Source organism: Bacillus sp. 204(2023) (assembly GCF_037027505.1).
Lineage (GTDB): Bacteria > Bacillota > Bacilli > Bacillales > Bacillaceae > Bacillus > Bacillus subtilis.
On record NZ_JAXCHE010000002.1, the window covers coordinates 1 to 461,373 of the forward strand.

Genomic DNA, 461,373 nt, shown 5'->3' on the forward strand with positions numbered 1-461,373 from the left:
AACAAGTTCTCCTCACAGCCGCATGCCAAAACATGAAGAAGATTGCCACATACCTAGCCAAGCAAGGCTAGGCATGTGGGAGTGCTTTTTCTGCACCTGAAATCAGATGAATATGTAAAGAAACAGCACAAAACAAAAAAGCTTGTAGAAAAAAACACCGTTTTCTCTACAAGCTGAAGACCCTTAGGGGTCTTTTTTATTTCTTCAGCTTCCATTCTTTTATCGTCAGCTCAGAAGATCCACTTGCCACCAGCGGATCCGCATGGCCGATTTCCGCTGCCTCTTCCAGTGAATCTGCTTCGATGACATACGCTCCGCCTGTGGCGTCGCTGAATGGCCCAAACATTTTTAAACGTTTTTCTGCCTGTAAACGATCCAGAAATTCATAGTGCCCAGCCACATGCTCCTGATTTAATTTCTCCGTTCTCATTGTCAGCATTAAATATGTATACATATTCAGACCCTCCGTGAACTTCAGTTTAACACATTTATCCATATTACAGTGATAGATGATATGAGCTTTTCGTCCTACGAATGCCACCTATTTATGAAAAAAGAAAAGGAGAGATGATAGGTGAGCATTCCAGTAAAGAAAAATTTGGTTTCTGAGGCGAAATACGCGTTGAAGTGTCCTAATGCAATGTCCGCTGAATACATTACCATTCACAACACGGCAAACGATGCGTCAGCGGCCAATGAAATCAGCTATATGATCGGGAACACAAGCTCGACAAGCTTTCATTTTGCAGTCGATGATCAAGAGGTGATTCAAGGTCTGCCGCTTAACCGAAACGCCTGGCACACAGGTGACGGCACAAACGGTCCGGGAAACCGCAAATCAATCGGCGTTGAGATTTGCTACAGCAAATCGGGAGGCCCGAAGTTTGAGGCAGCTGAAGCCTTGGCGATTTCATTTGTTGCACAGCTGTTGAAGGAGCGCGGCTGGGGCATCGATCGGGTGAGAAAGCATCAGGACTGGAGCGGAAAGTATTGCCCGCACCGCATTTTATCAGAGGGGCGCTGGGATCAAGTGAAGGCGGCGATTGAAAAAGAATTAAACGGGGGCGTATCAGCGAAAAAAGCTGCAGTCTCTTCTTCGTCGTCTGTATATCATGTGAAAAAAGGCGACACATTGTCAGGGATTGCCGCATCACACGGAGTCAGTGTGAAAACGCTGCAAAGCATCAATCATATTACTGACCCGAATTACATTAAAGTCGGACAAGTGATCAAACTGCCTCAGACGGCATCTGCTTCTAAAAGCCATGCCGCATCCTCATATCCGCTCCCATCCGGCGTGATCAAAGTGACAAGCCCGCTGACGAAAGGAACAAATGTAAAGCAGGTGCAGACCGCTTTAGCCGCTCTTTATTTTTATCCTGATAAAGGAGCGAAAAATCACGGCGTTGACGGCGTTTATGGCTCGAAAACAGCAAATGCAGTGAAACGTTTTCAGTCTGTCAGCGGTTTAACGGCTGATGGGATTTACGGTCCGAAAACGAAAGCGAAGCTGGAGGAAAAGCTGTAAATGAAAAGACGGAAGCTGTGAAGCTTCCGTCTTTTCACCTTACATACAAACTGCGGCAAGCACCTTTTGAATATCATAAATGCTCTCATCTTTTTTAAACTGCTTTGAGACGGCAGGAAGTTCTGCGCCGGAAATCCAAATTTTCAGCTCTGAATCGAGGTCAAAGCGGCCGGCCGTTTCCACGCTGAATCTGGAAATGCTTTTGTACGGAATCGATTGAAACTCCGTTTTCTTGCCTGTGATTCCCTGCTTGTCCACAAGAATAAGCCGCTTGTCAGTGAAGACAATCAAATCGCGAACCAGCTTAAACGCGGCTTCAACCTTCTCACCCTCAAGTAAAATATGAGCAAGCTCTTCTTTTACAGCAGCCGTTGAAAGTGTTGACGCATTGCCGAGTAATCCATCAATAAACCCCATCATATACCTCCTCTGCGTATTCTATCAAATCATACTATAAAAAAGGTTTTCATTCATAGATGAGTAGAGTAAACTGGTGCTGACTGGTAAAGGGGGCGTTCAAAATGGAAGATATGTATGACAACTTTGCGGCCCTTTCTGCTTCTGAGTCGGAGTACCGGATTATTTATGAGGAGAAAAACGGAAGTGAGCTTATCGTCCTCGGTCCTCACGGCGGCAGAATTGAGCCTGGCGTCAGTGAACTGGTGCGGGCATTTTCTGATCGATGTTCCATCTATTTATTTGAGGGTCTAAAGCCGCGAAACAACCGTTCCTTGCATCTCACTAGCATTCGTTTTGATGAGCCGCTGGCTTTAGAAAAAGTGAATGACCACCATTACGCATTAGCGTTTCACGGGTATTATGATCCGAAAATCCCGCATACATTGGTCGGCGGGGCGGATCGTAAAAAAGCCAAGCTCATTTGTGAGCGTCTGAATGAAGCGGGTTTTAGCGCCGAGCTCACTAATGAGAAAGACCGCCTGGCAGGTGTACACCCAAACAATATTGTCAATCGGACGAAAAGAGAAATGGGACTGCAATTGGAGGTAAGCACGGCACAGCGAAACGCGCTATTCCGCAATTTTGGGTGCCGTGATAAAAGCTACATACAAAACGATTTGTTTGATCGATATGTGGAAGCTGTCAAGCTTGGCTTTTATACATAAAACGAAACGGGACCTGCACGGTCAGCCTATTCCTTCATACGCTGGGGTTGTGCGAAAGTGTGGGGAGGAATGATTCATGTTTTATCATATAAAAGAGCTTCAATATCAAGCAAAGCCAGCTCATCCCGATCCGGTTTATGCGAAAAAACTTCAAGAGGTGCTCGGCGGCCAATTCGGTGAAATTAGCGTCATGATGCAGTATTTGTTTCAAGGGTTTAACTGCAGGGCGGATGCTAAGTATAAAGATTTGTTATATGATGTGGGGACCGAAGAGATTGGACACGTAGAAATGCTGGCAACGATGATTTCCAGACTTCTGGACAATGCACCCGCGGATGTACAGGAGGATGCTTATAAAAGCAATCCCGCTATTGCAGCAGTCATGTCAGGGATGAATCCTCAGCACGCGATTGTGTCCGGATTGGGGGCGATGGCATCAGATAGTGAGGGCTATCCGTGGAATGCAAAATACATTATCTCAAGCGGAAACCTGCTGGCCGATTTTCGCGCTAACTTAAATGCGGAGGCCCAAGGACGCCTTCAGGTGACACGGCTTTATGCCATGACCGATGATCCAGGGGTAAGAGATATGCTGTCATTTTTGATTGCAAGAGATACCTATCATCAAAATATGTGGTACGCGGCCATTAAAGAGCTGGAGGAAAGAGAACGGGATATTGTCGTCCCGACGACGTTTCCGCGTGAGCTCGAAAAGCAGGAAGTCTCCTATGACCTGTTTAACTTTTCCAGGGGGGATGAAAGCTCACAAGGAAGATGGGCACATGGGGAAGCCTTTGACGGCCGGGGTGAATTCAGGTATATCCCGGCTCCGATTGCGTTCGCATCTGCGCCTCATCTTAAACCGGCGCCCATGTGGCTGCATAATACAGTTCCCCCAATGTCGAAATGTTAGGTTCTCTTCTGGGCTGAGGAATATATCCTTAGCCCGTATTTGATCAGATGTTTTTGCCAATATGATATAACGCTTTTTCCTCAGCGACCTGCAAGTGCTGCTGATCGCCTTCCTCGTACGCATTTGGCCGCTTGTGAGATAATAAATAAGCAAGCCGCTTCTGAAATTGAATACCTGCTTTACGCCGTTCAAACATGTCAAGCCTTTTATCAGCAAATTCCTTTGTTACCCGGAATACCGCCGCAATTGTGGCGAGTGCCTGGCTTCTCCATTGCGGCAGTTCCATCTGCAACAGCATAAAGGTTGGCACACAGAAGTGGTACATAAATTGATTTGCCTGGAATTCTTGAAGCTCTCTGAAGAGCTTGTTCATCTGAAAATGATTGCCTGCATGCTTTAACACGTGGCACAGTTCATGGCCAAAATCCTCCCATTGCTCTTCCCGTGACTTTTTTTGGTTCAATACGATACTGTACATGCCGTCGTATTTCACCATCATGCTCCCCATATCCTCAAAATGCACCCAAATATCCAGATCCTTTGCGATTTTCAGCATGTCAATGTGATGAGGGGATGTGATGCCCAGCCGGCCGTATAAATTTTTAACGTATTCCTCCAGATGTGATAAGTAATCGCCCAATTGAATACTCCCTTTCGAACATTTGTTCTATTTTTAGCGAGAAAGAAAAGCCCGTATAGGACTGGAAAGTAGTGTAGAAATCTTTCCCTTTTCTTTAAAAAATAAACACTTTTTTCTTTATATCGGTCTACTTTTTATATGTTTTAGAGAACAGAGAACGATTTATTTATTTTTCGGTTTGCGGTTTTTCTCTTTTTCTTTTAAATAGTTGATAAATTCGATGGCCTGCTGTTTGCTTTCTGGGGAAAAATCCTGCATATCGCGGTATGCAAGCTGCAGGTCCGGATCTGAGAACATATCGTCATCGGATTTTTTGTCTTTTCCCGTTAATAAGTAATCAGTCGTTACTTGAAAGTAATCAGCCAGCTTTTGGAGTGTGTCGTAATCAGGTTCGCTTCGCCCGTTTTCATAGTGGGAATATCGTGCCCGTGACACACCGATGTGTGATGCGATTTCTTCCTGTGTCCTTTTCCCTCTGAGACTCTTCAATCTGCCGCCTATCATACTATGACCTCTCTTTTTTAAACTCCCTATGTTACTTATGATTATAGATACAATATGTATCAAAATAAAGTTATGATAAAAAAAGTATCAAAAATAACTTGATGATACAGTTCGTATCGTTTATACTTGGTAACAGTTGATACGAAATGTATCGAAAACAAATCAGGAGAGTGATCACATGTATCCAATCCAAATTGTTTTTAGTGAAAATCCCATAGATCAGCGCCATCTCGGACAATCCGGCGGCACCATTTCGTTTACGGCATGCGGCCTTCCGGTGTTCCACTTTGAAACGCAAGAGCAGTTTCAAGCATACATGATGTTAAAAGGAGAAGCGGCGTACAATGAAAAACGATAAAAGCTATCCTTTTCCGACGTATTCAGGGTTATTGAATTCAGAACATTATGACAAAATCGGCCCGGCGCTATGGCTGTTTCTCTGGTTTATCAGCTCAACAACAAAAGAAATCGAAAAAGACGGCGTAAGCTGGGGCAACGTACTCGGCCATAAGCCGTTAAAAGCGAGAGAAATGGCGGCAGTCTTCGGCGTAAGTGAAAAAACCGTCAGAAGATGGCTGGAGCTTCTCGAAAACCATGATTACATAAAGGCCGTCCGTGCGCCATACGGACTGATGATTTCGGTCAAGCATTCCAAAAAATTCAGCTTCAGATCGGACAATACTGTACACGGGAGTCTAAAAGAACGGCCATTTTCGCCGCAGACACCGGACACAAACGACCGTACAGATATAGATAAAACAAACAAATATACTGCTGATGATGATGCAGTGGATCACATTGCGAAGCGGTTTACACAATTACGGTCGGCTCAAGAAGGACGCACCGTGTATCCTTCCTCAAGAGATTATCAAGCCATCGCCCGCATTGTTGCTATCGGCGTTCCTGTCACGCAAACAATCAAATGGCTTGAAGAATGCTTTCAGGCTTTTGAAAACCGGCGGACCGCCGCTTCTGAAACAATCAAGGCTTTTCGCTACTGCTCGAAATTCATTGAAGATCGATTTTTCGCGCAGCAAGCCAAAAAGAATGCCGCAATTCAGCATGAGAGGATGAAAAAACATGACAAAACGAACAATCGAACAGATTTTGGACGAGCTGAGAAGAGGGAGACGTCCATTACTGGCGGACAAACCGGCCGAATCAGACGTAAGCAGGTATGATTGCCTACGCTGCAAGGATCAGGGAGGTTATCTCGTCAGGCAGAATGGCCTGGAAGTTTGGACGATGTGCAGCTGCATGGCAGAACGGAAAGTGAAGCGGCTGCTGGGTGCAAGTGAGATTACCCACGCTTTCAGACAGCTCGGCTTCAAGGAATTCCGCACGGAGGGAAAGCCGCAGGCCATAAAAGACGCATTTGAGTGCACAAAAGAGTATGTTGCCGATTATGAACAAATCAAGGATTGCCGAAAAAACAGCATTGCCCTTTTAGGACAGCCCGGATCAGGGAAAACACACCTTTTGACTGCCGCTGCCAACGAATTAATGAGAACATGCTATGTGCCTGTCATTTATTTTCCGTTCGTGGAAGGCTTTACTGATCTGAAAAATGATTTTGCCCTATTAGAAGCGAAGCTGAACCGGATGAAGCAGGCGGATGTGCTGTTCATAGATGACCTGTTTAAACCGGTTAACGGCAAACCCCGCGCTACAGATTGGCAATTAGAGCAAATGTATTCGGTACTCAATTATCGCTACTTAAATCATAAACCGATTTTGCTTTCGAGCGAGCTGACAATTGAAGCACTTGTACGGGTCGATGAAGCGCTCGGCACGAGAATCTATGAGATGTGCAGTGACTATTTAGTGATTATCAAAGGAGCAGCCTACGAGCTTAACCATAGATTGGAGGGCGTCAGATAATGTGTAAGCTTTGTCAAACAAAGAAAGTCATTGTGGAACATACCGGTATTGGAGTCGTTTTTCATCCATGTCCGAACTGCCGGTCCGGCACTGACTTAACGCCTGTCATTCAAAAGCTGGAGCAAATGCTGACAGCGGGAAAAGCGAGGCTGAATATCTATGATTAAACAGCTGACTGCACTAATCGCTTTGCTGTTTCGGGCAAAGCGAACAGAAAAAAACATTGAACAATGGTATAAGGACGACGGGAAGTGAAAGTGTTGGCAAAGACAAAACAGGCAGAGAAAAGCCCTGCGCCGTGGCGTGCTGTCCCGTGCGGGGATACGAAACCGATCTATATTTATTCAGCTTACAGTGAAGAAGAAAAAGAAAGATTCCCATATTCAAACGGACGGCTGATTGCCGCTGTATTTGACCTCAGCTCTTATTCGCAAAAAAGCAATGCCGCTTTGATGGCCGCTGCGCCTGAATTGCTGGAAGCGTCTAAAGCAGCACTTGATTTTCTGAAGGGAAATTCTGTTCATTCAAAGGAGCGCATCATTCAGCTATTAGAAAAAGCCGAAGCAAGCGCTGCACCGAAAAAGGGAGGAAATAAAACATGATTCATCCTAAAAAACTGCTGCATATCGATTCCATCACGCTTAAGAGCCAGCTGGAGGAAGGGAAAATCCGTGTCATTATTGTGGATGGCATCAAGCAAGAAGCATGGATCACAGAAGCGCCCGAGCATGGAAAAACGCTCGTCGAAACAAGAAAGGGCGATCTTGCCCGTGTGGAATTTGAAATCGGCTACAAATTAAATTAAAGCGAAAACAGAATACGTCCAAGACGGAAAGCCTGCGGACACTGATCAACTGCACAGCATTTGTGCGTTGATTGGTGTCCGTTTTTTATTTGCCAAAAATGAGGAGGATCATAGAATGCAAGACTTACTATTTGAATATAAACGCACGCTCAAACAAACAAGAATACAATATAAACCGCTCGCTGAGGCAGATGAATCCGTGCTCTCAGCTGAAGAGCTGAAGGATAAAAAAATCATCAGAAATATGATTACTGATCTTGAATATGTAACAGAATGGCTTGAAAAAGGAAGGCAGCCCGGCATCAGACGGGCGATTGACCGGCGTGATGCCTACCAGCGGCTGATGATCAAAGACCCGAGAATCATCGAATCATTTTCCAGCGCTATGATGTTTGAGCCGGACGGACAGGTATCAGAAGAAGACAGAGAGAAAATTCGAGAAGCATTAGCCCTGTTAACGGACAGAGAAAAGGAAATGTTTTTGCTGCATAAGGTAGAATGTTTTTCTTATGAACGGATCGCCGATCTTCTCGGCGTGAAAAAATCGACAGTGCAAACGACGATTAAACGGGCGAGTTTAAAGATGCAAAGACAGCAGGAAGACATGAATCGATCACTTGCCTGAAAGCTTGTCATACGTTTGCCACCTATAAGTGAATAGAGCATGACACATAAGCGGCTGGCATGATCAGCCGCTTTTATGAATAAACAACCATGCTGGAGGTGGCGGTGATGCCGTAGCATGAAAACACAACTTCGCGAACAAGCATTAGCAATCTATCAACAACATCAAGGAAAGATCACAAATCGGGCGATTGCGGACACAATCGGTGTTTCCGCGAAAACAATCGGCATCTGGAAAAAACAAGACAAATGGAAAGAGGCCCTGTTTTCTGAGTCCAAAAACGAACAAAAACAGCGCCCTATAGACAACGATGAATTAAATGAACGCCAGCGGCTGTTTTGCCTGTATTACGTCAAAAGCTTCAATGCCACACAGTCAGCAATCAAAGCGGGCTATTCTCCGGACAGCGCTCATGTGACGGGCAGCCGGCTCTTAAAAAACGAAAAGGTCGCTGCTGAAATCAGACGCATAAAAAAAGAAATGGTCAATGAGATGTTTATTGAAGCGATGGATGTGCTGCAGGTTTATATCAAGATCGCGTTTGCGGATATTACGGACTATGTGACCTTTGGAAAAAAAGAGGTCCAGGCTGTCGGGAAATCGGGTCCGCTGTTTGATGAAGATGATAACCCGATTATGAAGGAAATCAGCTTTGTCGATGTCAAAGACTCGGGGCTCGTTGACGGCACCATTGTAACGGAAGCAAAGCTTGGCAAAGAAGGCATTGCCATCAAGCTTGCAGATAAAATGAAGGCGCTTGAGAAGCTGTCCTTATATTTTGATTTGTTTCCAGATCAATTTAAACAAAAAATTGAAAATGAGAAATTGAAGCTTGCCAAACAAAAAGCGGAGAAAACAGATGACAGCCAGGAGCCGATTGAAATTATGATCAAACGAAAAGAGGGCAAGTCATGATTGTAAAAGAAATCAATCCTCATTTCGAAGATTACGTGTTCAATTGGGAGCAGACGTACCAATTTCTCGTCGGCGGCTACGGCTCCTCCAAAAGCTATCATACCGCATTGAAAATCGTGCTAAAGCTGCTGAAGGAAAAACGGACGGCCCTTGTGATCCGGGAGGTGTTCGATACCCATCGGGATTCGACTTTCGCCTTGTTTCAAGAGGTGATCGAAGAGCTCGGTCTCACAAAGGCTGTGGCATCTCTTTCTTCCCCGCTGCAGCTGCGATTTCACAATGGCAGCCGGATCATGTTCAAAGGAATGGACAATCCGGCAAAATTAAAATCGGTTCATAACATTTCATTAATATGGATTGAAGAGTGCTCAGAGGTGAAGTATGAGGGGTTCAAGGAGTTAATCGGACGTCTTCGCCATCCTGAGCTAAAGCTTCATATGATCTGTACCACCAATCCCGTCGGCACCTCCAATTGGACGTATAGGCACTTTTTTCGGGATGAACGCAAGAAACGGTTTGTGCTGGATGACAGCGAACTTTACGAAAAGCGGACCATTGTGAAGGCAGATACGTATTACCATCATTCCACCGCTAACGACAATCTTTTTCTCCCGGAAAGCTATGTGAAACAGCTTGACGGACTCAAAGAGTATGATCCCGACCTGTACCGGATTGCCCGCAAAGGACGATTCGGCGTCAACGGGATCAGGGTGCTGCCGCAGTTCGAGGTACTCCCGCATAATCAAGTGAAAAAATGTATCGCAGCCATCAGCAAGCCAATCTTTCGTACAGGCATGGATTTTGGATTTGAGGAATCCTACAATGCCGTCGTCCGGCTTGCTGTAGATCCTGAAAAAAAATACCTCTACATTTATTGGGAGTATTATCAAAACAAAATGACAGATGACAGGACGGTTGAGGAGCTGCGTGAGTTTATTGAGACACAGGAATTGATCAAAGCCGACTCGGCTGAGCCGAAAAGCATTCAATATTTCCGCCAGCAGGGCTTTCGGATGGTTGGAGCCAGAAAGTTTCCTGGCTCCAGGCTTCAATATACCAAAAAGGTAAAACGGTTCAAAAAAATCTTCTGTTCGGATCGCTGTGAAAATGTCATCTATGAGCTCAAAACGCTGACGTATGCCAAAGATAAAAACGGAGCTCTGATTGAGGATGAATTCACGATTGACCCGCATACGCTTTCTGCCATTTGGTATGCGCTTGATGATTATGAGGTTGCTGATATGAAAGAGACAGCACACAAACGAATCCGGCCGAACCGAGAAAGGAGGAGGTCATAAATCATGCACAATCAAACAGTCAGAGCAACTGTATTTAAAGCCAATGCCGCGGCTCCTCAGACAAAGCAAATCTATGAAGATGACTTTTCTGAGCTGTACGGAGAGGACATTATCGCTCCGCCCTACAATATCATCGAGCTCAAAACCATTGCCGAATACTCGACTATTCTTCAGCAATGCATTGATGCGTACAGAGTGAATATTACAGGCTTTGGATTCGATGTTGAGTACACATTTGATGTCAACGCAAGTGATGTCGATCAGGCAAAAAAGAAAAGAGCGGAAAAAGACTGGGCCAGACTCGAAGCCTTTTATAAATGTCTTCACTTTGATGAATCAGCTGAAATGATTTTAGGCTATGCCATCGAAGACAGAGAAAAAACAGGCAACGGATTTATGGAAGTGCTTCGCGACGGGGCAGGAAAACCTGCCGGCATCGAATATTTAGATGTGAAATATATGCGTGTATGCGGAGCAGGCGAGCCTGTAGAGGTCTCATTTGTATATGAAGAAAACGGGAAAATGAAAAGGATCAAAAGGCAAAAACGCTTCCGAAAATATGTGCAGATGATCAATGGAAAGAAAGTATTTTTTAAAGAATACGGCGATCCGCGAAAAATGGATATGCGTACAGGTGAATATGTAAACACATTGGCAGAGAAGTATCAAGCAAATGAAGCCATTCACCTCAAAATCGGAAGCGGCGTATACGGTGTACCCCGCTGGATCGGCAATATTGTCAATTTATACGGAGCCCGAAAAGCAGAAGAGCTCAATTTTATGTATTTTAAGCAGGGGCGTCACGTCCCCGCTGCGATTACAGTGGAAAACGGGATGCTGTCTGAAGCTTCTTACCGGGAGTTGCAGGAATACATGAATGATCTTGAAGGTGTTGAAAACGCCCATAAATTCCTCCTGATCGAAGCGGAAGGAATCGCAAAAGAAAAGGATCTCCATGGAGGCGAGGATATTACGCCGGTTTCCGTTGAAATCAAATCTTTGGCTGAAATTCTCCAAAACGACGCCTTGTTTCTTGAATACGATGAAAAAAGCAGAAATAAGCTGCGTTCAGCGTTCCGCCTCCCGCCGCTGTATACAGGCGAGGCCCAGGAATACAACCGGGCGACAGCTGATACGGCTAGAAAAATTACGGAAGAGCAGGTTTTTCAGCCGGAGCGAAAAACGCTCGTGAATAAACTGAATACGCTGCTTTTGCCGGAGCTGAATATCCATGACGTCAGGCTGACATTAAAAGGACCAGACTTTCGTGATCCGCTTGAGATTGCGAAGGTGCTCGGTCCTTTTATTACAGCAGGAGCGGTCTCGCCGAATGATTTACGCGACCTTGCCGGACGGGTGCTTGGCAAAACACTGGAGGAGTGGCCGGAGGACATTTATAAACGGCCTGCAGGACAGGATGCGGAAAAGACAAACCTGACTGCGCTCATGCAGGAGTTGAAAGAAAGCATCGAAGATATCAAAACGTCCTGAAGGGAGGTGAATCAAGCAGGTGGCGCGAGAATTAAGAAATGCCAAAATCAGCTTTGTCAGTTATGTGGACAAGGCGGCTAACCAGACAGAATTTTTCTTTACGAAGTCAGCCGAACCTCCGTCATTTGAAAAAAAGGTTCGGCTGTTTACAAAAAGTGAGCAGGATGAACAAAAGCTCGTGTACGGAATCGTGTATGAGCCTGATGTTCCTGATGCCCACGGCGATTTTATGACCGCCGAGGAAATTGAAAAAGCGGCGCACGGTTTTCTCGCGGAGGCACGGGAGATTGATATCAATCACAGCTTTGAGGGCGGAACCGGCGTCGTGGTCGAGTCCTATGTGGCGCCCGATGATTTTATGATCGGATCAAAGCGGATTACAAAGGGCTCATGGGTACTCGTGACAAGAGCGTCTGACGAGGTGTGGGAACAGATTAAGGCTGGAATTATCACCGGCTACAGCATGGCTGGCACTGCAGATGTGTATGAAGAAGAACCGGTCGAAAAAGCAGGGTTCTTCAGTGTATTCAAGCAAATGCTTGCTGACAAAACAGGGAAGGAGACTGAAGAAATGAGAAAAGAAGACATGAAAGAATCATTCGAGCATGCGCTTTACCCTCTGCTCAAACGGCTTGAGCGGATTGAAAAAAACACAGACACGGAGGAAAAGCCGGAGCAGACGGGTGATGACGAGCGTCTGAAAAAGCTCGTTGAAGACATGCTTGCCCCGCTGATCGAACGCATCGAGGCTTTGGAAAAAGCGCGAGGCGCGTCTAAGCAGACAGCGGACGATACGGGCGGCAATACAGAGCAAGTCAAAAAATCAATCTGGAGCGGACTGCTGTAAAACCAGTCAAGGAGGAGGAAATCAATTGAGAAATCAAGAGATCATTCGGAAAGCGGAAATGTCGCTTTCTGCTTTAAAAAGTGGCGGGCTTATGAACCCTGCGCAAGCATCGGCTTTTATCCGCATGGTGCAAAACACGCCGACCATTTTCAGTGAATCCCGCGTGATTCAAATGGAAAATGACTCGCAAAAATTTGAGAAAATCGGCTTCGGCCAGCGTATTCTGCGGGCTGCGCAAGAAGGAAAAGCACTGTCAAACGACGAGCTGACAGTTCCAACGACAAGCACTGTCCAGCTGAACACGAAGGAAGTCATTGCGGAAATTAACATTACGTATGACACACTTGAAAACAATATTGAAAAAGGCGGCCTGCAGCAGACAATCATGCAAATTTTAGCAGAGCGCGCAGCAGTTGATATTGAAGAGCTGATCGTTAACGGTGATACAGCATCAGCTGATCCGTATCTGGCACAGCTGGACGGCATCCGTAAACAGGCGGTTTCCCATATCGTTGACATGAACGGTGAAGAATTGTCCAGAGCGACATTCAAGAAAGGCTTAAAGGCAGTTCCGCCAAAATATTTGCGCATCCCTCAGGAATTCAGATTCTATACGTCTCACGGCTTAGAAGTTGAATGGAAGGACCGCGTGGCAGACCGCCAGACAAACCTTGGGGACCAGGCTGTTCAGGGCGGCTTGTCAACAGCATTCGGCGTACCGGTCAAAGGGGTATCCAATATTCAGCCGTACACAGTCGGTGAGGGAGACGCGCAATATGACGCTTCTGATATCATTCTCACACATCCGAAAAATATCATTCTCGGCTTCTCCCGCAATATCCGAATTGAAGTCGACAAAGACATCCGCTCCCGTAAATTCATTATTGTCTTAACGGCCAAGCTGGACAGCAAGTTCGAGGAAGAGGATGCCTGCGCGAAATTAATTAACGTAAAAGAATAATAGAAACGAGGTGGTCAGCTCATGCTCATTGAACCGACTGACGTAGCCTCCTATTCGGTCTATGATCGGGTGAAAAACAGGCCGGAAGAGCTGCTGGCGCAGGATATCATCGAGGCGGAAGCAGAAGCGGCTCTCATCACGGGTCACCGCTTTGAAGACAGCTTGTATGATCCGCTGCCCGGCAAGGTGAAGTTGGCTTTAGTAAAGCTTGCCCAGTATTTTGCGCTTGTCAACAGCGATGAATCTGCCTCATCAAGCTATCAGTCTGAGAAAATGGGGGATTATTCCTACACGGTTTCCGGAGAAGGCGGGATTCAGCGGCCTGGGGTGTATCATTTGCTCGAAGAGTTTATCAAGCCGGGCTACGTCCCTGAATCCTCCAGGCTGAAGGTGAGATCTTTATGAGCTACAAGCAGATGCTCATTCACCGTTGCGAGATTTATCATGAAGCAGCGCAAGCACCGTCTGCAGGCCGATTTGGGATTCCGGCAGACAGGCTGCAGCCGGTGATTTCATATCCGGATACACCCGATGAACAAGATGTCCCTTGTTATTTTACCGAAAAAACGCAGCAGCTGATTCAGGAGAAGCCGGATCAAACTGTATATCATAGCTTTCTCGTCCATTTTCCGTTGTCAGCCGACATCCGCGTGAACGATAAAATCATTTGGGAGAATCATAAATATATACTAAAGCTGCCGAAAAGAATCAGACATCATCATTGGGAGGTCGTCGCAGTCAGGGATGAAAGCCTATGAAAATAGCGGGATTGAAACAGCTGAACACGGCATTAAAAGAAGCGGCTTCAGGCGGTTTTTCCAGACAGGCGTCCCGGTGGCTTGAGGAGTGCGGGCAAGATTTTCTGGAGATCGTCCAATCTGAACTCATCAGCACACAAACGATTGATACAGAAAAACTGCTCAGTTCCTTTGAGAAAGGCGCAGAGGACAATCTCTGGATTGTGCAAAGCGGCGGGCTTTCGCTTGAGGTGGGAACACAGCTTGATTACGCCTCATTTCTTAATGACGGCCATTGGACGTCAAAACAAGATGTGAGATGGGTGCCGGGGCGTTTTCAAGGCTCACGGTTTATTTATGATCCAGCGGCTTCAACGGGAATGGCGCTCAAGAGAAAATGGATACCGGGCACGGGCTACTGGGATCATGCACTGCTTTTATATGAACAGCTGTTTGGAAAATCGCTGGAAAGCAAACTGCGCCAGTGGCTGAAGAAGCTGTAAAGGAGGAGCAGGATGAACAGTGAAACAGGATCGATCATGGCGTTTTTGTACAGCCGGTGGTCTGTTCCCATTTATGAACGCGAGCTTCCTGATCACTTTCAGGTGCCGTCGTTATACGTCCCGCTACCATCTGTTTTCGAGGAAACAGATACGGTCTCCACATTTAAAAAAACCTACAGTCTCAATGTAAAACTGTTTCATCTGGACTCCGTTCAGGCGCTGGGTGAAGCGGACAGGCTCGCGGATGCCATCAGAGAAGCGAGAAATATGATTCCGCTGCTGAGTGAATCCGGTGAGAAGACGGGGGATATGGTTCGCATCTCCCAAATCGAGACAAGGGTAGGAGACAGGGGCGAGGCGGCCATGGTGATCAGGTGGAGCAGCCGATATTATTATCACAAAACAGAACAGCCTGTCTTACAGGATATCGACATGAACAGCGGGGTGAAATAAACGGTGTCAAAGGACAAACAACAGAAGAAGGCTGTACATACAAAGAGCCGGGAAGCTCTATTTGATACAGCGGATTTGATTAAGCACGCGAAGGAACTGTTCGGCGTTAAGCCGGATATTCTTCAGGGGGCTTTATTTGGCGTGGATCAACCACGTATGACGAAATCAGAAGCCAACCAATTGATTCAAACATTTCTAACCAAGGAGGTCATGTCATCATGAATGGCGGAACATTTACAACAGGCAAAGAAAAAGAACGTGCAGGCATTTATTTTAACTTTAAAACGACGGCACAGGAGCGGGTATCACTCAGTGAACGGGGAACAGTCGCACTTCCGGTCGCATCAAGCTGGGGTGAAGCGAAAACGTTCGTCTCCATTTCCAGTGTTGAAGACCTAAACAAAAAAGTGGGCCTCAGCATCGATGACCCGTCTTTATTGCTGCTGCGTGAAGCGAAGAAAAATGCGAAAACGGTATTGATGTACCGTCTAACCGAAGGTGTCCGAGCGTCTGCTGATATTGCTGAAGGCGTCAAAGCAACTGCAGTATATGGCGGAACAAAAGGAAATGACATTATCATCCGCATCAATCATAATGTGCTGGATGCTAATTCTTTCGATGTGACAACATATATGGACGAATCAGAGGTTGATAAACAGACTGTCAAAAAGGCTGAAGAATTAACAGCTAACGGCTATGTCACTTTTACCGGAACAGGCGATCTTTCTTCAACGATTCCTCTCACTGGATCAGAAGGAGACACTGCAGCTGAGACGCTGAATGCATCCGCGGGAATCCGTTTATCCGGCGGTACGGATAAAGCCCCTGTCAACTCCGACTATACAGATTTCTTAGCAGCGGCTGAAACGGAGAGCTTTGATGTGATTGCGCTGCCTGTTGCAGAAGGTGACCAGTTGAAGGCGACGTTTGCTGCTTTCATTAAACGCCTGCGCGACGGCCAAGGACAAAAAGTGCAAGGCGTCACAGCCAATTATGCCGGTGATTATGAAGGCATCATCAACGTAACCGAGGGTGTGCTGCTTGAAGATGGTACGGAAGTTACACCGGACAAAGCAACAGCTTGGGTAGCTGGAGCGAGTGCAGGAGCAACCTTTAACCAATCACTTACATTTGTAGAGTACGAAGGCGCAGTTGATGTGTTACACCGCCTTGACCACGATACGATTGTTGAACGTCTGGGCAAGGGTGAATTTTTATTCACATTCGACGCCCGTGATAAATCCGTCAGCGTAGAAAAGGACATTAACTCACTCGTGACGTTCACAGCTGAGAAAAACAAGAAATTTGCAAAGAACAAAATCGTTCGTGTCCTGGATGCTGTGAATAATGATTTAACACGCGAGCTGAAAGCCTTAATTAAATCAAGAAAAGGCAGCGGAAGCGATATCCCGGCATCTGAAGACGGACTGCAGTATGTAAAAACGATGATCACGCAATATATGACAACACTTCAGGATGCAGGCGGCATCACTGGCTTTGATTCCGATGAAGATATCACAATTTCAATGAATGAAGATCGTGACGGCTTCTTGATTGACCTGGCTGTACAGCCTGTCGACGCAGCAGAAAAATTCTACTTTAATGTGGAGGTAAACTAATATGGCATTAAAAGCACAAAACACAATTTCAGGAAAAGAAGGCCGTTTATTCCTCGATGGCGAGGAAATGGCGCACATCAAAACATTTGAAGCAAACGTTGAGAAAAACAAATCTGAAGTCAACATTATGGGCCGCCGCATGACAGGCCATAAAACAACAGGGGCAAATGGAACAGGGACCGCGACGTTCTACAAAGTCACATCAAAATTCGTGCTATTGATGATGGACTATGTCAAAAAAGGCAGCGACCCTTATTTCACGCTCCAAGCCGTGCTGGATGATCAATCCTCCGGCCGGGGCACAGAGCGAGTCACGCTGTACGACGTCAACTTTGACTCTGCCAAAATCGCAAGCCTTGATGTCGATTCAGAAGCGTTAGAGGAAGAAGTTCCATTTACATTCGAAGACTTCGACGTCCCTGAAAAGCTATCTGACACGTTTTAATCAAAGCTGAATCAAGCCCATACGCAGACCTTTCTCAGAAAGGTCTGTTTTTTAAAGATGAAACCAAACAATAGACAAGGGAGTTTTTTACATGAGCGAGAAGAACGAAAACGTATATGATCTTTCCTTTTTTATGCCGGGAAAAACAATTGAAGCTGAGGAAATCAAAGTGCCGATCTCAAAGCGTTTTGTTGATAAAAAAGGGAACATCGTGCCATTTATTTTTAAAGCGATCACGACGGAGCGCATTGATGAATTGGAGAAAGAAACAACAACGTATAAAAATGTCAAAGGCAGAGGCCGTGTAAAAGATTTAGACAGCCAACGCTTTTATGCCCGAATCGCAGTTGAATCAACCGTTTATCCGGACTTCCGTTCAAAAGAGCTTCGAGAAGCTTACAAAACGGCTGACCCGGTAGAAGTTGCGAAACGCGTGCTCTCAGTTGGAGGCGAGTATGCGAACTGGTTAAACAAAGCGATTGAGATTAATGGATTTGAAGATGAATTAGAGGATCTGGAAGACGAAGCAAAAAACTAATCAAGGATGGGCATAAAGAAGCCGTGTATCTCTACTATGCGATGCACGAGCTTCATTATTCTCCATCAGATTTATTAGAACTGTATGAAGCGCCTCGAAACTTCAAGGCGCTGTTGTATGGACTGATCGGATATAAGCTCGATCTCCTTGAAAAACAAGCAAAGAAAGGAGGAGCATCGTAATTGGCAAAGCTGACAGCAAGATTTGACTTGGAAGACCGGGTAAGCAAAAAGCTAAGAAAGATACAAAATGGATTTAGAGCGCTTGAAAAGTATAGAAAAATGACGCAGCGAAATAGAGCTATCGATATACGAAAAGAAAGCAAAACTGTGTTAAGGACAATTGACCGCATACAAAAATCATTAAAGAAAAAGCTTGGCGCCCAAATGATTTCCATTTCAGCTGAGGATAACGCCAGCACTGTCATTCAGAAGGTTCAAACTCAATTGCAGGGATTGCCGGCATCGGTATCTATTAAAATTGGCGCCAGTGACCAAGCAACAGAAAAATTTGAACGACTAAGAGAGCTCGTTGCGGGATTTAAAGGATTTACGATAATGCTGAGTGCAGAAGACCAAATTTCGCCGGCTGTTCAAAAAATACAGCGTTATATGGAAAATGCACTTCAAAATGGCTACTCTGTTACAATACGCGTGATTGATCACGTCATGAAAACAGTCGGTCGCATTTCAGCCGGTATTGATGCCTTAACAGGAAAAGACAACAAATTGGAGCTGGCTATTAATGACAAGGTGTCAGATAAGCTGGATTCCTTGCAGAAAAGAATTGATAGCATGGGAAGCTCAGGTTCACCGGATAAAGCAGCTTCTTCAGCCGGAGGAAATGCCGGTGATATTGCAAGCATGTTTGATCCGGAAACGATTTTGACAGCACTGGACAAATTTGCTGCATCATTCATGGAAAAAGTGGATGAAATCGCCACAAAATTCAGCCCGGAAACAATCCTAACAGAGCTGGATAAATTTACAACATCGTTCATGAATAAGGTGGATGAAATCGCCACAAAATTCAGCCCGGAAACAATTCTAACAAAGCTGGATAAGTTCACAACATCATTTATGAGTAAAGTGGATGCGATTGCGACAAAATTCAGTCCAGAGACGATTCTGACACAGCTTGACAAGTTCACAACATCATTTATGAGCAAGGTGGATGCAATTGCGACAAAGTTTAGTCCAGAAACAATTCTGGCACAGTTGGACAAGTTCACAACATCGTTCATGAGCAAGGTGGATGCAATTGCGACAAAGTTCAGTCCAGAAACGATTCTGGCTCAGCTGGATAAGTTCACCACATCATTTATGAGCAAAGTGGATGCAATCGCAACGAAGTTCAGCCCGGAGACAATTCTGGCACAGCTTGACAAGTTCACAACATCGTTCATGAGCAAGGTGGATGCAATTGCGACAAAGTTTAGTCCAGAAACAATTCTGGCACAGCTTGACAAGTTCACAACATCGTTCATGAGTAAGGTGGATGCAATCGCAACGAAGTTCAGTCCGGAGACAATTCTGTCCCAGCTGGATAAGTTCACCACATCATTTATGGGCAAAGTGGATGCGATTGCGACAAAGTTCAGCCCGGAAACGATTCTAAAACAGCTGGATAAGTTTACAGGCTCATTTATGAAGAAAGTAGATGAAATCGCAAGTGAATTCAGTCCTGAAGCCATTTTTAAACAATTGGATAAGTTTACAGGCTCATTTATGAAAAAAGTAGACGAAGTCGCAAGTAAATTCAGCCCAGAAGCTATTTTTAAGCAGCTGGACAAATTTACAGATTCCTTCATGAAAAAAGTGGATGATATCGTAAGTAAATTCAGCCCGGAAACAATCTTTAACGAGCTTGACAAGTTTACAGATTCCTTCATGAAAAAAGTGGACGATGTCGTAAGTAAATTCAGCCCGGAAACCATTTTTAACGAGCTTGACAAGTTTACAGATTCCTTTATGAAAAAAGTAGATGATGTCGCCAGCAAATTCAGTCCAGACGCCATTATTACTAAAGCGGAAGACTTTGTAACAAATATTGTTGACAAAATTTCAGAGAAATTTAATTTCCTGAACCCGGATAAAATCGCTAATAAAGCAGAAAAGTTTGTTGATAACATTGTTTCAAAAATCGCCAAGAAATTCGAGAAATTCAGCCCTGATAAAATTATTGAAAAAGTGGGAGAGTTTTTTGAAAAAATTATAAAAGGCATTGCTGAGAAGCTGGGGAATCTGGATATTGGCGGGTTGCTTGGCGGCAAATCCAGCGGAAGCAAAGGCAAACAAAAAGCTTCAAAAGCCAATACAAAGAACTCAACTTCTAACAATTCAAACCGCACTAAAAAACCTTCTATGAACCAAAAATCTTCAGGTTCAAAATCGAAAAAGTCAGGCGGCAAATGGGGCGGGGCTTGTGGTTGCTGCTGTGCCGGAATCAGTACAGGCAAAAGCAAAAAAGTCAAAAATAGAAACGGTTCATCAACAAAAGGGAATAAAACAAATCCTGTGAATACACCTAAATCTGCTAAAGGAGCATCAGGCAAAGGTTTTTCAGGCCTTCTGAAAACATTGGGTGAATCAAAAGGCTTAAAAGGCGGACTGAAGGGCTTAAAAGGAGCGGCAAAAGGAATACCGGGATTAGGCGAAATACTGTCCCTTACTGACTTAGCCGGTATCAATAAGGATAATGCTGGTGAAAAAGTAGGTTCAGCCGGCGGAGGTTTAGCAGGAGCCGCTGCAGGAGCGGCTATTGGAAGCGTTGTGCCGGGAGTCGGGACCGCTATTGGCGGTGTTGTAGGAGGAATTGCCGGTACTTTCGGCGGTGAAAGTTTAGGCAAGGCAATTGATGCCGGCGCTCTAGAAGATACATGGAACAGCATTACAGAGGGTGCGCAAAATGCCTGGTCAGCCATTCAGGATACTTGGGGAACTGTATCAACATGGTTTATGGACAATGTCTGGACGCCAGTATCAACTGCAGTTGTGGGTGTAGCAACAAGCATATGGTCCAACATCGTAAATGCATGGACAACGATTCAAACGATATTCAGCACGGTGGCAACATGGTTTATGGACAATGTCTGGACGCCGGTTTCATCAGCAGTTGTGGGTGTAGCAACAGCAATATGGTCTAAAATCGTAAATGCATGGACGACGATTAAAAATGTGTTCAGTACAGTTGCTTCATGGTTTATGAGTAATGTGTGGGGGCCAGTCAAATCTGCTGTAATAGGAGCGGCAACTACAATCTGGGATAAAATGACCGGTGCTTGGAATAAGATTAAGAGTGTTTTCAGTACGGTATCGGGATGGTTCATGGATACAGTTTGGAACCCGGTCAAAAATACAGTCTCAGATGTAGGTAAGGGAATCTCAGATGCTTTCAAAAAAGCGATAGACACCGTTAAGAACATTTGGAAAGGCCTGAGCGGCTGGTTTAAAAAGAATATTCAAGAACCTCTTACAAAGGTGGGAGAAGCGATTTCAGATGCTTTTTCTAAAGCGTTCGGCTGGGTGAAGCAAATCTGGGATAAAGCTGGCGGCGTAGCTAGTAAAGTAATTAATTTTGTAACCGGCGGCGGTGATCCGAATAAAGGTAAGGATCCGGATAAAAATGCCACAGGCGGCTACATCACCAAACCAACCATCTCGTGGATCGGTGAAGCCGGCAAGGAATTCGTTATCCCGGTTGATAACAACCGAGGCCGGGGGAAGATGCTTCTTTCACAAGCGGCGTCTAAGCTGGGTATGCAAGTTGTAGACGACATGGGCGCAGCTTCGTCTTCTGGCGGAGGTCCAGGATCTGTTTCAAGAGGAGCAGCTGTCAGTCCTCTATCAGGCTCAGCCTCCCCCGTAATGAACACTGCAAATCTTACAGGCCAAGCGTCCACACTCGGACAGCAATTTTCAGAAGGCTTTGGTAAAGGCATCAGCGATCAGCCGGTCAAAATGGAAGACTGGAAAAAGAAAAACATCAATACGCCATTTACACAAATGATTTCTGCTTCACCAAATTACGGTAAACAAATGGTAAGCGGGTATGCCAAGGGCCAAAACGGTACAGCAACCGGAACGGACGGCTTTTTGCAATCAAAAGTTAAAACGCCGTATCAAGCCACTGTGAACAAATCGTCTTCATGGGGCACAGGAACGGTCAAAGGCTTTGCGCAAGGACAAAACTCAACCCAAACAGGGACTGCACAGTATGTAAGTACACATGTTGACAAACCGTTCCTGCGTTCAAAAGACACATCGAACAGCTGGGGCTCCGGTTTGATCGGAAACTTTGTGACAGGCATGAATTCTAAATCCAGTGAAGTAAAACAAGCAGCAAAGGATATGGCCAAGAGAGTGGAGCAGGCTTTCCGTGAGGAGCTAGATATTCATTCACCTTCCCGTGTCATGATGAGCTTGGGGCGTTTTGCTTCAATTGGTGTTGTCAAAGGCCTTGGCTCAGTAGATGTAAAGAAATATGCTGAAAAACAAGCCGGATCACTGGCGGCTGCCTATTCCGGAATGGGAGCCATGGGCGGGAACGTAAAACAATGGATTATGGCTGCTCTCATGGCCACCAAGACACCGATGAGCTGGCTACCGGGACTCATGACGATTGCGCAGTATGAATCCGGAGGCAATCCGAATGCAATTAACTTGTGGGACAGCAACGCAAAAGCGGGGCATCCGTCACAAGGACTGATGCAGACGATCCCAAGCACCTTTAATGACCATAAAGCACCGGGTATGGGTAACATTAAAAACCCGATTCACAACGCAGCTGCTGCGATCGGCTATATTAAAAGCAGATATGGATCAATCAACAATGTGCCGGGTATTAAAAGCCTGAATCATGGCGGACCGTATGTCGGTTACGCAAACGGCGGGCTGATTACAAAAGAACAAATTGCCCGTGTCGGAGAAGGAAACAAGCGGGAATGGATCATTCCGGAGGAGCGAGGCATCCGCGGCCGCTACCTCCTTCAGAGAGCTGCGCAAGCTCTTGGTATGGAAGTGACAGATTCGTCTCAATCCCAGCAGTCTGAGCTTTCTTCAGGACAAGTTTCAGCAGTTACATCCGGTACACGGCAAACGATACAAACAGCCGGAACGAAAGAAATAAAGATTGAGTTTAACGGCGATCAGCATTTCCATAATGGACAGGATGCTGATGGCCTGGTTGCGAAAATCAAGCAGGCATTACTTGATGAATTACAAAATGACATTAACACCGGAACAAAGGGGGTCGTGGCTTTTGACTAAGTCTATCTATGAATTTTGGATATCACAGGGGAAAGAAAAGCTGCGATTCCCTGTTCTTCCTGAAGCGATTGATATAGCGAATAGTGTACAAAATGACTCAGTAAAGATAACGGGATTGGGTGAACTAACGTTTATTGAAGAACCCGGAGCAAAAGAAATTTCATTTTCTTCTTTTTTTCCAAAAAAGTATACGCCGATAGCTGAATATCAAAATCTCCCGTCTCCGGAAAATGCCATTGCGAAAATTGAAAAATGGATGAAGGCAAAAAAGCCTGTTCAATTTTTAATTACGGGAACAAAAATCAATATGACATGCAGTATTGAAAGCCTTAAATATAGTGAGGGAGACAATGAAATAGGAGATCGGGATTTTGATATTGTATTAAAAGAATACAAAACCGCTTTCCCTCGGAAAATCAAGCAGAAGAAAAAAACAAAGGCAAAACGTCCGTCGAAGGCTGCGCCGAAGACGTACACAGTGAAAAAGGGAGACACACTCTGGGACATTGCCGGCAGATTTTACGGGAACAGCACTCAATGGCGCAAAATTTGGAACGCCAATAAAACAGCAATGATCAAACGAAGCAAACGGAACATCAGGCAGCCGGGCCACTGGATTTTTCCCGGCCAAAAATTAAAGATACCGCAATGAAACAGGTGATGTATGATGATAGAACTGTTCGTCATTAAAGACACAGAGTGGTTTGAGCTGGTTGCAGAAAGCGTATCGCTTGAAGGCCATCGTTATCAGGCGCCGCGCTCCATTGAAGCGACCATCGTCACCAAACAGGGCGACCAGACGTATTACAGTGTCTCAGAAGGAGATACGGTCTTGTTTAAATGGAAGGGAAAAGAGCTGTTTCGGGGCATTGTTTTTGCAAGAACCCCGGACGAGCATACGCTTGCCTTCAGCGCTTATGACATGCTGCAGTACCTGGTCAAAAACCAGGATATGTACGTGTTTTCCAATCAGCGGGCTGACCAGATCATCAGAAGGATTGCTAGTGACTTCCAGATACCGACAACCTCGATCGCAAACACAGGCCATACGATCAAAAGTCTTGTCATTAAAAATGATACGACATTGTATGACATCATATTAAAAGCGCTGAAACAGACGAAAAGCCAGACAGGACGACATTACCAGCTGTATTCGGAAAAAGGAAAGCTCGGTCTGCGCGCTTGGCCAGATCCGTCAGAGGTATGGGTGCTTGAAACGGGCGTCAATATCACGGGCTACCAATACAGCACTTCTATAAACGACACTGCTACTCGGGTGGTGCTTCGCCGGCAGAAGGACAATAAGACATATAAAGCCTCTGCCAAGGACAGTTCAGGCTTAAATAAATACGGTGTGCTTCAATATACAGAAACGGTCACAGATGACATCAACCAGGCACAGCTTCAGCAGCGGGCTGATGTACGCCTTGCTGAAAAAAAGGGCGTGAAAAAAGAACTGAAAAATATTCAGGCAGTGGGCATCCCGGAAGTGCAGAGCGGCTTGCCTGTCTATATTTCGATTCCGGAGGCCGGCATCAAGAAAACCTATTGGGTAGATACGGACCGGCACGAATTTAAAGGAACGAAACATACGATGACTATTGATGTTGTCGAAAAGAATACGATGCCGGAAGGAGTTTCCTAATGAGATTAAGTGAGGCTATCAAACATTTGGCAGTCGGCGCAGTTGACGCTGAGTCTCCGGTAGAACTGCTCCCGGCTGAAGTCGTTTCGGTTTCTCCTGTGGAAATCAAATTAAAAGAAAACAGCAAACTGATCATACCGGCAGACGCCATCATTATCCCAAAACGGATGCAGTCCGGAGGAGACGATGCACTCGAGCCGGGGGATCGCGTCATGACCGCGGCTCTGACTGGCGGGCAATCGTTTTTTATTTTAGATAAGGTATAGACAAACCGCTTCAGTACGAAGGGGTTTTTATTTAGCATGTAAAAGGAGTGGGCATCATGGCCCTGACACCAGAAGTGGAGTTTGAAGATATTGAAGATGAGAGCGAAATCATTGAAACCTCGCAAACGTACAAAATAGATTTTGAAAACGGAAGAATTACGAATGAGCTGATTACCGGGCTTGAAGCGATCAGGCAATTCGTCTATATCGCCTTACAGACAGAACGCTATGCGTATTCCATATACAGCCATAATGTCGGAAATGAGCTTCAGGACGTGCTGACAGATCATGAGACGACTGATGCCTATAAAAAGATGGAGATTCCGAGGCTGATAGAAGAGGCGCTGGTTTATGATGAGCGGATATCGGCTGTAACAGATTTTGAGATTGAAAAACAAGGCGACGCGTTTCATGTGTCCTTTGTGGTGGAGACGGATGAAGGGACGCTTGAGTTTGAGGAGGTGCTTGGCGGACATGTTTGAAGATCAGACCTTTGAAAATATTATGGAGCGTATGCTGAACAGCATTTCCGCAGATATTGACACAAGAGAAGGCAGCGTCATTTATAATGCGTTAGCCCCAGCGGCAGCCGAGCTTGCGAAGTCTTATATATGGCTGGATACTGTGCTTGAGCTAGTCTTTTCTGATACCGCACAAGGCGAATTTTTAGACAGGCGTGCAGCGGAAGCGGGAATTGAACGGACAGCCGCGACAAAGGCGGTCAGAGCGGGAGAGTTTACATCTGGAGTTACTATTCCTGTCGGCTCCCGCTTTTACGTGGATAATCTTTATTTTCAATATACGGCAGACGGGACGCTCATCTGTGAAACACCTGGTGAAGCGGGAAACGCCAATCTGACCGGACGCAATTTACTGTCATTGGATACCATTCCCGGTTTAGAAACGGCCACTGTCAAAGAAATCCTGATTCCGGGGCGCGAGGAAGAGGGAGATGACAGCTTGCGGGAACGGTATTTTACAAGGGTTCGGCGTGAGGCCGTCAGTGCCAATAAAATGCATTATAAAGAGTGGGCTGAGGAAGTGGACGGTGTGGGAAAGGCAAAGATCTTCCCGCTTTGGAACGGTGAAGGCACGGTCAAAATTGTCGTCACCAATGCGAATCTTGAGCCCGCTTCTCATATTTTAATTCAAAAAGTGAAAGATTATATCGACCCTGAACCAGGACAGGGAGAGGGACAGGCGCCAATCGGAGCCGTTGTCACAGTGGAAAGCGCGGTCTGGAAAGAAGTTGAGATTTCTGCCGAAGTGCTGCCTGAGATCAATCACTCAATTGATGAAGTGAAGTCAGAAATTGAGGAAGGCGTTTTAAATCTCTTTAAGAAAATGGCGTTTGAAGATAACGTCATCCGCCTTTCTCAAATTAACAATATCGTCTATAATTCACCATCAGTCAGTGACTACTCCAATATTCAAATCAACGACACGTCTGAAAATCTGGTGCTGAGCGACGTGGAAATTCCTAAGCTTGGGCAGGTGAAGATCATTGAGCAAACAAGATGACATGACAGCGTATCTGCCGCCGTTTCTCACCAGCCTTAAAGAAATGGCTGAGCTGCTGAAAGCGGAAGCGCCTGAGTTTGATAAACAAAATGACAGCATATTTGATCTGACGGATCAGTTATTCGTACCGACGGCGACATGGGGGCTCAGCCGCTGGGAAAAGATTTTAAACGTACCGCGGGAATCAGGCGACACAGATGAGATCAGACGATTGCGGCTCATTTCCAAAATGTCGAACATCCCGCCCATCACATACAGGGCCATTGAGCAGGCGGTAAACCGTTTCTTGAAAAACCCGTCTGCACAGGTCCGCCTGCTTCCCGGCGAATACCGATTTAACGTCGATATCAATGTTGATGACCTCCAGCACATGAATGAGCTGATCGAAGCGATAGAAAACATGAAACCCGCTCATTTGGCGTATACGCTCAGAGGCGGATTGAACGAGACACTGCAAATCAAAGACACAGTCATCCTGAATCACCGCAGATACCGAACAGCCAGTGAGCTCAAGGTCGGTTATTCTGTCACTCTTAACAACAATGAGGTGGTTTTAACTTGATTTCAACCATATACAGAGAACGTACAGCGGCAGATCTGAAAAGCAGAATTGATCACGTGCTGCTCAACGGCCAAAAAACAGAAATAGTAGAACTCACCATTGTCGGAGCAACAGTCACCGTCCTGACAAAACGTGAGGAAGACATCAAGCATATCGAAACGGTCCAAATTTTTGACGAGCAGGGCAATGTGATCACTGAAAGAAAGACTGACCTGGACGTCAGCGAAAACAGAACACTCGATTTCAGATTTACTTTTGAGGTGGTGTAAACATGGCATACGAAGAAAAAACAGACTGGCTTCCGGACGACCCCATCAACGAAGATGACGTCAACCGTTGGGAAAAAGGCATAAAAGACGCCCACACCGACCTGGCCGCCCACAAAAACGACATGAACAACCCCCACAACACAACAAAGGCGCAAATCGGGCTGGGGAATGTGGATAATGTGCAGCAGGCTTCAAAGAAGGAATTTAATGAACATAATCATGATTCAACCCGGCATATTACATCAGTAGAACGTGATGAATGGAATGCGAAGGAAACACCTGCCGGAGCCCAGTATAAGGCAGATCAAGCTGAAGCAAACGCCAAAGCATATACAGACAATTTTGCTGCACGAAGAGATAATCCTAACCAAGTAACAAAAGCACAGGTTGGACTTGGGAATGTCGAAAATGTGAAACAAGCCTCACAAGCAGATTTTGATGCTCATTTAAGCAATTCTAAAGTTCATGTATCTGAAGAGGAAAGAAACAAATGGAATGCTGCCCAACTAATTAAACTTACTGGAGACGACGGTAAAAGAATACAACTCCAAGACGGTACAGATATTCTTACATTATCTTCTGGATTTTATTGTGCAGTTGGTCAGTCAGTTGTAAACAACCCGGTGGAAGGCGATGCAGCTTGGTATAACTACGATATTGTAGAAGGCGGTTCAGGAAGGAAAACAATAGTAGCTTACCAAAGTTGGGGAAGTATGATGTGGATTGGAATGGTTCACACTGATGGAGAATTTAGAGGATGGAAACAAATTGCAACAACAGATTTTATAGATAGAGTTCAAACAGAATTAGATCTTCATGAAAATGATAAAACTAATCCTCATTCAGTTACTAAACAACAAGTGGGTCTCGGAAATGTTGAGAATGTTAAGCAGGAGACACCTGATGGTGCGCAAAAAAAAGCTGATACTGCTTTAAACCAATCAAAAGATTATACTAACAGCACGGCCTTTATTACTAGACCATTAAATTCAATAACCGATGCAAATGATTTAAATCTTCCGCCTGGCACTTATCGTTTAGACACTAATTACATGAATGCAAATCCAGTTTTGCAAAATCAATTTCCATTAAATGACAACAGAACAGGTTTATTAATTATCTACCCCTCTGCAAATAAATGGGCTACACGTCAAGATTGGTTTAGCATCTCTACGAAAACACTTTATACAAGGGTAGCAGTTAATGGTACTGATTATTCAGGGTGGTATATATTAGAGAATTCGGAAGGTTCACAAAATAAAGCGGATAAAGCTTTAGCTGATGCTAAAAACTATGTTGAAACAAATTATACAAATCAAAAGTTAACTGTTCTAACAGGATCAAATGCAATCCAAGATGCGAGAATAAGCGGAAATGATTACAAATACGGAATCACTTTTATGGACATAGGGGCCAATAACACTACAGGATACCCGCTCACTTATGGATTTGTAAAAAATGAAAAGCATAGTAATTATCGCTTTACTCAGTATTTCTATGGAAATGCAGACACAACTAGTGGAAGTTATGATCATGTAGGGACTTGGATCCGCCATTGGTGGGCAGATTCAGGCTGGACTGCGTGGCAAAAGATATCAGGGTTTGCTCACGCTAATATTGGGACTACTGGGCGTCAAGCCCTTATTAAAGGAGAAAATAACAAAATTAAATATAACCGTATTATAAAAGATAGCCATAAATTGTTTGATACAAAAAACAATAGGTTTGTAGCCAGTCATGCAGGAATGCATTTAGTCAGTGCTAGTTTATATATAGAAAATACTGAGCGATACTCCAATTTTGAATTATATGTTTATGTAAACGGCACAAAGTATAAATTAATGAATCAATTTAGAATGCCTACCCCTTCCAATAACAGTGATAATGAGTTTAATGCAACTGTTACTGGATCTGTTACAGTTCCGCTTGATGCAGGAGATTATGTTGAAATTTATGTTTATGTTGGTTATTCCGGAGATGTAACACGATATGTTACAGATTCGAATGGAGCTCTCAATTATTTTGATGTTCTGGAGCTTGGCGGAAGAAATTACCCGAGAGTTTAGGAGGTACCTTTATGATCTTATATGATGCCATTATGTACAAGTATCCAAACGCAGTATCGAGAAAGGATTTTGAATTGCGTAATGACGGGAACGGTTCATACATTGAGCAATGGAATCTCCGGGCCCCGTTACCGACTCAGGCAGAACTCGAATCCTGGTGGGAGGAATCACAAAAAAATCCGCCGTACGAGCCGCCTGATCAGGTGGAGCTTCTCGCTCAAGAATTGTCACAAGAAAAGCTGGCACGCAAGCAGCTTGAAGAACTGAACAAAACATTAGGGAACGAGTTGTCAGATATAAAGCTATCATTACTTTCCTTGAAAGGAGATCTTGCCGAATGAATTATTGGGTGCTAGCCCTTTATTATGAGTGGGCGACAGCAGATATGGTAAAACAAGCATTAGCATATAAAGACTGTTCAATTGAGGATCTGGCAGAGGGTGTGAACAAAAAGCTGATCACAGCTGACCAGTATAAAGAAATTACTGGTAAAGCCTTGTAAGGCTTTTTTATTTTGCCTGTTTTTAGATCAAAGGAGGATGAAGATGGTGAAGTATCAATATGAATTTCCTCTCGATAAGGCTGGAAAAGCCGGCGCTGTAAAGCCCTATCGAGGAGGAAAAAATGATTTTGTGACACCTGTTTCGAATTTGTCAGGCGTAGCGGAGATTTTAACAAATGCTGCTTTAAAGGCGACTGAGGCATACAGTCAGCTCGGGCAGGACAGGCTTGGCGCAGTTCTGATTTCGAAAGTGAAGGGCTGGGCGTATGCAGATCGTGAAGGTACGCTCTTTATAGAAGAAAGCGACAACAACAATGTTTGGACAACGACAGCAGCAGTTAATGTCGCAGCAGGCGTCCTGACAGCGACGGACTGGGTATATCTTTCTAAACGCTATTACCGTTTCCGCTATGTGAACGGGAATCTTCAGCAATCTGAGTTTGTATTATACCAATCAGTCGGTGCGGGTGAGATGGATGTGCGTGTCAATGAAAAAACGCCTTTACAGATTGACTTTGCGGAGAATCAAACACACGATGGACGGCTGAAAGTCGAGGCTCGCAAAACATTTGACTTTGTCTTTCATGAAAATGCAGAGTCCGCCGGCGAGGGGGCTGCTTTACCTGTTGACGGTGCCACGCATTTACTCGTTGAAGTCTACGGCACAGCAGAAATGAGCGAAGTCAAATTTTGGGGCAAATCGGTGTCAGGACAGAAACTGCCGATCAGAGGCGTGAAAACTGATGATGCTACCACTGCCTCCAGTACATTAGGAAAAGCTGAGGCATGGGCCTTTGATATTAAAGGGTTTAAGGAGATCATCATGGAGATTATCAGTATCACCGGCGGTACTCTTTCGGTAAAAGGGACCGCGGTTTCATAATAGTCTCGGCCCTCGGAAGGGAGGTGATCTGCATGTGAAGGAGGAGTGAGAGATGCAGCAAGAGGCAGACGTGAATGTGTTTCAGCAGGATTTAGCAGACATGAAAGGCGAGCACAAAGCACTTGAGCAGAGGGTTTCCGCATTAGAACGCGTGTCTGACCGGCAAGACCAGCAAATCATGACGCTGAACGAAAAATTAAACAAAATTGAAGAAAACACCACGTGGATTAAACGCACCATCACAGGTGCCATCATTACAGCAGTGTCTACAGGCATCATTGGCGGAGCCATCGCCATTATGTACAGCCTGCTGCAGCATTAAAGGGGGATTTTTATGAACACGTTTGACAAGGGCACGGTCATCAGGACGGTGCTTCTTTTAATTGCTTTAATCAACCAGACCATGCTGATGCTCGGCAAATCACCATTGGACATTCAGGAGGAGCAGGTCAATCAGCTCGCTGACGCTCTTTATTCAGCCGGTTCCATCGCATTTACAATTGGAACGACACTTGCCGCTTGGTTTAAAAACAACTATGTAACAGAAAAAGGGAAAAAACAGCGCGACTTGTTAAGGGACAATAATCTGACGAAATAAGGAGAGATGAAAATGGTTAACATTATTCAAGACTTTATTCCGGTTGGCGCAAATAACCGTCCAGGCTACGCAATGACGCCGCTTTACATTACGGTGCACAACACAGCGAATACCGCAGTAGGAGCAGATGCTGCGGCCCATGCCCGCTATTTGAAAAATCCTGATACGACGACAAGCTGGCATTTTACAGTTGATGATACAGAAATTTATCAGCATCTGCCTTTAAATGAAAACGGCTGGCATGTGGGAGACGGAAATGGCAGCGGCAACCGGGCTTCTATTGGAATTGAAATTTGCGAAAATGCCGATGGCGATTTTGCAAAAGCAACAGCAAATGCCCAGTGGCTCATCAAAACATTAATGGCTGAACATAATATCAGTCTCGCCAATGTCGTCCCTCATAAGTATTGGTCAGGGAAGGAATGTCCGCGAAAATTGTTAGATACGTGGGATTCGTTCAAAGCAGGAATTGGGGGAGGCGGCAGCCAAACTTACGTCGTGAAACAGGGCGACACACTTACATCCATAGCGAGAGCATTTGGTGTTACGGTTGCTCAGCTGCAAGAGTGGAACAATATCGAAGACCCGAATCTTATTCGCGTTGGTCAAGTATTAATTGTAAGTGCTCCATCGTCCGCTGAAGAACCCGAGCTCTATCCGCTCCCTGATGGTATCATTCAATTGACAACACCTTATACCTCAGGAGAACACGTCTTTCAGGTGCAACGAGCACTTGCGGCTCTGTATTTTTACCCTGATAAAGACGCTGTTAACAACGGAATTGACGGCGTTTACGGACCGAAAACAGCTGACGCAGTTGCCCGTTTTCAGTCTGTTAACGGTCTAACTGCTGACGGTATCTACGGGCCTGCGACGAAAGAGAAGATCGCAGCGCAATTAAGCTGATCAAAGACCATAAAAATCCCGGAGCCGCTCCGGGATTTATTTTTTCTTCTTCAACTTTTTTATAATTCCAGCACTGCGCTCCCTCACCCGAAGCGAGTACCCGGAAAGCCCAAACCTTCCGTAATCAACAAACTTCACACGCCTCACCAATTTTTTCACTGTATCACCTGACATTATCCTCTGTTTGTATTTATTATATGTCACCCTTTAAGAAAAGGAATAAGGACAAGAGCTGTTTTCCCTTGTCCTTTTAGTGTGATCATGCTTTTTTTCGTTTATACTCGTCAATCAGCCGTTCGTTTTCTTTGAAGATTCTTGCTGTATGCGGACTGACTTGATAGCTTGCGACACTGGTGGTTGAACGTTTTTTCAGGATTTTAAACGGCTTCGCCGCTCTGGGCTCGCATCTGTTTTGAAACGCACGTTCCATTATCCTTCACCTTCCTCCTCAATTGGCAGCACCAAATCATATATGCTCGTTAATGACGTAAATAGCAAATAATCAAATTCCGTGACAATGCTGTCAGACGTCAGCTTGATGACATAGTTCTGTGTCTCGATGGTAAAAGGGATGAGAACCACTTTTCCGTATTGGTCGTAATAAACATCCTTTCGATCGAGCCGTGTTTGTACATCTGCCGGATCATCCATATGCTCGGTTAACCGGTCTTTATCAGCCTGTGTCGAATAGTGGCAAAGAGAGGCCGTTAAGTTCATTTTATCAGCATAGGTTTTCAGCAGCTTATCAATACCTTCAGCATAAGCATCTATACTTCCATAATAAACATGGATCGGTTCGTTTTTCAATAGGTATTGGTATGTTTTCAGCCGATTGAGATACATGTGGAGCATTTCGTTGTTTTCTTCAAGAATTTCTCTTGTGTCTGTTTCGAGCTCGCTGCCGGCCAGTTTTTTGACGTATGCACTTAAGAAGATAAAAGCATCAATCAAAGCAAAACTGACTGCGACAATGAGATACCGTTCCCAGTGGGTAAATAGGGAAGTGGGCTCATATGTCCAGTATACCATAGCGCCCAGAACAAACAGCAAATACCATGTTTTCCGGATGGCGGACATTTTTTCTTTGACCTTCGCTTCGAAACGCCACGTGGCATACACGTATAGCCCCAGTCCGGCCACGATGCACCAGACCATGATCTGAAAGAATAAAACCATATTCGAATCCCTCACATCTGAAATAGGTTCTGCTTATTGTATTCGAGAGATCCGGATGGTTTTCCTGTTCCATCAAAAAAACCGCTCCTTTGACAGAAGCGGTGTGACATTAAAATATCATATTTAAAATAAAGTAGGCGATGGCACCAAGTGTCGCTGAAATCGGAAGCGTGATGACCCATGTAATGAGCATTCGCTTGGCCGTACCCCAGTTTACGCCTTTTACCCTGTGTGACGCACCGACGCCAAGAATTGATGAAGAAATGACGTGGGTTGTACTGACCGGCAAATGAATAAACGTGGCGCCGAAAATAATGGCTGCTCCGGTTAAGTCAGCGGAAACACCGTTTACCGGGCGGATTTTCATGATCTTTCCGCCAACGGTTTTGATGATTTTCCAGCCGCCGATTGATGTTCCGAGACCCATGGCTGTTGCGCAGGCGAATTGCACCCAGGTTGGGATATCATTAGCAGAAGTATGTAAATTTGCTGTGATGAGAGCCATTGTGATAATACCCATTGCTTTTTGCGCATCATTTGTGCCGTGTGTATACGATTGCAGGGCAGCTGTTACAATCTGCACTCTGCGGAATTGCTTGTTCGTTTTCGCCAAATTGCTGTCTTTGAATATCAGCTTGACGATGGTGTATAAAATATACCCAACGACAAAAGCAAGAATCGGTGAAAGGATCAGTGCTTCAATGATTTTAATGAAACCTTTATAATTTAATGAAGCAAATCCGGCTGCCGCTACTGCCGCACCGGCAATTGCCCCGATGATGGCATGGGATGAGCTGCTTGGAATACCGTAGTACCATGTGATCAGGTTCCAGGCAATCGCAGCGATTAACGCAGCCAAAATCACGACAGAGCCATTTTCCAGCGTATAAGGATCCACAATGTCTTTTGTAATGGTTTTGGCAACACCTGTGAATGTCATTGCTCCGATAAAGTTCATCACAGCCGCCATTATTATGGCATGGCGCGGTTTCAGCGCTTTTGTCGATACAGAAGTCGCAATTGCGTTCGCCGTATCATGAAACCCGTTGATGAAATCAAACGCCAGAGCACAAATGACTATTAGTATCGTTAATATTAATAGAATATCCATTTTTACCCCTCGTTACGCGTTTTTCATAATGATGGTTTCAAGATTATTGGCAACACTTTGACAAGAGTCGGCGATTTCTTCAAGCGTTTCGTATATTTCACGATATTGAATGACTTTGATTGGATCTGTTTCATTTCCGAAAAGATTCTTTAATGATTTTCTGTGCAAGTTGTCACAGCTGTGCTCATACTCTTTAATTTTGATTGCGTGAGGCTGAATATCCTTTAAGCGATTTTCTGCCAGAAGCTCGATCGTAATCAAAATCTCTTTCGCACATTCTCTGATGTATCCGCTGAATTTATCGATATGCTCGTCTGATGAAGTAATTGAGAAAATCTCCATCATGGCAGAGAAATGTTCGATTCCGTCAAGCACATCATCCAAGCTGTTTGTCAGCTGAAGGATATCTTCGCGCTCAATAGGAGTGATGAACGCTTTGTTAAGCTCTTTAATCATGACATGAACATGATTGTCACCTTTTGTTTCATATTCCTTTAACGTATCTGCAAATTCTTTAAGAGTCGTTTGATTAGTGACCTTAAAATTCACAAAATATTCTGCAGTTTCGTCTATGTTCTTTGCAATTTCTGTTAAAAGGAGTGAGAACTTATCTTTTTTTCTTCTTATCATTAAAAACCCTCCATAGTTTGAATGAACAATGCACACATCAAATTATTATATAGCCTTTTGTCGAAAAAAAACAGGTAAAGTCGAAAAAAACGCATCTTGACTTTTTCGATAAATCGTGTCTCCTTATTTTGACCTACTTCGCTTTTAAAAAACGACCCAAGTTTGCAAAAACTTTCTGCTTAACGTAAAAAGTATATCAAAAGTTGTGTTTTTCATGTCAACTTTTATCTTCTGTTTCACCAAAAAACGGTTCCCTAAACAAGGGAACCGTTTTATCAGCTTGCTTTTCGTTTTTTCATCCCGTAATAAACAGGCAGTCCGGCAAGGCCGATGAGGATGGATAATCCGCAGCTCATTGTATCTGTAATGAGTGTGCTGCCTAACACAAAGAAGGAGCCCGCGATTGCCAGAATTGGCATAAATGGATAAAGCGGAACACTGTAGGCGCGCTTTTCTCCCCTTGCTCGCTTGCGGAGAATAAACACTGCAAAAAAGGCCATCACATAAAAAATGTAGATCATGAAAATGGAGATTTCTGAGAGCTTATCAGGGTTGCTGATCAGCATCATAATCAAAGCCAAAGCAATTTGAAAAGAAATCGCAATCCATGGTGTGCGGAACGACGGGTGTACATGTGACAGTTTTTCAGCAAATGGAAGCTGTTTGCGTTCCGCCATTGCAAATGAAACACGCGGGAAAGAAAGCACTTTTCCATTTAAGCACCCAAAGATGCTGACGATAATCCCGACACTGATCAGCTTTCCGCCAATTGAACCGAACAGCATGGTTGCAGCAGTGCTTGTCGCATTTTCACCAAGCGTGACAATTTCGTTCGCTGACAGGATGTGAAGCAATGCAAAATTAATGAAAATATAGATGGCCGTTACAATTAATAATCCGCCCGTCATAGCACGTGGCAGCAGCTTTTCGGGATTTTTCATTTCTCCGCCGAGAGCGGCAAGGAGAATCCATCCGTCATAAGCAAACAACGTAGCTAAAATAGCCGCCCCGAAGTTCATATCAGAAATGCTTTCGTTTACTGCTGTGAAGATGTGCTGATCGCCTTTCCAAAGGCCAAAGATGATGATGCAGGCAATCGGAATCAGTTTTCCAATCGTTGTCAGCGTTTGGACAAAACCGCCGTATTTTGTACCGATAATATTAATGACGCATAAAAAGAGAACTGCTATAATTCCAATTACTTTTGATAGTCCAGATCCCCAGCCGAAAAGATTGGCCATTAAAGATCCAAAATATAAACCCAGCGCGCCAATAATCGCCGGGCCGTAAATGATAATCTGCACCCAGCCGCACAAAAATCCCCAAAACTCGCCGTACACTTCTTCAAGGTACGTATAAAGACCGCCGGTTTTTGGAATCTGCGTTCCGATTTCCGCGATTGTCAAACCGCCCGCCAGAGTTAAAATACCGCCTAACAGCCAGGCGAAAAGCGCCGTTTTTGAATCACCTGAATAAGCAAGCACAGCGCCGGGCTTCATAAAAACACCAGAACCGATAATGGTTCCGATGACAAGAGTAAGGGCAAACAAGAGGCCTATCTCTTTTTTCAAACCGTTGTCTTCAGTATGCATGTCCTTAACCTCCTATGATGTTGAAGCTTCATGTTGAAGAATCTATTTTTTCATATTGTAAACCCTATTTTAGAAAAGTGAAATAAAATAAATTTTCTGATTTTCGAAATTTGCTTTGAGTAATGCAGATAAAACTGTGAAAACGCCTGTTTTAACAATCTATAAACGAATAAAATTTGTTATTTTTATTTGTAAAGTTCGTGTTTTCTGCGTTGGGATTTTAGCCGGTACGGAGGGGAGGTGAGAATTCAGAGAATGAACGAACCTTCGGTGAAGCTGATATGTTGACTTTCTCATGCGAATAAAATACTTTGTTATTAGAACAATAAATATACAACTATGATATAATATCTCGAAATCGAGATAAAATAACCTGGAGGGACAGCATATGAAAGTTAACGGCATTCACCACGTATCGGCATTAACGGCCGATGCACAAAAAAACTTGGATTTCTATAAGAAAGTATTAGGATTAAAGCTCGTCAAAAAATCCGTCAATCAGGATGAACCGACAATGTACCATCTATTCTACGGAGATGAAGTGGCGAACCCGGGAACTGAGCTGACGTTTTTCGAGATTCCCCGCATTGCACCGTTTCATGCGGGAACAAACAGTATTTCTTCTATTGGATTGCGCGTTCCAAGCACAGAAGCACTGCATTACTGGAAAGAACGTTTTGAAGAGCAGCAAGTAACGCACAGCGGCATCTCCAAAAGAGCCGGACGTGACATATTGGCATTTCAAGATCATGAAGGGCAGCGACTTGTGCTGACTGCTGATGAAGAAGGAAAAGGATATGGCCTGCCTGTTAAACAGAGCGGCATTCCGGAAGAATTTTCGTTTCGCGGGTTAGGACCGGTTGAACTGACTGTGCCATATGCTGAACCAACCTTACACGTATTGACGAATATTCTTGGATTTACAGAAATCAGCCGTGAACCAGTCGAAGGGCAAGGAACTGCCGTTATTCTGGAATCAGGAGAAGGCGGTGCTGCAACGGAAATCCATTTAATAGAAAGAAACGATCTTCCGCGCGAGCGTCAAGGCAAAGGAAGTGTTCACCACGTCGCATTTCGGGTAAGAGATGAAGAAGAACTTGCCGGGTGGCACCGGATCATCAGCCGCGAAGGCTTTAGCAATTCAGGCATTGTGGAGCGCTACTATTTCAAGGCGTTGTATTTCAGAGAACCGAACGGCATTTTGTTCGAGTTATCAACGGACGGACCGGGCTTTATGGTAGATGAAAATCTTGATGAGCTTGGCCAAACGATCGCTCTTCCGCCGTATCTTGAGCATCGAAGAGCTGAAATTGAAGAAAAATTGAAACCGATCCAATAAAATTGTAATTCGTTTGCCTTCCGGTATGCCGGAAGGCTTTTTTATTTTGCTGAAGCAGCATCGCTCAGTGGGAAGGAAGTATCGGATTCCGGTTAAGGGAAATGGATGATTGGCATGAAATGACCTCGGCAAAAATATTGTCTTTGTTTATTAATAGTTTATTCATATTTGCTTGTTACACTATTCCCAAGTTAGACAAAAAGGAGTGAAAAACACGTGGAAAAGAAAAAACGCGAGCTCGATATTTTCCTCATCCTCATTTTGCTCGCATCTGCATTCTTAAATATCTATAACATCTGGAATGATGATACGGTGAATCCTTATTACACCGCTGCAGTCACAAGTATGATGCAAAGCTTTCATAATTTTTTCTATGCCTCATTCGACGCGGCGGGGTTTATAACGGTTGATAAACCGCCTATTACGTTCCAGATACAAACCATCAGCGCACTGATATTCGGTATGCACGGCTGGAGCGTCATCCTGCCTCAGGCACTTGCTGGTGTAGGTTCTGTCCTTTTAATGTATCTGTTAATAAAACCGACATTCGGTAAGACAGCAGCAAGAATTGCCTCTTTCATCATGGCATGTACACCGATTGCTGTAGCTGTAGCACGTACAAACAATGTTGATGCATTACTGGTATTTTTCTTATTGCTTGCTACATGGCTTCTCTTTAAAGCGATCAGAAAAGGAAAGCTGATCTGGCTGTTAGCAGCATTTTTTGTTGTTGGAGTAGGTTTCAATACAAAAATGCTGCAGGCTTACATGATTTTACCGGCTTTCTTATTGTTCTATTTGATTGCGGCAAATGCCGCGGTGAAGAAAAAAATCATTTCGCTGGTAAGTGCGTTAGCCGTATTAGCAGCTGTTTCGTTATCGTGGCCGCTCATTGTCGACAATATCACTGCAAGCAAGCGGCCTTATATCGGAAGCAGCCAAACCAACTCTGTTTTGGAATTGGCTTTTGGCTATAACGGAATCCAACGGCTGACAGGCCAAAATTCAGGCGGCGGCCAGGGTGCGCCCAACAAAGACGCTTCAAAAGAAATGTCTTCTTCTGATAACACTCAAGCACCGCCTAATCAGTCATCAAGCAGCAGCTCATCAAATGATGACAAATCCTCAAATGGCAATATGACGGCACCTCCATCCAATGGCCAAATGCCAAGCGGCGGTCAAGGAGGCCCTCCAAGCGGCGGAGATGGCGGCCAAGGCGGACCCGGCGGAGACGGAGGGAAAGGCGGTACAGGAACCGGTTCGAAAATGCAATCAGGTTCAGGGATGTTTGGAACGGGAACACCTGGTCCACTGCGGCTTTTCCAACAAGAGTTATCTGATCAAATCAGCTGGCTTCTGCCATTTGCGATATTTGGAATTGCAGGCTTACTGATCGCAGGCGCGAGAGAAAGAAGAAGATTATCTATAGAGCAGAAGGAAACGGTGTTCTGGGTTGCGTGGCTTGTACCGATTGCCGGATTCTTCAGTGTCGCAGAATTTTTCCATCATTATTATCTCATCATGCTGGCACCGCCGATTGCGGCTATTGTCGGTGCGGGGTGGGTTGCTCTTGTTCATCTGTACCGCAATCAGACGGGCTGGAAATCATGGCTTCTGCCGGGAGCAATTATTGCGACAACTGGATTTGAATTGTTTATTCTCAGAAACTACAACGATCAAATCGGTGTTGGATGGAGTATCGGCGTAGGGGTTATCGGCGTGTTGTCAGCGATTGCTTTGCTGCTGTTCAAACAGCGCCAAAAACCGATCAGTTATTATACTTCGCTTGCAGCTCTTCTCGCATTGCTGGTGATGCCGATTTATTGGGCAAGTACACCGCTTCTGTACGGAGGCAACAGCTCACTGCCTGAAACAGGCCCTCAGCTCGCATCAATGAGCGGAAAAGGCATGGGAATGTCTGATGCGACTGTAAATGAAAAACTGATCAAATATCTAGAGGAGAATAACTCCGGAGCTGAATACCTATTCGCCACAACCGATTCGAACACAGCGGCACCATATATCATTAAAACGAAAAAAGCTGTCATGGCTATTGGCGGATACAGCGGTTCTGACCCGGCGATCACACTGACTCAATTCAAAAAACTTGTAAAAGAAGGAAAAGTGAAATACTTCTTGGCTTCTGGAATGGGAAGAGGCGGAAATAATGACATTGTTGAATGGGTTGAGAAAAATGGAAAAGAAGTAGCATCAGAAAAATGGCAATCAAGTTCTAATCAAAAAACAGAAAATACTGATTCAGCTGATACATCAAGCAGCAAGGCTTCAGGTAAAAACGGAAAAATGGGCGGACCTGGCGGAATGAATCAGTCAGCAACATTATACGAACTACATGCTGATGAATAGGAGGCAAAAACATGAGCAGACATATTCAATATTCAATTGTTGTACCTGTGTATAATGAAGAGCTTGTCATTCATGAAACCTATCAGCGCTTAAAAGAGGTCATGGATCAAACGAAGGAAAACTACGAGCTGCTTTTTGTCAACGATGGCAGCAAAGACCGCAGTATTGAGATTTTAAGAGAGCACAGCCTGATCGATCCGAGAGTGAAAATTATTGATTTTTCAAGGAATTTTGGACACCAGATCGCCATTACAGCGGGTATGGATTATGCACAGGGGAATGCAATCGTCGTCATTGACGCCGATTTGCAGGACCCTCCTGAACTGATTTTAGATATGATTGAAAAGTGGAAGGAAGGCTATGAGGTCGTGTACGCCGTGCGGACTAAACGAAAAGGGGAAACCTTTTTCAAAAAACAAACCGCGGCTATGTTTTACCGGCTTCTCAGCGGTATGACAGATATTGATATCCCGATTGATACGGGGGATTTTCGCCTCATGGACAGAAAAGTCTGTGATGAAATGAAGAGATTAAAAGAAAAAAATCCATTTGTCAGAGGGCTAGTCAGCTGGGTGGGCTTTAAACAGACAGCGGTCGAGTATGTACGTGATGAAAGGCTTGCCGGAGAAACAAAGTACCCGCTCAAGAAAATGCTGAAGCTGTCAATGGACGGCATCACGACATTTTCACATAAACCGCTGAAGCTGGCAAGCTATGCGGGGATGTTAATGTCAGGTGCTGGATTTCTGTATATGTTTATCGTGCTGTATCTGAAGCTATTCACAGACAGCACGATTACCGGCTGGTCATCACTTATTGTGATCCAGCTCCTGTTCAGCGGCATTGTCCTTCTGATTTTGGGCGTGATCGGCGAATATATCGGCAGAATCTACGATGAAGCCAAAGACAGGCCGCTTTACATCGTCCAAAAATCGTATGGAATTGAAAATAAAAGACTCTATAGAGACCAGCATATGTCATAACCTTAAAACCTCTGTCTTAACGGGCAGAGGTTTTTTATGTTCTGCCGATCAAAGTGAAAAATACGAATAGATATATTGAATAAGGGAAGGCGGAAGAGATTGCGGGCTTGTACTTCGGTTCACTCACGCTGAAAGAAAAACGGCAAAGCCTAATCGTTTTCGTCTTAGGCTTTGCCGCATGTCAACTATTATATTGGGGGGCTTTTAAGAAACGCATGATCACTGCTGTACCAGTGACGTTTAATAGAATACTGGCACCCAGTACAACTCCCCATGCCAACGTCGATTCAGAGAGAAGAAAGCTCAGTAAAAGAAAAGCTAATCCTGCGCAGATCATACTCAGTCCCACAGTTTTCATGTTCATGCCTCCTAGCAAACGATGTTTCTAGCATCTTGATGCGAATGATGTCAGTCTGTATGATATACGGATATCTCGCCAGAAAGTTTCATAGAGCAGTTAGGTCTTTGTCTATTAAAAAAGCCTCAGGCTGAATTTTGCGGCCCGAGGCTTTATCTCTTACGAAGTTTTCTCTTCTTTTTGATCGAGTTTAATTTTTTTCGTCATTTCTTTGCCGTTTCTGAGAATTTTCACTTCAACGGTATCACCGATCTTTGCGTCTTTATATAAGATATTGCGCAATTCACTGCCTGTATCAATTTCTTTACCTTTTAGGCCGATGATAATATCCTCTGCTTTTAATCCGGCCTTTTCAGCAGGAGAGCCTGAAGCGACCTCACGGATGTAAACACCTTTATTCAGCTGGCTGCCGAACAGGCCGAGTGTGCCTTCTTGGTAGTTTTGCGGCACTTGTTCTAGATCAAGCATGCTGACACCGATATATGGACGTTCAATTTGCCCTTTCGACAGCAATTCTTCAGCAATCGGTTTTACGTCATTGCTTGGAATGGCAAATCCGATACCCTCAACATCATCCTCACTGATTTTCATACTGTTAATGCCGACAATTTTGCCGTCTGTATTTAACAAAGGACCGCCGCTGTTACCTGGATTAATTGCTGCGTCTGTCTGAATGACGTTAATGCTCGTTTCGCCGGCTGATGTAGACATTGAAACTGTTCTGTCCACGCCGCTTACAATTCCTTGTGTTACTGTGCGGGACAGGTCTTTTCCAAGCGGATCCCCAATCGCAATAACGGTCTCGCCTGTTCTGAGATCAGATGAATCACCGAAGTTTGCCACTTTTGTGACGTGGTCATCACTGATTTGGAGGACGGCTAAATCAGTTAACGAGTCACTGCCTACCAGCTTTGCAGTAACCTCAGTGCCGTCATATAAAGAGACCTTTAGTGAAGATGCCCCTTCTACGACGTGGTTATTTGTAATGATATAAGCCTTGCCATTCTCTTTTTTGAAAATGACACCTGACCCTGAACCGCTTTCTGTATCTTCGCTGGAATCAGAAGAACTAGAGCCGAACAAAGAGCTGCTTGATTGTGCCTGAAGATTTGTAATACCGACAATCGCTGGTGAAAGGTCTTCTACCATATCTGAGATTTTAGAAGAGTCCTCGCTCTTGAATGCAGATGAGCTGCTTGAGCTTGATGAGCTTTTTTTAGATTCAGAGGAGGTGCTTGTTGCTGTAACAGATTGCGTTTGCTGCTGGCTGGATGATTGTTTTGCAGTGTCCTGAGAATCATGGTCGCCAAGCGGTGTAAACGTGTAAATGCCAAGGGCAAGACTGCCGCCGATCACTCCGCCAAGCAACGGTCTGAACCATCCGAATCCTCGTTTTTTCTTCTCCTGATCATGAATGACATTGCGGGCCGAGTAGGAGGTGCTCTGATCGTTCTCTTTCGTTAAAAAGACCTCATTCTCATTACCTTTCGTTCTGTTTTCATCACGATAGTTATCCATCATGTTCACTCCGTTTCTCTATTTTCACATGTCTATTTATATTGATAGGTTTATGACTTGAGTTTATCATAAACAAAAACTGTGGGATAAAAATGAAAAGATTATGGGAAATTGTGAAAAAGTGCGGAAAACGGTACACTTCATATTGTATATGAAAGGACTGAGTCGATGGAACAGATTGGATTGATTGGATATGGCAGCATGGCGGATATGATCGCCAGACAGCTGTTGAAACATGAACAAATAAAAGAGAATGAGCTATTTATTGAGACGAGAACGAAGGGGGAGCGGCTGCGGGCACTCCTGTCAGATTATCCAAACGTATCGGCTGATCCGTTGGAGAATTGGGCAAATACGTGCCAATTGATTTTGATATGCGTCCCGCCGCTCCATGTCATCGAAACAATGCGCCGTCTGCACCCGTATGTGAACAGAAATACTCACATCGTATCCATAGCTGCCGGTGTGCCGCTGCGTCTTTTGGAGGCAGAAACAGAAGCGGGTATCTCACGTGTTATTCCTGCCATTACGTCCGAAGCGGAAGCCGGCATCTCACTTGTCGTTCACAGTGAAGCACTGGCTGCAGAAAAAAAAGAACGTCTGAATGAATTGTTATCGGTTTTCAGCCGTGTACGAGAAATCAAAGAATCGAATTTAGATGCGGCCAGCAATTTAACGAGCTCGGCACCGGGATTCATAGCGGCAATCTTCGAAGAGCTGGCACTGTCTGCTGTCAGAAACAGCAGCCTGTCCAAAGAAGAAGCCTTTGATTTTCTGATTCATTCGCTATACGGAACTGGCAAGCTGCTGATCGAAAAAAATATGTCTTTCGAGGAGACGCTGGAACGTGTTGCAACCAAAGGCGGAATAACGGGAGAGGGAGCTGAGGTGATACGTGCCTCTGTGCCGGACGTTTTTGATGAGGTGTTTGAAAGAACCCTGAAAAAATATGAACTGCTTACAGAACTGGTTGGTAAACAGACATGAATCCTTGAAAAAGGATTCTTTTTTTATCACTGAGTGGTTGAGATTTTCCCCAGTTATATTGCATTTTTCCTCTTTTTTTAATATAATCTGTTAGAATATTCATAATTTAGTAAAAAAGGAGGAGCGTTATGAAATTGTACATGTCAGTAGATATGGAAGGTATTTCGGGTCTTCCGGACGATACCTTTGTGGATTCCGGCAAGCGGAATTATGAACGCGGACGGCTTATCATGACTGAAGAAGCAAACTACTGTATTGCTGAAGCATTTAACAGCGGGTGTACCGAGGTGCTGGTCAATGACAGTCATTCGAAGATGAATAATCTGATGGTTGAAAAGCTTCACCCTGAAGCAGACTTGATTTCTGGTGACGTCAAACCATTTTCAATGGTGGAGGGACTGGATGATACGTTTACAGGCGCTTTGTTTCTCGGTTATCATGCGAGAGCCTCGACTCCCGGTGTCATGTCACACAGCATGATTTTCGGCGTCCGTCATTTTTACATAAACGATCGGCCTGTCGGTGAGCTTGGATTAAATGCATACGTTGCCGGTTATTATGATGTCCCGGTATTAATGGTAGCCGGGGATGACCGGGCGGCGAAGGAAGCGGAAGAGCTTATCCCGAACGTGACGACAGCCGCAGTCAAACAAACCATTTCAAGATCCGCAGTGAAGTGCTTGTCCCCTGCGAAAGCCGGACGGCTGTTGACAGAAAAAACCGCGTTTGCCCTGCAAAACAAGGACAAAGTCAAGCCGCTCACACCGCCTGACAGGCCGGTTCTGAGCATTGAATTCGCCAATTATGGCCAAGCAGAATGGGCGAATCTGATGCCGGGAACGGAAATCAAGACGGGAACTACAACCGTTCAATTTCAGGCGAAGGACATGCTTGAAGCCTATCAGGCGATGCTTGTCATGACTGAGCTTGCGATGCGGACATCATTCTGCTAAAGGGGTGTTTTAGGCTTTGGCGCGATACATGATAAAGCGTTTTTGGGCAATGGCAGCTACGATTTTGGTGATTACCACCCTGACTTTTGTTCTCATGAAGGTCATTCCCGGATCTCCTTTTAACGAGGAGAGAGGCACAAATGAAGCCGTTCAAAAAAATCTCGAAGCCTACTATCACTTAGACGATCCTCTCATTTTCCAATACATTTTCTACTTAAAATCCATCATTACATTCGATTTCGGACCTTCAATAAAAAAACCGTCGGACAGCGTAAATGATATGCTGGAACGCGGATTTCCCGTTTCCTTTGAGCTTGGGATGACAGCGATTGTCATTGCTGTGATTTCTGGGCTGGTGCTGGGCGTAATCGCTGCACTCCGCCGCAATGGCTTTTTGGACTACGCCGCGATGAGTCTTGCAGTACTCGGCATCTCCATCCCGAATTTTATTCTGGCAACATTGCTCATTCAGCAATTTGCTGTCAATCTCAAACTATTTCCCGCTGCGACATGGACGAGCCCGATTCATATGGTGCTTCCGACCGCAGCGCTTGCTGTAGGGCCAATGGCGATCATTGCCAGGCTGACACGGTCGAGCATGGTTGAAGTTCTGACACAGGATTATATCCGCACAGCAAAAGCAAAAGGACTTTCTCCGTTCAAAATTATCGTAAAACACGCACTCAGAAATGCACTCATGCCCGTCATTACCGTCCTGGGCACACTCGTCGCCAGCATCTTAACAGGAAGCTTTGTCATTGAAAAAATCTTTGCCATTCCGGGAATGGGAAAATATTTTGTTGAAAGCATTAATCAGCGGGACTATCCCGTGATTATGGGAACGACCGTTTTTTACAGCGTCATTCTGATTATCATGCTGTTTTTGGTCGATTTGGCCTACGGTCTCTTAGACCCGCGCATTAAACTGCATAAGAAAGGGTGAAGCGTGTGAATCTCCCTGTACAAACGGATGAACGCCAGCCAGAACAGCACAATCAGGTGCCTGATGAGTGGTTTGTCTCGAATCAGGAAAAAAATCGGGAAGCCGATTCGGTCAAGCGGCCGAGTTTGTCATACACGCAGGATGCCTGGAGGAGGCTGAAAAAAAATAAATTAGCGATGGCCGGACTCTTTATTCTTTTATTTCTTTTTGTCATGGCAGTTATCGGGCCCTTTTTATCGCCCCATAGTGTCGTACGCCAATCGCTGACAGAACAAAATCTTCCGCCCTCAGCCAATCATTGGTTCGGCACCGATGAACTCGGCCGGGATGTGTTTACCCGAACATGGTATGGCGCGAGAATCTCGTTGTTTGTCGGCGTGATGGCAGCACTGATTGATTTTTTGATCGGAGTCATTTACGGAGGCGTTGCCGGCTATAAAGGCGGCAGGATTGACAGCATTATGATGCGGATTATCGAAGTGCTGTACGGACTGCCGTACCTGCTTGTTGTCATTTTGCTGATGGTGCTCATGGGACCGGGACTGGGCACTATTATTGTGGCGCTGACTGTGACCGGGTGGGTCGGCATGGCGAGAATTGTAAGAGGCCAGGTACTTCAGATTAAAAATTATGAGTATGTACTCGCCTCGAAAACCTTTGGCGCGAAAACCTTTCGCATCATCCGGAAGAATTTGCTGCCGAATACTATGGGAGCAATCATCGTACAAATGACATTAACCGTACCTGCCGCCATATTCGCAGAATCATTTTTAAGCTTTCTCGGCCTCGGCATACAGGCTCCGTTTGCAAGTTGGGGCGTGATGGCGAATGACGGCCTGCCTACGATTTTATCTGGGCATTGGTGGCGCCTGTTTTTTCCGGCCTTTTTCATATCTCTGACGATGTACGCGTTTAATGTGCTGGGGGACGGATTGCAGGATGCGCTTGACCCTAAGCTGAGGAGGTAGCTGTATGGAAAAAGTTCTGTCAGTCAAAAATCTGCACGTGTCTTTTACGACTTACGGCGGGACGGTTCAGGCGGTCAGAGGGGTGAGCTTTGATTTGTATCAAGGAGAAACCTTTGCGATCGTCGGCGAATCCGGCTGCGGCAAAAGCGTTACCTCCCAAAGCATCATGGGCCTGCTTCCGCCTTATTCGGCGAAGGTGACAGAAGGAAGCATTCTATTTAAAAACAAAGACCTTTGCCGTCTCTCTGACAAAGAAATGAGAAGTATAAGGGGAGCCGACATTTCTATGATTTTTCAAGACCCGATGACGGCGTTAAACCCTACGCTGACTGTCGGCGACCAGCTGGGGGAAGCGTTATTGCGCCACAAAAAAATGAGCAAAAAAGCGGCACGGAAAGAGGTGCTTTCCATGCTGTCATTGGTTGGTATTCCAGATCCCGAAGAGCGCCTAAAGCAATATCCCCACCAATTCAGCGGCGGCATGAGACAGCGGATTGTCATTGCGATGGCGCTGATTTGCGAGCCTGACATCTTAATTGCGGATGAACCGACCACCGCCCTGGATGTAACCATTCAGGCCCAGATTTTAGAGCTGTTTAAAGAGATTCAGAGAAAAACGAATGTGTCTGTCATTCTGATTACACATGATTTAGGGGTCGTTGCCCAGGTAGCTGACAGAGTCGCAGTCATGTATGCCGGGAAAATGGCGGAAATCGGCACGAGAAAAGATATTTTTTATCAGCCGCAGCACCCTTATACAAAAGGACTGCTGGGTTCTGTCCCGCGGCTGGATTTAGATGGCGCGGAGCTGATCCCGATCGATGGAACGCCGCCGGATTTATTTTCGCCTCCGCCGGGCTGCCCGTTTGTCGCCCGCTGTCCGAACAGGATGGTTGTGTGTGACAGGGTGTACCCGGGCCAGACGATCAGATCTGACTCGCACAGCGTCAACTGCTGGCTGCAGGATCAACGAGCAGAGCATGCGGTGCTGTCAGGAGATGCGAAGGATTGAACAAAAAGGGGGAAGAGGATGAAACGAGTGAAAAAGCTATGGGGCATGAGTCTTGCATTAGGACTTTCATTTGCGCTGATGGGATGCACAGCAAATGAACAGGCCGGAAAAGAAGGCAGTCATGATAAGGCAAAAACCAGCGGAGAAAAGGTGCTGTATGTAAATAATGAAAATGAACCGACTTCATTCGATCCGCCGATCGGCTTTAATAATGTGTCATGGCAGCCGTTAAATAACATCATGGAGGGGCTGACGCGTCTTGGCAAAGATCATGAGCCCGAGCCGGCAATGGCGGAGAAATGGTCTGTTTCGAAAGATAATAAAACCTACACATTTACGATTCGGGAAAATGCGAAATGGACAAACGGAGATCCTGTAACAGCCGGAGACTTCGAATACGCGTGGAAGCGGATGCTTGATCCGAAAAAAGGCGCTTCATCGGCATTCCTAGGTTATTTTATTGAAGGCGGCGAAGCATATAACAGCGGGAAAGGGAAAAAAGACGATGTGAAGGTGACGGCAAAGGATGATCGAACCCTTGAAGTTACACTGGAAGCACCGCAAAAATATTTTCTGAGCGTAGTGTCCAATCCTGCGTATTTTCCGGTAAATGAAAAGGTCGATAAAGACAATCCGAAGTGGTTTGCTGAGGCGGATACATTTGTCGGAAACGGCCCGTTTAAGCTGACGGAATGGAAGCATGATGACAGCATCACAATGGAGAAAAGCGACACGTATTGGGATAAAGATACAGTGAAGCTTGATAAGGTGAAATGGGCGATGGTCAGTGACAGAAATACAGATTACCAGATGTTTCAATCAGGGGAACTTGATACCGCTTATGTCCCTGCTGAGCTGAGTGATCAGCTGCTTGATCAGGATAACGTCAATATTGTTGACCAGGCGGGTCTCTATTTCTATCGATTTAATGTTAACATGGAGCCGTTTCAAAATGAAAACATCAGAAAAGCCTTTGCGATGGCTGTGGATCAAGAGGAAATTGTAAAGTACGTCACGAAAAATAATGAAAAACCGGCGCGCGCCTTTGTATCGCCTGGGTTTACGCAGCCTGACGGCAAAGATTTCCGTGAAGCAGGCGGAGACTTGATCAAGCCTAACGAAAGCAAAGCGAAGCAGCTGCTCGAAAAGGGCATGAAGGAAGAAAACTATAATAAGCTTCCTGCGATCACGCTTACTTACAGCACAAAGCCGGAGCATAAAAAGATTGCCGAAGCTATTCAGCAAAAATTGAAAAATAGCCTTGGAGTCGATGTAAAGCTGGCCAATATGGAATGGAACGTATTTTTAGAGGATCAAAAAGCGCTGAAATTCCAATTCTCTCAAAGCTCATTTTTGCCTGATTACGCGGACCCTATCAGTTTTCTGGAAGCCTTTCAAACGGGAAATTCGATGAACCGCACAGGCTGGGCCAATAAAGAATACGATCAGCTGATCAAACAGGCGAAAAATGAAGCCGATGAAAAAACACGGTTCTCTCTTATGCATCAAGCTGAAGAGCTGCTCATCAATGAAGCGCCGATCATTCCGGTTTATTTTTATAATCAGGTTCACCTGCAAAATGAACAAGTAAAAGGAATTGTCCGTCACCCTGTCGGCTATATCGATTTAAAATGGGCAGATAAAAATTGATGGCGGTGATTGAGGAAATACTGCTTCTTTATGCGAAGGAGCGGTATTTTTTCTCTTTCTTGCACGTATACGTAGGGTGCAGAGCAAATGAAAGGAGTGTTTTCGTTGAATTACAAGCCGAAAGCGCTGAAAAAGGGTGATACAGTCGGAGTGATCGCGCCCGCAAGTCCGCCGGATCCAAAAAAGCTTGACACCGCGCTTTTATTTTTAGAAGAGCTCGGTCTTCAGGTGAAGTTGGGCAAGGCACTGAAGAACCAGCACGGCTATTTAGCGGGACAGGATGATGAGCGGCTGGCGGATCTCCATGAGATGTTCAGAGACGAGGAGGTAAAAGCAGTGCTGTGCGCATGCGGTGGTTTTGGGACAGGACGTATCGCCGCGGGCATTGATTTCAGCTTGATCCGCAAACACCCTAAAATCTTTTGGGGGTACAGCGATATTACGTTTTTACATACTGCCATTCATCAAAACACAGGTCTTGTCACCTTCCATGGCCCAATGCTCAGCTCGGATATTGGCCTTGACGACGTTCACCCGCTGACAAAAGCGTCATATAAGCAGCTCTTCCAGGAGACGGAATTCACCTATACAGAAGAGCTTTCTTCGCTGACCGCGCTTGTTTCTGGAAAAGCGGAAGGCGAGCTTGTCGGGGGTAATCTGTCTTTGCTGACGTCTACACTGGGCACGCCATTTGAAATTGATACGAGAGGAAAGCTTCTGTTTATTGAAGATATTGACGAGGAGCCTTATCAAATCGACCGGATGCTGAATCAGCTGAAAATGGCGGGGAAGCTGACGGACGCAGCGGGAATTCTAGTTTGTGATTTTCACAATTGTGTCCCGGTGAAGAGAGAGAAGTCTCTCTCGCTTGAGCAGGTGCTGGAAGACTATATTATATCTGCGGGCAGGCCTGCTCTGAGAGGATTTAAAATCGGCCACTGCTCGCCGAGTATCGCCGTTCCGATCGGTGCGAAAGCTGCTATGAATACAGCAGAAAAAACAGTCGTAATAGAGGCAGGCGTTTCAGAAGGGGCGCTGAAGACATGAAAATCATTCGAATCGAAACAAGCCGAATCGCTGTCCCGCTGACAAAGCCGTTTAAAACTGCGCTTCGCACTGTGTATACGGCTGAATCAGTCATAGTAAGGATTACTTATGACAGCGGTGCAGTCGGATGGGGAGAAGCACCCCCGACGTTAGTGATTACAGGAGACAGCATGGATAGCATTGAAAGTGCCATTCACAATGTTTTAAAACCGGCATTGCTTGGAAAAAGCCTGTCCGGCTGTGAGGCCATACTGCACGACATCCAGCATCTTCTTACAGGAAATATGAGCGCGAAGGCTGCTGTAGAAATGGCGCTATACGACGGCTGGGCGCAGATGTGCGGGCTGCCGCTTTATCAAATGCTTGGCGGATATCGAGATACGCTGGAAACAGATTATACCGTCAGTGTCAACTCACCTGAAGAGATGGCAGCTGATGCCGAGAATTATCTCAAACAAGGCTTTCAAACGCTGAAAATAAAGGTCGGAAAAGATGATATTGCAACAGATATCGCCCGTATCCAGGAAATCAGAAAACGTGTCGGATCAGCTGTGAAACTGCGTTTAGACGCTAATCAGGGGTGGACGCCGAAGGAAGCGGTAACTGCCATTCGGAAAATGGAGGATGCGGGTCTAGGCATTGAGCTTGTCGAGCAGCCTGTCCATAAAGATGATCTCGCTGGGCTTAAAAAGGTGACAGATGCAACAGATACGCCGATTATGGCTGATGAAAGTGTTTTTACACCGCGCCAGGCGTTCGAAGTTCTGCAAACCCGGAGCGCAGACTTGATCAATATTAAATTGATGAAAGCAGGCGGCATCAGCGGAGCAGAGAAAATTAATGCCATGGCGGAGGCCTGCGGGGTGGAGTGTATGGTCGGCAGCATGATCGAAACGAAGCTGGGCATTACGGCCGCGGCGCATTTTGCGGCAAGCAAGAGAAACATCACACGCTTTGATTTTGACGCGCCGCTGATGCTGAAAACAGATGTATTCAAAGGCGGCATAACATATAGCGGCAGCACGATTTCGATGCCTAGCAAACCGGGCCTCGGAATCACCGGGACTGCGCTTTTGAAAGGGGGAAAAAAGCAATGATGCACACTGTCATATCAGCAGTGGCCAACATCTGGACAGCGCCTGATTCACCACGCCCGTCTGATCAATTCATGCTTCAACGGACTGTAATGATCAGAGACTGGCTGGAGCGCATGACGTATGATGAACGGCTTGGATTATGTACAGACAATGTAATCCAAACTCAGGTTCTCTTTGGCGAAAAGGTACTTGTGACAGCGGAACAGGAGGAATGGGTTTCTGTGATCGTGCCTAGCCAGCCATCCCGAAAGGATCCGCGCGGATACCCAGGCTGGATGAAAAAGAACCAGCTGGAAAAAACAAAGCCCATCCATACACAACACGGTGTGATGATCAGCAAACCTGCTGCCTTTTTGTACAGAAGCAATGGGGAAAAGGAGATCGAATTAAGCTTTTTGACGGTTCTCCCCTTCATTGCAAAAGAAAACGGATATTTTAAGGTTTCGACTATTTTGGGAGAAAGGTTTGTGAAGCAAAGTGATGCAGTGCCTGTCAGCCAACAGAAAGGGACTGCTGAAGACATCATTCAAACGGGTGCGTTTTTCCTTGGCCTTCCCTACCTGTGGGGAGGGATCAGCGGGTTTGGGTTTGATTGCTCCGGATTTATGTACAGTATATTTAAGGCGAATGGATATAGCATCCCCCGTGATGCGGGAGATCAGGCTAAGGCGGGAAAGGGTGTCCCGCTTGATGATATGAAAGCCGGTGACCTGCTGTTTTTTGCTTATGAGGAAGGAAAAGGAGCGATTCATCACGTCGGTCTGTATGTAGGCGGCGGGAAAATGCTGCATTCTCCAAAGACAGGGAAGTCAATCGAAATCCTCACATTAAAAGAGACAATCTATGAAAAAGAATTATGTGCGGTGCGCCGCTGTTTTTCAGAATAAGGAGGGAGACAAATGATGCGACTGCCTTTGTTAGAGGTCAGCCAGCTGAAAATGCATTTTGACGCAGGGAAAAAGCGGACAGTCAAAGCCGTCGACGGGGTCACCTTTCAGATTCATGAAGGAGAAACGTTCGGGCTAGTCGGGGAATCAGGGTGCGGGAAATCAACCTTGGGGAGAGTGCTGATGCGCCTTTATCAGCCGACAGAAGGAAGCGTGACATACCGTGGCACAAATCTTCATGCACTGAGTGAAAAAGAGCAGTTTGCCTTCAACCGCAAACTGCAGATGATTTTTCAGGACCCTTATGCTTCACTTAACCCGCGCATGACCGTTCGAGAAATTATTTTGGAGCCGATGGAGATTCATAACCTCTACAATACCCATAAAGCACGGCTTCTCGTCGTGGACGAGCTGCTTGAGGCAGTAGGGCTTCATCCAGATTTTAGCAGCCGTTATCCCCATGAATTCAGCGGTGGACAAAGGCAGAGAATCGGGATTGCCAGAGCACTGTCACTGAATCCTGAATTTATCGTGGCAGACGAACCGATTTCTGCACTTGATGTCTCTGTTCAAGCGCAGGTGGTCAACCTGCTGAAGCGGCTTCAAAAAGAGAAAGGGCTAACGTTTTTATTCATTGCCCATGATCTTTCGATGGTGAAGCATATCAGTGACAGGATCGGTGTTATGTACTTAGGACACATGATGGAAATTACAGAGAGCGGCACCTTGTATCGTGAACCGCTTCATCCCTATACAAAGGCGCTTTTGTCCTCGATTCCGATTCCAGATCCTGAATTGGAGGACAAGCGTGAGCGTATTCTCTTAAAAGGAGAGCTGCCGAGCCCGGTCAATCCGCCGAGCGGATGCGTGTTTCGTACCCGCTGTCCGGAGGCGATGCCTGAATGTGGTGAATCTCGTCCCCAGCTTCAAGAAATCGAACCGGGCCGTTTTGTCGCTTGCCATTTGTATCGAAATGCTGAAACGAAGGAAAAAGTGAGATAAATAAAAAGAGTGGCTCCTTTTTACTAGAGCCACTCCATTTGTTTATACTTGATGTAAAAACTTTACACAAACCGGGTAAGGGACAGAAACCGTTGATGGGAGGAGTGTCAATCGGCCGGTTTCTTTGTCTCTTTCAAACAAGACAAGGTTGCCTGTTTCTTCATTCGAAGCAACGAGGAACCCTTCCGTTGGGTCAAATACAAAGTCACGAGGCCAGTTTCCTTCTGTCGACACTCTTTCTACGAAAGCCAGCTCTCCTGAATATTGATTCACTTCAAATACGGCGATACTGTCATGGCCGCGGTTTGCGACATAAACAAAACGTCCGTCCTGCGTGACATGAATTGCGCTTCCCTGGCTGTTATCTGTAAAATCATCAGGGATGGCAGAAACGACTTGGATTTCTCTAAATTCACCGGCTGTCGGGTTGTATTCAAGCGCAATCACTTCATTGCTTAATTCTGTCATGACATAAGCGTATTTTTCTTTCGGATGAAAAGCGATATGGCGAGGTCCTGCACCGGGAGCGAAGGAATGGTTTCCGGATTCAGTCAATACGCCGTCTTTCAGCTTATAGGTGTACAGCTTATCTATACCTAAATCAACCGCTACCACATAATTGTGTTCAGGTGTGAACCCCGCGTAGTGTGTATGCGGTTTTTCTTGTCTTTCGTGCGGCCCTCTTCCTGTGTGAGCGGCCTCTGAAACAGGTGATTGCAAGCTGCCGTCTTCCTGAACCGGAAAAACGTGTACCTTCCCGCTGTGATAATTGGCAGTCAGTACGAATTGATTTTGATCATCAACGCTTACGTGGCATGGTGAAGGGCCGTCAATTAACTGATGATTCAGAAATGTCAACTCGCCGCTGTTTTTATCGATTTGATAGGCAGCAACTCCGCCTTGGCCGTCTGCTTTTTCGATGGAATAAAGGATGGTGTTGTTTTTATTCGGCGCCACATATGTCGGGTTGCCCAGCTTTGCGGCAAGTTTTGGCTCGCTGAGTGCTTTTTTCTCAGTATCAAGCTCAAATGAATAAATTCCTTCGCTTCCGCCTTTTGTATATGTTCCGACATATCCTATGTATTTTGTCATGCGATTTCCCCCTTAAAAATGATGTCACCTCTATATTAACGTATATTGCTAAAATAAGCTGTTCAAAACATGAAAAAGGGGAAGATTCTTCATTCGCCTCGAATCAGCGGCATTGTGCAGCACCTGAAGGAGCCGCCTGATTTAATAATTTCTGACAGGTCAATTTCGATAATGTGATAGCCTCTTTTCGATAGCTGTTGATTGACATGGCGGTTGCCAGGGAGACTGATGATCGTTTTTTTTCCGATTGAAAGGACGTTGGTGCCAAGCGTAAATTGTTCGTCCTCGGGCACCTCAATAAGATCATAACGTTTTGCCAGCATATCGGCTGCATCTGGCTCAATGGCCTGTGGATAAATTAACGCTTCGCTTTCAGATACAATGTTAAATACGCAGTCCAAATGCAAAAATTTTTCATGAAGCTTCACTGGAACGATCGTATATTCAGGAAGTGCCTCTTCCAGCTGGCCGATAGCTGAAATGTCGGTGCGCTGGCTGATTCCGACATAGACAATGTCATCATCGATAATGACGTCTCCGCCTTCAATACTCGTATCAAGCATACGGGTGTAAGAGATACCTTGGCTGTGAAAAAAATCTTTTATAACGGCTTCTTCTCCTTGGCGAATCGGTTCAGTCATGCTCGACAGGAAGGCTTTTTCTCCGATGACAAATCCTATGTCCCTAGTAAAAACCTGTTCCGGGAGTCCGTCGCGAACGGGCAAAAGGACGACCTCAACGTTATGTGACCTAAGTGCCTCCACTAAGCGGCTGTGCTGGTCGTTGGCGGTTTTTACATGAATATTGTCATCTTCAAAATGTTTTTGTGTTTCGTTTATAACATCTTTTATGGTCATGTGCTCAGGTTTGCATAAGATCACTTTCTGAAGTGTGCCGTATTCCGTTCGGCATACTGTTTTGTGCTGAGATTTCGGGATGGATACGTCCATTTGTTTTTCCTCCTAAAGTGTGAAGAATACATTTATTATTCCCTCATCATGAAAATCATTAAACCATTTTAAATTTTAGACAAATGGAAGAGAATATTGTTTAATAGGAGAATATAAGTGCATTTAGCTAAAAGATCAGACATCAAAGGGGAGAAAGGTATGGAAACACCGGAAAGAAGATTTTGTAAAGAGTCAAAGGTTGTAAAAACCAGCAGGGTGTTCCCGCTTGACACGAACAACCATAATACGCTGTTTGGCGGAAAATTAATGAGCTACATAGACGACATTGCCTCTATTTCCGCGGCGCGCCATTGCAGACGTGAAACGGTAACAGCTTCAATGGATTCTGTAGATTTTTTAAAGCCGATCGGGCAAAAGGATTCTGTCTGCCTAGAGTCATATGTGACATGGGTCGGCACATCTTCCATGGAAGTATTTGTGAAAGTTATTAAGGAGCATTTGATGACTGGCGAACGGGAACTCGCTGCCACATCCTTTTTGACATTTGTCGCATTAGATTCAAATGGCAAGCCGGTGCCTGTACCGAGAGTTGTACCGGAAACAGAAGAAGAAATCATGCTTCATAATACAGCAGTACAGCGCGCTAATGAACGAAAGAACCGCAAGAAACACAGCCAAGCGCTTGCAAATGCGCTCGGAACTGATAAACCTTGGTGAACGTTAAACCCAAAACATAAGTTGTTTTGGGTTTTTTGTGCTTTTCAATGGTGATTATTACAATGGTTAGTCCGTTTTTGCTAGGGAATTCTATAAAAAAGCAACAAATGTCACGTTAAATTGATAATTTTGTGACAACTTTATAAAAGATTCATTTTAGATATATCTTTTAATCGTGAGATCATGTATTTTAAAGATATATTCTAAATACATCTTTTTGAAAGGATTGTTTATACAATGTTAGATAACAAAACAATCGAAATTATTAAAAGCACTGTACCCGTATTGCAACAGCATGGTGAAACAATCACTGGCCGTTTTTACGATCGAATGTTTCAAGACCATCCAGAGCTTTTGAACATTTTTAACCAAACAAACCAAAAGAAAAAAACACAGCGAACTGCACTGGCAAATGCCGTTATTGCAGCTGCGGCAAACATTGACCAATTAGGAAACATCATTCCGGTTGTCAAACAAATCGGCCACAAGCACCGCAGTATTGGAATTAAGCCTGAACACTATCCGATCGTCGGTAAATATTTGCTGATTGCCATTAAAGATGTATTGGGAGATGCTGCAACTCCTGACATTATGCAGGCATGGGAAAAAGCGTACGGAGTCATTGCTGACGCGTTCATCGGAATTGAAAAAGACATGTATGAACAGGCTGAAGAGCAAGCCGGCGGCTGGAAGGAGTATAAGCCATTCGTTATCGCAAAAAAAGAGCGGGAAAGCAAAGAAATTACATCCTTCTATTTGAAACCGGAAGACGGCAAGCCGTTACCTGAATTCGAAGCGGGGCAGTACATCAGCTTAAAAGTTCGGATTCCTGATTCTGAATATACGCATATCCGCCAGTACAGCCTGTCTGATATGCCGGGAAAAGATTATTATCGAATTTCAGTAAAAAAAGATGGTGTCGTGTCTTCCTACTTACACGATGGGCTGCAGGAGGGAGATTCAATAGAGATCAGCGCACCGGCAGGGGACTTTGTTTTGGATCATGCATCACAAAAAGATCTCGTTTTGATCAGTGCCGGAGTTGGCATTACACCAATGATCAGCATGCTGAAAACATCTGTTTCCAAACAGCCTGAACGGCAAGTTCTGTTCATTCATGCGGCGAAAAACAGTGAGTATCATGCATTGCGCCATGAAGTAGAAGAAGCAGCAAAACATTCTGCTGTTAAAACAGCATTTGTGTATCGCGAGCCGACAGAGGAAGACCGTGCAGGTGATCTGCATTTTCATGAAGGACAGATTGATCAGCAATTCCTCAAAGAACTGATTGCCAACACAGATGCGGATTACTATATTTGCGGTTCACCGTCGTTTATTACGGCAATGCATAAGCTTGTATCAGAGCTCGGATCAGCGCCGGAATCTATCCATTACGAGCTATTCGGCCCGCAATTAAGTTTGGCGCAGTCCGTTTGAACACATACATGAAACTCTTCTCCTTTCAGAGAAGAGTTTTTTATTGAGATATAAGAAGGTAGACAAGCGCCGGTTTCTACATCCGGACAATCACAGACCCGCCGCCATTTGTGCATACACGGTTTTGCTGTTCTTGCATTGTTCTCAGTAATTCATTGTTTACCTCAATCGCTCTAATTAGTTGCTCCATCCTTAGCTCCAAACCGGCCAGCCTGTCGATTGTTTGCTGCTGGTAGCCCGCGGGTTGGGGAGCCAATGGCAGATCAAAGGGCCAAAGGGTATTCGACTTCTGATTTTTCATATTGCGTATTGCACCTCCAATCGGTGTCACTTTCTATTATGTTATGTTCAGGCGATGTGCACGTTCGCCTATTTAGACACTGATGCATAGCGGGCCTGCCACGGGGCACAATAGGCTCAATATGACCAGCGGATGGAGGTAAAGATCGGTGTTATGGATGGTATGGGTATTTTTACTGAAGCCAGTTATCGTATTTTCGATTGCATATATTTTGTTTCGGCTTGCCGGTAAAAAAGCTGTGTCACAAATGAACAATTTTGATCTGCTTTTGACCTTCGCAATCGGAACCATTATCAGTGAGCCGATCCTTACATCCAAGCTGCCGATGTCAATTTATTATGCGGGTGCTTTTTTGGTGCTTTATCTTATCATGAGCAAGCTCTCTTTATCTAATAAATGGCGTTGGCTCCTAGTCGTGAGCCCGACTGTCCTAATCCGAAACGGGGATATTGATGAACGCGGCCTTCGTAAAGAAAGGCTGACTGTTAATGAGCTGCTTGGAAAGCTGAGGGAAAAGGGCTATGCCGACCCGGCTGACATTGATCTTGCTATCATTGAAGAAACGGGAGAAGTAAGCGTCATCCCGAAAGAGGAAGCGAGAGCGGTGCAGGTGCGGGATTTGAATATGGAAGCTGAACGGAATTTTATCCCGATTCCGCTCATACTGGATGGCGAAATCCTTGATCATAATTTGAAATATCTCCAAAAAAACCGATCTTGGCTGTTTGAGAAGCTTGTGGAAAAAGGGTACAGCCCCAAACTGCTGTCTTCGATTACCCTTGGCACGATGAATGCACGCGGTGATATATCCCTTGATTTAAATACCGCTAATGAACCGCAGCATGATCCTTACTTATATAAACCGGGAAATAACAATTAAGATGGCTCTCTCTTGTAATGAGGGCTTTTTTCTTTTTTAAAGGGGATTTTTGTTTGGTGTCAAATGTACCTAGTTAGGAGGGGAACTGAACATGAAGGACTTATCCATAAGAAACGACATGGCGCCAACGGTCAGTTTGCTGTATTCCGCAGTGGAAGAAAACAGTCTCCGTCTGGCTTCCATCGTAAGCCATATGACACACAGTGAACTTTACTATAAGGGGCGCTGCCAAACAAAAAACAGCACGGCTCAGCTTTTGCACCATATCACAAATGTTGATATCAGATGGGTCTGGCGTATCAAGGAAAATCGGATACCGAACCATATTGAACAGGCATACGGCCCGATGACAGATGAAAGCGGACGGCTGTCTGAACCGGTGAATCAGCCAGACTTAGATGAACTCCTGAAAAGACATCAGCATGTAGTAGAGGAGTTGAAATCGGTATGCTTCACTTTAACTGAAAATGCTTTGAACCAGCCGCTTTCCTTCGAAGGTGACACCGCGACGATACGATGGGGAATTTGGCATATGGCAGATCATAACCGCTATCATCAGGCACATATTGAAGCTCTCAAAAAAGAATGGAAGCAGGATGTGGCGAAGTATGAACGCTAAAACGAAGCTTGTGACTGATCGAATTCGTTTGCGCTGTATGGAAGATCGGGATCAAGCCACTTTGTTTGGGCTGCTTTTTAATGATCCTGACGTCATGAAATATTATTCCGGTTTAAAAGATAAGAGGCAAACCCGCGAGTGGGTCAATTGGAACCAACGAAATGAAAAAGGATACGGCGTTAGTCTGTGGATCGCCGAAGATAAGCGGACAGGGGAGTTTTTGGGGCAATGCGGCATCGTTCCCCAGCAGATTGAAAATCAAACTGTAATGGAAATTGGCTATATGTTTGCCCGCCGCCACTGGGGGAACGGCTATGCGCAAGAAGCGGCTCGGGCCTGTCTGGACTATGGCTTTAACGAGCGGCAGTTCGGCAAAATGGCGGCTTTGATTGATCCGGGTAACAAAGCGTCCATACGGGTAGCGGAGAAAATCGGCATGCATTACAGCAAAACGATCAGAAAATGGAATAAACCGATCGCGGTATATGAAAGAAAATCTTACAATTGAAAGATAGAGCTGAGTTTAGTATCATGATATCATGTAAAGTTTTCTAGGGTTCCGCATGTCAATTGACATGGACTGGTCCGAGAGAAAACACATACGCGTAAATAGAAGCGCGTATGCACACGGAGGGAAAAAAGCCCGGGAGAGTCAATCTCATGTGAGACGACTGTCCGGGGTTTTTTTGTTTTCGGAGAATCCTAATAGATAGAAAGGAATGACTCAAAATGAAATGGGGATTGGTCGTGCTTGCCGCTGTTTTCGAGGTTGTTTGGGTGATAGGCTTAAAGCACGCTGACTCAGCCTTAACATGGAGCGGCACTGCCATCGGCATCATATTCAGCTTTTACCTTCTAATGAAGGCGACTCACAGTCTGCCTGTTGGTACCGTGTATGCCGTCTTTACCGGGCTCGGCACAGCGGGAACAGTACTTAGTGAAATCGTTCTCTTTCATGAACCGGTTGGATGGCCGAAGCTACTGTTAATTGGTGTGCTCTTAATCGGTGTAATCGGGTTGAAGCTTGTGACACAGGATGAGACAGAGGAAAAAGGAGGCGAGGCATAATGCTGCACTGGATCAGTTTACTGTGCGCGGGCTGTTTAGAAATGGCCGGCGTGGCCCTTATGAATCAATATGCGAAAGAAAAAAGCGTGAAATGGGTGCTGTTGATCATTGTTGGTTTTGCCGCTTCATTTTCCTTGCTGTCGTACGCAATGGAAACCATTCCGATGGGAACGGCTTACGCGGTCTGGACAGGAATTGGCACCGCCGGCGGGGCGCTTATCGGCATCCTCTTTTACAAGGAGCAGAAAGACGCCAAACGGATCTTCTTTATCGCGTTGATTTTATGCTCAGCAGTTGGTTTAAAAATTCTGTCATAAATTGATTTTTATCAAATCTTCAGTATAATGGATAAATAGTTTAGACTTACAAAGATAAGAGGGATTATTCATGAAATCATATATGACTCAGCGGTTGGACGAATACCGTGACGGAAATGAGGATAAAGGGCGGCTCTTGGTCAGCTGCCCCGATCAGCCGGGTATCGTCTCTGCCGTTTCCGCGTTTTTATTTGAACACGGTGCCAATATTATAGAATCAAATCAATATACGACAGACCCTGAAGGCGGCCGGTTCTTCCTGAGAATCGAATTCGACTGCGCGGGCATTCGTGAGAAAAAAGCATCTCTTCAGGCGGCGTTTGCCTCTGTTGCGGAAAAATTCGACATGACATGGAGCTTAACTTTGGCAAGCGAACTGAAGCGTGTCGCTATTTTCGTTTCAAAGGAGCTCCACTGCCTGCATGAGCTGATTTGGGAATGGCAAACCGGCAACCTGATGGCGGAGATCGCTGTTGTCATCAGTAACCATGAGGAAGCGAGAGAGCTGGTTGAGCGCCTGAACATTCCATTCCACTATATGAAAGCGAACAAAGACATCAGAGCGGAAGTCGAAAAGAAGCAGCTTGAACTGCTGGAGCAGTACGATGTTGATGTCATCGTGCTCGCACGCTATATGCAGATTCTAACTCCTGATTTTGTTTCGGCTCATCCGAATCGCATCATCAATATCCACCATTCATTCCTGCCAGCTTTTATCGGTGCGAATCCGTACAAACGGGCCTACGAGCGCGGTGTGAAACTGATCGGTGCGACATCTCATTATGTGACAAACGATCTTGATGAAGGGCCGATCATTGAACAGGATATTGAGCGTGTGGACCACCGCGATAATGCGGAAGCGCTGAAAAACATCGGAAGAACAATTGAGCGCAGCGTGCTTGCCCGTGCTGTGAAATGGCATTTGGAAGACCGTGTCATCGTTCATGAAAATAAAACAATCGTCTTTAACTAGACTGCAAGAGGCCCGCGCAATGCGGGCTATTTTTGATAACAAAAAACCTTGACAAGTGTCTTTTTTCTTTGCATAATATAAAAAAATCATTGAGCGTTGAAGAGGATTAGTAAGCAGACCTTTCTGTGACAGAGAGCAAAATGAATCGCTGAAACATTTTGCCGCATGAAACCTGCCGAACCTGCCTTGGAGTCCTAGGGGGAAAACCTAGGCGCATAACCTGGCGTTACAGGAGAGCGGAGCGTGCACAAGCGCGTTCAATCAAGGTGGTACCACGGAAACCCATTTCGTCCTTATGAATCAGGATGAAATGGGTTTTTTTATTGTAGAAGAGCCGCGGAGGAGAATAAATGAAAAAACAAAGAATAGTAGTGAAAATAGGAAGCAGTTCGCTCACGAATAGCAAAGGAAGCATTGATGAGGCAAAAATCAGAGAGCATGTTCAGGCGATTTCCGTGTTAAAAAAAGCGGGGCATGAAATGATTCTGATTACCTCGGGTGCCGTAGCGGCGGGGTTTTCCAGCCTCGGTTATCCGTCCCGCCCCGTTACCATAAAAGGAAAACAGGCGGCGGCCGCGGTCGGACAAACACTGTTAATGCAGCAATATATGAATCAATTTAAACAATACTCGCTGACTCCGGGACAAATCCTTTTAACGAGAAATGATTTTTCGAAAAGAGAACGGTACCGAAACGCGTATGCTACGATAATGGAATTATTGGAACGCGGCGTCATTCCGATTATCAACGAGAACGATTCTACATCTGTTGAAGAATTGACATTCGGAGATAATGATATGCTTTCTGCGTTAGTCAGCGGATTGATTCACGCGGACCAGCTCATGATTCTCACCGACATTAACGGACTGTATGATGCCAATCCAAATGAAAATCCTGAGGCGAAACGATTTGATTATTTGCCAGAGATCACGCCTGAATTGCTTGGATATGCAGGTTCAGCTGGATCAAAGGTCGGCACCGGCGGAATGAAATCAAAGCTGTTAGCCGCACAAGCCGCGCTGTCTCTGGGAGTGAAAGTATTCATTGGAACTGGCAGCGGAGAGCAAAAACTTGCGGACATTTTGGACGGCAGGGGAGACGGCACTTATATCGGAGACAAAGAACTATCTTCGGTTAACAACACAAGGCAGTGGATTCAGTTCCACTCGCCGATATCGGGAGAAATTATCATTGATGCGGGTGCTGAGGAGGCGATGATCCATAATGGAAGCAGCCTTTTGCCCGCTGGCGTTGTGGGTGTGAACGGAAGCTTTCCGAAAGGGGCGGTTGTGGAAGTCAGGGGACCGGGCGGCGTGATCGGCAAAGGCCAAACCCATTACTCCTCTGAGGAGATTATGAGGGCCAAAGGCAAACGCAGTGACGAACTTGATTTTGAGAAAACGTTTGAGGTTATTCATAGGAATGACTGGGTCAATGTAAACGACTAGGAGGCGGAAAAATGAGTGAAGTTTCTGTAAAAGCGAAGCTGGCGAAAGAAGCAGCAGCCGAAATGATCATGAAAACAACAGCCGAGAAGGATGAGGCGCTCAGCCTCATTGCAAACGGACTCCGCAAAGAACTTGATTTTCTCTTGGCGGAGAATGCAAAAGACGTTGAAAAAGGAAAAGAGAATGGTTTAACACCGGACATCATTGACCGTCTCACATTGGATGAGAAACGGATACGCGATATCGCGGACGCGGTGGAGCTCTTAATCGACTTAGCGGACCCAATCGGCGACTCTCTTGAAACGATTGAAAAAGAAAACGGCCTGTTTATTGAAAAAATCCGTGTGCCGCTCGGTGTCGTAGGAATGATTTATGAGGCGAGGCCAAACGTCACAGTTGATGCGGCTACCCTTTGCCTGAAGACAGGGAACGCGGTTGTGCTGCGGGGAAGCTCCTCAGCCATCCATAGCAACAAAGCGCTCGTCAGTGTCATTCACAGAGCACTTGAGCAATCAGCGCTTCCGATTCACGCTGTGCAGCTGATTGAGGATACGACCAGAGAGACAGCAAAAGAGCTCTTTACGTTAAATGATGGCTTAGACGTATTGATTCCGCGCGGAGGCAAGAAACTGATTGATCTCGTTGTGAGAGAATCAACAGTTCCTGTATTAGAAACGGGAGCAGGAAACTGCCACATATTCATTGACGAAACAGCCAAACCGCAAATGGCAGAAAAGGTTGTCGTAAATGCCAAAACGCAACGCCCTTCCGTATGCAACGCGATTGAATCATTGCTGATTCACAAGGCTTGGGCAAGACAGCACGGGAAAGAATTGCTGGGCCAGCTGGAAAACGCGGGAGTTGAAATTCGGGGTGATGAATTGGTGTGTGAACTTCATCCTTCAAGCAAACAAGCATCAAAAGAAGATTGGGAAACCGAATTTTTAGCGCCTGTCCTCAGTGTAAAGACGGTTGAAAACGTCCAAGAAGCTGTGAAGCATATCCAACAATACGGCACCAATCATTCAGAAGCAATTTTAACTGAAAATGACAAAAACGCGGCATATTTTCAAACGGCTGTCGATGCTGCCGCGGTCTATCATAACGCGTCAACCCGCTTTACCGACGGCTTTGAATTCGGCTACGGAGCCGAAATCGGCATCAGCACGCAAAAGCTTCATGCAAGAGGACCGATGGGGCTTCCTGCACTGACTTCTACAAAATACATCATTAAAGGAACTGGGCAAATCCGTGAATAGCGGGGCAATGTTCAATGAAAAAGCTTATCTCATTAAGAGATAAGCTTTTTTATACGCGGAAAATTGACATTTTAAATTTAATTGTGTACAATTTAATTGTATAAAATATATTGGGGGAATGAAAAATGAGTCAGCCATTATTTACAGCAACTGTTTCAGCGGTAGGAGGAAGAGAAGGAAAGGTCATTTCATCAGACCGCGTTCTTGAGCTTGATGTCGCAATGCCGGGGACACCGAGAGCCAAGAAATTAGAAAAAGCGACAAATCCAGAGCAGCTGTTTGCAGCAGGTTATGCAGCTTGCTTTGACAGCGCCCTGCAGCTTGTCGCAAGAACAGAACGGGTAAAAGTAGAGACAGAGGTTACAGCGAATGTTAGCCTGTTAAAGGATGAAGCGGACCAGGGCTATAAGCTGGGTGTGACGCTGCAAGTAAAAGGAGAAGGAGTCAGTGCATCAGAATTGGAGGCGCTTGTGAAAAAAGCGCACGGCGTCTGCCCGTACTCAAAAGCAACCTCCGGAAATATTGATGTGACACTTGAAGTTGCTGAATAAATAAAAAGAGGATGCCTGTACAAGGCATCCTCAATTTTTTTGATGAAGTGTTTCCAGCAATGTATATAGAGCGGATTTTAACTGTTTGAGATCCTCCCCAGACTGCTTTGAGAGCCCCAGAATTGTCTCTGGAATGTCAACCGCTTTTTCTTTTAATAACGCTCCGTCCTCTGTCAGGCTGATCAACACGGACCGCTCATCCTCTTCAGATCTTTTTCTCGTAATCAAACCCTGTTGTTCCATTCGTTTAAGCATCGGAGTGAGCGTTCCTGAATCTAAATACAGCTGTTCGCCCATTTTTTTGACAGTAAGCGTTTCATGTTCCCATAACAAAAGCAAAGCCAAATATTGAGGGTATGTTATATTCAGCTTATCAAGCAGCGGCTTGTATTGCTTTGTCATTTCCCGCGAACTTGCATATAGCAAAAAACATAGCTGATTCTCCAATTTCATATGATCAAATTTATTTTCCATTTTGTTCACCAACTCTTTTTTGTCATTCAATTCTATTGTATCTGAAAAACCTCACTTTTCCTATTCTCGGCAAACATAGCATGTTTAAAAAGATCAGAAAGGGAAATATAACAACTAGATACAAATAAGGAGGTTGGGAAATATGGCACTATTTACAGCAAAAGTAACCGCGCGAGGCGGACGGGCAGGACATATTACATCAGATGACGGTGTTCTTGATTTTGATATTGTCATGCCAAATGCCAAAAAAGAAGGACAAACCGGCACAAATCCGGAACAGCTCTTTGCGGCAGGGTATGCTGCATGCTTCGGCGGCGCGCTCGAACACGTAGCCAAAGAGCAGAATATCGAAATTGATTCGGAGATTGAAGGGCAGGTCAGCCTCATGAAGGATGAGAGCGACGGCGGGTTTAAAATCGGTGTCACACTTGTTGTGAACACGAAAGATTTAGATCGGGAAAAGGCACAAGAGCTTGTCAACGCCGCTCATGAATTCTGTCCTTATTCTAAGGCAACCAGAGGAAATGTTGATGTAAAACTAGAATTAAAATAATGACCGGCATCCTGAGTGTTCTCAGGATGTTTTTTGGTGTCGGAGCGGGTGTGATCTTTTCGAAGTCTGAGACATGTCTTATAAATGGATTCAGACTTATATCCATTATGAATTGACGCGGAACGGGGTGGGCACAGAAATTGATAAAACGTCAGAGAAGCGATCACAGCGTTTAAAGCCTGCAAAAGTTACAGATGAAGGGGGCGGCTGGCTCGGTGTCTGCCAAGCTGAATTCCGGCGCGCAGGATTGCTGTTTTGTATTTGCACAGGGCATAGCGGCTACTTGGAGAAATAACAAGGATCAGGCCGCACATGCCTGATCCTTTTAATATTCTTTCTTGTTGGCAAAATCCCGCCATGCCTGAAACGGGGATAAATGCTCCATAAGAGTCACTTGATAAAAGGGGATCGTTCTTTCTTCAGCAGGTTTATCAATTTCTTTATAAATGAATGAATCATCAAACCCGGCTTTGGCAGCGTCTGTGTGCTCAGCTGCATAGAAAACGGCTTTAGGCCGGGCCCAGTAGATGGCGCCCAAGCACATTGGACATGGTTCACAGCTCGTATACAAAATGCAGTCATCAAGCTGGTATGCTCCTAGCACCTTACAGGCTTTTCGAATAGCTGTGACTTCCGCGTGGGCAGTCGGATCATTGCTTGTTGTGACGTTGTTCTGTCCCTCTGCAATAATGGCTCCGTCTTTTACGATAACGGCTCCAAAAGGCCCGCCGATTCCTGCATTCACTCCTTCACATGCGAGAGTGACAGCCCGTTTTAAGAACGTTTCATGATTCATCCCAATCCCTCCTGTCAATAGAGTGTTATTAGTATAGCCGAAAAGAATGCAAAGAACATTCTTAAAAAAGTGCAAAATAAACAAAGTAATTGGGGGATTTGCTAAGATAAGAGGAGAAAAGAGGAGGGGTAATGATGCTGCATTTATATATTGCCAGGCACGGACAGACCCAATGGAACGTGGAAAAACGGATGCAGGGCTGGCTGGATTCTGATTTAACAGAACTTGGACTGTATAACGCCCGCGCTCTTGGGGAGCGTCTGAAGGATATTGAATTGAATCAGGTATACATCAGCCCGAGCAAGCGGACAGAAGAGACAGCAAAAACCGTACTGGGATCGCGGAGGCTCCCGCTGGTTAAAGATCATATGTTCAGAGAAATGTCACTGGGCTCATGGGAAGGGAAAAAACAAGAAGATATTGAAAGGGACGAACCAGATCTTTTTCATGCTTATTTTCATTATCCCGAAGCTTATCGCCAGCAGGGATGTGAAACGTTTTTTGACTTTGAAAACCGGGTAAGGCTGGCTCTCCAAACGATTTTAGACAGCCATTCTTCCGGTAATGTTCTCTTGGTTACCCATTCTGTCTTTATATTAATGCTGTTAAATATCATAAAGGGAAGACGCGTTCATGACATATGGAATTCTGCTTACATACATGATACATCATTGAGCCTTGTGGAATTTGATGAAAATGGAACAGCCAAAATATTAATAGAAGGGGACGGGAAGCATCGGAAACCGATTTCCGCTTTCTAATAGAAAAACCATCTGCCAAAGACAGATGGTTTCTATTTTATACAAGCTGTGTCTGCTGTGCTCTTGCCTGTTTTGCAGCTTCAACCATGTTTTTCAATGCTGCAACCGTTTCTTCCTGCTGTCTTGTTTTCAATCCGCAGTCTGGATTTACCCAGAAGCGGTCAGTCGGACAGACGGCAAGCGCATCAACGATAATATTGTACATTTCTTCAGTTGACGGCACACGAGGGCTGTGAATGTCATATACACCAAGGCCAAGCCCTTTCAAATACGGGTGATCTTTTAAGTAATCTAAAAATCCTCCGTGGCTTCTGCTATGTTCGATTGTAATCACATCGGCATCAAGATCATTGATCGTATCAACGATATCTTCGAAGTTGCTGTAGCACATATGTGTATGAATTTGTGTTTCGTTTTTCACGGAAGAAGTGGTTAATCTGAATGCTTCTGCCGCCCAAGTCAAATACTCATCCCAATCGCGGGTTTTCAATGGAAGGCCTTCACGCAGTGCTGGTTCATCGACTTGAATGATTTGAATGCCTGCGTCTTCAAGCGCTTTAACTTCTTTGCGAAGGGCAAGCCCGATTTGGAAGGCGATTTCTTTCCTCGAGATGTCGTTTCGAGGGAAAGACCAGTTTAAGATTGTAACCGGGCCCGTCAACATTCCTTTCACATGCTTGGAAGTCAATGACTGTGCATAGACTGTGTCTTTCACTGTCATCGGTTCAATAAATTCAACATCTCCGTAAATGACTGGCGGGCGGACACAGCGTGAGCCGTATGATTGAACCCAGGCATATTTAGTAAAGGCGAAACCGGCCAGCTTTTCACCGAAGTATTCGACCATGTCTGTCCGTTCAAATTCGCCGTGAACAAGGACATCAAGCTCCAATTCTTCTTGAATATCAATCCATCTTTTTGTTTCCGCATTGATAAAGTTTTGATATTGTTCATCGGACCACTCAGCTTTCCGCCATTTTTGGCGCGCGCTCCGCACTTCAGCAGACTGCGGGAAGCTTCCGATCGTTGTCGTCGGCAAAAGCGGAAGGCCGAGAGATTCATTTTGCAGGGCTAAACGTTCTTCAAACGGAATCGGGCGCTTGAAGTCTTTATCAGTTAATTGCTCAAGCTCTTTCTTTTGTTCAGAATTGGCGCCTGTTGCAAACTGTTTAAGCGCCTGGATATCAGCCTTAGCCTGCTGAATCTCTTCGCTGATCGCCGCTTTTCCTGATACTAAGCCTTCTTTCAAAGCTGTCAGCTCGGCCAGCTTTTCTTTTGCGTAGGATAATCCGTTCAATAGGTCTTTTTCCAAATGCTCATCAGGGTGTTTCGCTACTGGAACATGCAGCAGGCTGCTGGAAGGCTGAATCCACAGTTCATCAACTTTTGCAATGCTGAGAATATCAAGAACGGCATCGAGACGCTCTTCAAGGTCCGCTTTCCAAATGTTGCGTCCGTCGATAATGCCGGCTGCCAGCACTTTGTCTGTCGGAAAGCCATGTGTTTTAAGCTGTTCCAGGTTTCTGCCTTTGTCGTGAACGAAATCAAGGCCAATCCCCTGAACCGGGTAAGAGATCAGCTCTTCATAAGCATCAACAGAATCAAAATACGTCTGCAAAAGCACATTCAAGGATGAAAGCTCACTTGTAATGCTTTCAAATAATTCTTTTGCACCGCGGACATCTTCACTAGAGGCGGTAACGAGCGCCGGCTCATCGATTTGAACCCATTTTACGCCTTCTTCTTCAAGCTCTTTCAAAAGCTGTACATATAATGGCACAAGGCGTTTTTGGATCGCTTTTGCTTCAGACGGTTCATAGCCTTTAGCAAGCGTAACGAACGTATAAGGGCCGACAATCACAGGCTTTGTTTCCACACCGTATTCCTGTTTGATCCGGCGATAATCTTCGAGTTGTTTGTTTCTTGTCAGACGGAACTCAATGCTCTCGTCATATTCCGGAACGATGTAATGGTAATTTGTATTAAACCATTTTGTCATTTCACTAGATACGGCGTCTTTGATTCCGCGGGCGATAGCGAAGTATGTATCGGTAGCGTCAGTCAAATGTCTGAACCGTTTCGGGATCCAGTTGAAGCTGACTGCTGTGTCGAGTACATGGTCATACTGTGTGAAATCAGAAACAGGCACAACATCAATCTGCTGGTCAATTTGCGTTTTTACTGCGGATAAAAATAGTTCGTCGATTTGCTTCAAAAACGTATCTTTATCAGTACTGCCTTTCCAATACGTTTCAAGTGCTTTTTTCCATTCCCGGTTCAGTCCGATTCTTGGAAATCCTAAATTCGATGTTTTGATGGTTGTCATTGTTTCTCCTCCTTTATATGTAAAACACTCTCTTTAACCCGCGGATACAGGCTGCTAAGAGGTTTTCTCACAACAAAAAGCCTCTTTCCCATGAGAGAAAGAGGCTTTTCTACGTAAAACACTGCCTCTCTCATCTCTCAGACACAATCTGATGGAATTAGCACCGTGCCTTATGAGACATCAGTCTCGGCGCGAAAAGCAGTGCGCCCCATTTCACAATGGTATTACGGTCGGTTGCTGTTGGGGTCAAAAGGCCAATCCCTCGCCCAACTCTCGATAAGAGAAAATGTTATTAATTTTTTGAAAAGTTGAATCATTTGTTGGTAATCTTAACAGTAATTCAAATTCATTGTCAACATAGAATTTGAAATTTTTATTTACATGATGTGGTGTATATTATATAAGAAAAATAATCTTATAGGGTCAACAAATGTGATTGCTCTGCTTTTTCTGCGAGCTCATCAGGAGCTGTTAAATACAGGAATCCATTGCCTGCCAGCGTTTTTGCAATATCAAGAGGAAGTGTCCTGCGGATTAGCTGTGCGAAAACCTCAGATTCAGAAAGCTTTCTTTGAAATGATTCTTCTTCATAGCTTTTGATTAAAGCAAGCGCACCGCTGACATGAGGGGCAGCCATTGAAGTGCCGGTCAGCTTACCGTACTTCTTGTTGGGAAGGGTGGATAAGATGTTTTCTCCTGGTGCCACAAGGTCAATCTCTTTATTTGCGTTAGAAAATTCTGATAATTCTCGCGCTACAGAAACAGATCCAACTGCAATCACTTCATTATAAGCTGCGGGGTAGGAAAGCTCTTCTGTGCGTTCGTCGCCGTCACCTTCATTTCCCGCTGCACAAACGACAAGCACTCCGTTTTTCACTGCGTTTTTCACTGCTTCTTCCAGCTCTGGCACATCGCTTGGCCCGCCAAGGGACATTGAGATGATGTCGACTTTCTGTTCCACCGCGTAGTTGATGCCGTTGATTATCCATTCGTATTGTCCGCTGCCATTCTCGCCGCCAAGAACCTTCACAATCAATAGGTTTGCCTCAGGCGCGACTCCGGCAATGCCTCCGTTTGAATCATTAGCTGCAATTGTTCCGGCGACGTGTGTGCCGTGTCCGTTGTAGTCGGAAATCGCATCTTCCTTGCCGCCGTCGTCATCCGTGAAGTTCTTTCCGCCGATGATTTGATTTTTTAAATCAGGGTGGCTTGTGTCGCAGCCCGTGTCTAATACAGCAACTTTAATATTTTTGCCTTTTACCCCTTTTGCCCACATTTCTGGCGCCTTAATCACTTTAATGCCCTCAGGAAGCTCGTTTACATCCATGATCTGCTCATTCGTCACATACGGGATCAAGCGGATTTCACCATTCATAAAAAAGCCCTCCTTTTTTATGCTTGCAAGTGGATTCAAGGGTGTTGCCTCATATTATATGAAAAAAGCAAGCGCTCGGACAGAGCCATTTGAAGCATTTTGAAAAAATAGGATACACACCAAAGAATTAGTAATCTTCAAAATATTGGATGGCTTCAACATGTATGACTGGGATTCAACTGTAAGTCAAGTTATAATAGTGTTGGGGAAAGGAGCAGTGTCATGAAACTGAATGAAAAATTATATGCATTTTTTTCAGAGCATGTGGAACAAATGGCCGAGGAATGGATTGAAACGATGGAGGAAAGTGATCCGAATTCGCTTTACGCCCTACATAATGCAACAGTAACGGAAGAATTGAAAGAGCAGGACAGAGAGTTTTACCGGCATCTGAATTACATGTATGTTTTACCGGAAAAACAATTTCTCGAAGAGTTTCAAGAGTGGGTCATTGAGCTGACCAACGATCAAAAACATCTCGACACACCGGTTCAGTATGTCATTCGGGAGTTTATGAGAAACAGGAGATTATATACGAAGTATTTTGAGAAGTTCGCAGAAGAAAATGAATCAGCGTTTGAACCGGGAGAGAAGCAAAAATGGGCAGATTTGATTGTAAAAGTATTTGATTTCACCATTTATACATTCGTTGATCACGCTGAAATGAATGCCAAGCAGCAATTAAACGCCCAAAGAGAAATGATATTGGAATTAAGCTCACCTGTCATTACCCTGAGCAAATCAACAGCTCTGCTGCCGCTTGTCGGTGACATTGATACCGAACGGGCGAAGTTTATTCTGGAAAACACGCTTCAAGCTTGTGCGAAAAGACGTGTGGAGCATCTGTTAATCGATCTGTCAGGTGTTGTTGTGGTGGATACGATGGTGGCGCACCAGATCTTTAAATTGATTGAGGCGCTTAATCTGATCGGTGTCCGGTCAACCCTGTCAGGAATCAGGCCTGAAATTGCGCAAACTGCTGTACAGCTGGGGATTGACTTTTCGAATATTACCATTAAAACCAACCTTGCACAAGCATTAAACTATCATCAATAAAAAAATCCGCTATCTTGATAGCGGATTTTTTATGATGCAAAACATAAAGATACGAGAAAGGATCCCGCGAATAATATGAGGACGAGGCAAAAGAACACCCAGTCGCGCCGGTTCACGCTCAATGTCCTGTAATATGTCCGGTTTCTGCTTCCTGTAAAACCTTTCGATTCCATCGCAAGCGCTGTCCGTTCCGCTTTTCTGATGGCGCTTGCCAATAGCGGTATGGTATATCGTTTTAACGCACTGATTTTATTAATGATGCCGCTCTCCGCCGCTCCTCCTCTGATTTTATGAGCCTGCTGAATCAGCTGGACCTCATCCTTTAACAGCGGAAGAAAGCGAAAGCCTGCAATGACACCGTACGCGAGCTTTGGTGAGAGCCTGCACTGCTGGACAAGGCTCAGCATAAATAAAATCGGATCGGTCGTAAAAACGAACATCATCGATAAGGCAGAAAAGCATAAAATACGAAACCCGAGAGAGATGCCGACAGACACATTATCGCTGTTAATGGAGATAGGGCCTGCTTGAAACAAAAAATTATCCGGTGTTGTCGGCACCTTTCCAAAAACTGCGGCTGTCCACACGCATCCGAATGCTAAAACCAAAAACGGAATCGTAAACAACAACCATTTTTTCAATGGGATTCCGGCCGCCAGTAGAACGCCCGCAACGATGATGATATAAAAACATGCCGGAGTGTAAGGGTTGTAAATAAACGACAGCATGACGACACAACAAAAAACCGCCGCCGCTTTCACAGTCGGATTAATGAGATGTAACGGCTGCTTCATCACGCACCTCCTCTTGATATGCCATCCATTCATATAGAAGGGGAAGTGTGAGCTTTGCTTTTTGGACAAGCCCTGTTTCTTGAGAAAACAACTGCGCTGGAGATCCGTCAAAGGCCAGGCCCGTATCGTGAAGCACAAGCACGCTGTCAGCATACGAAGAGACTAGCTCCATATCGTGTGTAATCATAAGGACAGCGGTTCCCTCTGCCTTGATACGCTGAATCATTTCCATGCATTCAGCCGCTGTGCGGGCGTCCTGGCCAAAGGTGGGTTCGTCTAATAATAAAACCTTTACGTCATGCATGAGCATAGTAGCAACGCTCAGTCGCCGTTTTTGCCCTTGGCTGATCGCAAACGGATGATGATCAGCCAAATGCGCAAGACCAAAACGCTGCAGCAGGTGTTGCGCTTTTTTCTCAGTTTCAACATTTGCTTTCTGGCCGAACAGAAGCTCGTCATACACCGTATCGGTGACGAATTGATGCTCAGGGTTTTGAAAAACAAATCCCATCCGTTTACGCAATTCTTTTTCTTTATATTTCTGCAGCGGCTGATCATAGAGAAGGATTTTGCCGCTTTGCGGTTTCATGAGACGGGCCAGAACTGATAGGAGCGTCGATTTTCCAGTTCCGTTCGGACCGACAAGCGCCGTTAAAGAGCCTTCGCGCAACGAAAAGCTGATGTCTTTGAAAATCGCCTGCTGTCCTCTCGCGAACGAAAGGCTGCTGACTTCAAGCACACTCTCCCCAGGAGGGGCTTTCTTCTTTTTGACATGCCCGGCAGGAACAGGCTCTTTGAACAGCATCTCTTTTGATAAAGTAAACGGCATACTCAGCTTTTCCTGCAGATGACAGACCTTTGGAATGGCGATGCCCAATTTCTTTAGTGTCTCCGCTTCATGCTGAAATAGATTTTTCGTCAGGCCATCCAGCGCCTTTTTGCCTGATTTGTCGAGCACGATCGTTCTCTCAATCCAAGGCGCCCATTCATCAAGCTGGTGCTCAATGACGAGGAGGCTGAAACCTTTTTCCCGCTGAAGATCTTTCATCAGATGAACGAACTCCCGCGCTGAGAAAGGGTCTAAAAGAGAGGTCGGCTCATCTAAAATAATAAGCTCAGGCTCCATCGCCAAAATACAGGCGAGAGCCACTTTCTGCTTTTGTCCTCCTGAAAGGGTTGAGATCATTTTTTCTTTTAAATGGGTAATGCGTAATTTTTCTAATACGGCGTTGATTTTCTCTGTCATTGCTTCTTTTGGAACTTGCAGATTTTCCAGCCCGAACGCTATTTCGTCCTCCACCGTCAGCATGCAGAACTGCTGATCAGGATCCTGAAAAACGACCCCGGCATGCTGAGCAATCGTTTTGGAGGTTTCAGCATCTGTGACCGGCTTTTGAAATAGAAAGACATGTCCGGACTGAATGCCGTCGCAAGCCTCCGGATATAGACCGTTTAAACAAAGGGCGAGCGAGCTTTTACCGCATCCGCTCGGTCCTAATAATAAAACACATTCTCCTTTTTGAAGCTCAAACGAAATGTCTTGAAAAACCGGTTTCTCGTCTTCTTCATAAGAGAAGCTGAGCTGCTCAACCGTCAGAAGCTCATCAAAGGCTTGCATGTTCTGACGCCCGCTTCCGTTTCTTTTTCAGTTCCTTTCCGAGTGCCATTCCGTTTAACACACCTGTATAAGCGAGAGAGTCGCTGACAGCTTTTCCGAGAAGCCCCGCCAAAAGCGCGCCGGAAATGAGGCGGATCACAAGCATAATGAGCAGATAACCTGGTGAATAGGCTGCATAGCCAGAAACAAAGAGATCATAGATAAAGCTGGCTACTGAAGACCCCATACCGGCCAGCATAAGGACAGGGAGAGAGTATGCTTTCCAGCGTGTTGCAAGAAATACAGCCTCAGCCCCGAGCCCTTGAACAATGCCAATGACGATGACCATCGGGCCAGACGGATTTCCCAGCAGGCACTCAACGAGAGCGGCAATGATTTCAGAAACAAGCGCCGCACCCGGTTTTCGAATCATGTACGCGGCGATCACAGAAACGATAAACCAAATGCCGTAAATCGGTTCATAGGCGATTGGCCCAAACATACCTGCAAGCACGTTTCCGAAATGTGTAAATAATAAATAAACAACGGCAAATACGATACTGATAACGGACATGATGACAATTTCTTTTACTTTCCAGCTTTTCATTTTATCCCTGCTTTCTGTTTTTTCTTGATGGACTGTTAGCCGAAAGATTCACAGTCATGGTGATGTGGTTTGTTTGCTGCTCAGCCATGCGGAAAACGGCTTCCAATGTGCTGAATACGTCATGCGCATCCCCGTCAAGCTCGCTCGCGTAATGGACACCCTGTACGAAAGTGCCTTGGGCTTTTGCAATGTCGACAGCCTTCATAATCAATCCCATATAATCCGGCTCGTTCATTGGATAAAGGGCAAATTGGCACGGCGCTTCCGCCTTCAAGCCTCGGACAGCATCTTCATTGACACGCTTATCACCTTTGGAAAGATATGTATCCCCCTGTGTGTCACCCGGGCATCCAATGGAAAACGTGCCGTTCATGACGATGTGTTGTTCGCTGTTTGCTGCATGAAGGTAAATGGCTTTTGCAGCATCGAATACATGATCAATCGATCCGCGTAACACCGTGCTGATATGGTCGGTTTTCGTCCAAACCTTGGATGTATCTGTTTTTTTCAGCGCAGACTTGATCACACTGATAAAATCATCCGTCATCGGATATAAAGAGAAGCGAAAACCGGCGATTCTGCTTGTACCGCAAATATGCTCCATTTCTCCGACCTCCTGTTTTTTTGGTAAAATAAAAAACTGCATATCCTAAGGGAATATGCAGTCATAGATCGATTAAGCGCACAAAAAAATACACCATTCGGTCAACCTGCACTTCCCCACGCTGGTATTATCCAGATCGGGTCATAAGGGATCAAAGCGCGTTTCTTTCGCGCTTTATCTCAGCCAAAACAGCACCCCTAGTGCTTTCCGTATACAATTTTTTATTTTGACATCATAATAGATGATAAGAATCATTTTGTAAACAACGAAATCATTTTTTTCATATAGGGACGGGAGAGGATGATCAAATTTGGAAAAAGGACACATATTAATTGTGGAAGATGAAGAAAAAATCGCCAGGGTTCTTCAGCTTGAATTGGAATATGAAGGATACAGCGTCACGATCAAACACAATGGCACAGAAGGTCTGGATGCGGCAGCGGAAGGCGGGTATTCCTTGGTGCTTCTTGATGTCATGCTTCCGGGGCTTAGCGGACTGGAAGTGCTGCGCCGCTTGAGAAAAACGGATTCGCAGACACCGGTCATATTATTAACGGCGCGAGACAGTATTCCTGATAAGGTAACAGGTCTGGACATCGGTGCAAATGACTATGTCACCAAGCCGTTTGAAATCGAGGAATTGCTTGCGAGAATCAGGGCGGCGCTGCGACAAAATGGAACAAAAACTGAAGATATCGGCACCTTTCTTACATATGACGATTTGCGGGTGAACGAAAAAACCCGTGAAGTGAGACGCGGAGACAAAGAGGTGGAATTAACGCCGCGGGAATTTGATCTGCTCGTCTATATGCTAAAGCATCCGCAGCAAGTGCTGACACGGGAGCAAATTCTAAGCTCGGTATGGGGATTTGATTATATCGGTGATACCAATGTCGTGGACGTCTACATAAGATACATCAGAAAAAAACTGGACTATCCTTACGAAAAACAGCTGATCCATACGATTCGCGGGGTCGGCTACGCCATTAAGGGGTAAACGATGAAGCTGAAGACCAAGATTCATCTATACACATCAATATCACTGTTGATTTTATTAATTTTGGTTCATACCGCAGTATATCTCATTTTTTCGTCAGCGCTGACATCAAAGGATGCATCCCGGCTTGCTGATGAGACGGATAACATTGCCGAAGCGCTGCGTGCCGCTGAAACAGAAGGAGTGGCTTTGCAGGATATGCTGCAGGCCTATCTTCCGGCAAATGGCATGGTGCGTGTAGTGAATGGTGACCAAAAAGCCGTTATGACGATCACAAAAGAAAAAGCCTATAAAGATTTCCCTCTCTCTTTTCACAGCGGAGAAACGGCAGATGTGAGGAAACATGACGGCAAGCTGTTTGCCGAAGCTGCTGTTCCGGTGATTTGGACCGATGGACAAGTGGTGTCTCTTCAGCTGGTTGAAAGACTGAAGAATACAGAAGAGAGTCTGTTTCTGTTGAAAATCATCTTAATCGCTGCAAGTGCTGCTGTCTGCATTGCTTCTTTTTTTGCAGGCAGCTTGCTCGCCCGCCGTATCATCAATCCGATCAGACGATTAATGATCACAATGAAAGACATACAGCGAGACAAAGAATTCAAAACGATTTCTTTAGAAGGACAGTCCCACGATGAATTGTATCAAATGGGACTGACATTTAATGAGATGGCAATGATGCTGAAGGAGCACTATGATAAACAGCAGCAATTCGTTCAAGATGCCTCACACGAATTGAAAACTCCGCTCACCATTATAGAAAGCTACAGCAGCCTGATGAAGCGGTGGGGGGCAAAAAAGCCGGAGGTGCTTGAGGAGTCGATAGAGGCCATTCACTCAGAAGCGGTGCATATGAAAAAGCTGACCAATCAGCTTTTGGCGCTGGCCAAAAGTCATCAAGAGCTTGAGCTCGACCTGAAAACAATCGATCTGATTGAAGTATCGCGCGCGGTCATGCAAACGCTCCAGCCCGTTTATCAGCGTGACATATTGCTTGAAACAGATAAAGAGAGCCTGCTTGTAAAGGCTGATGAAGAACGCATCAAGCAGCTGTTGACCATTTTGCTTGATAATGCAATAAAGTATAGTGAAAAGCCTATTGAGATGTCAGCCGGAACGAGGAATGGAAGGCCATTTCTATCAGTGAGGGATGAAGGCATCGGAATACCTGAGGAGCATATCCCGCATTTGTTCGAACGGTTCTACCGGGCAGATGAGGCACGAAACAGAAAAACAGGCGGAACGGGTTTAGGCCTTTCCATTGCCAAGCAAATCGCTGATGAGCATGGCATTGAGCTGTCTGTCAAAAGCAAGCCGGGACAAGGAACAGCTGTCACCATGCAATTCAGCGAACAGAATGGGGGAGGCCGATGACTAAAACAATAAAAACAGTATCTTTTGCTGCAGCAGCCATTTTAGTTGTCATCATCTGTACGTTTCTCATCATTCGGCAAACCCATGAGAACGTATTGTCAAAGGAGACTGTCGTAAAAAAAGTCGAAGCCTCTTATGAAGGCAAGGTCACGAAAGCAACACAATCAAAGGATAAAAAAACATTTGATATAACCCTTGAAAATCCAAAGGGAACTTACTTTGTAAAAGCAGATGCAATATCGGCTGACATTCTTTCAATGAATAGAGTAAAAGCAGTGAATCCATCTGCCATGACAGAAAAAGAAGCCGAGCATCTCGCGCTTGAGCGGGTGCCGGGAACGGTCAAAAAACAAACACGGCAAAGTCGAGTTGCCACTTATACCATACAAAAAGAAGATGGAAAAACATACGAAGTGAAGGTAGACATGCAGGCAAAAACAGTCTTGTCTGCCGATCACATCAGCAGCAAAGATCAACAAAAAACGCCGATTACGAAAAAAGAAGCCAAAACAATTGCAGAGCGAAAAACGGGCGGAACAGCGGATGACGCAGATCTCGAAGAAAGTGAGGGCACTCTTATCTTTGAAGTGGACGTTGATCTTCCTGATAATAAGGAAGCGACAGTGAAAATCAATGCCTACACAGGAAAGGTAGCTAACATTGTGTATGAAGACTGACGGTTTCTCATCAAATTCTCATCTTGCTCTCGTTTTCCTTTCATGTTGAGTGTGTAAACTGTACTCATACAAAACAAAGGAGGACTCACAAATGCTCAAGAAAAAATGGATGGTCGGTCTTTTAGCAGGATGCCTAGCGGCCGGAGGATTCAGCTACAACGCGTTTGCCAAAGAAAACAATGAAAACAGACAGGCTTCTTCTAAGACGGATGTACTCACTGAACAAGAAGCAGAAGCAATTGCTAAAACAGTTGTTGACGGCACAGTAGAAGACATTGACAGAGACCTTTACAACGGCAAAGAAGTCTATGAAGTGGAGATTGAAAAAGAAGGTGAAGACTACGACGTTTATGTAGATATTCATACAAAACAAGCGCTTAATGACCCGCTAAAGGAGAAAGCAGAACAAGTCGCCATAACCAAAGAAGAAGCTGAAGAAATTGCTTTAAAGCAAACAGGCGGAACCGTAACAGAAAGTAAGCTTGACGAAGATGACGGTGCTTACATCTATGAAATGGAAATCCAAACGAAACAAGGAACTGAGACAGAATTTGAAATTTCCGCAAAAGATGGACGCATTATCAAACAGGAGATAGATGACTAATCAAAACCCCCGCTGCAGCGGGGGTTTTTCATGATAAGAAACCTTCTTTTGGACAATCTAAGTAGAAAAGGAGGCGAAACGCATGGAAAAGAAAGAGGAGCAATACATCAATCAGGCTGAATATGTCCCTCATCCGACGAAGGAAGGAGAGTATGCCTTATTTCTTCATGAAACGTATCATTTGCTTTCTGAAGATGACGAGACACAAACAACAGAATAAGGGCTTAGGCCCTTGTTTTGTTCCGTAATTGTGATGTAAGCGTATTTATTACTATTTTGAGTTGACACAGCTTGTTTTTTTCTGTAATCTCAGTGTGTCAATTCAATTAGGAACTTCGTTAGGTGAGGCTCCTGTATGGAGATACGCTGCTGCCCAAAAATGTCCAAAGACGCCAATGGGTCAACAGAAATCATCGACATAAGGTGATTTTTAATGCAGCTGGATGCTTGTCCTATGCCATACAGTGCTAAAGCTCTACGATTGAAGGCGCCCGCACGCTTTTTTTGCCGTGCTTCTTTCACCTTCAATCCCGAAGGCTTTTTTTATGCCTTTAAAACGAAACCAATCAAAGGAGGTGCGGAGTATGGATTCTCCCCATTCGAGTCAATCTGAAGAAGTACCCATATACTATGACAGCAAGACAATTGATTACACGATGAGGAGACGAACTGCCGCACCTTCTGGCGAGGCCGGCACGTCTCCGTAGAGGAGGTACGAGTCCCGATGGTTCAAAACATGACCTATGACGAACTCATTTTACGCATCATTATTTTACTGCGAGACGGGAAAATCAGGGATTTCAGAAGTGTTATTGATGAGCTTCAGCCCTATGACATGGCATTTATTTTTAAAGAAATGCCGGAAAAACACCGTGCCCGCTATTTATCTTATTTAACTGTAGACGATATCACTGATATGATCGGGGAGCTGGAACGCGAATTTCAGCTTGTCGTCTTAAATAAAGTCGGAAAAACAAAAGCAACACTGGCGATGAACAAAATGGACAACGATGACCTCGCTCAATTGCTTGAAGAAATGGACGAAGAACTGAAGGAACAGCTTTTGTCCAGCATGGAAGCGTCAGAGTCAAAAGCTGTACAGCTCTTGATGAATTACCCGGCTGATTCAGCGGGACGCATGATGACAAACCGGTATGTGTGGATCCCTCAGCATTACACGGTAAAAGACGCGGTCGTCAAACTGAAAAGCTTCGCTGAAATAGCTGAATCGATCAACTACTTATATGTTATTAATGAAAGCAAACAGCTGGTTGGGGTTCTTTCCTACCGCGATTTGATTCTGGGTGAACCTGAAGAAAAGGTGCAGGATTTAATGTTTACCCGCGTCATATCAGCAGATGCTCTTCAGGACCAGGAAGAAGTTGCCCGCCTGATTGAACGTTACGATTTTTTGGCAATACCGGTTGTAGAAGAAAACAACGTGCTTGTCGGCATTGTGACGGTCGATGATATTATCGACGTCGTTATTCGGGAAGCTGATGAGGATTACGAAAAATTTGCCGCTTCCGGTAAAGACATCACCTTTGACACAAAAGCTTACGTGGCGGCATACCGGCGCCTGCCATGGCTGATTTTACTCTTGTTTATCGGACTGATTTCAGGAAGCATTATCAGCTATTTTGAAGACGCGCTGAAGCAGGTTGTCGCGCTTGCGTTTTTCATGCCGATGGTGTCAGGGATGACAGGAAATACGGGAACACAATCTCTCGCGGTTGTCATCAGAGGCTTGTCTAAAGAAGAAATGAACAAAAAAACGATTGTGCGCCTGATCTTCCGGGAGTTCAGAACAAGCATTTTTATCGGAGCGGTTTGTTCTGTGCTGATTGCGATTGTCTCCATCATATGGCAGGGGAATGCGCTTTTGGGATTTGTTGTCGCCTCTTCACTGTTCTTAACCTTAATCATCGGCACGATGTCAGGAACGATTATCCCTATTATTTTGCACAAACTGAAAGTAGACCCGGCGATTGCTTCTGGACCGCTGATTACAACGTTAAACGATATTTTATCTTTATTAATCTACTTTGGCATTGCCACTGCATTCATTCACTCATTATAAACGTAAAAAGTCCGTCTCAACTGCGAGCCGGACTTTTATTATTTAACGATTTTTGTACCGAAAGTGAGCATTAAGCTGCCCCTCCAGCATTTTTTTCCGCACTTGCGGATCGTTTTTTAACATCTGTTCTTTTTTGCGCATATCCTTTAAAATCTCTGCCGTCTGTACGCCGTCTTCACGCTTATTGGCGATATCCATTAGCCGCTCCACATCGGCAAAGGAGTATTTTCTTGTCCCCCTTGAAGAACGCTGCGGGTAAATGAGCTTTCGTTCCTCATAATACCTGATCTGTCTTACGGACAATCCTGTCAATTCACTCACAATTCCGATTGAAATCACTTTTTTGTCTTTATAAGAATGATCTTCTGTGGTCATTTTTCCACCCCTGGATGTCTTTTGATAATAGTATATAAAAAACAAAGAGAAAAAACCTGACGCTTGTCATATTTTCTAACATCAAATAGAAGATTTTTGAAAAAATACGGAAGAAAAATTAACAAGAATAATGCGTAACACCCAAGCGCGTTTTATCCTTTATGTAACGAATCAAACGAGGAGGAAGGATAATTATGGAGGAAGAAAAAGCGGTCTCACTGGCAAAAGAAATTATAGAGTTAGATATCAAGCGTGATGAAATGCTGGAGACGTTTATGCAGCTTGCCGGAGAACAGGCTTTTCAATTATTAAGATCGGTTCAAAACGGACAATACCGAAAATCTTCGTAAACATAAATTCTTTACATTAGATTCATACCACGTTCATTTAAAAAGAGTATCTTTTGTATAGGATACCTCAAAATGAAGGAGGACGCTATGAGTAATTTATTGAAATCCGCTTTAGAAAAAGAACGACGCCATTATTCTGAAAAACTCTATCAGATTGGGGTTTATAATAAAGAGGTCATGAACAAAATGACGATTTCTGAGCTTCGGAAAGAATACGCTTATTTCTTTCGAAGCATTACAAATCATAAAAATTATCCTTATACAAGATAATGTATAAGGATTTTTTTGCTTTTAGAAGGAATTTCTCGAATTATAGCGAATACGTATAGTAAGGGACTGAACTCTTATTATATGTAAGGGTTTTCATTATTTTTTTATAAAAATCCTATATACGAGGTAGATATGATGAGATTATCGTTTAACGAAGAAGAAGTTGAGCGTGCGATGAATTTGTACAGAGTTTTTGCGAGGGCTTTCAAAAGTGTGTCCGAACATAGTATCCGTGATAGCAAAGAGCACGGTTTTAATCCCACTGAATTTGCTGTACTGGAGCTCCTGTACACAAGAGGCCCGCAAAAATTACAGCAAATTGGGTCGAGACTTCTGCTTGTAAGCGGAAACGTCACATATGTTATTGACAAACTAGAAAGAAACGGGTTTTTAGTAAGGGAGCAGGACCCGAAAGATAAACGCTCTGTTTACGCACATTTAACTGACAAGGGAAATGAGTATTTGGATAAAATTTATCCGATTCATGCACTGCGTATTGCGAGAGCGTTTTCAGGCCTTTCGTCTGATGAACAGGACCAGCTGATCGTCCTGCTCAAGAAAGCAGGCATACACAGCCAGCATTTGCTGTTTCGTTAACTATTCTACACTCTCTATTTCAGGAGAGTGTTTTTTTGTTTCCATATGATTCTTTTTAAAACATCTTCAATCTTCCTATCAGACATTTCGCCAAGGTATCCATTGACGTGTTTTTTATACTCCTTCATCTGTTCGTTCGATTGAAAAAATGCCGCGATATACTCTTCTGCTTTCTGCATGTCCCAGTTTCTCATATCTGTGACGAGTTTCCTTTCATGTAGAAGGTTTAAATTCATTTCCTCCTGTCCCGGCAGTGCATGATAAATAAATACCGGAAGCCGTTTCTGTAAGCATTCACTGATGGTCACGCCTCCGGGTTTAGTCATGATGCCTGTCGACTGTTCGTACAAACGGTTCATCTCTGCTTTGCTGTGAAGGTAAGGAATCGCCTCAATCAAGGGGTGGTGTAAATTTTTGACATAGGAGTAGAGCTTTTCGTTTCTGCCGCATAATATTTTGTATAAGATCTTTCCGCCTGGCGACAGTTCCTGCACCCATTTTAAAACTCCACCGACCCCCATACTGCCCCCAGTGATGATGATGGTATATGGCGGATGGTGCTGCAAGGTATCTGCTGATTCCATTTCAAAATTTCGGTGAACTGGAATGCCGGTCAAGTATATGTTGTTCTGATCGATCCCCTCTGATATTAGCTGCTTCTTTACTTCCGTGCTCGGAACAAAATGGTAATCAATGTTCTTCCGTCCCCATAATTGATTCACGAAAAAATCAGTGTATACATTCACAACCGTCAGATTCGGATATTCAGGCTTTAGTCGGTTCAGCAGATAAGAAGGCAGCGCATGTGTGCAGAAGGCGATATCAGGCTGTTTTTCTTGGAGAATGTGCCTCATTTGCTGTGTGAACAGCCATTCGTACATGAAATAGCGTTTATCATGCTGAAATTCTCCGCAGGCGAGGAGCCTGTAAATGCCGCTGTACGTTTTCGGGAAATATTGAATCCATTTTAAATAAGCCACGGAGGACAATTTTTCTAACCGCCTATACGAATGTGAAAAGATATCAATCTTTTCAGCTGCCAGCCCTTGAGACTCTAATTCAGCCTGCAATGCATCAGCCACATGATGATGGCCGGTGGAAATGCTTAAAAAAGGAAAAATGAGAATGTTTTTCATGACGGTCCTCCTAAAAAATATGGCAACTATATTTTGAGGAGAACGTTCACAAAATATAAGGGTGTTTTTGATCATGAGGAAGGTGAAAAGATGAAAACCTGTTTCCTTTCCATTTGGAGAATGGTTGATCCGATTTATTTCTTTTTTTCAAGGCTAAGCTTGATTGACAACGATCAAAAAAGCGTTTTTCGAGTCAGGCTGACGAAGTACAAAGGACATCATGTCGTGCTTAGCGATGGAACGCATATAAGAAAAAATGATGTGCTCGTTAAAATCCACCTGCATAACATAAAGCTGATCAGGGAGCTGCAAAGCATTGAGAGCGCAGTCAGAAAAGGAATCATTATTTATCAGAAAGTATATCAATCGATGCCGCTTCTTCTTGACTATATCAACAATCATAAAAAAAGCGAGAAAATCAAAGGAATCATTGGGATTACGATGCTTGACAAAGGTGTGGAAAGGCTCGGCTTTGATGTGATCACCCCGGTGAACCCTTTTTACAGATGCTTTAAAAAAGTGTCCCATGTGCCGATTTTATATTTGACTTCAAAGCCTGTGAGCTTGCGGCATTTACCGAATTCATCCTATTTGTTTATCTCAAAAGAAAAGCTGCAGAAAACCTATCAAAAAAAAGACTGATGCCTCGGTCAGCACAGTCTTCTTTGATTAAATCTGATGAAATGTTACTTCAGGGCGGCTTCCGACACGGATATTTACGCCGGTTTGTCCCAAGCCCTCGCTGATATAAAATGGTTTATCGTGATGATAATGAAGGCCTTTAATCATGTTCATTCGCACGAGCTTTCCCATTTTCACCAAATGATACGGTTTTGGCCAGTGGATTTGCCCGCCGTGAAAATGCCCTGACAGCAGGTAATCATAGTGAACATCTTTCATATCCAGAATAATATTTGGGTCATGTGTTAAGACAAGATGATAGCCATTTTCCAGACTTTGATAAGAGCCGGTGATATTACTTCGATTCGTACTGTAATCATCAATGCCGATAATATTGACTGGCCCTGCAGCCGTCTCGATTCGAACATGTTCATTTTGCAGCGTGATACAGCCGTTTTCCTCTAAAACTCGCTTCAATCTCCGAAAGTCCTCTTCTTTCAATACATAATCGTGGTTACCGAACACCGCGTACATTCCATATGCAGGCTTTAGCTTTTGCAAGGCGTTCAAGTAACCTGCCAGCTTCGGAATATTACGTTTCCGATCAAGAAAATCCCCGGTAAGAGCAATGATGTCCACAGGCTGATCTTTTGTTAAATGATACAGCTCCTCAGGTGAGACTGAAATGTTTTCCAAGTGAAGATCTGATAAATGAAGGATATTTAATTTTTTTCTGGCTGGAAGGCCGTCTTTTTGGTCGATTGAAATGGTGTTGACTTTCACATCTTTTGTATTGCGGTTCGCTTTATATAGAAATGGCACACATACGAGTATGGCCAATGAAAGTAAGATTGTAAACAAAATATATCCCCTCCCTCCTATCAGTATAGTAAGTGATCAAGCCCTATGGATAGCGGGAATTAATGGGTAGAGACAGGTTGAAAAACGGATTGTCATATGATGAATGATTTGGAAGGGAAAAGGGATAATAAATTTTGACACATGAGGCAGAACATGCCGACGGAGTCAGAATAACAAATGGATGTGTAAGCAATGTTACGGTTGATGAGACAACAAAAGAAAGAAACATATTATCTCTGGATCGCATTATTTCTTCTTTTATTGTATGTATCCCCGCTTTTTATTTTAAAGGAAGATGCCCATATCCGGGTCCACGATAATTTAGATTCCAACATCGCTTGGTACAAGGTTCTGGCCGATAGCGGAGAAATCGTCGGCAAGGTTGACGCTGCCATTCCGCAAATCATTAACGGGCTGCCCCGGGATGCCTTTGGCACCGAGTGGAGCGGAATTGTTTGGCTCCATGCTTTCTTTTCTTCCATGACCGCCTATGCAATAAGCCAGACGGTTACAAGAGTTGTCGCTTTTTTTGGAATGTATGTGCTGCTGAAGAAACATATAATCCCGGAACCAAAAGCGGCTTTCATCCGAATTGGCGTATCGCTTGCATTTGCCTTAACACCTTTCTGGCCTTCGGGAATGCTGAGTACGCTTGGGTATCCTTTGGCACTGTGGGCTTTTTTAAATATCCGAAAAGGGGATATTTCATGGAGAGAGTGGCTGACGCTGGGCTTGCTCCCTCTATACTCAAGCTTTGTTCTAGGCTTCTTCTTTTTCCTGGCAGGAATGGCGTGTTTTTGGCTGTATGATGCCATTACAAAAAGAAGATGGAATTTGATGTTCTTAGGCAGTATTGCATTTATGACGAGTATCTATCTTTTCGTTGAATATCGGCTTGTCTATTCGATGCTGTTTGAGCACGCACCGATGCATCGTATCGAATTTATCTCATCCAGGCATGATGTTTGGCATTCTCTTCGGCTATCCGTAAAAAACTTTGTCTATGGCCATAATCATGTGATGACCGTTCATACCGTTGTCATCCTTCCGATCCTGCTGGTCGTATTTGCTGCTCTGCTGTTCAAACGAAATCGGACAAAGCCAGAAAATGTTTATCTGTTTTTATGTGTGCTTAATTACGGGTTGTCATTATGGTATGCGTTTTGGTTCAACAAAATTTGGGCTGTTCCAAAGCAGAAATTTGCCTTTTTAGCAGAATTTAATTTTGCCCGTTTTCATTTTCTTCGGCCGCTTGTTATATACGTGAGCTTTGCGCTTGCTTTATATCTCATTTGGCGGATGGGGAAAGGATGGAAATGGCTTGTGTACGCCGCAGTTGCTGCACAGCTGATGGTGTTGGCGCCTTTTAATGAAGAATATACGTATGGCGTTCATTACAACGCGCCGACATTCAAGGAGTTTTATGCATCGGAGCAATTCGAAGAGATTAAGGAATATATCGGACGTCCGCAAGATTCATACAGGGTGGCGAGCATCGGACTGCATCCGTCTATCGCCCAATATAACGGGTTTTATACGTTAGATACGTATAACAATCTGTATCCGCTCTCATATAAATACGAATTTAGGAAAATTATCGAAAAAGAGCTGGAAAAAAATTCTCGGCTGAAACAATATTTTGATGAATGGGGCAGCCGCTGCTACCTTTTTGTCGATGAACTCGGTAAACGATATGATTTCAAAAAGAACTCGAAGAAAACAATCAACAACCTTCAATTAAATACAGATGTATTTAAAAAAATGGGCGGCCGGTACATTTTTTCTTCAGTTCCGATCATGAATGCTGAACAAAACCATCTCGCGCTCGTAAAGACGTTTGACCATAAAGATTCCGCCTGGCGCATTTATTTATATGAAACAAGATAAGGAGGATATCGATTGAAACAGTCACAGCCAGTATTAACCATCGTCGTCCCGTGTTTCAATGAAGAGGAAGTGTTTCAAGAAACAAGCCGTCAGCTGACAGAGGTTGTAGATGATTTAATTGAAGAAAAATTAATTGCTAAAGACAGTAAAATTCTGTTTGTCGATGATGGCAGCAAAGACCGCACTTGGGCTTTAATTGCTATGGAGAGCATAAGAAACAAGAAGGTTACCGGCTTAAAATTAGCCTGCAATGTCGGCCACCAAAAAGCGCTTTTAGCCGGACTGCATAAAGCGAAGAATAGGTCAGACTGCGTCATTTCGATCGATGCTGATCTTCAGGACGACATCTCTGTGATCCGGGATTTTATGCTGAAATATCATGAGGGCTGCGAGATCGTTTACGGTGTACGCCGGAGCAGAAAAACCGATACCTTTTTCAAGCGCACGACCGCGTTAGGGTTTTATCGTCTCATGAATAAGCTTGGGATTAAATTAATTTATAATCATGCTGATTTTCGTTTAATGAATAAAAGGTCCCTCGAAGAGCTTGAGCGTTATCCGGAAGCGAATCTTTTTTTAAGAGGTATTGTCCCTATGATCGGCTTTAAATCGGCCGAAGTTTTGTATGATCGCAAGGAACGCTTTGCCGGCAAAACGAAATATCCGCTGAAAAAGATGCTATCCTTCGCTTTTAACGGGATTACTTCATTCAGTGTCGCACCAATTCGATTCTTTACGCTTTTAGGATTTGTTTTGTTTTTCCTCAGCGCTGTGGCAGGGATTGGCGCGTTTATTCAAAAGCTGCTCGGCCATACGAATGCAGGCTGGGCGTCTCTTATCATATCCATTTGGTTTTTGGGCGGGCTGCAATTGATGGGAATTGGCATCATCGGAGAGTATATTGGAACGATTTTTTCTGAAGTGAAAAGACGGCCGAAATACGCGATCGATATTGATTTGTATAATGAGCAGCTGAGCCCGCTTCAGCGCCAGGAAAAAGAGCGGTTAGAAAAAAAGTACAGTTAAACACGGAAAGAGCTGACTTCATTAGTCAGCTCTTTTTCTTCAACTGATGCAATATGGCGCTAAGCGGTTCGTCTTGCGGGTTGCGGTAAAAATCAAAAAATGGGCAGCCCTGCTTCTTAATTCGATCGATGACTGTATCAATTGTAAACAGAGCGGGTGTTAAAGATGATTGCACCTCATGCCAGTAGAGCGGGGCTGCGACAGTCCCAAGCTCATTTCCTCTCGTCGAATAGGGACAGATAATCGTTTTTCCTTCTGCATGCTGCAAATAATCAAGATACAATTTGCCGTGTCTGTTTTTAATCAAGCGTTCAGTGGTAAATAGCTCGGGAAATGCATTGGTGCAGTACTCTGCGATCAGCTGCGTAAATTGGCGTGTTTCTTCATACGTAAATGCCTCGGGAGACAAGGAAATATAAAGCTGGATGCCTTTGTTGCCGGACAGCTTCGGGTACGATGTGATGCCAAAGGAATCCAACAGCCGCTTCAGTTCATTTGCGGCCTGCACGGCCATAAGAAAGTCATCTCGCGAAGGCGGGTCTAAATCAATGACAATCTCAGCCGGACGTCTGCTTTTAATGGTTTGAAAAGGAACGTGAAACTCCAAAGCAAGCTGGTTGCAAAGCCATAGCAATGTAGACATATCCTCACAGACAATATGTTCATGGCTTCCATCATAGAAAGATTGAACAAAATCCGGCGCATAGTCCGGCTTGTTTTTTTGGAAAAATGATTCGCTCCTAGATCCATGCGGATAGCGGATGACGGTGACAGCCCGGTTTTTCAGAAATGGGAGCAGATAGTCACTGACTTCAATCATATACTGAATAAAATCTTCTTTTGTTTTTTTATTCTTTTCAAATATGATTTTATCCAGGCTTGTGAACTGGAGCTTTGGGTGAACCGGTTTGGAGTGTCGTATGACTTGCGCATATGTGCATTCGGTCCAGTCCATTTGGAATTCGAAACCGATAAACGATACCTCTCTTAATGTGCCTTGGAGAATTGTTAAGTATTGAACAGCTGCACAAATCGAAGGTTCAAGCGTAAATTCGCCTGAGGGTGTTTGATGTCCGTGCTGTTCCATAATCTCGCGTATAGCGCTTTTTTCCTCATCGCGCATTCCGTGCGAGACAGAGGCAATCGGTGTCATTATTCCGTTTTTTAACACAGATACCGTCAGAAACCCGTTGTTAGGGTTGAACCCGGTTATGCAAACATAAGCTTGTTTAAAGTTTTTATATTTGAGCCAATCGGACGACCGCTTCTTTTCAAGCCATTTGCTGTTTGTTTTCTTCGCTACAATTCCTTCTCCGTCATATTTTATTACCATCTCCCAGAGCTGATCAAAATGATCATAACAGGGAATGGATTGAATGGTTTCTTTTGCGTAAGGATCTGGAGATGCAGGAAGCTTTGCTGCGGATATGAGATCACGCAGCGATTTTTTGCGGTCCAAATACGAAAGAAGCGTTACATCTTCTCCGCTTCGCTCTAACAAATCAAAGGCGAGAAAGCAGCACGGCCGCGCGTTTGCCGATTCCTGAATCTTGTCTGGCCTTTTCAAACGCCCCCGCACTTGAAGGTGTTCAAAATCTGCACGACAAGGATTCACCAAACATACGATTTCACCATCAAGTGTCAGCGGAAGCTCTTTTTCCATGTGCTGAAAGGCAGTTTTGGCGAATTGTGTGATTTCAGGGAAGGTGCTGCTGAGCTCCACACCATTTCTGCTGGTTAAGGTCACACCTGAAGAATGGATGCGGAGAATACAGCGGTACCCATCATATTTTACTTCGTAACGCCATTCTGCTCCGATTGGCGTTGACGAAGTTAAGACCGGCTGCATGGTAAACGCCATGGGCTATGACGTGCCGGAGGCTTTTTTTCTAGTTGTTTTTTGTTTTTTATCTCCGGCTCCTTTCGGTTCAGCGGCTTGTGCAGGTGCGGCAGCCGGTGTCTCCCTGTTCGGCCTTCTGGTTCTGTCAATGCTGGCTTGCAGAGCGCTTACCAGGTCAATGACATCTTCACGAGGTGGCGCTTTATCAGGAGTGACGGCCGTTTCTTTATTTTCTAGCTTGTCGTTGACTCTTTGCAGCAGCGCCTGTCGGTACGTGTCTTCATATTTCTCAGGTTCAAACTCAGCAGTCAGTTCATCTATTAATGTGATAGCAGTTTGCAGTTCCTTATCGTTTACATTCGATTGATCAGGTACACCTGGGACATGAGCGGCGCTTCTGACCTCATCGGGATAATGGATAGACTCCATGACGATACAATTTTCATAAACGCGGAGAATCGCCAGCTGCTGCTTTGACCTGATTGTCATATTGGCGATACCGATCTTTCCGGTTGAGCGCAGCGCCTCACGCAGCAGGGTATAGGCCTTTGTCCCATTATCCCCGGGGCCGACAAAGTAGGAGCGGTTAAAATAAATCGGATCAATTTCCTGAAGCTGAACAAAGTCAACAATCTCAACCGCTTTCTCCTCATGCTCCTGTTTTAAGCTTTTTAAATCTTCGTCTGTCAGTACTACATATTTCCCTTTTACATATTCATATCCCTTCACAATTTCATCAGGACTAAGAGTTTTTTCGCAATTTGTGCAAACTTTTTCGTATTTGATTGGTGCGTGATCCTCTTTATGGAGGCTGCGCAGTTTAATATCTTTATCTTCTGTGGCCGCATATAGCTTGATGGGGATGTTTACTAATCCGAAGCTGATCGATCCCTTCCACATTGTATGCATATCGATAAACCCCTTTTTTTCTTTAGTGTGAAGAGAAGGAGTACGATTCATGTGTAGTAACTTATGGGTGAAAAAAAGCCGGCGCTGTTATTGCGACGGCTGTTCAATAATGAATTGTTCGAATTGTTCCGGAGGTATTGGCCTGCTGAAAAAGAAGCCCTGCAAATGGTCGCAGCCTTTTTCATATAGAAGCTGCTTTTGAGCTGCATTTTCCACACCTTCGGCAATCACCTGCAAAGACAGCTGATGCCCCATGGCAATAATAGCTCCGGTAATTTGCTCTGATTTAGGATGGGTCTGAATATCGTCAATAAATGATTTGTCAATCTTCAGCCTGTGAATCGGGAAGTCCTTCAAATAGCTAAGGGAGCTGTGACCAGTACCGAAATCGTCAATACTGATTCTGATTCCTAATTCTGTTAGGGATGACAAGACCTTTTTGGAGTGATCGAGATTGTCCATTGTCATGCTTTCCGTCACCTCCACTTCAAGAAGCTGCGGAGGAAGCTGGTATTTATTAAGCGTATCCTTGATGAGGGGAATCAGATCTTCGGATTGGAACTGTCTGGCGGAAATATTAATGGCGACAGAAAGATCATAGCCTTTGTCGTGCCAAATCCTTGCCTGCTTGCATGCTTCATCTATAATCCACTTTCCGATATCAATAATAAGTCCCGTTTCTTCTGCGACACCGATGAATTCTCCGGGCGGACGCAGTTGCCCGTCTGGTGTCACAAGGCGTATCAGTGCTTCTGCTCCTGTCATTTTTTGTTTTTTTACACTGAATTGCGGCTGATAATGCAAGACAAATCTATCGTTTTCGATTGCTTCTCTGAGTACCATCTCTTGGTTAAGCTTGACGGTTTCTTTGTTGCCGATTGAAAAAGAATAGTATCTATATTTGCTTTTGTTTCGTTCTTTAGCCGCATACATCGCCATATCAGCCTTTTTCATCAATTCAAGGCCATCAGTCCCGTCTTTTGGAGATATCGCAATCCCGATACTGACAGATGTGACAAGAGTGTGATCTTGAATCTTGAAAGGTTTTTTGAATTTTTGGATAATTTTTCTTGCTAAAACATCTGCTTCGCCTGTTCCTGTATTGGCGTCTGTTAATATAATAATAAATTCATCACCGCCAAGACGGGCGATAAATCCGTTATCAGGGACTACAGATGACAAACGTTTAGCCGCAAACTGAAGCAGTTGATCCCCGACATTATGCCCTAATGCATCGTTAATCACTTTAAACCGGTTTAAGTCGAGAAAGAAAACAACGGTGTTATAATGCAAGGTATGCTCGCGATTCAGTACCTTTGTTAGATGAGAGATGGCATGCCTTCTGTTAGGTAAGTCTGTAAGCGAATCATAATGAGCCATTCTATGGATTTCTTTTTCTGCTTTGTACTGCTTCGTCATGTCTTTGCAAATGACATAAATGCTGTCTAATTCCTGATTGACCTCAACAGGTATAAGCGTAATATTTAAGTGAAACTGGCCTTTTTCAGTGATAAGTTCGCTATCGCTGTTCATCGCTTGTTTATCTTTTTTAACTTGCTCAAAAAGGCGCTTAATCTTCTGTGATGTGTAATTCCTCCAGTCATGCATGCTGAAGCCAAATTTGCTGATCATTTCCTCACCAGCGTGATTGGAAGATATTATGTCTCCTTCTAATGATAAAATAAAGATTGCATCAATATTGTGGACGATTAAAGACTGAAATCGCTGTTCGTTATCCTTTATGCGTTCGCTCTGTTTCATAAACTTTCGGTCTGCATGAGAACTGAATAATAATAACGTTTGGATACAAAAAATAATTAAAGTAACAAAAATTGACCAATGAAACGTATGTACTTCCATATGGCTTCTGGGCGGAGCCATGTCCTTATGGAAAGTTGCCGCAAGCATCCCTGTGTAGTGCATGCCCGAAATCCCAATACCCATTACAATTGAACTGACGACTTTATAGAATATAAGATGCTCAGAATGTTTTTTTACGGCCAAGTCAAAGAATATTTTTAACGAGACGAAAGAGGCTGCAATCGCAATGATAATTGAAACTGTAAATAAAATCGGTTCGTAAATAATCATTACCCGGGAAATGGCAGACATTCCGATATAGTGCATAGAAGCAATAGATGCGCCAAGCACAACTGATCCGGTAAGCAGTCTGTAATATGTAAGAATGTGCCGGCTGACAAAATATAATGACACAAATGATCCCGAAACAGATGCGCCAATGGCTGCCATTAAAGGCATGAATTCATATTCCATCGGCATTTCCATATGGACGGCCATCATCCCTACAAAATGCATTGACCAAATACCGAATCCCATAATAAGTGAGCCGCCGATCAGCCAAATTTTACTTTTTAAGCCTGTATTGATGGTGACTTTCCTTGATAGTTCAAGGGAAATATACGAGGCGGTACAGGCAATTAGAATAGATAAACATATGAGCGTCGTATTATATGTAACGTGTATTTCCAAATGGAGATTCCCCCCGTATCGTGTGTTCCAGTCTTGTTGACTCTCTTTATTATCGGCTGCTTAACCGCAGAGTTTCAGCCTTCAAAACGATAGAAATACGAGGGAGATCTATTTTTAGTTCAACTGACCGTGAAAAATGTGTTAAAATCATCTTGACGTTTTCCGAAAAAACAAAAATGTATGATACATAAACATGAAATAAGGGAGTTGATGGCTATCGAAGAGCTGGTTATGTCATGGATAGAAGCATTTAAAAGCTTATCTTATTTTGGAATATTTCTAGCGCTCAGTATTGAGTTTATCCCGGCCGAAGTCGTCTTGCCGCTTGCGGGCTATTGGGTATCTAAAGGCGATATGACACTTGCCGGCGTTGTTTTGGCAGGATCGCTTGGGGGAGTGGCCGGTCCGCTTACGCTGTATTGGATAGGCCGGTACGGGGGAAGGCCGTTTCTTGAACGTTTTGGGAAGTATCTCTTTATTAAACCTGAAGCGCTTGATAAGTCAGATGAATTTTTCAAAAAACATGGAGGCTTTGTCGCCTTCAGCGGCCGTTTCTTGCCTGGCATCAGGACATTGATTTCCATACCGTGCGGAATTGCAAAAATGAAAGTTTGGGTGTTTTCGCTTTATACATTCATTGCTATGCTTCCGATTACATTTGTATATGTTTATCTCGGTGTGAAGCTCGGTGAAAATTGGAAGGAAGTCGGCTCTATTCTTGATCAATATATGCTTCCGATCGGGATAGCGATTTTGGCGCTGTTCCTGCTCTACTTACTGATGAAAAAGAGGAAGAAACGCACGCACTCCGAACAGTTATCTGTATTTTTAAAAAATAAACGTTGACAAATCATTGCGCTGCGCATATCATTGACGTATAAAATCATATTTCTTGAATCCCAAAGGGGAGTAGCGTCCGGAACATATTCCGGAAACAAAGTCGTCATTTCATGGATTGTATCCATCGGCTTTGTTGGCATGCCTGAATTCATGTCTAGCAAGACCTTTGCCTTATGTCGGCAAAGGTCTTTTTTGCATGGTCCGGCCGGCATAAGATCGGATGAAGAGAAAGAAAACAACTTTTTTGGGAGGGTATCATTTATGGATGCAGCATTACTATTAGAGTATGGTTGGGTTCTTCTCGTCTTGATCGGGCTGGAAGGGATTTTAGCCGCCGATAACGCGTTGGTTATGGCGGTAATGGTAAAACATTTGCCGGAGGAAAAAAGAAAAAAAGCGTTATTTTATGGATTGGCAGGGGCTTTTGTTCTGCGATTTGGCTCTTTATTTGCCATTTCATTTTTGGTCAACGTATGGCAGGTTCAAGCGATTGGCGCGATCTATTTGCTGTATATCTCAGCAAGCCACTTATTGAAAAGATATGTATTTAAGAAAGAAGACACACATAAAGAGACGAAGCAAAGCGGTTTTTGGCCGACTGTTTTAAAAGTTGAGCTGGCAGATATCGCGTTTGCTGTTGATTCCATCTTAGCAGCAGTAGCATTGGCGGTTACGCTCCCTGCAACATCATTCCCGAAGATCGGCGGACTTGACGGAGGGCAATTTCTCGTCATTTTGGCCGGCGGTATCATCGGATTGGTGATCATGCGGTTTGCGGCTTCCATGTTTGTGAAGTTATTAAAGGAACGTCCAAGCCTAGAAACAGCAGCCTTTGTGATTGTCGGCTGGGTCGGAGTGAAGCTTGCTTTATATACGCTTGCCCATCGCGACATAGCGGTTGTTTCTGAGCACTTTATCCATTCTGGAACATGGAAGCTGATATTCTGGGGTGTCTTAGCGGCAATCGCGGTTTGCGGCTGGTTTATGTCAGGTGGGAAAAGACAGCCGGAGAGCGCACAAAACGAACAAAAAAACAGCACCCGTGAACGGGCGTAATCTGAAAGACTCTGCTTAAAAGCAGAGTCTTTTTGTGTTTGAAGCGTTTTCATAAGCGAAATAAAATAACATTTTCATAACATCTTTGTTACAAAAAACACGCATAAAACCCCCTTAATTCTTTAGAAAGGCACGAAATCATGTATAGGACGTCAGAATGGTTTGTCATAATTGAGACATTGGAAATCAATATTTCTTTTTCTCCTTTGCGAATCCCTATCAAATTAGCTATCATTAATGAGTAGTTATAGGGAGGAACTGAGGTGAAACCAGTGCTTAGCCTTTTGTTTAAATTGGGAAAAAAGAAGCAAACACTTGAAAAAGCTGTTGAGAGTATACAAAAAGGCAATAAAGATCTGCAAAATGAATTAATACAGCAATATAAGCCATTTATCGCAAAGACGGTTTCATCCGTTTGTAAACGATATATAGATGAAAAAGACGATGAGTTCAGTATTGGACTGATCGCGTTTAATGAAGCTATAGAAAAATATTCACCTGAAAAAGGAAATTCTCTGCTCGCATTTGCTGAGCTTATTATAAAAAGAAAAGTCATTGATTACATTAGAAAAGAAGCCAGAAGCGCACAAAATATAAATATCGATTTACAGGAAGGAGACGATCAGGAGTCATCACAAAGCCTGATTGAAGCCGAGCTTTCCATTGATGAATACCGCCGTCAGATTGAACAGGAGCAGAGGCGGGAGGAAATCCTCTATTTTCAAAAGCAGCTCAAGGATTATGGTTTATCGTTTAAAGAACTGCTTGAAAATTCTCCAAAGCACACGGATGCAAGGCAAAACGCCATAAAGGTGGCAATGACGCTTGTTGAACATGAAGAATTGGCCGCTATCCTGTATACAAAGAAGCAGCTTCCGGTCAAACAGCTTGAACAGCTTGTCTCTGTAAGCCGAAAAACGATTGAGAGAAACAGAAAATATATTATTGCGATGTGTATTATCATTACGGGTGATTATATTTATTTAAAAGATTATCTTAAAGGGGTGCTGCACTCATGAGAAGAGGGATTATAGTAGAGAAAAATAAAAAATTCGTCACGTTGCTGACCCCTGACGGACAATTTTTAAAAGCCAAAAATGATCGACACAGCTATGAAATCGGAGAAGAAATCATGCTTCCGAGTGAAACACGCATGGGCAGAAGGGCCAGCTTTTTTGATTTTTTTAAACTGCGCCCTTTCAAAATGGGGATTTTTACGATGACTGCTATTATGCTCTTTATTTTTATAGTTCTCCCCGTTTTTTCTAATAATAAGGCCTATGCGTATATGACAATCGATATCAATCCAAGCGTCGAAATGGCGATAAACAGCGATTATGAAGTGATTGAACTGACGCCTCTAAACGATGAGGGACAGAAAGTCGTGAATGATATAGATGATTGGGAGAAGACTGATTTTAAAAAGGTGATTGACGATATTATAACCGACTGCAGTGAACACGGGTATGTAAAGAAATCGAAAGAAATATTGATTTCCACTGTTTATGAAAACACAGAAGACAATACATATAAAAAGGCTGTGAAAAAACAGCTGAATGATGTGACTGAAAAATATAAAACGACATACCGCATGGAATCTCTCGAGTCAGATATGCAAACGAGGGAAAAAGCGAAGAAAAAAGGCGTCTCAACAGGCAGCTACATCAAATCAAATGAAAAGAATGACAATAAAGATTTAAAAGATGACTCCAGCAAACCATCCGGGGAAGAGGATCAAAAGAATGATGAAAATGTGGATGAAAACACCGATCAAACTGACACCCAGGACAGCAAGCAAGGAGATAATGAACAGCTGAATGATGCGGATTCCGGAGACCAGAAAGAAGATAAAGCGGATGACCAGATTGATGATAGTGACAAAGATAAAAAAATAAAGGAATCAGATGAAAACACAGATACCGAAAAAGATGGGGACCATGAGCAAACCCCAATACAAGATCCTCAAGATAAAGGAAATGAAAATAACGGCGCTGACAAGGGCCAAAGCCAATATCACAGGGACTGGAACAATGGTGAACAAGGCAAGAACCGTTCTTCGTCCAGAAGGGATAACGCTTCAGACCGACGTAATCCAAACGGCTACAGCAGTGATAATAATTCAGCTCAAAATGAAGATTCGCCGAGTGCCCCCGGCGAATAAAGACCTGAATTTATTTAGTTGTGCCATTTAATTGTGATTGTGCTTGCTGTACCAGCCGCTTTGTCATTTCTCCGCCTACAGAGCCGTTAGCGCGTGCGACTGTATCAGAACCAAGGTTCACACCGAATTCTTGAGCCACTTCGAGTTTAAATTGGTCTAGTGCCTGCTCCACCCCTGGAACAACGAGTTTATTTCTGCTCGCCATCTTTTTCATCTCCTTTTTCGATAAAGAAATTCTTAACGCGTATTTAGTTTGAAATATACGGGGTTTATTTATGCTGGCAATTGTTGTGGAGAAAAATAAAACCCCGGCCTCTGAGCCGGGGTGACGCAGACTATAGAATGTCTGCTGTCATTTTATGTGCGGTTGCCTGAATATGGAACGTCAAAATGGAGAGAACTGTAATGGCGATAATTTGTCTGATTTTAAGCCATTGGCCGTCATTCAGTTCTTCAAAACGGTGACGGAGACGCTCTGTCTCCTGTTCGGCGATCTCCTGCAGATTTGATTCTTTCATCGAAGGAGTATCTTGGTGATGGATGGCATCAAGCACATATGCGCAGCTTTCATAATAAGCAATCGGGCTGATGACATCATCAGATCTGTCTGAGATTGTGTTAAAGGCCACTTTTAAAATAGCCCGTATGTGTTCAAAGTCATAAATGGATTTTAAATCACGTACAATTAAAAGAATAACTGCCTGTTCAACTGAGTATTTTTTGCCCAGCTCAGGGTGTCCGATCAGATCTTTGATATCACGCTTTACCCAGTTTTGAATCGCGGTTGACTTTAACGACGTCAGCTCGCATAAGTTGCCAAGCTCTACGATTTCATTTGTAGAAAGACCGTATTCTTTTTTCTGTTTTTTTCGTTCGTATCTTGTAAGAAATTCAGGAATTTCTAGATGATTGGCTGCTTTTTCTGCTGACATGTTCGCTGATTGGACGAGAATGTCGAGCGGGCTATGTTCTCCTTGTCCTTTTAGGGAATAGAGCAGCCGCACCATATCGGTTCGAGAGAGTTTAAAAATGTTCATTGTTCACCTCTTTAAACAATTTGACGCGGATATCGGTCTATGTATAAATTCAAAGTTCAAGCGTCAGCAAATTACATTAACATCATACGTCGAATTCCTTGCATTTTCAAATGGATGTTTTATAATTTAAATATACGGGTTCTTTTGAACTTAAAATAACGGAGGTTGTTATGGCGAAAAGAATTTTTCTGTTTATTCTAACGAATATTTTGGTGCTTACAACAATCGGGATCGTTTTGTCTGTTTTAAGCTCTGTTACAGGAGTCGGGACGTACTTTACAGCTGATGGCGGTATCGATCCAATGGCGCTTCTTGTGTTCAGTTTAGTCGTTGGATTTGTCGGTTCCTTTACGTCTCTTGCGATATCCAGATGGATGGCAAAGACGATGATGGGCGTCAGAGTGCTGAATCCGAAAAAACACTCGCTCAGCTATGAGGAACAGCAATTGGTTGATCGTGTTCACAGATTAAGCCGCTCTGCCGGTTTAACGAAAATGCCGGAAGTCGGGATTTACCGTTCACCTGAAGTAAACGCGTTTGCGACTGGACCGTCAAAACGCCGTTCACTTGTCGCAGTATCGTCAGGGCTGCTGGAGCAGATGGATGACGCAGCGGTTGAAGGTGTGCTTGCCCACGAGGTCGCGCATATCACAAATGGTGATATGGTAACAATGACGCTTTTACAAGGTATCGTTAATACCTTTGTCGTCTTTTTATCGCGTATCGCTGCTTGGATAGCAAGTCGTTTTGTCAAAGAAGATCTAGCTCCGATCGTTCATTTTATTGCAATGATTATTTTTCAGATTGTCTTTTCGATACTTGGCAGCCTGGTTGTGTTTGCGTATTCACGCCATCGTGAATTCCATGCTGACAGGGGAGGAGCGGATCTTGCCGGCAAGGACAAGATGATTCATGCGCTGCGGACGCTTAAAAGCTATTCTTCCCGGATTATGGAAGACGATCAGACAGCTGTCCAAACGTTAAAGATTAATGGCAAGAAGCGCTCTTCGCTTTTCTCTACTCACCCTGATTTAGATGAGCGAATCAGACGGCTGGAAGCTAAATAATACAAACACATTGTTCCTCTGAGAGAATTCTCAGAGGTTTTTTATTTTATCTATTGACTAAAATCATAAAAAAATAAGCAAGTTAAGAAAATGTTTCGTAAAAGCCTTTAAAAATGGACCTAATATCTTTAGAATAATTACCGTACTTAAAAAGAGAGGCAGAAGGATTTTACATGAGATTAAAGTTTGGAAAATTGATACAGGCCTTGTCACCGGCCCAGCTGATCGCATTATATTATTTTCTTGCAGTTACTGTGGCCGTTATATTGCTGAGTTTGCCAGCGGCCCATAAACCGGGGGCGGATTGGACGTTTATTGATGCGCTTTTTACAGCTGTCAGTTCAGTCAGTGTAACGGGACTGACAGTTGTTGATACAGCTGATACATTCAGCACAATAGGGATTTTTATATTAGCATTTGTTTTGCAATTTGGCGGAATCGGAATTATGACGCTCGGAACGTTCATTTGGCTGATCATGGGAAAACGAATCGGGCTGAAAGAACGGAAGCTGATTATGGTTGATCAAAACCAATCCCAGTTTTCAGGAATTGTCAATCTGATGAAGCAGGTACTGTTTCTGATCTTGTGGATTGAATTTTTTGGCGGGCTGATACTCGGCACATATTTCTTAACCTACTATGACTCCTATCAGGAAGCCTATTTACACGGATTTTTTGCCAGTATCAGTGCAACGACAAACGGCGGATTTGATATTACCGGTAATTCGATGATTCCATTTCGCCACGATTACTTTGTGCAGTTTATTACAATGCTTTTAATTATATTTGGAGCGATTGGATTTCCCGTGCTTGTTGAAGTAAAGGATTTCCTGTTTTCAAAGCATCGGCGTTATCCATTTACGCTTTTTACAAAGATCACGACGATTACATTCGGCTCACTTGTCTTGTTTGGAGCCATTGGCATCTTTGCCCTGGAAGCAAACCATGCGTTCGCAGGAAAATCATGGCATGATGTTTTGTTTTTGTCCCTGTTTCAATCAACGGCAACCCGAAGCGGGGGGCTGGCAACAATCGATATCAGCCAATTATCGGATTCCACACTCTTTTTTATTTGTGCGCTGATGTTTATTGGAGCGTCGCCAAGCTCAGTCGGGGGAGGCATACGGACAACGACTTTTGCTTTGAACCTTCTTGCGCTGTTTCATTTTGCCCGCGGCAATAAGGCCGTAAAGGTATTCAAACGGGAGCTTCACCCTGCAGACTTGATGAAGTCGCTTGTTGTCACGATGATGGCGATCCTGCTCGTTTTTGGCGCGACACTCATTCTGACCATTACAGAAAAGCATTCCCTGCTGGAGCTTTTGTTTGAAGTGTGCTCGGCATTCGGTACAACCGGCCTGTCGCTTGGAATTACGGCAGATTTGAGCAGTGTTGGAAAATGCGTCATTATGATTGTCATGTTTATCGGGCGAATCGGCATCCTAACCTTCCTGTATCTGATCGGAAGAAAGGAAATTGAAGCGAACTATCACTATCCGAAGGAAAGAGTTATTATCGGATAGGCAAAACACCGCATACTTTGCGGTGTTTTTTGATTGCCAAAAAAAAGATGTGTGCCTCCTGTTCAGTTGGAGAACCTAACTTCGACAGGTGCAATTAATGCTCCTGCATCTTGAAGTGAGTGAAATGTCTGAAAACTGGCGAGGAGGATTCGTATGAAGCGTAAAGCTGAAGTGAATGAAGCCATTAAAAATAACAATACACCTACCGAGAGCATGGACCCCAATTCATATAAGACACAATATCATGACGACCCCAATTTTAGAGGGGCAAACCGCAATTCCAAACAGGGCCAGCAGGGAGGCATGTAATTGTGAAGAAAAACCGTCATAGCAGAGACATGCAAAATCATAAAAAGCCTATGAATAAAAAGGTGCTGGAGGAAGAATTCTCAAGTGAACTTGGGGATTACAATGCCGGAAAGATCATCGAAACGCTGGAAGTCACCAAGCCTGAAAAGAAAAAAGAAAAAAACAAAAATAAAAAACAAAAATAAAAAAGACCTCTTAGGCGGCGTCCGCTTAAGAGGTGCTTTTTCTATTTTAAATAAGCATTTTTGCCCATTCCTCTGACAAATTGCAATAAGCTGGTCATCCTCAGCTCAATGAAGGGCTGAGCGACTGTCTTAACAAAGTTGCTGGAGAGGACTGATGTCAGGGCTGCTGTTAAAAGTAAGAGGATCACTAAGCTTTGATAGTCAGTAAGCCAATCCTCAAGCCCGACCTGCCGTAATGTTTTAATAATAAACCCGTGAAGCAGATACACGTAAAATGTCCGGGTTCCCCATCTGGTAAAGAAATACCGTTTTTGCGGAACAAGCGCTAAAAAGCTGAAGGTTGCCCCAAAGGCGAGTACATACCAGCCGATTCGGGATAGTCCGCTTACCAGGGTAACGTCTCCAAATGAAGAATACGGTTTTGAACCAAACAGAAAAGAATAGTCAAAATCGATGCCCCAGCAGATGACGAATACTGCGGCAAGCACTCCGAGCGCAATTTGTTTGCCGCGTTTTGATCTCAATAAATCAAAATGATGTTTATTTAAATAAAAACCGACAAGGAACATCGGTAAGAATACGAATGTCCGTGACAAGCTCAGCGTGCTGCTGACAAAGTCCAGATAACCGATCAGCACGGCGATTCCGCAGCTGACAAACAGCGCCCACTGTTTTGAAAGCTTTGAAAAAGGATATAGGAGCAGGTTCCAAAAGAATAAGCTCACAAGAAACCATAACGACCATTGCGGATCAATCGGGTTCACATTTGCCATGCTTTCATCTTGCATAATGTAATAAAAGACGGAATAAATGATTTGGAAAATCAAATACGGAATAATCAGCTTGACCGCCAGCTTTTTTACATATCCCGCCCGTTTAAAGCCTTTCGCGAAATAACCGGATACAAGAATAAATGCAGGCATATGGAATGTGTAAATGAATTTGTAGAGGTAGAGCATAAAATGATTATCATTAATAAAGGAACGAAGGATATGACCGAATACAACAAGGAATATCAATAAAAATTTTGCGTTATCGAAATAACTGTCCCGCGATTTACTCATAGCATCACCTTCTCTTTCATCAGTCACTAAGAGATTATTCCCTGCTGGTACATATTTTAAAATAAAAGATGAAAAAGGAATCTAAAAAAATGCTGATTGTTAGGTCGATGTAAAGTGACGGTAAGGATCGTAGAAAATGTCTTCGTAATGTAATGGCGCTGAAATTTTCTGAAATTTATAGGGCAAATGAAGGAAGTTCCCGCATTTTGTAGAAATATTGAGGGATAGGTTTTGAAGAAGGAGTGTACATGCATGGAAACTCTTGGTGTCCAGACAAACTCGGAGCTGCGAGAGGAACTGAATCGCCTCAAAGAAGAAAACGCGCGACTGAAAAAGGAATTGAATCAGCATCAAGTGATTGTCAACAATACGCTCGATGCTATTTTTATTTGTGATAACGAAATGCGGATTGTTCAGGCAAATGAAGCAACAGAAAGGATGCTTCAAGTTGACTCGGAAGATTTGAAAAAGCGTTCTGTTTTGGATTTTTTGTTTTCAATTCCAAAGGATGAACTGAATCTTTCCGTAAAGAAGTTTTTTAAAAAAGGCTTTCTGTGGAAGGAGGTTCCGATCAGGCTTGATTGCGGGGCAACAAAATACATAGAGTTTCTGGCCAAAAGAGGTATTGGTGAGGATTTCTTTTTTGTTGTCATGAGGGACATATCTTCTAAGAAGATTCTGGAGCGGGAATTCTCTATGAATGAACAGCTTTTTAAGGACTTGTTTGACAGAGCAGTTGACGGAATCGTCCTGTTTGATAAAGATGGCGGTTTTATTGATGCCAATTTGTCCTTTTGTAAAAGCTTTGAAATCAATCATAATGAGCTGTCTCATTTATCTTTGTATGAGTTCATAGACAGCGGCTCACGAAAAGATTTCGACAATATCTGGAAGGCGCTCAACCGCAAGGGAAAAGCGAAGGGGGAGCTGCCTGTCAAGCTTCGTTCAGGAGTTCAAAAACTATTTGAATTCACGATTACATCAAACATCATCAGCGGTTTTTATATGTCCATTATGAGGGATATCACAGAGAAGCGGTCTATGGAGCTGCAGCTCTTTAAAAGTGAGGAGCGCTTCAGAGAAATCTTTGAAAATGCAATGGACGCCATCATCATCTGGTCGAATGACGGAAGAATCGTAAAAGCGAATCAATCTGCCTGTAAAATTTTTGAGCTGCCGATGAATTTGCTGTTGAAAAGAAAGCTGTGTGATTTTCTCGTTGACTCGCAGCAGAAATACAGCATAACGAAGAGGAAATACGCAAAATACGGAGAGATCAGAGAAGAGCTGCTGTTTCAAATGGGGAACGGCCAATTCAAAGAGCTTGAATTTACTTCAAAACGGACAATCCTTGAAAATCAGCATTTGACGATCTTAAGAAATGTAAGCGACAGAAAGCGGATGGAAAAGGAGCTTCGGGAAAGCGAGCTGAAATTCAGAAAAGTGTTCAACGGCTCAATGGACGGCAATGTATTGTTCGACAATCAATACAGGATCATCGACGCCAACCCGTTAGCAAGCCATATTTTGGGCCTGTCACATGAAGAGATCAAACAGCACAGCCTGTTAGATATTATTTCTGCTTATGAAATAGAAAATCTGGCATCACCGGCAAGGCAGATTAATTTTGATGAAATGGACAACGAAATTCCATTTTTGCTGAGCAGCGGTGATAACAGAAAACTCGAATTCTCATTTAAACGGAATATTATTCAAAATATGAACTTGGCTATCTTTAAAGACGTAACAGAGCGAAAAGAATTGGAGGAACGCCTGCGCAAATCAGATACCCTTCATGTTGTCGGCGAACTCGCAGCCGGCATTGCTCATGAAATCAGAAATCCGATGACTGCTCTTAAAGGCTTCATTCAGCTTCTGAAAGGGAGTGTCGAGGGAGACTACGCCCTTTACTTCAACGTGATCACCTCAGAACTAAAGCGCATCGAATCCATCATCACCGAATTCTTGATTTTAGCCAAGCCCCAGGCCATTATGTATGAGGAAAAACATGTTACCCAAATTATGAGGGACACGATAGACCTTCTAAATGCGCAAGCCAATCTCAGCAATGTACAAATGCAACTTGATTTAATTGACGACATTCCCCCGATTTACTGTGAACCGAATCAGCTGAAACAGGTTTTTATCAATATATTAAAAAACGCCATCGAAGTGATGCCTGACGGCGGAAATATTTTTGTAACGATAAAGGCATTGGATCAAGATCATGTTCTAATCTCCTTAAAAGACGAGGGAATCGGAATGACAGAAGATAAATTAAAGCGACTTGGTGAACCGTTTTATACGACAAAGGAACGGGGAACTGGACTTGGGCTTATGGTAAGCTATAAAATTATTGAAGAACATCAAGGCGAGATTATGGTAGAAAGTGAAGAAGGGAAGGGCACCGTTTTCCATATTACGCTTCCTGTCAGACAGAATGCTGAAGAAAGAAGGAATGATGAATGAACTACTATACGACAGCCGAAACGCCGCTCGGTGAACTTATCATTGCCGAAGAGGAGGACCGGATCACTCGTCTATTTCTCAGTCAGGAAGATTGGGTGGATTGGAAAGAAACGGTTCAGAATACTGAGCGTAAGGAAACACCTAATCTTGCAGAAGCGAAACAACAGCTTCAAGAATATTTCGCAGGCGAAAGGAAGACATTTACCCTGCCGCTCAGCCAAAAGGGCACTCCTTTTCAGCAAAAAGTGTGGCAAGCGCTGGAGAGGATTCCATATGGTGAATCCCGAAGCTATGCGGATATTGCCGCTGCGGTCGGCAGTCCTAAAGCGGTGCGCGCTGTCGGGCAGGCTAATAAACGTAACGACCTGCCGATTTTTGTCCCGTGCCACAGAGTGATCGGCAAAAACAGTGCGTTAACAGGATACGCCGGAAGCAAAACGGAGATCAAAGCATTTTTGCTAAACATCGAGCGAATCTCCTATAAAGAAAAATAAAACATATGGCACGTTCCCTTTTTTCACGGCCGACATATCATTTTATTAAGTTAAAAAAGTTGGTCTGATGAAAAAGGAGGACAAAGCAATTGAAGCCGAGCCGCTCTGAGAAACTTGCCGTTTTTGCCGAACTGTTTGTGAAACTGCATATCTTATCAAGCGCTCAAAAAGATGAAATCATCAATGTTAACAAAAAGAAACAAAAAAACCGCTGACTCGGCTCCAAATGAGCAAAGTCCAGCGGTTTTTTAATGCACCTTTTCTCCTCTAAACAGCTGTTCAATCTCTTCTTCATAGTTTCCGGTCATAATCCCTTTTTCTGTGATGATTCCTGAAATGAGATCATGAGGTGTAATGTCGAAAGCGGGATTAAAGACAGGCACATTGGATGGAGCGGTCCGAACTCCGGAAATCTGCCTGACTTCCTCGGGATCCCGTTCCTCTATCGGGATATCAGCGCCGCATTTGACCTTTGTATCAAATGTAGATAAAGGTGCGGCGACAAAAAACGGAATATCAAAGGCGTTTGCTAAAATAGCAAGACCGTATGTGCCGATTTTATTTGCCGTATCACCGTTCTTTGCAATTCGGTCGGCTCCGACGATAACAGCGGAAATTTGTTTTTCCTTCATCGTATGGGCAGCCATGCTGTCTGTGATCAGAGTGACATCAATGCCCCCCTGCATCAGCTCCCAAGCAGTAAGGCGTGAACCTTGCAGGACAGGCCTTGTTTCACAGGCATAAATGTGTAATCCCAAATCTTTTTGTTTGGCCAAGTAAAACGGAGCTAGCGCTGTTCCATAGCGGCTTGTCGCGATTGAGCCGGCATTGCAGATTGTCATGATCCTGTCGCCTTTTTTGAAAAGCTGCAGGGCGTTTTGGCCGATCAACCGGCACGTTTCCTCATCCTCGACCTGAATCTGAATTGCTTCATGGACAAGGTTTGTTTTTGCTTCATTTACGGAAATCGCGTTTTCGACCGAATGACTCAGTCTCTCAAGCGCCCATGACAAATTAATGGCGGTAGGCCGTGAGCTGTTTAAATATTGTTTGATGTCTTCCAGTCTGCGGCGGAATTCCGTGACATTATCTGTTTCAATGTTTTTGGCAGCAAGCGCTAGTCCGAAGGCAGCCGTAATGCCGATCGCCGGAGCGCCCCTTACTTTGAGCGTGACAATCGCATCAAATACATCCTCTTTCGTCGTCAGCTCCAAATATTCCGTCTCATCAGGAAGCTTTTGCTGATTTAAAATGGTAATAGCTGTTTCTTTCCATTCAACAGAACGTGGAACAGCAAATGAATGGGTCATGAATAGATCATTCCTTTACAAGTAACTTAAATAATTCAATAACATCTGTTATCGTTTTGAATTCCGAACGTTTTTCGATAAAGGCTGTGCCGGTTTCGAGCGCCAAGCGTTTTCTGCCGATTCGTTTATCAAACGGCACGATCGTATCCAGGTCAGCTACATGGGCAAGGCCGATCGTGCGTCGTATCAGCTCACAGCCCGCAAATCCGATTGCTTCTTCAAAAATATGGATGAGCGTATCAGTGAGGTAACCGTCGATGTTGGCGTAAACATCCAGACTGTCCTTCTGCCAGGCTTCACTAAACGTCTCTTCAAACGTTTTCCAGACCTGGTTGACATGTTCATATAACGGCTCTCTGTCAGCCCCGTCACGGCTGAGTGCGTTCAAAAATAAGTTGGCGATAAATTGCCCTACATCAAAGCCGATCGGTCCGTAAAAAGCAAACTCAGGATCAATCACCTTTGTTTCGTGCTCACTTGCGAAAATGCTTCCTGTATGCAAATCACCATGAATCAACGTTTCTGCAGACGTTAAAAATGACTTTTTCAGCTTAGCGGCTTCGATTTTAACGCTGTCATTATTCCAAAGCTTTTCGACAAAAGGACGAAGCTCTTCTTCAAAATCATTTGTGTCATGGTCGAAGAAAGGATCTGTAAAAACAAGTCTTTCCGTAATGTCGCATAGCTCTGGATTTGTAAACTGTTTAACAAGCTGTTTTTTCACCTTAGGTTCAAGCGCGTAATCTGATGAGTAGAAAAGTGTTTTTCCTAAAAATTCACCGATGTGCTGCGACAGATGAGGATAGTTTTCACCCTCAATGAGTCCTTTTCTTGCGATCTTGAGGTGAGAGAGATCCTCCATGACGGTAACCGCCATTTCCGTATCAGAATAAAACACTCTTGGAACCAGGTGAGGAACATGCTCGCCCTGACGGATGAGAGCGCTGCTTTCGATTCTTGCACGGTCGATTGTCAGCGGCCAGCTTTCTCCCACCACTTTTGCATACGGAACCGCCTGTTTAATGATCAATGCTCTGTCATGTTCTTGATCATAAATATGAAAAACGTAATTTAAGTTGCCGTCTCCGATCTCCTGGCATGTCAGCGTGCTTTTGCTTGGAAAAAGGCCAAGCTTCACCGCCAACGCCACAGCGGAGCTTTCATTTAACGTTTCGTATAAAGGTGTTTTTGTGACTCCCATCATCATAACCTCCAATTATGTAATCACTTAATATGTGGCCGTAAAAAAGCCTCCTTCTCAGAGAGAAGGAGGCTTAACATCTATGTCCGCCTCTCTTATCTCTCAGATCAGATCTGAATGGAATTAGCACCGTGCCTTAAGAGACCAGCGTCTCGGCGCGAAAAAGATGCGCCCCATTTCACAATGGAATTACGGTCGGTTGCTGTTGGGGTCAAAAGGCCAAATCCCTCGCCCAACTCTCGATAAGAGAATATATTCACTTGTTTGACAATTCTAATTTATCAGTTGATGAACATGGTAACAGGTAATTTAGTTAGTTGTCAATATATTTTTTAATATAAATCTTTTCTGATATCATCGAAAACAGGAATGCTCTCCCGAACTTCTGCGCTTTCTTGAAGGTCAATTTCCGCTCGGACTATGCCTTCTTCCCGGCCGCCTTCAGCAAGTACACGCCCCCATGGATCAATAATCAGACTATGACCTGCAAATTCATTATCCGGATTTGAACCGGTACAATTGCAGGCTGCGACAAAGCATTGGTTTTCAATGGCCCGCGCAATAAGCAGGCTTTTCCAATGATCAAGGCGGGGAAGAGGCCATTCCGCAGAAATAAACAGCACGTTGGCGCCTTTTGTCGTATGTTTTCTGATCCATTCCGGAAAACGGATATCGTAACAGATCAATCCAGAGCTTTTGACGCCGTCAAGCTCAAAGTATCCGTCTTCGGAACCGGCTGATAAATACAGATGCTCATCCATCAGCTGAAAAAGATGGGCTTTTCTGTACTCTTTAATGATTTGCCCTTCCTTATCCGCGATGTACATTGTATTATAAACATCAGAATTCTTCCTGACAGCGACCGATCCGGCGACAATATGAACACCATGTTTTTTTGCCGTTTTCTTCAGCCAGCTCTGAGCGGAGCGGCCGTCTTCATCAGCGAGTTCATCAAGATTGGCCAGATCATATCCGGTCGTCCATAATTCAGGCAGAACAAGAACATCAGCATGTTTGCTTTCTTTTTCGATGAAAAATTCAGCCTTTTTTATATTTTCCGAAGGTTTTCCGTATGAAATATCAAATTGAAGACAAGATATCGTCCATTTCATCTTTTTAACACCCCAAATTTTTCTTTACTTTTTTCATTTAACCATATATGATGATGGACTATCATTTCAAGATTTTTTTAGAAGGTGAGAATAGATGAAATTTGAACAGTCTCATGTATTGAAGGAATTGCCTAAACAATTCTTCGCTTCTCTGGTGCAGAAAGTGAACCGAAAGCTCGCAGAAGGACATGACGTTATCAATCTAGGACAGGGAAATCCAGATCAGCCGACTCCGGAACATATTGTCGAGGAGATGAAACGAGCTGTTGCTGATCCTGAGAATCATAAATATTCGTCTTTTCGCGGCTCATACCGTCTGAAGTCAGCGGCTGCTGCATTTTACAAAAGAGAATACGGCATTGATCTGGATCCGGAAACCGAAGTCGCTGTATTATTCGGCGGAAAAGCCGGTCTAGTCGAGCTCCCGCAATGCTTGTTGAATCCCGGTGATACGATTTTAGTTCCCGATCCGGGTTATCCTGATTACTGGTCGGGTGTCACACTTGCAAAAGCAAAAATGGAAATGATGCCGCTCGTAAAGGACAGGGCGTTTCTCCCTGATTACAGCAGCATAACCGCTGAAGTAAGGGAACAGGCGAAATTGATGTATTTAAATTATCCGAATAATCCGACCGGAGCTGTTGCTACTTCTGAGTTCTTTGAAGACACCGTGCGTTTTGCGACTGAAAACGGAATCTGCGTCGTTCACGATTTTGCTTACGGCGCTGTAGGATTTGACGGCTGCAAGCCTTTAAGCTTTTTGCAGACTGAAGGTGCGAAGGATATCGGAATTGAAATTTACACGCTGTCAAAAACGTATAATATGGCAGGATGGCGGGTTGGCTTTGCCGTCGGAAACGCTTCGGTCATTGAAGCGATCAATCTTTATCAAGACCATATGTTTGTCAGTCTTTTCAGAGCGACTCAGGAGGCTGCAGCAGAGGCACTGTTAGCCGATCAGACGTGTGTGGCAGAGCAAAATGCCAGGTATGAGAGCAGGAGAAACGCTTGGATCACGGCATGCCGGGAAATCGGCTGGGATGTAACAGCTCCCGCAGGTTCTTTTTTTGCATGGCTGCCTGTGCCTGAAGGCTATACTTCTGAGCAGTTCTCAGATCTTTTGCTGGAAAAAGCGAATGTGGCAGTTGCGGCTGGAAACGGCTTCGGTGAATATGGCGAGGGCTACGTCAGAGTCGGACTTTTATCAAGTGAAGAAAGACTTAAGGAAGCTGCTTATCGAATTGGCAAACTGAACCTGTTTACCCAAAAAAGCATTGACAAGACCTTATAACGATGGGATAATTCAAAATAATTTATAAAATCTATATTTTCTTATCAAGAGCAGGCAGAGGGACGAGCCCGATGAAGCCCGGCAACCGACTTATAAAGCACGGTGCTAATTCTTGCAGCTAGCGGCTGAGAGATAAGATTCGGACGAGAAACGAAACCTCTTTAGACGCGATTGCAGTTTGAAGAGGTTTTTTGATATGGATGAAATGAAAGGAGCTCTGGCATGAGTGAGTTATTAGCGACATATCTCCTGACCGAACCGGGAGCCGATACAGAGAAGAAAGCAGAACAAATCGCAACAGGATTGACAGTAGGCTCCTGGACTGATCTGCCCCTTGTAAAACAGGAGCAAATGCAAAAGCACAAGGGGCGGGTGATAAAAGTTGAGGAGAGAGAGGGAACTGCTGAATCAGAAAAACAAGCGGTCATCACAATTGCCTATCCTGAAATCAATTTCTCTCAGGATATTCCGGCTTTGCTGACAACAGTGTTTGGCAAGCTGTCGCTGGACGGAAAAATCAAATTAATCGATCTTCACTTCTCTGAAGCATTTAAGCGTGCACTGCCGGGACCGAAGTTTGGCGTATACGGCATCAGGAAGCTGCTGGGAGAGTTTGAGAGACCGCTGTTAATGAGCATATTTAAAGGCGTAATCGGAAGGGACCTGAGTGATATTAAAGAACAGCTCCGGCAGCAGGCGCTTGGCGGAGTTGACTTAATTAAAGACGATGAAATTTTCTTTGAGACAGGTCTAGCACCTTTTGAAACAAGAATTGCAGAAGGAAAGCAAATATTGAAAGAAACGTATGAGCAGACCGGACATAAAACGCTGTATGCGGTGAATTTGACTGGACGTACGGCTGATCTGAAAGACAAAGCGAGACGCGCCGCCGAGCTGGGAGCGGATGCGCTTTTGTTTAATGTCTTCGCTTACGGCTTGGACGTTATGCAAGGCCTTGCGGAAGATCCTGAAATCCCAGTTCCGATTATGGCGCATCCAGCGGTCAGCGGAGCGTTTACGTCTTCTCCGTTTTACGGTTTTTCTCACGCTCTTTTACTCGGAAAATTAAACCGATATTGCGGTGCTGACTTCAGCCTCTTTCCGTCTCCATATGGTTCGGTTGCGCTTCCAAGAGCAGATGCACTGGCGATTCATGAAGAATGTGTGAGAGAGGATGCTTTTAACCAAACATTTGCGGTTCCGTCAGCAGGCATTCATCCCGGCATGGTTCCGCTATTAATGCGTGATTTCGGCATAGACCACATTATTAACGCCGGAGGAGGCGTACATGGACATCCGAACGGTGCCCAAGGCGGGGGGCGAGCGTTCAGAGCCATTATTGATGCGGTCCTAGAGGCCCAGCCGATTGATGAAAAAGCCGAACAATGCAAGGATCTTAAGCTTGCGCTAGATAAATGGGGAAAGGTTGAAGCCGTATGACGACTCGAAAACCTTTTATTATTTGTGATTTTGACGGAACCATCACGATGAACGACAACATTATAAATATCATGAAAACATTTGCTCCCCCAGAGTGGGTGGCATTAAAAGACGGCGTACTTTCCAAAACGCTGTCGATCAAGGAAGGTGTCGGGCGGATGTTCGGCCTTCTGCCCAGCCGTTTAAAAGAAGAGATTACAAGTTTTGTATTGGAAGATGCAAAAATCAGGGAAGGCTTTCGGGAATTTGTAGCATTTATCAATGAGCACGAGATTCCGTTTTATGTCATAAGCGGTGGAATGGACTTTTTTGTATATCCTTTGCTTGAAGGCATTGTGGAGAAAGACCGCATTTATTGCAACCATGCTTCATTTGACAATGACTATATCCATATTGACTGGCCTCATTCCTGCAAGGGCACATGCAGCAATCAATGCGGGTGCTGTAAGCCGTCGGTCATCCATGAACTTTCTGAACCGAACCAATATATCATCATGATCGGTGATTCGGTTACAGATGTGGAGGCAGCAAAGCTGTCTGACCTATGCTTTGCAAGGGATTATTTATTAAACGAATGTCGGGAGCAAAACCTCAATCATCTTCCGTATCAAGATTTTTATGAGATCAGAAAGGAAATTGAGAATGTAAAGGAGGTACAGGAATGGCTGCAAAACAAGAACGCTGGCGAGAGCTCGCTGAAGTAAAACGGGAATTGGCAGAGAGAGATTGGTTTCCGGCTACTAGCGGTAATCTGTCAATTAAGGTTACAGATGAGCCTTTAACATTTCTCGTCACTGCAAGCGGAAAAGATAAACGCAAAGAGACGGTTGAAGATTTTCTGCTGGTCGATCAAAACGGAGAGCCTGCTGAAAGCGGGCATTCTCTGAAACCGTCAGCAGAAACGCTTTTGCATACACATTTGTACAATAAAACCAATGCCGGATGCTGCCTGCATGTCCATACGGTAAACAATAATGTGATTTCAGAGTTATACGGAGACCAAAAGAAAATCACATTCAAAGGCCAGGAAATTATAAAAGCACTCGGCTTGTGGGAAGAGAACGCAGAAGTGACCATTCCGATTATAGAAAATCCGGCACATATCCCGACGCTTGCGGCACTGTTTGCGGAAGAGATTTCAGAAGATTCAGGAGCTGTTCTGATCCGAAATCATGGTATTACGGCTTGGGGGAGAACAGCATTTGAGGCAAAAAGAGTGCTTGAAGCGTATGAATTTTTGTTCAGCTACCATTTGAAATTGAAAACACTCCAGCATCAGCTGGTTAAATAAAAGGAGGAATTGAAATGGCTACAATTCGAATTCATGATGAGGCAAATACAACGATTGAAAATCAAGAGGAAGTGGCAAGCTTTCTGGACAGTCAAGAGGTTATTTATGAGCAATGGGATATCACGAAGCTTCCGGAACATCTCTCAGAGAAATATGACCTGACAGAAGAAGAAAAACAGCAAATTCTTGATACCTTTGAAACTGAAATTAAAGATATCTCAACCCGCCGCGGCTATAAAGCACAGGATGTTATTTCATTGTCAGACAGCAACCCGAAACTTGATGAACTGCTTGAAAATTTTAAAAGAGAGCATCACCATACAGACGATGAGGTTCGTTTTATCGTAAGCGGACACGGTATTTTTGTCATTCAAGGCAAGGACGGCACGTTTTTTGATGTCCGTTTAAACCCTGGAGATTTAATCTCTGTGCCTGAGAATATCCGCCATTACTTCACGCTTCAGGAGGACCGCAAAGTTGTCGCGGTGAGAATTTTTGTCACAACTGAAGGCTGGGTTCCTATTTATGAAAAAGACAGCGTGAATCAATAAGCATGAGATAGCCCCGTTCATCGAACGGGGCTTTTTATATTTATTGCAAACGCCACTTTTCATACTGTGACAGTTCTTTTTTAATCAGTGTCCAAATCAAACCTAAAACAGCTGCATCGTCAATGAATCCAAGTCCGAGGATTACGTCTGGAATGATATCGAGCGGCATGACGATATACAGGATTGCGGCAGTTAACAGCAAAAGTGTTTTAACCTGTGAACGAGGGTAGTCGCCATTTCGCCAATCGCGAAGCATCTGAAAAAAAATAGTGATGTGCTGAATACATTTTTTTCGGTTTTTCCTCTTCAAAATTGCTTTTCCGCCTGCCGCTCCGAGCATAATTGCTTTCTTTTTCTTCATTGGGCATACCTCCTGCCTGGCGGCGTGTTTAAGATATTCTTCACCTGGGTATTGTTCTTCTAATCCTATCAATATATCTATTATACCTGAAAAATTAACTTATTTAATGAAAATATGTTTACAAATAAAGTATAATCTGTAATAATGCACAATAACCCAATCAAACTTGTTTCCTATTTCTTAGCGGCGAGGGGTGAAGTGAATGGGCGGTTCTTCTGAACAAGAAAGATTGTTGGTGTCTATTGATGAAAAAAGAAAGTTAATGATAGATGCCGCTAGAAAGCAGGGATTTACAGGGCATGACACGATCAGGCACAGTCAGGAGCTGGATTGTTTAATAAATGAATATCACCAGCTTATGCAAGAAAACGAACATTCCCAAGGGATTCAAGGCCTTGTAAAGAAATTAGGCTTGTGGCCCCGCAGAGATGTTATGCCAGCATATGATGCAAATAAATAGCGGCCTATCAGATGCATATATAAAGAGAGAGCTTTTCGGAAGCGCTCTTTTTTTCTGGAAAAAATTCATATGAAAGAGGGAACTAATGAAGGAACTGGCGATTCTCATTACCGAAATGGTCAATCAATTTCATGATGCTTTTATTTCCTTATGCGGAATATTGGGCATTCATTTAACTGACAAAGAAATGCATTTTTGGGTGATCGGCATTTTTGGCATATTCTTTTTCGGCGTCACTCACGCTGTGTTTACATGGCTTTCTAAATGGAGTATGACAGCCTTGTCCTTTATCTATACCGTTACAGTCATCATTGTCATCGTATTTGCGATTGAGATTCAGCAAAAGGTGACGGGGAGAGGGAATATGGAGTTTTTAGATGCCACGGAAGGTATAAAGGGTTTTTTAGTATTTTTTATGTTTTTTTTGCTTTTGAAAATGCTGTTGCGTTTCATCAAAATCCTTTTTTCTGGAAGACCAGCAAGCAAATCGAATGGCAATGCCCGATCACGAAGATAAAAAACCCTCCTGACATGGTCAGGGGGGCTATGATGCGGATACGGGGAGGGTGATTGTCACCTCTGTGCCTCTTCGCACTTCACTTTCAATATGAATAGAGCCTCCGTACATCAGCACGATCCGTTTACAAACAACAAGGCCGAGACCGGTTCCTTTTTCTTTAGAAGTAACAAAGGGAAGGAAGATGTGATCCAGCATTTCCTGAGAAATCCCTTCACCGTTATCCACAACTTTGATTATGGCTTTTTTATCTAAAGCTCCTAGGGAGATCGTCAGTTTGCCTCCTTCAGGCATTGACTCGAGGCCATTTTTTGCTACATTTAAAATCACTTGTTTAATATGATCTTTTGTACATTTTACGAGTAAGGGCTGCTCGGTTAAATACTGTAATTCGACTTCAACATTGTATAGATTGCCCTCAGAATAAATGATCGGCATAATTTCTCCGATAATGTCCTGAAGTGAGTTCAGCTCCCATTTTTCAGCTGTCGGCTTGCCGAGAACGAGAAACTCACTCACTATTTGATTGATGCGCTTTATCTCCTGTTCGATAATGGAGAAGTAAAGCTGATCTTCCTCACCTTTATATTTCTTTTGCAACAGCTGAATAAAGCCGCTTATGCCGGTGAGGGGGTTACGGATTTCATGGGCTGTGCTGGCAGCAAGCGTCCCGATCAGCTCTAATTTTTGCGCCTCGTTTTCTGAGCGCTCCAGCTGGGTCTGCCGCTTCAGCAAATAATACAGCACGAGAATAAAAAGGATATTCAGCAGTACAATAATACATGAAAGCGGAAGCACAAGGCTTTTCGACAGTTCTTCTATTGTGACCGGGTTTGGATATACTTTCATATTCCAGCTGATATCATCCAGATATCCGCTGACAGGTTTCTGATCCTCTGCATGAGAGGCTTGTCCGCTCGCAAAAATCATTTTCCCGTCTTGGTTCACAACTTCAATATAAACATCAGGGCTCAGCAAGTTAATGAGATTTTTTAAATAATCAATTTGAATTGCTGCGACAAGATAATCTGTCACATTACGTTTTGAGTCCAAAACAGGCACACAAATTGTGAAAATTGGCTGACCAGTAATTCTGCTCGAATAACTATCTGAAATGACTGTCTTTTTAGTTTCCTTTGCTTTTGTAAAAAAAGATCTGTCGGCCAGGTTTACTTTCGTTTTTAATTCGGTTGTGCTTGCGGTGACGTCTCCTTTGGCATTGAGAAAATAGAGACCGGAAAATCTCGGCTCTGAATCAAAGGTCTTTTCCAAAATTGACTGCATTTTCTTTATATCAACCGGTCTGTCGATGGCGATGGACAAGGAGGTCATTCTCGCCATTGTTTCTCCGATTAAATAATTGATTTTGTTGCGGTGAAGGTTTAGCAGGACACTTGCTTCTTGTTTATGTTCTGCAGCTATTGTATCTTTTTCTTTTTCATATACGAAAAAGCTGATGACGATTGCCGGAATCACGACCAGTATGATATAAAGTTTGACTCTCCCGCAGGCGCCTTTTAGTATTTTCAATTTGCATCGCTCCAACATACACCTGATTAGAGGTATTATATCATTGTTTCTTCTTCTTTAATAAGAAAAAATAACCAAAAAAATTAGAAAAAGGTGTTGGCAAGCTTACATTTTAAAAAAGAAGAGAAATATTGGAAAGATTTTTATTGACATTTTGGTCTTTGTTTATTAATGTTTCTCTGTAACGGTTTCTAAAAGGATGATTGAGACATGACAGAAAAATCACTGAAGTTATTTATCGTGCTGTCGCGCGCGTATCGGTCTATTAACGATCATATGAATAAGCATATTCATAAGCATGGGCTGAATCCGACTGAATTTGCTGTGCTAGAGCTTTTGTACCATAAAGGCGATCAGCCGCTGCAGCAGATAGGAGATAAAATTCTCTTGGCTAGCGGGAGCATCACATACGTTGTAGATAAGCTGGAGCAAAAAGAACTTCTCATTCGGAAAGCGTCTCCTACAGACAGACGAGTGACATTTGCGCAAATTACTGAAAAAGGCATCGGTCTTTTGAACGATATTTTCCCTGATCACGCTGCTGAAATTGATGAAATGATCAGCGTATTAAGCGAAGAAGAGGTAGAGATGTGCACCGAAATGTTAAAAAGAGTAGGATTAAACGCAAAACAGTTTCATAATAAGTAAAAAAAGGAAGCCTGATATGTCACAAGGCTTCCTTTTTTGCTATTTTTCATTTGTTTCCGCTGCGCCTCTTGGCAAAATGAGAACTTCAACCCGCCGGTTTTTGCTTCGGCCTTCCGCAGTTTTGTTGGAAGCCACCGGTTTATACTCGCCATAACCCTTGGCGCTGAACACTTTTGTATCGAGCTTGGGATTTTCAATCAGGAGTCCCATAAAGTTTACCGCTCTCATGACACTTAAATGCCAGTTTGATTGGAATTCAGAATTTTTAATTGGCATATTATCAGTATGTCCGCTGATAATGATATTTCTTGGCGGGTTAATCACAAGAAGATTTGAAATCTCTTTTGCAAGCGGCACATCTTCCTTACGGATGGTCGCTTTTCCAGAATCAAAGAAGATGCTGTCTTTAATCGTAATCAGAAGGCCTTCACTAGTCATCTTCGTCTCCAGCTGATGTTCCAGCTTTTTATCTTTGATGAACTTTTCCACCTGGCTCTTCACATTTTCAAGTTCTTCTTGATCAGCTGCTTTTTCTTTTTCTTTCTTGTTTTTCTCTTTCTCTTCTTTTTCCTTTTTCACTTCATCGATGCCGTCTGACTCGTTTTCAGGAGGAGTGACACTGGAGTAGTCCAGTACACCGGTGCCGCCTGTAAAAACTTCATTAAATGATTTTGAGAGCATTTGAAACTTAGCTGCGTCAATTGAGCTGCTCGCGTACAGCACAATAAACAATGCTAGGAGAAGAGTAAGGATGTCGGCGTAAGGCACGAGCCATGATTCATCAACGTGCTCGTCCTCATGCTTCTTCTTCTTTTTTCTCGCCATTTTGCGCCTCTCCTTGTTCTGCAAATTTCAAGCGGTCCTTCGCAGGAAGATACATTAAAAGCTTTTGTTCGATGACTTTCGGTGCCTGTCCTTCTAAAACGGATAACACACCTTCAATCATGACTTCACGCAGTTTTACTTCTTGTTTTGATTTTCGCTTTAATTTATTTGCGAAGGGATGCCATAACACATACCCTGTGAAGATACCGAGAAGTGTGGCAACAAAGGCAGCACTGATGGCGTGCCCCAGCTCATCTGTGTTATCCATATGAGAGAGGGCGGCAATTAGCCCGATTACAGCGCCGAGTACTCCAAGTGTTGGCGCGTACGTTCCCGCTTGTGTAAAGATAGCGGCTCCGGCTTGGTGCCTGTCCTCCATTGCTTCGACTTCCTCTGTCATGATATCTCTGATAAATTCCGCGCTTTGCCCGTCAACAGCCATGCTGAGCCCGTTTTTCAAGAAAGCATCATCTACATCCTCAATGCTTGCTTCTAAAGCAAGCAGACCTTCACGGCGTGCAAGCTGGGCCCATTCAGAGAACATAGGAATGAGTTCCTCTATTGTGAGCTGTTTATTTTCCTTAAATAACACTCGAAACAGCGTAGGCACTTTTTTAATTTCTTTTGTTGGGAACGCAATAACGACTGCTGAGATTGTCCCGGCGATAATAATTAAAATGGCAGCGGGGTTTGCAAGGGCGCTGAAACTGACGCCTTTCAGAACCATCCCGACGCTCAATGCCACAAAAGCAAGAATAATACCGATTAACGAAGTTTTATCCATAGTTTTCACCAAATCCTTTTTTACTAGCTTGTCTATGGTTAATATCGGTTTTGGTGCCCGGAACTTTAGGGACATTGTGAATTTGTTCATGAAATATTCAAGGAAGAGGCATAGAAGGGAGAAATAAACAAAAACGGGCTCTCCAAAATTGAAAAGCCCGGGGGTCTACTGAAATTAGCAGCTTGCTTGCAAGCTGTCCTTCAGATGGTATTCATATAATAGTAGAAATACATATTCACTGTATATAAACATGTTCCATCCCTCCTTAAAAAAAGTGTAAAGGATGAAGGGAAGTAGCGCTTCAGGAGAAGGGACGGTAATTTCTAAGTCAAGAGTATGAAAGTATAAAAAAAAGCGGCTTCCTAAAAGGAAACCGCTGATTGTTATTTTGCTCGCACTTTGATTTTATCATCTTCTAAAATCACGTGAAAACTTGTGATCTCGCCATTATCAAGCAGCAGATCGGTCATTTCATCCTCAACCCATTCTTGGATGGTTCTTCTAAGCGGACGTGCACCGAATGAAGGGTGGTAGCCCAGCTCAGCGATTTTTTCTTTCGCTTCATCTGTCACATTCAAGCTAATGCCCCGTTCAGCCAATGTTTCTTCAAGTTCTCCAAGAAGAAGGCTGACGATTTTGACAAGATGTTCTTTTTCCAATGAGCGGAACTCAATAATGCTGTCAAAACGGTTGAGGAACTCAGGTTTAAAGAACATGCTCAGTGAATCAATCAATGTTTGTTCTTCGATGACACTGTCATCTGATTGGAAACCGACTTTCGTTTGTTTCTCACCAGCACCCGCATTACTTGTCATGATGATCACTGTGTCTTTGAAGCTTACAGTTCTGCCTTGGCTGTCTGTCAGACGGCCATCTTCCATAATTTGCAGGAACATATGCTGAACGTCTGGGTGTGCTTTTTCAATCTCATCCAGCAACACAATGCTGTAAGGATTGCGGCGCACTTTCTCAGTTAATTGTCCAGCTTCCTCATGGCCGACATATCCAGGCGGTGAACCGATAATTTTAGATGCGGCGTGTTTCTCCATGTATTCGCTCATATCGAGTCGGATAATAGCGTCTTTTGTGCCGAATAATTCATCTGCCAGTGTTTTAGAAAGCTCTGTTTTCCCTACGCCGGTAGGACCGACGAAGAGGAAGGAGCCGACTGGTCTGTTTTTGGATTTTAAACCGGCGCGGCTTCGTCTTACCGCCTTTGCCACTTTTTGAACAGCGGCTTCTTGTCCAATCACGCGTTCATGAAGTTTTGCTTCGAGTTCTTTCATTTTCGTTTGTTCGTCTGCCTGCAGTTTGCCGACAGGGATGCCTGTTTTTTGTTCAACAATTTCCTGAATGTGCTCAGCTTCCACAGTGACAGCGGTATGAGCGGAGGAGCTGTTCAGTTTTTTCTCCAATGCGAGTTCTTCATCACGGAGTTTTGCCGCCAGTTCGTAATTTTCTTCTTCCAAGGCTTTTGTTTTTTCGGCTTCAATTGCAGTTAAGCGTTCAGCGGCATCCTCATCATTCAGTTCATCAATTAACAGGTTGGCTTTTGAACCTGCTTCATCTAATAAATCAATTGCTTTATCCGGCAGGTGTCTGTCCTGAATGTAGCGGGATGATAAAGTGACACACGCTTTGATTGCTTCATCACTGAATGTTACGCCATGGTATGCCTCGTATTTGTCTTTAATCCCTTGCAGAATGAGGATAGCCTGTTCAATTGAAGGCTCCTGCACCATGACAGGCTGAAAACGTCTTTCCAGCGCGGCATCTTTTTCGATTTGACGATATTCTTTCAGTGTTGTCGCGCCAATGACTTGCAGTTCGCCTCTGGCTAGGGCCGGTTTGAGAATGTTGCCGGCGTCCATTGATCCTTCTGCAGAGCCTGCGCCGACGAGAAGGTGAATTTCATCAATGAACAGAATGACATTTTTTCGTTCCTTCAGCTCAGTGATCAGCTGTTTCATTCTCTCCTCAAATTGGCCTCTGATCCCTGTGTTTGCAACAAGGGATGCAACATCAAGCAAATATAGCTCTTTGTTTTTCAGTTTGTTTGGAACATCACCTTCAGCAATTTTTAAAGCGAGCCCTTCAGCGATGGCAGTTTTCCCTACACCCGGCTCACCAATAAGAACCGGATTGTTTTTGTTGCGGCGGTTTAGAATTTCGATCACTCGCGCCACTTCATCATCACGGCCGATGACGGGGTCAATGAGACCGGCTTTAGCACCGTTTGTAATATTTTGAGCCAGCTCATCAAGCAACCCTTTTTTTCCGCTTTGTTTTGCTGCGCTGTGTTCTTTCGGCTGGAATGCCTGTTCAAACGGAAATCCGAAAGATTGAGGACCCATACTCATTGAAGGTTTACGGGTCAGTTCGTTATAGCAAGTTTCACAAAGAACCATCTGTTTATGAACGGAATTTAATTGCATGTTAAGGCGAATCGTCGCCTCGTTTTGATGACAATATTGACAACGCATTTGCCAAAACCTCCTTAATAATCTGATCTTCTTTGACCAATGAAAGTGAATAAAAAGGTCTATTGGATTTGACCTTCTTTGACTATTAGTATACGGCAAACTTAACGGCATTCAAACCAATATGCTCAAAGCAGACTGAATATTTGACTATCTTTGACCAATTGATTTTTAAAAAAGGCCGGTTTGTTTGACCAACTTTGATTAATAGTATACTCTGACTATCTTTGACTTTCAAGTCTTATGCACAAAAAATTTTTGATTTGTTACAAAGTAAAACATGTTTTCTTCGTCTTTTCAAGGAACTTGTCTCATAGGTTATAAAAAGGCATATATGGACAAAACTGCGGTTCGTTCGGAGGGAAGAAATGGAACAATCAAAAGGGTCTGCAAGTCAGCTTGCTTTTGTGTATGTCGGCACAGTAGTCGGAGCTGGATTTGCGACTGGGAGGGAAATTGTTGAGTTTTTTCTGAAGTTCGGCTGGTTCGGTTTATTCGGCATTCTCGTCAGCGGCGGAATGTTTACGTTACTGGGGGCCAAGCTGATGATCATTTCAAAGCGAATCAATGCCAAGTCATATCAAGAAATGAACATATTTTTGTTCGGGGCGGCGGCTGGGCGGATTATCAATGTATTTATGCTGTTTGTTCTCCTTGGAGTTACATCTGTTATGCTTTCAGGGGCAGGGGCGCTTTTTGAGGAACAGCTGGGGATGTCCGCTCAGATTGGGATGCTCATTACAATCGGTCTGAGCTTAATTGTGATGACTAGAGGAGTAAAAGGCATTTTCGGTGTCAATGTGTTTGTTGTTCCTCTTTTAATCATCTTTTCAATGATTGTGGTGGCCGACTCTTTTATATTCAGCGAATCACGAAACGCAGCTCAGTGGGTCTGGCCGCATCGCTGGGATTGGCTGTTATCAGCTGTTTCTTACGGGGCTTTGAATTTATCGCTTGCCCAAGCGGTTTTGGTTCCGCTGGCGAATGAAATGTCATCGGAGAAAGTGATCAAAAAAGGCGCTTTAATCGGAGGCACGATGCTGACGATTGTGCTGTCCGCGAGTTTTCTGTCTTTGTCAACTCTTCCGGATGTATTTTTATATGATATACCGATGGCACAAGTGGTTTATCTCTTTGCACGATCTGTCCATTTGATTTATTTACTCATTATTTTCGGAGAAGTGTTCACATCAGTTATCGGTAATCTATATGGATTAGAAAAACAAGTGCAAAGCTTTCTTCCAGTGAAAAGCAAATATATCTTTGCGGCCATTATGATCACGGCTTATATTACGAGCCAAATAGGGTACGGCAGGCTTATTTCAACGATTTATCCCTTGTTTGGCTATGTGAGCCTGGCCTTCATAGGCGCTTTGCTTTGCAAAAAAGCTCCTCGGCGGCGCAGTTTATAAATATATATAATGAAACGAACCGTCACTATAGAGCGATAATTGATCTAGGAACCGGGGACTGACTTTTTTATTGTCAAGAAAAACATCATTATGGTAAGATAGCAGAAGTGAAAAAAATGAAGAAAATCCGTGCGATATGCGGGAGAGGTTCTAGCTACACCCTCTATAAAAAACTAAGGACGAGCTGTATCCTTGGATACGGCCTTTTTTATGTTTTTCTAGAGCACCTTCCGAAAAAAGGTGTTTTTTTGCGTGAATTAGCTGTAGCGATGTCTCTCGGCGGCGTTTTTATTGCGGAGAAGGAGAGGAATCATGAAAAAAGAAAAAGCAATTGTCGTATTTAGCGGCGGCCAAGACAGCACAACATGCTTACTGTGGGCCTTAAAAGAATTCGAAGAAGTCGAAACGGTGACTTTTCATTATAATCAGCGACATTCGCAGGAAATTGAAGTGGCAAAATCCATTGCGGAAAAGCTTGGTGTGAAAAATCATTTGCTTGATATGTCACTTTTAAATCAGCTTGCACCGAATGCACTGACTAGAAATGATATTGAGATAGAAGTAAAAGACGGCGAACTGCCATCCACATTCGTTCCAGGCCGCAATTTGGTTTTCTTATCCTTTGCGTCTATCCTGGCTTACCAAATTGGCGCGCGCCACATTATTACAGGAGTTTGTGAGACAGACTTCAGCGGTTACCCTGATTGTCGTGACGAATTCGTGAAATCTTGCAATGTAACGGTAAATCTGGCGATGGAGAAGCCGTTTGTGATTCATACGCCTCTCATGTGGCTCAATAAGGCGGAAACGTGGAAGCTTGCAGATGAGCTTGGCGCGCTGGAGTTTGTGAAAAACAACACGCTGACATGCTATAACGGCATCATCGCCGACGGCTGCGGCGAATGTCCGGCATGTCATCTTCGTTCAAAAGGTTATGAAGAATATATGGTGATGAAAGGAGAGCGTGCATAAATTGTTATCTCAAATTTATCCGCAGGCCCAGCATCCTTATTCGTTTGAACTGAATAAGGACATGCATATCTCAGCCGCTCATTTTATCCCTAGGGAAAGTGCGGGAGCGTGCAGCAGGGTTCACGGGCATACGTATACCGTAAATATAACCGTTGCCGGCGACGAACTTGACGATTCAGGCTTTCTTGTCAATTTCAGCGTACTCAAAAAACTGGTGCACGGAAACTATGATCACACGCTATTAAATGATCATGAAGATTTTTCTCAGGACGATCGGTATTCGCTGCCGACAACTGAAGTCGTGGCGAAAACGATTTATGACAACGTACAGGCTTATTTAGACACTTTGGAGAATAAGCCGACCTGTGTACAGGTGTTTGTCCGTGAAACACCGACAAGCTACTGTGTCTACCGTCCGAAAAAGGGTGGTTTGAATGGCTAAAGGAATTCCTGTATTAGAAATTTTCGGCCCGACGATTCAAGGAGAAGGCATGGTGATCGGACAGAAAACGATGTTCGTCCGGACAGCCGGCTGCGATTATTCCTGCAGCTGGTGTGACTCCGCCTTCACTTGGGACGGGTCTGCTAAAAAAGATATTCGCTGGATGACGGCGGAGGAGATTTTTGCGGAGCTTAAGAACATTGGGGGAGACGCATTTTCTCATGTGACGATCTCAGGCGGCAACCCGGCCCTGTTAAAACAGCTGGATGCTTTTATTGAACTGCTGAAGGAAAATAACATCCGTGCAGCGCTTGAAACTCAAGGGACCGTTTATCAGGATTGGTTTACGCTGATTGATGACCTGACAATTTCCCCAAAACCGCCAAGCTCAAAAATGGTAACGAACTTTCAAAAGCTTGACCACATTTTAACTTCACTTCAAGAGAATGATAGACAGCATGCTGTCAGCTTGAAGGTTGTCATCTTTAATGATGAAGATCTGGAATTTGCCAAAACGGTGCACAAGCGGTATCCGGGAATCCCGTTTTATTTACAAGTCGGCAATGATGACGTGCATACGACAGATGATCAGTCACTGATTGCACATTTGCTTGGAAAATATGAAGCGCTTGTTGATAAGGTAGCTGTCGATGCGGAGCTGAATCTCGTCAGAGTGCTCCCGCAGCTGCACACCCTGTTATGGGGCAACAAACGCGGAGTATAATAGAAAGGAAGATGAACATGACGACAAGAAAAGAATCAGAATTAGAAGGTGTAACACTCTTAGGCAACCAAGGTACAAATTATTTGTTCGAATATGCACCGGACGTGCTGGAATCCTTCCCTAATAAACATGTAAACCGTGACTACTTTGTAAAATTCAATTGTCCGGAATTCACATCTTTATGTCCTAAAACAGGGCAGCCTGACTTTGCGACAATCTACATCAGCTACATTCCTGATGAAAAAATGGTTGAAAGCAAATCATTAAAGCTGTATCTATTCAGCTTCAGAAACCATGGTGACTTCCACGAGGACTGCATGAACATCATCATGAATGACTTGATCGAATTAATGGACCCGCGCTACATTGAAGTATGGGGCAAATTCACGCCAAGAGGCGGAATTTCCATTGACCCGTACACAAACTACGGAAAGCCTGGCACGAAGTATGAGAAAATGGCCGAATACCGTATGATGAACCATGATTTGTATCCGGAGACAATTGATAATCGTTAATTATTCCGTTGTGTGATACGGAGTTTAAAAGGAAGTGGAGTCACAGTAAAATCCGAACATTCAGCGTTAATTTTCAGCGGAAATGTGACCCGAAGTGACCGGAGTGTGACCTGAGGTGCAACCTGAACTGTGACTTTTATGCAGTGAAAAATTGATAGTACAGAAGCAGATTAAGGCGTACAATTTGTACGTCTTTTCTTTTTTATCCGAGAGAAAAAATGCCTATCTAGAGATCATAGGCATTAAATATTATTATCAATATCTTCATTATTTTTTGGCTAAGTTTCTGAACCTTCTCTTTAACATTTGAAACAGCTCTTTTTTGAATTTCATCAAAGTTCTCCTGAATATAGTCCATGACACTTCTAATTAGAACTTCACTTTCAAAATTGAATATCTCATTTATTTCTGACTGTTCTTCATCTGTTAGGTGATGGTATTGAAGTTGTTTAGCATTTACTTCAGCAGCTACATCAATCCTAACTTAGTTGTTCTGGTTGTACAATTTCATATTCACCTTCTGCATACTCTTGCTCCGCATAATGGCCTCCCCATTGACAGAGCTCCTGCAAGATAGGTTTAAGAGATTCTCCAAGTTCAGTGGATGAATATTCAACCTTCGGCGGTACTTGATTATACATCTTTCTGCTCACAAGTCCACTGGCTTCAAGCTCTCTAAGTGTTTGAATCAGCATTTTCTGAGTTATATTTGGGATAATGCGCTTTAATTCACTCGTTCTCTTTGGTCCATTCATTAAAAAGTATAATACAAGGCCTTTCCATTTTCCGCCAATAACCTCCTTTGTCACTTCAAACCCACAGCTAAATTTTTTCATGTCTAAAGCTCTCCATTCCACATTTATTACTTTTTAGTTACTATATCACAAAAAAGTGGGTACTTCCGATAATGTGCTTACTGAAGGATACTATATCTTGTAAGTTGTTCTTCAAGTACTTAAAGGTACTAGACATAAAATAATATTAATTCTAAAGGAGTATTAAGTATGGGTAAATTTGAAGGTAAAATAGCGCTTGTAACGGGTGGAACAAGTGGGATTGGTCTTGCTACAGCACAAAAATTTGTAAACGAAGGTGCATATGTTTATATCACGGGACGTAGACAAAACGAACTTGATAAAGCTGTTAACCAAATTGGCAAGAACGTAACCGGTGTTCAAGGTGATATTTCTAAGCTTGAAGACTTAGACAAACTATATGACATTATAAAGCAGGAAAAAGGTAAGTTGGACATTCTTTTTGCTAATGCAGGCATCGGCAACTTCCTTCCATTAGGTGAAATTACTGAAGAGCAGGTTGATAGAACATTCGACATTAACGTTAAAGGAACCATATTTACTGTTCAAAAAGCGTTATCATTATTCCCGGACAAAGTAGGTTCTATTATTGTAACGGGCTCTACTGCTGGATCAATTGGCAACCCGGCGTTTAGTGTATATGGAGCATCTAAAGCAGCATTAAGAGCACTAGTTCGCAACTGGATTCTTGACCTAAAAGGTACTGAAATCCGTGTAAATGTGGTTAGTCCAGGAGTTATTCTTACACCTGCATACGATGAGCTTTTTGGTGATGCACTTGAAGGAGCAATGGAAAATAGCAGAAATACTGTTCCAGCTGGAAAAGTTGGGACACCTGAGGAAGTAGCAAACGCTGTATCTTTCCTTGCCTCAGACGAAAGCAGTTACTTGACGGGTGTTGAATTGTTCGTAGATGGCGGGCTAGCACAGGTATAATTTCACTGCAAGAGATTACAAATAGTCCCTAAAAAAGGTTAATGGGGATTTACTTGAAGAAGTCGTATAAAAAAGTCGTTTTCCTTAAAGGATAGGGAATTCGACTTTTTTATGTTTGAATTTGATTAACGTTGGAAATTCGCATTTTCCTGGGGCTACCACTAAATGACCTGTAAAAAAGATTACTTTGTGAATAAATGTACTTAAAGTAACAGGGGCTCTTGACTTTTAATAAAAAACAATATCCCTGTCCTTGTATTCTAATACTTTTGAAAATATTTAAAGGAATCATTATGTCCTGAATAACCACATAGGAAAATATGTTGTAGGTTGCTTTCTTTTTTTATGGGGCATCCCACACAAGCTATCACGTGATCTCACACCTGAACGTTTTTTTATAGACTAGTACCGCGACAAGTTATATTAAATATACATACCAATAAAGTAGACATTAAAAAGTGAAAGAGAGGATGGAAATGTGTGAAAATTCTTTTCCTTGAGAGTCATCCCATGTGGCTCTATGGTTTACCGAATGGGTTTAGGGAAGCAGGACATACCGTAATGATTTCCGGTCCTGTAAGTCGGGAAAATATCACTGAAATGATAGACGAATTTAAACCAGATCTAATAGTATCTATGGGATGGACACCAGAGCATTCAAGGGAAAAGCAGGCCTGGATTCGCAACGCTACTAAAAAGGTGAATATCCCTCTCGTTTATTGGGCTACTGAAGACCCGCTGCACACTCAAAACTTTACTATCCCGTTAATTAAAAAGATGAAACCAGATTTTGTTTTCACGGTTACGCCTTCTCTGTGTAAAACTTATGAAAGCATGGGGATTAAAGCAGCTCACTTAGACTTTGCATTTCACGAAAGTATACATCACCAGATTAAACCATTAGCAAAATACAGTTGTGATATAGCGGTGGTGGCTAATGCTTACCCTAATTTTCTTGAAGAACATCCGGAAGTGTTCCGTTCGTCCTCTTTAAAAACGCTGATTCGTCCTCTTATACGGAAGGGTATTCGCATTGATTTTTGGGGGAGAAACTGGGAAAAAATGAGTAAATATATAGGGAGAGAAATTCCCCGCAATTGGATCCATGGATACCTTGATTACACTGAAGCATATAAAGTTTACAGTTCAGCAAAAATCATTATCGGTTTGCAAAACTGTGAAAGCCAACTTACGCAACGCACCTATGAGATTCTTGGTTCCGGGGGGTTTTTATTGACATCGGATACACCAGCAGTTCGAGGTAAATTCAAACCTGGCCGTGATCTCATCGTTTCTTCCTCCCCAAAAGAAACATCGGAAAAGGTTAAATACTATTTGAATCATGATAGCGAGAGAAAAAAGATTCAGATAAACGGTAAAAAGGCTGTAAAGAATGATTCCTATCGGCATAGAGCCGAGAGAATGCTTGAGGTGCTAAAAAGCAGAGGAATTATAAGAAACTTAGGGGAATCCATTCATTATGTAGATGTTCTCAAAGAAAAATACGTGATCCATCATGTTACTCCCGGTGAAACATTATCAATAATTGCCAGGAAGTATAATGTTTCCCTGCAGCAGCTCATGGAGCTTAATCATTTCAAATCAGATCAAATATATGCTGGACAAATCATTAAGATTAGAGAGAAACGGTTTAGAAATATTGATAACAAATTTTTCTAAAGGAGAGTAATATGAATGAAGGGGAAAATACCTAAAATAAGAAATCAAGCGAATAAAGTAAAAAGAACGCCTCGTTATATGGAATTTCCCGTGACATACGAAGTATATCATGTGGAATCCGGCGATACATTATGGACGATTTCTAAATCCTTCAATATCCCGGTACAACAACTTATAAATCTTAATAAGCTTTCTTCAGATAGAATTTATCCTGGACAAATTATAAAGATAAGAGAAAGATAATCTTTGAGGTTTCGGAAACGAAACAAATTGAAACGATAATCCTCATTTTTTTATTTGTAGGGAATTGATATTTTTGGGGATGAAGGGGTTATGAGATGTTTCAAATGAGCTATTTCTATTCTGGATTAGGATGGGATTTTATTCAACACGTTGATCAAACGAACGGAGTATTAAATGTTGTGTCTCCTGATTTTTTCTATATCAGAAAAGATGGATCATTACTTCTCCGTTCAGCTAATCCCGATGTGATTAAAGCTCTTCATAGAAGGAAATTAAAAATAGTTCCTTTTCTAAGTAATCATTGGGATCAGGATTTGGGACGATTTGCATTAATGAACCGAGTTCTTTTAGCTAAACAAATTTCTCATGCAATAGAAGAACTGGATTTGGACGGAGTTAATATCGATATAGAAAACCTTACAGAAAAAGATCGGAATCTATTTATAGATTTTGTTAGACTGGTAAGAAAAAGTATTCCTAGACATAAAGAAGTATCAGTTGCAGTGGCGGCAAATCCTTTTGGCTGGACGAAGGGCTGGCACGGATCATATGATTACGAGTATTTAGCTAAATATGCAGATTACCTTATGATTATGGCCTACGATGAAAGCCACCTTGCTGGGCCTACTGCAAGTGTAGGATGGGTGGAAAAGTCCATTCAATATGTTCTGACCCAAAAAATTTCTCCTCAAAAACTAGTTTTAGGATTGCCATTCTATGGCCGCTGCTGGATGGAAGGCCAATCTGCCTCTCAAGCCATTCCCCTTTACCTTGTTGACTCCTTAGTAAAAAGGCATAGCGGGACAATTATTTTTGACACTAAGAGTCAATCTCCAAAAGCTATTTTTACTGTCAATCACAATAACAAGGGGCCGTTGCCTTCGGGAACATATACATTATGGTTTGAAAATGAACAGTCACTCAGAGCAAAAATAAAACTCGCTCAAAAATATAATCTGAAAGGTCTTGGCAGCTGGAGTCTTGGACAAGAAGATGTGTCAGTCTGGAATACAGTGTTTAAAAATATATAATGATTTATAGTTCAGAAAAAAATTCGAAGATAATTGCAATGAATCTCTAAATGGACATACTGAAAGGTGTTTATTACGGGTGCGGGTAAAACAGTGAGGGCATTCCATAGGCCCTTCTCCCGAAATGTTCTATACGAGGCATTACATTGGCCTTGAAATACACATTCAAACTTATGTTATAGAACGCATTTCAAGTAATTACGGATGTGTTGAATTTATTCTGCTTCCATGATTTAAGTCATACACATGCTACCTTAATAGCAGGATTATTGCATTTCATTCAGAATTGTTCAGGATCGATATGGAAGCGCACGAATAACTAGAACTTTAAAAACTTACCTCATATACTTCCTGAATGGATGCTGGTTTATCTAAAAAACATGATGAGAAATTGATTGGCCGCTCTCATTAAAGTATGGGGAAATTCAAGGCGCCAAGGTACGCATGGAGAACCATGACTTGTTGATAATCGACCATATAGTTTCTCCTCCAGAAATGAGGGGGGTTTTACATAAAAAAGACGAGCGAATCCGGGGGGAATTCCACTCGCCGCTTTCTAATGAAAAGACGGGATGCTGGATGGCAGCTCGTCTGTTTTATTATAATTTAACGAACGTATGTTTGTAAAGATGTCTTTTCGAATGAATTGGTTCATATAACCGTTAAGAACAGATTCATTGTAAACATTCGCTAAGGTATGCTAAGATGCATGGACTATAAAGGAGTGATATGAAGTGAAGACATTGCGGTTAAACAATGTAACGTTAGAAATGGCTGCATATCAAGAGGAGAGCGAGCCGAAGCGTAAAATTGCATTTACCTTAAACGTTACGAGTGAGACTTACCATGATATCGCTGTCCTGTTGTATGAAAAAACGTTTAATGTCGAGGTTCCGGAACGCGATCTTGCCTTCCGGGGGGAAATGACAAATTATTCAACATCTTTGACCAACCTGTACGAACCAGGGGCCGTCAGCGAGTTCTATATAGAAATAACGGAAATAGACAAAAACGCCGATTCATGATCGGTGTTTTTTATGTAAAAAAGCTGCCGGCCGGCAGCTTTTGAGAAAGCGAATTTCATATGTAAGGTGTTAAATTTGTCCGTCTTGCAGTTTTTTGAATAAATGTGGAAATAAGGAGGTTTTAATAGGAGTCTCTGATGATCTTATAATTTTTATGATTAACAACTGTCAATGAATCTAACTCAAGATCCCGATAGTTATCCATGATCGTCACATCAACGATAACAGAATTCTCATTTACTTTTTCAACCACACCGGTTAATCCGTTTTTAAATTCAATGACATTCCCAACCTTAGCGATTTTCACAAGCTTCCTCTCCTTTAAACATAATAATGCCTTTTGAAAGTATTTTGCAGTATTTTCATTGAGAAGTAAAGCGATAAGGAGTTTTATCTCCCTTATGAATTGTCCTGTCGCTATAAAGATGATATATTGATTTTCGTCAATAGAAAGAAAAGGGGGAATTTTTGTTGCGTCCCGAAGAAATAACAGAAATGATTGAACAGCTGCGCACCGGCGCCATAAACGAACTGAGAGTCCAGAAAGAGCATTTTCTTGATTTCAGGGCCGTGTTATCTAAACAAGATGATTTTAAACATTTCCGGGGAATTGCCCAGCAAGGCGGAGATGTTATTTTTCAATACTTAGAACAGCCAAGAAGCTGAAGGTTTCTCATACGTGAGAAGCCTTTTTATCATATATGACAGAATACAAGCCTTTTATTACAGCTGTCTGTAACAGGTGTAAATAAAATGTAAAGTGCCAAAGATGGATAAACATGTTTTAATTTGACAATATTTATAGAATTTCAGACTGTTTTTTTGCCATTAAGCAGTGAGTCATCCTCTTTATTCCATCCTGATACCTCCTTGGGAGAGTTGGAAAATCTTTTTCCGTGAAAATGAATGGATCTCTTGTTAAGGTTATGAAGTGTTTTTTGGAGCACTTTAAGGAGGAAACTGTATGACAACGAAATTCACTGCTCTGGCTGTTTTTCTTCTTTGTTTCATGCCTGCAGCCAAAATTGAGCATACACAAGCTTCACTACTGAGCGCAAAGAAGACAAAACATGAAGAAGCGAAATGGCTTACACATATAGATCGAAATACGAATGAATCTTTCCCTTCACTGTCTGCTGATAAAGACAAGAAAATAAAACCGATTAAGCTATCAGCACACACTGAAAAGAAAGAGAAAGATAAACCGGACAAAACAAATGATGAGAAAGAAACATATACACAGTCTGAAAAAGAGTTGCTGTCCCGTCTCGTTCACGCAGAGGCCAAAGGAGAATCATATAAAGGCAAGGTCGCTGTAGCAAGCGTTGTACTGAACAGGACGGAGAAAAAAGGTTTTCCTGATACGATAAGAGGGGTTATTTATCAGAAAAACGCCTTTGAACCGGTCGCAAACGGGAGCATTAACCAAAAGCCTGATAAAGAATCGATTGAAGCTGCCGAAGAAGCGCTGTCCTCAAAAAATAGAGAAACAGATGCCATATTCTTTTATAATCCGAAAACAGCGTCAGATAATTGGATTCGTTCAAGAAAAATCGTAGAAAAAATCGGCAGACACGTTTTTGCCGTCTAAGCATAGAAGAGACAATTTGTCTCAGCTGTGCTTTTTTTCATATAAAGAGTAAAAATAAAATAATTTTTGAACTTGTCTCATATGATGTTGGTAGTACAAGAGACAAGGAGAGACATCATGAATCGATTTGTGAAAGGGATCATTCTTTTATCCATTGCCGCCTTTTTCGCTGAATGCCTTGAATTTGTCGTCAATATGATTTTGGCGCGGGAGCTTGGCGAGCATGGGATGGGGCTTTACATGAGTATTTTGCCCACGATCTTTTTAATTATTGTCATCGCGAGCCTGGAACTGCCGATATCCATTTCTAAATTCATTGCCGAGTCAAATCCTAAGCTTCATGAAAGCATGCTGAGGCACGCTTTCAGAATGACAGCCATTTTCACTGCTTTTTCTACTGTCGCCGCTAGTATTGCGCTTCCGTTTATACCGGTATTTGATACATACCACCCGTTTATTAAAGGGATTGTCATCGGCTTAATTCCTGTTGTCGCCTTTACTTCAATCGCCAGGGGCTACTTTATGGGTGTGCAGAAAATGGGGAAGATCGCAATTGCCAATGTGCTGAAAAAAATCATCCAGCTCTTGTGCTTATTCCTCTTTTTTCAATGGTACTCATTTGAATTGGACATGGCTGTGCTGATTTCCTTGTTTGTTCTAGTCGTGAGTGATGTAGTCGTGCTTATTTATTTATATTCACAATTTATCATGGCAAGGCGGGCATTATCCGGCCAGCAGCACATTCATTTGCGCGGAAAGGATGTAAGGAAAAGACTGCTTGCTGTTTCAATTCCTACAACAGGACTGCGCATTTTTCATGCGGTTGTCAATGCAATTGAACCCTTTTTAGTAAAAGGAGCTCTTTTGGCTGCGGGCGTTGCCGGGACAGCGGCGATCGATCAATACGGAATGCTGGCAGGAGTGGCTGTGACGATAGGGTCGTTCCCTGCTTTTATTGCCCATTCGTTAATGGTCGTCATGATACCGAGTATTTCGGAAGCTTATGCACTTTCTCAGTATGACATCGTGTTAAAAAGGCTGAAGCAGTCGATTTTCATTACATTAGGTTACGGTATACCTGCCGTCTGGGTCATGTTCCAGTTTGCGGGACCTCTCACGCATTTGTTTTTTCACTCTCCCGAAGCGCAGTATTACTTGCAGCTGTTGTGGCCTTACTTTCTCTTTCATCTGTTTGTCATGCCGCTGCAGGCGTGCTTAATCGGGATGGGTTTTGTGAAAGAGGCTTTTTATCACAATGTATGGAGCCATATCGTTGCGCTAAGTATGATGTATGTACTGGGATCAATGGAGAATCTGCAAATGCTCGGGATTATCCTTGGAATGAACACTGGCATGATTCTTTTGACGAGCCTGCACTATGCCACGATCTGCAAAGCATTGAAGGTATCCGTATTCCTTACGGGAGGGACCAGAACGCCGCGAATTGAAGGATGATAAAGGAACTGCAGGGGCAAGCTAATTGAAAAGCATGAAAGGAAGATTCCATGTTGACGAAGCGCTTGCTTACTATATACATTATGTTATTAGGGTTGATTGCATGGTTTCCAGGTGCGGCACAAGCTGAGGAAAAACAGCCTGCTGTTCCCGCTGTTTTTCTTATGAAAACGATAGAAGGGGAGGACATCTCGATTCCGAATAAAGGGCAAAAAACAATTCTCCATTTTTGGACATCATGGTGTCCGCCCTGCAAAAAGGAGCTTCCTCAGTTTCAATCGTTTTATGATGCCCATCCATCCGACAGTGTAAAGCTGGTAACGGTGAATTTAGTGAATTCGGAACAAAATCAGCAAGTCGTTGAAGATTTTATTAAAGCAAACAAGCTGACGTTTCCGATTGTTCTTGACTCAAAAGGGGAATTGATGAAAGAGTATCATATCATCACGATCCCAACATCATTTTTGCTGAATGAAAAGGGCGAAATTGAAAAAACAAAAATTGGCCCGATGACGGCGGAACAACTGAAGGAATGGACGGAAGAATAGCTGAGAGCAGAGACTCTCAGCTTTTTTCATATAGAGAAGAAGCGAATAAACATTAATGATAATTATTATCAAAAAGAAATTAAAATAATTATAATTGAAATTCTCTTCGTGCGTGCTATAATAAAGGAAGACATCAAGAAATAACTGACGATAAAGCTGCCTTTTGGGCAGCGATTTTGTTTTTATTAAGAGAAATGAAGATGATTTACGTTCTCAATTAGAGAGGAGAATTCGATATGAATGAACAAGTTATCGTTCAACGCGACCCGCATGAGCCATTGAAAACAGACAAGAGGGAAAAAAACTGGGCACAGCACGCGGAGCTTATTGCAGCACTTGTATCAGGCGCTCTTATTTTGGCAGGCTGGCTCTTATCCGGATATCAGGTATTATCCATAATACTTTTCTTGCTGGCTTTTGTGATCGGCGGATTTGCTAAAGCAAAGGAAGGAATCGAAGAAACACTCGAATCCAAAACGCTGAATGTAGAACTTTTAATGATTTTCGCTGCCGTTGGTTCCGCCTTGATCGGATACTGGGCAGAGGGTGCTATTTTAATATTTATTTTTTCCTTAAGCGGAGCTTTAGAAACATACACGATGAATAAAAGCAGCAGAGATTTAACGTCTTTAATGCAGCTTGAGCCTGAAGAAGCGACATTGATGGTCAATGGTGAAACCAAAAGAGTTCCGGTTTCAGACTTGCAGGCCGGTGATATGATTGTGATCAAACCTGGAGAACGCGTAGCGGCAGACGGTATCATTGAATCGGGCTCGACAAGCCTTGACGAGTCGGCTTTAACAGGTGAATCAATGCCTGTAGAAAAAAACACAGGCGACACTGTATTCACAGGAACGGTGAATCGCAATGGCTCCTTGACTGTCCGTGTCACGAAAGCAAATGAAGATTCGTTATTCAGAAAAATTATCAAACTGGTTGAATCAGCGCAAAATAGTGTTTCACCCGCGCAGGCTTTCATCGAACGATTTGAAAATGCTTATGTGAAAGGTGTGCTAATTGCGGTGGCGCTCCTTTTATTCGTCCCGCACTTTGCGCTGGGCTGGAGCTGGAGTGAAACCTTCTACCGCGCAATGGTGTTTATGGTTGTCGCGTCACCTTGTGCGCTTGTCGCCTCTATTATGCCGGCGGCGCTGTCCCTGATTTCAAATGGCGCCCGCAACGGTATGCTTGTGAAAGGAAGCGTCTTTCTTGAACAGCTGGGCTCTGTGCAAATGATCGCCTTTGATAAAACCGGCACTGTAACAAAAGGCCAGCCTGCCGTAGAGACGATCAGAATAGCAGAAGGATTCAGTGAAGCGGAAGTTCTTGAGGCTGTCTATGCCATCGAAACGCAATCAAGCCATCCGCTCGCCCAAGCCATAACGGCGTACGCGGAAAGCCGCGGCGTGAATCAGTCCGGCTACATATCTATAGAAGAAACCTCAGGGTTTGGCGTTATGGCAGAGGTGTCGGGTGCGAAATGGAAGGTCGGTAAAGCAGGTTTTATCGGCGAGGAAATGGCAGCACAATTTATGAAACAAACAGCATCAGATGTCATTCAAAGCGGTCATACAATTGTATTTGTGAAAAAGGATGATCAAATAGCAGGCTGTATCGCACTGAAGGACCAAATCAGGCCTGAAGCAAAAGAGGTCATGGAAGAACTGAACCGACTTGGGATTAAAACGGCCATGCTGACAGGAGATCACGAAGACACGGCTCAAGCGATTGCCAAGGAAGCCGGCATGACAACTGTCGTGGCAGAATGCCTGCCTGACCAAAAAGTGAATGAAATCAAACGGTTAAAAGAAGAATTCGGAACGATTGCAATGGTGGGTGACGGAATCAATGATGCGCCGGCACTCAAAACGGCGGATGTCGGCATTGCGATGGGCGGCGGAACAGATGTAGCACTTGAGACCGCTGATATGGTCCTCATGAAAAACGATTTGAAAAAGCTCGTAAACATGTGCCGCTTGTCTCGGAAAATGAACAGGATCATCAAACAAAATATCGTGTTTTCTCTAGCTGTAATCTGCCTGCTGATTTGTGCAAACTTTTTGCAGGTGATGGAATTGCCATTTGGCGTGATTGGTCATGAGGGAAGCACGATTTTGGTCATACTAAACGGATTAAGACTCCTAAAATAAAACCAGCAGCCTAATCAGGCTGCTGGCTTTTTATGTATCAAGCTTTCCCTTCATTTTTGTCTTTATCAGATCTTTTCATAACCAGGATGAGAGCGAGGATGCAGCAAAGGAAACCCGCTGCACAGCCTATGATAGAGCTGTAATAATAAAAGCCCACCATCTTCATCCCGATAAAAGGAGCGGAAATTCCCAAAACCGTTAAGAGCATAACTGCTTTTCGTCTGAAAAAATTCATCAGCAAACGGAACAACCCCCCTGCGATTGAACGTTACTGTCAGTATACAGGAAGAGGAGCAGGAAATAAAATGCATTAGAAAATGAAGGCGTCGTGAAAGGCAAACACCGGTAAAACCTGTTACAATGGAAGACAGAACAATGCATTGCAAATGGCAGGGAGGAACAAGAAGTGAATAGAATACAACGCGTCTCTTCATGGCTGAAGGAAGCGGGGCATACTGCCGCATTTATTCATACAAAAGAAAATGTTTTTTACTTAACCGGTTTTTACACAGAGCCGCATGAAAGATTAATGGGGTTATTTATTTTTCAAGAAGAGGAGCCTTTCTTTGTTTGTCCAGGAATGGAAGCAGGACAGGCCCGCAACGCAGGCTGGAATCATGAAATCATTGCCTATGCGGATCACGAAAATCCGTGGGAGCTGATAGAGAAGGCCTTGAAAAAGCGAAATATCAGCATACATACGCTTGCGGTAGAAAAGGATTCAATCTCGCTATCACGTGCAGAACAGCTGAAGCATGCGACGGGCGGGGCTCAATTTGTTTCAGCAGAAGAAACACTCAATCAATTTCGCCTGATTAAAGATGCCAATGAGATTCGTTTGCTGAAAGAGGCGGCAAAGCTTGCGGATTACGGTGTTGAAGTCGGCACAGCCGCTTTGCGTGAAGGCATCAGTGAAGTGGAAGTGCTCGCTCAAATTGAGTATGAGCTGAAGAAAAAAGGAATTCAGGGCATGTCTTTCTCTACAATGGTTTTATTTGGAGAAAAATCTGGTCAGCCTCATGGAAATCCTGGTACAGCCACGTTGAAGAAAGGTGATTTTGTTTTATTTGATCTCGGTGTTATTCTTGACGGCTATTGCTCTGATATTACAAGAACGTTTGCATACAAAACCATCAATTCGAAGCAGGAGGCTATTTACGAGACTGTGCTTCAAGCGGAAAAAGCCGCGATTGAGGCAAGCAAACCCGGTGTGAGAATCGGAAATCTGGATTTAACTGCCCGCGGAATCATTGAAAAAGCGGGATATGGTGACTATTTTCCTCACCGGCTTGGGCATGGACTCGGAATTTCTGTCCATGAGTATCCATCAATGAGCCAGGCCAACGATACACTGCTGCAGGAAGGCATGGTCTACACGATCGAACCGGGGATTTATGTGCCTGAGATTGGCGGCGTGCGCATTGAGGATGACGTTCACGTAACAAAGGACGGAGCAGTTGCTCTGACCCAATATCCAAAGGAATTAATCATACTGCCGTAATAGAAATAAAAAAGGACTTTGTTCTCGACATCGTCCTTTTTTATCTGCATTAAATAAAAAAATCATCAAATGTTCGAAAGGGTTTAATTTCATGTTTTTGGTTGAGAGGTTTTACAGCTAGACAGCTGCCACCGAGAACAGTGAGACATAACCCAATTAAAATGAAGAAACCCATGTGATCTTCTCCTTTCAGCTTAAAACACAAAAAGATATCTGGTACGTCCATATCATATTGTATGAAACGCATTCCAGATCAAGGGGATTTAGAAAGAAGGGAATCTATGGCTAATATTAAAGACATTGCAGAAAAAGCCGGTGTCTCTGTTACAACGGTTTCCCGAGTCATAAACAATCATCCATACGTCAGTGAAGACAAACGAAAAAGAGTGTTTGAGGCAATGGAATCATTGGAGTACACGAGAAATATTCACGCTGTACATTTGTCGAAGGGATTTTCAAACATGATTGGTGTTGTCTTGCCGACGGTTAATCTGCCATATTTTGCAGAGCTGATTGCAGGAATAGCCGACGCAGCCGCGGAATCCGGGGTTCACCTCTCTTTATTCCAAACAAACTATGAGGTACAAAAAGAAATCTTTGCGCTGTCCCAATTAAAGCAGCGCCAGGTTGACGGCCTGATTTTTTGCTCAAAGGCGCTTGCTGATGAGAAACTCATGGAATGGGAGGGCCCGATTTTGCTTTGCCAGAATTCAGATAATGCCCGCTTCCCAACCATCAGTATTCCTCATCAAGAAGCATTTCGGAACGGCTTGGACTATTTAATTGCCAAAGGGCACAAAAAAATAGCCATCTGTTTGGCAAGAAAAAAAGGCATGAACAGCCATTTTCGAATCAAAGCCTATAAAGAGGCATTGGAAGAGATCGGCGAGACATTTCGTGAAGACTGGGTAGTTGAGAAAGCGATTACAATTAATGATGGGAAGGCGCTTTTTCATAAATGGAAAACGTGGAAGGAAAAGCCGACGGCTATTTTTGTTGCAAATGACCAAGTCTCAGCAGGACTTTTTCTTGAAGCAAAGAACCAGCGGGTGTCAGTACCGGATGAGCTTGCAATCTTAAGCGTTGATAACCACGAAATCAGCCAAGCGCTTGGTATCACAACGATCGATATTCAGACAAGGGAAATGGGAAAGCAGGCATTTACCATACTGGAAAAAAGAATTCAAGGACAGCCGATTGAAAGGAAAGTTCTGGATTACCGTCTCATCGAACGATCGACTGTTTAGTGAATGCATTGAAAAAAGGTTTGACGTGCCTTCCGTTCGTTATGTACGATATGAGGTATTGAATGACAAAGGAGCTGAGGATCGTGAATGGGTCCTTCACAGTGAAAAAGGTACTGAATAATAACGTATTAATTGCTTCTCATCATAAATACAGCGAAGTCGTTTTAATCGGAAAAGGTATTGGTTTCGGAAAAAAACAAGATGATGTCATTGAAGATAAAGGCTACGATAAAATGTTCATTTTAAAAGACGAGAAGGAACAAAAGCAGTTTAAAAAGCTCCTTGACTATGTTGATGAAAAGCTCGTTGATATTTCAAACGATGTCATCTATCACATAAGCAATAGGACTAATCACTCATTAAATGAACATATTCACATTGCGTTGACAGACCATATCGCATTTGCGATCAAAAGGCAGCAGCAGGGATTTGATATGAAAAATCCATTTTTAATGGAGACTCAGTCACTATATCCTGAGGAGTACCAAATTGCTAAAGAAGTCATAGATATGATCAATGAAAAAGCGGGAATCTGCCTTCCTGAAGGGGAGATTGGTTTTATCGCTCTGCATATCCATTCAGCGTTGACAAACCGTCCGCTGTCCGAGGTCAATCAGCACTCTCAGCTCATGGCACAGCTTGTCGAGGTGATTGAAGACTCATTTCAAATGAAAGTAAATAAGGAAAGTGTCAACTATTTGCGGCTGATCAGGCATATCAGATTTACAATAGAAAGAATTAAAAAAGAAGAACCGACTAAAGAACCAGAAAAATTAATGTTGTTATTGAAAAATGAATATCCGCTATGCTACAATACAGCTTGGAAATTGATTAAAATCTTGCAGCAAACATTGAAGAAACCAGTTCATGAGGCGGAAGCGGTTTATCTGACGCTTCATCTGTACCGATTAACCAATAAAATGTCATAAATTCAGTTTATCCTTATAACGTGTTACTGATTCGATCAGGCATGAGTGATTGAGGGAAAAAAACGGGAAGCTCATTCTCGTTCTTTTGCGCACCCAATTTTGCTCATGCCTTTTTGTTGTGTAAAAGGGCAAATGTAAACGGTTAAACTGGAAGACTTACGCCTGTGAATTCGTTGTCATGATTTTTAGCTGTAAGGTCAGACTAGTAAAAAGAGGAGGTCAATTCTTATGTTTAAAGCATTATTCGGCGTTCTTCAAAAAATTGGGCGTGCGCTTATGCTTCCAGTTGCGATCCTTCCGGCTGCGGGTATTTTGCTTGCGATCGGGAATGCGATGCAAAATAAGGACATGATTCAGGTCCTGCATTTCTTGAGCAATGACAATGTTCAGCTTGTAGCAGGTGTGATGGAAAGCGCTGGGCAGATTGTTTTCGATAACCTTCCGCTTCTTTTCGCAGTAGGTGTAGCCATCGGGCTTGCCAATGGTGATGGAGTTGCAGGGATTGCAGCAATTATCGGTTATCTTGTAATGAATGTATCCATGAGTGCGGTTCTTCTTGCAAACGGAACCATTCCTTCGGATTCAGTTGAAAGAGCCAAGTTCTTTACGGAAAACCATCCTGCATATGTAAACATGCTTGGTATACCTACCTTGGCGACAGGGGTGTTCGGCGGTATTATCGTCGGTGTGTTAGCTGCATTATTGTTTAACAGATTTTACACAATTGAACTGCCGCAATACCTTGGTTTCTTTGCGGGTAAACGTTTCGTTCCAATTGTTACGTCAATTTCTGCACTGATTCTGGGTCTTATTATGTTAGTGATCTGGCCTCCGATCCAGCATGGATTGAATGCCTTTTCAACAGGATTAGTGGAAGCGAATCCAACCCTTGCTGCATTTATCTTCGGGGTGATTGAACGTTCACTTATCCCATTCGGATTGCACCACATTTTCTATTCGCCGTTCTGGTATGAATTCTTCAGCTATAAGAGTGCAGCAGGAGAAATCATCCGCGGGGATCAGCGTATCTTCATGGCGCAGATTAAAGACGGCGTACAGTTAACGGCAGGTACGTTCATGACAGGTAAATATCCATTTATGATGTTCGGTCTGCCTGCTGCGGCGCTTGCCATTTATCATGAAGCAAAACCGCAAAACAAAAAACTCGTTGCAGGTATTATGGGTTCAGCGGCCTTGACATCCTTCTTAACGGGGATCACAGAGCCATTGGAATTTTCTTTCTTATTCGTTGCTCCAGTCCTGTTTGCGATTCACTGTTTGTTTGCGGGACTTTCATTCATGGTCATGCAGCTGTTGAATGTTAAGATTGGTATGACATTCTCCGGCGGTTTAATTGACTACTTCCTATTCGGTATTTTACCGAACCGGACGGCATGGTGGCTTGTCATTCCTGTCGGCTTAGGGTTAGCGGTCATTTACTACTTTGGATTCCGATTTGCCATCCGCAAATTTAATCTGAAAACACCTGGACGCGAGGATGCTGCGGAAGAAACAGCAGCACCTGGGAAAACAGGTGAAGCAGGGGATCTTCCTTATGAGATTCTGCAGGCAATGGGAGACCAGGAAAACATCAAACACCTTGATGCTTGTATCACTCGTCTGCGTGTGACTGTAAACGATCAGAAAAAGGTTGATAAAGACCGTCTGAAACAACTTGGCGCTTCCGGAGTGCTGGAAGTCGGCAACAACATTCAGGCTATTTTCGGACCGCGTTCTGACGGGTTAAAAACACAAATGCAAGACATTATTGCGGGACGCAAGCCTAGACCTGAACCGAAAACATCTGCTCAAGAGGAAGTAGGCCAGCAGGTTGAGGAAGTGATTGCAGAACCGCTGCAAAATGAAATCGGCGAGGAAGTTTTCGTTTCTCCGATTACCGGGGAAATTCACCCGATTACGGATGTTCCTGACCAAGTCTTCTCAGGGAAAATGATGGGTGACGGTTTTGCGATTCTCCCTTCTGAAGGAATTGTCGTATCACCGGTTCGTGGAAAAATTCTCAATGTGTTCCCGACGAAACATGCGATCGGCCTGCAATCCGACGGCGGAAGAGAAATTTTAATCCACTTTGGTATTGATACCGTCAGCCTGAAGGGCGAAGGATTTACGTCTTTCGTATCAGAAGGAGACCGCGTTGAGCCTGGACAAAAACTTCTTGAAGTTGATCTGGATGCAGTCAAACCGAATGTCCCATCTCTCATGACACCGATTGTATTTACAAACCTTGCTGAAGGAGAAACAGTCAGCATTAAAGCAAGCGGTTCAGTCAGCAGAGAACAAGAAGATATTGTGAAGATTGAAAAATAAGGGTGTTAGTACGCCGTGCTTGTCAGATGACAAGTACGGTTGTATGATATAATATTGTGAAGTAATTAAGCTTTAAGTTAAAAGGAGAATGATAAAAATGGCACAAAAAACATTTAAAGTAACTGCAGATTCTGGAATCCATGCTCGTCCTGCGACAGTTCTTGTACAAACTGCTAGCAAATACGACGCTGACGTTAATTTAGAATATAACGGCAAAACAGTTAACCTTAAATCTATTATGGGTGTTATGTCTTTAGGTATCGCTAAAGGCGCTGAGATCACAATCTCTGCTTCCGGAGCTGACGAAAACGATGCTCTTAACGCTTTAGAAGAAACAATGAAAAGCGAAGGACTCGGCGAGTAATGCAAGAATTAAAAGGGATTGGTGCTTCAGCCGGCATCGCGATTGCAAAAGCATACCGGCTTGAAGAGCCAGATTTAACGGTTGAAAAGAAAAACATCTCTGATTCTGAAGCGGAAGTAAGCCGTTTTGATGAAGCGATTGCACGTTCAAAAGAAGAGCTCGAAAAAATCAAAGAGCACGCTTTGAAAGAACTAGGTCAGGATAAAGCTGATATTTTTTCTGCTCACCTTTTAGTTCTCAGTGACCCTGAGCTTCTGAACCCTGTGAAAGAAAAAATCAGCACTGATTCAGTGAACGCTGAATTCGCTTTAAAAGAAACGTCTTCTATGTTCGTTACCATGTTTGAATCTATGGACAACGAATATATGAAAGAGCGTGCGGCAGATATCCGCGATGTAACAAAACGCGTAACCGGCCACCTGCTTGGCGTCGAAATTCCAAACCCAAGCATGATCTCAGAAGAGGTTATTATTGTAGCTGAAGACTTAACACCGTCTGACACAGCTCAATTAAACCGTGAGTTCGTAAAAGGATTCACTACTGATATCGGCGGACGCACATCTCACTCTGCCATCATGGCACGTTCTCTTGAGATTCCAGCAGTTGTTGGAACGAAAGCGGCTACAGGCACGATCCAAAACGGCGTGACTGTTATCGTTGACGGTATCAATGGCGATGTCATTATTGACCCATCTGCGGAAACTGTAAAAGAGTATGAAGAAAAACATAATGCTTATTTGGCTCAAAAAGCTGAGTGGGCGAAGCTTGTCAATGAACCGACTGTCTCAAAAGATGGACATCATGTAGAGCTTGCAGCGAACATCGGTACTCCTGATGATGTAAAAGGTGTTCTTGAAAACGGCGGAGAAGCAGTTGGCCTTTACCGTACAGAATTCCTTTACATGGGAAGAGATCAGCTGCCTACAGAAGATGAGCAGTTTGATGCTTACAAAACGGTTCTTGAGCGTATGGAAGGAAAATCAGTCGTCGTGCGGACACTTGATATCGGCGGAGACAAAGAGCTTCCTTACCTGCAGCTTCCTAAAGAAATGAACCCGTTCCTGGGATATAGAGCGATTCGTCTTTGCCTTGAAGAGCAAGAAATCTTCAGAACACAGCTTCGCGCGCTGCTTCGTGCAAGTACATACGGAAACTTGAAAATCATGTTCCCTATGATTGCGACAGTTAACGAATTCAAAGAAGCAAAAGCGATCCTTCTTGAAGAGAAAGAAAAGCTCGTAAAAGCGGGACAGGCTGTATCTGACGATATTGAAGTCGGAATGATGGTTGAGATTCCGTCAACTGCAGTCATCGCTGATCAGTTTGCTAAAGAGGTTGATTTCTTCAGTATCGGAACAAACGATTTGATCCAATACACAATGGCAGCTGACCGTATGAATGAACGTGTATCTTACCTGTATCAGCCATACAACCCGGCAATCCTTCGCTTAATTACACTCGTAATTGAAGCAGCACACAAAGAAGGAAAATGGGTTGGCATGTGCGGAGAAATGGCAGGAGACGAGATTGCGATTCCAATCCTTCTCGGCTTAGGCTTAGATGAGTTCTCAATGAGCGCAACGTCTATTCTTCCGGCAAGAACACAGATCAGCAAATTGTCTAAACAAGAAGCTGAGTCATTCAAAGAGAAAATCTTATCTATGAGCACGACAGAAGAAGTTGTCGCGTTCGTAAAAGAAACATTCAAGTAATGTACAAAAACCAGACGGCCTCCGGCCTGTCTGGTTTTTTTCATAAGTAAGGGTATAGAAGGACACAATAACATGGCTAGGAGGGATAGTATGTCAAACCAATTTAACGCAGGAGATACTGTTTATGTGATCTACAGAAATCCGCACGCCGCCAATGTAGCCCACATAAAGGAAGCCGAAATTGTGCACCATCCATACCATGAAGGTGAGCTTTCCCTGTTTATTTATGAAACCTATCACCCGTTCGCAGAGGACGATGCTGTGTTTGCAAGCTATGAAGAAGCTAAATCGCTTTACAAAGAACTCTTTGATATTGATCCGTATGAGTAACAAGGAAATCATTACAACTCATATCCTTTCCGCCTAGTGAGAAAAGTAATGTTAGTAAAGGAAAAGGATGTGGCATCATGCAGAACCCATTTGTTCCGCAGCTTGTATATATAGAACCGAGGGCGCTGGAATATCCGCTAGGCCAAGAATTACAAGAAAAATTTGAGAATATGGGCATTGAAATCAGAGAAACAACATCCCACAATCAGGTGCGTAATATTCCTGGGAAAAATCATCTTCAGCAATATCGCAATGCGAAATCAACTTTAGTTATCGGTGTCCGGAAAACATTAAAGTTTGATTCATCCAAACCCTCGGCTGAGTATGCTATTCCGTTTGCAACAGGCTGCATGGGGCATTGTCATTACTGCTACCTGCAAACAACCATGGGATCAAAGCCGTATATCAGAACTTATGTAAACGTCGAAGAGATTTTAGATCAGGCAGATAAGTATATGAAGGAGCGCGCACCAGAGTTCACAAGGTTCGAAGCATCATGTACGTCAGACATTGTAGGAATTGATCATCTGACACACACACTGAAGCGCGCCATTGAACATTTTGGCCAAAGTGATCTCGGAAAGCTCCGATTTGTAACGAAATTTCATCATGTCGATCACCTATTAGACGCAAAGCATAACGGGAAAACGAGATTCAGATTCAGTATTAATGCCGACTATGTGATTAAAAACTTTGAGCCGGGAACTTCACCTCTTGATAAGCGGATAGAGGCGGCAGTAAAAGTTGCAAAAGCAGGCTACCCGCTAGGCTTTATTGTTGCTCCGATTTATATTCATGAAGGCTGGGAAGAAGGATACAGACATCTGTTTGAAAAGCTTGATGCTGCTTTGCCGCAGGACGTTAGACATGACATAACGTTTGAATTAATTCAACACCGTTTTACAAAACCGGCCAAACGAGTGATAGAGAAAAATTATCCGAAGACGAAGCTCGAATTAGATGAAGAAAAGCGCCGTTATAAATGGGGACGCTACGGGATTGGAAAATATATTTATCAGAAAGATGAAGAGCATGCACTTCGAGAAGCACTTGAATCCTATATTGATACCTTTTTCCCTAACGCGAAAATTGAATATTTCACTTAAACGGGCTGTTGTGATCAACAGCTCTCTTTTTATAAAAAGGATTTTTCCATTCCATCAAAACGCCGTAATTCAATGATTCTTTATCCTCTACATAATTGCTGACTACACGAATAGGTGAACGCCCGCAACGGAGGAGAAAGGACAGTACAGGGTCGTTTTTCCTGCCTTCCATCACATCTTCAACGTACTGAACAGCGCTGATCTCGTGTGCGTATTTATGATATAAAGGAATGCGGCCGCCGCCGAGAAGGCGCTCCAGTCTCTTATCAACAGTCAGCTCATACATCGTATTCATCAGCCATTTTCCGATTCCAAGCTTTCGATAATGAGGAGAAACAGAAATATCCACTACATATAAAGTATTTCCATGAGGTTCATGATTTTTAATCGATCCGTTGTCTGTTGCTTGCGCCCATGTATGGTCAGGAGATTCAGGCTCAAATTGTACAATAAGAGCAGTCATGGAACCGATAATTCTGCCATTGATGAGCGCGCATAAAGCGCCTTCCGGAAAGGTTTTGATATGGCTGACAAGCTGATCCTCTGACCACAGCAATTCCTGGGGAAACGGAGGAGGGAAACATTCTTCTTGAAGAGAAATCAGCCTCTCGATGTCAGTCTCAGTGTAGTTTCTGATGGTCAGAGCCTCAAATTTTCTGCCGTCGTGCACATACATTTGTTTTAGTATGATCATCACTCTCCTTATGTTGTTTCATTATAACGAAGATTGAATTTTCAGTAAATATATTCCGATTTTCTTATAATTTATTTTTTGATTATTCATTTTTCAAACGAAAGGGCCGATATAGAAATTAGGAGGGGATTGGTTTGTTTAAAAAACTTCACATGAAGATTGCTGTTTTTGTTTCGATTATGTTAATCGTCACAGTTGTTCTTTTAATGCTGTCTTCTTATTTGACGCTAAAACCGATGATTACAGAGGATGGGAAAAATACAACTCAAAACGTGACGCAGTCACTTGAACAAAATATTGAATTGCAATTAAAGAGTTATGCCATTTCGTTATCAAGATTGGCTAATGGGGAATTAACGCATACATTTGTAACGAAACCAAGTAAAGAAGCTGCTCGGCTGTTTCACGATGACATTAAGCAAATCAAAGATAACGATGATTATGTTGCGATGGCTTACATAGGCACCGCAAAAAAAGAAATGTTTACATATCCAAAAGCGGATTTTGCTGAGGATTATGATCCAACATCAAGACCATGGTATAAGCTTGCAGCTGAAACCCCGGATCAAGTTGTTTGGACGGAACCTTATAAAGATGTCGTGACAGGAGACATGATTGTTACTGCATCGAAAGCGATCTTAGACGGGCAAAAAGTGATAGGGGTTGCCAGCTATGACTTGAAACTCTCTGCTATCCAGAGTATGGTCAATAAACAAAAGGTGCCTTACAATGGATTTGCCTTTTTAGCTGATGCGAGCGGCAATCTTTTAGCCCATCCGTCAAATCAAGGAAAAAATATATCAAAGGATCAAACACTGCAAACCATCGCATCCGAGAAACAAGGGATACAAGATGTGAATGGGAAAATGGTTGTGTACCAAACGATTGGCGAAACGGGCTGGAAGGTCGGAACGCAGTTTGATACCGATCAATTAATGTGGATTTCAGATAAAATGAATCGGGCAAATCTTTGGATATCATTGATTGCGCTTATCATAACAATTATTCTCAGCTACTTCCTGGCCAAAACGATAACCGGTCCGATACAGCAGCTGATCGCAAAAACGAAAGCTGTTTCCGCAGGCGATTTAACAGTGCGCGCGGAATCAAAATCCAAGGATGAAGTCGGTATTTTAACAAGAGACTTCAATCTGATGGTTGAAAATATGAAGGAAATGGTTGAGCAAGTGAGACTCTCTTCAGGGAAAGTAGCTGACACCTCTGAACAATTAACGGCTGTCTCTGCCGAAACAAATGAAACAAGCGGACAAATTGCAAAAGCGATTGAAGAAGTAGCCGCAGGGGCATCGGAACAGGCTTCTGAAGTTGAAACCATTAATGAAAAATCGGAAAGCCTGTCAACGAAAATCAGGCAAATCGCTGAGGAGGCAGGCGGAATTAAAGAACGCTCAAAATCGTCCGAGGATGCAAGCTATAAAGGACTTGACGCGCTCGGCCAGCTGCTGATGAAATCAAACGAAGCCAATATGGAAACGAAAAAGGTTGAAACGATGCTGCTGGATTTGGAAAATCAAACTAAGAATATTGAAGAAGTCGTTACAGCGATTTCAAACATATCTGATCAAACCAACTTGCTTGCCTTAAATGCCAGTATTGAGGCAGCCAGAGCCGGAGAAAGCGGGCGCGGTTTTGCCGTCGTAGCCGATGAAGTGCGGAAGTTAGCTGAGCAATCAGCCCTTTCTACAAAGCATATCAGTGAGACTGTGAAGCTTATCCAGCTTGAGACAAAAGAGGCCTCTCACGCGATGGTTGAGGCAAGCAGAATGAATGATGAACAAAACAGTGCCATTCACGAAACTGGAGAGGTATTAAATACGATAACTGCAGAAATGCAGTCACTGGTACAAGGTATTGATCACATTTACGCGGAAATTCAAAGAATGAGTGAAGAACAGCTTGCGATTTCTGAAGCTATTCAAAGCATTTCAGCCATATCACAGGAATCAGCTGCCGCAGCAGAGGAAGTGAACGCATCAACCGATGAACAGCTTGTCACCCTTGATAAAGTCAAACACTCAACGGAAACACTAAAGCATGCAAGCCAAGAGCTTATGAACACAATTGCAAAATTCACATTGTAATCCAATTACATCCCCAAACATCATTTGTTTTGGGGATTTTTTATTTTATAAGATGAATAGATATGGTAGTCTAAAAAATGAAGGAAAAATGATAAATTTTAACTAAAATCAAAACGAAACATCTGGGAGGAATGACCTTGAAAAAAACAATTGGTTTTATCGGTCTTGGAGTGATGGGAAAGAGCATGGCATCACATATTCTGAATGATGGCCACCCTGTTTTGGTGTACACCCGGACAAAAGAAAAAGCAGAAAGCATACTTCAAAAAGGCGCGATCTGGAAAGATACGGTCAAAGAACTTTCGAAAGAAGCGGATGTCATCATTACAATGGTCGGCTATCCCAGTGATGTTGAAGAAGTGTATTTCGGAAGCAATGGAATTATTGAAAACGCAAAAGAAGGCGCATATCTTATTGATATGACGACATCTAAGCCTTCGCTTGCGAAGAAGATTGCTGAAGCGGCCAAAGAAAAAGCATTGTTCGCTTTAGACGCTCCTGTTTCCGGTGGAGACGTCGGTGCACAAAACGGAACACTCGCGATTATGGTCGGTGGAGAAAAAGAAGCTTTTGAAGCCTGCATGCCGATTTTCTCTTTAATGGGAGAGAATATTCAGTATCAAGGGCCGGCTGGAAGCGGACAGCATACCAAGATGTGCAATCAGATTGCAATTGCAGCCGGTATGATCGGTGTTGCTGAAGCGATGGCTTATGCCCAAAAATCAGGCCTAGAGCCGGAAAATGTTCTGAAAAGCATCACAACGGGCGCAGCCGGAAGCTGGTCATTGTCAAATCTTGCTCCCCGTATGCTGCAAGGCAACTTTGAACCGGGATTTTATGTGAAGCATTTTATTAAGGATATGGGAATTGCACTAGAGGAAGCAGAATTAATGGGGGAAGAAATGCCAGGCTTGTCGCTCGCAAAATCCTTATATGACAAGCTAGCTGCTCAAGGTGAAGAAAACAGCGGAACACAGAGTATATATAAGCTTTGGGTGAAATAAAAAAAGATTGCCTGTACGAAACAGGCAATCTTTTTTTATTATTTTCCGATGAATTGTTGTGTCCAGATGCTTCCAGACTCAACGTAGCCAACACCGATGTGAGTAAAGTTAGGGTTTAGAATGTTTTTTCTGTGTCCTTCACTGTTCATCCAAGCTTTTACTACTTCTTCAGGTGTCTTTTGGCCCTTCGCAATGTTTTCACCTGCTGTTTTGTAGCTGATTCCGAAAGATTTCATCATATCAAACGGTGAGCCGTATGTTGGGCTTTGGTGATCAAAGTAGTTTTTGTCCTTCATATCCTGAGATTTTGCGCGTGCAGATTTGCTTAACGTTTCATCAATTTGAAGCGGTTTTAAGCCTTGTTTTTGTCTTTCTGCATTTGTAAGCTCAACAACTTTTTTCTCATATGCACTTACAGATGAAGGTGCAGATGTTGTTGTGTTTGTTTTTTCAGCAGTTGCGGGTGCTTTAGAAGCAGTGTTTTGATCAGCAGCTGCTTTTTCAGTAGTCTTTTGTGCAGGTTTTGCCGTTTCTGTCTTTTGAACATCCTGAACTTTCACGTTAGATTGCTTCGCATGTTTTTGAAGAAGCTGCTTAATCTCTTTTTCGTTTGCAGCGTTTAACGTTTTGATATTTGTGTTAATATGCAGTTTTTTCACTGCATCGTTAAGTGACATGTTTTGTACTGTGTTCCCCGTTTTTACTGTAACCACAGGCTGGCAGGAGAGTTCTTTCGCTGATGCTTGCTGTACGCCCCCGAATGTGAATAATCCAACCGCAGCGGCAGCAGATAAAATAAATGCTTTCTTCATTAGTTCGTAACCTCCTAGAGTTGTTTGTTTCTACAGAAAAATCATAACATAGCTTTTTTGTCATAAAGATTCCAGCACTTTCCTTTGACAAATAGAGATTGTCATTTTCGTAAAGTAAATCCGTTGAATCACTAAGAATAAGGGAATCAGCGGTATATATGATTTTATCGTACCGTTACATAGCTTCCTTTTTTTTGAACCGTTAGTTATATTTTAATGTGTTTTTATATTGACAGCTTTTTTTACTCCTTTTCGCTGTAACAACTATTACAAAGGTGTTACAATTAATCTCAGTATATGTAAATATATTGAATGATTTGAGAGGGGTAACCAGAAGTGACTGAAATAGGACGTGAACCAAAGAAAAAGAGCAAAGGAAACAGAGCAATCAGAATGAACCTTTTTTTCCTAGCTGTCTTTGTTCTATTCACTGCATTAATTTTTAAGCTCGGGGTTGTTCAAATAGTTGAAGGCGAACAGCATGAAGAAGACGCTGAGAAATCAAATGCAAAAACAGCTTACTATCCTGCGCCTCGCGGGAAGATGTACGACAGAAACCAGAAAGTTGCTGTCGACAACCAGAGCGTTCCAGAAATTGTGTATGTATCAACATCTAGCACAAAAACAGAAGATAAAATCAAAACAGCGAAGCGGCTTGCTTCTTTCATTCATATTGATACCGAATTTTTGAAGGAAAGGGATCTTCGTGATTACTGGATCGCAGCTCATCCGAAAAAAGCCGCCGCTCTGCTTAAGGAATCAGAAAGCAATCTGAAAGGAGACCAGGCTTACAAGCTTCAAATAGAGCGTGTTCCGGATCAAGAATTAAAGGCTATTCAGCAAGATGACGAAGAAATGGAAACTGCTGCGATATATACAAGGTTTTCAAGCGGAAATGCTTACGAACCTCAAATCGTAAAGGCAATGAATCCAAATAAGAGCAATAGCAATGGAAAAAACGGAGCGCTGCTTGATGAGAAGAAAAACTCCTCGCAAAGACCAAAAAATGACTTAACATATGATGAAATTTCCATTGTTTCTGAGCATTTAGAAGAACTTCCGGGAATCGATATCGTAAACGATTGGACACGAAAATATCCTTATGACAAAACCCTTTATTCTGTTTTCGGGGGCGTCACGACACCTGATCAGGGCCTGCTGAGCGACCGGAAAGATTTCTACTTAACAAGAGGCTATGCGAATAATGACAGAGTGGGAAAAAGTTATTTAGAGTATCAATATGAAGAATATTTAAATTCGCATAAAGAAAAAGTGGAATACGTAGAAGATAATAAAGGAAATGTCGTCAGCCAAAAAACCATTGATAAAGGCAGCAGGGGATACGATCTTCAGCTTTCTTTTGACATGGAGCTTCAGGCAAAGGTAGAAAAGATCATTGAAGAAGAAGTACGAAACAGCCGTGCACGCGGAAATTACATGCTTGACAGAGCCTTTGCCGTAATGATGGACCCGAATAACGGCGATATTTTATCAATGGCAGGGAAAAAGATAGATTTAAAAACCAACAAAATTGAAGATTATGCGATAGGGGCATTTACCACCCAATATGAAATGGGATCAGCAGTAAAGGGGGCCACCGTGCTAGCCGGCTATCAGGACGGGATTCCGCATTATAAATATTTTGTTGACATGCCACTGTATTTTGCAGGAAACGGTAATAAGCCTAAGAAGTCCTATATGAATATGGGAACTATTAATGAATTAACGGCATTGCAAAAAAGCTCAAACGTATACATGTTTAATGTCGCCATGCACATTGCCGGTGTCACATACAAGCCGCATGGACCTCTTCCTGCTGACCAGAAGGATTTAAACAAAATGAGAAATTACTACAGCCAATTTGGCCTGGGAGTAAAGACAGGTATCGATCTGCCGCAGGAATCAGCCGGTATGCAAACTACACCTGATGCGGTAGGGGGGTTAATTTTAGACTTGGCCATTGGACAATACGATACATATACACCGCTTCAAATGGCTCAGTACATCTCATCAATTGCCAATGGGGGGTACCGCATTCAGCCAAGAATTGTTACAAGTGTTCATGAGCCCAGCAAAAAAGAAGGCCTTGGGAAGACCATTGAACAAAGAAAGCCAAACATTCTCAACAAAATTAACAACTCAGAAAGTGACATTCAGCAGGTGAAGACTGGAATGAAGCTCGTTACCACTTCGGGAACAGCTAGAAATACGTTTGCAGAGGATGTTTCCGGAAAAACAGGAACTGCGCAAACATTTTATTACGGAACAAATCGTAATTGGTGGGGAAAAAGCACGTACAATCTAACATTTGTCGGCTATTATCCGTCAAAAAATCCAAAAGTGGCTTTCAGTGTTGTTGTTCCTTCTGTAGCGAACGACCACGACCCGATCAACAAACTCATTGCCAAAAGAGCTATTCACGCCTACGCAGAGCTCGAAAAAAAACACAGTAAAAAATAAAAAACAGGGTGCACAACTAAAAGATTGTGTGCCCTTTCTTTTATTCAAAAATTGACGTTCACCATAAGAATAGAAGGAGAATACTCATTTTCTAGCGAATCATACTAGGTAAAAGTCAATCTGTATATGTCGAAACACGATGATCATGCAAAGGAGGGATTCTGTGGAACAGGATACGCAGCATGTTAAACCACTTCAAACAAAAACCGATATTCATGCAGTCTTGGCCTCTAATGGACGCATCATTTATATATCTGCCAACTCCAAACTGCATTTGGGCTATCTCCAAGGAGAGATGATCGGATCATTCCTCAAAACGTTTCTGCATGAGGAAGACCAATTTTTGGTTGAAAGCTATTTTTATAATGAACATCATCTGATGCCGTGCACCTTTCGTTTTATTAAAAAAGATCATACGATTGTGTGGGTGGAGGCTGCGGTAGAAATTGTTACGACAAGAGCTGAGCGGACAGAACGGGAAATCATTTTGAAAATGAAGGTTCTTGAAGAAGAAACAGGCCATCAATCCCTAAACTGCGAAAAACATGAAATCGAACCTGCAAGCCCGGAATCGACTACATATATAACGGATGATTATGAACGGTTGGTTGAAAATCTCCCGAGTCCGCTATGCATCAGTGTCAAAGGCAAGATCGTCTATGTAAACAGCGCGATGCTCTCAATGCTGGGAGCAAAAAGCAAGGATGCTATTATTGGTAAATGGTCCTATGAATTTATTGAAGAAGAATATCATGATATCGTGAAAAACAGGATTATACGAATGCAAAAAGGAATGGAAGTCGGAATGATTGAACAGACGTGGAAAAGGCTTGATGGCACACCTGTTCATTTAGAAGTGAAAGCATCCCCGACCGTCTACAAAAACCAGCAGGCTGAGCTGCTGCTGCTGATCGATATCTCTTCAAGGAAAAAATTCCAAACCATCCTGCAAAAAAGCCGTGAACGATATCAGCTGCTGATTCAAAATTCCATTGATACCATTGCGGTGATTCACAATGGAAAATGGGTGTTTATGAATGAATCGGGAATTTCCCTGTTTGAAGCGGCTACCTATGAGGACTTAATTGGCAAAAACATATACGATCAGCTGCATCCTTGCGATCACGAGGATGTAAAAGAGAGAATCCAAAATATCGCCGAGCAAAAAACAGAATCTGAAATTGTCAAGCAATCCTGGTTCACCTTTCAGAACAGGGTCATCTATACGGAGATGGTCTGCATTCCGACGACCTTTTTTGGTGAAGCGGCCGTCCAGGTCATTCTTCGGGACATCTCAGAGAGAAAACAAACAGAAGAATTGATGCTGAAATCGGAAAAATTATCAATCGCAGGCCAACTCGCGGCGGGAATCGCCCACGAGATCCGCAACCCGCTTACAGCGATCAAAGGATTTTTACAGCTGATGAAGCCGACAATGGAAGGAAACGAGCATTACTTTGATATTGTGTTTTCTGAACTCAGCCGCATTGAATTAATACTCAGTGAACTGCTCATGCTGGCGAAACCTCAGCAAAATGCTGTCAAAGAATATTTGAACTTGAAAAAATTAATTGGTGAGGTCTCAGCCCTGTTAGAAACACAGGCAAATTTAAATGGCATTTTTATCAGAACCAGCTATGAAAAAGACAGCATTTATATAAACGGGGATCAAAACCAATTAAAGCAGGTATTCATTAATTTAATCAAAAATGCAGTTGAATCAATGCCTGATGGGGGAACAGTAGACATTATCATCACGGAAGATGAGCATTCTGTTCATGTTACTGTCAAAGACGAAGGGGAAGGTATACCTGAAAAGGTACTAAACCGGATTGGAGAGCCATTTTTAACAACAAAAGAAAAAGGTACGGGGCTTGGATTAATGGTGACATTTAATATCATTGAAAACCATCAGGGAGTTATACATGTGGACAGCCATCCTGAAAAAGGCACAGCGTTTAAAATTTCATTTCCAAAAAAATAAAACAACGGCTTAAACGCCGTTGTTTATCGTCTGCATGGCTTCACGTTTTTTTAATACAAATAATTCTAAACGGTCCAGACCTTCTCTCAGCGTGTCCAGCGAGTACGCAAAAGACAATCTTACATATCCTTCACCATATGTTGAGAACGAGCTGCCCGGCACGAGTGCCACACCAGCGTCTTCCAAAAGAGCCATACTAAAATCAAATGAAGTCATTCCAAATGATTTAATAGAAGGGAAGATATAAAACGCACCGGACGGTTTAACTACGTCAAGTCCCATGGAAACAAGACGGTCATAAACATAGTCGAGACGTTTTTTGTATTGTTCTCTCATAATCAATGCGTCGTCAAAGCCGTTTGTGACAGCTTCAAGCGCGGCTTTTTGAGAAATGGATGAGGCGCACGACACATTGTATTGATGAACCTTTAAAATGTGCTTTGCAATGTCTTTCGGTGCGAATAAAAATCCAATTCTCCAACCAGTCATGCTGTGTGATTTTGACAAGCCGTTAATGACAATTGTTTGATCCCGCAAATGGTTTGCGATGGAGTAATGCGGTCTGTCATATGTTAATTCACTGTATATTTCATCGGACAATACGAAGACATTTCTGCCTTTTAAAAGGGCTGCGATGCTTTTCAGTTCTTCTTCAGATAAAGTCACGCCGGTAGGATTTGACGGATAAGGAAGCACGACACACTTGGTGTTGGGTGTCAGAGCATCTTCAATCAGCCGGGCGGTAAGCTTAAAGCCGTGTGACGTAGTATCAACAATGACAGGCTTGGCCCCGCACAAATTGATAATAGGTTCATAGCCCGGATAAATAGGCCCTGGCATAATGACTTCATCACCGGGAGATAAAATCGTCCGGAATGCAGCATCAATGGCTTGGCTTGCGCCTGTTGTGATGATAATTTCAGATTCAGCATCATAGTTGAAATCCGCTTTTTTCTTCATATAAAGCTGCACAGCTTGTCTCAGCTCCAGGTAGCCGGCATTCGGAGTATATGACGTCACGTTTTCATCAATGGCTTTTTTTGCGGCAGCTTTCACATGATGCGGTGTGAAAAAATCAGGCTGGCCGATTGTAAGTGAAATGACGTCTTCGTGTTGGGCTACAAGATTCGAGAATTTGCGTATTCCTGAAATTTCGATCTCTCTTGCTTTCGGATTCAGCAAATGTTCCATAATTCATCACCTTAACAAATATAATGAGTTTATCCTATTTTACCACTAGCTGATCATTTGTCACCTTTTTAACTGATATATTTCGATTGTATGCGCCTTTTTTCTAAACATACCTTTCTTTTCAGAAAAAAAGAAGACAACCAGCGATTTGATTGTCTTTATTGTATCATGTTCTATTATTGTTTATATGTGCCAATTTCATTAATAGCCATAATCAAAATGAAGGTCTTCGTGCCAAATCAGATACGGAGGATGCTCTTCTTGAAGGTCAGCTGATTCTTTCTTCATATTCAGGTAAGTTTCTTCACTGATATCCTCTAAAACAGTCATTTCGTTTTCTTTAAATATTACTAAGGTACCCATTATTTACACCCTTCTTTGGAAAAATCCTTGACTATTTTATCACTGTTAGTTGGAAAGTCAATGGTTATTAGGAAAAAAGTTTCTTTTTTGAGGAACGCGGCTTGTTGCCTTCGGAATTCGATTTTGAAGAGCTGCCATTCACTTTTTACAAATTACGCCGATATATACAGTACAATACTGAATGCGAATAGCGAGGGATTGAATTGTCGTTACAACAATACGAAATTTTATTGGATTCTGGTACAAATGAATTAGAAATTGTGAAGTTTGGCGTGGGTGAAAATGCTTTCGGAATTAACGTCATGAAGGTAAGAGAAATTATTCAGCCTGTCGAGGTGACATCAGTGCCTCACTCCCATCAGCATGTAGAAGGAATGATTAAACTCAGAGGAGAAATTCTCCCTGTGATCAGTCTCTTCTCATTTTTTGGAGTAGAGCCTGAAGGATCAAAAGATGAGAAATATATCGTGACTGAATTTAATAAACGGAAAATTGTTTTTCATGTCGGCTCTGTTTCTCAAATTCACAGAGTATCCTGGGAAGCGATTGAAAAGCCGACATCGTTAAATCAAGGAATGGAGCGGCACCTTACCGGGATTATTAAGCTCGAAGACCTGATGATCTTTTTGCCTGACTATGAAAAAATTATTTATGACATTGAATCAGATTCAGGTGTTGACACGTATAATATGCATACCGAGGGCTTCGATGAAAGAAGAACTGATAAAAAGCTTATCATTGTAGAGGACTCACCGCTTTTGATGCGCCTCTTGCAGGATGAATTAAAAGAAGCAGGGTACAACAATATCGCTTCGTTTGAAAATGGAAAAGAGGCATATGAATACATTATGAACCTTGCTGAAAACGAAACTGATTTATCAGAACAGATTGATATGATCATCACTGATATTGAAATGCCAAAAATGGACGGACACAGGCTCACAAAGCTGCTGAAGGAAAATCCGAAAAGCTCAGATGTGCCGGTTATGATTTTCTCATCGTTAATTACGGATGATCTGCGTCACCGCGGCGAAGTTGTAGGCGCAGATGAGCAAATCAGCAAGCCTGAGATCAGTGATTTGATTAAAAAAGTGGATACGTATGTTATTGAATAAATAAAAACAGCCGTTGCCAGAAAGAGGCACGGCTGTTTTTATTTTAAAAGTAACTCTCGCCAAGTTTTTTAAAGACCGGTTTATGGTAAGCTGGCTGCTGGCGATTTGGCACTAGCGGCTTTTCTTTCATGCCGACATATTCTTGCAATAGGTGTTTCGCTTTTGTTAAAGACATTTGAGCTTTAGGATTTCGGTACGATTGATTAAGTGTACCTAAATGCGGAAGATGTTCGAAGTCTTCTTTAGTTGGAGGCATGTGAAAATAGTAGTCTCCGATTGAGATAAGCACGTCCGATTGCTGTTGGCTGAACCTTGGATTTTTTGAAAAATGAAGCCCTATTTTCTTTCCTTTACCTTCTTTGACAAGCTTTTGCAAAGCCCGTTTTTTCAGCAGATATAGGTATTTAGGGTTGGGGGCGGTTTTTGCATGGCGGTTCACAGTGTAAACTGCTTTTGAAAGATTTTCTACGGTTGGCTGCAGATCTTTCGTATATGCATGGTCGTCCATTATTTCTCTCCTTTGCTTTTATCAATTTCTATATGTTTAGATTATACTTTTTTAAAGTTGAAATGCAAATATTGAATGTAAAAATGCGCTTTTTTCTAAGAAAAAAAGCGCATTTTTAACCTGCATTATACAGATCTTGCCTTCTTTTTCGGCTGTTCTTGAAATGCTTCCTGAACATTCACTTCCACAGCCTGAGCACTGTATTTTGGCAGTGCAATAAAATAAAAAATAAAAACGAGCAGGATAATAACACCCATGCCGTAATAAAGATAATCAATGTTTGAAACAAACTTAGGGAATAACAGTGCGACTAAGCCAAGTGTCAAAGACTGTGCAAACATCATAAAAGGGTCCTGCATGCCGCTTACACGTCCCATCAGTTTGGGATGAACAATTTTGGGCATCCACCCTCCGATTGCAATGTTGATCGGTCCGATGCACATTCCCAGTGCAAAAGCTGCCGCGTAATACACCCATAAAATATTGGTGTAGCCGAGGACGAAGATCAGCAAACCTGCAATGAAAATCGGTATCGACATTAAAAAGTGCGGCTTCACTTTTTTAGAGATGATCGTGCCGATTACGCTGCCTGCCAGCAGCCCAAACCCGAGTGCGATCGTAAATACAGACGTATGCCACTCATAACGGTCAGGCGCCAATCCATATTTCATTGTAAACATCGGCAATACGGCGAATCCTCCATTGACAAATCCAAAAATGAAGAAGCCAAAAATAAGAGATGCCAGCAATTTGTTTTTTAAAATATAGAGGATGCCTTCTCTAAAGTCATTTATTGAATCCTTAACAGAAGTCTTTCTCCAGCTGAATGCACCGTTTGGCTGTCGGGCTTCTTTTGGAATCCGGCAGCTGCGGATCAGCAGCCCGGAAATGATAAAGCTGACAAAATCAAGAATAATGGCGCCTTCAATACCGATGGTGTTGTACATAAACGCGCCTATACCGACTCCAAACACCATAAAAATGCTAAAAAGCATCTGATTAAGCCCTGCCGCTTTCGCATAATGCTCCTTCGGCAGAATGGCTTGTACTAAACTGTTTTCTGCCGGGAAGAAAAACTTTGTTACAGCGCTTCTGATAAATAAGATACAAAAAACAAGAGGAATATTGCCGGTAAATAAAGTGAAAAAAAGCACGACAGTCAGGCCTGCTCTGATCCAATCACAATTTTCTGCCACCTTTTTTCTGTCAAACCGGTCTGCGACGACTCCCACGATCAGAAATACAAATATGGTCGGAAGAGAATACATCAGCTCCGCCAAGGTCGTATATGAAGGCTGGCTGCTGAATCGGTCCAGCAAAAAAAAAGCAAAGGCCATGTTGCCTACTGTCGTGCCCATTTGAGAAGCGAGTGCTGCGAAAAATAGACGAACAAAATTACGATTTTTAAATATATCCATAAAAACGCTCCTTACCCTAAAGGTCCCACTTTATCATATTATAAACCGCCTGTTTTTGAAACAAATAAGAAAACATTACCGGTTAATCGTGACTCTTGTTCCGTTTGGCACAATTGAAGCAAGTTCGATCACGTCTTTGTTATGCATGCGAATGCAGCCTTTAGAAACAGCCTTACCAATCGAAGCGGGATTATTCGTCCCATGTATTCCGTAGTGCTGCTTTGAAAGGCTCATCCAATAAGCGCCAAATGGGCCGCCGGGATTGCGCTGGCGGTTAATAATGTAAAACTCGCCAGTAGGCGTTTGCGTTAGTATTTTACCAACGGCGATGGGATAGGTTTTCATTACCCGATTATTTAGGAACAGCGTAAGGGTCTTCGCTCCGATTGAGACTGCGATATGATACGGAATTGTATAAGGGTCCGGCAGCCCGGGGATGACTATGGACTGTCCCGCTGTGAGCCCTGCCTGCAGTGACGGATTAGCCTGGAGTAATGCAGCCGTGCTGATTCTGAAATCAGCCGCGATGCTGTTCAGTGTATCACCTTGCTTCACCTGGTACGTAAGCAGTTTCCTCATCCTCCTTTTTTACTTATAAGTATTGATGAGGAGCCCATCCTGCTACATTAATTTGTGCTTTTTAAGGTGAAGACAGTGATTTCAGGCTTGGCCAGTAACCGCAAAGGCAGCCTGGTCATCCCGAGGCCTCGGTTTACGTAAATATGAGTGCTGCCCGTTTGATACATTCCCTCTGTGTAGACTTTTCCATATGGAGGCGTAATAATCGGTCCGTAAAAAGGCAGCTGAATCTGGCCGCCGTGTGTATGGCCGGAAAGCTGAAGGTTCACGGGATAATCTGTTGTTTTCAAGGCCGCATCAGGTTCATGGACGAGAAGAATGGAAAAAAGTCTGTCGCTCAGCCTTGAAAGGGTGCCTTCATAATCTGGGTTTCCCAGCATTAAGTCATCAAGCGAAGCAATCTCGATTTTGCTGCCATCTGCGAGTGACAATGTTTGATAGCCATTGCGATATACCGTGAAACCTCCGGCCGTCATCAGGCTTTTGTAAACGGCAGTTCCATAACCTCCGTGATCATGATTGCCGTAAATACAAAGCTTGCCGAAGGGAGCATTAAGCTTTCTCAATAATGGAATGACTGCCTGGTGGTGCTGGTACGTATCAGGATTATCGATAATATCACCTGTAAAAACAATGAGATCAGGTTTAGATTCATTAATTGTAAGAATGACAGTTTTTAAGTCTTCGAGAGTAAAGTAATCACTCAAGTGTGCATCGCTGAACTGCACGATTTTAAAACCGTCAAATCCGTGCGGGATGAGAGAGCTTTTTATTGTGTGTTCGGTTGTCTCGATCATATGCGGCTCGAGATACCTGGCATAGCCATATCCCCCGCCGGCCGTTAAAGCCCCGGCAGCAAGAGCGCCGAACATTCCTTTTAGAAATTGTCTTCTGGACATCTTTTTCATTTCAAACCAACCTTTAATAGAGTTTTTCTATTATATCATCTGTATCTGATAAAAATCTCATATGAGCATGTGCTGACAGAGGCAGGGATATAATGATAGAATATTATTGAATGAATACTCATTCACAATTGGAGGGATAAACATGGAAAAAAAGGCGGTAATTATTACCGGCGGGTCAAGCGGCATGGGAAAAGCGATGGCAAAAAAACAGGCTGAGTTAGGGTGGCACGTTATGGTGACAGGGAGGAACCATGAAGCACTTGAGGAAACAAAAAAAGAAATTCAGACCTTTGAGGGACAGGTCGCTTGTTTTCAAATGGATGTCCGTTCCGATTCCGCCGCTTCAGACATGATTAAAGAAGCGATAAAAGCCTTTGGCCGGCTTGACGCGCTGATTAACAACGCGGCCGGAAACTTTATTTGTCCGGCAGAAAAGCTGACGCCCAATGGATGGAAAGCCGTTATTGAGATTGTTTTAAACGGCACATTTTTTTGCAGCCAAGCAGCGGCAAGGCATTGGATTGACCAGAAGCAGCAGGGTGTCATTTTAAATATGGCAGCCACGTACGCTTGGGGAGCGGGAGCGGGGGTCGTTCATTCCGCTGCAGCCAAAGCAGGGGTATTGTCACTGACAAGAACGCTGGCCGTTGAGTGGGGGAGCAAGTACGGCATCCGCACAAACGCGATAGCCCCCGGACCGATTGAACGAACAGGCGGTGCGGAGAAGCTATTTGAATCGGAAAAAGCGATGGCCCGCACGATGAACAGTGTGCCGCTCGGCCGATTGGGCACACCGGAGGAAATCGCCGCTTTGGCAGCGTTTTTGCTTTCTGATGAAGCATCCTATATAAACGGGGATTGTATCACAATGGACGGAGGGCAATGGCTGAATCCTTATCCGTTTTAAAGAATATTAATCTTTGGATTCAATGTGGTATAATCAGACAAAGATAGAGAAGCAGGTGATAACATGTTGGATCCACTTGATATTTTAACGAACATTGATGATGTCCTTCCATATTACCAGGCGATTTTCAGTGCCGAGGAACAGAAGGTTGTCGGATATGAGGTGCTTGGACGAATTTTGGCAGATTCAGAAATCCAAAGTCTCGGGCCCTTCTTTTTAGATGCGGGGATACCCGAAGAATATAAATTAGAGGTTGATAACAGAATTATCCGCCAGGCTCTAGACCGCTTTTTAGATGCGGATTCTGATCTGCTGATTTTTATGAATCAGGATGCCAATCTGCTGATGCTGGATCATGGTGAAAGCTTTCTGGAGCTTCTGAAAGAATATGAAGCGAAGGGAATCGAACTCCACCGTTTTGTGCTTGAAATTACAGAGCACAATTTTGAAGGGGATATTGAGCAGCTCTACCATATGCTTGCATACTATCGTACATACGGAATTAAAATCGCAGTTGACAACATCGGAAAAGAAAGCAGCAACTTGGACAGAATCGCGCTGCTCTCACCAGATCTGTTAAAAATCGATTTGCAGGCGCTGAAAGTGTCACAGCCGTCACCGTCATATGAGCATGTGCTGTACAGCATATCTTTATTAGCAAGAAAAATCGGTGCGGCGCTGCTGTATGAAGACATTGAGGCGAACTTCCAGCTTCAGTACGCCTGGAGAAACGGAGGCCGCTATTTTCAGGGCTATTACTTGGTGTCTCCATCTGAAACGTTTCTAGAGAGAGATGTATTGAAACAAAGACTTAAAACTGAATTTCACCAATTTATCACACATGAGAAAAAGAAACTGGAGACCGTCTATGAGCACTCTGAACAGTTTTACAAACGAGTGCATCAGGCTGTGACCTCTTTGAGAAAAAACAATCTGTCTTCTGATGATGACTTTATTAAAAAGCTGGCGGAAGAGCTGACAGATTGCAGCTTCAGGATTTACATGTGTGATGAAGAAGGCGATCAGCTGACGGGAAATGTGTTTAAGCAAGACGGAGAATGGATTTATCAGCCGGAATATGCGGAAAAGAACTGGAGCTGGCGCCCTTATTTTCTGGAGAACATTATGAGAATGAGAAATCTCAGAAAAGGTTTTTTCAGTGATCTGTACAGTGATTTGGAAACAGGTGAAATGATCAGAACGTTTTCGTATCCGATGGAGGATCAGGTGTATTTATTTATAGACTTGCCTTATTCATATTTATATGAGCAGGATGGATTGATTTAACGGCTGAAAGGCCGTTTTTTTATGAATTGAAAAAAATATCAAAAAACGATTGACATTGATACTGAGAATCATTATCATTTAATTATAGAGAGAAGCTACTCTCTGTTCCCCAACCCCTCTATCAGATCAAGATCCGAAAAAACTTGGCGCTACCCCCGCCAAGTTTTTTATTTGTCAAAGCATAGGACAATCCAATGAAACAATAAACCTAACTAGTGGTAAACGTTTAACACGGGGAGAAACATTCAGTGCCGAACACCCCTGACACTGCTGCACGGGTGAGGAGGAAAATTCGTTCTGAAATGATTATTTATTTCAGGTCCGTGTTTACTCTATCCAGCATGACTCCCATTGATTATGGCCACGCGGGACTTCACCATAAAATTCAAAAGAAGGTTTTGCCAAAGTTGCAAAAAGGCATTCTTAATGCTGCCAAAGATTCGAAAAAAATTATAATTGTGTGCATGACATTCAAAAAAAGCCTCAAACTAAAGAAAAATAGTTTTTTTCACTTTTTTTCTTTGCTTAAATTCAGCAGTGAAAATGCCATCCTGTCCGACTTTATGGTATGATGCTCAATAGAACTTGTATTATAATAAATACTTGTTGATTTGAAGTTGCTTTTTGAAAGGAGTCTTTTTTTAGAATGTCACAATTAATGGGTATCATCACACGGCTGCAAAGTCTGCAAGAAACAGCGGAAGCGGCTAACGAGCCAATGCAGCGCTATTTCGAAGTGAATGGTGAGAAAATATGCAGTGTTAAATATTTCGAAAAAAATCAAACGTTTGAACTGACGGTTTTCCAAAAAGGTGAAAAACCTAACACATATCCGTTTGATAATATCGACATGGTTTCCATCGAAATCTTTGAACTTCTTCAGTAAGATTCCTGAAATAGGGGGGAACAAGCTTCCGCCTTTGCAAAAGTAATCGAAATAAACGGTAAGGAACATACTTGTTTCATGGTTGTAAATCCTTGAAAAGGAGTGTCGTGATGGCTGATTCTTTTCTGTTTTATAATCTTTCAGAAGCACAGATGACCTTTCAAGATGTGATGGAACGGCTTAAAGCCTTTGTTCAAAAGGACCCCCGTTCTTCTTATGTGTTATCGATCGGAACCGATTCACAGGTTTACCGCGATTACACAAAGTTTATTACCGCATTGCATTTGCATCGTACAGGCAAGGGAGCTTGGGGCTGCTTGAAAAATCATACAGTCGACAGACCCATACATAGCCTTCGGGAGAAGATTTCGTTAGAAACGGCGTACAGCCAAGAAACGGCCGCTCATATTCTTGATGGACACTTAATGGATATTACCGATCTGCTCCTGCCCTTTACCGGTGAGGGGGCGGATCTTACCTTTGAAGTTCACTTGGATATTGGGAAAAAAGGGCTTACAAAAGATCTGATCCAAGAAATGACTGGACGTATTACCTCCATGGGGATTGAGGCCAAAATAAAGCCGGATTCATACACTGCCTTCAGCTATGCAAATCGTTTCACAAAATAATTTGGCTGAAAAGCCAAGGTAAATGTCGAATTATGCGGTTGACGTTTGTTATCTGATTACTTATTCTAGCGGTAGAGCTGAAAGTAAGTTGTCTTGCTTTCAGAGGTATTCAGTATAAAACAGGGGGCCTGATTGCGAATGAGTCTTATCGGTGAACGATTTACAGAAGAAGAACAAAAACTTCTGCTGAATATCCTGATCAACCATGAGTATGCCATCGAGCTATTAAGCAGTGAGATCAACGATATAGAGACAGGGACCAAAAACGTTGACGGAACCACCTACAAAAAACTTGTAACGCTATACGACCGATTTCGATTTGAAAATTAATGGGACACCCTATAATTGATACTCCACAAAGAGTATCTTTTTTATTGAAAGGAAACTTTTCGACAAATACTGATAAAGTTTATATTATTGCAATATAGGGAATGTATTGATGATGAAAATGAAAAGGGGTCGAAAACATGATAAGCTTACAATCAGATCAACTTCTTGAGGCAACAGTCGGACAATTTATGATTGAGGCGGACAAAGTAGCGCACGTGCAAGTCGGAAATAACCTTGAGCACGCATTATTAGTATTGACAAAAACCGGATACACAGCCATCCCGGTTCTGGATCCTTCCTACCGTTTACATGGCTTAATCGGGACAAATATGATCATGAACAGTATTTTTGGACTTGAGCGAATTGAGTTTGAAAAGCTTGACCAAATCACTGTTGAGGAAGTCATGCTGACCGACATTCCGCGCCTTCATATCAATGATCCGATTATGAAGGGATTCGGCATGGTCATTAATAACGGATTTGTCTGTGTTGAAAATGACGAGCAGGTATTTGAAGGGATTTTTACGAGAAGAGTCGTTTTAAAGGAATTGAATAAGCATATACGCTCGTTGAATAAGTAGGCTGTACGGCCTATTTTTATTATATAGCCAGAGCGAAAAAGAAAGCGCATACATAATTTAAACGAGAATAGGGCTTGAATAAGAAACTAAGATTTTATTAGAATGGGAGATAAGAAAAACTTATTGATAACAAAAAGGAGGACGACATGCAGCTTCAAGAGCTTCATATGCTCGTAGTTTTAGCTGAGGAATTAAATATGAGAAAGGCGGCAGAACGGCTTTTTGTATCTCAGCCGGCTTTATCTCAGCGCTTACAAACCATTGAAAAGGCGTGGGGAACAAAAATCTTTTTAAGATCCCAAAAAGGATTAACGGTAACGCCCGCCGGTGAGAAAATCATTCAGTTTGCGAATGATGTGACATTAGAGCAGGAAAGAATAAGAGAAAATATTGACGAGCTTGAAGGTGAAATTCACGGCACATTGAAGCTTGCCGTCGCCTCCATAATCGGTCAGCATTGGCTCCCTAAAGTCCTGAAGACGTATGTGGAAAAGTATCCGAATGCAAAGATCTCGCTCATAACCGGGTGGAGCAGCGAAATGCTGAAAAGCTTGTATGAGGATCAGGTTCATATCGGCATTATAAGAGGCAACCCTGAGTGGAAGGGGCGCAAAGATTACTTAATGACAGATCATCTGTATTTAGTAGATACTGAAATTTCCTGCATCGAAGATATTGCCCATACAGAACGGCCGTTTATCCAGTTTAAAAGTGACAGTACTTATTTTCAGGAAATTCAGCACTGGTGGCATCAAAAATTTAAAACGTCGCCGAAACAGACGATATTGGTTGATCAGATTGAAACGTGCAAACAGATGGCGCTGCACGGAATCGGTTATGCTATTTTGCCGTCTGTTACCCTTCAAAATGAAGATAAAGTGAATAAAATGCCTCTTTTAGACATGAAAGGGCATCCGATTGGTCGGGATACATGGTTATTAGGCTATGAGCCTGCCTTTGAACTGAAACAAGTCCAAGCTTTTGTACAAGTGATAAAGGATATGCTGGATCAGGAAAATCCATTTTAAAGACAGCGAGGTGCTGTCTTTTTTTTATTTAGCTGTTGACAATGAAAATCATTATCATTTAAAGTGATACATATGATATTGAAAATCATTATCAATTAATGGGGTGATAACATGGCTAAAGCCTTGATTACATATGCCAGCATGTCAGGAAATACAGAAGACATTGCCTTCATAATAAAAGATACGCTTCAGGAATATGAGTTGGATATCGATTGTGTCGAGATAGACGATGCGGATGCGTCTGCTTTAACCTCCTATGATTATGTACTGATTGGCACCTATACATGGGGGGACGGCGATTTGCCCTACGAAGCGGAGGATTTTTTCGAAGAGGTCAAACAGCTTCAGCTTAATGGTTTAAAAACAGCCTGCTTCGGGTCTGGCGATTATTCTTATCCAAAGTTTTGCGCAGCGGTGAATTTGTTCAATGCCATGCTGCAAGAGGCGGGAGCTGCTGTTTACCAGGAAACACTAAAAATTGAATTAGCGCCTGAAACAGATGAAGATGTGGAAAGCTGCCGAGCGTTTGCGAGAGGTTTTCTTGCATGGGCAGATTATATGAACAAGGAAAAAAGCCATGTTTCATAAAGGAGCAACTGCTGTTACGGCATCGGCGTTTTCTGGATATTTTGTGGCGGTACAAAGAGAAGGCATTTTTCATTATTCTTTGGAGCAGGGCTGGAGAAAGCTTTTTCGTTTGAAAAGTAAGATACACTGTATCAGCTACATAGGGCCTTACTTATTTGGCGTCGGTGAAAAGGGAACAGTCATTCGTTCGGCTGATGAAGGGAAAACCTGGACGATGTCGAGCTTTCCGACAAATGCAACAGTGTGGGCGATTACCGGCAGAAACAACGGGTTTGTCTGCGCCCACGGTAAGCATTGTATTTATGTATCGGATGATTTTGGTGTCTCATGGCGCGTAGCCAAACCTTTTGCCGAATTTCATAATCCCCCTGTTATCCGGTCGTTATGCCTTCACGGGGGCAATCTTTTTATCGGCACGCAAATACACGAATATTTTGGCGGCATTTGGGCTTACGACATTAAGCGTGACACTGTCCAAGTTGTCAAAAAAGAAAAAAACCGGATGACGGCATCCATGCTCGTGTTCAATGAAAATTGGCTGGTGGCGGCGATGGGTTCTGTGAAAGGAAAGCACGGTGCTGTCACTGTACGAAATCTTTTGAATGGTGAAGAATTTATCATTCAATCCAGCATGATCAGAAAAGAAGAGTCATTTCTTGATCTTTCAGAGGATGATGGAATTATATATGTCACTACAACACAAGATGAAAACGGTTTTTCGAGAATTTACCAGGCTGATCTCGAAGCCCGGTCGCTAAAATGGTTCGATACCATTAAGGGACATGGATGGAGAGTGGCCAATCAGAAAGAGAATTTCTTTTGCGCAGGCTTGTATGAATGTAAATTTGTCCAGCCGTACGAAGTTTCAGCAATGATTCATTAGAGGAGGAACAAGGAATTGGCGAAGATTTTGCTTGTTTATGCAACAATGTCAGGCAACACTGAAGCAATGGCAGATTTAATTGAAAAGGGGCTTCAGGAGGCGGAAGCAGAAGTAGACCGTTTCGAAGCAATGGATATTGATGATGCCCAGCTGTTTACCGATTATGACCATATCATAATGGGAACCTACACGTGGGGAGACGGAGATCTGCCTGATGAATTTTTAGATCTTGTTGAAGACATGGAGGAGATTGATTTTTCCGGTAAAACATGCGCTGTATTCGGTTCCGGTGATACAGCATATGAATTTTTCTGCGGAGCGGTTGATACGCTCGAAGCAAAAATAAAAGAATGCGGTGGCGACATTGTGCTGCCTTCGGTAAAAATCGAAAATAATCCAGAAGGTGACGAAGAGGAAGAATTAATAAACTTTGGGAGACAATTCGCAAAGAAAAGCGGATGCGCTGTCTGATCACTCACTGGGAACTGCTAAAACGGCTGTTCCTTTTTTTCTTGTCTTTGTATCTTTCCTTTGATACAGTAATGAGGTAGAAAATCAGGAGGAGGACTATACATATGAAAATGATGGACGCAAATGAAATTATTTCATTTATTCAAAATAGTACAAAATCAACACCTGTAAAGGTTTACGTGAAAGGTGAGCTGGAAGGAATCAATTTCGGCGAATCTGCGAAAGCTTTTATCAACGGAAACACTGGTGTCGTTTTCGGTGAGTGGAGCGAAATCCAAACAGCAATCGAAGAAAACCAAAGCAAAATCGAAGACTATGTGGTTGAAAATGACCGCCGCAATTCTGCGATCCCAATGCTTGATCTTAAAAACATCAAAGCGCGTATCGAGCCGGGCGCGATCATCCGCGACCAAGTTGAAATCGGTGATAACGCAGTCATCATGATGGGTGCTTCTATTAATATCGGTTCAGTCATCGGCGAAGGCACAATGATTGATATGAACGTTGTGCTTGGCGGACGAGCTACTGTCGGAAAAAACTGCCATATCGGCGCGGGTTCTGTACTTGCGGGCGTTATTGAGCCGCCATCCGCTAAACCGGTTGTGATTGAAGACGACGTCGTAATCGGCGCAAATGCTGTTGTGCTTGAAGGTGTAACAGTAGGTAAAGGAGCTGTTGTTGCTGCGGGAGCGATCGTGGTAAACGACGTTGAGCCATACACTGTTGTTGCAGGCACACCAGCTAAAAAAATCAAAGACATTGATGAAAAAACAAAAGGCAAAACTGAAATCAAGCAGGAATTACGCCAGCTGTAAGGAAAAGTTTGATAAAAAAGGCGTGGATAATATATCCACGCCTTATTCGTATAGGCAGGAGGAATAGAAATGAAGAAAGAGGAGCTCATCGCAATTCGCAGAGATCTGCATCGTATACCGGAGCTTGGATTTCAGGAGTTCAAAACCCAGCAGTATTTATTAAATGTCTTGGAACAATATCCGCAAGACAGAATTGAAATTGAGAAATGGCGAACAGGGCTTTTTGTAAAAGTGAACGGGACAGCGCCGGAAAAAATGCTGGCGTACAGAGCGGATATCGATGCGCTTTCTATAGAAGAGCAAACTGGTCTTCCATTCGCATCAGAGCATCACGGCAACATGCACGCCTGCGGTCACGATTTGCATATGACAATTGCACTCGGCATTATTGATCATTTTGTTCACCACCCAGTCAAACATGATTTGCTTTTTCTGTTTCAGCCGGCAGAGGAAGGGCCAGGCGGTGCGGAACCAATGCTTGAGAGCGATGTATTAAAAAAGTGGCAGCCTGATTTCATCACTGCGCTTCATATTGCTCCAGAGCTTCCGGTAGGCACCATTGCGACAAAAAGCGGCCTTCTATTTGCGAATACATCAGAGCTAGTCATCGATCTGGAAGGCAAAGGGGGACATGCGGCATATCCGCATTTGGCTGAGGATATGGTTGTAGCAGCAAGTACACTTGTCACCCAGCTGCAAACGATTATCTCCAGAAACACAGATCCGCTAGACAGTGCTGTTATTACAGTTGGTACCATTACCGGAGGCTCGGCACAAAATATCATTGCGGAAACGGCCCACCTGGAAGGCACGATCCGCACGCTTTCTGAAGAATCGATGAAACAGGTAAAGGAACGGATTGAAGATGTAGTGAAAGGAATCGAAATCGGATTCCGCTGCAAAGGAAAAGTGACATATCCGTCTGTATATCACCAAGTTTACAATACGAGCGGATTAACAGAAGAATTTATGTCTTTTGTTGCTGAACATCAACTGGCGACAGTAATTGAAGCAAGAGAAGCAATGACTGGAGAGGATTTTGGCTACATGCTGAAAAAATATCCCGGCTTCATGTTCTGGCTCGGCGCTGATTCTGAACATGGGCTTCATCATGCTAAGCTGAATCCCGATGAAAATGCGATAGAAACAGCGGTTAATGTCATGACAGGTTATTTTTCTGTTTATGCCAATTAAGTACAAATGAAAGAATAAAATTCCATAAAATGAGCACTCTAGTAAACGGAGGTGTTCAAAAATGGCTAAAAAAATTGGAATTGAACAATCATTATCAGATGTAGAAGCTGCTTTAAAAGAAAAAGGATATGACGTTGTAATGATGAAAAGCCCTGCTGATGCTCAAGGCTGTGACTGCTGTGTCGTAACAGGTCTTGATAATAATGTGCAAGGGATAGCCGATACGGTAACACAAGCACCTGTCATTACAGCTTCCGGGATGACGGCTGAAGAAATTTGCAGCGAAGTTGAAAGCAGAATTCAGTAATATAAAAACCGAAGCAAAACGCTTCGGTTCTTTTATTTATTCTGTTTCTTTAGGGAAAGCGCGGTCGAACGCGTTCTTTATTTCTTTTCTCAACACTCGTTCGACTCGCCACTGTTCCATATTTTCTGTTTTGGCAATGACCCTGATTACAATTTCGGAAGTCCCCAGTTCTTGAATGCCGATGACATTTGGGCCTTCTTTTATTTGTGGAAGAGCCGCTGCCGTTTCATCACAAACCTGCTGTAAAATATGAATCATTTCATCAATATTTCTTTCAGCCGGCACTTTAATATCAACAAGAGCCTGCATGGTACCACGAGAATGATTGCTCACGTTTGTGATGTTTCTGTTGGGGATGTAATGCAGTGTTCCGTCAAAGCTGCGGATTTGAGTTGTCCTTAAGCCAACCTGCTCGACAATTCCGTCAAAGGTGGAAACGGTAATATAATCTCCGACATCCAATTGTTTCTCAAGCAAAATAAAAAAACCTGTCACGATATCACTGACAAGCCCTTGGGCGCCAAATCCGACAGCCAGGCCGACGATTCCTGCCCCCGCTAAAAGAGCGCTTGGATCATAATGAAACAAATCTAGAACCATGACGAAAAATATGAAAATCAATGTATAAGCAAATATGTTAAGAGTCAGGCTTCGGAGCGTATGTGCACGTCCGATAGACAAGCTATTCTGCTCCTCGAATTTTGCAAACAGATGTTTAATGATTTTCATGCCTAATGATCGAACGATAAAATAGAGCAATATCATAATGGCGAGTTTAATGAGCAGAACACCGGCATTTGTAATCAGTCCCGCCCAATCATATTGTTTAATAAAGTCCATGTTGAGCTCCTTTTCTAATTGATTGCTGCACATTGAGACTAGTTACCCTGTACATGACCATGTTAAACGTTTTATTCAAAAATGTCGAAGCCAAAGACATACATGATTTGTTAAAAATTGACTCAGGAAATCTGCTTTTATATAATGGCATTGCAATATAACTAAAAATGGTTAATCACCCTTTATTTTCATGCGACTTTGACCTTTAAGCCAAACAATAAATTGGAGGGATACATATGGCAGAACGTATGGTAGGTAAACAAGCTCCTCGTTTTGAAATGGAAGCAGTCCTTGCAAGCAAAGAATTCGGCAAAGTAAGTCTTGAGGAAAACATGAAAAACGACAAATGGACAGTGCTGTTCTTCTATCCAATGGATTTCACTTTTGTTTGTCCGACAGAAATTACAGCAATGTCTGACCGCTATGACGAGTTCGAAGATCTTGATGCAGAAGTCATCGGGGTTTCAACTGATACCATCCATACTCATTTAGCTTGGATCAATACAGAACGCAAAGAAAACGGTCTTGGCCAGCTGAAATACCCGCTTGCTGCTGATACAAACCATGAGGTATCCCGGGAATATGGCGTTTTAATCGAAGAAGAAGGTGTGGCTTTGCGCGGATTGTTTATTATTAATCCTGAAGGGGAGCTTCAATATCAAACTGTTTTCCATAACAACATTGGGCGTGATGTTGATGAAACGTTTCGTGTTCTTCAGGCGCTGCAAACTGGCGGACTCTGTCCGGCTAACTGGAAACCAGGCCAAAAAACACTTTAATTCTTTCCAAGAACGAAAAGCGGTCTAGCATATTCGTTAGGCCTTTCTGTTAAATAGGAGGGAAAAAAGCAATGAAATTACGTCAGCCCATGCCGGAATTGACGGGAGAAAAAGCTTGGTTAAATGGTGAAGTGACGAGAGAGCAATTGATTGGGGAAAAGCCGACGCTTATTCATTTCTGGTCCATCAGCTGCCACTTGTGCAAAGAAGCGATGCCGCAAGTGAATGAATTTCGTGATAAATATAAAGATCAGCTGAATGTTGTAGCTGTACACATGCCCCGTTCCGAAGATGATCTTGATCTTGGTAAAATTAAAGAAACAGCTGCTGAACACGATATCACTCAGCCGATTTTTGTTGACAGTGACCATGCTTTAACCGATGCATTTGAAAATGAATACGTACCTGCGTATTATGTGTTTGATAAAACAGGACAGCTCCGTCACTTCCAAGCCGGCGGGAGCGGTATGAAAATGCTTGAAAAACGTGTGAACCGCGTTTTGGCTGAAACGGAATAGGTATCTGACTAAATAGTATTTCCTAAAAACCTGATCACATCAGGTTTTTTATTTGTGCAAAAAGCAATGGAAGAAGAGTAAGAAGCTTATTTTTCCAAATTTGGGTATAGGAATTGATGATTTGTTTGATTGATACGCTAGAAAACACAGCTAATTTTTGATGTTTTTCCTCAATTTTAGATAAATCTCATATCTCATAACTCGAAAATTGTAGATATTACACTAAATTTCTTTAAAGAAGTAAGTAAAATATATATTTTCAACATTATACCAAATAAACTAGAAAGCCCCTTGACTCCTTGAGAATAAAGGACTCTTTTGAAAAATAAAACATTTTCAGAAAATAAGGAATTTTTCATAGAGTAAATATAATAGTAAAATGCTAAAATAATAGTTGATAAAATTACTTTTGTAATCTAATATCTTAATTAAAGATGTTAATTTTGATAGGGGGTACATTGAGGAATGTTTAATGAAAGAGAAGCTTTGCGCTTGCGGTTAGAACAACTAAATGAAGCTGAAGTGAAAGTCATTCGTGAATATCAAATTGAACGTGATAAAATATACGCAAAATTAAGAGAGCTGGACAGAAATGGAAGCCCTTCCGAAATCAAAAAGGATTTCCGTTCTGAAAAAAAACCTGACTCTCTGCCGGTTCTCGCTGAGCTTGCGGCTCAGGAAATCAGAAGCTATCAGCCGCAATCACAGCAGCAGTCTGTCCAGCCTCAGCTTCAATCTATTTCCTCTCTTCCTGCCGGTATACCAGACGGAACAACACGAAGAAGAAGAGGAACGGCAAGACCGGGATCAAAAGCAGCTAAGCTGCGTGAAGCTGCTATTAAAACATTAAAACGCCACAACGCGGCGATTAAGAGCTCCGAGCTTCAAAAAGAGATTGAAAAAGAAAGCGGTCTTGAAATCCCTAATATGACAACGTTTATGCAAAGCTTAATTAAAATGTACCCGGAAGTGAAAAAACCATATCGCGGGCAGTACATTTTAGAGGGTGAAATCGAATCTGCAGAATCAGCTGAATCAGCTAATGAATAAATATAAAGAAAAACTGCTTGGCATCGCTCAAGCAGTTTTTTTATTGAGGTTTTTTCTGTGAAGGTTTGTTTTCTTTTTCAAGATTAAGCTTATACACCCACTTTTGATAAGGCTTTTCTTCAGCGGCTCTGTTTTTCAGCTCTTCAATTGTATGGCTCTTGGCCTGGTCTGATGATTGGGCGCGGGCAAGCTGTTTTTGGAGCACATGTATCTGTTTGGTGACATCTTCAAGGATGGTCTCTACATGATATGGCTGCGCGTAGGCCGCTGGAGCTTCTTCTTCCGTTTTTTCTTTTTGTTTTGTGCCGCCATCAATATCGGCAAAATGAGAAGCAATCCAGGCATCGCTTTCATCAAGCTGCCGTTTATACGATATAATAGTTTCGTGAAATAATTTTTCTTTCGTTTTTTCTATGTCTAGCAGTCTTTCTTTCGTTTCTATGATTCGATCTTTCATATGATCAACTTCTATTTTAATATGTTTTAGCTGATATTCTTTTTCTACCATTTGCTCTTTTAGACGCCCATTTTCGGCTTTTATCAATTCGGCTTGCTGTTTTGCCTGAAGCAGTGCATTTTGTTCTTGCTCAATTGAGGCTTGAAGTTCGCTGATCCGTTTATGAAGATTTTTATTTTCTTCTTCGATTTTGACTTTAGCAATATGAAGTTTATGTTTTTCTTCGATTTCGGCTCTGCGTTTATAGGTTTCAGCAGATAGAAGCTCCTGCAAAACAACGATTTTATCAAGCAGTTCAGCTCTTATTTGGTGCAGGGTTTGGCTGGTGTGGGAGGCATGTTTTTCTTTTGTTGACATATGTGTTAATTCGGCAGACAGCTGCTGGAGTTTTTCTTTCATATCGGTATTTTCTTTGAGCAATTTGTTATTTTTCTGATGAAAGTAGCTTGCTTCAAGTTCAGAAATCAGCTTATGGCACCTTGAAAGCTCGGATTTTAAATAAAGGTTCTCCTGAGACACGTCGTGGAAAAAAGGACCTGATCTTTTCATTCGAACCATCTCCCTCATGATGTTAACACTACAATATGCAAATACTGAACAGCTATTCCTCTTTAATAAACAGACAAGCAGTAGCGTTGAGCCTTTGCTTTTGCTATGCTTTTAACGAAACTAGAGGTGAGATGATATGAAGCATGTAAACGTACTGCTGGCAGGGGGAGCCTCACGTCGCTTTGGAGAACCGAAGGCGTTTGTCAAATGGAAGGGCAGGATGCTTTACGAATGCGCTAAAGAGGCACTTGGAGAACAAACGGTTATCATCAGCCGTCCCGAATTTATTGATAGATTTCAAGAAAACGGTGAAAATGAAGTGTATCAAGATGCTGAGCCATTTCAAGGCATGGGGCCATTGGCTGGTATATATACCGCTTTTAAAAAGACAGACGGTGATCTTTATACTGTTCTTTCCTGTGACACACCGCTGATACAAAGAAGGACGATGCTGGAGCTCAAACGTCTGATGACTGCCGGTGCGGACGCGGTAGTCCCAATTTCAGACGGACAAGTGCAGCCATTGATTGCGATTTACCACAAACGTATCATGCCAGTTCTATACGATCAGCTTTCTGAGAAGAGGTTGAGAATATCAGATTTATTAGGCAGAATTTCGGTTTGTTACGTACAGGCTGAAAATATCGGAGCAAACCCGGCAGAGTTTATCAACATTAATACACGTGATGATTTTAGCTGTTTGGAAGAAAAATCGAACTCCCTCAAGCGGGACTGACGGGGCAATAACATGATAAGATGACATAAAAGATAAGGAGAACAGGTTTGATGGAGGAACGTTATTCACGGCAAATCAGATTTAAGCAAATTGGGGAAGAGGGCCAGAAAAGACTGGCAGACAGCCATGTGCTGATTGTCGGAGCGGGAGCGCTCGGCACTGCAGGAGCTGAAGGGCTTTCGAGAGCGGGAGTCGGTACTATTACCATTATTGACCGTGACTATGTGGAGTGGAGCAATCTTCAAAGGCAGCAGCTTTATACAGAAAGCGATGCCAAACTCCGCATGCCGAAAGCCATGGCTGCCAAAGAGCATTTATCAGCGATTAACAGCGAGATACATATTGAGGCGTATGTTACCGAAGGAACAGCCGAAACGCTTGAGCCGCTGATTGAAAAAGCAGATGTCGTGATCGACGCTACAGATAATTTTGAAACCCGCATGCTGATAAACGATCTTGCCCAGAAAACAAAGACACCTTGGGTCTATGGCGCCTGTGTAAGCAGCCAGGGAATGTTCATGACTGTCATTCCCGGAGAAACCCCTTGTCTGTCGTGTTTGTTTGAGCAAATTCCTGTCGGCGGGGCGACGTGTGATACTGCCGGCATTATTCCGCCTGCTGTGCATATCGTTTCAGCATATCAGCAGGCTGAGGCATTAAAGCTGTTAACCGGCCAAAAAGAAGCAATACAGCGGGAGTTTGTGACATTTGATGTCTGGAACAATTCGCATATGAAGATTAACGTTAATCATGTACGCCGTGAGGAATGCCCATCTTGCGGAGCAAATGCGGTATATCCTTATCTTCAGGATTGGAACACACCAAAAGCTGCTGTACTATGCGGCCGTGATACAGTGCAGGTAAGGTCAGAATCATTAAAAAGAATCCCGAAACAGGAGCTCATTAAGCGGCTGAAAACAATCGGCAAGGTCGAGGCTAATGCGTTTTTGCTCCATATTTTTTACGAGGATTTCAGAATTGTCATTTTCAATGACGGACGGGCACTGGTGCATGGAACAAATGATGTGAAAGAAGCCAACTCCGTGTTGGCAAGAGTGATTGGACTGTAACAACAGGAGGGGTCAGAATGCTGGAGAAAAGAACACCGATACCGGTAGACGAGGCAGTTCGGCGTGTCTGCCATTTTCAAAAACAAGGTGAAATAGAATGGGTGGCGCTTGAAGACAGCCTTCATCGGTTTTTAGCCGAAGATATAACTGCGGATCACCACGTACCTGCGTTTGACCGTTCGCCATACGATGGTTTTGCTGTCAGAGCGTGCGATACGGCAGAAGCTTCACGTGAAAACCCAGTTCGGTTTGAAGTTATTGACCATATTGGAGCGGGAGCAGTATCTAAAAAAGAGCTTGGCACGTTTCAGGCTGTGCGGATTATGACTGGCGCGCAAATCCCTGAAGGGGCAGATGCAGTCGTCATGATTGAACTGACTCAAACCTTTGAGGAGAATGGGAAGTCATTTATGTCTTTAAAACGCCGCTTTCAGACGGGGGATAATATTTCAAAAACAGGTGAGGACGCTCAAAAAGGGAGTGTTTTACTGACAAAGGGCACCCGGGTGACACCAGGAGTGACGGCTCTTTTGGCAACATTCGGATACGCATCTGTGCCTGTCGTGAGAAAGCCTGTAGTCGGAATTATCGCAACCGGTACCGAATTGCTGAATGTCAGTGATCCGCTGGAACCGGGAAAAATCCGCAACAGCAATGCGAGTATGGTATATGCGCAAGTGATAGAAGCAGGCGCAACACCGCTTTATTTAGGGAAAATCTCTGATGAACTGGATAAAAGCTTTGCTGCAGTTAAAGAAGCGATGAAAAAGGTGGACTTCCTGATCACAACTGGCGGTGTGTCAGTCGGTGACTTTGACTTTTTGCCTGCGATCTATGAAAAACTCGGAGCGGACGTGCTGTTTAATAAAGTTGCCATGCGCCCGGGCAGCGTGACAACGGTGGCGCATGCAAACGATATGCTGCTGTTTGGCCTTTCTGGTAATCCGTCGGCATGCTATGTCGGTTTTGAACTGTTTGTCAAACCGATAATCCAGACATGGCTGCTCAATGCAACACCGCATTCAATTTGTGCGGAAGCTGTTTTGACCAAGGATTTTCCGAAACCGAACCCATTTACCCGATTTGTTCGTGCGCTCGTGCACCATCAGGAAGGGAAGCTGTTGGCGACACCCGTTGGCTTAGATAAGTCGAGCTCTGTCACATCACTTGCAGATGCTAATGCATTTATTATCCTGCCGGGCGGCACGCGAGGCTACGAATCTGGCAGAACGGTTCAAGTACTGCTCATCAGAGAAGAGAATGGAAGTGAATGGCCTTGGTCCGCCCTTTCCCGATCGTCCAAGTTGTAGGATTTCAAAACAGCGGGAAAACAACGTTTATTGAGCGCATTCTTGAAAAAGCCTCTGAACAGGGAGTCCATTTGGGCTGCCTGAAGCATCATGGTCACGGCGGTGAACCGCAAACGCTCACGGAAGGAAAAGACACGGACCGTTACAAGGCGGCAGGTGCTGATGTAACAGCGGTAGAAGGTGCTGGTGTGTTACAGCTGACTGCCCGCCGCAATTGGGATTTGGCACGGCTGATTGAGTTATACCAATTTCTCGAAACAGACTGTCTTCTGATTGAAGGCTTTAAAAAAGCCCCTTATCCTAAAGTGGTTATCCTAAGTGAAAAGGAAGATCTGGAAGCGCTGCAAGCAGTAAATATAATCGCCATCATCTATAGAAAAAAAGAGCATATGACAGAGCATCAGGGATTACCCGTTTTTCATGCGGATGATCCGGTTGCCGTGGATTTTGTGCTTTCACAGCTGAAGGGGGAATCTGCATAATGGAACGGTTTGAGATTACGAAAACACCCATTAATACTGAAAACATCATCAAAAAAGTGGAGAAACGGGAAGCAGGAGCCATTACGACATTTATTGGTACGGTTCGGGAATGGACAAACGGAAAAAGAACGGTTCGGCTTGAATATGAGGCATATGAACCGATGGCCGTGCAAATGCTTGCTCAAATCGGCGCTGAAATCGAAGAAAAATGGGAAGGTGCCTCAGCTGCGATCACGCACCGTATAGGTGTGCTCGATATCGGTGAAGCAGCGGTAGTGATTGCTGTATCTTCTCCCCATCGAAAAGCCGCATATGAAGCCAATGAGTATGCGATTGAACGCATTAAACAGATTGTGCCGATTTGGAAAAAAGAAATTTGGGAAGACGGTGAGCAATGGATCGGCGACCAGCTAGAAACAACAGCTTATCCGAACGGAAAACCAGACCTAAGCGAGGGAGAGCAGCATGATTAAAATTCTTTTATTTGCAGGGCTTGCTGAACAGGCCGGTACACAAGCAATAGAAGTAGATATGGAACAAGCAACCACAGATGAAATAAAAGCAAGTCTAAAAGAACAATACGGTCTTGAATCTATTGATACGGCTATGATTGCCGTTAACGAAAGCTATGTAAAAGAAAATACCTCTGTATCTTCAGGTGACACGGTAGCCATCATACCGCCAGTCAGCGGGGGATGAAAACCGGACGGCATTTCAGCCGTCCGGTTTTTCTGTATTTCATTGGCATATCCCCAAGTATCCTCAGCATACAATGATTTTCTGTAAGCGTTTATTCTACATATGTTACTCCCTATAAAGTAAGAGACTCACTCCATAATTAGACTGAAATTTTGAAAAATAATAGAAATTTATTTCGGGTATCGATATAGTAAAGATGATAAATGTTGGAAAGGTGCTGGATATGGAGACATTTAAAAGATTAAAAATGTATTATTGGCCGTACAGAAAAGTGTTTATGTGGTCGCTTCTAGCCATGCTTTTGATGACTGCAATTACTGTCGTTTATCCGATTATCCTGCAAATTACGATTGATGAGATCGTGCTGGGACGGCAGTATCAGCTTGCGGCGTGGGTCAGCTTAGGATTTATTGCGGTAATGGTTTTGAAAGGAATGGCTACCTTTTTTCATCAGTATTTAGGTGATATGTTCGGGATCAAATCCGTTTATCGGCTGAGAAATGGTCTGTATGAAAAACTGCAGCGGCTTTCTTTTTCTTACTATGATAACGCGAAAACAGGAGATTTGATGTCCAGGCTGACTGCTGATGTTGAAGGGCTTCGTTTTTTCTTATCATACGGTCTCGCTGAGCTCATTCGCTTCGGCCTGCTGGTAGCCATCAGCCTGTCGGTTATGTTTTACTATTCTGTTCCTCTCACGCTTGTGACAATAGCTGTTCTGCCATTTCTCGCGGTTGCGGTATACCGGTTTGACAAAAGAGTCCATCCCGCCTTCAGAGGCATCCGCAAATCGTTTGCGAAACTCAATACAAAAGTCCAGGAAAATATCAGCGGCATTAATACGGTTAAATCTCTTTCCAGGGAAGATTTTCAGATCAGCACTTTCAATAAAGCCAATGCAGAATACAGGGCGCAGTATTTACAAACATCATCCATCTGGTCTGCGTATTTCCCTTTAATGGAGTTCATTGGTAACATTTGTATTGTAGCTCTCCTCTCATACGGCGGTTACTTGGTTATGCAAAATCAGCTCAATCCCGGCGAGCTTGTTGCTTTCTTCAGCCTTGTCAATTATATGATGTGGCCGATTATGAACTTAGGTTTTGTCATCAATATGTTCTCTCAAGCAAAAGCGTCAGGGGAACGCCTGCTCGACATTCTGGAAAAAGAAGAAGACATTACAGATCATCCTCATGCTTTGCATAAACAAAAATTAACCGGAGATGTCCATTTCAAAAATGTTTCTCTTGCATACGGGAAAGAACAAACAAACGCGCTGTGCAATGTAAGCTTTGAGGCAAACAGTGGGAAGGTAATCGGACTGTTGGGCCCGACAGGTTCAGGCAAAAGCTCAGTGACACAGCTTCTCACCAGATTTTACAGTCCTGTTGGCGGAATGATTACCATTGATCACAAACCAATCACGGATTATTCGTTAAAAACCCTTCGCTCCAATATCGGGGTCGTACTTCAAGAATCCTTCCTGTTTTCATCTACGATTAGATCAAATATTTCGTATGGGCGGCCGGATGCCTCAATGGAAGACGTCATCGAAGCGGCAAAAAGGGCGCAGGCTCATAACTTTATTATGGAGCTTCCTGATGGGTATGACACCATGCTGGGAGAGAGGGGAATGGGGCTTTCCGGCGGACAGAAACAGCGTATTGCCATTGCGAGAGCCATCTGCTTGAACCCGAGCATTTTAATATTGGATGATGCCACAAGCGCAGTAGATATGCAAACGGAGCACAGCATACAGCTTGCCTTAAAAGAAGTCATGAAAACCCGCACAACCTTTATCGTCGCTCACCGCATTTCTTCACTGAAACACGCCGATGAAATTCTCGTTTTTAATAAAGGACGCATTCGTGAAAGGGGTACACATCACGAGCTTCTTGAAAAAGGCGGCTACTATAAAAAGATTTACGATTTGCAATACCGTGATGTCAAAATGATTAATGAGCCGCATGAGGTCGGATAGGGAGGGGCCAAATGAAACAAACGAAAAAACAGGGGATTTTAGAGCGTTTCTATTACTCTTCAGATGAAATCATTGAAAAGCCGTTTAACTGGGCTCAAATGTGGCGGCTGCTGAGCTATGTCAAACCATATCGAAAAACAATTTTGCCGCTTTCTTTTCTCACCGTATTGATTGGCACTGCTGTGAAGCTTGTGATCCCCATTCTGATCGGCGTTTATGTTCTTGATCAAGCGATTACAGGGAGAAACTCGGAGCTGCTGATTCAGCTCATTTTTATTATTAGCGGTTTATATGTCCTCAATTACGCCGCCAATGTGTTAAGAATCAGGTGGATGAATCAGCTTGGCCAGCATGTCATTTACGATTTGCGACAGCATTTATTTACCCATGTGCAGCGCTTATCCCATCGATTTTTTGATCAGCGGTCGGCGGGATCGATCTTAGTCAGGATCATGAATGATATTAACTCTCTTCAGGAGCTCTTTACAAGCGGAGTCATCAATTTGTTGACCGACTTGCTGCTTCTGGCCGGCGTGATTATCATTTTGTTTACGCTGAGCCCTGAGCTGACTATAGCCATCATGGTGACATTGCCGATTATGTTTTTTATTTCAACAAGTCTCAGAAAAAAAATACGCCGATCCTGGCAAACGGTACGGCTAAAGCAATCGAAGCTCAACTCTCATCTAAACGAAAGCATTCAGGGCATCCGGGTCACACAGGCATTTACGCAGGAAGAAGAAAACATGGCGTATTTTGACGGTGTCAATCAGGAGAACTACGAATCATGGCGGGAAGCAACTAGAAAAAATGCCATGTTCCGTCCGCTTGTAGAAATGACGAATGCGATTGGGACGGCTGTCTTGATTTGGTATGGAGCCACACTCATCATGAATGAAACCATCACGATTGGCGTATTCGTTTCTTTTGCTTTCTATCTGGGAATGTTTTGGGAACCTATTTCGAGACTGGGTCAGGTCTATAATCAGCTATTAATGGGGATGGCATCATCAGAACGGATTTTTGAGTTTCTGGACGAACAGCCAAATGTCAAGGAGAAGCCGAATGCCATTCATAATGAAAAGATAAATGGGGAGATCAGTTTTGAAAAGGTTGAATTTTCGTATGATGAAAAACGAAAAGCCCTTCACGCCGTTTCCTTCTCTATTCCGGCGGGCTCGACGCTTGCGCTTGTCGGGCATACAGGGAGCGGGAAGACGACGATTGCGAATTTAATCAGCCGTTTTTATGATGCGACCGGAGGCACCATTAAAATAGACGGTATACCGATTAAGGATCTTTCCCTTGCCAGTCTGCGCTCTCAAATTAGCATTGTCCTGCAAGATACATTTATTTTCTCTGGGACCATCATGGAAAATATTCGTTTTGGAAGGCCAAATGCTTCGGATGAAGAGGTGATGAAAGCGTCCCAAGCGGTCGGAGCGGATGAGTTTATTTCCGATTTAGCGGAAGGGTACGCAACAGAGGTAGAGGAAAGGGGCAGCGTACTGTCTGCCGGTCAGCGTCAGCTCATTTCCTTTGCAAGAGCATTGCTCGCCGATCCGGCTATTATCATCCTTGACGAAGCAACGGCAAGCATTGATACAGAGACAGAAGTAAAAATTCAGCAAGCGTTAAAAACGCTTCTGAAAGGGCGTACAGCAGTGATGATCGCTCACAGATTGTCTACGATCCGCGACGCCGACCGTATCATTGTTCTTGATCACGGCAGGAAAATAGAAGAAGGGAACCATGATCAGCTGCTCGCTAAAGGAGGCATTTATGCCGGGCTTGTGAAAGCGCAATACAGCACAGCGATAGAATAATATGAAAGGCCTTCAATATTGAAGGTTTTTGGAAATTTATTAGAAAAACATGAAACTTTTTGATATCCTTCCCGTACTATTTGTTAGATATTCTCAAGGAGGTTTTGAAATGGAAACGAATGTAGAAAAAAACAGCGGAACGGCGACTGAAAAGCCTTCACTTTTCGGAGTAATCACAAGTCCGTCCGTACAATTTGAAAGAATAAGAGAAAGGCCGGCAGTATGGGGACCGCTTTTGATTGTTGCAGCAATTATCATCGTCGGTGCCGTGCTGCAATCACTCGGTACGGATTATAGTGAGCTTTTGAAAAGCCAGGATACGCAAGGGCTATCTGCTGAACAAATGGAAACTGTCGCAACAATAACCAAATTTGGCGGAATGGCAGGCGCTATTATCGGCGGTATCGCAGCATTATTTATTGCCCCTCTTATTTATTGGCTCTGTGTAAAAATATCAGGCGGAGTTACGACATATAAAAAAATGCTTTCTCTCGGTCTGTTTGTCTCTTTAATTAGCAGTCTCGGATTATTGGTTAATGGAATCGTTGCTTTTACGACTGACGTGAATCCTCTTTACAGCACGACGTCACTGGCAGGGATTATCCCATCTGACGGGGCTCTTGCCAGCGTGTTAAATACCTTTGAAATTTTCAGCATCTGGAGCTTTGTATTATTAGCAATCGGACTTCACAAAACGGGAGGCATCTCCAAAAAAGCCGGGTGGATTTCAGCAATCATTCTATTCGGAATTTTAGTTGTATTTTCGCTTTTTTCAGGTTTAATCAATTCTGTGGCGGGTGCATAAGCTCATGAAAAAAGTCTGGATCGGAATTGGAATCGCAGTTATAGTCGCTCTTTTTGTTGGAATCAATATATACCGGTCTGCCGCTCCGACAAGCGGCAGCGCCGGCAAGGAGATACAGACGGGGAGCGTTGAAGAAAATGAAATCTCATCAACGGTTATGGTTCCTGGCACGCTAAAATTTTCAAATGAACAGTATGTCTTTTATGAAGCGGATAAAGGGACATTAGAAGACATTAAAGTTAAGGAAGGCGATAAAGTTAAAAAGGGCACGCCTTTAGTCACCTATACAAATGAGCAGCTGAGCCTGGAAAAAGAACAGAACCAGTTAACATCTGAATCCAACCGGCTTCAAATTGACCAAATTCAAGAAAAGTTAAAAGCCTTAGACAGCAAAGAAAGAGAATTGGAAAAACAGGTAGGAAAGAAAGAAGCAGAAAAACAAATCGAATCTGAACGGACAGAGCTTCAAATGCAGAAAAAAACAGCGGAGATCGAATTAAAACAAACCGAGCTTCAGCGACAGTCACTTGCCAACCGGGTATCAGATCTTGAAGTGAAAAGCGAAATTGAAGGCACCGTTATTTCTGTCAACCAAGAAGCGGCATCCAAAAAGTCAGATATTCAAGAGCCTGTCATACATATCGGCAACCCAAAAGACCTTGTCGTCTCAGGGAAATTGTCTGAATACGATACATTGAAAGTCAAAAAAGGCCAGAAGGTCACACTCACTTCAGATGTAATACAGGGTAAAACATGGAAAGGCACGGTTTCCGCAGTCGGGCTTGTTCCGGATCAGCAGGAGAGCGCTGCGGCACAAGGAACAGAACAGGCGGTCCAATACCCGCTTCAAGTGAAAATAAAAGGAAATCTTCCAGAAGGAAAGCCAGGCTTTAAATTTATCATGAATATTGAAACAGATAAACGGAAAGCAAATACGCTTCCTTCAAAGGCAGTCAAAAAAGAAGATGACCAATATTATGTGTATACAGTAAAAGACGGAAAAGCAAAGCGAGTTGATGTCAAAATCGGCGAAGTGACAGATGACCTGACAGAAATTAAAGAGGGGCTTTCCCAAGATGATCAAGTCATTTTGAATCCATCTGATCAGGTGACTGACGGAATGGAAGTGAAATCCTAAATGATTCAGCTTTCTAATGTGCGAAAAAGCTACCAGATCGGAAAGGAAACGTTTGATGTTCTCCATTCTATTGATTTGGACATTCATCAAGGTGAATATGTCTCGATTATGGGGCCGTCAGGATCAGGAAAATCGACGATCATGAATATTATCGGCTGTCTTGATCGGCCGACTTCCGGTACATATCAATTGGACGGCGAAGACATTTCTTCATATAAAGATAAAGAACTGGCGGCAGTCCGTAACCGGTCCATCGGTTTTGTATTTCAGCAATTTCAGCTTCTTCCGCGGCTGAACGCAAAAAAAAATGTCGAGCTGCCGATGATTTATTCCGGGATAGGCAAAAAGGAACGTCAAGAGCGGGCTGAGAGAGCATTGGAAAAGGTCGGGTTAGCCGATCGAATGCTCCACATGCCCAACGAGCTGTCGGGCGGGCAGAAGCAGCGGGTGGCGATTGCGAGGGCGATCGTGAATGAGCCGAAATTGATTTTAGCTGATGAACCGACCGGCGCGCTGGATACGAAAACAAGCGAGGCGATTATGGATCAGTTTACAGCATTAAATGCCGAGGGAACGACAATCGTTCTGGTTACTCACGAGCCTGAAGTAGCAGATTGCACGAATCGGATCGTCATGGTGCGTGACGGAAACATTGTTCCTGCCAGCTCCGGACAAAGGAGTGTGGGAGAATGAGCCTGTTGGAAAACATCAGAATGGCTCTAAGCTCTGTCCTTGCCCATAAAATGCGTTCGATCTTAACGATGCTCGGCATTATCATTGGTGTAGGCTCTGTCATTGTTGTCGTTGCGGTAGGACAGGGCGGCGAGCAAATGCTGAAGCAGTCGATCAGCGGCCCGGGAAATACTGTGGAGCTGTACTATATGCCTAGCGACGAGGAGCTTGCAAGCAACCCGAACGCCGCAGCTGAATCTACGTTTACAGAAAACGATATTAAAGGTTTAAAAGGGATAGAAGGCATTAAACAAGTCGTTGCTTCGACTTCTGAAAGTATGAAAGCGCGTTATCACGAAGAAGAAACCGATGCTACGGTTAACGGAATAAATGATGGATACATGAATGTCAATTCTTTAGAAATCGAAAGCGGCAGAACATTTACCGACAATGACTTTCTCGCGGGGAATAGAGCCGGAATCATCTCTCAAAAGATGGCTGAAGAACTGTTCGATAAAACCTCCCCTTTAGGTGAAGTTGTCTGGATAAACGGACAGCCCGTTGAAATTATCGGCGTGCTGAAAAAAGAAACAGGCTTGCTTTCTTTCGGTTTAAGTGAAATGTATGTGCCATTTAATATGATGAAATCCTCTTTTGGCACAAGTGATTTCAGTAACGTATCATTGCAGGTCGAATCAGCAGACGACATAAAATCGGCTGGAAAAGAAGCGGCACAGCTGGTAAATGACAATCATGGCACAGAGGATTCGTATCAAGTGATGAACATGGAAGAGATTGCGGCCGGAATTGGCAAAGTAACTGCAATTATGACGACGATTATCGGCTCAATTGCAGGTATTTCCCTTTTGGTCGGCGGAATCGGTGTCATGAATATCATGCTCGTATCAGTCACAGAACGGACACGGGAAATTGGAATAAGAAAATCCCTCGGTGCGACGAGGGGACAGATTCTGACTCAGTTTTTAATTGAGTCAGTCGTATTAACGCTGATTGGCGGTCTGGTCGGGATTGGTATTGGATACGGAGGGGCCTCGCTTGTTTCAGCCATTGCGGGCTGGCCGTCACTCATATCCTGGCAGGTTGTATGCGGGGGCGTGCTGTTCAGTATGCTCATTGGTGTTATTTTCGGCATGCTTCCTGCAAATAAAGCTGCAAAGCTTGATCCCATTGAAGCGCTGCGTTATGAGTAGCCTCATGCAACATGCATGAGGTTTTTTTATGTTTAGTGATTTCTACTATGAATATAAAAGACTTTTTTCATTAAAATAAGAAGAAAATGTCGTACAATTGTCCTTATTTTTGTCGAATTTACAGTTTACAAACCCTATAGACATACGTTAATATGGAGAAACGTGAAAGATTTTGATAGTTATTGAATGAATTTGAATGATTTTAGTTGCCTAAACCGAAAATAGCGTTTACAATGAAATTGTATTCAAAATGAATACGTTTTCATTAGGAGGTGAAGCATGCTAACTCCTGAACGGCATCAATTGATTATTGATCAAATAGAAAAGCATGATGTGGTAAAGATTCAAGAGCTTATAAATCTGACTAATGCTTCTGAATCAACAATCAGAAGAGATTTATCGACCCTTGAAGAACGCGGTTTTTTAAAGCGCGTTCATGGTGGAGCGGCCAAGCTTTCCGATATCAGACTTGAACCCGATATGCTTGAAAAATCATCCAAAAACCTTCACGATAAATTGAAGATTGCTGAAAAAGCAGCTTCTCTTTTAGAAGAAGGGGATTGCATTTACCTTGATGCAGGCACGACGACATTGCACATGATTGATTTTATGGATAAAACCAAAGATATTGTCGTTGTCACAAACGGGGTAATGCATATCGATGCATTAATAAGGAAAGAAATTTCTTTTTATCTGCTTGGAGGATACGTAAAGCACAGAACGGGCGCGATTATTGGAGGCGCTTCACTGATTGCCATGGACCAGTACAGGTTTGACAAGAGTTTTCTGGGGACAAACGGTGTCCATACAGAGGCTGGATTCACAACGCCGGACCCTGATGAGGCCCTTTTAAAACAGAAAGCGATCAAACAGGCAAAACACGCTTACGTCTTAGCAGACCCTTCGAAGTTCGGAGAAATTTCATTTTCGGCATTCGCCGGAATAGGCGACGCAACAATCATTACGACTGACGCTGAAGAGCTTACATTCGATAATTACCAAGAAAAAACTGTCGTAAAGGTAGTGAAACCATGATTTACACTGTAACACTTAATCCATCTGTCGATTATATTGTTCACGTTGAAGATTTTACTGTAGGAGGCCTGAACCGTTCTTCGTATGATACCAAGTATCCAGGGGGCAAAGGCATCAATGTATCGAGACTGCTGAAAAGACACCATGTGGCGTCTAAAGCGCTCGGATTCGTCGGCGGATTTACCGGAGAATATATCAAAACATTTTTACGGGAAGAAAACCTGGAAACAGCTTTTTCTGAAGTAAAAGGGGATACCCGTATCAATGTAAAGCTGAAAACTGGTGATGAAACTGAAATTAACGGGCAGGGACCGACAATTTCGGATGAAGATTTCAAAGCCTTTTTAGAACAGTTCCAATCTTTGCAAGAGGGAGATATCGTCGTTCTTGCAGGAAGCATTCCATCTTCACTCCCTCACGATACTTATGAAAAAATCGCAGAGGCCTGCAAACAGCAGAACGCACGAGTTGTTCTGGATATCTCAGGCGAGGCTCTTTTGAAAGCAACAGAAATGAAACCATTTTTGATGAAGCCAAATCATCATGAGCTTGGAGAAATGTTCGGCACGACCATTACATCTGTTGAGGAAGCGGTTCCTTATGGGAAAAAGCTTGTAGAACAAGGCGCTGAACATGTAATCGTATCAATGGCCGGAGACGGAGCGCTTCTGTTTACGAACGAAGCTGTTTATTTTGCTAACGTGCCAAAGGGGAAATTGGTAAACTCAGTCGGAGCAGGGGATTCCGTTGTTGCAGGTTTCCTTGCCGGAATTTCCAAACAGCTGCCGCTTGAAGAAGCATTCCGCTTAGGAGTTACTTCAGGCAGTGCTACCGCGTTCTCTGAAGAACTTGGAACAGAAGAATTTGTCCAGCAGCTTCTTCCTGAAGTTAAGGTCACACGTCTATAGAGGAGGAAACACAAGTGAAAATAACTGAGCTTTTAACGAAGCATACGATAAAGCTTAATATTGAGAGCAAAGAAAAAGAAAATGTTATTGACGAAATGGTCACTGTTCTTGATAAGGCTGGAAAGTTAAATGACCGACAAGCCTATAAAGAAGCCATTTTAAATCGCGAAAGCCAAAGCTCCACGGGTATCGGTGAAGGAATCGCTATCCCCCATGCGAAAACGGCAAGCGTTATCAACCCGGCGATCGCGTTCGGACGTTCAAAAGACGGCGTCGATTATGAATCATTAGACGGCCAGCCGGCTCACTTAGTGTTCATGATCGCGGCGACTGAAGGCGCAAACAACACTCACCTTGAAGCATTGTCAAGACTTTCAACGCTGTTAATGCGTGAAGAAATCCGTAAGCAGCTCCTTGAAGCTGAGTCTGAAGATGCCATCATCGACATTATTAATCAGCACGATAAAGATGATGACGAAGAGGAAGAGGAAGAAGAAGCGGCACCAGCACCTGCCGGAAAAGGAAAAATTTTAGCGGTTACTGCATGCCCGACAGGTATTGCCCATACATTCATGGCTGCGGATGCCCTTAAAGAAAAAGCGAAAGAGCTTGGTGTGGAAATTAAGGTCGAAACAAATGGGTCAAGCGGCATTAAGCACAAGCTCACTGCCCAAGAAATCGAAGATGCACCTGCAATCATTGTCGCAGCGGACAAGCAGGTTGAAATGGAACGTTTTAAAGGCAAGCGCGTACTTCAAGTTCCTGTAACGGCGGGTATCAGACGTCCGCAAGAGCTTATCGAAAAAGCGATGAATCAAGATGCGCCGATTTATCAAGGCAGCGGCGGCGGTTCGGCAGCTTCAAACGATGATGAAGAAGCGAAAGGCAAGTCTGGAAGCGGTATCGGAAACGCGTTTTATAAGCACCTGATGAGCGGTGTCAGCAACATGCTTCCGTTCGTAGTCGGCGGCGGTATTCTCGTTGCGATTTCATTCTTCTGGGGAATTCACTCTGCTGATCCGAATGATCCTAGCTACAACACGTTTGCAGCAGCATTAAACTTTATCGGCGGCGACAATGCATTAAAACTGATTGTTGCAGTTCTGGCCGGTTTCATTGCGATGAGTATTGCAGATCGTCCTGGTTTTGCGCCTGGTATGGTCGGAGGATTTATGGCTACTCAAGCGAATGCTGGATTCTTAGGCGGCTTAATTGCCGGATTCCTTGCCGGTTATGTTGTGATTTTACTGAAAAAAGTATTTACGTTTATCCCTCAGTCACTTGATGGATTAAAACCTGTTTTGATTTACCCGCTGTTCGGTATTTTTATCACTGGCGTATTAATGCAATTTGTCGTCAATACACCTGTAGCGGCATTTATGAATTTCTTAACAAACTGGCTTGAAAGCCTTGGTACTGGAAACCTTGTGTTAATGGGTATTATCTTGGGCGGCATGATGGCGATCGATATGGGTGGCCCGCTTAATAAAGCAGCCTTTACGTTCGGTATCGCCATGATCGATGCAGGCAACTATGCGCCTCATGCAGCAATCATGGCCGGCGGTATGGTTCCTCCGCTTGGTATTGCACTTGCAACAACCATTTTCCGAAACAAATTCACTCAGCGTGACCGTGAAGCTGGTATTACATGCTATTTCATGGGAGCTGCTTTCGTAACAGAGGGAGCGATCCCATTTGCTGCGGCTGATCCGCTTCGCGTCATACCAGCTGCTGTAGTCGGTGCAGCTGTTGCCGGCGGATTAACTGAATTCTTCCGAGTAACGCTTCCGGCCCCTCATGGAGGAGTATTCGTAGCTTTCATTACAAACCATCCGATGCTTTACCTTTTAAGTATCGTGATCGGTGCTGTCGTGATGGCAATTATCCTCGGTATCGTCAAAAAACCTGTTACAGAAAAATAAGAAAAAAAGCGTCCTTGGTTCGAAAGGACGCTTTTTCTTATCCGGCCGGCAGGGAGCGCGGTTAAGTTATGTATTTTATTCTTTTTTATGATAAAGTAAAAGAAGAGAAACAACTGACATAGCAATTGTCTAGGAGGAAACACTTTGACCGAGGAAAAAAATACGAATACTGAGAAAACGGCGAAGAAAAAAACCAATACGTACCTGGAATGGGGTAAAGCGATTGTCATCGCTGTTCTACTGGCTCTCCTGATCCGTCACTTTTTGTTTGAACCGTATTTAGTTGAAGGTTCATCTATGTATCCCACATTACATGACGGAGAAAGGCTGTTTGTGAATAAAACAGTCAACTATATCGGCGAGCTGAAGCGCGGAGATATCGTTATTATCAACGGTGAAACTTCTAAAATCCATTATGTAAAAAGATTGATCGGAAAGACTGGAGAAACCGTTCAAATGAAGGATGACACGCTTTATATAAACGGTAAAAAAGTAGCCGAGCCTTACTTGTCTAAAAACAAGAAGGAAGCAGAAAAACTTGGTGTCAGTCTGACAGGAGACTTTGGACCGGTTAAGGTTCCGAAAGGCAAATACTTTGTCATGGGAGATAATCGGCTGAATTCTATGGACAGCCGAAACGGGCTGGGACTGATCGCGGAAGATCGAATTGTCGGCACATCGAAGTTTGTCTTTTTCCCGTTTAACGAAATGCGTCAAACAAAATAAAAACGCCTTGCTGGCCTTTGGACAGCAGGCGTTTTTATTTTGAAAAAGAAGCGACCAATGCAATGCATAAAACCGTGATGAACACTGAACCGATAATAGCCAGCACACTGAAGAAAAGGTGAACCTGTTTGTTCTCTTTTCCGCGCTTTTCTAAAAGCCGTTTAGAAAAAATGTGCGAAAATATGTAAATAAGGGCTATGCCTATATATAAGCCGATGTCCTTGGCGGTAAAGCCTGTTACGGCAAGGTAAAAGCCCGTAAAAAAGATCAATAAGCAATATTCAGTAAGTGTTAAAAGCCTCAACGTGTTCCTCCATGAGAGTGTGTAATTTTCCAGGCGGATGCATTCTCTCTCTTTAATTGTAACACAGCTGGCTGGTTTGGGTGTATAAGTGTTTTCTCTCTGTTTTAACAGGGAATCATTTCTCTTGCCCTGCATTCATGGTATACTTTTATTGATGATAGACATGATGGAGGATAATAAATGATTGCTGTAAATAATGTAAGCTTGCGGTTTGCGGATCGCAAGTTATTTGAAGATGTTAATATTAAATTTACCCCAGGCAACTGCTATGGGTTAATTGGTGCAAACGGTGCCGGTAAATCAACGTTTCTAAAGGTGCTGTCAGGCGAAATCGAGCCTCAGACAGGCGACGTGCATATGAGTCCTGGCGAGCGTCTTGCCGTCTTGAAGCAGAACCATTTTGAGTACGAAGAGTATGAAGTGCTGAAAGTGGTCATTATGGGCCACAAACGCCTGTATGAAGTCATGCAGGAGAAAGACGCTATTTACATGAAGCCTGATTTCTCAGATGAGGATGGGATTCGTGCTGCTGAGCTAGAAGGTGAATTTGCGGAACTGAACGGTTGGGAAGCGGAAAGTGAAGCTGCGATCCTGTTAAAAGGCCTTGGTATCTCAGAAGATCTGCACACAAAAAAGATGGCAGACCTCGGCGGTTCGGAGAAGGTAAAAGTTCTCTTGGCACAGGCATTATTCGGCAAGCCGGATGTTCTGCTCCTCGATGAGCCGACGAACCACTTGGACCTTCAGGCAATCCAGTGGCTTGAAGAGTTTCTGATTAACTTTGAAAACACAGTTATTGTCGTATCCCATGACCGTCACTTCTTAAATAAAGTATGTACGCACATTGCCGACCTTGATTTTAACAAAATTCAAATCTATGTCGGAAACTATGATTTCTGGTACGAGTCAAGCCAGCTGGCGTTAAAGCTTTCTCAAGAAGCGAACAAGAAAAAAGAAGAGCAGATTAAACAGCTTCAAGAGTTTGTCGCTAGATTCAGCGCCAATGCGTCTAAATCTAAGCAGGCTACATCAAGAAAGAAACTTCTCGAAAAAATCACGCTGGATGATATTAAACCGTCTTCCCGCCGCTATCCTTATGTTAACTTCACGCCGGAACGGGAAATCGGAAATGATGTTCTTCGCGTGGAAGGCTTAACAAAAACAATCGATGGCGTAAAGGTGCTTGACAATGTCAGCTTTATTATGAATCGAGAAGATAAAATTGCTTTCACTGGCCGAAATGAACTTGCTGTTACTACGCTGTTTAAAATCATTTCCGGGGAAATGGAAGCTGACAGCGGAACGTTTAAATGGGGTGTTACCACATCTCAAGCGTATTTTCCAAAAGACAACAGCGAATATTTCGAAGGCAGTGATCTGAACCTTGTAGACTGGCTTCGCCAATATTCTCCGCACGACCAAAGTGAGAGCTTTTTACGCGGTTTCTTAGGACGCATGCTGTTCTCTGGAGAGGAAGTCCACAAAAAAGCAAACGTACTTTCCGGGGGAGAAAAGGTCCGCTGTATGCTGTCGAAAGCGATGCTTTCTGGCGCCAATATTTTAATTTTGGATGAGCCGACTAACCATTTAGACCTAGAGTCCATTACAGCGCTCAATAACGGCTTAATCAGCTTTAAAGGCGCTATGCTGTTTACTTCCCATGACCATCAGTTTGTGCAGACCATTGCCAACAGAATTATAGAAATTACACCTAACGGCATCGTCGATAAGCAAATGAGCTATGACGAGTTCCTTGAAAATGCTGATGTGCAGAAAAAATTGACTGAACTATATGCGGAATAAAAAAAGCAGAGATTTCTCTGCTTTTTTTGATACCTAAATATGAAAGGAGATCACAACATGAAATTTTTGGTTGTCGGAGCAGGTGGAGTAGGCGGGTATATTGGCGGACGGCTTTCGGAGAAAGGAAATGATGTGACATTTCTCGTGCGCCAAAAACGAGCTGAGCAGCTTAAAAAAACCGGGCTTATCATCCATAGTGAAAAAGGGAATGTATCATTTCAGCCAGAACTAATCAGTGCCGGAGAAACAGGGCAATTTGATGTCGTTATCATTGCTTCTAAAGCATACTCGCTTGGTCAAGTGATAGAGGATGTCAAACCATTTATCCATCAGGAATCTGTCATTATCCCTTTTTTAAATGGGTACCGCCACTATGAGCAGCTATTTGCGGCATTCTCAAAAGAACAGGTGCTGGGCGGCCTGTGTTTTATAGAAAGTGCTTTAGACAACAAAGGAGAAATTCATCATACGAGCGCATCGCATCGTTTTGTATTTGGAGAATGGAACGGCGAGCGTACGGAGCGGATAAGAGCGCTTGAAGAGGCATTTCCAGGTGTGAAGGCTGAAGTCATCATTAGCGGGCATATCGAGAAGGACATTTGGAAAAAGTATCTCTTTATTGCAGCGCAAGCGGGGATCACAACGTTATTTCAACGACCGCTTGGCCCAATCCTCGCCACAGAAGCCGGACGTCACACGGCCCAAACTCTTATTGGGGAAATTTGTGCTGTTTTACGAAAAGAAGGTGTTCCGGCTGATCCGGATCTTGAGGAAGAGAGCTTTCGTACGATGACCAGCATGTCTTATCATATGAAGTCCTCCATGCTTCGGGATATGGAAAACGGCCAAACGACAGAAGGCGACCACCTGCATGGATTTTTGCTTGAAAAAGCTAAACGTTTATCTCTCGCTGCACCAGTATTAGAAACCGTTTATGCGAATCTGCAAATGTATGAAGCAGAAAAATAAAAAAAGGAGGCGGAAAAGCCTCCTTTTATTTACTTAAAAAGCCCAATTTCCGTTTCTGAAGATAGGCTCTCTTTTCCCGTCTGCCGTAATTCCGTCAATATTCATATCCTTAGAACCGATCATAAAGTCCACGTGTGTAATGCTTTCATTTAGGCCTTCTTTGACAAGCTCTTCACGAGACATCTGCTTTCCGCCTTCAATATTAAAGGCATAGGCACTTCCAATTGCCAAATGATTTGACGCGTTTTCATCAAACAGCGTGTTATAGAAAAGAATGTTTGATTGTGATATAGGCGAATCGTAAGGAACAAGTGCCACTTCACCTAAATAGTGAGAACCTTCATCTGTTTCCACCAGTTCTTTTAAAATATCCTCACCTTTTTCAGCTTTAATGTCGACTATACGGCCATTTTCAAACGTCAGGGTGAAATTTTCAATAATATTTCCGCCGTAGCTTAATGGTTTTGTGCTTGATACCACTCCGTCAACCCCGTCTTTTTGCGGCAGCGTGAACACTTCTTCTGTCGGCATATTGGCCATAAATTCATGGCCGCTTTCATTCACGCTTCCCGCACCTGCCCAAACATGCTTCCTAGGCAGCTTAATTGTTAAATCAGTTCCTTCAGCTTGATAATGTAAGGCAGCGTAATGTCTCTCGTTCAAATGGTCAACTTTTTCATGAAGATTTTGGTCATGATTGATCCACGCCTGAACCGGGTTGTCTTCATTTACGCGCGTCGCTTTAAAAATTTCTTCCCACAGAAGGTGGATCGCTTCCTCCTCTGATTTGCCAGGAAACACCTTGTGAGCCCAGCCTGCTGATGCCGCACCTACGACAGTCCAGCTGACTTTGTCTGATTGAATATATTGTCTGTATGTATGTAATGCTTTGCCTGCTGCTTTTTGGAATGCCGCAATCCGTTTGGAATCTATACCTTTTAGCAAGTCTGGGTTTGACGACACAACAGAAATGAAAGCAGCTCCATTTTTGGCAAGCTCTTCTCTGCCTTTTGCTTCCCATTCAGGATATTCTTCAAATGCTTCAAACGGCGCAAGTTCGTATTTTAATTTGGCGACTTCGTCATCCTGCCAATTCACGGTGACGTTTTTTGCGCCCTTTTCATATGCGTGTTTTACAATTAAACGGACAAAATCCCGAACGTCTGTTGAAGCATTTACGACTACATACTGGCCTTTTTGGACATTAACGCCGACTTCTACCGCCAGCTGTGCATATGTATTTAATTTCTGTGAAAATGAATCCATGAATCATTCCTCCAAGCTTTTTTCTCATCATATCAAATATGATCCTATAAAGGAAAGAAGGAGCCCAAAGTGAAAAACCCAAAACGACACGTCTTGGGTTTTTCAATATTATGGATGATTCAGTTTTACAGTGCCGCCTGCAGGCGAATGAGGCATATTTGCCAAAGAAATGCTCATGCCTCCAAGAATAATTCCGCTTAAAATGGCTGCGATCGCTACTCTTCTTCCTAAATCTCTTAGCATCTGTTTCCTCCTTAACGTTTCTCCATTTCCCACAATATGAAGGAAGTGAGGAAAAAAGAAGCAAGAAATTTGCCGCGTGTGAGAATTTTGCGGGTAAAGACTATTTAATTGCCTTTTGCAGCTTATCAATCACTTCTAAAGAACGGCCTGTGCCGATTGCTACAGATTCAAGCGGGTTTTGTGCCACGTGTACAGGCACGACAATCTCTTCTGTGAGCCATTCTTTAATTCCATTAAGGAGCGCGCCGCCGCCTGTTAAAATAACGCCGCGATCAACAATATCTCCGCTCAATTCAGGCGGACAGTCCTCAAGTGTCGCTCTGATGGCTTCAAGAATATGCAGGAGGGATTCACGCATTGCATCTTGAATTTCGTTGGATTGAAGCATAATGGTTTTTGGAAGACCTGTCACGAGGTCGCGTCCCCGAATTTCCATTGCCTCTGGTATATGTTCAATCAGAGCATGGCCAATTTCCATTTTTACCTGCTCAGCTGTGCGTTCGCCGATCAGCAAATTGTATTTTTTACGGACGAAAGAAACGATATCCTCATCAAGCTGGTCTCCGCCGATCCTGATAGAATGGCAGGAAACAACGCCACCGAAGGAAATAATAGCGACCTCTGTCGTCCCTCCGCCGATATCTACTACCACGTTGGCAACCGGCTCATCAACCGGTAAATCCGCTCCGATGGCGGCTGCGACTGGCTCTTCGATTAAATGAACGTTTTTCGCGCCGCAATTTTTCACCGCGTCACTGATGGCGCGGCGTTCTACTGCTGTTGAGCCTGACGGTGTGCAAACGACTACGTTCGGTTTTCTGAACGACATGCCGATGCTTTTTGCGGCTTTTTTCATAATGTGCTTTAGCAGATCAGTTGTCATATCATAGTCTGCGATCACGCCATCTTTCATCGGTCTGACAGCGACAATTTTTCCCGGTGTTTTACCGATCATGTTTTTCGCGTCAGCTCCGATTGCAAGCACTGCTTTTGTCGTCGTATCCACTGCGACAACAGATGGTTCATTTAGGATAATCCCTTTATTTTTGCTGTAAACAAGTATATTAGCTGTTCCTAAGTCAATCCCGATTTCAGTTGATTGAAACATGTTTTCACCCAATCTCTATCCTAATTTAATATGATTCTACATTTAAAGTTTCTCAGAAATACTGCGATTTTTGGGGGTGTGCGTCGGTAAAGAAATGTTTTTGTAAAAAATCAAGGAACTGTGTAACAGAAGTAATACATTTTTCGGTTTTATGGAAAAAATATCTTGTAATTCTTATAGAAAGCGGGAAACTTTTTCAAAGTTTCATTCGTCTACGATATATTGAGGTACATCCTTAAAACATTACATGAGAAAAGAAACATTTAAAGGAAGAAGGGTTTTTATGAAATCAATAGGTGTTGTGAGAAAAGTAGATGAATTAGGCCGCATTGTCATGCCGATTGAGTTGAGACGGGCATTGGATATTGCCATAAAAGACAGCATTGAGTTTTTTGTTGACGGAGATAAAATTATCTTGAAAAAGTACAAACCTCATGGCGTTTGTTTAATGACTGGAGAAATCACTTCAGAAAATAAAGAATACGGCAACGGTAAAATTACGCTAAGCCCTGAGGGTGCACAGCTGCTTCTCGAAGAAATTCAAGCCGCTTTAAAAGAATAAAATTATGCTAAAAAAGGCGGAGCGATATCATCTCCGCCTTTTTTGCGTGCCAATTTTTGATTACCGCCGCCTAAGATAAGACATCAAGATATTTGGTAATGAATGATTTGGGATACTTTACATATTTTACTCAATTATTTGTCGAAGAATGGTACAATAAGTAGAGAAACACAAGCGGCAGGTGGTCATATGAGAAAATATCAAGCTCGTATCATTTCCATCATTTTGGCAATGATTTTTATAATGTTTTGGGATTATTTATTTTATTTTATAGGCAAAAACCCGATTAATTGGCCTGTTGATATTGTGTATACTGCAGTCACGCTGGTAAGTGTCTGGATGCTCGCTTATTATATTGATGAGAAACAGCAGCTGGTTAAGAAAATGAAGGATAACGAATGGAAGTATAAACAGCTTTCTGAAGAAAAAAACCGCATCATGGATAATTTGCAGGAAATCGTATTTCAAACAAATGCAAAAGGCGAAATTACATATTTAAACCAAGCGTGGGCATCAATAACCGGCTTTTCAATCAGTGAATGTATGGGAACAATGTATAACGATTACTTCATAAAAGAAAAGCACGTAGCCGACCACATTAACACCCAAATCCAAAACAAAGCGTCTTCTGGCATGTTTACGGCAAAATACGTGACAAAAAACGGCACGATTTTTTGGGGAGAAGTTCATTATAAACTTTACTATGACCGGAATGACCAATTTACAGGCAGCCTGGGTACAATGTCAGATATCACTGAGCGGAAAGAGGCTGAAGATGAGCTCATTGAGATTAATGAACGGCTGGCGAGGGAATCCCAGAAACTATCAATCACAAGTGAACTTGCTGCAGGTATTGCTCATGAGGTCAGAAACCCTTTAACATCTGTCAGCGGTTTCCTCCAGATTATGAAAACACAATATCCGGACAGAAAAGACTATTTTGACATCATCTTTTCAGAGATTAAAAGAATCGATTTAGTGCTCAGCGAGCTGCTGCTGCTTGCAAAACCGCAGGCAATCACATTTAAAACACACCAGCTTAATGAGATCTTGAAACAAGTCACGACATTGCTTGATACCAATGCAATTCTGTCCAATATCGTCATAGAGAAAAATTTCAAAGAGACAGATGGCTGTATGATTAATGGAGACGAAAATCAGCTGAAGCAGGTCTTTATCAACATCATTAAAAACGGAATTGAGGCAATGCCAAAGGGTGGTGTCGTAACCATTTCAACTGCTAAAACCGCCTCTCATGCAGTGATAAGCGTAAAGGATGAAGGAAACGGCATGCCGCAGGAAAAGCTGAAGCAGATTGGCAAACCTTTTTATTCAACAAAAGAAAAGGGCACTGGACTGGGACTTCCCATTTGTTTGAGAATCCTGAAGGAACATGACGGGGAATTGAAAATCGAAAGTGAAGCTGGAAAAGGCAGCGTCTTTCAAGTGGTTTTGCCTTTAAAATCAGACAGCTGAGAGGAGAAAAATAAAGTGAACTCGCTTCTGTTTGTATACGGGACATTAAGAAAGCATGAAAAAAACCATCATTTGCTGGCACAATCGGCATGTATCAATGAGCAGGCGAGAACAAAGGGAAGTTTGTTTGCTGCAAAAGAGGTGCCCACAGCTGTTTTTTATGGTGAAGGCTATATATACGGCGAAGTATATGAAGCAGATGAATTGTGTATACATAAGCTCGATCAATTTTTTCAAGGATATCATAAACAAACGGTGTTTGTAGAAACGGATGTCGGGATTAAAAATGCGCTTATTTATTTTATGAACAAAGACGGGTTTGCCGGCTTTACGAAAATAAGCAGCGGCGACTGGAAAGAACATCAGATGATCAGCAAATCGAAAAATCCCATTTATTATTTTGCCTATGGATCATGCATGGATCATGCCCGCTTTCAAAAAGCGGGAGTCGATCACTATTTTCAAGATCCAGTAGGAAGAGCTGTTTTACAAGGATACACAACTCGCTTCACGCTAAAAAGGGAAGACGGTTCAAGAGCGGACATGTTGGAAGACGGAGGAACAACAGAAGGCGTTTTATACCGTATTCCTTATTCTGCTCTCTCCTATCTATATAAAAGGGAGGGTGTCGAATCTCTTACGTATCGGCCGGCATTTGTAGACGTTGAAGCTGGCGGAAGGCACTACAAAGACTGCTTAACCTTTCTCGTCCTCCAAAAAGAAGCGGAAATTGCCCCGCCTCAGCACTATCAGATTGAAATCGAACGCGGAGCGGAGCTGTATTTGTCGCCTGAGTTTACTGAAAAGCTCAAGCGGCATATGAATTCGCTGCCAAAAGGATAACACTGTAACAAAAGAATATGATAAAATTTGATCAATATCATGTCATATAAAGGAGCACCACGATGAAAAAAGAATTTGCGGTAATTGGGCTGGGCCGTTTTGGTGGCAGTATTTGCAAAGCATTAAGCGAAGAAGGCGTCGAGGTTATGGCAATGGATATCGATGAAGATAAAGTCAACGAGTATGCCAAGATTGCATCTCACGCAGTTATCGGTGATTCGACAGACGAATCTGTCCTGAAAAATTTAGGCCTGCGAAATTTTGACCACGTTATTGTAGCAATCGGGGAAAATATTCAAGCGAGTATTTTAACGACACTCATCTTGAAAGAACTTGGCGTCCATACGATTACAGTTAAAGCGCAGAACGATTATCACGAAAAAGTGCTGTCTAAAATTGGCGCGGATCACATCGTCCACCCGGAACGCGATATGGCAAAACGAATTGCGCATAATATCGTGTCCAACAATGTACTTGACTATTTGGAGCTGTCTGAAGAGCATAGTCTTGTTGAAATCGTAGCTAACAGCCGCCTGGCTGGAAATACACTTCTCGATTTAGATATTCGCGCAAAATACGGTATTAACATCGTAGCCATAAAAAGGGGCAAGGAAGTCATCGTATCACCGCTTGCAACCGAAGTCATCCACCAAGAAGATATACTCATTGTTATTGGATCAGTTACAGACATCTCCCGTTTCGAAAAAAGAGTTCTTCATACAAAATAGCAGCCAAATAAGCCGTCCTCAAAGGGCGGTTTTTCATATTATCAGAATATAACAACTTTAATGAACTGAGCGCCAATTTCTTAAAATTTCATTGACTAAGCACAGGCGTTCCGATAGCATATTGTACCATATAATAAAAAAGAGGAGGGGCCTATTTGAATAAAGAAGCGCTAGTCAATAGGCTGAATGCTTCAGCCAAAAGACAAAAAGCTGATATCGTCATTAAGAACGGAAAAATCATGGACGTATATAATCAAGAATGGATATATGAAGATATTGCGATTACAGATGGAGTTATTGTAGGCCTCGGTGAGTATGAAGGCGAAAATACCATTGATGCAGAGGGACAAATGATTGTTCCGGGTTTTATTGATGGACATGTACATATTGAGTCATCAATGGTTACACCGATTGAGTTCGCTAAAGCAGTGTTGCCGCATGGCGTGACGACGGTTGTTACAGATCCGCATGAGATCGCGAATGTGTCTGGTGAAAAAGGGATTGTGTTTATGATTGAACAAGCTCGGCATACACCGCTGAATATCCATTTTATGCTTCCTTCCAGTGTGCCTGCCGCAAGTTTTGAGCGATCAGGCGCAATTCTCAAAGCTGCCGATCTCAAGCCTTTTTATGAAGAAGAAGAAGTATTAGGGCTGGCTGAAGTTATGGATTATGTGTCGGTTCAGCAGGCTGAAGAAGACATGGTTCAGAAACTGCTCGATGCCCGTGTGGCAGGAAAAAGGATAGACGGTCATTTAGCTGGTTTATCAACAGACCTCATTAACATTTACAGAACCGCCTTTGTCTTAAACGACCATGAAGTAACATCGAAGGAAGAAGCCCTTGATCGAATCAGAAGAGGCATGTATGTCATGATGCGTGAAGGATCAGTCGCCAAAAACACGCTCAATGTGCTGCCGGCGGTGAATGAAAAGAACGCACGCCGTTTCTTTTTCTGTACGGATGATAAGCATGTGGATGATTTATTGTCAGAGGGAAGTGTAAACCATCAGGTGAAAATGGCGATTCAAGCTGGACTTGATCCGTTTTTAGCCTATCAATTAGGAAGCCTCAATGCGGCCGAATGCTACGGATTAGATACAAAGGGAGCGATTGCCCCGGGTTTTGACGCTGATTTGCTCTTTGTATCTGATCTGGAAAATGTCACTGTCACAATGACGATGGTAAAAGGGCAGACTGTTGCTGAAGACAGCAAAGCGGTCTATCAGGATCATGCTTCAACTGCAGCACCAGATCAGGCACTGCTTGATTCTGTTAAGCTTGCTGCTCCTCTTAACAAACAGGATTTTCATATGCCAATCGATTCAGAGCAGCAAATCAATGTCATTCAAATCATACCAAATCAGCTTGAAACACGATTAGTACAAGTTCCGGCTCCTGATGCCCGCGAATTTGAGCCTGACACTGAGCTTGATTTGTTAAAGATTGCAGTTGTTGAGCGGCATAAAGGATTAAAAGAAACCGGACTTGGTGTTGTGAAAGGTTTTGGATTCAAGAGCGGAGCGATTGCCACAACCATTTCACACGACTCCCATAATATTATTGCTGTCGGAACGAATGATGAGGATATCGCGGCGGCAGTTAATAAGCTGCAGGAAATTGGCGGAGGATTAACGATTATAAAAAATGGGGAAGAGCTCCATTCAGTACCGTTGCCGATTGCAGGGTTATTATCCGACCAATCTGCGGAGCAAGTGAATCAAAGCTTGCTGACGCTTCATGATAAATTGCCGTTAATCGGTTTCACAGGCGGATTTAATCCATTTTTGACATTGTCGTTTTTAGCGTTGCCTGTCATTCCTGATATTAAAATGACGACTACGGGCTTATTCGATGTAAAATCATTTCAACACATATCACTGCAATAAAAAGAGGCACTCCCTTAGGGAGAGTGCCTCTTTTTTTAAACCTCCATAATGATCGGCAGGATCATTGGACGGCGCTTTGTTTTTTCGTACAAGAAAGGCGCAAGAGTGTCTGTAATCTCGTTTTTGATTTCAGACCATTGAGTCGTTTTTCGTTCCATTACTTTTTGTAAGTGATTTGAAATGAGCTCTTGAGCGTCGTTGATCAAGTCGCCAGATTCTCTCATGTACACAAATCCTCTGGAAATCAAATCAGGACCCGCTGAAATCTTGAAGTCGTCCATGTCAATGCTGACAACAACGATGACAAGTCCTTCTTCAGAGAGAATTCTGCGATCACGAAGTACGATATTGCCAATATCACCGATACCGCTTCCGTCAATGTACACTGAACCGGACGGGATTTTTCCTGCAACTGAAGCCTCATCGCCTTTAAGTGCTAATACTTCACCATTATCCATGATAAAGCAGTTTTCCTCTGGGATGCCACAATCTGTTGCAAGTTTGACATGCATCTTTTGCATTCTGTACTCACCGTGAATCGGCATGAAGAATTTAGGCTTGATTAAACGAAGCATCAGCTTCTGTTCTTCCTGTCCGCCGTGACCGGATGTATGGATATCGTTAAGAGGGCCGTGAATAACCTCAGCACCCGCACGATACAGCTGGTTGATTGTTCGACTCACGCTGATTGTGTTGCCTGGGATAGGGGATGAAGAAAATACGACTGTATCCCCAGGATTGATTGAAATTTGGCGGTGTGTCCCGTTTGCAATTCTTGATAACGCCGCCATTGGTTCCCCTTGGCTTCCTGTACATAAAATTGTTACTTTATTAGCAGGCATACGATTGATTTCGTTATGCTCAATAAACGTATTTTTAGGACAGTTAATATAACCGAGTGTCTGTCCAATTTCGATAGCCGATTCCATACTGCGTCCAAATACGGCAACTTTTCTTCCATTTTGTACAGCAGCTTCAATTACCTGCTGCAAGCGGTGAATATTCGACGCAAATGTAGCGAAGATAATTCGGCCGTCCACCTTGCGGAAAATGTCATGAATGCTTTCTCCTACACGGCGTTCAGACATGGTAAACTCCGGATTTTCACTGTTTGTGCTGTCTGAAAGAAGGCACAAAACGCCTTCCTTACCGATTTCGGCCATTTTCGTTAAGTTTGCCGGCTCGCCGACTGGAGTAAAGTCGAATTTAAAATCCCCAGTATGTACGATGTTTCCGGGCGGCGTTTTTACAACAATGCCGTAGGAATCCGGAATACTGTGTGTTGTTCTGAAGAATGACACAGCCGTTTTGCGGAACTTTACAATATCATCCTCGCCGATAATGTTCAGTTTTGTCTGTCTTAATAATCCATGCTCTTCAAGTTTATTCCGAAGTAAGCCGATCGCGAGTTTTCCGCCGTATACAGGAATATTCACTTGTCTGAGCAGGTATGGAATACCGCCGATGTGGTCTTCGTGCCCGTGGGTGATAAAAAGCCCTTTAATTTTATCTTCGTTTTTGACTAAATACGTATAATCAGGGATGACGTAGTCAATTCCGAGCAGTTCGTCCTCGGGAAACTTGATCCCCGCATCAATCAGTACAATTTCATCCTGGAATTGCACCGCGTACGTATTTTTACCGATTTCGCCCAAACCTCCGAGGGCGAAAACAGCAGTCTGATCATTTTTTACAAATTTCATACCGCTCATAACTCCAATACTTTAAAATTTTCGCTCTGTTGTTCATATTCTAAGAATGCACCATCAACAGGTGTAATAAACTCAATATTAAATTTCTTTTCTTTCAGCTTTGTTCTGACGTCACGCTCAGATACGCCTTCAATATAAAGTGAATCTGTCTTTTCCCGAACAGGTACTTCGTCAGCCTTCTCTTGATAAAATACCTTATAAATCATTCCAAATCTCTCCTTAAATGCCGTATGTTAGACTCGCTCATTCTATTATATTCGAAAACGGAATATAAGGAAAGCCTTGAGCAAAATAAGGATCTCTCAAAAAGTGAAAGATCCCTTGTCAGGCAATTGCTTTCTTACGGAGCATTCCGTTCCATTGTCTTCTGAGTTTCTTTCTTAATTTACGCAGCATTAGCCAGTTCCTCCTTTATTAAAATATTTGTCCCAGAGTTCTTTTATACAAATAGTATACGGAGATTGAGGAAGACTTTTCGTGGTTATTAATGGAATTTAATATGATTTTTGAACGAAATTGTTTGCTGAATGACAATCTTTTTGTATGATGAGGGTGGGAATTGCAGACCAAGACGATAAAGGGGAAGTTGCGATGGATTCAAAATTAATCTTTTTTGATATTGATGGCACAATATATGATCATGATAAGAATATACCGGAAAGTACGAGAAAAACCGTGGCGGAGCTGCAGCGCCAAGGGCATCATGTGTTTATTGCCAGCGGCCGGTCTCCATTTTTGGTTAAGCCGATTTTGGAGGAGCTGGGCATCCACTCATTTATTTCCTACAATGGACAGTTTGTTGTCTTTGAAAATCAAGTTATTTATAAAAATCCGCTGCCTGAAGATGCAATCAGACGATTATTAAAGCAGGCGGATGAAGGCAAGCATCCTGTTGTGTTTATGGCTGAGGACACGATGAAAGCGACTGTTGCGGATCACCCTCATGTTCTCGAGGGAATCGGCAGCCTTAAAACCGATTACCCAGAGACCGATGACCTTTTTTATGAAGGAAAAGAAATTTTTCAGCTTCTTTTATTTTGTCAGGATGAAGAAGAAAAAGCTTATGCCGCTTTTCCTGAGTTTGATCTAGTTCGCTGGCATGAGCTATCGACTGATGTTCTGCCGCACGGAGGTTCGAAGGCAGAAGGAATCAAAAAAGTGATTGAGCGTCTTCCGTTTGATATCGGCGATACATATGCTTTCGGCGACGGATTAAATGATCTGCAAATGATTGAATATGTAGGGACAGGCGTTGCTATGGGAAATGCTGTTCCCGAACTGAAAGAAATCGCGGACTTTGTAACAAAGCCGGTGGACGAAGATGGAATTGCATACGCTGTCAAAGAATTGGGCCTTTTAAAATAAAGAAACGGCTGGCATTGTGCCAGCCGTTTTTTCTAGCGCTCAATTGCGATTGCATTTTCAGGTTCTTTGAAAGGATTTTCCTTATCAATATGATCATAGAACATAACGCCGTTCAAATGATCGATCTCATGCTGAAACACAATAGCCGGAAATCCTTTTAAACGAATATCAATATTTTCGCCTTCTAGTGTTGTTCCTTTTACTCTGATGCGGGCATAGCGGGGAACATAACCGGGAATCGCTTCATCTACAGAGAGGCAGCCCTCGCCGCTTGTTAAGTAGCTTTTTTCAACTGAATGGCTCACGATCTTAGGATTAAACAGAGCATAGCTGTATAATTTACCGGAAGCATCTTCCGCATGAACGGCGATCATTCGTTTTTTGATATTAATTTGAGGAGCTGCGAGCCCTACGCCAGGGCGCAGCTTGTATTTTTCGGCTAATTCCGGATTTTGGCTGTTTTTAACAAATTCGATCATGTCGGCCAGCTGCTGTTTTTCTGCATCAGTTGGAGGCAGCTCAACAGGTTCGGCAGTCTCTCTGAGGGCTGGATGGCCGTCACGTACGATGTTTTCCATAGTAATCAAGAAACTTCACTCCTAAAGCTTAATATGTAAATTATATCGGATTTCTTCACAAAGGTGCAACGAAACGAATGACCAGCCGTATATGGCTGGTCAATTTCATGCTGTGTGGTTAGCAACAGCCTCCGCCTAAATAAGCAGCTCCGACAATGATTAACAGAATGAATAAAACAACGATTAGCGCAAAGGTGCGGCCGTAGCCATATCCGCAGCCACCATATCCGTAACCACCATAACTGCAGCAGCCTCCGCCGTAACCATATCCATACATATTACATAACCTCCTCTTTTAATTACGCCAGAGCCTTTATAAGTAGGCATAGCGTCTAATATAACCTATGTAAAAACAAAAAAGTTGTATGGTCATCTGTCCTGATTTTTCACTTTTTTGATTTAATTTCAGTATTGCATTAATACAGCACGACTATTGCCAAATGTCCCCATGGATTCTATAGTAGAAATTGTCAAGATTGGGGGATTTAACGTGAAAGACGCAATAAAACGGCGGCCTGGAATGAAGATCGGAGCTTTTTGTGCTATAGCACTGATATTAACAGGATGCATGGGACAGGACCCGGTTGATTCACTTCATCATTCATTAGAAAAAGCCGCGGAATCGGAAAAGCCGTTTCAAGAAGAACAAAAAACACTCAAAGAATTAGAGGCCAAAGAAAATCAGCTTTACGATAGTGTTATGAAGCTCAATATGGATGATTATAAAAAAATTGTTGCTTTATCTGATAAGGCGCTTGAAAATGTCAGCAAGCGCGAAGAACACCTAAAGCTTGAAAATGACAGCATGAAAAAATCGGAAACGGAATTTGAGGAAGCAAAAACGTCAGCGGAACATATTAAGGAAAAAGACATAAAAGAAAAGGCCGATGCCGCAGCAAACCATATGGAGAAAAGATATACATCATATGGCACCATGTATAAAGAGTATAAAAAAGCGCTTGAGCTTAATAAAAAACTGTATATGCAGCTGAAAGACAAAGGTTTGACAAGAGATGATCTGGATCAGCAGATCGATAAAGTAAATGCTTCTTATGAAAAGATCCTTAAATATAGCGGAGAATTTAATGAACAAACTGAAAAATATAATAAAGCCCGGGAAGATTTATATGATGCTGCAGGCTATCGTGTGAAAAAGAGCTGACTTGATCAGCTCTTTTTTTGAATGAAATGCGATTCGGATTTCGTTCAAAATTTTCATTTCTATTGTAGTACAGCATAGTAAGGTATACTAGTACAGTTTTTGGTGCGGTTGGCATCTGTTTTTTTGTTGAAAATGTAAAGCGAATACATTTATTGAAAATCAGCGATGAAAACGATTGACGGTTCTTCTTTATTTGGTGTAAACTAATCCATGTTAAGCGGTGTTGTATTAGTTTTTTACAACTTCGAAATAATACAGTTCAAAGCAGAGTGTAACTATCCTACATAAAAGGTTTTGGCAAACTGGGGATCGGCTAAAATATAATACGACTTACTGCTGATACTTTAGGGTACCCTAAGTTTGTATGTATAAAAGGAATGCACGTCTAATGACTGTTTAAAAGAAAGGAAGAGGTGACTTAGTATGGCTGCAAAAACGAAAAAAGCTATCGTTGACAGTAAAAAGCAATTTGATGCCATTAAAAAGCAGTTCGAAACGTTCCAAATTTTAAATGAAAAGGGAGAAGTCGTGAATGAAGCGGCGATGCCTGATTTAACTGATGATCAATTAAAAGAGCTAATGCGCCGCATGGTATTTACGCGTGTGCTTGACCAACGCTCTATCTCATTAAACCGTCAAGGACGTCTCGGATTTTACGCTCCTACTGCGGGTCAAGAAGCTTCTCAGATTGCAACGCATTTCGCGCTTGAAAAAGAAGACTTTGTTCTTCCTGGATACCGTGATGTGCCTCAGTTAATTTGGCACGGCCTTCCATTATATCAAGCGTTTCTTTTCTCTCGCGGACATTTCAGAGGAAACCAAATGCCTGATGATGTGAATGCCCTTTCTCCACAAATCATTATCGGTGCTCAATACATTCAAACTGCCGGTGTTGCGCTAGGTCTTAAAAAACGCGGTAAGAAAGCTGTCGCAATCACTTACACTGGTGACGGCGGAGCTTCTCAAGGGGACTTCTACGAAGGAATTAACTTTGCCGGAGCTTATAAAGCACCTGCGATCTTCGTGGTACAAAACAACCGTTACGCGATTTCAACTCCTGTTGAAAAACAATCTGCAGCTGAAACAATTGCACAAAAAGCTGTAGCTGCCGGTATTGTCGGCGTACAAGTAGACGGAATGGATCCGCTTGCTGTATACGCAGCAACTGCTGAAGCACGCGAGCGCGCAATCAACGGCGAAGGTCCAACACTAATTGAAACACTTACATTCCGTTATGGCCCGCACACAATGGCTGGTGACGATCCTACTAAATATCGGACAAAAGAAATCGAAAATGAGTGGGAACAAAAAGATCCGCTTGTACGTTTCCGTGCGTTCCTTGAAAACAAAGGCTTATGGTCTGAAGAAGAAGAAGCAAAAGTAATTGAGGATGCGAAAGAAGAAATTAAGCAAGCGATCAAAAAAGCTGATGCTGAACCGAAGCAAAAAGTAACTGATTTAATGAAAATCATGTACGAAAAAATGCCTCACAACCTTGAGGAGCAATTTGAAATTTATACACAGAAGGAGTCGAAGTAAGCCATGGCGCAAATGACAATGATTCAAGCAATCACGGATGCGTTACGCACAGAACTGAAAAATGACGAAAATGTCTTAGTTTTCGGAGAAGACGTTGGTGTAAACGGCGGCGTATTCCGTGCGACAGAAGGATTGCAAAAAGAATTCGGTGAAGACCGTGTGTTTGACACGCCACTTGCTGAATCTGGTATCGGCGGTCTTGCCCTTGGTTTAGGCTTAAACGGCTTCCGTCCGGTAATGGAAATCCAATTCTTCGGATTTGTTTATGAAGTAATGGATTCAGTTTCTGGCCAAATGGCTCGTATGCGCTACCGTTCTGGCGGACGCTGGACTTCACCTGTAACAATTCGTTCTCCATTCGGCGGCGGTGTTCATACTCCTGAACTTCACGCTGACAGCTTGGAAGGTCTTGTTGCACAACAGCCTGGTATCAAAGTTGTGATTCCATCAACTCCTTACGATGCCAAAGGACTTTTAATTTCTGCGATCAGAGACAATGATCCTGTTGTCTTCTTAGAGCATATGAAGCTTTACCGTTCTTTCCGTCAGGAAGTTCCTGAAGAAGAATACACAATTGAGCTTGGAAAAGCTGACGTGAAACGTGAAGGTACTGATCTTTCAATCATTACTTACGGCGCAATGGTTCATGAATCATTAAAAGCTGCTGAGGAGCTTGAAAAAGACGGCATTTCTGCTGAAGTTGTCGACCTTCGTACAGTAAGCCCACTTGATATCGATACAATTATCGCTTCTGTAGAAAAAACAGGACGCGCGATTGTCGTTCAAGAGGCACAAAAACAAGCCGGTATTGCTGCAAACGTAGTAGCAGAAATTAATGACCGTGCGATCCTGAGCTTGGAAGCACCTGTACTTCGCGTGGCTGCGCCAGATACAGTATTTCCTTTCTCTCAAGCGGAGAGCGTATGGCTTCCAAACCATAAAGACGTTCTTGAAACAGCAAGAAAAGTGCTTGAATTTTAATCAAACTGCATAATCGAGAGGGAAGCTGAACGTTTTCCCTCTATTATATATCTGTTTTCAATGCTTACGATGTAAACTTTAAAATTGCTTAATCAAACTAGGAGGTCGAGAACTGTGGCATTTGAATTTAAACTTCCAGATATCGGGGAAGGTATCCACGAAGGCGAAATCGTAAAATGGTTTGTCAAGCCTAACGACGAGGTAGACGAAGATGATGTACTGGCTGAAGTCCAAAATGATAAAGCAGTAGTAGAAATTCCTTCACCTGTTAAAGGAAAAGTATTAGAATTAAAAGTTGAAGAGGGAACGGTTGCAACTGTTGGACAAACGATTATTACGTTTGATGCACCTGGTTACGAAGATCTTCAATTTAAAGGTAGCGACGAGTCTGACGATGCGAAAACTGAAGCACAAGTTCAGTCAACTGCAGAAGCTGGACAAGACGTTGCGAAAGAAGAGCAAGCTCAAGAGCCTGCAAAAGCTACTGGCGCAGGACAGCAGGATCAAGCTGAAGTTGACCCGAACAAACGCGTGATCGCTATGCCTTCCGTACGTAAATATGCTCGTGAAAAAGGCGTAGACATCCGTAAGGTTACTGGTTCAGGCAACAACGGACGTGTTGTAAAAGAAGATATCGACAGCTTTGTAAACGGAGGAGCACAAGAAGCTGCACCGCAAGAAACAGCTGCACCACAAGAAACAGCTGCTAAACCGGCTGCTGCACCAGCTCCAGAGGGCGAATTCCCAGAAACACGCGAAAAAATGAGCGGTATCCGTAAAGCAATTGCAAAAGCGATGGTTAACTCTAAACACACTGCTCCTCACGTAACGTTAATGGACGAAGTGGACGTAACAAACCTTGTTGCACATCGTAAACAGTTCAAACAAGTTGCTGCTGATCAAGGAATCAAGCTGACTTACTTGCCTTACGTTGTAAAAGCTCTTACATCTGCACTGAAAAAATTCCCTGTTTTAAACACGTCAATTGACGATAAAACAGATGAAGTCATCCAAAAACATTACTTCAACATCGGTATCGCTGCTGACACTGAAAAAGGCTTGCTTGTACCAGTTGTGAAAAATGCAGATCGTAAATCTGTCTTTGAAATTTCTGATGAGATCAATGGCCTTGCAACAAAAGCTCGTGAAGGCAAGCTTGCTCCAGCTGAAATGAAAGGCGCATCTTGCACAATTACAAACATCGGTTCTGCCGGCGGACAATGGTTCACTCCGGTTATCAACCATCCAGAAGTTGCGATTCTTGGTATCGGACGCATTGCAGAAAAAGCGATTGTTCGTGATGGCGAAATCGTAGCAGCTCCAGTCTTAGCTCTTTCTCTCAGCTTCGACCACCGTATGATCGACGGAGCAACTGCGCAAAATGCATTAAATCACATCAAGCGTTTACTGAACGATCCACAATTAATTTTAATGGAGGCGTAATGTTATGGTAGTAGGAGATTTCCCTATTGAAACAGATACTCTTGTAATTGGTGCGGGACCTGGCGGCTATGTAGCTGCCATCCGCGCTGCACAGCTTGGACAAAAAGTAACAGTCGTTGAAAAAGCAACTCTTGGAGGCGTTTGTCTGAACGTTGGATGTATCCCTTCAAAAGCGCTGATCAATGCAGGTCACCGTTATGAGAATGCAAAACATTCTGATGACATGGGAATCACTGCTGAGAATGTAACAGTTGATTTCACAAAAGTTCAAGAATGGAAAGCTTCTGTTGTCAACAAGCTTACTGGCGGTGTAGCAGGTCTTCTTAAAGGCAACAAAGTAGATGTTGTAAAAGGTGAAGCTTACTTTGTAGACAGCAATTCAGTTCGTGTTATGGATGAGAACTCTGCTCAAACATACACGTTCAAAAATGCAATCATCGCTACTGGATCTCGTCCTATCGAATTGCCAAACTTCAAATATAGTGAGCGTGTCCTGAATTCAACTGGCGCTTTGGCTCTTAAAGAAATTCCTAAAAAGCTCGTTGTTATCGGCGGCGGATACATCGGAACTGAACTTGGAACTGCGTATGCTAACTTCGGTACTGAACTTGTTATTCTTGAAGGCGGAGATGAAATTCTTCCTGGCTTCGAAAAACAAATGAGTTCTCTTGTTACACGCAGACTGAAGAAAAAAGGCAACGTTGAAATCCATACAAACGCGATGGCTAAAGGCGTTGAAGAAAGACCAGACGGCGTAACAGTTACTTTCGAAGTAAAAGGCGAAGAAAAAACTGTTGATGCTGATTACGTATTGATTACAGTAGGACGCCGTCCAAACACTGATGAGCTTGGTCTTGAGCAAGTCGGTATCGAAATGACGGACCGCGGTATCGTGAAAACTGACAAACAGTGCCGCACAAACGTACCTAACATTTATGCAATCGGTGATATCATCGAAGGACCGCCGCTTGCTCATAAAGCATCTTACGAAGGTAAAATCGCTGCAGAAGCTATCGCTGGAGAGCCTGCAGAAATCGATTACCTTGGTATTCCTGCGGTTGTTTTCTCTGAGCCTGAACTTGCATCAGTTGGTTACACTGAAGCACAGGCGAAAGAAGAAGGTCTTGACATTGTGGCTGCTAAATTCCCATTTGCAGCAAACGGCCGCGCGCTTTCTCTTAACGAAACAGACGGCTTCATGAAGCTGATCACTCGTAAAGAGGACGGTCTTGTGATCGGTGCGCAAATCGCCGGAGCAAGTGCTTCTGATATGATTTCTGAATTAAGCTTAGCGATTGAAGGCGGCATGACTGCTGAAGATATCGCGATGACAATTCACGCTCACCCAACATTGGGCGAAATCACAATGGAAGCTGCTGAAGTGGCAATCGGAAGTCCGATTCACATCGTAAAATAATTTTCATATCAAAAACAGCCCTCGCTCAAAGCGGGGCTGTTTTTTTATTTTGACAGCACATGCTGTAATGGTTTAATGATGTCTTCTTTCTTTTTCACACATCCCTCGATTTTCACCACGACATGGCGCTGATCAACAACCATAAGGGTAGGGACAGTTTCAATCTCATCTTCCCAGCCTTCTTTTTTATCATAGACCTTCATTTTATCTATTTGCTCGGGATAATCTTTTTCTAAATCAAGCAGTGCATCGTAATAAGGCGCTTCCTGGTCTATTTGGTTCTCATCAGAAAAAAACAGGATTTGTGTATGATGAATGTTGTCAATCCGGCTTTTTTTCATCGGATTGATGGTGGAAAGCGTACAGCCCGATAAAGCAAATACTATTATCAGCATGGGGAATACCGCGCGATATCGCATCTATCTTCTCCTCTGTATAAACAGTAGTTAACTAGCTTTAGTTTATCACGAGAGGCGGCTTAATCTGCTTCTTGTTACCTAATTGTTATATAATTGAAACCGTTTTTAAAGTGAGATTACATATTTATATCAATCGTTTAAAATAGCAACCTGGGGTATATTGAATTTTTTGCTGCATTCTTGGATGAAAGTTCAAGAAAACGTGAAATTACATTATGTGCTGTGGCATATATATCGAGTAAAGCTTCTGTATGAAGAAGATATTGTATGATGGAAAATGGAAAAACAAGGTGAATATGATGAGATGAAATAAAATGTGTTATACAGTTTGTTGTTGACATTTTAAATGTGACATATTAATATAATAACAACAAAAGAAATTAAGCGTTTTCAAATTTCAAAGAAATGGGGAATAAGAGATGGGTACGATTGTTTGCCAAGATTGCAACGAAGCCATTCATTACTTTGAAGATGAGAAAGTGACAACATTATACGGAACATGCTGCGGACAATGTCAATGTCCTGTTGATGAAGAGTAAAAAAAAGCATGCGGCTTTAAGCCGCATGCTTTTTATTTTTTATTGAATTGCTTTTTGTTCTTTGATGACCCGGATCATATGTAAAGTCGAGTCCTCAGGTCCTTGAACAGGGAGGCCTGCGTCAAGGTTTTTAAAAATGTAGCTGATGTTTTCTTCTGTAATAATTTCTCCTGGAATGAAGATTGGAATACCAGGCGGATATACCATGACAAATTCAGCAATAATCCGTCCGGATGCTTCTTTTAATGGGATGACTTCCGTATTTGCATAGAAAGCATCACGCGGAGTCATTGCCAATAAAGGTATTTCTGGAAGCAGAACCTCAGTTTGCTGATGTGTTACATCTTGTTCTGACATTTGCTGTGCGATCTCAGTTAAAGCCTCTACAAGCCGGTCTGCATCATTTTGGCTGTCACCAGGAGTGAAAATACACAAAATATTGTACAGATCAGAAAGCTCAACCTCAATATTAAAGGATTCACGAAGCCATTTTTCCACGTCATGTCCTGTCAGGCCAAGACTTTTCACAGAGATAATCAATTTTGTCGGATCATAGCTGTAAGCTGCTTTCGACCCAAGAATCTCAGAACCGACACAATAAATGCCTTCAATCTGGTTGAGGCGATCTCTCGTCTGATTGGCAAGCTTTAGTGTTTCCTCAGCAAGCTGGTGGCCTTCTGTTGCAAGGCGTTTTCTGGCAACATCCAAAGAAGCGAGAAGCAAGTAAGAAGTTGACGTAGTTGTCAGCATGCTCAGTATGGATTGCACTCTGTCTTTTGATACAAGGCCCTCTCTCATGTTTAAAATCGAACTTTGCGTGAGTGATCCGCCCAGCTTGTGTACACTTGTCGCTGCTATGTCCGCTCCTGCCTGCATAGCCGATAGCGGCAATTCGTCGTGAAAATGAATGTGAACGCCGTGTGCTTCATCCACAAGCACTGGCACATCAAACGAATGAGCGAGTTCTACGATGCTTTTTAAGTCGGCTGCAACACCGAAATATGTCGGGTTGATGACGAGAAGCCCTTTTGCATCCGGATGTTCGGTAAGCGCCCGTTTAGCAGATTCAAGTGTAATGCCGTGGGAGATGCCCAATTCATTGTCAATTTCAGGATGAATAAAAATTGGAACCGCTCCGGAAAATACAATAGCTGTCATAATTGATTTATGAACATTTCTTGGAATAATAATTTTATCGCCAGGTCCGCAAACAGCCATTACCATTGTCATAATGGCGCCGCTTGTTCCTTGAACGGAAAAAAATGTATGATCCGCTCCAAATGCTTCAGCAGCCAGATCTTGTGCTTGTTTAATAATGCCTTTTGGCGCGTGCAGATCGTCTAATGGTTCAATATTAATCAAATCTATGCTTAACGCGTTTTCACCGATAAATTGTCTGAATTCTGGGTCCATTCCTGCCCCTTTTTTATGGCCGGGAATGTGGAATTGAACAGGCTGTCTGCTTGCATGCTTTTTCAGTCCTGTGTATAAGGGTGTTTCATGTTGCGACAATTGTTTTCCCACCTTTGTAATCATACCTATGCATAATAGTGTGTATTAAAATCAGTTTCTCAACCGTTTTTTAGACGTAAAACAAATGAATTATATTATGAACTTGAAAGAATGTAAAGAACAATTTATGATCAAATGAAGATGCTTTCTCTTAAGGGAAGTAAATCTACAAGGAGTGAAGAAAATGGAGTATCAATATCCGATGAATGAAGATTGGACAACCGAAGAAGCAGTGGATGTGATTGCATTTTTCCAGCAGGTTGAGCTTGCATATGAAAAAGGGGCGGATCGTGAAGAACTGCTTAAAGCTTACCGCCGTTTCAAGGAAATTGTACCGGGGAAAGCCGAGGAAAAAAAGCTATGCGGCGAGTTTGAGGAACAAAGTACATATTCTCCTTATCGCACGGTCAAACAGGCGAGAGAATCTGATATCGCGAAGATTAAGATGTAAGAAAAGAGAGCCGGGGGATATCCCGGCTCTTTTTTATGCTTGTGATACTTTTTGGGTGAGACGGTACAGAAAAGCCAGCTGCTTAAAGGCATCGTCGATACGCTGAAGGAATTCCTGGTTATTCATATTCAGCACTTCTTCTTTTTGGAGCTGGATGCCGCATAACAGCTCAGCTTTCTTTACAGTCTGCAAACGCTCAAACAGTGTCTTCAGCTGTTCCTTGTCCATTTCAGACTGTTTATGTACTCCCGGTTTTGTGTGATCTGCAGACCAAACGAAGCTGTCAGGGATATTTTTCGTAATGGTTTCTTGGTTCACTTCAAGCAATTTGCCGTATTCTTCTTTGATAGGGGATTCATAAATAATCGCGAACCACACAAAGACGTGGCTTTCCCATAAACCAATTTGGAAATGCGGCAGTTTTTTATAGCCTCTTTTGCTGTTTGCGAACGCCACCCAGCTGTCAGCAGGGGGATTGACGGATCTTCTTGCATGCTTTGCCACATGCGGAAACATTTCATCTCCGGTTAAAGCTGATAAAGTTGGGGCAAAATGTTCGCCTAGAGCTGTAAGCTTCGGACGGACCGTCTCTTTTAATACTTCCATGCGCGCGTCTAAGCCTTCTATTGTAAATGTGTTAAAGTCCTCTTCAGTGAAACGCATTTGTGTCATGATTTTCCTCCTTCATGCTAAGTATACATATTTTATCACAGTTCATACGAGCTTCAAAAAGATTGAGTGCGTTTGAAGTAAGGGGAAATGTGGTAATAAACGAATAGGTAAACACACAATTTTCAGAATCATGTTGCGCGTAAATAGAACAATCATACGATATAAGAAGTAATCATTGTTGAATGGCAAAATGGGATGCTTTTTTACAAACAAATGATCTCTGGAAGGGGCGAAAGACAATGAGGCAAGTTGTAAAAGAGGGATTTAAGGAAGAGAAAAACAATCGTGTTGCTGTCTGGAGACTAGAGGTTGATTATGAATTGGCAACCCTATATGAAGCAATGCAGAAAGAAAATGAAGAGCAGATTGAACAAAGCAAAAACAAACTTGAGCGACTTAGAAAAGAATGGATTCGTCTTAACGGGTAAAAAAGCGATAGTGAAAACGAACCGCATGAATGGTTCGTTTTTACGTGAGAAGGGATATTTTTCATTTTCCTTGCTTTTTCATTGCCGTTATCAGTATCCTATAAAATAAAAGGTCTACATAGAAGAGAGGTACGAACGAATGACAAATTGGACGGAAATTGATGAGATTGCAAAGAAATGGATAAGAGAAGCAGGCGCGAGAATTAAACAATCCATGCATGAAAGCCTGACAATTGAAACGAAATCAAATCCGAATGATTTAGTCACCAATATTGACAAAGAAACCGAAAAGTTTTTCATTGATCGAATTCAAGAAACATTTCCGGGACATCGGATACTCGGTGAAGAGGGGCAAGGAGACAAAATCCACTCACTTGAGGGAGTCGTATGGATTATTGATCCAATTGATGGGACGATGAATTTTGTGCACCAGCAAAGAAATTTTGCGATTTCCATTGGGATTTTTGAAAACGGTGAAGGGAAAATCGGTTTAATTTATGATGTGGTGCACGATGAGCTGTATCACGCATTTAGCGGCAGAGGGGCTTATATGAATGAAACGAAGCTGGCTCCTTTAAAAGAAACCGTCATTGAAGAAGCGATTCTTGCCATTAATGCAACATGGGTAACGGAAAACAGAAGAATTGATCAAAGTGTGTTAGCGCCACTTGTGAAAAGAGTCAGAGGCACACGCTCATACGGTTCTGCCGCTTTAGAGCTGGCAAATGTCGCGGCAGGAAGAATAGATGCTTACATCACGATGCGCCTTGCGCCATGGGACTACGCAGCCGGCTGTGTGCTGTTAAATGAAGTAGGAGGCATCTATACGACCATTGAAGGAGAGCCGTTTACCTTTTTAGAAAACCACAGTGTGCTAGCCGGAAACCCATCTATACATAAAACGATATTTGAAGAGTATCTTCATGCTGGGAAGTAGGCCATTTGAGCAGGATGATCTCAGCTTGTTAGAAAAGCTCGCGGAGGCTCATCCTGTATGGAAAGAGGAGGAGTTTGGAGATAAAGATGCAGAAGACTATATCATCTCCTATTCCATGTACAACGGGGCATGGCTTGTATGGGAAAAAGACGGTCTGCCTGTTGCCGTCAGCTACCATCTCGAGTGGTCTCCTTCAAACGGTAAGCCGTGGCTCGGAACGGTCCTGATTGACCCTGCTGAAGAAAAAAAGGGACATGCGAAGATGATCATTGAACAGATCAGCAAATTGCTTAGAGCCAAACACAAAGCGATGTTTGCGGGAGTTCCCATTGAGCGCAGTGAATGGATACTGTTTTTAAGCCAATGCGGCTTTGAACAGCTGAAAACGGAAAAAGATGAGAAAGGCAAATCATTTATGATCTTGGTGAAGCCTTTAGCAGAAGCTGCCGTATGATAACGGCAGCTTATTTGCTGCATGCGGGTTCAATAAAAAGCCTCTCAAACATTGAGAGGCTTCTGATGATTTGAAAATTATTTTTTTACCGCATGAATATAATGAATCGTTTCAAACGCTGACAAATTGTCTTTTCGATTACTAAAGAAAAGGTCATTGATGTCGTCTGGTGATAGATGTTCATAGATCAGTAAACCAGATGACTCTAACAGATGTTCAATCTCTTGATAAGTGAAACATGATTTCATCGGTTCCCCGCTTGCGGCAGCCATCTTCACCATATGTTCAACTCGATTCGACGTCCCTTTTGCTGTAAAAAGTGTTTCGTCCGCATAATCAAAAACAATAGAGCTTCCAGGCGGGACATGAGAAAATAAATTGCTTATCAAGCTTGCATTTTCTTCCTGTGTTACATAATAAGACACTCCGAGAAGGCTGAAGAATGTTTTTGTGTTCTTAAATCCTTCATCTAAAAGAGGATCATATGAAAACGTTTTGGTGAAATCCATAGGAACAAAATGAAGATGACCCGGAATTGTCAGATTTGCATCCTTCAGCTTATTTTTTTTGAATTGCTGTGTAGCCGGATGGTCAACCTCGAAAACCTGTAAGCTGTTTTCTAATTCTGGATGCCGAAAGCAGAAAGTATCCAGCCCCGCTCCAAGAATGACATACTGTTTTGCCCCCAGGATTATTTCGTTGTGCAAGATTTTTTCACAATAAGAAGCACGTGCTAGGGGCGTGGGAGACAGCTGGATTTGTGCAACCCATTTTAATATTTTTTCAGGATCATTTTGAAGACGTTCGGCGATCTCTTTGTTGAAAAACGATATTCCTTGAACCATATTTTTACTGATGTCAATAAACTCTTTTTCATTAATGAGATCTTTTGCGATAAAATCATCAAAAATAAGAGGTGTGTCATATCGGCTGTGATATGCACGGGCAAAAGCTGAAATCAAAGACGTTAAGCTGGACTCATTTTTCCTCATGAAATGATCCTCCACAAAAAATAAGATTCCCCTGGCCAGGAGAATCTTATTATACATACAAATATATTAATAGTAAATTTTAGCATAAATAAATTTTTTTGTCAATGTTTTTGCTCTTAACTGGACGCGCGATCCTTCACATAGCCACGTGACCTGTAGCAGAATTCGTCTATCAATTATGTGGACTGAATCATTAGCTTTTATAAAATGCGCACTTGCGGCTGCATCCCTCTTTTTGCAAATCAGAAGCGGTTGCTGTCTCATGACAGCATCTTTTCGTTGTTTCTGCTGAAGAGAGAAATCAAGATATGTAACAAAAAAGCCTGAGGGATCTCAGGCTTTTCCTAATATTACAATCCAACAGCATTCCAGGCTGCTTCAACTTTAGCGGCATCAGTTGAGCCGTAGAGGTCACGGGCAGACTGAATGAGAGCTGCCTTGGCATCTTTGAACGTGGAAGAAGGCGTGAGGTACGTTGTTAACGCACGGTAATAGATTTGCTGTGATTTAGATACACCAAGTTTTGTGATGGTGTTGTAAGCGGCTTTGTTTGGAATTCCGCTGTTTGTGTGTACACCGCCATAATCGCCTTCATCTGTGTTTGGAAGGTTTCTGTAATTGGCGTAATTGTCAGGCTGGTTGTATTTTGTAGGGTTGGACAGGCTGCGAAGAGCAGGCTGGCTGACCGTAATGTCTTCACCGATGTCCCAGTCTTCTGTATCGTTAAAATACCCGAATACGTCAGAGAAAGACTCGTTTAATGCACCTGGCTGATTTTCATAAATCAAGTTGGCTGTTTCTTGGGTGACGCCATGTGTCATTTCATGCGCAGTCACATCTAATGAGCCGGAAAGCGGAGAGAAGAATGAACCGTCGCCATCACCGTAAATCATCTGGTCTCCTGTCCATGCAGCGTTATTGTATTGAGTGCCGTAGTGAACGGAAGAAACGATTTTACTGCCTTTGTTATCATAGCTGTTTCGTTTAAAGTTTGAATAAAAATAATCGTACACTTTACCGAGGTTATAGTGTGCGTCAACGGCTGCCCGCTGTGATGAAGATGTAAATGTTTTCGTTGTGCTTGAGACAAGCGTGCCCGGAAGGCGGCTTTGTCTATTTTGCAAATCATATGTGATGATTTGGGTGCCTGTTGGTTTTGAAAGATCTCTTAGAACATATTTTCCGCCTTCATAAGAGATGTTCAAAGGAACAGTTGCGCCCTTTAGAGTTGTTCCGCTTCCAGTGGCGGCGGCATGTTCTACTTTATTTTGCTGTTTTAAAATGCTGCCTGTTTCGGCGTCAACTAAGACTTCCCAGTTTGCAGGTTCAGGCTCGACATAGCGAATCGTCACGTCGTAAGCAAGACGATAGCTGCCGTCTTTTGTTTCTATCGCTTTCAATTCGGCTTTATTGCTGTTTTTGGCCGCTCCGTTAGAAACAGCGTCTGGTGATTTGCCGATAGCTTTGAAAGCGAGTGCCAGCGCTTTTTCAGAAGAGACTTTTTGGCTGTTATCTGTTTTTGCAGCAGATTGATTGTGTAATTCACCATTGACCGCATAGACATTATCGGATTTATCGACGTGAACGATCACTTGCGAATCTTTAATTGGCACTCCGTTAACGACAGGCGCATATCGAAAGTGCTTGTATCCAAGGGCATCAGTCGTGCTTTCAACAAGCTTCAGCCTTTTGGAAGGGTCACCTTTAAAAATGTTGCTGTTCTTTTTCAAAAACTGCTTGACAGCCTTGTCATTTGGTGCAGAGAGTTCTGATTGCGCAATCGCGTTTTTGGAGAGGAAATTTGTTTGATTCTCTTTAAGCTGATGACCTTCAGCAGCCTGAACACCAGGAAGGCTGATTGATAAACTCATAAACGAAGCAGCGACAGCAACAGACAATTTCTTACCTAAACCCACAATAAATCCCCCTTTTTGAAAATACTGAAAACTTTATATTGTTATATTAAACTAGCATTCTGGAATACTCAACAAAAACTAACATAACTAGACAAAATTGATAGTATTGTCCTGTGTTTGTTTTTGTTGAATAATATCAAGATGAGTCAAGTGTCATGTGATGGTTCACTCAAGAGTTATGTTTTTTACATATCAAGGGGAAGATGAGATATTTTTGTTTCATCTTGAAACTTTTTGAAAAGTCCGCTGTCTAACCGAATGAGGCCTTAATAAGAAGTAAAGGATTGTTGTTCGTGTTGGAGTTATTCAGTCATTATGTATTGCATTTCGAACGTTATTTTATATTAAGCAGACAAAGCACCCTGCTGATTCAATGGTCAATTGTTGTTCTGTCGGGCTTATATCTTTTGGTGCATCATCCTAAAATAAACCGGCAGCGCACAATGTTCTTGGCGGGTGTTATATTGCGGATTGTGCTGCTGGCGGGAGTGTCTGTTGAACTTATTCACCAGGTGCAATCAACAAACTTCACCAGCGCTTACTTAAGAGAGGACGGAAAAGAACTGCTGCCGCTGCTGCATTTTTTGTTATACGGATATGTGTTGCTGACGGCTTTTCACTATATGCTGATGCCGCGTGATCATGGCGGAAAGGGTAAGTTTTATACGTTCGACCTTGCCGTTGTCAGTTTGCCAATCGTACAAATGATATTCAGTTTCTTTACGTATTGGAAGGAAAATCCGGATGGAGTCGAGCCAATTGCATTCGTGTTTCTGTTTTTCATCATCACTCTTCCCATTGCGTTGAATGTTGTGTTTTTCAAGCTGTATTGGAGAACAAATAAGATTTTACTAGGCTTATTTTATACGCTGATTATCGGACTGCTTGTCTTGCTGCTTGCGCCATATCCCAATCAAATCTCAAAAGATTATGGTACAGTAATGCCATATACGATTTATTTGGCAATGGCCGGATTTTTGATGAGCTATCATCTGTTCCAAAAGTCAGGAAAGGTTTATGTGCGTGTGGATAAGTGGGTGACGATGGCTGTCATGTTGTTTTTTGTCCTGCTGTTAAATCCGATATATAACATAGGAACGGCTGCTTTCGCTGTATCAAAGCCAGCAAATGTCCATGATTCATTCAATTTTGTCGGGGAGCACATTTCATCAGAAAAAGCGGAACAGATACTAAAGTCATTTTTTCCTACGGACGAAACACTTTATTTGCACGATACAAACATGGATGTGCATTATTTCTACTCATTTGAAAGCAAAGGTTATAAAGCTGAGGTAGATGAAGTATCGCAGCTGATTCGTAATTATGAATACTTACAAAAAGCACATGGGAAAAAGCTAACGAATCAGGAGTACAAGCGAAAGTCCATCGCTTTCCTTGAGCGACACGGACGTGTGTTACATAAGGATCATATCGAAACAAAGGTATCTCAAGAAGACGGCCAGACAGTTGTACGTATTTACCTGAAAAATCAACTTCATAAAAAAGATCATGCTGATGATGGCGCGGTATTTTATTGGGAAAAGGAAACCTTAATGGGGTTTAGTGAAGATCCTTCGATTTATCAGCTTGACTCTCTTCTGCATGTTCATATAACGGAACAAGACATTCACGACAAAGTGGAACAAATGTTTACAGCGCTGAACATCTCAAAACAGCCTTATCAGATCACTGATATTGAAAGCGACAGCCTGCTCGGAAGCATGGTGCGTGTTGAAACAAAAGATGGAATTATATTGGAGTTTGATGGAGAATCCGGTAGTTTACACAGTCTCTCGATTCCAATGAAAAAGGAAATTTCACTGACTAACAGCCAGCTGCAGCGGCAGGTATTAACAGTCTTTGATGCTGATGTATCAGAAATGAAGAAAAAAAGCAGGAAGAGTGACTTGGTAATATATACTGATTCATCTAAAACATATGAGTTTTTTGAAGACCAAGGTCAGCTAAACGTTTATGTATACAGCGATACACCTGATCAGTCATTCCCCTATACGTATCGTAATGGAACGTTGGCTTACGAAAAAGTAGCTTCTCTATATCAGGATGTTATTTACAAAAAGCGTATGCGTCCGATTATCGTTCAAAGAGAGGGTGAACGGCATTATGCATGGCTGATCATTATTCAGCCGTTTGGTTCAAATCGCCATGATGCCTATGTAGTGGATGGAGAAACACAAGAGGTGAAAAGTCTTTATGAATCATAAAGAAAAAGAGTCTGTTTTTGTAGACTTATACGACCTGTATAAAGAAGGAGAGCTAGAGGATGAATCAATGGAATGGATGAAACAGCATGAATTCCAATTTCAAAAGAATGCGGAAGACTTAAAGAGTAAAACTTGTTTAAAGAGAAGTCCCGGTGCTGAAGAAGAAAGCCAAATCAGATATATGAAAGTATACCTGTCTTCCATGTATATCTGTTTCATTTTATTGGCCATTTGGATGACGGTGTGGTTTTACTTTTAATGAAGCATAGGGATTCCATTGAGGACTTGTATCGGCAGTATTATCAAGAAATTTTAAATTATTTATTCAGAAGGACTCATCACCTTGAAACAGCCAAGGACTTAGCGCAAGACACGTTCGTGAAGCTCTTAACGGTCTGGCCTCGTTTAGGGGGCATTCTTCTATCAGAACATGGCTCTATACCATTGCGCATCATACCTTTATCAATTGGTACCGCAGGGATGTCAAATACCAATTTACTGATATCAGCAAAAATGAAGGGTTAACGCAAACAACTTATGAGCAGCCTGAACAGTATCTGTCACGGACGGTAAAAAGCGAAACACTGTGGCAGGAGCTCCTGAAGTTAAAAGATCAGCATCAATCCGTTTTGATTTTAAGAGAATTCCAAGAGCTTTCTTATGAAGAAATCGCTGAGATATTAGGATGGAGTCTTTCTAAGGTGAAAACCACATTGCACCGGGCTAGATTAGAGCTAAAGAAAAATATGACGAAAAGTAGAGAGGAGGAGCGGATATGACCTGCTTTCTAGTAAGAGACCTGCTTCCTCTGTATCTTGAAGGAGATTGTAAAAGAGAAACAGAACACGTTATAGAAAAGCATTTAAAAATGTGCAGCAGCTGCAGAGACATGTATGACACGATGGCTGAGCCATTTGAATTGGAAAGCGAACAGGCCGTTGAGGAGGCTTTTCTGCCGGAAGAAGAACTGCGTTTTAAACAGAGGTACTATGGATTACTGATCATGAAAGCTGCCTGCTGGTTTGGAGCGGCGGTTGCCATGATGCTGATCATCAAACTGCTGATATAAAAAAAGCGCTTGTCCGATTCCGGCAAGCGCTTTTTTACATTAAGCCTGGGGATGAATCATATCGTAAATAGCGGCAAGCTGTTCTTGTGACAGGGCACTGAAGAGTTTTTCATAAACGTCAGCTTGCAGTGGCGTTGCACCTGCTTGTAGCGCTGCGTCTTTATCATAGCTGTACACATCATCTTGTAGCACAATGGCTGCTTGAAGAATGTGAATCTTGAGAGAAACAGCGGAGAAAAATTGTTCAAGTGCAAGTGCTTCTTTTTCTGTGAAGCCAAGTTCAACTGCTTTTTCTGTATCAAATTTGTAATTTCCATCCTCGAGATACACACATTGTGAAACAATGCTGAAAAATTCTGATGTCGATTCCCAGAGTGTAGCAATTACCTGAGCCTCTTCTTTTGTCATTCCTAACTCGACAGCTTTTTCGCTGTCAAAATAATATACACCGTCTTGTTCGTAAATACATTGATTTAATATATCAATGAATGTATTGAGATCTTCGTTAGTGCTCGCCTGATGCTGGAGTTGAACAGCAGTGTTATCAACCAGTGTTTTTGCGCTGGCTGCATCAGGACCGAACGTTAATAGAGCAGCTGAGGTCATTGCGGCAGTCGTTAACATAGCTTTTTTTACAAATGTTTTCTTCATGTTTCTTCTCTCCCTTTTATGAATTGTGCTACAAATTCCATTATAGGGAGTAGTTTCCGGTGGAGGAATAGGCGCTATGGTATTTTATGTGTATCGTTGCCGAACTACTTTTTGAAGGCTGCACGTGTGATCGTTAGAACGATTGTCTATGTATGAAGGCTGTTTTGCATCTTCCTGACTAAGAAACAGGGGAGATAAGGCTTAAAGAAATGAAAAACACCGCTTTCTTTGCGGTGTTTTTTGATTACAATGTCGCCGGCGGGGCAATGCTTTTAATCAAGCAAGCCTTGTTCGCGCATTTTCTTTTTTAATGTAAATCCGCCGCCCATGACAGCGCAAACAAGTACAATGCTGGCGATAATGCCTGCAGGGCTTTTTTCAGCGATAAAGACGCCGATCAGCATAATGCTGAAAACCGCTGCAAATGCAAATAATAGTAAAAGCCAATTCATTTTTTTCATAAATTCCATCCCCTTTTACGTCTTATATTAAGTTTACAGAAAAACGTGACGCTTTTAAAGAGGATGTGTGATATAATATGAAAGTTATCTAATTTTTTTAGGAGATGAAAAAGTGAAACTTCGAAATGATCTTCGCAACATCGCGATTATTGCCCACGTTGACCATGGGAAAACGACTCTAGTCGATCAGCTTTTACATCAGGCTGGTACGTTCCGTGCCAACGAACAGGTTGCTGAACGCGCAATGGACTCTAATGATCTTGAACGCGAACGCGGCATTACAATATTGGCGAAAAATACTGCGATTAACTATAAAGATACACGTATCAATATTTTGGACACCCCTGGACACGCAGACTTTGGGGGAGAAGTAGAACGGATTATGAAAATGGTTGACGGCGTAGTGCTTGTCGTTGACGCATATGAAGGCTGTATGCCTCAAACTCGTTTTGTTCTGAAAAAAGCTCTTGAGCAAAACCTGAACCCTGTTGTTGTTGTAAACAAAATTGACCGTGACTTTGCTCGTCCAGAGGAAGTTATCGATGAAGTTCTGGATCTGTTCATTGAGCTTGATGCTAATGAAGAGCAGCTTGAGTTCCCAGTGGTATATGCTTCCGCGATTAATGGAACAGCGAGTCTTGATCCGAAACAACAGGATGAAAACATGGAAGCTTTATATGAAACCATTATTAAGCATGTTCCGGCACCTGTTGATAATGCAGAGGAGCCGCTTCAATTCCAAGTTGCCCTTCTTGACTACAACGACTATGTAGGCCGTATCGGAATCGGACGCGTATTCCGCGGCACAATGAAAGTCGGACAGCAGGTTTCTCTAATGAAGCTTGACGGAACGGCAAAGTCATTCCGTGTTACAAAGATTTTTGGTTTCCAAGGCTTAAAGCGTGTGGAAATTGAAGAAGCAAAAGCGGGAGACCTCGTTGCGGTTTCCGGGATGGAAGATATCAACGTTGGTGAAACGGTATGTCCTGTAGACCATCAAGATCCGCTTCCGGTCCTTCGCATTGATGAGCCGACACTTCAAATGACATTTGTCGTGAATAACAGTCCGTTTGCAGGCCGTGAAGGCAAATATGTAACGGCCCGCAAAATCGAAGAGCGTCTTCAATCACAGCTTCAGACGGATGTGAGCTTGCGTGTTGAGCCAACAGCTTCTCCTGATGCTTGGGTTGTTTCAGGACGCGGTGAGCTGCACTTGTCAATTTTAATTGAAAATATGCGTCGTGAGGGCTATGAGCTTCAAGTGTCAAAACCTGAAGTTATTATCAAAGAAATCGACGGCGTACGCTGTGAGCCTGTTGAACGTGTGCAAATTGATGTTCCTGAAGAGCATACTGGCTCTGTCATGGAATCAATGGGTGCCCGCAAAGGTGAAATGGTTGATATGATCAACAACGGAAACGGCCAAGTCCGTCTCATCTTTACAGTTCCTTCCCGCGGATTGATCGGTTACTCTACAGAATTCCTATCATTAACACGCGGATTCGGTATTTTGAACCATACGTTTGACAGCTACCAGCCGATGCAGGCAGGCCAAGTCGGCGGACGCCGTCAAGGTGTACTTGTGTCAATGGAAAACGGAAAAGCAACATCATACGGTATTCAAGGAATTGAAGACCGCGGTGTCATCTTCGTTGAGCCGGGTACTGAAGTATACGAAGGAATGATCGTTGGAGAGCATAACCGTGACAACGACCTTGTTGTTAACGTCAGCAAAATGAAACAGCAAACAAACGTCCGTTCTGCGACAAAGGATCAGACAACTACAATTAAAAAAGCGCGCATCATGTCTCTTGAGGAGTCTCTAGAGTACTTAAACGAAGATGAATATTGTGAAGTAACGCCTGAATCCATCCGTTTAAGAAAGAAGATCCTCAATAAGAACGAACGTGAAAAAGCAGCTAAAAAGAAAAAAACAGCAGGATTGTCTTAATCTCGTGCAGAATTTGAAAAGATAGAACCCGTACGTTTACAGGGGAGGGAATCTTTTTGAATGACGTAAGCGAACGTCTGTCGTTCTTCGCCGCTCTATATCAAGTAGACCGGCAGCCTGCGGCAGGCATGTGGCTGCTGTACGGCACGATTTTTGTGTTGGCCGTTATTGTATTTAAGCTTGGATTTGCTAAACGGCTTCCTGTATTAAAATCTGCAGTGGTGTATGTATTTTTGGCGTTGGGCTGCACTGTTTTGACTTTTTTAGGGGTGTTTTTGCCCGTGGCAGAAGGATTGGTCGTCGCTGCGCTGATTTTAATCATTTACAAAATCCGGCTGTATCAGTCGAAAAAAGGACAGTCTGCAAAATCATAAAAGACTCAGCTGAAAGCTGAGTCTTTTTTGTGTTCTGTATGGTTAAGCGGCCGCTTTATTTTTTGACTTTTTCTTTTTTCTGCTGTCCCGGGTGAAAAGTAAATTTTCCCGTTTTCAGCCGTTCCTCTGTTTTTTTGGCAATCCGATCGTGGCATTCCTGGCACATATATGTATGGATCGGGCGGTTTCGAAGCCGTTTCGCGATCAGGGTATCATCATCAATTGTTTCAATTTTATCGCAAATAGAACATTTGACCCTCATCATATCACCTCTTTCACTAACATGTATTATAGCACGGATCAGAAGCTGTCCAAAATAAGAAAAAGCTAAAGCGCAAGGCTATAGCTTAGTCATTGTTGTTCTTTTTCATATGATGATCAGATTGATCGTTTTGCTCCTTCTCCATTTCCTGCTGCTGTTTTCTATTTAATTGGTCATTTTGCTGCTTTGTTTGCGGTTCGTCTTCATTGTCAATCACATCGTTAGGCACTTCGGGAAGCACTCGGCCGACAATTGCAGCTAATTCATCCAGTATACCTGTTACCGGATGGCCCTCGCTGATTTCTCTGCTCATTTCGCGAAGGCGGCTGACCGTATCGGGATCAGCAATGACTACTGCGTTGGCGCCATATCGATCATTCTTTAGCGCCTGGGCTACAGAATATTTAATGGTTTCCACTTTGCTTCTGTCCAAAGTATCATCGACATCAATCCCAACAACAGCATAACCTCCCAGCACAACGGCTGTTGCATCCTTGACGTCGGGGTTTTTTTCAGCAACGCTGACAAGATGCTTGGCAATATCCGTTCTTGTTCCATTGTCTTTTGTTTCTTGAGTTGTGTCCTTTACGTGAATCGGTTTAGTCTCCTGCTGTCTTGTTGATTCTTTTTCAACATTCTGGCCCTGTTTTCCTTGTTGATAGGCACAAGCGGACAGGATAAGTGTCAGCTGTATGATAATGAAAAGAATTCGCACTTGCGGGTTCCCTCCTTGAAATGCTTTCATTAATTTTATTGTTGAATTAACCTTCTATCTTTATGCACAAAAACATATATTTTAGCAGGCATTCACCTTTTTCATCAAAAGAGAAGCAGGAAGAACTTTGACCCTTATATCAGGAGGCTGAGACTTGAGTAAAATTTATGTGTTAGATACGAATGTGTTATTACAGGATCCTAACGCGATATTTTCTTTTGAAGAAAATGAGGTTGTCATCCCTGCTGTCGTTTTAGAAGAGGTTGATTCAAAAAAACGGTATATGGACGAAGTTGGGAGGAATGCAAGGCACGTATCTAAGCTAATCGATGCGCTAAGACAAAAGGGCAGGCTGCATGAGCATGTCCCGCTTGACACCGGCGGCACACTGAGAATTGAACTGAATCATCGTTCGTTTCACCAGCTGCAAGAGATCTTTATTGAAAAGACGAACGATAATCGCATATTAGCCGTTGCGAAAAACTTGAGCCTCGAGGAAGAAACCAAGGAAAATGGCAGGCCGGTTATCCTCGTCAGTAAGGATGTACTGGTCAGGGTTAAAGCCGACGCAATCGGACTGCTTGCTGAAGATTTCTTGAATGACCGGGTTGTGGACAATGATGAAATGTACAGCGGCTATAAAGATTTATATATCAGCCAGCAGCTGTTCAGCTCTTTTTACGGAAAAAATCAAATTTCAGTAAACGATGTGAAACAGCATGCGTTTTATCCGAATCAGTTTGCTTTAATGAAGGATGAGCTAGGAGGATCCTCTTCGGCAGTCGGAATTGCAGATAAAACAGGAACGGTATTAAAAAGACTCGTATTTGATGATGAACATATATGGGGAATCAGGCCGAAAAATGTACAGCAGACAATGGCATTAGAGCTTTTGCTGCGGGAAGATATTCCGCTTGTCACCCTGATCGGAAAAGCGGGAACCGGCAAAACGCTCTTAGCTTTGGCGGCAGGGCTATTACAGACAGAAGACTTGGGTATATATAAAAAGCTGGTCGTCGCAAGGCCGATTGTTCCTGTTGGCAAGGACATCGGGTATTTGCCAGGCGAAAAAGAGGAAAAGCTAAAGCCTTGGATGCAGCCGATTTTTGACAACTTAGAGTTTCTGTTTAATGCGAAAAAACCAGGGGAGCTTGATGCTATTTTGGCGGGAATTGGCTCAATTCAGGTAGAGGCGCTGACTTATATCAGAGGGAGAAGCATTCCAGATCAATTTATTATCATTGATGAAGCGCAAAATTTGACCAGGCATGAGGTAAAAACTTTGCTGACGAGAGTCGGTGAGGGCAGTAAAATTGTCTTAATGGGCGATCCTGAACAAATTGATCACCCATATTTAGACAGTCTGAACAATGGTTTGGCCTATGTGGTTGAGCGGTTTAAAGGACAATCCATCTCAGGCAGCGTGAAGCTGTTAAAAGGTGAGAGATCAGGTCTCGCCCAGCTCGCAGCTGATTTGCTGTAACATTAAATGATTTCGATCTCTTTTACATCGGTAATCGGCTGTTTGTGATGAACCGGGTCTTCAAAGTAAATATGCACGGGGCCGCCTTCTTGAATCGGCTTGCCTGCCTCACTGAAATGGACAATACTGTTCAGAGCGGTTTCCAGAGAAACGGCGGCCTTTCCCGAACTTGTGACAAATACACATTGTGTCGCAGAGCTATTCGGCTCAGCATTTTTCAGGACAGTCCCAAGTCTCATTGCGAAACTGCCGTTCATCAGTTTTTGCTTCTCATATTGTTTTTCCGTCTTTAATGTAGGCGGCGCAATTCGCCCCTCTCTGATGACGCGTTCCGGATCAAGGTTGGATTCATCCTCGGCTGATTGTAAATATGTGTCTTGACTGTCCCCTTTGCGGTCAAACGAAAATTTGCGATCATCAAAAATCCATACACTTGGATCTATGGTAATCGGATATGTAACGTTGCCTTTTACTTGGATAACGCTCATGATATGACCCCCTTCTCTCAAAATTATAAAAGTTTTCGCATGAATTGTCACTTTGTGTACAAATTATGTGTATTGAAATGCTGAGGGAACGAGGGTGTTTGCATGGTATGCCGGCATAATGATGAGCTTGAAGACTTAGTGAAAAAGGCGAAAAAAGTAACGGACAAGGGGGAGGTAGCCAGCTATATTCCCGCCTTGGCAAAAGCTGATAAACACGACCTGTCAGTGGCGATTTATTATTCCAATAATGTTTGTCTGTCAGCAGGTGACGTAGAAAAAACATTTACGCTTCAAAGTATATCGAAAGTCCTTTCCCTTGCTTTGGTGTTAATGGAATACGGCAAAGATAAGGTCTTCAGTTATGTTGGACAGGAGCCGACCGGTGATCCGTTTAATTCAATTATCAAGCTCGAAACAGTGAATCCGAGCAAGCCGTTAAACCCTATGATTAATGCCGGGGCATTGGTAGTGACAAGTCTGATAAGAGGAAGAACGGTAAAAGAGAGACTTGATTATTTGCTTTCTTTTATCAGAAGGCTGACAAACAACCAAGAGATTACATACTGCCGGGAAGTGGCTGAATCTGAATACAGCACTTCAATGATTAATCGGGCGATGTGTTATTATATGAAGCAGTACGGCATTTTTGAAGATGATGTAGAAGCAGTAATGGATTTATACACGAAGCAATGCGCGATTGAGATGAACAGCTTGGATTTAGCGAAAATCGGATCTGTATTTGCATTGAACGGCAGACATCCAGAGACTGGGGAGCAAGTCATCTCAAAAGATGTCGCTAGAATTTGCAAAACATTTATGGTGACGTGCGGAATGTACAATGCAAGCGGGGAATTCGCAATTAAGGTCGGAATTCCTGCGAAAAGCGGCGTCTCCGGCGGGATTATGGGCATTTCGCCTTACGATTTCGGGATCGGCATATTCGGCCCCGCATTAGACGAAAAAGGGAACAGCATTGCAGGTGTAAAGCTTTTGGAAATAATGTCTGAGATGTACAGGCTGAGTATTTTTTAATTTATGTCATATGCTTAAATCCTCTTGCATTTTCTGTTGATACCCTTTATGATAAATAGAAGAATTAGGTACTCGCCTGGGGAACGGAGGGATACTTTTGGCTTCAGAGATGATAGTTGACCATCGGCAAAAAGCTTTTGAACTCTTAAAAGTGGACGCTGAGAAGATTTTGAAGCTGATCCGAGTACAAATGGATAACTTAACGATGCCTCAATGTCCTCTATATGAAGAGGTTTTAGATACTCAAATGTTCGGGCTTTCGAGGGAAATCGATTTTGCTGTCCGCCTGGGATTGGTTGATGAAAAAGACGGTAAAGACCTTTTATACACATTGGAACGCGAATTGTCTGCTTTACATGACGCGTTTACAGCTAAATAAATGATAAAACTCAAACTTATTAACAGTTTGGGTTTTTTTATAACCGCTATTTTTCTCTCATCTCATAAAAGACGGTCTTTTTTTACACATTCCTTCCGAATCGTATAGAGATTCTTCGTCTCGTTTGATAAATTGTAGTAAAATAAAAAAGATAAATACATAAAAACCATAGATAATGGAAGTTAGAAGCAGGGAAGAGGATGTTATGTTAAAAAAAATGCTAAAATCTTATGATTACTCGCTGATATTCGCAATTGTTTTACTGTGCGGATTCGGTTTGGTGATGGTTTACAGCTCAAGCATGATTACAGCTGTTTCACGATATAACGTAAGCAGTAACTTTTTCTTCATGCGGCAGCTGTTTGCTTTAATTGCAGGTGGCGCTCTATTTATTCTCATGGCGTTGTTTCCTTACAAGGCATTGGCCCATCAAAAGTTTCAGAAGGGGATACTGCTTGTATCTGTTCTTGCGCTTATCTCACTGTTTGTTTTCGGGCATGTTGCCGGAAACGCGCAGAGCTGGTTTAAAATCGGCGGAATGAGTATCCAGCCGGGGGAGTTTGTGAAACTGGTCGTGATTTTATACCTTGCAGCCGTATATGCCAAAAAACAAAGCTATATCGACCATCTATTAACGGGAGTAGCCCCTCCGGTAGTCATGACGCTTGTGATTTGTAGTTTAATTGCCATGCAGCCTGATTTCGGTACAGCCATGATTATAGGGTTAATTGCGACGTGCATGATCTTGTGCTCCGGATTCAGCGGAAAGACGCTGGTGAGGCTGCTTTTGCTCGGCGGAATTGTTTTAATTTTAGTCAGCCCGATTCTCTATTTAAATCAGGATCAAATTTTAACTAAAGGCCGTTTGGCGCGTTTTGAGAGTCTTGAAGACCCATTTAAGTATGCAAATTCATCAGGTTTGCAAGTGATCAATTCTTATTATGCGATCAGCTCAGGCGGCATTTTCGGCCTGGGGCTCGGTGAAAGTATCCAAAAATACGGATATCTGCCTGAATCACACACTGACTTTATTATGGCTGTCATTGCTGAAGAGCTCGGCATTTTTGGGGTATTGTTTGTGATTTTCTTATTGGGTTTTGTCGTCATAAAAGGTTTTTATATTGCCAGAAAATGCGAGGACCCGTTTGGAAGTCTTCTAGCGATCGGCATTTCAAGCATGATTGCAATCCAGTCGTTTATTAACCTTGGCGGTGTCAGCGGATTAATTCCGATTACAGGGGTTACGCTGCCATTTATCAGTTACGGGGGCTCTTCTTTGGTGCTGCTGCTGGGGAGTATGGGGATATTAGCGAATATCAGCATGTTTGTGAAATATTCAGAGAAAAAGAAAAAGAAAGAGCCCTTGGCGCCGAAGGGAATGAAAAAGAAACAGCTCAAAAAAACTGTTTATCAGTAAAAAACAAGTGTGTACAGGGGAAGGATATTCCGCTATGATAGATTATATTCCATTCGGGTAAGGGGGAGAAAAGTTTGTCTCAGCAATCGATACAAAAAGTATTAGTAGCAAACAGGGGAGAAATTGCAATCCGAATATTCCGGGCGTGTACCGAGTTGAATATTCGTACAGTTGCGGTCTATTCAAAAGAAGATTCCGGTTCCTACCATCGGTACAAAGCGGATGAAGCATACTTGGTCGGTGAAGGGAAAAAACCGATTGATGCTTACCTGGATATTGAAGGTATCATTGATATTGCGAAAAGAAACAAAGTCGATGCAATTCATCCGGGATACGGTTTCTTATCTGAAAATATTCATTTTGCGAGACGATGTGAAGAAGAAGGCATCGTATTCATAGGGCCAAAATCCGAACACCTCGATATGTTTGGTGACAAGGTAAAAGCGCGTGAGCAGGCAGAAAAAGCGGGAATCCCCGTGATTCCGGGAAGCGACGGTCCTGCCGAAACGCTTGAAGCCGTCGAACAATTTGGACAAGCTAACGGTTATCCGATCATCATTAAAGCCTCGCTTGGCGGCGGCGGCCGCGGTATGCGGATTGTCAGATCTGAAAGTGAAGTTAAAGAAGCATATGAGCGTGCTAAATCAGAGGCGAAAGCAGCCTTTGGCAATGATGAAGTTTATGTAGAAAAATTAATTGAGAATCCAAAACATATTGAGGTTCAGGTCATTGGAGACAAGCAGGGCAATGTCGTCCATCTTTTTGAGAGGGATTGCTCCGTTCAAAGACGCCATCAAAAGGTCATTGAAGTGGCGCCGAGTGTCTCGCTGTCACCTGAATTAAGGGATCAAATTTGTGAGGCGGCAGTTGCGCTTGCCAAAAATGTAAACTATATAAATGCGGGGACGGTCGAATTCCTTGTTGCAAACAACGAGTTCTACTTTATTGAAGTAAATCCTCGCGTACAAGTTGAACACACGATAACAGAAATGATTACTGGTGTCGATATTGTTCAAACACAGATCCTTGTTGCCCAAGGGCACAGCCTTCACAGCAAAAAAGTAAATATTCCTGAGCAAAAGGACATTTTTACAATCGGCTATGCCATTCAGTCACGGGTTACGACTGAGGATCCGCAAAATGATTTCATGCCTGATACAGGAAAAATCATGGCTTACCGCTCAGGCGGCGGTTTTGGTGTCCGTCTTGATACCGGAAACAGCTTCCAGGGTGCCGTGATCACACCATACTATGATTCACTTCTCGTTAAGCTTTCAACTTGGGCTTTAACGTTTGAACAGGCAGCTGCCAAAATGGTGCGAAACCTTCAGGAGTTCAGAATCAGAGGCATAAAAACGAACATTCCGTTCCTTGAGAACGTTGCAAAACATGAGAAGTTCCTGACAGGGCAATATGATACGTCTTTCATTGATACAACGCCTGAATTATTTAATTTCCCTAAACAAAAAGACCGCGGAACGAAAATGCTCACTTACATCGGCAATGTGACAGTAAACGGTTTCCCCGGAATCGGGAAAAAAGAAAAACCGGCGTTTGACAAACCGTTAAGCGTAAAAGTAGACGTTGATCAGCAGCCTGCCAAAGGAACAAAGCAAATTCTCGATGAAAAAGGTGCAGAAGGGCTTGCAAATTGGGTTAAGGAGCAGAAAGCTGTCCTTTTAACCGATACGACATTCAGGGATGCCCACCAATCGTTATTGGCAACTAGAATCAGATCGCATGATTTGAAAAAAATCGCAAATCCGACGGCTGCGTTATGGCCTGAACTATTCAGTATGGAAATGTGGGGAGGCGCGACCTTCGATGTAGCCTACCGATTCCTAAAAGAAGATCCGTGGAAGCGTTTGGAAGATCTTCGCAAAGAAGTGCCGAATACCTTATTCCAGATGCTGCTGCGCTCATCAAATGCGGTCGGCTATACGAATTATCCGGACAATGTGATTAAAGAATTTGTGAAGCAATCAGCTCAATCCGGTATTGATGTGTTTCGTATTTTCGACAGCTTAAACTGGGTAAAAGGGATGACGTTAGCCATTGATGCCGTTCGGGATACCGGAAAAGTGGCAGAAGCTGCGATTTGTTATACGGGAGATATCCTTGACAAGAACCGGACGAAGTACGATCTTGCTTATTATACATCGATGGCGAAGGAGCTTGAGGCGGCCGGAGCCCATATTCTCGGGATTAAAGATATGGCAGGGCTGTTAAAACCGCAGGCTGCATATGAACTTGTTTCTGCGTTGAAAGAAACGATCGACATTCCGGTTCACCTTCATACGCATGATACGAGCGGAAACGGTATTTATATGTATGCGAAAGCTGTTGAAGCCGGCGTTGATATCATAGACGTGGCGGTCAGCTCAATGGCGGGATTAACGTCACAGCCTAGCGCGAGCGGATTTTATCATGCGATGGAAGGCAACGACCGCCGTCCGGAAATGAATGTCCAAGGCGTTGAATTGCTGTCCCAATATTGGGAGTCGGTACGTAAATATTATAGTGAATTTGAAAGCGGAATGAAGTCTCCGCATACTGAAATTTATGAGCACGAAATGCCAGGGGGGCAATACAGCAACCTGCAGCAGCAAGCCAAGGGAGTAGGCCTTGGTGACCGCTGGAACGAAGTCAAGGAAATGTACAGACGCGTGAACGATATGTTCGGTGACATCGTCAAGGTAACGCCTTCCTCAAAAGTTGTCGGAGATATGGCACTTTACATGGTGCAAAACAATCTGACTGAAAGAGACGTTTACGAAAAAGGTGAATCTTTAGATTTCCCTGATTCTGTCGTGGAGCTTTTCAAAGGAAATATCGGCCAGCCTCATGGCGGATTCCCGGAAAAACTGCAAAAGCTGATCTTAAAAGGGCAAGAGCCGATTACAGTCAGACCGGGCGAACTGCTTGAGCCGGTGTCATTTGAAGCGATCAAACAGGAATTTAAAGAGCAGCATAACTTGGAAATTTCAGATCAGGATGCTGTGGCGTATGCCCTTTATCCTAAAGTCTTCACTGATTATGTGAAAACGACAGAAAGCTATGGAGACATCTCGGTATTAGATACACCGACATTCTTCTACGGTATGACATTAGGTGAAGAGATAGAAGTTGAAATTGAGCGCGGCAAAACGCTGATCGTTAAGCTGATTTCAATCGGTGAGCCTCAGCCTGATGCCACCCGCGTCGTTTATTTCGAACTCAACGGGCAGCCGCGTGAAGTAGTCATTAAAGATGAAAGCATTAAGTCTTCCGTTCAGGAAAGGCTGAAAGCAGACCGGACAAATCCAAGCCACATCGCAGCTTCCATGCCTGGAACCGTTATTAAGGTATTGGCTGAAGCAGGCACAAAAGTCAATAAAGGTGATCATTTGATGATTAATGAAGCGATGAAAATGGAAACAACGGTTCAGGCGCCTTTCTCAGGAACAATCAAGCAGGTACATGTGAAAAATGGCGAGCCGATCCAAACGGGAGATCTGCTTCTCGAAATTGAAAAAGCATAAAAAAACAAGAGTGTATATCAATGATATACACTCTTGTTTTTTATATAGAAAATGTGGAGTGAAACAGATGGTTAGAAGAGATATAAGGGGACTTCAGAGATTATACAGTACTGTCACAAGTCCAAAATAAAAAGAGGCTTATATACCACCAATTTTTTAGATGCTTTGTAGTAGTCCATGCATATTTCTATAAGCACTATCTGATTTTCCAATGGCCAAAATGATTAATACTTATGTTCGCGGGCTATAGATGCATATGAAATTTCTATAATCACGATGAGAAAGGAGACAGCCTTAAGTGAGCCGCTCACTGATCATCAAGTTCAGCGAAGGATGGCCATTGAAACAATAAAGCGCCAAAACAAGACATGAAAAAAGACCAAAGCCGCCTAAGGCTTTGGTCTTGAGTCCTTATGATTGCCTGGATTCATAACGGAAACGAGCAATCAATAATAAGAAGTAGCATAGAACGCCAAACAGACAGGCAATAAAGAACGAGTGGGCAAGTGCAAAACCCAGAGCCAGTTCAGAGTATACGATCATAATACCGGACAGTGCCTGTAATGTAATGAAAATAAGACATGAGATCCATCCCCAAAAGATCTGTTTTTGATCTTTATAGGAAGTAATAGCATGAACAGCGGCAACAATAATCCATACAAATAACAGTAAGGCTGCTGCTCTGTGGCCCATTTGCACCCATTCATGGAATTGGGTCGGAAGTCCATTGTTCAGCGGGCTGCACAGCGGCACATCAGGACATGCCAGACTTGATTCAGTGTGTCTTACATATGCGCCTGTATACACAACGATATAGGAATATATTAAAATTCCTATCATGTGAAATTGCATCTTTTTGCCGATTTGAAGCGGCTTAACCAGTGTTCTGACTGATTTATCAGCTTCAAATATGAGCAATGTCAAAATAAGCACTGAAGCAAAAGAAATTAATGAGATGCCGAAGTGAAGCGCCATAATCAGCGCGTTCGAACCGAATACGACAGCCAATGCGCCAAGCAATGCCTGAAGAAATAAAAAGATAATTGACATGATCGCGAGAAACGTTGTTTCACGGAAAATCGGCGTGATTTTTCTCCATGACCAAAACGCAAGGCTTAGCACAAGGATAATAGAGATTCCGCTTGCGAATCGGTGGCTCCATTCAATAATTGAAGCCGGATTCAGTTCAGGGAAAAAACGGCCGTGACACAGCGGCCACTGTCTGCCGCATCCTTGGCCGGAACCTGTTTTTGTAACGAGGGCACCCCCGATTAAAACAATTAGCATGACAAATGTCGTCAGAACACCGAGAGCTTTTAATGCTTTATTCATACAATATTCACCTTCTCAACATACTGCTGCAATTTTATATACGTTCCAAGTGTAAGCGAATATGTGTTTTGTGGCAATTCCCAGAGCCTTTTGTTCACAAAAATATAATAGAATGACGGCTTCTGAAAAATGTACACTTGATTATTCATGCCGGGTCTGATAGAAATAAGGTAAACGCAATGCCGATTTGGAGATTGCCTTCATCTTTGGTAAAATTCATAAAAAGTTCACAAATAAATTCCTGTTTGTCGTTTAATATTTAATAGGATGTTTTTTTACAAGATGTTATCTTGTATGATAGAGTTGCAGGTTATTTTATTCTCCTGCGTTAGGTTTGTAAGGGAGGTTTACGTTATGGCTAACTCCAGAATCTTAAATGATACAGCTATAGACGGACAAATTGAAGAAACAACGGCATGGAAAGATTTTCTGTCCCTTATTAAAATAGGGATCGTCAATTCTAACCTCATCACGACTTTCACTGGAATGTGGCTTGCACTGCATATTTCCGGTTTAAGTTTTTTAGGCAATATAAACACCGTTCTTCTTACGTTAATCGGGTCTTCACTGATTATTGCGGGCTCCTGCGCGATCAATAACTGGTATGACCGGGACATTGACCATCTTATGGAGCGTACGAAAGTAAGACCGACGGTTACGGGTAAAATTCAGCCGAGTCAGGCGTTATGGTCTGGAATTTTGCTGGTTGCTTTAGGATTGATCATGCTGCTGATGACAACTGTCATGGCTGCTGTTATCGGTTTTATCGGAGTCTTTACGTATGTTGTATTGTACACAATGTGGACGAAACGCCGCTATACGATTAACACAGTAGTAGGAAGCGTTTCCGGTGCAGTGCCGCCGCTTATTGGATGGACGGCAGTGGAAGGGAATATCGGTGTCGTAGCATGGGTGTTATTCATGATTTTATTTATTTGGCAGATTCCTCACTTCTTAGCATTGGCTATTAAGAAAACTGAGGATTACAGAGCTGCAAATATTCCGATGCTTCCTGTCGTATACGGATTTGAAGTGACAAAAAGACAAATTATTGTGTGGGTTGCGTGCCTGATGCCGCTTCCGTTTTTCCTTGGTAGCCTGGGTCTTCCGATTGTCATTCTCGGCTTGCTGTTAAATATCGGCTGGCTGATTCTTGGCTTAATGGGATTCCGCTCCAAGAATATCATGAAGTGGGCAACGCAGATGTTCGTTTACTCGCTTAACTACATGACAATCTATTTCGTTGCCATGGTTGTCTTGACGCTTTTCTAAAAAATAGATATGATGCTTGTTTTATCGCTTCAAAATAAACGATGACAACTAGTAAATGCCGCCTTGACCTCTTGTTTAATCAGGCGGCTTTACTTTTATACATAGATGGCATTTTGAGTAAAAAAACTCATAATTTAAGAGAAGAGGAAATGTAAGTGCTTTATTGGTGATAGGTTGGATGGCGATAGATTTCGATCCGCTTTCCGCCTTTGTATTGACCAGAAAAGGGGTTGGGTGAAATGGTAAAGCATTGGCGTCTTATTTTATTATTAGCCTTAGTGCCGCTTCTATTAAGCGGATGTGGAAAACCTTTTTTATCCACGCTCAAGCCTGCTGGCGAGGTGGCTGATAAACAGTATGACCTGACAGTGCTCAGCACATTGATTATGGTGGTTGTTGTTGCAGTAGTATCTGTTATCTTCTTTTATGTGATTGTGAGATTCAGAAGATCACGGGTCGGTGAGAACACGATACCGAAACAGGTAGAGGGGAATAAATTTTTAGAAATCACATGGACCGTGATCCCGATTTTGCTGCTCATTATTCTTGTGATTCCTGTTGTATTATATACGCTGGAGCTAGCGGACACATCACCAATGGATAAAAAAGGCCGCAAAGCTGAGGATGCTCTTGTAGTCAATGTTAGGGCAAATTTATACTGGTGGGAGTTTGAGTACCCTGATTACGGCATTATCACAAGCCAGGAGCTGATTGTACCGACAGATCAGCGTGTATATTTTAATTTAAAAGCCTCTGATGTAAAACATTCCTTCTGGATTCCTTCAGTTGGAGGAAAACTTGATACGAATACGGATAATGAAAATAAGTTCTTCCTGACATTTGATTCAAAACGAAGCAAAGAGGCAGGAGATATGTTTTTTGGGAAGTGTGCAGAGCTTTGCGGCCCTTCACATGCCCTGATGGATTTTAAGGTGAAGACGATGTCTGCAAAGGAATTTCAGGGCTGGACAAAAGAAATGAAAAACTATAAATCTACATCAGAGAGCGATTTGGCTAAGCAGGGTGAAGAACTGTTTAAAGAGAAAAACTGCCTGAGCTGCCATGCGGTAGAGCCGAATGATAAGCGTGCAGAAGCCGCTAGAACGGCACCTAACTTGGCGACCTTCGGTGAAAGGACAAAAGTGGCAGGGGTGAAAGAGGCCAACAAAGAAAATGTGAAGGCTTGGCTAAAGGACCCTGACAGCATAAAGCCGGGGAACAAAATGACAGGCACATATCCAAAGCTCTCAGACAGCGAAACAGATGCGCTTTATGAATACTTAAAAGGCTTAAAAGCGGAAAGCAAGTAGGGAAGAAAGGGAGATATTGGGGGAGGTCACATATGTTGAATGCGCTTACAGAAAAGCGGACGCGCGGATCTATGCTTTGGGATTATTTGACGACGGTGGACCATAAAAAAATCGCGATTCTTTATTTAGTAGCAGGGGGATTCTTCTTTCTTGTCGGGGGAATTGAAGCGATGTTTATCAGAATTCAGCTTGCAAAGCCGGAAAATGCGTTTCTCAGTGCTCAAGCGTACAATGAAGTAATGACTATGCACGGAACGACGATGATCTTTCTGGCTGCGATGCCGCTCTTATTTGCCTTGATGAATGCGGTTGTGCCTTTGCAGATCGGGGCTCGGGACGTTTCGTTTCCATTTTTAAACGCGCTTGGTTTTTGGCTCTTCTTTTTCGGGGGCATTTTCTTAAATCTAAGCTGGTTTTTGGGCGGAGCGCCAGATGCGGGCTGGACGTCATATGCCTCACTTTCGCTTCATTCTAAAGGGCACGGCATAGACTTTTTCGTCCTCGGACTCCAAATATCGGGGCTCGGGACGCTGATAGCCGGGATTAACTTTTTGGCCACGATTATCAACATGAGGGCTCCGGGCATGACGTATATGAGGCTGCCTTTGTTTACATGGACGACATTTGTGGCCTCGGCATTGATTTTGTTCGCGTTTCCGCCGCTTACGGTTGGATTGGCTCTCATGATGCTGGATCGGCTGTTCGGAACCAATTTCTTTAATCCGGAGCTTGGCGGAAATACGGTCATTTGGGAACATTTATTTTGGATCTTCGGCCACCCGGAGGTTTATATCCTAATTTTGCCTGCATTCGGTATTTTTTCTGAGGTCATCCCTGTGTTCGCCAGAAAGCGTTTGTTTGGCTATTCTTCAATGGTTTTTGCAATCGTGCTCATTGGCTTTCTGGGCTTTATGGTTTGGGTGCACCACATGTTCACGACTGGTCTCGGCCCGATTGCAAATGCGATTTTTGCGGTTGCAACAATGGCTATCGCGATTCCGACCGGGATTAAGATTTTTAACTGGCTGTTGACGATTTGGGGAGGAAATGTGAAGTATACAACCGCTATGCTGTATGCTGTCTCATTTATTCCATCCTTTGTGCTCGGCGGTGTGACGGGAGTCATGCTGGCAGCTGCTGCGGCTGATTATCAGTTCCATGATACGTATTTTGTGGTTGCGCACTTCCACTACGTCATTATTGGCGGCGTTGTATTCGGCCTTTTAGCCGGTGTTCATTTCTGGTGGCCGAAAATGTTCGGTAAAATTCTGCATGAAACGATGGGGAAAATTTCATTTGTATTGTTTTTTATCGGCTTTCACCTCACGTTTTTCATTCAGCATTTTGTCGGCTTAATGGGGATGCCGCGCCGGGTTTATACGTTTTTGCCAGGACAGGGTCTGGAAACCGGCAACTTGATCAGTACAATCGGGGCGTTTTTTATGGCGGCAGCTGTTATTCTTCTGCTGGTCAATGTCATATGGACATCGGTAAAAGGTGAATATGTAGGTGCTGATCCATGGCATGACGGACGTACGCTGGAATGGACCGTTTCTTCACCGCCGCCGGAGTATAACTTTAAACAGCTTCCTTTTGTCAGAGGACTTGATCCGTTTTGGATTGAGAAGCAGGCAGGGCACGAATCAATGACGCCGGCGGAACCGGTTGATGATATTCATATGCCAAACGGCTCAATCCTGCCGCTCGTCATTTCCTTCGGCCTTTTTGTCGCAGCGTTCGGGCTGCTGTACAGAAGTGATTACGCTTGGGGCCTGCCGGTGATCTTTATCGGGCTCGGCATCACATTTATTACGATGCTGCTTCGTTCAGTAATTGATGATCACGGCTATCATATTCATAAAGAGGAACTGCCGAACGATGATAAAGGGGTGAAGGCATAATGCAAGTTCAAGAAAAATTCACCGCAGAAACCTTTCCGGCTTCTCCTGAAAAAGTAACCCTGGAAGGGAAAAATAAATTTTTAGGCTTTTGGCTTTTTCTTGGCGGAGAGACTGTTCTGTTTGCGTCTCTCTTCGCCACGTTTCTTGCGCTTCGGAATTCAAATGCCGGTGATCCGCCTACGACGGAAATGTTCGATGTGACACTTGTATTCATTGCCACAATGCTTCTATTAACGAGCAGTTTAACGAGTGTGTACGCGATGTACCACATGAAGAACTTTTCCTTCGGCAAGATGCAGCTTTGGCTGGGAATTACGATTTTATTGGGGGCGGGCTTTTTAGGACTGGAAATCTATGAGTTCAAGCATTACACCCATGAATTTGGCTTTACCATCACAAGCTCTGCCCTTGGTTCTGCGTTTTACACGCTTGTCGGTACACACGGCGCCCACGTGGCATTTGGGCTTATGTGGATCAGCACGCTAATGATCCGCAATGCCAAGAGAGGGCTGAATCTGTATACGGCGCCTAAGTTTTACGTTGCCAGCCTTTATTGGCACTTTATTGATGTCGTGTGGGTCTTCATCTTTACCGTTGTATATTTAATGGGGATGGTGGGATAAACATGGTCGATAAAAAAAGCAGAGGGCATATCAATAGCGACCTTGAATTTAAGAAAAAAAAGCATGCCCGAGAGATGAAATATCAAGTCCTGTCTTTTGGTTTAATGATCGGTCTTACGATTGTTGCATTTCTGACTGTGGCCACGGACGGTGTCGGCAGCTGGTTTACGATTCCTTTCATTATTTTGCTAGCTGCAATTCAAGTCATCTTTCAGCTGTATTATTTCATGCATATGAATCAGAAAGGGCATGAGGCGCCGGCACTGTTTTTGTATTCAGGGGTGTTTGTCGCGTTTATCACTGTGCTTGCGTTTGTGACAATTATATGGTGGTAATTTGAACAGCCGCCGGAGGTGAAGAAATGAATCAGTTGGAGATATTTGGGTTTCGCGCGATGTGGAGCCCTTATCTTTTTTGTATCCTGTTAGGCATTACGGCGCTTTATCTCTATTTTTACAGGCGAATGTCTTCAAAGCCAAATCGAATAACTGGTAAAGAGATGGTATGCTTTCTGTCGGCGATGCTGTTTTTATATGCAGCCGAGGGAAGCCCGGTTGATCTGCTCGGACATATTATGTTCAGCGCACATATGGTGCAGATGGCCGTCCTGTATTTGGTTGTCCCGCCGCTGTTAATCGCGGGAATTCCTGCATGGCTCTGGGAAAAAATCATTTTCAGGCCTTCAATCAAACCGTTTTTTTCCTTTTTTACGACGCCTTTAATTGCTTTGCTTTTGTTTAACGGCATTTTTTCTTTATATCATGTACCCCTTATATTTGATACTGTCAAAACCGATCCGTTTTACCATACATTAATCACTTGGCTTATCTTTGTGCTTGCATTCTTCATGTGGTGGCCGCTTGTTCATAAGGTGGGACGTCTACGCCAACTCAGCGGCTTGATGAAACTGGGGTATATTATGGCCGACGGTATGCTGCTCACACCTGCTTGCGCCCTGATCATGTTCAGCGGTGCACCGTTATACGACACCTATACAGATCCGGCTTTATGGGCTGAGGCAATGAGGCTTTGCGTGCCAGCGGATATGATGGGGCAGGTCCCATTAACAGGACCCGAGATGTTAAATACACTGCCTTTGTTAGAGGATCAGCAGCTCGGAGCAGTCATGATGAAAATCATTCAGGAAATTGTGTACGGCACTTTTTTGGCCATTATTTTTTTCCAATGGGTGAAGAAAGAAAGGGAAAAGGACGGGCAGGAGGAGCCGCCGTATATTCAGCAGACGATATCATAAAAGGTACAGCGAAATATGCTGTACCTTTTCGTTACATTTGAACTGTTTTTAACATGTTGGCTATGTCCTGAATCAGTGCCTTGCTTTTTGTTACAACCTGTACGGGAAACTCTTCCGTTTCTCCATATTCTACTCCGTGCGGGTAGTAATGCTTTCCTAGGAGAGGGGACATTAATTGAATCACGGCGCGCCCGCTTCCGACATCGCCTTCTGCCGCAATACCTTGTATCCGCAGGTAAAACGTACCCTCAATCGTCGAAAACTTCTTGTCATAGGTGACTCTCTCGTAATCCCATTGACCCGCTCTGATGAGACCTTTGCTTTCCATTAAGTCGTCTAGCCAGCTGAGCTCAGCCTTAACCCCTTCAAGTCCGCTTTCAGTAAACTTCAACACTGACCCCTCCTTATAAAAATTACCTTTCCTGACAATCATAGTATGAAAGCGTTAAACTTTCAATGAATCTTCTTCTTTTGAAAGTATGCAAAAATTAAATTTTGACGACAATAGCACTAGACTAAAGGAGGTTAAACGGATGACAAAAATAAAAGATCTGATGACAGCCGACTTGCAATATTGCACGGTATTAGATAATGTATATGAAGCTGCAGTAAAGATGAAGGACGCAAATGTAGGGGCGATTCCGGTAGTTGATGAGGACGGGGAAACATTAGTCGGCATCGTAACCGACCGCGATCTCGTATTAAGAGGAATCGCCATCAAAAAACCGAACTCGCAAAAAATCACTGACGCGATGACTGAAAAACCTGTCAGTGTGGAGGAAGATGCTTCAGTCGATGAGGTTCTTCATTTGATGGCATCGCATCAGCTCAGAAGGATACCAGTTACAAAAAATAAAAAACTGACTGGAATTGTCACGCTTGGTGATCTTTCTTTATCTGAGCAAACGAATGAACGTGCCGGCAGCGCCTTATCGGATATTTCCGAAGGTGATAATAGAGAAGAAGGCTTTTTTCATTAACACATAAATCTTTGACATGTTAAATAGGCTGTATTGTAATGGGATGTAAACAAGAGATTGTGAATCGCCACGGGGGTGATAGATTGAAAAATATATTGAGAGCAATGGTTATCCTTTTGATTATCTGCGGAACTTATGTTCTGTTTATTCAATATGGATCTGTTCCTGAAAAGAAATCAAATGACAGCGAGCCTCAGGTGTCGAATGAGGAAGCGCAAAGCGGCAAACGAATACATATGCCGACTTCAGGGTTATTGTCCTTCATGGGCAAGCCCGCCGATGAAGTAACGAAAAAGCTTGGGGAACCTGAACGTATTGACCCTTCGGCTTATGATTACGATTGGTGGGTATACAATCAAGGTAAGGATCAATATATCCAAATCGGGGTATTAAACAATAAAGTGGTCACATTATTCGCGTCGGGTAATGATATTAACGCCAAGCCTTTCAAAATTGGAGAATCAACTGGCGAAGTATTCAAGACCACCCAGGTGGCACCATTTGTGAATGTAGAGTATAAAGGAAATTCCTATCGGTTTGAATTTTCTGAAGAAGATATCAATACAAGACCGACTGTAAAGGTAGGAAAGATGTATGTCCAGCTGTATATGGACAAATTTGAGGGGAAGCTATCCAGCATCAGGGCGTTTGATGCGCAGACCTTTGTAAAGCAAAGACCTTATGAGGTAGTGTACCGCGGGGAATTAATTAAACCGAAAGCCGTTTCAGATGAGAAATGGAAAAAGATCCAAACAACGAGCGAAAAGCAAATCCTTGATTTGACGAATGTCATACGCGTTAAACATGGACTTGCGAAGCTTGAATGGGATCAGCCAACGGCGGAGGTGGCGTTTGGACATAGTGAGGATATGAAGGAAAATAATTATTTCTCCCATGTCTCTAAAAAATACGGCTCGCTGAAAGACCGCTTAGAAGAAGGGCATGTTGACTTTCAGCAAGCGGGAGAAAATATCGCATACAATTATGTGGACGGTCCGGCCGCTGTAGAAGGCTGGCTGAATAGCGAAGGCCATCGAAAAGCGCTTCTGAATTCAGATTATACGCATCTTGGTGTCGGAGTAGACCGGAAATATTACACCCAAAATTTTATTAAGCGATGGTAATGAAAGCTGCGGACGAATGGTTCCCGGCTTTTTCTATTTCCATACAAGCTGGTCTGAATGAATGTGCTGATAGCTTACAGATAAGGCCGTTTCCCATCCCTTCAGTCAGGCTTTTTCACCAGTGTATAGGGATATCGCTAAAAATTCATTTGGGAATGAATATAGGCGAACACAATGCCCGACAAAACGATACATTGTAGTAGGTAACGATTTTCGGAGGGGGTGAGGATTGTGGCGAATCAACATGCCAATCATTCAATCAATGACTTTAAACAATTCGTCAAAAAGCATCCCAAGCTGATAAAAGAAGTGCGCAAAGAACAAAGAAGCTGGCAGGACGTATATGAAAATTGGGTCCTCTTCGGGGAGAGCGACCCGATTTGGGATCCGTATCGGGAACCGGAAGAAGCTTCTGAAGCTGTGCCTGAAACACCGCAAAAAAATGATTTTGTCTCGAAAATGGTGACAGCGGTGAAAAAGATGGATGTCAATCAAATGAACGAACAAATCAATAAAATGAGCCAGTCGATCTCATCGTTGCAAAGCCTTCTTAATACATTTTCCGGAAGCGGACAGAAGCATTCTCAGCCAGGCTCTGGACAGCATCCTTTTTCTTTTCGAAAGGATTAAAAAAGGGGAGCTCATATGCGCAAAGAGGTTCAGGAATATATTTTAGCAAACGAAGAACGAAAACGATTCATCAGAGAACAGCCGATATGGTACCGCAGGCTTTCAAGAAAACCGGATGATCTGTCTTCCTTTCAGCTTGAAATGATGAACTTTTATGAAAAAACCATTCCGCATCGGGTGAATCAGTTTACGAACGGGATTCAAATGGCGCAAATGATGATGCAAATGTTTCAAGCGATGCGGACAAAAGATTAAAAGGCCCCGAAAAAGGGTCTTTTTTCATGCGGACATAAGGTTTTGTTCGCGGCTGCGGTTAAGCATTTTCCAATTGGCTGGTTTCATGGTAAACTAACAACTGGAGGTGCATGTTATGTATGCGACGATGGAATCCGTGCGGCTTCAAAGTGAAGCTCAGCAGCTTGCCGAGATGATTCTGCAGTCGGAGACGGCTGAGAACTACCGCAATTGTTACAAGCGTCTCCAGGAAGATGAAGAGGCAGGTCGGATTATTCGTTCTTTTATCAAAATAAAAGAGCAGTATGAGGATGTACAGCGTTTTGGCAAATATCATCCTGACTATAGAGAAATATCCCGGAAAATGAGGGAGATTAAACGTGAGCTGGACCTGAACGACAAGGTGGCTGACTTCAAGAGAGCTGAAAATGAGCTCCAGTCCATTCTTGATGAGGTCAGCGTTGAGATTGGGACAGCTGTTTCGGAGCATGTGAAAGTTCCGACTGGGAACCCTTATTTTGACGGTTTGTCTTCATGCGGAGGCGGCTGCGGTTCAGGCGGAAGCTGCGGATGTAAAGTGTCCTGACGAGACTGGCCGTCTCGTCTTTTACATATAAGAGAAAACAGGCAGGTGATTGTATTGGAGAATAGGCGCCAGGGCATGGTTGTGTATCTGCACTCCCTAAAGCAGAGCAAAATGCTGAGGAAGTTCGGGAATGTTCACTATGTATCAAAACGATTAAAATATGTCGTACTGTACTGTGATATGGACCAAATTGAAAAAACAATGGACAAGATTGCGTCTTACTCATTTGTGAAAAAAGTGGAGCCTTCTTATAAACCGTTTTTAAAATTGGAATTCGAGTCAAAGCTTGATAAGGCAAAAGAATACGATTATAAAATCGGCATATAGCTATAAAAAAATCCCCGCAGGCATCTGCGGGGTCCTTCTATTCCTTAATATGTTAAGGAGAAGGCAAAGGGAGAGGAGAAACCGGAGGAAGAACTTATGGGGAAACGTAAGTCTTCTCCGCGGTTGGCAACAACATCCTCTAGATGCTGTTGCTTATAGTATGGACAAGGATCATGCTGCCTATACACCTGTTTATCAAGATTAGCGTTCATTGTTTGGAAGAATGCTTTATGTTAAGATAGGATTGATTTTTTTCTATGTACATAGCGGCGTCCGGCCGAATAAAGAAACAAAATAGCTTTTAGAAAAAGTGGTGTGGAACATGAGAGTAATTTCTGGATCAAAAAAAGGCCGTTCACTAAAGGCTGTACCCGGAACATCAACAAGACCGACAACCGACAAAGTGAAGGAATCCATTTTCAATATGATCGGCCCTTATTTTGACGGGGGCAGGGGACTTGACTTATTCGCAGGGAGCGGAGGTCTTGGAATCGAAGCGCTTTCACGCGGGTTTGAGCATTGTATATTCGTTGACCGTGATTTTAAAGCGATTCAAACGGTAAAATCTAATTTGAAAACGCTGGAGCTTACAAAACATGCACAGGTATACCGCAATGATGCGGAACGTGCTTTGCACGCTGCTGCTAAAAGAGAAACCGGCTTTCGAGGAATTTTTCTCGATCCGCCGTATAAGGAACAAAAGCTGAAAGCACTTTTAACGCTGATTGACGAATATCAAATGCTGGAAGAAGACGGCTTTATCGTCGCTGAGCATGACAGAGAGGTCGAGCTTCCCGAAACCGTAGGAGATCTTGTGATGACAAGAAAAGAAACCTATGGGTTAACAGGTGTGGCGATTTATAAAAAGAGGGGGTAGTGAGGTGGCGAGTATAGCTGTCTGTCCCGGCAGTTTTGATCCGGTGACCTACGGGCATCTGGACATCATCAAACGCGGGGCGCATATTTTTGAACAAGTGTATGTATGTGTGCTGAATAATTCTTCAAAAAAGCCTTTGTTCAGTGTGGAAGAACGGTGTGAGCTTCTGAGAGAAGTGACAAAAGACATTCCGAACATAACAGTTGAAACATCGCAAGGCCTGTTAATTGATTATGCAAAAAGAAAAAATGCGAAAGCCATTTTAAGAGGCTTGAGAGCTGTATCTGATTTTGAATACGAGATGCAGGGGACATCAGTAAACCGTGTGCTTGATGAATCTATTGAGACGTTTTTTATGATGACAAACAATCAATATTCGTTTCTAAGTTCAAGCATCGTAAAAGAAGTGGCGAGATACAACGGCTCGGTATCAGAGTTTGTACCGCCGGAAGTAGAGCTGGCGCTTCAGCAAAAATTCAGACAAGGATGAGGGTTTTGACTCATCCTTTTTTTGTTCCGTTTGTCAGTCTGTAAGAAAAAATGATAATGTACGTAAACAGCGCGCATAGTGTGACTGCAGGTCCGATCTGCACAAGCAGATTCCAGCCGTTTATAAAGGCAGTTGGCATGTCACTGCTGTTAAAAGATTTAAATACATACTGATATGGATCATGCCATGCCGTGTAAAGAGGTTTCCATAAAAGCATGACGAAGACAGCGGCATAAACACCCTGCAGCAAACGTGCGATAAAGAATGGTTTAAATCTAATGTCGGTTTCCGATAAAATACCTGCCACCTGAGCTTGTACGGAAAAGCCGCTAAACCCGAGAATAAAGCTGACGATAATGGCTTTTTGCAGAAGAGAAACATCTGTCTCGCTGACAAGCTTGCTGCCTAATGTAATTTCAAACATCCCTGATAAAAGCGGAATGTCCAATTGAGTCGGAAGCTGAAACAAAGTCAGTGCTCCTTTTGTGAAAACAGACAAAACATCAGTCAGCTGAACCACTGACAACAGCCGATTGAAGACAGAAAATAAAATAATAAAGCCGCCTACCATAAGAAGCGTTTGAACAGAAGACGTCACGGCGTCGCCTAAAATTTTACCCAAGGGCCGTTTTTCTGCAAGTCTGGCGGTATGAAGAGCGTGTAAAGCATCTTTGACTGAAGGGAAAGGTATCGTTTTCTTTCTTCTGAGATGCTGCTCTTCCTTGCGGCCATAGGAACGCATTGTTAAACCGACAGCCAGATTCCCCAAATAGTGTGCAGAAGCTAATAAAATGCCTAGTGACGCGTTTTGAAAGAAACCGACGGCAACAGCGCCGAAAATAAAGAGCGGGTTTGAAGAATTGGTAAACGACGCGAGCCGTTCTGCCTCTACTCTTGAAATCTGATTTTCCTGCCGCAGACGGGCAGTGAGTTTTGCGCCCGCTGGGTTTCCTGATGCCATTCCCATAGCAAGAACGAAGCCGCCGACACCCGGCACGCGAAAGATCGGCCGCATAAAAGGCTCAAGCAAAACACCGACAAACCGCACAATGCCAAAGCCGATTAAGAGTTCGGACAGAATAAAAAATGGCAGCAATGACGGAAACACAACTTCCCACCACATAGAAAGCCCGGTTTTAGAGGCTTCGAATGAGGCCTGTGGATGTGAGATGACAGTCGCTGTTAAAAATAGAAAAAACGAGGCAATCAAAAGTGTATTAATCTTCGACAAGTTCATTCTTACCTCCCCGATGCTAAAAATGCCCAATGACATGTATATCATGATAAAATAATGTATGACGTGAAACAGCCAAGCAGTACCTGTCCTCTTGATTCTTTGTACTAATATACGAGCATAGGGGTTCAGTTTAGACCATAGAATTCGGTATACAGAGAATTCAGGCAGGAGGTTAACGCTTTGGCCAAACCTAAAATCGGGTTAGCGTTAGGATCGGGAGGGGCCAGAGGGCTTGCTCATCTCGGTGTGCTTTCCAGTTTACATAAGCACCAAATTGAAGTGGATATGATTGCAGGAAGCAGCATGGGCGCTTTGGTGGGCAGTTTTTATGCCGCCGGACATGACGTGGCAACGATGAAAAAAGTAGCCAAAGCCTTTAAACGAAGGCTTTATGCTGATTATACGGTGCCGAAGCTCGGTTTTTTAAAAGGTGACCGCGTCAGACAGCTTGTGCATGCTTATACATTCGGAAAACCGATTGAAGAGCTCCAAATCCCGCTGGGCATTGTTGCGTGTGATTTACAGACGGGAGAAAAGGTTGTGTTCCGAAAAGGATCAGTGTCAGATGCAGTGAGGGCCAGCATCAGCATCCCGGGTATTTTTATTCCGCAGCGGCTGGACGGACGCCTTCTTGTAGACGGCGCGGTCGTCGATCGAATTCCGGTTTCTGTTGTAAAAGACATGGGAGCTGATATTATCATCGCTTCGGATGTTTCCAGGGTTCGAAAAACTGAAACAGCAGTGCATATTTTTGATGTGATTATGCAAAGTATGGATATACTGCAAAATGAATTAGTGCGGCATCAAACAATTGCCGCAGATATCATGATTCGCCCTTCCCTTGAAACATACAGCTCAAGCTCGTTTGCCAATATTGAAGAAATGATATCGGCAGGCGAAGAGGCGACAAACCGAATGATCAGCAAGATAAGAAAAGAAATAGAGAATTGGGAGGGCTCATAATTTGCTACGTAAAAAACATTTTAGCTGGATGCTCGTCATCCTCATACTGATCGCCGTTTTATCATTTATAAAACTTCCATACTATATTACAAAACCGGGAGAAGCGACAGAGCTTGCTTCATTGATAAAAGTGGAGGGAGGCTACCCGGAAAAAGGAAGCCTGTCCTTAATGACTGTTAAAGTGGGACCGGCTAATCCGTTTACATATGTGTGGGCAAAGATGCACCCTTATTATGAAATTGTTCCTGATGAGAGCATTAAGGAGGAAGGCGAGTCAGATAAGGAGTATATGAAAAGACAGCTCCAAATGATGAAAAGCTCGCAAGAAAATGCGGTTATAGCCGCCTATCAAAAGGCAGGAAAAAAAGTCAGCTATTCCTTTAACGGCATATACGCAAGCTCAGTTGTAGAAAACATGCCGGCAAAAGGGAAAATAGAAGTCGGTGATAAAATCATCAGCGCAGACGGCAAAAACTATCAGTCTGCTGAAAAGCTGATTGACTATATCAGCAGCAAAAAAGCGGGAGATAAAGTCACGTTAAAGATCGAAAGAGAAGAAAAAGAAAAGCGTGTCACCCTTACGTTAAAACAATTTCCTGATGAGCCGGATCGGGCAGGAATCGGAGTTTCGCTTTATACAGACAGAAACGTCAAAGTGGAGCCGGATATTGATTTTGAAATCGAGAATATCGGCGGCCCTTCTGCCGGGTTAATGATGTCTCTTGAAATCTATAATCAGCTGACAAAAACAGACGAAACAAAAGGTTATGATATTGCGGGAACAGGTACCATCGATGTTGACGGAAAAGTAGGCCCGATTGGCGGAATTGATCAAAAAGTCGTCGCCGCAGACAAAGCCGGAAAAGACATTTTCTTCGCGCCAAATCAAAACGGCGCCAGCAATTCCGACTATAAAAATGCTGTAAAAACAGCAAAAGATATTGATTCAGATATGAAGATTGTGCCTGTTGATACCATGCAGGATGCGATTGATTATTTGAATAAGCTGAAAGCGAAAAGCACCTGATTCTCAGGTGCTTTTTCTATACATTTAAAAAATGTTGTTCATCTTCGTCATATCGAATCGGTGCATGTCCGTATTCCTGCAGGTCAAACTCAGTTCTCAGCGGCTCTTCTATCGGCAGGCTGTAAATCCTGCTTGCTTTTACGTCCAGATCGAGAGCTGGATGGGAGAAAGAGGACAGTTTGCTGACAAGCGGAACAGACAGTGCTTTTTTCTTTTCGGATAAATAAGCCTGTCCTTTTTTCGTCATGCCGAGAAGCCTGATATACGGCGCCTTATCGTTGTCAAGCAGCTTTTGCATATCCTGTTTTTTTGTTCTGGTTAAAATGTGTGTATTCATCCTCTGGAGCCTTGTCCACGTATAGCGTTTTGTTTTCAGCAGTTCCATAAATTCCTGATAGGAGCTGGATTTTCTGATCGAACGAAGAATCCTGTGCTCTAAACCTTCCTCCACCTCGTATACTTGCTGTAATTCCTGTGCCGTTACAGTTGAAAGGCTGTATTTTAAGTAAGAAAAGTAGCTCTCAGGTGTATGCCACAATCCGAAAGATTTGCGGTAAGCTGCTAATTCACGTGCAGATGCAGCAGGGAGAAAATGAAGGCAGGCTTCGAGATTCTGGCCAATCATCGCTTTTCTAATGCTTGTGGCACTTGCGATATGGTTTTCGCCTTCAGGGAGATCGGCATCATGATAGTCCGATGAGATGCGTGCCGTAGTATAAGGTTTCATAGGATATCCCCCGGTTAGAATCGAAGTCACATACTGGCATCCCAAAATGTTATTTGGTTTTGACAAGTCAAGTGCACTTTCTGTATGCAAAATGGAGCTGAAGGCGCTAGCCGCCGCTGCTGGGTAACTGCCCCCCTTTTTTAGTTCTTCTTTAATTCGGTCATTCAATATATGTTTATGCTCATCAATAAGCTGTGCTGTTTCTAAAAAAGGCTTGATATCCCCATTTTCACTCCCGAAAAACAGCGCCTCACATTCAAGTTCGTTCAGGATGGAAACACTGCCGCGTGCAAAAATGTCTGCTTTTTGCACGGCATAAAGATAAGGCAGCTCAATGACAAGATCAACTCCGCTTTGCAGCGCCATTTTTGTTCGGGCCCATTTTGATACAACAGCGGGTTCCCCGCGCTGTAAAAAATGCCCGCTCATGACCGCGACAGCCGTGTCACATCCGGTTTGCCGCTTTGCTGTTTGGGCATGATAAAGGTGACCGTTATGAAAGGGATTATATTCAACCACCAATCCGACAGCTTTCATATTTTTTCCGCCTTTCTTGCTATGTTTAAAAACGTATGGTACATTTGCAAATGAAAACTCTTACGCCTTATTTTTGTTTTAAGTGTATGCATAGCATATTCCGCTGTCAACGATACTTCAATGGCAGCATTATGCTGTAAAGAAAAAATATTGACAAAAACAATCTTAAAAGCTATAATCATGTTTGTTGCTTTCCTGAGGTGATACAAATGAAATGGACGATTTATCAGCTGCATCAAATGCCAAAACAAAGTTTTGAGTTTGATGAAACAGTTGAGTTAAATGAGCTGACAAAGCTGAATTCTGACATTCGCCGCATTTCTCCCGTCCGGGTGAAGGGCAGAGCGGATATCAAATCCAAACAGGTTTCGTTTGATTTTACAATTTCAGGCGAAATGATTTTGCCATGCTCAAGAACACTCGTTGATGTCCCGTATCCATTTGAAATTTCAACAAAAGAACTGTTTATATTTCATCACACGGATGATATAGAAGATGATGACGTTCACATTGTTGAGGACGATACTATCGACTTAACTCCGATCGTGAAAGAAGAAATTCTTTTAGAAATCCCTATGCAAATCTTTTGTGAATCTGAACAAGAAAAAGGAGCTGCTCCTCAAGAAGGAAAGGATTGGCAAGTCATTTCGGAAGAAGACAAGAAGAATCAAGTTGATCCGAGACTTGCAGCCCTTGAAAAGCTCTTAAAACAAGATGATGAATCTTAACTCTTTAAGGAGGTGGGAATAATGGCTGTACCTTTTAGAAGAACTTCTAAAATGAAGAAAAGATTGCGCCGTACACATTTCAAACTTAATGTACCTGGTATGACAGAATGTCCGTCATGCGGAGAGATGAAGTTGTCTCACCGTGTATGCAAAGCATGCGGATCATACAACGGCAAAGACATAAATGTAAAAAGTAACTAATAAGAAAAGCGCGGGGTGAAAGCCCTGCGCTTTTTCTTTTTCTCTTCCTGTCAGCTTGCGGAAAATTTGTGAGTGCAAATAGTCTATCTAATCTATTACCGGCATATGTATGAGATAAATAAGCTGACATGGAGGGAGATTGAATTTGACCATTACAAGACAAGATGCTTGGACTCAGGATGAGGATTTGCTGCTGGCAGAAGTGGTGCTTCGTCATATTCGAGAGGGAGGAACACAGCTTTCAGCCTTTGAGGAGGTTGGGAGGGCGCTGACCAGAACCGCGGCAGCCTGTGGTTTCAGGTGGAACTCGTATGTGAGAAAACAATACCAGTCAGGTATAGAGCTTGCAAAAAAGCAAAGGAAAGAACTGAGAAAGCAAATCGGCGTTCATTCGGTCAATATGCCGAATTCCATGAAGCAGACTGCCTCGGCATCGTCAGAAGGAAAACGAGATTTGTCCATTCAGGATGTCATTCAATTTCTCGAACAATTCAAAGAAGCACCGTCTGCACAAGAATTTCAGCTTGAAAGGGAAAAATTGAAGGAGCAAATCCAATCGTTGCAAAAAGAGCTTGAGGATTTGCGGAGTGAAAATCAGACATTGCGGAATCAGCTAGAGATGACAGAAGAGGATTACAAGGCACTGATCGATATCATGGATCGGGCCAGAAAAATGGTTGTTTCGAAGGAAGACGGAAGAATGAAAAAAGCGGCTCAAGAAACGTAAAGAAACGCCTGAAATGAACCGGCCCTATAGTAAGAATAGGCCGGTTGTTTTGATTTCTATGCAGACTCTCCCGGTGTCATTTCATGGTCCATATCAGGATGCCAGATGAGCGGGTTTTCCCCTTTGTCCCGCGCCATATCATACTTAACAGTTTTAAAGTTCATTTTGTTCCAAAATTCCGCTGATTTCATTCGCGGATTTGTTCGGATCGGCATTTTGAATGATTTTGCAAATTCAACCAAGGCTCTTCCGTATCCCCTGTTCTGGTAGCCCGGAAGAACCTCAAGCTTCCACAGCTCCAAATAATCCTGGCGGTTGTCAAAATAGGGATTCGATTTGCCGTTAACTTGATACAGACTCATTCGTGCTACAAGTTTATCGCCAAAATAAATCCCGTAAAAAGGCGAGGTGCTGTCATTTTCAATAATATTATCCTGAAGTTCTTCAAGCATTGAAAGCTCCTGAATGCCGTATTCTTTGAATTTCTTGAATTCTTCCAGCGTTTTATAGTTGATAAGCAGACGTTCTACCTTTGTCAAACAAATCTCCCCCTTTGTTGTTTCTACATATATTGTAAACGCTTTATTTAAAAAATCCAAATATTTAAACTTTAATTTTAAGCACATGGGATCTTTGAGAAGTAATTTCTTCTTACTTCTGCTATGATAATACGTAAATGCTAAATTGGGTGTGACATCATGAAAATTGGAATTATCGGCGGAGGATCCGTCGGTCTTTTATGCGCCTATTATTTGTCACTTGATCACGACGTGACTGTTGTGACGAGGCGGCAAGAACAGGCTGCGGCCATTCAGTCTGAAGGAATCCGGCTTTATAAAGGCGGGGAGGAATTCAGGGCTGATTGCAGTGCGGACACGAGTATCAATTCGGACTTTGACCTGCTTGTCGTGACAGTGAAGCAGCATCAGCTTCAATCTGTTTTTTCGTCGCTTGAACGAATCGGGAAGACGAATATATTATTTTTGCAAAACGGCATGGGGCATATCCACGACCTAAAAGACTGGCACGTTGGCCATTCCATTTATGTTGGAATCGTTGAGCACGGAGCTGTAAGAAAATCGGATACAGCTGTTGATCATACAGGCCTAGGTGCGATAAAATGGAGCGCGTTCGACGATGCTGAACCAGACCGGCTGAACATCATGTTTCAGCATAACCATTCGGATTTTCCGATTTATTATGAGACGAATTGGTACCGTCTGCTGACGGGCAAGCTGATTGTAAATGCGTGTATTAATCCTTTAACTGCGTTATTGCAGGTGAAAAATGGAGAACTGCTGACAACGCCTGCTTATCTGGCTTTTATGAAGCTGGTATTTCAGGAGGCATGCCGCATTTTAAAACTTGAAAATGAAGAAAAGGCTTGGGAGCAGGTTCAGGCCGTTTGTGGACAAACGAAAGAGAATCGTTCATCAATGCTGGTTGACGTCATTGGAGGCCGGCAGACGGAAGCTGACGCCATTATCGGATACTTATTGAAGGAAGCAAGTCTTCAAGGTCTTGATGCCGTCCACCTAGAGTTTTTATATGGCAGCATCAAAGCATTGGAGCGAAATACAAACAAAGTCTTTTGAGCTTTTTCGGTAACATGCTATACTCATTTCGGATCACTAACTATTTATTGGAGAAAGGAAGTTCTAGAAGATGCAGCTAACTGAACTTTCCATCAAAAATCAGAATGTGTTTGTACAGCACTATATAGATGGCAAAGAAGAAATGTCTTCTTTTTTTGATTACAGTATTCATCATAAGGACATGTGGCGCGAAAGACTGGAAGACTTATCTTCCCGGTTTTTCGCAAGAGAGGAATTGGCGGCGTACTTAACCTCTTACCATAATAAATTCGGTTCAAGTGCGATGCAGTCTGCTATTGAGAAGCTGAAGGACCCGTCAAGTGCCGCTGTAGTCGGCGGACAGCAGGCAGGACTTTTAACAGGACCGCTTTACACCATACATAAAATCATTTCAATCATTGTTTTAGCAAAGCAACAAGAAAAGGAACTGCAAGTGCCTGTCATACCAATCTTCTGGGTGGCTGGAGAAGACCACGATTTGGATGAGATTAATTTTGTTCATACATCTGAAGAGAATGGGCCTGTGAAAAAAAAGCTGCCTCAGTCTTATTGGAAGAAATCATCAGCAGCGAGTACATCGCTTGATCAGGAAAAGTGTGCCGCGTGGATAGATGATGTTTTTGCCGCTTTTGAAGAAACAGACCATACGAATACACTTCTCGACAATGTGAAACGATGTTTAAGGGAATCTGTTACGTTTACTGACTTCTTTGAACTGCTGATCGCGGATTTGTTCCAAGAAGAGGGCTTAGTTTTATTAAATTCTGGAGATCCGGGGATTAAAAAGCTGGAAACGGCCATGTTCCAAAAGATTCTTCGAGAAAATGATGAACTCGCCCGGGCTGTATCAGATCAGCAGGCCTTCATGCGTCAAGCAGGCTACAAACCGATTATCGAGTCCGGAAAAGAGCAGGCGAATCTGTTTTATGAATACGAAGATGAGCGTTTTTTAATTGAAAAAGATAACGGCCGATTTGTCATCAAAGAGCTTGATCTAGGATGGACGATGGATGAACTTCATACACATATGGAAGAACATCCAGAGCGTTTCAGCAACAATGTTGTAACGAGACCGTTAATGCAGGAATTTCTCATTCCGACTTTAGCATTTATTGCAGGGCCTGGAGAAATCAATTATTGGGGCGAGCTCAAACAGGCTTTTGCGGTGATGGGCTTCAAAATGCCTCCTGTCATGCCAAGGCTGAACATTACGATACTTGAGCGGCATATTGAGAAAAAACTGGCTGAACGGAATATCTCGTTACAAGACGCGATTGAGCGCGGAACGGAGAATCAAAGAGAGACATACTTCGAGCGCCAGATTCCGGAAGAGTTTACGGCGGTGATGGATCAGGCGAAAAGCCAAATTGAAGCGATTCACAAAACGGTCAGGCAGGAGGCGTTAAAGGTTGATCAAAGCATGGAACCTTTACTCCTGAAAAATGCCGCTTTTATTCAGGATCAGCTTCAATTCTTAGAGCGCACGGTAACGAAGCGAATTGAAGAAAAAGAAGGCTACGTCTTGAAGGATTATGAAAGAATTCAAAATAGCATTAAGCCGCTTCTTGCGCCGCAAGAACGGATTTGGAATATCATGTATTATTTGAACAGGTACGGTCCAAAATTCTTCACGACATTCAAGAATCTGCCATTTTCTTTTCAAAATCAACATCAAGTTGTCAAACTTTGAAATAAAGTTTTAAAGAACCCTGACTAGTTCAGGGTTTTTTTTTATGGGTAAACAGTGTAAAATGAAGTTGTGGAGCGAAGTGGTGAATAGTGGTGAGTTAAGGAGAGAAAGTGGGGCAAGAGATCATGTTTATGGGTGAATATCAGCATACCATCGATGCGAAAGGCCGCATGATCGTACCCGCTAAATTTAGAGAAGGCCTAGGTGAGCAATTTGTGCTGACTAGAGGACTTGACCAATGTCTCTTCGGCTACCCTATGCACGAATGGAAACAAATTGAAGAAAAACTAAAAGCTCTTCCTCTCACAAAGAAAGATGCCCGCGCGTTTACCCGTTTCTTCTTTTCAGGGGCGACTGAATGCGAACTGGACAAGCAAGGCAGGGTAAATATCGCATCATCTCTATTGAATTACGCCAAACTGGAAAAAGAATGTGTTGTTATCGGGGTTTCTAATCGAATTGAATTGTGGAGTAAAGTAATTTGGGAACAATACACAGAAGAGCAAGAAGATTCATTTGCTGAAATTGCTGAAAACATGATTGGGTTTGATATATAATGATTCTTCGTGTATAACACTCTAAAAACAATTTCAATTCATCCTGATAAAAGGTGGGACCAACACAATATGTTTCAACACAAGACAGTACTTCTTCGTGAAACCGTAGACGGACTTAATATTAAACCAGACGGTACATATGTAGACTGCACACTCGGCGGAGCTGGGCATAGTACATACTTATTGCAGCAGTTATCCGAGAAGGGGCGTTTAATCGCTTTTGACCAAGATGATACGGCATTACAGCATGCTAAAGAAGTGTTGTCCGATTATAAAGGACAGCTCATTCTGATTAAAAGCAATTTCAGGTATTTAAAAGAATGTTTGAATGAACAAGGCATTACAGAAGTAGACGGCATTTTATTTGATTTAGGGGTGTCCTCTCCGCAGCTGGATACACCGGAGCGCGGATTCAGTTACCATCATGACGCACCGTTGGACATGAGGATGGACCAGTCGGCTACGCTTTCGGCGAAAGAAGTCGTTAATGAGTGGCGCTATGAGGATCTCGTCCGTATTTTCTTTAAATACGGAGAAGAGAAGTTCAGTAAACAGATCGCCAGAAAAATTGAGGAGGCAAGAATGAAGTCTCCTATTCAAACTACGGGCCAACTGGTCGATCTAATAAAAGACGCGATTCCCGCTCCAGCAAGAAGGAGCGGGGGACATCCCGCTAAACGCGTGTTTCAGGCAATCAGAATTGCCGTAAACGATGAACTTAGGGTGTTTGAAGAAGCTTTGGAGCAGGCAATTGAGGTTCTGAAGCCAGGGGGCAGGGTATCAGTCATTACCTTCCACTCGCTAGAAGACAGAATTTGCAAAACCACTTTTAAAGAAAAGTCGTCGCTTCCGGAACTTCCTCCGGGGCTTCCTGTTATACCGGAAGAGTTTGAACCGGAGCTGAAGCTCATCACACGAAAACCGATTACGGCATCTCAAGAAGAGCTTGAAGAGAACAACCGGGCTCGTTCTGCCAAGCTTCGGATTGCTGAAAAAAGAAAATAACGAAACGCGAACGCAAAATTAAAAGGAGGTCATCAGCCTATGAGCAATTTAGCTTACCAACCAGAGAAACAGCAGCGGCATGCGATCAGTCCTGAGAAAAAAGTGATTGTCAAGAAAAGGGCTTCCATTACTCTCGGAGAAAAAGTGCTTCTTGTCCTCTTTGCTGCGGCGGTGCTCAGCGTATCGCTTTTGATCGTATCGAAGGCGTATGCGGCATATCAAACCAATATTGAGGTTCAAAAGCTTGAGGAGCAAATTTCATCCGAAAATAAGCAAATTGGTGACCTCGAAAAAAGCGTTGCTGATTTAAGCAAACCGCAGCGCATTATGGACATTGCGAAAAAGAACGGCTTGAATTTAAAAGATAAAAAAGTGAAAAACATACAGGAATGATTCAAATGCCAAAAAAGAATAAATTTATGAATAGAGGAGCAGCGATTCTAAGTATTTGTTTCGCTCTCTTTTTCTTTGTCATCCTGGGGAGAATGGCATATATTCAAATAACCGGAAAAGCGAACGGCGAAGTGCTTGCGACAAAAGCGACAGAGCAGCATGAAAAGAAACGGACCATCGAAGCGAGCCGCGGCTCGATTTTAGACCGAAAAGGAAAAGTCATAGCAGAGGACACAGCGACGTATAAACTGATTGCGATTCTCGATAAAAAAATGACCACTGATGTCAAGCATCCTCAGCATGTTGTAAACAAAGAAAAAACGGCGGAAGCATTGTCTAAAGTGATAAACTTGGACAAGGCCGACATCCTTGATATCTTAAATAAAGATGCAAAACAAGTCGAGTTTGGCTCAGCTGGCCGGGATATTACGTATTCACAAAAGCAAAAAATTGAAAAAATGAAACTCCCGGGCATTTCATTTTTGCGGGATACAAAACGCTACTATCCAAATGGTATTTTCGCATCCAATTTAATCGGCTATGCCGAGGTTGATCAAGAAACAAATGAAATTTCCGGCGCGATGGGATTAGAAAAAGTGCTGGATAAGTATTTGAAGGAGCGCGACGGATATGTGACATATGAAAGCGACAAATCCGGCTGGGAGCTCCCGAACAGCAAAAATAAAATTACAGCGCCAAAAAATGGTGACAATGTATATTTAACCATTGACCAGAAAATTCAAACCTTTTTGGAAGACAGCATGACAAAAGTAGCGCAAAAGTATAATCCGAAAAAAATCATGGCCGCAGTTGTCGATCCGAAAACGGGCAAAGTCCTTGCTATGGGACAGCGCCCAAGCTTTGATCCGAACAAGCGCGATGTGACAAACTACTATAATGATTTGATTTCATATGCGTATGAACCCGGATCAACGATGAAGATTTTCACACTCGCTGCTGCAATGCAGGAAAATGTGTTTAATGCGAACGAACAATATAAATCAGGAACATTTGAAGTTGGCGGAGCACCTGTTAAGGATCACAATAACGGAGTAGGCTGGGGTCCGACAACATATCATGACGGCGTCCTAAGGTCGTCGAATGTCGCTTTTGCGAAACTGGCGAAAGAAAAGCTGGGATATGACCGCCTCAATCAATATTTGCACAAATTCAATTTTTACCAGAAAACAGGTATTGATTTACCAGGAGAAGTCTCCAGTAAAATCAACTTTAAATATGAATTTGATAAGGCGTCAACTGCATACGGCCAAGCGTCTGCGGTCACACCAATTCAGCAGCTTCAGGCTGCGACGGCAATTGCGAATGACGGTAAAATGATGAAACCTTATGTGATTGACCATATCGTTGACCCAGATAAAGATAAAACTATTTATCAAAATAAGCCGGAATCAGCCGGAACTCCGATTTCTGCAAGCACTGCGAAAAAGGTGCGGGATATATTGGGAGAAGTCGTTACATCGAAGATCGGAACAGGGCAAGCTTATAAAATCGAAGGTTTTGATGTTGCTGGGAAAACAGGTACTGCGCAAATAGCCGGTAAAGGCGGATATTTAGACGGCACAGATAACTATATCTTTTCGTTTATGGGTATGGCACCAAAAGATGATCCTGAGCTTTTAATTTATGTTGCTGTACAGCAGCCGCAGTTAAAAGCAGGACAGAGCAGTTCAGAACCAGTATCTGAAATCTTCAACCCAACAATGAAAAACAGCCTGCACTACCTAAACATTGAACCAACTGAAAAATCTGACTCAGATAAGGAAGAAACAAAAGCGCAGACAATGCCTGATTTAACAGATCAAACGGTAGCTGCTGCTCAAAAGAAAGCAAAAGAGGAGAATCTCACACCAATTGTCATCGGCAGTGAAGTCGCTGTAAAAGAACAGTATCCGAAAGCGGATGAGGAAGTTCTCACCAATCAAAAGGTCTTCCTGAAAACGGGCGGCAAAATCAAAATGCCTGATATGACAGGGTGGTCGAGAAGAGAGGTTCTGCAGTACGGCGAGCTCGCGGGAATTCATATTGAAGTAAACGGGCAAGGCTACGCTGTCAGCCAAAGTGTTAAGAAAGACAAAGAAATCAAAGACAAAACCGTAATCAAGGTTAAGTTTAAAAATCCTGATTAAAAAGAAAGCTTGCGTTATGCAGGCTTTCTTTTTTTATGCCTTCAGAGGAGCATCGTTCTACCTGTCCAATTTCAGGCATAAAATGAAACAAGCCTAAATAAGGAGTGAACGGTCTCTTGCGCGTCTCGAATGTAACGGTTAGAAAACGTTTATTATTTGTTTTGCTTTTTGGCGTGATCGTGTTTCTGATCATTGATACAAGGCTGGGGTATGTTCAGTTTGTGATGGGCGAAAAACTGACTTCGCTGGCGAAAGATTCCTGGAGCCGGAACTTGCCGTTTGAGCCGGAGAGAGGCGAGATTCTGGATCGGAATGGTGTGAAGCTCGCAACAAATAAAAGTGCGCCGACCGTATTCGTCGTGCCGCGCCAAGTTCAGAATCCGATGAAAACGAGCAAGCAGCTTGCGGCGGTGCTCAACATGTCAGAAGAAAAAGTATATAAACATGTGACTAAAAAAGCGTCAATCGAAAAGATCACTCCTGAAGGGAGAAAAATTTCAAATGAGAAGGCGAAGGAAATCAAAGCGCTTGATTTAAAAGGTGTGTATGTTGCGGAGGACAGTATCCGTCATTACCCGTTCGGCAGCTTTTTATCTCATGTGCTTGGATTTGCAGGAATTGACAACCAAGGACTCCTTGGACTGGAAGCCTATTACGACGATGATTTAAAAGGGGAAAAAGGTTCTGTTAAGTTTTATACAGATGCCAAGGGGAAGAAGATGCCTGATGAAGCGGATGACTATACGCCGCCTAAGGATGGGCTTGATATGAAGCTGACGGTTGATTCAAAGGTCCAGACGATAATGGAAAGAGAGCTTGATAACGCTGAGGCCAAATATCATCCGGACGGCATGATTGCCGTAGCCATGAATCCGAAAAACGGAGAAATCTTGGGGATGTCTAGCAGGCCTGACTTCGACCCTGCTGATTACCAATCTGTTGATCCGTCCGTCTACAATCGAAATCTGCCAGTATGGAGCACGTATGAACCGGGATCTACCTTTAAAATTATTACACTTGCAGCAGCCCTTGAAGAGCAAAAAGTAAATTTGAAACGGGATCAATTTTATGATAAAGGGCATGCGGAAGTGGACGGAGCGAGACTGCGCTGCTGGAAAAGAGGCGGGCACGGGCTGCAGACGTATCTGGAAGTTGTGCAGAACTCCTGCAACCCGGGGTTTGTTGAATTAGGCGAGCGCTTAGGAAAGGAAAAGCTTTTCAAATATATCAAAGACTTTGGTTTTGGACAAAAAACGGGGATTGATCTCCAAGGCGAGGGAACAGGCATCTTATTCCCGCTTGAGAGAGTGGGCCCTGTGGAGCAAGCAACTACGGCTTTCGGACAGGGAGTATCCGTCACACCGATTCAGCAGGTTTCAGCAGTATCCGCCGCTGTAAACGGAGGAACGCTCTACACACCTTATATTGCAAAGGAATGGATCGATCCTGTTACGAAGAAAACGGTCAAAAAACAATCACCAATCGCAAAGAAACAAGTCATTTCTGAGGAAACATCCAAACAAATCCGCTATGCTCTAGAAAGCGTCGTCGCAGAAGGAACAGGCCGCAATGCATTTGTAGAAGGATATCGTGTCGGAGGAAAAACGGGAACTGCACAAAAGGTTAAAGATGGAAAATACCTTGAGAACAACCATATTGTATCATTTATCGGTTTCGCGCCAGCTGATGATCCGAGTCTAGTCGTCTACGTTGCGGTGGATAACCCGAAAGGCACGATTCAGTTTGGCGGAACGGTTGCAGCGCCTATTGTCGGAAATATTATGAGAGACAGTCTGCCGGAACTTGGTGTGAAGCCCCGGAAAAATCAAATCGAGAAAAAATACCAATGGAACGACACAAAAACAATAGAAGTTCCGAATGTTGTAGGGATGTCTGTCTCAGATCTTGAGTCACTATTGGTGAATCTCAATGTGGATGCTTCCGGGAAAGGGAGCAAAATCGTTAAACAATCGCCAGCTGCCGGAACGAAAGTAAAAGAAGGCTCAAAGATACGCGTGTATTTGACTGAAGAAGATGAAAAGGAGGCAGCCGATTGATTCGGGCTGCCTATTCTTTTATTGCAGAAAAAATGCTGATATCTTTCAAGATTAGCTGGATGTATCCTTTTATTTACGCTAAAATATGAACTGTATGCTTAAAATCATTACCACATCATTTGATGTGACTTCAATGATAAAAAGAACGAATTAGAATGTTGAGAGGTTTGATACGATGAAACTTACAAAGCTGCTTACATACTTAACAACCGAACCTTCTGTAAACGACTCACAAGACCCTGAAATAACTTCAATTGAGATGGACTCCAGAGAAGTAAAGAAAGGGAGTCTTTTTGTATGTGTAAAAGGGTATACGGTGGATGGCCACGATTTTGCGCAAAAAGCAGTAGAAAACGGCGCAGCGGCTATTGTGGCAGAAAGAGAGGTCGATGTGAATGTTCCTGTTATTATTGTCCGGCAGTCACTTCGCGCGCTCAGCGTTTTGTCTGATGCGTTTTACGGACAGCCGACGAAGAAGCTTCAGCTGATTGGGATAACAGGGACAAACGGCAAAACATCAACGACCCACATGGTCGATGAGATTCTGAAAAAAGCGGGAAAACGCACAGGCTTGATCGGTACAATGTACATGAAAATCGGAGACGAAACACTTCCTGTTAAAAACACGACTCCGGAAAGCGTCACGCTGCAGAAAACGTTTAAGAAAATGAATGACAAGCACGTTGACACTGCAATCATGGAGGTTTCTTCCCACGCTTTGTCTTTAGGACGCGTCCATGGCTGTGATTATGATATTGCCGTGTTTACGAATTTAACACAGGACCATCTGGACTATCATAAAACGATGGATGAGTACCGGCATGCAAAAAGCTTGCTCTTTTCCCAGCTTGGCGGAGCTTTCAACCATGAACATCCAAAGCGTGCCGTCCTGAATGCTGACGATGAGGCGAGCGCTTATTTTGAAAAGGTAACAGCTGCGCATATCTCTACATACGGAATTAAAAACGATGCTGATGTGATGGCGAAGAACATCAGTATCACTGCACAGGGCACAAGCTTTGATCTCGTGACAAACAAAGGCACGAAGCACATCACGATGTCTCTCGTCGGACAATTTAATGTGTATAACGTGCTGGCCGCTGTTGCGACATGTATTGCAGCAGGCATACCGTTTGAAATCATCACTGAGGCTGTTGAAGAATTGCATGGTGTAAGGGGACGTTTTGAATTGGTCAATCAGCAGCAGGAGTTTCCTGTCATTGTAGACTACGCGCACACACCGGACAGCCTTGAAAATGTGCTGGAGACATGCAGAGACATGACGGAAGGAAAGCTATTTGTCGTTGTCGGCTGCGGAGGAGACAGAGATAAGACGAAGCGCCCGAAAATGGCTAAAATTGCTGTGGAGCTGGCTGACGAGCCGATTTTCACGTCAGATAACCCGAGAAGCGAAGATCCTCGCGCGATTTTAAGAGATATGGAAGCAGGAGTAGAGAACGCATACTATCACAGTATTGCAAACCGCGAGCAGGCGATCTTTTTCGCAATTGCCAATGCCAAAAAAGGCGACGTTGTCCTCATTGCCGGAAAAGGACATGAAACCTATCAGCAGATCGGAAATGAAACTTTCGATTTTGATGATGCTGAAGTAGCGGCGAGAGCCATTGTTGAACTCAATAAGAATAAGACGAATTCATAGGAAAGAGATGTTACTGAATAATGGAGCTTGAAAAGATTTTTCATATGGAAAAAAATCATGAATATGATAACTACGTATGTCGTTTGAAAGAAACAGGAGGAGAAAAGGACAATGCTTGAGCAAGTCATTCTGTTTACAATTTTAATGGGGTTTTTAATTAGTGTTCTGCTCTCTCCGATTCTTATTCCGTTTTTAAGAAGATTAAAATTCGGCCAGAGTATTAGAGAAGAAGGACCGAAATCACATCAGAAAAAATCAGGGACACCGACAATGGGCGGGGTCATGATCATACTTTCTATCATAGTGACAACAATTGTGATGACACAGAAGTTTTCAGAAATAAGCCCCGAAATGGTGCTGCTTCTGTTTGTTACGCTAGGCTACGGTTTGCTTGGCTTTTTAGATGATTACATCAAGGTTGTCATGAAGCGCAATCTTGGATTGACATCAAAGCAAAAGCTGATCGGACAAATTATTATTGCAGTTGTATTCTACGCCGTGTATCATTACTACAATTTTGCGACGGATATTCGCATTCCTGGAACTGACTTATCATTTGATCTTGGCTGGGCTTACTTTATCCTTGTGCTCTTTATGCTAGTCGGCGGATCAAACGCAGTTAACCTGACTGACGGCCTTGACGGGTTATTATCCGGTACTGCGGCGATTGCCTTTGGCGCCTTTGCCATTCTGGCATGGAATCAGTCTCAATATGACGTAGCGATTTTCTCAGTTGCCGTTGTCGGTGCAGTTCTGGGCTTCCTTGTATTTAATGCTCATCCGGCCAAAGTTTTTATGGGAGATACGGGATCGCTTGCATTGGGAGGAGCCATCGTTACCATTGCCATTTTAACGAAATTAGAGATCCTGCTGGTTATCATCGGCGGTGTATTCGTTATCGAGACATTATCTGTTATTTTGCAGGTCATCAGCTTTAAAACGACAGGTAAACGAATCTTTAAAATGAGTCCGCTTCATCACCATTATGAGCTTGTCGGCTGGTCTGAATGGAGAGTAGTCGTGACGTTTTGGGCTGCGGGACTTTTGCTTGCCGTTTTAGGAATTTACATCGAGGTGTGGTTATAAGTGGAAAATGATCAATTTTTACAGAAACAGCATTTTTTAATCCTTGGGCTTGCGAAAAGCGGATATGCGGCGGCCTCCATTCTTCATGAAAAAGGCATTTATGTTGCAGTCAATGATCAAAAGCCTTTTGAAGAAAATGAACCGGCACAAAAGCTTTCTGAAAAAGGAATCGAAGTTGTTTGCGGAGAGCATCCAGTTTCTCTGTTTGATCAGCACCAAATTACGATTCTGATCAAAAACCCGGGAATTCCTTATGAAAATATTATGGTTCAGGAAGCGGAGAAACGAGGCATTCCGGTTTGGACGGAAATTGAGCTCGCTTACTACCTGACCAGCGCCAAGTTTATCGGTATTACCGGATCGAACGGTAAAACGACCACGACAACGCTAATTTACGAAATGCTCAAAGCTGACTCGCAAAAAGCACTGATTGCCGGAAACATCGGCACAGTCGCAAGTGAGGTTGCCTATCATGCTGATGGAGATGAATGGATCGTTACTGAACTGTCTTCGTTTCAGCTGATGGGAACACACGCTTTCAGACCGGAAATCAGCCTGATTTTAAATGTATTTGACGCCCATCTGGATTATCACCATACGCGTGAAAACTATGAAAAAGCGAAACAGAAAGTGTACCTTCATCAGACTGCTTCAGATAAAGCTATTGTCAACCAGGATGATGAAACCGTCGTGCGTCTTGCTGAAGCCGGAAAAGCCGAAATCGTCCCATTTTCAGTCAGCAAAACGCTTGAACAGGGCGCATATGTAAAAGACAGTATGATTATGTTTAACGGCGAAGCTATTCTTCCTCTGGAAGAGGTTGTACTGCCCGGTGCTCATAACCTGGAGAACATTTTAGCAGCTATTGCAGTTGTGAAAACGGCAGGAGCATCCAATGAGGCGGTTAAAAAGGTGCTGACAAGCTTTACTGGTGTGAAGCACCGCCTCCAATATGTCACAACTGTGAATGGCCGCAAATTTTATAACGACAGTAAAGCAACAAACATTCTGGCGACAAGCAAGGCGCTTTCAGCTTTTGATAAGCCGGTCATTCTGCTTGCGGGCGGACTGGATCGCGGAAATGGTTTTGATGACTTGAAACCTTATATGAAGCATGTCAAAGCAGTGCTTACATTTGGCCAGACGGCGCCAAAACTCGAGAAACTCGGCAATGAACTGGGAATACAACATGTCAAACGTGTCGATAATGTTGAACAAGCAGTATCTGCGGCGTTTGCGCTCTCAAATGAAGGAGATGTCATCCTGCTGTCACCCGCGTGTGCGAGCTGGGATCAATTCAAAACATTTGAAGAACGCGGTGACATGTTTATAGATGCCGTGCATATGCTTAAGTAAGGGCTTGTCTTGAAGTAAATCGGCAGCCCTAATGACTTTAAGCTTGGGGTGTCGATTGCTTTGACTACTAAAAAAACATCGCCTGATTTGTTATTGGTCATCATTACGTTATTATTATTAACAATCGGATTAATTATGGTGTACAGTGCGAGTGCGGTATGGGCGGATTATAAATTTGACGACTCATTTTTTTTCGCGAAACGGCAGCTTTTGTTTGCGGGAATCGGCGTCATTGCTATGTTTTTTATCATGAATGTCGATTATTGGACTTGGAGGACATGGTCCAAATTGCTGATGGTTATCTGCTTTTTCCTTCTGGTGCTTGTTTTGATACCGGGCGTCGGAATGGTGCGGAACGGTTCAAGAAGCTGGATCGGAGTCGGAGCATTCAGCATACAGCCTTCAGAGTTTATGAAGCTTGCGATGATTGCATTCCTTGCTAAATTTCTCTCTGAAAAACAAAAAAACATCACATCGTTCAGACGGGGGTTCGTCCCCGCACTTGGCATCGTGTTTTCAGCATTTTTGATTATCATGTGCCAGCCTGACCTCGGAACGGGGACAGTAATGGTCGGAACTTGTATTGTCATGATTTTTGTAGCCGGCGCGCGGATCGCCCATTTCGTCTTTCTCGGGCTGATCGGCCTTAGCGGATTTGTCGGGCTCGTACTATCGGCTCCATATCGGATTAAGCGGATTACCTCATACTTAAATCCATGGGAAGACCCGCTCGGAAGCGGATTTCAGATCATTCAATCGCTTTATGCAGTGGGACCCGGCGGGTTGTTCGGAATGGGGCTCGGACAAAGCAGACAGAAGTTCTTTTATCTGCCTGAGCCGCAAACAGACTTTATTTTCGCCATCTTGTCAGAGGAGCTGGGCTTTATCGGGGGAACACTTATTTTGCTCCTCTTCAGCGTCCTGCTGTGGAGAGGAATTAGAATTGCGCTTGGTGCCCCTGATCTGTACGGAAGCTTTGTCGCAGTCGGTATTATTTCAATGATTGCCATTCAAGTCATGATCAATATCGGCGTAGTCACGGGCCTGATTCCTGTAACAGGCATCACGCTCCCGTTTTTGAGCTACGGAGGCTCTTCATTGACTCTGATGCTGATGGCAGTCGGTGTGCTGCTGAATGTAAGCCGCTACTCGAGGTATTAACGAATGTATGTCCAAGCTTCCTGTTTAACATGAAGCTTGGAAACAATTGATGCGATAACCCTGTCCAACAAAACAGGGTTATCGTTATGTTATAGAGAAACTTAGACTGGGGGAAAAGAAATGCGAATTGCAATAAGCGGAGGCGGTACAGGGGGACATATTTATCCTGCGCTTGCTTTTATTAAAGAAGTGCAAAGACGTCATCCTAATGTGGAATTTTTATATATCGGAACAGAAAACGGGCTGGAGAAAAAAATTGTTGAGCGGGAGAATATACCGTTTCGTGCAATTGAAATTACAGGATTTAAAAGAAAATTGTCATTTGAAAATGTCAAGACTGTGATGCGTTTTCTGAAGGGCGTCAAAAAGAGTAAATCGTATTTAGCGGAATTTAAGCCCGATGCCGTAATTGGAACGGGCGGTTATGTATGCGGGCCGGTTGTTTATGCCGCTGCGAAAATGGGAATTCCGACTATTGTCCATGAACAAAACAGCCTGCCGGGCATCACGAATAAGTTTCTTTCAAAATATGTTAATAAAGTAGCGATTTGTTTTGAAGAAGCGAAATCACATTTTCCTAGCGAGAAAGTTGTATTTACGGGAAACCCGAGAGCCTCTGAAGTCGTCTCAATAAAGACGGGACGATCAATGGCTGAATTTGGGCTTTCTGAAGACAAAAAAACGGTCTTAATTTTCGGCGGAAGCCGAGGCGCTGCACCGATTAACCGCGCTGTCATTGACATGCAGGATGCGCTGAAAACAAGAGACTATCAAGTGCTGTATATCACCGGTGAGGTTCACTATGAAAAAGTAATGAATGAGCTGAAAAGCAAGGGTGCCGCTGATAATATGGTCACAAAGCCGTTTCTTCATCAAATGCCTGAGTATTTAAAGGCCATTGATGTCATTGTGGCCAGAGCCGGTGCAACAACGATTGCCGAAATTACTGCTCTCGGAATCCCAAGTGTTCTGATCCCGAGTCCATATGTGACAGCGAATCACCAGGAGGTCAATGCGAGATCTCTTGGCCAGCATGATGCGGCGATTGTACTGAAAGAAACAGAGCTCAGCGGGGAGAAGCTGATTGAAGCGCTAGACCGGATTGTACTGAATGAGCAAACGTTAAAGGAAATGAGCGAACGAACAAAGTCACTCGGTGTTCCTGACGCGGCTGCCCGTTTATACAGCGTACTCGAGGAATTAAAAAAATAGTAGAAAAGCAAATGGAATGCGGAGGTTTACGATGGAGAAAGTGATACAGGAATTAAAAGAACGCGAAGTCGGCAAGGTTCTTTCAAATGAACCGCTCGCGAATCATACAACGATGAAAATCGGCGGACCTGCGGATGTATTGGTCATTCCAAGCAGTGTAGATGCTGTTAAAGACATCATGGACGTGATTAAAAAATATGATGTGAAGTGGACAGTCATCGGCCGCGGATCAAATCTTCTTGTTTTAGATGAAGGAATTAGAGGCGTAGTAATCAAGCTGGGTGCGGGTCTTGACCACTTGGAGCTTGAAGGGGAGCAAGTAACAGTCGGAGGCGGTTATTCAGTGGTCCGCCTTGCTACATCATTGAGCAAAAAAGGCCTGTCCGGTTTGGAATTTGCTGCCGGCATTCCAGGATCAGTCGGCGGAGCGGTTTATATGAATGCCGGCGCTCACGGTTCTGATATGAGCGAGATCCTCGTCAAAGCGCATATTTTGTTTGAAGACGGAACGATTGAGTGGCTGACAAATGAGCAGATGGATTTCAGCTACAGGACATCTGTACTGCAAAAGAAACGCCCGGGCGTTTGCCTTGAAGCTGTTTTGCAGCTGGAGCAGAAGGATAAGGAATCAATCGTTCAGCAAATGCAAAGCAATAAAGACTATAGAAAAAATACACAGCCGTATTCAAGCCCTTGTGCGGGAAGCATATTCAGAAATCCGCTTCCGAATCATGCCGGGAACCTTGTAGAAAAAGCAGGCTTGAAAGGATATCAAATCGGCGGTGCAAAGATATCGGAGATGCACGGAAACTTCATCGTCAATGCGGGAGGAGCATCAGCAAAAGATGTGCTTGATCTCATTGACCATGTGAAAAAGACAATCCGTGAAAAATACGAGATTGATATGCACACAGAGGTTGAAATCATCGGCGGAAATCGCTGATTCAAGTTCTGACTGAAGCTGTTCATATGATATACTGTAAGCAAACGACAAACGGCATCATAGTATGCCGTTTGTTTTGGAATAGACAGACTTTTAACAGCTGTTTCATTTGAATGAGGTGAACAGGCAATGAACCCGGGTCAAGACCGAGAAAAAATCGTTAACATTGAAGAGCGGATCCCTAAAATTAAAGAGCAGAGGAAACAAAAGGCAAACCGCCGTCTCATTTCATTTATTATGTTCTTTTTTATTATGGTGCTGATCATTGTGTACCTGCAAACACCAATCAGTAAAGTATCAACAATCTCTGTTACAGGGAATGAAAATGTATCAAAAAAGGAAATTATCGACCTTTCCGATATTAACAGCGGAGATACTGAGTTTTGGAGTTTGGACAAGCAAAAAACAGAAAAGAAGATTCAGCAAAATAAATTAGTGAAAAAAGCAGAGATCAGCAAATCGCTTCCTAATAAAATCAACATTGCAATCGAAGAATATAAAGCGATTGCTTATTTAGAAAAAGACGATGTGTACTATGAAGTGCTTGAAAACGGCTCAGTTCTGCCAAACGAAGTAACGCCGGATGATGCCGGACCGATTTTAGTGAATTGGACAAACGCGAAGAAGCGGTCTCAAATGGCCAAGCAGCTCGATGCGTTGTCAAATTCGTTAAAACAGTCGATTTCAGAAATTTATTATACGCCTGTAAAAATGGATGAAAACCGTATTAAGTTGTACATGAACGACGGTTATGTTGTTACTGCATCTATTAAAACGTTTGCAGACCGAATGAAGACGTATCCTTCTATCATTTCTCAGCTAAGCAGCAATAAAAAAGGAATCATTCATTTAGAAGTTGCCACCTATTTTGAAGAGTTTGGGAAAAACGATAAAGCTGCTAAAAAGGAAGATGAAAATTGAGGGGCAAATCAGCAGTCCTTCTTTCCTTGATTATGCTTATCGCAGGCTTTTTGATTTCATTTTCTTTTCAAATGACAAAAGAAAACAACAAAAGCGCGGCTGAGACGGAAGAGTGGAAAAAAGAATATGCGCTGAGAGATGAACTTCTGAAACAAGAGAAAGAAAATAAGAAGCTTGAAAAAGAATTATATCAAAAGCAAAACAAAGTCCGCCAGGCGGAAAATAAGCTGAAGAAAGAGAAGACGGAATACTATAATGTCCTCGAAGATACAGAAAAATACAGGATGTATATTGGGGAAGTCGGTGTGCAGGGAGAAGGCGTTGAGGTGACATTGGAAGATGCGTCATACATACCGGAAGGGGAGAATGTGAATAGTTACATCGTTCACGAAAGCCATATCTTCCAAGTAGTAAACGAACTGTATATCTCAGGAGCGGCGGCTGTCGCCGTTAATGGGCAGCGTTTGACGCATGATTCGTATATCAAATGCAATGGTCCTGTGGTAACGGTAGACGGGGTGCAGCATCCCGCTCCGTTTACGGTATCCGCTATTGGAGATCCGGATGTCCTGCTACCCTCGTTAAATATCGCAGGAGGCCTAATTGATCAGCTGTCAATGGATCATATTTCTGTTTCGGCAGAACAAGAGAAAAACGTACAAATGAAACCGATTCTGAAAACGAAGGAATGACTGAAAAAGCGGGTGAAATAGATTGAAAATAAAGCGTTCCTTCATAAGCATCAGTGTGCTTATGGTCATCTTCGGCCTGATGATATCTGTTCAGTTTAATTCGTTAAAGCACCCCAAAGTCCGGGATACAAGAGATATGTGGGATATTAGGGAAGAGCTGACATCAGAGCAGAAGAAGCAGGAAAAGCTGCTGGCTGAAATAAACAAATATGACAAACTTCTGAATAGTTATTCGCAAACGAAAGAAATGACAAAAGAAACCGCGCTCAATAATACCTTGCAAACCTTAAAAAAAACAGCCGGCATGACCGATATAACAGGTAGCGGAATTGTCATTACCATTTCCCCGCTTTTTTCTGAAAGCTTAACAGGAGAGCCTATCGAAAATCCGCCTCCGGATTTGCTGAAAAAGCTGATTAATGAACTCAACTCCTACGGTGCAGAGCATATCTCGATTAACGAGCGAAGAGTTGTGAATCATACAGTCATCAGAGATATAAACGGCACTACAAAAATAGACGGATACGCCCTTGACGATTATCCTTTAACAGTAAAAGTGCTTGCCAAAGATCCGGACATGTTACACAGCAGAGTGAAGGGGTCAGGCCTTGAGGATCTTTTTGCATCTGAAAATTTAGCATTAAAAGCCGGTAAATCTGAAAGCAAACTAACATTAAAAGCATATGACAGACCACTGGACGTACAACAGCTGAAACTGCTTAAAGACTGAAAAGGAGGAGAATTGTCATGTGGCTGCCCGTGTTGGGACTGGTGCTCGGAATAGCGATTGGACTAATGACAAACTTAACGATACCGAGTGAATACTCAAACTATTTATCGCTTGCGGTGCTTGCCGCACTTGATACATTAATCGGCGGAATCAGGGCGCATTTACAAGGTACATATGATGAAATGGTATTTGTTTCCGGTTTCTTTTTTAATATTATATTGGCAATAAGTTTAGCTTTTCTGGGAGTCCATCTTGGTGTAGACTTGTATTTAGCAGGTATATTCGCATTTGGAGTCAGATTATTTCAGAATATAGCCGTTATCAGAAGAAATCTACTAACAAAGTGGACTCTTTCTAAAAAAAATAAAAAAAATGTGATATAAAAGAGGATATACATAGGATATAACGAATATTTTCAATAAACATAAAATGTGAAAAGCACATAAAAATATTCTGTTGTTATTTTTTGTTACACACTTGTAAAGCCACATTCATTGTATTGTTGTTCCGCAAATAATAGAATAGAAATGATCGAAATGATCGAAATGTGAGGAGGTGCCATAGAATGAACAACAATGAACTTTACGTCAGTCTTGACATCGGTACGTCCAATACAAAAGTGATCGTCGGAGAAATGACAGATGATTCCCTTAATATTATCGGTGTGGGAAATGTACCGTCTGAAGGGTTGAAAAAAGGCTCAATCGTTGATATAGATGAGACCGTTCATTCTATAAGAAAAGCGTTTGACCAAGCTGAAAGAATGGTAGGTTTTCCGCTTAGAAAAGCTATTGTCGGCGTTAATGGAAATTATATCAATATTCAAGATACAAACGGTGTGGTAGCAGTTTCCAGTGAAAATAAAGAAATTCAGGTTGAAGATGTACGCCGTGTCATGGAGGCGGCACAGGTTGTTTCCGTACCGCACGAACAGCTGATTGTCGACGTCATTCCTAAACAGTTTATCGTAGATGGAAGAGATGAAATCACCGACCCGAAAAAAATGCTGGGTGTGCGTTTAGAAGTAGAGGGCACCTTGATCACCGGTTCAAAAACAATCTTACATAACTTACTCCGCTGCGTTGAAAGAGCTGGTATTGAAATAACTGATATTTGCCTTCAGCCGCTGGCAGCCGGTTCTGCTGCATTATCAAAGGACGAGAAAAACCTTGGTGTGGCTCTCATTGATATAGGGGGAGGGTCAACAACCATTGCCGTATTCCAGAACGGACATCTCACTTCTACCCGTGTCATTCCTCTCGGAGGCGAAAATATCACCAAAGATATCTCCATCGGATTGAGAACGTCAACAGAAGAAGCAGAACGCGTGAAAAAGCAATTTGGACATGCCTACTATGACGAAGCCTCGGAAGATGAAATATTTGAGGTAACCGTTATAGGCACCAATCAAAAACAAACATTTACACAGCAAGAAGCAGCGAATATCATTGAAGCGAGAGTAGAAGAAATTCTTGAAATTGTTTCAGAAGAGCTTCGCAGTATGGGAATTACCGATCTGCCGGGAGGCTTCGTGCTGACAGGAGGACAAGCAGCTATGCCGGGTGTCATGTCTTTGGCACAGGATGTGCTGCAAAACAATGTCAGAGTGGCAAGCCCGAATTATATCGGTGTAAGAGATCCTCAATATATGACGGGAGTGGGCCTGATCCAATTCGCCTGCCGGAATGCAAGAATCCAAGGCAGAAAAATAGGCTTTAAGATGCCTGAAGAAGCGATACAGGAAATCGCAGTCTCATCATCTGAGGAACAAGAGCAGCATCATCACCAAAATGAGGTGCAGCAGCGGCCAAAAGGAAAACAAAAAACACAAGCCGAACATAATAAACAGAGCAAAATGAAAAAACTATTAAGCATGTTTTGGGAATAGATAGATAGTCATTCGGCAGATTAGGAGGATTTAGCATGTTGGAGTTCGAAACAAACATAGACGGCTTAGCATCAATTAAAGTAATCGGAGTAGGAGGCGGCGGTAACAACGCCGTTAACCGAATGATTGAAAATGAAGTGCAAGGAGTAGAGTATATCGCGGTAAACACGGACGCTCAAGCTCTTAACCTGTCAAAAGCAGAAGTGAAAATGCAAATCGGCGCAAAGCTGACTAGAGGATTGGGAGCAGGTGCGAATCCGGAAGTCGGGAAAAAAGCCGCTGAAGAAAGCAAAGAGCAGATTGAAGAAGCACTTAAAGGCGCTGACATGGTATTCGTGACAGCTGGTATGGGCGGCGGAACAGGAACAGGTGCCGCACCGGTTATCGCACAAATCGCGAAAGACTTAGGCGCATTAACAGTCGGCGTTGTGACAAGACCGTTTACCTTCGAAGGACGCAAAAGACAGCTTCAGGCTGCAGGCGGAATCTCGGCAATGAAAGAAGCGGTGGATACACTGATCGTGATCCCGAACGACCGTATCCTTGAAATTGTTGATAAAAACACACCGATGCTTGAAGCATTCCGTGAAGCGGATAACGTACTTCGCCAAGGGGTTCAAGGTATCTCTGATTTGATTGCTACACCTGGTCTTATCAACCTTGACTTTGCTGATGTGAAAACAATTATGTCAAACAAAGGATCTGCTTTGATGGGTATCGGTATTGCTACTGGGGAAAATCGCGCGGCAGAGGCAGCAAAAAAAGCAATATCCAGCCCGCTTCTTGAAGCGGCCATTGACGGTGCGCAAGGCGTCCTCATGAACATCACTGGAGGAACAAACCTCAGCCTATATGAGGTTCAGGAAGCAGCAGACATTGTCGCTTCGGCGTCTGATCAAGACGTAAACATGATTTTCGGTTCTGTTATTAATGAAAATCTAAAAGATGAGATTGTGGTGACAGTGATTGCAACCGGCTTTATCGAACAAGAGAAGGACGTGACGAAGCCTCAGCGTCCAAGCTTAAATCAAAGCATCAAAACACACAATCAAAGTGTTCCGAAGCGTGAGTCAAAACGTGAGGAGCCTCAGCAGCAGAACACAGTAAGCCGTCATACTTCACAGCCGGCTGATGATACGCTTGACATCCCGACATTCTTAAGAAACCGTAATAAACGCGGCTAATGTAAAGGACAAAATCGTTTTCGATTTTGTCCTTTTTTGTTTTTCTCTTCACACTTTCCTTCTTATAAAGTCTTTTTCCCTATTGCTTCCTTCGCTTAGTAACAAAACAGATAATTAGACCTATTTATTTTTGTGACATTTTTATCATTTTCATATATATGGAAATTGAATGACATGAAACGACAATATCTGTAATTCAGATTGTCTACAGTTAATATACAGCGATGTTCTGACAAACCATTCATTATTAAAAGGAGGGACGACACTTTTTTTAAAAAGCATGTTGAAAAAGGGGGATGAAAATGAAGAAAAAAACGAAAAACAGACTCATCAGCTCTGTTTTAAGTACAGTTGTCATCAGTTCACTGCTGTTTCCGGGAGCAGCCGGGGCAAGCAGTAAAGTCACCTCACCTTCTGTTAAAAAGGAGCTTCAATCTGCGGAATCCATTCAAAACAAGATTTCGAGTTCATTAAAGAAAAGCTTTAAAAAGAAAGAAAAAACGACTTTTCTGATTAAATTTAAAGATCAGGCTAACACAGATAAAGCGGCAAAAGCGGCTGTTAAAAAAGCGAAATCGAAGAAGCTGTCTGCCGCTAAGACGGAATATCAAAAGCGTTCTGCTGTTGTGTCATCTTTAAAAGTCACAGCCGATGAATCCCAGCAAGATGTCCTAAAATACTTGAACACCCAGAAAGATAAAGGAAATGCAGACCAAATTCATTCTTATTATGTGGTGAATGGGATTGCTGTTCATGCCTCAAAAGAGGTTATGGAAAAAGTGGCGCAGTTTCCCGAAGTGGAAAAGGTGCTTCCTAATGAGAAACGGCAGCTTTTTAAGTCATCCTCCCCATTTAATATGAAAAAAGCACAGAAAGCTATTAAAGCAACTGACGGTGTGGAATGGAATGTAGACCAAATCGATGCCCCAAAAGCTTGGGCACTTGGATATGATGGAACTGGCACGGTTGTTGCGTCCATTGATACCGGGGTGGAATGGAATCATCCGGCATTAAAAGAGAAATATCGCGGGTATAATCCGGAAAATCCTAATGAGCCTGAAAATGAAATGAACTGGTATGATGCCGTAGCAGGCGAGGCAAGCCCTTATGATGATTTGGCTCATGGAACCCATGTGACAGGCACGATGGTGGGCTCTGAACCTGATGGAACAAATCAAATCGGTGTAGCGCCTGGCGCAAAATGGATTGCTGTTAAAGCGTTCTCTGAAGATGGCGGCACTGATGCTGACATTTTGGAAGCTGGTGAATGGGTTTTAGCACCAAAGGACGCGGAAGGAAATCCCCACCCAGAAATGGCTCCTGATGTTGTCAATAACTCATGGGGAGGGGGCTCTGGACTTGATGAATGGTACAGAGACATGGTCAATGCCTGGCGTGCGGCCGATATTTTCCCTGAGTTTTCAGCGGGGAATACGGATCTCTTTATTCCCGGCGGGCCTGGTTCTATCGCAAATCCGGCAAACTATCCAGAATCGTTTGCAACTGGAGCGACTGATATCAATAAAAAGCTCGCTGACTTTTCTCTTCAAGGGCCATCTCCATATGATGAAATAAAGCCGGAAATATCTGCACCGGGGGTTAATATTCGTTCATCCGTTCCCGGTCAGACATATGAGGATGGTTGGGACGGCACATCAATGGCAGGGCCGCATGTATCCGCTGTTGCTGCACTGCTGAAACAGGCGAATGCCTCACTTTCTGTTGATGAGATGGAGGATATATTAACCAGCACGGCTGAACCGCTCACGGATTCAACATTTCCTGATTCACCGAATAACGGATATGGCCATGGTCTGGTGAATGCTTTTGATGCTGTATCCGCTGTTACAGATGGTTTAGGGAAAGCGGAAGGACAAGTTTCTGTAGAGGGGGATGACCAAGAGCCTCCTGTCTATCAGCATGAGAAAGTAACTGAAGCTTATGAAGGTGGCAGCCTGCCACTAACTTTGACAGCTGAAGACAATGTGAGTGTGACATCTGTAAAGCTGTCCTACAAGCTTGATCAAGGTGAATGGACAGAAATAACGGCTAAACGAATCAGCGGTGATCATCTAAAAGGAACGTATCAAGCAGAGATCCCAGACATAAAAGGAACTAAAGTAAGCTATAAGTGGATGATTCACGATTTTGGCGGTCATGTCGTTTCGTCTGACGTATACGATGTAACAGTGAAACCAAGCATCACGACGGGATATAAGCAGGACTTTGAAACTGCACCCGGCGGCTGGGTTGCGAGCGGAACAAATAATAACTGGGAATGGGGAGTTCCGTCAACTGGCCCAAATACAGCAGCATCCGGGGAAAAAGTATATGGAACGAATTTGACAGGAAATTATGCCAACTCAGCAAACATGAACCTTGTTATGCCTCCTATTAAAGCACCTGATTCAGGAAGTCTGTTCCTTCAATTTAAAAGCTGGCACAATTTAGAGGATGATTTTGATTACGGCTACGTTTTTGTTCTTCCGGAAGGTGAAAAGAATTGGGAGCAGGCTGGTGTCTATAACGGAAAGACATCAAGCTGGACGGAGGAAGAAATTGATTTATCGGCTTATAAAGGCCAAAACATTCAAGTGATGTTTAACCTTCAATCTGATGAAAGCATTGCAAAAGAGGGCTGGTATATTGATGATGTAGTGCTTTCTGACAAATCAGCCGGAAAAACAGTCAAAAAGAATAAGCTGGGCGTCGAAAAGCCGTCTGGAAAGCAAAAGAAAAAGCCAGTAAATCCGAAAAAGGCTAAGTCATCTGCAAACACAGCGGTAAAACATCAGAACAAGGCTATACAGCCTCAAGTTTTGCCGCTCAGGGCACAAGTCAGTGTAGTGGAAACAGGAAAATCAACATATTCAGATCAATCCACAGGGCAGTACACGCTGAAGCACAAAGCGGGAGACTATACGCTTATGGCAGAAGCATATGGTTATCAGTCGAAAACACAAAAAGTATCTTTAAAGACGGATCAGACGACACAAGCTAATTTTACGTTAGAAGAGATGAAGAAGGGCACATTAAAAGGCACGGTCATCAATAAAACGACAGGAGAGCCGGTAAAAGGCGCTTCCGTTTATGTTGTAGAGGATGCTGCGGTGGAACCGGCTATGACAAACGACAAAGGTGAATATACGCTGGAGGCCTATGAAGGCGCTTATACGATTAAAGTCGCTGCACCGGGTTATTACAGTGATGAATTTTCCGTTGAGTTAAAAGGTGATGTTACAAAAGAAACTGCATTGAAGCCTTTTGTCGGTTATCCGGGTGAAATTGCATATGATGACGGAACGGCGGAGAATGCCAATTCCTATTTTGCTGCCGGGAACGGATGGGCGGTAAAAATGACGCTCGCTGACGGCAAGGACAAAGGCATGCTTACAGGAGGGCTGTTCAGATTCTGGGATACAGAGTTCCCTGATCCCGGCGGCACAGAGTTTAAGGTTGAGGTATACGATGCTACAGGAAAAGACGGAGCACCTGGCAAGAAAATTGCCGGGCCATTTAACGCTGAAGCTCTTCGCAATGGCGAGTGGACTAAGGTAGATCTCAGTTCAAAAGGGATTATGGTCGATAAAGACTTTTATCTCGTATATATCCAGTCGAAACCTGACCCGTATTCACCTGGACTGGCAATGGATGAAACCGGCCAGAATTCCGGCCGCAACTGGCAGTATATAGGTGGACAATGGGAGCCGGGTGACGAAGCGGACGGCAACTATATGATTCGCGCATTAGTTGATTACGAAGCTGCTGTACCTGAGATTATTTCACCGACAGACAAGTCATACACAAATAAGGAGAACGTCACTGTAAAAGGAAAAGCTTCACCTGGTACAACGGTACACATTTATAATGATGAGAAAGAAGCAGGAGAAACAAAAACTGCCGCGGACGGCACGTTCCAGACAGGCATCACACTCAGCAAGGGTGAAAATAAGCTGACGGCAACTGCATCAACAGATAACGGAACAACGGATGCCTCCAGCCCGATCACGGTCACGCTTGATCAAGAAAAGCCTGAATTAACTCTGGACAATCCAAAGGATGGCGAGAAAACAAATAAAGAAACGCTGACTGTCAAAGGGGCTGTATCCGATGACAATCTGAAAGACGTCAAGGTGAATGGCAAAAAAGCAACAATAACTGATGGTTCATACTCAGCCCGTATTCTTTTGGAGAATGGAAGCAATGAAATCAAGGTGATTGCTACAGACTTAGCAGGCAACAAAACGACGAAAAAGGCTGTCATTGATGTCAATTTTGACAAGCCTGTCATTTCCGGCTTAATTCCGGGAGAGGATAAAAACTTAAAAGCCGGTGAATCTGTGAAAATCGCTTTCTCAAGCACTGAGGATTTAGATGCAACGTTTATCATTCGTATGCCGCTGACCAATGCAAGAGCGAGTGTGCAAAATGCCACCGAACTCCCGTTAAGAGAAATCTCTCCGGGGAGATATGAAGGCTATTGGACTGCCACTTCTTCTATTAAAGCAAAAGGAGCAAAAGTAGAAGTGATCGTCCGAGATGATTATGGAAATGAAACAAGAAAAACTGCGAATGGAAAACTTAATATCAACACAGAAAATTAAGTGGAAAAAAGCTGCCGTCATTGGCAGCTTTTTTATATATCCTCTCATTACACTTCCTCGACAAATTAAGCAGATTTCCCTGAAAAATTGTATTTTCCTCTCAACATTAATTGACAGACTTTCCCACAGAGCTTGCTTTATACTTATGAAGCAAGAAGGGGAACAGCGTGAGGCAAGAAAGAAAGGAGTCAGATGTGAAAATCTATTTAGATGTCATTTGGCTGTTAAACTTTTGTTTTGATGCACTTTTGCTTTTGCTCACGGCATTTATTTTAAAACGGCATGTAAAAAAAAGAAGACTGGTAGGCGGAGCGTTCATCGGTTCCAGTATTGTCCTTTTGATGTTTACTCCTTTTTCGCCGATTGTTGAACATCCGGCTGGGAAGCTAGCTTTTTCAGTTGTGATTGTGGTGGTGACATTTGGCTTTAAAAGATTTCGGTTTTTCTTTCAAAATTTGTTTTCCTTTTATTTTGCCACTTTTTTAATGGGGGGAGGAATTATCGGAGCCCATTCTTTGCTGCAGTCAAATTCTATTGTTCAAAACGGTGTTATGATAACCAATCAAACAGGGTTTGGAGACCCGATCAGCTGGTTGTTTATTGTTGGGGGCTTTCCAGTATTATGGTTTTTTTCTAAAAGAAGAATTGAAGATATTGAAACAAAAAACATTCAATATGAGGAACGAGTCAGCGTGCAGGCAGATTTGGGCAGCCAAACACTTCATGTCAGAGGCCTGATTGATTCCGGTAATCAGCTGTACGATCCTCTTACAAAAACGCCGGTAATGATCATTTACATTGATAAACTGGAGCCGATTTTCGGAACAGCCGAAACGATGATCATTCGAAACACAGACCCATTGGAAGCCATCGAACAGCTCGATGATTCCTTTCGCTTTTTAGATAAAATGAGGTTGATTCCATACAGGGGAGTTGGTCAGCAAAACCAATTTTTATTATGCGTTAAACCGGATCACGTAACGATTATGACAAAAGAAGAAATGATTTCTGCAGATAAATGTTTAATCGGCATCAGCACAACAAAGCTGTCGGCAGATGGAGAGTTTGACGCGATTATTCATCCGAAAATGCTTTCGGGCAAGGCTGTCAAACACGTTTCATAATGTTCGCAAATGTCCGTTACTTATCATACTCAAACGGCGTGACATTTAGAAGGGAGAGGAAGATGAAAAAACTGAAATTACGGTTGACGCACCTCTGGTATAAGCTGCTGATGAAACTTGGGCTGAAAAGTGATGAAGTCTATTACATAGGCGGGAGTGAAGCCCTGCCGCCTCCATTATCTAAAGATGAGGAGCAGGTTTTGTTAATGAAGCTCCCCAACGGCGATCAGGCGGCGCGAGCCATTCTAATTGAACGCAATTTGCGTCTGGTCGTATATATCGCCCGTAAATTTGAAAATACGGGAATTAATATAGAGGATTTAATCAGCATCGGTACCATCGGTCTAATCAAAGCTGTGAATACATTCAATCCAGAAAAGAAAATCAAGCTTGCTACCTATGCCTCCCGGTGTATAGAAAATGAAATCCTGATGTATTTAAGAAGAAATAACAAAATCCGTTCAGAGGTTTCCTTTGATGAACCGCTTAATATTGATTGGGACGGCAATGAGCTTTTGCTTTCTGATGTGCTCGGCACTGACGATGACATCATCACTAAAGACATAGAAGCTAACGTCGATAAAAAGCTTTTGAAAAAAGCGCTTGAACAGCTTAATGAGAGAGAAAAGCAAATCATGGAGCTGCGGTTTGGGCTTGTCGGTGAAGAAGAAAAAACCCAAAAGGATGTAGCGGATATGATGGGGATTTCTCAGTCTTATATTTCGCGGCTTGAGAAAAGAATTATAAAAAGGTTGAGAAAAGAGTTCAACAAAATGGTGTAAAAAATTTTATGGTTTAAACCCCTTGATTTTACAGGGATTTCCTGATTTCGACAGTTTTTCGGTCTGAGTGCAGTGCATATTTTTCCCACCCAAGGAGATACTTAACGTTGTACAGCAGCTCCTGTAGGGAGGGAAAAAAGTGTCGAGAAATAAAGTCGAAATCTGCGGGGTGGATACCTCCAAATTACCAGTACTCAAGAATGAAGAGATGAGAAAGCTGTTTAGGCAGCTGCAGGATGAAGGCGATGATTCAGCAAGAGAAAAGCTTGTAAACGGGAACTTGCGTCTTGTCTTAAGTGTCATTCAACGATTTAATAACAGAGGGGAGTATGTTGATGACTTATTTCAAGTCGGCTGCATCGGACTAATGAAATCCATTGATAATTTTGACCTAAGCCACAATGTTAAGTTTTCAACATACGCTGTACCTATGATTATCGGAGAGATCCGCAGGTATTTACGCGATAATAACCCGATCCGTGTTTCAAGATCACTTCGGGACATCGCTTACAAGGCGCTTCAGGTAAGAGAGCGGTTAATCAGTGAGACAAGCAAGGAGCCGACTGCAGAAGACATCGCAAAAGTTCTTGAAGTACCGCATGAGGAAATTGTATTTGCGCTTGATGCCATCCAGGATCCGGTTTCTCTATTTGAACCGATCTATAACGACGGCGGAGACCCGATCTATGTGATGGACCAAATCAGTGATGAGCGCAATACAGATTCACAATGGATTGAAGAGCTGGCTTTAAAAGAGGGCATGAGAAGGCTGAACGATAGGGAAAAAATGATTTTGAGAAAGCGGTTCTTCCAAGGGAAAACCCAAATGGAAGTCGCCGAGGAAATCGGAATTTCTCAAGCGCAGGTGTCCAGACTTGAAAAAGCGGCTATCAAACAAATGAATAAAAATATTCATCAATAATGAAAAGCCTTTAAAACGATGTTGTTTTAAAGGCTTTTCTATTGATTACGGATGGTTTACGTTTTGGGAAAAGTAAGGTATCCTAGTTCGTACAAAGTTTTATGAAAATTAAAACAATTATAAAAGGCAATAAAGAGGAGGACCACGATGATTTTGCAGCTTGACAATGTCTCACTAAAACGGAATGGGAAATGGATACTGAGAGATATTCATTGGAAGGTGGAAGAAAAGGAAAATTGGGTGCTTTACGGCCTAAATGGCGCCGGGAAGACAGCGCTGTTAAATATGCTTTGCTCTTATTATTTTCCAACATCAGGCGAGATGCAGGTGCTTGGCCATGAATTTGGCAAAACAGAGCTTGGGGAAAAGCTCAGACGTAAAATTGGCCTCGTCTCAGCAGCTCTTCAGCAAAAATTGTATCCGGCAGATTCAGCCTTTGAAATTGCTTTGAGCGGAGCTTACGCTTCGATTGGGTTATATGAAACGCCAAGTAAGAAAACCAGGGAAAAAGCGATTGGTTTGTTAGAGGACTTGGGAGCAATTGAATATGCCGATCGCCGCTATGAAACCCTTTCTCAAGGGGAAAAACAAAGAGCGTTGATTGCTAGAGCACTAATGGCCGATCCGGAGCTGCTGATACTGGATGAACCAGTCACAGGACTGGATTTTATTGCCCGGGAAAAGCTGTTAGATACGATTACATACATTGCAAACAAAGAAAATGCACCATCTATCCTTTATGTGACTCATCATGCTGAAGAAATTTTGCCTGTCTTTGATAAAGCCCTTTTATTAAAACAGGGAGAGGTCTTTGGATCCGGAGAAATAAAGGAAATGCTTACTGATCAAATACTTTCCGCTTTTTTTGATACGCCAATCCATGTATTATGGAATCAGGATCGGCCGTTTTTAACAAGAGCTGAGCCGATAACGAATGCCTGACAAATATATATAGATTCATCCTAGGGGTGCTTTGCGAAGCTGAGAGAGACTTTGTCTCAACCCTTTTGACCTGATCTGGATTATGCCAGCGGAGGGAAGCGGTGAAAAGCGGAGTACATCGGACTTCGTTTGTTTTTATTAAGCCGTTTCATCACATTTGAAACGGCTTTTTTGATTTTAAAGAATAGGAGCGGATTTACATTGGATCAACAAATAGACTCTTTGCAAAAAAAAGTGGAAGAACATAAGGAGGAGCTTATTCAGCTTGCGAAAACGCTGATTTCTTATCAAACACCTGCTCCGCCTGCAAGAAATACAGAGGGCATTCAGTCATGGATTGCGGGATATTTAAATGAATTGGGATTCTCGATCGACAAATGGGATGTGTACCCTGGAGATCCCAATGTTGTCGGCAAGCTAAAAGGAACAGATTCAGCAGATTATTATAGCCTGATTATCAATGGCCATGTAGATGTGGCAGAGGTAAATGAGGATGAAGAATGGGAGCATGATCCATTTCATCCAATTGAAAAAAACGGTCTCTTAATCGGTCGAGGCGCTTCCGATATGAAGGGCGGAATGGCGTGTGTGTTGTTTGCTGTCAATTTGATTCGTGAAGCCGGCATTGAACTTCCCGGAGATCTGATTCTGCAATCGGTTATCGGGGAGGAAGTTGGAGAAGCCGGCACGCTTGAATGCTGCAAGAGGGGCTACCACGCTGATTTTGCAATTGTCGCGGATACGAGCGATATGCATATTCAAGGCCAAGGCGGTGTCATTACAGGCTGGATCGAAATCAAAAGCAGTCAAACATTTCATGATGGAACGAGACGGAATATGATCCACGCAGGGGGAGGAACATTCGGAGCAAGCGCAATTGAAAAAATGGCGAAAATCATTGCGGGGCTCGGTGAACTTGAGCGCCACTGGTCTATTATGAAAAGTTATCCCGGCTTTAAACCCGGAACAAATACAATTAACCCGGCTGTTATAGAAGGCGGCAGACATGCGGCTTTTATAGCGGACGAATGCCGGCTGTGGATCACTGTCCATTTTTATCCAAATGAAACCCATGACCAAGTGGCAGCGGAAATAGAAGATTACGTCAATCGGCTGAGTGACAGTGATATTTGGCTTAGGGAAAACCGCCCTGTATTCAAGTGGGGAGGCTCATCTATGATAGAAGACAGAGGAGAAATTTTTCCGGCATTGGAAGTTGACCCTGGCCACCCAGGCGTCTTAGCGCTAACTGCCTCTCATCAGAAAGTGAAACGGGAGTGTCCAATTATTGACGTTTCTCAATCAGTTACAGATGGCGGATGGCTGTATGATGCCGGTATTCCATGCGTAATATACGGTCCTGGAGATCTGCACAATGCACACTCTGTGAACGAGAAGGTATCGATTGAGCAGCTAGTAGAGTATACAAAAATTATACTCGATTTTATCATCAGCTGGTGCAGCCGGAAAAAGAACAATGACATGAAAATTTCTTCTTGCTGACAAGGTTCAGCCTGCCCGTTCATATACTTGAACAAAAGGACGGAAAAAGGACGTGATGGAATGATCAGCATTTCAGAATTTCAGGTAAAGGATGTCGTCAATGTCTCAAACGGAAAAAAGCTGGGGAGTATTGGTGATATTGATATCAATGTGACCACTGGTAAAATTCAGGCGATCATACTAGGAGGAAATGGGAAAGTTCTCGGATTTTTTGGAAAAGAAGAGGAATTGGTCATTCCATGGCGAAATATTGTAAAAATCGGGGAAGATGTAATCTTGGTCCGATTAAGTGAACCACATGCATAAACCTGCTTGTCTGCCGCAGATTGGCAAATGCCGGAAGTCTCGATTCTTCCGGCACATTTCATTTAGAAATATGCAAATCGGTGCTCAACGAATGCAGTAAGATGTGGTAAAATAAGTGGGAAATTCCGCTTTTTTAAATGTTTGTCGAAAGGTTGGATCATCATGAATACATATCACCCATTCAGTCTTACCACACCCTCGACACTCATGATACAAGACTGGGCTCAAACGAATCAAAACAACAAAGAGGTCATTGCCGGATTTACGACAAAAAACGGCGGTGTCAGCCAAAAGCCTTTTGAATCGTTAAATACAGGATTGCACGTTCATGACAAAGATGCAGATGTAGTTAAAAATCGTGAATATATTGCCGATATGTTTAATACTGATTTGCAGTCTTGGGTATTCGCTGATCAGACACATGATAATCGCGTTCAGAAAGTGACGCAGAGGGATAGGGGAAAAGGCGCCCGTGAGTATCACACGGCTCTAAAAGCAACGGACGGCCTCTATACAAATGAAAAAAATGTATTTTTGGCATTATGCTTTGCTGATTGTGTGCCTCTTTTCTTTTATGATCCGGTTAAGTCGCTTGTCGGAGTCGCCCATGCCGGGTGGAAAGGCACCGTCAAACAGATTGGCAGAGAAATGGTGAAGCAATGGACTGAGAAGGAAGGTTCAAATCCCTCAGATATTTACGCTGTTATTGGCCCGTCTATCAGCGGAGTATGCTATACGGTAGACGACCGCGTCATGGATGCTGTCCGCGCATTGCCGGTTTCAGCAGACCTTGCCGTTAATCAGACGGCAAAGGCACAATATCAGCTTGATCTGAAAGAGCTGAACCGTCTTATACTGATGGACAGCGGTTTGGCAAGTGAACAAATTTCTGTCAGCGGTTTATGCACGGAAAGCGAGCCGTCTCTTTTCTATTCTCACCGCCGCGATCAGGGGAAAACTGGACGGATGATGTCCTTTATCGGAATGAAGGAGGCATAAAAGATCTTGCGTGTTGTTGATAATTTACGACATATAAACGAACGAATAAACGAAGCATGTAACAGATCGGGCCGCAGCTCCGATGAAGTTACGGTTATTGCAGTCACTAAATATGTATCGCCTGAAAGAGCACAGGAGGCAGTAGATGCTGGCATCACCTGCCTCGGAGAGAATCGGGATGCGGAACTGCTCCGCAAACAGGAATTGATAAAAGGGAATCCGGAATGGCATTTTATCGGCAGTCTGCAATCTAGAAAAGCAAAATCTGTCGTCAATGCGGTTTCCTATATCCATTCCCTAGACCGGCTCTCATTAGCGAAAGAAATTGAAAAACGGGCTGAAGGTACTGTACGATGCTTTGTGCAGGTCAATACCTCTCTTGAGCCTTCTAAACACGGCATGAAAAAAGAAGAAGTCATTCCATTCATACAGGAGCTTTCCGGTTTCGAACATATCCTTGTTGCCGGGCTGATGACAATGGCTCCGCTGACTGATGATCAAGATCAGATCAGAAGCTGTTTCAGGTCGCTGAGAGAACTCCGTGACCAGGTTCAGAAGCTGAACCAGCCGAACGCTCCGTGTACTGAACTGTCGATGGGCATGTCAAATGATTTTGAAATTGCAATTGAAGAAGGAGCTACTTATATTAGAATCGGCTCATCGTTAGTCGGAAATGAAACAGGGGGTGTACAGCAATGAGTATGAAAAATAAACTGAAAAACTTTTTCTCAATGGAAGATGAAGAATACGAATATGAATATATTGAGACAGAGCGGGAATCTCATGAGGAGCATGAGCAAAAAGAAAAGCCGGCTTATACGGGGAATAAACCTTCGGGCAAACAGAATGTAGTGAGCTTGCAAAGTGTTCAGAAATCCTCTAAAGTGGTGTTGAGTGAGCCGCGCGTTTATGCGGAGGCGCAGGAAATAGCCGACCATTTGAAGAACCGTCGGGCAGTTGTCGTCAATCTTCAGCGGATACAGCATGACCAGGCGAAGCGGATTGTAGACTTTTTAAGCGGAACCGTTTATGCCATTGGCGGCGATATTCAAAGAATCGGCTCAGATATTTTCCTCTGCACGCCTGACAACGTAGATGTATCAGGCACAATTTCTGAGCTCATATCTGAAGACGAACATCAGAGGTGGTAAAGCGAGATGATCCTTTATCAAGTTTTTTCGGTTTTAAGCTTATTAATCACAATATACTCATTTGCCCTGATCATATATATTTTTATGTCATGGGTGCCGAGTACGAGGGAAACAGCAGTCGGGCGTTTTTTGGCTTCGATTTGTGAACCATATCTCGAACCATTCAGAAAAATCATTCCTCCGATTGCAATGCTGGATATTTCACCAATCGTAGCAATACTTGTGCTTCGGTTTGCGACAACCGGCTTGTGGGGACTTTATCGCATGATTGCGTTTTAATGTGACAGTTTGATAGGGGCTTGGCAGCAGCCAAGCCTCTTTACATAGAAGGGAAAGACGATGAGCGATATATATCAGCACTTCAGAAAAGACGAGCGGGCCTTTATTGATCAGGCGCTCGAATGGAAAAGAATTGTCCAGGAGCAGTACCGGATGAAGCTGACCGACTTTTTAGATCCCCGAGAGCAGGTCATCCTCTCTGCTGTTACGGGACAGGCTGACGTCGGGCTTGCTTTTTCCGGCGGCTATGACAGAGCGGAGCGGAAACGGGCGATTCTGTATCCAGAGTACATTACTCCGGAAGAATCGGATTTTGAATTGCAGGCGTTTAACGTCCGTTATGCTGACAAGTTTGTCTCAGTAGATCATCGTTCTCTGCTTGGTGCATTAATGGGCATAGGGTTAAAGCGGCAAAAATTCGGTGACATCGTGTTTTCTGAGACAGCAGTGCAATTGATTGTCTCAGCCGATACCGCTGATTTTGTGGCTGCACAACTGACCCAAGCAGGCAAAGCGGCGGTTAGCCTAGAGAAAATCGACTTGTCAGACCTTAACATTCCAGCAGTTGATGTCGAAATAAGAGATGACACGGTTTCTTCTTTAAGGCTTGACGCCGTCTGCGCCTCTATGAGCAGGCAATCCCGCCAGAAATCACAGACGCTTGTGAAAAACGGCCTCGTGAAAGTGAACTGGAAGGTGGTTGAAGATCCTTCATACATAGTCGCGGAAGGGGACATGCTGTCTATCAGAGGTTTTGGTCGGTGCAGCTTAACAAAAATCGAAGGGAAAACCAAAAAAGACAAATGGAGAGTTACGTTTGAACGACAAAAATAGTCGGTTTTTCAGTTTTTTTCTCCATCTGTGCGAAATTTGTTTTATAATGTGAACTAGATAACCGTACTGAAATGTAAAAATGGAGGTGGCATCATGCCATTAACGCCAAATGATATTCACAACAAGACGTTTACAAAAAGTTTTCGCGGATATGATGAAGATGAAGTAAATGAATTCCTAGCCCAAGTCAGAAAAGATTACGAAATTGTTCTCCGCAAGAAAACGGAGCTTGAAGCGAAAGTCAATGAGCTTGATGAAAGAATCGGACACTTTGCAAATATTGAGGAAACATTGAATAAATCAATTTTAGTTGCTCAAGAAGCGGCTGAAGACGTAAAACGCAATTCTCAAAAAGAGGCAAAGCTGATTGTTCGGGAAGCGGAGAAAAACGCTGATCGCATTATCAACGAATCGTTATCAAAATCAAGAAAAATTGCAATGGAAATTGAAGAGCTGAAAAAACAGTCTAAAGTGTTCAGAACACGTTTCCAAATGCTGATTGAAGCTCAGCTTGATCTTCTGAAAAATGACGATTGGGATCATCTCCTTGAGTATGAAGTCGACGCTGTATTTGAGGAAAAGGAATAAATTCTCTGATTATCTTGACATTTTCTTAGCTTGTCGAATATAATACGTTCATAAATTCAGATGAAAAAACGGTTGAAAGGGACAGTCATGTTTCCTTCAGGCCTTCATAGCGACCCGGAGATGGTGAGAGTCCGGGATGGCCGGAATCATGTAGATCAGCCCTTTAGTTTCCTTGCTGAACTCACAGTAGGTTAGGACGTTCATCACGTTACGATGCTCAAGAGGAAAAAGTGTATGCTTGCTTTTTCTAAAAGGGTGGTACCGCGAGATAAGCTTTCTCGTCCCTTATGGGATGAGAGGGCTTTTTTTATTTTCTGAAAAAATGCAGTGGAGGAATGAAAATGGATTTTAAAGACACGCTCTTAATGCCGAAAACAGATTTCCCGATGCGTGGAAATTTGCCAAACCGGGAGCCTGACATTCAAAAAAAATGGGAGGAAGAGGATATCTATCGTCTTGTGCAGGAACGGACGAAAGACCGCCCGAAATTTGTTTTACATGACGGACCTCCGTATGCAAACGGCGACATCCATATGGGCCATGCACTTAACAAGATTTTGAAAGACTTCATTGTCCGCTATAAATCAATGAGCGGCTACAACGCACCGTATGTGCCGGGCTGGGATACACACGGATTGCCAATTGAAACAGCTCTGACAAAAAACAAAAAGGTCAACCGCAAAGAAATGTCAGTAGCGGAATTCCGCAAACTATGCGAAGAGTACGCTTGGAAGCAAATCGAGGGACAGCGTGAGCAATTCAAACGTCTTGGTGTCCGCGGTGATTGGGAAAACCCATATGTGACATTAAAACCGGAATACGAAGCGCAGCAAATCCGCGTATTTGGTGAAATGGCAAAACGAGGCTACATTTACAAAGGCCTTAAACCGGTTAACTGGTCACCTTCAAGTGAGTCTGCTCTGGCTGAAGCCGAGATCGAATATCAAGATAAACGTTCAGCATCTATTTACGTCGCTTTTGGTGTAAAAGACGGAAAAGGCGTTCTTGAAAACGGCGAGCGCATCATCATTTGGACAACAACGCCTTGGACAATTCCGGCGAACCTCGGAATCTCAGTGCACCCTGATCTTGAGTACAGCGTGATTGCAGTAGGTGAAGACCGCTTTGTCGTAGCAAGTGCCTTAGTCGAAAATGTTGCATCGGCATGCGGATTTGATCAGTATGAAGTGACAAGAACGGTCAAAGGGAAAGACCTTGAGAACATTATCGCTGAACACCCGCTATATGGCAGAGACTCTCTCGTTATGCTTGGTGAACACGTAACAACTGATGCCGGAACAGGCTGTGTTCATACAGCGCCAGGACATGGGGAAGATGACTTTATCATCGGCCAAAAATACGGTTTAGATGTGCTTTGCCCGGTCGATGAAAAAGGTGTAATGACAAGCGAAGCTCCTGGCTTTGAAGGCATGTTCTATGATGATGCAAACAAAGCGATCACACAGCAGCTTGAAGAAAAAGGCGCACTTGTGAAGCTTGAATTCATTACTCACTCTTATCCGCATGATTGGAGAACAAAAAAACCAACCATTTTCAGAGCGACAGCGCAATGGTTTGCGTCTATTAAAGATTTCAGATCAGACCTGCTGGATGCCATTAAAGAAACCAAATGGGTTCCTGAATGGGGCGAGCAGCGTTTGCACAACATGGTTCGGGACCGCGGAGACTGGTGTATTTCCAGACAGCGTGCGTGGGGTGTGCCGATTCCGGTATTTTACGCTGAAAACGGAGAACCGATTATTACAGATGAAACCATTGAACATGTTTCTGAATTGTTCAGACAGCACGGATCAAACATTTGGTTTGAAAAAGAAGCAAAGGATCTTCTTCCGGAAGGCTTTACGCATCCTGGCAGCCCGAACGGCACATTTACAAAAGAACAGGATATCATGGATGTTTGGTTTGATTCAGGCTCTTCACATCAAGCAGTGCTTGAAGAACGTGATGACCTCGTTCGCCCGGCTGATTTATACCTAGAGGGATCTGACCAATATCGCGGCTGGTTTAACTCTTCTCTTTCTACAGCAGTAGCCGTAACAGGGAAAGCGCCGTATAAAGGTGTGCTCAGCCATGGGTTCGCACTGGATGGAGAAGGACGCAAGATGAGTAAATCAATCGGTAACGTTGTTGTTCCGGCTAAAGTCATGAAACAGCTTGGTGCCGACATCTTAAGATTATGGGTATCTTCAGTGGATTATCAGGCGGACGTTCGCGTGTCTGACGCCATTCTAAAGCAGGTTGCGGAAGTATATCGTAAAATCCGCAACACGTTCCGTTTCCTTCACGGCAACCTTTTCGATTTTGATCCAAAAACAAATGCGGTGGCTGTCGAAGATCTTCGTGAAGTGGATCAGTATATGCTGATTAAGCTGAACAAGCTGATTGATAAAGTGAAAAAAGCGTATGATGAGTACGAATTTGCGGTTGTGTATCACAGCATTCATAATTTCTGCACAATCGAATTGAGCTCATTCTACCTTGATTTTGCAAAAGATATTGTCTACATCGAGCATGCGGATCATCCGGATAGACGCAGCATGCAGACAGTATTCTACGAAACGCTTCTTGCATTAGTGAAGCTTTCAGCGCCTATCCTTCCACATACGGCAGACGAATTGTGGTCTCATTTAACATTTGTTGAAGAGCAGAGCGTTCAGCTGACCGATATGCCGGAAACAATCGCGGTTCCAAACAGTGAAGCGACTGAAGAAAAATTTGACCGCTTTATGGCTCTTCGTGATGACGTGTTAAAAGCATTAGAAACTGCGCGAAATGAAAAAATTATCGGTAAATCTTTGGAAGCAAACCTGAAATTGTATCCAAACAAAGAAAACAAGGAGCTCTTGGCTTCCATAAAAGAAAACCTTTCTCAGCTGTTTATTGTGTCTGAACTGACAATCAGCGAAGAAAATGAAGCACCGAACGATGCGCAAAGCTTTGCGACGGGTAAAATCGCTGTCGAGAAAGCGGAAGGCGAAATGTGTGAGAGATCACGTGTGATTTCAAAAGATGTAGGAGCAAATCCGAAATATCCTACACTTTCATTACGCAACGCTGAAATCGTTGAAAAATACTATCAAAAATAATGCAAAAGAGCCCGGCGGAAAAGCCGGGCTTTTTTTGTGCCAAGAGTGACATCCTTTAGAACGGCAGGAAAAATCTTATGGGCTTTAGATCATCATTCATAGGCAACAATAAAGGTACTACGTTAAGAGCAGGAGTTGTGAAGAATGAATGATCAACTGACCGCAATTTACACGGAACTTCTTCTGATGAAAGAAGAATTACAGTCGAGATTATTTGAGTATTCTTGCTTTCAGGTTTCTACAAGCCCGCAAGCAGCAATCAATCATAAACAAAAAGCAACTCTGATCTATCACATTAAAGAAGAGCTTCAAGACGTTCTCCTTGCATTGTCAAAAATCGAAAACGGCACATTCGGATACTGTGAAGAAACCGGGGCTCCCATTCCTCTTGCAAAGCTGGCAGTGCTGCCGACGGCCCGAACAGCAAACGATTTTCTTTATTCTGTCCAATTCGAAAAAAAAACGCTTCCGATATGGAAATCAACGGATATCGAATATGGTCAGGCACTGTATGAATAAACAGTGTCTGACCAGTTAATATGCCTGATATTTCTTTACTCCAGTGCTTTTTATTGATAAAATGCATAATGGATTAAAGTAACCGTAAACTGGAGGAACGTTTGTGCTGTATTATATAATTGCACTACTTATTATTGCAGCCGATCAATTGACAAAATGGCTAGTCGTTAAGAACATGGAACTTGGCCAAAGCATTCCGATCATTGATCAGGTATTCTATATCACCTCCCATCGCAATACGGGTGCTGCATGGGGGATATTAGCGGGTCAGATGTGGTTTTTCTACCTCATAACAACCGCTGTTATTATTGGTATTGTTTATTACATACAGCGTTATACAAAAGGACAAAGGCTTCTTGGCGTTGCCCTTGGGCTTATGCTTGGCGGTGCCATCGGCAACTTTATCGATCGGGCTGTCAGACAAGAAGTTGTGGATTTTATCCATGTTATAATTGTGAATTACAATTACCCGATTTTTAACATCGCGGACTCTTCACTATGTGTCGGCGTCATGCTTTTATTTATACAAATGCTGTTGGACAGCGGGAAAAAGAAAAAGGAGCAATAGCATGAATCAAATTGATATAACCGCTTCAGAAGAACAAAAAAGTGAGCGGATTGATAAATTTTTGGCATCAACTGAGAATGAGTGGTCAAGAACCCAGGTTCAGCAATGGGTAAAAGACGGACAGGTTGTCGTGAACGGGAGCGCGGTGAAAGCGAATTATAAAATTCAGCCGGGTGATCAGGTGACCGTCACTGTACCCGAACCGGAAGCGCTCGACGTCCTGGCAGAACCTATGGACCTTGATATTTATTATGAAGATCAGGATGTGCTGGTTGTCAATAAGCCTCGCGGAATGGTTGTACACCCAGCACCCGGTCATCTTACGGGCACACTTGTAAACGGCCTTATGGCTCATTGCACAGACCTTTCCGGAATCAATGGTGTGATGCGTCCGGGAATTGTTCACAGAATCGATAAGGACACGTCCGGCTTATTAATGGTGGCGAAAAATGATATGGCACACGAGTCACTTGTAAACCAACTGGTCAACAAAACGGTCACGCGAAAGTATACGGCTGTTGTTCACGGGCTTATTTCTCATGATGACGGCACAATTGACGCTCCGATCGGGCGGGATAAAAAAGACCGTCAAAGCATGACTGTGACACGTGATGGCAAAAACGCTGTCACTCATTTTCATGTGCTTGAGCGTTTTCAGGACTTTACGTTAGTGGAATGCCAGCTTGAAACAGGGAGAACCCATCAAATTCGTGTTCATATGAAATATATCGGATTCCCATTAGCGGGCGACCCGAAATATGGTCCGAGAAAAACAATCGACTTTAACGGCCAGGCGCTTCACGCGGGCGTTTTAGGTTTTGACCACCCGCGAACAGGAGAATATGTCGAATTTGAAGCGCCGCTTCCTGAGGATATGGCAGAATTAATCGAAAACCTCAGAAAAAACGGTTGACAGATGGTTTCTTTTCTGAAATAATAAACGAAGCTGAATAGATTCTTTAAAACAGTCCAGAGAGGCTGAGAAGGATAACGGATAGACGGGATGCGTGTATATGCGCGCACCTTGTCCTAAAACCCCTCTATGCTCTGGCAGGAGGGGTTTTTTCTTCTATATGAACTGTGAGGTGTCACACATTGAATCAAAAAGCTGTCATTCTCGACGAACAGGCAATCAGACGGGCGCTGACCAGGATTGCTCACGAAATGATCGAACGCAATAAAGGAATGAATAACTGTATTCTTGTCGGCATTAAGACAAGAGGGATTTACCTGGCAAAACGCCTTGCAGAACGCATTGAACAGATTGAAGGAAATCCTGTTACAGTCGGTGAAATTGATATTACTCTTTACAGAGACGATCTTTCTAAAAAAACGAGCAACGATGAACCGCTTGTAAAAGGTGCAGATATTCCGGTAGATATTACAGATCAAAAAGTCATTCTCGTTGATGATGTTCTGTATACCGGAAGAACAGTCAGAGCAGGAATGGATGCGCTTGTTGATGTAGGCAGACCTTCATCCATTCAGCTTGCAGTGCTTGTGGACAGAGGACACCGGGAGCTGCCGATCCGAGCGGATTATATCGGGAAAAACATCCCGACATCAAAGTCTGAAAAGGTTATGGTTCAGCTTGATGAGGTAGACCAAAACGATCTCGTCGCCATTTATGAAAACGAATAATAGATCACCTTTTTAAGGGCAATCCAGTGAGGTTGCAAAGAGGTGCACAACAAAGGCCCAAAAAGGATTCGGCAGGTCTTTGTATGCCTCTTTGCGTAAAAAAGCAAAGAGGTTTTTTTATACTGTCATTGAGTCATCCTAAAATGAAAGTCAACAATCAGGGGGAAATCATCATGAGTAAGAAAAAAGTAAATTTAGGGGTCAGGGATGTCCCGACACCTTTCTCTTGGGTTTCATTCAGCCTTCAGCATTTGTTTGCCATGTTTGGCTCAACCATTTTGGTTCCGAAGCTCGTCGGAATGAGTCCTGCTGTGGCGTTGGTGACAAGCGGCATCGGAACACTGGCGTACCTTCTTATTACGAAAGGGCAAATTCCGGCGTATCTCGGTTCGTCCTTCGCCTTTATTTCTCCGATCATTCTGGTAAAAGCGACCGGCGGGCCGGGAGCGGCAATGGTTGGAGCGTTTCTTGCAGGGCTGGTGTACGGGCTGATTGCCTTATTGATTAGGCAGCTTGGAACAGGATGGCTGATGAAGATTCTCCCGCCAGTAGTCGTAGGGCCTGTTATTATCGTCATCGGGCTGGGACTTGCAAGCACTGCAGTAAATATGGCGATGTATGCTGATCCGAACGCGAGTGAGTTGGTCTACAGCTTAAAGCACTTTAGTGTCGCAGGAGTTACGCTGGCAATCACGATTATTTGTGCGATTTTCTTACGAGGATTTTTAAGCCTGATTCCGGTTCTGATCGGAATCATCGGCGGATACCTGTTTGCCCTTACTCAAGGGATTGTCAACTTCCAGCCGGTGCTTGACGCGAAATGGTTTGCAGTGCCTGAATTTATCATTCCGTTCAAAGATTATTCACCATCAGTTACACTCGGCATCGCAGCCGCAATGGTTCCTGTCGCATTTGTCACAATGTCAGAGCATATCGGCCACCAAATGGTGCTGAGCAAGGTTGTCGGACAAGACTTCATTAAAAAGCCAGGTCTTCATCGCTCTATTATGGGTGACAGTGTGGCGACAATCCTCGCTTCCCTGATCGGCGGTCCGCCGACAACGACTTACGGAGAAAACATTGGCGTGCTGGCCATCACAAGAGTATTCAGCGTCTTTGTCATCGGGGGCGCGGCAGTGATTGCCCTTTGCTTCGGCTTTATCGGCAAAATTTCAGCGCTGATCAGTTCAGTGCCGTCAGCGGTTATGGGAGGCGTCTCCTTCCTGCTGTTCGGAATCATTGCTTCAAGCGGCCTGAGAATGCTGATTGACAACAAAATTGATTATGAAAACAACAGAAACCTCATTATTACATCAGTTATCCTTGTCATCGGTGTAGGAGGCGCTTTTATCCAAGTATCTCAGGGCGGATTCCAAGTGTCAGGAATGGCGCTTGCCGCAATTGTCGGTGTCATCTTAAACCTGATTCTTCCGCAGGCGAAGGAAGAGCAGGCAGACACATCTGAACAACATCATATCTAAAACCTTTTAATGAAAGTCCAGAGAGGCTTGGAAGGGTTATGAAGAGAAGGAAGCTTCAATGCTGCCCTCTATTTAACCATACCCCGAGTCTATCTTAGACCCGGGGTTTTTTTCAGCCTTAAGTTGAAAAGAGAGGGGAAAGAACATGAAGCATTTAACGACGATGAGTGAACTTAGCACTGAGGAAATCAAAGATTTGCTTCAAACAGCACAAGAGCTCAAAAGCGGAAAAACAGACAATCAGCTTACAGGAAAGTTTGCCGCAAACCTGTTTTTCGAACCGAGCACGAGAACGCGGTTCAGCTTTGAGGTCGCAGAAAAAAAGCTGGGCATGAATGTGCTAAACCTTGATGGAACAAGCACAAGCGTGCAAAAAGGCGAAACCTTATATGACACGATCCGGACGCTCGAATCAATAGGTGTGGACGTCTGCGTCATCAGGCACAGTGAGGATGAGTATTATGAAGAGCTTGTCAGCCAGGTGAACATTCCGATTCTGAATGCGGGAGACGGATGCGGCCAGCATCCAACACAATCACTGCTTGATTTAATGACGATTTATGAAGAGTTGAATACGTTCAAAGGGCTTACCGTCTCCATTCACGGCGACATCAAGCATAGCAGAGTGGCAAGGTCAAATGCGGAAGTGTTGACAAGATTGGGGGCCCGGGTCCTATTTTCCGGCCCTCCGGAATGGCAGGATGAAGAAAATACATTCGGCACGTATGTCTCAATGGATGAAGCAGTTGAGTCTTCCGATGTTGTCATGCTGCTGCGCATTCAAAATGAACGACATCAGTCAGCTGTCAGCCATGAAGGCTATTTAAACAAATACGGCTTGACCGTAGAACGGGCTGAGCGTATGAAGCGGCATGCGATCATCATGCATCCTGCTCCGGTAAACAGAGGAGTGGAGATTGATGACAGCTTAGTAGAAAGCGAAAAATCAAGAATCTTCAAGCAAATGCAAAATGGCGTATTTATCAGAATGGCAGTGATACAGCGTGCCTTACAAACCAATGTGAAAAGAGGAGAAGCAGCGTATGTCATATCTCATTAAAAACGGCTGGATACTAAACGAAAATGGTGAAAAAACACAAGCGGATATCCGAGTGACTGGAGAAACCATCACCGCAATCGGCAAGCTTGATGCAACGGATAATGAAACGGTAATTGATGCAAAAGGTTTGCTCGTTTCACCTGGGTTTGTTGATCTCCACGTGCATTTCAGAGAGCCGGGCGGAGAGAAAAAAGAAACTATTGAAACCGGGGCAAAAGCAGCGGCACGCGGCGGCTATACTACAGTAGCAGCAATGCCGAATACGCGGCCGGTTCCTGATACAAAGGAGCAGATGGAATGGGTGCAAAACAGAATTAAAGAAACATCATGCGTAAGAGTTCTTCCATATGCATCCATTACGATCAGACAAATCGGCGATGAAATGACAAACTTTGAAGCGTTAAAAGAAGCCGGGGCATTTGCTTTTACAGATGACGGCGTTGGTATACAGACAGCAGGAATGATGTATGAAGCGATGAAACGGGCAGCCGCAATTGACAAAGCGATTGTTGCACATTGCGAGGACAACTCCTTAATTTACGGAGGGAGCGTACATGAGGGGACATTCTCCAAAGCGAACGGGCTAAACGGCATTCCTTCTGTGTGTGAATCGGTTCATATTGCCCGCGATGTGCTGCTGGCTGAGGCGGCAAACTGCCATTATCATGTATGCCATATCAGCACGAAAGAATCTGTCAGAGTTGTACGCGATGCGAAAAAAGCGGGAATCAGAGTGACAGCAGAAGTGTCGCCGCATCATTTGCTGCTTTGTGATGAGGACATCCCGGGGCTGGACACAAACTATAAAATGAATCCTCCGCTCCGCAGCCCAGAAGACAGAGCTGCTTTAATTGAAGGTCTTTTAGACGGAACAATTGATTTTATCGCAACAGACCATGCACCGCATACGGAAGAAGAGAAGAACACAGAAATGAAACTGGCGCCATTCGGAATTGTCGGCTTAGAAACAGCATTCCCGCTTCTTTACACACACTTTGTCAAAAATGGCAGCTGGTCCCTGAAGCAGCTGATTGACTATATGACAATCAAGCCATGCGAAGCGTTTGGTCTCCCATTTGGAACATTACAAACGGGGCATGCTGCGGACATTACGTTAATCGATTTAGAAAAAGAAGCAGTTATAGACAAAGAGACATTTTTATCAAAAGGAAAAAATACACCATTCAACGGCATCAGCTGCACCGGCTGGCCGGTCGCTACAATTGCGGCAGGGAAGCTTGCTTATGAAGAGGGGAGACTTGTCAAATGAAGAGACGATTAGTACTGGAAAACGGAGCGGTATTCGAGGGAGAAGCCTTCGGAAGCTTAGAACACAACATGGGAGAAGTCGTTTTTAATACTGGGATGACAGGCTATCAGGAAATTTTATCTGATCCTTCTTACTGCGGACAGATCGTAACATTAACATACCCGCTTATCGGAAATTACGGCATTAACCGTGATGATTTTGAATCCATTACCCCTTTTGTGAAAGGGCTGATCATCAAAGAATTATGTGAGCTGCCTTCCAACTGGCGTTCAGCATACACCTTAGACGAGTATTTAAAAATGAAAAACATTCCCGGACTCCAGGGGATTGATACAAGGAAGCTGACAAGAATGATCCGCACGGCAGGCGCGCTAAAAGGAACATTCGCTTCATCTGATGAAGATATCGAAGCAGTGCTGAAAAGACTGAACGAAACGGAATTGCCAAGAAATCAAGTATCCCAAGTATCAGCAAAAACAGCATATCCGAGCCCGGGAAGAGGCAAACGCATCGTCTTGGTTGACTTCGGCATGAAACACGGGATTCTAAGAGAGCTGAACAAACGGAAATGTGACGTCATCGTTGTGCCTTACAACATTACAGCGGAAGAGGTGCTTCAGCTGAAACCGGACGGTATCATGCTTTCTAACGGACCTGGAGACCCAAAGGATGTGCCTGAAGCGATTGAAATGATTAAAGGTGTTCTTGGAAAAGTGCCATTATTCGGAATATGTCTTGGCCACCAATTATTCGCGCTGGCGTGCGGGGCGAATACCGAAAAAATGAAATTCGGCCACAGGGGCTCAAACCACCCGGTAAAAGAGCTGGCTACAGGAAAAGTTGCCTTAACATCTCAAAACCATGGATATACAGTTTCGTCTATCAGTAAAACAGAACTGGAAGTGACGCATATCGCAATTAACGACGATACGATTGAAGGGCTGAAGCATAAAACATTGCCGGCATTTACGGTTCAATATCATCCCGAAGCCTCACCTGGTCCTGAGGATGCCAACCACCTATTTGACAGATTCATCGAAATGATCGAAACAACAGAGAAAGAAGGGGAAGCGGTATGCCAAAACGCGTAGACATTAACAAAATTTTAGTAATCGGATCTGGACCGATCATCATTGGCCAAGCAGCAGAATTTGACTATGCGGGAACACAAGCCTGTCTTGCTTTGAAAGAAGAAGGCTATGAAGTCATCCTTGTCAACTCAAACCCTGCCACGATCATGACAGATACAGAAATGGCTGACCGGGTTTATATCGAACCGCTCACACCTGAATTCCTGACACGAATCATCAGAAAAGAGCGCCCAGATGCCATTCTTCCTACACTCGGAGGCCAAACCGGTTTGAATCTTGCGGTTGAGCTTTCTGAAAGAGGTGTTCTGGCAGAATGCGGCGTCGAAGTGCTTGGCACAAAACTGTCTGCGATTCAGCAAGCTGAAGACCGTGACTTGTTCAGAACATTAATGAATGAACTGAACGAACCGGTGCCTGAAAGTGAGATTATCCACTCCCTTGAAGAAGCGGAAAAATTCGTCAGTCAAATTGGATTCCCTGTCATTGTCCGCCCGGCATATACATTAGGCGGAACAGGCGGAGGCATCTGCTCGAATGAGACAGAGTTAAAAGAAATCGTTGAGAACGGCTTGAAATTAAGCCCGGTACACCAATGTCTGCTTGAAAAAAGCATCGCCGGCTATAAAGAAATCGAGTATGAAGTCATGAGAGACAGCCAGGATCACGCCATTGTCGTTTGTAACATGGAAAACATTGATCCAGTTGGAATCCATACTGGAGACAGTATTGTTGTCGCGCCGAGCCAAACGCTCAGCGATCGCGAGTATCAGCTCTTGCGGAATGTATCGTTAAAACTGATTCGCGCGCTTGGCATCGAAGGCGGATGTAACGTCCAGCTCGCCTTAGATCCAGACAGCTTCCAATATTACATTATTGAAGTAAATCCGCGTGTCAGCCGTTCATCTGCTCTTGCATCAAAAGCAACGGGATACCCGATTGCAAAGCTCGCTGCTAAAATTGCAGTCGGACTTTCATTAGATGAAATGATGAACCCGGTGACAGGAAAAACATATGCAGCATTTGAACCTGCTCTTGACTATGTCGTATCCAAAATTCCGCGCTGGCCGTTTGATAAATTTGAATCAGCAAACAGAAAGCTTGGCACGCAAATGAAAGCGACAGGTGAGGTCATGGCAATCGGCCGCACGCTTGAAGAGTCATTGCTGAAGGCAGTGAGATCACTGGAAGCGGATGTGTATCATCTTGAATTGAAGGACGCCGCTGACATTTCAGATGAGCTTCTTGAAAAGCGAATTAAAAAGGCCGGTGATGAACGCTTATTCTACTTAGCTGAAGCGTACAGAAGAGGCTACACGGTAGAAGACCTCCATGAATTTTCCGCTATCGATGTCTTCTTCTTGCATAAGCTGTTCGGAATCGTACAGTTTGAAAAAGAATTGAAGGCGAATGCGGGCAATACAGATGTGCTGAGACGGGCAAAAGAACTCGGCTTCTCTGATCAGTACATTAGCCGCGAGTGGAAAATGAAAGAATCCGAGCTTTACAGCTTGAGAAAACAAGCGGGGATTGCGCCGGTATTCAAAATGGTAGATACATGTGCGGCGGAATTCGAGTCAGAAACGCCATACTTCTATAGCACATACGAAGAAGAAAATGAATCTGTCGTTACAGATAAGAAAAGTGTGATGGTGCTTGGTTCGGGTCCGATTCGAATCGGTCAGGGTGTCGAGTTCGACTATGCGACGGTTCACTCTGTATGGGCAATTAAACAAGCAGGCTATGAAGCCATTATTGTCAATAACAACCCGGAAACCGTTTCAACAGACTTCAGCATCTCAGACAAGCTGTATTTTGAACCGCTTACGATTGAAGATGTTATGCACATCATTGACCTCGAACAGCCAATGGGCGTTGTCGTACAATTTGGCGGACAAACTGCGATTAACCTTGCTGACGAGCTTTCTGCACGCGGAGTGAAAATCCTTGGAACTTCATTAGAAGATTTAGACCGTGCAGAAGACCGGGATAAATTTGAACAAGCGCTTGGAGAACTTGGTGTTCCTCAGCCGCTTGGCAAAACAGCGACATCAGTTGATCAGGCGGTAAGCATCGCAAGTGATATCGGTTACCCGGTATTGGTACGCCCTTCCTATGTACTTGGCGGCCGGGCGATGGAGATTGTGTATCATGAAGAAGAGCTGCTTCATTACATGAAAAACGCAGTTAAAATCAATCCGCAGCACCCTGTATTAATTGATAGATACTTGACTGGAAAAGAAATTGAAGTCGATGCAGTATCCGACGGTGAAACAGTCGTCATTCCGGGAATTATGGAGCACATTGAACGTGCGGGCGTTCACTCCGGAGACTCAATCGCTGTTTATCCGCCTCAGTCTCTCACAGAGGACATTAAGAAAAAAATTGAACAATACACGATCGCATTGGCTAAAGGGCTGAATATTGTCGGTTTGCTCAATATTCAATTCGTCTTGTCGCAAGGCGAGGTGTACGTGCTCGAAGTGAATCCGAGATCAAGCAGAACCGTACCGTTCTTAAGCAAAATTACGGGTATCCCAATGGCAAATCTCGCAACAAAAATCATTCTTGGTCAAAAGCTGGCTGCGTTTGGCTATACAGAGGGCCTTCAGCCTGAACAGCAAGGTGTATTTGTAAAAGCGCCGGTCTTCTCCTTCGCCAAGCTGAGAAGAGTGGATATTACGTTAGGGCCTGAAATGAAATCAACAGGTGAAGTCATGGGGAAAGATTCGACACTTGAAAAGGCGCTCTACAAAGCCTTGATTGCTTCAGGTATTCAAATCCCGAACTACGGTTCCGTGCTTTTAACAGTAGCTGATAAGGACAAAGAAGAAGGGCTTGCCATTGCTAAGCGGTTCCACGCGATCGGCTACAACATTTTAGCGACGGAAGGAACGGCAGGCTACTTGAAAGAAGCTTCCATTCCAGCGAAGGTCGTCGGAAAAATCGGTCAGGATGGCCCGAACCTGCTTGACGTCATCAGAAACGGAGAAGCGCAGTTTGTCATCAATACGCTGACAAAAGGAAAGCAGCCTGCAAGAGACGGTTTTAGAATCAGACGTGAATCAGTAGAAAATGGTGTTGCCTGCCTAACATCTTTAGATACGGCAGAGGCGATATTGCGAGTGCTGGAAAGCATGACATTCCGTGCTGATCAAATGCCGGCAGTCAACACAAATCAGGAGGCGGCAGTCACTATATGAAAAAAGCGTATTTGACAGTATGTTCTAACCAGCAAATTGCAGACCGGGTGTTTCAAATGGTTCTGAAAGGGGAGCTTGTCCAAGGGTTTACAACCCCGGGACAGTTCCTTCATCTTAAAGTGAGCGAAGCGGTTACGCCTCTTTTGAGAAGACCGATCAGCATCGCAGACGTCAACTTTGAAAAAAATGAAGTCACCATCATTTATCGGGTAGATGGGGAAGGGACAAGACTCTTGTCACTGAAGCAGCAGGGAGAACTTGTGGATGTCCTCGGGCCTTTGGGAAATGGCTTTCCTGTTAATGAAGTTCAACCCGGAAAGACGGCTTTGCTGGTAGGAGGCGGAGTAGGTGTGCCGCCTCTCCAAGAGCTGTCGAAACGCTTGAATGAAAAAGGGGTAAATGTCATCCACGTTTTAGGATTCCAATCGGCAAAGGATGTTTTTTACGAGGAAGAATGCCGGCAGTACGGAGACACGTATGTGGCAACAGCTGACGGAAGCTACGGGGAAACCGGATTTGTCACAGATGTGATTAAACGGAAAAATCTAGAGTTTGATATCCTCCTCAGCTGCGGGCCGACACCGATGCTCAAGGCGTTAAAACAGGAATATGCCCATAAAGAAGTATATCTGTCCATGGAGGAACGAATGGGCTGCGGAATCGGCGCATGCTTCGCGTGTGTGTGCCATACAAACGAAAGTGAGACATCCTATGTAAAAGTATGTCTCGACGGGCCTGTATTTAAAGCTCAGGAGGTGGCGCTGTAATGCTAGAGGTGAAATTGCCGGGACTTGATTTGAAAAACCCAATCATTCCTGCATCAGGCTGCTTCGGTTTTGGAAAAGAATTTTCACGTTTTTATGATTTGTCTTGTCTTGGAGCCATCATGATTAAGGCTACGACAAAGGAGCCGCGCTTTGGGAATCCGACGCCGCGGGTAGCTGAGACTGGTGCTGGAATGCTCAATGCGATCGGTCTCCAAAATCCGGGGCTGGATAGTGTGTTGCATAATGAGCTGCCGTGGCTTGAGCAGTTTGATACGCCGATCATTGCCAATGTCGCAGGTTCTCAAGTCGAGGATTATGTTGAAGTTGCAGAGCATATTAGCAAAGCGCCTAATGTTCATGCTCTTGAATTGAATATTTCCTGCCCGAATGTGAAAACAGGCGGAATCGCTTTTGGCACGAATCCTGAAATGGCTGCCGATTTGACAAAAGCGGTGAAAGAGGTTTCGGATGTACCCGTTTATGTGAAGCTTTCCCCGAACGTGGCTAATATCACAGAAATTGCCTTAGCGATCGAGGAAGCGGGAGCGGACGGTCTTACGATGATCAACACACTAATCGGCATGAGACTCGATTTAAAAACCGGCAAACCGATATTAGCGAATAAAACAGGGGGACTTTCAGGCCCTGCTGTGAAGCCGGTTGCCATTCGCATGGTGTATGAAGTCAGCCAGACGGTCAACATCCCGATTATCGGAATGGGAGGCGTGCAGACGGCTGAAGATGCCCTGGAATTTCTTCTCGCGGGAGCAAGCGCAGTCGCTGTCGGAACAGCAAACTTTGTGAATCCTTTTGCATGTCCAGAGATTATTGAACAGCTCCCATCTGTTTTGCGCCAATACGGCTATCAATCAATTGAAGAATGCATCGGAAGGAGCTGGAATCATGAAAAACAACCTGCCCATCATCGCGCTTGATTTTGCATCAGCTGAAGAAACACTCGCGTTCTTAGCTCCTTTTCAGCAAGAACCGTTATTTGTAAAGGTTGGAATGGAGCTTTTTTATCAAGAAGGGCCATCGATCGTGAAACAATTAAAAGAAAGAAACTGCGAGCTGTTTTTAGATCTAAAGCTTCATGACATCCCGACTACTGTAAACAAAGCGATGAAGCGCCTTGCCAGTCTTGGAGTAGACCTCGTCAATGTTCATGCTGCTGGGGGCAAAAAAATGATGCAGGCAGCTCTCGAAGGCTTAGAAGAAGGTACGCCGGCTGGTAAAAAACGTCCGTCACTGATCGCGGTAACCCAGCTGACAAGCACATCTGAACAAATCATGAAAGATGAACTGCTAATCGAAAAATCTCTGATTGATACGGTTGTGCACTACAGCAAACAGGCGGAAGAAAGCGGACTGGATGGAGTGGTCTGCTCTGTTCATGAAGCAAAAGCCATTTACCAAGCGGTGTCGCCTTCATTTCTGACTGTCACTCCGGGGATCAGAATGTCAGAGGACGCTGCGAATGACCAAGTCCGCGTAGCGACGCCTGCCATTGCAAGAGAGAAAGGTTCATCAGCGATTGTGGTAGGACGCTCGATTACAAAAGCGGAAGACCCGGTAAAAGCCTATAAGGCTGTCAGACTTGAATGGGAGGGAATCAAATCTTGAAACAAATCATCGCAAAACATCTATTAGACATCCAAGCTGTATTTTTACGCCCGAACGAGCCGTTCACATGGGCAAGCGGCATTTTATCTCCAATCTACTGTGACAACCGCCTTACGCTATCTTTCCCAGAGGTCAGAAATGATGTCGCCTCAGGCATCAGCAAGCTTGTCAAAGAGCATTTTCCTGAAGCTGAAATGATTGCGGGAACAGCAACTGCCGGTATTCCTCATGCTGCTCTTGCGGCTGACCGTTTGAATCTTCCGATGTGTTATGTGAGGAGCAAGCCGAAGGCGCACGGTAAAGGCAATCAGATTGAGGGAGCTGTGCAAGAAGGGCAAAAAACAGTCGTCATTGAAGACTTAATCTCCACAGGAGGCAGCGTGCTTGAAGCTTGTGCAGCTTTACAAGCGGCCGGCTGTGAAGTGCTTGGTGTCGTCTCAATCTTTACGTACGGACTTCCTAAAGCGGAGGAAGCCTTCGCAAAGGCAGAACTGCCATACTACTCATTAACTGATTATGATACGCTCACAGAGGTCGCGCTTGAAAACGGAAATATTCATTCAGATGATCTAAAAAAGCTGCAAACATGGAAACGAAATCCCGAGTCAAAAGATTGGTTTAAAAAATAAAAAATAAATTCAAATGATGTAAAGAGGCTTCAAAGCCTTGCTGTACTTGAAAACAGGCTGTGAGGCCTGTTTTTTTATTAATCCTATAAAAAAAGTCGGGTTGACTTATGTTAGAATTGTGCTAAAATTTACTACAAATCTAAAAACTTATCAAGAGCGGCTGAGGGACTGGACCTATGAAGCCCGGCAACCTGCAAAGTTTGTAAGGTGCTACTTCCAGCAAAATGAATTCCATTTTGAAAGATAAGGGCTACATGCTGTTCCTGTCTTTCTTTCCGCCGGATTGAAAGTTTTTTATTTTAAGAGGAAAAAAGGCTGTCTGTGATATCAGCAGCCGCGAATCACATTACAATTGGGAAAAGACAACCGGCAGAAAGCTACTGTTTGTTTGTCTCCGAAAGGAGGAAAGAAGAAATGTTAACGTACGATAATTGGGAAGAACCAACGATTACATTTCCGGAAGACGATCCTTATAAAGGAGCGCTGTCAGTTTTAAAATGGGCATACGGCCATTATGGCAATCAACTTGTTTATGCCTGCAGTTTCGGAATTGAGGGAATCGTTCTGATTGACTTAATTTATAAAGTGAAAAAAGACGCAGAGATTGTGTTTCTTGATACAGGACTTCATTTTAAAGAAACCTATGAAACAATTGAACGAGTGAAAGAGCGTTATCCGGGTCTTAATATCATCCTGAAAAAACCAGACCTCACCCTTGAGGAACAAGCCGAAGAACATGGTGACAAACTGTGGGAAAGAGAGCCGAATCAGTGCTGCTATCTTAGAAAGGTCGTTCCTTTAAGAGAGGCGCTTTCAGGACATCCAGCCTGGCTTTCCGGCCTGCGCCGTGATCAAGGGCCAAGCCGTGCCAATACGAATTTCTTAAACAAAGATGAAAAATTCAAGTCAGTAAAAGTTTGCCCGCTTATCCATTGGACTTGGAAAGACATTTGGAGATACACATCCCGGAATGAACTCGACTACAATCCGCTTCATGACCAAGGATATCCAAGTATTGGCTGTGCGCCTTGCACTGCTCCCGCTTTTACAGCAGAGGATTTGCGCTCAGGCAGATGGAATGGTATGGCGAAAACAGAATGCGGACTGCATGAATAAGGAGCTGCAAAATGGAATTAGCCGCTATTTTATTTAGCTTGTTTTTCGCGATGAATATTGGTGCAAGCGGCGCTGCAGCTTCGATGGGGGTTGCTTACGGCTCCGGAGCCATCAAAAAGAAAACCTACGCTTTGATCCTATGTGCAGTCGGTGTCTTTGCCGGGGCGGTCATTGGCGGAGGCGAGGTTGTAAAAACAATCAGCTCCGGCATTATTCCTGAGCAGACGATTACACTGACGATTGTTTGCATCATTATTGGAGCTGCTGCCCTGTCGCTCTTTACTGCTAATCTGCTCGGCATTCCTTTGTCGACAAGTGAAGTAACAGTCGGCGCGGTTGTTGGCGTGGGAGTGGCTTATAAAGTATTGTTTGTGAACAATCTTCTGATCATTGTGTCATTTTGGGTTCTTGTCCCGCTGTTCGCTTTTGGCTTCACCTATTTCGTATCTAAGCTGTTTCGTTATTTTAAGATTGAAGTAAAATCTTCTAAAAAACAAAAAATCCTCGGCATTGTTTTGTTAGTTGCCGGATTTTTCGAAGCATTCTCTGCCGGCATGAATAACGTGGCGAATGCTGTTGGCCCGTTAGTAGCTGCCGATGTGCTTGATGTCGGAAAAGGAACCTTGTATGGAGGAGCTTTTGTTGCTCTTGGCGCACTGTTATTAGGCCGGCGTGTGCTAGAAACAAACGGGAAGAAAATTACGAGATTCTCCAAAGGGGAAGGCATTCTCTTATCCGGTACAGGAGCCGGACTGGTGATCATCAGTTCTGTATTTGGGATGCCGGTGCCCTTGGCGCAAGTCACGTCATCGTCTATTATCGGAATAGGCATGGCAAAAAACGGTCCGAACGTGTTCCATAAACAAGTTGTTCAAACGATGCTGAAGGTATGGATCGTATCGCCGTTTTTATCTTTATCGATTTCTTATCTGCTTGTATCCTTGTTTTTAAAAGCAGATTATTATTCGATCTTTATCATGGTAAGTGTGCTTTTAGCGGCGGGCGGTGCCGTCAGCCTGACAAAGGCCATTCGTAAAGAGAGACGCTCAGTCCACGAACAAGGCGGGGGAATCTGATCATTAATCTGAGTAATTTTATAAGTTAACTAGGAGGAGATGGATATTATGAGCTTAGCACCACACGGAGGAACATTAATAAACAGAGTAGATGAATCATATGATGTGAGCGGCATTCAAAAAGAAATTGAACTTGATTTAATTTCTTTCGCGGATTTGGAATTGATCGGTATCGGTGCATACAGCCCGATTGAAGGTTTCTTTAATGAAAAAGATTACGTATCTGTGGTCGAAAACATGCGTCTTTCTTCCGGCGTTGTCTGGTCTCTTCCAATCACGCTTCCGGTCGATGCGCAAAAAGCAGCGGAACTGTCACTTGGTGAAACGGTAAAGTTAACGTATGAAGGAGAAACATACGGCGTTATCCAAATCGAAGACCTGTACGTGCCTGACAAACAAAAAGAAGCTGTCAATGTGTACAAAACAGATGAACAGGAGCATCCTGGTGTTAAAAAGCTGTTCAGCCGCGGCAATACATATGTCGGCGGGCCGATTACGTTGATTAAAAAAGCTTCAAAACAGTTCCCTGAATTTACATTTGAACCGTTAGAAACGAGACGCCAGTTTGCGGAAAAAGGCTGGGAAACCATTGTCGGTTTCCAAACAAGAAACCCTGTTCACAGAGCGCATGAATACATTCAAAAAACGGCTCTCGAAACAGTAGACGGCTTGTTCTTGAATCCGTTAGTAGGTGAAACAAAATCTGATGACATTCCAGCTGATGTACGGATGGAAAGCTACCAAGTGCTTCTTGATCATTATTACCCGAAAGATCGCGTTTTCCTTGGTGTCTTTTTAGCGGCGATGCGTTATGCAGGCCCGAGAGAAGCAATTTTCCACGCGCTTGTCAGAAAGAACTACGGCTGCACACATTTCATCGTCGGCCGTGATCATGCAGGTGTAGGTGACTATTACGGAACATACGAAGCACAGGAGCTGTTTGACACATTTAAACCTGAAGAACTCGGGATTACGCCGCTGAAATTTGAGCACAGCTTCTTCTGTAAAAAATGCGGAAATATGGGAACAGCGAAAACATGCCCTCATGGCAGAGAGCATCACGTCATTTTATCAGGCACTAAGGTAAGAGGTATGCTGAGAGACGGTGTGCTGCCGCCTGCTGAATTCAGTCGAAAAGAAGTCGTAGAAGTGTTAATCAAAGGGATGAAGAAAAAAGAAGAAGTAGGCGTATCTTAAGGAGGACTGGCAGTGACAAATCGCGATATTGTATGGCATGAAGCCTCTATCACAAAAGAAGAGTACCAGCAAAAAAACAAGCATAAAAGCTCCATTCTCTGGCTGACAGGGTTAAGCGGCTCAGGCAAATCAACCATTGCCAACGCCGCTGCGAGAGAATTGTTTGAGCAAGGCTACCAAGTGATTGTGCTGGACGGGGATAATATCCGTCACGGCTTAAATAAGGATCTTGGTTTTTCTGATGAAGACCGAAAAGAAAACATCCGCCGAATCGGAGAGGTGGCAAAGCTTTTTGTTCAGCAGGGAACCATTGTGATTACTGCTTTTATCTCTCCTTTCCGCGAGGACAGACAACAGGTTCGCGAGCTTGTGGAAGCGGGCGAATTTAATGAAGTCTACATTAAATGCGACCTTGATATTTGTGAACAAAGAGATCCGAAAGGGCTTTACAAAAAAGCAAGAAACGGCGAGATTCCGTTTTTTACAGGAATTGATTCTCCTTATGAAGAACCGGAAGCTCCAGAGCTCGTTCTTGATTCAGGACAACATGACCGTGAAGCGTGTAAAAATCAGCTGATCGAGTTTGTTAAACAAAAATTGAGCTGAATATGATCTGCTGCGTTCTTCTCAGGTGCCGGAATGCGAGCGAGAACATCATCACAGCGAATGCTCTGGAAGAACTCGAATAGATCGGGGGAAATACGATGGGGAAAGTATATATTGTAGGAGCGGGTCCCGGTGACCCTGATCTGCTGACAATTAAAGCGCTGAAAGCCATTGAAAAAGCTGATGTCATCTTATATGACAGATTAGTAAATAAAGAGATTTTACAATATGCCAAAGAGCAAGCAGACCTGATCTACTGCGGGAAGCTTCCGGATTTTCATACGATGAAGCAGGAAACCATCAATCGATTTCTTGTGAAGTATGCGCAAAAAGGGAAAATGGTTGTCAGACTGAAAGGCGGAGACCCTTTTGTGTTCGGCAGAGGAGGGGAAGAAGCGGAATGCCTCTCTGAAAATGGAATTCCGTTTGAAATCATCCCCGGCATTACGTCTGGAATCGCGGCAGCCGCTTATGCCGGGATTCCTGTTACTCATCGGGAGGCGGGCTCTAACGTCGCTTTTGTAACGGGTCATTATAAAAAAGAAGAAGATTTTGAGGAAAAGTGGAAAGCGCTGGCTACAGGAATTGATACACTTGTCATCTATATGGGTATCAAAAACGTGCAGCAGATTGAAAGAAAACTCCTTGAAAACGGCCGGGACGGTTCTACGCCGGCAGCCTTTATTCATTGGGGAACAACGGACAAGCAAAAATCTGTTTTTTGTACAGTTGACACCCTTTCAGAAACGGTGATAAAAGAAAACATTACAAATCCAAGTTTAATTGTCATTGGAAATGTTGTAAATTATCACTATAAGCTGGAATGGTTTGAATCTGAACTGAAAAAACAAGATTTAAGCGAGGCGTTGTAAAAATGAAACAAGCAATTTTATATGTCGGCCACGGCAGCCGGGTCAAAAAAGCGCAGCAAGAAGCCGCAGCCTTTTTGGAAGGATGCAAGGCCCACATCTCTGTGCCAGTACAAGAAATCAGCTTTTTAGAGCTTCAGGAGCCGGCAATTGAGACAGGATTTGAAGCATGTGTGAAGCAAGGCGCCACTCATATCGCAGTGGTGCCTCTGCTTCTTTTAACAGCTGCGCATGCAAAACATGATATTCCGGAAGAAATTGCCCGTGTTGCATCCCGATATCCGTCAGTCCGCATTTCATACGGAAAGCCGATCGGGATTGACAAAGAAGTAGTCAAGGCTGTATATCACCGAATGAAAGACATAGGTGTTCCGTATGAAAATGCCAGAGTGGTGCTCATCGGAAGGGGAAGTTCAGATCCAGATGTCAAAAGAGACGTAACCGGAATTTCTAATCTTCTTCAGGAAATGGTTCCAGTGAAGGAAGTCATTCCGTGCTTTTTGACAGCATGCGGCCCCAATTACAAAGAGGTTTTTTCAGAACTTGAAAAAGATGACGGCATAACAACCTTTATCGTTCCATTTTTGCTCTTTACGGGTATGCTGATGAATGAAATCGAACGAGAGGTTCAGAAATTAAAAGCCCATAATCCGAACGTCTACCTCTCTTCCTATATCGGTTTTCATCCTCATGTGAAAAACGCATTTTTGAACCGTGTGAGAGAAACTGCGGCAAATTCTGAAGGACAATTTGATTTTGATGGAGGTTCATATGCTTCCGCTGCACATTAGCCTGGAAAAGAAGAAGGTTGTGATTGCGGGGGGCGGAAGCATCGCTCTCAGAAGGCTGAAAACGGTGATTTCTGAGGGAGCTGATATAACGCTTGTCAGTCCGGATGTGGAACCGGAAATCAAGCAAATGGCAGAAGAGCGGCGTATCAAATGGGAAAAACGGACAATTGAAAAAGAAGATTATCTCAATGCTTTCTTAATTATTGCTGCGACGGATAATGCGGCAGTGAACAAAGAAATTGCCCAATCTGCAACGCCTTTTCAGCTTGTCAATTGTGTCAGTGACGCTGAGCTTGGCAATGTATATATGCCGAAAATCGTAAAAAGAGGGCATGTCACTGTGTCTGTTTCTACAAGCGGAGCCAGTCCAAAGCACACAAAAGAGCTTGCTGAAAACGTGGATAAGCTGATTGACGGCGATTTTGTTGCTGAAGTGAACAGGCTTTATCAGGTGAGGAGAAAGAAATAAGCCAGAGCATTTGTATGCTCTGGCTTTTCTTTATGCGGCTCAGCTTTTTTTGAGCTTGATGACAGTATCAGCATCAGGCGTGACAAAGACGGTATGCTGGCTGTCATAGGTGACGAAACCGGGTTTCGCGCCGTTTGGTTTTTTGACATGCCTGATTTTTGTATAATCTACAGGCACTGAACTTGAATCTTTAGCTTTTGAAAAATAAGCTGCAATTGTCGCGGCTTCCATGATTGTTTGCTCATCCGGTTCGCTGCTTCTGATCACAACGTGGGAGCCGGGAATGTCCTTCGTGTGAAGCCAGATATCGTCTCTGGCCGCCGCTCTGGTCGTTAAATATTCATTTTGACGATTGTTCTTACCCACTAAAATTGTCAGGCCTGAGGTGGATTCATATGTTTCTAACACCGGATTGTGCGGTTTTTGCTTTTTCTGGCCTTTTTGCTGCTTAGGGCGCAAATATTTGCCCTCAACAAGCTCTTCCCTGATTTCGCTGATATCCCGGGGAGAAGCGGATGAAAGCTGCTGAATCAGCTGATCAAAATATTCGATCTCTTCCTGTGCCAGCCTGATTTGCTCCTCGACAACTGCGACCGAATTTTTCGCTTTCTGATACTTCGTGAAATAGGCCTGTGCGTTTTCAGAAGGCGTTTTGTTCGGGTTTAAAGGAATCGTGATTGTCGGGCTTTCTTCATCATAATAATTGATGACCTCAGCCTGTTTATCACCTTTTTTCAGCATATATAAATTAGCGGTTAAAAGCTCTCCGTAAAGCTGAAATTCCTTCGCGTTTTCCGAATACTCCAGGGTTTTCTCTAATTTTTTGATTTTGTTGGCATTCTTCTTCCGTTCGTTCACAACAAAACGCTCAAGATCCTGAGCCTGCTGTTTGACTCGGTCTCGTTCAGCTTTTCCGAAATAAAAACGGTCGAGCAGTTCGCTTAATGAATCAAAACGGCGCGCTTCGCCCTTTAGATGAGTCAGCTCCAGCAGATAAAAATATTCCTTTCCGTTTACAGTCGTAATGTTGGGAATGAAACGGTGCTCTTTCACTTCGGCAAACAGTGCCAGCAACGCTTTTGGCAGTGTGACTTTGTTGGCAAGGCCTGCTCTGTGAACCGCTTCTTTGGCGAAAAGCGGAGACACGCCTGAAAAGTGGTCGACAATTTGTTTATCAAGCCTTCCTTCTTGAAAACTGAGGTGACGCAAAATATCATCTTCTGACGCCTCAAGAGGCGATATTTTGTCCTGAGCAGGCGGAAGCTTATAATCTTGGCCGGGCAGTACTGTACGGTAGCTGTTCATTGACGGTGATAAATGCTTAAGTCCGTCGATAATCACGTTTTCTGCTGCGTCAGTCAAAATGATATTGCTGTGGCGGCCCATAATTTCTACATAAAGCTTTCGTACGGTTTCATCGCCAATTTCGTTTCGGCTTTTGATATGAAAAATCATAATGCGGTCTAAGCCCGCTTGTTCAATTTTCTCAATGAATCCGCCTTCGATATGCTTTCTCAGCAACATGCAAAACATTGGCGGTTCGCTTGGATTTTCATAAGCTTGTGTCGTGATATGCACCCGCGAATAGCTCGGATGTGCCGATAATAATAGTTTTTGGTTTTTTCCCTTGGCACGGATGTGGAAAATCACATCGTGCTTATATGGCTGATGGACTTTTGTAATTCGTCCGCCCATTATTTTCTCGTTAAGTTCGTGTGTCATTCCGTATGTAAACATGCCATCAAACGACATATGCAATACACCCTCTCATTCTTCCTGCATTCGATAATTATAGCATGAAATGGGACGAGTCAGAATAAGCATGCTTATAGAGTGATATCTCTATAAGAGAGCAGGGGAGTGGACGAGCGGAATGAAGTTTCATGAAATGGGACAAACAGATTTACTAGAGGCAACCAATACGTCCATGAAACAAGGATTAACAGAAAAAGAGGTAAAAAAACGCCTTGACAAGCATGGACCAAACGAGCTGCAAGAAGGGAAAAAAACTTCAGCGCTTCTCTTGTTTTTCGCGCAGTTCAAAGATTTTATGGTGCTTGTGCTTCTGGCGGCAACGTTAATCTCAGGATTTCTTGGTGAATATGTAGATGCGGTTGCGATTATTGCGATTGTGTTTGTGAATGGCATACTCGGTTTCTTTCAAGAAAGGCGTGCTGAGCAATCTCTTCAGGCTTTAAAAGAGCTTTCAACACCGCATGTCATGGCACTCAGGGAAGGGAGCTGGACAAAGATTCCTTCTAAGGAACTGGTGCCGGGGGATATTGTGAAATTTACGAGCGGGGACAGAATTGGCGCAGACGTTCGAATTGTTGAAGCGAGAAGCCTTGAAATAGAAGAATCAGCGCTGACCGGGGAATCAATCCCGGTTGTGAAGCATGCTGATAAATTGAAAAAACCGGATGTTTCGCTCGGCGATATTACCAATATGGCATTTATGGGTACGATTGTGACCCGCGGCAGCGGTGTCGGGGTTGTCGTCGGGACAGGAATGAATACGGCTATGGGGAAAATTGCCGACATGCTTGAATCGGCAGGGACATTGTCAACCCCGCTGCAAAGAAGACTGGAGCAGCTCGGGAAGATTTTGATTGTTGTTGCATTGCTTCTGACCGTACTTGTCGTTGCTGTCGGTGTTATTCAGGGGCATGATCTGTACAGTATGTTTTTAGCAGGTGTCTCGTTAGCGGTAGCCGCTATTCCGGAGGGGCTGCCGGCGATTGTGACAGTGGCGCTTTCGCTTGGTGTACAGCGGATGATTAAACAAAAATCCATTGTTAGAAAGCTTCCTGCTGTTGAAACGCTTGGGTGTGCATCTATCATTTGTTCAGATAAAACAGGGACAATGACCCAAAACAAAATGACGGTGACACATGTCTGGTCCGGAGGGAAAACATGGAGAGTGGCAGGGGCCGGCTATGAACCGAAAGGAAGCTTCACACTAAACGAAAAAGAGATCAGTGTCAATGAATATAAGCCGCTTCAGCAGATGCTTCTGTTCGGAGCGCTTTGTAACAACTCCAATATTGAGAAAAGAGACGGCGAATATGTGCTTGACGGAGATCCGACAGAGGGAGCGCTGCTCACCGCGGCAAGAAAAGGCGGTTTTTCAAAGGAGTTTGTTGAATCAAACTACCGGGTGGTCGAAGAATTTCCGTTTGATTCTGCACGGAAAATGATGACTGTCATCGTAGAGGATCAAGACAGAAAGCGCTATATCATTACAAAAGGTGCACCGGATGTACTGATGCAGCGATCTTCCCGTATTTATTATGACGGCTCAGCGGCTCTTTTTTCAAATGAAAGAAAAGCAGAAACAGAGGCGGTATTAAGACATTTGGCATCACAGGCGCTCAGAACGATAGCGGTCGCCTACAGGCCGATAAAAGCAGGCGAAACACCGTCAATGGAACAGGCGGAAAAAGATCTGACCATGCTTGGCCTTTCAGGTATCATTGATCCCCCGCGGCCGGAAGTCAGGCAGGCGATAAAAGAATGCCGTGAAGCAGGAATTAAGACCGTTATGATAACAGGTGATCATGTAGAAACCGCTAAAGCGATAGCGAAAGACTTGCGCCTCCTTCCGAAAAGCGGCAAAATCATGGACGGCAAGATGCTGAATGAACTTTCTCAAGAAGAGCTTTCTCATGTGGTGGAGGATGTGTATGTATTTGCCCGCGTTTCCCCTGAACATAAACTAAAAATCGTAAAAGCCTATCAGGAGAACGGGCATATTGTGGCGATGACGGGAGACGGCGTCAATGATGCTCCTGCCATTAAACAAGCTGATATCGGCGTCTCTATGGGCATTACCGGGACAGATGTGGCCAAAGAAGCATCATCTCTTGTTCTCGTGGATGATAATTTTGCGACGATTAAATCAGCGATAAAAGAAGGCAGGAACATCTACGAAAATATCAGGAAGTTTATCAGATACCTGTTGGCGTCTAACGTCGGAGAAATCCTTGTCATGCTGTTTGCGATGCTGCTCGCCCTTCCTTTACCGCTCGTTCCGATTCAGATTTTGTGGGTCAACTTGGTGACGGACGGGTTGCCGGCAATGGCGCTCGGCATGGATCAGCCGGAAGGAGACGTCATGAAGCGTAAGCCCCGTCATCCGAAAGAAGGGGTATTTGCCCGCAAGCTAGGATGGAAGGTCGTTTCCAGAGGATTTTTAATCGGAGTTGCCACTATTTTAGCGTTTATCATTGTATACCACCGCAATCCGGAAAACTTAGCTTATGCCCAGACGATCGCGTTTGCCACATTGGTGCTCGCTCAGCTTATTCACGTGTTTGACTGCCGCAGCGAAACTTCTGTTTTCTCTAGAAATCCGTTTCAAAACCTGTATTTAATCGGGGCGGTATTGTCATCCATTTTGCTGATGCTTGTAGTAATCTACTATCCGCCGCTTCAGCCGATTTTCCATACTGTAGCCATCACGCCGGGGGACTGGATGCTCGTCATCGGTATGTCCGCCATCCCTACTTTTTTGCTGGCGGGGTCACTTTTAACAAGAAAAAAATAAATTCATATGATATAATCTTAGGGGTAATAGCGTGTCTATTGCCCTTTTATTATGAGAACAGGGAAGAATTGGGTGTTTTAAAATGATACGAAGTATGACAGGCTTCGGCAGTGCAAGCAAAACACAAGACGATCTCTCTGTAAGCGTTGAACTTAAATCTGTGAACTACAGATTTAAAGAAGTGAACGCTCGTTTGCCAAGGCCTTTGCTATATTTTGAAGATAAGCTGAAACAGACCATTCTGCAGCATATTCAGCGCGGAAGAATTGAGCTTTTCGTATCCGTTGACAGCGATATGCTTGTTGAGAAAAGGCTTGAAATTGATTGGCCGCTGCTCGATGAGTTTGTCGCAGCCGCGAGAGATATGAAGAAGCGGTATCAATTGTCTGCAGAGCCCGATGTAATGGATTTCTTTAAGCTTGATCATGTCGTCCAGGTTCATGAAGAACAGACGCAAAATGACAAGCTGGAGGCGTTGATCATCGATGCTGCAGAAGAAGCGGTAAAAGGTCTCTGTGAAATGCGTGAAAAAGAGGGGCTGCTCTTAGCGAAAGACTGCCTGATGCATATTGATCAGCTTGAAGAGCTGGTGAGAGAAACTGAATTGCTGGCTGCAGATGTCGTATCTCGTTACCGGGAACGGCTGTACGCCAGAATCAAAGAATGGACTGAAGACGTATTAGACGAGAGCCGGCTTGTAACAGAATGCGCTATTTTTGCAGACCGCTCTGATATCACTGAAGAGATTACAAGGCTGAAGAGCCACTTCGCCCAGTTTCGTGATATATTAGCTAGTGGCGGAGCTGTCGGGCGCAAACTCGACTTTCTTGTTCAAGAGCTCAATCGGGAAGCAAATACGATCGGCTCAAAAGCAAATGATCATCAGATCACAAAGCTTGTCGTTGAAATGAAAAGTTCTATTGAAAAAATAAAAGAACAAGTGCAAAATATAGAATAGTGACTGTGCGTATTGTTTACAGACGGTCTTACTAGGCTAAACTAGAGACGTCTATTTTACAGGGGGAACGTAGAAGATGACGATTAAACTGATTAATATCGGATTTGGCAATATCATCTCCGCCAATCGGATGATTTCGATTGTCAGCCCGGAGTCTGCGCCAATCAAACGGATGATTCAGGATGCAAGAGACCGCGGAATGCTAATTGACGCTACATACGGACGAAGAACCCGTGCAGTTGTCGTCATGGATAGTGATCACATTATCTTATCTGCCGTCCAGCCTGAGACAGTTGCACACAGACTTTCTGTTAAAGAAGAAATTATGGATGAAGGGCAGGGGTAATTGCCGCATGAAAGAAAGAGGGTTATTAATCGTTCTCTCAGGTCCCTCAGGAGTTGGTAAAGGAACGGTTCGACAAGCGATCTTTTCGCAGGAAGACACAAAATTTGAATATTCGATTTCAGTAACCACAAGAAGTCCAAGAGAGGGCGAAGTGAACGGAGTCGATTATTTTTTCAAAACAAGAGACGAATTCGAACAAATGATTGCGGACAACAAGCTGCTTGAATGGGCAGAGTATGTCGGCAATTATTACGGGACGCCAGTCGATTATGTTGAACAGACGCTTCAAGATGGAAAAGACGTCTTTTTAGAAATTGAAGTTCAAGGGGCTCTTCAAGTGAGAAATGCTTTCCCGGAAGGCCTGTTTATTTTCCTTGCGCCTCCAAGCCTTTCTGAACTGAAAAACAGAATCGTGACACGAGGCACAGAAACAGACGCTCTGATTGAAAATCGAATGAAAGCCGCAAAAGCTGAGATCGAAATGATGGATGCTTATGACTATGTCGTTGAAAACGATAATGTCGAAACGGCTTGCGATAAAATCAAAGCAATCGTTCTTGCTGAACATTTGAAGCGTGAACGCGTTGCACCAAGATATAAGAAAATGCTGGAGGTTGAATAATCAATGTTAGATCCGTCAATTGATTCTTTAATGAATAAATTAGATTCAAAATATACGCTGGTGACTGTTTCTGCGAGACGCGCACGTGAAATGCAAATCAAAAAAGACCAAATGATTGAACATACGATTTCACACAAATATGTAGGCAAAGCTTTAGAAGAAATTGATGCAGGCCTGCTTTCGTTTGAAAAGGAAGACCGCGAATAGTAGCACAAGTAGCAACCTATATCATGTAGGTTGTTATTTTTTTCCGTGCGGTTTTGTAAAGTGCAGAGGGGGAGAATTCATTGCTTAACAATCGAAATGTGTTACTTTGCGTGAGCGGAGGCATCGCTGTTTATAAAGCCTGTGCGTTAACGAGCAAGCTGGTTCAGGCAGGAGCAAATGTCAAAGTGATTATGACTGAATCCGCTTGCCGATTCGTTTCACCGCTGACATTTCAGGCATTGAGCCGCCACGAAGTCTATACAGATACATTTAAAGAACAAAATCCAAGCGTTATTTCTCATATTGATGCTGCAGACTGGGCCGACTTGATTATCATAGCGCCGGCTACGGCTAATGTGATTGGAAAACTGGCAAATGGCATCGCTGATGATATGCTGACGACAACATTGTTGGCAGCAACGGCTCCCGTTTGGATCGCGCCGGCGATGAACGTTCATATGTATGACCACCCGGCAGTCAAACGAAACATTTCTGTTCTTTATCAGGACGGTTATCGTTTTATTGAGCCAAGTGAGGGCTATTTAGCATGCGGTTACGTAGGAAAAGGCAGATTGGAAGAGCCGGAAAACATCGTAAAGCTGGCCGAAAAACATTTTGCTGAAGAAACATCCGCTCCTTTAGAAGGCAAGCATGTGGTCATTACAGCCGGCCCAACGCGGGAAGCGGTTGATCCTGTCCGGTTTTTTACCAATAAATCGACGGGCAAAATGGGCTACGCACTAGCGGAGGCTGCTGTTCAGCTCGGCGCACGGGTAACCTTAATTTCTGGGCCTGTTTCACTTGATCAGCCTAAAGGCCTTGCTGAGTTTATCCCTGTTCAATCGGCTGCGGATATGCGCGAAGCTGTGCTCTCTGTGTATGACGCAAGCGATATAGTCATTAAAACAGCTGCGGTAGCCGATTTTACGCCGAAAACAGTATATGACCATAAAATGAAAAAACAAGACGGCGGCATGACCTTAGAACTGAAAAGAACAGTCGATATTTTGAAAGAATTGGGCGAGAAAAAGAAAGAGCAGATTTTGGTCGGATTTGCCGCCGAAACACAAGACATTGAACACTATGCACGTAAAAAGCTCGCCGCTAAAAACCTTGATTTGATTGTGGCAAATGATGTGAAAGCAAATGGGGCCGGTTTTGGTGCTGATACGAATATCGTGACAATCTTTTTCAAAGACGGGCATAAACGCGAACTCCCGATTATGTCTAAGCTCGATGTTTCTTTTGAAATCCTTCAGGAGATCGCAGCCCTCTCAAAACAAACCGGAGAGCGCTCATGAATTTTGCAGAAGTCATCGTTGATGTCAGCACCAAAAATATAGACAGGCCTTTTGATTATAAAATCCCAGACCATCTGAAGGGCATGATCAAAACGGGGATGCGGGTCATTGTTCCGTTTGGCCCCCGTAAGATTCAAGGGTTTGTGACAGCAGTCAAAGAAGCATCTGACCTATCGGGAAAATCTGTCAAGGAAGTAGAGGATTTATTAGATCTTACACCTGTTCTGACAGAGGAGCTTATGGATCTGTCATCATGGCTGTCAGACAAAACGCTGTCTTTTAAAATAACGGCGCTTCAAGCAATGCTGCCTGCCGCCTTAAAGGCGAAATATGAAAAAGAATTAAAAATTGCACACGGCGCCGATCTTCCGCCGCAAGTGGAACGGCTGTTTTCTGAAACAAAGACACTGCTGTATTCAGATATACCCGATCATGATACGCTGAAACTGATTCAAAGGCATGTTCAAAAAGGGGCCATTGACGTGACGTATAAAGTCGCGCAAAAAACCAATAAAAAAATGGTCAGGCATATTCAGGCAAATGCGAGTAAAGAAGAGATTGCTAAGCAGGCTGAGGGATTGTCCCGACAAGCAGCAAAACAGCAGGCGATTCTTCACTTTCTCATCTCTGAGCCGGAAGGTGTGAAAATTCCTGCAGCGGAATTGTGCAAAAAAACGGACACGAGCTCTGCGACCATCAAAACCCTTATCCAAAAAGGGCTTTTGAAGGAAAGCTATGAAGAGGTTTACAGAGATCCCTATCAGGACAAAATGTTCAAAAAAACAGAGCCCCTGCCGCTGACAGACGAACAGAGGGCTGCCTTTGAGCCCATACGCGAGACATTGGACAGCGATGAGCATAAAGTGTTCCTCCTTCACGGCGTGACAGGAAGCGGAAAAACCGAAATTTATCTGCAATCAATTGAAAAAGTACTGGCGAAAGGAAAAGAAGCCATCGTCCTCGTACCGGAAATATCGCTGACGCCGCAAATGGTCAACCGCTTCAAGGGCCGCTTCGGCTCTCAGGTGGCAGTCATGCACAGCGGTTTATCCACAGGAGAAAAATATGACGAGTGGCGTAAAATCCACCGGAAGGAAGTACGGCTTGTCGTCGGTGCCAGATCCGCCATTTTTGCTCCGTTTGAAAATCTCGGAATGATAATCATCGATGAAGAGCACGAGTCTTCCTATAAACAGGAAGAAATGCCGCGCTATCATGCGAAAGAGGTGGCAATCAAGCGGGCTGAGCATCACAGCTGCCCGGTTGTATTAGGGAGTGCTACGCCGACATTAGAGTCATATGCAAGAGCGCAAAAGGGCGTATACGAGCTTCTATCACTGAAGCACCGTGTTAACCACCGGGTGATGCCTGAGGTTTCGCTTGTCGATATGAGAGAGGAGCTTAGAAACGGCAATCGCTCGATGTTTTCAGTTGAATTGATGGAAAAGCTTGAAGAAACGATTGCCAAGGGTGAGCAGGCGGTGCTGTTTTTAAATAAGAGGGGCTATTCTTCCTTTGTGATGTGCAGGGATTGCGGCTATGTCCCGCAATGCCCGCACTGCGACATTTCCATGACGTATCATCGTTACGGCCAAAGGCTGAAATGCCATTATTGCGGACATGAAGAGCCTGTTCCGCACACTTGTCCTGAATGCGCAAGCGAGCATATCCGCTTTTTCGGAACGGGAACACAGCGAGTGGAGGAAGAGCTGACAAAAGTGCTGCCAAGTGCGAGAGTGATTCGGATGGATGTTGACACGACATCACGGAAAGGCGCCCATGAAAAATTACTGTCAGCTTTCGGAGAAGGAAAAGCGGATATTCTTCTCGGAACGCAAATGATCGCGAAAGGGCTTGATTTTCCGAATGTCACGCTTGTCGGAGTGTTAAGTGCTGATACAACACTTCATATTCCTGATTTCAGATCGGCTGAAAAAACATTTCAGCTGTTAACGCAAGTCAGCGGCCGGGCAGGCAGGCATGAAAAGCCCGGCCATGTCATCATTCAAACGTATACACCGTCTCATTACAGTATCCAGCTGACGAAGACACACGATTATGAAACATTCTATCAGCATGAAATGGCGCACAGGAGAGAGCAATCCTATCCGCCATACTACTATTTGGCTCTTGTGACTGTTTCTCATGAGGAAGTGGCGAAAGCAGCGGTTACAGCTGAAAAGATCGCTCATTTTTTGAAAGCAAACTGCGGAGCTGACACGAAAATTCTCGGACCAAGCGCGTCGCCGATAGCCAGGATCAAAGATAGATATCGCTATCAATGCGTGATAAAATACAAACAGGAAACCCAGTTATCCGCTTTATTGAAGAAGATACTGGAACATTATAAACGCGAAATTGAACAAAAACATGTAATGATTTCAATTGATATGAATCCTTATATGATGATGTAAGATCTCACGTCTTGGAGGGTAACAAATTGGCGGTAAAAAAGGTCGTCACACATCCTGCGGAGGTTTTGGAAACACCTGCGGAAACCGTGACTGTTTTTGATAAAAAGCTAAAAAAACTGCTTGACGATATGTACGACACCATGCTTGAAATGGATGGAGTCGGACTGGCAGCGCCGCAAATCGGCATTTTAAAAAGAGCGGCCGTTGTAGACATCGGGGATGACAGAGGGAGAATTGATCTCGTTAATCCTGAAATTTTAGAAAAAAGCGGCGAGCAAATCGGAATTGAAGGATGCTTGAGCTTTCCTGGCGTCTATGGTGATGTCACACGTGCCGATTATGTCAAAGTGCGCGCGTTTAACCGTCAGGGAAAACCATTCATTCTGGAAGCGCGAGGCTTTTTAGCAAGAGCCGTGCAGCATGAAATGGACCACTTAGACGGTGTGCTGTTTACATCTAAAATAAGTAAATACTATACAGAAGATGAACTAGCGGATATGGAAGGATGATTTGATGACGAGAATCGTATTTATGGGAACGCCGGATTTTTCAGTTCCTGTTTTAAGAACCCTGATTGAGGACGGATATGAAGTAGTGGGTGTCGTCACACAGCCGGACCGTCCGAAGGGCAGAAAAAAAGTCATGACACCTCCTCCGGTCAAGGAAGAGGCATTGCGTCACGGCATCCCGGTTCTTCAGCCGGAAAAAGTCAGATTGACAGAAGAAATTGAGAAAGTGCTGGCATTAAAGCCTGACCTGATTGTAACGGCGGCATTCGGACAAATTTTGCCTAAAGAGCTTCTCGACAGTCCAAAATACGGCTGCATTAACGTTCACGCATCCCTTTTGCCGGAACTGCGCGGCGGGGCACCGATCCATTATTCCATTCTGCAGGGAAAGAAAAAAACCGGGGTTACCATTATGTATATGGTAGAAAAATTGGATGCCGGGGACATGATCTCAAAAGTGGAAGTGGATATTGAAGAAACCGACAATGTCGGAACACTGCACGATAAATTAAGCGTTGCTGGCGCGAAGCTATTGTCTGAAACGGTTCCAAACGTCATTGCCGGCAGCATATCACCTGAAAAGCAGGATGAAGAGAAAGCGACGTACGCGCCTAATATCAAAAGAGAGCAAGAGCTTCTCGACTGGTCCAGAACGGGCGAAGAGCTTTACAACCAGATCCGCGGCTTAAATCCATGGCCTGTTGCTTATACGACGCTAAACGGACAAAACTTGAAAATATGGGCGTCGAAAAAAATACCGGCACCAACAACAGCTGAGCCCGGCACAGTCGTTGCGGTTGAAAAGGAAGGGATTATCGTTGCCACAGGTAACGATACGGCTCTGTTATTAACCGAACTCCAGCCGGCAGGCAAGAAACGAATGAAAGGCGAAGACTTTGTGCGAGGAGCTCATGTTGAAGCCGGTGATGTGTTAGGAGTAAACAATGAAAAAAACTAGTGTTCGTGACATCGCCCTTGAGGCGCTGATCAAATTAGAACAAAACCAGGCATACAGCAACCTGCTGCTGAAATCGGTCATTAAATCAAATGAACTGAGTGATCAGGACAGAGGGCTTTTGACTGAACTTGTCTATGGTACATTACAAAATAAGATCGCGCTTGATTATATGCTTAAACCGTTTATCAATAAGCCTCAAAAGGTAAAGCCGTGGGTGATTCAGCTTCTTCGCCTATCCTTATATCAAATGGAGTATTTAGAGAAGATTCCAGACAGGGCAGCCATCCATGAAGCGGTTGAGATTGCTAAAATCCGCGGACACAAAGGCATTGCTTCTTTTGTCAATGGCGTGCTTCGTTCTATCCAGCGCGAAGGTGTTCCATCCTTTGACGCCATCGAAGATCCTGTACGCAGGCTGGCGACAGAAACAAGCCATCCGGAATGGCTTGTGAAAGAGTGGGCGGATGCGTATGGGTTTGAAGCTGCGGAAAAGATTTGCCGTATCCACCTCATTCCGCCGAAGCAGACGCTGCGTGTCAATCAAATGAAAGCAGACAGAGCTGAGCTGCTTGACCAAATGGCTGCTGAGGGAATCGAAGTTGAAAAAGGCGACCTCGCTGAAGATGCTGTGAAGCTCTTAAAGGGAACAATTGCCGGAACTCATTTCTTCCAAAACGGCGAAGTTTCCATCCAGGATGAGAGCTCTATGCTCGTCGCCCGCGCCCTTGACCCTAAGCCCGATGAAACAGTGCTTGACGCGTGTGCGGCGCCTGGCGGAAAGTCGGCTCATATCGCAGAATTAATGAAGAACAAGGGGAGCGTTACGTCGCTTGATCTTCACAAACATAAAGTGAAGCTGATCAAAGAAGCGGCAGACCGGCTTGGCCTTACAATCATTGACCCGAAAACAATGGATGCGAGAAAAGCGGGGGAAACGTTTGAAAACGAACAGTTTGACCGAATATTGGTCGATGCCCCGTGCTCAGGTTTCGGTGTTATCAGAAGAAAGCCGGACATGAAATACACGAAAAAACCTGACGACAGCGCCCGTCTAGCTGAAATCCAGCTGTCGATCTTGAGGGAAATCGCACCATTAGTAAAAAAAGGTGGCACTCTTGTCTACAGTACGTGTACAATGGACCGGACAGAAAATGATGAAGTAATACATGCGTTTATACAAGAACATCCTGATTTTGAACCCGATTTGTCTCTTGAAAAGCGGCTGCCTGAAAAGGTGAGACCCTTTGTTCGGGATGGAAGGCTTCAAATCCTTCCTCATTATTTCGGAACAGATGGTTTCTTTATTTGCAGCATGAGAAAGAAGGGATAAGCAATGGCAGAACTTAATAAAACAAAAGTAAGAAAAGAATTGCGGACAGAGCGTCCGTCTATTTATTCTTTTGAATTAGACGAAATTAAACAATGGCTGACAGACAACGGAGAGAAACCGTTCCGTGCGGCTCAGATCTTTGAATGGCTATATGAAAAACGCGTATCTTCTTTTGAAGAAATGACAAATCTCTCAAAGGATCTGCGTGAGAAATTAAACACTCACTTTGTGTTAACAACGCTGAAAACGGCTGTTAAACAAACCTCTCAAGACGGTACGATGAAATTTTTGTTTGAGCTTCATGACGGTTATACCATCGAAACCGTTTTAATGAGACACGAGTATGGCAATTCTGTATGTGTAACGACACAAGTCGGCTGCCGTATTGGCTGCACATTCTGCGCGTCAACGCTTGGAGGCTTAAAACGAAACCTTGAAGCAGGGGAAATTGTCGCTCAAGTAGTCAAAGTGCAAAAAGCTCTTGATGAAACGGATGAACGCGTCAGCTCTGTCGTGATCATGGGAATCGGTGAACCTTTTGATAACTTTAACGAAATGCTCGCTTTCTTGAAAATCATTAACCATGACAAGGGCCTGAATATCGGTGCTCGCCATATTACGGTCTCTACGAGTGGGATCATCCCGAAAATTTATGAATTTGCTGATCAGCAAATGCAGATTAACTTTGCAATTTCTCTGCACGCGCCCAACACAGAAATCAGAAGCCGTTTGATGCCGATTAACAGAGCATATAAACTGCCTGATCTAATGGAAGCCGTTAAATATTATATTAATAAAACGGGACGCCGCATCAGCTTTGAATACGGGCTGTTCGGAGGCGTAAACGACCAGGTGGAACACGCCGAAGAGCTTGCCGACTTGCTGGATGGAGTCAAATGCCACGTGAACTTGATTCCGGTAAACTACGTGCCTGAACGGGACTATGTGCGCACACCGCGTGATCAGATTTTTGCTTTTGAAAAAACGCTGAAATCCCGCGGAGTAAATGTCACAATCCGAAGAGAGCAAGGACATGACATTGACGCAGCCTGCGGTCAGCTTCGCGCGAAGGAGCGTCAAGACGAGACGAGGTGATGAGGGTTGTTAACAGCCTTAAAAACAGATACAGGAAAAATCCGCCAGCATAATGAAGATGATGCGGGGATATTCAAGGGGAAAGATGAATTTGTATTAGCGGTTGTCGCTGATGGCATGGGCGGCCATCTTGCTGGAGATGTTGCGAGCAAGATGGCTGTGAAAGCCATGGGGGAGAAATGGAATGAAGCAGAAACGATTCCAACTGCGCCCTCGGAATGTGAAAAATGGCTCATTGAACAGATTCTTTCGGTAAACAGCAAAATATACGATCACGCTCAAGCCCACGAAGAATGCCAAGGCATGGGGACGACGATTGTATGTGCACTTTTTACGGGGAAAACGGTTTCTGTTGCCCATATCGGAGACAGCAGATGCTATTTACTTCAGGACGATGATTTCGTTCAAGTGACAGAAGACCATTCGCTTGTAAATGAACTGGTTCGCACTGGAGAGATATCCAGAGAAGACGCTGAACATCATCCGCGAAAAAATGTGTTGACGAAGGCGCTTGGAACAGACCAGTCAGTCAGCATTGACACCCGTTCTTTTGATATAGAACCCGGAGACAAACTGCTTCTATGTTCTGACGGACTGACGAATAAAGTGGAAGGCACTGAATTAAAAGACATCCTGCAAAGCGATTCAGCTCCTCAGGAAAAAGTAAACCTGCTTGTGGACAAAGCCAACCAGAATGGCGGAGAAGACAACATAACAGCAGTTTTGCTTGAGCTTGCTTTACAAGTTGAAGAGGGTGAAGATCAGTGCTAATCGGCAAGCGGATCAGCGGGCGTTACCAAATTCTCCGCGTTATAGGAGGCGGGGGAATGGCCAACGTGTATTTAGCTGAGGATATCATTCTAGACCGTGAAGTCGCAATTAAAATCCTGCGGTTTGACTATGCAAATGACAATGAATTTATCAGACGTTTCCGCAGAGAAGCCCAATCCGCATCAAGCCTCGATCACCCGAATATTGTCAGCATTTACGATTTGGGCGAGGAAGATGATATTTATTATATTGTCATGGAATACGTTGAAGGCATGACGCTTAAAGAATACATAACAGCAAATGGGCCGCTTCACCCTAAAGAAGCGCTGAACATCATGGAGCAAATTGTCTCAGCCATCGCTCATGCCCATCAAAACCAGATTGTTCACAGAGACATCAAGCCGCATAACATTTTGATTGATCATATGGGAAATATCAAAGTAACGGATTTTGGAATTGCGACGGCACTAAGTTCGACCACAATCACCCATACCAATTCAGTTCTGGGCTCGGTCCATTACTTATCACCTGAACAGGCCCGGGGCGGCTTAGCCACAAAAAAATCGGATATTTATGCGCTTGGAATCGTTCTATTTGAGCTTTTAACCGGCCGTATTCCGTTTGATGGAGAGTCAGCAGTCAGCATCGCCTTGAAGCATCTTCAAGCGGAAACTCCTTCGGCAAAAAGGTGGAATCCATCGGTCCCCCAAAGCGTTGAAAACATCATACTCAAGGCAACTGCCAAAGATCCTTTTCATCGCTATGAAACGGCTGAAGACATGGAAGCAGACATAAAAACAGCTTTTGATGCTGACAGACTCAATGAAAAGAGATTTACGATTCAAGAAGATGAAGAAATGACAAAAGCGATACCTATCATTAAAGAAGAACTCGCTAAAGCTGCTGGCGAAAAAGAAGCTGAAGTGACAACCGCACAAGAAAACAAAACAAAGAAGAACGGCAAAAGAAAAAAGTGGCCGTGGGTTTTGCTCACGATATGCCTCGTTTTTATCACAGCTGGAATTCTTGCTGTCACTGTTTTTCCGTCGCTTTTCATGCCTAAGGATGTCAAAATACCTGATGTCTCCGGAATGGAATACGAAAAAGCCGCAGGGCTCTTGGAAAAAGAAGGTTTACAGGTTGATTCCGAGGTGTTGGAAATCTCAGATGAAAAAATTGAAGAGGGCCTGATGGTAAAAACGGATCCTAAAGCGGATACCACAGTCAAAGAAGGCGCCACGGTCACCCTTTATAAGAGCACCGGAAAAGCAAAAACGGAGATCGGTGATGTGACAGGCCAAACGGTCGACCAGGCAAAAAAAGCGTTGAAGGACCAAGGGTTTAAACATGTAACGGTAAATGAAGTGAATGACGAGAAAAATGCGGGCACTGTCATTGACCAAAATCCTTCAGCAGGGACTGAGCTTGTCCCGAGTGAAGATCAAGTCAAACTTACAGTCAGTATCGGACCCGAAGACATTACGCTTAGAGACTTGAAAACCTACAGTAAAGAAGCAGCGTCTGGATATCTGGAAGACAACGGATTGAAGCTTGTAGAAAAAGAAGCATACTCAGATGATGTTCCAGAAGGACAGGTTGTCAAACAAAAACCAGCAGCAGGTACGGCAGTAAAGCCGGGAAACGAAGTTGAAGTGACATTCTCTCTCGGACCAGAGAAAAAACCTGCGAAAACAGTGAAAGAAAAGGTCAAGATCCCCTACGAACCAGAAAATGAAGGGGACGAGCTTCAAGTGCAAATCGCGGTTGACGATGCGGATCACAGCATCTCTGACACTTACGAAGAATTTAAGATAAAAGAGCCGACTGAACGAACGATCGAACTAAAGATTGAACCCGGCCAAAAAGGGTACTATCAAGTAATGGTAAACAATAAAGTTGTGAGCTACAAAACCATTGAGTATCCGAAAGATGAATAACAAGGAGGGAAAATATGCCTGAGGGCAAAATTATTAAGGCGCTAAGCGGCTTTTACTATGTACTGGATGAATCAGAGGATTCAGATAAAGTAATACAATGCAGAGGAAGAGGCATTTTCAGAAAAAACAAAATTACCCCTCTTGTCGGTGATTACGTTGTGTACCAAGCTGAAAATGACAAAGAAGGATATCTAATGGAAATTAAAGAAAGAACCAACGAGCTTATCAGGCCGCCAATTTGCAACGTTGATCAAGCGGTCCTGGTTTTCTCAGCGGTTCAGCCTTCTTTCAGCACGGCATTGCTCGACCGCTTCCTGGTTCTCGTTGAGGCCAATGATATTCAGCCGATTATATGCATTACTAAAATGGATCTGATTGAAGATCAAGATACAGAAGAAACGATACAAGCCTATGCAGAAGACTATCGGAATATTGGTTATGACGTATACCTTACCTCCTCTAAGGACCAAGACAGTTTAGCGGACATTATCCCGCATTTTCAGGATAAAACAACGGTATTTGCCGGTCAGTCCGGTGTTGGGAAATCCTCGCTTCTCAACGCGATCAGTCCGGAGCTTGGATTAAGAACAAACGAGATTTCCGAGCATCTGGGCCGCGGGAAACACACAACCCGCCACGTTGAGCTGATTCACACGTCCGGAGGTTTGGTTGCAGATACACCGGGATTCAGCTCGCTTGAATTTACAGACATTGAGGAAGAAGAGCTGGGCTACACCTTCCCTGATATCAGAGAAAAAAGTTCTTCATGCAAATTTAGAGGCTGTTTACATCTGAAAGAGCCGAAATGTGCGGTGAAACAAGCTGTTGAAGACGGGGAATTAAAGCAGTATCGCTATGACCATTATGTTGAATTTATGACGGAGATAAAAGACAGAAAGCCGAGGTATTAGCATAATGATAAAGGTTGCACCATCTATTCTTTCCGCTGATTTTGCCGCTTTAGGCAATGAGATTAAAGATGTAGAAAAAGGCGGAGCCGATTGTATTCATATTGATGTTATGGACGGCCATTTTGTCCCGAATATCACAATCGGTCCGCTGATTGTAGAAGCTGTCCGGCCGGTAACGGATCTGCCGCTTGATGTCCATTTAATGATAGAAGAGCCGGATCGTTATATCCCGGCTTTTGCGAAAGCAGGCGCAGATATCCTGTCTGTGCATGCTGAGGCATGTCCGCACCTGCACCGTACCATCCAGCTCATTAAAGAGCAAGGAGTGAAGGCCGGAGTAGTTCTAAACCCGCATACTCCTGTTCAAGTCATCGAGCATGTTTTCGACGATCTCGATCTTGTTCTTTTAATGACGGTGAACCCGGGCTTCGGCGGGCAGAAATTTATTCATTCAGTCCTTCCTAAGATAAAAGAGGTTAAGCGAATGGCGGATGAAAAAGGAAAAAAAGATCTGTTAATTGAAGTAGACGGCGGCGTCAACAAAGAAACCGCTCCGCTCGTCATTGAAGCGGGCGCAAATTTACTCGTTGCCGGTTCAGCTGTTTATGGCCAGTCTGACCGCAAAAAAGCAATTTCTGAAATCAGAGGAAGTAAATAAGCAGCTTTAGAAAAGAGCTGGGCATACAATAGCCTAAGCTCTTTTTCCTGTATGCAGAGAAAGGAATCAGAGATGAAAACAATTAATATCGTTGCAGGAGGCCCAAAAAATCTCATTCCCGATCTAACCGGCTATACGGATGAACACACGCTTTGGATCGGTGTTGACAAAGGCACTGTCACTCTCTTAGATGCCGGGATCATTCCTGTTGAAGCCTTCGGAGATTTTGACAGCATAACAGAGCAAGAACGCCGGCGAATAGAAAAAGCCGCTCCCGCCCTTCATGTGTATCAAGCAGAAAAAGATCAAACAGATTTAGACCTCGCCCTTGATTGGGCGCTGGAAAAGCAGCCGGATATTATTCAGATTTTCGGCATTACAGGCGGCAGAGCTGATCATTTTTTAGGAAACATTCAGCTTCTGTATAAAGGTGTAAAAACGAACATAAAAATTAGGCTGATAGACAAACAAAATCATATTCAAATGTTCCCTCCTGGTGAATATGATATTGAGAAGGATGAAAATAAGCGATATATCTCCTTCATACCGTTTTCCGAAGACATACATGAGCTGACCCTGACCGGTTTTAAATATCCTCTAAATAATTGTCATATTACGCTCGGTTCAACACTATGTATTAGTAACGAACTCATTCATTCACGAGGTACTTTTTCGTTTGCAAAAGGCATATTAATAATGATAAGAAGCACGGATTAAGCATGTGCTTTCATTCAATTGCTGAAAACAATGAACAAGGCGGTTACGGGACGTTATAGGAGGGGACAAAAATGAAATTTTACACCATTAAATTGCCGAAGTTTTTAGGAGGAATTGTCCGGGCGATGCTGGGCTCATTTAGAAAAGATTAATGCCCAGGGGTTCAAAGCCCTCTTTCACCACATAAAAACGCCTGCCACATATCGGGGCAGGCGTTCATTTTGTTATACACGCTCAACTTTACCAGATTTCAAAGCTCGAGCAGATACATATACTTTTTTAGGTTTTCCGTTCACAAGGATACGAACCTTTTGAAGATTCGCGCCCCAAGTGCGCTTAGAAGCGTTCATTGCGTGAGAACGGTTATTCCCAGCTGTTGTTTTTTTACCTGTGATAACGCATTTACGTGCCATTTGTTTCCCTCCTCACTTGCACAAAACATCTACTTTTTAACATTCATATAATCTTAGATGCTTTCGATATGGATACTTTAAATAATTTACCACAGCTAAAAAACGTTTGCAACTATTGTTTCATCATCTTTCAAGAAAATTCACTTGACATCTTGCGGAAACAGCAGCGCTATAGTATATGTAGAGGTACGGCCAGCGATTATTGCCTGGTCTTTTCATAATGGAAACCATATAGTAGAATAGCTGTAACTCTATGCATTCGAAGGAGGAACTAGTGTGTCCATTGAATTAAGAACGAAGTACGGACAGATTGATATATCTAATGAAGTCATCGCGATGGTTGCAGGAGGCGCGGCGGTTGACTGTTACGGCATTGTCGGCATGGCCTCTAAAAACCAGATTAAAGACGGACTGACTGAAATCCTTCGGAAAGAGAATTTCAGCAGGGGTGTCCAAGTTCGCCAAGAAGGAGAACAGATACATATCGACATGTATATCATTGTCAGCTACGGCACGAAAATTTCTGAAGTGGCACATAATGTCCAAACAAAAGTAAAGTACACAGTAAATCAAACCATCGGACTGGCAGTGGACTCTGTCAATATTTATGTCCAAGGCGTACGAGTGACGAACCCGTAGTTAGGAGGAGTAGGATTGTCTATCAGAACATTAAACGGCAGAACCTTTGCCGAGATGATTCTTGCGGGAGCGCAGAATCTGTCTCAAAACGCCAGTGCAGTTGATGCACTGAACGTGTTCCCGGTGCCGGACGGTGATACGGGAACAAATATGAACCTGTCGATGACTTCCGGAGCAAGAGAAGTTGAACAAATGGATACGGATGATATCGGGAAGGTGGGCTCCGCGTTATCTAAAGGGCTGCTCATGGGAGCACGCGGAAATTCAGGAGTTATCCTATCCCAATTGTTCCGCGGATTTAGCAAAAACATTGAAATGAAAAAAGAAATTAATGCACTTGAGTTTGCCGCTGCGCTGCAAGCAGGTGTAGACATGGCGTATAAAGCTGTCATGAAACCTGTAGAGGGCACCATTTTAACAGTTGCAAAAGACGCTGCAAAAAAAGCAATGATCTTAGCAGAAAAAGAAACCGATATCACTGCGCTGATGACTGCAGTGACAGAAGAAGCAGAGGCGTCTTTAAACCGCACCCCTGAATTGCTACCTGTCCTAAAGGAAGTAGGAGTTGTCGATAGCGGGGGCAAAGGCCTGCTCTGTGTGTATGAAGGTTTCCTTGCTTCATTAAAAGGTGAAACTGTACCTCAGAAAGCAGTTCTTCCGTCACTTGACGACATGGTCAGCGCAGAGCATCATAAGAGCGCGCAAAGCATGATGAATACCGAAGATATTGAATTTGGATTCTGTACCGAAGTGATGGTTAGGCTTGATCAGACAAAAAGAGAGTTCGACGAAGGCACGTTCAGACAAGACCTCAGCCAGTTCGGAGATTCTCTGCTTGTGATTGCGGATGAATCGCTGGCGAAGGTTCATATTCATGCTGAAGAGCCGGGAAACGTGTTAAACTACGCCCAGCATTACGGTGAATTGATCAAAATAAAAATAGAAAATATGAGAGAACAGCATACCTCTATCATCAGTCAAGAAAGCAAACCTGCAGACAACGAAACACCGCCGGCAAAACAGCCGTATGGCATTGTGACTGTAGCGATGGGAGAAGGAATTTCAGACCTATTCAAAAGCATTGGCGCTTCTGTTGTGATTGAAGGCGGCCAGACCATGAACCCAAGCACTGAGGATATTGTTGATGCCGTGAAGTCTGTAAATGCAGATACGGTATTTATCCTGCCTAACAACTCCAACATTATCATGGCTGCTAACCAAGCGGCCAGCGTAGTGGATGAACAGGTTTTTGTCATTCCTGCTAAAACGGTTCCGCAAGGGATGTCAGCTCTGCTGGCTTTTAACCCGGATCAAGAAGCTGAAGCGAACGAGGCCAATATGCTAAGCGCCATTCAGCAAGTAAAAAGCGGACAGGTGACGTTCTCAGTAAGAGATACTCATATTGACGGTAAAGATATTAAAAAAGGCGACTTTATGGGCATTCTGAATGGAACGATTATCGGCACTTCTGAAAATCAGCTGTCAGCCGCGAAAATGCTGCTGTCAGAAATGATCGGAGAAGATGATGAAATCGTGACCATTCTATATGGTGAGGATGCGTCTCAGGAAGAAGCTGAGCAGCTTGAAGCGTTTCTCAGTGAAAAGTACGAGGAGATTGAGGTTGAGATCCACAATGGGAAACAGCCTCTGTATTCGTATATAGTTTCTGCAGAATAGAAGGGCAATTTGCCCTTCTATTCTTATGTCTGCTTTTAAGTGCGGCAGCGCTGTAACGCGCCCGCTTGCCATTTTATATCTGATCAATTAGTCTAGAAGCAAAGCGCTAATAAGCTCTGGTTCATAAGGAGGAATAGCATGAAATACAGAAGCGTTTTTGATATTATCGGCCCGGTTATGATCGGTCCGTCCAGCTCTCATACAGCGGGAGCTGCTAGAATCGGGAGAGTGGCCAGAAGTTTATTTGGCAGAGAGCCTGAGCGCATCATTGTATCTTTTTACGGGTCGTTTGCGGAAACGTATAAGGGCCACGGCACAGATGTCGCGATTATCGGCGGATTGCTTGATTTTGATACATTCGACGAACGGATTAAAACCGCTATACAAATTGCAGAAGCTAAAGGAATTGATATAAAGTTTCGGGTAGAAGACGCAGTCCCGGTCCATCCGAACACAGCAAAAATCACCATTTCTGATGAAAAGGGTGAGCTGGAACTGACGGGTATTTCGATTGGCGGAGGAAAGATTGAAATCACAGAATTGAATGGTTTTGAGCTCCGGCTGTCAGGAAATCATCCGGCCATATTAGTTGTTCATAATGACAAATTTGGCACAATTGCCGGTGTTGCCAATGTTCTGGCGAAATTTTCAATCAACGTAGGACATATGGAAGTAGCCCGGAAAGATATCGGACAGCTTGCGCTGATGACAATAGAGGTCGATCAAAATATTGACGACCACATTCTCGACGAGCTGTCGAAGCTGCCGAATATTATTCAAGTGACAAAGATTGCTGACTAGCGAAAAGGGTCAGGAGGAGCCAGTTATGTTTCGTAATGTAAAAGAATTAATTGAGATTACTAAAGAAAAACAAATATTGATCTCTGATGTGATGATAGCTCAAGAGATGGAAGTAACAGAAAAAACAAAAGAGGACATTTTTCAGCAGATGGATCATAACCTGTCTGTTATGGAAGCGGCGGTTCAGAAAGGACTCGAGGGAGTTACGAGCCAAACGGGCTTAACAGGCGGAGATGCCGTTAAATTGCAGGCCTATATTCGATCAGGAAAAAGCCTGTCTGGCCCATTGATTTTAGATGCTGTATCGAAAGCCGTTGCAACAAATGAAGTAAATGCAGCCATGGGAACCATCTGTGCGACACCGACTGCAGGTTCTGCCGGTGTGGTGCCCGGTACGTTATTTGCTGTAAAAGAAAAGCTGAATCCAACAAGAGAACAAATGATCCGCTTTTTGTTTACAGCCGGGGCTTTCGGATTTGTCGTGGCCAATAACGCAAGCATTTCCGGCGCCGCCGGAGGATGTCAGGCAGAGGTTGGATCAGCTTCAGGCATGGCGGCTGCGGCCATTGTTGAAATGGCAGGAGGAACACCCGAACAAAGCGCGGAGGCCATGGCCATTACATTAAAAAATATGCTAGGCCTCGTGTGCGACCCTGTTGCAGGGCTTGTTGAGGTGCCTTGCGTGAAACGGAATGCGATGGGCGCGTCAAATGCGATGATTGCCGCTGATATGGCATTGGCGGGCATTACAAGCCGTATTCCATGTGATGAGGTTATCGATGCCATGTATAAAATAGGCCAAACGATGCCAACTGCACTTAGAGAAACAGGCCAGGGCGGTTTAGCGGCAACACCGACAGGAAGAGAATTAGAGAAAAAAATTTTCGGAGGAGCGCTAGGTTCACGTGAAACAACATCAGCAAACTAGTATAGCTAACATTAAGGGTATTGGGCCGGAAACAGAAAAAACATTACACGAACTCGGTATTTATGACATTTCTGATCTTCTGAATTATTTCCCTTATCGCTATGATGACTACGAGCTGAGGGATTTAGAAGAAGTAAAGCATGATGAAAGAGTTACAGTCGAAGGGAAGGTTCATTCAGAGCCTTCTCTTACCTATTACGGTAAGAAACGAAACAGGCTGACATTCAGGCTTCTGGTCGGCCATTATTTAATCACAGCCGTATGTTTTAACCGGCCTTATTTGAAGAAGCAGCTTTCGCTCGGCTCTGTGGTGACGGTTTCAGGTAAATGGGACAAGCACCGCCAAACCATCTCTGTTCAGGAGTTGAAAAACGGGCCGCATCAAGAAGACAAAAGCATTGAACCAGTGTATTCTGTGAAAGAAAATGTTACCGTCAAAATGATGAGGCGCTTTATTCAGCAGGCGCTGACCCAATATGCAGACTCACTTCCTGATCCTCTTCCGGAAAAGCTAAGAAAAAGCTATAAACTGCCTGACTATTATCAAGCGTTAAAAGCAATGCACCAGCCTGAAACAAGGGAAGCATTAAAGCTTGCCAGACGGCGGTTTGTTTATGAAGAATTTTTGTTGTTTCAGTTGAAAATGCAGGCGTTCCGAAAGGCAGAAAGAGAACAGACACAAGGGATACGGCAGCGTTTTTCAAACGAAGAACTCATGAGATTTATCAAAAGCCTCCCGTTTCCCCTCACAAACGCCCAGTCACGCGTTCTTCGCGAAATAACAGCAGACATGTCTTCTCCATACAGAATGAACCGCCTTCTTCAAGGGGACGTTGGATCAGGAAAAACGGCAGTCGCCGCCATTGCACTGTATGCCGCGATCCTATCCGGATACCAAGGAGCGCTTATGGTGCCGACAGAAATTCTGGCCGAGCAGCATGCTGATTCGCTCGTTTCGCTATTTGAAAAATGGGACGTCAGCGTTGCTCTTTTGACAAGCTCTGTTAAAGGAAAGCGGCGAAAAGAACTGCTTGAGCGTCTTGCGGCGGGTGAGATTGATATTCTTGTAGGAACCCACGCTTTAATCCAAGACGAGGTGGAGTTTAAGGCGCTGAGTCTCGTTATTACAGATGAACAGCACAGATTTGGAGTTGAGCAGCGCAAAAAGCTTCGGAACAAAGGGCAGGATCCCGATGTTCTCTTTATGACAGCCACTCCAATCCCAAGAACATTAGCGATCACAGTGTTCGGTGAAATGGATGTATCTGTCATTGATGAGATGCCGGCTGGACGAAAGCGAATTGAAACCTATTGGGTAAAACATGACATGCTGGATCGTATTTTGGCATTTGTCGAAAAAGAATTAAAGCAAGGCAGGCAGGCTTATATCATCTGTCCGCTGATTGAAGAATCAGATAAGCTTGATGTGCAAAACGCCATTGACGTGTACAATATGCTTTCTGATATTTTTCGGGGAAAATGGAATGTCGGCCTTATGCATGGAAAGCTGCATTCCGATGAAAAAGATCAGGTCATGAGAGAATTCAGCGCAAATCACTGTCAAATACTCGTATCAACCACTGTTGTGGAGGTTGGCGTGAATGTTCCGAATGCAACGATTATGGTGATTTATGACGCCGACCGTTTCGGGCTATCACAGCTTCACCAGCTGCGCGGCCGTGTTGGACGGGGTGAGCATCAATCTTTCTGTATTCTGATGGCTGATCCAAAATCAGAAACCGGGAAAGAACGGATGAGGATCATGTCGGAGACCAATGACGGTTTCGAGCTGTCTGAAAAGGATCTGGAACTGAGAGGTCCCGGTGATTTCTTCGGGAAAAAACAAAGCGGAATGCCGGAATTTAAAGTGGCGGACATGGTTCATGATTACAGAGCGCTTGAAACGGCAAGGCAGGATGCTGCGAATCTTGTGGCTTCTGACGCGTTCTGGAAGGAGCCGGAATACGCTGTGTTAAGAGATGAATTGCTGAAGAGCGGAGTAATGGACGGGGAAAAATTAAGCTGAGTATCAGAAGTTTTTGGTGTTCAGCCAGAAACAATCGTTGCATTCCAATCTATGAAATTATATACTACTATTAGTACCTAGTCTTAATTGTCCGGATGGTGTTTAGATATGAGAAGAAATAAGAGAGAACGCCAGGAATTACTTCAGCAGACGATTCAAGCAACCCCCTTTATTACAGATGAAGAATTAGCGGGTAAATTCGGGGTGAGCATCCAGACGATACGTTTGGACCGCTTAGAGCTTTCCATACCTGAACTGAGAGAAAGAATTAAGAACGTGGCAGAGAAAACACTTGAGGACGAAGTGAAGTCCCTGTCACTTGATGAAGTTATCGGAGAAATTATTGACCTTGAGCTGGATGATCAGGCGATATCCATTTTAGAAATAAAACAGGAGCACGTGTTCAGCCGGAATCAGATTGCGAGAGGACACCATTTATTTGCACAGGCGAATTCTTTGGCCGTTGCAGTCATTGATGACGAGCTGGCGCTGACTGCAAGTGCAGACATCCGCTTTACAAGACAGGTAAAGCAGGGTGAACGTGTCGTAGCAAAAGCGAAAGTGACGGCTGTCGAAAAAGAAAAAGGAAGAACGGTTGTCGAAGTGAACAGCTACGTTGGCGAAGAAATTGTTTTTTCTGGACGCTTTGACATGTATCGTTCAAAACATTCATAAAGGTGGAGCATGCATGAGAATAGCTGTAGATGCAATGGGAGGAGACCACGCTCCCAAAGCTGTTATTGACGGAGTTATAAAAGGTATAGAGGCATTTGATGATCTCCATATCACACTTGTCGGTGACAAAACAACGATAGAATCACATTTAACAACTACATCAGATCGCATCACGGTGCTGCACGCAGATGAAGTGATTGAGCCTACTGATGAACCGGTCCGTGCCGTGCGAAGAAAAAAGAACTCATCTATGGTTCTTATGGCGCAGGAGGTTGCGGAAAACAGAGCTGACGCCTGCATTTCAGCGGGAAATACGGGTGCATTAATGACAGCCGGTCTCTTTATTGTCGGAAGAATTAAAGGAATTGACCGTCCGGCGCTTGCTCCGACACTTCCGACTGTTTCGGGAGAAGGATTTCTTCTCCTTGATGTCGGCGCCAATGTCGATGCAAAACCGGAGCACCTCGTTCAATATGCCATCATGGGTTCTGTTTATTCTCAGCAAGTGCGCGGTGTCACTTCACCGAGAGTCGGACTTTTAAATGTCGGAACAGAAGATAAAAAAGGAAACGAACTGACGAAGCAGACGTTTCAAATTTTAAAAGAAACAGCAAACATCAATTTTATCGGAAACGTGGAAGCGCGAGACCTTTTAGATGATGTGGCGGATGTTGTAGTAACAGACGGCTTTACCGGGAATGTTACACTCAAAACGCTGGAAGGCTCTGCGTTGTCAATTTTTAAAATGATGAGAGACGTAATGACGTCTACTTTGACATCCAAGCTTGCAGCAGCTGTGCTGAAACCAAAATTGAAAGAAATGAAAATGAAAATGGAGTATTCGAATTATGGCGGAGCAAGTCTTTTTGGCTTAAAAGCGCCTGTGATCAAGGCGCACGGCTCTTCAGATTCAAATGCTGTATTCCATGCGATTCGGCAAGCAAGAGAGATGGTCAGCCAAAATGTGGCTGCGCTCATTCAGGAAGAAGTGAAAGAAGAAAAAACAGATGAGTAGTCTGGAGGTTTTTACATCATGAGTAAGATTGCATTTTTATTCCCTGGTCAGGGATCACAATTTATCGGCATGGGAAAAGAGCTTTATGAGCAGGTGCCAGCTGCAAAGCGTCTGTTTGATGAAGCCGATGAAACGTTAGAAACAAAACTCAGCTCGCTTATTTTTGAGGGGGATGCTGAAGAATTAACACTTACATACAATGCGCAGCCTGCTTTGCTTACGACAAGCATCGCTGTTCTTGAGAAATTTAAAGAATCTGGCATTACACCTGATTTCACAGCAGGACACAGCCTTGGTGAATATTCTGCACTGGTTGCGGCTGGCGCTATGTCTTTCAAAGATGCTGTTTATACCGTCAGAAAACGCGGAGAGTTTATGAATGAAGCGGTACCGGCTGGCGAAGGAGCAATGGCTGCGATTCTCGGCATGGATGCTGAAGCATTAAAGCAAGTAACCGATAAAGTCACAGAGGAAGGCAACCTTGTACAGCTTGCGAATCTCAACTGTCCTGGCCAAATCGTCATTTCCGGAACAGCTAAAGGGGTTGAGCTTGCATCTGAACTGGCAAAAGAGAACGGCGCAAAACGCGCAATTCCGCTTGAAGTAAGCGGTCCGTTCCATTCTGAACTGATGAAACCGGCTGCTGAAAAGCTGAAAGAGGTATTGGACGCCTGTGACATAAAAGACGCTGACATTCCGGTCATCTCAAATGTTTCTGCTGACGTGATGACTGATAAAGCAGATATCAAAGAAAAACTTATTGAGCAGCTTTACTCTCCGGTTCGTTTTGAGGAAAGCATTAACAAGCTGATCGCAGAGGGTGTTACGACTTTTATTGAAATCGGTCCCGGAAAAGTGCTTTCAGGCCTTGTGAAAAAAGTAAATAGACGGTTAAAAACAATTGCTGTATCAGATCCGGAAACGATCGAGCTGGCAATTCAAACGCTTAAGGAGGAGAATGATAATGCTTAATGATAAAACGGCTATTGTCACTGGCGCATCCCGCGGAATCGGCCGCTCAATCGCCCTTGATCTGGCAAAAAGCGGAGCAAATGTTGTCGTGAACTACTCCGGCAATGAAGCGAAAGCAAATGAAGTGGTAGATGAAATCAAATCAATGGGCAGAAAAGCAATTGCTGTAAAAGCGGATGTATCAAATCCCGAAGATGTACAAAACATGATAAAAGAAACATTGTCTGTTTTTTCTACGATTGACATTCTGGTTAATAATGCGGGAATTACAAGAGACAATCTCATCATGAGAATGAAAGAAGACGAATGGGATGACGTTATTAACATTAACCTGAAGGGTGTTTTCAACTGCACAAAAGCTGTTACAAGACAAATGATGAAACAGCGTTCAGGCCGCATTATTAACGTATCGTCTATCGTCGGCGTCAGCGGAAATCCTGGACAGGCCAACTACGTGGCTGCAAAAGCCGGCGTCATCGGTTTAACCAAATCTTCTGCTAAAGAGCTCGCCAGCCGAAATATTACGGTAAACGCAATAGCGCCAGGATTTATCTCAACTGATATGACAGATAAACTTGCAAAAGACGTTCAAGACGAAATGCTGAAACAAATTCCGCTCGCGCGCTTTGGTGAACCTAGCGATGTCAGCAATGTTGTCACGTTCCTAGCTTCAGAGGAAGCCCGTTATATGACAGGCCAAACGCTTCATATTGACGGCGGAATGGTGATGTAAGTTTTTTCTCGAAAATTTCATCATAGTTTCTCTAGTTTTTTAAAAACGAATCCACTATAATACTTGAGGGGAGGTGAATTGCTATGGCAGACACATTAGAGCGTGTAACGAAAATCATCGTAGATCGCCTTGGCGTTGATGAAGCAGACGTCAAACTTGAAGCTTCTTTCAAGGAAGACTTAGGTGCTGATTCCCTAGATGTAGTTGAGCTTGTTATGGAACTTGAAGACGAGTTTGATATGGAGATTTCTGACGAAGATGCTGAAAAGATTGCAACAGTCGGCGACGCTGTGAACTACATACAAAACCAGCAATAAGCTGATGCTAAAAGTCCCGCCGAAACGCGGGGCTTTAGCCCTTTATTCGTGCAGTTATTACAGCATGCCGCTTTTACGCGCGCTGTATCCGGTTTAGTCAGAGAAGCGCGGTGAACCTGATGTGCCTATGGAGGTTACTATGTCAAAACACTCACATTATAAAGATAAAAAAAAGTTCTATAAAAAAGTAGAACAATTTAAAGAGTTTCAAGAACGGATTTCGGTTCACTTTCAAAATGAAAAGCTTTTGTATCAAGCATTTACACATTCATCTTATGTGAATGAGCATCGGAAAAAGCCGTATGAAGATAATGAAAGGCTTGAATTTTTAGGTGACGCTGTTTTGGAACTGACGATCTCCAGATTCTTATTTGCCAAATACCCGGCTATGAGTGAAGGAGATTTGACGAAATTGAGAGCCGCAATTGTTTGCGAACCGTCTCTCGTTTCATTGGCTCACGAGCTGTCATTCGGCGATCTTGTCCTGTTGGGTAAAGGCGAGGAAATGACAGGCGGAAGAAAGCGTCCTGCTCTATTGGCGGATGTTTTTGAGGCATTTATCGGAGCCTTGTACCTTGACCAAGGATTAGAGCCGGTCGAAAGTTTCTTAAAAGTTTATGTGTTCCCTAAAATTAACGATGGTGCTTTTTCTCATGTGATGGATTTCAAAAGCCAGCTGCAGGAATACGTGCAGCGGGACGGCAAAGGCTCTCTGGAGTATAAAATCTCCAACGAAAAAGGACCTGCGCACAACCGTGAATTTGAAGCCATCGTATCTCTAAAAGGTGAACCACTCGGAGTCGGAAACGGCCGTTCAAAGAAAGAAGCCGAACAGCACGCTGCTCAGGAAGCTTTAGCTAAATTGCAAAAACACCATACGAAACAATAAAATCCCCCTTATGACTCAGGGGGATTTCAGTATGTATGCCGTCTTATTTTACCAATGTTTATGATAGAATTGAAATACTTATTACATAAGGAGGATCGCTATGTTCCTCAAACGTTTAGACGTTATAGGATTTAAATCATTTGCAGAACGGATTTCCGTAGACTTCGTTAAAGGTGTGACAGCAGTTGTCGGGCCGAACGGAAGCGGAAAAAGCAACATCACTGATGCCATTCGCTGGGTTCTCGGCGAACAATCGGCACGCTCTCTTCGCGGCGGAAAAATGGAAGACATTATTTTTGCCGGGAGTGATTCAAGAAAGCGATTAAATCTAGCTGAAGTTACACTTACTCTTGATAATGATGATCATTTCTTGCCAATTGACTTCCACGAGGTGAGTGTCACAAGACGTGTGTACAGATCAGGTGAGAGTGAGTTTCTGATTAACAATCAGCCGTGCCGCTTGAAGGATATTATTGATTTATTTATGGATTCTGGCCTTGGTAAAGAAGCATTTTCTATTATCAGCCAAGGGAAAGTGGAAGAGATCCTGAGCAGTAAAGCGGAGGATCGCCGCAGTATCTTTGAAGAAGCGGCCGGGGTGCTTAAATATAAAACGAGAAAGAAAAAAGCAGAAAATAAACTGTTTGAGACACAGGACAATCTAAATCGGGTAGAAGATATATTACATGAGCTTGAAGGACAGGTTGAACCTCTTAAAATTCAAGCTTCAATAGCGAAAGACTACCTTGAGAAAAAGAAAGAGCTGGAGCATGTTGAAATTGCGCTGACTGCCTATGATATCGAAGAGCTGCATGGTAAATGGTCGACTCTTAAAGAGAAAGTGCAGATGGCAAAAGAAGAAGAGCTTGCTGAATCGTCTGCTATTTCTGCGAAAGAAGCAAAGATTGAGGATACAAGGGACAAAATACAAGCGCTTGATGAGTCAGTAGATGAGCTCCAGCAAGTTTTACTGGTAACTAGTGAAGAACTGGAAAAGCTTGAAGGCCGTAAAGAAGTCCTGAAAGAACGAAAGAAAAACGCTGTGCAAAACCAAGAACAGCTTGAAGAAGCCATCGTTCAGTTCCAGCAAAAAGAAACGGTTCTGAAAGAAGAGCTTTCGAAGCAGGAAGCTGTCTTCGAAACGCTTCAGGCTGAGGTGAAGCAGTTAAGGGCGCAAGTAAAAGAAAAACAGCAGGCTCTCAGTCTTCACAATGAAAATGTCGAAGAAAAAATCGAGCAGCTGAAAAGTGATTATTTTGAGCTGTTAAACAGCCAGGCTTCGATACGCAACGAACTCCAGCTTCTTGATGACCAGATGTCCCAATCCGCTGTCACATTGCAAAGACTCGCGGACAACAATGAAAAGCACCTGCAGGAACGGCGTGATATTTCTGCGCGTAAAGCCGCATGTGAAACGGAATTTGCCCGAATTGAGCAGGAGATTCACAGTCAAGTCGGTGCATATCGTGATATGCAGACAAAATATGAGCAGAAAAAGCGCCAATACGAAAAAAATGAATCCGCTCTGTATCAGGCATACCAATACGTTCAGCAAGCGAGATCAAAAAAGGACATGCTTGAGACGATGCAGGGAGATTTTTCCGGATTTTATCAAGGTGTTAAAGAGGTGCTGAAAGCGAAAGAGCGCCTTGGTGGAATTCGCGGAGCGGTTCTTGAGCTGATTTCTACAGAACAGAAGTATGAAACGGCCATTGAAATAGCGCTCGGCGCTTCTGCTCAGCATGTCGTGACCGACGATGAACAATCTGCCCGAAAAGCGATTCAATATTTAAAGCAGAATTCCTTCGGCCGGGCGACGTTTCTGCCTCTTTCTGTTATTAGAGACCGCCAGCTTCAAAGCCGTGACGCGGAAACAGCCGCCCGGCATTCATCATTTCTCGGGGTTGCCAGTGAACTTGTCACATTTGATCCTGCGTATCGAAGCGTCATCCAGAATCTTCTTGGAACCGTTCTGATCACAGAGGACTTAAAGGGTGCAAACGAGCTTGCGAAGCTTCTCGGGCACCGGTACCGCATCGTAACCCTTGAGGGAGATGTTGTGAACCCCGGTGGTTCAATGACGGGCGGCGCGGTTAAAAAGAAAAATAACTCCCTCCTTGGAAGAAGCCGGGAGCTAGAAGATGTGACGAAACGGCTCGCTGAAATGGAAGAGAAAACAGCACTGCTTGAACAAGAGGTCAAAACCCTTAAGCAATCCATTCAGGATATGGAGAAAAAACTGGCTGACTTAAGAGAAACCGGGGAAGGCTTAAGGTTAAAGCAGCAGGATGTGAAAGGCCAGCTGTACGAACTTCAAGTTGCCGAGAAAAATATCAATACCCATTTAGAGCTCTATGACCAAGAAAAATCTGCTCTGTCAGAAAGCGATGAAGAGAAAAAAGCGCGCAAACGCAAGCTTGAAGAAGAGCTCTCTGCCGTTTCTGAAAAGATGAAACAGCTTGAAGAGGACATAGACAAACTGACAAAACAAAAACAAACGCAATCCTCAACGAAAGAGTCTCTCTCCAACGAGCTGACTGAGCTGAAGATCGCTGCGGCCAAAAAAGAGCAGGCATGCAAGGGGGAAGAGGACAACCTTGCCAGATTAAAGAAAGAGCTCACTGAAACAGAGCTTGCGTTAAAAGAAGCAAAAGAAGACTTAAGCTTCTTAACGTCAGAGATGTCATCTAGCACCAGCGGCGAAGAAAAGCTGGAAGAAGCAGCAAAACATAAATTGAATGACAAAACGAAAACGATCGAACTGATTGCATTAAGGCGCGATCAGCGCATCAAGCTTCAGCATGGGCTTGATACGTATGAGCGTGAGCTGAAAGAAATGAAACGCCTGTATAAACAAAAAACAACGCTCTTAAAAGACGAAGAAGTCAAACTCGGACGGATGGAAGTCGAGCTTGATAATTTACTCCAATACTTACGGGAGGAATACAGCTTGTCCTTTGAGGGGGCAAAAGAGAAATATCAGCTTGAAACTGATCCAGAGGAATCCAGAAAGCGTGTGAAGCTGATTAAACTCGCAATTGAAGAGCTGGGTACCGTGAACCTCGGAAGCATAGATGAGTTTGAGAGGGTCAACGAACGGTACAAGTTTCTGTCGGAACAAAAAGAAGATTTAACAGAAGCGAAAAATACCTTGTTCCAAGTGATTGAAGAAATGGATGAAGAAATGACGAAGCGCTTTAACGACACATTCGTCCAAATCCGTTCACACTTTGATCAAGTTTTCCGCTCCTTATTCGGAGGAGGGCGAGCTGAACTGAGGCTCACCGATCCTAACGATCTGCTTCATTCAGGAGTCGAGATTATCGCTCAGCCGCCGGGGAAAAAGCTGCAAAACTTAAACCTCCTGTCAGGCGGAGAGCGTGCGCTTACTGCTATAGCGCTCTTATTCTCAATTCTAAAGGTTCGTCCAGTGCCATTTTGCGTCCTTGACGAAGTAGAGGCTGCGCTCGACGAAGCGAATGTGTTCCGGTTTGCGCAGTATTTAAAAAAATACAGCAGTGATACCCAGTTTATTGTGATTACCCACAGAAAAGGAACGATGGAGGAAGCGGATGTGCTTTATGGCGTAACCATGCAGGAATCCGGTGTTTCCAAGGTAATCTCCGTTAAGCTGGAAGAAACAAAAGAATTCGTTCAGTAACGAGGAAAGAGGTTAAAAGATGAGCTTTTTTAAAAAATTAAAAGAGAAAATCACAAAACAGACAGATTCCGTATCTGAAAAGTTTAAGGATGGCCTTGAAAAAACAAGAAACTCCTTTCAAAACAAAGTGAATGATCTTGTATCCCGTTACCGTAAAGTGGATGAGGATTTCTTCGAAGAGCTTGAAGAGGTTCTTATCAGCGCGGATGTCGGTTTTACAACCGTTATGGAATTAATAGATGAACTGAAAAAAGAAGTCAAACGCAGAAATATTCAAGATCCAAAGGAAGTCCAGTCAGTGATTTCTGAGAAACTGGTCGAGATTTATAACAGCGGAGATGAGCAAATTTCAGAACTGAACATCCAGGATGGGCGTTTAAACGTAATCCTTCTGGTAGGTGTAAACGGCGTCGGGAAAACAACAACGATCGGAAAGCTTGCCCATAAAATGAAACAAGAAGGAAAATCTGTCGTACTTGCCGCCGGAGACACTTTCAGAGCGGGAGCCATTGAACAACTGGAAGTATGGGGAGAGCGTACAGGAGTGCCTGTCATTAAGCAGACGGCCGGAAGCGATCCGGCGGCTGTCATCTACGATGCTGTTCATGCTGCGAAAGCAAGAAATGCCGATGTATTAATTTGTGATACGGCAGGTCGTCTCCAAAACAAAGTAAATCTCATGAAAGAGCTTGAAAAAGTAAAACGTGTTATCGAAAGAGAAGTTCCTGAAGCTCCGCATGAGGTGCTGCTTGCCCTTGATGCCACGACCGGCCAAAATGCAATGGCTCAGGCAAAAGAGTTCTCGAAAGCAACAAATGTTACCGGCATTGCTTTAACGAAGCTTGACGGTACGGCAAAGGGCGGTATCGTCCTTGCGATTCGCAACGAGCTTCACATCCCGGTTAAACTAGTCGGTTTAGGAGAAAAAGTTGATGATCTTCAGGAATTTGATCCAGAATCCTATGTGTACGGACTCTTTTCAGATTTAGTGGAAAAAGCCGACGATTAAGAAAAAGGCCCCAACATCTTGGGGCCTTTTCTTTTTTATCTTCTTACTTGATAGGCGAAATGATAAAGGCTGTTATCAGTGGATACCAGTCTTGACTCACCAGAAAAAACTCTGAATGGGATGATGTCATAGTAATGAACGGAAACAGATGTGTAATACGTGTAATACCCAGCAGCTGGCCCCAAATACATTGGAACCTCAAATGTTCCGTTTGCATCAGTCGTTCCTGAAGCAGTTTGTGTTGTGTTTCCGACCTTCGTGTCCGCTTCAAATCTTACGGGCGCGTTTGGCACTGGCTGTCCGTTTTGGTCGAGTAATTTGCCGCTTACTGTAATATTGTACTTGACTCGCCAATATTGACCTTGTCCGTAATTGATTTTACCGTATACCCCTCCATCTGTGCTGATATTTGTGATTGAGGCCTTATAAGGTGCCTCAGCAGCGTCTGCTTGCTGTGCCGGGAAACCTATTGTAAACAGGGCTGCCAGACATAACATAAACAATAAACCGATTTTTTTCATAAAAATCCTCCTTTAAATAGGGTTCATATACAATATCGGAATAAATTGGATGATATTTAGCGTTTTTTGGAAAAAGTTAATCGCCGCTTTGACAAGATAAAAACTTGACAGTGTCAATAAAACCGTGTAAACTAAGTTATAGTAAAGGGATTTGACTTAACAAAGGGGAGAGCTCAAATGTCACTCGAAAAGACAACGAGAATGAATTATCTGTTTGATTTTTATCAGTCGTTGTTGACGTCAAAACAGAAGAGCTATATGTCGCTTTATTATTTGGACGATTTCTCCCTAGGCGAAATAGCCGAAGAATATGAGGTTTCAAGACAAGCTGTTTATGATAACATCAAACGAACAGAAGCGATGCTTGAACAATATGAAGAAAAGCTGCTCCTTTTGAAAAAGTTTCAGGAGCGTAAAGAGATGTTTAATAAGCTGAAGGAGCTTGCTTCCGGTTCAAAAGAAGAGGAAGAAATTACAGCTCTGATTGAAGCGCTTGAGAAATTAGATTAGGAGGCGGCAAACTATGGCATTTGAAGGATTAGCCGACCGACTGCAGCAGACGATTTCTAAAATCCGCGGAAAAGGGAAAGTCAGCGAACAAGATGTAAAAGATATGATGCGTGAGGTTCGTCTTGCGCTGCTTGAGGCTGACGTTAACTTTAAAGTAGTCAAAGATTTTGTCAAAAAAGTAAGTGAACGCGCTGTAGGCCAAGACGTCATGAAAAGTCTGACGCCCGGCCAGCAGGTCATTAAAGTTGTTAAAGAGGAACTGACTGAGCTGATGGGCGGCGAAGAGAGCAAAATCGCCGTCGCAAAAAGGCCGCCGACTGTTATTATGATGGTCGGTCTCCAAGGTGCCGGTAAAACGACAACAAGCGGTAAGCTTGCGAATCTGCTGCGCAAAAAGCATAATCGCAAACCGATGCTGGTTGCTGCCGATATTTACCGCCCAGCCGCAATTAAGCAGCTGGAAACACTCGGCAAACAGCTTGATATGCCTGTTTTCTCTCTTGGCGATCAGGTCAGTCCTGTAGAAATAGCTAAACAGGCTATTGAGAAAGCCAAGGAAGAACATTATGACTATGTCATTTTGGATACGGCAGGCCGCTTGCATATCGACCATGAACTGATGGATGAACTGACCAACGTCAAAGAAATCGCGAATCCGGAAGAAATTTTCCTGGTTGTCGATTCAATGACCGGTCAGGACGCTGTGAATGTTGCCAAAAGCTTTAATGAACAGCTCGGTTTAACCGGTGTTGTGTTAACGAAGCTGGATGGAGACACACGCGGCGGGGCAGCGCTTTCTATTCGCGCTGTCACAAACACGCCAATTAAGTTCGCAGGTTTGGGCGAAAAGCTTGATGCGTTAGAGCCGTTCCACCCTGAACGCATGGCATCAAGGATTCTCGGCATGGGCGACGTGCTGACATTGATTGAAAAAGCACAGGCCAGCGTTGATGAAGACAAAGCCAAAGAGCTGGAACAAAAAATGAGAACGATGAGCTTCACATTGGACGATTTTCTGGAGCAGCTCGGACAAGTCAGAAACATGGGCCCGCTTGATGAGCTTCTGCAAATGATGCCGGGTGCAGGTAAAATGAAAGGCCTGAAAAACATCCAAGTTGATGAAAAACAGCTGAATCATGTGGAAGCAATCATCAAATCAATGACTGTTCTTGAAAAAGAACAGCCGGATATTATCAATGCCAGCCGGCGGAAACGGATTGCAAAAGGAAGCGGGACATCCGTACAGGAAGTCAACCGTCTGCTTAAGCAGTTTGATGAAATGAAAAAAATGATGAAGCAGATGACAAACATGTCAAAAGGCAAGAAAAAAGGGTTTAAGCTACCTTTTATGTAATCGGTTATACATGATAAAACCGTTGTTAAGAAAAAACACTTTACAAACACTTTTATCATTGTTAATATACTATCTTGTTGAAATATTTTCGGAGGTGCTAGTAAAATGGCAGTAAAAATTCGTTTAAAACGTATGGGAGCAAAAAAATCTCCTTTCTATCGTATTGTTGTAGCAGATTCTCGTTCACCACGTGACGGCCGTTTCATCGAAACAGTCGGAACTTACAACCCGGTTGCAAAACCAGCGGAAGTAAAAATTGACGAAGAGCTTGCTCTTAAATGGCTTCAAACTGGAGCGAAACCATCTGATACAGTTCGCAACTTGTTCTCTAGCCAAGGAATCATGGAAAAATTCCACAACGCTAAACAAGGCAAGTAATGACTGATCAACACATGGAAGATTTGATTGTCCACATTGTGACGCCGCTTGTTGATCATCCAGATGACATTCGCGTCATAAGAGAAGAAACCGATCAAAAGATTGCGCTGCGCTTATCTGTCCATAAGTCAGATACCGGTAAAGTTATCGGAAAGCAAGGCCGGACTGCAAAAGCGATTCGAACAGCTGTATTTGCAGCTGGCGCACAGTCTTCTAAGAAAGTTCAATTTGAAATATTTGACTAAAAGGGAGAGGGCCGGCACCTCCCCTTTTTTTACACGCAAAAAAAGGGTAAACTGATAGAAGCTTAGGCAAAATAGAAAAGCCTGGGCGAGTAAAAGTTTTAAAAGCGGGGAGCTTGGTGCGATGCAAATTATTCACCGTGTAGCCGTTATGCAAGTCTTAACCGAGCGCAGCAAAGAAAAGCTTTTAGCTTCTTTTGCCGAAAAGAAACAAATGCTTGAACGAGAATGCAGCCAGCTCTATTTTCAGCTTAGAAAACATGAGAAAGAACAGCAAAACCCTGATATGCTTGAACAATTTAAAAAGGCAATAGAAAAGCGAAAAGATGATATCAAAATCATCGATTTTCAAATTGCTCAAGTACATACATTGCCGCTTGGCAGTGAGTTGAAAGAAAAGGAAGTCGATGCGCTGCTGACGATTGAAGCCGGGGATGACTGGCATGAGAAAACAGCAGCGAACACCATCGTCATAAAAGACGGAAAAGTAATTGAAATTCGCCAGAGGTGATCATATGACAAAGCGATGGTTTAATGTAGGCAAAATCGTAAATACCCACGGAATCAAAGGCGAAGTGCGGGTGATTTCAAAAACAGATTTTGCCGAAGAACGATACAAGCCGGGAAACACGCTGTATTTGTTTATGGACGGCCGTAACGAACCAGTGGAGGTAACGGTAAACACACATAGACTGCATAAGCAATTTCATCTCCTGCAGTTTAAAGAAAGACAAAACCTAAATGAAGTAGAAGAGCTGAAAAACGCAATCATTAAAGTTCCTGAAGAAGAATTAGGAGAGCTGAATGAGGGTGAATTTTATTTCCACGAAATTATTGGGTGTGAAGTATTTACTGAAGAAGGCAAACTCATCGGAAAGGTCAAAGAAATTTTGACGCCTGGAGCCAATGACGTTTGGGTCATCGGACGAAAAGGAAAAAAAGACGCACTCATTCCTTACATTGAATCAGTGGTCAAACATATCGATGTCAGGGAAAAGAAAATTGAGATTGAACTCATGGAAGGGTTAATAGACGAATGAAAATCGATTTTTTGACGCTGTTTCCCGAAATGTTTGAAGGCGTGCTCGGCTCATCGATTCTTCAAAAAGCCCAGGAAAAAGATGCGGTGCAGTTTCAAGTCGTAAATTTCCGGGAGTACTCTGATAACAAGCACAACACTGTTGATGATTATCCTTATGGCGGCGGGGCAGGCATGGTTCTCAAGCCCCAGCCTGTTTTTGACGCGGTCGAGGACCTGACATCAAAGGCAGCCGCTGCTCCGCGTATTATCCTCGTATGCCCGCAAGGTGAGCGTTTTACCCAAAAAAAAGCCGAGCAATTAGCTAAGGAAGAGCATTTGCTGTTCATTTGCGGCCACTATGAAGGCTATGATGAACGCATTCGCGAGCACTTGGTAACGGATGAAATATCAATTGGCGACTTTGTTCTGACGGGCGGTGAGCTCCCTGCAATGATGATCGCAGACAGTGTGGTCAGACTGCTTCCGGGTGTACTGGGTAAAGAGGCTTCCCATATTGAGGATTCCTTCAGCACCGGACTTTTAGAGCACCCGCATTATACAAGACCGGCAGATTACAAAGGTTTAAAAGTGCCTGAAACACTCTTGTCAGGAAACCATGCAAAAATTGAAGAATGGCGGAATAAAGAATCGATCAGAAGGACCTACCTAAGACGTCCGGATCTGTTGAAAGATTACCCGCTTACAGAGCAGCAAAGAAAGTGGATTTCTGAATGGGAAAAAGAATAGATTTTATTGCATAGGCTATGAAATTGTGATAAGATACTACTTGTGGCTTAAGCGGGCTTATCCGCTGCAAGCTTGAAAACGATGTTCCGCTGTGCCGGTTTTTGTGGCCAAGAGCATCTGTTGGAAGGAGTTGAAAACGATGCAAAAACTAATTGAAGATATCACAAAAGAACAGCTTCGTACTGATCTTCCTGCGTTCCGTCCTGGTGACACTTTACGTGTACACGTTAAAGTTGTTGAGGGTAACCGTGAGCGTATCCAGATCTTTGAAGGTGTTGTGATTAAGCGTCGTGGTGGTGGAATCAGCGAAACGTTCACAGTTCGTAAGATTTCTTACGGTGTTGGCGTTGAACGTACTTTCCCAGTACACACACCAAAAATCGCGAAAATCGAAGTTGTACGTTACGGTAAAGTACGCCGTGCTAAACTTTACTACCTGCGTGAACTTCGCGGAAAAGCGGCTCGTATTAAAGAGATCAGACGATAATGATAACGAACGAAAAGAGCTTGTTACCTGTAACAAGCTCTTTTTTTATACAGAATTTGAAAATGCCGGACAGGCATCGTAAAATACATAAAGGACAACAATGAATCATGCATACTGAAGATAAAGGCGGTGTTCGTGTCACATGACAATTCAATGGTTCCCGGGCCATATGGCAAAAGCAAGAAGGGAAGTAACCGAAAAATTAAAATTAATCGATATCGTATATGAATTGGTAGATGCCAGAATTCCAATGTCATCAAGAAACCCAATGATTGAAGATATTCTAAAAAACAAGCCGCGAATTATGCTGTTAAACAAGGCTGACAAAGCAGATGCGGCAGTTACACAGCGGTGGAAAGAGCACTTTGAGAAGCAGGGGATCCGCTCTCTGTCTATTAATTCTGTAAATGGACAAGGGTTAAATCAAATTGTGCCTGCATCAAAAGAGATCCTCCAAGAAAAATTTGACCGGATGCGTGCGAAAGGTGTGAAACCGAGAGCGATTCGCGCTTTGATTATCGGCATTCCAAACGTCGGAAAATCAACGCTCATCAACCGGCTTGCAAAGAAAAACATAGCAAAAACGGGAGACAGACCTGGTATTACGACTTCTCAACAGTGGGTCAAAGTTGGGAAAGAATTAGAGCTATTAGATACACCGGGAATTTTGTGGCCTAAATTTGAGGATGAGCTTGTCGGTTTGAGACTGGCAGTCACCGGGGCTATTAAAGACTCGATTATCAATTTGCAGGACGTGGCCGTGTTTGGTCTTCGTTTTCTCGAAGAACATTACCCAGAACGGCTTAAAGAGCGTTATGGCCTTGATGAGATCCCAGAGGACATTGCCGAGCTGTTTGATGCAATAGGTGAAAAGCGGGGCTGTCTCATGAACGGTGGGCTCATCAACTACGATAAGACGACTGAAGTCATCATTCGCGATATTCGCACTGAAAAGTTCGGCAGGCTGTCATTTGAACAGCCGACGATGTAAAGGCGCGCAGAAATGCGGGTCTTTATTTTTTCTTGGCTGAACCGATACATACAGTAAGGGAGAAGAGAAAGTGAATACATTAACCGTAAAGGACATTAAAGACCGTTTGCAGGAAGTGAAGGATGCACAAGACCCATTTATTGCCCAATGCGAAAACGACCCGAGAAAAAGCGTTCAAACGCTTGTAGAGCAATGGCTTAAAAAGCAAGCGAAAGAAAAAGCGCTGAAAGAACAATGGGTGAATATGACTTCCTATGAAAGGCTGGCAAGAAACAAGGGATTTCGCTTGATTGCAGGTGTTGACGAGGTCGGCCGGGGGCCATTGGCAGGACCAGTTGTCGCCAGCGCAGTCATCCTTCCAGAGGAATGTGAAATACTTGGGCTGACAGACTCCAAAAAGCTTTCAGAGAAAAAACGCGAGGAATATTACGAGCTTATTATGAAGGAAGCACTGGCGGTCGGGATAGGAATTGTAGAAGCTACTGTGATTGATGAGATCAATATATATGAAGCTTCAAAAATGGCAATGGTGGAAGCGATACAAGATTTGTCGGCTACACCTGATTATTTGCTTGTTGACGCAATGACACTTCCCCTCGACACGGCTCAGGCGTCAATTATAAAAGGCGATGCCAAAAGCGTGTCTATTGCGGCAGGTGCGTGTATCGCAAAAGTGACGAGGGACCGAATGATGAGCGCTTATGCCGAAACGTATCCCATGTACAGCTTTGAAAAAAATAAAGGCTATGGGACAAAAGAACATTTGGAAGCTCTTGCTGCATACGGCCCAACTGAATTGCACCGCAAAACTTTCGCTCCTGTTCAATCTTTCAGATAAATCACCATGGACAAGGAGGCACCTTTTTAAAATGAACATACGAAATGATGTGCAAAAGGCGCTGCAGCACCTTTTCGGGCGTACAGCCGTCCCGCAGGAAACATCAAAAGTAAACGAAGCGCTAAACGGGGAGAAGCGTCTCCTCTTAGGAAAAGTGCTTCGTTTACTAGGAGATCAGCATGCCCTGATCCAAGTCGGCAATCAAACTGTTCAGGGAAAACTTGAAACCCAGCTTCGTCCCCAGGCATACTATTGGTTTTCCTACGAAAAAAAAACGGCAGAACAAACAGGCCGTCTTCAGGTCGTTCAAAGCTTTGATCAAAATCCTAAAACCATTCAGGATGCAGCTGGCAAGCTTTTAAATGCCATTTCAGTGAAGACGTCAAACGCAGCTCTCATGATGACAGGAGCGATGCTGAAAAGCAAAACACCTGTAACTGAAAATGATATCAAAACAGCTGTCCGCTGGATGGACACGCTGCCTTCGCAAGACACAAAAAAAGCAGTTGAAACGGTTCTCTTCGCTTTAAAGCGTGAGCTTCCTATTCACTCCGAGATTTTGAATGGTGTTCACGCTGTGAAATCGCCTGTTCCGTTGCATCAGCACGTATCCCAGCTGCTTCAGGCAATCGATCAAAACCCTCAGCAGAGCCAAATGATGTCAAAGCTAAAGGAAGCAGTTACGGTGCTTTTAAATAGTGAAATCGATGTCCATGCAGAACGGCTGATTGATAAGCTTATTTCTTTAACCGACAATACGAAAACACCTTCTCCGGCGAATACAGCTGGAAGCAGGGAGCTTAGCACACCAGCTGGCTCCCCCGGAAAAGCCAGCCTGCCGATTGCAAATCACACAGCAGAACAGAGAAGCATACAAGAAGAGCCTGTTAAAACAGCAGCAGACATTCCAATTAAAGAAGCCCGCCAGCTGCTGGTGAAGCTGACGGAATCTGCTGAAAAAAACAGTCTCCAAATTGTGAAAGAAGCAGCAAATTGGATTAAAGCGGCTGCTTCATCGGGTGAGAGTAAGTCACTTGCAGCTTCAGCTGTTTTACAGGCGGCACAAGTCACAGACCAGGAAGCCGAAGTCTTTTTAAAGGCTGTTCAGCAGACAGCACCCCATTTGGCGGATAAGGCAGATGTTCTTTCTTTCTTATCCAAAGTGAAAACGGCAATCGGCGCAAGGGACGAGGTTGCGTTCATTAAAGCGTTTGAACAAGGAAGCGCAGTCACATCTGGCGAAATGCAATCCATCAAGCTGGCTCTTTCTGCCTTAAGAGCATCGCATGAGGTAGCCGAACCAGTCAAACAAGAAGCCGATCAGCTTTTTCATAAATTAAATGGCCAGCTTTTCATGCAGCAGGACCATCCATCATACAGCCAAATTGTAATGTCATTTCCGATGTTTTCGAAGTCAGGGGTTCAGGACATGACTGTTCTGTTTAAAGGAAAGAAAGAAGCGGATGGAAAGCTTGATCCTTCCCATTGCCGCCTTTTGTTTTTGCTGCAGCTTGATACACTAAAAGAAACCGTCGTTGATTGCTTGGTACAGCAAAAAGTCATGACCATTACAATAGAGACTGATTTCGAGCTGCAGGCTGCGATCGATCCGATGGTGCCCGCGCTTAAACAGGGGCTAAAGGAAATGGGGTACAGCCTTTCAGGGGTAAACGCTAAAAAAAGGGTTCACACCGAAGAAAAGGCTTCAATCGATCAATATATAACAAGTATCAGTGATCAGGAAGTGGATGTGAAAATATGAAAGAGCAGACACCGATCAGAAAAGCTGTTGCTCTCCATTATGACGAACAAAAAGACAAGGCGCCGAGAGTGATTGCCACAGGGAAGGGCCATGTAGCTGACAACATTATCAAAGAAGCGAAAAAAGCAGGGGTCCCGATTCAAGAAGATCGGACCCTTGTCGAATTAATGCGCCATTTGACGGTAGATGATCAAATTCCTGAAGCTCTTTATGAAACAGTAGCCGAGATTTTTTCATTCATTTACAAATTGGACGAAAGCGTAAAAAACAAAAAATAGCTAAAATATTCCCCATCCTTCTTTGAAATTTATGTTTTTAATAAAGTAAAAGTTTGAATGTTTAGAAGGATTAAAAGATTTTGCATTGAACTGTAGACAATTCTTCCAGTATTATTATAGAATGAAAGCGCAGTCTATTTTAGTTTTGTTACATAAGTTAGGAGGATGGGAAATGAATATCCATGAGTACCAGGGAAAAGAAGTCCTCAGAAAATATGGGGTATCTGTTCCTGAAGGTAAAGTGGCTTTTACAGCAGAAGAAGCAGTTGAGAGTGCAAAGAGCTTATCCAGCTCGGTTTATGTCGTAAAGGCTCAAATTCATGCTGGCGGTCGAGGCAAAGCTGGTGGGGTAAAAATAGCAAAATCATTAGACGAAGTAAAAGCGTATGCCGAAGAACTATTAGGGAAGACCCTAGTTACACATCAGACGGGTCCGGACGGCCAAGTAATAAAACGCTTACTTATTGAAGAAGGCTGCGATATTAAAAAAGAATATTACGTGGGTCTTGTGCTTGACCGCGCCACTTCAAGAATCGTTTTGATGGCTTCTGAAGAAGGCGGAACGGAAATTGAAGAGGTTGCGGAGAAAACACCGGAAAAAATCAAAAAAGCTGTCATTGATCCGGCTGTTGGCCTTCAAGGCTATCAAGCCAGAGAAATTGCATTCGCTATTAATATTCCAAAAGAGCTCGTGGGAAAAGCTGCTAAATTTATGCTGGGATTATATAAAGCGTTTGTTGAGAAAGACTGCTCAATCGCCGAAATCAATCCGCTTGTTGTGACTGGCGACGGAAATGTGATGGCGCTTGATGCAAAATTGAATTTTGACAGCAATGCGTTGTACCGACAAAAGGACATTATGGAATACAGAGATTTGGATGAAGAAGATCCGAAAGAAATTGAAGCGTCCAAATATGACCTAAGCTACATTTCCCTTGATGGAAATATCGGCTGTATGGTAAACGGCGCGGGACTTGCAATGTCCACGATGGATATTATCAAGCATTATGGAGGAGAACCGGCCAACTTCCTTGATGTGGGCGGCGGTGCAACCGCGGAAAAAGTCACGGAAGCATTTAAAATCATTCTTTCTGATCAAAACGTTAAAGGGATTTTTGTCAACATTTTCGGCGGCATTATGAAATGTGATGTCATCGCAGAAGGGGTTGTTGAAGCGACTAGACAAGTTGGTTTGACATTGCCGCTTGTCGTCCGTCTTGAAGGCACAAACGTGGATCTAGGGAAGAAAATCCTTAGTGAATCAGGATTAAACATTACATCTGCGGAATCAATGGCTGACGGCGCGCAGAAAATCGTATCCTTAGTTTAAGAAAGAATGAAAGGCAGGGGACCAAATAATGAGTGTTTTCATTAATAAAGATACAAGAGTTATTGTGCAAGGGATTACAGGTTCTACCGCTTTATTTCATACGAAGCAGATGCTTGAATACGGCACAAATATCGTTGGCGGTGTAACACCTGGAAAAGGCGGAACAGAAGCGGAAGGTGTTCCTGTATTTAATACAGTGGCTGAAGCAGTTCAAACGACCGGCGCTAACGCGTCTGTTATATATGTGCCCGCACCGTTTGCAGCTGATGCGATTATGGAAGCGGTAGATGCGGAGCTTGATCTCGTGATTTGTATCACAGAACATATCCCGGTTTTGGATATGGTGAAGGTCAAACGCTTCATGGAAGGCAAGAAAACGAGACTGATAGGGCCGAACTGTCCTGGTGTCATTACGCCTGAAGAGTGTAAAATCGGCATTATGCCCGGATACATCCATAAAAAGGGTCATGTAGGCGTTGTATCACGTTCAGGAACATTAACATACGAAGCGGTGCACCAGCTCTCAGAAGCGGGTGTAGGGCAATCTACAGCTGTTGGAATCGGCGGCGACCCTGTAAATGGAACAAACTTTATTGACGTTTTAAAAGCGTTTAACGAAGATCCTGACACACACGCAGTCATCATGATTGGCGAAATCGGCGGTACGGCCGAAGAGGAAGCGGCAGAGTGGGTAAAAGCCAACATGACAAAACCGGTAGTCGGTTTTATCGGCGGTAAAACAGCACCTCCTGGGAAGCGCATGGGGCATGCAGGCGCCATTATTTCCGGCGGAAAAGGGACAGCTGATGAAAAAATCAAAACCCTTAATGCATGCGGAATCGAAGTTGCAGAGACACCTTCTGTCATGGGTGAAACCTTAATTAAGGTGCTGAAAGAGAAGAACTTGTTCGAAACTTGTAAAACGCATTAATAAAAAAGGGACAGCCGTCAAGGCTGTTCCTGCTTTTTCTAACAAAAGGAGGTCAATCTATTGGATCAGGCCGCTGCCTGCTTAACGACTTGCAGAATCAATCAATTATTATCCCCATCCCTTCTATTAAAATGGTGGAAAGCCGATCCGTCTATGTCGCTGACATCACCCGTGTTACAAACGGTTACTCGTGATCAAATAAAAGCAGCTGCATTAAAAAACGAAATAGAACAACTTTATCCAAAGCTCCAGCGTGTACTTGCTGCTTATCGTGAGCAAGGCATTAACACCATCCCTATTTCTTCAAAGCAATATCCTTTCTGGCTTAAAAGCATTTATGATCCCCCCGCCGTACTGTTTGCAAAAGGTGATATGACTCTTCTTTCGAAAGGGAGAAAAATTGGAATTGTAGGGACAAGAAATCCAACAGCTTATGGGAAACAAGTTGTCAATCATCTTACAAAAGAGATCTGTCGTAAAGGTTGGGTGATTGTCAGCGGACTGGCGTCTGGGATAGACGGAATGTCCCATGCTGCAAGTATTAAGGCGAAGGGGCGGACAATTGGCGTCATTGCAGGCGGATTTCAGCACATTTATCCCCGAGAAAACCTTCAGTTAGCAGATCACATGGCTAAACACCATATCCTGCTGTCAGAGCACCCACCTGAAACTAAACCCCAAAAATGGCATTTCCCTATGAGAAACCGTATTATCAGCGGACTAAGTGAAGGCGTTATTGTCGTTCAGGGCAAAGAAAAAAGCGGTTCGCTGATTACTGCCTATCAAGCATTGGAACAAGGGAGAGAGGTATTTGCCGTACCCGGTTCATTGTTTGACCCTTACGCCGGAGGTCCTATAAAACTGATCCAGCAGGGGGCTAAAGCCATATGGTCAGCAGAGGATATTTTCGAGGAACTTCCTGAGAGAAACGTTCAATATACGGAACCCTTTTGAATTATCGTTTGACAAACGGTATTGTAATATTTAATAATAGTGAGGATTTAAAGTTGCATATTGTTTTCTATTTAATTAATGACGTTCATGATAAAGAATGAAATGTTGAAAGCCAAATAAAGACAGCTGCAAAAATAAAATTGAAATATCTTGAAAAGAGAGAGAACACCTCTTGAGGGGGATGAAAATGTCTGATTATCTAGTCATCGTGGAATCGCCCGCTAAGGCGAAAACGATTGAACGTTACTTAGGTAAAAAATATAAAGTAAAAGCATCAATGGGACATGTCCGGGATCTTCCAAAAAGTCAAATGGGAGTTGACATAGAACAGAATTTTGAACCGAAATATATTACCATTCGAGGTAAAGGCCCGGTATTAAAAGAGCTGAAAACGGCTGCGAAAAAAGCCAAAAAAGTGTATCTCGCAGCCGACCCCGACAGAGAAGGGGAAGCGATTGCATGGCATTTGGCACACAGTCTTGATTTAGATCTGAACTCAGACTGCCGTGTGGTGTTTAACGAAATTACAAAAGACGCTATTAAGGAATCGTTTAAGCATCCCCGCATGATTAATATGGATTTAGTGGATGCACAGCAAGCGAGACGTATTTTAGACAGACTTGTGGGATATAAAATCAGTCCAATCTTATGGAAAAAAGTCAAAAAAGGGCTTAGCGCAGGACGCGTGCAATCCGTTGCCCTCCGTTTGATTATTGACCGTGAAAAAGAGATTAACGACTTTAAGCCTGAGGAATATTGGACAATTGACGGTACGTTCTTAAAAGGTCAAGAAACCTTTGAAGCGAGCTTTTTCGGGAAAAACGGCAAAAAACTTCCTTTAAATAGTGAAGCTGATGTAAAAGAGATTCTTTCTCAGCTCAAAGGGAATCAATATACAGTTGAAAAAGTAACCAAAAAGGAACGCAAACGTAATCCCGCTTTGCCTTTTACCACTTCTACCCTGCAGCAGGAAGCGGCTCGCAAGCTCAATTTCAGAGCGAAGAAAACGATGATGATTGCACAGCAATTATATGAAGGAATTGATTTAGGGAGAGAAGGAACGGTTGGTCTGATCACGTATATGAGAACGGATTCAACCCGTATTTCAAATACGGCTGTTGATGAAGCAGCTGCATTTATTGATCAAACTTATGGAAAAGAGTTCCTAGGCGGAAAACGGAAGCCTGCGAAAAAGAATGAAAATGCCCAGGATGCCCACGAAGCAATTCGGCCGACATCAGTTCTTAGAAAACCAAGTGAATTAAAAGCAGTCCTCGGCAGAGACCAAATGAGACTGTATAAATTAATTTGGGAGCGTTTTGTTGCCAGCCAAATGGCACCGGCTGTTCTCGATACAATGAGTGTCGACCTGACAAACAACGGTTTGACATTTCGTGCAAATGGAAGTAAAGTCAAGTTTTCCGGGTTTATGAAGGTGTATGTTGAAGGAAAAGACGATCAAATGGAAGAAAAAGACCGAATGCTGCCTGACTTACAAGAAGGCGACACGGTATTATCAAAAGATATAGAACCTGAGCAGCATTTTACCCAGCCGCCTCCGCGATATACTGAGGCCCGGCTCGTTAAGACCCTTGAAGAACGCGGTATCGGCCGTCCATCCACATATGCTCCGACACTTGATACTATTCAGCGGCGCGGCTACGTGGCATTGGATAATAAACGTTTCGTTCCGACTGAATTAGGTCAGATCGTTCTTGACTTGATCATGGAGTTTTTCCCTGAGATAATTAACGTTGAGTTTACAGCTAAAATGGAGAGAGATCTTGATCATGTTGAAGAAGGAAATACCGAATGGGTCAAGATTATCGATAACTTCTACACCGATTTTGAAAAACGCGTCAAAAAAGCCGAATCGGAAATGAAGGAAGTTGAGATTGAACCAGAGTATGCTGGAGAGGATTGTGAATTGTGCAGTTCTCCAATGGTATATAAAATGGGACGGTACGGTAAATTCTTAGCTTGCTCCAACTTCCCTGACTGCCGGAACACGAAACCGATTGTGAAACAAATCGGTGTGAAGTGCCCGAGCTGCGGAGAAGGAAACATTGTTGAGCGAAAATCGAAAAAGAAACGGGTGTTTTACGGCTGTGATCGTTATCCGGACTGTGAATTCGTATCATGGGACAAACCAATTGAACGAAAATGCCCGAAATGCGGAAAAATGCTCGTCGAGAAAAAACTCAAAAAAGGCATACAAGTCCAATGCGTGGAATGCGATTATAAGGAAGAACCACAGAAGTAGCGGTGAGCAGGGTCTTGCTCACCTTCTTTGTGTGTTAAAAGAAGGCCTTGAATAATAAACTAGGAGATGTGAAAGATGAACCAACGAACAGTGAATGTAATCGGAGCCGGACTTGCAGGAAGTGAAGCAGCATGGCAGCTTGCCAAGCGGGGGATTCAAGTCAAATTGTATGAAATGCGGCCAGTTAAACAAACGCCTGCGCACCATACAGATAAATTTGCAGAGCTTGTCTGCAGCAACTCTCTTCGCTCTAATACGCTTGCTAACGCTGTCGGTGTATTAAAGGAAGAAATGCGTGCACTTGATTCAGCCATTATCGCTGCGGCTGACGAATGTTCGGTGCCTGCCGGGGGCGCTCTTGCAGTAGACCGTCATGAATTTGCCGCAAGTGTGACAAATCGGGTGAAAAATCATCCAAACGTAACCGTTATTAATGAAGAAGTGACTGAAATTCCTGAAGGCCCTACTATCATCGCAACGGGTCCGTTAACATCTGAATCGCTGTCTGCCCAGCTGAAGGAGCTGACTGGAGAGGACTATTTATATTTTTATGACGCAGCGGCGCCGATTGTAGAAAAAGACAGCCTTGATATGGATAAAGTGTATCTGAAATCCCGTTATGATAAAGGTGAAGCAGCATATTTGAACTGCCCGATGACAGAAGAAGAGTTTGACCGTTTTCATGAAGCATTAACATCAGCAGAAACAGTGCCGTTAAAAGAATTTGAAAAAGAGATTTTCTTTGAAGGCTGCATGCCGATTGAAGTCATGGCAAAACGGGGTAAGAAAACAATGCTTTTCGGTCCGATGAAACCGGTTGGTCTAGAGCATCCTGTTACAGGAAAACGCCCTTATGCCGTCGTTCAGCTCAGACAGGATGATGCTGCGGGAACACTTTATAATATTGTAGGATTCCAGACTCATTTAAAATGGGGAGACCAAAAGGAAGTTCTCAAGTTGATTCCAGGACTTGAAAATGTAGAAATCGTCAGATATGGCGTGATGCACAGAAACACATTTATTAACTCTCCAAGCCTGTTAAAGCCGACTTATCAATTTAAAAACCGCAGTGATCTGTTCTTTGCAGGCCAAATGACGGGAGTAGAAGGATATGTGGAATCAGCTGCCTCAGGACTTGTAGCAGGCATTAATGCGGCGAAGCTTGTATTGGGAGAAGAGCTTGTTATTTTCCCTCAGGAAACAGCAATTGGCAGTATGGCACATTATATTACAACAACAAACCAGAAGAACTTCCAGCCGATGAATGCAAACTTTGGGCTTTTGAAAGAATTGCCAGTTAAAATTAAAAATAAAAAAGAACGAAATGAACAGTACGCGAACCGTGCGATTGAAACAATTCAAACAATTTCGAAAACAATATAGGTATTGATTGCAACCTGAGCGCGATTTGTGATACCATTTAAAAGCCCTTCCTGGGGAGGTATTAGGCATGGAGAATGTTAAGAATTTCGTAAAGTTATTCGTTGAATATTTACAAATTGAAAAAAATTATTCACAATATACTATTGTGAATTATGTGGATTCAATTGAAGAATTCGAGACTTTCCTGCGCGTTCAAGGTATAAATGGATTTGAAGAAGCTGCATATCAAGATACTAGGATTTTTTTGACAGAAGCCTATGAAAAAGGTTTATCGAGAAGAACAATAAGCAAAAAGATATCTGCATTAAGAAGCTTTTATAAGTTTCTGATGCGGGAAAAGCTTATTGAAGAAAATCCGTTTCAGCTTGTTCATCTGCCAAAACAGGAGAAACGGATACCGAAGTTTCTATATCAAAAAGAGCTTGAGGAGCTGTTTGAAGTTTCAGATATAAGCCAGCCGGCCGGAATGAGGGATCAAGCGCTGTTAGAGCTGCTCTATGCCACCGGAATGAGGGTCAGTGAATGCTGTTCCATAACTATTAACGACGTTGATTTATTTATGGACACTGTGCTTGTTCACGGTAAAGGCAAGAAGCAGCGCTATATCCCCTTTGGGTCTTATGCCCGCGAAGCGTTGAAGGTATACATGAATAGCGGAAGACAGTGCTTGCTGATGAAGGCAAAAGAACCTCATGATCTATTATTCGTAAATCAAAGAGGCGGACCGCTTACAGCCCGTGGCATCAGACATATTTTAAGCGGGCTTGTTCAAAAAGCGTCAAGCACTTTACATATCCATCCGCATATGCTTCGACATACGTTCGCCACGCATCTGTTAAATGAAGGAGCGGATTTGAGAAGCGTTCAAGAACTGCTCGGGCATTCCAATCTGTCTTCTACACAGATATACACGCACGTTTCGAAGGAAATGTTGAGAAACACATATATGTCTCACCATCCAAGAGCATTTAAGAAAAATTAAAGGAGGCCCTTTATGTCATCTTTTCATGCGACCACAATATTTGCCGTACAGCATAAAGGACGAAGCGCTATGTCCGGAGACGGCCAAGTAACATTTGGTCAGGCTGTTGTCATGAAACACACGGCACGGAAAGTGAGAAAACTGTTTAACGGCAAAGTTCTTGCTGGCTTTGCGGGATCTGTTGCAGACGCTTTCACTTTATTCGAAAAGTTTGAAGCTAAGCTTGAAGAATATAACGGCAACTTAAAACGGGCGGCTGTTGAGCTTGCGAAGGAATGGCGCAGTGATAAAGTGCTAAGAAAGCTCGAAGCCATGCTGATTGTTATGAATCAGGATACTTTGCTTCTCGTATCGGGAACAGGCGAGGTGATCGAACCAGATGACGGCATTCTCGCGATTGGATCAGGAGGCAATTACGCTTTGGCAGCGGGAAGAGCACTGAAAAAGCATGCCGGGGAAAGCATGTCTGCAAGTGAGATTGCCAGAGCCGCGTTAGAAACAGCAGGCGAAATTTGTGTTTACACGAACGATCAAATCATACTGGAAGAGCTTGAATAGAAAGGACTTGAGGCGCATGGAAAAAAAACCGTTAACTCCTAGACAGATTGTAGATCGGTTAGACCAATATATTGTCGGTCAGCAAAATGCGAAAAAAGCTGTCGCCGTGGCATTAAGAAACCGCTATAGAAGAAGTCTTCTGGATGAAAAGCTGAAGGACGAGGTCGTTCCGAAAAACATTTTAATGATGGGTCCTACCGGCGTCGGGAAAACTGAAATTGCCAGACGAATCGCTAAGCTTTCAGGTGCGCCATTTATCAAAATTGAAGCTACTAAATTTACCGAAGTCGGCTATGTAGGCAGAGATGTTGAATCAATGGTCAGAGATCTTGTGGAGACTTCTGTTCGGCTTATCAAAGAAGAGAAAATGAATGAAGTAAAGGAACAGGCAGAAGAAAATGCAAACAAACGCATTGTTCGTCTGTTAGTTCCCGGGAAGAAAAAACAATCTGGCGTTAAAAATCCGTTTGAAATGTTTTTTGGAGGCAGCCAGCCGAATGGTGAAGATGAGGCGGAGAGCCAGGAAGAAGCAAACATCGAAGAAAAAAGAAAACGAATGGCGCATCAGCTGGCTTTAGGAGAGCTCGAAGACTACTATGTAACAGTAGAAGTCGAAGAGCAGCAGCCTTCTATGTTTGACATGCTGCAGGGCTCGGGTATGGAGCAGATGGGTATGAACATGCAGGATGCGCTGAGCGGATTAATGCCAAAGAAAAAGAAACGGCGCAAAATGACAGTCAGAGAAGCCAGAAAAGTCCTGACGAATGAAGAAGCAAGCAAACTCATCGATATGGATGAAGTCAGCCAGGAAGCTGTTCAGAGAGCAGAAGAGAGCGGGATTATTTTTATCGATGAGATTGATAAAATCGCAAAGAACGGCGGTGCATCTTCTTCTGCCGATGTTTCAAGAGAAGGCGTTCAGCGGGATATCTTGCCGATTGTTGAGGGCTCAACCGTTGTCACAAAATATGGTTCTGTAAAAACAGACCATGTATTATTTATTGCAGCAGGAGCGTTTCATATGGCCAAACCGTCTGATTTGATTCCTGAGCTGCAGGGGCGTTTCCCGATTCGTGTAGAACTGAACAAACTCACGGTAGACGACTTCGTGAGAATTTTGGTTGAGCCGGATAATGCGCTGCTGAAACAATATCAGGCATTATTGCAGACAGAAGGTATATCTCTTGAATTTTCTGACGAAGCTATTCATAAGATTGCTGAAGTTGCTTATCATGTGAACCAGGACACAGATAATATCGGTGCGAGACGCCTTCATACAATACTTGAACGCCTATTAGAAGATTTGTCGTTTGAAGCTCCAGATGTAACGATGGAGAAAATAACGATTACACCTCAGTATGTCGAAGAAAAGCTCGGAACGATAGCCAAAAACAAAGATTTAAGTCAATTTATATTGTGAAAAATTTAATATGAGGAATGTTTAGGAGGATTATTTATCATGGCTTTATTACAAAAAACAAGAATTATTAACTCCATGCTGCAAGCTGCGGCAGGGAAACCGGTAAACTTCAAGGAAATGGCGGAGACGCTGCGGGATGTAATTGATTCCAATATTTTCGTTGTAAGCCGCAGAGGGAAACTCCTTGGGTATTCTATTAACCAGCAAATTGAAAATGATCGTATGAAAAAAATGCTTGAGGATCGTCAATTCCCTGAAGAATATACGAAAAACCTGTTTAATGTCCCTGAAACATCTTCTAACTTGGATATTAATAGTGAATATACTGCTTTCCCTGTTGAGAACAGAGACCTGTTCCAAGCTGGTTTAACAACAATTGTGCCGATCATCGGAGGCGGGGAAAGATTAGGAACACTTATTCTTTCACGTTTACAAGATCAATTCAATGACGATGACTTAATTCTAGCTGAATACGGCGCAACAGTTGTCGGAATGGAAATCCTAAGAGAAAAAGCAGAAGAAATTGAAGAGGAAGCAAGAAGCAAAGCTGTCGTACAAATGGCTATCAGCTCGCTTTCTTACAGTGAGCTTGAAGCAATTGAGCACATTTTTGAGGAGCTTGACGGAAACGAAGGTCTTCTTGTTGCAAGTAAAATTGCTGACCGTGTCGGCATTACCCGTTCTGTTATTGTGAACGCACTCAGAAAGCTGGAGAGCGCCGGTGTTATCGAGTCTAGATCATTAGGAATGAAAGGTACTTATATCAAGGTACTAAACAACAAATTCCTAATTGAATTAGAAAATCTAAAATCTCATTAATCACAAAAAGAACCCTTTTTGAGGGTTCTTTTTTATTTCAAATAAAGGAAATCAATAAGCTTTATTTCCTGGGTTGAAAGTCTTTCTATGTAATAATTTGAATAAATTTTGCATTTTCCTTCAAAAAGTTTCAAAAATGCCGAAAAGATAGGAGAAAAAACAGAAATTCTGCTATTTTCAGGCTTATATCAAGGCGAGAAATGTAGTTCCAACAATCTAGGACTTTATACCTAGTTGTAAAATAGATAATTGTGAGGACATTTTTTTACACGAACTTCATAGACTTTATGCCTGTTATTTCTTACAATAAGCATATAGTTTTACAATTCTCGACAAGGATATTGAGGGTGAAAAAAACTGAAATGGAGGTAAGTGGATTTGAGCTTATTTTCTGGAACGATACAAAATCTTGAAAATGCCTTGAGCAGAGCGGATATTAAGCAAAAAGTCATAACTAATAATATCGCCAATATAGATACACCGAACTATAAGGCGAAAAAAGTCTCTTTCCAAAATTTATTAGATCAAGAATCCTCGCGTCTTGAAGCGATAAAAACAGACTATCGTCATGTTGATTTTTCTGATACTGATTCGAATTATTCAATTGTTGCGAGCGGAGATACATCGTATCAGCAAAACGGAAACAATGTTGATGTTGACAAAGAGATGACAGAATTGGCGCAAAATCAAATCAACTATCAAGCTTTGGTTGAAAGAATGAACGGTAAATTTAATTCGCTGAAGACCGTATTAACAGGAGGAAAATAATGACAGCTTTTCATAGCTTAAATGTTTCAGCATCGGCTTTAACAGCTCAGCGAGTCAGAATGGACGTTGTATCATCTAACTTAGCAAATATGGATACGACAAGAGCTAAGCAGGTGAATGGAGAGTGGGTGCCTTACAGAAGAAAAATGGTCTCCCTTCAGTCAAAAGGTGAATCGTTCTCTTCCATTCTCAATTCTCAAATGAGCGGAAGCGGGAATGCTGGAAACGGTGTGAAGGTTTCAAAAATTACAGAGGATGATTCGGAATTTAATCTTGTCTATGATCCGACAGACCCTGATGCAAACGCTGATGGATATGTACAAAAGCCTAATGTTGATCCATTAAAGGAAATGGTTGATCTTGTCAGCAGCACCAGATCATATGAGGCGAATGTCACGGCGATGAATGCCACAAAGGGAATGCTGATGAAGGCGTTAGAAATCGGAAAGTAGGTGAATGAATGTGATTAATGCAATTTCTCCTTTTCAGGTTCAAAATACTCAAAACACTCAAAATGCAACAAATCAAGTAAACAATAGCCAAAAAACAGATTCTTCAAATCAAACAAGCTTTTCGGAGCTTTTAAAAAACTCTATTAGTTCGTTAAATGAGTCCCAAGTAGCTTCTGACAACATGACTAATGCCTTGGCTGCAGGAAAAGATGTAAATCTTGATGAGGTCATGATCGCTGCTCAAAAAGCTAGCATCTCTCTAACTGCAGCAACAGAGTTCCGCAATAAAGCTGTGGAAGCTTATCAGGAGATTATGAGAATGCAAATGTAGGGGGTCTGACGATTTAGAGAAAGAGTGGAATGACCGGGGGTTAACATGAATCGTACTCTAATGCAAATGAAAAACAAAACGAGTGAGTTTTGGAAAAATAGATCTAAATTACAAAAGATTTTAATGGTTAGTGCTTTAGCGGCAATTATTATTATTGGAATTATTATTAGTGTTTTTGCTTCAAATTCTAAAATGGCGCCGCTGTACAAAGATTTGTCTGCCGAAGAAGCAGGACAAATCAAAGAAGAATTGGATGCAAAAAAAGTGCCAAACGAACTTTCGAATGGCGGTACAGTGATTAGTGTTCCGGAGGATCAGGTTGATTCTTTGAAAGTGCAGATGGCTGCAGAAGGACTTCCTAAAACAGGATCAATTGATTATTCATTTTTTGGACAGAATGCCGGCTTTGGTTTGACAGACAATGAGTTTGATATGGTGAAAGTAAAAGCTACACAGACAGAACTGTCAAACTTGATCAATGAAATGGACGGTATTAAAAATTCAAAAGTAATGATTAATCTCCCGAAAGACGCTGTGTTTGTCGGTGAGGAGCAATCTGCAGCATCTGCATCAATCGTTTTGCAGATTCAACCGGGTTATACACTTGATCAAAGCCAAATCAACGGATTATATCATCTGGTATCTAAAAGCGTGCCAAACCTAAAAGAAGATAACATCGTCATCATGGACCAAAATTCTACATACTACGACAAATCAGACAGCGATGCAGGGTCCTACGCGGATAGTTATTCTTCTCAGCAAGGAATTAAGTCTCAAGTTGAAAAAGACATTCAAAAACATGTACAGTCACTGCTGGGTACGATGATGGGCCAAGATAAAGTCGTTGTCTCCGTTACAGCAGACATTGATTTCACAAAAGAAAATCGGACAGAAGACATTGTCGAACCTGTGGATAAAGAAAACATGGAAGGCATTGCAGTCAGCGCTGAAAAGGTATCTGAAACATATCAGGGCGACGGTGCAGCCAACGGCGGAACTGCCGGAACCGGCGAGGAAGATGTTACAAATTATAAGGCTGACGGTGAAAATACCGAAAGCGGGAACTACGAAAAAAACAGCAACAAAATCAATTACGAGGTTAACCGAATTCATAAAGAAATCGCTGAAAGTCCTTATAAGGTCAGAGATTTAGGGATTCAAGTAATGGTAGAGCCGCCTGATGCCAAAAACACAGCGTCGCTATCAACTGAAAGACAGGATGATATACAAAAAATCCTTTCAACTGTAGTCAGAACATCTTTGGATAAAGATGAAACGCAAAATCAGAATTTATCTGATGCTGATATCAATAATAAGATTGTTGTTTCCGTTCAGCCATTCGACGGAAAAGTCAATTTGGATACAAATACGGAAGAATCCTCAGGTATCCCGCTGTGGGCATATATTGTAGGCGGTGTTTTAATCGCAGCGATCATTGTTCTGATCATTATGCTTATCAGAAAGAAACGGGCGCAAGAGGATGAATTTGAGGAATATGAGTATGAGGTTCCTCAAGAACCAATCAATTTGCCTGATATCAACGAAGAGGAAAATGAAACAGCGGAATCAGTCAGACGAAAACAGCTTGAAAAGATGGCGAAAGACAAGCCGGAAGATTTTGCAAAACTGCTGAGAAGCTGGCTGGCCGAGGATTAGGAGGAATTAGAAATGGCGAGACGTGATCAAGATAAGCTTACAGGAAAACAAAAAGCAGCCATTCTCATGATTTCCTTGGGGTTAGATGTGTCAGCTTCTGTCTATAAGCACTTAACCGATGAAGAAATTGAAAGGCTTACTCTGGAAATATCAGGTGTTCGAAGCGTCGATCATCAAAAAAAGGATGAAATCATAGAAGAATTTCATAATATAGCCATTGCGCAAGATTATATTTCTCAAGGCGGTTTAAGCTATGCAAGACAAGTTCTGGAAAAGGCGCTTGGAGAGGATAAGGCGGAGAACATTCTAAACAGGCTGACTTCTTCTTTGCAGGTTAAACCATTTGATTTTGCCAGAAAAGCGGAGCCTGAACAAATTTTGAATTTTATCCAGCAAGAGCATCCGCAGACGATGGCTTTAATCTTGTCTTATTTAGATCCAGTGCAGGCTGGGCAAATTTTATCCGAGCTGAATCCTGAAGTACAGGCTGAGGTTGCGAGAAGAATCGCGGTCATGGATAGAACGTCTCCAGAAATAATTAATGAGGTAGAACGGATTCTGGAACAAAAATTATCTTCTGCATTTACTCAGGATTATACACAAACAGGCGGAATTGAAGCTGTTGTGGAAGTGTTAAACGGGGTAGACAGAGGGACAGAGAAGACGATCTTGGATTCATTGGAAATTCAGGATCCCGATCTTGCTGAAGAGATTAAAAAGCGGATGTTTGTCTTCGAAGATATTGTCACACTTGATAACCGTGCCATTCAGAGAGTCATTCGCGATGTTGAGAACGACGATTTGCTCCTTTCATTAAAGGTTGCAAGCGAGGAAGTCAAAGAAATTGTATTCAACAATATGTCACAGCGTATGGTTGAAACCTTCAAAGAAGAAATGGAATTTATGGGCCCTGTACGCTTGAAAGATGTAGAAGAAGCTCAATCGAGAATTGTAAGCATCGTCAGAAAGCTTGAAGAAGCCGGTGAAATTGTGATAGCAAGAGGCGGAGGGGATGATATTATTGTCTAATATCATTAAACAAGAATCATCTATTTCTCCACAAAAGGAAAAAAGAAAACTTTCTATACAAGAGGTGCGTATTGATCATTCTCACCTTTTGCAGGCTGAAGAGAACCCGGAGGCGCTTATGGCTCGAGTGAAAGAGGAAGCTGACCGGATTTCTGAGCAGGCAAACAGTCATATAGAAAATATTCGCCGTCAAATTGAGCAGGAGAAAAACGATTGGGCGGCTGAAAAACAGAAGCTTATTGAAGAAGCAAAAGCCGAGGGCTTTGAACAAGGAGTAGCCTTGGGCAAAGCTGAGGCAATGAAACAGTATGCCGAACTGATCGGCCAAGCGAACAGTATAACTGAAATGTCCAGAAAAGCTGTTGAGGACAAGCTTGAAGACGCAAATGAAGAAATCGTTGAGCTTGCCGTTGCCCTAGCAAAAAAAGTTTGGCAGCAAAAGTCTGATGATAAAGAGGCTTTCCTCCTGCTTGTACAACAGGTTATAAACGAAGTGAAGGAATATGACGATATATCAATTTATGTTGATCCATATTACTATGAGACAATCTTTCAGCAAAAAGATGAAATCCAGCAGCTTCTTTATAAAGAATGCCGGCTTGGCATATATGCTGATGAAAAAGCTCAAAAAGGAACCTGTTATATTGAAACTCCTTTTGGCAGGGTAGATGCGAGTGTTGACACACAATTGATGCAATTGAAAGATAAACTTCTGACAGCGCTGGAAGCAGGTGCAGCTGAATGAAGACACAGAGTCTGATAGATTGTATAGAAATGACAGACTCGTATAAACGATACGGAAAAGTCAAACGGGTAATCGGCCTGATGATTGAATCAAAAGGGCCAGCAAGCTCAATTGGCGACGTGTGCCTGATTTATGCAAAAGGACAATCTGGGAAAGTCATTAAAGCTGAGGTAGTCGGCTTCCAGGAAGAAAATATTTTGCTTATGCCTTATTTAGAGGCTGCGAGCATTGCACCTGGCAGCATTGTAGAAGCTACTGGGGAATCACTTCGGGTTAAAGTTGGAATGGGACTGATTGGACAAGTCATCGATGCTTTTGGAGAACCGCTTGACGGAAAACTTCTGCCGAAAGGGCTTTCGCCTGTATCAACGGAGCAATCACCGCCCAACCCGATGAAACGGCCGCCTATCCGTGAAAAGATGGGTGTTGGAGTCAGATCAATTGACAGCTTGCTGACAGTCGGTAAAGGCCAGCGGATTGGAATTTTTGCAGGAAGCGGTGTCGGAAAAAGCACCTTAATGGGGATGATCGCCAAGCAGACAGAGGCTGACTTAAACGTCATTGCACTTGTCGGAGAACGCGGACGAGAGGTTCGGGAGTTTATTGAAAAAGATCTGGGGAAAGAGGGGCTGAAACGATCGATTGTAGTTGTTGCCACCTCAGACCAGCCAGCATTAATGAGATTGAAAGCGGCATATACAGCGACTGCAATTGCCGAGTATTTCCGAGATAAAGGCCAAAATGTCATGTTTATGATGGATTCTGTTACAAGGGTGGCAATGGCGCAGCGAGAGATTGGATTGGCTGCCGGAGAGCCTCCGACAACAAAAGGCTATACACCTTCAGTGTTCGCTATTTTACCTCGTTTACTAGAACGAACAGGTGCAAACGAGCATGGAACCATTACGGCATTTTATACAGTGTTGGTAGACGGGGATGACATGAATGAGCCGATTGCCGATACTGTACGCGGAATTTTAGACGGACATATTGTGTTAGACAGGGCGCTTGCCAATAAAGGTCAGTTTCCAGCAGTTAACGTACTAAAAAGCATCAGCAGGGTGATGTCAAACATATCGACAAGACAGCATCTGGATGCGGCAAATAAATTCCGTGAACTTTTATCGACATATCAAAATTCGGAAGATCTCATTAATATCGGAGCTTACAAAAGAGGATCATCCAGAGAAATTGATGAAGCGATACAGTTTTATCCGCAGCTTATTCAATTTTTAAAGCAGGGAACAGACGAACCGGCTTTATTGGAAGAAAGCATTGCTGTATTAACTAGTTTGACAGGAAATGAGGAATAAACGTGGCTTATCAATTTAGATTCCAAAAGCTACTGGAACTAAAAGAAAATGAAAAAGACCAATCCTTATCCGAGTATCAGCAATCAGTTTCTGAATTTGAAAACGTTGCTGAAAAATTATATGAAAATATGAGCAAAAAAGAATTGCTAGAACAAAATAAGGAAAAGAAATTAAAAAGCGGCATGAGTGTACAAGAAATGAGGCACTACCAACAATTTGTCTCAAATCTTGATAATACGATCTATCACTATCAAAAGCTTGTCATTATGAAAAGAAATCAAATGAATCAAAAACAAGAAATTTTGACAGAGAAAAACATTGAAGTGAAAAAGTTTGAAAAAATGCGTGAAAAACAGTTTAAAATGTTTGCTCTTGAAGATAAAGCTGCAGAAATGAAAGAAATGGACGATATTTCGATTAAGCAGTTTATGATTCAAGGCCATTAGGAGCGAATGTAATGTCCGGCAAAAAGAAAGAATCAGGTAAGTTCCGTTCGGTTTTGCTTATCATTATCCTCCCGCTGATGTTTCTACTAATCGCAGGGGGGATTGTTCTTTGGGCTGCTGGTATCAATGTCTTAAAGCCGATACAGGATGCTGCGGCAAAAACGCCGGTTCTTAAAGAATTGGTCCCTGAAACCGAAAATAAAAAAGACACAGCATCAAATAAGGATAGCAGTAATACAGCAGCTCTGGAAAAGACCATTAAGGATCAAAAAAGTGAAATCGGTATATTGAATAAAGATTTAGAAACAAGTAAATCAGAAATCGATAGGCTCAATCAAAAGATCCGTTCACTTGAAAAGACAGCTGAGGATCAAAAAAAGTCATCAGAAGATCATACTGAAGGATCAGCAGACTCGAAAGCTTCATCTGAAAATGACAAAGTGATCAGTGTGTACAAAAGCATGGACAGCGGAAAGGCTGCTAAAATTATTGCCCAATTAAAGGAGAAAGAAGCACTGAAAATATTGAATGGCCTAAGCAAAAAGCAGCTTGCTGACATATTGGCGAAAATGACTCCTGAGCAAGCAGCAACCTATACAGAAAAAATTGCTGCCAGCCAAGAATAGGGGGAATGAAAGGTGAAGCTGCTTGAATTAGCCGGACCTTTGCTGCAAACCACAACGGGTTCTGCCGCTAAAAACATGAAAAGTAGCCAGGGAGTTTTTCAAAACTGGCTTATGTCTGAGGCTGGATTGAAGGAACTCTCAGAACAAGGAAAGGGTACTCCTAATTCCGAAGATCAGCTTTTAGCAGATGCGCTTAAAAAGATCGGTGAATGGCTAAATGCAAGTCCTGAAGATCAAGACAAACAAAATGCGGATCTTTTGCAAACATTAAGCAAACTGACAGGGAAGCAATTGGATGCGAATGCTCTGCAAATGTTGCAAAATCTTTTGCAAGCAGTTGAATCAAAAATGTCAGACGGGACGGATCAATTGCTCACAGAAACGGAGAAAATCTTTTCAGAAGCTAAAACGGTCTGGAATGCCAATGATTCTGTTTCTGACATTAATGGAGCACTGAAGTCGGATACAGAGCAATCAAATCAGGAAAATGAAGTATCCGATGCTGCTAAAGAGCTTATCTATATCCAGATGTTCATTAGCCAGCTCGTAGAAGGGAATAAGCTGACTGATCGCGGGAATGGCAATGAAGCTCATGCCATTTACCAAAATGGAGATCAATTCCTATCTGCATTAGAAAAAAAGGGTGTATCTCAACAACTCATTCAGGATCTTAAACAGCAAATATTCACTAAAGCTGAGTCAAGTTCAAAACTTTACTCCATGACAGCGTCAGAGCTGAAAAGTTTTCAAAGCTTAATGGACCAAATGTCTATGCTTCCTCAAAAAGGGACCAAAGAATGGAGTCTAGCTGAAAGCCAGCTGAAAGCCTTCTTGTTATCGAAATCATCCGAATCATCACAAGACTTTGGGAAGCGTGTTCTCACACCACTTTCGCAGAGTTCATCCAGCAAAAATGCATCGGATGTTTCTGGAAGTATTCAGTCTGTAGATAGTAAATCAGGACTCCAAATGCTGTTTTCGGGGTATCGGAGCATAGGAGGAGTACAAACACTTGATTTGCAGCAGATGTCATCTGATATACCAAATGCCGAAACAAAAACGGTGGCTGATCAAGTGATTAATGCGTGGAAGCAGATGAAATATACGCCTTTCGGCAGATCGACGGGAAGTTTCACTATTCGGCTGAACCCTGAACATTTAGGATTTGTCACAATCAAGCTGACAAATGAAAATGGAATGTTTCAGAGTAAAATCATAGCATCTAGCCAATCAGCAAAAGAATTGCTTGAACAGCATCTTCCTCAGCTGAAGCAATCATTGCCGAATATGGCCGTCCAAATTGACCGTTTTACTCTTCCGGTCCAAAGCGGGGATCAGCCGATATACGGCCAGCTTGCTGATGAACAGAAAGAGCAGCAAGAGGGGCAGAGACAGCAAAGACAGAAAAAGCAATCAAATGATTTTGGCGATCTGCTCGATGAAGTGTCGATGGTTGAAATGGAGGAGGAAGAATGACTTCTATAAGTTCAGAATATAAACTGCCTGAAAAAACGAACACCGTGTCGACGAACAACAGCAGCTTGGGGAAAGACGAGTTTTTAAAAATATTAATGACTCAAGTTCAAAACCAAGATCCGCTTAACCCGGTTGACGATAAAGAATTTATCAGCCAGATGGCGACTTTTTCAAGCTTGGAGCAAATGATGAATCTGAATACGACAATGACTCAATTCGTTGAAAACCAAGATCCGTTTACAACGTATGTTGATTGGATGGGAAAAGAAGTATCTTGGACTGATGGTAAAAGTGCAACAGATAAAACAGGCACAGTAAGCTCTGTTAAACATTCTAAAGGAAATTATTATCTCGTTCTGGATGATGGGACCGAGATCAGTCCTGCGAATGTTATGTCTGTGGGACAATCATCTAAATAAAAACATCTGGGGGAATATATTATGTTACGTTCACTTTATTCTGGAATCAGCGGTATGAAAAACTTTCAAACAAAGCTTGACGTAATCGGTAACAACATTGCCAACGTGAATACAGTAGGATTCAAAAAAAGCCGTGTGACCTTTAAAGATATGGTAAGCCAAACGATTGCCGGCGGTTCTGCGGCTGGTGCAACTATCGGCGGTACGAACTCTAAGCAGATCGGTTTAGGTTCATCTTCTGGCACAATTGATACAATTCATTCAACAAGCGCGACACAAAGCACAGGAAGAACACTTGATTTAGCAATCGATGGCGATGGCTATTTTCAAATTGATACAGGCGCCGGAACAGCTTATACAAGAGCAGGAAACTTCTATTTAGATAATACCGGAACACTGGTTACCGGTGATGGCTATCATGTGTTAAATATGACTGGTGGAACAATTAAAATCCCTCTTGATGCACAAAGCTTCAGCATTGGTTCTGATGGAAAGGTCTCAATTGTTGATGCTGACGGGAAAACACAAGACGGGGGACAAATCGGGATTGTTACTTTTGCCAACAGTGACGGTTTGGATAAAATCGGAAGCAACTTATACCGTGAGTCTTTAAACTCTGGGACTGCCAGTGCAGCCAACCAGCCTGGTGATGGCGGTACAGGTTCCCTTAAATCAGGTTTTCTCGAAATGTCTAACGTTGATTTAACTGACGAATTTACTGAAATGATTGTTGCCCAGCGCGGATTCCAATCAAACTCGAAAATTATTACAACATCTGATGAAATCCTTCAAGAACTGGTTAACCTTAAACGTTAAGGAGGGAGGGGAGGCGAGTAATCGCTTCTCCGCTGTTTTATGATTAAAGTAACCCGTTTGAATGGGCAGCCCTTTACACTGAATGCGCTGTTTATTGAACAGATTGAATGCTTTCCGGATACTACAATTACTCTGTCAAATGGTAAGAAGTTTGTAGTAAAAGAAGATGAAGAAGCTGTTCTGGAAAAGATCGCATCTTTCTACCGAAAAATAAAAATATTTGCAATGGATCAAGGAATAGAGGAACCGGAATGAAGAAAAAGTTAATGATCATCTTACTAATTATTCTTATCGTAATTGGTGCTCTCGGGGCGGCGGCTTATTTTGTTTTAGGCGGAAAGTCCGAAAAAAGTGAAGCGAAAAAAAGTATTGATGAAATCGTTGCGTCTTCTGTTGATGTAGAAGAGATCACAACAAATTTAAAGTCTGATAACATTATCCGTCTTGCTATTAAACTTGAAACTGATTCTGATAAATCAAAAGAAGAACTTGAGAAACGTGATTTCCAAGTGAAAGACGCTGTTATATCACTGCTGGCTGATACGAATGCTGATCAGATTGAGGGAGACAAGGGAAAAGAAACCTTTAAGAAGGAACTAAAAGATAAAATAAATAGCTACCTCCAAGAAGGAAAAGTAGAAAAAGTGTATATTACCTCCTTTAATCTGCAATAAAGCATAATTTGACAGAATACGGAGGTGAGGAAAATGTCAGGAGAAGTTCTCTCCCAAAATGAAATAGATGCACTGCTTTCTGCAATATCAACTGGTGAAATGGACGCTGAAGAGCTGAAAAAAGAAGAAAAAGAGAAGAAAGTCAAGGTTTATGATTTCAAACGTGCGCTGCGGTTTTCTAAGGATCAGATCCGCAGTTTAACGAGAATTCATGACAATTTTGCAAGACTTCTAACCACTCATTTTTCTGCTCAGCTCAGAACCTATATTCACATATCTGTCAGTTCTGTTGACCAGGTCCCGTATGAGGAATTTATCAGATCGATCCCGAACATGACGATTCTGAATCTATTTGATGTCCATCCGATGGAAGGCAGAATTATGATGGAGGTCAACCCCACGATAGCTTATACGATGATGGATCGAGTCATGGGCGGAATTGGAATCAGTCATAACAAGGTTGACAGCTTGACAGAAATTGAAACAAAAATCATTTCTAATTTATTTGAAAATGCACTGGGTAATTATAAAGAAGCTTGGCAGTCAATTGCTGATATTGAACCGGAAATGACTGAGTTTGAAGTGAATCCGCAATTTGTTCAGATGGTCTCTCCTAATGAAACAGTCGTGGTGATCTCGCTCAATACTCAAATTGGTGAAATCAGCGGTGTCATTAATCTCTGTATCCCGCATATCGTACTCGAGCCGCTCATACCGAAGCTTTCAGTCCACTATTGGATGCAATCAGACCGAAATGAGCCAAAGCCTGAGGAAACAAAGTCGCTTGAAAAACGTATCATGACAGCACAAATACCTGTCGTGGCCGAGCTCGGCACATCTGAACTGACGATAGAAGAGTTTTTAAGTTTAGAAGTCGGAGACTGCATAACTTTGGACAAATCAGTCACGGATCCTCTTACTGTATTGGTCGGAGATAAGCCGAAATTTTTAGGACAAGCCGGCCGGGTGAATCGAAAACAGGCAGTGCAAATTTTAGATCACGACATAAGAGGTGAACAAGATGGAGAATAATAGATTATCTCAAGATGAGATTGACGCGCTTCTTAACGGTACTGGCAGCACGCTTGAAGAGCCAGAGGTTCCGGAAGTAGATGACTTATCGGAAATGGAGCGTGATGCGATCGGTGAAATCGGTAATATTTCATTCGGCAGTTCTGCGACAGCACTGTCAACGCTTTTAAATCAAAAGGTCGATATTACGACTCCAAGCGTAACGGTCATCCCAAAAAGTAAAATCAGCGATGCGTTCCCTGAACCGTATGTGGCGATTGAAGTGAATTATACGGAGGGGTTCAGCGGAAGCAACCTGTTAGTCGTGGAACAAAGTGACGCGGCGATCATTGCTGACTTAATGATCGGGGGAGACGGAAAAGGTGCGGACCCTTCACTGGGTGAAATCCATTTAAGTGCGGTTCAAGAAGCAATGAACCAAATGATGGGATCGGCTGCCACATCAATGTCTACTGTATTCAGTAAAAAAATTGATATTTCACCTCCTCGGGTTGAATTGCTGGATGTTACTGAAGAAAAGGGTACAGACCGTATTCCTGATGATGAAATGCTGGTGAAAGTTTCTTTCAACTTAAAGGTGGGAGAATTAATAGACTCCAGCATTATGCAGCTTTACCCATTGACATTTGCGAAAGATTTAATTTCAAGCCTTATGAACTCAGAAAGTGCAGAGGAAGAAGAAACGGTGCAGCCTGAAGTTACATACGAACAGCCGAAAGAGTCTGTGACGCCAGAGCCGCGTATTGAACCGAAGCAACAGCAGCAGCCGCCAAAAAGGCAGGGAACAGCAAAAAAAGCAGCGCCAGTTCAGGTTTCACCGGTGGAATTTTCCGCATTTGATCCAAACGAAGCTGTACAAGCCCCTATTCATAATCTGGATATGCTTTTGGATATCCCGCTTTCGATTACTGTTGAGCTTGGCAGAACGAAGAGAAGCGTAAAAGAGATTTTAGAGCTTTCTGCCGGAAGTATTATCGAGCTTGATAAATTAGCTGGTGAGCCTGTAGATATTTTAGTTAATCAGCGTATCGTTGCCAAAGGCGAGGTCGTTGTCATTGAAGAAAACTTCGGAGTAAGAGTCACTGACATTTTAAGCCAGGCAGAGCGCATTAATAATTTAAAATAACGAAACACAAGGAGAGAGATAGATTATGGCACATAGAATTTTAATTGTAGATGACGCAGCATTTATGCGAATGATGATTAAAGATATTTTAGTTAAAAATGGTTTTGAAGTTGTGGCGGAAGCTGAAAATGGAGCACAAGCGGTAGAGAAATATAAAGAGCATTCACCTGACCTTGTTACTATGGATATCACGATGCCAGAAATGGATGGTATTACAGCATTAAAAGAAATTAAACAAATTGATGCGCAGGCAAGAATCATCATGTGTTCTGCTATGGGACAGCAATCAATGGTTATTGATGCCATTCAGGCCGGCGCTAAGGATTTCATTGTGAAACCTTTCCAAGCTGACCGTGTGCTTGAAGCAATCAACAAAACATTAAGTTAAAGGGTGTACGACTGTTGAAAAAGAGTCAATATTTTATCGTTTTTATTTGTTTTTTCGTTTTATTCAGTGTACATCCGATTGCTGCTGCCGCGGCAGACTCTGATAATTCAACTGTAAACGAATGGTTTCAAAAGAAAGATGAAAAAACTGCAGATCAATCAGAGCAAAAGAAAGAAAAAACAACAAAAACTGCTGATGAGACGGAGGGTGCGGCTGCTCCTTCTGTCTCAGCTTTTGATTTTGTAAAGATGATTTTCGCTTTACTGTTTGTTATCGCGCTGATTTACGGGCTGGTTAAGCTCATGAACAAAAGAAATCGGCTCCTAAAGCCTTTTCAATATGTTGAAAATATTGGCGGCACATCGGTCGGCCAGAACAGATCCATACAATTGATCAAGGTCGGGAAAAGTGTGCTCGTCGTCGGTGTAGGAGAGACGATCCAGCTGCTGAAAGAAATTGAGGATGAAAAAGAGATTGAAGTCATTCTCAGTCAGCATGAAGAGGCAATGTCAAGCAAAATAGAGTGGCAAAAGTTTGTGAAGCCGCTTAAGAGTTCTGAACATCAGCCGCAGCAAAAACTGCCTTCATTTTCAAAAGCATTAAAAGAGCAACTTGAAGAGTTAAAACAAAACCGTTCTGAAGGAAAGAAGAAAGGCCCACGTCATCATGAATGAGTTTATAAATATTTTCAGTTCAAGCGATCCGGAAAACGTAAGTTCAACTGTTAAATTACTATTATTGTTAACTGTATTTTCAGTGGCGCCTGGAATATTGATTCTTATGACTTGTTTTACTCGCATCGTCATCGTTCTGTCATTTGTCAGAACTTCACTTGCGACTCAATCTATGCCCCCAAACCAGGTTCTTATCGGGCTTGCGCTGTTTTTAACATTTTTTATTATGGCTCCTACTTTTTCAGAAATTAATAAAGAAGCGCTGACCCCATTAATGGACAACAAAATCAGCTTGGATGAAGCGTATACGAAAGCTGAGGAACCGATTAAAGAATTTATGAGTAAACACACAAGGCAGAAGGATCTGGCGCTGTTTATGAATTACGCGAAAATGGATAAACCTGAATCATTAAAGGATATTCCGTTAACAACAATGGTTCCGGCTTTTGCCATATCGGAGCTTAAAACAGCATTTCAAATAGGTTTTATGATTTTTATCCCTTTTTTAATTATAGATATGGTAGTGGCGAGCGTCTTGATGTCAATGGGAATGATGATGCTGCCTCCAGTTATGATTTCTCTGCCCTTTAAAATATTACTTTTTGTTTTGGTAGACGGCTGGTATTTAATTGTGAAATCTTTGCTTCAGAGCTTTTAGGGTAGGTGCTAAACGTGAGTTCAGAATTTGTAATTTCTATGGCGGAAAAAGCCGTATACGTAACGCTGATGATCAGCGGGCCATTATTGGCTATTGCTTTACTGGTCGGTTTAATTGTCAGCATATTTCAGGCGACAACTCAAATCCAGGAACAGACTTTGGCGTTTATTCCGAAAATCGTGGCGGTTCTCCTGGCTCTCATTTTTTTTGGTCCGTGGATGCTGTCGACGATTCTTTCATTTACAACAGAGCTGTTTTCTAATTTAAATCGTTTTGCAGGGTAATGTAGAGATGAATTCAATTATTGACTTATTTCCTGCTTTTTTATTGGTTTTTATTAGAATCTCTGCTTTTTTTGTAACGATTCCGCTATTTGGACATCGAAATGTGCCAGCTGTTCATCGCATAGGTTTTGCTTTTTTTCTTGCGGTCATTTGTTTCAGCACCATTGATAAACCGCCCTCTTTGGAGATAGATGAGCACTATATACTTTTGGCGTTTAAAGAAGCTTTGGTCGGCCTATGTCTGGGTTTAATTGCTTATATGATGATTGCCGCAGTGCAGATTGCCGGCTCGTTTATTGATTTTCAAATGGGATTTTCAATAGCAAACGTTATTGATCCGCAAACCGGTGCACAAAGTCCGTTGATTGGCCAGTTTATCTATACGATGGCACTTTTGTTTATGCTGAGTGTCAATGCCCACCATTTGCTGCTGGATGGTATTTACTACAGCTTTCAGTATATTTCAGTTGATCAGGCATTTCCGAATTTCGGTGATGAAAAGTTTGCCTATTTTATTGCGAAAAGCTTTAATGCAATGTTTATTATCGCTTTTCAAATGTCAGCGCCGGTTGTGGCCAGCTTGTTTCTAGTTGATTTAGCATTAGGTATCGTGGCTCGAACTGTTCCGCAGTTAAATGTATTTGTGGTCGGTCTGCCTTTAAAGATCGCTGTCAGTTTCATCATGCTCATTGTATGTATGTCCGTTATCTTCGTCGTTGTCCGGAATGTTTTCAGTTTAACGATTGAAACGATGCGGAATCTTTTAGCATTGGTCGGTGTTTCTTAATGAAGCTTAGAGTTGACCTGCAGTTTTTTGCGGGAGAGAAGACAGAAAAAGCCACTCCGAAAAAACGGAAGGATACGCGAAAAAAGGGGCAGGTAGCCAAAAGTTCGGATGTCAATACCGCCGTTTCTTTACTGGTAATATTCCTTTCGCTTATTGCAATTGGTCCGTATATGAGAGACAGGCTGCTGTCATTCATAGAAACATTTTATACCGAATCGCTCACAATGAAGCTCTCGGAATCAAATGTGCATACATTGTTTGTCAGCTTATTAAAGGATATGGGCATGATACTCGCACCGATTTTGCTTGTTGCTCTTGTTGCAGGAGTCGTAAGCAACTATATGCAGGTTGGGTTTTTATTTTCTGCTGAAGTGATACAGCCTAAGCTTGAAAAACTGGATCCGATCAAAGGCTTTAAACGAATATACAGTATGAGGGCGATTGTAGAGCTGATTAAATCAATTTTGAAAATCGTAGTCGTCGGTTTTGCGGCTTTTGCTGTGCTTTGGCTGCATTATGGAGAAATTCTCCGGCTTCCTCTCCTGACACCCGAAGAGGCACTTTCTTTCGTTTCAAAACTCACTTTGTGGATGGGACTAAGCGGTGCAGGTGCATTGTTGATTCTTGCTGGTCTCGACTATTTATATCAGAGATTTGACTATGAGAAAAATATCAAAATGTCAAAACAAGATATAAAAGATGAGTACAAAAAATCTGAAGGAGACCCGATTATCAAGTCTAAAATTAAACAAAGACAGCGGGAAATGGCAATGAGGCGGATGATGCAGGAAGTTCCAAAAGCAGATGTCATTATCACAAACCCGACTCACTATGCGATTGCTCTGAAATATGATGAAGAAAAAATGGATGCTCCTTATATTGTTGCAAAAGGCGTCGACCACCTTGCGTTAAAAATCAGGAAAATTGCTAAAGAGCATGATGTCATGATGGTAGAAAACAGATCGCTTGCCCGTGCGTTATATGATCAGGTGGAAATTGACCAGGCAGTCCCGGAAGAATTTTTTAAAGTTTTAGCAGAAATTCTGGCTTACGTATATAAAACAAAACAAAAAGTATATTGAATTTTTCGATTTAAAAGGAGAGAAAAAACAGCATGTCAACAAGAGATTTATCCGTTTTAATAAGTGTTGTCCTCATTGTGGCGATGCTGGTGATTCCATTTCCTCCATGGCTGTTAAGTATTTTGATCATTATTAATATTTCTCTTGCGTTGATCGTGCTTCTCACCACAATGAATATGCAGGAAGCGCTACAGTTTTCGATTTTTCCGTCACTGTTGCTGCTTTTGACCCTATTTCGTTTGGGCTTGAACGTCTCAACTACCCGTTCAATTCTTTCACACGGTGAAGGAGGGAAAGTCGTCGAGACTTTCGGAAATTTCGTTGTCGGCGGAAATGTATTAGTTGGACTCGTTGTATTTATCATCCTTATTATTATTCAGTTTATCGTCATTACAAAAGGTGCTGAACGTGTTTCCGAGGTTGCAGCAAGGTTTACGCTGGACGCAATGCCGGGGAAGCAGATGAGTATTGATGCTGATTTAAACGCAGGGATGATTACCGAACAGGAAGCGAAGCATCGCCGCGAAAAAGTGGCAAGAGAAGCAGACTTTTATGGAGCAATGGACGGTGCCAGTAAATTTGTAAAAGGTGACGCCATTGCCGGAATCATCATTGTGATGATCAATATTATTTTCGGAATCGTGATCGGAATGCTTCAGCAGGGCATGTCCATTCAAGAAGCTGCTTCACACTTTACGATGCTGACTGTAGGGGATGGAATTGTTTCGCAAATCCCGGCACTGTTAATTTCTACGGCTACGGGTATTGTGGTCACAAGAGCTGCCTCTGAAGGAAACTTAGGGCATGACATTACAGGCCAGCTGTTTGCGTATCCAAAGCTTTTATACGTCGCAGCAGCTACGATCATGCTTTTAGGTATTTTCACTCCGATCGGCATCCTTCTGACGGGGCCGCTTGCGGGATTGCTTGCTTTTGGCGCATATACACTATCTAAATCAGGTAAGGAAAAAGAAGAAGTGGATGAGATTCTTGAGGAAGAGGCCGAGGTGGACGAGCTTAAAAGCCCTGAAAGTGTTGTTCAGCTTCTGCATATAGATCCGATAGAATTTGAGTTTGGATATGGCCTGATACCGCTTGCTGATGCCAATCAAGGCGGTGATTTATTAGACCGAATTGTTATGATACGCCGTCAGTTGGCTTTGGAACTCGGGCTTGTCATTCCTGTCGTGCGAATCAGAGATAATATAGCATTGCAGCCTAATGAATACCGATTGAAAATTAAAGGAAACGAGGTAGCAAAAGGCGAGCTGTTGCTTGATCATTATTTAGCGATGTCGCCTACTCCTGAGGACGATCTCATTGAAGGGATTGAAACAGTGGAGCCTTCATTCGGGCTGCCGGCTAAATGGATTAGCGAAGCGGTAAAGGATGAAGCCGACATGCTTGGTTATACAGTAGTTGATCCTGCATCAGTCGTTTCAACGCATATTACGGAGAAAATTAAGCAGCATGCCCACGAATTGATCGGAAGGCAGGAGACAAAACAGCTGATCGATCACTTGAAAGAATCGTATCCAGTCTTGGTTGAAGAGGTTACGCCGAATCCATTGTCTGTCGGTGATATTCAGAAAGTGCTTGCTAAGCTTTTAAAAGAAAAAGTTTCAATTCGAAACTTAGTAACGATTTTTGAAACACTTGCTGACTATGGGAAATTAACAACAGATTCTGATCTCTTGACAGAGTATACAAGACAAGCACTTGCTAAACAAATTACAGCCCAGTTTGCCAAAGAAAATGAATTGTTGAAGGTTGTTACTTGTTCCGGCCGTGTAGAAAAAGCAATAGCAGACGGTGTGCAGCAGACGGAACACGGGAACTATTTATCACTTGAACCAGATATTTCAGAAAGTATAGTGCGCTCAGTCGCTAAAGAAGCTGAACAGCTCTCATTACGTCAGGAAACCGCGATTCTTCTTTGCTCGCCGCCTGTCAGAATGTATGTGAAGCAGCTTCTGGAACGATACTTCCCTGATCTTCCGGTACTCTCTTATAACGAACTTGAGGCGAATGTTGAGGTACAAAGCATTGGAGTGGTGGATATTTAATGAAAATAAAAAAATTTACTGCTGCTTCAATGCAAGAAGCGGCACTTCTCATTAGAAAAGAGTTAGGTAATGAAGCGGTCATATTAAATTCGAAAAAAATTAAAAAGCGAAAATGGTTTGGCCTCATCAACAAGCCTGCTGTTGAAGTAATCGCCGTATTGGATCAGGACTTTCTTGAGAAAAAAACGCCTCAGAAGGCAGCTGAACCGAAACAAACATTAAAAACTCCGGTCAGCAGTCCGAAAATAGAGGAGAGAACATATCCCCCTCAAATTCCGGCGCAACAGGAGCTAGGTGATTTTTCAGCATATCAATCTGTACTTCCTGAGCCGCTGCGAAAAGCAGAAAAGCTTTTGCAAGAAACAGGGATCAAAGAGTCTACGAAAACGAACACTCTGAAAAAATTGCTTCGCTTCTCTGTTGAAGCAGGCGGCTTGACTGAAGAAAATGTTGTCGGCAAACTTCAGGAAATACTATGCGATATGCTGCCCTCAGCAGACAAGTGGCAGGAGCCAATTCATTCAAAATATATCGTTCTCTTTGGTTCAACAGGGGCTGGTAAAACAACTACACTGGCTAAACTCGCAGCCATATCTATGCTTGAAAAACATAAAAAAATCGCTTTTATTACAACAGATACGTATCGTATTGCAGCTGTTGAACAGTTGAAAACATACGCTGAACTGCTGCAGGCTCCTCTGGAAGTTTGCTATACAAAAGAAGAATTTCAGCAGGCGAAGGAGCTATTTTCTGAGTATGATCATGTGTTTGTTGATACAGCCGGAAGAAACTTCAAGGACCCGCAATACATTGATGAACTGAAAGAAACGATTCCTTTTGAGAGCAGCATTCAGTCATTTCTTGTTTTATCCGCGACTGCAAAATATGAAGATATGAAGCATATTGTCAAACGGTTTTCATCCGTCCCTGTCAATCAGTATATTTTTACGAAAATAGATGAAACGACTTCCTTAGGTTCTGTATTTAATATACTGGCAGAATCAAAAATAGGTGTCGGGTTTATGACAAACGGACAGAATGTGCCTGAGGATATACAGACTGTATCTCCACTTGGTTTTGTGAGGATGCTGTGCAGATGAACAGATATGACCAAGCAGCAACTTTACGGGCGAAAATGGAAAAACGTGAGCGCGTTCTGCCAATGGTTTATTCACAACAAGCGAAGACACTTGCTGTCATTAGCGGCAAGGGCGGTGTCGGAAAATCCAATATTACCTTAAATATGGCACTTGCGCTGCAGGATAAAGGTAAGAAGGTGCTGCTCATCGACCTTGATATCGGGATGGGAAACATTGATATATTAATGGGAAATTCATCGTCTGCCACGATAAACGATGTTTTAGCCGATCGTAAGCCTTTGCTGCAGTCATTATCCGTTGGCCCAAAGGGTTTGCGGTATATATCAGGGGGAACCGGTCTGGATGTGATGTTTCAGCTCGATCAGAGAAAATGGACGTTTTTTGCCAATGAACTTTCTCATGCATTAAGCCAGTTCGATTATGTGCTGTTTGACATGGGAGCAGGCTTATCAAAAGATCAACTGCCTTTTATTTTATCAGCAGAAGATATTTTGATTATAACAACTCCCGAGCCGACGGCCATTATGGACGCATACAGCGCTGTCAAGCACTTGGTTTTGACAGAAAATAAGCTTTCAATGAAGGTGGCTGTCAATCGATGCCGTGACCAAAAGGAAGGGCTTGACGCTTTTGCCCGCCTCTCCCGTACAATTCATATGTTTTTGGATGTTCAGGTTCAGTTTGCCGGTTCCGTTTCTGACGATGTGATCGTGAGCAAAGCGGTTGTCGAACAGGTTCCTTTTTTCATAAAAAGCCCTCAGGCAAAAGCCAGCCGGTCAGTCCGTATTTTAGCGGACGCCTTGTTTGAAAGAGAAGAAACGAGACACAAAGAAGACAAACAGACATTTATTGAGAAATTATCTTCTTTTTTAATGAGGAGGGCTTAATTTGATTCGTGTGCTTGTAGTTGATGATTCAGCTTTTATGAGAAAAATGATAAGTGATTTTCTGACCGAGGAAAAGCAGATAGAAGTAATCGGAACTGCGAGAAACGGAGAAGAAGCGCTTAAGAAGATTGAATTATTAAAACCGGATGTTATTACTCTTGATGTTGAAATGCCGGTCATGAATGGGACAGATACGCTCCGCAAAATTATTGAGATTTATAACTTGCCGGTCATTATGGTGTCTAGCCAGACCGAGAAAGGTAAAGAATGCACAATTAATTGTTTGGAGATCGGTGCCTTTGACTTTATCACAAAGCCATCAGGCTCAATATCTCTGGATCTATACAAAATTAAAGAACAATTAGTTGAGCGTGTCGTCGCGGCAGGACTTTCCGGCAAGCGGAAACGTCCTGTTTCCCAGACAGTTCGGCCCGAACCTATTGTGCGTGCTGTCGTTAAGCCTGAATTAAGCAAACCGAAACCTGGCACGGGCAGACAAATTGTGTGTATCGGCACATCAACAGGCGGTCCACGGGCGTTACAAAAGGTGATACCGAAGCTCCCTAAGGATTTGAACGCACCAGTGGTTGTCGTACAGCACATGCCTGAAGGGTTTACTGCTTCTTTGGCTGATCGGCTGAATCATTTATCTGACGTTCAGGTAAAAGAAGCAAAAGATGGTGAAGCAGCTCTTAACGGTTGTGTTTACATAGCACCGGGCGGAAAAAACATATCCGTTATTAAAAACAGCGAAGGACTCCAGATTGTGCTTGATAACCATGACACACCAAGCCGTCATAAACCATCTGCTGATTATTTATTCCGTTCTGTCGGGAAACTGACAGATTATGAAAAAGTAGCGGTTATCATGACCGGAATGGGCAGTGACGGCACTGCTGGGCTAAAGGACATGCTAACAGCCGGCAATGTGAAAGCCATTGCGGAGTCTGAAGAATCTTGTGTCGTATACGGGATGCCAAAAGCTGCTGTTAAAGCGGGTCTCATTCATGAGATTAAACATGTGGAAGATATCGCAGCATCCATCACAAGCTGTGTGAAAAAAGAGAGGGTGTGATTCAAATGGATATGAATCAGTATTTAGATGTCTTTATTGATGAGAGTAAAGAACATTTACAAACATGTAATGAAAAGCTTCTTCTTTTAGAGAAAGACCCGACTGATCTTCAGCTCGTACATGATATATTCAGGGCTGCCCATACATTAAAAGGAATGAGCGCAACGATGGGCTACACGGATTTAGCACATCTTACCCATCTGCTTGAAAACGTGCTGGATGCAATCCGAAACGGAGACATGGAAGTCACCTCAGACTGGCTGGATATTTTGTTTGAAGCTCTGGATCACCTGGAAGCAATGGTTCAGTCTATTATTGATGGCGGGGATGGTAAAAGAGATATCTCAGAAGTGAGTGCCAAGCTTGATGTGAATGGTGCGCACGCTGAATCCGCCGCCTCCGCAGAACCTGCAGAAGCACAGAGTTCAGCATCTGATTGGGAATATGATGAATTTGAACGCACAGTTATACAAGAAGCGGAGGAGCAAGGCTTCAAACGATATGAAATCAAGATTTCTCTGAACGAAAACTGTATGTTAAAAGCAGTTCGTGTCTATATGGTGTTTGAAAAACTAAATGAAGTCGGAGAAGTAGCCAAAACAATTCCAAGTGCTGAAGTGCTTGAAACAGAAGATTTTGGAACTGATTTTCAAGTTTGTTTCTTAACACATCAATCAGCGGAAGACATTGAACAATTAATCAATGGCGTGTCGGAAATTGAGCATGTTGAAGTCATTCAAGGGGCTCCTTTAACATCAGCTGAAAAGCCTGAAGAATCTAAGCAAGAAGATTCACCAGCAGCAGCTGTACCTGCGAAGCAGGAGAAACAAAAACAGCCTGCTAAAAACGATGAACAGGCGAAGCATTCAGCCGGCGGATCTAAAACAATTCGTGTCAACATTGACAGGCTTGATTCTTTAATGAACTTATTTGAAGAGCTTGTCATTGACCGCGGGCGTCTCGAGCAGATTGCGAAAGAGCTTGAGCACAATGAACTGACTGGAACGGTTGAACGAATGACGAGAATTTCCGGAGATTTGCAATCGATTATTCTGAATATGAGAATGGTCCCGGTTGAAACTGTTTTTAACAGATTCCCGAGAATGATTCGCCAGCTTCAGAAAGAGCTGAATAAAAAAATTGAACTCTCGATCATCGGTGCGGAAACTGAACTGGATCGTACAGTAATTGATGAAATCGGAGATCCACTCGTTCACTTGATCAGAAACAGTATTGACCATGGTATCGAGGCGCCGGAAACACGTTTGCAAAAGGGAAAACCGGAATCAGGAAAAGTTGTGCTTAAAGCTTATCACAGCGGCAACCATGTCTTTATCGAAGTAGAGGATGACGGCGCAGGCCTTAATCGTAAAAAAATTCTGGAAAAAGCGCTTGAGCGCGGGGTCATAACGGAAAAAGAAGCTGAAACCTTAGAAGACAACCAAATTTACGAATTGATTTTTGCTCCGGGGTTCTCAACTGCTGACCAAATTTCTGATATTTCCGGCCGCGGTGTCGGACTTGACGTTGTAAAAAACAAACTGGAGTCTCTTGGCGGTTCAGTCAGTGTGAAATCAGCCGAGGGTCAAGGCTCTCTATTCAGCATCCAGCTGCCGCTTACCTTGTCTATTATTTCAGTTCTGCTGATTAAGTTGGAAGAAGAGACATTTGCCATTCCGATTTCTTCAATCATTGAAACTGCAGTTATTGACAGAAAAGACATTTTGCAAACGCATGACCGTGAAGTGATTGACTTTAGAGGGCATATTGTCCCTGTCGTTTATTTAAAAGAAGAGTTTAAAATAGAAGATACAAGAAAAGATGCGGAACAGCTCCATATCATTGTCGTGAAAAAAGGCGACAAACCTACTGCATTTGTGGTGGACTCCTTTATTGGCCAGCAGGAAGTTGTGCTGAAATCACTCGGAGATTATTTAACAAACGTCTTTGCAATTTCCGGAGCTACTATTTTAGGAGACGGAGAAGTAGCGCTCATTATTGATTGTAATGCACTGATTATTTAACCATTCGAGGAGGTGTCTCACATGACTGCAGAAATTAAAACAGGCGAAAAAATGATAGTCTTTATGGTAAATGGCAAAGAATATGCCATTTCCGTCACTCAGGTGAAATCAATTGAAAAATGGCAAAAGCCAACGAGGGTACCTGGCGTCGAACCGTATATTTGCGGGGTAATCAATTTACGCGGGGTGGTGACTCCGGTTATTGATTTAAGAAAACGCCTGAATTTGCCAGAGTATGAAATTACCGATGAAACACGAATTATCATTATTGCTTATCGTGATATTGAAGTCGGCTGGATTGTGGATGAAGCGAATGATGTGATTACCGTACACGAAAGTGAAATAGAATCTGCTCCAGAAGGCGTTCAGAAAGATACGGATGTGTCGATCGAACAGATTGTGAAACAAGAGAACAGACTCTTAAATATTATTGATGCGAACGCGGTTTTGGATAAAGAATCATCTCAGTCCGCTGTGCCCGATCAAGCTTAATCTTAAAGGGGTTATGACATGAGTATTTTTAATGGAATCAAAGAAGAGCAGATGGACATTTTGCGGGAAGTCGGCAATATAGGCGCCGGCCACTCCGCCTCTGCAATGGCCCAGCTGTTAAATAGAAAGATAGATATGGAAGTCCCATTTGCAAAGCTGCTGTCTTTTGATGAGCTTGTTGATTTTTTCGGCGGCGCCGATGTCCCGGTTGCCAGCATCTTTTTAAGAATGGAAGGCGATTTAACGGGTTCAATGTTCTTTATAATGCCTTTTTTTCAGGCGGAGCAGTTTATCAGAGAGCTGATTGGAAACCCCGATTTTGACATAGAGGACTTAGGTGAAGACCACATGAGCTCATCCGCTTTGCATGAACTGGGCAATATTTTAGCGGGGTCATATTTAACAGCTTTGGCGGATTTGACGAAGCTCCAGCTCTATCCAAGTGTTCCTGAAGTCTCATTGGACATGTTCGGAGCTGTGATCAGCGAAGGGCTGATGGAGCTCAGTCAGGTTGGAGAACACGCCATTGTTGTCGACACGTCAATTTTTGACCAAAGCCATCAGCAGGAGCTGAAAGCGCATATGTTTATGCTGCCGGACTATGATTCATTTGAAAAGCTCTTTGTCGCCTTAGGTGCATCATTATGAGTACAACTGAGGCTGTTGTTATAAAGGTTGGGATTGCTGACGTGAAGATCGCCCGCTTCCCGGATACCATCCGGACCTCTGGTTTGGGCTCATGTGTGGGGCTGGTGCTTTATGATAAAGAAAAGCAAACGGCGGGTCTTGTTCATGTCATGCTTCCGGATTCGACGTTATCGAAAACTGCCGAGCTCAACCGGGCTAAGTACGCTGACACCGCCGTACAGACCACGATTGATATGCTGATAGAAGCGGGATGCCGGAAATTTGCATTAAAAGCAAAGCTGGCCGGCGGATCAGAGATGTTTAAATTTAAATCGACAAATGATTTGATGAAGATCGGACCGAGAAATGTATTAGCGATAAAAGAACAGCTGTCTTTATTTAATATTCCTATTATTAGTGAAGATACGGGCGGCTCAAGCGGCCGGACGATAGAATTTGAACCGAAGTCCTGCATGCTGCATATTCGAACTGTTAAACAAGGTGAAAAAACGATTTAATTAAGGTATTAGGGGGATAACAATGCAATCCTTGAATTATGAAGATCAGGTGCTTTGGACGCGCTGGAAAGAGTGGAAAGATCCTAAAGCCGGTGACGACTTAATGCGCCGTTACATGCCGCTTGTCACATATCATGTAGGCAGAATTTCTGTCGGGCTGCCGAAATCAGTGCATAAAGACGATCTTATGAGCCTTGGTATGCTTGGTTTATATGATGCCCTTGAAAAATTTGACCCCAGCCGGGACTTAAAATTTGATACCTACGCCTCGTTTAGAATTCGCGGCGCAATCATAGACGGGCTTCGTAAAGAAGATTGGCTGCCCAGAACCTCACGCGAAAAAACAAAGAAGGTTGAAGCAGCAATTGAAAAGCTTGAACAGCGGTATCTTCGGAATGTATCGCCCGCGGAAATTGCAGAGGAACTCGGAATGACGGTACAGGATGTCGTGTCAACAATGAATGAAGGTTTTTTTGCAAATCTGCTGTCAATTGATGAAAAGCTCCATGATCAAGATGACGGGGAAAACATTCAAGTCATGATCAGAGATGACAAAAATGTTCCGCCTGAAGAAAAGATTATGAAGGATGAACTGATTGCACAGCTTGCGGAAAAAATTCATCAACTCTCTGAAAAAGAACAGCTGGTTGTCAGTTTGTTCTACAAAGAGGAGTTGACACTGACAGAAATCGGACAAGTATTAAATCTTTCTACGTCCCGCATATCTCAGATCCATTCAAAGGCATTATTTAAATTAAAGAATCTGCTGGAAAAAGTGATTCAATAATGAATTTCATGGTTAGCGAGTGAAAAACATGTCAACACTATTATGGCTTTTAAGCTTTACGCTCCACGGCGTTCTTCTGTACGCTGTCATTATCCTGTATACGAGGCTCGCTGCAGTGAAAGAAACAGAAAAACAGCAAAAACAGATACTTGAAGAGACGGAAAACACATTGGCGGCATTTCTGCTTGAATTAAAAGAAGAAAATGAGAAACTGATAGAAAATAAAGCTTCATCTGCAAGTCAATCAGATGAAGAATCCCAAAAGCCAGGCCTTCAGCACTCTGAAACATATCAAGAACGGGATCCAGTCCAAGAGGCAGAGAATCTTCCTGAACATATTGAAGGTCTGATTACAGAGGTTGACCGTCGGGAAGAGATCGTAAACAGTGAGGTCCAATCATTTGAAGACCAGGTCATAGAATTATATGAACAGGGATATTCGGCAAGTCAAATTGCCCAGAAAATGAAGAGCGGAAAGACAGAAATCGAGCTATTTTTAAAATTTCGCTCCAAAGGTGTAAAGGATTCTTGATTGTCGGATAAAGCTGTGTTATATTATGTCTTGGTGTTAAATACACACGCTTAACGATTTATGCAGAGGGTGCTGCAGGCGGCAGTTCTGCACAAAAATGACCTAAGCGGAGGAAAAAAACCATTATATTAGGAGGAAATAACATGTCAGTCATTTCTATGAAGCAATTGCTTGAAGCTGGTGTTCACTTCGGTCACCAAACACGCCGTTGGAACCCAAAAATGAAGCGTTACATTTTCACGGAGCGTAACGGAATCTACATCATTGACCTTCAAAAAACAGTCAAAAAAGTAGAGGAAGCTTACAACTTCACTAAAAATCTTGCTGCTGAAGGCGGAAAAATCCTTTTCGTCGGAACAAAAAAACAAGCTCAAGATTCTGTTAAAGAAGAAGCTCAACGCTCTGGCATGTACTATGTCAACCAACGCTGGTTGGGCGGTACATTAACAAACTTTGAAACAATCCAAAAACGTATTAAACGTCTTAAAGACATTGAAAAAATGCAAGAAAACGGTACGTTTGATGTGCTTCCTAAAAAAGAAGTCGTTCAATTGAAAAAAGAATTAGAGCGTCTTGAAAAATTCCTAGGCGGAATTAAAGATATGAAGGATCTTCCTGATGCATTATTCATCATCGATCCTCGCAAAGAGCGCATCGCTGTTGCGGAAGCTCGCAAATTAAACATCCCTATCATCGGTATCGTAGATACTAACTGTGATCCAGATGAAATCGATGTTGTTATCCCAGCGAACGATGACGCTATCCGCGCTGTTAAACTTCTAACTTCTAAAATGGCAGATGCAATCTTAGAAGCGAAGCAAGGCGAAGAAGAAGCGGAAGTTGCTGAAGAAACTGCACCAGAAACAGAAACAACAACTGCGTAACCTATTCAAAAGGTGATAAGAGGGACTGCCTTTTATCACCTTTTTTCAAGAAAAATGTGTAATATACATACTCTTGTTTAAACATATAAGGAGGAATACAAATGGCAATTACTGCACAGCAAGTAAAAGAACTGCGTGAAAAAACTGGCGCGGGCATGATGGATTGTAAAAAAGCGTTAACTGAAACTGACGGAGATATGGACAAAGCAATTGACCTTTTAAGAGAAAAAGGGATTGCAAAAGCAGCGAAAAAAGCTGACCGTATCGCAGCAGAAGGTTCTACTCTTATTAAAACTGACGGCAACAAAGGCGTTATCCTAGAAGTAAACTCTGAAACTGATTTCGTTGCGAAAAACGAAGGCTTCAAAGAGCTTCTTAACACTTTAGCTGACCACCTTCTTGCAAACACGCCAGCAGATGTTGAAGAAGCAATGGGTCAAAAAATGGAAAATGGCTCAACTGTTGAAGAGTACATCACAAGCGCAGTTGCTAAAATCGGTGAGAAAATCACTCTTCGCCGCTTTACAGTTCTTACAAAAGACGACAGCTCTGCATTCGGTGCGTACCTTCACATGGGCGGCCGCATCGGTGTATTAACTGTTCTCAACGGTACAACTGATGAAGAAACTGCGAAAGATATCGCAATGCACGTTGCTGCAGTTAACCCTCGTTACATTTCTCGTGATCAAGTATCTGAAGAAGAAACAAATCATGAGCGTCAAATCTTAACTCAGCAAGCCCTCCAAGAAGGCAAACCTGAAAACATCGTAGCGAAAATGGTTGAAGGCCGTCTGAACAAATTCTTCGAAGAAATTTGTCTATTAGACCAAGCGTTCGTTAAAAACCCAGATGAAAAAGTGAAACAAGTTATTGCAGCGAAAAACGCTACTGTTCAAACTTTTGTCCGCTATGAAGTTGGAGAAGGCATCGAAAAACGTCAAGAAAACTTTGCTGAAGAAGTAATGAACCAAGTGAAAAAATAATGGTGAAAAGATTTCGCGGCTAAGTCGCGTCTTTTCAGGCAGTATAGGGGACACATTTTGTGTTCCCTATTTTTAAAACTATATTTACAAACCTTTTTTTCTCTTGCATAATAGAAAACGGCAATGTTTACACTTGGAGGTTATCATGGAAAAACCAAAATACAAACGTATCGTATTAAAGCTTAGCGGAGAAGCATTGGCAGGAGAACAGGGAAATGGAATTAACCCGACTGTCATTCAATCCATTGCAAAGCAAGTGAAGGAAATCGCTGAGCTTGAAGTCGAAGTGGCTGTTGTAGTAGGCGGCGGCAACTTATGGCGCGGAAAAACAGGAAGTGACCTGGGCATGGACCGCGCGACTGCTGACTATATGGGAATGCTGGCGACAGTAATGAATTCGCTTGCTCTTCAAGACAGCTTGGAAACACTCGGAATCCAGTCCAGAGTGCAAACATCCATTGAAATGAGACAAGTTGCTGAACCGTACATAAGAAGAAAAGCGATACGCCACTTAGAGAAAAAACGTGTCGTTATTTTCGCTGCGGGCACAGGAAACCCATATTTCTCAACTGATACGACAGCTGCACTGCGGGCTGCTGAAATTGAGGCAGACGTTATTTTGATGGCTAAAAATAACGTTGACGGTGTGTATAATGCTGATCCTAGAAAAGATGAATCAGCTGTTAAGTATGAATCACTTTCTTATCTTGACGTTCTTAAAGACGGCCTGGAAGTCATGGATTCAACAGCTTCCTCTTTATGCATGGACAATGACATTCCGCTTATCGTCTTTTCTATTATGGAAGAAGGAAATATCAAACGTGCCGTTATCGGTGAATCAATCGGAACGATCGTGAGGGGGAAATAACGTGTCAAAAGAAGTATTAACTCAAACAAAAGAAAAAATGGAAAAAGCAATTGCTGCTTATCAGCGCGAATTGGCTACTGTACGCGCAGGCCGTGCAAATCCATCATTATTAGATAAAGTAACGGTTGAATATTACGGAGCGCAGACACCTTTAAATCAGTTGTCTTCTATTAACGTGCCTGAAGCTCGTATGCTCGTTATCACACCATACGACAAAACAGCAATCGGCGATATCGAAAAAGCGATTTTAAAAGCTGATTTAGGTCTTACACCAACAAGTGACGGCAATATGATTCGAATTGCAATTCCGGCACTAACAGAAGAGAGACGGAAAGAATTAGTGAAAGTTGTAAAAAAATATGCTGAAGAAGCAAAAGTAGCTGTTCGTAACGTTCGCCGTGATGCTAACGATGATCTCAAAAAACTTGAGAAAAACGGAGACATTACTGAGGATGAACTGCGTGCTTCCACTGAAGACGTTCAAAAACTGACAGATGAATATGTGTCAAAAATTGACAGTGTCACAAAAGACAAAGAAAAAGAAATCATGGAAGTTTAATGAAAAACTATGTACAATAGATAATAGTGAAAAGACCCTCTCATGTTTACAGGGGGTTTTTTTGTTAATACTGTTGATTACATTGATTATCAGCAGGGAATGTAACCTTTTTGGGTGACGGAGGAATCTCATGCTCAACATACTCAAAAATTGGAAGAATCAGCAAACTGCGGCTTCCAACTTAGAACGTTATACAAAAGAAGACATACTTAAGGGAGAAATTCCCGAACACATCGCCATTATCATGGATGGAAATGGCCGTTGGGCTAAAAAACGCTCTCTTCCCAGAATTGCAGGCCACCATGAAGGGATGAAGGTGGTAAAAAGGACCACGAAGCTCGCAAACGAATTAGGTGTCAAAGTACTGACATTGTATGCATTTTCAACAGAAAACTGGAAAAGACCGAAAATGGAAGTCGATTTTTTAATGAAGCTACCGGAAGAATTTTTGAATACGTATCTTCCAGAGCTTGTTGAGGAAAATGTACAGGTTCGGATCATTGGGGATGAAACGGCTTTGCCCGCGCACACATTACGTGCGATTGAAAAAGCTGTACAGGACACGGCGCAAAACGACGGAATGATCCTTAATTTTGCTCTTAACTATGGAGGCCGTACTGAAATTGTCAGTGCTGCAAAATCACTCGCGGAAAAAGTGAAGGAAGGCTCTTTGAATATTGAAGACATTGATGAATCGCTTTTTTCTACTTATTTGATGACTGAATCTTTGCAGGATCCTGAACTTTTAATTCGAACGAGCGGCGAGATAAGGCTGAGTAATTTTATGCTATGGCAGGTTGCCTACAGTGAATTTGTCTTTACTGACGTCTTGTGGCCTGACTTTAAAGAAGATCACTTCTTGCAGGCGTTAGGAGAGTTTCAGCAGAGAGGCCGGAGGTTTGGCGGAATTTAGAGGATGGTGGACATGAAACAAAGAATTTTGACAGGTGTTCTGGCAGCAATTGTATTTTTATTTTTAGTTATTGTCGGGGAATTGCCGTTCACCATATTAATTTATGCTATGGGCAGTGTGGCGCTTTTTGAACTTTTACGGATGAAAAAGCTGAAGCTGGTTTCACTGCCGGGTTTGATCGGTCTTTTATTATTGTGGATGTTCTTATTGCCAAGCCAGTATTCGTTTTTTGAAGCGGACGGAATTTCCAAAATGGAAATCGCTTTATTTGCGGTACTGCTATTGCTGACTTACACAGTGTTGGTCAAGAACACCTTTACTTTTGATGAAGTCGGGTTTATTACGCTTGCAGCAATTTACATCGGAATGTGTTTTCATTATTTTATCGAAATCAGAAATCTTGACCAATACGGATTAACATACATTTTTTATGCGTGTGTTGTCATTTGGTCCACCGATTCTGGTGCCTATTTTGTCGGTAAATCGCTTGGGAAGCGGAAACTGTGGCCTGAAATCAGTCCGAATAAAACAGTGGAAGGGTTTGCAGGCGGAATTGTCATCGCACTTGTTTTGGCGACGATTTTTCAGCTTGTTGCACAACTTCCGATCCCGTATATCTATCTGCTGTTGATCACGCTGTTTTTGTCTGTTTTTGGACAACTGGGAGATTTAGTGGAATCCGCGTTGAAAAGACATTACGATGTAAAGGATTCTGGGAATATTCTTCCCGGGCATGGCGGTATATTAGACCGTTTTGACAGTTTCTTGTTTGTCATGCCTTTCTTGTACTTTCTGCTTGCCCTTTTTTCATAAAAAAGTCTAATATGAATATGAGACTGATCACGCAGCAATAAGAATAGGAGTAGTGGCAACTTTGAAAAATATTTGTCTTTTAGGAGCAACAGGATCAATCGGCGAACAGACTCTTGATGTACTGCGTGCACATCAAGATCAATTTCAGCTGGTATCTATGTCGTTTGGCAGAAATATTGATAAGGCCGTTCCAATGATTGAGGTCTTTCAGCCGAAGTTTGTCTCTGTCGGTGATCTGGATACATATCATAAATTAAAACAAATGTCTTTTTCTTTTGAATGCCAAATTGGGCTGGGAGAAGAAGGACTGATAGAAGCAGCAGTGATGGAGGAGGTTGACATTGTTGTCAACGCTTTGCTTGGAAGCGTAGGTCTTATCCCGACGTTAAAGGCAATTGAACAGAAAAAAACAATTGCGCTTGCAAATAAGGAAACTCTTGTCACTGCAGGGCATATAGTAAAAGAACATGCTAAGAAATATGATGTTCCGCTGCTGCCTGTTGACAGTGAGCATTCAGCCATTTTTCAAGCTCTTCAAGGCGAACAGGCTAAAAACATTGAACGCCTCATCATTACGGCATCCGGCGGAAGTTTTCGGGACAAGACACGGGAGGAGCTCGAATCAGTAACAGTTGAAGATGCATTAAAACATCCAAACTGGTCAATGGGTGCAAAAATTACAATTGATTCGGCTACAATGATGAATAAGGGATTAGAGGTGATCGAGGCACACTGGCTTTTCGATATACCTTATGAACAAATTGATGTGGTTTTACATAAGGAGAGCATCATCCATTCAATGGTTGAGTTCCATGATAAAAGTGTGATTGCACAGCTCGGAACTCCGGATATGAGAGTCCCCATTCAATATGCGCTCACTTATCCTGACCGATTGCCATTACCAGATGCGAAAAGGCTTGAATTATGGGAAATCGGCAGCCTTCATTTTGAGAAAGCTGATTTTGACAGGTTCCGATGCTTACAATTTGCTTTTGAATCAGGTAAAATAGGAGGAACAATGCCGACAGTGCTAAATGCGGCAAATGAAGTAGCTGTCGCTGCCTTTTTAGCTGGCAAGATACCGTTTTTGGCTATTGAAGACTGTATCGAAAAGGCACTAACCCGCCATCAATTACTGAAAAAACCGAGCCTGGCGGACATTCAAGAAGTGGACAAAGATACCCGGGGATACGTCAATTCAATACTCACATAAGGTGGTATGTTCGTGAATACAGTTATAGCGTTTATCATTATTTTCGGAACGCTCGTTTTCTTCCATGAACTGGGCCATTTATTGCTAGCCCAAAGAGCGGGAATTCTCTGCCGTGAATTTGCGATCGGCTTCGGTCCAAAGATTTTTTCTTTCAAAAAAAATGAAACAGTTTATACGATCAGGCTGCTTCCGGTCGGCGGATTTGTTCGTATGGCCGGCGAAGATCCGGAAATGATTGAGGTGAAACCCGGATACACGGTCGGGCTTCTGTTTAATAAAGAAGATCAAGTTGAGAAAGTCATCATCAATCAAAAGGAAAAATATCCGGATGCTTTAGTCATTGAAGTGGAAACAGCTGATCTAGAGCATGACATGAAGATCACTGGTTATGAACAGGGGAAAGAGGACGAACTTTCCAGCTTTACTGTCAGCGAAACATCCTTTTTTATTGTAGACGGAGAAGAAGTGCAGATTGCGCCGTATAATCGCCAATTTGGTTCGAAACCTGTGTGGCAGCGGATTAAAGCAATTGCTGCAGGGCCGATTATGAACTTTATTTTAGCTTACGTCATTTTAGTGATGCTTGGGCTGATTCAAGGCGTACCGTCAAATGAACCTATGCTCGGGCAGCTGACAGACAATGGACGGGCGGCTGAAGCAGGGCTAAAAGAAGGGGATTATATCCAAAGCATTAACGGAGAGAAAATGAGGTCTTGGACTGACATTGTCTCCGCTGTTAAAGAAAACCCGGAGAAAGAAATGGACGTTGCAGTAAAAAGAGATAACAAAACGCTTCATATTTCAGTGACTCCGGAAGCTGTTAAAGATGAGAACAAAAAAACAATCGGACGTTTCGGTTCCTATGCGCCGACTGAAAAAGGCGTCCTCTCAGCGGTTGCTTACGGCGCGACATCAACAGTTGATGTCACCAAAGCCATTTTAACCAATCTGAGCAAATTAGTAACAGGCCAATTTAAACTCGATATGCTGTCAGGTCCTGTCGGCATATATGACATGACAGACCAAGTGGCGAAAACAGGAATCGTGAACTTATTTCAGTTTGCGGCGTTTTTAAGCATTAACCTTGGGATTGTCAATTTACTTCCGATTCCGGCACTTGACGGAGGAAGACTGTTGTTTCTATTTATTGAAGCGATTCGGGGCAAACCGATTAACAGGGAAAAAGAAGCATTTGTTGTGTTTATCGGAGTAGCTTTCTTAATGCTTCTTATGCTGGTTGTCACATGGAACGATATCCAGCGGCTGTTTTTGTAAACGAAAAGTAAATCAATCAGAGGTGCGAAGAAATGAGACAAAGCTTGACGCTTATTCCTACGCTCCGTGAAGTTCCAGCTGATGCCGAAGCAAAAAGTCATCAGCTTCTTCTGAGAGCAGGATTTATCAGACAGAATACGAGCGGGGTATACAGCTATATGCCTCTTGCGTATAAGGTGATTCAAAACATTCAGCAGATTGTTCGAGAAGAAATGGAGAAAATTGATGCTGTAGAAATGCTCATGCCCGCATTGCAGCAGGCAGAGACATGGCAGGAATCAGGCAGATGGTATACGTATGGTCCCGAACTGATGAGATTAAAAGACCGTCATGGCCGTGAATTTGCTTTAGGGGCAACGCATGAAGAGGTTATCACTTCGCTTGTTCGCGATGAGGTTAAATCTTATAAGCGTCTCCCTCTGACTCTTTATCAAATTCAGTCTAAGTTCAGAGATGAAAAACGTCCGCGCTTTGGTTTGTTAAGAGGCCGCGAATTTATTATGAAAGATGCGTACTCTTTCCATGCATCTGCAGAGAGCCTGGATGAAACGTATCAAAAAATGTACGAGGCCTATTCTAATATTTTTGCCCGCTGCGGCATTAATGTTAGACCTGTTATCGCTGATTCAGGCGCAATGGGAGGAAAGGATACGCACGAATTTATGGCACTTTCTGCAATCGGAGAGGATACGATTGCGTATTCTGATGAATCACAGTACGCGGCTAATATCGAGATGGCTGAAGTTCTTTACCAGGAAGTTCCTTCAGATGAAGAGCCTAAAGCTCTAGAGAAGGTTCATACGCCTAACGTGAAAACAATCGAAGAACTGACTGCGTTCTTACAGGTTTCGGCTGAAGCGTGCATTAAGTCAGTATTATTTAAAGCTGATGACCGTTTTGTCTTAGTGCTTGTAAGAGGGGATCATGAAGTTAACGATATTAAAGTGAAAAACTTGCTTCATGCAGAAGTTGTAGAGCTTGCCACACATGAAGAGGTCATTCAGCAGCTCGGAACAGAGCCAGGCTTTGTAGGCCCTGTCGGTATTCATCAGGATGTGGAAGTATATGCCGATCAAGCTGTGAAAGCAATGGTTAATGCTGTTGCCGGGGCAAATGAAGGAGATCATCATTATAAAAATGTCAATGTGAACCGTGACGCGCAAATTAAAGAATTTGCTGATCTTCGTTTTATTAAAGAAGGTGATCCTTCACCAGACGGCAAGGGAACGATCCGTTTTGCGGAGGGAATCGAAGTCGGACAAGTCTTTAAGCTCGGAACACGCTATTCAGAAGCGATGAATGCGACATATTTAGATGAAAACGGACGCGCGCAGCCAATGCTGATGGGCTGTTACGGAATCGGTGTGTCAAGAACGCTTTCTGCTATTGCTGAACAGCATCACGACGAAAAAGGATTAATATGGCCAAAAAGCGTTGCCCCGTACGATCTTCATATTCTTGCATTGAACATGAAAAACGATGGGCAAAGAGAGCTTGCTGAAAAGCTGTATGCCGATTTAAAAGCGGAAGGCTATGAAGTGCTCTATGACGACCGTGCTGAGCGTGCCGGTGTAAAATTCGCTGATTCAGATCTAATCGGCCTTCCAATCCGCATCACTGTGGGAAAACGGGCTGACGAAGGAATCGTCGAAGTGAAAATTCGTCAAACTGGTGAGTCAACTGAGATTTCAGTAGACGAATTATCTGCGTTTATCAGCAAGCAGTAATCACCATAACGATTTATCAAAAAACATGTTAAAATAGAAATAATAGAAGGTACCTCATTGCCTGAGGTACCTTCACTTATGATGTTTTTAGGGAGGGATACTGTCTTAATGGAACAGTTATCAGTAAACAGAAGGCAGTTTCAAATTCTTCTGCAGCAGATTAATATGACAGATGATACCTTCATGACATACTTTGAACATGGCGAGATTAAAAAGCTGACAATTCACAAAGCTTCTAAATCTTGGCATTTTCATTTTCAATTTAAATCTTTGCTGCCTTTTCAAATATATGACACATTAACAACGAGGCTGACGCAATCGTTTGCCCACATAGCAAAAGTGACATCTTCAATTGAAGTTCAGGATGCCGAGGTCAGTGAAAGTATCGTTCAAGACTACTGGTCACGCTGCATTGAAGAACTGCAGGGCATTTCGCCGCCGATCATCAGTCTTTTAAACCAGCAAAAACCGAAGCTGAAGGGCAATAAACTGATTGTCAAAACCAAAACAGATACAGAAGCGGCTGCGCTAAAGAACAAATACAGTTCCATGATACAAGCAGGCTACCGTCAATTTGGCTTTCCGGATCTTCAGCTTGATGCTGAAATATTTGTATCCGAGCAGGAAGTTCAAAAGTTTCGGGAGCAAAAGCTTGCGGAAGACCAAGAGCGGGCTATGCAGGCCTTGATTGAAATGGAGAAGAAAGATAAAGAAAGTGATGAAGACCAAGCACCATCTGGTCCTCTTGTTATCGGTTATCAAATTAAAGATAACGAGGAAATCCGGACACTTGACAGCATCATGGACGAAGAACGAAGAATTACGGTCCAAGGTTATGTGTTTGATGTGGAGACGCGCGAGCTGAAGAGCGGGCGCACGCTGTGTATCTTCAAAATTACAGACTATACAAATAGTATTTTGATCAAAATGTTTGCACGTGAAAAAGAAGATGCGGCACTGATGAAGTCTCTGAAAAAAGGAATGTGGGTAAAAGCACGCGGAAGCATTCAAAATGATACATTTGTCAGAGACCTTGTCATGATCGCAAATGACGTAAACGAAATAAAAGCAAAAACCCGTGAAGATTCAGCACCTGAAGGAGAAAAAAGAGTGGAATTGCATCTTCATTCCCCAATGAGCCAAATGGATGCTGTTACGGGTATCGGAAAGCTTGTCGAACAGGCGAAAAAATGGGGGCATGAGGCCATCGCTTTGACTGACCATGCTGTCGTTCAATCCTTCCCTGATGCGTATTCTGCGGCCAAAAAGCATGGAATTAAAATGATTTACGGGATGGAAGCGAATCTCGTGGATGATGGCGTGCCAATTGCTTATAATGCCGCACATCGTCTGCTCGAAGAAGAAACATATGTTGTTTTTGACGTTGAGACGACAGGATTGTCTGCTGTATACGATACCATTATTGAGCTGGCTGCAGTAAAAGTAAAGGGCGGAGAAATTATTGATAAATTTGAGGCGTTTGCGAACCCGCATCGTCCGCTTTCCGCCACAATCATAGAGCTGACAGGGATCACTGATGATATGCTACAAGACGCTCCGGATGTCGTAGATGTAATAAGAGATTTCAGAGAATGGATTGGCGATGATATCCTTGTCGCTCATAATGCAAGCTTTGATATGGGATTCTTAAATGTAGCCTATAAAAAGCTTCTTGAAGTCGATAAAGCTAAAAACCCAGTCATTGATACGCTTGAACTTGGACGTTTTCTCTATCCGGAATTTAAAAATCACCGGTTGAACACACTTTGTAAAAAGTTTGATATCGAACTCACACAGCATCACCGTGCGATCTATGATACTGAGGCAACCGCTTATTTGCTTCTGAAAATGCTGAAAGACGCAGCTGAAAAAGGCATTCAGTACCATGATGAGTTGAATGAAAATATGGGTCAGTCCAATGCTTATCAAAGATCAAGACCGTATCATGCAACATTACTTGCCGTGAACAGCACGGGACTTAAAAATTTATTTAAGCTTGTGTCACTTTCTCATATTCATTATTTTTACAGAGTGCCGCGTATTCCGAGATCTCAGCTTGAGAAATACAGGGAAGGGCTTCTGATCGGTTCTGCCTGTGACAGGGGAGAGGTTTTTGAGGGAATGATGCAAAAATCGCCTGAAGAGGTGGAAGATATCGCGTCATTCTATGATTACCTTGAGGTTCAGCCGCCTGAAGTGTATCGTCACTTGCTGGAGCTTGAACTGGTCCGTGATGAAAAAGCGCTGAAAGAAATTATTGCGAATATCACGAAGCTGGGGGAAAAGCTTAATAAACCGGTTGTTGCTACGGGAAATGTTCATTACTTGAATGATGAGGATAAAATCTACAGAAAGATTTTAATATCCTCACAAGGCGGGGCAAATCCGCTGAACAGGCATGAACTGCCGAAAGTGCATTTCAGAACGACAGACGAAATGCTTGAAGCTTTTTCTTTCTTAGGTGAAGAAAAAGCGAAGGAGATCGTAGTCACCAATACCCAAAAGGTTGCTTCTTTAGTTGATGACATCAAGCCGATTAAAGATGATTTATATACGCCGAAAATCGAAGGCGCCGATGAAGAGATCAGAGAAATGAGCTATCAGCGTGCAAGAAGCATTTACGGGGAAGAGCTGCCTGAAATTGTCGAAGCGCGGATTGAAAAAGAGTTAAAGAGTATTATTGGCCACGGATTTGCTGTTATTTACTTGATCTCTCACAAACTTGTAAAACGTTCACTAGATGACGGGTATCTCGTTGGTTCCCGTGGTTCCGTTGGATCTTCATTAGTTGCGACACTTACTGAGATTACTGAGGTAAACCCGCTGCCGCCGCACTATGTTTGTCCTGAGTGCCAGCATTCTGAGTTCTTTAATGACGGTTCTGTCGGTTCCGGTTTTGACCTGCCTGACAAGACATGCCCTCATTGCGGAACGCCTTTGAAAAAAGACGGCCATGATATTCCATTTGAAACGTTCTTAGGATTTAAAGGGGACAAAGTACCTGATATCGATTTGAACTTCTCAGGGGAATATCAGCCGCAAGCACACAATTACACAAAAGTATTGTTCGGAGAAGACAATGTATATCGTGCGGGAACAATAGGCACGGTGGCAGAAAAAACAGCTTACGGTTATGTAAAAGGCTATGCCGGAGACAACAATCTTCATATGCGCGGTGCCGAAATAGATCGGCTCGTGCAGGGATGCACAGGTGTAAAACGTACAACTGGACAGCACCCTGGCGGTATTATCGTAGTTCCGGATTATATGGATATTTATGATTTTTCACCGATCCAGTTCCCGGCAGATGCCACAGGTTCAGAGTGGAAAACGACTCATTTTGATTTCCACTCCATCCATGACAACCTGTTAAAACTTGATATTCTCGGACACGATGACCCGACTGTTATTCGGATGCTTCAAGACTTAAGCGGAATAGATCCGAAAACAATTCCGACGGATGATCCTGAAGTGATGAAGATCTTCCAGGGAACCGAATCACTCGGTGTGACTGAAGAACAGATTGGCTGTAAAACGGGCACTCTTGGAATTCCTGAATTCGGAACCCGATTTGTCCGGCAGATGCTTGAAGATACAAAGCCGACCACTTTTTCTGAGCTCGTTCAGATTTCAGGCTTGTCTCACGGAACTGATGTATGGCTTGGCAATGCACAGGAGCTCATCCACAATAATATTTGTGAGCTGAGTGAGGTTATCGGCTGCCGTGATGACATTATGGTTTATTTAATCTATCAAGGCCTTGAGCCGTCCCTTGCCTTTAAAATCATGGAATTCGTGCGTAAAGGAAAAGGATTAACGCCTGAATGGGAAGAAGAAATGAAAAATAACAATGTCCCAGACTGGTATATTGATTCCTGTAAAAAGATTAAATACATGTTCCCGAAAGCCCACGCCGCGGCATATGTCTTAATGGCAGTCCGCATTGCTTACTTTAAAGTGCATCATGCTCTTTTGTATTATGCGGCTTATTTTACCGTTCGTGCAGATGACTTTGATATCGATACAATGATCAAGGGCTCTACAGCAATCAGAGCGGTAATGGAGGATATAAACGCTAAAGGACTTGACGCTTCACCGAAGGAAAAGAACCTTCTGACTGTTTTAGAATTAGCGCTTGAGATGTGTGAGAGAGGCTATTCATTCCAAAAAGTCGATTTATATCGCTCCAGCGCCACAGAGTTTATTATTGACGGCAACAGTCTAATTCCGCCGTTTAACTCTATCCCTGGGTTAGGGACGAACGCTGCTTTGAACATTGTAAAAGCTCGCGAAGAAGGCGAATTCCTCTCAAAAGAAGATTTGCAAAAGAGAGGGAAAGTATCAAAAACGATTTTAGAGTACTTAGATCGCCACGGCTGTCTGGAGTCACTGCCTGATCAAAACCAATTGTCACTGTTCTAATATGGAAAGCAGAATTTCTCAGAAATTCTGCTTCTATGCATACATAAGCGCAAAAAGTGCCATCGTAATATTAGAGTTTCTGTCACTTGCTTAGGTATGAAGGTAAGCGTATATCCATTTGCAATAAAAATATGGTTATGGTATAGTTTTATTGGAAATGCTAACGATTACCGAGGCAAAGAGTGGGGAAACCCGCTCTTTTGTATTGAACAGGAGAATTTTGTCTCGACATGTTCATCGTTTACTTTTTAGCCCCTGCTCTTTTGAAGCAGGGTTTTTATGCAGAGTGACGAGACGAATATGAGATCGACAGCACAAGGAGGAAGAACATGAGCAAAAAAGTGACTGACACCGTTCAAGAAATGGCTCAGCCAATCGTAGACAGCCTTCAGCTGGAACTCGTTGACATTGAATTTGTCAAAGAGGGCCAAAGCTGGTTCCTTCGCGTGTTTATTGATTCCGATGACGGTGTGGATATTGAGGAATGTGCCAAAGTAAGCGAAGCTTTAAGCGAAAAGCTTGATGAGGCAGACCCAATCAGCCAAAATTACTTTCTTGAAGTCTCATCTCCAGGAGCTGAGCGTCCGCTAAAGAAAAAAGCCGATTTCGAAAAATCACTAGGAAAAAACGTATACATTAAGACGTATGAGCCTATTGACGGCGTAAAAGTGTTTGAAGGTGAACTGGCTGAATTTGATGGACAAACAGTGACAGTTGAGATCACGATCAAAACAAGAAAGAAACGGATCAATATTCCGTATGAAAAGATAGCTAATGCAAGATTAGCTGTTACATTCTAATGAATACAAATGTTTTAAGGGGGGAGACCGTTAAATGAGCAGTGAATTATTAGATGCTCTCACGATTCTTGAAAAAGAAAAAGGCATCAGTAAAGAAATTATCATCGAAGCAATCGAAGCTGCGTTAATTTCTGCTTATAAGCGGAATTTTAATCAAGCGCAAAATGTACGGGTGGATCTAAACCGTGAAACTGGCTCCATCCGTGTATTTGCAAGAAAAGATGTCGTTGACGAAGTGTACGACCAGAGATTAGAGATCTCAATTGAAGAGGCGCAGGGCATCCATCCGGAATATATGGTCGGCGATGTCGTCGAAATCGAAGTTACACCTAAGGATTTCGGGCGCATAGCTGCTCAAACAGCGAAGCAGGTCGTCACACAGCGTGTGCGCGAAGCTGAGCGCGGTGTGATCTATTCTGAATTTATCGACCGTGAAGAAGACATCATGACAGGGATCGTCCAGCGTCTGGACAATAAATTTATCTACGTGTCTTTAGGCAAAATAGAAGCCTTGCTGCCGGTTAATGAGCAAATGCCGAATGAAAGCTACAAGCCTCATGACCGCATTAAGGTATATATCACAAAAGTAGAAAAAACAACGAAGGGCCCGCAGATTTATGTGTCAAGAACACATCCAGGCCTGTTAAAGCGTTTGTTTGAAATTGAAGTGCCTGAAATTTATGATGGAACTGTCGAGCTAAAATCTGTTGCCAGAGAAGCCGGCGACCGTTCAAAAATTTCTGTTCGCACAGATGATCCTGACGTGGATCCTGTCGGTTCATGCGTAGGGCCTAAAGGCCAGCGTGTGCAAGCAATCGTCAATGAATTAAAAGGTGAAAAAATTGACATTGTCAACTGGTCCAGTGATCCTGTAGAATTTGTCGCGAATGCGCTCAGCCCTTCCAAAGTGCTTGATGTCATTGTTAATGAAGAAGAAAAAGCGACAACTGTTATTGTTCCTGATTACCAGCTGTCTCTGGCAATTGGCAAAAGAGGACAAAACGCACGCTTAGCTGCTAAACTGACAGGCTGGAAGATTGATATTAAGAGCGAAACGGACGCAAGAGAACTTGGAATCTATCCGAGAGAACTTGAAGAAGATGATGAGCCGCTCTTTACGGAGCCTGAAACTGCTGAATCGGATGAATAAGAGGTGACTTTAGGTGAATAAACACAAAAAGATCCCATTACGCAAATGTGTAGTGACTGGTGAAATGAAGCCTAAAAAGGAACTGATCCGAGTTGTACGGTCAAAAGAAGGCGAAATCTCAGTAGACCCGACCGGAAAAAAGAATGGGCGGGGTGCTTATTTAACGCTGGATAAAGAGTGCATCTTAGCAGCAAAAAAGAGAAACACTTTGCAAAATCAATTTCAATCACAAATCGATGACCAGATTTTCGATGAATTGCTGGAACTGGCGGAAAAGGTGAAAAAATAAAATGTCTGGAATGGAATGGTTTCCCTTGCTGGGTCTGGCCAATCGAGCTCGTAAGGTCGTGTCAGGCGAAGACTTGGTAATAAAAGAAATCAGGAATGCGCGTGCAAAGCTTGTCCTGCTTACAGAGGATGCATCATCTAACACAGCAAAAAAAGTAACTGACAAGTGCAATTATTATAAAGTCCCTTATAAAAAAGTCGAGAGTCGCGCGGTTCTTGGACGCTCTATCGGTAAAGAAGCCCGTGTCGTTGTCGCCGTCACTGACCAAGGTTTTGCGAATAAGCTGATCAGCTTGCTCGATTAATATTTTTGGGGGTGAACGAATGGCTAAAATGAGAGTATACGAATATGCAAAAGCGTTAAATGTTTCAAGTAAGGAAATTTTGACCGCACTGAAGAACATGGATTTAGAAGTGAATAATCACATGGCCATGCTTGAAGAAAAGGCCATTAAAAAGCTTGATGCCAAATATAAAAAAGGCGGCGCAGCTGCTAAATCTCAACAGCCAGCAGAAACGAACAAAAACAAACAGCCACAAGGGGTTAATCAGCAATCAGCTGGAAATCAACCAAATAAAATTCGAGACGGAAAGAAGAATGACGTGCAGAATAATCAATTTAACAAAAACAAGAAGAATAACAACAACAAAAAAAATAAACGCAACAACAACAATAATAAAAACCAACATCAGCAAAAGCCTGTAAAGCCGAAAAAAGAGCTTCCTGAGAAAATTACATTCTCTGGCACTTTAACAGTTGGCGCACTTGCTGAAGAGCTTGGCAAAGAGCCTTCAGAAATCATTAAAAAGCTGATGCTTCTTGGCGTAATGGCAACCATTAACCAAGAGCTTGATAAAGACACAATCGAACTCATTGCATCAGAATATGGTGTTGAAACAGAAGAGGTCATTGTGCTTGAAGAAACAGAGCTGGAAAAATACGAAGAGCCTGATAATGAAGAGGATCTTGAAATTCGTCCTCCTGTCGTGACAATCATGGGCCACGTTGACCATGGGAAAACAACGCTTCTTGACAGCATCCGTAAAACAAAGGTTGTTGAAGGAGAAGCAGGCGGAATCACTCAGCATATCGGCGCTTATCAAATTGAAGAGAACGGCAAGAAAATCACGTTTTTGGATACACCGGGCCACGCCGCATTTACAACAATGCGTGCACGCGGTGCAGAAGTAACTGATATTACGATTCTTGTCGTAGCTGCCGATGACGGTGTCATGCCGCAAACAGTTGAAGCGATTAACCATGCAAAAGCAGCAGAGGTTCCAATCATCGTTGCTGTGAATAAAATAGATAAAGAATCCGCAAACCCTGACCGTGTGATGCAAGAACTGACGGAATACGGACTTGTCCCTGAAGCTTGGGGTGGAGAAACCATTTTTGTGCCGCTTTCCGCTTTAACTGGAAAAGGCATTGATGAGCTCGTTGAAATGATTTTGCTTGTCAGTGAGGTAGAGGAACTGAAAGCGAATCCGAACCGTCAGGCAAAAGGAACGGTTATTGAAGCTGAACTCGATAAAGGCAGAGGGTCAGTCGCGACATTGCTCGTACAGACTGGAACACTGCATGTCGGTGATCCGATCGTAGTCGGCAATACATTTGGCCGTGTTCGTGCAATGGTTAACGACATTGGCCGCCGTGTGAAAACTGCCGGCCCGTCAACTCCGGTTGAAATTACCGGTTTGAATGATGTCCCTCAAGCGGGAGACCAATTCCTTGTCTTTAAGGATGAAAAAACAGCTCGTTCTGTCGGTGAAGCCCGTGCTTCGAAACAGCTTGAAGAGCAGCGCAGCGATAAAGCGAAGCTCAGTCTTGATGATTTATTCGAGCAAATTAAGCAAGGTGATGTAAAAGACATCAACCTCATCGTAAAAGCTGACGTTCAAGGATCTGCTGAAGCTTTAACGGCTGCACTTCAAAAAATTGAAGTAGAAGGCGTTAAAGTGAAAATCATCCATACAGGCGTTGGTGCGATTACTGAATCAGACATTATCTTGGCATCTGCTTCCAATGCAATTGTTATCGGGTTTAATGTGAGACCGGACGGAAATGCTAAGAGTACGGCTGAAGCTGAAAATGTAGATATTCGACTTCACCGTATCATTTACAAAGTAATCGACGAGATCGAAGCTGCCATGAAAGGTATGCTTGATCCTGAATATGAAGAAAAAGTAATTGGTCAAGTAGAAGTACGCCAAACATTCAAAGTATCTAAAATCGGTACAATTGCCGGCGGATATGTTACTGAAGGAACCATTACGCGCGACAGCGGCCTCCGTTTAATTCGTGACGGCGTCGTCATCTTTGAAGGCGAAGTAGATGTTCTGAAACGCTTTAAAGACGATGTGAAAGAAGTTTCACAAGGCTATGAATGTGGTATTACAATTAAGAAATACAATGACATTCGTGAAGGTGACATCCTAGAAGCGTTTGTCATGCAAGAAATTGAAAGAACGTGATCGGATTTGCGGAGTGTGAATGCATCATTTATGATGCAGGATCGCTAAAAGAAAAGCGTGCCGTTCTGAAGCGGGTTTTAACCAGGGTTCAAAACAAGTTCAATGTTTCGATTTCAGAGATTGGCTATCAGGACACCTGGCAAAGAACCAGCTTCGGAATCGCCGCTGTTTCTTCCTCTCGCGTTCAAACAGAAAAAGAACTGCAGCGCGTCCTAGCGTTTATCGATTCTTTTCCTGAAATTGAACGGACGATCACTAGGACAGAGTGGTTTTAACTTAGAGGTGATTGAATTGAGTATGAGAGCAAACCGTGTCGGCGAGCAAATGAAAAAAGAACTCGGTGATATTATCAGCCGCAAGCTGAAAGACCCGAGAATTGGTTTTCTGACAGTAACGGATGTACGTGTATCAGGTGATTTGCAAATTGCAAAGGTGTATATCTCGGTTCTCGGTGACGAGAAAAAACGGGAAGAAGCGCTGAAAGGGCTGGCAAAAGCGAAAGGATTTATCCGATCCGAAATCGGCAGCCGCATCAGACTTCGAAAAACGCCTGAAATTGAATTTGAGTTCGATGAATCAATCGATTACGGGAATCGGATCGAAACACTGATTCACGAATTACATTCAGAGAAACCATCTGAATAAAAAAATGAGAGGATAGGCGTATATCGTCTGTCCTCTTTCTTCGTTTAAAAGAAAAAAACAGAAGGAGTGAAAGGCAAATGGTTAACGGAGTTCTCCTTTTACATAAACCTGTTGGCATGACATCGCACGACTGTGTCATGAAGATCCGAAAGCTGTTAAAAACAAAAAAAGTAGGACATACAGGAACGCTCGATCCGGAAGTGTCAGGCGTGCTTCCGATTTGTGTAGGAAGAGCGACAAAAATAGTCGAATACTTAACTGAAAAATCTAAAACGTATGATGCAGAAATAACGCTTGGCTTTTCAACCACAACAGAGGATCAAACCGGAGAAACGGTGGAAACAAACCCTGTCAATCACGACATTGATAAAGCGGATGTAGAAAAGGTTTTAAACAGTTTAAAGGGGAAACAAGAACAAATTCCGCCCATGTATTCCGCTGTAAAAGTAAACGGCAAAAAATTATACGAATACGCAAGAGCAGGGATTGAAGTAGAACGTCCGAAACGTATGATAACCATTGAAGACATTGCCCTGACGACAGAGATTAAACATCATGGAGAAACCGCAAGCTTCCGGTTTACAGTGACTTGCTCCAAAGGGACCTATGTAAGGACGCTGGCGGTCATGATCGGAGAAAAGCTCGGATATCCGGCTCATATGTCTCATTTAATCCGTACGGCATCCGGAGATTTTTCTCTCGACGAATGCTTTACTTTTGATGAGCTCGAAGCACAGGTCCAATCCGGAACCATGGAAGAGCATACAGTTCCTATTGAACGTGCGCTCAATCATTTGCCGAAATGGATCATAAGTGATACATTAGCTAAGAAAGTAGAAAATGGGGCTTTGCTTGAGACGCCCGAGCAGTTTTCTGAAATGACAAGTGAAGACCGTATCGCCGTCTTTACTGAATCCGGAACCTGTTTGGCGATCTATTTCCCTCATCCTGCAAAAAAAGGGCTGTTAAAGCCGGCAAAAGTATTGATGCAAAAAAGCGAACAATAGAAAAAAGGTGACCGTTCTGTGAAGACGATACATATTACACATCCTCATCATTTAATAAAAGAGGAGCAGGCAAAATCAGTGATGGCGTTAGGATATTTTGACGGCGTTCATCTCGGGCATCAAAAGGTAATCGGCACAGCGAAGCAAATAGCCGAAGAAAAAGGTCTGACATTGGCTGTGATGACCTTTCATCCCCATCCTTCTCACGTGTTGGGCAGAGATAAGGAACCTAAGGATCTGATTACGCCTCTTGAAGACAAAATAAATCAAATTGAACAATTAGGTACAGAAGTTCTGTATGTCGTTAAATTTAATGAAGTGTTTGCTTCTCTTTCTCCTAAGCAGTTTATAGACCAGTATATTATCGGCCTTAATGTGCAGCATGCAGTGGCAGGCTTTGACTTTACGTACGGCAAATACGGCAAGGGAACAATGGAGACCATGCCGGATGATTTAGACGGAAAAGCTGGGTGCACAATGGTAGAAAAATTGACGGAGCAAGATAAAAAAATCAGTTCTTCGTATATCCGTACTGCGCTTCAAAACGGAGATGTTGAATTGGCGAATGTCTTGCTTGGACAGCCTTATTTTATTAAAGGGATTGTCATTCATGGTGATAAAAGAGGGCGGACCATCGGGTTTCCGACAGCAAATGTCGGTTTAAATAACAGCTATATCGTTCCGCCCACAGGTGTATATGCCGTAAAAGCGGAAGTGAACGGCGAAGTTTACAATGGCGTTTGCAATATCGGCTATAAGCCGACGTTTTATGAAAAGCGCCCTGAGCAGCCTTCCATCGAGGTCAATCTGTTTGATTTCGATCAGGAAGTATATGGAGCCGCTATAAAAATCGAATGGTATAAACGGATTCGGAGCGAGCGGAAATTCAATGGCATCAAAGAATTAACTGAACAAATTGAGAAAGATAAGCAGGAAGCCATCCGTTATTTCAGCAATTTGCGGAAATAACTTGCAACACACACAAATTTTATTCTAAAATATTTGCATATAGGCGCGATTTTTAGTATGATAGTTTTCGTAGTCTTAAAACCATTGCTTGGCAATCCGAAGTCACCGACGGTTGCTAGGTAACTGGGGCTAAATATGATTTGGAGGTGAAACAGGATGGCAATTACTCAAGAGCGTAAAAACCAACTCATCAATGAGTTCAAAACACACGAATCTGATACTGGATCTCCAGAAGTTCAGATCGCTATCCTAACTGACTCAATTAACAACTTGAACGAGCATTTACGTACTCACAAGAAAGACCACCACTCACGTCGCGGTCTTCTTAAAATGGTAGGTAAGCGTCGTAATCTTCTTACGTATCTGCGTAATAAAGACGTAACTCGTTACCGTGAGTTAATTAACAAACTAGGCTTACGTCGATAATCGTAAAAAGCGGGAGGATTCCCGCTTTTTTATCGTATTAAAGCGAAATTTCTTATAACAAATCATTGAAATCCTTTTACATACTACTTTGACATTGATATGTTCAATTCATTTCGTTCATAATAGGAGTAATTGATTATTTCACACAACGAAGAGAGGAGTTCGTAATTGTATGGGACAAGAAAAACATGTCTTTACCATAGATTGGGCCGGAAGAACGCTTACTGTTGAGACCGGCCAGCTTGCCAAACAGGCAAATGGTGCTGTGATGATCCGCTACGGTGATACAGCAGTACTTAGTACAGCAACCGCTTCAAAAGAACCTAAACCGCTTGATTTCTTCCCTCTTACTGTAAACTATGAAGAAAGATTATATGCGGTAGGGAAAATTCCGGGCGGATTTATTAAAAGAGAAGGACGTCCAAGTGAAAAAGCGGTTCTTGCCAGCCGTTTAATTGACCGTCCGATCCGTCCTTTGTTTGCCGATGGATTCCGTAATGAAGTTCAAGTCATCAGCATTGTCATGAGTGTTGACCAAAACTGCTCTTCAGAAATGGCTGCCATGTTCGGTTCATCACTTGCACTTTCTGTATCGGATATTCCGTTTGAAGGACCGATTGCAGGGGTTACTGTCGGACGCATTGATGATCAATTTATCATTAACCCGACAGTCGATCAGCTTGAAAAAAGCGACATCAATCTTGTCGTTGCCGGCACGAAAGATGCGATTAACATGGTAGAAGCGGGAGCGGACGAAGTTCCTGAGGAAATCATGCTTGAGGCCATTATGTTCGGCCATGAAGAGATTAAACGCCTGATTGCATTCCAAGAAGAAATTGTTGCAGCAGTCGGCAAAGAGAAATCTGAAATTAAGCTCTTTGAAATTGATGAAGAGCTTAATGAAAAAGTAAAAGCTTTGGCAGAAGAGGATCTGCTGAAAGCCATCCAAGTTCATGAAAAGCATGCCCGTGAAGATGCCATTAACGAAGTGAAGAACGCAGTTGTGGCAAAATTCGAGGATGAAGAACATGATGAAGACACAATCAAGCAAGTGAAGCAGATTTTGTCCAAGCTGGTGAAAAATGAAGTTCGCCGCCTGATTACTGAAGAGAAAGTAAGACCGGATGGCCGCGGTGTCGATCAAATCCGCCCGCTCTCTTCAGAGGTTGGCCTCTTGCCAAGAACGCACGGTTCAGGTCTATTTACAAGGGGACAAACTCAGGCCCTCAGCGTATGTACGCTAGGTGCTCTGGGAGATGTGCAAATCCTTGACGGCTTAGGTGTCGAAGAGTCGAAACGGTTTATGCATCATTACAACTTCCCGCAATTCAGCGTTGGGGAAACAGGACCGATGCGCGGACCGGGACGTCGTGAAATCGGACACGGAGCACTGGGTGAGCGTGCGCTTGAGCCAGTTATTCCGTCTGAAAAAGACTTCCCTTATACTGTCCGTCTTGTTTCAGAAGTGCTTGAATCAAACGGTTCTACATCTCAAGCAAGCATTTGCGCAAGCACACTTGCAATGATGGATGCTGGTGTACCGATTAAAGCGCCAGTTGCTGGTATTGCGATGGGTCTTGTCAAATCAGGCGAACATTACACTGTCTTGACTGACATCCAAGGCATGGAAGACGCGCTCGGAGATATGGACTTTAAAGTAGCGGGAACTGAAAAAGGCGTAACGGCCCTGCAAATGGACATTAAAATTGAAGGTCTTTCCAGAGAGATTCTTGAAGAAGCGCTTCAGCAGGCGAAAAAGGGCAGAATGGAAATCCTCAACAGCATGCTTGCAACATTAAGCGAATCAAGAAAAGAGCTTTCTCGATATGCGCCTAAGATCTTAACAATGACCATTAATCCTGATAAAATCCGCGATGTCATCGGACCGAGCGGAAAACAAATCAATAAGATCATCGAAGAAACCGGTGTTAAAATTGATATTGAACAGGACGGCACAATCTTTATTTCCTCTACAGATGAAAGCGGCAACCAAAAAGCGAAAAAAATCATCGAAGACCTTGTTAGAGAGGTTGAAGTCGGCCAACTTTACCTAGGTAAAGTGAAACGGATTGAAAAATTCGGGGCTTTCGTTGAAATTTTCAGCGGAAAAGACGGTTTGGTGCACATTTCAGAGCTTGCGCTTGAACGCGTAGGGAAAGTTGAAGATGTTGTAAAAATCGGAGACGAGATTCTTGTCAAAGTCACTGAAATTGATAAACAAGGACGAGTGAATTTATCCCGCAAAGCGGTGCTCCGTGAAGAGAAAGAAAAAGAAGAACAACAATCTTAAATGAAAACATAAAAGGAGCCTGGGAGACCCGGCTTCTTTATTTTGAAGCTTTTCAAAAGCAGGCGGGTTCTACCTTGTCCTTCTCCTTCATAATGTGAGATGAGGGGGGGACAGAACATGTACAAAAAATTTGTACCGTTTGCCGTTTTTTTATTTCTTTTTTTTGTCTCATTTGAGATGATGGAAAATCCGCATGCACTTGATTATATAGGGGCAATGAAAAAAGATACGGTGACTGTCACGGCGTCAAAAGATCCGTTATATGAAGAATTGCTTCAAAAAGCGCCGGAGTATGAAGTTAAGCCCCAGAATGCAAGAATTGATAAAGTGTGGAAAAGCATTCCAGGCTATAATGGATTAAAGGTCAATATTGAACAATCATATAAAAAAATGAAACAGCATGGTGAGTTTCGGGAAAAAGATTTGGTGTACAGTCAAGTAAAACCAAGTGTTCATCTTGAGTCACTTCAGCCTGAGCCTATTTATAAAGGAAATCCTGACAAACCGATGGTGGCTTTTTTAATCAATGTGGCATGGGGAAATGAGTATTTGGAAAAAATGCTTCCTATTCTGCAAAAGCACCAGGTTAAAGCTACGTTCTTTTTAGAAGGCAATTGGGTGAGAAACAATGTACAGCTCGCTAAGAAGATTGCAAAAGACGGACATGAAATCGGAAATCATTCATACAATCATCCGGATATGAGCAAACTGACTACAGGAAGAATTTCCGAGCAGCTCGACAAGACTAATGAACAAATAGAACAAACGATCGGTGTTAAGCCAAAGTGGTTCGCTCCGCCGAGCGGAAGTTTCAGAAAAGCGGTTATCGACATTGCAGCTGAGAAACAGATGGGAACAGTCATGTGGACAGTTGATACAATCGATTGGCAAAAGCCGGCTCCGTCTGTACTTCAGACGAGAGTGTTAAGCAAGATACATAATGGTGCCATGATTTTAATGCATCCGACTGACCCTACGGCGGAAAGTCTTGAAGCGCTGATTACACAGATAAAAGACAAAGGATATGCGCTTGGAACAGTCACTGAACTAATGGATGAAACAAGACTATTGAAGTAACAGATGAAGGCAGCTTGTCTTTGAATAGGAGGAACAAATTTGATTAAACGATATACGTGTCAAAATGGTGTAAGAATTGTGCTGGAAAATAATCCGACAGTCCGTTCTGTTGCGATCGGCGTATGGATCGGCACAGGTTCGAGACATGAAACGCCGGAGATAAACGGAATTTCTCACTTTTTAGAGCACATGTTCTTTAAAGGGACGAGCACAAAATCTGCACGCGAGATAGCAGAATCTTTTGATCGTATTGGCGGACAGGTCAATGCGTTTACTTCAAAGGAATATACCTGCTACTATGCAAAGGTGCTTGACGAGCATGCGAATTACGCGCTGGACGTATTAGCAGATATGTTCTTTCATTCAACGTTTGATGAAAACGAGCTGAAAAAAGAGAAAAATGTAGTATATGAAGAAATTAAAATGTACGAAGATGCGCCGGACGACATTGTACATGATTTATTGAGCAAAGCCACTTACGGCAATCATTCTTTAGGCTACCCAATTCTAGGCACGGAAGAAACGCTTGCTTCCTTTAACGGTGACTCTCTCAGACAATACATGCATGATTATTATACGCCGGACCGAGTGGTGATTTCGGTAGCGGGCAATATATCTGACAGTTTTATCAAAGATGTAGAAAAATGGTTCGGGTCATACGAGGCGAAAGGCAAAGCGACAGGCCTTGAGAAGCCTGAGTTCCACACGGAAAAACTGACGAGAAAAAAAGAAACAGAGCAGGCTCATTTGTGCCTTGGATTTAAAGGCTTAGAGGTTGGCCATGAACGTATTTATGATTTAATCGTCCTCAACAATGTGCTCGGAGGCAGCATGAGCAGCCGGCTGTTCCAAGATGTGCGTGAAGATAAAGGACTTGCTTATTCTGTTTACAGCTATCACAGCTCATATGAGGACAGCGGAATGCTCACTATTTACGGCGGAACGGGTGCAAATCAGCTTCAGCAGCTGTCGGAAACAATTCAAGAAACCCTTGCCACATTAAAACGTGACGGCATTACCTCGAAAGAACTGGAAAACAGCAAAGAGCAAATGAAGGGAAGCTTAATGCTGAGCTTAGAAAGCACAAACAGCAAAATGAGCCGAAACGGAAAAAATGAACTGCTGCTCGGCAAACATAAAACATTAGATGAAATCATCAATGAATTAAACGCCGTGAACTTAGAGCGTGTTAACGGCCTTGCCAGACAATTGTTTACCGAAGACTATGCATTAGCACTTATCAGCCCTTCCGGCAATATGCCGTCTTAAAAAGGAAAGCCTGCCCCATAATGGAGCAGGCATTTTTTAATCCCTTTCATCATACATAGTACAAGGGGGTGACAGACATGCGGCTCAGTGAATTATCAGGAAAGGAAATTGTAGACATCAAAAGAGCTGAACGGCTCGGAGTGCTCGGCCAGACCGATTTGGAAATCAATGAACAGGATGGACAGATTACAGCACTCCTCATTCCCACAGTTAAGTGGTTTGGTTTGAGAAAGCAAGGTCATGACATTCGTGTCCCATGGCACCATATTCAAAAGATCGGTTCAGATATGATTATATTAGATGTACCTGAGGAAATGCCTCCTCGACAAGAGTAAATAGCCCAATTGACTGTGTAGCGGGCTCTAAAGAAAACATCTGAAACATCGGCTGCCTGAGCCGATGTTTTTTTATATGGAAAAAGCGCATCTTTTATATTCACCGGTATTTCCTTTTAATCATAAGATGAAGGGGAGCTTAACAACTAGAGATCCAGTATATACAAAGAAGGTGAACGTTTAGAATGTTAACCGGATTGAAAATTGCAGTTATCGGCGGTGACGCAAGACAGCTCGAAATTATAAGAAAGCTCACTGAACAGCAGGCTGACATCTATCTTGTCGGTTTTGACCAATTGGATCACGGTTTTACCGGGGCAGTAAAATGCAATATTGATGAAATTCCTTTTCAGCAAATAGACAGCATCATTCTTCCAGTATCCGCGACAACAGGAGAAGGTGTCGTATCAACTGTATTTTCTAATGAAGAAGTTGTGTTAAAACAGGACCATCTCGACAGAACGCCTGCACATTGTGTCATTTTCTCAGGCATTTCTAACGCCTATTTAGAAAACATTGCAGCTCAGGCAAAAAGAAAACTTGTTAAACTGTTTGAGCGGGATGACATTGCGATATACAACTCTATTCCGACAGTAGAAGGAACGATCATGCTGGCTATTCAGCACACGGATTATACGATACACGGATCACAGGTGGCCGTTCTCGGTCTAGGGCGCACCGGAATGACGATTGCCCGTACATTTGCCGCGCTCGGGGCGAATGTAAAAGTGGGGGCAAGAAGTTCAGCGCATCTGGCACGTATCACTGAAATGGGGCTCGTTCCTTTTCATACCGATGAGCTGAAAGAGCATGTAAAAGATATAGATATTTGCATTAATACCATACCGAGTATGATTTTAAATCAAACGGTACTTTCTAGCATGACACCAAAAACCTTAATATTGGATCTGGCCTCACGTCCCGGGGGAACGGATTTTAAATATGCCGAGAAACAAGGGATTAAAGCACTTCTTGCTCCCGGGCTTCCAGGGATTGTCGCTCCTAAAACAGCTGGGCAAATCCTTGCAAACGTCTTGAGCAAGCTTTTGGCTGAAATACAAGCTGAGGAGGGGAAATAAGGATGTCGTCATTAAAAGGAAAAAGAATCGGGTTTGGGCTGACCGGGTCGCATTGCACATATGAAGCGGTTTTCCCGCAAATTGAGGCGTTGGTCAACGAAGGAGCTGAAGTCCGTCCGGTTGTCACATTTAATGTAAAATCCACAAATACCCGATTTGGAGAGGGCGCAGAATGGGTTAAAAAAATTGAAGACCTGACTGGATATGAGGCCATTGATTCGATTGTAAAGGCAGAACCTCTTGGGCCGAAGCTGCCTCTTGACTGCATGGTCATTGCGCCTTTAACAGGCAATTCAATGAGCAAGCTGGCAAATGCCATGACGGACAGCCCGGTGCTGATGGCGGCAAAAGCGACAATCCGAAACAATCGGCCTGTCGTTCTGGGTATCTCGACAAATGATGCTCTTGGTTTAAACGGAACAAATTTAATGAGGCTCATGTCAACAAAAAATATCTTTTTTATTCCATTCGGGCAAGACGATCCCTTTAAAAAACCGAATTCAATGGTAGCCAAAATGGATCTGCTACCGCAAACGATTGAAAAGGCACTCATGCACCAGCAGCTTCAGCCGATTCTAGTTGAGAATTATCAGGGAAATGACTAAATTTACAGAAAATCTTTCCCAAACTAAAAAATTCGGTCATCACCCGCATATTCTATGGTAAAATAAAACGTAAAATCATAGTCAAATCAATTCAATGAAGCTGATTGGCGGAAGGAGTTTTACAGATGGGAAGAGGTTTACACGTAGCTGTTGTCGGAGCGACAGGGGCTGTGGGACAACAAATGCTTAAAACACTTGAAGACAGAAACTTTGAAATGGACACACTTACATTGCTATCTTCAAAACGCTCTGCGGGGACAAAAGTCACGTTTAAAGGCCAAGAGCTGACTGTTCAGGAAGCTTCTCCTGAGAGCTTTGAAGGGGTAAATATTGCTTTGTTCAGCGCCGGCGGAAGCGTATCACAAGCATTGGCACCAGAAGCTGTAAAACGCGGCGCTATTGTTATAGATAATACGAGCGCGTTCCGCATGGATGAAAATACACCGCTTGTTGTGCCAGAAGTGAATGAGGCAGACTTGCATGAACACAACGGCATTATTGCCAATCCAAACTGCTCTACAATCCAAATGGTTGCGGCACTTGAACCGATCCGCAAAGCATATGGCTTAAAAAAGGTCATCGTATCAACTTACCAGGCAGTATCAGGAGCGGGTAATGAAGCTGTAAAAGAGCTTTACAGCCAAACGCAGGCGATTTTAAATAAAGAAGAAATAGAGCCTGAGATCATGCCTGTAAAAGGTGACAAAAAACACTATCAAATCGCCTTCAACGCGATTCCGCAAATCGATAAATTCCAAGATAACGGCTATACGTTTGAGGAAATGAAAATGATAAATGAAACGAAAAAAATCATGCACATGCCTGACCTTCAAGTAGCGGCTACATGTGTGAGACTGCCAATCCAAACTGGGCACTCAGAGTCCGTCTACATCGAAATAGACCGTGATGACGCTACAGTTGAAGATATTAAAAATCTATTGAAAGAAGCTCCGGGCGTGACACTTCAGGATGATCCAAGCCAGCAGCTTTATCCGATGCCTGCTGATGCTGTCGGCAAAAACGATGTGTTTGTGGGCCGCATCCGTAAAGACTTGGACAGAGCAAACGGTTTTCATTTATGGGTTGTTTCTGATAACCTATTAAAAGGCGCGGCATGGAACTCTGTTCAAATTGCAGAAAGCCTGAAAAAACTAAACCTCGTATAAAAGAGAGAATTTTCTAAAGACGAATAGAAGAGAGTAAGGCGCTATCAGCCTGCTCTCTTCTGTTACGTCCGAATAATTTGGAGTGAAAACAGTGAAGATAATTGTTCAAAAGTTCGGCGGAACATCAGTAAAAGATGATAAAGGCCGCAAACTGGCTTTAGGGCATATTAAAGAAGCAATCAGTGAAGGATATAAGGTTGTCGTTGTCGTTTCAGCGATGGGCCGAAAAGGAGACCCGTATGCAACAGATTCTTTGCTCGGGCTGCTTTACGGCGATCAGTCAGCGATTTCTCCTAGGGAACAGGATTTGCTTTTATCTTGCGGAGAGACTATTTCCTCTGTCGTCTTTACAAGCATGCTGCTTGATAACGGTGTGAAAGCAGCTGCGCTGACAGGGGCTCAGGCTGGCTTTTTAACGAATGATCAGCATACCAATGCGAAAATCATTGAAATGAAACCGGAGCGTTTATTCAGTGTGCTCGCCAATCATGATGCGGTAGTCGTCGCAGGCTTCCAGGGCGCAACTGAAAAGGGTGATACAACTACAATCGGCAGAGGGGGCAGCGATACGTCTGCAGCCGCACTCGGAGCAGCTGTTGATGCGGAATACATCGATATTTTCACCGATGTAGAAGGCGTGATGACTGCTGACCCAAGAGTGGTGGAAAATGCAAAACCGCTTCCTGTTGTGACGTATACGGAAATCTGCAACCTGGCGTATCAGGGGGCCAAGGTCATTCATCCGCGTGCGGTGGAAATCGCAATGCAGGCCAAGGTTCCGATCCGCGTCCGGTCGACTTATTCGAATGATAAAGGTACATTGGTGACATCACATCACTCTTCCAAGGTCGGCAGTGATGTTTTTGAAAGGCTGATTACGGGAATCGCACATGTCAAAGATGTCACGCAGTTCAAAGTGCCTGCGAAAATCGGCCAGTATAATGTTCAGACTGAAGTGTTCAAGGCTATGGCAAACGCTGGAATCAGTGTCGATTTCTTTAACATTACACCTAGTGAAATCGTCTATACGGTAGCCGGAAATAAAACAGAAACAGCTCAGCGTATTTTAATGGATATGGGCTATGATCCAATGGTGACGAGAAACTGCGCGAAGGTATCGGCGGTCGGCGCGGGCATTATGGGTGTTCCCGGTGTTACGTCCAAAATTGTATCGGCTCTTTCAGAAAAAGAAATTCCGATCCTTCAGTCGGCTGACAGCCATACGACGATATGGGTGCTCGTCCATGAAGCGGATATGGTTCCTGCTGTAAACGCTTTGCATGAAGTGTTTGAACTTTCGAAGTAAATGTGATTGAATCATGATGAGGTGAATAAAATGAATTTCGGAAATGTGTCTACAGCGATGATTACACCCTTTGACAATAAAGGGAACGTAGACTTTCAAAAACTGTCTACACTGATTGATTACTTGTTGAAAAACGGAACGGATTCTTTAGTAGTAGCGGGAACAACTGGAGAATCTCCGACCCTTTCAACTGAAGAAAAAATTGCGCTTTTTGAATATACAGTAAAAGAAGTAAACGGACGGGTGCCCGTTATCGCTGGTACTGGAAGCAACAACACGAAAGATTCCATTAAGCTGACAAAAAAAGCTGAGGAAGCGGGCGTGGACGCTGTTATGCTTGTTACCCCGTATTACAATAAACCTTCTCAAGAAGGAATGTACCAGCATTTTAAAGCAATTGCGGCAGAGACATCTCTTCCGGTTATGCTCTATAATGTTCCTGGCCGTACGGTTGCTTCTCTTGCTCCTGAAACGACGATCCGTTTGGCGGCGGACATTCCGAATGTGGTTGCGATTAAAGAAGCGAGCGGAGACCTCGAAGCGATTACAAAAATAATTGCTGAAACACCGGAAGATTTCTATGTCTATTCAGGGGATGACGCTCTGACGCTTCCTATTCTTTCAGTTGGAGGAAGAGGAGTTGTATCAGTGGCGAGCCATATTGCAGGCTCTGATATGCAGCAAATGATCAAAAATTATACGAATGGGCAAACAGCTAATGCGGCACTGATCCATCAGAAACTGCTGCCGATTATGAAGGAACTGTTTAAAGCGCCTAATCCTGCTCCAGTCAAAACAGCGCTTCAGCTGAGAGGTCTTGATGTCGGTTCTGTGCGTCTGCCTCTAGTCCCGTTAACTGAGGATGAACGTCTGAGCTTAAGCAGCACGATCAGCGAACTGTAAGAAAATTTCATACAGTGAAACAAACGCGGTCATTCTCACATTCAGCTGAGTTTGACCGTTTCTTTTACATATTGGTTTTCCCTAAACCTTCTGCTTTATCTTGTTTTCTAAATTTACTTTCAGTTATAATAGGAACAAGTGATGATGGACGGGTATGAGACTAGGAGGATATAGATTTTGAAAAAGAAAAATACAGAAAACGTTAGAATTATCGCCCTTGGCGGTGTCGGAGAGATTGGGAAGAACCTTTATGTCATTGAAATTGACTCAGACATATTTGTCGTTGATGCCGGCCTTATGCATCCAGAAAACGAAATGCTCGGTATTGATGTAGTGATTCCTGACATATCATATTTGATTGAACGGGCTGACCGCGTCAAGGCAATCTTTTTAACGCACGGGCACGATGAAAATATCGGCGGCGTTTTTTACTTATTAAACAAGCTGTCCGTTCCGGTGTACGGAACAAAACTGACGCTTGCACTGTTAAGAGAGAAATTAAAACAATACGGACATAACCGAAAAACTGATTTAAGAGAAATTCACTCAAAATCTGTCATTACATTTGAATCAACAAAAGTATCGTTCTTTAGAACGATTCACAGCATTCCTGATTCTGTAGGTGTGAGCTTTAAAACATCACTTGGATCTATTGTATGCACGGGAGACTTCAAATTTGACCAAACACCTGCACTTAATCAGACATGCGACATTGGCGAGATCGCCAAGATCGGCAATAGCGGCGTGCTCGCTCTGCTTTCTGACAGTGCAAATGCGGAACGGCCGGGTTACACCCCTTCGGAAGCGGCTGTCAGCGGAGAAATTTCTGATGCGCTGTATAATTCAGAGAACCGGGTAATTATTGCTGTTTTCGCATCCAATATTAACCGGATTCAGCAAGTCATTCATGCAGCGGCTCAAAATGGCAGAAAGATTGCCGTAGCCGGAAAAAATCTTCAATCTGTCCTGCAGCTGGCGAGAAAGTTAGGATACATTGAAGCAGATGATGAATTGTTTATTTCTGTACAGGATGTCAAAAAATATCCGAAGCGCGAAGTGGCCATTATTACAGCCGGAAGCCAAGGTGAACCATTAGCTGCTTTGACAAGAATGGCAAACAAAGCTCACAAACAGCTGAACATTGAAGAAGGGGATACGGTGGTCATTGCGTCAACTCCGATTCCCGGGCAGGAACTCATTTACTCTAAAACAGTAGATCTTCTTGCGAGAGCCGGTGCACAAGTCATCTTTGCCCAAAAGCGTGTTCATGTATCAGGCCACGGCTCACAAGAAGAGTTAAAGCTGATGATCAACCTGCTTAAACCAAAATATTTGATTCCTGTAAACGGCGAATACAGAATGCAAAAAGCTCATTCAAAAATCGCTGAAGAAACCGGCATGAAGCGCAGTGACATCTTCTTAATTGAAAAAGGCGACGTCGTTGAATTCCGCGGCCAAAACGTAAAAATTGGGGATAAAGTTCCTTACGGCAATATTTTAATTGATGGTTTAGGTGTCGGTGATATCGGCAATATCGTATTGAGAGACCGCCGCTTGCTTTCACAGGACGGAATTTTAATCGTTGTCATTACACTTGATAAACAAAAGAAACATCTTGTATCAGGACCAGAAATTATCACTCGCGGCTTTGTTTATGTAAGAGAGTCTGAAGGTCTTATCGTACAGGCTACTGAGCTTGTCCGGTCCATCGTGACAGAAGCGACTGAAACATCAAATGTCGAATGGTCAACGCTGAAGCAGGCAATGCGGGATGCTTTGAACCAATTCCTTTATGAAAAAACGAAACGTAAACCGATGATCATCCCAATTATTATGGAAGTATAATGACTGAATAAAGACCGGAGCTGCTCCGGTCTTTATTTTTTGTCCTTCAAGCCGGGATTGAATGAAGTATCTTTGTTCATAATACAAAGAGAAACTCGGAAAGGATGAAAGCGAGATGGATCATCGTATGGAAAACACAGAAGAAGAGCGTCCTGAAAAAAATGATGCGAAGGACAGCATTATGAATAAAATACAGCAGCTTGGTGAAACGACGCTTCCGCAGCTGCCCCAAGATACAAATATTCATTGTCTGACCATTATCGGACAAATTGAAGGCCATGTTCAGCTTCCTCCGCAAAACAAAACAACAAAATATGAACATGTCATCCCGCAGATTGTGGCAATTGAACAAAATCCCAAAATTGAAGGCTTGCTGATCATATTAAATACTGTCGGAGGAGATGTTGAAGCTGGTCTTGCCATAGCGGAAATGCTTGCATCTTTATCGAAACCGACCGTTTCTATCGTGCTTGGCGGGGGGCATTCCATCGGCGTTCCGATTGCTGTATCCTGTGATTACAGCTATATCGCCGAAACAGCAACGATGACGATTCATCCCGTTAGGCTCACCGGGCTGGTCATCGGGGTGCCGCAAACGTTTGAATACCTGGATAAGATGCAAGAAAGAGTTGTTAAATTTGTGACAAGCCATTCCAATATAACCGAAGAGAAGTTTAAAGAGCTAATGTTTTCAAAAGGAAACTTAACACGCGATATCGGAACAAATGTAGTCGGTAAGGATGCAGTTAAATACGGATTGATCGATCACGCAGGCGGTGTCGGACAGGCAATCAATAAACTGAATGAGCTCATCGACGAAGCAAGGAAAGAAGAAGGACGGATGATCCAATGATTCTGTATACCGTGATGCCGCAGGAAATTGTGTTTGCAGAACAGAACCAAGAAACGAGCGCACATGAGCAAATTGAATATAAAGGTGTACCGCTTCTAGTCGAAATGAAAGGAAATGAAGCGGAAGTCATTCAAATTATGAGCACAAACCCAATGCATTTTCTGCATCCGGACATTTCACCCGGACAAAAGCTGAAATTAAACGTATAAGAATCCAACCCTTTTTTAAGGGCAAAATATGCTATAATAGGGGAATCCTACAGAAAAAACGCAGCCTGTAAACGGCTGCTTTCTTCATTATGTATGAACTTACATTTTTTAACGCAGTAAGGTGATGAGTGTGGCAAAGAAAAAACGAAAATCAAGAAAAAAACAGGCGAAACAGCTCAATATAAAATACGAGCTCAACGGATTGCTGTGTATAGCCATTTCAATTATCGCAATCTTGCAGCTGGGGGTAGTCGGGCAAACGTTTATCTATTTGTTCCGCTTTTTTGCTGGAGAGTGGTTTATTTTATGCTTGTTAGGTTTATTGGTGTTAGGAGTCTCACTGTTTTGGAAGAAAAAAACCCCAAGCCTTTTAACGAGACGAAAGGCCGGGTTGTACTGTATTATCGCAAGCATATTGCTGCTTTCTCACGTGCAGCTATTTAAAAATTTGACGCACAAAGGGTCTATTGAGTCTGCAAGCGTGGTGCGCAATACGTGGGAATTGTTTTTAATGGATATGAATGGCAGCTCTGCTTCACCTGATTTAGGCGGAGGGATGATCGGTGCGCTGCTGTTTGCGGCTTCACACTTTTTGTTTGCGTCGACTGGTTCTCAGATCATGGCAATTGTCATGATTTTGATGGGAATGATTTTAGTAACAGGACGCTCGCTACAAGAAACGCTAAAAAAGTGGATGAGCCCGATTGGACGTTTTATAAAAGAACAATGGTTAGCATTTATTGATGATATGAAATCCTTCAAATCAAATATGCAGTCATCGAAAAAAACGAAAGCGCCGAGCAAAAAACAAAAACCGGCCCGCAAAAAACAGCAAATGGAACCGGAGCCTCCTGATGAAGAGGGGGATTATGAAATAGTATCGCCTCTTATTCATTCAGAGCCGATTATCTCAAGCTTTTCTGATCGTAATGAAGAGGAAGAGTCTCCAGTTATAGAAAAGCGCCCCGAACCTGTGTCGAAGCCGCTTCAGGACATCAAACCGGAGACAGGTGATCAGGAAACTGTTTCTGCTCCTCCTATGACCTTTACTGAGCTCGAAAATAAGGATTACGAGATGCCGTCACTGGATTTGCTGGCAGATCCGAAGCATACCGGCCAGCAGGCTGATAAAAAGAATATTTATGAAAATGCGAGAAAGCTTGAACGAACATTCCAAAGCTTTGGCGTAAAGGCGAAAGTCACACAGGTTCATCTCGGACCGGCCGTAACAAAATATGAAGTATATCCTGATGTCGGAGTGAAGGTTAGCAAAATTGTCAATTTAAGCGATGATTTAGCGCTTGCGCTTGCTGCGAAGGATATCAGGATCGAAGCGCCTATACCAGGCAAATCAGCAATCGGAATTGAAGTTCCAAACGCAGAAGTGGCAATGGTTTCGCTGAAGGAAGTGCTGGAGTCTAAATTGAATGACAGACCGGATGCAAAGCTGTTAATTGGACTCGGCCGCAATATTTCAGGTGAAGCTGTATTGGCTGAGTTAAACAAGATGCCCCACCTTTTGGTCGCAGGCGCAACCGGTAGCGGGAAAAGTGTCTGTGTCAACGGCATTATTACAAGTATTTTAATGCGCGCGAAACCACATGAAGTGAAAATGATGATGATCGATCCTAAAATGGTAGAGCTAAATGTCTACAACGGGATTCCGCATTTGCTTGCTCCGGTTGTAACCGATCCGAAAAAAGCGTCGCAGGCTTTGAAAAAGGTTGTCAATGAAATGGAGCGGCGGTACGAATTATTTTCTCATACGGGTACACGAAATATTGAAGGATACAATGATTATATAAAACGCGCCAACAATGAAGAAGGAGCGAAACAGCCAGAGCTGCCTTATATTGTTGTCATTGTGGACGAGCTTGCCGATCTCATGATGGTCGCTTCATCTGATGTGGAAGATTCGATTACGAGATTGTCCCAAATGGCGCGGGCTGCCGGCATCCATCTCATTATTGCGACACAGCGTCCATCGGTGGATGTTATCACAGGGGTGATCAAAGCGAACATTCCGTCACGAATCGCGTTCAGCGTATCTTCACAGACGGATTCAAGGACCATTCTTGACATGGGTGGCGCTGAGAAGCTTCTTGGCCGCGGCGATATGCTGTTTTTACCTGTGGGGGCTAACAAACCTGTCCGTGTGCAGGGAGCATTTTTGTCGGATGACGAAGTGGAGAAGATCGTCGACCATGTGATTACGCAGCAGAAAGCGCAATATCAAGAAGAAATGATTCCTGAGGAGACAACAGAAACTCATTCCGAGGTTACTGATGAACTTTATGATGAAGCTGTTGAATTAATTGTCGGCATGCAGACGGCATCTGTTTCAATGCTGCAAAGAAGATTCAGAATCGGCTATACGAGAGCGGCGCGCCTGATTGACGCAATGGAGGAACGCGGTGTTGTCGGACCGTATGAAGGCAGCAAACCTAGGGAAGTATTATTATCAAAAGAGAAATATGATGAGCTCTCTTCTTAATGAAGGGAGTTCTGCTTTCTATAGTTGTCAATAATAACATTATGTAAACTAATCACCTTTCTATTTATTTTTTCGACAAAACATGATATAGTTGTCCCAATTGTTCAATAATTTTTATCGAAAGTGGTTTACGGAGGGGAAACATGTCTACAAAAGCTGATAATCGGCACTTGTATTTGAAAGTAATTGAACGAATTAAAGAGGATATAAAAAATGGGATCTACACTGAGAAGGAAAAGCTGCCTTCTGAATTTGAGCTTTCCAAAAAGCTTGGTGTCAGCAGAGCAACGCTAAGAGAAGCCTTGCGGATACTGGAAGAAGAGCATGTGATTATCAGAAGGCATGGTGTAGGCACTTTTGTCCATTCTAAGCCGTTATTTCTTTCGGGCATTGAACAGCTGAACAGTGTAACCAAGATGATAGAACAGGCGAATATGACCCCTGGCACGATTTTTCTATCATCACAAGTGCTTATGCCGTCTGAAGATGATACGAAGAGATTTCATTTGGCAGAAGGGCAAGAACTTTTTTACCTTGAACGAGTCAGGACAGCTGACGGACAGCCGATTGTGTATTGTATAGACAAAATTCCGATGAATATTTTGCCGAATTCTTTTTCTCATCAGCAAGAATCTATGTTTGACCTGCTTGAGAAAAATTCAGGCTCCGTAATCAGCTATGCAGTAACTGATATAGAACCGATCGGTTATCACGATACCATTTCTCCAGTACTTGAATGCGATCCGGAAACAGCTCTTTTGCTGTTAAAACAAACCCATTACGATCAGCACGATAAACCGGTGCTTTATTCTTTAAATTATTTTAGAGCAGATAAATTCAGATTTCATGTTTTGCGTAAACGATTCTAAAAACGGACGCCTGATGTGTCTGTTTTTTTATTTGCACTGATTCATGTTTCTTTGTACATACTTTCATTCCGGTTAACGCAATATATAAGGGATGACAAGAAAGTGAATGGGTGAAAATGTTGAGAGAGAAAAATGGAATGAAAAATATTATTGCATTGTCTTCCGTCCCGCTTGTGATGACACTCGGGAACTCCATGCTGATTCCTGTTCTTCCGATGATGGAGAAAAAGCTGTCTGTGACTTCATTTCAAGTGTCTTTAATCATTACTGTATATTCAGTAGTAGCAATTATTTGCATTCCGATTGCCGGATATTTGTCGGATCGTTTCGGGAGAAAAAAAATATTGCTTCCTTGCCTCCTCATTGCAGGATTGGGGGGAGCGGTAGCTGCTTTTGCCTCGACCTATATGAAAAATCCTTATGCTATGATCTTGGCGGGGCGGGTTCTTCAAGGCATTGGTTCTGCAGGTGCCGCTCCGATCGTCATGCCGTTTATCGGCGACCTGTTTAAAGGAGACGATGAAAAGGTCAGCGCCGGTCTTGGCGATATTGAAACCGCCAACACGTCAGGGAAGGTACTGAGTCCCATACTTGGAGCCTTACTGGCTTCTTGGTATTGGTTTGTACCGTTTTGGTTTATTCCGTTTTTCTGTTTGATCAGCTTTTTGCTCGTATTGTTTTTGGTGGCCAAGCCTGAAGAAGATGAAGATGCGCCTGCTGTTTCTGAGTTTATTAAGAGTGTGAAGAAAATTTTTAAACAGGATGGTCGCTGGCTTTATACGGTCTTCATTATCGGATGTGTCATTATGTTTTTGTTATTTGGCGTATTATTTTATTTATCAGATACGCTGGAGAACAAGTATGCTATTGACGGAGTAGCTAAAGGCGGATTACTGGCAATCCCACTTTTGTTTTTGTCAACCAGTTCTTTTATAGCTGGCAAAAAGATCGGTAAAGATAAAGGCCGAATGAAATTTTGCGTTGTTACAGGAATGATTCTGTTAACCCTTTCATTTATTGCCTTGTGGTGGAACCACAGTTTTTATTTTTTATTTGTCTTTTTAAGCTTTGGCGGGATTGGGATTGGAATGGCTCTTCCTGCTTTAGATGCATTGATAACCGAAGGGATTGAAAGTGAACAATGCGGAACCATTTCCTCCTTCTACAATAGCATGCGCTTTATAGGAGTAGCTCTCGGTCCACCTGTTTTTGCTGCATTAATGTCTAATGCAAACTGGATTATTTTCATACTCTCGGCGTTTTGTAGCATCGTTTCTTTATTTTTAGTGCTCTTTACTGTAGATGCTAAAAAAAGTGAAGAAGAAGAAAAAAACTTAGGGACGGTCTAGCCAACCGTCTTCTTTTGCGCGCCCTTGCATGTTCCAACCATCGTCGAGATTGAAAAAGAACTTACTATACCGTATGCGGAGGTTATTGTTTCCTTATAAATCCTACAGTTGCTATAATTACATGAAAGAGTGTTTCTGCGTATGCTTAAAATTGGTCATAATACATACTAATGAAGAAATGAACGAAGGAGGTTCCATATGTCATATGTTAATGAACTCAAATCAAAGCACGGCGGTTTAACCGCACACATTGTAGAAACAGAAAAATTCAAAACCGTCTCGCTTATTTTTAAGATGCTTGCGCCGCTGACAAAGGATCAAGTCACCAAAAGAGCGCTGCTCCCGCATGTGCTTCTTCGCGGAACGAAAAGCCATCCGAAAACCGCAGAATTGCGTTCATACCTGGATGAGCTGTACGGCACGTCAGTATCGGCTGATCTTACGAAAAAAGGAGAGCGGCACGTCATTACGTTCAGGCTTGAAATTCCGAATGAAAAATATTTAAAAGACCAAACGCCGCTACTTGAGAAAGGGCTCCAGCTTCTCGCAGAAATCGTCTTTTCACCTGCTTTAGAGGGAGATGCTTTTCAGTCCCAATATGTGGCTCAAGAAAAACGGACGCTTAAGCAAAGAATCCAAGCCGTCTATGATGATAAAATGCGCTATTCGAATTTAAGGCTGATACAGGAAATGTGCAAAAATGAGCCTTACGCGCTTCATGTCAATGGTGAAATCGACGATGTCGATGCCATTACGGCAGAGCAATTATACGAAACATACCAAAACGCTATCCAAAAAGACCAGCTTGATTTATATGTAGTTGGCGATGTGGACAGTAACCAGGTACATTTGGCAATTGATAAGTATTTCAAAACAGAAGAGCGAACTCTTGGCACGATTGAAAACAATCACGCTGATGAAAAAGTTCAGCCAAAAGAAGTAATTGATGAAGAGGATGTCAAGCAAGGAAAACTGAATATCGGCTACCGCACCAGCATCACTTATACAGATCAGGATTATCCTGCTTTACAAGTATTTAACGGATTGTTCGGCGGATTCTCTCATTCTAAACTTTTCATTAATGTTCGGGAAAAAGCCAGTCTTGCTTACTACGCGGCTTCGCGTATAGAAAGTTTTAAAGGCTTGTTAATGGTGATGTCAGGCATTGAAGTGAAAAATTATGAACAGGCGGTTTCGATTATTGCTGAGCAATTCCAGGCAATGAAAAACGGCGATTTCAGTGAGCAGGACATCGCACAGACAAAAGCCGTCATTCGAAACCAAGTGCTGGAAACGATTGATACTGCATACGGTTTAACTGAATTTTTATATCAGCAGGCCGCTGCTCAAGTCGAGATTCCTATCGAAGACTTTCTTGCCAATATTGAGAAAGTCTCAAAAGAGGATATCATTAAAGCCGGCGAAAAGATTCAGCTTGATACGACTTATTTCTTAAAAGGGACGGAGGGTGCATCTTGATCAAACCAATCGAATATGAACAGCTTCAGGAGACGCTGTATCATGAAAAAATGTCCAACGGCCTTGATGTTTACGTTTTGCCGAAAAAAGGCTTCAACAAGACATATGCGGTCTTTACAACAAAGTACGGCTCGATAGATAACCGGTTTGTCCCTTTAGGTAAAAACGAGATGGTTCACGTGCCGGACGGGATTGCTCACTTTCTTGAGCACAAGCTGTTTGAAAAAGCGGACGGAGACGTTTTTCAAGATTTCAGCAAACAGGGGGCTTCTGCCAATGCGTTTACGTCATTTACAAGAACGGCTTACCTTTTCTCAAGCACATCAAATGTTGAACGCAATTTAGAGACGCTTATCGATTTCGTACAGGACCCATATTTTACTGAAAAAACGGTTGAAAAGGAAAAAGGGATTATCGGGCAGGAGATTAATATGTACGACGATAACCCTGATTGGAGACTTTACTTCGGGGTCATTGAAAACATGTACAAAGAGCATCCTGTCAGAATTGACATAGCGGGAACAGTGGAAAGCATTTCACACATTACAAAAGACCTTCTTTATGAATGCTATGAAACGTTTTATCACCCGAGTAACATGCTCCTTTTCATTGTCGGACCTGTAGATCCTGAAGCGATTATTTCTCAGGTAAGAGAAAACCAGGGGAAAAAGCCGTATACTGATCAGCCGGAGATCAAACGGGAAGAAGTGAAAGAGCAAGAAGCGGTTTTCCGAAAAGAAAAAGAGATCAAAATGAACGTGCAGGGACCGAAATGCCTTGTTGGGCTGAAATCCAAAAATCCGTTTAAATTAGGCAAAGAGCTCTTAAAGCATGAACTTTCAATGAACTTATTGCTTGAAGCTCTTTTTGGCAAAAGCTCTGCCCAGTATGAATCACTTTATGAAAAAGGATATATTGACGAAACGTTTAGCTTTGATTTTACTGCTGAATATGGGTTCGGTTTTGCGGCGATCGGCGGAGATACGCCTGAGCCTGATCAGTTAGCTGAAGACATTTCAAGCATGCTTTTGCGCGCCGGTGAACTGATTACTGCTGAAAAGATTGAACTTGCCAGAAAGAAAAAGATCGGCACATTCTTAAAAGCGCTGAATTCCCCTGAATACATCGCCAATCAATTTACCCGTTATGCGTTCTTGGATATGAGCCTGTTTGACGTTGTAACGGTACTCGAGCAGATTACCCTCGAGGATGTCCAGAACGTAATACAAGAGGAAATTGCTGCAGACAGACTGACTGTCTGCAAGGTTGTTCCTAAATCATAAACAAAACATCCCTCCAGTGTGAGGGGTGTTTTTCTGCGGAAAGAAGGAAAGAGGATGAACAAAACAGCACTAATCACCGGAGCAAGCGGCGGCATTGGCAAAAGCATCAGCGAAACCCTTGCGGCTAAGGGATACAATCTGCTGCTGCATTACAATACAAATCAATACGCGGCAGCGGAGCTTGCTGAAAAACTAAGTCAGATGTTTGGCGTAAATGCGGAGATATTAAAAGCTGATCTGTCCGCGCAAGATGGAGCAGATAAGCTGACAAGTTCAATTGGTCAGCCGATTGATGCGATTGTTTTAAACAGTGGAAGAAGCCATTTTGGGCTGATTACGGATGTAGATAACGCAACAGTCCAGGAAATGGTTCAGCTTCATGTGGCGAGTCCGTATATGCTGACGAGAAACCTTCTGCCAGGCATGATTCGGAATAAATCGGGAGCGATTGTGGCTGTCAGCTCGATTTGGGGAGAGACTGGAGCATCCTGTGAAGTACTGTACAGCATGGCAAAAGGAGCTCAGCATTCATTTGTAAAAGGATTGGCTAAGGAGCTGGCGCCAAGCGGAATCAGGGTAAACGCAGTAGCGCCAGGTGCAGTTGATACAAATATGATGAATCAATTCACCGCGGCTGAAAAAGAAGAGATCGCTGATGAGATTCCGATCGGCCGGCTGGCCCGGCCGCAAGAAATTGCGGATGCAACAGCTTTTCTCCTGTCTGAAAAAGCTTCATATATCACCGGCCAAATTCTGTCGGTGAATGGCGGCTGGCACTGCTGACACGAAAATATTCGGTGTATAGTTTCTTTTGTGAAGGACACAATAATCTTGTAACTTCACATGAAATGGAGGAAACAAGCATGTCAGTATTAGAAAACTGGGATAGCTGGAAAAACTTCCTTGGCGACCGTCTGAACTATGCGCAAGATAAAGGTATGAGCCAGGATACGATTACAGATCTTGCGACAGAAATCGGCAGCTACTTGGCTAATGAAGTGGAATCTAAGAACGAGCAGGAAAAAGTGCTGGCAGATCTTTGGAGTGTAGCATCAAAAGATGAACAGCACGCCATTGCCAATATGATGGTTAAGCTTGTTGAAAATAACAGCACTCACTAGGAAGAGAGGGGATTTTTCCTCTCTTTTTTATGTTTTCCTCATCACAGCAACATTCTTCTTTCTAATTAGAGAAAAATGCTTTATGATAAAGGAAGGTAAAATTTTGCCACAATGAAGGGGGTATATCATTTGGCAAAGCTCGAATGGTATTTTGAATATGAAATTCAAGTGAACCGCCCCGGACTGCTCGGGGATATTTCATCTCTTCTTGGGATGCTTTCTATCAACATCGTAACGATAAACGGCGTCGATCTTTCCAGAAGGGGAATGCTCCTCAGGTGCCGCCATATAGATCAAATTAAACGATTAGAATCAATCTTAAAAACGATGGAAACAATTAAAGTAACGAAGCTTAGAGAACCGAGGCTTCGCGACCGACTTGCCGTACGCCACGGCCGTTATATTCAACGGGATGCCGATGACAAGAAAACGTTCCGCTTTGAACGGGACGAGCTTGGCTTATTAGTCGATTTTATGGCCGAATTGTTCAAAAAAGAAGGCCATAAATTAATCGGAATCAGAGGTATGCCGCGTGTCGGGAAAACGGAATCGATTGTAGCCTCTAGTGTGTGTGCAAGCAAAAGGTGGCTGTTTGTGTCATCAACCTTGCTGAAGCAGACGATAAGAAGCCAGCTGATTGCCGATGAATACAGCACTGAAAATGTCTTTATCGTTGACGGAATTGTGTCAACACGAAGAGGATCGGAACGCCATCTCCAGCTGGTCCGAGAAATCATGCGGCTGCCTGCAACAAAAGTGGTGGAGCATCCGGACATATTCGTTCAAAATACAGAGTATACACTAGATGACTTTGATTATATTATTGAACTGAGAAATGACCCTGATGAGGTTATTACATATGAACATGCCGAGGAACCCCAAATGTTTGATCAATCCGGGTTTTCAAGCTTTGATTTTTAAAATTGGAAGGTGTTTGTTGTGACTGAACTAGGAATCCGGCTCAAAGAAGCCAGAGAGGAAAAAGCAATGTCATTGGATGATCTCCAAGCGGCAACAAAGATTCAAAAAAGGTATTTAACCGCCTTGGAGGAAGGAAACTATGACATTATTCCGGGGAAGTTTTATGTTCGGGCATTCATCAAGCAATATGCAGAAGCCGTTGGGCTTGATGCGGATCAGCTGTTTGAGGAGCATAAAAAAGATATCCCTAATACGTATCATGACGATGTGTCTGAAAAGATCTCCGGCATGAATCTTCAAAAGGAAATGCCAAAGCCAGCATCTAAGGCGCTGGAGCTGCTGCCAACGATACTTGTTATTCTCGGCGTGATTGTCGTGATTGCCATTGTGTACGCGATCATTCAGTTTGCCAATCACAAAAACAGTGATGATCACAATGCGGCATCAGAAAAAGCAATTACGCAAAGTGAGAGCAAGTACGAAATCCCTAAAGATTCAACGCTGAAAGAGAATCAAAATAACAGCTCTGAAAAAGAGACAGACACTAAAAAAGAAACGAAAGAAAACGAAGATAAGAAAAAAGAAAATGACAGTGATAAGCTGGAGATTAAAGCTGCTGGCACTGAAGGATCGTTAACGACTTATGAAGTGTCCGGCGCTGATAAAATCGAGCTGGAACTGAAGGCATCAGACAGCTCCTGGATTCGAGTGCGCGATGAAAACAGCAGCTCTTTAAAAGAAGGAACGCTGAAAAAAGACGAAACCTATAAAAAAGACATAACTGACCAGAAACAAGTTGATATCCGCACTGGATATGCACCTAATCTGAAAATAAAAATCAACGGTAAGGTTCTTTCATATGAACTTGATCCGAAAAAAGTGATGGCACAAACCATAAAGATTGTAAATAAAAAGGAAGAAAAGTCATCTTAATTACCAGATGACTTTTCTTCACGTCCGAGTATGAAATTGGAGGGGCTTTATGTTTAACTTACCAAATAAAATCACACTAGCTAGAATCGCATTAATCCCAATCTTCATGATTATCATGCTGGCGCCGTTTGACTGGGGCAGGCTCGAAGTTGGAGACGAATCGATCCCGGTCGCACATTTGGCGGGGGCCATTCTATTTATTATTGCATCTACAACAGACTGGGTGGACGGGTATTATGCCCGAAAATTGAATCTCGTAACAAACTTCGGGAAATTTCTTGATCCGCTTGCGGACAAACTGCTGGTATCCGCAGCGTTAATTATCCTTGTTCAATTTGATCTCGCTCCAGCTTGGATGGTCATTGTGATTATCAGCAGGGAGTTTGCCGTGACAGGTTTAAGGCTTGTCTTAGCCGGAACAGGAGAAGTCGTAGCTGCTAACATGCTTGGTAAAATCAAAACCTGGGCACAGATTATTGCGGTATCCGCATTGCTTCTTCATAATCTTCCATTTGAACTTGTGTCATTCCCGTTTGCAGACTTGGCGCTGTGGGTAGCCGTCTTCTTTACTGTCGTCTCAGGCTGGGAATATTTCTCTAAAAACTGGGAAGCGTTAAAAACATCTAACTAAGAAAGAAGGACTTCGTCATGGAATTTCCAAAAAAAGCAGAAATAATTGCAGTCGGTTCAGAGCTGCTGCTTGGCCAAATCGCCAATACAAATGCTCAATTTATCAGCAAACAGCTCGCTGAAATCGGGGTCAACGTATTTTATCATACAGCGGTCGGAGATAACCCGGAGCGGCTGAAGCAGGTCATCCGCATTGCTGAAGAACGCTCTGACTTCATTATTTTTTCAGGAGGGCTTGGACCCACAAAAGATGATCTGACGAAAGAAACGATTGCAAATACGCTGGGACGTCCGCTTGTGTTAAATGATGAGGCATTCCAATCCATTGAGGACTATTTCAAACGAACAAAACGCACGATGTCACCTAATAACCGAAAACAGGCGCTTGTGATCGAAGGCTCTGACGTGCTGGCGAATCACTTTGGAATGGCCCCGGGAATGCTCACAGAGCATGAATCGCGCTATTATATGCTTCTTCCTGGACCGCCGAGCGAATTGCGTCCAATGTTTGAAAACGAGGCAAAGCCTCTTCTGCTGAAAAAGATGGGTTCAAATGAAAAAATTGTGTCAACCGTTCTTCGCTTTTTCGGTATCGGTGAATCTCAGCTTGAAGCCGATTTGGAAGATATTATTGATGCGCAAACCAATCCGACAATTGCGCCTTTGGCGGCTGATGGAGAGGTGACGCTGCGTCTGACAGCCAAACACGCCGATGAAAAGGAAACAGAGCGTCTGTTAAAAGAAACAGAGGCCGTTATCTTAGAGCGTGTCGGTGAATTTTTCTATGGTTACGATGATACTTCTCTTGTAAAAGAGCTATCTATAGCGTGCAAGGAAAAAGGCATTACAATTTCTGCGGCAGAAAGCTTTACCGGAGGGCTGTTTTCTGAATGGCTGACGGATCATAGCGGTGCCTCAAAATTATTTGCCGGGGGCGTTGTTTGCTATACAAACGACGTGAAGCAGAATGTGCTTGGTGTCAAGAAGGACACATTAGATCGTTTTGGGGCGGTCAGCAAGGAGTGCGCATCCGAACTGGCTAAGGGTGTTCAAAAACTCACTGGCAGCGATATCGGCATTAGCTTTACTGGTGTAGCAGGACCTGACGCTCAAGAAGGGCATGAGCCTGGGCATGTGTTTATCGGCATTTCCGCAAATGGTAAAGAAGAGGTTCACGAGTTTCACTTTGCTGGCTCCAGAACGGGAATCAGAAAACGCGGCGCTAAATACGGCTGCCATTTAATCTTAAAGCTTTTAGAGCAAAAATAATATTTTCAGCACATTATCCTCCTAAGAAAACATGATTTCTCTGATACATTATGATATTTTGATAGGAATCACGCCAAGAAAAAATCCGAATATGCGTTCGCTTTTTTCTTGGCAAATCCCTTCAAACAGGGTATAGTATATGTAGTGGTAACATAAAGGAGGAAAAAATAGAATGAGTGATCGTCAGGCAGCCTTAGATATGGCTCTTAAACAAATAGAAAAACAGTTCGGCAAAGGTTCCATTATGAAACTGGGAGAAAAGACAGATACCAGAATTTCTACTGTCCCAAGCGGCTCCCTCGCCCTTGATACAGCACTGGGAATTGGCGGATATCCGCGCGGACGGATTATTGAAGTATACGGTCCTGAAAGCTCAGGTAAAACAACTGTGGCGCTTCATGCGATTGCTGAAGTTCAGCAGCAGGGCGGACAAGCCGCGTTTATCGATGCGGAGCATGCGTTAGATCCGGTATACGCGCAAAAGCTCGGTGTTAACATTGAAGAGCTTTTACTGTCTCAGCCTGACACAGGCGAGCAGGCGCTTGAAATTGCGGAAGCATTGGTTCGAAGCGGGGCAGTTGACATTGTCGTTGTCGACTCTGTAGCCGCTCTCGTTCCGAAAGCGGAAATTGAAGGCGACATGGGAGATTCTCATGTCGGTTTACAAGCACGCTTAATGTCTCAAGCGCTTCGTAAGCTTTCAGGGGCCATTAACAAATCGAAGACAATCGCGATTTTCATTAACCAAATTCGTGAAAAAGTCGGCGTTATGTTCGGGAACCCGGAAACAACTCCTGGCGGCCGTGCGTTGAAATTCTACTCTTCCGTGCGTCTTGAAGTGCGCCGTGCTGAACAGCTGAAACAAGGCAACGACGTAATGGGGAACAAAACGAAAATCAAAGTCGTGAAAAACAAGGTGGCTCCGCCGTTCCGTACAGCCGAGGTTGACATTATGTACGGAGAAGGCATTTCAAAAGAAGGCGAAATCATTGATCTAGGAACTGAACTTGATATCGTGCAAAAAAGCGGTTCATGGTACTCTTATGAAGAAGAGCGTCTTGGTCAAGGCCGTGAAAATGCAAAACAATTCCTGAAAGAAAATAAAGATATCATGCTGATGATCCAGGAGCAAATTCGCGAACATTACGGCTTGGATAATAACGGAGTAGTGCAGCAGCAAGCTGAAGAGACACAAGAAGAACTCGAATTTGAAGAATAAAAATAAAATAAGTTTCAAATGATACAAAAGGCTGAGTGAAAAACTCAGCTTTTTTGTATTTTGCAAAAAAATGATAAAAATATTGCTTTTTTTGACAACTTTTTTAGGGCTTTATTCGTCTAACAAAACGTGTGCAAAATGGAATTTATTTTGGGAGGAAAAAATGAATGACAAGCCCAACCCGCAGAAGAACTGCGAAACGCAGACGGAGAAAACTAAATAAAAGAGGAAAACTGTTGCTTGGTCTTTTAGCAGTGATGGTTTGCATTACGATTTGGAATGCTCTTCATCGAAATAGTGAAGAAAACAAGCCATCTCAAGAAACTGCAGCGGTTTCAAATACCGATCAGAAAAAAGAGGTCAAAAAGAAAACTGCCAAAAAATCAGAGGAACAAATCAAAACAGTGGATCGAAATCAAAAAATCAGCAATTATTTAGAAGAGATCGGTTTCAGCGGAACAGCCATGATTGTCAGAAATGGAGAAATCGTAACAAATAAAGGTTTTGGCTATGCTGACCGTAAACACTACATTCAAAATAATCCATTGACATCTTTTTATGTCGGTTCATCACAAAAAGCGCTGATTGCAACTGCTATTTTGCAGCTAGAGGAAAAGGGGAAACTTCAGACAAGTGATCCGGTAAGTACGTATTTACCTCATTTTCCTAACGGACAAACCATTACTTTGAAGAATCTGCTTACACATACATCGGGGATAAACGGACATATTGAAGGAAACGGCGCCATTACTCCGGACGATTTAATAAAAGACATAGAACTTCAGGGAATTAAACGTCAGCCGGGCGTATGGGACTACAAGGATTCCAACTATTCTGTTCTCGCTTATATTATTGCTGAAGTAAGCGGTGAGCCCTATGAACAGTACATAAAGAATCATATTTTTAAACCTGCGGGAATGACGCATGCAGGCTTTTACAAAACATATGAAAAAGAACCTTATCCTGCTGTCGGGTATAAGATGGAGGGCAGCAAAACAGTTACACCGTATATACCTGATCTATCCCAGCTGTATGGAGCGGGTGATATTTATATGAGCGCTATAGATATGTACAAATTTGACCAAGCGCTGATAGACGGAAAACTGTATTCGCAAAAAAGCTATGAAAAGATGTTTACGCCAGGGAGCAGCTCCACATACGGCATGGGATTTTATGTTGCTCCCGGAAGCTATTCAAACCATGGTGTTATGCCGGGCTTCAATATCTTGAACAGCTTTAGCAAATCTGGGCAAACCATTGTTATTTTGTTCTCAAACATTCAAAATAATGCTAAATTGGGCCAAGTGAACAATAAAATATACCAGCTTCTGAATCAAGAATGATTGGCGATCTTCTTTTGGATGAATTGCATTCGGCACGTGAAAAGAAGACTGGCCTGCAAACGTTAAGATGGCAAGCTTGACAAGTATTTCCGACACATTTACAATGAAGTTGTAACATTTGTTTTTTTAACATGATTGTTAAACCATTTAAACTTGACAAGGGCGATGAACACACTCATTCCCTGTGAAGGTTCTGTATGTTGAGAAAACTAGACAATGTACATGCCGACACTTTTTAAGCAACAACCAAGTTCATAGCAAGAGGAGGTGAAAGTATGACCCCAATTATGATGGTTCTCATCTCCATTTTGCTGATTCTACTCGGTTTAGTTGTTGGCTACTTTGTTCGTAAAACCATTGCCGAAGCGAAAATTGCGGGCGCACGCGGTGCAGCCGAGCAAATTCTTGAAGATGCGAAGCGTGATGCTGAAGCACTGAAAAAAGAAGCTCTGCTTGAAGCAAAGGATGAAATCCACAAACTTCGAATAGATGCTGAACAGGAAGTTCGTGAAAGACGAAATGAGCTTCAAAAACAAGAAAACCGTTTACTCCAAAAGGAGGAAAACCTTGATCGCAAACATGAGGGAATTGATAAACGGGAAGCGATGTTGGAGAAGAAAGATCATTCTCTGAATGAACGACAACAACATATTGAAGAGATGGAAAGCAAAGTGGATGAGATGATTCGTATGCAGCAGTCAGAGTTGGAACGAATTTCGAGTCTGACTCGTGATGAAGCAAAACAAATCATTCTTGAGCGGGTTGAAAACGAGCTTTCACATGACATCGCCATCATGACAAAAGAAACTGAAAACCGTGCGAAAGAAGAGGCGGATAAGAAAGCGAAAAACATTCTTTCACTCGCCTTACAGCGCTGCGCAGCGGACCACGTTGCCGAAACAACGGTATCAGTTGTCAATCTTCCAAATGATGAGATGAAAGGACGTATCATCGGACGGGAAGGGCGTAACATTCGTACGCTTGAAACGCTGACAGGAATTGACCTGATTATTGATGATACGCCTGAAGCTGTCATTCTTTCCGGATTTGATCCGATCAGACGTGAGACAGCCAGAATTGCTCTTGATAAACTCGTTCAGGATGGCCGTATTCATCCGGCACGGATTGAAGAAATGGTTGAAAAATCTCGCCGCGAGGTCGATGACTATATTCGTGAGATGGGTGAGCAAACGACATTTGAGGTTGGTGTTCACGGCCTCCACCCAGATCTCATCAAGATCCTCGGCCGCTTAAAGTTCCGTACAAGCTACGGTCAAAATGTGCTTAAGCATTCCATGGAAGTCGCATTCTTGGCCGGTCTAATGGCATCGGAGCTTGGTGAAGACGCAAAGCTTGCTAAACGTGCGGGTCTTCTTCACGACATCGGGAAAGCAATTGACCATGAAGTAGAAGGAAGCCACGTTGAAATCGGGGTAGAGCTTGCGACCAAATATAAAGAGCACCCAGTCGTGATTAACAGTATTGCATCACACCACGGGGATGAGGAGCCGACTTCCATTATCGCTGTGCTGGTAGCTGCAGCAGATGCGCTTTCCGCTGCAAGACCTGGCGCAAGAAGTGAGACGCTCGAGAATTATATTCGAAGACTTGAAAAACTCGAAGAAATTTCTGAGTCCTACGAAGGTGTTGAAAAATCATTTGCCATTCAGGCTGGACGCGAAGTGCGTATTATGGTGAAGCCGGATTCAATTAATGATCTTGAGGCTCATCGACTGGCGCGAGATATCCGCAAGCGAATTGAGGACGAGCTCGATTATCCAGGTCATATTAAGGTGACAGTAATCAGAGAGACTCGAGCCGTAGAGTATGCAAAATAAAGTGATGCGCTAAGCATCACTTTATTTTTTTGACGGCAAGGAATTTTCAAGAAGAAAGGATTTACAAAATGAGAATTTTATTTATCGGAGATGTTGTCGGTTCACCGGGCCGTGACATGGTCAAAGAATATGTACCAAAGCTAAAAACAAAATATAAGCCTCACTTTACCATTATTAATGGTGAAAACGCCGCACATGGAAAAGGCCTGACGGAAAAAATTTATCACAGCTTAATCCAGTCCGGCGCAGATGCAATCACAATGGGGAACCACACATGGGACAAAAAAGAAATATTTGATTTTATAGATGACGTTCCGAACTTGGTTCGCCCGGCAAACTTTCCTGAAGGAACACCGGGGAAAGGGATCACATATGTGAAAGCAAACGGCAAAGAACTAGCAGTCATTAATTTGCAGGGACGTACGTTTTTGCCGCCGCTTGATGACCCGTTTTTAAAAGCGGACGAATTAATCGCAGAAGCTGCGAAAAGAACACCGTACATTTTTATCGACTTTCATGCCGAAGCGACAAGTGAAAAGCTCGCACTTGGCTGGTACACGGATGGGAGGGCGTCGGCTGTAGTAGGAACTCATACACACGTGCAAACAGCGGATAACCGCATTTTGCCGAAGGGAACGGCATATATTACTGATGTGGGAATGACTGGCCCGTATGACGGTATACTGGGGATGGACAGAGAGACGATTATTAAGCGATTCAAAACGAACCTTCCAGTCCGGTTTACTGTCGCTGAAGGAAAAACAACGCTCAGCGGAGTTGTCATTGACATTGACGATCAAACGAAAAAAGCCGTGAAAATTGAGCGTATTTTAATCAACGATGATCACATGTTCTTTGAATAATTGAACATATGGTTATTTTATAAAAATATTAAAAAGAAAAGCAGGAATATAGCAACTCCTTAGTGAATATAGTAAAAATGGAAGGTAGCCCGCTATTTTTGAAAAGCATTGTGGGGATGGCTTTTTGGATAGCAACATCTAATAATGATTGTTCTAATGAACACTCACTTATCCATTGTAAAACTAAGGGGGAGCAGAAATGGAAATCTTAAAAGTTTCAGCAAAATCGAGTCCAAATTCAGTGGCAGGTGCGCTTGCAGGCGTGTTGAGAGAGCGAGGAGCCGCCGAGATTCAAGCGATCGGAGCGGGTGCATTAAACCAGGCTGTAAAAGCTGTGGCGATTGCCAGGGGATTTGTGGCGCCTAGCGGCGTTGATTTGATTTGTATTCCGGCTTTTACAGATATTCAAATCGATGGGGAAGAAAGAACAGCGATTAAATTAATCGTGGAGCCTCGCTAAAAACAAATAAAGCATTCTCAACCTGTTTGCGTAATGCAAACAGGTTGTTTTTCATTTATTGTGATATTTTCTCCCGATAGTATTTTTAGCACATAAATGAGCGAATATACAAAATCAGAAATGAGCTAAAACGTTTCAAAAAAAATTCCGCCCTTTTTTCAAGACAGATACTTTTGTCCTTCTGGAGAAGACAGTGCTGTTTACGCTTATTCCATATCATGGTACAATCCGAATATAACAAGAATTTTTCAAGGAGGATTGTACATGCAGAGTGGAAAGATGAAAGCTCTAATGAAAAAGGACGGGGCGTTCGGTGCTGTGCTGACTGAAGTTCCCATTCCTGAGATTGATAAACATGAAGTTCTCATAAAAGTGAAAGCCGCTTCCATATGCGGCACGGATGTCCACATTTATAATTGGGATCAATGGGCACGTCAGAGAATCAAAACACCCTATGTTTTCGGCCATGAGTTCAGCGGCATCGTAGAGGACGTGGGAGAGAATGTCAGCAGTGTAAAAGTGGGAGAGTATGTGTCTGCGGAAACACACATTGTCTGTGGTGAATGTGTCCCTTGCCTAACAGGAAAATCTCATGTGTGTACCAATACTGCTATAATCGGAGTGGACACGGCAGGCTGTTTTGCGGAGTATGTAAAAGTTCCAGCTGATAACATTTGGAGAAATCCCGCTGATATGGACCCGTCTATTGCTTCCATTCAAGAGCCTTTAGGAAATGCAGTTCATACCGTACTCGAGAGCCAGCCTGCAGGAGGAACGACTGCAGTCATTGGATGCGGGCCGATTGGTCTTATGGCTGTTGCGGTTGCAAAAGCAGCAGGAGCTTCTCAGGTGATAGCGATTGATAAGAATGAATACAGGCTGAGGCTTGCAAAACAAATGGGAGCGACTTGTACTGTTTCTATTGAAAAAGAAGACCCGCTCAAAATTGTAAGCGCTTTAACGAGTGGGGAAGGAGCAGATCTTGTTTGTGAGATGTCGGGCCATCCCTCAGCGATTGCCCAAGGTCTTGCGATGGCTGCGAATGGCGGAAGATTTCATATTCTCAGTTTGCCGGAACATCCGGTGACAATTGATTTGACGAATAAAGTGGTATTTAAAGGGCTTACCATCCAAGGAATCACAGGAAGAAAAATGTTTTCAACATGGCGCCAGGTGTCTCAGTTGATCAGTTCAAACGTGATCGATCTTGAACCTGTTATTACCCATAAGTTTCCGTTAGAGGAGTTTGAAAAAGGTTTCGAACTGATGAGAAGCGGGCAGTGCGGAAAAGTAATTTTAATTCCATAAAGGGGGATAAACATGACGAAGGAATTTGAGTTTTTAAAAGCAGAGCTTGATAGTATGAAAGAAAACCATACATGGCAAGACATAAAACAGCTTGAATCTATGCAGGGCCCATCTGTCACAGTGAATCACCAAAAAGTCATTCAGCTATCTTCTAATAATTACCTCGGATTCACTTCACATCCTAGACTCATCAACGCCGCACAGGAGGCCGTTCAGCAGTATGGAGCCGGCACCGGATCAGTGAGAACGATTGCCGGTACATTTACAATGCATCAAGAGCTTGAGAAAAAGCTGGCAGCCTTTAAAAAAACGGAGGCGGCACTTGTATTCCAATCAGGCTTCACAACAAACCAAGGCGTACTTTCAAGTATTCTATCAAAAGAGGATATTGTCATCTCAGATGAATTGAACCATGCCTCTATTATTGACGGAATTCGACTGACAAAGGCGGATAAAAAGGTGTATCAGCACGTCAATATGAGTGATTTAGAGCGGGTGCTGAGAAAGTCAATGAATTATCGGATGCGTCTGATTGTGACAGACGGCGTATTTTCCATGGATGGCAACATAGCTCCTCTGCCTGATATTGTAGAGCTCGCTGAGAAATATGACGCATTTGTGATGGTGGATGACGCCCATGCATCCGGAGTACTTGGCGAAAACGGCAGGGGAACGGTGAATCACTTCGGTCTTGACGGCAGAGTTCATATTCAGGTCGGAACATTAAGCAAGGCAATCGGAGTGCTCGGCGGCTACGCTGCAGGTTCAAAGGTGCTGATCGATTATTTGCGCCATAAAGGCCGTCCATTTTTATTCAGCACATCTCATCCGCCGGCTGTCACTGCAGCTTGTATGGAAGCAATTGATGTCTTGCTTGAAGAGCCGGAGCATATGGAGCGCTTGTGGGAGAATACTGCCTATTTTAAAGCAATGCTTGTGAAAATGGGCCTGACTCTCACAAAGAGTGAAACGCCGATTCTTCCTATTTTAATAGGTGATGAAGGTGTGGCAAAGCAATTTTCAGATCAGCTCCTTTCTCACGGTGTTTTTGCCCAAAGTATCGTTTTCCCGACTGTAGCAAAGGGAAAAGCCAGAATTCGCACGATTATAACAGCAGAGCACACCAAAGATGAACTGGATCAGGCGCTTGATGTCATCGAAAAGACGGCAAAGGAGCTCCAGCTATTGTAACAAGAGGAAGAGTTTACTCTTCCTCTTTTGATTCCTTATTGATTATTATTCTCAATGAGTGTACAATGATAGGTTGCCAGTTGTGCAGAGCTTCAATAACCTTTATACTGAAGGGTGGAAGTTTGGTTTGAAAGGAGAAAATATGACATGAATGAAAAACAAAAATTAGAGAGCGGACAAGTTAATCCATCGGACAAAAAATCCGAGAAGGATTACAGCAAGTACTTTGAAGCTGTTTACATTCCGCCTTCTTTAAAAGACGCGAAAAAACGAGGCAAGGAAGCCGTTACTTATCATAATGACTTTAAAATTTCTGAACAATTTAAAGGATTGGGAGACGGAAGAAAGTTCTATATCCGTACGTACGGCTGCCAAATGAATGAACACGATACAGAGGTTATGGCAGGGATCTTTATGGCGCTCGGTTACGAAGCGACAAACTCTGTTGACGATGCCAATGTCATTTTGTTAAATACATGTGCAATCCGTGAAAATGCTGAAAACAAGGTGTTTGGTGAGCTCGGACACTTAAAAGCACTGAAAAAAAACAATCCCGATCTAATTTTAGGCGTGTGCGGATGTATGTCCCAAGAGGAATCAGTCGTGAACCGTATTTTGAAAAAACATCCGTTTGTCGATATGATTTTCGGAACGCATAACATTCATCGCCTGCCGGAGCTTTTGTCAGAAGCATACCTTTCAAAAGAAATGGTTGTAGAAGTTTGGTCTAAGGAAGGGGACGTTATTGAAAACCTTCCGAAAGTCCGAAATGGAAAAATTAAGGGCTGGGTCAATATCATGTACGGCTGTGACAAATTCTGTACGTATTGCATTGTGCCTTACACACGCGGGAAAGAAAGAAGCCGCCGCCCTGAGGATATCATTCAGGAAGTGAGAAGGCTTGCAAGTGAAGGCTATAAGGAAATTACTCTGTTAGGCCAAAACGTAAACGCGTATGGAAAAGACTTTGAAGATATGACGTACGGACTTGGTGATTTGATGGATGAACTGAGAAAAATCGATATCCCGAGAATCCGTTTTACAACGAGTCATCCGCGCGACTTTGACGACCGCCTCATTGAAGTGCTGGCAAAAGGCGGAAATCTGCTTGATCACATTCATCTTCCGGTTCAATCAGGAAGCTCAGAAGTTCTGAAGCTGATGGCCCGCAAATATGACAGAGAGCGTTACATGGATCTGGTACGAAAAATTAAAGAAGCAATGCCAAACGCCTCTTTGACAACGGACATTATCGTCGGATTTCCAAATGAAACGGACGAACAGTTTGAAGAAACGCTTTCTCTATACCGTGAAGTGGAGTTTGACAGCGCCTATACGTTCATTTACTCTCCGCGTGAAGGCACTCCGGCTGCTAAGATGAAAGATAATGTACCGATGCGTGTGAAAAAAGAACGCCTGCAGCGTCTAAACGCACTGGTGAATGAAATTTCTGCTAAAAAAATGAAGGAATACGAAGGCAAGGTTGTCGAAGTATTAGTTGAAGGTGAAAGCAAAAATAACCCTGATATTCTTGCCGGCTATACTGAAAAAAGCAAGCTAGTCAATTTCAAAGGGCCGAAGGAAGCCATCGGCAAAATCGTCCGCGTGAAAATCCAGCAAGCGAAAACATGGTCGCTTGACGGAGAAATGGTAGGAGAAGCAATCGAGGTGAAATAAGATGACGCTCTACTCAAAAAAAGACATTGTGCAGCAGGCACGAAACCTTGCAAAAATGATTTCTGAAACAGAAGAGGTTGATTTTTTCAAACGGGCTGAAGCGCAAATCAATGAGAATGACAAAGTGTCCACAATCGTTAATCAGATTAAAGCCCTGCAAAAGCAGGCTGTCAATCTGAAGCATTATGAAAAGCATGAAGCGCTCAAACAAGTAGAAGCAAAAATTGACGCGCTGCAAGAAGAGCTTGAAGAGATTCCTGTTATCCAGGAATTCAGAGACTCGCAGATGGAAGTAAATGACCTACTGCAGCTCGTTGCACACACCATTTCCAACCAAGTCACAAATGAAATCATCACATCAACCGGAGGCGACCTGCTGAAAGGGGAAACCGGTTCAAAGGTGAAGCATTCAAATAACAGCTGTTCTCTCTAAACACGGTGCCTTTACAGGCCCGTGTTTTTTTATCATTTGTGCGGTTATAAATGAACTAAAAAATCTATGTACCAAATGTTCAATTGGTTTTTCTGTGCGCAGCCGCGTGTAAACTTTATCGCACTTATAAGTAAAGTTTCTAGGCACACCTGCATACAATGGAACAGAAACTTTGTATTTTTATATTTTATTTATAAAAATGCACACTAGACAAATGCCCAGCATAAGATAACACGAAGAAGAACAAGGAGGCATGCCGGAATGTCTGAATACAGGGAAATTATTACGAAGGCAGTAGTAGCGAAAGGCCGAAAATTCACCCAATGCACCAACACCATCTCGCCTGAGAAAAAACCGAGCAGCATTTTGGGTGGTTGGATTATTAACCACAAGTATGACGCTGAAAAAATTGGAAAAACGGTAGAAATTGAAGGGTATTATGATATAAACGTATGGTACTCTTACGCGGACAACACAAAGACAGAGGTTGTCACAGAACGGGTAAAATACGTAGATGTCATTAAACTCAGATACAGAGACAATAATTACTTAGATGATGAGCATGAAGTAATTGCCAAAGTGCTTCAGCAGCCAAACTGCCTTGAAGTGACCATTTCGCCGAATGGAAATAAAATCGTTGTGCAGGCAGAAAGAGAATTTTTGGCGGAAGTGGTAGGGGAAACAAAGGTAGTTGTTGAGGTCAATCCTGACTGGGAAGAGGATGACGAGGAAGATTGGGAAGATGAGCTTGATGAAGAGCTTGAAGACATCAACCCGGAGTTTTTAGTGGGAGATCCTGAAGAATAAAAAAGGGACTAGGGGAGACAGTACCCCCAAGTCTCTTTTTTATATTGATATATCATTCTTTTATCACTTTTTGTTTATGTTATAATGAAGGTTGGAAAATAGAAACGTTGATACATAGTGAGGGATTAAACAATGGCCGGTTATACGCCTATGATACAGCAATATTTAAAAATAAAGGCAGAGCACCAGGATGCCTTTTTATTTTTTCGCCTGGGTGATTTTTATGAAATGTTTTTTGAGGACGCCAAAAAAGCGTCACAAGAGCTGGAAATTACGTTAACGAGCAGAGATGGCGGTGCGGCTGAAAAAATACCGATGTGCGGTGTGCCGTATCATTCTGCTTCCGCGTATATCGAACAGCTTATTAAAAAAGGGTACAAAGTTGCAATCTGTGAACAGACGGAAGATCCGAAAGCCGCAAAGGGCGTTGTGAAAAGAGAAGTGGTTCAGCTTATTACGCCTGGAACTGTTATGGACGGCAAAGGCATCCATGAATCGGAAAATAACTTTATCGCATCTGTTTCAGCTTGCTCGAACGGATACGGACTTGCGCTGTCTGATTTAACAACGGGAGAAAATTTGGCTGTTTTGATTGAACGGCTTGAAGACGTCATATCAGAAATTTATTCAGTCGGCGCACGGGAAATCGTGGTTTCAGGAAGCTTGGATGCCGATACAGTGGCACAGCTGAGAGAGCGGTGCGGTGCAACGATTTCAATTGAAGACGGAGAAACAGACGAACACGTAACGATCATTGAGCACTTAAATAATGAAGATATAACAAAAACATTTCTGCGCTTATATACGTATTTGAAAAGAACCCAAAAGCGCAGCCTTGATCATCTTCAGCCCGTGCAGGTGTATGAGCTTGAGGAAGCGATGAAAATTGACTTGTACTCAAAGCGTAATCTGGAGCTGACCGAAACGATTCGTTCGAAAAATAAAAAAGGCTCCCTTTTGTGGCTGCTGGATGAAACAAAAACGGCAATGGGAGGCCGGCTACTTAAACAGTGGATTGACCGGCCGCTTATCAGAGTCAATCAAATCGAAGAGCGCCAAGAAATGGTGGAAACATTAATGTCCCATTTCTTTGAACGGGAAGATCTGCGTGAACGTTTAAAAGAAGTATATGACTTAGAACGCCTTGCCGGCCGCGTTGCATTCGGAAATGTCAATGCCCGGGATTTGATTCAGCTGAAGGAATCGTTAAAGCAAGTTCCTGGCATCAAACAGCTGGTTGCTTCACTGGCTCATGACAAGGCCAAGGAACGTGCAAAGCGCATTGACCCTTGCGGGGATGTACTTGAACTGCTGGAAGAAGCGCTGTACGAAAACCCTCCTTTATCGGTAAAAGAAGGGAACCTGATTAAAGATGGTTATAATCAAAAGCTTGATGAATATCGTGATGCAAGCAGAAACGGAAAAGACTGGATTGCCCGCCTGGAACAGCAGGAGCGGGAATACACAGGCATTCGCTCTTTAAAGGTCGGCTTTAATAAAGTTTTCGGTTATTACATTGAAGTGACTAAAGCAAACTTGCACTTGCTTGAGGAAGGGCGTTATGAGCGGAAGCAGACGTTAACCAATGCAGAGCGCTACATTACACCTGAATTAAAAGAAAAAGAAGCGCTCATTTTAGAGGCGGAAAATAACATCTGTGAGCTGGAGTACGAGCTGTTTACCGAGCTGCGCGAGAAAGTGAAGCAGTATATTCCGCGGCTGCAGCAGCTTGCAAAACAGATGAGTGAGCTGGACGCACTGCAATGCTTTGCGACAATCAGTGAAAATCGTCACTACACGAAACCGGAGTTCTCTAAAGATGAAGTCGAAGTGATTGAAGGCAGACACCCGGTTGTTGAAAAAGTCATGGACAGCCAGGAATATGTCCCGAACAACTGTATGATGGGCGATAACAGACAAATGCTTCTCATTACAGGTCCAAACATGTCAGGGAAAAGCACGTATATGAGACAAATCGCGCTCATTTCCATTATGGCGCAAATCGGCTGCTTTGTACCCGCGAAAAAAGCGGTGCTTCCGATTTTTGATCAAATTTTTACGCGAATCGGCGCTGCAGATGATTTGATTTCCGGACAAAGTACATTTATGGTAGAAATGCTTGAAGCGAAAAATGCGATTGTCAATGCGACGAAAAACAGCCTCATTCTGTTTGATGAAATCGGGCGGGGAACGTCCACTTATGACGGCATGGCGCTGGCACAGGCGATTATTGAATATGTTCACGATCATATCGGCGCCAAGACGCTGTTCAGCACACACTATCACGAGCTGACCGTTCTTGAGGACAAGCTGCCCCAGCTGAAAAACGTTCATGTTCGCGCTGAAGAATATAACGGAACGGTTGTCTTTCTTCATCAAATTAAAGAAGGTGCCGCTGATAAAAGCTATGGTATCCATGTAGCTCAGCTTGCCGAACTGCCGGGAGATCTGATTGCGCGCGCTCAAGATATTTTAAAAGAGCTTGAGCATTCAGGAAACAAACCGGAAGTGCCGGTGCAGAAACCTCAGGTGAAAGAAGAGCCGGCACAGCTGTCCTTTTTTGACGAAGCGGAAAAGCCGGCTGAAACACCAAAGCTTTCAAAAAAAGAAAAGCAAGTGATCGATGCTTTCAAATCACTTAATATACTGGATATGACACCGCTTGAAGCGATGAATGAAATGTACAAGCTGCAAAAGAAATTACATTAAAACGGGGTGATGAATGTGGCAAAAGTCATCCAACTGTCAGATGAGCTTTCAAATAAAATAGCGGCGGGCGAGGTTGTGGAACGGCCCGCCTCAGTCGTCAAAGAATTGGTGGAAAATGCGATCGACGCTGACAGCACAGTCATTGAAATCGATATTGAGGAAGCAGGCCTTGCATCCATTCGGGTCTTGGATAACGGCGAAGGAATGGAGAATGAAGATTGCAAGCGAGCTTTCCGCCGCCACGCAACGAGTAAAATAAAAGATGAAAATGATTTATTCAGGGTGAGAACGCTCGGTTTCAGGGGAGAAGCCCTGCCGAGTATCGCGTCAGTCTCTCATCTGGAGATTACAACAAGCACTGGTGAAGGAGCTGGGACGAAGCTCGTCCTCCAAGGAGGAAACATCATTTCCGAATCGCGTTCCTCAAGCAGGAAGGGAACTGAAATTGTCGTTTCCAACCTGTTTTTTAACACACCGGCCCGTTTGAAATATATGAAAACCGTTCATACAGAGCTTGGAAACATTACAGATGTGGTTAACCGTATTGCTCTGGCGCATCCAGAGGTATCGATCCGCCTGCGCCATCATGGGAAAAACCTGCTTCAAACGAACGGAAACGGAGATGTGCGCCATGTACTGGCAGCGATTTACGGCACGGCTGTCGCCAAAAAAATGCTCCCGCTGCATGTGAGCTCCTTGGATTTTGAAGTAAAGGGATATATCGCCCTCCCCGAGATTACACGGGCGTCGAGAAACTATATGTCGTCTGTGGTCAATGGCCGTTACATTAAAAATTTCCCGCTCGTCAAAGCGGTTCATGAAGGCTATCATACGCTTCTGCCGATCGGACGCCATCCGATTACTTTTATAGAAATTACGATGGACCCGATTTTAGTCGATGTCAACGTGCATCCATCGAAGCTTGAGGTCCGGCTCAGCAAGGAAACAGAGCTTCATGACTTAATACGTGACGGAATTAAAGATGTGTTTAAACAGCAGCAGCTGATTCCGAGTGCCCAGCTCCCGAAAAAATCGGCACCTGTAATCAAAAATGAGCAGCAGTTCATAACCTTTGATGAAAAGCCTGCGGAAAAAAAAGTTCCGGAAAAATCGACTGCGTCATCTTATTCACCAATGAAGCTCAGTTCAGTCGTAAAAGAGCCGCTTGATGCGGAGGAAGAATTGCCTCCTCTCCAATTTGATGCTCCTCCTATCGTTGATCAGGAACAAACCCTTGAGGTGTCCGATGTTTCAGAAGAACTGCCTGAAACATTTGAGCAGGAATGCCATGAGGAACAGCAGCAGCCAGCGTCTGAGCGGGTTCCGATTATGTACCCGATCGGCCAGATGCACGGGACTTATATATTGGCACAAAACGAAAACGGCCTATATATTATCGACCAGCACGCCGCCCAAGAACGTATTAAATATGAGTACTTCCGTGAAAAGGTGGGGGAGGTTGAGCCTGAGGTGCAGGAGATGATTGTACCGCTGACGTTCCACTACTCCACAAATGAGGCTTTGATTATTGAACAGCACAAACAAGAGCTCGAAAGCG

477 protein-coding genes, 2 pseudogenes, 10 riboswitches and 2 other annotated features (1 of these 491 only partly in view) are annotated in these 461,373 nt (G+C 43.3%); of the genes and pseudogenes, 399 read left to right on the forward strand and 80 right to left on the reverse strand.

Annotated elements, in window-relative coordinates; all coding sequences use genetic code 11:
- Positions 1–196: 196 nt before the first annotated feature.
- On the reverse strand, positions 197–454 hold the full coding sequence (locus WA279_RS04390) for a YciI family protein (protein WP_336154423.1): 258 nt from the start codon (positions 452–454) through the stop codon (positions 197–199).
- A gap of 120 nt (positions 455–574) precedes the next feature.
- On the opposite strand from WA279_RS04390, the gene WA279_RS04395 reads away from it, so the two are divergent.
- On the forward strand, positions 575–1,528 hold the full coding sequence (locus WA279_RS04395; protein ID WP_336154424.1) for an N-acetylmuramoyl-L-alanine amidase: 954 nt from the start codon (positions 575–577) through the stop codon (positions 1,526–1,528).
- Between the two features lie 39 nt (positions 1,529–1,567).
- On the opposite strand, the gene WA279_RS04400 is transcribed toward WA279_RS04395, so the two are convergent.
- A complete protein-coding gene (locus tag WA279_RS04400) occupies positions 1,568–1,945 on the reverse strand; it encodes a PH domain-containing protein (protein ID WP_014479546.1) in 378 nt (125 codons plus the stop codon).
- Between the two features lie 104 nt (positions 1,946–2,049).
- Here WA279_RS04400 and WA279_RS04405 point away from each other — a divergent pair, with 104 nt between their 5' ends.
- Positions 2,050–2,652 carry a poly-gamma-glutamate hydrolase family protein gene (locus tag WA279_RS04405; RefSeq protein ID WP_335388488.1) on the forward strand — a complete coding sequence of 201 codons (603 nt, stop codon included), beginning with the start codon at positions 2,050–2,052 and terminating at the stop codon, positions 2,650–2,652.
- 76 nt (positions 2,653–2,728) lie between these two features.
- Positions 2,729–3,565 carry a manganese catalase family protein gene (locus tag WA279_RS04410; RefSeq protein WP_003245071.1) on the forward strand — a complete coding sequence of 279 codons (837 nt, stop codon included), beginning with the start codon at positions 2,729–2,731 and terminating at the stop codon, positions 3,563–3,565.
- A gap of 43 nt (positions 3,566–3,608) precedes the next feature.
- Here the strand turns inward: WA279_RS04410 and WA279_RS04415 are convergent, their stop codons facing one another.
- On the reverse strand, positions 3,609–4,205 hold the full coding sequence (locus WA279_RS04415; RefSeq protein WP_003232721.1) for an ImmA/IrrE family metallo-endopeptidase: 597 nt from the start codon (positions 4,203–4,205) through the stop codon (positions 3,609–3,611).
- 162 nt (positions 4,206–4,367) lie between these two features.
- The gene (xre, locus tag WA279_RS04420; protein WP_003232719.1) at positions 4,368–4,709 is read right to left on the reverse strand and encodes an HTH-type transcriptional regulator Xre; all 342 of its coding nucleotides are present in this window, start codon (positions 4,707–4,709) and stop codon (positions 4,368–4,370) included.
- Between the two features lie 178 nt (positions 4,710–4,887).
- On the opposite strand from xre, the gene WA279_RS04425 reads away from it, so the two are divergent.
- From WA279_RS04425 to WA279_RS04600, 36 genes are all read left to right on the forward strand, one after another.
- Positions 4,888–5,067 (forward strand): hypothetical protein, encoded by a 180-nt coding sequence (locus WA279_RS04425; RefSeq protein WP_003232712.1) that lies wholly within the window; start codon positions 4,888–4,890, stop codon positions 5,065–5,067.
- On the forward strand, positions 5,054–5,890 hold the full coding sequence (locus WA279_RS04430) for a phage portal protein (protein WP_336154426.1): 837 nt from the start codon (positions 5,054–5,056) through the stop codon (positions 5,888–5,890). The genes WA279_RS04425 and WA279_RS04430 overlap by 14 nt, the downstream gene beginning before the upstream one ends.
- Positions 5,790–6,590 (forward strand): ATP-binding protein, encoded by an 801-nt coding sequence (locus WA279_RS04435; protein ID WP_268550125.1) that lies wholly within the window; start codon positions 5,790–5,792, stop codon positions 6,588–6,590. Before WA279_RS04430 ends, WA279_RS04435 begins: the two co-directional genes overlap by 101 nt.
- Positions 6,590–6,757, forward strand: coding sequence for a hypothetical protein (locus WA279_RS04440; RefSeq protein ID WP_003245588.1), 168 nt, complete (start codon positions 6,590–6,592; stop codon positions 6,755–6,757). Before WA279_RS04435 ends, WA279_RS04440 begins: the two co-directional genes overlap by 1 nt.
- Positions 6,758–6,841: 84 nt before the next feature.
- A complete protein-coding gene (xkdD, locus tag WA279_RS04445; protein WP_251186991.1) occupies positions 6,842–7,192 on the forward strand; it encodes a phage-like element PBSX protein XkdD in 351 nt (116 codons plus the stop codon).
- Positions 7,189–7,395, forward strand: a complete 207-nt coding sequence (xtrA, locus tag WA279_RS04450; protein WP_014476537.1) for a phage-like element PBSX protein XtrA — start codon at positions 7,189–7,191, stop codon at positions 7,393–7,395. Before xkdD ends, xtrA begins: the two co-directional genes overlap by 4 nt.
- Before the next feature lie 115 nt (positions 7,396–7,510).
- The gene (locus WA279_RS04455) at positions 7,511–8,020 is read left to right on the forward strand and encodes a sigma-70 family RNA polymerase sigma factor (protein ID WP_120028003.1); all 510 of its coding nucleotides are present in this window, start codon (positions 7,511–7,513) and stop codon (positions 8,018–8,020) included.
- 117 nt (positions 8,021–8,137) lie between these two features.
- The gene (gene xtmA / locus WA279_RS04460) at positions 8,138–8,935 is read left to right on the forward strand and encodes a phage terminase small subunit (RefSeq protein WP_336154431.1); all 798 of its coding nucleotides are present in this window, start codon (positions 8,138–8,140) and stop codon (positions 8,933–8,935) included.
- The gene (locus tag WA279_RS04465) at positions 8,932–10,233 is read left to right on the forward strand and encodes a PBSX family phage terminase large subunit (protein ID WP_336154433.1); all 1,302 of its coding nucleotides are present in this window, start codon (positions 8,932–8,934) and stop codon (positions 10,231–10,233) included. Before xtmA ends, WA279_RS04465 begins: the two co-directional genes overlap by 4 nt.
- Positions 10,234–10,236: 3 nt before the next feature.
- Positions 10,237–11,724, forward strand: a complete 1,488-nt coding sequence (locus WA279_RS04470) for a phage portal protein (protein ID WP_003232695.1) — start codon at positions 10,237–10,239, stop codon at positions 11,722–11,724.
- A 19-nt stretch (positions 11,725–11,743) separates the two neighbouring features.
- The gene (locus tag WA279_RS04475; RefSeq protein WP_003245836.1) at positions 11,744–12,571 is read left to right on the forward strand and encodes an XkdF-like putative serine protease domain-containing protein; all 828 of its coding nucleotides are present in this window, start codon (positions 11,744–11,746) and stop codon (positions 12,569–12,571) included.
- Between the two features lie 25 nt (positions 12,572–12,596).
- Entirely contained in the window at positions 12,597–13,532 is a 936-nt protein-coding gene (locus WA279_RS04480; RefSeq protein WP_336154437.1) for a phage major capsid protein, read from the forward strand.
- Positions 13,533–13,553: 21 nt separating this feature from the next.
- Complete coding sequence (gene yqbG, locus WA279_RS04485) at positions 13,554–13,937, forward strand: protein YqbG (protein WP_336154438.1); 384 nt, start codon at positions 13,554–13,556, stop codon at positions 13,935–13,937.
- Positions 13,934–14,290, forward strand: a complete 357-nt coding sequence (locus WA279_RS04490; protein ID WP_336154439.1) for a YqbH/XkdH family protein — start codon at positions 13,934–13,936, stop codon at positions 14,288–14,290. Before yqbG ends, WA279_RS04490 begins: the two co-directional genes overlap by 4 nt.
- Entirely contained in the window at positions 14,287–14,772 is a 486-nt protein-coding gene (locus WA279_RS04495; RefSeq protein ID WP_336154441.1) for an HK97 gp10 family phage protein, read from the forward strand. Before WA279_RS04490 ends, WA279_RS04495 begins: the two co-directional genes overlap by 4 nt.
- Before the next feature lie 12 nt (positions 14,773–14,784).
- Entirely contained in the window at positions 14,785–15,225 is a 441-nt protein-coding gene (locus tag WA279_RS04500) for a phage tail terminator family protein (RefSeq protein WP_336154443.1), read from the forward strand.
- A 3-nt stretch (positions 15,226–15,228) separates the two neighbouring features.
- Positions 15,229–15,447 (forward strand): hypothetical protein, encoded by a 219-nt coding sequence (locus WA279_RS04505; protein WP_003232679.1) that lies wholly within the window; start codon positions 15,229–15,231, stop codon positions 15,445–15,447.
- Positions 15,444–16,844 carry a phage tail sheath family protein gene (locus tag WA279_RS04510; protein WP_124048335.1) on the forward strand — a complete coding sequence of 467 codons (1,401 nt, stop codon included), beginning with the start codon at positions 15,444–15,446 and terminating at the stop codon, positions 16,842–16,844. The genes WA279_RS04505 and WA279_RS04510 overlap by 4 nt, the downstream gene beginning before the upstream one ends.
- A gap of 1 nt (position 16,845) precedes the next feature.
- Entirely contained in the window at positions 16,846–17,289 is a 444-nt protein-coding gene (locus WA279_RS04515; RefSeq protein ID WP_003232677.1) for a phage tail tube protein, read from the forward strand.
- 91 nt (positions 17,290–17,380) lie between these two features.
- Entirely contained in the window at positions 17,381–17,827 is a 447-nt protein-coding gene (locus WA279_RS04520; protein WP_014479556.1) for a phage tail assembly chaperone, read from the forward strand.
- A 41-nt stretch (positions 17,828–17,868) separates the two neighbouring features.
- Positions 17,869–18,009 carry a hypothetical protein gene (locus WA279_RS04525; protein WP_072692631.1) on the forward strand — a complete coding sequence of 47 codons (141 nt, stop codon included), beginning with the start codon at positions 17,869–17,871 and terminating at the stop codon, positions 18,007–18,009.
- A 1,302-nt stretch (positions 18,010–19,311) separates the two neighbouring features.
- Entirely contained in the window at positions 19,312–23,094 is a 3,783-nt protein-coding gene (locus WA279_RS04530; RefSeq protein WP_442894661.1) for a transglycosylase SLT domain-containing protein, read from the forward strand.
- On the forward strand, positions 23,087–23,746 hold the full coding sequence (locus WA279_RS04535; protein WP_336154448.1) for a LysM peptidoglycan-binding domain-containing protein: 660 nt from the start codon (positions 23,087–23,089) through the stop codon (positions 23,744–23,746). Before WA279_RS04530 ends, WA279_RS04535 begins: the two co-directional genes overlap by 8 nt.
- A 15-nt stretch (positions 23,747–23,761) precedes the next feature.
- Positions 23,762–24,739 (forward strand): XkdQ/YqbQ family protein, encoded by a 978-nt coding sequence (locus WA279_RS04540; protein ID WP_336154452.1) that lies wholly within the window; start codon positions 23,762–23,764, stop codon positions 24,737–24,739.
- Positions 24,739–25,005 carry a DUF2577 family protein gene (locus WA279_RS04545; protein ID WP_019714098.1) on the forward strand — a complete coding sequence of 89 codons (267 nt, stop codon included), beginning with the start codon at positions 24,739–24,741 and terminating at the stop codon, positions 25,003–25,005. The genes WA279_RS04540 and WA279_RS04545 overlap by 1 nt, the downstream gene beginning before the upstream one ends.
- A gap of 56 nt (positions 25,006–25,061) precedes the next feature.
- Entirely contained in the window at positions 25,062–25,487 is a 426-nt protein-coding gene (locus tag WA279_RS04550) for a DUF2634 domain-containing protein (protein WP_336154455.1), read from the forward strand.
- Positions 25,480–26,526, forward strand: coding sequence for a baseplate J/gp47 family protein (locus WA279_RS04555; protein WP_336154457.1), 1,047 nt, complete (start codon positions 25,480–25,482; stop codon positions 26,524–26,526). The genes WA279_RS04550 and WA279_RS04555 overlap by 8 nt, the downstream gene beginning before the upstream one ends.
- Positions 26,510–27,088 carry a YmfQ family protein gene (locus WA279_RS04560; RefSeq protein WP_015483131.1) on the forward strand — a complete coding sequence of 193 codons (579 nt, stop codon included), beginning with the start codon at positions 26,510–26,512 and terminating at the stop codon, positions 27,086–27,088. The genes WA279_RS04555 and WA279_RS04560 overlap by 17 nt, the downstream gene beginning before the upstream one ends.
- Entirely contained in the window at positions 27,085–27,357 is a 273-nt protein-coding gene (locus tag WA279_RS04565; protein ID WP_103748871.1) for a hypothetical protein, read from the forward strand. Before WA279_RS04560 ends, WA279_RS04565 begins: the two co-directional genes overlap by 4 nt.
- Before the next feature lie 2 nt (positions 27,358–27,359).
- Entirely contained in the window at positions 27,360–29,423 is a 2,064-nt protein-coding gene (locus WA279_RS04570) for a terminase (protein ID WP_336154460.1), read from the forward strand.
- 11 nt (positions 29,424–29,434) lie between these two features.
- Positions 29,435–29,764, forward strand: a complete 330-nt coding sequence (locus tag WA279_RS04575) for an XkdW family protein (RefSeq protein WP_336154462.1) — start codon at positions 29,435–29,437, stop codon at positions 29,762–29,764.
- Positions 29,761–29,925, forward strand: a complete 165-nt coding sequence (locus WA279_RS04580; protein WP_134155238.1) for an XkdX family protein — start codon at positions 29,761–29,763, stop codon at positions 29,923–29,925. The genes WA279_RS04575 and WA279_RS04580 overlap by 4 nt, the downstream gene beginning before the upstream one ends.
- Before the next feature lie 43 nt (positions 29,926–29,968).
- The gene (gene xepA / locus WA279_RS04585; RefSeq protein ID WP_336154466.1) at positions 29,969–30,808 is read left to right on the forward strand and encodes a phage-like element PBSX protein XepA; all 840 of its coding nucleotides are present in this window, start codon (positions 29,969–29,971) and stop codon (positions 30,806–30,808) included.
- A gap of 52 nt (positions 30,809–30,860) precedes the next feature.
- On the forward strand, positions 30,861–31,130 hold the full coding sequence (locus tag WA279_RS04590) for a hemolysin XhlA family protein (RefSeq protein ID WP_003232655.1): 270 nt from the start codon (positions 30,861–30,863) through the stop codon (positions 31,128–31,130).
- A gap of 12 nt (positions 31,131–31,142) precedes the next feature.
- Positions 31,143–31,406 carry a phage holin gene (locus tag WA279_RS04595; RefSeq protein WP_003232653.1) on the forward strand — a complete coding sequence of 88 codons (264 nt, stop codon included), beginning with the start codon at positions 31,143–31,145 and terminating at the stop codon, positions 31,404–31,406.
- A gap of 12 nt (positions 31,407–31,418) precedes the next feature.
- Positions 31,419–32,312, forward strand: a complete 894-nt coding sequence (locus WA279_RS04600) for an N-acetylmuramoyl-L-alanine amidase (RefSeq protein WP_336154468.1) — start codon at positions 31,419–31,421, stop codon at positions 32,310–32,312.
- A 36-nt stretch (positions 32,313–32,348) separates the two neighbouring features.
- On the opposite strand, the gene spoIISC is transcribed toward WA279_RS04600, so the two are convergent.
- The 6 genes from spoIISC to steT all read right to left on the reverse strand — a co-directional run bounded on the left by spoIISC (position 32,349) and on the right by steT (position 36,821).
- Positions 32,349–32,486, reverse strand: a complete 138-nt coding sequence (spoIISC, locus tag WA279_RS04605; protein WP_003232648.1) for a three component toxin-antitoxin-antitoxin system antitoxin SpoIISC — start codon at positions 32,484–32,486, stop codon at positions 32,349–32,351.
- Positions 32,487–32,571: 85 nt separating this feature from the next.
- On the reverse strand, positions 32,572–32,742 hold the full coding sequence (gene spoIISB, locus WA279_RS04610) for a three component toxin-antitoxin-antitoxin system antitoxin SpoIISB (protein ID WP_003232646.1): 171 nt from the start codon (positions 32,740–32,742) through the stop codon (positions 32,572–32,574).
- Complete coding sequence (gene spoIISA / locus WA279_RS04615) at positions 32,742–33,488, reverse strand: toxin-antitoxin-antitoxin system toxin SpoIISA (protein WP_003244695.1); 747 nt, start codon at positions 33,486–33,488, stop codon at positions 32,742–32,744. Before spoIISA ends, spoIISB begins: the two co-directional genes overlap by 1 nt.
- A gap of 109 nt (positions 33,489–33,597) precedes the next feature.
- Complete coding sequence (locus tag WA279_RS04620) at positions 33,598–34,599, reverse strand: inorganic phosphate transporter (protein WP_014476558.1); 1,002 nt, start codon at positions 34,597–34,599, stop codon at positions 33,598–33,600.
- 12 nt (positions 34,600–34,611) lie between these two features.
- Positions 34,612–35,229, reverse strand: coding sequence for a DUF47 domain-containing protein (locus tag WA279_RS04625; protein WP_003218470.1), 618 nt, complete (start codon positions 35,227–35,229; stop codon positions 34,612–34,614).
- A 275-nt stretch (positions 35,230–35,504) separates the two neighbouring features.
- Positions 35,505–36,821 carry a serine/threonine exchanger gene (gene steT / locus WA279_RS04630; RefSeq protein WP_336154472.1) on the reverse strand — a complete coding sequence of 439 codons (1,317 nt, stop codon included), beginning with the start codon at positions 36,819–36,821 and terminating at the stop codon, positions 35,505–35,507.
- Positions 36,822–37,209: 388 nt separating this feature from the next.
- Here steT and WA279_RS04635 point away from each other — a divergent pair, with 388 nt between their 5' ends.
- From WA279_RS04635 to WA279_RS04650, 4 genes and pseudogenes are all read left to right on the forward strand, one after another.
- The gene (locus tag WA279_RS04635; RefSeq protein ID WP_015383451.1) at positions 37,210–38,160 is read left to right on the forward strand and encodes a ring-cleaving dioxygenase; all 951 of its coding nucleotides are present in this window, start codon (positions 37,210–37,212) and stop codon (positions 38,158–38,160) included.
- Positions 38,161–38,261: 101 nt separating this feature from the next.
- Positions 38,262–38,369 (forward strand): annotated as a pseudogene (locus tag WA279_RS04640) (hypothetical protein); the annotation flags it as partial.
- Between the two features lie 7 nt (positions 38,370–38,376).
- Complete coding sequence (locus WA279_RS04645) at positions 38,377–40,527, forward strand: glycosyltransferase family 39 protein (RefSeq protein ID WP_336154475.1); 2,151 nt, start codon at positions 38,377–38,379, stop codon at positions 40,525–40,527.
- Positions 40,528–40,538: 11 nt separating this feature from the next.
- Complete coding sequence (locus WA279_RS04650; protein WP_251187003.1) at positions 40,539–41,510, forward strand: glycosyltransferase family 2 protein; 972 nt, start codon at positions 40,539–40,541, stop codon at positions 41,508–41,510.
- A 181-nt stretch (positions 41,511–41,691) separates the two neighbouring features.
- On the opposite strand, the gene WA279_RS04655 is transcribed toward WA279_RS04650, so the two are convergent.
- Positions 41,692–41,868 (reverse strand): hypothetical protein, encoded by a 177-nt coding sequence (locus WA279_RS04655; protein WP_336154478.1) that lies wholly within the window; start codon positions 41,866–41,868, stop codon positions 41,692–41,694.
- A gap of 159 nt (positions 41,869–42,027) precedes the next feature.
- On the reverse strand, positions 42,028–43,386 hold the full coding sequence (gene htrA / locus WA279_RS04660) for a serine protease HtrA (RefSeq protein WP_336154480.1): 1,359 nt from the start codon (positions 43,384–43,386) through the stop codon (positions 42,028–42,030).
- A gap of 168 nt (positions 43,387–43,554) precedes the next feature.
- On the opposite strand from htrA, the gene proG reads away from it, so the two are divergent.
- The 10 genes from proG (at position 43,555) to WA279_RS04710 (ending at position 53,932) form a co-directional block, all read left to right on the forward strand.
- A complete protein-coding gene (gene proG / locus WA279_RS04665) occupies positions 43,555–44,373 on the forward strand; it encodes a pyrroline-5-carboxylate reductase ProG (RefSeq protein ID WP_336154482.1) in 819 nt (272 codons plus the stop codon).
- Between the two features lie 128 nt (positions 44,374–44,501).
- Positions 44,502–45,326, forward strand: coding sequence for a D-aminopeptidase DppA (gene dppA, locus WA279_RS04670; RefSeq protein ID WP_014479576.1), 825 nt, complete (start codon positions 44,502–44,504; stop codon positions 45,324–45,326).
- 16 nt (positions 45,327–45,342) lie between these two features.
- Positions 45,343–46,269 (forward strand): dipeptide ABC transporter permease DppB, encoded by a 927-nt coding sequence (gene dppB / locus WA279_RS04675; RefSeq protein ID WP_003245446.1) that lies wholly within the window; start codon positions 45,343–45,345, stop codon positions 46,267–46,269.
- 5 nt (positions 46,270–46,274) lie between these two features.
- Positions 46,275–47,237, forward strand: a complete 963-nt coding sequence (gene dppC, locus WA279_RS04680) for a dipeptide ABC transporter permease DppC (protein ID WP_336154484.1) — start codon at positions 46,275–46,277, stop codon at positions 47,235–47,237.
- A 4-nt stretch (positions 47,238–47,241) separates the two neighbouring features.
- Positions 47,242–48,249, forward strand: coding sequence for a dipeptide ABC transporter ATP-binding subunit DppD (gene dppD, locus WA279_RS04685; RefSeq protein WP_336154486.1), 1,008 nt, complete (start codon positions 47,242–47,244; stop codon positions 48,247–48,249).
- An 18-nt stretch (positions 48,250–48,267) separates the two neighbouring features.
- Positions 48,268–49,899, forward strand: a complete 1,632-nt coding sequence (dppE, locus tag WA279_RS04690) for a dipeptide ABC transporter substrate-binding protein DppE (protein ID WP_336154489.1) — start codon at positions 48,268–48,270, stop codon at positions 49,897–49,899.
- Positions 49,900–49,986: 87 nt separating this feature from the next.
- On the forward strand, positions 49,987–50,946 hold the full coding sequence (locus tag WA279_RS04695) for a S66 peptidase family protein (RefSeq protein WP_336154491.1): 960 nt from the start codon (positions 49,987–49,989) through the stop codon (positions 50,944–50,946).
- Positions 50,943–52,043, forward strand: a complete 1,101-nt coding sequence (gene ykfB, locus WA279_RS04700; RefSeq protein ID WP_336154492.1) for an L-Ala-D/L-Glu epimerase — start codon at positions 50,943–50,945, stop codon at positions 52,041–52,043. Before WA279_RS04695 ends, ykfB begins: the two co-directional genes overlap by 4 nt.
- Entirely contained in the window at positions 52,040–52,930 is an 891-nt protein-coding gene (eepC, locus tag WA279_RS04705; RefSeq protein ID WP_336154494.1) for a gamma-D-glutamyl-L-lysine dipeptidyl-peptidase, read from the forward strand. The genes ykfB and eepC overlap by 4 nt, the downstream gene beginning before the upstream one ends.
- Before the next feature lie 12 nt (positions 52,931–52,942).
- Positions 52,943–53,932, forward strand: coding sequence for an ABC transporter ATP-binding protein (locus tag WA279_RS04710; protein ID WP_336154496.1), 990 nt, complete (start codon positions 52,943–52,945; stop codon positions 53,930–53,932).
- Between the two features lie 42 nt (positions 53,933–53,974).
- On the opposite strand, the gene pgl is transcribed toward WA279_RS04710, so the two are convergent.
- Together pgl and WA279_RS04720 are read right to left on the reverse strand one after the other, a co-directional pair.
- Positions 53,975–55,024, reverse strand: coding sequence for a 6-phosphogluconolactonase (gene pgl, locus WA279_RS04715; protein WP_336154498.1), 1,050 nt, complete (start codon positions 55,022–55,024; stop codon positions 53,975–53,977).
- A gap of 89 nt (positions 55,025–55,113) precedes the next feature.
- The gene (locus WA279_RS04720; protein WP_003232597.1) at positions 55,114–55,974 is read right to left on the reverse strand and encodes a dimethylarginine dimethylaminohydrolase family protein; all 861 of its coding nucleotides are present in this window, start codon (positions 55,972–55,974) and stop codon (positions 55,114–55,116) included.
- A gap of 159 nt (positions 55,975–56,133) precedes the next feature.
- Here WA279_RS04720 and WA279_RS04725 point away from each other — a divergent pair, with 159 nt between their 5' ends.
- Both WA279_RS04725 and hmpA read left to right on the forward strand, forming a co-directional pair.
- Entirely contained in the window at positions 56,134–56,652 is a 519-nt protein-coding gene (locus WA279_RS04725; protein WP_336154501.1) for an acyl-CoA thioesterase, read from the forward strand.
- Positions 56,653–56,877: 225 nt separating this feature from the next.
- Positions 56,878–58,089, forward strand: coding sequence for an NO-inducible flavohemoprotein (gene hmpA, locus WA279_RS04730; protein WP_336154839.1), 1,212 nt, complete (start codon positions 56,878–56,880; stop codon positions 58,087–58,089).
- 76 nt (positions 58,090–58,165) lie between these two features.
- On the opposite strand, the gene WA279_RS04735 is transcribed toward hmpA, so the two are convergent.
- Positions 58,166–58,390 carry a hypothetical protein gene (locus tag WA279_RS04735; protein ID WP_029946312.1) on the reverse strand — a complete coding sequence of 75 codons (225 nt, stop codon included), beginning with the start codon at positions 58,388–58,390 and terminating at the stop codon, positions 58,166–58,168.
- Positions 58,391–58,538: 148 nt separating this feature from the next.
- Between WA279_RS04735 and WA279_RS04740 the strand changes: the two genes are divergently transcribed.
- From WA279_RS04740 to WA279_RS04780, 9 genes are all read left to right on the forward strand, one after another.
- Positions 58,539–59,270 (forward strand): DUF421 domain-containing protein, encoded by a 732-nt coding sequence (locus tag WA279_RS04740; RefSeq protein ID WP_251187014.1) that lies wholly within the window; start codon positions 58,539–58,541, stop codon positions 59,268–59,270.
- 91 nt (positions 59,271–59,361) lie between these two features.
- Positions 59,362–59,889, forward strand: coding sequence for a DinB family protein (locus tag WA279_RS04745; protein WP_336154505.1), 528 nt, complete (start codon positions 59,362–59,364; stop codon positions 59,887–59,889).
- Positions 59,879–60,397: a GNAT family N-acetyltransferase gene (locus tag WA279_RS04750; protein ID WP_122894610.1), complete on the forward strand. Its 519-nt coding sequence runs from the start codon at positions 59,879–59,881 to the stop codon at positions 60,395–60,397. Before WA279_RS04745 ends, WA279_RS04750 begins: the two co-directional genes overlap by 11 nt.
- Before the next feature lie 32 nt (positions 60,398–60,429).
- Positions 60,430–60,541: riboswitch (guanidine-I (ykkC/yxkD leader) on the forward strand.
- Between the two features lie 77 nt (positions 60,542–60,618).
- Entirely contained in the window at positions 60,619–60,957 is a 339-nt protein-coding gene (gene ykkC, locus WA279_RS04755; RefSeq protein ID WP_003232583.1) for a multidrug efflux SMR transporter subunit YkkC, read from the forward strand.
- Positions 60,957–61,274 carry a multidrug efflux SMR transporter subunit YkkD gene (ykkD, locus tag WA279_RS04760; RefSeq protein ID WP_015252242.1) on the forward strand — a complete coding sequence of 106 codons (318 nt, stop codon included), beginning with the start codon at positions 60,957–60,959 and terminating at the stop codon, positions 61,272–61,274. The genes ykkC and ykkD overlap by 1 nt, the downstream gene beginning before the upstream one ends.
- A gap of 70 nt (positions 61,275–61,344) precedes the next feature.
- Positions 61,345–62,247: a formyltetrahydrofolate deformylase gene (gene purU, locus WA279_RS04765; protein WP_041056054.1), complete on the forward strand. Its 903-nt coding sequence runs from the start codon at positions 61,345–61,347 to the stop codon at positions 62,245–62,247.
- 87 nt (positions 62,248–62,334) lie between these two features.
- Positions 62,335–62,545, forward strand: a binding site (T-box leader).
- A gap of 52 nt (positions 62,546–62,597) precedes the next feature.
- Positions 62,598–63,695 carry a glutamate 5-kinase gene (proB, locus tag WA279_RS04770; protein ID WP_327829181.1) on the forward strand — a complete coding sequence of 366 codons (1,098 nt, stop codon included), beginning with the start codon at positions 62,598–62,600 and terminating at the stop codon, positions 63,693–63,695.
- Positions 63,696–63,706: 11 nt separating this feature from the next.
- Positions 63,707–64,954, forward strand: a complete 1,248-nt coding sequence (gene proA, locus WA279_RS04775; RefSeq protein ID WP_327829182.1) for a glutamate-5-semialdehyde dehydrogenase — start codon at positions 63,707–63,709, stop codon at positions 64,952–64,954.
- Positions 64,955–65,079: 125 nt separating this feature from the next.
- Positions 65,080–65,505 carry an organic hydroperoxide resistance protein gene (locus WA279_RS04780; protein WP_003232574.1) on the forward strand — a complete coding sequence of 142 codons (426 nt, stop codon included), beginning with the start codon at positions 65,080–65,082 and terminating at the stop codon, positions 65,503–65,505.
- A gap of 30 nt (positions 65,506–65,535) precedes the next feature.
- Here WA279_RS04780 and ohrR read toward each other — a convergent pair whose 3' ends face one another.
- The gene (gene ohrR / locus WA279_RS04785; protein ID WP_014476587.1) at positions 65,536–65,979 is read right to left on the reverse strand and encodes an organic hydroperoxide resistance transcriptional regulator OhrR; all 444 of its coding nucleotides are present in this window, start codon (positions 65,977–65,979) and stop codon (positions 65,536–65,538) included.
- A gap of 142 nt (positions 65,980–66,121) precedes the next feature.
- Between ohrR and WA279_RS04790 the strand changes: the two genes are divergently transcribed.
- Both WA279_RS04790 and WA279_RS04795 read left to right on the forward strand, forming a co-directional pair.
- Positions 66,122–66,532, forward strand: a complete 411-nt coding sequence (locus tag WA279_RS04790) for an organic hydroperoxide resistance protein (protein ID WP_003232570.1) — start codon at positions 66,122–66,124, stop codon at positions 66,530–66,532.
- A gap of 73 nt (positions 66,533–66,605) precedes the next feature.
- Positions 66,606–66,827 (forward strand): hypothetical protein, encoded by a 222-nt coding sequence (locus tag WA279_RS04795; RefSeq protein WP_336154510.1) that lies wholly within the window; start codon positions 66,606–66,608, stop codon positions 66,825–66,827.
- Between the two features lie 30 nt (positions 66,828–66,857).
- Here WA279_RS04795 and guaD read toward each other — a convergent pair whose 3' ends face one another.
- Positions 66,858–67,328, reverse strand: coding sequence for a guanine deaminase (gene guaD / locus WA279_RS04800; RefSeq protein WP_336154512.1), 471 nt, complete (start codon positions 67,326–67,328; stop codon positions 66,858–66,860).
- 134 nt (positions 67,329–67,462) lie between these two features.
- Between guaD and WA279_RS04805 the strand changes: the two genes are divergently transcribed.
- Positions 67,463–68,089, forward strand: coding sequence for a histidine phosphatase family protein (locus WA279_RS04805; protein WP_014113536.1), 627 nt, complete (start codon positions 67,463–67,465; stop codon positions 68,087–68,089).
- Positions 68,090–68,126: 37 nt separating this feature from the next.
- Here WA279_RS04805 and metE read toward each other — a convergent pair whose 3' ends face one another.
- Positions 68,127–70,415, reverse strand: a complete 2,289-nt coding sequence (metE, locus tag WA279_RS04810; protein WP_336154515.1) for a 5-methyltetrahydropteroyltriglutamate--homocysteine S-methyltransferase — start codon at positions 70,413–70,415, stop codon at positions 68,127–68,129.
- 127 nt (positions 70,416–70,542) lie between these two features.
- Positions 70,543–70,698: riboswitch (SAM riboswitch) on the reverse strand.
- Between the two features lie 132 nt (positions 70,699–70,830).
- Complete coding sequence (gene isp / locus WA279_RS04815) at positions 70,831–71,790, reverse strand: serine protease Isp (RefSeq protein ID WP_336154517.1); 960 nt, start codon at positions 71,788–71,790, stop codon at positions 70,831–70,833.
- A 222-nt stretch (positions 71,791–72,012) separates the two neighbouring features.
- Here isp and rsbRB point away from each other — a divergent pair, with 222 nt between their 5' ends.
- Positions 72,013–72,846 (forward strand): RsbT co-antagonist RsbRB, encoded by an 834-nt coding sequence (gene rsbRB / locus WA279_RS04820; protein ID WP_003232560.1) that lies wholly within the window; start codon positions 72,013–72,015, stop codon positions 72,844–72,846.
- A gap of 29 nt (positions 72,847–72,875) precedes the next feature.
- On the opposite strand, the gene thiX is transcribed toward rsbRB, so the two are convergent.
- Genes thiX through thiU form a run of 4 tightly spaced genes read right to left on the reverse strand, consistent with a single transcriptional unit; the run spans position 72,876 to position 76,448 of the window.
- Positions 72,876–73,640 carry an HMP/thiamine ABC transporter permease ThiX gene (gene thiX / locus WA279_RS04825; protein WP_336154519.1) on the reverse strand — a complete coding sequence of 255 codons (765 nt, stop codon included), beginning with the start codon at positions 73,638–73,640 and terminating at the stop codon, positions 72,876–72,878.
- A complete protein-coding gene (locus WA279_RS04830; protein WP_336154521.1) occupies positions 73,615–75,258 on the reverse strand; it encodes an ABC transporter ATP-binding protein in 1,644 nt (547 codons plus the stop codon). Before WA279_RS04830 ends, thiX begins: the two co-directional genes overlap by 26 nt.
- The gene (locus WA279_RS04835) at positions 75,245–75,844 is read right to left on the reverse strand and encodes an ECF transporter S component (RefSeq protein ID WP_003232554.1); all 600 of its coding nucleotides are present in this window, start codon (positions 75,842–75,844) and stop codon (positions 75,245–75,247) included. Before WA279_RS04835 ends, WA279_RS04830 begins: the two co-directional genes overlap by 14 nt.
- Position 75,845: 1 nt before the next feature.
- Entirely contained in the window at positions 75,846–76,448 is a 603-nt protein-coding gene (gene thiU, locus WA279_RS04840) for an HMP/thiamine ABC transporter substrate-binding protein ThiU (RefSeq protein WP_015252237.1), read from the reverse strand.
- Between the two features lie 96 nt (positions 76,449–76,544).
- Positions 76,545–76,657, reverse strand: a riboswitch (TPP riboswitch).
- A 101-nt stretch (positions 76,658–76,758) separates the two neighbouring features.
- Here thiU and ykoG point away from each other — a divergent pair.
- The 7 genes from ykoG (at position 76,759) to mgtE (ending at position 82,174) form a co-directional block, all read left to right on the forward strand.
- Positions 76,759–77,445 carry a two-component system response regulator YkoG gene (ykoG, locus tag WA279_RS04845; RefSeq protein ID WP_003232551.1) on the forward strand — a complete coding sequence of 229 codons (687 nt, stop codon included), beginning with the start codon at positions 76,759–76,761 and terminating at the stop codon, positions 77,443–77,445.
- A 3-nt stretch (positions 77,446–77,448) separates the two neighbouring features.
- A complete protein-coding gene (gene ykoH / locus WA279_RS04850; protein WP_336154523.1) occupies positions 77,449–78,813 on the forward strand; it encodes a two-component system sensor histidine kinase YkoH in 1,365 nt (454 codons plus the stop codon).
- The gene (locus WA279_RS04855; protein WP_251187027.1) at positions 78,810–79,490 is read left to right on the forward strand and encodes a PepSY domain-containing protein; all 681 of its coding nucleotides are present in this window, start codon (positions 78,810–78,812) and stop codon (positions 79,488–79,490) included. The genes ykoH and WA279_RS04855 overlap by 4 nt, the downstream gene beginning before the upstream one ends.
- A gap of 91 nt (positions 79,491–79,581) precedes the next feature.
- The gene (locus WA279_RS04860; protein WP_336154525.1) at positions 79,582–80,094 is read left to right on the forward strand and encodes a PepSY domain-containing protein; all 513 of its coding nucleotides are present in this window, start codon (positions 79,582–79,584) and stop codon (positions 80,092–80,094) included.
- An 82-nt stretch (positions 80,095–80,176) separates the two neighbouring features.
- Entirely contained in the window at positions 80,177–80,314 is a 138-nt protein-coding gene (locus WA279_RS04865) for a transcriptional regulator SplA domain-containing protein (RefSeq protein WP_003218541.1), read from the forward strand.
- A 107-nt stretch (positions 80,315–80,421) separates the two neighbouring features.
- Positions 80,422–80,587, forward strand: a riboswitch (M-box (ykoK) riboswitch).
- Between the two features lie 91 nt (positions 80,588–80,678).
- Positions 80,679–80,801 carry a hypothetical protein gene (locus tag WA279_RS04870; protein ID WP_009967087.1) on the forward strand — a complete coding sequence of 41 codons (123 nt, stop codon included), beginning with the start codon at positions 80,679–80,681 and terminating at the stop codon, positions 80,799–80,801.
- A gap of 17 nt (positions 80,802–80,818) precedes the next feature.
- Positions 80,819–82,174, forward strand: a complete 1,356-nt coding sequence (gene mgtE / locus WA279_RS04875) for a magnesium transporter (RefSeq protein WP_003232543.1) — start codon at positions 80,819–80,821, stop codon at positions 82,172–82,174.
- 42 nt (positions 82,175–82,216) lie between these two features.
- Here mgtE and tnrA read toward each other — a convergent pair whose 3' ends face one another.
- Entirely contained in the window at positions 82,217–82,549 is a 333-nt protein-coding gene (gene tnrA / locus WA279_RS04880) for a MerR family transcriptional regulator TnrA (protein ID WP_003232541.1), read from the reverse strand.
- A 194-nt stretch (positions 82,550–82,743) separates the two neighbouring features.
- Between tnrA and WA279_RS04885 the strand changes: the two genes are divergently transcribed.
- The 3 genes from WA279_RS04885 (at position 82,744) to WA279_RS04895 (ending at position 83,766) form a co-directional block, all read left to right on the forward strand.
- The gene (locus WA279_RS04885) at positions 82,744–82,899 is read left to right on the forward strand and encodes a hypothetical protein (protein ID WP_003232538.1); all 156 of its coding nucleotides are present in this window, start codon (positions 82,744–82,746) and stop codon (positions 82,897–82,899) included.
- Between the two features lie 87 nt (positions 82,900–82,986).
- A complete protein-coding gene (gene ykoL, locus WA279_RS04890) occupies positions 82,987–83,169 on the forward strand; it encodes a stress response protein YkoL (protein ID WP_003245766.1) in 183 nt (60 codons plus the stop codon).
- A 132-nt stretch (positions 83,170–83,301) separates the two neighbouring features.
- Complete coding sequence (locus WA279_RS04895) at positions 83,302–83,766, forward strand: MarR family winged helix-turn-helix transcriptional regulator (protein WP_133954310.1); 465 nt, start codon at positions 83,302–83,304, stop codon at positions 83,764–83,766.
- Between the two features lie 14 nt (positions 83,767–83,780).
- Here the strand turns inward: WA279_RS04895 and WA279_RS04900 are convergent, their stop codons facing one another.
- On the reverse strand, positions 83,781–84,902 hold the full coding sequence (locus WA279_RS04900; protein WP_335388469.1) for an MGDG synthase family glycosyltransferase: 1,122 nt from the start codon (positions 84,900–84,902) through the stop codon (positions 83,781–83,783).
- Between the two features lie 90 nt (positions 84,903–84,992).
- On the opposite strand from WA279_RS04900, the gene WA279_RS04905 reads away from it, so the two are divergent.
- A complete protein-coding gene (locus WA279_RS04905; protein WP_024572091.1) occupies positions 84,993–85,544 on the forward strand; it encodes a YkoP family protein in 552 nt (183 codons plus the stop codon).
- A 27-nt stretch (positions 85,545–85,571) separates the two neighbouring features.
- Here WA279_RS04905 and WA279_RS04910 read toward each other — a convergent pair whose 3' ends face one another.
- Complete coding sequence (locus WA279_RS04910; RefSeq protein ID WP_251187030.1) at positions 85,572–86,384, reverse strand: metallophosphoesterase; 813 nt, start codon at positions 86,382–86,384, stop codon at positions 85,572–85,574.
- A 192-nt stretch (positions 86,385–86,576) separates the two neighbouring features.
- On the opposite strand from WA279_RS04910, the gene WA279_RS04915 reads away from it, so the two are divergent.
- Both WA279_RS04915 and WA279_RS04920 read left to right on the forward strand, forming a co-directional pair.
- Positions 86,577–88,271 carry a DUF6044 family protein gene (locus WA279_RS04915; protein WP_251187031.1) on the forward strand — a complete coding sequence of 565 codons (1,695 nt, stop codon included), beginning with the start codon at positions 86,577–86,579 and terminating at the stop codon, positions 88,269–88,271.
- A 12-nt stretch (positions 88,272–88,283) separates the two neighbouring features.
- Positions 88,284–89,297, forward strand: coding sequence for a glycosyltransferase family 2 protein (locus WA279_RS04920; protein WP_251187032.1), 1,014 nt, complete (start codon positions 88,284–88,286; stop codon positions 89,295–89,297).
- Positions 89,298–89,322: 25 nt separating this feature from the next.
- Here WA279_RS04920 and WA279_RS04925 read toward each other — a convergent pair whose 3' ends face one another.
- The 3 genes from WA279_RS04925 to WA279_RS04935 form a co-directional block, all read right to left on the reverse strand.
- A complete protein-coding gene (locus tag WA279_RS04925; RefSeq protein WP_336154532.1) occupies positions 89,323–91,158 on the reverse strand; it encodes a DNA ligase D in 1,836 nt (611 codons plus the stop codon).
- Between the two features lie 3 nt (positions 91,159–91,161).
- Positions 91,162–92,046 carry a non-homologous end joining protein Ku gene (gene ku / locus WA279_RS04930; protein ID WP_024572505.1) on the reverse strand — a complete coding sequence of 295 codons (885 nt, stop codon included), beginning with the start codon at positions 92,044–92,046 and terminating at the stop codon, positions 91,162–91,164.
- A gap of 87 nt (positions 92,047–92,133) precedes the next feature.
- The gene (locus WA279_RS04935) at positions 92,134–94,536 is read right to left on the reverse strand and encodes an EAL domain-containing protein (protein WP_251187034.1); all 2,403 of its coding nucleotides are present in this window, start codon (positions 94,534–94,536) and stop codon (positions 92,134–92,136) included.
- Between the two features lie 180 nt (positions 94,537–94,716).
- Here WA279_RS04935 and WA279_RS04940 point away from each other — a divergent pair, with 180 nt between their 5' ends.
- From WA279_RS04940 to rsgI, 4 genes are all read left to right on the forward strand, one after another.
- Positions 94,717–95,382: a DedA family protein gene (locus WA279_RS04940; protein ID WP_336154535.1), complete on the forward strand. Its 666-nt coding sequence runs from the start codon at positions 94,717–94,719 to the stop codon at positions 95,380–95,382.
- A 46-nt stretch (positions 95,383–95,428) separates the two neighbouring features.
- Positions 95,429–95,532, forward strand: a riboswitch (yybP-ykoY riboswitch).
- Positions 95,533–95,637: 105 nt separating this feature from the next.
- Complete coding sequence (locus WA279_RS04945) at positions 95,638–96,432, forward strand: TerC family protein (protein WP_336154537.1); 795 nt, start codon at positions 95,638–95,640, stop codon at positions 96,430–96,432.
- 263 nt (positions 96,433–96,695) lie between these two features.
- Positions 96,696–97,451 carry an RNA polymerase sigma factor SigI gene (sigI, locus tag WA279_RS04950; protein WP_003245855.1) on the forward strand — a complete coding sequence of 252 codons (756 nt, stop codon included), beginning with the start codon at positions 96,696–96,698 and terminating at the stop codon, positions 97,449–97,451.
- Positions 97,448–98,593, forward strand: coding sequence for an anti-sigma-I factor RsgI (gene rsgI, locus WA279_RS04955; RefSeq protein WP_336154538.1), 1,146 nt, complete (start codon positions 97,448–97,450; stop codon positions 98,591–98,593). Before sigI ends, rsgI begins: the two co-directional genes overlap by 4 nt.
- Positions 98,594–98,603: 10 nt before the next feature.
- On the opposite strand, the gene sspD is transcribed toward rsgI, so the two are convergent.
- On the reverse strand, positions 98,604–98,798 hold the full coding sequence (gene sspD / locus WA279_RS04960) for an acid-soluble spore protein SspD (RefSeq protein ID WP_003218568.1): 195 nt from the start codon (positions 98,796–98,798) through the stop codon (positions 98,604–98,606).
- A 130-nt stretch (positions 98,799–98,928) separates the two neighbouring features.
- Positions 98,929–99,630 carry a transcriptional regulator HtpK gene (htpK, locus tag WA279_RS04965; protein WP_021479421.1) on the reverse strand — a complete coding sequence of 234 codons (702 nt, stop codon included), beginning with the start codon at positions 99,628–99,630 and terminating at the stop codon, positions 98,929–98,931.
- 170 nt (positions 99,631–99,800) lie between these two features.
- On the opposite strand from htpK, the gene htpX reads away from it, so the two are divergent.
- From htpX to WA279_RS04985, 4 genes are all read left to right on the forward strand, one after another.
- A complete protein-coding gene (htpX, locus tag WA279_RS04970; RefSeq protein WP_128740293.1) occupies positions 99,801–100,697 on the forward strand; it encodes a protease HtpX in 897 nt (298 codons plus the stop codon).
- 173 nt (positions 100,698–100,870) lie between these two features.
- Positions 100,871–102,220 (forward strand): Ktr system potassium transporter KtrD, encoded by a 1,350-nt coding sequence (gene ktrD / locus WA279_RS04975; RefSeq protein ID WP_032725587.1) that lies wholly within the window; start codon positions 100,871–100,873, stop codon positions 102,218–102,220.
- Between the two features lie 153 nt (positions 102,221–102,373).
- A complete protein-coding gene (locus WA279_RS04980; protein WP_003232510.1) occupies positions 102,374–102,529 on the forward strand; it encodes a hypothetical protein in 156 nt (51 codons plus the stop codon).
- Between the two features lie 2 nt (positions 102,530–102,531).
- Positions 102,532–102,714, forward strand: coding sequence for a hypothetical protein (locus tag WA279_RS04985; RefSeq protein WP_015715779.1), 183 nt, complete (start codon positions 102,532–102,534; stop codon positions 102,712–102,714).
- A gap of 41 nt (positions 102,715–102,755) precedes the next feature.
- On the opposite strand, the gene WA279_RS04990 is transcribed toward WA279_RS04985, so the two are convergent.
- Positions 102,756–103,778: an acyltransferase family protein gene (locus tag WA279_RS04990; RefSeq protein ID WP_327829197.1), complete on the reverse strand. Its 1,023-nt coding sequence runs from the start codon at positions 103,776–103,778 to the stop codon at positions 102,756–102,758.
- Between the two features lie 252 nt (positions 103,779–104,030).
- On the opposite strand from WA279_RS04990, the gene kinE reads away from it, so the two are divergent.
- The 3 genes from kinE to WA279_RS05005 all read left to right on the forward strand — a co-directional run bounded on the left by kinE (position 104,031) and on the right by WA279_RS05005 (position 106,956).
- Positions 104,031–106,247 (forward strand): sporulation two-component system sensor histidine kinase KinE, encoded by a 2,217-nt coding sequence (kinE, locus tag WA279_RS04995; protein WP_003232504.1) that lies wholly within the window; start codon positions 104,031–104,033, stop codon positions 106,245–106,247.
- Positions 106,244–106,741: a methylated-DNA--protein-cysteine methyltransferase gene (gene ogt / locus WA279_RS05000; protein ID WP_336154542.1), complete on the forward strand. Its 498-nt coding sequence runs from the start codon at positions 106,244–106,246 to the stop codon at positions 106,739–106,741. Before kinE ends, ogt begins: the two co-directional genes overlap by 4 nt.
- Positions 106,742–106,830: 89 nt before the next feature.
- The gene (locus tag WA279_RS05005; protein WP_003232500.1) at positions 106,831–106,956 is read left to right on the forward strand and encodes a hypothetical protein; all 126 of its coding nucleotides are present in this window, start codon (positions 106,831–106,833) and stop codon (positions 106,954–106,956) included.
- Between the two features lie 33 nt (positions 106,957–106,989).
- Here the strand turns inward: WA279_RS05005 and mtnA are convergent, their stop codons facing one another.
- From mtnA to WA279_RS05020, 3 genes are all read right to left on the reverse strand, one after another.
- Positions 106,990–108,051, reverse strand: coding sequence for an S-methyl-5-thioribose-1-phosphate isomerase (gene mtnA, locus WA279_RS05010; protein ID WP_021479417.1), 1,062 nt, complete (start codon positions 108,049–108,051; stop codon positions 106,990–106,992).
- Positions 108,052–108,058: 7 nt separating this feature from the next.
- Complete coding sequence (gene mtnK / locus WA279_RS05015) at positions 108,059–109,252, reverse strand: S-methyl-5-thioribose kinase (protein WP_251187040.1); 1,194 nt, start codon at positions 109,250–109,252, stop codon at positions 108,059–108,061.
- A 92-nt stretch (positions 109,253–109,344) separates the two neighbouring features.
- Positions 109,345–109,501, reverse strand: a riboswitch (SAM riboswitch).
- Positions 109,502–109,584: 83 nt separating this feature from the next.
- Entirely contained in the window at positions 109,585–110,364 is a 780-nt protein-coding gene (locus WA279_RS05020) for a carbon-nitrogen family hydrolase (protein WP_003232495.1), read from the reverse strand.
- Between the two features lie 94 nt (positions 110,365–110,458).
- Here WA279_RS05020 and mtnE point away from each other — a divergent pair, with 94 nt between their 5' ends.
- The 5 genes from mtnE to mtnD all read left to right on the forward strand — a co-directional run bounded on the left by mtnE (position 110,459) and on the right by mtnD (position 114,937).
- Positions 110,459–111,655, forward strand: a complete 1,197-nt coding sequence (mtnE, locus tag WA279_RS05025) for a methionine-glutamine aminotransferase (protein WP_336154544.1) — start codon at positions 110,459–110,461, stop codon at positions 111,653–111,655.
- 38 nt (positions 111,656–111,693) lie between these two features.
- A riboswitch (SAM riboswitch) is annotated at positions 111,694–111,794 on the forward strand.
- An 83-nt stretch (positions 111,795–111,877) separates the two neighbouring features.
- Positions 111,878–113,095 carry a 2,3-diketo-5-methylthiopentyl-1-phosphate enolase gene (gene mtnW / locus WA279_RS05030; RefSeq protein ID WP_335388467.1) on the forward strand — a complete coding sequence of 406 codons (1,218 nt, stop codon included), beginning with the start codon at positions 111,878–111,880 and terminating at the stop codon, positions 113,093–113,095.
- Positions 113,092–113,799, forward strand: a complete 708-nt coding sequence (gene mtnX, locus WA279_RS05035) for a 2-hydroxy-3-keto-5-methylthiopentenyl-1-phosphate phosphatase (RefSeq protein ID WP_003232486.1) — start codon at positions 113,092–113,094, stop codon at positions 113,797–113,799. The genes mtnW and mtnX overlap by 4 nt, the downstream gene beginning before the upstream one ends.
- Entirely contained in the window at positions 113,757–114,386 is a 630-nt protein-coding gene (locus tag WA279_RS05040; protein ID WP_015483162.1) for a methylthioribulose 1-phosphate dehydratase, read from the forward strand. Before mtnX ends, WA279_RS05040 begins: the two co-directional genes overlap by 43 nt.
- A 14-nt stretch (positions 114,387–114,400) precedes the next feature.
- On the forward strand, positions 114,401–114,937 hold the full coding sequence (mtnD, locus tag WA279_RS05045; protein ID WP_003232483.1) for an acireductone dioxygenase: 537 nt from the start codon (positions 114,401–114,403) through the stop codon (positions 114,935–114,937).
- 40 nt (positions 114,938–114,977) lie between these two features.
- Here the strand turns inward: mtnD and WA279_RS05050 are convergent, their stop codons facing one another.
- A complete protein-coding gene (locus WA279_RS05050; RefSeq protein WP_014479630.1) occupies positions 114,978–115,298 on the reverse strand; it encodes a YkvA family protein in 321 nt (106 codons plus the stop codon).
- A 202-nt stretch (positions 115,299–115,500) separates the two neighbouring features.
- Here WA279_RS05050 and spo0E point away from each other — a divergent pair, with 202 nt between their 5' ends.
- Both spo0E and WA279_RS05060 read left to right on the forward strand, forming a co-directional pair.
- Positions 115,501–115,758 carry an aspartyl-phosphate phosphatase Spo0E gene (gene spo0E / locus WA279_RS05055; RefSeq protein ID WP_003218598.1) on the forward strand — a complete coding sequence of 86 codons (258 nt, stop codon included), beginning with the start codon at positions 115,501–115,503 and terminating at the stop codon, positions 115,756–115,758.
- Between the two features lie 85 nt (positions 115,759–115,843).
- Positions 115,844–116,275 carry a hypothetical protein gene (locus WA279_RS05060; protein WP_327829202.1) on the forward strand — a complete coding sequence of 144 codons (432 nt, stop codon included), beginning with the start codon at positions 115,844–115,846 and terminating at the stop codon, positions 116,273–116,275.
- A gap of 27 nt (positions 116,276–116,302) precedes the next feature.
- Here the strand turns inward: WA279_RS05060 and kinD are convergent, their stop codons facing one another.
- Entirely contained in the window at positions 116,303–117,823 is a 1,521-nt protein-coding gene (gene kinD, locus WA279_RS05065; RefSeq protein ID WP_015252216.1) for a sporulation kinase KinD, read from the reverse strand.
- 192 nt (positions 117,824–118,015) lie between these two features.
- On the opposite strand from kinD, the gene mhqR reads away from it, so the two are divergent.
- Complete coding sequence (gene mhqR / locus WA279_RS05070) at positions 118,016–118,453, forward strand: MarR family transcriptional regulator MhqR (RefSeq protein WP_003232475.1); 438 nt, start codon at positions 118,016–118,018, stop codon at positions 118,451–118,453.
- 39 nt (positions 118,454–118,492) lie between these two features.
- Here the strand turns inward: mhqR and motB are convergent, their stop codons facing one another.
- The 3 genes from motB to clpE all read right to left on the reverse strand — a co-directional run bounded on the left by motB (position 118,493) and on the right by clpE (position 122,545).
- On the reverse strand, positions 118,493–119,278 hold the full coding sequence (gene motB, locus WA279_RS05075; protein ID WP_251187042.1) for a flagellar motor protein MotB: 786 nt from the start codon (positions 119,276–119,278) through the stop codon (positions 118,493–118,495).
- The gene (gene motA / locus WA279_RS05080) at positions 119,250–120,062 is read right to left on the reverse strand and encodes a flagellar motor stator protein MotA (protein WP_003244739.1); all 813 of its coding nucleotides are present in this window, start codon (positions 120,060–120,062) and stop codon (positions 119,250–119,252) included. The genes motB and motA overlap by 29 nt, the downstream gene beginning before the upstream one ends.
- 383 nt (positions 120,063–120,445) lie before the next feature.
- Complete coding sequence (clpE, locus tag WA279_RS05085) at positions 120,446–122,545, reverse strand: ATP-dependent protease ATP-binding subunit ClpE (RefSeq protein WP_336154549.1); 2,100 nt, start codon at positions 122,543–122,545, stop codon at positions 120,446–120,448.
- Positions 122,546–122,910: 365 nt separating this feature from the next.
- Between clpE and WA279_RS05090 the strand changes: the two genes are divergently transcribed.
- The 5 genes from WA279_RS05090 (at position 122,911) to queF (ending at position 126,607) form a co-directional block, all read left to right on the forward strand.
- Complete coding sequence (locus WA279_RS05090; protein ID WP_336154550.1) at positions 122,911–123,954, forward strand: YkvI family membrane protein; 1,044 nt, start codon at positions 122,911–122,913, stop codon at positions 123,952–123,954.
- 138 nt (positions 123,955–124,092) lie between these two features.
- Positions 124,093–124,137, forward strand: a riboswitch (PreQ1 riboswitch).
- A 129-nt stretch (positions 124,138–124,266) separates the two neighbouring features.
- Positions 124,267–124,926, forward strand: coding sequence for a 7-cyano-7-deazaguanine synthase QueC (queC, locus tag WA279_RS05095; protein ID WP_014476630.1), 660 nt, complete (start codon positions 124,267–124,269; stop codon positions 124,924–124,926).
- A complete protein-coding gene (queD, locus tag WA279_RS05100; RefSeq protein ID WP_003232462.1) occupies positions 124,919–125,368 on the forward strand; it encodes a 6-carboxytetrahydropterin synthase QueD in 450 nt (149 codons plus the stop codon). Before queC ends, queD begins: the two co-directional genes overlap by 8 nt.
- A complete protein-coding gene (gene queE, locus WA279_RS05105; RefSeq protein WP_192858387.1) occupies positions 125,361–126,092 on the forward strand; it encodes a 7-carboxy-7-deazaguanine synthase QueE in 732 nt (243 codons plus the stop codon). The genes queD and queE overlap by 8 nt, the downstream gene beginning before the upstream one ends.
- A gap of 17 nt (positions 126,093–126,109) precedes the next feature.
- On the forward strand, positions 126,110–126,607 hold the full coding sequence (queF, locus tag WA279_RS05110) for a preQ(1) synthase (RefSeq protein ID WP_003218613.1): 498 nt from the start codon (positions 126,110–126,112) through the stop codon (positions 126,605–126,607).
- Between the two features lie 479 nt (positions 126,608–127,086).
- Here the strand turns inward: queF and WA279_RS05115 are convergent, their stop codons facing one another.
- Complete coding sequence (locus WA279_RS05115; protein WP_014417586.1) at positions 127,087–127,443, reverse strand: winged helix-turn-helix transcriptional regulator; 357 nt, start codon at positions 127,441–127,443, stop codon at positions 127,087–127,089.
- A 168-nt stretch (positions 127,444–127,611) separates the two neighbouring features.
- On the opposite strand from WA279_RS05115, the gene WA279_RS05120 reads away from it, so the two are divergent.
- From WA279_RS05120 to WA279_RS05140, 5 genes are all read left to right on the forward strand, one after another.
- Positions 127,612–128,358, forward strand: a complete 747-nt coding sequence (locus WA279_RS05120) for an SDR family NAD(P)-dependent oxidoreductase (RefSeq protein WP_336154553.1) — start codon at positions 127,612–127,614, stop codon at positions 128,356–128,358.
- A 480-nt stretch (positions 128,359–128,838) separates the two neighbouring features.
- Entirely contained in the window at positions 128,839–130,038 is a 1,200-nt protein-coding gene (gene ykvP / locus WA279_RS05125) for a spore protein YkvP (protein ID WP_336154554.1), read from the forward strand.
- Between the two features lie 15 nt (positions 130,039–130,053).
- A complete protein-coding gene (locus WA279_RS05130; protein ID WP_007409588.1) occupies positions 130,054–130,281 on the forward strand; it encodes a LysM peptidoglycan-binding domain-containing protein in 228 nt (75 codons plus the stop codon).
- A 95-nt stretch (positions 130,282–130,376) separates the two neighbouring features.
- The gene (locus WA279_RS05135; RefSeq protein ID WP_336154556.1) at positions 130,377–131,312 is read left to right on the forward strand and encodes a glycosyl hydrolase family 18 protein; all 936 of its coding nucleotides are present in this window, start codon (positions 130,377–130,379) and stop codon (positions 131,310–131,312) included.
- Between the two features lie 734 nt (positions 131,313–132,046).
- The gene (locus tag WA279_RS05140) at positions 132,047–132,337 is read left to right on the forward strand and encodes a YkvR family protein (protein ID WP_003245399.1); all 291 of its coding nucleotides are present in this window, start codon (positions 132,047–132,049) and stop codon (positions 132,335–132,337) included.
- Positions 132,338–132,458: 121 nt separating this feature from the next.
- Here WA279_RS05140 and WA279_RS05145 read toward each other — a convergent pair whose 3' ends face one another.
- Complete coding sequence (locus WA279_RS05145; protein WP_003232446.1) at positions 132,459–132,644, reverse strand: YkvS family protein; 186 nt, start codon at positions 132,642–132,644, stop codon at positions 132,459–132,461.
- 164 nt (positions 132,645–132,808) lie between these two features.
- On the opposite strand from WA279_RS05145, the gene WA279_RS05150 reads away from it, so the two are divergent.
- From WA279_RS05150 to pfeT, 5 genes are all read left to right on the forward strand, one after another.
- Entirely contained in the window at positions 132,809–133,003 is a 195-nt protein-coding gene (locus tag WA279_RS05150) for a hypothetical protein (RefSeq protein ID WP_003218622.1), read from the forward strand.
- Positions 133,004–133,301: 298 nt separating this feature from the next.
- Positions 133,302–133,928 (forward strand): cell wall hydrolase, encoded by a 627-nt coding sequence (locus WA279_RS05155; RefSeq protein ID WP_003232442.1) that lies wholly within the window; start codon positions 133,302–133,304, stop codon positions 133,926–133,928.
- A 117-nt stretch (positions 133,929–134,045) separates the two neighbouring features.
- Entirely contained in the window at positions 134,046–135,383 is a 1,338-nt protein-coding gene (gene ykvU, locus WA279_RS05160) for a sporulation protein YkvU (RefSeq protein ID WP_088325762.1), read from the forward strand.
- A gap of 50 nt (positions 135,384–135,433) precedes the next feature.
- Positions 135,434–135,931: a sporulation thiol-disulfide oxidoreductase StoA gene (gene stoA, locus WA279_RS05165; RefSeq protein WP_003245444.1), complete on the forward strand. Its 498-nt coding sequence runs from the start codon at positions 135,434–135,436 to the stop codon at positions 135,929–135,931.
- A 236-nt stretch (positions 135,932–136,167) separates the two neighbouring features.
- Positions 136,168–138,081, forward strand: coding sequence for a metal-transporting ATPase PfeT (gene pfeT, locus WA279_RS05170; protein WP_327829209.1), 1,914 nt, complete (start codon positions 136,168–136,170; stop codon positions 138,079–138,081).
- Between the two features lie 37 nt (positions 138,082–138,118).
- On the opposite strand, the gene WA279_RS05175 is transcribed toward pfeT, so the two are convergent.
- Positions 138,119–138,322 carry a hypothetical protein gene (locus WA279_RS05175; RefSeq protein ID WP_014476643.1) on the reverse strand — a complete coding sequence of 68 codons (204 nt, stop codon included), beginning with the start codon at positions 138,320–138,322 and terminating at the stop codon, positions 138,119–138,121.
- Between the two features lie 165 nt (positions 138,323–138,487).
- Here WA279_RS05175 and papB point away from each other — a divergent pair, with 165 nt between their 5' ends.
- The 8 genes from papB to splB all read left to right on the forward strand — a co-directional run bounded on the left by papB (position 138,488) and on the right by splB (position 147,598).
- Entirely contained in the window at positions 138,488–139,582 is a 1,095-nt protein-coding gene (gene papB, locus WA279_RS05180) for a di/tri-peptidase (protein WP_336154559.1), read from the forward strand.
- A gap of 281 nt (positions 139,583–139,863) precedes the next feature.
- A complete protein-coding gene (locus WA279_RS05185; RefSeq protein ID WP_336154560.1) occupies positions 139,864–140,829 on the forward strand; it encodes a LacI family DNA-binding transcriptional regulator in 966 nt (321 codons plus the stop codon).
- 62 nt (positions 140,830–140,891) lie between these two features.
- Positions 140,892–141,758 (forward strand): glucose PTS transporter transcription antiterminator GlcT, encoded by an 867-nt coding sequence (gene glcT, locus WA279_RS05190; RefSeq protein ID WP_015383525.1) that lies wholly within the window; start codon positions 140,892–140,894, stop codon positions 141,756–141,758.
- A 228-nt stretch (positions 141,759–141,986) separates the two neighbouring features.
- Positions 141,987–144,086: a PTS glucose transporter subunit IIABC gene (ptsG, locus tag WA279_RS05195; RefSeq protein WP_086343780.1), complete on the forward strand. Its 2,100-nt coding sequence runs from the start codon at positions 141,987–141,989 to the stop codon at positions 144,084–144,086.
- A gap of 97 nt (positions 144,087–144,183) precedes the next feature.
- On the forward strand, positions 144,184–144,450 hold the full coding sequence (locus WA279_RS05200) for a phosphocarrier protein HPr (RefSeq protein ID WP_003154654.1): 267 nt from the start codon (positions 144,184–144,186) through the stop codon (positions 144,448–144,450).
- A complete protein-coding gene (gene ptsP / locus WA279_RS05205) occupies positions 144,450–146,162 on the forward strand; it encodes a phosphoenolpyruvate--protein phosphotransferase (RefSeq protein WP_003218638.1) in 1,713 nt (570 codons plus the stop codon). The genes WA279_RS05200 and ptsP overlap by 1 nt, the downstream gene beginning before the upstream one ends.
- A gap of 90 nt (positions 146,163–146,252) precedes the next feature.
- Positions 146,253–146,492: a splAB operon transcriptional regulator SplA gene (gene splA / locus WA279_RS05210; protein WP_003218644.1), complete on the forward strand. Its 240-nt coding sequence runs from the start codon at positions 146,253–146,255 to the stop codon at positions 146,490–146,492.
- Positions 146,493–146,569: 77 nt separating this feature from the next.
- Positions 146,570–147,598: a spore photoproduct lyase gene (gene splB / locus WA279_RS05215; protein WP_003232425.1), complete on the forward strand. Its 1,029-nt coding sequence runs from the start codon at positions 146,570–146,572 to the stop codon at positions 147,596–147,598.
- On the opposite strand, the gene WA279_RS05220 is transcribed toward splB, so the two are convergent.
- The gene (locus tag WA279_RS05220) at positions 147,591–148,292 is read right to left on the reverse strand and encodes a GNAT family N-acetyltransferase (protein ID WP_014479647.1); all 702 of its coding nucleotides are present in this window, start codon (positions 148,290–148,292) and stop codon (positions 147,591–147,593) included. The genes splB and WA279_RS05220 overlap by 8 nt on opposite strands.
- Positions 148,293–148,426: 134 nt before the next feature.
- On the opposite strand from WA279_RS05220, the gene mcpC reads away from it, so the two are divergent.
- Positions 148,427–150,394, forward strand: coding sequence for a methyl-accepting chemotaxis protein McpC (mcpC, locus tag WA279_RS05225; protein WP_336154563.1), 1,968 nt, complete (start codon positions 148,427–148,429; stop codon positions 150,392–150,394).
- A gap of 137 nt (positions 150,395–150,531) precedes the next feature.
- On the forward strand, positions 150,532–151,398 hold the full coding sequence (locus tag WA279_RS05230) for an NAD(P)-dependent oxidoreductase (protein ID WP_336154565.1): 867 nt from the start codon (positions 150,532–150,534) through the stop codon (positions 151,396–151,398).
- Between the two features lie 38 nt (positions 151,399–151,436).
- On the opposite strand, the gene WA279_RS05235 is transcribed toward WA279_RS05230, so the two are convergent.
- Positions 151,437–152,210, reverse strand: coding sequence for a CAP domain-containing protein (locus tag WA279_RS05235; protein WP_024573418.1), 774 nt, complete (start codon positions 152,208–152,210; stop codon positions 151,437–151,439).
- 336 nt (positions 152,211–152,546) lie between these two features.
- On the opposite strand from WA279_RS05235, the gene WA279_RS05240 reads away from it, so the two are divergent.
- Both WA279_RS05240 and kinA read left to right on the forward strand, forming a co-directional pair.
- Positions 152,547–154,670, forward strand: coding sequence for a peptidoglycan D,D-transpeptidase FtsI family protein (locus WA279_RS05240; RefSeq protein ID WP_038427627.1), 2,124 nt, complete (start codon positions 152,547–152,549; stop codon positions 154,668–154,670).
- A 163-nt stretch (positions 154,671–154,833) separates the two neighbouring features.
- Positions 154,834–156,654 (forward strand): sporulation histidine kinase KinA, encoded by a 1,821-nt coding sequence (kinA, locus tag WA279_RS05245; RefSeq protein WP_015252197.1) that lies wholly within the window; start codon positions 154,834–154,836, stop codon positions 156,652–156,654.
- A gap of 9 nt (positions 156,655–156,663) precedes the next feature.
- Here the strand turns inward: kinA and WA279_RS05250 are convergent, their stop codons facing one another.
- Positions 156,664–157,845, reverse strand: coding sequence for an aminotransferase A (locus WA279_RS05250; RefSeq protein ID WP_014476653.1), 1,182 nt, complete (start codon positions 157,843–157,845; stop codon positions 156,664–156,666).
- A gap of 201 nt (positions 157,846–158,046) precedes the next feature.
- Positions 158,047–158,208: a hypothetical protein gene (locus WA279_RS05255; protein WP_003245246.1), complete on the reverse strand. Its 162-nt coding sequence runs from the start codon at positions 158,206–158,208 to the stop codon at positions 158,047–158,049.
- 203 nt (positions 158,209–158,411) lie between these two features.
- On the opposite strand from WA279_RS05255, the gene cheV reads away from it, so the two are divergent.
- Positions 158,412–159,323: a chemotaxis protein CheV gene (gene cheV, locus WA279_RS05260; RefSeq protein ID WP_014476655.1), complete on the forward strand. Its 912-nt coding sequence runs from the start codon at positions 158,412–158,414 to the stop codon at positions 159,321–159,323.
- 43 nt (positions 159,324–159,366) lie between these two features.
- On the opposite strand, the gene WA279_RS05265 is transcribed toward cheV, so the two are convergent.
- From WA279_RS05265 to WA279_RS05280, 4 genes are all read right to left on the reverse strand, one after another.
- On the reverse strand, positions 159,367–159,831 hold the full coding sequence (locus WA279_RS05265) for a YkyB family protein (protein ID WP_003232406.1): 465 nt from the start codon (positions 159,829–159,831) through the stop codon (positions 159,367–159,369).
- A 125-nt stretch (positions 159,832–159,956) separates the two neighbouring features.
- On the reverse strand, positions 159,957–161,249 hold the full coding sequence (locus WA279_RS05270; RefSeq protein WP_014479656.1) for an MFS transporter: 1,293 nt from the start codon (positions 161,247–161,249) through the stop codon (positions 159,957–159,959).
- Positions 161,250–161,324: 75 nt separating this feature from the next.
- Positions 161,325–161,819: a L,D-transpeptidase family protein gene (locus WA279_RS05275; protein ID WP_123373645.1), complete on the reverse strand. Its 495-nt coding sequence runs from the start codon at positions 161,817–161,819 to the stop codon at positions 161,325–161,327.
- A 56-nt stretch (positions 161,820–161,875) separates the two neighbouring features.
- Entirely contained in the window at positions 161,876–162,736 is an 861-nt protein-coding gene (locus WA279_RS05280) for a metallophosphoesterase (protein ID WP_336154568.1), read from the reverse strand.
- Positions 162,737–162,878: 142 nt separating this feature from the next.
- On the opposite strand from WA279_RS05280, the gene fadH reads away from it, so the two are divergent.
- The 13 genes from fadH (at position 162,879) to WA279_RS05345 (ending at position 172,642) form a co-directional block, all read left to right on the forward strand.
- Complete coding sequence (fadH, locus tag WA279_RS05285; RefSeq protein WP_015383534.1) at positions 162,879–163,643, forward strand: 2,4-dienoyl-CoA reductase; 765 nt, start codon at positions 162,879–162,881, stop codon at positions 163,641–163,643.
- Between the two features lie 63 nt (positions 163,644–163,706).
- The gene (locus tag WA279_RS05290) at positions 163,707–164,930 is read left to right on the forward strand and encodes an EAL domain-containing protein (RefSeq protein ID WP_336154570.1); all 1,224 of its coding nucleotides are present in this window, start codon (positions 163,707–163,709) and stop codon (positions 164,928–164,930) included.
- A 646-nt stretch (positions 164,931–165,576) separates the two neighbouring features.
- Positions 165,577–165,816, forward strand: coding sequence for a YkuJ family protein (locus WA279_RS05295; protein WP_003218671.1), 240 nt, complete (start codon positions 165,577–165,579; stop codon positions 165,814–165,816).
- A gap of 110 nt (positions 165,817–165,926) precedes the next feature.
- Positions 165,927–166,445, forward strand: coding sequence for a ribonuclease H-like YkuK family protein (locus WA279_RS05300; RefSeq protein ID WP_003232389.1), 519 nt, complete (start codon positions 165,927–165,929; stop codon positions 166,443–166,445).
- Positions 166,446–166,577: 132 nt separating this feature from the next.
- Positions 166,578–166,775 (forward strand): AbrB antirepressor AbbA, encoded by a 198-nt coding sequence (gene abbA / locus WA279_RS05305; protein WP_010886502.1) that lies wholly within the window; start codon positions 166,578–166,580, stop codon positions 166,773–166,775.
- A gap of 137 nt (positions 166,776–166,912) precedes the next feature.
- A complete protein-coding gene (cbpB, locus tag WA279_RS05310; protein WP_003218674.1) occupies positions 166,913–167,356 on the forward strand; it encodes a cyclic-di-AMP-binding protein CbpB in 444 nt (147 codons plus the stop codon).
- Between the two features lie 146 nt (positions 167,357–167,502).
- Positions 167,503–168,384, forward strand: a complete 882-nt coding sequence (gene ccpC, locus WA279_RS05315) for a transcriptional regulator CcpC (RefSeq protein ID WP_003232387.1) — start codon at positions 167,503–167,505, stop codon at positions 168,382–168,384.
- A 111-nt stretch (positions 168,385–168,495) separates the two neighbouring features.
- A complete protein-coding gene (locus WA279_RS05320) occupies positions 168,496–168,972 on the forward strand; it encodes a flavodoxin (RefSeq protein ID WP_251187057.1) in 477 nt (158 codons plus the stop codon).
- Entirely contained in the window at positions 168,962–169,855 is an 894-nt protein-coding gene (locus WA279_RS05325) for a WD40/YVTN/BNR-like repeat-containing protein (protein WP_128992759.1), read from the forward strand. Before WA279_RS05320 ends, WA279_RS05325 begins: the two co-directional genes overlap by 11 nt.
- A gap of 15 nt (positions 169,856–169,870) precedes the next feature.
- On the forward strand, positions 169,871–170,326 hold the full coding sequence (locus WA279_RS05330) for a flavodoxin (protein WP_041334138.1): 456 nt from the start codon (positions 169,871–169,873) through the stop codon (positions 170,324–170,326).
- A gap of 104 nt (positions 170,327–170,430) precedes the next feature.
- The gene (gene dapD / locus WA279_RS05335) at positions 170,431–171,141 is read left to right on the forward strand and encodes a 2,3,4,5-tetrahydropyridine-2,6-dicarboxylate N-acetyltransferase (RefSeq protein WP_003218680.1); all 711 of its coding nucleotides are present in this window, start codon (positions 170,431–170,433) and stop codon (positions 171,139–171,141) included.
- Positions 171,142–171,210: 69 nt separating this feature from the next.
- Positions 171,211–172,335 carry an N-acetyldiaminopimelate deacetylase gene (locus WA279_RS05340; protein ID WP_335388452.1) on the forward strand — a complete coding sequence of 375 codons (1,125 nt, stop codon included), beginning with the start codon at positions 171,211–171,213 and terminating at the stop codon, positions 172,333–172,335.
- Positions 172,336–172,396: 61 nt separating this feature from the next.
- On the forward strand, positions 172,397–172,642 hold the full coding sequence (locus WA279_RS05345) for a YkuS family protein (protein ID WP_003232382.1): 246 nt from the start codon (positions 172,397–172,399) through the stop codon (positions 172,640–172,642).
- A 36-nt stretch (positions 172,643–172,678) separates the two neighbouring features.
- Here WA279_RS05345 and mscT read toward each other — a convergent pair whose 3' ends face one another.
- Positions 172,679–173,482, reverse strand: coding sequence for a small-conductance mechanosensitive channel protein MscT (gene mscT, locus WA279_RS05350; protein ID WP_003244994.1), 804 nt, complete (start codon positions 173,480–173,482; stop codon positions 172,679–172,681).
- A 236-nt stretch (positions 173,483–173,718) separates the two neighbouring features.
- On the opposite strand from mscT, the gene ahpA reads away from it, so the two are divergent.
- The 3 genes from ahpA (at position 173,719) to rok (ending at position 175,829) form a co-directional block, all read left to right on the forward strand.
- Positions 173,719–174,261 carry a biofilm-specific peroxidase AhpA gene (gene ahpA / locus WA279_RS05355; RefSeq protein WP_336154577.1) on the forward strand — a complete coding sequence of 181 codons (543 nt, stop codon included), beginning with the start codon at positions 173,719–173,721 and terminating at the stop codon, positions 174,259–174,261.
- Between the two features lie 71 nt (positions 174,262–174,332).
- A complete protein-coding gene (gene ykuV, locus WA279_RS05360) occupies positions 174,333–174,779 on the forward strand; it encodes a thiol-disulfide oxidoreductase YkuV (RefSeq protein ID WP_014476671.1) in 447 nt (148 codons plus the stop codon).
- 465 nt (positions 174,780–175,244) lie between these two features.
- Positions 175,245–175,829 carry a transcriptional regulator Rok gene (gene rok, locus WA279_RS05365; protein WP_014113628.1) on the forward strand — a complete coding sequence of 195 codons (585 nt, stop codon included), beginning with the start codon at positions 175,245–175,247 and terminating at the stop codon, positions 175,827–175,829.
- A 40-nt stretch (positions 175,830–175,869) separates the two neighbouring features.
- Here the strand turns inward: rok and cse15 are convergent, their stop codons facing one another.
- Positions 175,870–176,835: a spore protein Cse15 gene (gene cse15, locus WA279_RS05370; protein WP_021479381.1), complete on the reverse strand. Its 966-nt coding sequence runs from the start codon at positions 176,833–176,835 to the stop codon at positions 175,870–175,872.
- 136 nt (positions 176,836–176,971) lie between these two features.
- On the opposite strand from cse15, the gene WA279_RS05375 reads away from it, so the two are divergent.
- The 16 genes from WA279_RS05375 (at position 176,972) to sipT (ending at position 193,356) form a co-directional block, all read left to right on the forward strand.
- The gene (locus WA279_RS05375) at positions 176,972–177,571 is read left to right on the forward strand and encodes a molybdenum cofactor guanylyltransferase (RefSeq protein ID WP_014479670.1); all 600 of its coding nucleotides are present in this window, start codon (positions 176,972–176,974) and stop codon (positions 177,569–177,571) included.
- A 50-nt stretch (positions 177,572–177,621) separates the two neighbouring features.
- Complete coding sequence (locus WA279_RS05380; RefSeq protein ID WP_021479379.1) at positions 177,622–178,641, forward strand: molybdopterin-synthase adenylyltransferase MoeB; 1,020 nt, start codon at positions 177,622–177,624, stop codon at positions 178,639–178,641.
- A 17-nt stretch (positions 178,642–178,658) separates the two neighbouring features.
- Positions 178,659–179,951: a molybdopterin molybdotransferase MoeA gene (locus WA279_RS05385; RefSeq protein ID WP_336154580.1), complete on the forward strand. Its 1,293-nt coding sequence runs from the start codon at positions 178,659–178,661 to the stop codon at positions 179,949–179,951.
- Complete coding sequence (mobB, locus tag WA279_RS05390) at positions 179,912–180,433, forward strand: molybdopterin-guanine dinucleotide biosynthesis protein B (RefSeq protein ID WP_003232370.1); 522 nt, start codon at positions 179,912–179,914, stop codon at positions 180,431–180,433. Before WA279_RS05385 ends, mobB begins: the two co-directional genes overlap by 40 nt.
- Positions 180,433–180,906, forward strand: coding sequence for a molybdenum cofactor biosynthesis protein MoaE (locus WA279_RS05395; RefSeq protein WP_003232367.1), 474 nt, complete (start codon positions 180,433–180,435; stop codon positions 180,904–180,906). Before mobB ends, WA279_RS05395 begins: the two co-directional genes overlap by 1 nt.
- Positions 180,899–181,132: a molybdopterin converting factor subunit 1 gene (gene moaD, locus WA279_RS05400; protein WP_335449220.1), complete on the forward strand. Its 234-nt coding sequence runs from the start codon at positions 180,899–180,901 to the stop codon at positions 181,130–181,132. The genes WA279_RS05395 and moaD overlap by 8 nt, the downstream gene beginning before the upstream one ends.
- Positions 181,133–181,355: 223 nt before the next feature.
- Positions 181,356–183,113: an ABC transporter ATP-binding protein gene (locus WA279_RS05405; protein ID WP_336154585.1), complete on the forward strand. Its 1,758-nt coding sequence runs from the start codon at positions 181,356–181,358 to the stop codon at positions 183,111–183,113.
- Between the two features lie 11 nt (positions 183,114–183,124).
- Positions 183,125–184,939 (forward strand): ABC transporter ATP-binding protein, encoded by a 1,815-nt coding sequence (locus tag WA279_RS05410; protein WP_133954349.1) that lies wholly within the window; start codon positions 183,125–183,127, stop codon positions 184,937–184,939.
- A 109-nt stretch (positions 184,940–185,048) separates the two neighbouring features.
- Entirely contained in the window at positions 185,049–185,744 is a 696-nt protein-coding gene (yknW, locus tag WA279_RS05415; protein WP_014479677.1) for a toxin SDP protection protein YknW, read from the forward strand.
- A gap of 4 nt (positions 185,745–185,748) precedes the next feature.
- Positions 185,749–186,882: an efflux RND transporter periplasmic adaptor subunit gene (locus WA279_RS05420; protein WP_015715815.1), complete on the forward strand. Its 1,134-nt coding sequence runs from the start codon at positions 185,749–185,751 to the stop codon at positions 186,880–186,882.
- A complete protein-coding gene (gene yknY, locus WA279_RS05425) occupies positions 186,883–187,575 on the forward strand; it encodes an ABC transporter ATP-binding protein YknY (RefSeq protein ID WP_003232356.1) in 693 nt (230 codons plus the stop codon). It abuts the gene before it with no gap.
- On the forward strand, positions 187,572–188,765 hold the full coding sequence (gene skiZ, locus WA279_RS05430; RefSeq protein ID WP_251187067.1) for a sporulation-delaying-protein transporter subunit SkiZ: 1,194 nt from the start codon (positions 187,572–187,574) through the stop codon (positions 188,763–188,765). The genes yknY and skiZ overlap by 4 nt, the downstream gene beginning before the upstream one ends.
- A gap of 279 nt (positions 188,766–189,044) precedes the next feature.
- Positions 189,045–189,800 (forward strand): DeoR/GlpR family DNA-binding transcription regulator, encoded by a 756-nt coding sequence (locus WA279_RS05435; RefSeq protein WP_014476685.1) that lies wholly within the window; start codon positions 189,045–189,047, stop codon positions 189,798–189,800.
- On the forward strand, positions 189,797–190,708 hold the full coding sequence (gene pfkB / locus WA279_RS05440; RefSeq protein ID WP_032725621.1) for a 1-phosphofructokinase: 912 nt from the start codon (positions 189,797–189,799) through the stop codon (positions 190,706–190,708). Before WA279_RS05435 ends, pfkB begins: the two co-directional genes overlap by 4 nt.
- Positions 190,709–190,722: 14 nt before the next feature.
- Positions 190,723–192,630 (forward strand): PTS fructose transporter subunit IIABC, encoded by a 1,908-nt coding sequence (locus WA279_RS05445; RefSeq protein ID WP_014479682.1) that lies wholly within the window; start codon positions 190,723–190,725, stop codon positions 192,628–192,630.
- Positions 192,631–192,774: 144 nt separating this feature from the next.
- Complete coding sequence (sipT, locus tag WA279_RS05450; protein WP_336154592.1) at positions 192,775–193,356, forward strand: signal peptidase I sipT; 582 nt, start codon at positions 192,775–192,777, stop codon at positions 193,354–193,356.
- A 34-nt stretch (positions 193,357–193,390) separates the two neighbouring features.
- Here sipT and WA279_RS05455 read toward each other — a convergent pair whose 3' ends face one another.
- Positions 193,391–193,660, reverse strand: coding sequence for a hypothetical protein (locus WA279_RS05455; RefSeq protein ID WP_003232345.1), 270 nt, complete (start codon positions 193,658–193,660; stop codon positions 193,391–193,393).
- 180 nt (positions 193,661–193,840) lie between these two features.
- Here WA279_RS05455 and WA279_RS05460 point away from each other — a divergent pair, with 180 nt between their 5' ends.
- Both WA279_RS05460 and WA279_RS05465 read left to right on the forward strand, forming a co-directional pair.
- Positions 193,841–195,463: an ABC-F family ATP-binding cassette domain-containing protein gene (locus tag WA279_RS05460; RefSeq protein WP_003232344.1), complete on the forward strand. Its 1,623-nt coding sequence runs from the start codon at positions 193,841–193,843 to the stop codon at positions 195,461–195,463.
- A 57-nt stretch (positions 195,464–195,520) separates the two neighbouring features.
- The gene (locus WA279_RS05465) at positions 195,521–196,432 is read left to right on the forward strand and encodes a ketopantoate reductase family protein (RefSeq protein ID WP_336154593.1); all 912 of its coding nucleotides are present in this window, start codon (positions 195,521–195,523) and stop codon (positions 196,430–196,432) included.
- A 33-nt stretch (positions 196,433–196,465) separates the two neighbouring features.
- On the opposite strand, the gene WA279_RS05470 is transcribed toward WA279_RS05465, so the two are convergent.
- The 3 genes from WA279_RS05470 to mreBH all read right to left on the reverse strand — a co-directional run bounded on the left by WA279_RS05470 (position 196,466) and on the right by mreBH (position 199,049).
- Positions 196,466–197,698, reverse strand: a complete 1,233-nt coding sequence (locus WA279_RS05470; protein WP_003232341.1) for an aminopeptidase — start codon at positions 197,696–197,698, stop codon at positions 196,466–196,468.
- 108 nt (positions 197,699–197,806) lie between these two features.
- The gene (locus tag WA279_RS05475) at positions 197,807–197,941 is read right to left on the reverse strand and encodes a protein YkpC (RefSeq protein ID WP_003238865.1); all 135 of its coding nucleotides are present in this window, start codon (positions 197,939–197,941) and stop codon (positions 197,807–197,809) included.
- Positions 197,942–198,041: 100 nt separating this feature from the next.
- Complete coding sequence (gene mreBH, locus WA279_RS05480; RefSeq protein WP_003245743.1) at positions 198,042–199,049, reverse strand: cell shape-determining protein MreBH; 1,008 nt, start codon at positions 199,047–199,049, stop codon at positions 198,042–198,044.
- 283 nt (positions 199,050–199,332) lie between these two features.
- Between mreBH and abhA the strand changes: the two genes are divergently transcribed.
- The 5 genes from abhA (at position 199,333) to ade (ending at position 204,547) form a co-directional block, all read left to right on the forward strand.
- Complete coding sequence (abhA, locus tag WA279_RS05485) at positions 199,333–199,611, forward strand: transcriptional regulator AbhA (protein WP_003244728.1); 279 nt, start codon at positions 199,333–199,335, stop codon at positions 199,609–199,611.
- Positions 199,612–199,800: 189 nt separating this feature from the next.
- Positions 199,801–201,087, forward strand: coding sequence for a two-component sensor histidine kinase KinC (gene kinC / locus WA279_RS05490; protein WP_123373521.1), 1,287 nt, complete (start codon positions 199,801–199,803; stop codon positions 201,085–201,087).
- A gap of 15 nt (positions 201,088–201,102) precedes the next feature.
- Positions 201,103–201,930: a gamma-glutamylcyclotransferase gene (locus WA279_RS05495; RefSeq protein ID WP_336154595.1), complete on the forward strand. Its 828-nt coding sequence runs from the start codon at positions 201,103–201,105 to the stop codon at positions 201,928–201,930.
- A gap of 62 nt (positions 201,931–201,992) precedes the next feature.
- Positions 201,993–202,658, forward strand: coding sequence for a Ktr system potassium transporter KtrC (gene ktrC, locus WA279_RS05500; RefSeq protein ID WP_003222311.1), 666 nt, complete (start codon positions 201,993–201,995; stop codon positions 202,656–202,658).
- Between the two features lie 155 nt (positions 202,659–202,813).
- Complete coding sequence (gene ade, locus WA279_RS05505; RefSeq protein WP_336154597.1) at positions 202,814–204,547, forward strand: adenine deaminase; 1,734 nt, start codon at positions 202,814–202,816, stop codon at positions 204,545–204,547.
- Between the two features lie 35 nt (positions 204,548–204,582).
- Here ade and rnjA read toward each other — a convergent pair whose 3' ends face one another.
- Together rnjA and rnpZA are read right to left on the reverse strand one after the other, a co-directional pair.
- Entirely contained in the window at positions 204,583–206,250 is a 1,668-nt protein-coding gene (gene rnjA / locus WA279_RS05510) for a ribonuclease J1 (protein ID WP_003245660.1), read from the reverse strand.
- Between the two features lie 5 nt (positions 206,251–206,255).
- Complete coding sequence (rnpZA, locus tag WA279_RS05515) at positions 206,256–206,465, reverse strand: RNA polymerase subunit omega 1 (protein ID WP_003222303.1); 210 nt, start codon at positions 206,463–206,465, stop codon at positions 206,256–206,258.
- A 385-nt stretch (positions 206,466–206,850) separates the two neighbouring features.
- On the opposite strand from rnpZA, the gene WA279_RS05520 reads away from it, so the two are divergent.
- The gene (locus WA279_RS05520; protein WP_015252170.1) at positions 206,851–207,624 is read left to right on the forward strand and encodes a Cof-type HAD-IIB family hydrolase; all 774 of its coding nucleotides are present in this window, start codon (positions 206,851–206,853) and stop codon (positions 207,622–207,624) included.
- A 32-nt stretch (positions 207,625–207,656) separates the two neighbouring features.
- Here WA279_RS05520 and def (WA279_RS05525) read toward each other — a convergent pair whose 3' ends face one another.
- Positions 207,657–208,211: a peptide deformylase gene (gene def / locus WA279_RS05525; RefSeq protein WP_003245474.1), complete on the reverse strand. Its 555-nt coding sequence runs from the start codon at positions 208,209–208,211 to the stop codon at positions 207,657–207,659.
- A gap of 109 nt (positions 208,212–208,320) precedes the next feature.
- The gene (locus WA279_RS05530; RefSeq protein WP_003232317.1) at positions 208,321–208,479 is read right to left on the reverse strand and encodes a YjcZ family sporulation protein; all 159 of its coding nucleotides are present in this window, start codon (positions 208,477–208,479) and stop codon (positions 208,321–208,323) included.
- Between the two features lie 213 nt (positions 208,480–208,692).
- Between WA279_RS05530 and WA279_RS05535 the strand changes: the two genes are divergently transcribed.
- From WA279_RS05535 to lpdA, 5 genes are all read left to right on the forward strand, one after another.
- On the forward strand, positions 208,693–209,364 hold the full coding sequence (locus WA279_RS05535; protein WP_336154599.1) for a YkyA family protein: 672 nt from the start codon (positions 208,693–208,695) through the stop codon (positions 209,362–209,364).
- 423 nt (positions 209,365–209,787) lie between these two features.
- The gene (pdhA, locus tag WA279_RS05540; RefSeq protein ID WP_003222294.1) at positions 209,788–210,903 is read left to right on the forward strand and encodes a pyruvate dehydrogenase (acetyl-transferring) E1 component subunit alpha; all 1,116 of its coding nucleotides are present in this window, start codon (positions 209,788–209,790) and stop codon (positions 210,901–210,903) included.
- A 3-nt stretch (positions 210,904–210,906) separates the two neighbouring features.
- The gene (gene pdhB / locus WA279_RS05545; protein ID WP_014113660.1) at positions 210,907–211,884 is read left to right on the forward strand and encodes a pyruvate dehydrogenase complex E1 component subunit beta; all 978 of its coding nucleotides are present in this window, start codon (positions 210,907–210,909) and stop codon (positions 211,882–211,884) included.
- Between the two features lie 114 nt (positions 211,885–211,998).
- Positions 211,999–213,327 carry a pyruvate dehydrogenase complex dihydrolipoyllysine-residue acetyltransferase gene (gene pdhC, locus WA279_RS05550; protein WP_003232311.1) on the forward strand — a complete coding sequence of 443 codons (1,329 nt, stop codon included), beginning with the start codon at positions 211,999–212,001 and terminating at the stop codon, positions 213,325–213,327.
- A 4-nt stretch (positions 213,328–213,331) separates the two neighbouring features.
- Entirely contained in the window at positions 213,332–214,744 is a 1,413-nt protein-coding gene (gene lpdA, locus WA279_RS05555) for a dihydrolipoyl dehydrogenase (RefSeq protein WP_003232309.1), read from the forward strand.
- Positions 214,745–214,788: 44 nt separating this feature from the next.
- Here the strand turns inward: lpdA and slp are convergent, their stop codons facing one another.
- Positions 214,789–215,163, reverse strand: a complete 375-nt coding sequence (slp, locus tag WA279_RS05560) for a peptidoglycan-associated lipoprotein Slp (RefSeq protein ID WP_003245672.1) — start codon at positions 215,161–215,163, stop codon at positions 214,789–214,791.
- Between the two features lie 419 nt (positions 215,164–215,582).
- Between slp and WA279_RS05565 the strand changes: the two genes are divergently transcribed.
- A complete protein-coding gene (locus WA279_RS05565; RefSeq protein WP_003232305.1) occupies positions 215,583–215,702 on the forward strand; it encodes a GapA-binding peptide SR1P in 120 nt (39 codons plus the stop codon).
- Positions 215,703–215,741: 39 nt separating this feature from the next.
- Here WA279_RS05565 and speA read toward each other — a convergent pair whose 3' ends face one another.
- Positions 215,742–217,214 (reverse strand): arginine decarboxylase, encoded by a 1,473-nt coding sequence (gene speA / locus WA279_RS05570; protein ID WP_014479695.1) that lies wholly within the window; start codon positions 217,212–217,214, stop codon positions 215,742–215,744.
- 184 nt (positions 217,215–217,398) lie between these two features.
- On the opposite strand from speA, the gene WA279_RS05575 reads away from it, so the two are divergent.
- A complete protein-coding gene (locus tag WA279_RS05575) occupies positions 217,399–217,665 on the forward strand; it encodes a UPF0223 family protein (protein WP_014479696.1) in 267 nt (88 codons plus the stop codon).
- Between the two features lie 33 nt (positions 217,666–217,698).
- On the opposite strand, the gene WA279_RS05580 is transcribed toward WA279_RS05575, so the two are convergent.
- Positions 217,699–218,337, reverse strand: coding sequence for a YktB family protein (locus tag WA279_RS05580; protein WP_015252167.1), 639 nt, complete (start codon positions 218,335–218,337; stop codon positions 217,699–217,701).
- Between the two features lie 239 nt (positions 218,338–218,576).
- Here WA279_RS05580 and WA279_RS05585 point away from each other — a divergent pair, with 239 nt between their 5' ends.
- The 3 genes from WA279_RS05585 (at position 218,577) to WA279_RS05595 (ending at position 220,156) form a co-directional block, all read left to right on the forward strand.
- Complete coding sequence (locus WA279_RS05585; RefSeq protein WP_009967148.1) at positions 218,577–218,765, forward strand: hypothetical protein; 189 nt, start codon at positions 218,577–218,579, stop codon at positions 218,763–218,765.
- A gap of 139 nt (positions 218,766–218,904) precedes the next feature.
- The gene (gene suhB / locus WA279_RS05590) at positions 218,905–219,702 is read left to right on the forward strand and encodes an inositol-1-monophosphatase (protein ID WP_014476703.1); all 798 of its coding nucleotides are present in this window, start codon (positions 218,905–218,907) and stop codon (positions 219,700–219,702) included.
- A 25-nt stretch (positions 219,703–219,727) separates the two neighbouring features.
- Positions 219,728–220,156 (forward strand): GNAT family N-acetyltransferase, encoded by a 429-nt coding sequence (locus tag WA279_RS05595; protein WP_251187143.1) that lies wholly within the window; start codon positions 219,728–219,730, stop codon positions 220,154–220,156.
- Positions 220,157–220,233: 77 nt separating this feature from the next.
- On the opposite strand, the gene WA279_RS05600 is transcribed toward WA279_RS05595, so the two are convergent.
- Both WA279_RS05600 and nprE read right to left on the reverse strand, forming a co-directional pair.
- Positions 220,234–221,148: a class I SAM-dependent methyltransferase gene (locus WA279_RS05600; protein WP_336154607.1), complete on the reverse strand. Its 915-nt coding sequence runs from the start codon at positions 221,146–221,148 to the stop codon at positions 220,234–220,236.
- A 350-nt stretch (positions 221,149–221,498) separates the two neighbouring features.
- Entirely contained in the window at positions 221,499–223,064 is a 1,566-nt protein-coding gene (nprE, locus tag WA279_RS05605) for a neutral metalloprotease NprE (protein ID WP_003245026.1), read from the reverse strand.
- Positions 223,065–223,348: 284 nt separating this feature from the next.
- On the opposite strand from nprE, the gene WA279_RS05610 reads away from it, so the two are divergent.
- The 4 genes and pseudogenes from WA279_RS05610 (at position 223,349) to sigQ (ending at position 226,358) form a co-directional block, all read left to right on the forward strand.
- Positions 223,349–225,289, forward strand: a complete 1,941-nt coding sequence (locus WA279_RS05610; protein WP_336154609.1) for a hypothetical protein — start codon at positions 223,349–223,351, stop codon at positions 225,287–225,289.
- Complete coding sequence (locus tag WA279_RS05615) at positions 225,279–225,548, forward strand: hypothetical protein (protein ID WP_336154611.1); 270 nt, start codon at positions 225,279–225,281, stop codon at positions 225,546–225,548. The genes WA279_RS05610 and WA279_RS05615 overlap by 11 nt, the downstream gene beginning before the upstream one ends.
- Positions 225,548–226,068: pseudogene (gene ylaC, locus WA279_RS05620) on the forward strand (RNA polymerase sigma factor YlaC). The gene WA279_RS05615 and the pseudogene ylaC overlap by 1 nt, the downstream one beginning before the upstream one ends.
- Positions 226,065–226,358: an anti-SigP sigma factor SigQ gene (gene sigQ, locus WA279_RS05625; RefSeq protein WP_128473883.1), complete on the forward strand. Its 294-nt coding sequence runs from the start codon at positions 226,065–226,067 to the stop codon at positions 226,356–226,358. The pseudogene ylaC and the gene sigQ overlap by 4 nt, the downstream one beginning before the upstream one ends.
- Positions 226,359–226,397: 39 nt before the next feature.
- Here sigQ and WA279_RS05630 read toward each other — a convergent pair whose 3' ends face one another.
- Together WA279_RS05630 and WA279_RS05635 are read right to left on the reverse strand one after the other, a co-directional pair.
- Entirely contained in the window at positions 226,398–227,009 is a 612-nt protein-coding gene (locus WA279_RS05630) for a hypothetical protein (protein ID WP_015383573.1), read from the reverse strand.
- A 272-nt stretch (positions 227,010–227,281) separates the two neighbouring features.
- Positions 227,282–227,470, reverse strand: coding sequence for a YlaF family protein (locus tag WA279_RS05635; protein ID WP_003245500.1), 189 nt, complete (start codon positions 227,468–227,470; stop codon positions 227,282–227,284).
- Positions 227,471–227,582: 112 nt separating this feature from the next.
- Here WA279_RS05635 and typA point away from each other — a divergent pair, with 112 nt between their 5' ends.
- Both typA and WA279_RS05645 read left to right on the forward strand, forming a co-directional pair.
- Positions 227,583–229,421, forward strand: coding sequence for a translational GTPase TypA (gene typA, locus WA279_RS05640; RefSeq protein ID WP_003232278.1), 1,839 nt, complete (start codon positions 227,583–227,585; stop codon positions 229,419–229,421).
- A 56-nt stretch (positions 229,422–229,477) separates the two neighbouring features.
- Positions 229,478–229,795: a YlaH-like family protein gene (locus tag WA279_RS05645; RefSeq protein ID WP_003232274.1), complete on the forward strand. Its 318-nt coding sequence runs from the start codon at positions 229,478–229,480 to the stop codon at positions 229,793–229,795.
- A 55-nt stretch (positions 229,796–229,850) separates the two neighbouring features.
- On the opposite strand, the gene WA279_RS05650 is transcribed toward WA279_RS05645, so the two are convergent.
- Positions 229,851–230,060 carry a YlaI family protein gene (locus tag WA279_RS05650; protein ID WP_003232271.1) on the reverse strand — a complete coding sequence of 70 codons (210 nt, stop codon included), beginning with the start codon at positions 230,058–230,060 and terminating at the stop codon, positions 229,851–229,853.
- An 82-nt stretch (positions 230,061–230,142) separates the two neighbouring features.
- Positions 230,143–230,772 carry a YhcN/YlaJ family sporulation lipoprotein gene (locus WA279_RS05655; protein WP_003232269.1) on the reverse strand — a complete coding sequence of 210 codons (630 nt, stop codon included), beginning with the start codon at positions 230,770–230,772 and terminating at the stop codon, positions 230,143–230,145.
- A gap of 154 nt (positions 230,773–230,926) precedes the next feature.
- On the opposite strand from WA279_RS05655, the gene WA279_RS05660 reads away from it, so the two are divergent.
- Positions 230,927–232,255, forward strand: a complete 1,329-nt coding sequence (locus WA279_RS05660; protein WP_072175374.1) for a PhoH family protein — start codon at positions 230,927–230,929, stop codon at positions 232,253–232,255.
- A 2-nt stretch (positions 232,256–232,257) separates the two neighbouring features.
- Here WA279_RS05660 and WA279_RS05665 read toward each other — a convergent pair whose 3' ends face one another.
- Complete coding sequence (locus tag WA279_RS05665) at positions 232,258–232,743, reverse strand: peptidyl-prolyl cis-trans isomerase (RefSeq protein ID WP_336154616.1); 486 nt, start codon at positions 232,741–232,743, stop codon at positions 232,258–232,260.
- A 102-nt stretch (positions 232,744–232,845) separates the two neighbouring features.
- Here WA279_RS05665 and glsA point away from each other — a divergent pair, with 102 nt between their 5' ends.
- The 4 genes from glsA (at position 232,846) to pyc (ending at position 239,092) form a co-directional block, all read left to right on the forward strand.
- A complete protein-coding gene (glsA, locus tag WA279_RS05670) occupies positions 232,846–233,775 on the forward strand; it encodes a glutaminase A (RefSeq protein WP_336154617.1) in 930 nt (309 codons plus the stop codon).
- Positions 233,776–233,872: 97 nt separating this feature from the next.
- Positions 233,873–234,154, forward strand: coding sequence for a YlaN family protein (locus WA279_RS05675; RefSeq protein WP_003245286.1), 282 nt, complete (start codon positions 233,873–233,875; stop codon positions 234,152–234,154).
- Between the two features lie 205 nt (positions 234,155–234,359).
- Entirely contained in the window at positions 234,360–235,571 is a 1,212-nt protein-coding gene (gene ftsW / locus WA279_RS05680) for a cell division protein FtsW (RefSeq protein ID WP_336154619.1), read from the forward strand.
- Positions 235,572–235,645: 74 nt separating this feature from the next.
- Entirely contained in the window at positions 235,646–239,092 is a 3,447-nt protein-coding gene (gene pyc / locus WA279_RS05685) for a pyruvate carboxylase (RefSeq protein ID WP_336154621.1), read from the forward strand.
- A gap of 411 nt (positions 239,093–239,503) precedes the next feature.
- On the opposite strand, the gene ctaA is transcribed toward pyc, so the two are convergent.
- Entirely contained in the window at positions 239,504–240,424 is a 921-nt protein-coding gene (ctaA, locus tag WA279_RS05690) for a heme A synthase CtaA (protein ID WP_015483190.1), read from the reverse strand.
- A 354-nt stretch (positions 240,425–240,778) separates the two neighbouring features.
- Here ctaA and cyoE point away from each other — a divergent pair, with 354 nt between their 5' ends.
- From cyoE to ctaG, 6 genes are all read left to right on the forward strand, one after another.
- Positions 240,779–241,696, forward strand: coding sequence for a heme o synthase (cyoE, locus tag WA279_RS05695; protein WP_003232250.1), 918 nt, complete (start codon positions 240,779–240,781; stop codon positions 241,694–241,696).
- A gap of 239 nt (positions 241,697–241,935) precedes the next feature.
- Positions 241,936–243,006: a cytochrome c oxidase subunit II gene (gene coxB, locus WA279_RS05700; protein ID WP_336154623.1), complete on the forward strand. Its 1,071-nt coding sequence runs from the start codon at positions 241,936–241,938 to the stop codon at positions 243,004–243,006.
- A gap of 32 nt (positions 243,007–243,038) precedes the next feature.
- Complete coding sequence (gene ctaD / locus WA279_RS05705; RefSeq protein WP_021479350.1) at positions 243,039–244,907, forward strand: cytochrome c oxidase subunit I; 1,869 nt, start codon at positions 243,039–243,041, stop codon at positions 244,905–244,907.
- Positions 244,907–245,530 carry a cytochrome c oxidase subunit III gene (gene ctaE, locus WA279_RS05710; RefSeq protein ID WP_003232244.1) on the forward strand — a complete coding sequence of 208 codons (624 nt, stop codon included), beginning with the start codon at positions 244,907–244,909 and terminating at the stop codon, positions 245,528–245,530. Before ctaD ends, ctaE begins: the two co-directional genes overlap by 1 nt.
- Positions 245,531–245,532: 2 nt before the next feature.
- Complete coding sequence (ctaF, locus tag WA279_RS05715) at positions 245,533–245,865, forward strand: cytochrome c oxidase subunit IVB (RefSeq protein WP_003232242.1); 333 nt, start codon at positions 245,533–245,535, stop codon at positions 245,863–245,865.
- A 26-nt stretch (positions 245,866–245,891) separates the two neighbouring features.
- Entirely contained in the window at positions 245,892–246,785 is an 894-nt protein-coding gene (gene ctaG / locus WA279_RS05720; RefSeq protein WP_336154624.1) for a cytochrome c oxidase assembly factor CtaG, read from the forward strand.
- Positions 246,786–246,816: 31 nt separating this feature from the next.
- Here ctaG and WA279_RS05725 read toward each other — a convergent pair whose 3' ends face one another.
- Positions 246,817–247,179 carry a YugN family protein gene (locus WA279_RS05725; protein ID WP_003232238.1) on the reverse strand — a complete coding sequence of 121 codons (363 nt, stop codon included), beginning with the start codon at positions 247,177–247,179 and terminating at the stop codon, positions 246,817–246,819.
- 139 nt (positions 247,180–247,318) lie between these two features.
- Here WA279_RS05725 and WA279_RS05730 point away from each other — a divergent pair, with 139 nt between their 5' ends.
- The 8 genes from WA279_RS05730 to coaD all read left to right on the forward strand — a co-directional run bounded on the left by WA279_RS05730 (position 247,319) and on the right by coaD (position 252,033).
- Entirely contained in the window at positions 247,319–247,765 is a 447-nt protein-coding gene (locus tag WA279_RS05730) for a CBS domain-containing protein (protein WP_003221362.1), read from the forward strand.
- A gap of 83 nt (positions 247,766–247,848) precedes the next feature.
- The gene (locus WA279_RS05735) at positions 247,849–248,889 is read left to right on the forward strand and encodes a CAP domain-containing protein (protein WP_014479713.1); all 1,041 of its coding nucleotides are present in this window, start codon (positions 247,849–247,851) and stop codon (positions 248,887–248,889) included.
- A gap of 231 nt (positions 248,890–249,120) precedes the next feature.
- Entirely contained in the window at positions 249,121–249,519 is a 399-nt protein-coding gene (locus WA279_RS05740; RefSeq protein WP_003232233.1) for a YlbD family protein, read from the forward strand.
- A 15-nt stretch (positions 249,520–249,534) separates the two neighbouring features.
- Positions 249,535–249,774 (forward strand): YlbE-like family protein, encoded by a 240-nt coding sequence (locus WA279_RS05745; RefSeq protein ID WP_003232231.1) that lies wholly within the window; start codon positions 249,535–249,537, stop codon positions 249,772–249,774.
- Positions 249,775–249,889: 115 nt separating this feature from the next.
- Positions 249,890–250,339, forward strand: coding sequence for a regulatory iron-sulfur-containing complex subunit RicF (ricF, locus tag WA279_RS05750; protein ID WP_003221370.1), 450 nt, complete (start codon positions 249,890–249,892; stop codon positions 250,337–250,339).
- 54 nt (positions 250,340–250,393) lie between these two features.
- On the forward strand, positions 250,394–250,666 hold the full coding sequence (locus WA279_RS05755; RefSeq protein ID WP_009967171.1) for a YlbG family protein: 273 nt from the start codon (positions 250,394–250,396) through the stop codon (positions 250,664–250,666).
- Positions 250,667–250,988: 322 nt separating this feature from the next.
- A complete protein-coding gene (gene rsmD / locus WA279_RS05760; RefSeq protein ID WP_015483196.1) occupies positions 250,989–251,543 on the forward strand; it encodes a 16S rRNA (guanine(966)-N(2))-methyltransferase RsmD in 555 nt (184 codons plus the stop codon).
- A 4-nt stretch (positions 251,544–251,547) separates the two neighbouring features.
- On the forward strand, positions 251,548–252,033 hold the full coding sequence (gene coaD, locus WA279_RS05765; protein WP_003245283.1) for a pantetheine-phosphate adenylyltransferase: 486 nt from the start codon (positions 251,548–251,550) through the stop codon (positions 252,031–252,033).
- A gap of 10 nt (positions 252,034–252,043) precedes the next feature.
- On the opposite strand, the gene spoVV is transcribed toward coaD, so the two are convergent.
- The gene (spoVV, locus tag WA279_RS05770; RefSeq protein ID WP_336154626.1) at positions 252,044–253,270 is read right to left on the reverse strand and encodes a dipicolinic acid transporter SpoVV; all 1,227 of its coding nucleotides are present in this window, start codon (positions 253,268–253,270) and stop codon (positions 252,044–252,046) included.
- Between the two features lie 180 nt (positions 253,271–253,450).
- On the opposite strand from spoVV, the gene WA279_RS05775 reads away from it, so the two are divergent.
- Positions 253,451–254,233, forward strand: a complete 783-nt coding sequence (locus WA279_RS05775; RefSeq protein ID WP_021479345.1) for a patatin family protein — start codon at positions 253,451–253,453, stop codon at positions 254,231–254,233.
- Position 254,234: 1 nt separating this feature from the next.
- Complete coding sequence (ddcP, locus tag WA279_RS05780; RefSeq protein WP_336154628.1) at positions 254,235–255,260, forward strand: protease DdcP; 1,026 nt, start codon at positions 254,235–254,237, stop codon at positions 255,258–255,260.
- Positions 255,261–255,276: 16 nt separating this feature from the next.
- Here ddcP and WA279_RS05785 read toward each other — a convergent pair whose 3' ends face one another.
- On the reverse strand, positions 255,277–256,524 hold the full coding sequence (locus tag WA279_RS05785) for a nucleotidyltransferase (RefSeq protein WP_336154630.1): 1,248 nt from the start codon (positions 256,522–256,524) through the stop codon (positions 255,277–255,279).
- The gene (locus tag WA279_RS05790; RefSeq protein ID WP_003232215.1) at positions 256,521–256,706 is read right to left on the reverse strand and encodes a hypothetical protein; all 186 of its coding nucleotides are present in this window, start codon (positions 256,704–256,706) and stop codon (positions 256,521–256,523) included. The genes WA279_RS05785 and WA279_RS05790 overlap by 4 nt, the downstream gene beginning before the upstream one ends.
- Positions 256,707–256,733: 27 nt before the next feature.
- On the opposite strand from WA279_RS05790, the gene WA279_RS05795 reads away from it, so the two are divergent.
- From WA279_RS05795 to gerR, 3 genes are all read left to right on the forward strand, one after another.
- On the forward strand, positions 256,734–257,252 hold the full coding sequence (locus tag WA279_RS05795) for a YceD family protein (protein ID WP_014479718.1): 519 nt from the start codon (positions 256,734–256,736) through the stop codon (positions 257,250–257,252).
- A 21-nt stretch (positions 257,253–257,273) separates the two neighbouring features.
- Complete coding sequence (rpmF, locus tag WA279_RS05800; protein WP_003154457.1) at positions 257,274–257,453, forward strand: 50S ribosomal protein L32; 180 nt, start codon at positions 257,274–257,276, stop codon at positions 257,451–257,453.
- Between the two features lie 145 nt (positions 257,454–257,598).
- Positions 257,599–258,180: a sporulation specific transcriptional regulator GerR gene (gerR, locus tag WA279_RS05805; RefSeq protein WP_015383592.1), complete on the forward strand. Its 582-nt coding sequence runs from the start codon at positions 257,599–257,601 to the stop codon at positions 258,178–258,180.
- A gap of 56 nt (positions 258,181–258,236) precedes the next feature.
- Here gerR and WA279_RS05810 read toward each other — a convergent pair whose 3' ends face one another.
- On the reverse strand, positions 258,237–258,719 hold the full coding sequence (locus WA279_RS05810) for an N-acetyltransferase (protein WP_014476736.1): 483 nt from the start codon (positions 258,717–258,719) through the stop codon (positions 258,237–258,239).
- Between the two features lie 159 nt (positions 258,720–258,878).
- Between WA279_RS05810 and WA279_RS05815 the strand changes: the two genes are divergently transcribed.
- From WA279_RS05815 to sirC, 53 genes are all read left to right on the forward strand, one after another.
- Positions 258,879–259,775, forward strand: coding sequence for a 2-dehydropantoate 2-reductase (locus tag WA279_RS05815; RefSeq protein ID WP_336154632.1), 897 nt, complete (start codon positions 258,879–258,881; stop codon positions 259,773–259,775).
- Positions 259,776–259,845: 70 nt separating this feature from the next.
- Complete coding sequence (gene bshC, locus WA279_RS05820) at positions 259,846–261,465, forward strand: bacillithiol biosynthesis cysteine-adding enzyme BshC (protein WP_017694820.1); 1,620 nt, start codon at positions 259,846–259,848, stop codon at positions 261,463–261,465.
- 125 nt (positions 261,466–261,590) lie between these two features.
- Complete coding sequence (gene mraZ / locus WA279_RS05825; RefSeq protein ID WP_003221402.1) at positions 261,591–262,022, forward strand: division/cell wall cluster transcriptional repressor MraZ; 432 nt, start codon at positions 261,591–261,593, stop codon at positions 262,020–262,022.
- Between the two features lie 69 nt (positions 262,023–262,091).
- Positions 262,092–263,027: a 16S rRNA (cytosine(1402)-N(4))-methyltransferase RsmH gene (gene rsmH, locus WA279_RS05830; RefSeq protein ID WP_014479723.1), complete on the forward strand. Its 936-nt coding sequence runs from the start codon at positions 262,092–262,094 to the stop codon at positions 263,025–263,027.
- Positions 263,028–263,066: 39 nt separating this feature from the next.
- A complete protein-coding gene (ftsL, locus tag WA279_RS05835; protein WP_003232200.1) occupies positions 263,067–263,420 on the forward strand; it encodes a cell division protein FtsL in 354 nt (117 codons plus the stop codon).
- A gap of 5 nt (positions 263,421–263,425) precedes the next feature.
- The gene (gene pbpB / locus WA279_RS05840) at positions 263,426–265,567 is read left to right on the forward strand and encodes a penicillin-binding protein 2B (RefSeq protein WP_442894660.1); all 2,142 of its coding nucleotides are present in this window, start codon (positions 263,426–263,428) and stop codon (positions 265,565–265,567) included.
- 116 nt (positions 265,568–265,683) lie between these two features.
- A complete protein-coding gene (locus WA279_RS05845; protein ID WP_015483201.1) occupies positions 265,684–267,624 on the forward strand; it encodes a stage V sporulation protein D in 1,941 nt (646 codons plus the stop codon).
- A gap of 175 nt (positions 267,625–267,799) precedes the next feature.
- A complete protein-coding gene (locus WA279_RS05850) occupies positions 267,800–269,284 on the forward strand; it encodes a UDP-N-acetylmuramoyl-L-alanyl-D-glutamate--2,6-diaminopimelate ligase (protein WP_003245326.1) in 1,485 nt (494 codons plus the stop codon).
- Between the two features lie 111 nt (positions 269,285–269,395).
- Positions 269,396–270,370, forward strand: coding sequence for a phospho-N-acetylmuramoyl-pentapeptide-transferase (mraY, locus tag WA279_RS05855; protein WP_003232192.1), 975 nt, complete (start codon positions 269,396–269,398; stop codon positions 270,368–270,370).
- A complete protein-coding gene (gene murD, locus WA279_RS05860) occupies positions 270,371–271,726 on the forward strand; it encodes a UDP-N-acetylmuramoyl-L-alanine--D-glutamate ligase (RefSeq protein ID WP_003232189.1) in 1,356 nt (451 codons plus the stop codon).
- Positions 271,727–271,786: 60 nt separating this feature from the next.
- A complete protein-coding gene (spoVE, locus tag WA279_RS05865; RefSeq protein WP_003244810.1) occupies positions 271,787–272,887 on the forward strand; it encodes a stage V sporulation protein E in 1,101 nt (366 codons plus the stop codon).
- Positions 272,888–273,007: 120 nt separating this feature from the next.
- The gene (gene murG, locus WA279_RS05870) at positions 273,008–274,099 is read left to right on the forward strand and encodes an undecaprenyldiphospho-muramoylpentapeptide beta-N-acetylglucosaminyltransferase (protein ID WP_336154636.1); all 1,092 of its coding nucleotides are present in this window, start codon (positions 273,008–273,010) and stop codon (positions 274,097–274,099) included.
- A gap of 31 nt (positions 274,100–274,130) precedes the next feature.
- A complete protein-coding gene (gene murB, locus WA279_RS05875; RefSeq protein WP_327827833.1) occupies positions 274,131–275,042 on the forward strand; it encodes a UDP-N-acetylmuramate dehydrogenase in 912 nt (303 codons plus the stop codon).
- A 129-nt stretch (positions 275,043–275,171) separates the two neighbouring features.
- Complete coding sequence (divIB, locus tag WA279_RS05880; protein ID WP_336154639.1) at positions 275,172–275,963, forward strand: cell division protein DivIB; 792 nt, start codon at positions 275,172–275,174, stop codon at positions 275,961–275,963.
- Positions 275,960–276,655, forward strand: a complete 696-nt coding sequence (locus tag WA279_RS05885) for a DUF881 domain-containing protein (protein WP_133954373.1) — start codon at positions 275,960–275,962, stop codon at positions 276,653–276,655. Before divIB ends, WA279_RS05885 begins: the two co-directional genes overlap by 4 nt.
- A gap of 22 nt (positions 276,656–276,677) precedes the next feature.
- Complete coding sequence (locus WA279_RS05890; protein WP_133954374.1) at positions 276,678–277,385, forward strand: DUF881 domain-containing protein; 708 nt, start codon at positions 276,678–276,680, stop codon at positions 277,383–277,385.
- Positions 277,386–277,402: 17 nt separating this feature from the next.
- On the forward strand, positions 277,403–277,768 hold the full coding sequence (locus tag WA279_RS05895; RefSeq protein ID WP_003238683.1) for a small basic family protein: 366 nt from the start codon (positions 277,403–277,405) through the stop codon (positions 277,766–277,768).
- 182 nt (positions 277,769–277,950) lie between these two features.
- A complete protein-coding gene (gene ftsA / locus WA279_RS05900; RefSeq protein ID WP_003232169.1) occupies positions 277,951–279,273 on the forward strand; it encodes a cell division protein FtsA in 1,323 nt (440 codons plus the stop codon).
- A 35-nt stretch (positions 279,274–279,308) separates the two neighbouring features.
- Positions 279,309–280,457, forward strand: a complete 1,149-nt coding sequence (gene ftsZ, locus WA279_RS05905; RefSeq protein WP_336154641.1) for a cell division protein FtsZ — start codon at positions 279,309–279,311, stop codon at positions 280,455–280,457.
- 302 nt (positions 280,458–280,759) lie between these two features.
- Entirely contained in the window at positions 280,760–285,061 is a 4,302-nt protein-coding gene (locus WA279_RS05910; protein ID WP_336154642.1) for a bacillopeptidase F, read from the forward strand.
- Between the two features lie 194 nt (positions 285,062–285,255).
- Positions 285,256–286,185 (forward strand): sigma-E processing peptidase SpoIIGA, encoded by a 930-nt coding sequence (spoIIGA, locus tag WA279_RS05915; protein WP_038828183.1) that lies wholly within the window; start codon positions 285,256–285,258, stop codon positions 286,183–286,185.
- A 62-nt stretch (positions 286,186–286,247) separates the two neighbouring features.
- Positions 286,248–286,967 (forward strand): RNA polymerase sporulation sigma factor SigE, encoded by a 720-nt coding sequence (gene sigE / locus WA279_RS05920; RefSeq protein WP_003221446.1) that lies wholly within the window; start codon positions 286,248–286,250, stop codon positions 286,965–286,967.
- 139 nt (positions 286,968–287,106) lie between these two features.
- Positions 287,107–287,889, forward strand: coding sequence for an RNA polymerase sporulation sigma factor SigG (gene sigG, locus WA279_RS05925; RefSeq protein WP_009967190.1), 783 nt, complete (start codon positions 287,107–287,109; stop codon positions 287,887–287,889).
- Between the two features lie 147 nt (positions 287,890–288,036).
- A complete protein-coding gene (locus WA279_RS05930; RefSeq protein WP_021479328.1) occupies positions 288,037–288,831 on the forward strand; it encodes an ABC transporter ATP-binding protein in 795 nt (264 codons plus the stop codon).
- Positions 288,832–288,843: 12 nt separating this feature from the next.
- Positions 288,844–288,945: riboswitch (TPP riboswitch) on the forward strand.
- Positions 288,946–289,032: 87 nt separating this feature from the next.
- Positions 289,033–290,334, forward strand: a complete 1,302-nt coding sequence (ylmB, locus tag WA279_RS05935) for an N-formyl-4-amino-5-aminomethyl-2-methylpyrimidine deformylase (protein ID WP_336154644.1) — start codon at positions 289,033–289,035, stop codon at positions 290,332–290,334.
- A gap of 60 nt (positions 290,335–290,394) precedes the next feature.
- The gene (locus tag WA279_RS05940) at positions 290,395–290,640 is read left to right on the forward strand and encodes a YlmC/YmxH family sporulation protein (RefSeq protein ID WP_003232153.1); all 246 of its coding nucleotides are present in this window, start codon (positions 290,395–290,397) and stop codon (positions 290,638–290,640) included.
- Between the two features lie 162 nt (positions 290,641–290,802).
- Positions 290,803–291,639, forward strand: coding sequence for a peptidoglycan editing factor PgeF (pgeF, locus tag WA279_RS05945; protein ID WP_336154646.1), 837 nt, complete (start codon positions 290,803–290,805; stop codon positions 291,637–291,639).
- 6 nt (positions 291,640–291,645) lie between these two features.
- Positions 291,646–292,338: a YggS family pyridoxal phosphate-dependent enzyme gene (locus WA279_RS05950; RefSeq protein WP_336154648.1), complete on the forward strand. Its 693-nt coding sequence runs from the start codon at positions 291,646–291,648 to the stop codon at positions 292,336–292,338.
- Positions 292,335–292,790 (forward strand): cell division protein SepF, encoded by a 456-nt coding sequence (sepF, locus tag WA279_RS05955; protein ID WP_014479735.1) that lies wholly within the window; start codon positions 292,335–292,337, stop codon positions 292,788–292,790. Before WA279_RS05950 ends, sepF begins: the two co-directional genes overlap by 4 nt.
- 6 nt (positions 292,791–292,796) lie before the next feature.
- Entirely contained in the window at positions 292,797–293,069 is a 273-nt protein-coding gene (locus WA279_RS05960) for a YggT family protein (protein WP_003221463.1), read from the forward strand.
- 60 nt (positions 293,070–293,129) lie between these two features.
- A complete protein-coding gene (locus tag WA279_RS05965; RefSeq protein ID WP_015383612.1) occupies positions 293,130–293,903 on the forward strand; it encodes a YlmH family RNA-binding protein in 774 nt (257 codons plus the stop codon).
- Positions 293,904–293,996: 93 nt separating this feature from the next.
- Positions 293,997–294,491 carry a septum site-determining protein DivIVA gene (gene divIVA, locus WA279_RS05970; RefSeq protein ID WP_003221468.1) on the forward strand — a complete coding sequence of 165 codons (495 nt, stop codon included), beginning with the start codon at positions 293,997–293,999 and terminating at the stop codon, positions 294,489–294,491.
- A 62-nt stretch (positions 294,492–294,553) separates the two neighbouring features.
- Positions 294,554–294,780, forward strand: a binding site (T-box leader).
- Between the two features lie 52 nt (positions 294,781–294,832).
- Complete coding sequence (gene ileS / locus WA279_RS05975; protein WP_015252129.1) at positions 294,833–297,598, forward strand: isoleucine--tRNA ligase; 2,766 nt, start codon at positions 294,833–294,835, stop codon at positions 297,596–297,598.
- A gap of 144 nt (positions 297,599–297,742) precedes the next feature.
- Complete coding sequence (ylyA, locus tag WA279_RS05980) at positions 297,743–298,117, forward strand: sporulation-related RNA polymerase-binding protein YlyA (RefSeq protein ID WP_014479740.1); 375 nt, start codon at positions 297,743–297,745, stop codon at positions 298,115–298,117.
- Between the two features lie 103 nt (positions 298,118–298,220).
- Entirely contained in the window at positions 298,221–298,685 is a 465-nt protein-coding gene (gene lspA / locus WA279_RS05985) for a signal peptidase II (RefSeq protein WP_014663906.1), read from the forward strand.
- 1 nt (position 298,686) lies between these two features.
- Positions 298,687–299,598 (forward strand): RluA family pseudouridine synthase, encoded by a 912-nt coding sequence (locus WA279_RS05990; protein WP_322393300.1) that lies wholly within the window; start codon positions 298,687–298,689, stop codon positions 299,596–299,598.
- Between the two features lie 182 nt (positions 299,599–299,780).
- Entirely contained in the window at positions 299,781–300,326 is a 546-nt protein-coding gene (gene pyrR / locus WA279_RS05995) for a bifunctional pyrimidine operon transcriptional regulator/uracil phosphoribosyltransferase (protein ID WP_003232127.1), read from the forward strand.
- A 173-nt stretch (positions 300,327–300,499) separates the two neighbouring features.
- Entirely contained in the window at positions 300,500–301,807 is a 1,308-nt protein-coding gene (gene pyrP / locus WA279_RS06000; protein WP_003221479.1) for a uracil permease PyrP, read from the forward strand.
- A 145-nt stretch (positions 301,808–301,952) separates the two neighbouring features.
- Entirely contained in the window at positions 301,953–302,867 is a 915-nt protein-coding gene (locus WA279_RS06005) for an aspartate carbamoyltransferase catalytic subunit (protein ID WP_336154654.1), read from the forward strand.
- Positions 302,851–304,137 carry a dihydroorotase gene (locus tag WA279_RS06010; RefSeq protein WP_336154655.1) on the forward strand — a complete coding sequence of 429 codons (1,287 nt, stop codon included), beginning with the start codon at positions 302,851–302,853 and terminating at the stop codon, positions 304,135–304,137. Before WA279_RS06005 ends, WA279_RS06010 begins: the two co-directional genes overlap by 17 nt.
- On the forward strand, positions 304,134–305,228 hold the full coding sequence (locus WA279_RS06015) for a carbamoyl phosphate synthase small subunit (RefSeq protein WP_003232115.1): 1,095 nt from the start codon (positions 304,134–304,136) through the stop codon (positions 305,226–305,228). Before WA279_RS06010 ends, WA279_RS06015 begins: the two co-directional genes overlap by 4 nt.
- Positions 305,213–308,428 carry a carbamoyl-phosphate synthase (glutamine-hydrolyzing) large subunit gene (gene carB, locus WA279_RS06020; RefSeq protein ID WP_032725667.1) on the forward strand — a complete coding sequence of 1,072 codons (3,216 nt, stop codon included), beginning with the start codon at positions 305,213–305,215 and terminating at the stop codon, positions 308,426–308,428. The genes WA279_RS06015 and carB overlap by 16 nt, the downstream gene beginning before the upstream one ends.
- Positions 308,425–309,195 carry a dihydroorotate oxidase B electron transfer subunit gene (gene pyrK, locus WA279_RS06025; protein WP_080529300.1) on the forward strand — a complete coding sequence of 257 codons (771 nt, stop codon included), beginning with the start codon at positions 308,425–308,427 and terminating at the stop codon, positions 309,193–309,195. Before carB ends, pyrK begins: the two co-directional genes overlap by 4 nt.
- Positions 309,195–310,130: a dihydroorotate dehydrogenase gene (locus tag WA279_RS06030; RefSeq protein ID WP_336154657.1), complete on the forward strand. Its 936-nt coding sequence runs from the start codon at positions 309,195–309,197 to the stop codon at positions 310,128–310,130. The genes pyrK and WA279_RS06030 overlap by 1 nt, the downstream gene beginning before the upstream one ends.
- Positions 310,099–310,818 (forward strand): orotidine-5'-phosphate decarboxylase, encoded by a 720-nt coding sequence (pyrF, locus tag WA279_RS06035; protein ID WP_003232107.1) that lies wholly within the window; start codon positions 310,099–310,101, stop codon positions 310,816–310,818. The genes WA279_RS06030 and pyrF overlap by 32 nt, the downstream gene beginning before the upstream one ends.
- On the forward strand, positions 310,815–311,447 hold the full coding sequence (pyrE, locus tag WA279_RS06040) for an orotate phosphoribosyltransferase (RefSeq protein ID WP_015715860.1): 633 nt from the start codon (positions 310,815–310,817) through the stop codon (positions 311,445–311,447). The genes pyrF and pyrE overlap by 4 nt, the downstream gene beginning before the upstream one ends.
- 144 nt (positions 311,448–311,591) lie before the next feature.
- A riboswitch (SAM riboswitch) is annotated at positions 311,592–311,697 on the forward strand.
- Positions 311,698–311,861: 164 nt separating this feature from the next.
- Positions 311,862–312,563, forward strand: coding sequence for a phosphoadenylyl-sulfate reductase (locus WA279_RS06045; protein WP_003221498.1), 702 nt, complete (start codon positions 311,862–311,864; stop codon positions 312,561–312,563).
- 11 nt (positions 312,564–312,574) lie between these two features.
- The gene (cysP, locus tag WA279_RS06050) at positions 312,575–313,639 is read left to right on the forward strand and encodes a sulfate permease (RefSeq protein ID WP_309529608.1); all 1,065 of its coding nucleotides are present in this window, start codon (positions 312,575–312,577) and stop codon (positions 313,637–313,639) included.
- Between the two features lie 48 nt (positions 313,640–313,687).
- Entirely contained in the window at positions 313,688–314,836 is a 1,149-nt protein-coding gene (sat, locus tag WA279_RS06055; protein ID WP_130572335.1) for a sulfate adenylyltransferase, read from the forward strand.
- Positions 314,837–314,848: 12 nt separating this feature from the next.
- The gene (gene cysC, locus WA279_RS06060; protein ID WP_015252120.1) at positions 314,849–315,442 is read left to right on the forward strand and encodes an adenylyl-sulfate kinase; all 594 of its coding nucleotides are present in this window, start codon (positions 314,849–314,851) and stop codon (positions 315,440–315,442) included.
- 98 nt (positions 315,443–315,540) lie between these two features.
- Complete coding sequence (gene cobA / locus WA279_RS06065; RefSeq protein ID WP_029946173.1) at positions 315,541–316,314, forward strand: uroporphyrinogen-III C-methyltransferase; 774 nt, start codon at positions 315,541–315,543, stop codon at positions 316,312–316,314.
- 2 nt (positions 316,315–316,316) lie between these two features.
- Positions 316,317–317,102, forward strand: coding sequence for a sirohydrochlorin chelatase (gene sirB, locus WA279_RS06070; protein ID WP_336154662.1), 786 nt, complete (start codon positions 316,317–316,319; stop codon positions 317,100–317,102).
- Positions 317,083–317,571 (forward strand): precorrin-2 dehydrogenase, encoded by a 489-nt coding sequence (gene sirC, locus WA279_RS06075; RefSeq protein ID WP_336154664.1) that lies wholly within the window; start codon positions 317,083–317,085, stop codon positions 317,569–317,571. The genes sirB and sirC overlap by 20 nt, the downstream gene beginning before the upstream one ends.
- Before the next feature lie 39 nt (positions 317,572–317,610).
- Here the strand turns inward: sirC and rqcH are convergent, their stop codons facing one another.
- On the reverse strand, positions 317,611–319,323 hold the full coding sequence (gene rqcH / locus WA279_RS06080; RefSeq protein ID WP_015383626.1) for a tRNA modification protein RqcH: 1,713 nt from the start codon (positions 319,321–319,323) through the stop codon (positions 317,611–317,613).
- A 121-nt stretch (positions 319,324–319,444) separates the two neighbouring features.
- On the opposite strand from rqcH, the gene WA279_RS06085 reads away from it, so the two are divergent.
- The 17 genes from WA279_RS06085 to spoVM all read left to right on the forward strand — a co-directional run bounded on the left by WA279_RS06085 (position 319,445) and on the right by spoVM (position 337,003).
- Positions 319,445–322,117: a calcium-translocating P-type ATPase, SERCA-type gene (locus WA279_RS06085; RefSeq protein WP_336154667.1), complete on the forward strand. Its 2,673-nt coding sequence runs from the start codon at positions 319,445–319,447 to the stop codon at positions 322,115–322,117.
- Between the two features lie 82 nt (positions 322,118–322,199).
- Positions 322,200–323,075, forward strand: a complete 876-nt coding sequence (locus tag WA279_RS06090) for a YicC/YloC family endoribonuclease (protein ID WP_009967215.1) — start codon at positions 322,200–322,202, stop codon at positions 323,073–323,075.
- Between the two features lie 76 nt (positions 323,076–323,151).
- The gene (gene remA / locus WA279_RS06095; protein WP_003154355.1) at positions 323,152–323,421 is read left to right on the forward strand and encodes an extracellular matrix/biofilm regulator RemA; all 270 of its coding nucleotides are present in this window, start codon (positions 323,152–323,154) and stop codon (positions 323,419–323,421) included.
- 7 nt (positions 323,422–323,428) lie between these two features.
- Positions 323,429–324,043, forward strand: coding sequence for a guanylate kinase (gene gmk / locus WA279_RS06100; RefSeq protein WP_003232083.1), 615 nt, complete (start codon positions 323,429–323,431; stop codon positions 324,041–324,043).
- A 3-nt stretch (positions 324,044–324,046) separates the two neighbouring features.
- The gene (gene rpoZ, locus WA279_RS06105) at positions 324,047–324,250 is read left to right on the forward strand and encodes a DNA-directed RNA polymerase subunit omega (RefSeq protein WP_003221520.1); all 204 of its coding nucleotides are present in this window, start codon (positions 324,047–324,049) and stop codon (positions 324,248–324,250) included.
- Positions 324,251–324,330: 80 nt separating this feature from the next.
- Positions 324,331–325,551: a bifunctional phosphopantothenoylcysteine decarboxylase/phosphopantothenate--cysteine ligase CoaBC gene (gene coaBC / locus WA279_RS06110; protein WP_336154669.1), complete on the forward strand. Its 1,221-nt coding sequence runs from the start codon at positions 324,331–324,333 to the stop codon at positions 325,549–325,551.
- Positions 325,548–327,965 (forward strand): primosomal protein N', encoded by a 2,418-nt coding sequence (gene priA / locus WA279_RS06115; protein ID WP_336154671.1) that lies wholly within the window; start codon positions 325,548–325,550, stop codon positions 327,963–327,965. The genes coaBC and priA overlap by 4 nt, the downstream gene beginning before the upstream one ends.
- Positions 327,966–327,991: 26 nt before the next feature.
- Positions 327,992–328,474: a peptide deformylase gene (def, locus tag WA279_RS06120; protein ID WP_217002506.1), complete on the forward strand. Its 483-nt coding sequence runs from the start codon at positions 327,992–327,994 to the stop codon at positions 328,472–328,474.
- 4 nt (positions 328,475–328,478) lie between these two features.
- Positions 328,479–329,432 carry a methionyl-tRNA formyltransferase gene (fmt, locus tag WA279_RS06125; RefSeq protein ID WP_085186081.1) on the forward strand — a complete coding sequence of 318 codons (954 nt, stop codon included), beginning with the start codon at positions 328,479–328,481 and terminating at the stop codon, positions 329,430–329,432.
- Positions 329,419–330,762 (forward strand): 16S rRNA (cytosine(967)-C(5))-methyltransferase RsmB, encoded by a 1,344-nt coding sequence (rsmB, locus tag WA279_RS06130; RefSeq protein WP_336154675.1) that lies wholly within the window; start codon positions 329,419–329,421, stop codon positions 330,760–330,762. The genes fmt and rsmB overlap by 14 nt, the downstream gene beginning before the upstream one ends.
- A gap of 3 nt (positions 330,763–330,765) precedes the next feature.
- A complete protein-coding gene (rlmN, locus tag WA279_RS06135; RefSeq protein ID WP_195727863.1) occupies positions 330,766–331,857 on the forward strand; it encodes a 23S rRNA (adenine(2503)-C(2))-methyltransferase RlmN in 1,092 nt (363 codons plus the stop codon).
- A gap of 6 nt (positions 331,858–331,863) precedes the next feature.
- Complete coding sequence (prpC, locus tag WA279_RS06140) at positions 331,864–332,628, forward strand: protein-serine/threonine phosphatase PrpC (protein WP_336154677.1); 765 nt, start codon at positions 331,864–331,866, stop codon at positions 332,626–332,628.
- Positions 332,622–334,565, forward strand: a complete 1,944-nt coding sequence (gene prkC, locus WA279_RS06145; RefSeq protein ID WP_336154679.1) for a serine/threonine protein kinase PrkC — start codon at positions 332,622–332,624, stop codon at positions 334,563–334,565. The genes prpC and prkC overlap by 7 nt, the downstream gene beginning before the upstream one ends.
- Before the next feature lie 14 nt (positions 334,566–334,579).
- Complete coding sequence (rsgA, locus tag WA279_RS06150; protein WP_123373565.1) at positions 334,580–335,476, forward strand: ribosome small subunit-dependent GTPase A; 897 nt, start codon at positions 334,580–334,582, stop codon at positions 335,474–335,476.
- Between the two features lie 4 nt (positions 335,477–335,480).
- Entirely contained in the window at positions 335,481–336,134 is a 654-nt protein-coding gene (gene rpe / locus WA279_RS06155) for a ribulose-phosphate 3-epimerase (protein ID WP_003232058.1), read from the forward strand.
- A 72-nt stretch (positions 336,135–336,206) separates the two neighbouring features.
- Positions 336,207–336,851 carry a thiamine diphosphokinase gene (locus WA279_RS06160; protein ID WP_003245470.1) on the forward strand — a complete coding sequence of 215 codons (645 nt, stop codon included), beginning with the start codon at positions 336,207–336,209 and terminating at the stop codon, positions 336,849–336,851.
- A 71-nt stretch (positions 336,852–336,922) separates the two neighbouring features.
- On the forward strand, positions 336,923–337,003 hold the full coding sequence (gene spoVM, locus WA279_RS06165) for a stage V sporulation protein SpoVM (RefSeq protein ID WP_003221545.1): 81 nt from the start codon (positions 336,923–336,925) through the stop codon (positions 337,001–337,003).
- Positions 337,004–337,075: 72 nt separating this feature from the next.
- Here the strand turns inward: spoVM and rpmB are convergent, their stop codons facing one another.
- On the reverse strand, positions 337,076–337,264 hold the full coding sequence (gene rpmB / locus WA279_RS06170) for a 50S ribosomal protein L28 (RefSeq protein WP_003221548.1): 189 nt from the start codon (positions 337,262–337,264) through the stop codon (positions 337,076–337,078).
- A gap of 276 nt (positions 337,265–337,540) precedes the next feature.
- On the opposite strand from rpmB, the gene WA279_RS06175 reads away from it, so the two are divergent.
- From WA279_RS06175 to ftsY, 13 genes are all read left to right on the forward strand, one after another.
- Positions 337,541–337,903 carry an Asp23/Gls24 family envelope stress response protein gene (locus WA279_RS06175; protein ID WP_003232054.1) on the forward strand — a complete coding sequence of 121 codons (363 nt, stop codon included), beginning with the start codon at positions 337,541–337,543 and terminating at the stop codon, positions 337,901–337,903.
- 15 nt (positions 337,904–337,918) lie between these two features.
- Positions 337,919–339,580, forward strand: a complete 1,662-nt coding sequence (locus WA279_RS06180) for a DAK2 domain-containing protein (RefSeq protein WP_336154680.1) — start codon at positions 337,919–337,921, stop codon at positions 339,578–339,580.
- A 138-nt stretch (positions 339,581–339,718) separates the two neighbouring features.
- Entirely contained in the window at positions 339,719–340,381 is a 663-nt protein-coding gene (gene sdaAB, locus WA279_RS06185) for an L-serine ammonia-lyase, iron-sulfur-dependent subunit beta (RefSeq protein ID WP_327827865.1), read from the forward strand.
- A 25-nt stretch (positions 340,382–340,406) separates the two neighbouring features.
- Positions 340,407–341,309 (forward strand): L-serine ammonia-lyase, iron-sulfur-dependent, subunit alpha, encoded by a 903-nt coding sequence (sdaAA, locus tag WA279_RS06190; protein ID WP_003232049.1) that lies wholly within the window; start codon positions 340,407–340,409, stop codon positions 341,307–341,309.
- Entirely contained in the window at positions 341,287–343,335 is a 2,049-nt protein-coding gene (gene recG, locus WA279_RS06195) for an ATP-dependent DNA helicase RecG (RefSeq protein WP_014479767.1), read from the forward strand. Before sdaAA ends, recG begins: the two co-directional genes overlap by 23 nt.
- Before the next feature lie 108 nt (positions 343,336–343,443).
- Positions 343,444–344,010: a transcription factor FapR gene (gene fapR / locus WA279_RS06200; protein ID WP_003232044.1), complete on the forward strand. Its 567-nt coding sequence runs from the start codon at positions 343,444–343,446 to the stop codon at positions 344,008–344,010.
- A 13-nt stretch (positions 344,011–344,023) separates the two neighbouring features.
- Positions 344,024–345,025 carry a phosphate acyltransferase PlsX gene (gene plsX, locus WA279_RS06205; protein WP_336154683.1) on the forward strand — a complete coding sequence of 334 codons (1,002 nt, stop codon included), beginning with the start codon at positions 344,024–344,026 and terminating at the stop codon, positions 345,023–345,025.
- A gap of 18 nt (positions 345,026–345,043) precedes the next feature.
- Positions 345,044–345,997, forward strand: coding sequence for an ACP S-malonyltransferase (fabD, locus tag WA279_RS06210; RefSeq protein ID WP_336154685.1), 954 nt, complete (start codon positions 345,044–345,046; stop codon positions 345,995–345,997).
- Complete coding sequence (gene fabG / locus WA279_RS06215; RefSeq protein ID WP_336154686.1) at positions 345,990–346,730, forward strand: 3-oxoacyl-[acyl-carrier-protein] reductase; 741 nt, start codon at positions 345,990–345,992, stop codon at positions 346,728–346,730. The genes fabD and fabG overlap by 8 nt, the downstream gene beginning before the upstream one ends.
- Before the next feature lie 83 nt (positions 346,731–346,813).
- On the forward strand, positions 346,814–347,047 hold the full coding sequence (gene acpP, locus WA279_RS06220) for an acyl carrier protein (RefSeq protein WP_003154310.1): 234 nt from the start codon (positions 346,814–346,816) through the stop codon (positions 347,045–347,047).
- Between the two features lie 139 nt (positions 347,048–347,186).
- Positions 347,187–347,936: a ribonuclease III gene (gene rncS / locus WA279_RS06225; RefSeq protein ID WP_003232030.1), complete on the forward strand. Its 750-nt coding sequence runs from the start codon at positions 347,187–347,189 to the stop codon at positions 347,934–347,936.
- A 100-nt stretch (positions 347,937–348,036) separates the two neighbouring features.
- A complete protein-coding gene (smc, locus tag WA279_RS06230; RefSeq protein WP_336154688.1) occupies positions 348,037–351,597 on the forward strand; it encodes a chromosome segregation protein SMC in 3,561 nt (1,186 codons plus the stop codon).
- A 19-nt stretch (positions 351,598–351,616) separates the two neighbouring features.
- Positions 351,617–352,606, forward strand: coding sequence for a signal recognition particle-docking protein FtsY (gene ftsY, locus WA279_RS06235; RefSeq protein WP_003232026.1), 990 nt, complete (start codon positions 351,617–351,619; stop codon positions 352,604–352,606).
- Positions 352,607–352,641: 35 nt separating this feature from the next.
- Here the strand turns inward: ftsY and WA279_RS06240 are convergent, their stop codons facing one another.
- Positions 352,642–353,127 carry an Ig-like domain-containing protein gene (locus tag WA279_RS06240; RefSeq protein WP_003245834.1) on the reverse strand — a complete coding sequence of 162 codons (486 nt, stop codon included), beginning with the start codon at positions 353,125–353,127 and terminating at the stop codon, positions 352,642–352,644.
- A gap of 177 nt (positions 353,128–353,304) precedes the next feature.
- Between WA279_RS06240 and WA279_RS06245 the strand changes: the two genes are divergently transcribed.
- The 108 genes from WA279_RS06245 to mutL all read left to right on the forward strand — a co-directional run.
- On the forward strand, positions 353,305–353,637 hold the full coding sequence (locus tag WA279_RS06245; protein WP_003238590.1) for a putative DNA-binding protein: 333 nt from the start codon (positions 353,305–353,307) through the stop codon (positions 353,635–353,637).
- Between the two features lie 13 nt (positions 353,638–353,650).
- Positions 353,651–354,991: a signal recognition particle protein gene (gene ffh, locus WA279_RS06250; protein ID WP_014113771.1), complete on the forward strand. Its 1,341-nt coding sequence runs from the start codon at positions 353,651–353,653 to the stop codon at positions 354,989–354,991.
- 105 nt (positions 354,992–355,096) lie between these two features.
- Positions 355,097–355,369, forward strand: a complete 273-nt coding sequence (gene rpsP / locus WA279_RS06255) for a 30S ribosomal protein S16 (protein WP_003220815.1) — start codon at positions 355,097–355,099, stop codon at positions 355,367–355,369.
- Complete coding sequence (locus WA279_RS06260; RefSeq protein WP_336154690.1) at positions 355,369–355,614, forward strand: KH domain-containing protein; 246 nt, start codon at positions 355,369–355,371, stop codon at positions 355,612–355,614. Before rpsP ends, WA279_RS06260 begins: the two co-directional genes overlap by 1 nt.
- Before the next feature lie 121 nt (positions 355,615–355,735).
- The gene (locus WA279_RS06265) at positions 355,736–356,122 is read left to right on the forward strand and encodes a YlqD family protein (protein WP_336154692.1); all 387 of its coding nucleotides are present in this window, start codon (positions 355,736–355,738) and stop codon (positions 356,120–356,122) included.
- A 4-nt stretch (positions 356,123–356,126) separates the two neighbouring features.
- On the forward strand, positions 356,127–356,651 hold the full coding sequence (rimM, locus tag WA279_RS06270; RefSeq protein WP_336154693.1) for a ribosome maturation factor RimM: 525 nt from the start codon (positions 356,127–356,129) through the stop codon (positions 356,649–356,651).
- Positions 356,648–357,379, forward strand: coding sequence for a tRNA (guanosine(37)-N1)-methyltransferase TrmD (gene trmD, locus WA279_RS06275; RefSeq protein WP_003232011.1), 732 nt, complete (start codon positions 356,648–356,650; stop codon positions 357,377–357,379). Before rimM ends, trmD begins: the two co-directional genes overlap by 4 nt.
- Before the next feature lie 139 nt (positions 357,380–357,518).
- Positions 357,519–357,866 (forward strand): 50S ribosomal protein L19, encoded by a 348-nt coding sequence (rplS, locus tag WA279_RS06280; protein ID WP_003220825.1) that lies wholly within the window; start codon positions 357,519–357,521, stop codon positions 357,864–357,866.
- A 142-nt stretch (positions 357,867–358,008) separates the two neighbouring features.
- Positions 358,009–358,857 carry a ribosome biogenesis GTPase YlqF gene (gene ylqF, locus WA279_RS06285; protein WP_336154696.1) on the forward strand — a complete coding sequence of 283 codons (849 nt, stop codon included), beginning with the start codon at positions 358,009–358,011 and terminating at the stop codon, positions 358,855–358,857.
- A 70-nt stretch (positions 358,858–358,927) separates the two neighbouring features.
- Complete coding sequence (gene rnhB, locus WA279_RS06290; protein WP_336154697.1) at positions 358,928–359,695, forward strand: ribonuclease HII; 768 nt, start codon at positions 358,928–358,930, stop codon at positions 359,693–359,695.
- A gap of 31 nt (positions 359,696–359,726) precedes the next feature.
- Positions 359,727–361,457, forward strand: coding sequence for a hypothetical protein (locus WA279_RS06295; protein WP_336154698.1), 1,731 nt, complete (start codon positions 359,727–359,729; stop codon positions 361,455–361,457).
- Positions 361,454–361,735 carry a FlhB-like flagellar biosynthesis protein gene (locus WA279_RS06300; RefSeq protein WP_003232001.1) on the forward strand — a complete coding sequence of 94 codons (282 nt, stop codon included), beginning with the start codon at positions 361,454–361,456 and terminating at the stop codon, positions 361,733–361,735. Before WA279_RS06295 ends, WA279_RS06300 begins: the two co-directional genes overlap by 4 nt.
- Before the next feature lie 172 nt (positions 361,736–361,907).
- Positions 361,908–363,065: an ADP-forming succinate--CoA ligase subunit beta gene (gene sucC, locus WA279_RS06305; RefSeq protein WP_014663957.1), complete on the forward strand. Its 1,158-nt coding sequence runs from the start codon at positions 361,908–361,910 to the stop codon at positions 363,063–363,065.
- A 28-nt stretch (positions 363,066–363,093) separates the two neighbouring features.
- On the forward strand, positions 363,094–363,996 hold the full coding sequence (gene sucD / locus WA279_RS06310) for a succinate--CoA ligase subunit alpha (protein ID WP_003238566.1): 903 nt from the start codon (positions 363,094–363,096) through the stop codon (positions 363,994–363,996).
- A gap of 60 nt (positions 363,997–364,056) precedes the next feature.
- Positions 364,057–364,950, forward strand: a complete 894-nt coding sequence (gene dprA, locus WA279_RS06315) for a DNA-processing protein DprA (RefSeq protein ID WP_336154700.1) — start codon at positions 364,057–364,059, stop codon at positions 364,948–364,950.
- 187 nt (positions 364,951–365,137) lie between these two features.
- A complete protein-coding gene (topA, locus tag WA279_RS06320; RefSeq protein WP_003245599.1) occupies positions 365,138–367,213 on the forward strand; it encodes a type I DNA topoisomerase in 2,076 nt (691 codons plus the stop codon).
- A 75-nt stretch (positions 367,214–367,288) separates the two neighbouring features.
- Positions 367,289–368,596: an FADH(2)-oxidizing methylenetetrahydrofolate--tRNA-(uracil(54)-C(5))-methyltransferase TrmFO gene (trmFO, locus tag WA279_RS06325; RefSeq protein ID WP_015715883.1), complete on the forward strand. Its 1,308-nt coding sequence runs from the start codon at positions 367,289–367,291 to the stop codon at positions 368,594–368,596.
- Between the two features lie 67 nt (positions 368,597–368,663).
- Positions 368,664–369,578, forward strand: coding sequence for a tyrosine recombinase XerC (gene xerC, locus WA279_RS06330; protein ID WP_003231988.1), 915 nt, complete (start codon positions 368,664–368,666; stop codon positions 369,576–369,578).
- Between the two features lie 12 nt (positions 369,579–369,590).
- Complete coding sequence (clpQ, locus tag WA279_RS06335) at positions 369,591–370,136, forward strand: ATP-dependent protease subunit ClpQ (RefSeq protein WP_003238555.1); 546 nt, start codon at positions 369,591–369,593, stop codon at positions 370,134–370,136.
- A gap of 16 nt (positions 370,137–370,152) precedes the next feature.
- On the forward strand, positions 370,153–371,556 hold the full coding sequence (gene hslU, locus WA279_RS06340) for an HslU--HslV peptidase ATPase subunit (RefSeq protein ID WP_014476801.1): 1,404 nt from the start codon (positions 370,153–370,155) through the stop codon (positions 371,554–371,556).
- A gap of 39 nt (positions 371,557–371,595) precedes the next feature.
- A complete protein-coding gene (gene codY, locus WA279_RS06345) occupies positions 371,596–372,375 on the forward strand; it encodes a GTP-sensing pleiotropic transcriptional regulator CodY (protein ID WP_003220850.1) in 780 nt (259 codons plus the stop codon).
- A 378-nt stretch (positions 372,376–372,753) separates the two neighbouring features.
- Positions 372,754–373,143: a flagellar basal body rod protein FlgB gene (flgB, locus tag WA279_RS06350; protein WP_003245656.1), complete on the forward strand. Its 390-nt coding sequence runs from the start codon at positions 372,754–372,756 to the stop codon at positions 373,141–373,143.
- Positions 373,143–373,595, forward strand: a complete 453-nt coding sequence (gene flgC, locus WA279_RS06355; protein ID WP_336154703.1) for a flagellar basal body rod protein FlgC — start codon at positions 373,143–373,145, stop codon at positions 373,593–373,595. The genes flgB and flgC overlap by 1 nt, the downstream gene beginning before the upstream one ends.
- Before the next feature lie 10 nt (positions 373,596–373,605).
- On the forward strand, positions 373,606–373,926 hold the full coding sequence (fliE, locus tag WA279_RS06360) for a flagellar hook-basal body complex protein FliE (RefSeq protein ID WP_003238544.1): 321 nt from the start codon (positions 373,606–373,608) through the stop codon (positions 373,924–373,926).
- A 45-nt stretch (positions 373,927–373,971) separates the two neighbouring features.
- Complete coding sequence (gene fliF, locus WA279_RS06365; RefSeq protein WP_010886506.1) at positions 373,972–375,582, forward strand: flagellar basal-body MS-ring/collar protein FliF; 1,611 nt, start codon at positions 373,972–373,974, stop codon at positions 375,580–375,582.
- 12 nt (positions 375,583–375,594) lie between these two features.
- Positions 375,595–376,611 (forward strand): flagellar motor switch protein FliG, encoded by a 1,017-nt coding sequence (gene fliG, locus WA279_RS06370; protein WP_003231981.1) that lies wholly within the window; start codon positions 375,595–375,597, stop codon positions 376,609–376,611.
- On the forward strand, positions 376,604–377,356 hold the full coding sequence (fliH, locus tag WA279_RS06375; RefSeq protein WP_003244804.1) for a flagellar assembly protein FliH: 753 nt from the start codon (positions 376,604–376,606) through the stop codon (positions 377,354–377,356). Before fliG ends, fliH begins: the two co-directional genes overlap by 8 nt.
- On the forward strand, positions 377,353–378,669 hold the full coding sequence (fliI, locus tag WA279_RS06380) for a flagellar protein export ATPase FliI (RefSeq protein WP_336154706.1): 1,317 nt from the start codon (positions 377,353–377,355) through the stop codon (positions 378,667–378,669). Before fliH ends, fliI begins: the two co-directional genes overlap by 4 nt.
- Before the next feature lie 2 nt (positions 378,670–378,671).
- A complete protein-coding gene (gene fliJ, locus WA279_RS06385; RefSeq protein ID WP_003231977.1) occupies positions 378,672–379,115 on the forward strand; it encodes a flagellar export protein FliJ in 444 nt (147 codons plus the stop codon).
- An 11-nt stretch (positions 379,116–379,126) separates the two neighbouring features.
- Positions 379,127–379,741 carry a MotE family protein gene (locus WA279_RS06390; RefSeq protein WP_032725699.1) on the forward strand — a complete coding sequence of 205 codons (615 nt, stop codon included), beginning with the start codon at positions 379,127–379,129 and terminating at the stop codon, positions 379,739–379,741.
- Between the two features lie 12 nt (positions 379,742–379,753).
- Positions 379,754–381,217: a flagellar hook-length control protein FliK gene (locus WA279_RS06395; RefSeq protein WP_336154708.1), complete on the forward strand. Its 1,464-nt coding sequence runs from the start codon at positions 379,754–379,756 to the stop codon at positions 381,215–381,217.
- Positions 381,214–381,636, forward strand: coding sequence for a flagellar hook assembly protein FlgD (gene flgD / locus WA279_RS06400; RefSeq protein WP_069840323.1), 423 nt, complete (start codon positions 381,214–381,216; stop codon positions 381,634–381,636). The genes WA279_RS06395 and flgD overlap by 4 nt, the downstream gene beginning before the upstream one ends.
- A gap of 21 nt (positions 381,637–381,657) precedes the next feature.
- Entirely contained in the window at positions 381,658–382,452 is a 795-nt protein-coding gene (flgG, locus tag WA279_RS06405) for a flagellar basal body rod protein FlgG (RefSeq protein WP_327827883.1), read from the forward strand.
- A gap of 39 nt (positions 382,453–382,491) precedes the next feature.
- Positions 382,492–382,707, forward strand: coding sequence for a swarming motility protein SwrD (swrD, locus tag WA279_RS06410; RefSeq protein WP_251187115.1), 216 nt, complete (start codon positions 382,492–382,494; stop codon positions 382,705–382,707).
- Positions 382,704–383,126: a flagellar basal body-associated protein FliL gene (fliL, locus tag WA279_RS06415; protein ID WP_003231964.1), complete on the forward strand. Its 423-nt coding sequence runs from the start codon at positions 382,704–382,706 to the stop codon at positions 383,124–383,126. The genes swrD and fliL overlap by 4 nt, the downstream gene beginning before the upstream one ends.
- Before the next feature lie 33 nt (positions 383,127–383,159).
- Positions 383,160–384,158 carry a flagellar motor switch protein FliM gene (gene fliM / locus WA279_RS06420; protein WP_003220879.1) on the forward strand — a complete coding sequence of 333 codons (999 nt, stop codon included), beginning with the start codon at positions 383,160–383,162 and terminating at the stop codon, positions 384,156–384,158.
- Positions 384,148–385,284: a flagellar motor switch phosphatase FliY gene (fliY, locus tag WA279_RS06425; RefSeq protein WP_336154711.1), complete on the forward strand. Its 1,137-nt coding sequence runs from the start codon at positions 384,148–384,150 to the stop codon at positions 385,282–385,284. The genes fliM and fliY overlap by 11 nt, the downstream gene beginning before the upstream one ends.
- 25 nt (positions 385,285–385,309) lie before the next feature.
- Positions 385,310–385,672: a chemotaxis protein CheY gene (cheY, locus tag WA279_RS06430; protein ID WP_014476812.1), complete on the forward strand. Its 363-nt coding sequence runs from the start codon at positions 385,310–385,312 to the stop codon at positions 385,670–385,672.
- Positions 385,673–385,686: 14 nt separating this feature from the next.
- Entirely contained in the window at positions 385,687–386,346 is a 660-nt protein-coding gene (gene fliZ / locus WA279_RS06435) for a flagella biosynthesis regulatory protein FliZ (RefSeq protein ID WP_014479789.1), read from the forward strand.
- The gene (gene fliP / locus WA279_RS06440) at positions 386,339–387,004 is read left to right on the forward strand and encodes a flagellar type III secretion system pore protein FliP (protein WP_003245692.1); all 666 of its coding nucleotides are present in this window, start codon (positions 386,339–386,341) and stop codon (positions 387,002–387,004) included. The genes fliZ and fliP overlap by 8 nt, the downstream gene beginning before the upstream one ends.
- A 14-nt stretch (positions 387,005–387,018) precedes the next feature.
- Positions 387,019–387,288, forward strand: a complete 270-nt coding sequence (gene fliQ, locus WA279_RS06445; protein WP_003220888.1) for a flagellar biosynthesis protein FliQ — start codon at positions 387,019–387,021, stop codon at positions 387,286–387,288.
- Positions 387,289–387,295: 7 nt separating this feature from the next.
- Positions 387,296–388,075 carry a flagellar biosynthetic protein FliR gene (gene fliR, locus WA279_RS06450; protein WP_336154713.1) on the forward strand — a complete coding sequence of 260 codons (780 nt, stop codon included), beginning with the start codon at positions 387,296–387,298 and terminating at the stop codon, positions 388,073–388,075.
- The gene (gene flhB, locus WA279_RS06455; protein ID WP_336154715.1) at positions 388,075–389,157 is read left to right on the forward strand and encodes a flagellar biosynthesis protein FlhB; all 1,083 of its coding nucleotides are present in this window, start codon (positions 388,075–388,077) and stop codon (positions 389,155–389,157) included. Before fliR ends, flhB begins: the two co-directional genes overlap by 1 nt.
- A 32-nt stretch (positions 389,158–389,189) precedes the next feature.
- Positions 389,190–391,223: a flagellar biosynthesis protein FlhA gene (gene flhA / locus WA279_RS06460; RefSeq protein ID WP_336154717.1), complete on the forward strand. Its 2,034-nt coding sequence runs from the start codon at positions 389,190–389,192 to the stop codon at positions 391,221–391,223.
- The gene (gene flhF, locus WA279_RS06465; protein ID WP_046160406.1) at positions 391,223–392,323 is read left to right on the forward strand and encodes a flagellar biosynthesis protein FlhF; all 1,101 of its coding nucleotides are present in this window, start codon (positions 391,223–391,225) and stop codon (positions 392,321–392,323) included. Before flhA ends, flhF begins: the two co-directional genes overlap by 1 nt.
- A complete protein-coding gene (gene flhG / locus WA279_RS06470) occupies positions 392,314–393,210 on the forward strand; it encodes a flagellum location/number ATPase FlhG (protein WP_336154719.1) in 897 nt (298 codons plus the stop codon). Before flhF ends, flhG begins: the two co-directional genes overlap by 10 nt.
- A gap of 1 nt (position 393,211) precedes the next feature.
- A complete protein-coding gene (gene cheB / locus WA279_RS06475; protein WP_336154721.1) occupies positions 393,212–394,285 on the forward strand; it encodes a protein-glutamate O-methylesterase CheB in 1,074 nt (357 codons plus the stop codon).
- A 5-nt stretch (positions 394,286–394,290) separates the two neighbouring features.
- Positions 394,291–396,309: a chemotaxis protein CheA gene (cheA, locus tag WA279_RS06480; RefSeq protein WP_336154723.1), complete on the forward strand. Its 2,019-nt coding sequence runs from the start codon at positions 394,291–394,293 to the stop codon at positions 396,307–396,309.
- Positions 396,310–396,330: 21 nt separating this feature from the next.
- Positions 396,331–396,801, forward strand: coding sequence for a chemotaxis protein CheW (gene cheW, locus WA279_RS06485; protein ID WP_003231938.1), 471 nt, complete (start codon positions 396,331–396,333; stop codon positions 396,799–396,801).
- Positions 396,802–396,819: 18 nt separating this feature from the next.
- Positions 396,820–397,449 carry a CheY-P phosphatase CheC gene (gene cheC / locus WA279_RS06490; protein ID WP_003231935.1) on the forward strand — a complete coding sequence of 210 codons (630 nt, stop codon included), beginning with the start codon at positions 396,820–396,822 and terminating at the stop codon, positions 397,447–397,449.
- Positions 397,446–397,946, forward strand: coding sequence for a chemoreceptor glutamine deamidase CheD (gene cheD / locus WA279_RS06495; RefSeq protein WP_003244852.1), 501 nt, complete (start codon positions 397,446–397,448; stop codon positions 397,944–397,946). The genes cheC and cheD overlap by 4 nt, the downstream gene beginning before the upstream one ends.
- Positions 397,947–397,968: 22 nt before the next feature.
- Positions 397,969–398,733 (forward strand): RNA polymerase sigma-28 factor SigD, encoded by a 765-nt coding sequence (sigD, locus tag WA279_RS06500; protein WP_336154726.1) that lies wholly within the window; start codon positions 397,969–397,971, stop codon positions 398,731–398,733.
- Between the two features lie 28 nt (positions 398,734–398,761).
- Complete coding sequence (gene swrB, locus WA279_RS06505) at positions 398,762–399,265, forward strand: swarming motility protein SwrB (RefSeq protein WP_015252089.1); 504 nt, start codon at positions 398,762–398,764, stop codon at positions 399,263–399,265.
- A 143-nt stretch (positions 399,266–399,408) separates the two neighbouring features.
- A complete protein-coding gene (gene rpsB / locus WA279_RS06510; RefSeq protein WP_003220918.1) occupies positions 399,409–400,149 on the forward strand; it encodes a 30S ribosomal protein S2 in 741 nt (246 codons plus the stop codon).
- A 101-nt stretch (positions 400,150–400,250) separates the two neighbouring features.
- The gene (gene tsf / locus WA279_RS06515) at positions 400,251–401,132 is read left to right on the forward strand and encodes a translation elongation factor Ts (RefSeq protein WP_003231929.1); all 882 of its coding nucleotides are present in this window, start codon (positions 400,251–400,253) and stop codon (positions 401,130–401,132) included.
- Positions 401,133–401,277: 145 nt separating this feature from the next.
- Positions 401,278–402,000 carry a UMP kinase gene (gene pyrH / locus WA279_RS06520; protein WP_003220923.1) on the forward strand — a complete coding sequence of 241 codons (723 nt, stop codon included), beginning with the start codon at positions 401,278–401,280 and terminating at the stop codon, positions 401,998–402,000.
- Position 402,001: 1 nt separating this feature from the next.
- Entirely contained in the window at positions 402,002–402,559 is a 558-nt protein-coding gene (gene frr / locus WA279_RS06525; protein ID WP_003231927.1) for a ribosome recycling factor, read from the forward strand.
- Between the two features lie 130 nt (positions 402,560–402,689).
- The gene (locus tag WA279_RS06530; RefSeq protein WP_003231925.1) at positions 402,690–403,472 is read left to right on the forward strand and encodes an isoprenyl transferase; all 783 of its coding nucleotides are present in this window, start codon (positions 402,690–402,692) and stop codon (positions 403,470–403,472) included.
- 3 nt (positions 403,473–403,475) lie between these two features.
- The gene (cdsA, locus tag WA279_RS06535; RefSeq protein WP_072174243.1) at positions 403,476–404,285 is read left to right on the forward strand and encodes a phosphatidate cytidylyltransferase; all 810 of its coding nucleotides are present in this window, start codon (positions 403,476–403,478) and stop codon (positions 404,283–404,285) included.
- 61 nt (positions 404,286–404,346) lie between these two features.
- Positions 404,347–405,498: a 1-deoxy-D-xylulose-5-phosphate reductoisomerase gene (gene dxr / locus WA279_RS06540; protein WP_003245155.1), complete on the forward strand. Its 1,152-nt coding sequence runs from the start codon at positions 404,347–404,349 to the stop codon at positions 405,496–405,498.
- A 6-nt stretch (positions 405,499–405,504) separates the two neighbouring features.
- Positions 405,505–406,773, forward strand: coding sequence for an RIP metalloprotease RseP (rseP, locus tag WA279_RS06545; protein ID WP_010886508.1), 1,269 nt, complete (start codon positions 405,505–405,507; stop codon positions 406,771–406,773).
- A 32-nt stretch (positions 406,774–406,805) separates the two neighbouring features.
- Entirely contained in the window at positions 406,806–408,500 is a 1,695-nt protein-coding gene (gene proS / locus WA279_RS06550) for a proline--tRNA ligase (protein ID WP_326210969.1), read from the forward strand.
- Positions 408,501–408,608: 108 nt separating this feature from the next.
- A complete protein-coding gene (locus WA279_RS06555; protein WP_021479286.1) occupies positions 408,609–412,922 on the forward strand; it encodes a PolC-type DNA polymerase III in 4,314 nt (1,437 codons plus the stop codon).
- Between the two features lie 329 nt (positions 412,923–413,251).
- Positions 413,252–413,722, forward strand: a complete 471-nt coding sequence (rimP, locus tag WA279_RS06560) for a ribosome maturation factor RimP (protein ID WP_003231915.1) — start codon at positions 413,252–413,254, stop codon at positions 413,720–413,722.
- Positions 413,723–413,756: 34 nt separating this feature from the next.
- Positions 413,757–414,872 (forward strand): transcription termination factor NusA, encoded by a 1,116-nt coding sequence (nusA, locus tag WA279_RS06565; protein WP_003231912.1) that lies wholly within the window; start codon positions 413,757–413,759, stop codon positions 414,870–414,872.
- 13 nt (positions 414,873–414,885) lie between these two features.
- Entirely contained in the window at positions 414,886–415,161 is a 276-nt protein-coding gene (gene rulR, locus WA279_RS06570; protein WP_336154733.1) for a glucose-induced regulator RulR, read from the forward strand.
- A 1-nt stretch (position 415,162) separates the two neighbouring features.
- Entirely contained in the window at positions 415,163–415,465 is a 303-nt protein-coding gene (locus tag WA279_RS06575; protein ID WP_003220946.1) for a YlxQ family RNA-binding protein, read from the forward strand.
- A 19-nt stretch (positions 415,466–415,484) separates the two neighbouring features.
- Entirely contained in the window at positions 415,485–417,635 is a 2,151-nt protein-coding gene (gene infB, locus WA279_RS06580; protein WP_064911515.1) for a translation initiation factor IF-2, read from the forward strand.
- Positions 417,632–417,910 carry a DUF503 domain-containing protein gene (locus WA279_RS06585; protein WP_003231905.1) on the forward strand — a complete coding sequence of 93 codons (279 nt, stop codon included), beginning with the start codon at positions 417,632–417,634 and terminating at the stop codon, positions 417,908–417,910. The genes infB and WA279_RS06585 overlap by 4 nt, the downstream gene beginning before the upstream one ends.
- A gap of 16 nt (positions 417,911–417,926) precedes the next feature.
- Positions 417,927–418,280 carry a 30S ribosome-binding factor RbfA gene (gene rbfA, locus WA279_RS06590; RefSeq protein ID WP_009967251.1) on the forward strand — a complete coding sequence of 118 codons (354 nt, stop codon included), beginning with the start codon at positions 417,927–417,929 and terminating at the stop codon, positions 418,278–418,280.
- Positions 418,281–418,357: 77 nt separating this feature from the next.
- The gene (gene truB, locus WA279_RS06595; RefSeq protein ID WP_327827895.1) at positions 418,358–419,287 is read left to right on the forward strand and encodes a tRNA pseudouridine(55) synthase TruB; all 930 of its coding nucleotides are present in this window, start codon (positions 418,358–418,360) and stop codon (positions 419,285–419,287) included.
- An 18-nt stretch (positions 419,288–419,305) separates the two neighbouring features.
- Complete coding sequence (gene ribF / locus WA279_RS06600; protein WP_014476827.1) at positions 419,306–420,256, forward strand: bifunctional riboflavin kinase/FAD synthetase; 951 nt, start codon at positions 419,306–419,308, stop codon at positions 420,254–420,256.
- A 156-nt stretch (positions 420,257–420,412) separates the two neighbouring features.
- Positions 420,413–420,682, forward strand: coding sequence for a 30S ribosomal protein S15 (gene rpsO / locus WA279_RS06605; RefSeq protein ID WP_003220957.1), 270 nt, complete (start codon positions 420,413–420,415; stop codon positions 420,680–420,682).
- 172 nt (positions 420,683–420,854) lie between these two features.
- Positions 420,855–422,972: a polyribonucleotide nucleotidyltransferase gene (gene pnp, locus WA279_RS06610; RefSeq protein ID WP_003231897.1), complete on the forward strand. Its 2,118-nt coding sequence runs from the start codon at positions 420,855–420,857 to the stop codon at positions 422,970–422,972.
- A 117-nt stretch (positions 422,973–423,089) separates the two neighbouring features.
- Entirely contained in the window at positions 423,090–424,049 is a 960-nt protein-coding gene (locus WA279_RS06615) for a polysaccharide deacetylase family protein (RefSeq protein WP_015383683.1), read from the forward strand.
- Positions 424,050–424,088: 39 nt separating this feature from the next.
- A complete protein-coding gene (locus WA279_RS06620; protein ID WP_003245717.1) occupies positions 424,089–425,318 on the forward strand; it encodes a M16 family metallopeptidase in 1,230 nt (409 codons plus the stop codon).
- A gap of 77 nt (positions 425,319–425,395) precedes the next feature.
- Positions 425,396–425,653, forward strand: coding sequence for a YlmC/YmxH family sporulation protein (locus tag WA279_RS06625; protein ID WP_003231890.1), 258 nt, complete (start codon positions 425,396–425,398; stop codon positions 425,651–425,653).
- Positions 425,654–425,838: 185 nt separating this feature from the next.
- Entirely contained in the window at positions 425,839–426,732 is an 894-nt protein-coding gene (gene dpaA / locus WA279_RS06630) for a dipicolinic acid synthetase subunit A (protein ID WP_003231888.1), read from the forward strand.
- 2 nt (positions 426,733–426,734) lie between these two features.
- Positions 426,735–427,337 carry a dipicolinate synthase subunit B gene (gene dpaB / locus WA279_RS06635; protein ID WP_003231884.1) on the forward strand — a complete coding sequence of 201 codons (603 nt, stop codon included), beginning with the start codon at positions 426,735–426,737 and terminating at the stop codon, positions 427,335–427,337.
- Positions 427,338–427,462: 125 nt separating this feature from the next.
- Entirely contained in the window at positions 427,463–428,503 is a 1,041-nt protein-coding gene (asd, locus tag WA279_RS06640; RefSeq protein ID WP_336154738.1) for an aspartate-semialdehyde dehydrogenase, read from the forward strand.
- A 91-nt stretch (positions 428,504–428,594) separates the two neighbouring features.
- Positions 428,595–429,809, forward strand: coding sequence for an aspartate kinase (gene dapG, locus WA279_RS06645; protein ID WP_015483233.1), 1,215 nt, complete (start codon positions 428,595–428,597; stop codon positions 429,807–429,809).
- A 30-nt stretch (positions 429,810–429,839) separates the two neighbouring features.
- Positions 429,840–430,712, forward strand: a complete 873-nt coding sequence (gene dapA / locus WA279_RS06650; RefSeq protein WP_014476832.1) for a 4-hydroxy-tetrahydrodipicolinate synthase — start codon at positions 429,840–429,842, stop codon at positions 430,710–430,712.
- Between the two features lie 177 nt (positions 430,713–430,889).
- Positions 430,890–432,557 (forward strand): ribonuclease J2, encoded by a 1,668-nt coding sequence (rnjB, locus tag WA279_RS06655; RefSeq protein ID WP_014476833.1) that lies wholly within the window; start codon positions 430,890–430,892, stop codon positions 432,555–432,557.
- 115 nt (positions 432,558–432,672) lie between these two features.
- The gene (tepA, locus tag WA279_RS06660; protein WP_003245712.1) at positions 432,673–433,410 is read left to right on the forward strand and encodes a translocation-enhancing protein TepA; all 738 of its coding nucleotides are present in this window, start codon (positions 432,673–432,675) and stop codon (positions 433,408–433,410) included.
- On the forward strand, positions 433,407–433,619 hold the full coding sequence (gene tepJ / locus WA279_RS06665) for a TepA modulator TepJ (RefSeq protein ID WP_003231871.1): 213 nt from the start codon (positions 433,407–433,409) through the stop codon (positions 433,617–433,619). The genes tepA and tepJ overlap by 4 nt, the downstream gene beginning before the upstream one ends.
- 130 nt (positions 433,620–433,749) lie before the next feature.
- Positions 433,750–436,113: a DNA translocase SpoIIIE gene (gene spoIIIE / locus WA279_RS06670; protein ID WP_336154740.1), complete on the forward strand. Its 2,364-nt coding sequence runs from the start codon at positions 433,750–433,752 to the stop codon at positions 436,111–436,113.
- A 143-nt stretch (positions 436,114–436,256) separates the two neighbouring features.
- Positions 436,257–436,982 carry a GntR family transcriptional regulator gene (locus WA279_RS06675; protein ID WP_003245732.1) on the forward strand — a complete coding sequence of 242 codons (726 nt, stop codon included), beginning with the start codon at positions 436,257–436,259 and terminating at the stop codon, positions 436,980–436,982.
- 137 nt (positions 436,983–437,119) lie between these two features.
- Positions 437,120–438,331 (forward strand): bacillibactin exporter BcbE, encoded by a 1,212-nt coding sequence (gene bcbE, locus WA279_RS06680; protein WP_031600514.1) that lies wholly within the window; start codon positions 437,120–437,122, stop codon positions 438,329–438,331.
- Positions 438,332–438,529: 198 nt separating this feature from the next.
- The gene (yfmF, locus tag WA279_RS06685) at positions 438,530–439,810 is read left to right on the forward strand and encodes an EF-P 5-aminopentanol modification-associated protein YfmF (RefSeq protein ID WP_336154742.1); all 1,281 of its coding nucleotides are present in this window, start codon (positions 438,530–438,532) and stop codon (positions 439,808–439,810) included.
- On the forward strand, positions 439,807–441,093 hold the full coding sequence (yfmH, locus tag WA279_RS06690) for an EF-P 5-aminopentanol modification-associated protein YfmH (protein WP_003244823.1): 1,287 nt from the start codon (positions 439,807–439,809) through the stop codon (positions 441,091–441,093). Before yfmF ends, yfmH begins: the two co-directional genes overlap by 4 nt.
- Before the next feature lie 54 nt (positions 441,094–441,147).
- Complete coding sequence (gene ymfI, locus WA279_RS06695; RefSeq protein ID WP_336154743.1) at positions 441,148–441,876, forward strand: elongation factor P 5-aminopentanone reductase; 729 nt, start codon at positions 441,148–441,150, stop codon at positions 441,874–441,876.
- 80 nt (positions 441,877–441,956) lie between these two features.
- Complete coding sequence (locus WA279_RS06700) at positions 441,957–442,214, forward strand: DUF3243 domain-containing protein (protein WP_003245199.1); 258 nt, start codon at positions 441,957–441,959, stop codon at positions 442,212–442,214.
- A 129-nt stretch (positions 442,215–442,343) separates the two neighbouring features.
- Positions 442,344–443,135: a DUF3388 domain-containing protein gene (locus WA279_RS06705; protein WP_003220998.1), complete on the forward strand. Its 792-nt coding sequence runs from the start codon at positions 442,344–442,346 to the stop codon at positions 443,133–443,135.
- Positions 443,136–443,153: 18 nt separating this feature from the next.
- Positions 443,154–444,068: a cell shape determination protein RodZ gene (rodZ, locus tag WA279_RS06710; protein ID WP_021479276.1), complete on the forward strand. Its 915-nt coding sequence runs from the start codon at positions 443,154–443,156 to the stop codon at positions 444,066–444,068.
- 49 nt (positions 444,069–444,117) lie between these two features.
- Positions 444,118–444,699: a CDP-diacylglycerol--glycerol-3-phosphate 3-phosphatidyltransferase gene (gene pgsA / locus WA279_RS06715; protein ID WP_003244753.1), complete on the forward strand. Its 582-nt coding sequence runs from the start codon at positions 444,118–444,120 to the stop codon at positions 444,697–444,699.
- Between the two features lie 17 nt (positions 444,700–444,716).
- A complete protein-coding gene (locus tag WA279_RS06720; protein ID WP_122894525.1) occupies positions 444,717–445,967 on the forward strand; it encodes a competence/damage-inducible protein A in 1,251 nt (416 codons plus the stop codon).
- Between the two features lie 172 nt (positions 445,968–446,139).
- On the forward strand, positions 446,140–447,186 hold the full coding sequence (recA, locus tag WA279_RS06725; protein ID WP_003245789.1) for a recombinase RecA: 1,047 nt from the start codon (positions 446,140–446,142) through the stop codon (positions 447,184–447,186).
- A gap of 167 nt (positions 447,187–447,353) precedes the next feature.
- Positions 447,354–448,529: a serine hydrolase domain-containing protein gene (locus WA279_RS06730; RefSeq protein WP_336154744.1), complete on the forward strand. Its 1,176-nt coding sequence runs from the start codon at positions 447,354–447,356 to the stop codon at positions 448,527–448,529.
- A 275-nt stretch (positions 448,530–448,804) separates the two neighbouring features.
- Complete coding sequence (gene rny / locus WA279_RS06735) at positions 448,805–450,367, forward strand: ribonuclease Y (RefSeq protein ID WP_003221010.1); 1,563 nt, start codon at positions 448,805–448,807, stop codon at positions 450,365–450,367.
- Between the two features lie 68 nt (positions 450,368–450,435).
- Positions 450,436–451,230, forward strand: a complete 795-nt coding sequence (gene ymdB, locus WA279_RS06740) for a 2',3'-cyclic-nucleotide 2'-phosphodiesterase (RefSeq protein ID WP_003245138.1) — start codon at positions 450,436–450,438, stop codon at positions 451,228–451,230.
- Positions 451,231–451,429: 199 nt separating this feature from the next.
- A complete protein-coding gene (gene spoVS, locus WA279_RS06745) occupies positions 451,430–451,690 on the forward strand; it encodes a stage V sporulation protein SpoVS (RefSeq protein WP_003154135.1) in 261 nt (86 codons plus the stop codon).
- A 264-nt stretch (positions 451,691–451,954) separates the two neighbouring features.
- A complete protein-coding gene (gene tdh / locus WA279_RS06750; RefSeq protein ID WP_032725714.1) occupies positions 451,955–452,998 on the forward strand; it encodes an L-threonine 3-dehydrogenase in 1,044 nt (347 codons plus the stop codon).
- Positions 452,999–453,010: 12 nt separating this feature from the next.
- Positions 453,011–454,189 (forward strand): glycine C-acetyltransferase, encoded by a 1,179-nt coding sequence (locus WA279_RS06755; RefSeq protein ID WP_014664025.1) that lies wholly within the window; start codon positions 453,011–453,013, stop codon positions 454,187–454,189.
- 147 nt (positions 454,190–454,336) lie between these two features.
- The gene (gene miaB / locus WA279_RS06760; RefSeq protein ID WP_251187130.1) at positions 454,337–455,866 is read left to right on the forward strand and encodes a tRNA (N6-isopentenyl adenosine(37)-C2)-methylthiotransferase MiaB; all 1,530 of its coding nucleotides are present in this window, start codon (positions 454,337–454,339) and stop codon (positions 455,864–455,866) included.
- 1 nt (position 455,867) lies between these two features.
- Positions 455,868–456,299, forward strand: a complete 432-nt coding sequence (gene ricA / locus WA279_RS06765; RefSeq protein ID WP_003231834.1) for a regulatory iron-sulfur-containing complex subunit RicA — start codon at positions 455,868–455,870, stop codon at positions 456,297–456,299.
- A gap of 261 nt (positions 456,300–456,560) precedes the next feature.
- Positions 456,561–457,106, forward strand: coding sequence for an outer spore coat protein CotE (gene cotE, locus WA279_RS06770; RefSeq protein WP_003231833.1), 546 nt, complete (start codon positions 456,561–456,563; stop codon positions 457,104–457,106).
- Between the two features lie 132 nt (positions 457,107–457,238).
- Entirely contained in the window at positions 457,239–459,815 is a 2,577-nt protein-coding gene (mutS, locus tag WA279_RS06775) for a DNA mismatch repair protein MutS (RefSeq protein WP_003244841.1), read from the forward strand.
- A 15-nt stretch (positions 459,816–459,830) separates the two neighbouring features.
- Positions 459,831–461,373, forward strand: the 5' portion of a protein-coding gene (gene mutL, locus WA279_RS06780; protein WP_251187131.1) for a DNA mismatch repair endonuclease MutL. 341 nt of this gene lie beyond the right edge of the window; only the first 1,543 of its 1,884 coding nucleotides appear in the window; the start codon lies at positions 459,831–459,833; its stop codon lies beyond the right edge, outside the window.

Excerpts from the sequence above, each read along its gene's own strand:
- WA279_RS04390 (WP_336154423.1), bottom strand. The coding sequence starts at position 454 with ATGTATACATATTTAATGCTGACAATGAGAACGGAGAAATTAAATCAG.
- WA279_RS04400 (WP_014479546.1), bottom strand. The coding sequence starts at position 1,945 with ATGGGGTTTATTGATGGATTACTCGGCAATGCGTCAACACTTTCAACG.
- WA279_RS04405 (WP_335388488.1), top strand. The coding sequence starts at position 2,050 with ATGGAAGATATGTATGACAACTTTGCGGCCCTTTCTGCTTCTGAGTCG.
- WA279_RS04410 (WP_003245071.1), top strand. The coding sequence starts at position 2,729 with ATGTTTTATCATATAAAAGAGCTTCAATATCAAGCAAAGCCAGCTCAT.
- xre (WP_003232719.1), bottom strand. The coding sequence starts at position 4,709 with ATGATAGGCGGCAGATTGAAGAGTCTCAGAGGGAAAAGGACACAGGAA.
- WA279_RS04425 (WP_003232712.1), top strand. The coding sequence starts at position 4,888 with ATGTATCCAATCCAAATTGTTTTTAGTGAAAATCCCATAGATCAGCGC.
- WA279_RS04430 (WP_336154426.1), top strand. The coding sequence starts at position 5,054 with ATGAAAAACGATAAAAGCTATCCTTTTCCGACGTATTCAGGGTTATTG.
- WA279_RS04435 (WP_268550125.1), top strand. The coding sequence starts at position 5,790 with ATGACAAAACGAACAATCGAACAGATTTTGGACGAGCTGAGAAGAGGG.
- WA279_RS04440 (WP_003245588.1), top strand. The coding sequence starts at position 6,590 with ATGTGTAAGCTTTGTCAAACAAAGAAAGTCATTGTGGAACATACCGGT.
- xtrA (WP_014476537.1), top strand. The coding sequence starts at position 7,189 with ATGATTCATCCTAAAAAACTGCTGCATATCGATTCCATCACGCTTAAG.
- WA279_RS04455 (WP_120028003.1), top strand. The coding sequence starts at position 7,511 with ATGCAAGACTTACTATTTGAATATAAACGCACGCTCAAACAAACAAGA.
- xtmA (WP_336154431.1), top strand. The coding sequence starts at position 8,138 with ATGAAAACACAACTTCGCGAACAAGCATTAGCAATCTATCAACAACAT.
- WA279_RS04465 (WP_336154433.1), top strand. The coding sequence starts at position 8,932 with ATGATTGTAAAAGAAATCAATCCTCATTTCGAAGATTACGTGTTCAAT.
- WA279_RS04470 (WP_003232695.1), top strand. The coding sequence starts at position 10,237 with ATGCACAATCAAACAGTCAGAGCAACTGTATTTAAAGCCAATGCCGCG.
- yqbG (WP_336154438.1), top strand. The coding sequence starts at position 13,554 with ATGCTCATTGAACCGACTGACGTAGCCTCCTATTCGGTCTATGATCGG.
- WA279_RS04490 (WP_336154439.1), top strand. The coding sequence starts at position 13,934 with ATGAGCTACAAGCAGATGCTCATTCACCGTTGCGAGATTTATCATGAA.
- WA279_RS04495 (WP_336154441.1), top strand. The coding sequence starts at position 14,287 with ATGAAAATAGCGGGATTGAAACAGCTGAACACGGCATTAAAAGAAGCG.
- WA279_RS04500 (WP_336154443.1), top strand. The coding sequence starts at position 14,785 with ATGAACAGTGAAACAGGATCGATCATGGCGTTTTTGTACAGCCGGTGG.
- WA279_RS04510 (WP_124048335.1), top strand. The coding sequence starts at position 15,444 with ATGAATGGCGGAACATTTACAACAGGCAAAGAAAAAGAACGTGCAGGC.
- WA279_RS04515 (WP_003232677.1), top strand. The coding sequence starts at position 16,846 with ATGGCATTAAAAGCACAAAACACAATTTCAGGAAAAGAAGGCCGTTTA.
- WA279_RS04520 (WP_014479556.1), top strand. The coding sequence starts at position 17,381 with ATGAGCGAGAAGAACGAAAACGTATATGATCTTTCCTTTTTTATGCCG.
- WA279_RS04525 (WP_072692631.1), top strand. The coding sequence starts at position 17,869 with ATGCACGAGCTTCATTATTCTCCATCAGATTTATTAGAACTGTATGAA.
- WA279_RS04530 (WP_442894661.1), top strand. The coding sequence starts at position 19,312 with ATGAGTAAGGTGGATGCAATCGCAACGAAGTTCAGTCCGGAGACAATT.
- WA279_RS04540 (WP_336154452.1), top strand. The coding sequence starts at position 23,762 with ATGATAGAACTGTTCGTCATTAAAGACACAGAGTGGTTTGAGCTGGTT.
- WA279_RS04545 (WP_019714098.1), top strand. The coding sequence starts at position 24,739 with ATGAGATTAAGTGAGGCTATCAAACATTTGGCAGTCGGCGCAGTTGAC.
- WA279_RS04550 (WP_336154455.1), top strand. The coding sequence starts at position 25,062 with ATGGCCCTGACACCAGAAGTGGAGTTTGAAGATATTGAAGATGAGAGC.
- WA279_RS04555 (WP_336154457.1), top strand. The coding sequence starts at position 25,480 with ATGTTTGAAGATCAGACCTTTGAAAATATTATGGAGCGTATGCTGAAC.
- WA279_RS04570 (WP_336154460.1), top strand. The coding sequence starts at position 27,360 with ATGGCATACGAAGAAAAAACAGACTGGCTTCCGGACGACCCCATCAAC.
- WA279_RS04575 (WP_336154462.1), top strand. The coding sequence starts at position 29,435 with ATGATCTTATATGATGCCATTATGTACAAGTATCCAAACGCAGTATCG.
- WA279_RS04580 (WP_134155238.1), top strand. The coding sequence starts at position 29,761 with ATGAATTATTGGGTGCTAGCCCTTTATTATGAGTGGGCGACAGCAGAT.
- xepA (WP_336154466.1), top strand. The coding sequence starts at position 29,969 with ATGGTGAAGTATCAATATGAATTTCCTCTCGATAAGGCTGGAAAAGCC.
- WA279_RS04590 (WP_003232655.1), top strand. The coding sequence starts at position 30,861 with ATGCAGCAAGAGGCAGACGTGAATGTGTTTCAGCAGGATTTAGCAGAC.
- WA279_RS04595 (WP_003232653.1), top strand. The coding sequence starts at position 31,143 with ATGAACACGTTTGACAAGGGCACGGTCATCAGGACGGTGCTTCTTTTA.
- WA279_RS04600 (WP_336154468.1), top strand. The coding sequence starts at position 31,419 with ATGGTTAACATTATTCAAGACTTTATTCCGGTTGGCGCAAATAACCGT.
- spoIISC (WP_003232648.1), bottom strand. The coding sequence starts at position 32,486 with ATGTCAGGTGATACAGTGAAAAAATTGGTGAGGCGTGTGAAGTTTGTT.
- spoIISB (WP_003232646.1), bottom strand. The coding sequence starts at position 32,742 with ATGGAACGTGCGTTTCAAAACAGATGCGAGCCCAGAGCGGCGAAGCCG.
- spoIISA (WP_003244695.1), bottom strand. The coding sequence starts at position 33,488 with ATGGTTTTATTCTTTCAGATCATGGTCTGGTGCATCGTGGCCGGACTG.
- WA279_RS04620 (WP_014476558.1), bottom strand. The coding sequence starts at position 34,599 with ATGGATATTCTATTAATATTAACGATACTAATAGTCATTTGTGCTCTG.
- WA279_RS04625 (WP_003218470.1), bottom strand. The coding sequence starts at position 35,229 with ATGATAAGAAGAAAAAAAGATAAGTTCTCACTCCTTTTAACAGAAATT.
- steT (WP_336154472.1), bottom strand. The coding sequence starts at position 36,821 with ATGCATACTGAAGACAACGGTTTGAAAAAAGAGATAGGCCTCTTGTTT.
- WA279_RS04635 (WP_015383451.1), top strand. The coding sequence starts at position 37,210 with ATGAAAGTTAACGGCATTCACCACGTATCGGCATTAACGGCCGATGCA.
- WA279_RS04650 (WP_251187003.1), top strand. The coding sequence starts at position 40,539 with ATGAGCAGACATATTCAATATTCAATTGTTGTACCTGTGTATAATGAA.
- WA279_RS04655 (WP_336154478.1), bottom strand. The coding sequence starts at position 41,868 with ATGAAAACTGTGGGACTGAGTATGATCTGCGCAGGATTAGCTTTTCTT.
- htrA (WP_336154480.1), bottom strand. The coding sequence starts at position 43,386 with ATGGATAACTATCGTGATGAAAACAGAACGAAAGGTAATGAGAATGAG.
- proG (WP_336154482.1), top strand. The coding sequence starts at position 43,555 with ATGGAACAGATTGGATTGATTGGATATGGCAGCATGGCGGATATGATC.
- dppA (WP_014479576.1), top strand. The coding sequence starts at position 44,502 with ATGAAATTGTACATGTCAGTAGATATGGAAGGTATTTCGGGTCTTCCG.
- dppD (WP_336154486.1), top strand. The coding sequence starts at position 47,242 with ATGGAAAAAGTTCTGTCAGTCAAAAATCTGCACGTGTCTTTTACGACT.
- dppE (WP_336154489.1), top strand. The coding sequence starts at position 48,268 with ATGAAACGAGTGAAAAAGCTATGGGGCATGAGTCTTGCATTAGGACTT.
- WA279_RS04695 (WP_336154491.1), top strand. The coding sequence starts at position 49,987 with ATGAAAGGAGTGTTTTCGTTGAATTACAAGCCGAAAGCGCTGAAAAAG.
- ykfB (WP_336154492.1), top strand. The coding sequence starts at position 50,943 with ATGAAAATCATTCGAATCGAAACAAGCCGAATCGCTGTCCCGCTGACA.
- eepC (WP_336154494.1), top strand. The coding sequence starts at position 52,040 with ATGATGCACACTGTCATATCAGCAGTGGCCAACATCTGGACAGCGCCT.
- WA279_RS04710 (WP_336154496.1), top strand. The coding sequence starts at position 52,943 with ATGATGCGACTGCCTTTGTTAGAGGTCAGCCAGCTGAAAATGCATTTT.
- pgl (WP_336154498.1), bottom strand. The coding sequence starts at position 55,024 with ATGACAAAATACATAGGATATGTCGGAACATATACAAAAGGCGGAAGC.
- WA279_RS04720 (WP_003232597.1), bottom strand. The coding sequence starts at position 55,974 with ATGGACGTATCCATCCCGAAATCTCAGCACAAAACAGTATGCCGAACG.
- WA279_RS04725 (WP_336154501.1), top strand. The coding sequence starts at position 56,134 with ATGGAAACACCGGAAAGAAGATTTTGTAAAGAGTCAAAGGTTGTAAAA.
- WA279_RS04735 (WP_029946312.1), bottom strand. The coding sequence starts at position 58,390 with ATGAAAAATCAGAAGTCGAATACCCTTTGGCCCTTTGATCTGCCATTG.
- WA279_RS04745 (WP_336154505.1), top strand. The coding sequence starts at position 59,362 with ATGAAGGACTTATCCATAAGAAACGACATGGCGCCAACGGTCAGTTTG.
- WA279_RS04750 (WP_122894610.1), top strand. The coding sequence starts at position 59,879 with ATGAACGCTAAAACGAAGCTTGTGACTGATCGAATTCGTTTGCGCTGT.
- ykkC (WP_003232583.1), top strand. The coding sequence starts at position 60,619 with ATGAAATGGGGATTGGTCGTGCTTGCCGCTGTTTTCGAGGTTGTTTGG.
- ykkD (WP_015252242.1), top strand. The coding sequence starts at position 60,957 with ATGCTGCACTGGATCAGTTTACTGTGCGCGGGCTGTTTAGAAATGGCC.
- purU (WP_041056054.1), top strand. The coding sequence starts at position 61,345 with ATGAAATCATATATGACTCAGCGGTTGGACGAATACCGTGACGGAAAT.
- proB (WP_327829181.1), top strand. The coding sequence starts at position 62,598 with ATGAAAAAACAAAGAATAGTAGTGAAAATAGGAAGCAGTTCGCTCACG.
- proA (WP_327829182.1), top strand. The coding sequence starts at position 63,707 with ATGAGTGAAGTTTCTGTAAAAGCGAAGCTGGCGAAAGAAGCAGCAGCC.
- WA279_RS04780 (WP_003232574.1), top strand. The coding sequence starts at position 65,080 with ATGAGTCAGCCATTATTTACAGCAACTGTTTCAGCGGTAGGAGGAAGA.
- ohrR (WP_014476587.1), bottom strand. The coding sequence starts at position 65,979 with ATGGAAAATAAATTTGATCATATGAAATTGGAGAATCAGCTATGTTTT.
- WA279_RS04790 (WP_003232570.1), top strand. The coding sequence starts at position 66,122 with ATGGCACTATTTACAGCAAAAGTAACCGCGCGAGGCGGACGGGCAGGA.
- WA279_RS04795 (WP_336154510.1), top strand. The coding sequence starts at position 66,606 with ATGTCTTATAAATGGATTCAGACTTATATCCATTATGAATTGACGCGG.
- guaD (WP_336154512.1), bottom strand. The coding sequence starts at position 67,328 with ATGAATCATGAAACGTTCTTAAAACGGGCTGTCACTCTCGCATGTGAA.
- WA279_RS04805 (WP_014113536.1), top strand. The coding sequence starts at position 67,463 with ATGCTGCATTTATATATTGCCAGGCACGGACAGACCCAATGGAACGTG.
- metE (WP_336154515.1), bottom strand. The coding sequence starts at position 70,415 with ATGACAACCATCAAAACATCGAATTTAGGATTTCCAAGAATCGGACTG.
- isp (WP_336154517.1), bottom strand. The coding sequence starts at position 71,790 with ATGAATGGTGAAATCCGCTTGATCCCGTATGTGACGAATGAGCAGATC.
- rsbRB (WP_003232560.1), top strand. The coding sequence starts at position 72,013 with ATGAAACTGAATGAAAAATTATATGCATTTTTTTCAGAGCATGTGGAA.
- thiX (WP_336154519.1), bottom strand. The coding sequence starts at position 73,640 with ATGAAGCAGCCGTTACATCTCATTAATCCGACTGTGAAAGCGGCGGCG.
- WA279_RS04830 (WP_336154521.1), bottom strand. The coding sequence starts at position 75,258 with ATGCAAGCCTTTGATGAGCTTCTGACGGTTGAGCAGCTCAGCTTCTCT.
- WA279_RS04835 (WP_003232554.1), bottom strand. The coding sequence starts at position 75,844 with ATGAAAAGCTGGAAAGTAAAAGAAATTGTCATCATGTCCGTTATCAGT.
- thiU (WP_015252237.1), bottom strand. The coding sequence starts at position 76,448 with ATGGAGCATATTTGCGGTACAAGCAGAATCGCCGGTTTTCGCTTCTCT.
- ykoH (WP_336154523.1), top strand. The coding sequence starts at position 77,449 with ATGAAGCTGAAGACCAAGATTCATCTATACACATCAATATCACTGTTG.
- WA279_RS04855 (WP_251187027.1), top strand. The coding sequence starts at position 78,810 with ATGACTAAAACAATAAAAACAGTATCTTTTGCTGCAGCAGCCATTTTA.
- WA279_RS04860 (WP_336154525.1), top strand. The coding sequence starts at position 79,582 with ATGCTCAAGAAAAAATGGATGGTCGGTCTTTTAGCAGGATGCCTAGCG.
- WA279_RS04865 (WP_003218541.1), top strand. The coding sequence starts at position 80,177 with ATGGAAAAGAAAGAGGAGCAATACATCAATCAGGCTGAATATGTCCCT.
- WA279_RS04870 (WP_009967087.1), top strand. The coding sequence starts at position 80,679 with ATGGATTCTCCCCATTCGAGTCAATCTGAAGAAGTACCCATATACTAT.
- mgtE (WP_003232543.1), top strand. The coding sequence starts at position 80,819 with ATGGTTCAAAACATGACCTATGACGAACTCATTTTACGCATCATTATT.
- tnrA (WP_003232541.1), bottom strand. The coding sequence starts at position 82,549 with ATGACCACAGAAGATCATTCTTATAAAGACAAAAAAGTGATTTCAATC.
- WA279_RS04885 (WP_003232538.1), top strand. The coding sequence starts at position 82,744 with ATGGAGGAAGAAAAAGCGGTCTCACTGGCAAAAGAAATTATAGAGTTA.
- ykoL (WP_003245766.1), top strand. The coding sequence starts at position 82,987 with ATGAGTAATTTATTGAAATCCGCTTTAGAAAAAGAACGACGCCATTAT.
- WA279_RS04895 (WP_133954310.1), top strand. The coding sequence starts at position 83,302 with ATGATGAGATTATCGTTTAACGAAGAAGAAGTTGAGCGTGCGATGAAT.
- WA279_RS04900 (WP_335388469.1), bottom strand. The coding sequence starts at position 84,902 with ATGAAAAACATTCTCATTTTTCCTTTTTTAAGCATTTCCACCGGCCAT.
- WA279_RS04905 (WP_024572091.1), top strand. The coding sequence starts at position 84,993 with ATGAAAACCTGTTTCCTTTCCATTTGGAGAATGGTTGATCCGATTTAT.
- WA279_RS04915 (WP_251187031.1), top strand. The coding sequence starts at position 86,577 with ATGTTACGGTTGATGAGACAACAAAAGAAAGAAACATATTATCTCTGG.
- WA279_RS04925 (WP_336154532.1), bottom strand. The coding sequence starts at position 91,158 with ATGGCGTTTACCATGCAGCCGGTCTTAACTTCGTCAACGCCAATCGGA.
- ku (WP_024572505.1), bottom strand. The coding sequence starts at position 92,046 with ATGCATACAATGTGGAAGGGATCGATCAGCTTCGGATTAGTAAACATC.
- WA279_RS04940 (WP_336154535.1), top strand. The coding sequence starts at position 94,717 with ATGATACATAAACATGAAATAAGGGAGTTGATGGCTATCGAAGAGCTG.
- WA279_RS04945 (WP_336154537.1), top strand. The coding sequence starts at position 95,638 with ATGGATGCAGCATTACTATTAGAGTATGGTTGGGTTCTTCTCGTCTTG.
- rsgI (WP_336154538.1), top strand. The coding sequence starts at position 97,448 with ATGAGAAGAGGGATTATAGTAGAGAAAAATAAAAAATTCGTCACGTTG.
- sspD (WP_003218568.1), bottom strand. The coding sequence starts at position 98,798 with ATGGCGAGCAGAAATAAACTCGTTGTTCCAGGGGTGGAGCAGGCACTA.
- htpK (WP_021479421.1), bottom strand. The coding sequence starts at position 99,630 with ATGAACATTTTTAAACTCTCTCGAACCGATATGGTGCGGCTGCTCTAT.
- htpX (WP_128740293.1), top strand. The coding sequence starts at position 99,801 with ATGGCGAAAAGAATTTTTCTGTTTATTCTAACGAATATTTTGGTGCTT.
- ktrD (WP_032725587.1), top strand. The coding sequence starts at position 100,871 with ATGAGATTAAAGTTTGGAAAATTGATACAGGCCTTGTCACCGGCCCAG.
- WA279_RS04980 (WP_003232510.1), top strand. The coding sequence starts at position 102,374 with ATGAAGCGTAAAGCTGAAGTGAATGAAGCCATTAAAAATAACAATACA.
- WA279_RS04990 (WP_327829197.1), bottom strand. The coding sequence starts at position 103,778 with ATGAGTAAATCGCGGGACAGTTATTTCGATAACGCAAAATTTTTATTG.
- kinE (WP_003232504.1), top strand. The coding sequence starts at position 104,031 with ATGGAAACTCTTGGTGTCCAGACAAACTCGGAGCTGCGAGAGGAACTG.
- ogt (WP_336154542.1), top strand. The coding sequence starts at position 106,244 with ATGAACTACTATACGACAGCCGAAACGCCGCTCGGTGAACTTATCATT.
- mtnA (WP_021479417.1), bottom strand. The coding sequence starts at position 108,051 with ATGACCCATTCATTTGCTGTTCCACGTTCTGTTGAATGGAAAGAAACA.
- mtnK (WP_251187040.1), bottom strand. The coding sequence starts at position 109,252 with ATGGGAGTCACAAAAACACCTTTATACGAAACGTTAAATGAAAGCTCC.
- WA279_RS05020 (WP_003232495.1), bottom strand. The coding sequence starts at position 110,364 with ATGAAATGGACGATATCTTGTCTTCAATTTGATATTTCATACGGAAAA.
- mtnE (WP_336154544.1), top strand. The coding sequence starts at position 110,459 with ATGAAATTTGAACAGTCTCATGTATTGAAGGAATTGCCTAAACAATTC.
- mtnW (WP_335388467.1), top strand. The coding sequence starts at position 111,878 with ATGAGTGAGTTATTAGCGACATATCTCCTGACCGAACCGGGAGCCGAT.
- mtnX (WP_003232486.1), top strand. The coding sequence starts at position 113,092 with ATGACGACTCGAAAACCTTTTATTATTTGTGATTTTGACGGAACCATC.
- WA279_RS05040 (WP_015483162.1), top strand. The coding sequence starts at position 113,757 with ATGGCTGCAAAACAAGAACGCTGGCGAGAGCTCGCTGAAGTAAAACGG.
- mtnD (WP_003232483.1), top strand. The coding sequence starts at position 114,401 with ATGGCTACAATTCGAATTCATGATGAGGCAAATACAACGATTGAAAAT.
- WA279_RS05050 (WP_014479630.1), bottom strand. The coding sequence starts at position 115,298 with ATGAAGAAAAAGAAAGCAATTATGCTCGGAGCGGCAGGCGGAAAAGCA.
- spo0E (WP_003218598.1), top strand. The coding sequence starts at position 115,501 with ATGGGCGGTTCTTCTGAACAAGAAAGATTGTTGGTGTCTATTGATGAA.
- WA279_RS05060 (WP_327829202.1), top strand. The coding sequence starts at position 115,844 with ATGAAGGAACTGGCGATTCTCATTACCGAAATGGTCAATCAATTTCAT.
- kinD (WP_015252216.1), bottom strand. The coding sequence starts at position 117,823 with ATGTTGGAGCGATGCAAATTGAAAATACTAAAAGGCGCCTGCGGGAGA.
- mhqR (WP_003232475.1), top strand. The coding sequence starts at position 118,016 with ATGACAGAAAAATCACTGAAGTTATTTATCGTGCTGTCGCGCGCGTAT.
- motB (WP_251187042.1), bottom strand. The coding sequence starts at position 119,278 with ATGGCGAGAAAAAAGAAGAAGAAGCATGAGGACGAGCACGTTGATGAA.
- motA (WP_003244739.1), bottom strand. The coding sequence starts at position 120,062 with ATGGATAAAACTTCGTTAATCGGTATTATTCTTGCTTTTGTGGCATTG.
- clpE (WP_336154549.1), bottom strand. The coding sequence starts at position 122,545 with ATGCGTTGTCAATATTGTCATCAAAACGAGGCGACGATTCGCCTTAAC.
- WA279_RS05090 (WP_336154550.1), top strand. The coding sequence starts at position 122,911 with ATGGAACAATCAAAAGGGTCTGCAAGTCAGCTTGCTTTTGTGTATGTC.
- queC (WP_014476630.1), top strand. The coding sequence starts at position 124,267 with ATGAAAAAAGAAAAAGCAATTGTCGTATTTAGCGGCGGCCAAGACAGC.
- queE (WP_192858387.1), top strand. The coding sequence starts at position 125,361 with ATGGCTAAAGGAATTCCTGTATTAGAAATTTTCGGCCCGACGATTCAA.
- queF (WP_003218613.1), top strand. The coding sequence starts at position 126,110 with ATGACGACAAGAAAAGAATCAGAATTAGAAGGTGTAACACTCTTAGGC.
- WA279_RS05115 (WP_014417586.1), bottom strand. The coding sequence starts at position 127,443 with ATGAAAAAATTTAGCTGTGGGTTTGAAGTGACAAAGGAGGTTATTGGC.
- WA279_RS05120 (WP_336154553.1), top strand. The coding sequence starts at position 127,612 with ATGGGTAAATTTGAAGGTAAAATAGCGCTTGTAACGGGTGGAACAAGT.
- WA279_RS05130 (WP_007409588.1), top strand. The coding sequence starts at position 130,054 with ATGAAGGGGAAAATACCTAAAATAAGAAATCAAGCGAATAAAGTAAAA.
- WA279_RS05135 (WP_336154556.1), top strand. The coding sequence starts at position 130,377 with ATGTTTCAAATGAGCTATTTCTATTCTGGATTAGGATGGGATTTTATT.
- WA279_RS05155 (WP_003232442.1), top strand. The coding sequence starts at position 133,302 with ATGACAACGAAATTCACTGCTCTGGCTGTTTTTCTTCTTTGTTTCATG.
- ykvU (WP_088325762.1), top strand. The coding sequence starts at position 134,046 with ATGAATCGATTTGTGAAAGGGATCATTCTTTTATCCATTGCCGCCTTT.
- stoA (WP_003245444.1), top strand. The coding sequence starts at position 135,434 with ATGTTGACGAAGCGCTTGCTTACTATATACATTATGTTATTAGGGTTG.
- pfeT (WP_327829209.1), top strand. The coding sequence starts at position 136,168 with ATGAATGAACAAGTTATCGTTCAACGCGACCCGCATGAGCCATTGAAA.
- WA279_RS05185 (WP_336154560.1), top strand. The coding sequence starts at position 139,864 with ATGGCTAATATTAAAGACATTGCAGAAAAAGCCGGTGTCTCTGTTACA.
- glcT (WP_015383525.1), top strand. The coding sequence starts at position 140,892 with ATGACAAAGGAGCTGAGGATCGTGAATGGGTCCTTCACAGTGAAAAAG.
- ptsG (WP_086343780.1), top strand. The coding sequence starts at position 141,987 with ATGTTTAAAGCATTATTCGGCGTTCTTCAAAAAATTGGGCGTGCGCTT.
- WA279_RS05200 (WP_003154654.1), top strand. The coding sequence starts at position 144,184 with ATGGCACAAAAAACATTTAAAGTAACTGCAGATTCTGGAATCCATGCT.
- ptsP (WP_003218638.1), top strand. The coding sequence starts at position 144,450 with ATGCAAGAATTAAAAGGGATTGGTGCTTCAGCCGGCATCGCGATTGCA.
- splA (WP_003218644.1), top strand. The coding sequence starts at position 146,253 with ATGTCAAACCAATTTAACGCAGGAGATACTGTTTATGTGATCTACAGA.
- splB (WP_003232425.1), top strand. The coding sequence starts at position 146,570 with ATGCAGAACCCATTTGTTCCGCAGCTTGTATATATAGAACCGAGGGCG.
- WA279_RS05220 (WP_014479647.1), bottom strand. The coding sequence starts at position 148,292 with ATGATCATACTAAAACAAATGTATGTGCACGACGGCAGAAAATTTGAG.
- WA279_RS05235 (WP_024573418.1), bottom strand. The coding sequence starts at position 152,210 with ATGAAGAAAGCATTTATTTTATCTGCTGCCGCTGCGGTTGGATTATTC.
- WA279_RS05250 (WP_014476653.1), bottom strand. The coding sequence starts at position 157,845 with ATGGAACATTTGCTGAATCCGAAAGCAAGAGAGATCGAAATTTCAGGA.
- WA279_RS05255 (WP_003245246.1), bottom strand. The coding sequence starts at position 158,208 with ATGGGTACCTTAGTAATATTTAAAGAAAACGAAATGACTGTTTTAGAG.
- WA279_RS05265 (WP_003232406.1), bottom strand. The coding sequence starts at position 159,831 with ATGGACGACCATGCATATACGAAAGATCTGCAGCCAACCGTAGAAAAT.
- WA279_RS05270 (WP_014479656.1), bottom strand. The coding sequence starts at position 161,249 with ATGGATATATTTAAAAATCGTAATTTTGTTCGTCTATTTTTCGCAGCA.
- WA279_RS05280 (WP_336154568.1), bottom strand. The coding sequence starts at position 162,736 with ATGAAAAAGATGTCCAGAAGACAATTTCTAAAAGGAATGTTCGGCGCT.
- fadH (WP_015383534.1), top strand. The coding sequence starts at position 162,879 with ATGGAAAAAAAGGCGGTAATTATTACCGGCGGGTCAAGCGGCATGGGA.
- WA279_RS05290 (WP_336154570.1), top strand. The coding sequence starts at position 163,707 with ATGTTGGATCCACTTGATATTTTAACGAACATTGATGATGTCCTTCCA.
- WA279_RS05295 (WP_003218671.1), top strand. The coding sequence starts at position 165,577 with ATGTCACAATTAATGGGTATCATCACACGGCTGCAAAGTCTGCAAGAA.
- WA279_RS05300 (WP_003232389.1), top strand. The coding sequence starts at position 165,927 with ATGGCTGATTCTTTTCTGTTTTATAATCTTTCAGAAGCACAGATGACC.
- cbpB (WP_003218674.1), top strand. The coding sequence starts at position 166,913 with ATGATAAGCTTACAATCAGATCAACTTCTTGAGGCAACAGTCGGACAA.
- ccpC (WP_003232387.1), top strand. The coding sequence starts at position 167,503 with ATGCAGCTTCAAGAGCTTCATATGCTCGTAGTTTTAGCTGAGGAATTA.
- WA279_RS05320 (WP_251187057.1), top strand. The coding sequence starts at position 168,496 with ATGGCTAAAGCCTTGATTACATATGCCAGCATGTCAGGAAATACAGAA.
- WA279_RS05325 (WP_128992759.1), top strand. The coding sequence starts at position 168,962 with ATGTTTCATAAAGGAGCAACTGCTGTTACGGCATCGGCGTTTTCTGGA.
- dapD (WP_003218680.1), top strand. The coding sequence starts at position 170,431 with ATGAAAATGATGGACGCAAATGAAATTATTTCATTTATTCAAAATAGT.
- WA279_RS05340 (WP_335388452.1), top strand. The coding sequence starts at position 171,211 with ATGAAGAAAGAGGAGCTCATCGCAATTCGCAGAGATCTGCATCGTATA.
- WA279_RS05345 (WP_003232382.1), top strand. The coding sequence starts at position 172,397 with ATGGCTAAAAAAATTGGAATTGAACAATCATTATCAGATGTAGAAGCT.
- mscT (WP_003244994.1), bottom strand. The coding sequence starts at position 173,482 with ATGGACTTTATTAAACAATATGATTGGGCGGGACTGATTACAAATGCC.
- ahpA (WP_336154577.1), top strand. The coding sequence starts at position 173,719 with ATGGCAGAACGTATGGTAGGTAAACAAGCTCCTCGTTTTGAAATGGAA.
- ykuV (WP_014476671.1), top strand. The coding sequence starts at position 174,333 with ATGAAATTACGTCAGCCCATGCCGGAATTGACGGGAGAAAAAGCTTGG.
- rok (WP_014113628.1), top strand. The coding sequence starts at position 175,245 with ATGTTTAATGAAAGAGAAGCTTTGCGCTTGCGGTTAGAACAACTAAAT.
- cse15 (WP_021479381.1), bottom strand. The coding sequence starts at position 176,835 with ATGAAAAGATCAGGTCCTTTTTTCCACGACGTGTCTCAGGAGAACCTT.
- WA279_RS05375 (WP_014479670.1), top strand. The coding sequence starts at position 176,972 with ATGAAGCATGTAAACGTACTGCTGGCAGGGGGAGCCTCACGTCGCTTT.
- WA279_RS05380 (WP_021479379.1), top strand. The coding sequence starts at position 177,622 with ATGGAGGAACGTTATTCACGGCAAATCAGATTTAAGCAAATTGGGGAA.
- WA279_RS05385 (WP_336154580.1), top strand. The coding sequence starts at position 178,659 with ATGCTGGAGAAAAGAACACCGATACCGGTAGACGAGGCAGTTCGGCGT.
- mobB (WP_003232370.1), top strand. The coding sequence starts at position 179,912 with ATGGCCTTGGTCCGCCCTTTCCCGATCGTCCAAGTTGTAGGATTTCAA.
- WA279_RS05395 (WP_003232367.1), top strand. The coding sequence starts at position 180,433 with ATGGAACGGTTTGAGATTACGAAAACACCCATTAATACTGAAAACATC.
- moaD (WP_335449220.1), top strand. The coding sequence starts at position 180,899 with ATGATTAAAATTCTTTTATTTGCAGGGCTTGCTGAACAGGCCGGTACA.
- WA279_RS05405 (WP_336154585.1), top strand. The coding sequence starts at position 181,356 with ATGGAGACATTTAAAAGATTAAAAATGTATTATTGGCCGTACAGAAAA.
- WA279_RS05410 (WP_133954349.1), top strand. The coding sequence starts at position 183,125 with ATGAAACAAACGAAAAAACAGGGGATTTTAGAGCGTTTCTATTACTCT.
- yknW (WP_014479677.1), top strand. The coding sequence starts at position 185,049 with ATGGAAACGAATGTAGAAAAAAACAGCGGAACGGCGACTGAAAAGCCT.
- WA279_RS05420 (WP_015715815.1), top strand. The coding sequence starts at position 185,749 with ATGAAAAAAGTCTGGATCGGAATTGGAATCGCAGTTATAGTCGCTCTT.
- yknY (WP_003232356.1), top strand. The coding sequence starts at position 186,883 with ATGATTCAGCTTTCTAATGTGCGAAAAAGCTACCAGATCGGAAAGGAA.
- skiZ (WP_251187067.1), top strand. The coding sequence starts at position 187,572 with ATGAGCCTGTTGGAAAACATCAGAATGGCTCTAAGCTCTGTCCTTGCC.
- WA279_RS05435 (WP_014476685.1), top strand. The coding sequence starts at position 189,045 with ATGCTAACTCCTGAACGGCATCAATTGATTATTGATCAAATAGAAAAG.
- pfkB (WP_032725621.1), top strand. The coding sequence starts at position 189,797 with ATGATTTACACTGTAACACTTAATCCATCTGTCGATTATATTGTTCAC.
- WA279_RS05460 (WP_003232344.1), top strand. The coding sequence starts at position 193,841 with ATGATTGCTGTAAATAATGTAAGCTTGCGGTTTGCGGATCGCAAGTTA.
- WA279_RS05465 (WP_336154593.1), top strand. The coding sequence starts at position 195,521 with ATGAAATTTTTGGTTGTCGGAGCAGGTGGAGTAGGCGGGTATATTGGC.
- WA279_RS05470 (WP_003232341.1), bottom strand. The coding sequence starts at position 197,698 with ATGGATTCATTTTCACAGAAATTAAATACATATGCACAGCTGGCGGTA.
- WA279_RS05475 (WP_003238865.1), bottom strand. The coding sequence starts at position 197,941 with ATGCTAAGAGATTTAGGAAGAAGAGTAGCGATCGCAGCCATTTTAAGC.
- mreBH (WP_003245743.1), bottom strand. The coding sequence starts at position 199,049 with ATGTTTCAATCAACTGAAATCGGGATTGACTTAGGAACAGCTAATATA.
- abhA (WP_003244728.1), top strand. The coding sequence starts at position 199,333 with ATGAAATCAATAGGTGTTGTGAGAAAAGTAGATGAATTAGGCCGCATT.
- kinC (WP_123373521.1), top strand. The coding sequence starts at position 199,801 with ATGAGAAAATATCAAGCTCGTATCATTTCCATCATTTTGGCAATGATT.
- ktrC (WP_003222311.1), top strand. The coding sequence starts at position 201,993 with ATGAAAAAAGAATTTGCGGTAATTGGGCTGGGCCGTTTTGGTGGCAGT.
- rnjA (WP_003245660.1), bottom strand. The coding sequence starts at position 206,250 with ATGAAATTTGTAAAAAATGATCAGACTGCTGTTTTCGCCCTCGGAGGT.
- rnpZA (WP_003222303.1), bottom strand. The coding sequence starts at position 206,465 with ATGATTTATAAGGTATTTTATCAAGAGAAGGCTGACGAAGTACCTGTT.
- WA279_RS05520 (WP_015252170.1), top strand. The coding sequence starts at position 206,851 with ATGGATTCAAAATTAATCTTTTTTGATATTGATGGCACAATATATGAT.
- WA279_RS05530 (WP_003232317.1), bottom strand. The coding sequence starts at position 208,479 with ATGTATGGATATGGTTACGGCGGAGGCTGCTGCAGTTATGGTGGTTAC.
- pdhA (WP_003222294.1), top strand. The coding sequence starts at position 209,788 with ATGGCTGCAAAAACGAAAAAAGCTATCGTTGACAGTAAAAAGCAATTT.
- pdhB (WP_014113660.1), top strand. The coding sequence starts at position 210,907 with ATGGCGCAAATGACAATGATTCAAGCAATCACGGATGCGTTACGCACA.
- lpdA (WP_003232309.1), top strand. The coding sequence starts at position 213,332 with ATGGTAGTAGGAGATTTCCCTATTGAAACAGATACTCTTGTAATTGGT.
- slp (WP_003245672.1), bottom strand. The coding sequence starts at position 215,163 with ATGCGATATCGCGCGGTATTCCCCATGCTGATAATAGTATTTGCTTTA.
- WA279_RS05565 (WP_003232305.1), top strand. The coding sequence starts at position 215,583 with ATGGGTACGATTGTTTGCCAAGATTGCAACGAAGCCATTCATTACTTT.
- WA279_RS05575 (WP_014479696.1), top strand. The coding sequence starts at position 217,399 with ATGGAGTATCAATATCCGATGAATGAAGATTGGACAACCGAAGAAGCA.
- WA279_RS05580 (WP_015252167.1), bottom strand. The coding sequence starts at position 218,337 with ATGACACAAATGCGTTTCACTGAAGAGGACTTTAACACATTTACAATA.
- WA279_RS05585 (WP_009967148.1), top strand. The coding sequence starts at position 218,577 with ATGAGGCAAGTTGTAAAAGAGGGATTTAAGGAAGAGAAAAACAATCGT.
- suhB (WP_014476703.1), top strand. The coding sequence starts at position 218,905 with ATGACAAATTGGACGGAAATTGATGAGATTGCAAAGAAATGGATAAGA.
- WA279_RS05600 (WP_336154607.1), bottom strand. The coding sequence starts at position 221,148 with ATGAGGAAAAATGAGTCCAGCTTAACGTCTTTGATTTCAGCTTTTGCC.
- WA279_RS05615 (WP_336154611.1), top strand. The coding sequence starts at position 225,279 with ATGAATCATAAAGAAAAAGAGTCTGTTTTTGTAGACTTATACGACCTG.
- sigQ (WP_128473883.1), top strand. The coding sequence starts at position 226,065 with ATGACCTGCTTTCTAGTAAGAGACCTGCTTCCTCTGTATCTTGAAGGA.
- WA279_RS05630 (WP_015383573.1), bottom strand. The coding sequence starts at position 227,009 with ATGAAGAAAACATTTGTAAAAAAAGCTATGTTAACGACTGCCGCAATG.
- WA279_RS05635 (WP_003245500.1), bottom strand. The coding sequence starts at position 227,470 with ATGAAAAAAATGAATTGGCTTTTACTATTATTTGCATTTGCAGCGGTT.
- WA279_RS05650 (WP_003232271.1), bottom strand. The coding sequence starts at position 230,060 with ATGATGAGGGTCAAATGTTCTATTTGCGATAAAATTGAAACAATTGAT.
- WA279_RS05665 (WP_336154616.1), bottom strand. The coding sequence starts at position 232,743 with ATGAGCGTTATCCAAGTAAAAGGCAACGTTACATATCCGATTACCATA.
- glsA (WP_336154617.1), top strand. The coding sequence starts at position 232,846 with ATGGTATGCCGGCATAATGATGAGCTTGAAGACTTAGTGAAAAAGGCG.
- ftsW (WP_336154619.1), top strand. The coding sequence starts at position 234,360 with ATGTTAAAAAAAATGCTAAAATCTTATGATTACTCGCTGATATTCGCA.
- ctaA (WP_015483190.1), bottom strand. The coding sequence starts at position 240,424 with ATGAATAAAGCATTAAAAGCTCTCGGTGTTCTGACGACATTTGTCATG.
- cyoE (WP_003232250.1), top strand. The coding sequence starts at position 240,779 with ATGGCTAACTCCAGAATCTTAAATGATACAGCTATAGACGGACAAATT.
- coxB (WP_336154623.1), top strand. The coding sequence starts at position 241,936 with ATGGTAAAGCATTGGCGTCTTATTTTATTATTAGCCTTAGTGCCGCTT.
- ctaD (WP_021479350.1), top strand. The coding sequence starts at position 243,039 with ATGTTGAATGCGCTTACAGAAAAGCGGACGCGCGGATCTATGCTTTGG.
- ctaE (WP_003232244.1), top strand. The coding sequence starts at position 244,907 with ATGCAAGTTCAAGAAAAATTCACCGCAGAAACCTTTCCGGCTTCTCCT.
- ctaF (WP_003232242.1), top strand. The coding sequence starts at position 245,533 with ATGGTCGATAAAAAAAGCAGAGGGCATATCAATAGCGACCTTGAATTT.
- ctaG (WP_336154624.1), top strand. The coding sequence starts at position 245,892 with ATGAATCAGTTGGAGATATTTGGGTTTCGCGCGATGTGGAGCCCTTAT.
- WA279_RS05730 (WP_003221362.1), top strand. The coding sequence starts at position 247,319 with ATGACAAAAATAAAAGATCTGATGACAGCCGACTTGCAATATTGCACG.
- WA279_RS05745 (WP_003232231.1), top strand. The coding sequence starts at position 249,535 with ATGCGCAAAGAGGTTCAGGAATATATTTTAGCAAACGAAGAACGAAAA.
- ricF (WP_003221370.1), top strand. The coding sequence starts at position 249,890 with ATGTATGCGACGATGGAATCCGTGCGGCTTCAAAGTGAAGCTCAGCAG.
- rsmD (WP_015483196.1), top strand. The coding sequence starts at position 250,989 with ATGAGAGTAATTTCTGGATCAAAAAAAGGCCGTTCACTAAAGGCTGTA.
- spoVV (WP_336154626.1), bottom strand. The coding sequence starts at position 253,270 with ATGAACTTGTCGAAGATTAATACACTTTTGATTGCCTCGTTTTTTCTA.
- WA279_RS05785 (WP_336154630.1), bottom strand. The coding sequence starts at position 256,524 with ATGAAAGCTGTCGGATTGGTGGTTGAATATAATCCCTTTCATAACGGT.
- WA279_RS05790 (WP_003232215.1), bottom strand. The coding sequence starts at position 256,706 with ATGATTATAGCTTTTAAGATTGTTTTTGTCAATATTTTTTCTTTACAG.
- WA279_RS05795 (WP_014479718.1), top strand. The coding sequence starts at position 256,734 with ATGAAATGGACGATTTATCAGCTGCATCAAATGCCAAAACAAAGTTTT.
- rpmF (WP_003154457.1), top strand. The coding sequence starts at position 257,274 with ATGGCTGTACCTTTTAGAAGAACTTCTAAAATGAAGAAAAGATTGCGC.
- WA279_RS05815 (WP_336154632.1), top strand. The coding sequence starts at position 258,879 with ATGAAAATTGGAATTATCGGCGGAGGATCCGTCGGTCTTTTATGCGCC.
- bshC (WP_017694820.1), top strand. The coding sequence starts at position 259,846 with ATGCAGCTAACTGAACTTTCCATCAAAAATCAGAATGTGTTTGTACAG.
- mraZ (WP_003221402.1), top strand. The coding sequence starts at position 261,591 with ATGTTTATGGGTGAATATCAGCATACCATCGATGCGAAAGGCCGCATG.
- rsmH (WP_014479723.1), top strand. The coding sequence starts at position 262,092 with ATGTTTCAACACAAGACAGTACTTCTTCGTGAAACCGTAGACGGACTT.
- ftsL (WP_003232200.1), top strand. The coding sequence starts at position 263,067 with ATGAGCAATTTAGCTTACCAACCAGAGAAACAGCAGCGGCATGCGATC.
- pbpB (WP_442894660.1), top strand. The coding sequence starts at position 263,426 with ATGCCAAAAAAGAATAAATTTATGAATAGAGGAGCAGCGATTCTAAGT.
- WA279_RS05850 (WP_003245326.1), top strand. The coding sequence starts at position 267,800 with ATGAAACTTACAAAGCTGCTTACATACTTAACAACCGAACCTTCTGTA.
- mraY (WP_003232192.1), top strand. The coding sequence starts at position 269,396 with ATGCTTGAGCAAGTCATTCTGTTTACAATTTTAATGGGGTTTTTAATT.
- murG (WP_336154636.1), top strand. The coding sequence starts at position 273,008 with ATGCGAATTGCAATAAGCGGAGGCGGTACAGGGGGACATATTTATCCT.
- murB (WP_327827833.1), top strand. The coding sequence starts at position 274,131 with ATGGAGAAAGTGATACAGGAATTAAAAGAACGCGAAGTCGGCAAGGTT.
- divIB (WP_336154639.1), top strand. The coding sequence starts at position 275,172 with ATGAACCCGGGTCAAGACCGAGAAAAAATCGTTAACATTGAAGAGCGG.
- WA279_RS05895 (WP_003238683.1), top strand. The coding sequence starts at position 277,403 with ATGTGGCTGCCCGTGTTGGGACTGGTGCTCGGAATAGCGATTGGACTA.
- ftsA (WP_003232169.1), top strand. The coding sequence starts at position 277,951 with ATGAACAACAATGAACTTTACGTCAGTCTTGACATCGGTACGTCCAAT.
- ftsZ (WP_336154641.1), top strand. The coding sequence starts at position 279,309 with ATGTTGGAGTTCGAAACAAACATAGACGGCTTAGCATCAATTAAAGTA.
- WA279_RS05910 (WP_336154642.1), top strand. The coding sequence starts at position 280,760 with ATGAAGAAAAAAACGAAAAACAGACTCATCAGCTCTGTTTTAAGTACA.
- sigE (WP_003221446.1), top strand. The coding sequence starts at position 286,248 with ATGAAAAAACTGAAATTACGGTTGACGCACCTCTGGTATAAGCTGCTG.
- WA279_RS05930 (WP_021479328.1), top strand. The coding sequence starts at position 288,037 with ATGATTTTGCAGCTTGACAATGTCTCACTAAAACGGAATGGGAAATGG.
- WA279_RS05940 (WP_003232153.1), top strand. The coding sequence starts at position 290,395 with ATGATCAGCATTTCAGAATTTCAGGTAAAGGATGTCGTCAATGTCTCA.
- pgeF (WP_336154646.1), top strand. The coding sequence starts at position 290,803 with ATGAATACATATCACCCATTCAGTCTTACCACACCCTCGACACTCATG.
- sepF (WP_014479735.1), top strand. The coding sequence starts at position 292,335 with ATGAGTATGAAAAATAAACTGAAAAACTTTTTCTCAATGGAAGATGAA.
- WA279_RS05960 (WP_003221463.1), top strand. The coding sequence starts at position 292,797 with ATGATCCTTTATCAAGTTTTTTCGGTTTTAAGCTTATTAATCACAATA.
- WA279_RS05965 (WP_015383612.1), top strand. The coding sequence starts at position 293,130 with ATGAGCGATATATATCAGCACTTCAGAAAAGACGAGCGGGCCTTTATT.
- divIVA (WP_003221468.1), top strand. The coding sequence starts at position 293,997 with ATGCCATTAACGCCAAATGATATTCACAACAAGACGTTTACAAAAAGT.
- ileS (WP_015252129.1), top strand. The coding sequence starts at position 294,833 with ATGGATTTTAAAGACACGCTCTTAATGCCGAAAACAGATTTCCCGATG.
- ylyA (WP_014479740.1), top strand. The coding sequence starts at position 297,743 with ATGAATGATCAACTGACCGCAATTTACACGGAACTTCTTCTGATGAAA.
- WA279_RS05990 (WP_322393300.1), top strand. The coding sequence starts at position 298,687 with ATGAATCAAATTGATATAACCGCTTCAGAAGAACAAAAAAGTGAGCGG.
- pyrP (WP_003221479.1), top strand. The coding sequence starts at position 300,500 with ATGAGTAAGAAAAAAGTAAATTTAGGGGTCAGGGATGTCCCGACACCT.
- WA279_RS06005 (WP_336154654.1), top strand. The coding sequence starts at position 301,953 with ATGAAGCATTTAACGACGATGAGTGAACTTAGCACTGAGGAAATCAAA.
- WA279_RS06010 (WP_336154655.1), top strand. The coding sequence starts at position 302,851 with ATGTCATATCTCATTAAAAACGGCTGGATACTAAACGAAAATGGTGAA.
- WA279_RS06015 (WP_003232115.1), top strand. The coding sequence starts at position 304,134 with ATGAAGAGACGATTAGTACTGGAAAACGGAGCGGTATTCGAGGGAGAA.
- carB (WP_032725667.1), top strand. The coding sequence starts at position 305,213 with ATGCCAAAACGCGTAGACATTAACAAAATTTTAGTAATCGGATCTGGA.
- pyrK (WP_080529300.1), top strand. The coding sequence starts at position 308,425 with ATGAAAAAAGCGTATTTGACAGTATGTTCTAACCAGCAAATTGCAGAC.
- WA279_RS06030 (WP_336154657.1), top strand. The coding sequence starts at position 309,195 with ATGCTAGAGGTGAAATTGCCGGGACTTGATTTGAAAAACCCAATCATT.
- pyrF (WP_003232107.1), top strand. The coding sequence starts at position 310,099 with ATGAAAAACAACCTGCCCATCATCGCGCTTGATTTTGCATCAGCTGAA.
- WA279_RS06045 (WP_003221498.1), top strand. The coding sequence starts at position 311,862 with ATGTTAACGTACGATAATTGGGAAGAACCAACGATTACATTTCCGGAA.
- cysP (WP_309529608.1), top strand. The coding sequence starts at position 312,575 with ATGGAATTAGCCGCTATTTTATTTAGCTTGTTTTTCGCGATGAATATT.
- sat (WP_130572335.1), top strand. The coding sequence starts at position 313,688 with ATGAGCTTAGCACCACACGGAGGAACATTAATAAACAGAGTAGATGAA.
- cobA (WP_029946173.1), top strand. The coding sequence starts at position 315,541 with ATGGGGAAAGTATATATTGTAGGAGCGGGTCCCGGTGACCCTGATCTG.
- sirB (WP_336154662.1), top strand. The coding sequence starts at position 316,317 with ATGAAACAAGCAATTTTATATGTCGGCCACGGCAGCCGGGTCAAAAAA.
- sirC (WP_336154664.1), top strand. The coding sequence starts at position 317,083 with ATGCTTCCGCTGCACATTAGCCTGGAAAAGAAGAAGGTTGTGATTGCG.
- rqcH (WP_015383626.1), bottom strand. The coding sequence starts at position 319,323 with ATGTCGTTTGATGGCATGTTTACATACGGAATGACACACGAACTTAAC.
- WA279_RS06085 (WP_336154667.1), top strand. The coding sequence starts at position 319,445 with ATGAAGTTTCATGAAATGGGACAAACAGATTTACTAGAGGCAACCAAT.
- WA279_RS06090 (WP_009967215.1), top strand. The coding sequence starts at position 322,200 with ATGATACGAAGTATGACAGGCTTCGGCAGTGCAAGCAAAACACAAGAC.
- remA (WP_003154355.1), top strand. The coding sequence starts at position 323,152 with ATGACGATTAAACTGATTAATATCGGATTTGGCAATATCATCTCCGCC.
- gmk (WP_003232083.1), top strand. The coding sequence starts at position 323,429 with ATGAAAGAAAGAGGGTTATTAATCGTTCTCTCAGGTCCCTCAGGAGTT.
- rpoZ (WP_003221520.1), top strand. The coding sequence starts at position 324,047 with ATGTTAGATCCGTCAATTGATTCTTTAATGAATAAATTAGATTCAAAA.
- priA (WP_336154671.1), top strand. The coding sequence starts at position 325,548 with ATGAATTTTGCAGAAGTCATCGTTGATGTCAGCACCAAAAATATAGAC.
- fmt (WP_085186081.1), top strand. The coding sequence starts at position 328,479 with ATGACGAGAATCGTATTTATGGGAACGCCGGATTTTTCAGTTCCTGTT.
- rsmB (WP_336154675.1), top strand. The coding sequence starts at position 329,419 with ATGAAAAAAACTAGTGTTCGTGACATCGCCCTTGAGGCGCTGATCAAA.
- rlmN (WP_195727863.1), top strand. The coding sequence starts at position 330,766 with ATGGCAGAACTTAATAAAACAAAAGTAAGAAAAGAATTGCGGACAGAG.
- rsgA (WP_123373565.1), top strand. The coding sequence starts at position 334,580 with ATGCCTGAGGGCAAAATTATTAAGGCGCTAAGCGGCTTTTACTATGTA.
- rpe (WP_003232058.1), top strand. The coding sequence starts at position 335,481 with ATGATAAAGGTTGCACCATCTATTCTTTCCGCTGATTTTGCCGCTTTA.
- WA279_RS06160 (WP_003245470.1), top strand. The coding sequence starts at position 336,207 with ATGAAAACAATTAATATCGTTGCAGGAGGCCCAAAAAATCTCATTCCC.
- spoVM (WP_003221545.1), top strand. The coding sequence starts at position 336,923 with ATGAAATTTTACACCATTAAATTGCCGAAGTTTTTAGGAGGAATTGTC.
- rpmB (WP_003221548.1), bottom strand. The coding sequence starts at position 337,264 with ATGGCACGTAAATGCGTTATCACAGGTAAAAAAACAACAGCTGGGAAT.
- sdaAB (WP_327827865.1), top strand. The coding sequence starts at position 339,719 with ATGAAATACAGAAGCGTTTTTGATATTATCGGCCCGGTTATGATCGGT.
- sdaAA (WP_003232049.1), top strand. The coding sequence starts at position 340,407 with ATGTTTCGTAATGTAAAAGAATTAATTGAGATTACTAAAGAAAAACAA.
- fapR (WP_003232044.1), top strand. The coding sequence starts at position 343,444 with ATGAGAAGAAATAAGAGAGAACGCCAGGAATTACTTCAGCAGACGATT.
- plsX (WP_336154683.1), top strand. The coding sequence starts at position 344,024 with ATGAGAATAGCTGTAGATGCAATGGGAGGAGACCACGCTCCCAAAGCT.
- fabD (WP_336154685.1), top strand. The coding sequence starts at position 345,044 with ATGAGTAAGATTGCATTTTTATTCCCTGGTCAGGGATCACAATTTATC.
- fabG (WP_336154686.1), top strand. The coding sequence starts at position 345,990 with ATGCTTAATGATAAAACGGCTATTGTCACTGGCGCATCCCGCGGAATC.
- acpP (WP_003154310.1), top strand. The coding sequence starts at position 346,814 with ATGGCAGACACATTAGAGCGTGTAACGAAAATCATCGTAGATCGCCTT.
- rncS (WP_003232030.1), top strand. The coding sequence starts at position 347,187 with ATGTCAAAACACTCACATTATAAAGATAAAAAAAAGTTCTATAAAAAA.
- smc (WP_336154688.1), top strand. The coding sequence starts at position 348,037 with ATGTTCCTCAAACGTTTAGACGTTATAGGATTTAAATCATTTGCAGAA.
- ftsY (WP_003232026.1), top strand. The coding sequence starts at position 351,617 with ATGAGCTTTTTTAAAAAATTAAAAGAGAAAATCACAAAACAGACAGAT.
- WA279_RS06240 (WP_003245834.1), bottom strand. The coding sequence starts at position 353,127 with ATGAAAAAAATCGGTTTATTGTTTATGTTATGTCTGGCAGCCCTGTTT.
- WA279_RS06245 (WP_003238590.1), top strand. The coding sequence starts at position 353,305 with ATGTCACTCGAAAAGACAACGAGAATGAATTATCTGTTTGATTTTTAT.
- ffh (WP_014113771.1), top strand. The coding sequence starts at position 353,651 with ATGGCATTTGAAGGATTAGCCGACCGACTGCAGCAGACGATTTCTAAA.
- rpsP (WP_003220815.1), top strand. The coding sequence starts at position 355,097 with ATGGCAGTAAAAATTCGTTTAAAACGTATGGGAGCAAAAAAATCTCCT.
- WA279_RS06260 (WP_336154690.1), top strand. The coding sequence starts at position 355,369 with ATGACTGATCAACACATGGAAGATTTGATTGTCCACATTGTGACGCCG.
- WA279_RS06265 (WP_336154692.1), top strand. The coding sequence starts at position 355,736 with ATGCAAATTATTCACCGTGTAGCCGTTATGCAAGTCTTAACCGAGCGC.
- rimM (WP_336154693.1), top strand. The coding sequence starts at position 356,127 with ATGACAAAGCGATGGTTTAATGTAGGCAAAATCGTAAATACCCACGGA.
- trmD (WP_003232011.1), top strand. The coding sequence starts at position 356,648 with ATGAAAATCGATTTTTTGACGCTGTTTCCCGAAATGTTTGAAGGCGTG.
- rplS (WP_003220825.1), top strand. The coding sequence starts at position 357,519 with ATGCAAAAACTAATTGAAGATATCACAAAAGAACAGCTTCGTACTGAT.
- ylqF (WP_336154696.1), top strand. The coding sequence starts at position 358,009 with ATGACAATTCAATGGTTCCCGGGCCATATGGCAAAAGCAAGAAGGGAA.
- WA279_RS06295 (WP_336154698.1), top strand. The coding sequence starts at position 359,727 with ATGAACATACGAAATGATGTGCAAAAGGCGCTGCAGCACCTTTTCGGG.
- WA279_RS06300 (WP_003232001.1), top strand. The coding sequence starts at position 361,454 with ATGAAAGAGCAGACACCGATCAGAAAAGCTGTTGCTCTCCATTATGAC.
- sucC (WP_014663957.1), top strand. The coding sequence starts at position 361,908 with ATGAATATCCATGAGTACCAGGGAAAAGAAGTCCTCAGAAAATATGGG.
- sucD (WP_003238566.1), top strand. The coding sequence starts at position 363,094 with ATGAGTGTTTTCATTAATAAAGATACAAGAGTTATTGTGCAAGGGATT.
- topA (WP_003245599.1), top strand. The coding sequence starts at position 365,138 with ATGTCTGATTATCTAGTCATCGTGGAATCGCCCGCTAAGGCGAAAACG.
- trmFO (WP_015715883.1), top strand. The coding sequence starts at position 367,289 with ATGAACCAACGAACAGTGAATGTAATCGGAGCCGGACTTGCAGGAAGT.
- xerC (WP_003231988.1), top strand. The coding sequence starts at position 368,664 with ATGGAGAATGTTAAGAATTTCGTAAAGTTATTCGTTGAATATTTACAA.
- clpQ (WP_003238555.1), top strand. The coding sequence starts at position 369,591 with ATGTCATCTTTTCATGCGACCACAATATTTGCCGTACAGCATAAAGGA.
- hslU (WP_014476801.1), top strand. The coding sequence starts at position 370,153 with ATGGAAAAAAAACCGTTAACTCCTAGACAGATTGTAGATCGGTTAGAC.
- codY (WP_003220850.1), top strand. The coding sequence starts at position 371,596 with ATGGCTTTATTACAAAAAACAAGAATTATTAACTCCATGCTGCAAGCT.
- flgC (WP_336154703.1), top strand. The coding sequence starts at position 373,143 with ATGACAGCTTTTCATAGCTTAAATGTTTCAGCATCGGCTTTAACAGCT.
- fliF (WP_010886506.1), top strand. The coding sequence starts at position 373,972 with ATGAATCGTACTCTAATGCAAATGAAAAACAAAACGAGTGAGTTTTGG.
- fliG (WP_003231981.1), top strand. The coding sequence starts at position 375,595 with ATGGCGAGACGTGATCAAGATAAGCTTACAGGAAAACAAAAAGCAGCC.
- fliI (WP_336154706.1), top strand. The coding sequence starts at position 377,353 with ATGAAGACACAGAGTCTGATAGATTGTATAGAAATGACAGACTCGTAT.
- WA279_RS06390 (WP_032725699.1), top strand. The coding sequence starts at position 379,127 with ATGTCCGGCAAAAAGAAAGAATCAGGTAAGTTCCGTTCGGTTTTGCTT.
- flgD (WP_069840323.1), top strand. The coding sequence starts at position 381,214 with ATGACTTCTATAAGTTCAGAATATAAACTGCCTGAAAAAACGAACACC.
- flgG (WP_327827883.1), top strand. The coding sequence starts at position 381,658 with ATGTTACGTTCACTTTATTCTGGAATCAGCGGTATGAAAAACTTTCAA.
- swrD (WP_251187115.1), top strand. The coding sequence starts at position 382,492 with ATGATTAAAGTAACCCGTTTGAATGGGCAGCCCTTTACACTGAATGCG.
- fliL (WP_003231964.1), top strand. The coding sequence starts at position 382,704 with ATGAAGAAAAAGTTAATGATCATCTTACTAATTATTCTTATCGTAATT.
- fliM (WP_003220879.1), top strand. The coding sequence starts at position 383,160 with ATGTCAGGAGAAGTTCTCTCCCAAAATGAAATAGATGCACTGCTTTCT.
- fliY (WP_336154711.1), top strand. The coding sequence starts at position 384,148 with ATGGAGAATAATAGATTATCTCAAGATGAGATTGACGCGCTTCTTAAC.
- cheY (WP_014476812.1), top strand. The coding sequence starts at position 385,310 with ATGGCACATAGAATTTTAATTGTAGATGACGCAGCATTTATGCGAATG.
- fliP (WP_003245692.1), top strand. The coding sequence starts at position 386,339 with ATGAATGAGTTTATAAATATTTTCAGTTCAAGCGATCCGGAAAACGTA.
- fliR (WP_336154713.1), top strand. The coding sequence starts at position 387,296 with ATGAATTCAATTATTGACTTATTTCCTGCTTTTTTATTGGTTTTTATT.
- flhB (WP_336154715.1), top strand. The coding sequence starts at position 388,075 with ATGAAGCTTAGAGTTGACCTGCAGTTTTTTGCGGGAGAGAAGACAGAA.
- flhA (WP_336154717.1), top strand. The coding sequence starts at position 389,190 with ATGTCAACAAGAGATTTATCCGTTTTAATAAGTGTTGTCCTCATTGTG.
- flhF (WP_046160406.1), top strand. The coding sequence starts at position 391,223 with ATGAAAATAAAAAAATTTACTGCTGCTTCAATGCAAGAAGCGGCACTT.
- cheA (WP_336154723.1), top strand. The coding sequence starts at position 394,291 with ATGGATATGAATCAGTATTTAGATGTCTTTATTGATGAGAGTAAAGAA.
- cheW (WP_003231938.1), top strand. The coding sequence starts at position 396,331 with ATGACTGCAGAAATTAAAACAGGCGAAAAAATGATAGTCTTTATGGTA.
- cheC (WP_003231935.1), top strand. The coding sequence starts at position 396,820 with ATGAGTATTTTTAATGGAATCAAAGAAGAGCAGATGGACATTTTGCGG.
- cheD (WP_003244852.1), top strand. The coding sequence starts at position 397,446 with ATGAGTACAACTGAGGCTGTTGTTATAAAGGTTGGGATTGCTGACGTG.
- sigD (WP_336154726.1), top strand. The coding sequence starts at position 397,969 with ATGCAATCCTTGAATTATGAAGATCAGGTGCTTTGGACGCGCTGGAAA.
- swrB (WP_015252089.1), top strand. The coding sequence starts at position 398,762 with ATGTCAACACTATTATGGCTTTTAAGCTTTACGCTCCACGGCGTTCTT.
- rpsB (WP_003220918.1), top strand. The coding sequence starts at position 399,409 with ATGTCAGTCATTTCTATGAAGCAATTGCTTGAAGCTGGTGTTCACTTC.
- tsf (WP_003231929.1), top strand. The coding sequence starts at position 400,251 with ATGGCAATTACTGCACAGCAAGTAAAAGAACTGCGTGAAAAAACTGGC.
- pyrH (WP_003220923.1), top strand. The coding sequence starts at position 401,278 with ATGGAAAAACCAAAATACAAACGTATCGTATTAAAGCTTAGCGGAGAA.
- WA279_RS06530 (WP_003231925.1), top strand. The coding sequence starts at position 402,690 with ATGCTCAACATACTCAAAAATTGGAAGAATCAGCAAACTGCGGCTTCC.
- cdsA (WP_072174243.1), top strand. The coding sequence starts at position 403,476 with ATGGTGGACATGAAACAAAGAATTTTGACAGGTGTTCTGGCAGCAATT.
- rseP (WP_010886508.1), top strand. The coding sequence starts at position 405,505 with ATGTTCGTGAATACAGTTATAGCGTTTATCATTATTTTCGGAACGCTC.
- proS (WP_326210969.1), top strand. The coding sequence starts at position 406,806 with ATGAGACAAAGCTTGACGCTTATTCCTACGCTCCGTGAAGTTCCAGCT.
- WA279_RS06555 (WP_021479286.1), top strand. The coding sequence starts at position 408,609 with ATGGAACAGTTATCAGTAAACAGAAGGCAGTTTCAAATTCTTCTGCAG.
- rimP (WP_003231915.1), top strand. The coding sequence starts at position 413,252 with ATGAGCAAAAAAGTGACTGACACCGTTCAAGAAATGGCTCAGCCAATC.
- nusA (WP_003231912.1), top strand. The coding sequence starts at position 413,757 with ATGAGCAGTGAATTATTAGATGCTCTCACGATTCTTGAAAAAGAAAAA.
- WA279_RS06575 (WP_003220946.1), top strand. The coding sequence starts at position 415,163 with ATGTCTGGAATGGAATGGTTTCCCTTGCTGGGTCTGGCCAATCGAGCT.
- infB (WP_064911515.1), top strand. The coding sequence starts at position 415,485 with ATGGCTAAAATGAGAGTATACGAATATGCAAAAGCGTTAAATGTTTCA.
- truB (WP_327827895.1), top strand. The coding sequence starts at position 418,358 with ATGGTTAACGGAGTTCTCCTTTTACATAAACCTGTTGGCATGACATCG.
- rpsO (WP_003220957.1), top strand. The coding sequence starts at position 420,413 with ATGGCAATTACTCAAGAGCGTAAAAACCAACTCATCAATGAGTTCAAA.
- pnp (WP_003231897.1), top strand. The coding sequence starts at position 420,855 with ATGGGACAAGAAAAACATGTCTTTACCATAGATTGGGCCGGAAGAACG.
- WA279_RS06615 (WP_015383683.1), top strand. The coding sequence starts at position 423,090 with ATGTACAAAAAATTTGTACCGTTTGCCGTTTTTTTATTTCTTTTTTTT.
- WA279_RS06625 (WP_003231890.1), top strand. The coding sequence starts at position 425,396 with ATGCGGCTCAGTGAATTATCAGGAAAGGAAATTGTAGACATCAAAAGA.
- dpaA (WP_003231888.1), top strand. The coding sequence starts at position 425,839 with ATGTTAACCGGATTGAAAATTGCAGTTATCGGCGGTGACGCAAGACAG.
- dpaB (WP_003231884.1), top strand. The coding sequence starts at position 426,735 with ATGTCGTCATTAAAAGGAAAAAGAATCGGGTTTGGGCTGACCGGGTCG.
- asd (WP_336154738.1), top strand. The coding sequence starts at position 427,463 with ATGGGAAGAGGTTTACACGTAGCTGTTGTCGGAGCGACAGGGGCTGTG.
- dapA (WP_014476832.1), top strand. The coding sequence starts at position 429,840 with ATGAATTTCGGAAATGTGTCTACAGCGATGATTACACCCTTTGACAAT.
- tepA (WP_003245712.1), top strand. The coding sequence starts at position 432,673 with ATGGATCATCGTATGGAAAACACAGAAGAAGAGCGTCCTGAAAAAAAT.
- tepJ (WP_003231871.1), top strand. The coding sequence starts at position 433,407 with ATGATTCTGTATACCGTGATGCCGCAGGAAATTGTGTTTGCAGAACAG.
- WA279_RS06675 (WP_003245732.1), top strand. The coding sequence starts at position 436,257 with ATGTCTACAAAAGCTGATAATCGGCACTTGTATTTGAAAGTAATTGAA.
- bcbE (WP_031600514.1), top strand. The coding sequence starts at position 437,120 with ATGAAAAATATTATTGCATTGTCTTCCGTCCCGCTTGTGATGACACTC.
- yfmF (WP_336154742.1), top strand. The coding sequence starts at position 438,530 with ATGTCATATGTTAATGAACTCAAATCAAAGCACGGCGGTTTAACCGCA.
- ymfI (WP_336154743.1), top strand. The coding sequence starts at position 441,148 with ATGAACAAAACAGCACTAATCACCGGAGCAAGCGGCGGCATTGGCAAA.
- WA279_RS06700 (WP_003245199.1), top strand. The coding sequence starts at position 441,957 with ATGTCAGTATTAGAAAACTGGGATAGCTGGAAAAACTTCCTTGGCGAC.
- pgsA (WP_003244753.1), top strand. The coding sequence starts at position 444,118 with ATGTTTAACTTACCAAATAAAATCACACTAGCTAGAATCGCATTAATC.
- WA279_RS06720 (WP_122894525.1), top strand. The coding sequence starts at position 444,717 with ATGGAATTTCCAAAAAAAGCAGAAATAATTGCAGTCGGTTCAGAGCTG.
- recA (WP_003245789.1), top strand. The coding sequence starts at position 446,140 with ATGAGTGATCGTCAGGCAGCCTTAGATATGGCTCTTAAACAAATAGAA.
- WA279_RS06730 (WP_336154744.1), top strand. The coding sequence starts at position 447,354 with ATGACAAGCCCAACCCGCAGAAGAACTGCGAAACGCAGACGGAGAAAA.
- rny (WP_003221010.1), top strand. The coding sequence starts at position 448,805 with ATGACCCCAATTATGATGGTTCTCATCTCCATTTTGCTGATTCTACTC.
- ymdB (WP_003245138.1), top strand. The coding sequence starts at position 450,436 with ATGAGAATTTTATTTATCGGAGATGTTGTCGGTTCACCGGGCCGTGAC.
- spoVS (WP_003154135.1), top strand. The coding sequence starts at position 451,430 with ATGGAAATCTTAAAAGTTTCAGCAAAATCGAGTCCAAATTCAGTGGCA.
- tdh (WP_032725714.1), top strand. The coding sequence starts at position 451,955 with ATGCAGAGTGGAAAGATGAAAGCTCTAATGAAAAAGGACGGGGCGTTC.
- WA279_RS06755 (WP_014664025.1), top strand. The coding sequence starts at position 453,011 with ATGACGAAGGAATTTGAGTTTTTAAAAGCAGAGCTTGATAGTATGAAA.
- miaB (WP_251187130.1), top strand. The coding sequence starts at position 454,337 with ATGAATGAAAAACAAAAATTAGAGAGCGGACAAGTTAATCCATCGGAC.
- ricA (WP_003231834.1), top strand. The coding sequence starts at position 455,868 with ATGACGCTCTACTCAAAAAAAGACATTGTGCAGCAGGCACGAAACCTT.
- cotE (WP_003231833.1), top strand. The coding sequence starts at position 456,561 with ATGTCTGAATACAGGGAAATTATTACGAAGGCAGTAGTAGCGAAAGGC.
- mutS (WP_003244841.1), top strand. The coding sequence starts at position 457,239 with ATGGCCGGTTATACGCCTATGATACAGCAATATTTAAAAATAAAGGCA.